The organism is Burkholderia sp. HI2500 (genome assembly GCF_002223055.1).
Lineage (GTDB): Bacteria > Pseudomonadota > Gammaproteobacteria > Burkholderiales > Burkholderiaceae > Burkholderia.
In genome coordinates, this window is record NZ_NKFL01000006.1 from 1,545,961 (window position 1) to 2,007,333 (window position 461,373).

General features: G+C 66.5%; 394 protein-coding genes, 2 tRNA genes, 2 pseudogenes and 1 riboswitch (1 of these 399 only partly in view). Of the genes and pseudogenes, 157 read left to right on the forward strand and 241 right to left on the reverse strand.

Translation table 11 applies throughout. The features are described from left to right. Positions 1 to 98 precede the first annotated feature (98 nt). A complete protein-coding gene (locus tag CFB45_RS24680; protein ID WP_089427805.1) occupies positions 99 to 1,265 on the reverse strand; it encodes an ABC transporter ATP-binding protein in 1,167 nt (388 codons plus the stop codon). A gap of 145 nt (positions 1,266 to 1,410) precedes the next feature. On the opposite strand from CFB45_RS24680, the gene CFB45_RS24685 reads away from it, so the two are divergent. From CFB45_RS24685 to CFB45_RS24695, 3 genes are read left to right on the forward strand one after another with little or no spacing between them, the layout of a single operon-like run. Then, positions 1,411 to 2,199, forward strand: a complete 789-nt coding sequence (locus CFB45_RS24685) for an enoyl-CoA hydratase/isomerase family protein (RefSeq protein ID WP_089427806.1) — start codon at positions 1,411 to 1,413, stop codon at positions 2,197 to 2,199. A 3-nt stretch (positions 2,200 to 2,202) separates the two neighbouring features. Beyond that, positions 2,203 to 3,360 carry an acyl-CoA dehydrogenase family protein gene (locus CFB45_RS24690; RefSeq protein WP_089427807.1) on the forward strand — a complete coding sequence of 386 codons (1,158 nt, stop codon included), beginning with the start codon at positions 2,203 to 2,205 and terminating at the stop codon, positions 3,358 to 3,360. 52 nt (positions 3,361 to 3,412) lie between these two features. Then, entirely contained in the window at positions 3,413 to 5,548 is a 2,136-nt protein-coding gene (locus CFB45_RS24695; RefSeq protein ID WP_089427808.1) for an acetate--CoA ligase family protein, read from the forward strand. Between the two features lie 193 nt (positions 5,549 to 5,741). Here the strand turns inward: CFB45_RS24695 and CFB45_RS24700 are convergent, their stop codons facing one another. After that, positions 5,742 to 6,872, reverse strand: a complete 1,131-nt coding sequence (locus CFB45_RS24700; RefSeq protein WP_089427809.1) for a porin — start codon at positions 6,870 to 6,872, stop codon at positions 5,742 to 5,744. 273 nt (positions 6,873 to 7,145) lie between these two features. Here CFB45_RS24700 and CFB45_RS24705 point away from each other — a divergent pair, with 273 nt between their 5' ends. Together CFB45_RS24705 and CFB45_RS24710 are read left to right on the forward strand one after the other, a co-directional pair. Further along, positions 7,146 to 7,724: a thioesterase family protein gene (locus tag CFB45_RS24705; protein WP_089427810.1), complete on the forward strand. Its 579-nt coding sequence runs from the start codon at positions 7,146 to 7,148 to the stop codon at positions 7,722 to 7,724. A 28-nt stretch (positions 7,725 to 7,752) separates the two neighbouring features. Beyond that, complete coding sequence (locus tag CFB45_RS24710; protein ID WP_089427811.1) at positions 7,753 to 9,240, forward strand: aldehyde dehydrogenase; 1,488 nt, start codon at positions 7,753 to 7,755, stop codon at positions 9,238 to 9,240. 62 nt (positions 9,241 to 9,302) lie between these two features. On the opposite strand, the gene CFB45_RS24715 is transcribed toward CFB45_RS24710, so the two are convergent. Both CFB45_RS24715 and CFB45_RS24720 read right to left on the reverse strand, forming a co-directional pair. Then, positions 9,303 to 9,710 (reverse strand): type II toxin-antitoxin system VapC family toxin, encoded by a 408-nt coding sequence (locus CFB45_RS24715; protein WP_089427812.1) that lies wholly within the window; start codon positions 9,708 to 9,710, stop codon positions 9,303 to 9,305. Further along, a complete protein-coding gene (locus CFB45_RS24720) occupies positions 9,707 to 9,949 on the reverse strand; it encodes an antitoxin (RefSeq protein ID WP_089427813.1) in 243 nt (80 codons plus the stop codon). Before CFB45_RS24720 ends, CFB45_RS24715 begins: the two co-directional genes overlap by 4 nt. A gap of 214 nt (positions 9,950 to 10,163) precedes the next feature. Here CFB45_RS24720 and CFB45_RS24725 point away from each other — a divergent pair, with 214 nt between their 5' ends. Beyond that, entirely contained in the window at positions 10,164 to 10,847 is a 684-nt protein-coding gene (locus CFB45_RS24725) for an alpha/beta hydrolase (RefSeq protein ID WP_089427814.1), read from the forward strand. A 61-nt stretch (positions 10,848 to 10,908) separates the two neighbouring features. Here CFB45_RS24725 and CFB45_RS24730 read toward each other — a convergent pair whose 3' ends face one another. Next, positions 10,909 to 12,420, reverse strand: a complete 1,512-nt coding sequence (locus CFB45_RS24730; protein WP_089427815.1) for an amino acid permease — start codon at positions 12,418 to 12,420, stop codon at positions 10,909 to 10,911. Between the two features lie 108 nt (positions 12,421 to 12,528). After that, entirely contained in the window at positions 12,529 to 13,935 is a 1,407-nt protein-coding gene (locus CFB45_RS24735) for an aspartate ammonia-lyase (RefSeq protein WP_089427816.1), read from the reverse strand. Positions 13,936 to 14,077: 142 nt separating this feature from the next. Here CFB45_RS24735 and CFB45_RS24740 point away from each other — a divergent pair, with 142 nt between their 5' ends. Beyond that, on the forward strand, positions 14,078 to 15,052 hold the full coding sequence (locus CFB45_RS24740) for a LysR family transcriptional regulator (RefSeq protein WP_089429133.1): 975 nt from the start codon (positions 14,078 to 14,080) through the stop codon (positions 15,050 to 15,052). A gap of 88 nt (positions 15,053 to 15,140) precedes the next feature. Here CFB45_RS24740 and CFB45_RS24745 read toward each other — a convergent pair whose 3' ends face one another. Then, a complete protein-coding gene (locus CFB45_RS24745; RefSeq protein WP_089427817.1) occupies positions 15,141 to 16,205 on the reverse strand; it encodes an asparaginase in 1,065 nt (354 codons plus the stop codon). Positions 16,206 to 16,527: 322 nt separating this feature from the next. Between CFB45_RS24745 and CFB45_RS24750 the strand changes: the two genes are divergently transcribed. Then, positions 16,528 to 18,771 carry a TonB-dependent receptor gene (locus CFB45_RS24750; RefSeq protein WP_089427818.1) on the forward strand — a complete coding sequence of 748 codons (2,244 nt, stop codon included), beginning with the start codon at positions 16,528 to 16,530 and terminating at the stop codon, positions 18,769 to 18,771. A 45-nt stretch (positions 18,772 to 18,816) separates the two neighbouring features. Here the strand turns inward: CFB45_RS24750 and phnY are convergent, their stop codons facing one another. Continuing rightward, complete coding sequence (gene phnY, locus CFB45_RS24755; RefSeq protein WP_089427819.1) at positions 18,817 to 20,271, reverse strand: phosphonoacetaldehyde dehydrogenase; 1,455 nt, start codon at positions 20,269 to 20,271, stop codon at positions 18,817 to 18,819. A gap of 44 nt (positions 20,272 to 20,315) precedes the next feature. Next, a complete protein-coding gene (locus CFB45_RS24760) occupies positions 20,316 to 20,657 on the reverse strand; it encodes a GNAT family N-acetyltransferase (protein WP_089427820.1) in 342 nt (113 codons plus the stop codon). Positions 20,658 to 20,928: 271 nt separating this feature from the next. On the opposite strand from CFB45_RS24760, the gene pdxR (CFB45_RS24765) reads away from it, so the two are divergent. The 6 genes from pdxR (CFB45_RS24765) (at position 20,929) to CFB45_RS24790 (ending at position 30,502) form a co-directional block, all read left to right on the forward strand. Further along, positions 20,929 to 22,455 carry a MocR-like pyridoxine biosynthesis transcription factor PdxR gene (gene pdxR / locus CFB45_RS24765; protein WP_089427821.1) on the forward strand — a complete coding sequence of 509 codons (1,527 nt, stop codon included), beginning with the start codon at positions 20,929 to 20,931 and terminating at the stop codon, positions 22,453 to 22,455. 481 nt (positions 22,456 to 22,936) lie between these two features. Beyond that, the gene (locus CFB45_RS24770) at positions 22,937 to 25,822 is read left to right on the forward strand and encodes a GH92 family glycosyl hydrolase (protein WP_089427822.1); all 2,886 of its coding nucleotides are present in this window, start codon (positions 22,937 to 22,939) and stop codon (positions 25,820 to 25,822) included. A gap of 375 nt (positions 25,823 to 26,197) precedes the next feature. Further along, entirely contained in the window at positions 26,198 to 26,596 is a 399-nt protein-coding gene (locus CFB45_RS24775; protein WP_047850193.1) for a nuclear transport factor 2 family protein, read from the forward strand. A 160-nt stretch (positions 26,597 to 26,756) separates the two neighbouring features. Then, positions 26,757 to 28,574: a sulfoacetaldehyde acetyltransferase gene (gene xsc, locus CFB45_RS24780; RefSeq protein WP_089427823.1), complete on the forward strand. Its 1,818-nt coding sequence runs from the start codon at positions 26,757 to 26,759 to the stop codon at positions 28,572 to 28,574. A gap of 129 nt (positions 28,575 to 28,703) precedes the next feature. Continuing rightward, a complete protein-coding gene (pta, locus tag CFB45_RS24785) occupies positions 28,704 to 29,738 on the forward strand; it encodes a phosphate acetyltransferase (protein ID WP_089427824.1) in 1,035 nt (344 codons plus the stop codon). Next, the gene (locus tag CFB45_RS24790; protein ID WP_089427825.1) at positions 29,735 to 30,502 is read left to right on the forward strand and encodes a sulfite exporter TauE/SafE family protein; all 768 of its coding nucleotides are present in this window, start codon (positions 29,735 to 29,737) and stop codon (positions 30,500 to 30,502) included. Before pta ends, CFB45_RS24790 begins: the two co-directional genes overlap by 4 nt. An 88-nt stretch (positions 30,503 to 30,590) precedes the next feature. Here the strand turns inward: CFB45_RS24790 and CFB45_RS24795 are convergent, their stop codons facing one another. Together CFB45_RS24795 and CFB45_RS24800 are read right to left on the reverse strand one after the other, a co-directional pair. Further along, positions 30,591 to 32,312, reverse strand: coding sequence for a cobaltochelatase CobT-related protein (locus CFB45_RS24795; protein ID WP_089427826.1), 1,722 nt, complete (start codon positions 32,310 to 32,312; stop codon positions 30,591 to 30,593). Next, the gene (locus CFB45_RS24800; RefSeq protein WP_089427827.1) at positions 32,309 to 33,298 is read right to left on the reverse strand and encodes an AAA family ATPase; all 990 of its coding nucleotides are present in this window, start codon (positions 33,296 to 33,298) and stop codon (positions 32,309 to 32,311) included. The genes CFB45_RS24795 and CFB45_RS24800 overlap by 4 nt, the downstream gene beginning before the upstream one ends. A gap of 196 nt (positions 33,299 to 33,494) precedes the next feature. On the opposite strand from CFB45_RS24800, the gene CFB45_RS24805 reads away from it, so the two are divergent. Beyond that, the gene (locus tag CFB45_RS24805) at positions 33,495 to 34,247 is read left to right on the forward strand and encodes an IclR family transcriptional regulator (protein ID WP_089427828.1); all 753 of its coding nucleotides are present in this window, start codon (positions 33,495 to 33,497) and stop codon (positions 34,245 to 34,247) included. A 32-nt stretch (positions 34,248 to 34,279) separates the two neighbouring features. Here CFB45_RS24805 and CFB45_RS24810 read toward each other — a convergent pair whose 3' ends face one another. The 7 genes from CFB45_RS24810 to CFB45_RS24850 form a co-directional block, all read right to left on the reverse strand. Next, positions 34,280 to 35,227, reverse strand: coding sequence for a dimethyl sulfoxide reductase anchor subunit family protein (locus tag CFB45_RS24810; protein WP_089427829.1), 948 nt, complete (start codon positions 35,225 to 35,227; stop codon positions 34,280 to 34,282). A gap of 41 nt (positions 35,228 to 35,268) precedes the next feature. Further along, positions 35,269 to 36,015, reverse strand: a complete 747-nt coding sequence (locus CFB45_RS24815; RefSeq protein ID WP_089427830.1) for a 4Fe-4S dicluster domain-containing protein — start codon at positions 36,013 to 36,015, stop codon at positions 35,269 to 35,271. A 16-nt stretch (positions 36,016 to 36,031) separates the two neighbouring features. Then, a complete protein-coding gene (locus tag CFB45_RS24820; RefSeq protein WP_089427831.1) occupies positions 36,032 to 38,968 on the reverse strand; it encodes a molybdopterin oxidoreductase family protein in 2,937 nt (978 codons plus the stop codon). 252 nt (positions 38,969 to 39,220) lie between these two features. Then, positions 39,221 to 40,642, reverse strand: coding sequence for an amino acid permease (locus CFB45_RS24825; RefSeq protein WP_089427832.1), 1,422 nt, complete (start codon positions 40,640 to 40,642; stop codon positions 39,221 to 39,223). A gap of 180 nt (positions 40,643 to 40,822) precedes the next feature. Beyond that, positions 40,823 to 42,238, reverse strand: a complete 1,416-nt coding sequence (locus tag CFB45_RS24835) for an NAD(P)/FAD-dependent oxidoreductase (RefSeq protein ID WP_089427833.1) — start codon at positions 42,236 to 42,238, stop codon at positions 40,823 to 40,825. Between the two features lie 514 nt (positions 42,239 to 42,752). Continuing rightward, entirely contained in the window at positions 42,753 to 44,057 is a 1,305-nt protein-coding gene (locus CFB45_RS24845; RefSeq protein ID WP_089427835.1) for an MFS transporter, read from the reverse strand. Between the two features lie 127 nt (positions 44,058 to 44,184). Continuing rightward, entirely contained in the window at positions 44,185 to 45,840 is a 1,656-nt protein-coding gene (locus CFB45_RS24850) for a GMC family oxidoreductase (RefSeq protein WP_089427836.1), read from the reverse strand. Between the two features lie 186 nt (positions 45,841 to 46,026). Here CFB45_RS24850 and CFB45_RS24855 point away from each other — a divergent pair, with 186 nt between their 5' ends. Beyond that, a complete protein-coding gene (locus CFB45_RS24855; protein WP_089427837.1) occupies positions 46,027 to 46,851 on the forward strand; it encodes an IclR family transcriptional regulator in 825 nt (274 codons plus the stop codon). 39 nt (positions 46,852 to 46,890) lie between these two features. Here CFB45_RS24855 and CFB45_RS24860 read toward each other — a convergent pair whose 3' ends face one another. The 4 genes from CFB45_RS24860 to CFB45_RS24875 form a co-directional block, all read right to left on the reverse strand. Continuing rightward, complete coding sequence (locus CFB45_RS24860) at positions 46,891 to 47,214, reverse strand: hypothetical protein (protein WP_089427838.1); 324 nt, start codon at positions 47,212 to 47,214, stop codon at positions 46,891 to 46,893. Between the two features lie 115 nt (positions 47,215 to 47,329). After that, entirely contained in the window at positions 47,330 to 48,352 is a 1,023-nt protein-coding gene (locus CFB45_RS24865) for a DUF2891 domain-containing protein (RefSeq protein WP_089427839.1), read from the reverse strand. A gap of 10 nt (positions 48,353 to 48,362) precedes the next feature. Continuing rightward, positions 48,363 to 49,313 carry a DUF979 domain-containing protein gene (locus CFB45_RS24870; protein WP_089427840.1) on the reverse strand — a complete coding sequence of 317 codons (951 nt, stop codon included), beginning with the start codon at positions 49,311 to 49,313 and terminating at the stop codon, positions 48,363 to 48,365. Beyond that, positions 49,310 to 49,999 (reverse strand): DUF969 domain-containing protein, encoded by a 690-nt coding sequence (locus CFB45_RS24875; protein ID WP_089427841.1) that lies wholly within the window; start codon positions 49,997 to 49,999, stop codon positions 49,310 to 49,312. The genes CFB45_RS24870 and CFB45_RS24875 overlap by 4 nt, the downstream gene beginning before the upstream one ends. Positions 50,000 to 50,326: 327 nt before the next feature. Here CFB45_RS24875 and CFB45_RS24880 point away from each other — a divergent pair, with 327 nt between their 5' ends. Next, the gene (locus tag CFB45_RS24880; protein ID WP_039357299.1) at positions 50,327 to 50,551 is read left to right on the forward strand and encodes a hypothetical protein; all 225 of its coding nucleotides are present in this window, start codon (positions 50,327 to 50,329) and stop codon (positions 50,549 to 50,551) included. 48 nt (positions 50,552 to 50,599) lie between these two features. Here the strand turns inward: CFB45_RS24880 and CFB45_RS24885 are convergent, their stop codons facing one another. Next, positions 50,600 to 51,028, reverse strand: a complete 429-nt coding sequence (locus tag CFB45_RS24885; RefSeq protein WP_089427842.1) for a hypothetical protein — start codon at positions 51,026 to 51,028, stop codon at positions 50,600 to 50,602. A 341-nt stretch (positions 51,029 to 51,369) separates the two neighbouring features. Between CFB45_RS24885 and CFB45_RS24890 the strand changes: the two genes are divergently transcribed. Continuing rightward, positions 51,370 to 52,374 carry a chemotaxis response regulator protein-glutamate methylesterase gene (locus tag CFB45_RS24890; RefSeq protein ID WP_089427843.1) on the forward strand — a complete coding sequence of 335 codons (1,005 nt, stop codon included), beginning with the start codon at positions 51,370 to 51,372 and terminating at the stop codon, positions 52,372 to 52,374. Between the two features lie 67 nt (positions 52,375 to 52,441). Then, on the forward strand, positions 52,442 to 53,509 hold the full coding sequence (locus tag CFB45_RS24895; RefSeq protein WP_089427844.1) for a diguanylate cyclase: 1,068 nt from the start codon (positions 52,442 to 52,444) through the stop codon (positions 53,507 to 53,509). A 27-nt stretch (positions 53,510 to 53,536) separates the two neighbouring features. Here the strand turns inward: CFB45_RS24895 and CFB45_RS24900 are convergent, their stop codons facing one another. Both CFB45_RS24900 and CFB45_RS24905 read right to left on the reverse strand, forming a co-directional pair. Next, positions 53,537 to 55,786, reverse strand: a complete 2,250-nt coding sequence (locus CFB45_RS24900; RefSeq protein ID WP_089427845.1) for a putative bifunctional diguanylate cyclase/phosphodiesterase — start codon at positions 55,784 to 55,786, stop codon at positions 53,537 to 53,539. 336 nt (positions 55,787 to 56,122) lie between these two features. After that, positions 56,123 to 57,139 (reverse strand): LysR substrate-binding domain-containing protein, encoded by a 1,017-nt coding sequence (locus CFB45_RS24905; RefSeq protein WP_089429134.1) that lies wholly within the window; start codon positions 57,137 to 57,139, stop codon positions 56,123 to 56,125. Between the two features lie 134 nt (positions 57,140 to 57,273). On the opposite strand from CFB45_RS24905, the gene CFB45_RS24910 reads away from it, so the two are divergent. Both CFB45_RS24910 and CFB45_RS24915 read left to right on the forward strand, forming a co-directional pair. Then, positions 57,274 to 59,160, forward strand: coding sequence for a sulfatase-like hydrolase/transferase (locus CFB45_RS24910; RefSeq protein WP_089429135.1), 1,887 nt, complete (start codon positions 57,274 to 57,276; stop codon positions 59,158 to 59,160). 218 nt (positions 59,161 to 59,378) lie between these two features. Continuing rightward, the gene (locus CFB45_RS24915) at positions 59,379 to 60,329 is read left to right on the forward strand and encodes an AraC family transcriptional regulator (RefSeq protein ID WP_256978343.1); all 951 of its coding nucleotides are present in this window, start codon (positions 59,379 to 59,381) and stop codon (positions 60,327 to 60,329) included. On the opposite strand, the gene CFB45_RS24920 is transcribed toward CFB45_RS24915, so the two are convergent. From CFB45_RS24920 to CFB45_RS24940, 5 genes are all read right to left on the reverse strand, one after another. Further along, positions 60,292 to 61,788: a hypothetical protein gene (locus CFB45_RS24920; RefSeq protein WP_256978344.1), complete on the reverse strand. Its 1,497-nt coding sequence runs from the start codon at positions 61,786 to 61,788 to the stop codon at positions 60,292 to 60,294. The genes CFB45_RS24915 and CFB45_RS24920 overlap by 38 nt on opposite strands. Before the next feature lies 1 nt (position 61,789). Further along, positions 61,790 to 63,112 (reverse strand): DUF6765 family protein, encoded by a 1,323-nt coding sequence (locus CFB45_RS24925; protein WP_256978345.1) that lies wholly within the window; start codon positions 63,110 to 63,112, stop codon positions 61,790 to 61,792. A 92-nt stretch (positions 63,113 to 63,204) separates the two neighbouring features. Further along, entirely contained in the window at positions 63,205 to 64,839 is a 1,635-nt protein-coding gene (locus tag CFB45_RS24930; protein WP_089427847.1) for an LVIVD repeat-containing protein, read from the reverse strand. A gap of 58 nt (positions 64,840 to 64,897) precedes the next feature. Continuing rightward, positions 64,898 to 65,305 carry a hypothetical protein gene (locus tag CFB45_RS24935; protein ID WP_089427848.1) on the reverse strand — a complete coding sequence of 136 codons (408 nt, stop codon included), beginning with the start codon at positions 65,303 to 65,305 and terminating at the stop codon, positions 64,898 to 64,900. Positions 65,306 to 65,667: 362 nt separating this feature from the next. Further along, entirely contained in the window at positions 65,668 to 66,561 is an 894-nt protein-coding gene (locus CFB45_RS24940; protein ID WP_089427849.1) for a LysR substrate-binding domain-containing protein, read from the reverse strand. A gap of 188 nt (positions 66,562 to 66,749) precedes the next feature. Here CFB45_RS24940 and CFB45_RS24945 point away from each other — a divergent pair, with 188 nt between their 5' ends. Together CFB45_RS24945 and CFB45_RS24950 are read left to right on the forward strand one after the other, a co-directional pair. Then, on the forward strand, positions 66,750 to 67,388 hold the full coding sequence (locus CFB45_RS24945; RefSeq protein WP_089427850.1) for a hydrolase: 639 nt from the start codon (positions 66,750 to 66,752) through the stop codon (positions 67,386 to 67,388). A 204-nt stretch (positions 67,389 to 67,592) separates the two neighbouring features. Further along, complete coding sequence (locus tag CFB45_RS24950) at positions 67,593 to 68,315, forward strand: haloacid dehalogenase type II (protein ID WP_069251231.1); 723 nt, start codon at positions 67,593 to 67,595, stop codon at positions 68,313 to 68,315. A 64-nt stretch (positions 68,316 to 68,379) separates the two neighbouring features. Here the strand turns inward: CFB45_RS24950 and CFB45_RS24955 are convergent, their stop codons facing one another. From CFB45_RS24955 to CFB45_RS24965, 3 genes are all read right to left on the reverse strand, one after another. Next, positions 68,380 to 68,877, reverse strand: coding sequence for an SRPBCC family protein (locus tag CFB45_RS24955; RefSeq protein WP_089427851.1), 498 nt, complete (start codon positions 68,875 to 68,877; stop codon positions 68,380 to 68,382). Positions 68,878 to 69,333: 456 nt separating this feature from the next. Next, on the reverse strand, positions 69,334 to 72,072 hold the full coding sequence (locus CFB45_RS24960) for a restriction endonuclease (RefSeq protein WP_089427852.1): 2,739 nt from the start codon (positions 72,070 to 72,072) through the stop codon (positions 69,334 to 69,336). Between the two features lie 174 nt (positions 72,073 to 72,246). Beyond that, the gene (locus tag CFB45_RS24965; RefSeq protein ID WP_089427853.1) at positions 72,247 to 73,224 is read right to left on the reverse strand and encodes a LysR family transcriptional regulator; all 978 of its coding nucleotides are present in this window, start codon (positions 73,222 to 73,224) and stop codon (positions 72,247 to 72,249) included. Positions 73,225 to 73,381: 157 nt separating this feature from the next. Here CFB45_RS24965 and CFB45_RS24970 point away from each other — a divergent pair, with 157 nt between their 5' ends. The 3 genes from CFB45_RS24970 to mmsB all read left to right on the forward strand — a co-directional run bounded on the left by CFB45_RS24970 (position 73,382) and on the right by mmsB (position 77,247). Next, positions 73,382 to 74,701, forward strand: a complete 1,320-nt coding sequence (locus CFB45_RS24970; RefSeq protein ID WP_089427854.1) for an MFS transporter — start codon at positions 73,382 to 73,384, stop codon at positions 74,699 to 74,701. A 112-nt stretch (positions 74,702 to 74,813) separates the two neighbouring features. Then, on the forward strand, positions 74,814 to 76,340 hold the full coding sequence (locus CFB45_RS24975) for a CoA-acylating methylmalonate-semialdehyde dehydrogenase (protein ID WP_089427855.1): 1,527 nt from the start codon (positions 74,814 to 74,816) through the stop codon (positions 76,338 to 76,340). 16 nt (positions 76,341 to 76,356) lie between these two features. Then, entirely contained in the window at positions 76,357 to 77,247 is an 891-nt protein-coding gene (gene mmsB / locus CFB45_RS24980; protein ID WP_089427856.1) for a 3-hydroxyisobutyrate dehydrogenase, read from the forward strand. Between the two features lie 122 nt (positions 77,248 to 77,369). On the opposite strand, the gene CFB45_RS24985 is transcribed toward mmsB, so the two are convergent. The 4 genes from CFB45_RS24985 to CFB45_RS25000 all read right to left on the reverse strand — a co-directional run bounded on the left by CFB45_RS24985 (position 77,370) and on the right by CFB45_RS25000 (position 82,156). Beyond that, on the reverse strand, positions 77,370 to 77,702 hold the full coding sequence (locus tag CFB45_RS24985; protein ID WP_089427857.1) for a hypothetical protein: 333 nt from the start codon (positions 77,700 to 77,702) through the stop codon (positions 77,370 to 77,372). Positions 77,703 to 77,933: 231 nt separating this feature from the next. Then, positions 77,934 to 80,354, reverse strand: coding sequence for a c-type cytochrome (locus CFB45_RS24990; RefSeq protein WP_089427858.1), 2,421 nt, complete (start codon positions 80,352 to 80,354; stop codon positions 77,934 to 77,936). Beyond that, entirely contained in the window at positions 80,344 to 80,847 is a 504-nt protein-coding gene (locus CFB45_RS24995) for a (2Fe-2S)-binding protein (RefSeq protein WP_089427859.1), read from the reverse strand. Before CFB45_RS24995 ends, CFB45_RS24990 begins: the two co-directional genes overlap by 11 nt. Before the next feature lie 151 nt (positions 80,848 to 80,998). Then, the gene (locus CFB45_RS25000; protein ID WP_089427860.1) at positions 80,999 to 82,156 is read right to left on the reverse strand and encodes an FAD-dependent monooxygenase; all 1,158 of its coding nucleotides are present in this window, start codon (positions 82,154 to 82,156) and stop codon (positions 80,999 to 81,001) included. Between the two features lie 298 nt (positions 82,157 to 82,454). Here CFB45_RS25000 and CFB45_RS25005 point away from each other — a divergent pair, with 298 nt between their 5' ends. The 5 genes from CFB45_RS25005 to CFB45_RS25025 all read left to right on the forward strand — a co-directional run bounded on the left by CFB45_RS25005 (position 82,455) and on the right by CFB45_RS25025 (position 88,331). Beyond that, complete coding sequence (locus tag CFB45_RS25005; RefSeq protein WP_060212471.1) at positions 82,455 to 83,207, forward strand: maleate cis-trans isomerase family protein; 753 nt, start codon at positions 82,455 to 82,457, stop codon at positions 83,205 to 83,207. Positions 83,208 to 83,234: 27 nt separating this feature from the next. Further along, on the forward strand, positions 83,235 to 84,071 hold the full coding sequence (locus tag CFB45_RS25010) for an alpha/beta fold hydrolase (RefSeq protein WP_089427861.1): 837 nt from the start codon (positions 83,235 to 83,237) through the stop codon (positions 84,069 to 84,071). A 35-nt stretch (positions 84,072 to 84,106) separates the two neighbouring features. Beyond that, positions 84,107 to 85,147, forward strand: a complete 1,041-nt coding sequence (locus tag CFB45_RS25015) for a 2,5-dihydroxypyridine 5,6-dioxygenase (protein ID WP_089427862.1) — start codon at positions 84,107 to 84,109, stop codon at positions 85,145 to 85,147. Positions 85,148 to 85,166: 19 nt separating this feature from the next. Then, positions 85,167 to 85,820, forward strand: a complete 654-nt coding sequence (locus CFB45_RS25020) for an isochorismatase family protein (protein ID WP_089427863.1) — start codon at positions 85,167 to 85,169, stop codon at positions 85,818 to 85,820. A gap of 219 nt (positions 85,821 to 86,039) precedes the next feature. Next, complete coding sequence (locus tag CFB45_RS25025) at positions 86,040 to 88,331, forward strand: xanthine dehydrogenase family protein molybdopterin-binding subunit (RefSeq protein WP_089427864.1); 2,292 nt, start codon at positions 86,040 to 86,042, stop codon at positions 88,329 to 88,331. A gap of 73 nt (positions 88,332 to 88,404) precedes the next feature. Here the strand turns inward: CFB45_RS25025 and CFB45_RS25030 are convergent, their stop codons facing one another. Then, positions 88,405 to 88,851 (reverse strand): MarR family winged helix-turn-helix transcriptional regulator, encoded by a 447-nt coding sequence (locus tag CFB45_RS25030; RefSeq protein WP_046549825.1) that lies wholly within the window; start codon positions 88,849 to 88,851, stop codon positions 88,405 to 88,407. A gap of 533 nt (positions 88,852 to 89,384) precedes the next feature. Between CFB45_RS25030 and CFB45_RS25035 the strand changes: the two genes are divergently transcribed. Further along, positions 89,385 to 90,692: an MFS transporter gene (locus tag CFB45_RS25035; protein ID WP_089427865.1), complete on the forward strand. Its 1,308-nt coding sequence runs from the start codon at positions 89,385 to 89,387 to the stop codon at positions 90,690 to 90,692. A gap of 305 nt (positions 90,693 to 90,997) precedes the next feature. Continuing rightward, complete coding sequence (locus CFB45_RS25040; protein WP_089427866.1) at positions 90,998 to 91,759, forward strand: DUF4397 domain-containing protein; 762 nt, start codon at positions 90,998 to 91,000, stop codon at positions 91,757 to 91,759. A 64-nt stretch (positions 91,760 to 91,823) separates the two neighbouring features. On the opposite strand, the gene CFB45_RS25045 is transcribed toward CFB45_RS25040, so the two are convergent. Continuing rightward, the gene (locus CFB45_RS25045; RefSeq protein ID WP_089427867.1) at positions 91,824 to 92,372 is read right to left on the reverse strand and encodes a DUF3005 domain-containing protein; all 549 of its coding nucleotides are present in this window, start codon (positions 92,370 to 92,372) and stop codon (positions 91,824 to 91,826) included. Positions 92,373 to 92,581: 209 nt separating this feature from the next. After that, positions 92,582 to 92,845 (reverse strand): hypothetical protein, encoded by a 264-nt coding sequence (locus tag CFB45_RS39110; RefSeq protein WP_174971865.1) that lies wholly within the window; start codon positions 92,843 to 92,845, stop codon positions 92,582 to 92,584. 231 nt (positions 92,846 to 93,076) lie between these two features. On the opposite strand from CFB45_RS39110, the gene CFB45_RS25060 reads away from it, so the two are divergent. From CFB45_RS25060 to CFB45_RS25075, 4 genes are all read left to right on the forward strand, one after another. After that, positions 93,077 to 94,627, forward strand: a complete 1,551-nt coding sequence (locus CFB45_RS25060) for an NCS1 family nucleobase:cation symporter-1 (RefSeq protein WP_089427868.1) — start codon at positions 93,077 to 93,079, stop codon at positions 94,625 to 94,627. 22 nt (positions 94,628 to 94,649) lie between these two features. Continuing rightward, positions 94,650 to 95,378 carry an aspartate/glutamate racemase family protein gene (locus tag CFB45_RS25065; protein WP_089427869.1) on the forward strand — a complete coding sequence of 243 codons (729 nt, stop codon included), beginning with the start codon at positions 94,650 to 94,652 and terminating at the stop codon, positions 95,376 to 95,378. Between the two features lie 61 nt (positions 95,379 to 95,439). Next, entirely contained in the window at positions 95,440 to 96,618 is a 1,179-nt protein-coding gene (locus CFB45_RS25070) for a LysR family transcriptional regulator (RefSeq protein ID WP_089427870.1), read from the forward strand. 162 nt (positions 96,619 to 96,780) lie between these two features. Then, a complete protein-coding gene (locus CFB45_RS25075) occupies positions 96,781 to 97,212 on the forward strand; it encodes a DUF1090 family protein (RefSeq protein WP_089429138.1) in 432 nt (143 codons plus the stop codon). Positions 97,213 to 97,247: 35 nt separating this feature from the next. Here the strand turns inward: CFB45_RS25075 and CFB45_RS25080 are convergent, their stop codons facing one another. Beyond that, a complete protein-coding gene (locus CFB45_RS25080) occupies positions 97,248 to 98,189 on the reverse strand; it encodes an AEC family transporter (RefSeq protein ID WP_089429139.1) in 942 nt (313 codons plus the stop codon). A gap of 87 nt (positions 98,190 to 98,276) precedes the next feature. Then, complete coding sequence (locus tag CFB45_RS25085; RefSeq protein WP_089427871.1) at positions 98,277 to 99,848, reverse strand: MFS transporter; 1,572 nt, start codon at positions 99,846 to 99,848, stop codon at positions 98,277 to 98,279. A gap of 100 nt (positions 99,849 to 99,948) precedes the next feature. On the opposite strand from CFB45_RS25085, the gene CFB45_RS25090 reads away from it, so the two are divergent. Further along, on the forward strand, positions 99,949 to 100,827 hold the full coding sequence (locus CFB45_RS25090; RefSeq protein ID WP_089427872.1) for a LysR family transcriptional regulator: 879 nt from the start codon (positions 99,949 to 99,951) through the stop codon (positions 100,825 to 100,827). A 166-nt stretch (positions 100,828 to 100,993) separates the two neighbouring features. Further along, positions 100,994 to 101,980 carry an ABC transporter substrate-binding protein gene (locus CFB45_RS25095; RefSeq protein ID WP_089427873.1) on the forward strand — a complete coding sequence of 329 codons (987 nt, stop codon included), beginning with the start codon at positions 100,994 to 100,996 and terminating at the stop codon, positions 101,978 to 101,980. A 22-nt stretch (positions 101,981 to 102,002) separates the two neighbouring features. Here the strand turns inward: CFB45_RS25095 and CFB45_RS25100 are convergent, their stop codons facing one another. Continuing rightward, positions 102,003 to 102,362, reverse strand: coding sequence for a phage protein NinX family protein (locus CFB45_RS25100; protein WP_089427874.1), 360 nt, complete (start codon positions 102,360 to 102,362; stop codon positions 102,003 to 102,005). A 212-nt stretch (positions 102,363 to 102,574) separates the two neighbouring features. On the opposite strand from CFB45_RS25100, the gene CFB45_RS25105 reads away from it, so the two are divergent. Together CFB45_RS25105 and CFB45_RS25110 are read left to right on the forward strand one after the other, a co-directional pair. After that, entirely contained in the window at positions 102,575 to 103,654 is a 1,080-nt protein-coding gene (locus CFB45_RS25105) for a glycosyltransferase family 2 protein (protein ID WP_089427875.1), read from the forward strand. A gap of 15 nt (positions 103,655 to 103,669) precedes the next feature. Further along, a complete protein-coding gene (locus CFB45_RS25110) occupies positions 103,670 to 104,923 on the forward strand; it encodes a glycosyltransferase family 87 protein (RefSeq protein WP_089427876.1) in 1,254 nt (417 codons plus the stop codon). Here the strand turns inward: CFB45_RS25110 and CFB45_RS25115 are convergent. The 12 genes from CFB45_RS25115 to CFB45_RS25170 form a co-directional block, all read right to left on the reverse strand. Beyond that, the gene (locus tag CFB45_RS25115; protein ID WP_089427877.1) at positions 104,896 to 105,936 is read right to left on the reverse strand and encodes a TadG family pilus assembly protein; all 1,041 of its coding nucleotides are present in this window, start codon (positions 105,934 to 105,936) and stop codon (positions 104,896 to 104,898) included. The genes CFB45_RS25110 and CFB45_RS25115 overlap by 28 nt on opposite strands. Continuing rightward, positions 105,929 to 106,357, reverse strand: a complete 429-nt coding sequence (locus CFB45_RS25120) for a TadE/TadG family type IV pilus assembly protein (RefSeq protein WP_089427878.1) — start codon at positions 106,355 to 106,357, stop codon at positions 105,929 to 105,931. The genes CFB45_RS25115 and CFB45_RS25120 overlap by 8 nt, the downstream gene beginning before the upstream one ends. Beyond that, positions 106,354 to 107,232, reverse strand: coding sequence for a tetratricopeptide repeat protein (locus CFB45_RS25125; RefSeq protein WP_089427879.1), 879 nt, complete (start codon positions 107,230 to 107,232; stop codon positions 106,354 to 106,356). The genes CFB45_RS25120 and CFB45_RS25125 overlap by 4 nt, the downstream gene beginning before the upstream one ends. Continuing rightward, entirely contained in the window at positions 107,229 to 108,173 is a 945-nt protein-coding gene (locus CFB45_RS25130) for a type II secretion system F family protein (RefSeq protein WP_089427880.1), read from the reverse strand. Before CFB45_RS25130 ends, CFB45_RS25125 begins: the two co-directional genes overlap by 4 nt. Next, entirely contained in the window at positions 108,170 to 109,147 is a 978-nt protein-coding gene (locus tag CFB45_RS25135; RefSeq protein WP_089427881.1) for a type II secretion system F family protein, read from the reverse strand. The genes CFB45_RS25130 and CFB45_RS25135 overlap by 4 nt, the downstream gene beginning before the upstream one ends. Further along, complete coding sequence (locus tag CFB45_RS25140) at positions 109,144 to 110,577, reverse strand: CpaF family protein (RefSeq protein WP_089429140.1); 1,434 nt, start codon at positions 110,575 to 110,577, stop codon at positions 109,144 to 109,146. Before CFB45_RS25140 ends, CFB45_RS25135 begins: the two co-directional genes overlap by 4 nt. Beyond that, the gene (locus CFB45_RS25145) at positions 110,574 to 111,797 is read right to left on the reverse strand and encodes an AAA family ATPase (RefSeq protein ID WP_089427882.1); all 1,224 of its coding nucleotides are present in this window, start codon (positions 111,795 to 111,797) and stop codon (positions 110,574 to 110,576) included. The genes CFB45_RS25140 and CFB45_RS25145 overlap by 4 nt, the downstream gene beginning before the upstream one ends. 19 nt (positions 111,798 to 111,816) lie before the next feature. After that, positions 111,817 to 112,197 carry a CpaD family pilus assembly lipoprotein gene (locus tag CFB45_RS25150; protein WP_089427883.1) on the reverse strand — a complete coding sequence of 127 codons (381 nt, stop codon included), beginning with the start codon at positions 112,195 to 112,197 and terminating at the stop codon, positions 111,817 to 111,819. Between the two features lie 13 nt (positions 112,198 to 112,210). Beyond that, on the reverse strand, positions 112,211 to 113,590 hold the full coding sequence (locus CFB45_RS25155) for a type II and III secretion system protein family protein (RefSeq protein ID WP_089427884.1): 1,380 nt from the start codon (positions 113,588 to 113,590) through the stop codon (positions 112,211 to 112,213). A gap of 54 nt (positions 113,591 to 113,644) precedes the next feature. Continuing rightward, entirely contained in the window at positions 113,645 to 114,673 is a 1,029-nt protein-coding gene (gene cpaB, locus CFB45_RS25160) for a Flp pilus assembly protein CpaB (RefSeq protein WP_089427885.1), read from the reverse strand. A gap of 20 nt (positions 114,674 to 114,693) precedes the next feature. Continuing rightward, positions 114,694 to 115,167 carry an A24 family peptidase gene (locus CFB45_RS25165; protein WP_089427886.1) on the reverse strand — a complete coding sequence of 158 codons (474 nt, stop codon included), beginning with the start codon at positions 115,165 to 115,167 and terminating at the stop codon, positions 114,694 to 114,696. A gap of 88 nt (positions 115,168 to 115,255) precedes the next feature. Then, entirely contained in the window at positions 115,256 to 115,438 is a 183-nt protein-coding gene (locus tag CFB45_RS25170; RefSeq protein ID WP_041493341.1) for a Flp family type IVb pilin, read from the reverse strand. Between the two features lie 856 nt (positions 115,439 to 116,294). Between CFB45_RS25170 and CFB45_RS25175 the strand changes: the two genes are divergently transcribed. The 6 genes from CFB45_RS25175 (at position 116,295) to CFB45_RS25200 (ending at position 122,174) form a co-directional block, all read left to right on the forward strand. Beyond that, positions 116,295 to 117,362: an ABC transporter substrate-binding protein gene (locus CFB45_RS25175; protein ID WP_089427887.1), complete on the forward strand. Its 1,068-nt coding sequence runs from the start codon at positions 116,295 to 116,297 to the stop codon at positions 117,360 to 117,362. A gap of 15 nt (positions 117,363 to 117,377) precedes the next feature. Then, a complete protein-coding gene (locus CFB45_RS25180) occupies positions 117,378 to 118,220 on the forward strand; it encodes an ABC transporter permease (RefSeq protein WP_089427888.1) in 843 nt (280 codons plus the stop codon). A gap of 39 nt (positions 118,221 to 118,259) precedes the next feature. Then, a complete protein-coding gene (locus CFB45_RS25185) occupies positions 118,260 to 119,081 on the forward strand; it encodes an ABC transporter permease (protein ID WP_089427889.1) in 822 nt (273 codons plus the stop codon). A gap of 40 nt (positions 119,082 to 119,121) precedes the next feature. Further along, complete coding sequence (locus CFB45_RS25190) at positions 119,122 to 119,967, forward strand: ABC transporter ATP-binding protein (protein WP_089427890.1); 846 nt, start codon at positions 119,122 to 119,124, stop codon at positions 119,965 to 119,967. A gap of 148 nt (positions 119,968 to 120,115) precedes the next feature. Continuing rightward, positions 120,116 to 121,069 carry a TauD/TfdA dioxygenase family protein gene (locus tag CFB45_RS25195; protein WP_089427891.1) on the forward strand — a complete coding sequence of 318 codons (954 nt, stop codon included), beginning with the start codon at positions 120,116 to 120,118 and terminating at the stop codon, positions 121,067 to 121,069. Positions 121,070 to 121,226: 157 nt separating this feature from the next. Then, positions 121,227 to 122,174, forward strand: coding sequence for a TauD/TfdA dioxygenase family protein (locus CFB45_RS25200; protein WP_089427892.1), 948 nt, complete (start codon positions 121,227 to 121,229; stop codon positions 122,172 to 122,174). A 103-nt stretch (positions 122,175 to 122,277) separates the two neighbouring features. On the opposite strand, the gene CFB45_RS25205 is transcribed toward CFB45_RS25200, so the two are convergent. Continuing rightward, complete coding sequence (locus tag CFB45_RS25205; RefSeq protein ID WP_089427893.1) at positions 122,278 to 123,939, reverse strand: ABC transporter substrate-binding protein; 1,662 nt, start codon at positions 123,937 to 123,939, stop codon at positions 122,278 to 122,280. A 289-nt stretch (positions 123,940 to 124,228) separates the two neighbouring features. Here CFB45_RS25205 and CFB45_RS25210 point away from each other — a divergent pair, with 289 nt between their 5' ends. Beyond that, positions 124,229 to 124,636: a DUF427 domain-containing protein gene (locus tag CFB45_RS25210; protein ID WP_089427894.1), complete on the forward strand. Its 408-nt coding sequence runs from the start codon at positions 124,229 to 124,231 to the stop codon at positions 124,634 to 124,636. Between the two features lie 298 nt (positions 124,637 to 124,934). Beyond that, positions 124,935 to 125,927 (forward strand): sulfonate ABC transporter substrate-binding protein, encoded by a 993-nt coding sequence (locus CFB45_RS25215; RefSeq protein ID WP_089427895.1) that lies wholly within the window; start codon positions 124,935 to 124,937, stop codon positions 125,925 to 125,927. A 22-nt stretch (positions 125,928 to 125,949) separates the two neighbouring features. Here the strand turns inward: CFB45_RS25215 and CFB45_RS25220 are convergent, their stop codons facing one another. Further along, positions 125,950 to 126,534: a putative glycolipid-binding domain-containing protein gene (locus CFB45_RS25220; protein ID WP_089427896.1), complete on the reverse strand. Its 585-nt coding sequence runs from the start codon at positions 126,532 to 126,534 to the stop codon at positions 125,950 to 125,952. A gap of 174 nt (positions 126,535 to 126,708) precedes the next feature. Between CFB45_RS25220 and CFB45_RS25225 the strand changes: the two genes are divergently transcribed. Further along, a complete protein-coding gene (locus CFB45_RS25225; protein ID WP_089427897.1) occupies positions 126,709 to 127,617 on the forward strand; it encodes a LysR family transcriptional regulator in 909 nt (302 codons plus the stop codon). 21 nt (positions 127,618 to 127,638) lie between these two features. Here the strand turns inward: CFB45_RS25225 and potE are convergent, their stop codons facing one another. Both potE and CFB45_RS25235 read right to left on the reverse strand, forming a co-directional pair. Further along, positions 127,639 to 129,024: a putrescine-ornithine antiporter gene (gene potE / locus CFB45_RS25230; RefSeq protein ID WP_089427898.1), complete on the reverse strand. Its 1,386-nt coding sequence runs from the start codon at positions 129,022 to 129,024 to the stop codon at positions 127,639 to 127,641. Positions 129,025 to 129,070: 46 nt separating this feature from the next. Continuing rightward, positions 129,071 to 131,371 (reverse strand): Orn/Lys/Arg decarboxylase N-terminal domain-containing protein, encoded by a 2,301-nt coding sequence (locus CFB45_RS25235; protein WP_089427899.1) that lies wholly within the window; start codon positions 131,369 to 131,371, stop codon positions 129,071 to 129,073. Positions 131,372 to 131,512: 141 nt separating this feature from the next. Between CFB45_RS25235 and CFB45_RS25240 the strand changes: the two genes are divergently transcribed. The 3 genes from CFB45_RS25240 to CFB45_RS25250 all read left to right on the forward strand — a co-directional run bounded on the left by CFB45_RS25240 (position 131,513) and on the right by CFB45_RS25250 (position 135,455). Beyond that, entirely contained in the window at positions 131,513 to 131,869 is a 357-nt protein-coding gene (locus CFB45_RS25240) for a hypothetical protein (protein ID WP_143329874.1), read from the forward strand. Positions 131,870 to 131,882: 13 nt separating this feature from the next. Continuing rightward, positions 131,883 to 134,063 (forward strand): ornithine decarboxylase, encoded by a 2,181-nt coding sequence (locus CFB45_RS25245; RefSeq protein ID WP_089427901.1) that lies wholly within the window; start codon positions 131,883 to 131,885, stop codon positions 134,061 to 134,063. Positions 134,064 to 134,279: 216 nt separating this feature from the next. Continuing rightward, positions 134,280 to 135,455: an MFS transporter gene (locus CFB45_RS25250; protein ID WP_089427902.1), complete on the forward strand. Its 1,176-nt coding sequence runs from the start codon at positions 134,280 to 134,282 to the stop codon at positions 135,453 to 135,455. 33 nt (positions 135,456 to 135,488) lie between these two features. Here the strand turns inward: CFB45_RS25250 and CFB45_RS25255 are convergent, their stop codons facing one another. The 8 genes from CFB45_RS25255 to CFB45_RS25290 all read right to left on the reverse strand — a co-directional run bounded on the left by CFB45_RS25255 (position 135,489) and on the right by CFB45_RS25290 (position 144,812). After that, positions 135,489 to 136,646, reverse strand: coding sequence for an iron-containing alcohol dehydrogenase (locus tag CFB45_RS25255; RefSeq protein WP_089427903.1), 1,158 nt, complete (start codon positions 136,644 to 136,646; stop codon positions 135,489 to 135,491). Next, positions 136,643 to 136,978 (reverse strand): putative quinol monooxygenase, encoded by a 336-nt coding sequence (locus CFB45_RS25260; RefSeq protein ID WP_089427904.1) that lies wholly within the window; start codon positions 136,976 to 136,978, stop codon positions 136,643 to 136,645. Before CFB45_RS25260 ends, CFB45_RS25255 begins: the two co-directional genes overlap by 4 nt. Before the next feature lie 27 nt (positions 136,979 to 137,005). Further along, positions 137,006 to 137,581, reverse strand: coding sequence for a glycerol-3-phosphate responsive antiterminator (locus CFB45_RS25265; protein WP_047850244.1), 576 nt, complete (start codon positions 137,579 to 137,581; stop codon positions 137,006 to 137,008). 5 nt (positions 137,582 to 137,586) lie between these two features. After that, positions 137,587 to 139,149, reverse strand: a complete 1,563-nt coding sequence (locus tag CFB45_RS25270) for an FAD-binding oxidoreductase (protein ID WP_089427905.1) — start codon at positions 139,147 to 139,149, stop codon at positions 137,587 to 137,589. Next, positions 139,146 to 140,825, reverse strand: coding sequence for a glycerol-3-phosphate dehydrogenase/oxidase (locus CFB45_RS25275; protein ID WP_089427906.1), 1,680 nt, complete (start codon positions 140,823 to 140,825; stop codon positions 139,146 to 139,148). The genes CFB45_RS25270 and CFB45_RS25275 overlap by 4 nt, the downstream gene beginning before the upstream one ends. Positions 140,826 to 140,843: 18 nt before the next feature. Beyond that, the gene (locus CFB45_RS25280) at positions 140,844 to 142,385 is read right to left on the reverse strand and encodes an FGGY family carbohydrate kinase (protein ID WP_089427907.1); all 1,542 of its coding nucleotides are present in this window, start codon (positions 142,383 to 142,385) and stop codon (positions 140,844 to 140,846) included. After that, a complete protein-coding gene (locus tag CFB45_RS25285) occupies positions 142,382 to 143,845 on the reverse strand; it encodes an MFS transporter (RefSeq protein WP_089427908.1) in 1,464 nt (487 codons plus the stop codon). Before CFB45_RS25285 ends, CFB45_RS25280 begins: the two co-directional genes overlap by 4 nt. A 250-nt stretch (positions 143,846 to 144,095) precedes the next feature. Then, complete coding sequence (locus CFB45_RS25290) at positions 144,096 to 144,812, reverse strand: SDR family oxidoreductase (RefSeq protein WP_089427909.1); 717 nt, start codon at positions 144,810 to 144,812, stop codon at positions 144,096 to 144,098. Positions 144,813 to 144,945: 133 nt separating this feature from the next. Between CFB45_RS25290 and CFB45_RS25295 the strand changes: the two genes are divergently transcribed. Continuing rightward, positions 144,946 to 145,923 carry a LysR family transcriptional regulator gene (locus CFB45_RS25295; RefSeq protein ID WP_089427910.1) on the forward strand — a complete coding sequence of 326 codons (978 nt, stop codon included), beginning with the start codon at positions 144,946 to 144,948 and terminating at the stop codon, positions 145,921 to 145,923. Positions 145,924 to 145,931: 8 nt separating this feature from the next. Here the strand turns inward: CFB45_RS25295 and CFB45_RS25300 are convergent, their stop codons facing one another. Further along, positions 145,932 to 146,669, reverse strand: coding sequence for an SDR family oxidoreductase (locus CFB45_RS25300; protein WP_089427911.1), 738 nt, complete (start codon positions 146,667 to 146,669; stop codon positions 145,932 to 145,934). A 103-nt stretch (positions 146,670 to 146,772) separates the two neighbouring features. Between CFB45_RS25300 and CFB45_RS25305 the strand changes: the two genes are divergently transcribed. Together CFB45_RS25305 and CFB45_RS25310 are read left to right on the forward strand one after the other, a co-directional pair. Next, positions 146,773 to 147,729 carry a LysR family transcriptional regulator gene (locus CFB45_RS25305; protein WP_089427912.1) on the forward strand — a complete coding sequence of 319 codons (957 nt, stop codon included), beginning with the start codon at positions 146,773 to 146,775 and terminating at the stop codon, positions 147,727 to 147,729. Between the two features lie 142 nt (positions 147,730 to 147,871). Then, a complete protein-coding gene (locus CFB45_RS25310) occupies positions 147,872 to 149,260 on the forward strand; it encodes a nucleobase:cation symporter-2 family protein (protein ID WP_089427913.1) in 1,389 nt (462 codons plus the stop codon). 131 nt (positions 149,261 to 149,391) lie between these two features. Here the strand turns inward: CFB45_RS25310 and CFB45_RS25315 are convergent, their stop codons facing one another. Further along, entirely contained in the window at positions 149,392 to 150,354 is a 963-nt protein-coding gene (locus CFB45_RS25315; RefSeq protein ID WP_256978360.1) for a LysR family transcriptional regulator, read from the reverse strand. Positions 150,355 to 150,407: 53 nt separating this feature from the next. On the opposite strand from CFB45_RS25315, the gene CFB45_RS25320 reads away from it, so the two are divergent. The 3 genes from CFB45_RS25320 to CFB45_RS25330 all read left to right on the forward strand — a co-directional run bounded on the left by CFB45_RS25320 (position 150,408) and on the right by CFB45_RS25330 (position 152,329). Next, on the forward strand, positions 150,408 to 151,127 hold the full coding sequence (locus CFB45_RS25320) for an SDR family oxidoreductase (protein ID WP_089427914.1): 720 nt from the start codon (positions 150,408 to 150,410) through the stop codon (positions 151,125 to 151,127). 158 nt (positions 151,128 to 151,285) lie between these two features. Beyond that, positions 151,286 to 151,693, forward strand: a complete 408-nt coding sequence (locus CFB45_RS25325) for a VOC family protein (RefSeq protein ID WP_089427915.1) — start codon at positions 151,286 to 151,288, stop codon at positions 151,691 to 151,693. Between the two features lie 210 nt (positions 151,694 to 151,903). Next, positions 151,904 to 152,329 carry an NUDIX hydrolase gene (locus CFB45_RS25330; protein WP_089427916.1) on the forward strand — a complete coding sequence of 142 codons (426 nt, stop codon included), beginning with the start codon at positions 151,904 to 151,906 and terminating at the stop codon, positions 152,327 to 152,329. Between the two features lie 77 nt (positions 152,330 to 152,406). Here CFB45_RS25330 and CFB45_RS25335 read toward each other — a convergent pair whose 3' ends face one another. From CFB45_RS25335 to fdnG, 9 genes are all read right to left on the reverse strand, one after another. Next, positions 152,407 to 152,619 (reverse strand): hypothetical protein, encoded by a 213-nt coding sequence (locus CFB45_RS25335; RefSeq protein WP_089427917.1) that lies wholly within the window; start codon positions 152,617 to 152,619, stop codon positions 152,407 to 152,409. Between the two features lie 288 nt (positions 152,620 to 152,907). Then, complete coding sequence (locus tag CFB45_RS25340) at positions 152,908 to 153,663, reverse strand: Fic family protein (protein ID WP_089427918.1); 756 nt, start codon at positions 153,661 to 153,663, stop codon at positions 152,908 to 152,910. 56 nt (positions 153,664 to 153,719) lie between these two features. After that, positions 153,720 to 153,815: transfer RNA gene (locus CFB45_RS25345), tRNA-Sec, on the reverse strand. A gap of 32 nt (positions 153,816 to 153,847) precedes the next feature. Then, positions 153,848 to 155,773 carry a selenocysteine-specific translation elongation factor gene (gene selB / locus CFB45_RS25350; RefSeq protein WP_089429142.1) on the reverse strand — a complete coding sequence of 642 codons (1,926 nt, stop codon included), beginning with the start codon at positions 155,771 to 155,773 and terminating at the stop codon, positions 153,848 to 153,850. Next, entirely contained in the window at positions 155,770 to 157,209 is a 1,440-nt protein-coding gene (selA, locus tag CFB45_RS25355) for an L-seryl-tRNA(Sec) selenium transferase (RefSeq protein WP_089427919.1), read from the reverse strand. The genes selB and selA overlap by 4 nt, the downstream gene beginning before the upstream one ends. A 77-nt stretch (positions 157,210 to 157,286) precedes the next feature. After that, positions 157,287 to 158,222, reverse strand: coding sequence for a formate dehydrogenase accessory protein FdhE (gene fdhE, locus CFB45_RS25360; RefSeq protein ID WP_179250128.1), 936 nt, complete (start codon positions 158,220 to 158,222; stop codon positions 157,287 to 157,289). A 110-nt stretch (positions 158,223 to 158,332) separates the two neighbouring features. Then, positions 158,333 to 158,959, reverse strand: a complete 627-nt coding sequence (locus CFB45_RS25365; RefSeq protein WP_011355693.1) for a formate dehydrogenase subunit gamma — start codon at positions 158,957 to 158,959, stop codon at positions 158,333 to 158,335. Continuing rightward, the gene (gene fdxH / locus CFB45_RS25370; RefSeq protein WP_011355694.1) at positions 158,956 to 159,870 is read right to left on the reverse strand and encodes a formate dehydrogenase subunit beta; all 915 of its coding nucleotides are present in this window, start codon (positions 159,868 to 159,870) and stop codon (positions 158,956 to 158,958) included. The genes CFB45_RS25365 and fdxH overlap by 4 nt, the downstream gene beginning before the upstream one ends. A 10-nt stretch (positions 159,871 to 159,880) precedes the next feature. Continuing rightward, positions 159,881 to 162,952, reverse strand: coding sequence for a formate dehydrogenase-N subunit alpha (gene fdnG / locus CFB45_RS25375; protein WP_089427921.1), 3,072 nt, complete (start codon positions 162,950 to 162,952; stop codon positions 159,881 to 159,883). 142 nt (positions 162,953 to 163,094) lie between these two features. On the opposite strand from fdnG, the gene CFB45_RS25380 reads away from it, so the two are divergent. From CFB45_RS25380 to CFB45_RS25390, 3 genes are all read left to right on the forward strand, one after another. After that, the gene (locus tag CFB45_RS25380) at positions 163,095 to 164,030 is read left to right on the forward strand and encodes a YihY/virulence factor BrkB family protein (RefSeq protein WP_089427922.1); all 936 of its coding nucleotides are present in this window, start codon (positions 163,095 to 163,097) and stop codon (positions 164,028 to 164,030) included. A 402-nt stretch (positions 164,031 to 164,432) separates the two neighbouring features. Then, entirely contained in the window at positions 164,433 to 165,590 is a 1,158-nt protein-coding gene (locus tag CFB45_RS25385; RefSeq protein ID WP_089427923.1) for a porin, read from the forward strand. 382 nt (positions 165,591 to 165,972) lie between these two features. Then, on the forward strand, positions 165,973 to 166,446 hold the full coding sequence (locus CFB45_RS25390; protein ID WP_089427924.1) for a VOC family protein: 474 nt from the start codon (positions 165,973 to 165,975) through the stop codon (positions 166,444 to 166,446). A 151-nt stretch (positions 166,447 to 166,597) separates the two neighbouring features. On the opposite strand, the gene CFB45_RS25395 is transcribed toward CFB45_RS25390, so the two are convergent. Further along, a complete protein-coding gene (locus tag CFB45_RS25395) occupies positions 166,598 to 167,389 on the reverse strand; it encodes an AadA family aminoglycoside 3''-O-nucleotidyltransferase (RefSeq protein WP_089427925.1) in 792 nt (263 codons plus the stop codon). Between the two features lie 278 nt (positions 167,390 to 167,667). Continuing rightward, positions 167,668 to 168,117: an HU family DNA-binding protein gene (locus tag CFB45_RS25400; protein WP_011355701.1), complete on the reverse strand. Its 450-nt coding sequence runs from the start codon at positions 168,115 to 168,117 to the stop codon at positions 167,668 to 167,670. A 257-nt stretch (positions 168,118 to 168,374) separates the two neighbouring features. On the opposite strand from CFB45_RS25400, the gene CFB45_RS25410 reads away from it, so the two are divergent. After that, positions 168,375 to 169,493, forward strand: coding sequence for an acyltransferase family protein (locus CFB45_RS25410; RefSeq protein WP_089427926.1), 1,119 nt, complete (start codon positions 168,375 to 168,377; stop codon positions 169,491 to 169,493). 394 nt (positions 169,494 to 169,887) lie between these two features. Here the strand turns inward: CFB45_RS25410 and galU are convergent, their stop codons facing one another. Beyond that, positions 169,888 to 170,775 carry a UTP--glucose-1-phosphate uridylyltransferase GalU gene (gene galU / locus CFB45_RS25415; protein WP_011548079.1) on the reverse strand — a complete coding sequence of 296 codons (888 nt, stop codon included), beginning with the start codon at positions 170,773 to 170,775 and terminating at the stop codon, positions 169,888 to 169,890. A 230-nt stretch (positions 170,776 to 171,005) separates the two neighbouring features. Further along, positions 171,006 to 171,149 carry a hypothetical protein gene (locus CFB45_RS39115; RefSeq protein WP_006479318.1) on the reverse strand — a complete coding sequence of 48 codons (144 nt, stop codon included), beginning with the start codon at positions 171,147 to 171,149 and terminating at the stop codon, positions 171,006 to 171,008. Between the two features lie 217 nt (positions 171,150 to 171,366). Here CFB45_RS39115 and CFB45_RS25420 point away from each other — a divergent pair, with 217 nt between their 5' ends. Then, complete coding sequence (locus tag CFB45_RS25420) at positions 171,367 to 172,542, forward strand: acyltransferase family protein (protein WP_089427927.1); 1,176 nt, start codon at positions 171,367 to 171,369, stop codon at positions 172,540 to 172,542. A gap of 486 nt (positions 172,543 to 173,028) precedes the next feature. On the opposite strand, the gene CFB45_RS25425 is transcribed toward CFB45_RS25420, so the two are convergent. From CFB45_RS25425 to CFB45_RS25435, 3 genes are read right to left on the reverse strand one after another with little or no spacing between them, the layout of a single operon-like run. Further along, on the reverse strand, positions 173,029 to 175,494 hold the full coding sequence (locus CFB45_RS25425; protein WP_179255101.1) for a glycosyltransferase family 4 protein: 2,466 nt from the start codon (positions 175,492 to 175,494) through the stop codon (positions 173,029 to 173,031). Further along, positions 175,491 to 176,957, reverse strand: coding sequence for a flippase (locus CFB45_RS25430; protein WP_089427929.1), 1,467 nt, complete (start codon positions 176,955 to 176,957; stop codon positions 175,491 to 175,493). The genes CFB45_RS25425 and CFB45_RS25430 overlap by 4 nt, the downstream gene beginning before the upstream one ends. Positions 176,958 to 176,983: 26 nt before the next feature. Continuing rightward, positions 176,984 to 179,176, reverse strand: a complete 2,193-nt coding sequence (locus CFB45_RS25435; protein ID WP_179255123.1) for a hypothetical protein — start codon at positions 179,174 to 179,176, stop codon at positions 176,984 to 176,986. Positions 179,177 to 179,675: 499 nt separating this feature from the next. On the opposite strand from CFB45_RS25435, the gene CFB45_RS25440 reads away from it, so the two are divergent. The 3 genes from CFB45_RS25440 to CFB45_RS25450 are packed head-to-tail and all read left to right on the forward strand — an operon-like array spanning position 179,676 to position 182,780. Continuing rightward, positions 179,676 to 180,740: an acyltransferase family protein gene (locus CFB45_RS25440; protein WP_089427931.1), complete on the forward strand. Its 1,065-nt coding sequence runs from the start codon at positions 179,676 to 179,678 to the stop codon at positions 180,738 to 180,740. Positions 180,741 to 180,775: 35 nt separating this feature from the next. Beyond that, a complete protein-coding gene (gene gmd, locus CFB45_RS25445) occupies positions 180,776 to 181,822 on the forward strand; it encodes a GDP-mannose 4,6-dehydratase (protein ID WP_089427932.1) in 1,047 nt (348 codons plus the stop codon). Then, positions 181,809 to 182,780 carry an NAD-dependent epimerase/dehydratase family protein gene (locus tag CFB45_RS25450; RefSeq protein ID WP_089427933.1) on the forward strand — a complete coding sequence of 324 codons (972 nt, stop codon included), beginning with the start codon at positions 181,809 to 181,811 and terminating at the stop codon, positions 182,778 to 182,780. Before gmd ends, CFB45_RS25450 begins: the two co-directional genes overlap by 14 nt. Before the next feature lie 109 nt (positions 182,781 to 182,889). Here CFB45_RS25450 and CFB45_RS25455 read toward each other — a convergent pair whose 3' ends face one another. From CFB45_RS25455 to CFB45_RS38575, 13 genes are all read right to left on the reverse strand, one after another. After that, positions 182,890 to 184,080: an O-succinylhomoserine sulfhydrylase gene (locus CFB45_RS25455; protein ID WP_089427934.1), complete on the reverse strand. Its 1,191-nt coding sequence runs from the start codon at positions 184,078 to 184,080 to the stop codon at positions 182,890 to 182,892. Positions 184,081 to 184,325: 245 nt separating this feature from the next. Continuing rightward, positions 184,326 to 185,858, reverse strand: a complete 1,533-nt coding sequence (gene purF / locus CFB45_RS25460) for an amidophosphoribosyltransferase (protein ID WP_089427935.1) — start codon at positions 185,856 to 185,858, stop codon at positions 184,326 to 184,328. 51 nt (positions 185,859 to 185,909) lie between these two features. Next, positions 185,910 to 186,404, reverse strand: coding sequence for a CvpA family protein (locus CFB45_RS25465; protein WP_069251156.1), 495 nt, complete (start codon positions 186,402 to 186,404; stop codon positions 185,910 to 185,912). A gap of 6 nt (positions 186,405 to 186,410) precedes the next feature. After that, positions 186,411 to 187,256 (reverse strand): SPOR domain-containing protein, encoded by an 846-nt coding sequence (locus CFB45_RS25470; RefSeq protein ID WP_089427936.1) that lies wholly within the window; start codon positions 187,254 to 187,256, stop codon positions 186,411 to 186,413. A gap of 29 nt (positions 187,257 to 187,285) precedes the next feature. Further along, positions 187,286 to 188,596: a bifunctional tetrahydrofolate synthase/dihydrofolate synthase gene (gene folC / locus CFB45_RS25475; protein WP_089427937.1), complete on the reverse strand. Its 1,311-nt coding sequence runs from the start codon at positions 188,594 to 188,596 to the stop codon at positions 187,286 to 187,288. A gap of 100 nt (positions 188,597 to 188,696) precedes the next feature. After that, the gene (accD, locus tag CFB45_RS25480) at positions 188,697 to 189,569 is read right to left on the reverse strand and encodes an acetyl-CoA carboxylase, carboxyltransferase subunit beta (protein ID WP_089427938.1); all 873 of its coding nucleotides are present in this window, start codon (positions 189,567 to 189,569) and stop codon (positions 188,697 to 188,699) included. A 64-nt stretch (positions 189,570 to 189,633) separates the two neighbouring features. Next, positions 189,634 to 190,449: a tryptophan synthase subunit alpha gene (trpA, locus tag CFB45_RS25485; RefSeq protein WP_089427939.1), complete on the reverse strand. Its 816-nt coding sequence runs from the start codon at positions 190,447 to 190,449 to the stop codon at positions 189,634 to 189,636. A 95-nt stretch (positions 190,450 to 190,544) separates the two neighbouring features. Continuing rightward, positions 190,545 to 191,396 (reverse strand): DNA-methyltransferase, encoded by an 852-nt coding sequence (locus tag CFB45_RS25490; RefSeq protein ID WP_089427940.1) that lies wholly within the window; start codon positions 191,394 to 191,396, stop codon positions 190,545 to 190,547. 9 nt (positions 191,397 to 191,405) lie between these two features. Beyond that, positions 191,406 to 192,599, reverse strand: a complete 1,194-nt coding sequence (gene trpB, locus CFB45_RS25495; RefSeq protein WP_089427941.1) for a tryptophan synthase subunit beta — start codon at positions 192,597 to 192,599, stop codon at positions 191,406 to 191,408. Positions 192,600 to 192,654: 55 nt separating this feature from the next. Continuing rightward, positions 192,655 to 193,356 carry a phosphoribosylanthranilate isomerase gene (locus tag CFB45_RS25500; protein WP_089427942.1) on the reverse strand — a complete coding sequence of 234 codons (702 nt, stop codon included), beginning with the start codon at positions 193,354 to 193,356 and terminating at the stop codon, positions 192,655 to 192,657. Further along, positions 193,353 to 194,165: a tRNA pseudouridine(38-40) synthase TruA gene (gene truA, locus CFB45_RS25505; protein ID WP_039358302.1), complete on the reverse strand. Its 813-nt coding sequence runs from the start codon at positions 194,163 to 194,165 to the stop codon at positions 193,353 to 193,355. The genes CFB45_RS25500 and truA overlap by 4 nt, the downstream gene beginning before the upstream one ends. Then, on the reverse strand, positions 194,165 to 196,369 hold the full coding sequence (locus CFB45_RS25510) for a FimV/HubP family polar landmark protein (RefSeq protein ID WP_089427944.1): 2,205 nt from the start codon (positions 196,367 to 196,369) through the stop codon (positions 194,165 to 194,167). The genes truA and CFB45_RS25510 overlap by 1 nt, the downstream gene beginning before the upstream one ends. A 625-nt stretch (positions 196,370 to 196,994) precedes the next feature. Next, positions 196,995 to 197,180, reverse strand: a complete 186-nt coding sequence (locus CFB45_RS38575) for a hypothetical protein (protein ID WP_144025228.1) — start codon at positions 197,178 to 197,180, stop codon at positions 196,995 to 196,997. Between the two features lie 38 nt (positions 197,181 to 197,218). Between CFB45_RS38575 and flgE the strand changes: the two genes are divergently transcribed. Next, the gene (gene flgE, locus CFB45_RS25515) at positions 197,219 to 198,463 is read left to right on the forward strand and encodes a flagellar hook protein FlgE (protein ID WP_089427945.1); all 1,245 of its coding nucleotides are present in this window, start codon (positions 197,219 to 197,221) and stop codon (positions 198,461 to 198,463) included. 104 nt (positions 198,464 to 198,567) lie between these two features. Here the strand turns inward: flgE and asd are convergent, their stop codons facing one another. From asd to CFB45_RS25555, 7 genes are all read right to left on the reverse strand, one after another. Then, positions 198,568 to 199,689, reverse strand: a complete 1,122-nt coding sequence (gene asd / locus CFB45_RS25520; RefSeq protein WP_069251145.1) for an aspartate-semialdehyde dehydrogenase — start codon at positions 199,687 to 199,689, stop codon at positions 198,568 to 198,570. Positions 199,690 to 199,987: 298 nt separating this feature from the next. After that, positions 199,988 to 201,055, reverse strand: coding sequence for a 3-isopropylmalate dehydrogenase (gene leuB / locus CFB45_RS25530; protein ID WP_089427946.1), 1,068 nt, complete (start codon positions 201,053 to 201,055; stop codon positions 199,988 to 199,990). A 79-nt stretch (positions 201,056 to 201,134) separates the two neighbouring features. Further along, complete coding sequence (gene leuD / locus CFB45_RS25535; RefSeq protein WP_039358292.1) at positions 201,135 to 201,785, reverse strand: 3-isopropylmalate dehydratase small subunit; 651 nt, start codon at positions 201,783 to 201,785, stop codon at positions 201,135 to 201,137. Positions 201,786 to 201,853: 68 nt separating this feature from the next. Further along, positions 201,854 to 202,000 carry an entericidin A/B family lipoprotein gene (locus CFB45_RS25540; protein WP_089427947.1) on the reverse strand — a complete coding sequence of 49 codons (147 nt, stop codon included), beginning with the start codon at positions 201,998 to 202,000 and terminating at the stop codon, positions 201,854 to 201,856. Positions 202,001 to 202,003: 3 nt separating this feature from the next. Next, positions 202,004 to 203,413, reverse strand: a complete 1,410-nt coding sequence (leuC, locus tag CFB45_RS25545) for a 3-isopropylmalate dehydratase large subunit (RefSeq protein ID WP_089427948.1) — start codon at positions 203,411 to 203,413, stop codon at positions 202,004 to 202,006. 283 nt (positions 203,414 to 203,696) lie between these two features. Then, positions 203,697 to 204,467, reverse strand: coding sequence for a Tat pathway signal protein (locus CFB45_RS25550; RefSeq protein WP_089429143.1), 771 nt, complete (start codon positions 204,465 to 204,467; stop codon positions 203,697 to 203,699). A gap of 30 nt (positions 204,468 to 204,497) precedes the next feature. Beyond that, positions 204,498 to 205,319 (reverse strand): hypothetical protein, encoded by an 822-nt coding sequence (locus CFB45_RS25555; protein WP_089427949.1) that lies wholly within the window; start codon positions 205,317 to 205,319, stop codon positions 204,498 to 204,500. A gap of 391 nt (positions 205,320 to 205,710) precedes the next feature. On the opposite strand from CFB45_RS25555, the gene CFB45_RS25560 reads away from it, so the two are divergent. Both CFB45_RS25560 and CFB45_RS25565 read left to right on the forward strand, forming a co-directional pair. After that, on the forward strand, positions 205,711 to 206,034 hold the full coding sequence (locus CFB45_RS25560) for a cupin domain-containing protein (protein WP_089427950.1): 324 nt from the start codon (positions 205,711 to 205,713) through the stop codon (positions 206,032 to 206,034). A gap of 143 nt (positions 206,035 to 206,177) precedes the next feature. Then, positions 206,178 to 206,903 (forward strand): glutathione S-transferase, encoded by a 726-nt coding sequence (locus CFB45_RS25565; protein WP_089429144.1) that lies wholly within the window; start codon positions 206,178 to 206,180, stop codon positions 206,901 to 206,903. A gap of 58 nt (positions 206,904 to 206,961) precedes the next feature. Here CFB45_RS25565 and CFB45_RS25570 read toward each other — a convergent pair whose 3' ends face one another. Both CFB45_RS25570 and CFB45_RS25575 read right to left on the reverse strand, forming a co-directional pair. After that, a complete protein-coding gene (locus CFB45_RS25570; protein WP_089427951.1) occupies positions 206,962 to 207,360 on the reverse strand; it encodes a DUF4440 domain-containing protein in 399 nt (132 codons plus the stop codon). Positions 207,361 to 207,375: 15 nt separating this feature from the next. After that, the gene (locus CFB45_RS25575; protein WP_089427952.1) at positions 207,376 to 208,761 is read right to left on the reverse strand and encodes an MFS transporter; all 1,386 of its coding nucleotides are present in this window, start codon (positions 208,759 to 208,761) and stop codon (positions 207,376 to 207,378) included. Positions 208,762 to 208,976: 215 nt separating this feature from the next. On the opposite strand from CFB45_RS25575, the gene CFB45_RS25580 reads away from it, so the two are divergent. Next, entirely contained in the window at positions 208,977 to 209,891 is a 915-nt protein-coding gene (locus CFB45_RS25580) for a LysR family transcriptional regulator (protein WP_089427953.1), read from the forward strand. 100 nt (positions 209,892 to 209,991) lie between these two features. On the opposite strand, the gene CFB45_RS25585 is transcribed toward CFB45_RS25580, so the two are convergent. The 5 genes from CFB45_RS25585 to CFB45_RS25605 all read right to left on the reverse strand — a co-directional run bounded on the left by CFB45_RS25585 (position 209,992) and on the right by CFB45_RS25605 (position 214,908). Next, positions 209,992 to 211,524 carry an amino acid permease gene (locus tag CFB45_RS25585; RefSeq protein WP_089427954.1) on the reverse strand — a complete coding sequence of 511 codons (1,533 nt, stop codon included), beginning with the start codon at positions 211,522 to 211,524 and terminating at the stop codon, positions 209,992 to 209,994. Between the two features lie 102 nt (positions 211,525 to 211,626). Then, positions 211,627 to 212,091 (reverse strand): Lrp/AsnC family transcriptional regulator, encoded by a 465-nt coding sequence (locus tag CFB45_RS25590; RefSeq protein WP_089427955.1) that lies wholly within the window; start codon positions 212,089 to 212,091, stop codon positions 211,627 to 211,629. Positions 212,092 to 212,189: 98 nt separating this feature from the next. Further along, complete coding sequence (locus CFB45_RS25595) at positions 212,190 to 212,948, reverse strand: dimethylarginine dimethylaminohydrolase family protein (protein ID WP_089429145.1); 759 nt, start codon at positions 212,946 to 212,948, stop codon at positions 212,190 to 212,192. Positions 212,949 to 213,157: 209 nt separating this feature from the next. After that, a complete protein-coding gene (locus CFB45_RS25600; protein WP_089427956.1) occupies positions 213,158 to 214,408 on the reverse strand; it encodes a DUF1479 domain-containing protein in 1,251 nt (416 codons plus the stop codon). Positions 214,409 to 214,518: 110 nt separating this feature from the next. Further along, positions 214,519 to 214,908 carry a VOC family protein gene (locus CFB45_RS25605; RefSeq protein WP_089427957.1) on the reverse strand — a complete coding sequence of 130 codons (390 nt, stop codon included), beginning with the start codon at positions 214,906 to 214,908 and terminating at the stop codon, positions 214,519 to 214,521. Positions 214,909 to 214,980: 72 nt separating this feature from the next. Between CFB45_RS25605 and CFB45_RS25610 the strand changes: the two genes are divergently transcribed. After that, complete coding sequence (locus tag CFB45_RS25610) at positions 214,981 to 215,958, forward strand: helix-turn-helix domain-containing protein (RefSeq protein WP_089427958.1); 978 nt, start codon at positions 214,981 to 214,983, stop codon at positions 215,956 to 215,958. A gap of 90 nt (positions 215,959 to 216,048) precedes the next feature. Here CFB45_RS25610 and gltA read toward each other — a convergent pair whose 3' ends face one another. From gltA to CFB45_RS25645, 7 genes are all read right to left on the reverse strand, one after another. Beyond that, positions 216,049 to 217,350: a citrate synthase gene (gene gltA / locus CFB45_RS25615; RefSeq protein ID WP_011355741.1), complete on the reverse strand. Its 1,302-nt coding sequence runs from the start codon at positions 217,348 to 217,350 to the stop codon at positions 216,049 to 216,051. A gap of 66 nt (positions 217,351 to 217,416) precedes the next feature. Further along, complete coding sequence (locus CFB45_RS25620) at positions 217,417 to 217,686, reverse strand: FAD assembly factor SdhE (protein WP_039358259.1); 270 nt, start codon at positions 217,684 to 217,686, stop codon at positions 217,417 to 217,419. A 7-nt stretch (positions 217,687 to 217,693) separates the two neighbouring features. Beyond that, positions 217,694 to 218,395: a succinate dehydrogenase iron-sulfur subunit gene (locus CFB45_RS25625; protein WP_011355743.1), complete on the reverse strand. Its 702-nt coding sequence runs from the start codon at positions 218,393 to 218,395 to the stop codon at positions 217,694 to 217,696. Positions 218,396 to 218,416: 21 nt separating this feature from the next. After that, positions 218,417 to 220,192 carry a succinate dehydrogenase flavoprotein subunit gene (sdhA, locus tag CFB45_RS25630; RefSeq protein WP_089427959.1) on the reverse strand — a complete coding sequence of 592 codons (1,776 nt, stop codon included), beginning with the start codon at positions 220,190 to 220,192 and terminating at the stop codon, positions 218,417 to 218,419. 3 nt (positions 220,193 to 220,195) lie between these two features. Beyond that, a complete protein-coding gene (gene sdhD / locus CFB45_RS25635; protein ID WP_011355745.1) occupies positions 220,196 to 220,564 on the reverse strand; it encodes a succinate dehydrogenase, hydrophobic membrane anchor protein in 369 nt (122 codons plus the stop codon). A gap of 4 nt (positions 220,565 to 220,568) precedes the next feature. After that, positions 220,569 to 220,985, reverse strand: coding sequence for a succinate dehydrogenase, cytochrome b556 subunit (gene sdhC / locus CFB45_RS25640; protein ID WP_034185792.1), 417 nt, complete (start codon positions 220,983 to 220,985; stop codon positions 220,569 to 220,571). A 170-nt stretch (positions 220,986 to 221,155) separates the two neighbouring features. Beyond that, positions 221,156 to 221,980, reverse strand: coding sequence for a GntR family transcriptional regulator (locus CFB45_RS25645; protein WP_089427960.1), 825 nt, complete (start codon positions 221,978 to 221,980; stop codon positions 221,156 to 221,158). Positions 221,981 to 222,268: 288 nt separating this feature from the next. Between CFB45_RS25645 and CFB45_RS25650 the strand changes: the two genes are divergently transcribed. From CFB45_RS25650 to acnA, 5 genes are all read left to right on the forward strand, one after another. Continuing rightward, complete coding sequence (locus CFB45_RS25650) at positions 222,269 to 223,255, forward strand: malate dehydrogenase (protein ID WP_069251130.1); 987 nt, start codon at positions 222,269 to 222,271, stop codon at positions 223,253 to 223,255. A 183-nt stretch (positions 223,256 to 223,438) separates the two neighbouring features. Next, on the forward strand, positions 223,439 to 224,446 hold the full coding sequence (locus CFB45_RS25655; protein ID WP_089427961.1) for an HpcH/HpaI aldolase/citrate lyase family protein: 1,008 nt from the start codon (positions 223,439 to 223,441) through the stop codon (positions 224,444 to 224,446). A 228-nt stretch (positions 224,447 to 224,674) separates the two neighbouring features. Beyond that, positions 224,675 to 225,190 (forward strand): hypothetical protein, encoded by a 516-nt coding sequence (locus CFB45_RS25660; protein ID WP_089427962.1) that lies wholly within the window; start codon positions 224,675 to 224,677, stop codon positions 225,188 to 225,190. Positions 225,191 to 225,212: 22 nt separating this feature from the next. After that, a complete protein-coding gene (locus tag CFB45_RS25665) occupies positions 225,213 to 226,664 on the forward strand; it encodes a bifunctional 2-methylcitrate dehydratase/aconitate hydratase (RefSeq protein ID WP_089427963.1) in 1,452 nt (483 codons plus the stop codon). Between the two features lie 52 nt (positions 226,665 to 226,716). After that, positions 226,717 to 229,434, forward strand: a complete 2,718-nt coding sequence (gene acnA / locus CFB45_RS25670) for an aconitate hydratase AcnA (protein WP_089427964.1) — start codon at positions 226,717 to 226,719, stop codon at positions 229,432 to 229,434. Between the two features lie 122 nt (positions 229,435 to 229,556). Here acnA and CFB45_RS25675 read toward each other — a convergent pair whose 3' ends face one another. The 3 genes from CFB45_RS25675 to CFB45_RS25685 are packed head-to-tail and all read right to left on the reverse strand — an operon-like array spanning position 229,557 to position 230,745. Beyond that, complete coding sequence (locus CFB45_RS25675; RefSeq protein WP_089427965.1) at positions 229,557 to 229,994, reverse strand: DUF1801 domain-containing protein; 438 nt, start codon at positions 229,992 to 229,994, stop codon at positions 229,557 to 229,559. Next, on the reverse strand, positions 229,991 to 230,422 hold the full coding sequence (locus CFB45_RS25680; protein WP_089427966.1) for an SRPBCC family protein: 432 nt from the start codon (positions 230,420 to 230,422) through the stop codon (positions 229,991 to 229,993). The genes CFB45_RS25675 and CFB45_RS25680 overlap by 4 nt, the downstream gene beginning before the upstream one ends. Further along, entirely contained in the window at positions 230,422 to 230,745 is a 324-nt protein-coding gene (locus CFB45_RS25685; RefSeq protein ID WP_089429146.1) for an ArsR/SmtB family transcription factor, read from the reverse strand. The genes CFB45_RS25680 and CFB45_RS25685 overlap by 1 nt, the downstream gene beginning before the upstream one ends. A 645-nt stretch (positions 230,746 to 231,390) precedes the next feature. Here CFB45_RS25685 and CFB45_RS25695 point away from each other — a divergent pair. Next, entirely contained in the window at positions 231,391 to 233,124 is a 1,734-nt protein-coding gene (locus CFB45_RS25695) for a S53 family peptidase (RefSeq protein WP_089427967.1), read from the forward strand. Between the two features lie 106 nt (positions 233,125 to 233,230). On the opposite strand, the gene CFB45_RS25700 is transcribed toward CFB45_RS25695, so the two are convergent. The 5 genes from CFB45_RS25700 to CFB45_RS25720 form a co-directional block, all read right to left on the reverse strand. Next, positions 233,231 to 234,649: an MFS transporter gene (locus CFB45_RS25700; protein ID WP_089427968.1), complete on the reverse strand. Its 1,419-nt coding sequence runs from the start codon at positions 234,647 to 234,649 to the stop codon at positions 233,231 to 233,233. A gap of 208 nt (positions 234,650 to 234,857) precedes the next feature. Beyond that, positions 234,858 to 235,694, reverse strand: coding sequence for an ABC transporter permease (locus CFB45_RS25705; protein ID WP_047901362.1), 837 nt, complete (start codon positions 235,692 to 235,694; stop codon positions 234,858 to 234,860). Between the two features lie 37 nt (positions 235,695 to 235,731). Then, positions 235,732 to 236,988: an ABC transporter permease gene (locus CFB45_RS25710; protein WP_179255124.1), complete on the reverse strand. Its 1,257-nt coding sequence runs from the start codon at positions 236,986 to 236,988 to the stop codon at positions 235,732 to 235,734. Positions 236,989 to 237,090: 102 nt separating this feature from the next. Beyond that, positions 237,091 to 238,137 (reverse strand): ABC transporter substrate-binding protein, encoded by a 1,047-nt coding sequence (locus tag CFB45_RS25715; RefSeq protein ID WP_089427970.1) that lies wholly within the window; start codon positions 238,135 to 238,137, stop codon positions 237,091 to 237,093. A gap of 78 nt (positions 238,138 to 238,215) precedes the next feature. Beyond that, complete coding sequence (locus CFB45_RS25720; protein ID WP_089427971.1) at positions 238,216 to 239,322, reverse strand: ABC transporter ATP-binding protein; 1,107 nt, start codon at positions 239,320 to 239,322, stop codon at positions 238,216 to 238,218. Between the two features lie 108 nt (positions 239,323 to 239,430). Here CFB45_RS25720 and pdxR (CFB45_RS25725) point away from each other — a divergent pair, with 108 nt between their 5' ends. Beyond that, a complete protein-coding gene (gene pdxR, locus CFB45_RS25725) occupies positions 239,431 to 240,954 on the forward strand; it encodes a MocR-like pyridoxine biosynthesis transcription factor PdxR (protein ID WP_089427972.1) in 1,524 nt (507 codons plus the stop codon). A 36-nt stretch (positions 240,955 to 240,990) separates the two neighbouring features. Here pdxR (CFB45_RS25725) and CFB45_RS25730 read toward each other — a convergent pair whose 3' ends face one another. The 5 genes from CFB45_RS25730 to CFB45_RS25755 all read right to left on the reverse strand — a co-directional run bounded on the left by CFB45_RS25730 (position 240,991) and on the right by CFB45_RS25755 (position 246,630). Next, positions 240,991 to 242,028: a lipase secretion chaperone gene (locus tag CFB45_RS25730; RefSeq protein ID WP_089427973.1), complete on the reverse strand. Its 1,038-nt coding sequence runs from the start codon at positions 242,026 to 242,028 to the stop codon at positions 240,991 to 240,993. 3 nt (positions 242,029 to 242,031) lie between these two features. After that, the gene (locus CFB45_RS25735; protein WP_089427974.1) at positions 242,032 to 243,126 is read right to left on the reverse strand and encodes a triacylglycerol lipase; all 1,095 of its coding nucleotides are present in this window, start codon (positions 243,124 to 243,126) and stop codon (positions 242,032 to 242,034) included. A gap of 228 nt (positions 243,127 to 243,354) precedes the next feature. After that, the gene (locus CFB45_RS25740; RefSeq protein ID WP_089427975.1) at positions 243,355 to 245,487 is read right to left on the reverse strand and encodes a TonB-dependent copper receptor; all 2,133 of its coding nucleotides are present in this window, start codon (positions 245,485 to 245,487) and stop codon (positions 243,355 to 243,357) included. Between the two features lie 82 nt (positions 245,488 to 245,569). After that, positions 245,570 to 245,938 carry a DUF2946 domain-containing protein gene (locus tag CFB45_RS25750; RefSeq protein WP_089427976.1) on the reverse strand — a complete coding sequence of 123 codons (369 nt, stop codon included), beginning with the start codon at positions 245,936 to 245,938 and terminating at the stop codon, positions 245,570 to 245,572. Between the two features lie 155 nt (positions 245,939 to 246,093). Continuing rightward, positions 246,094 to 246,630, reverse strand: a complete 537-nt coding sequence (locus CFB45_RS25755) for a cytochrome b (RefSeq protein ID WP_046549930.1) — start codon at positions 246,628 to 246,630, stop codon at positions 246,094 to 246,096. A 225-nt stretch (positions 246,631 to 246,855) separates the two neighbouring features. Between CFB45_RS25755 and CFB45_RS25760 the strand changes: the two genes are divergently transcribed. Further along, entirely contained in the window at positions 246,856 to 247,494 is a 639-nt protein-coding gene (locus CFB45_RS25760; protein ID WP_089429148.1) for a Pr6Pr family membrane protein, read from the forward strand. 48 nt (positions 247,495 to 247,542) lie between these two features. Here CFB45_RS25760 and CFB45_RS25765 read toward each other — a convergent pair whose 3' ends face one another. Continuing rightward, entirely contained in the window at positions 247,543 to 248,277 is a 735-nt protein-coding gene (locus tag CFB45_RS25765; RefSeq protein WP_089427977.1) for a peptidoglycan DD-metalloendopeptidase family protein, read from the reverse strand. A gap of 423 nt (positions 248,278 to 248,700) precedes the next feature. Here CFB45_RS25765 and CFB45_RS25770 point away from each other — a divergent pair, with 423 nt between their 5' ends. Further along, positions 248,701 to 249,021 (forward strand): hypothetical protein, encoded by a 321-nt coding sequence (locus tag CFB45_RS25770; RefSeq protein WP_089427978.1) that lies wholly within the window; start codon positions 248,701 to 248,703, stop codon positions 249,019 to 249,021. A gap of 123 nt (positions 249,022 to 249,144) precedes the next feature. Here the strand turns inward: CFB45_RS25770 and CFB45_RS25775 are convergent, their stop codons facing one another. From CFB45_RS25775 to CFB45_RS25790, 4 genes are all read right to left on the reverse strand, one after another. Further along, positions 249,145 to 249,489: a DUF4148 domain-containing protein gene (locus tag CFB45_RS25775; RefSeq protein WP_043177725.1), complete on the reverse strand. Its 345-nt coding sequence runs from the start codon at positions 249,487 to 249,489 to the stop codon at positions 249,145 to 249,147. A 200-nt stretch (positions 249,490 to 249,689) separates the two neighbouring features. Then, entirely contained in the window at positions 249,690 to 251,102 is a 1,413-nt protein-coding gene (gene gndA, locus CFB45_RS25780) for an NADP-dependent phosphogluconate dehydrogenase (protein ID WP_089427979.1), read from the reverse strand. A gap of 97 nt (positions 251,103 to 251,199) precedes the next feature. Further along, on the reverse strand, positions 251,200 to 251,841 hold the full coding sequence (locus tag CFB45_RS25785; protein ID WP_089427980.1) for a DUF938 domain-containing protein: 642 nt from the start codon (positions 251,839 to 251,841) through the stop codon (positions 251,200 to 251,202). Continuing rightward, positions 251,838 to 252,734, reverse strand: a complete 897-nt coding sequence (locus tag CFB45_RS25790) for an NAD-dependent protein deacetylase (protein WP_089427981.1) — start codon at positions 252,732 to 252,734, stop codon at positions 251,838 to 251,840. The genes CFB45_RS25785 and CFB45_RS25790 overlap by 4 nt, the downstream gene beginning before the upstream one ends. A 1,033-nt stretch (positions 252,735 to 253,767) precedes the next feature. Here CFB45_RS25790 and CFB45_RS25800 point away from each other — a divergent pair. Then, complete coding sequence (locus CFB45_RS25800; protein WP_089427982.1) at positions 253,768 to 254,499, forward strand: GNAT family N-acetyltransferase; 732 nt, start codon at positions 253,768 to 253,770, stop codon at positions 254,497 to 254,499. Between the two features lie 21 nt (positions 254,500 to 254,520). Here the strand turns inward: CFB45_RS25800 and CFB45_RS25805 are convergent, their stop codons facing one another. Then, entirely contained in the window at positions 254,521 to 254,919 is a 399-nt protein-coding gene (locus CFB45_RS25805) for a lysozyme inhibitor LprI family protein (RefSeq protein WP_089427983.1), read from the reverse strand. Between the two features lie 185 nt (positions 254,920 to 255,104). On the opposite strand from CFB45_RS25805, the gene CFB45_RS25810 reads away from it, so the two are divergent. Together CFB45_RS25810 and CFB45_RS25815 are read left to right on the forward strand one after the other, a co-directional pair. Then, the gene (locus tag CFB45_RS25810; protein ID WP_089427984.1) at positions 255,105 to 256,064 is read left to right on the forward strand and encodes an LLM class oxidoreductase; all 960 of its coding nucleotides are present in this window, start codon (positions 255,105 to 255,107) and stop codon (positions 256,062 to 256,064) included. Positions 256,065 to 256,363: 299 nt separating this feature from the next. Beyond that, entirely contained in the window at positions 256,364 to 258,856 is a 2,493-nt protein-coding gene (locus CFB45_RS25815) for a mechanosensitive ion channel family protein (RefSeq protein ID WP_089427985.1), read from the forward strand. A gap of 27 nt (positions 258,857 to 258,883) precedes the next feature. On the opposite strand, the gene CFB45_RS25820 is transcribed toward CFB45_RS25815, so the two are convergent. Next, positions 258,884 to 259,717, reverse strand: a complete 834-nt coding sequence (locus CFB45_RS25820) for a CerR family C-terminal domain-containing protein (RefSeq protein ID WP_089427986.1) — start codon at positions 259,715 to 259,717, stop codon at positions 258,884 to 258,886. 92 nt (positions 259,718 to 259,809) lie between these two features. Here CFB45_RS25820 and CFB45_RS25825 point away from each other — a divergent pair, with 92 nt between their 5' ends. The 7 genes from CFB45_RS25825 to CFB45_RS25860 all read left to right on the forward strand — a co-directional run bounded on the left by CFB45_RS25825 (position 259,810) and on the right by CFB45_RS25860 (position 271,243). Then, on the forward strand, positions 259,810 to 260,931 hold the full coding sequence (locus tag CFB45_RS25825; RefSeq protein WP_089427987.1) for an HlyD family secretion protein: 1,122 nt from the start codon (positions 259,810 to 259,812) through the stop codon (positions 260,929 to 260,931). Beyond that, positions 260,924 to 262,510, forward strand: a complete 1,587-nt coding sequence (locus tag CFB45_RS25830) for an MDR family MFS transporter (RefSeq protein ID WP_089427988.1) — start codon at positions 260,924 to 260,926, stop codon at positions 262,508 to 262,510. The genes CFB45_RS25825 and CFB45_RS25830 overlap by 8 nt, the downstream gene beginning before the upstream one ends. A gap of 13 nt (positions 262,511 to 262,523) precedes the next feature. Next, complete coding sequence (locus CFB45_RS25835; RefSeq protein ID WP_089427989.1) at positions 262,524 to 264,011, forward strand: efflux transporter outer membrane subunit; 1,488 nt, start codon at positions 262,524 to 262,526, stop codon at positions 264,009 to 264,011. Between the two features lie 307 nt (positions 264,012 to 264,318). Continuing rightward, positions 264,319 to 265,854 (forward strand): catalase, encoded by a 1,536-nt coding sequence (locus CFB45_RS25840; RefSeq protein ID WP_089427990.1) that lies wholly within the window; start codon positions 264,319 to 264,321, stop codon positions 265,852 to 265,854. 77 nt (positions 265,855 to 265,931) lie between these two features. Continuing rightward, positions 265,932 to 266,543: an ankyrin repeat domain-containing protein gene (locus tag CFB45_RS25845; protein WP_089427991.1), complete on the forward strand. Its 612-nt coding sequence runs from the start codon at positions 265,932 to 265,934 to the stop codon at positions 266,541 to 266,543. 717 nt (positions 266,544 to 267,260) lie between these two features. Then, the gene (locus CFB45_RS25855) at positions 267,261 to 269,093 is read left to right on the forward strand and encodes a S53 family peptidase (protein ID WP_089427992.1); all 1,833 of its coding nucleotides are present in this window, start codon (positions 267,261 to 267,263) and stop codon (positions 269,091 to 269,093) included. Positions 269,094 to 269,542: 449 nt separating this feature from the next. Beyond that, entirely contained in the window at positions 269,543 to 271,243 is a 1,701-nt protein-coding gene (locus CFB45_RS25860; RefSeq protein ID WP_089427993.1) for a DUF3300 domain-containing protein, read from the forward strand. Positions 271,244 to 271,380: 137 nt separating this feature from the next. On the opposite strand, the gene CFB45_RS25865 is transcribed toward CFB45_RS25860, so the two are convergent. Next, a complete protein-coding gene (locus tag CFB45_RS25865) occupies positions 271,381 to 272,031 on the reverse strand; it encodes a pyridoxamine 5'-phosphate oxidase family protein (RefSeq protein WP_089427994.1) in 651 nt (216 codons plus the stop codon). A 312-nt stretch (positions 272,032 to 272,343) separates the two neighbouring features. Between CFB45_RS25865 and pdxR (CFB45_RS25870) the strand changes: the two genes are divergently transcribed. Continuing rightward, entirely contained in the window at positions 272,344 to 273,810 is a 1,467-nt protein-coding gene (gene pdxR / locus CFB45_RS25870; protein ID WP_089427995.1) for a MocR-like pyridoxine biosynthesis transcription factor PdxR, read from the forward strand. A gap of 22 nt (positions 273,811 to 273,832) precedes the next feature. Here pdxR (CFB45_RS25870) and CFB45_RS25875 read toward each other — a convergent pair whose 3' ends face one another. From CFB45_RS25875 to CFB45_RS25905, 7 genes are all read right to left on the reverse strand, one after another. Continuing rightward, positions 273,833 to 275,383 (reverse strand): phospholipase D family protein, encoded by a 1,551-nt coding sequence (locus tag CFB45_RS25875; RefSeq protein WP_089427996.1) that lies wholly within the window; start codon positions 275,381 to 275,383, stop codon positions 273,833 to 273,835. A 260-nt stretch (positions 275,384 to 275,643) separates the two neighbouring features. After that, a tRNA-Ile gene (locus tag CFB45_RS25880) sits at positions 275,644 to 275,719 on the reverse strand. A 129-nt stretch (positions 275,720 to 275,848) separates the two neighbouring features. Next, a complete protein-coding gene (rpoD, locus tag CFB45_RS25885) occupies positions 275,849 to 278,269 on the reverse strand; it encodes an RNA polymerase sigma factor RpoD (protein ID WP_089427997.1) in 2,421 nt (806 codons plus the stop codon). 88 nt (positions 278,270 to 278,357) lie between these two features. After that, positions 278,358 to 280,235 carry a DNA primase gene (gene dnaG, locus CFB45_RS25890; protein WP_089427998.1) on the reverse strand — a complete coding sequence of 626 codons (1,878 nt, stop codon included), beginning with the start codon at positions 280,233 to 280,235 and terminating at the stop codon, positions 278,358 to 278,360. Between the two features lie 70 nt (positions 280,236 to 280,305). Next, complete coding sequence (locus tag CFB45_RS25895) at positions 280,306 to 280,752, reverse strand: GatB/YqeY domain-containing protein (RefSeq protein ID WP_089427999.1); 447 nt, start codon at positions 280,750 to 280,752, stop codon at positions 280,306 to 280,308. A gap of 208 nt (positions 280,753 to 280,960) precedes the next feature. Beyond that, a complete protein-coding gene (gene rpsU / locus CFB45_RS25900) occupies positions 280,961 to 281,173 on the reverse strand; it encodes a 30S ribosomal protein S21 (protein WP_006479415.1) in 213 nt (70 codons plus the stop codon). 107 nt (positions 281,174 to 281,280) lie between these two features. Next, positions 281,281 to 282,501 carry an NAD(P)/FAD-dependent oxidoreductase gene (locus CFB45_RS25905; protein ID WP_089428000.1) on the reverse strand — a complete coding sequence of 407 codons (1,221 nt, stop codon included), beginning with the start codon at positions 282,499 to 282,501 and terminating at the stop codon, positions 281,281 to 281,283. Positions 282,502 to 282,631: 130 nt separating this feature from the next. On the opposite strand from CFB45_RS25905, the gene tsaD reads away from it, so the two are divergent. Then, positions 282,632 to 283,672, forward strand: coding sequence for a tRNA (adenosine(37)-N6)-threonylcarbamoyltransferase complex transferase subunit TsaD (gene tsaD / locus CFB45_RS25910; RefSeq protein ID WP_011355802.1), 1,041 nt, complete (start codon positions 282,632 to 282,634; stop codon positions 283,670 to 283,672). Positions 283,673 to 283,770: 98 nt separating this feature from the next. On the opposite strand, the gene folE2 is transcribed toward tsaD, so the two are convergent. The 4 genes from folE2 to CFB45_RS25930 form a co-directional block, all read right to left on the reverse strand. Continuing rightward, positions 283,771 to 284,580 carry a GTP cyclohydrolase FolE2 gene (gene folE2 / locus CFB45_RS25915; RefSeq protein ID WP_089428001.1) on the reverse strand — a complete coding sequence of 270 codons (810 nt, stop codon included), beginning with the start codon at positions 284,578 to 284,580 and terminating at the stop codon, positions 283,771 to 283,773. Between the two features lie 154 nt (positions 284,581 to 284,734). Then, positions 284,735 to 286,639, reverse strand: a complete 1,905-nt coding sequence (gene dxs / locus CFB45_RS25920; protein WP_089428002.1) for a 1-deoxy-D-xylulose-5-phosphate synthase — start codon at positions 286,637 to 286,639, stop codon at positions 284,735 to 284,737. Positions 286,640 to 286,720: 81 nt separating this feature from the next. After that, entirely contained in the window at positions 286,721 to 287,605 is an 885-nt protein-coding gene (locus tag CFB45_RS25925; RefSeq protein WP_089428003.1) for a polyprenyl synthetase family protein, read from the reverse strand. Further along, the gene (locus CFB45_RS25930) at positions 287,602 to 287,895 is read right to left on the reverse strand and encodes an exodeoxyribonuclease VII small subunit (protein ID WP_027791079.1); all 294 of its coding nucleotides are present in this window, start codon (positions 287,893 to 287,895) and stop codon (positions 287,602 to 287,604) included. The genes CFB45_RS25925 and CFB45_RS25930 overlap by 4 nt, the downstream gene beginning before the upstream one ends. A gap of 270 nt (positions 287,896 to 288,165) precedes the next feature. Here CFB45_RS25930 and CFB45_RS25935 point away from each other — a divergent pair, with 270 nt between their 5' ends. After that, positions 288,166 to 289,272 (forward strand): aromatic ring-hydroxylating oxygenase subunit alpha, encoded by a 1,107-nt coding sequence (locus CFB45_RS25935; protein WP_089428004.1) that lies wholly within the window; start codon positions 288,166 to 288,168, stop codon positions 289,270 to 289,272. Between the two features lie 117 nt (positions 289,273 to 289,389). Beyond that, positions 289,390 to 290,259 carry a sulfurtransferase gene (locus CFB45_RS25940; protein WP_089428005.1) on the forward strand — a complete coding sequence of 290 codons (870 nt, stop codon included), beginning with the start codon at positions 289,390 to 289,392 and terminating at the stop codon, positions 290,257 to 290,259. A gap of 54 nt (positions 290,260 to 290,313) precedes the next feature. On the opposite strand, the gene CFB45_RS25945 is transcribed toward CFB45_RS25940, so the two are convergent. The 3 genes from CFB45_RS25945 to polA all read right to left on the reverse strand — a co-directional run bounded on the left by CFB45_RS25945 (position 290,314) and on the right by polA (position 295,972). Beyond that, positions 290,314 to 291,189 (reverse strand): dienelactone hydrolase family protein, encoded by an 876-nt coding sequence (locus CFB45_RS25945; protein ID WP_069251089.1) that lies wholly within the window; start codon positions 291,187 to 291,189, stop codon positions 290,314 to 290,316. A 424-nt stretch (positions 291,190 to 291,613) separates the two neighbouring features. Continuing rightward, positions 291,614 to 292,948 carry an NAD(P)/FAD-dependent oxidoreductase gene (locus CFB45_RS25950; protein ID WP_089428006.1) on the reverse strand — a complete coding sequence of 445 codons (1,335 nt, stop codon included), beginning with the start codon at positions 292,946 to 292,948 and terminating at the stop codon, positions 291,614 to 291,616. A gap of 270 nt (positions 292,949 to 293,218) precedes the next feature. After that, complete coding sequence (gene polA, locus CFB45_RS25955) at positions 293,219 to 295,972, reverse strand: DNA polymerase I (RefSeq protein WP_089428007.1); 2,754 nt, start codon at positions 295,970 to 295,972, stop codon at positions 293,219 to 293,221. A 1-nt stretch (position 295,973) separates the two neighbouring features. On the opposite strand from polA, the gene CFB45_RS25960 reads away from it, so the two are divergent. Then, the gene (locus tag CFB45_RS25960; RefSeq protein ID WP_089428008.1) at positions 295,974 to 296,732 is read left to right on the forward strand and encodes a TIGR00730 family Rossman fold protein; all 759 of its coding nucleotides are present in this window, start codon (positions 295,974 to 295,976) and stop codon (positions 296,730 to 296,732) included. A 386-nt stretch (positions 296,733 to 297,118) separates the two neighbouring features. After that, entirely contained in the window at positions 297,119 to 297,415 is a 297-nt protein-coding gene (locus CFB45_RS25965) for a hypothetical protein (protein ID WP_089428009.1), read from the forward strand. Between the two features lie 126 nt (positions 297,416 to 297,541). On the opposite strand, the gene CFB45_RS25970 is transcribed toward CFB45_RS25965, so the two are convergent. After that, a complete protein-coding gene (locus CFB45_RS25970; RefSeq protein WP_089428010.1) occupies positions 297,542 to 299,068 on the reverse strand; it encodes an AMP nucleosidase in 1,527 nt (508 codons plus the stop codon). A gap of 129 nt (positions 299,069 to 299,197) precedes the next feature. Here CFB45_RS25970 and CFB45_RS25975 point away from each other — a divergent pair, with 129 nt between their 5' ends. The 5 genes from CFB45_RS25975 to CFB45_RS25995 all read left to right on the forward strand — a co-directional run bounded on the left by CFB45_RS25975 (position 299,198) and on the right by CFB45_RS25995 (position 302,709). Then, positions 299,198 to 299,593 carry a hypothetical protein gene (locus CFB45_RS25975; protein WP_039358086.1) on the forward strand — a complete coding sequence of 132 codons (396 nt, stop codon included), beginning with the start codon at positions 299,198 to 299,200 and terminating at the stop codon, positions 299,591 to 299,593. A gap of 101 nt (positions 299,594 to 299,694) precedes the next feature. Continuing rightward, the gene (locus tag CFB45_RS25980) at positions 299,695 to 300,693 is read left to right on the forward strand and encodes a homoserine kinase (protein ID WP_089428011.1); all 999 of its coding nucleotides are present in this window, start codon (positions 299,695 to 299,697) and stop codon (positions 300,691 to 300,693) included. Further along, positions 300,684 to 301,493 carry a BPSS1780 family membrane protein gene (locus tag CFB45_RS25985; protein WP_089428012.1) on the forward strand — a complete coding sequence of 270 codons (810 nt, stop codon included), beginning with the start codon at positions 300,684 to 300,686 and terminating at the stop codon, positions 301,491 to 301,493. The genes CFB45_RS25980 and CFB45_RS25985 overlap by 10 nt, the downstream gene beginning before the upstream one ends. A 186-nt stretch (positions 301,494 to 301,679) precedes the next feature. After that, on the forward strand, positions 301,680 to 302,132 hold the full coding sequence (locus CFB45_RS25990) for a MarR family winged helix-turn-helix transcriptional regulator (RefSeq protein WP_089428013.1): 453 nt from the start codon (positions 301,680 to 301,682) through the stop codon (positions 302,130 to 302,132). A 157-nt stretch (positions 302,133 to 302,289) separates the two neighbouring features. Continuing rightward, positions 302,290 to 302,709 (forward strand): organic hydroperoxide resistance protein, encoded by a 420-nt coding sequence (locus tag CFB45_RS25995; RefSeq protein WP_011355825.1) that lies wholly within the window; start codon positions 302,290 to 302,292, stop codon positions 302,707 to 302,709. Positions 302,710 to 302,822: 113 nt separating this feature from the next. On the opposite strand, the gene CFB45_RS26000 is transcribed toward CFB45_RS25995, so the two are convergent. Continuing rightward, on the reverse strand, positions 302,823 to 302,999 hold the full coding sequence (locus tag CFB45_RS26000; RefSeq protein ID WP_069251078.1) for a DUF3563 family protein: 177 nt from the start codon (positions 302,997 to 302,999) through the stop codon (positions 302,823 to 302,825). Between the two features lie 96 nt (positions 303,000 to 303,095). Next, positions 303,096 to 304,190: an extracellular catalytic domain type 1 short-chain-length polyhydroxyalkanoate depolymerase gene (locus tag CFB45_RS26005; RefSeq protein WP_089428014.1), complete on the reverse strand. Its 1,095-nt coding sequence runs from the start codon at positions 304,188 to 304,190 to the stop codon at positions 303,096 to 303,098. 248 nt (positions 304,191 to 304,438) lie between these two features. On the opposite strand from CFB45_RS26005, the gene CFB45_RS26010 reads away from it, so the two are divergent. The 4 genes from CFB45_RS26010 (at position 304,439) to CFB45_RS26025 (ending at position 307,520) form a co-directional block, all read left to right on the forward strand. Beyond that, on the forward strand, positions 304,439 to 305,137 hold the full coding sequence (locus CFB45_RS26010; RefSeq protein WP_089428015.1) for a phosphatase PAP2 family protein: 699 nt from the start codon (positions 304,439 to 304,441) through the stop codon (positions 305,135 to 305,137). Between the two features lie 137 nt (positions 305,138 to 305,274). Further along, positions 305,275 to 306,075 carry a molybdate ABC transporter substrate-binding protein gene (gene modA, locus CFB45_RS26015; protein WP_089428016.1) on the forward strand — a complete coding sequence of 267 codons (801 nt, stop codon included), beginning with the start codon at positions 305,275 to 305,277 and terminating at the stop codon, positions 306,073 to 306,075. Between the two features lie 10 nt (positions 306,076 to 306,085). Further along, complete coding sequence (gene modB, locus CFB45_RS26020; RefSeq protein ID WP_069251074.1) at positions 306,086 to 306,763, forward strand: molybdate ABC transporter permease subunit; 678 nt, start codon at positions 306,086 to 306,088, stop codon at positions 306,761 to 306,763. A 55-nt stretch (positions 306,764 to 306,818) separates the two neighbouring features. Beyond that, on the forward strand, positions 306,819 to 307,520 hold the full coding sequence (locus CFB45_RS26025; RefSeq protein WP_089428017.1) for a sulfate/molybdate ABC transporter ATP-binding protein: 702 nt from the start codon (positions 306,819 to 306,821) through the stop codon (positions 307,518 to 307,520). Positions 307,521 to 307,687: 167 nt separating this feature from the next. Here the strand turns inward: CFB45_RS26025 and CFB45_RS26030 are convergent, their stop codons facing one another. The 3 genes from CFB45_RS26030 to CFB45_RS26040 form a co-directional block, all read right to left on the reverse strand. Then, entirely contained in the window at positions 307,688 to 308,524 is an 837-nt protein-coding gene (locus tag CFB45_RS26030; protein ID WP_089428018.1) for a TOBE domain-containing protein, read from the reverse strand. A gap of 48 nt (positions 308,525 to 308,572) precedes the next feature. Further along, positions 308,573 to 310,207 (reverse strand): CHAD domain-containing protein, encoded by a 1,635-nt coding sequence (locus CFB45_RS26035; protein WP_089428019.1) that lies wholly within the window; start codon positions 310,205 to 310,207, stop codon positions 308,573 to 308,575. Between the two features lie 126 nt (positions 310,208 to 310,333). Then, positions 310,334 to 310,717, reverse strand: coding sequence for a tautomerase family protein (locus tag CFB45_RS26040; protein WP_089428020.1), 384 nt, complete (start codon positions 310,715 to 310,717; stop codon positions 310,334 to 310,336). 115 nt (positions 310,718 to 310,832) lie between these two features. On the opposite strand from CFB45_RS26040, the gene CFB45_RS26045 reads away from it, so the two are divergent. The 5 genes from CFB45_RS26045 (at position 310,833) to CFB45_RS26065 (ending at position 315,529) form a co-directional block, all read left to right on the forward strand. Continuing rightward, positions 310,833 to 311,690, forward strand: coding sequence for a LysR family transcriptional regulator (locus CFB45_RS26045; protein WP_039358052.1), 858 nt, complete (start codon positions 310,833 to 310,835; stop codon positions 311,688 to 311,690). Between the two features lie 41 nt (positions 311,691 to 311,731). Then, positions 311,732 to 312,655, forward strand: coding sequence for a DMT family transporter (locus CFB45_RS26050; RefSeq protein WP_089428021.1), 924 nt, complete (start codon positions 311,732 to 311,734; stop codon positions 312,653 to 312,655). A 67-nt stretch (positions 312,656 to 312,722) separates the two neighbouring features. Further along, positions 312,723 to 313,502 carry a sensor histidine kinase gene (locus CFB45_RS26055; protein ID WP_089428022.1) on the forward strand — a complete coding sequence of 260 codons (780 nt, stop codon included), beginning with the start codon at positions 312,723 to 312,725 and terminating at the stop codon, positions 313,500 to 313,502. 76 nt (positions 313,503 to 313,578) lie between these two features. Next, a complete protein-coding gene (locus CFB45_RS26060; RefSeq protein WP_089428023.1) occupies positions 313,579 to 314,922 on the forward strand; it encodes a hemolysin family protein in 1,344 nt (447 codons plus the stop codon). 22 nt (positions 314,923 to 314,944) lie between these two features. After that, positions 314,945 to 315,529, forward strand: a complete 585-nt coding sequence (locus CFB45_RS26065) for a thiamine phosphate synthase (protein WP_089428024.1) — start codon at positions 314,945 to 314,947, stop codon at positions 315,527 to 315,529. 70 nt (positions 315,530 to 315,599) lie between these two features. Here CFB45_RS26065 and CFB45_RS26070 read toward each other — a convergent pair whose 3' ends face one another. Next, positions 315,600 to 317,252 carry a DUF3459 domain-containing protein gene (locus tag CFB45_RS26070; RefSeq protein ID WP_089429149.1) on the reverse strand — a complete coding sequence of 551 codons (1,653 nt, stop codon included), beginning with the start codon at positions 317,250 to 317,252 and terminating at the stop codon, positions 315,600 to 315,602. A gap of 310 nt (positions 317,253 to 317,562) precedes the next feature. On the opposite strand from CFB45_RS26070, the gene CFB45_RS26075 reads away from it, so the two are divergent. Next, positions 317,563 to 318,270: a class I SAM-dependent methyltransferase gene (locus CFB45_RS26075; protein WP_089428025.1), complete on the forward strand. Its 708-nt coding sequence runs from the start codon at positions 317,563 to 317,565 to the stop codon at positions 318,268 to 318,270. Positions 318,271 to 318,395: 125 nt separating this feature from the next. After that, positions 318,396 to 319,064: a glutathione S-transferase gene (locus CFB45_RS26080; protein WP_089428026.1), complete on the forward strand. Its 669-nt coding sequence runs from the start codon at positions 318,396 to 318,398 to the stop codon at positions 319,062 to 319,064. A 24-nt stretch (positions 319,065 to 319,088) separates the two neighbouring features. On the opposite strand, the gene CFB45_RS26085 is transcribed toward CFB45_RS26080, so the two are convergent. After that, complete coding sequence (locus CFB45_RS26085; RefSeq protein WP_089429150.1) at positions 319,089 to 319,742, reverse strand: DUF1345 domain-containing protein; 654 nt, start codon at positions 319,740 to 319,742, stop codon at positions 319,089 to 319,091. A 139-nt stretch (positions 319,743 to 319,881) separates the two neighbouring features. On the opposite strand from CFB45_RS26085, the gene CFB45_RS26090 reads away from it, so the two are divergent. Beyond that, entirely contained in the window at positions 319,882 to 320,613 is a 732-nt protein-coding gene (locus CFB45_RS26090) for a metallophosphoesterase (protein WP_089428027.1), read from the forward strand. Positions 320,614 to 320,657: 44 nt separating this feature from the next. On the opposite strand, the gene CFB45_RS26095 is transcribed toward CFB45_RS26090, so the two are convergent. Together CFB45_RS26095 and CFB45_RS26100 are read right to left on the reverse strand one after the other, a co-directional pair. Then, positions 320,658 to 321,353 (reverse strand): RES family NAD+ phosphorylase, encoded by a 696-nt coding sequence (locus CFB45_RS26095; RefSeq protein WP_089428028.1) that lies wholly within the window; start codon positions 321,351 to 321,353, stop codon positions 320,658 to 320,660. Between the two features lie 2 nt (positions 321,354 to 321,355). Then, entirely contained in the window at positions 321,356 to 321,775 is a 420-nt protein-coding gene (locus CFB45_RS26100; RefSeq protein WP_089428029.1) for an MbcA/ParS/Xre antitoxin family protein, read from the reverse strand. Between the two features lie 234 nt (positions 321,776 to 322,009). Here CFB45_RS26100 and CFB45_RS26105 point away from each other — a divergent pair, with 234 nt between their 5' ends. Both CFB45_RS26105 and CFB45_RS26115 read left to right on the forward strand, forming a co-directional pair. Next, positions 322,010 to 322,792, forward strand: coding sequence for an ABC transporter substrate-binding protein (locus CFB45_RS26105; protein ID WP_089428030.1), 783 nt, complete (start codon positions 322,010 to 322,012; stop codon positions 322,790 to 322,792). A 1,094-nt stretch (positions 322,793 to 323,886) separates the two neighbouring features. Next, positions 323,887 to 324,273: a GtrA family protein gene (locus tag CFB45_RS26115; RefSeq protein WP_089428031.1), complete on the forward strand. Its 387-nt coding sequence runs from the start codon at positions 323,887 to 323,889 to the stop codon at positions 324,271 to 324,273. Between the two features lie 28 nt (positions 324,274 to 324,301). On the opposite strand, the gene CFB45_RS26120 is transcribed toward CFB45_RS26115, so the two are convergent. Beyond that, on the reverse strand, positions 324,302 to 325,783 hold the full coding sequence (locus tag CFB45_RS26120; RefSeq protein WP_089428032.1) for a sigma-54 dependent transcriptional regulator: 1,482 nt from the start codon (positions 325,781 to 325,783) through the stop codon (positions 324,302 to 324,304). 450 nt (positions 325,784 to 326,233) lie between these two features. Beyond that, the gene (locus CFB45_RS26125) at positions 326,234 to 327,151 is read right to left on the reverse strand and encodes a metal-dependent hydrolase (protein ID WP_089429151.1); all 918 of its coding nucleotides are present in this window, start codon (positions 327,149 to 327,151) and stop codon (positions 326,234 to 326,236) included. Positions 327,152 to 327,732: 581 nt separating this feature from the next. Here CFB45_RS26125 and CFB45_RS26130 point away from each other — a divergent pair. Then, positions 327,733 to 328,074 (forward strand): FKBP-type peptidyl-prolyl cis-trans isomerase, encoded by a 342-nt coding sequence (locus CFB45_RS26130; RefSeq protein ID WP_006479474.1) that lies wholly within the window; start codon positions 327,733 to 327,735, stop codon positions 328,072 to 328,074. A gap of 35 nt (positions 328,075 to 328,109) precedes the next feature. Further along, positions 328,110 to 328,883, forward strand: coding sequence for an AraC family transcriptional regulator (locus CFB45_RS26135; RefSeq protein WP_089428033.1), 774 nt, complete (start codon positions 328,110 to 328,112; stop codon positions 328,881 to 328,883). Between the two features lie 61 nt (positions 328,884 to 328,944). Here CFB45_RS26135 and CFB45_RS26140 read toward each other — a convergent pair whose 3' ends face one another. Continuing rightward, positions 328,945 to 329,388: a GNAT family N-acetyltransferase gene (locus tag CFB45_RS26140; protein ID WP_089428034.1), complete on the reverse strand. Its 444-nt coding sequence runs from the start codon at positions 329,386 to 329,388 to the stop codon at positions 328,945 to 328,947. Positions 329,389 to 329,492: 104 nt separating this feature from the next. On the opposite strand from CFB45_RS26140, the pseudogene CFB45_RS26145 reads away from it, so the two are divergent. Further along, positions 329,493 to 329,900: pseudogene (locus CFB45_RS26145) on the forward strand (MFS transporter); the annotation flags it as partial. Positions 329,901 to 329,927: 27 nt separating this feature from the next. Here the strand turns inward: CFB45_RS26145 and CFB45_RS26150 are convergent. Continuing rightward, positions 329,928 to 330,380, reverse strand: a complete 453-nt coding sequence (locus tag CFB45_RS26150; protein WP_179255102.1) for a winged helix-turn-helix transcriptional regulator — start codon at positions 330,378 to 330,380, stop codon at positions 329,928 to 329,930. Between the two features lie 154 nt (positions 330,381 to 330,534). On the opposite strand from CFB45_RS26150, the gene CFB45_RS26155 reads away from it, so the two are divergent. After that, the gene (locus CFB45_RS26155; protein ID WP_089428036.1) at positions 330,535 to 331,770 is read left to right on the forward strand and encodes an MFS transporter; all 1,236 of its coding nucleotides are present in this window, start codon (positions 330,535 to 330,537) and stop codon (positions 331,768 to 331,770) included. Between the two features lie 133 nt (positions 331,771 to 331,903). Here the strand turns inward: CFB45_RS26155 and CFB45_RS26160 are convergent, their stop codons facing one another. The 10 genes from CFB45_RS26160 to CFB45_RS26205 form a co-directional block, all read right to left on the reverse strand. After that, the gene (locus CFB45_RS26160; RefSeq protein ID WP_046549987.1) at positions 331,904 to 333,070 is read right to left on the reverse strand and encodes a glycosyltransferase family 4 protein; all 1,167 of its coding nucleotides are present in this window, start codon (positions 333,068 to 333,070) and stop codon (positions 331,904 to 331,906) included. After that, on the reverse strand, positions 333,070 to 334,254 hold the full coding sequence (locus CFB45_RS26165; RefSeq protein ID WP_089428037.1) for a glycosyltransferase family 4 protein: 1,185 nt from the start codon (positions 334,252 to 334,254) through the stop codon (positions 333,070 to 333,072). Before CFB45_RS26165 ends, CFB45_RS26160 begins: the two co-directional genes overlap by 1 nt. Beyond that, positions 334,251 to 335,717, reverse strand: coding sequence for a glucose-6-phosphate isomerase (locus CFB45_RS26170; protein ID WP_089428038.1), 1,467 nt, complete (start codon positions 335,715 to 335,717; stop codon positions 334,251 to 334,253). The genes CFB45_RS26165 and CFB45_RS26170 overlap by 4 nt, the downstream gene beginning before the upstream one ends. A 10-nt stretch (positions 335,718 to 335,727) precedes the next feature. Further along, positions 335,728 to 336,876 (reverse strand): glycosyltransferase family 4 protein, encoded by a 1,149-nt coding sequence (locus CFB45_RS26175; RefSeq protein ID WP_089428039.1) that lies wholly within the window; start codon positions 336,874 to 336,876, stop codon positions 335,728 to 335,730. 43 nt (positions 336,877 to 336,919) lie between these two features. Beyond that, entirely contained in the window at positions 336,920 to 337,879 is a 960-nt protein-coding gene (locus tag CFB45_RS26180; RefSeq protein ID WP_089428040.1) for a glycosyltransferase family 2 protein, read from the reverse strand. Between the two features lie 64 nt (positions 337,880 to 337,943). Next, positions 337,944 to 340,169 carry a polysaccharide biosynthesis tyrosine autokinase gene (locus CFB45_RS26185; protein WP_089428041.1) on the reverse strand — a complete coding sequence of 742 codons (2,226 nt, stop codon included), beginning with the start codon at positions 340,167 to 340,169 and terminating at the stop codon, positions 337,944 to 337,946. Between the two features lie 50 nt (positions 340,170 to 340,219). Then, positions 340,220 to 341,398 (reverse strand): polysaccharide biosynthesis/export family protein, encoded by a 1,179-nt coding sequence (locus tag CFB45_RS26190; RefSeq protein ID WP_069251045.1) that lies wholly within the window; start codon positions 341,396 to 341,398, stop codon positions 340,220 to 340,222. After that, positions 341,392 to 341,835, reverse strand: a complete 444-nt coding sequence (locus tag CFB45_RS26195) for a low molecular weight protein-tyrosine-phosphatase (protein WP_089428042.1) — start codon at positions 341,833 to 341,835, stop codon at positions 341,392 to 341,394. The genes CFB45_RS26190 and CFB45_RS26195 overlap by 7 nt, the downstream gene beginning before the upstream one ends. 30 nt (positions 341,836 to 341,865) lie before the next feature. Beyond that, entirely contained in the window at positions 341,866 to 343,278 is a 1,413-nt protein-coding gene (locus tag CFB45_RS26200; protein ID WP_089428043.1) for a UDP-glucose dehydrogenase family protein, read from the reverse strand. A 73-nt stretch (positions 343,279 to 343,351) separates the two neighbouring features. Beyond that, positions 343,352 to 344,725, reverse strand: coding sequence for an undecaprenyl-phosphate glucose phosphotransferase (locus CFB45_RS26205; protein ID WP_089429152.1), 1,374 nt, complete (start codon positions 344,723 to 344,725; stop codon positions 343,352 to 343,354). Positions 344,726 to 345,153: 428 nt separating this feature from the next. Here CFB45_RS26205 and CFB45_RS26210 point away from each other — a divergent pair, with 428 nt between their 5' ends. Beyond that, a complete protein-coding gene (locus CFB45_RS26210) occupies positions 345,154 to 346,680 on the forward strand; it encodes a mannose-1-phosphate guanylyltransferase/mannose-6-phosphate isomerase (protein ID WP_089428044.1) in 1,527 nt (508 codons plus the stop codon). A gap of 123 nt (positions 346,681 to 346,803) precedes the next feature. Here the strand turns inward: CFB45_RS26210 and CFB45_RS26215 are convergent, their stop codons facing one another. From CFB45_RS26215 to CFB45_RS26250, 8 genes are all read right to left on the reverse strand, one after another. Continuing rightward, positions 346,804 to 347,736: a transposase gene (locus CFB45_RS26215; protein WP_089428045.1), complete on the reverse strand. Its 933-nt coding sequence runs from the start codon at positions 347,734 to 347,736 to the stop codon at positions 346,804 to 346,806. A 734-nt stretch (positions 347,737 to 348,470) separates the two neighbouring features. After that, positions 348,471 to 349,052, reverse strand: coding sequence for a DUF3501 family protein (locus CFB45_RS26220; protein ID WP_089428046.1), 582 nt, complete (start codon positions 349,050 to 349,052; stop codon positions 348,471 to 348,473). Between the two features lie 31 nt (positions 349,053 to 349,083). Then, the gene (locus tag CFB45_RS26225) at positions 349,084 to 350,421 is read right to left on the reverse strand and encodes a heterodisulfide reductase-related iron-sulfur binding cluster (RefSeq protein WP_089429153.1); all 1,338 of its coding nucleotides are present in this window, start codon (positions 350,419 to 350,421) and stop codon (positions 349,084 to 349,086) included. Positions 350,422 to 350,544: 123 nt separating this feature from the next. Continuing rightward, positions 350,545 to 350,967 (reverse strand): rubrerythrin family protein, encoded by a 423-nt coding sequence (locus CFB45_RS26230; protein ID WP_089428047.1) that lies wholly within the window; start codon positions 350,965 to 350,967, stop codon positions 350,545 to 350,547. Between the two features lie 225 nt (positions 350,968 to 351,192). After that, complete coding sequence (locus tag CFB45_RS26235; RefSeq protein ID WP_089428048.1) at positions 351,193 to 352,461, reverse strand: RNA polymerase sigma factor; 1,269 nt, start codon at positions 352,459 to 352,461, stop codon at positions 351,193 to 351,195. Further along, positions 352,458 to 352,874 (reverse strand): VOC family protein, encoded by a 417-nt coding sequence (locus CFB45_RS26240; RefSeq protein ID WP_089428049.1) that lies wholly within the window; start codon positions 352,872 to 352,874, stop codon positions 352,458 to 352,460. The genes CFB45_RS26235 and CFB45_RS26240 overlap by 4 nt, the downstream gene beginning before the upstream one ends. 41 nt (positions 352,875 to 352,915) lie before the next feature. Beyond that, complete coding sequence (locus CFB45_RS26245) at positions 352,916 to 353,335, reverse strand: YciI family protein (RefSeq protein WP_089428050.1); 420 nt, start codon at positions 353,333 to 353,335, stop codon at positions 352,916 to 352,918. 125 nt (positions 353,336 to 353,460) lie between these two features. Further along, positions 353,461 to 353,814, reverse strand: coding sequence for a YciI family protein (locus tag CFB45_RS26250; protein WP_089428051.1), 354 nt, complete (start codon positions 353,812 to 353,814; stop codon positions 353,461 to 353,463). A gap of 204 nt (positions 353,815 to 354,018) precedes the next feature. Between CFB45_RS26250 and CFB45_RS26255 the strand changes: the two genes are divergently transcribed. From CFB45_RS26255 to CFB45_RS26270, 4 genes are all read left to right on the forward strand, one after another. Continuing rightward, a complete protein-coding gene (locus CFB45_RS26255; protein WP_089428052.1) occupies positions 354,019 to 355,875 on the forward strand; it encodes an ExeM/NucH family extracellular endonuclease in 1,857 nt (618 codons plus the stop codon). Between the two features lie 285 nt (positions 355,876 to 356,160). After that, complete coding sequence (locus tag CFB45_RS26260) at positions 356,161 to 356,547, forward strand: DUF883 family protein (RefSeq protein WP_089428053.1); 387 nt, start codon at positions 356,161 to 356,163, stop codon at positions 356,545 to 356,547. 64 nt (positions 356,548 to 356,611) lie between these two features. Beyond that, positions 356,612 to 357,196 carry a BPSL1445 family SYLF domain-containing lipoprotein gene (locus CFB45_RS26265; RefSeq protein ID WP_089428054.1) on the forward strand — a complete coding sequence of 195 codons (585 nt, stop codon included), beginning with the start codon at positions 356,612 to 356,614 and terminating at the stop codon, positions 357,194 to 357,196. A gap of 236 nt (positions 357,197 to 357,432) precedes the next feature. Beyond that, entirely contained in the window at positions 357,433 to 358,485 is a 1,053-nt protein-coding gene (locus CFB45_RS26270) for an AI-2E family transporter (RefSeq protein WP_089428055.1), read from the forward strand. Positions 358,486 to 358,528: 43 nt separating this feature from the next. Here the strand turns inward: CFB45_RS26270 and CFB45_RS26275 are convergent, their stop codons facing one another. The 6 genes from CFB45_RS26275 to CFB45_RS26300 all read right to left on the reverse strand — a co-directional run bounded on the left by CFB45_RS26275 (position 358,529) and on the right by CFB45_RS26300 (position 364,548). After that, complete coding sequence (locus tag CFB45_RS26275; protein WP_089428056.1) at positions 358,529 to 359,044, reverse strand: thioesterase; 516 nt, start codon at positions 359,042 to 359,044, stop codon at positions 358,529 to 358,531. 207 nt (positions 359,045 to 359,251) lie between these two features. Then, positions 359,252 to 360,268, reverse strand: a complete 1,017-nt coding sequence (locus tag CFB45_RS26280; protein WP_089428057.1) for an NADP-dependent oxidoreductase — start codon at positions 360,266 to 360,268, stop codon at positions 359,252 to 359,254. Positions 360,269 to 360,305: 37 nt separating this feature from the next. Beyond that, the gene (locus CFB45_RS26285; protein WP_089428058.1) at positions 360,306 to 361,094 is read right to left on the reverse strand and encodes an SDR family oxidoreductase; all 789 of its coding nucleotides are present in this window, start codon (positions 361,092 to 361,094) and stop codon (positions 360,306 to 360,308) included. A gap of 464 nt (positions 361,095 to 361,558) precedes the next feature. Next, the gene (locus CFB45_RS26290; protein WP_089428059.1) at positions 361,559 to 362,149 is read right to left on the reverse strand and encodes a phosphatase PAP2 family protein; all 591 of its coding nucleotides are present in this window, start codon (positions 362,147 to 362,149) and stop codon (positions 361,559 to 361,561) included. Between the two features lie 81 nt (positions 362,150 to 362,230). Then, positions 362,231 to 363,547, reverse strand: a complete 1,317-nt coding sequence (locus CFB45_RS26295; protein ID WP_089428060.1) for an Nramp family divalent metal transporter — start codon at positions 363,545 to 363,547, stop codon at positions 362,231 to 362,233. 71 nt (positions 363,548 to 363,618) lie between these two features. Then, the gene (locus CFB45_RS26300) at positions 363,619 to 364,548 is read right to left on the reverse strand and encodes a helix-turn-helix domain-containing protein (RefSeq protein WP_089428061.1); all 930 of its coding nucleotides are present in this window, start codon (positions 364,546 to 364,548) and stop codon (positions 363,619 to 363,621) included. Between the two features lie 497 nt (positions 364,549 to 365,045). Between CFB45_RS26300 and CFB45_RS26305 the strand changes: the two genes are divergently transcribed. Together CFB45_RS26305 and CFB45_RS26310 are read left to right on the forward strand one after the other, a co-directional pair. After that, the gene (locus CFB45_RS26305; RefSeq protein ID WP_089428062.1) at positions 365,046 to 365,969 is read left to right on the forward strand and encodes a LysR family transcriptional regulator; all 924 of its coding nucleotides are present in this window, start codon (positions 365,046 to 365,048) and stop codon (positions 365,967 to 365,969) included. Positions 365,970 to 366,064: 95 nt separating this feature from the next. Further along, complete coding sequence (locus CFB45_RS26310; protein ID WP_089428063.1) at positions 366,065 to 366,466, forward strand: OsmC family protein; 402 nt, start codon at positions 366,065 to 366,067, stop codon at positions 366,464 to 366,466. 102 nt (positions 366,467 to 366,568) lie between these two features. On the opposite strand, the gene CFB45_RS26315 is transcribed toward CFB45_RS26310, so the two are convergent. Continuing rightward, positions 366,569 to 367,450 carry a Dyp-type peroxidase gene (locus CFB45_RS26315; protein WP_089428064.1) on the reverse strand — a complete coding sequence of 294 codons (882 nt, stop codon included), beginning with the start codon at positions 367,448 to 367,450 and terminating at the stop codon, positions 366,569 to 366,571. Between the two features lie 489 nt (positions 367,451 to 367,939). Here CFB45_RS26315 and CFB45_RS26325 point away from each other — a divergent pair, with 489 nt between their 5' ends. Then, positions 367,940 to 369,802 (forward strand): ABC transporter ATP-binding protein, encoded by a 1,863-nt coding sequence (locus tag CFB45_RS26325; RefSeq protein WP_089428065.1) that lies wholly within the window; start codon positions 367,940 to 367,942, stop codon positions 369,800 to 369,802. A 164-nt stretch (positions 369,803 to 369,966) separates the two neighbouring features. Beyond that, complete coding sequence (locus tag CFB45_RS26330) at positions 369,967 to 370,680, forward strand: riboflavin synthase subunit alpha (protein ID WP_089428066.1); 714 nt, start codon at positions 369,967 to 369,969, stop codon at positions 370,678 to 370,680. A 14-nt stretch (positions 370,681 to 370,694) separates the two neighbouring features. Here the strand turns inward: CFB45_RS26330 and CFB45_RS26335 are convergent, their stop codons facing one another. From CFB45_RS26335 to CFB45_RS26395, 12 genes are all read right to left on the reverse strand, one after another. After that, positions 370,695 to 371,273: a hypothetical protein gene (locus CFB45_RS26335; protein ID WP_089428067.1), complete on the reverse strand. Its 579-nt coding sequence runs from the start codon at positions 371,271 to 371,273 to the stop codon at positions 370,695 to 370,697. Positions 371,274 to 371,361: 88 nt separating this feature from the next. Then, positions 371,362 to 372,603 carry a voltage-gated chloride channel family protein gene (locus CFB45_RS26340; protein ID WP_089428068.1) on the reverse strand — a complete coding sequence of 414 codons (1,242 nt, stop codon included), beginning with the start codon at positions 372,601 to 372,603 and terminating at the stop codon, positions 371,362 to 371,364. A 79-nt stretch (positions 372,604 to 372,682) separates the two neighbouring features. Then, positions 372,683 to 372,789: riboswitch (Fluoride riboswitch) on the reverse strand. 71 nt (positions 372,790 to 372,860) lie between these two features. Then, the gene (locus tag CFB45_RS26345) at positions 372,861 to 373,880 is read right to left on the reverse strand and encodes a chemotaxis response regulator protein-glutamate methylesterase (RefSeq protein ID WP_089428069.1); all 1,020 of its coding nucleotides are present in this window, start codon (positions 373,878 to 373,880) and stop codon (positions 372,861 to 372,863) included. Next, positions 373,877 to 376,189, reverse strand: coding sequence for a hybrid sensor histidine kinase/response regulator (locus CFB45_RS26350; protein ID WP_089428070.1), 2,313 nt, complete (start codon positions 376,187 to 376,189; stop codon positions 373,877 to 373,879). The genes CFB45_RS26345 and CFB45_RS26350 overlap by 4 nt, the downstream gene beginning before the upstream one ends. After that, a complete protein-coding gene (locus tag CFB45_RS26355; RefSeq protein ID WP_089428071.1) occupies positions 376,186 to 376,893 on the reverse strand; it encodes a chemotaxis protein CheW in 708 nt (235 codons plus the stop codon). The genes CFB45_RS26350 and CFB45_RS26355 overlap by 4 nt, the downstream gene beginning before the upstream one ends. Before the next feature lie 45 nt (positions 376,894 to 376,938). After that, positions 376,939 to 378,348, reverse strand: a complete 1,410-nt coding sequence (locus tag CFB45_RS26360; protein ID WP_089428072.1) for a CheR family methyltransferase — start codon at positions 378,346 to 378,348, stop codon at positions 376,939 to 376,941. Further along, complete coding sequence (locus CFB45_RS26365) at positions 378,345 to 378,857, reverse strand: chemotaxis protein CheW (RefSeq protein ID WP_089428073.1); 513 nt, start codon at positions 378,855 to 378,857, stop codon at positions 378,345 to 378,347. The genes CFB45_RS26360 and CFB45_RS26365 overlap by 4 nt, the downstream gene beginning before the upstream one ends. Then, positions 378,854 to 380,530, reverse strand: a complete 1,677-nt coding sequence (locus CFB45_RS26370; protein WP_089428074.1) for a methyl-accepting chemotaxis protein — start codon at positions 380,528 to 380,530, stop codon at positions 378,854 to 378,856. Before CFB45_RS26370 ends, CFB45_RS26365 begins: the two co-directional genes overlap by 4 nt. Positions 380,531 to 380,653: 123 nt before the next feature. Beyond that, positions 380,654 to 381,787, reverse strand: a complete 1,134-nt coding sequence (locus tag CFB45_RS26380) for a hybrid sensor histidine kinase/response regulator (RefSeq protein ID WP_089428075.1) — start codon at positions 381,785 to 381,787, stop codon at positions 380,654 to 380,656. A 481-nt stretch (positions 381,788 to 382,268) separates the two neighbouring features. Then, positions 382,269 to 383,852 carry a Na+/H+ antiporter gene (locus CFB45_RS26385; RefSeq protein ID WP_089428076.1) on the reverse strand — a complete coding sequence of 528 codons (1,584 nt, stop codon included), beginning with the start codon at positions 383,850 to 383,852 and terminating at the stop codon, positions 382,269 to 382,271. Between the two features lie 242 nt (positions 383,853 to 384,094). Next, positions 384,095 to 385,528 carry an aldehyde dehydrogenase family protein gene (locus tag CFB45_RS26390; protein WP_089428077.1) on the reverse strand — a complete coding sequence of 478 codons (1,434 nt, stop codon included), beginning with the start codon at positions 385,526 to 385,528 and terminating at the stop codon, positions 384,095 to 384,097. Positions 385,529 to 385,557: 29 nt separating this feature from the next. Further along, a complete protein-coding gene (locus CFB45_RS26395) occupies positions 385,558 to 387,198 on the reverse strand; it encodes an acetolactate synthase large subunit (RefSeq protein WP_089428078.1) in 1,641 nt (546 codons plus the stop codon). A gap of 92 nt (positions 387,199 to 387,290) precedes the next feature. On the opposite strand from CFB45_RS26395, the gene CFB45_RS26400 reads away from it, so the two are divergent. From CFB45_RS26400 to CFB45_RS26410, 3 genes are all read left to right on the forward strand, one after another. Next, positions 387,291 to 388,343 (forward strand): RNA-guided endonuclease InsQ/TnpB family protein, encoded by a 1,053-nt coding sequence (locus tag CFB45_RS26400; RefSeq protein ID WP_089428079.1) that lies wholly within the window; start codon positions 387,291 to 387,293, stop codon positions 388,341 to 388,343. A 389-nt stretch (positions 388,344 to 388,732) separates the two neighbouring features. After that, positions 388,733 to 389,071, forward strand: a complete 339-nt coding sequence (locus CFB45_RS26405; protein WP_089428080.1) for a type II toxin-antitoxin system RelE/ParE family toxin — start codon at positions 388,733 to 388,735, stop codon at positions 389,069 to 389,071. Between the two features lie 3 nt (positions 389,072 to 389,074). Then, entirely contained in the window at positions 389,075 to 389,374 is a 300-nt protein-coding gene (locus tag CFB45_RS26410) for an addiction module antidote protein (protein ID WP_039344756.1), read from the forward strand. 48 nt (positions 389,375 to 389,422) lie between these two features. Here the strand turns inward: CFB45_RS26410 and CFB45_RS26415 are convergent, their stop codons facing one another. From CFB45_RS26415 to andAc, 5 genes are all read right to left on the reverse strand, one after another. After that, the gene (locus tag CFB45_RS26415; RefSeq protein ID WP_089428081.1) at positions 389,423 to 390,709 is read right to left on the reverse strand and encodes a DUF445 domain-containing protein; all 1,287 of its coding nucleotides are present in this window, start codon (positions 390,707 to 390,709) and stop codon (positions 389,423 to 389,425) included. A gap of 170 nt (positions 390,710 to 390,879) precedes the next feature. Next, positions 390,880 to 392,100 carry an anthranilate 1,2-dioxygenase system ferredoxin--NAD(+) reductase gene (gene andAa, locus CFB45_RS26420; protein WP_089428082.1) on the reverse strand — a complete coding sequence of 407 codons (1,221 nt, stop codon included), beginning with the start codon at positions 392,098 to 392,100 and terminating at the stop codon, positions 390,880 to 390,882. Continuing rightward, positions 392,090 to 392,416, reverse strand: coding sequence for an anthranilate 1,2-dioxygenase ferredoxin subunit AndAb (andAb, locus tag CFB45_RS26425; protein ID WP_006479527.1), 327 nt, complete (start codon positions 392,414 to 392,416; stop codon positions 392,090 to 392,092). The genes andAa and andAb overlap by 11 nt, the downstream gene beginning before the upstream one ends. A gap of 20 nt (positions 392,417 to 392,436) precedes the next feature. Beyond that, positions 392,437 to 392,925: an anthranilate 1,2-dioxygenase small subunit AndAd gene (gene andAd / locus CFB45_RS26430; RefSeq protein WP_089428083.1), complete on the reverse strand. Its 489-nt coding sequence runs from the start codon at positions 392,923 to 392,925 to the stop codon at positions 392,437 to 392,439. A gap of 14 nt (positions 392,926 to 392,939) precedes the next feature. Then, a complete protein-coding gene (andAc, locus tag CFB45_RS26435) occupies positions 392,940 to 394,211 on the reverse strand; it encodes an anthranilate 1,2-dioxygenase large subunit AndAc (protein WP_089429154.1) in 1,272 nt (423 codons plus the stop codon). A gap of 213 nt (positions 394,212 to 394,424) precedes the next feature. On the opposite strand from andAc, the gene andR reads away from it, so the two are divergent. Continuing rightward, positions 394,425 to 395,384: an anthranilate 1,2-dioxygenase regulatory protein AndR gene (gene andR / locus CFB45_RS26440; protein WP_089428084.1), complete on the forward strand. Its 960-nt coding sequence runs from the start codon at positions 394,425 to 394,427 to the stop codon at positions 395,382 to 395,384. 156 nt (positions 395,385 to 395,540) lie between these two features. On the opposite strand, the gene CFB45_RS26445 is transcribed toward andR, so the two are convergent. After that, positions 395,541 to 396,431 carry a LysR family transcriptional regulator gene (locus CFB45_RS26445; RefSeq protein ID WP_089428085.1) on the reverse strand — a complete coding sequence of 297 codons (891 nt, stop codon included), beginning with the start codon at positions 396,429 to 396,431 and terminating at the stop codon, positions 395,541 to 395,543. Between the two features lie 90 nt (positions 396,432 to 396,521). Between CFB45_RS26445 and CFB45_RS26450 the strand changes: the two genes are divergently transcribed. The 3 genes from CFB45_RS26450 to catC are packed head-to-tail and all read left to right on the forward strand — an operon-like array spanning position 396,522 to position 398,924. Then, positions 396,522 to 397,655 (forward strand): muconate/chloromuconate family cycloisomerase, encoded by a 1,134-nt coding sequence (locus CFB45_RS26450; protein WP_089428086.1) that lies wholly within the window; start codon positions 396,522 to 396,524, stop codon positions 397,653 to 397,655. 32 nt (positions 397,656 to 397,687) lie between these two features. Further along, positions 397,688 to 398,590 carry a catechol 1,2-dioxygenase gene (gene catA / locus CFB45_RS26455; protein WP_089428087.1) on the forward strand — a complete coding sequence of 301 codons (903 nt, stop codon included), beginning with the start codon at positions 397,688 to 397,690 and terminating at the stop codon, positions 398,588 to 398,590. A 43-nt stretch (positions 398,591 to 398,633) separates the two neighbouring features. Beyond that, positions 398,634 to 398,924: a muconolactone Delta-isomerase gene (gene catC, locus CFB45_RS26460; protein WP_011355923.1), complete on the forward strand. Its 291-nt coding sequence runs from the start codon at positions 398,634 to 398,636 to the stop codon at positions 398,922 to 398,924. 88 nt (positions 398,925 to 399,012) lie between these two features. Here catC and CFB45_RS26465 read toward each other — a convergent pair whose 3' ends face one another. From CFB45_RS26465 to tssB, 12 genes are all read right to left on the reverse strand, one after another. After that, positions 399,013 to 399,777: a hypothetical protein gene (locus CFB45_RS26465; RefSeq protein ID WP_217481541.1), complete on the reverse strand. Its 765-nt coding sequence runs from the start codon at positions 399,775 to 399,777 to the stop codon at positions 399,013 to 399,015. Beyond that, positions 399,774 to 400,292 (reverse strand): type VI secretion system lipoprotein TssJ, encoded by a 519-nt coding sequence (gene tssJ, locus CFB45_RS26470; RefSeq protein WP_089428088.1) that lies wholly within the window; start codon positions 400,290 to 400,292, stop codon positions 399,774 to 399,776. Before tssJ ends, CFB45_RS26465 begins: the two co-directional genes overlap by 4 nt. Before the next feature lie 13 nt (positions 400,293 to 400,305). Beyond that, a complete protein-coding gene (tssG, locus tag CFB45_RS26475) occupies positions 400,306 to 401,409 on the reverse strand; it encodes a type VI secretion system baseplate subunit TssG (protein WP_089428089.1) in 1,104 nt (367 codons plus the stop codon). 17 nt (positions 401,410 to 401,426) lie between these two features. Then, a complete protein-coding gene (gene tssF / locus CFB45_RS26480; protein ID WP_089428090.1) occupies positions 401,427 to 403,241 on the reverse strand; it encodes a type VI secretion system baseplate subunit TssF in 1,815 nt (604 codons plus the stop codon). A 9-nt stretch (positions 403,242 to 403,250) separates the two neighbouring features. Continuing rightward, positions 403,251 to 404,834 carry a type VI secretion system protein TssA gene (gene tssA, locus CFB45_RS26485; protein ID WP_089428091.1) on the reverse strand — a complete coding sequence of 528 codons (1,584 nt, stop codon included), beginning with the start codon at positions 404,832 to 404,834 and terminating at the stop codon, positions 403,251 to 403,253. A gap of 8 nt (positions 404,835 to 404,842) precedes the next feature. Then, entirely contained in the window at positions 404,843 to 408,658 is a 3,816-nt protein-coding gene (locus CFB45_RS26490; RefSeq protein ID WP_089428092.1) for an ImcF-related family protein, read from the reverse strand. After that, positions 408,655 to 409,893 carry a hypothetical protein gene (locus tag CFB45_RS26495; RefSeq protein ID WP_089428093.1) on the reverse strand — a complete coding sequence of 413 codons (1,239 nt, stop codon included), beginning with the start codon at positions 409,891 to 409,893 and terminating at the stop codon, positions 408,655 to 408,657. The genes CFB45_RS26490 and CFB45_RS26495 overlap by 4 nt, the downstream gene beginning before the upstream one ends. Before the next feature lie 3 nt (positions 409,894 to 409,896). Beyond that, the gene (locus CFB45_RS26500) at positions 409,897 to 410,154 is read right to left on the reverse strand and encodes a PAAR domain-containing protein (protein WP_089428094.1); all 258 of its coding nucleotides are present in this window, start codon (positions 410,152 to 410,154) and stop codon (positions 409,897 to 409,899) included. 1,511 nt (positions 410,155 to 411,665) lie between these two features. Beyond that, a complete protein-coding gene (locus CFB45_RS26510) occupies positions 411,666 to 414,146 on the reverse strand; it encodes a glycoside hydrolase family 108 protein (protein ID WP_218828875.1) in 2,481 nt (826 codons plus the stop codon). An 8-nt stretch (positions 414,147 to 414,154) separates the two neighbouring features. Beyond that, entirely contained in the window at positions 414,155 to 416,494 is a 2,340-nt protein-coding gene (locus CFB45_RS26515; protein ID WP_089428095.1) for a type VI secretion system Vgr family protein, read from the reverse strand. A 79-nt stretch (positions 416,495 to 416,573) separates the two neighbouring features. Next, on the reverse strand, positions 416,574 to 418,124 hold the full coding sequence (tssC, locus tag CFB45_RS26520) for a type VI secretion system contractile sheath large subunit (RefSeq protein WP_089428096.1): 1,551 nt from the start codon (positions 418,122 to 418,124) through the stop codon (positions 416,574 to 416,576). Between the two features lie 73 nt (positions 418,125 to 418,197). Next, positions 418,198 to 418,710: a type VI secretion system contractile sheath small subunit gene (gene tssB, locus CFB45_RS26525; protein WP_089428097.1), complete on the reverse strand. Its 513-nt coding sequence runs from the start codon at positions 418,708 to 418,710 to the stop codon at positions 418,198 to 418,200. Between the two features lie 576 nt (positions 418,711 to 419,286). Between tssB and tssK the strand changes: the two genes are divergently transcribed. The 6 genes from tssK to tssE all read left to right on the forward strand — a co-directional run bounded on the left by tssK (position 419,287) and on the right by tssE (position 426,967). Continuing rightward, positions 419,287 to 420,636 (forward strand): type VI secretion system baseplate subunit TssK, encoded by a 1,350-nt coding sequence (gene tssK, locus CFB45_RS26530; RefSeq protein WP_089429157.1) that lies wholly within the window; start codon positions 419,287 to 419,289, stop codon positions 420,634 to 420,636. After that, a complete protein-coding gene (locus CFB45_RS26535; protein ID WP_179255103.1) occupies positions 420,636 to 421,391 on the forward strand; it encodes a DotU family type IV/VI secretion system protein in 756 nt (251 codons plus the stop codon). The genes tssK and CFB45_RS26535 overlap by 1 nt, the downstream gene beginning before the upstream one ends. A 140-nt stretch (positions 421,392 to 421,531) precedes the next feature. Further along, positions 421,532 to 423,166, forward strand: coding sequence for an OmpA family protein (locus CFB45_RS26540; protein ID WP_256978443.1), 1,635 nt, complete (start codon positions 421,532 to 421,534; stop codon positions 423,164 to 423,166). Positions 423,167 to 423,260: 94 nt separating this feature from the next. After that, on the forward strand, positions 423,261 to 423,746 hold the full coding sequence (locus CFB45_RS26545; RefSeq protein WP_006750272.1) for an Hcp family type VI secretion system effector: 486 nt from the start codon (positions 423,261 to 423,263) through the stop codon (positions 423,744 to 423,746). 93 nt (positions 423,747 to 423,839) lie between these two features. Continuing rightward, on the forward strand, positions 423,840 to 426,548 hold the full coding sequence (gene tssH, locus CFB45_RS26550; protein WP_089428099.1) for a type VI secretion system ATPase TssH: 2,709 nt from the start codon (positions 423,840 to 423,842) through the stop codon (positions 426,546 to 426,548). Further along, complete coding sequence (gene tssE, locus CFB45_RS26555) at positions 426,545 to 426,967, forward strand: type VI secretion system baseplate subunit TssE (protein ID WP_089428100.1); 423 nt, start codon at positions 426,545 to 426,547, stop codon at positions 426,965 to 426,967. Before tssH ends, tssE begins: the two co-directional genes overlap by 4 nt. A 10-nt stretch (positions 426,968 to 426,977) precedes the next feature. Here the strand turns inward: tssE and CFB45_RS26560 are convergent, their stop codons facing one another. Then, entirely contained in the window at positions 426,978 to 427,763 is a 786-nt protein-coding gene (locus tag CFB45_RS26560) for an NAD(P)H-dependent oxidoreductase (protein WP_089428101.1), read from the reverse strand. Between the two features lie 86 nt (positions 427,764 to 427,849). Here CFB45_RS26560 and CFB45_RS26565 point away from each other — a divergent pair, with 86 nt between their 5' ends. Together CFB45_RS26565 and CFB45_RS26570 are read left to right on the forward strand one after the other, a co-directional pair. Beyond that, on the forward strand, positions 427,850 to 428,743 hold the full coding sequence (locus CFB45_RS26565; RefSeq protein WP_089428102.1) for a LysR family transcriptional regulator: 894 nt from the start codon (positions 427,850 to 427,852) through the stop codon (positions 428,741 to 428,743). A 164-nt stretch (positions 428,744 to 428,907) separates the two neighbouring features. Beyond that, entirely contained in the window at positions 428,908 to 429,312 is a 405-nt protein-coding gene (locus tag CFB45_RS26570; protein WP_089428103.1) for a DUF2471 family protein, read from the forward strand. Between the two features lie 195 nt (positions 429,313 to 429,507). Here the strand turns inward: CFB45_RS26570 and CFB45_RS26575 are convergent, their stop codons facing one another. After that, a complete protein-coding gene (locus tag CFB45_RS26575; protein WP_089429159.1) occupies positions 429,508 to 431,541 on the reverse strand; it encodes an NADPH-dependent 2,4-dienoyl-CoA reductase in 2,034 nt (677 codons plus the stop codon). An 85-nt stretch (positions 431,542 to 431,626) separates the two neighbouring features. Here CFB45_RS26575 and CFB45_RS26580 point away from each other — a divergent pair, with 85 nt between their 5' ends. Beyond that, positions 431,627 to 432,727: an AraC family transcriptional regulator gene (locus CFB45_RS26580; RefSeq protein WP_089428104.1), complete on the forward strand. Its 1,101-nt coding sequence runs from the start codon at positions 431,627 to 431,629 to the stop codon at positions 432,725 to 432,727. Here the strand turns inward: CFB45_RS26580 and CFB45_RS26585 are convergent. After that, the gene (locus tag CFB45_RS26585; RefSeq protein WP_089428105.1) at positions 432,724 to 433,650 is read right to left on the reverse strand and encodes a LysR family transcriptional regulator; all 927 of its coding nucleotides are present in this window, start codon (positions 433,648 to 433,650) and stop codon (positions 432,724 to 432,726) included. The genes CFB45_RS26580 and CFB45_RS26585 overlap by 4 nt on opposite strands. A 155-nt stretch (positions 433,651 to 433,805) precedes the next feature. Here CFB45_RS26585 and CFB45_RS26590 point away from each other — a divergent pair, with 155 nt between their 5' ends. Beyond that, positions 433,806 to 434,225 carry an ester cyclase gene (locus CFB45_RS26590; protein ID WP_089428106.1) on the forward strand — a complete coding sequence of 140 codons (420 nt, stop codon included), beginning with the start codon at positions 433,806 to 433,808 and terminating at the stop codon, positions 434,223 to 434,225. Between the two features lie 49 nt (positions 434,226 to 434,274). On the opposite strand, the gene CFB45_RS26595 is transcribed toward CFB45_RS26590, so the two are convergent. From CFB45_RS26595 to CFB45_RS26605, 3 genes are all read right to left on the reverse strand, one after another. Further along, the gene (locus CFB45_RS26595; protein ID WP_089428107.1) at positions 434,275 to 434,739 is read right to left on the reverse strand and encodes an aconitase X swivel domain-containing protein; all 465 of its coding nucleotides are present in this window, start codon (positions 434,737 to 434,739) and stop codon (positions 434,275 to 434,277) included. Next, complete coding sequence (locus CFB45_RS26600; protein ID WP_089428108.1) at positions 434,732 to 435,979, reverse strand: aconitase X; 1,248 nt, start codon at positions 435,977 to 435,979, stop codon at positions 434,732 to 434,734. The genes CFB45_RS26595 and CFB45_RS26600 overlap by 8 nt, the downstream gene beginning before the upstream one ends. A 190-nt stretch (positions 435,980 to 436,169) precedes the next feature. Beyond that, the gene (locus CFB45_RS26605) at positions 436,170 to 436,598 is read right to left on the reverse strand and encodes a MarR family winged helix-turn-helix transcriptional regulator (protein ID WP_089428109.1); all 429 of its coding nucleotides are present in this window, start codon (positions 436,596 to 436,598) and stop codon (positions 436,170 to 436,172) included. A 91-nt stretch (positions 436,599 to 436,689) separates the two neighbouring features. Here CFB45_RS26605 and CFB45_RS26610 point away from each other — a divergent pair, with 91 nt between their 5' ends. The 5 genes from CFB45_RS26610 (at position 436,690) to CFB45_RS26630 (ending at position 442,326) form a co-directional block, all read left to right on the forward strand. Continuing rightward, on the forward strand, positions 436,690 to 437,610 hold the full coding sequence (locus CFB45_RS26610; RefSeq protein WP_089428110.1) for a LysR family transcriptional regulator: 921 nt from the start codon (positions 436,690 to 436,692) through the stop codon (positions 437,608 to 437,610). A gap of 81 nt (positions 437,611 to 437,691) precedes the next feature. Continuing rightward, positions 437,692 to 438,123, forward strand: coding sequence for a MarR family winged helix-turn-helix transcriptional regulator (locus CFB45_RS26615; RefSeq protein WP_089428111.1), 432 nt, complete (start codon positions 437,692 to 437,694; stop codon positions 438,121 to 438,123). 64 nt (positions 438,124 to 438,187) lie between these two features. Further along, a complete protein-coding gene (locus CFB45_RS26620) occupies positions 438,188 to 439,282 on the forward strand; it encodes an HlyD family secretion protein (RefSeq protein WP_089428112.1) in 1,095 nt (364 codons plus the stop codon). 13 nt (positions 439,283 to 439,295) lie between these two features. After that, positions 439,296 to 440,870, forward strand: coding sequence for a DHA2 family efflux MFS transporter permease subunit (locus CFB45_RS26625; RefSeq protein ID WP_089428113.1), 1,575 nt, complete (start codon positions 439,296 to 439,298; stop codon positions 440,868 to 440,870). 19 nt (positions 440,871 to 440,889) lie between these two features. Further along, positions 440,890 to 442,326 (forward strand): efflux transporter outer membrane subunit, encoded by a 1,437-nt coding sequence (locus tag CFB45_RS26630; protein WP_089428114.1) that lies wholly within the window; start codon positions 440,890 to 440,892, stop codon positions 442,324 to 442,326. A 95-nt stretch (positions 442,327 to 442,421) separates the two neighbouring features. Here the strand turns inward: CFB45_RS26630 and CFB45_RS39120 are convergent, their stop codons facing one another. The 3 genes from CFB45_RS39120 to CFB45_RS26640 are packed head-to-tail and all read right to left on the reverse strand — an operon-like array spanning position 442,422 to position 443,106. Next, positions 442,422 to 442,559 carry a hypothetical protein gene (locus tag CFB45_RS39120; RefSeq protein WP_179255104.1) on the reverse strand — a complete coding sequence of 46 codons (138 nt, stop codon included), beginning with the start codon at positions 442,557 to 442,559 and terminating at the stop codon, positions 442,422 to 442,424. 6 nt (positions 442,560 to 442,565) lie between these two features. After that, on the reverse strand, positions 442,566 to 442,688 hold the full coding sequence (locus tag CFB45_RS26635) for a hypothetical protein (protein WP_373558419.1): 123 nt from the start codon (positions 442,686 to 442,688) through the stop codon (positions 442,566 to 442,568). A gap of 7 nt (positions 442,689 to 442,695) precedes the next feature. Then, positions 442,696 to 443,106, reverse strand: a complete 411-nt coding sequence (locus CFB45_RS26640) for a TIGR02594 family protein (RefSeq protein WP_089428115.1) — start codon at positions 443,104 to 443,106, stop codon at positions 442,696 to 442,698. 184 nt (positions 443,107 to 443,290) lie between these two features. On the opposite strand from CFB45_RS26640, the gene CFB45_RS26645 reads away from it, so the two are divergent. The 3 genes from CFB45_RS26645 to CFB45_RS26655 all read left to right on the forward strand — a co-directional run bounded on the left by CFB45_RS26645 (position 443,291) and on the right by CFB45_RS26655 (position 446,911). Continuing rightward, entirely contained in the window at positions 443,291 to 444,202 is a 912-nt protein-coding gene (locus CFB45_RS26645) for a LysR substrate-binding domain-containing protein (RefSeq protein ID WP_089428116.1), read from the forward strand. Positions 444,203 to 444,340: 138 nt separating this feature from the next. Beyond that, positions 444,341 to 445,657, forward strand: a complete 1,317-nt coding sequence (locus CFB45_RS26650; RefSeq protein ID WP_089428117.1) for an MFS transporter — start codon at positions 444,341 to 444,343, stop codon at positions 445,655 to 445,657. A gap of 12 nt (positions 445,658 to 445,669) precedes the next feature. Beyond that, positions 445,670 to 446,911 carry a metal-dependent hydrolase family protein gene (locus CFB45_RS26655; protein WP_089428118.1) on the forward strand — a complete coding sequence of 414 codons (1,242 nt, stop codon included), beginning with the start codon at positions 445,670 to 445,672 and terminating at the stop codon, positions 446,909 to 446,911. A gap of 208 nt (positions 446,912 to 447,119) precedes the next feature. Here CFB45_RS26655 and CFB45_RS26660 read toward each other — a convergent pair whose 3' ends face one another. Next, the gene (locus tag CFB45_RS26660) at positions 447,120 to 447,416 is read right to left on the reverse strand and encodes a hypothetical protein (protein WP_089429160.1); all 297 of its coding nucleotides are present in this window, start codon (positions 447,414 to 447,416) and stop codon (positions 447,120 to 447,122) included. A 587-nt stretch (positions 447,417 to 448,003) separates the two neighbouring features. Between CFB45_RS26660 and CFB45_RS26665 the strand changes: the two genes are divergently transcribed. After that, positions 448,004 to 449,692: a hypothetical protein gene (locus CFB45_RS26665; RefSeq protein ID WP_218828876.1), complete on the forward strand. Its 1,689-nt coding sequence runs from the start codon at positions 448,004 to 448,006 to the stop codon at positions 449,690 to 449,692. Between the two features lie 99 nt (positions 449,693 to 449,791). Further along, complete coding sequence (locus tag CFB45_RS26670; RefSeq protein WP_144025229.1) at positions 449,792 to 451,000, forward strand: lysozyme inhibitor LprI family protein; 1,209 nt, start codon at positions 449,792 to 449,794, stop codon at positions 450,998 to 451,000. Positions 451,001 to 451,073: 73 nt separating this feature from the next. Here the strand turns inward: CFB45_RS26670 and CFB45_RS26675 are convergent. The 3 genes and pseudogenes from CFB45_RS26675 to CFB45_RS26685 all read right to left on the reverse strand — a co-directional run bounded on the left by CFB45_RS26675 (position 451,074) and on the right by CFB45_RS26685 (position 455,239). After that, positions 451,074 to 452,292, reverse strand: a pseudogene (locus tag CFB45_RS26675) (IS256 family transposase). Between the two features lie 563 nt (positions 452,293 to 452,855). Beyond that, positions 452,856 to 453,824 (reverse strand): DUF4435 domain-containing protein, encoded by a 969-nt coding sequence (locus CFB45_RS26680; RefSeq protein ID WP_144025230.1) that lies wholly within the window; start codon positions 453,822 to 453,824, stop codon positions 452,856 to 452,858. Next, positions 453,821 to 455,239 carry an AAA family ATPase gene (locus tag CFB45_RS26685; RefSeq protein WP_089428121.1) on the reverse strand — a complete coding sequence of 473 codons (1,419 nt, stop codon included), beginning with the start codon at positions 455,237 to 455,239 and terminating at the stop codon, positions 453,821 to 453,823. Before CFB45_RS26685 ends, CFB45_RS26680 begins: the two co-directional genes overlap by 4 nt. Positions 455,240 to 455,880: 641 nt before the next feature. Between CFB45_RS26685 and CFB45_RS39575 the strand changes: the two genes are divergently transcribed. After that, positions 455,881 to 456,405, forward strand: coding sequence for a hypothetical protein (locus CFB45_RS39575; protein ID WP_256978365.1), 525 nt, complete (start codon positions 455,881 to 455,883; stop codon positions 456,403 to 456,405). Between the two features lie 47 nt (positions 456,406 to 456,452). Here CFB45_RS39575 and CFB45_RS39580 read toward each other — a convergent pair whose 3' ends face one another. From CFB45_RS39580 to CFB45_RS26710, 5 genes are all read right to left on the reverse strand, one after another. Then, on the reverse strand, positions 456,453 to 456,806 hold the full coding sequence (locus CFB45_RS39580; protein ID WP_256978366.1) for a hypothetical protein: 354 nt from the start codon (positions 456,804 to 456,806) through the stop codon (positions 456,453 to 456,455). Positions 456,807 to 456,911: 105 nt separating this feature from the next. Next, positions 456,912 to 458,774: a methyl-accepting chemotaxis protein gene (locus CFB45_RS26695; protein ID WP_089428122.1), complete on the reverse strand. Its 1,863-nt coding sequence runs from the start codon at positions 458,772 to 458,774 to the stop codon at positions 456,912 to 456,914. Between the two features lie 140 nt (positions 458,775 to 458,914). Beyond that, positions 458,915 to 459,877: a hypothetical protein gene (locus CFB45_RS26700; RefSeq protein WP_089428123.1), complete on the reverse strand. Its 963-nt coding sequence runs from the start codon at positions 459,875 to 459,877 to the stop codon at positions 458,915 to 458,917. Positions 459,878 to 459,925: 48 nt separating this feature from the next. Continuing rightward, positions 459,926 to 460,606 carry an OmpA/MotB family protein gene (locus CFB45_RS26705; protein WP_089428124.1) on the reverse strand — a complete coding sequence of 227 codons (681 nt, stop codon included), beginning with the start codon at positions 460,604 to 460,606 and terminating at the stop codon, positions 459,926 to 459,928. A 39-nt stretch (positions 460,607 to 460,645) separates the two neighbouring features. Further along, positions 460,646 to 461,373: the 3' portion of a flagellar motor protein gene (locus CFB45_RS26710; protein ID WP_089428125.1), read on the reverse strand. It continues 37 nt past the right edge of the window; the window shows 728 of its 765 coding nt (coding positions 38–765); the start codon falls outside the window, past its right edge; its stop codon occupies positions 460,646 to 460,648.

The following is a 461,373-nucleotide window of genomic DNA, read 5'->3' on the forward strand; positions in this document are numbered from 1 at the left end:
TGGGCAGCGCCCGCACGCATCTCGGCGTTGTCGGGCACGGGGAATCGGCCGGCGACGACGGCAGCCGCCGCGTCGCGCGGGATGCAGCGTTCGCCGCGTCAGTCGGCCGCGATCCGGCAGGTCGCGTCGCGCTCCCACTGCACGAACACGTCCATGCCGGTGCGCGGCGACGCGAGCCCTCGCCACGCAGGCACGTCCGCCGTCATGCAGCCGAGCGCCGACGTCTCGATCTCGAAGCGGTACGACGAACCGAAATAGCTCCAATGACGGATGCGGCCGGCCACTTCGTTGTGCGCGCCGCCGCACGACGTCGCGGACACGGCGACCTTCTCGGGGCGCAGCGCGAACAGCAGCGTGTCGTCGGTTCGCGCGCCGCACGCGGGCGCGACGAACCGCGTATCGCCGACGCGATAGTGCGTGGTGTCCGCATCGCCGCCGACTGCGACGCCTTCGATGAAGTTGCTCTTGCCGAGGAAGTCCGCGACGAAGCGGTTCGCCGGCTGCTCGTACAGCCCGTCCGGCGTGCCGATCTGCTCGAGCCGGCCGTCGCGCATGATCGCGATCCGGTCCGACATCGACAGCGCTTCCTCCTGGTCGTGCGTGACGAACAGGAACGTTGCCCCGAGCCGTTCGTGCAGCGCCTTCAGTTCGACCTGCACCTCGCCGCGCAGCTTGCGGTCGAGCGCGCCAAGCGGTTCGTCGAGCAGCACGAGATCGGGATCGAACACCAGCGCGCGCGCGATCGCGACGCGTTGCTGCTGGCCACCCGACAACTGGCGCGGCAGCCGATCCGCGAGAGGGCCGAGCCGCACGAGATCGAGCGCGGCCTTCACGCGCTTCACCGCGTCGGGCCCCTTCTGCTTGCGCACCATCAGCGGATACGCGACGTTCTGTTCGACCGTCATGTGCGGAAACAGCGCATAGCCCTGGAACACCATCCCGAAGTTGCGCTTCTCCGGCGGCAACGCGACGATGCTGCGGCCGCCCACGCGCAGGTCGCCGGTGGTCGGATGCTCGAAGCCCGCGACGATCGTCAGCAACGTCGTCTTGCCGGAACCCGACGGCCCGAGGATCGTCAGGAATTCGCCGCGCGGAATCTCGATCGACGTTTCCCGCAACGCATGCACGCTGCCGTAGCGCTTCGACACGCGATCGATCTGCAGGCCTGCGCCGCTCGCGATGCGCTCCGCCGACGCGGTGCGTGCCGCATGCGCCCCGGCTCTTCCCTCCTCCACACCCGCCGACGTCTCCATCACCACGCTCATCGTGTGTCTCCTGGTCGACTCACAATTGGGTTGAACGTTCATTTAACAGAACTTATACTATGCCGAAATGCGGTCCGCAAGTAGCGGCGACCCTTGCCGGCTCTGACACACCCCGACACACAACAACCAGGAGACAGTGATCAGCATGAGCATCGAGGACATCCGAATCGAACGGCACGACGGCGTCGTGACCCTTCGACTGAACCGCCCGGCGAAGCGCAATTCGCTCGCGCGGCCGCATCTCGACTTTCTTCGCGAGACGCTCGACGCGCTCGCGAACGATCCGGCGGTGCGCTGCGTCGTGCTGACCGGCACCGGCAGCGCATTCTGCGCGGGCGCGGACGTCGACGAGTGGGCCGAGGCCGAGCGCAACGGCGAACTCGACACCTACGGGTGGACCGAACGCGCGCACCGTTTCGTGCAGGCGCTCGCCGCGTTTCCGCGCCCCACGATCGCCGCGCTGAACGGCTCGACGGTCGGCGCGGGCACCGACATCGGCTTTGCGTGCGACTTCCGCATCGCGAGCACGGCCGCGACGCTGCGCTGCGGGTATACGGGCATGGGCTACAGCCCCGACATGGGCGGAAGCTGGTTCCTGCCGCGCCTCGCGCGCCCCGACGTCGTGCGCCGTTTCGTCTTCCTGAACGAACGCTGGAACGCGCAGGATGCGCTCGCGGCCGGGCTCGTGTCCGAAGTCGTCGACGCCGACGCGTTCGCGGAGCATGTCGCCGCGTTCGCCGCGCGGCTCGCTCAAGGGCCGAGCGTCGCGTTCGGCCATACCAAGGCACTGCTTGCGCAGTCGCTCACGCATACCCTTGCCGAGCAACTGCGCGGCGAGTTGGCGGCCGGCGTCGCTTGCGGTCACAGCGAGGACGGCCGGGAAGCGCTTCGCGCGTCGGTCGAAGGTCGCACCCCCCATTTTGTCGGGAGATGATTGATGGATTTTTCGCTGACCCAAGAGCAGGACATGCTGGTGACGTCGCTGCGTCAGTTCGTCGAGAAGGAACTGCAGCCGCATGAATTCGCAGTCGATCGCGCGGACGACGTGCCGGCCGAACTCGCCGATTCGATCCGCCGCAAGTCGCTCGAGCTTGGTTTCTACGCGTTCAACATGCCCGAGAGCGCCGGCGGCCCGGGCCTCGACTACGTGACGCAGGCGCTGGTCGAGCGCGAGCTCGGCCGCACGAGCTGGGCGCTGCACGTGTTCGTCGCGCGGCCCAGCAAGATCCTGATGGCATGCAAGGGCGACCAGATCGAGCGCTACCTGAAGCCGGCCGTGCGCGGCGAGCGCGTCGACTGCTTCGCGCTGACCGAGCCGGGCGCCGGCTCCGACGCGATGGGCATCCGCACGCGCGCGGTGCGCGACGGCGACGACTACGTGATCAACGGCAGCAAGCACTTCATCAGCCACGCGGATACGGCCGACTTCGTGATCCTGTTCGCCGTCACCGGCGAGGAGGAAGTGCGCGGCCAGAAGCGCAAGCGCGTGACCTGCTTCCTGATCGACAAGGACACGCCGGGCATGACCGTGCGGCGCGGCCCGCACTGCACGAGCCTGCGCGGCTACCACCAGTCGGAGATCTTCCTGTCCGACTGCCGCGTGAGCGCCGCGCAGATCCTCGGCGAAGAGCATCGCGGCTTCGAGCTCGCGAACGACTGGCTCACCGCCGGCCGCGTGATGGTGGCCGCGAACAACATCGGCCGCGCGCAGCGCGCGTTCGAGATGGCCGCCGAATGGGCCGCGACGCGCCATCAGTTCGGCAAGCGCATCGGCGATTTCCAGGGCACGTCGTTCAAGCTCGCCGACATGCAGACCGAGATTCGCGCGGCGGAACTCGTCACGCTCTATACCGCGCAGAAGCTCGACCAGGGCACGATGACCGACGGCGACGCCGCGCTCGCGAAACTGCTGGCCACCGAGACACTCGGCCGCGTGACCGATCACGCGGTGCAGATCTACGGCGGCATGGGGTTGATGGACGAACTGCCGATCGAGCGCTTCTGGCGCGATGCGCGCATCGAGCGCATCTGGGAAGGCACGTCCGAGATCCAGCGCCACATCCTGTCCAAGGAAATCCTCCGACGCTACAGCTGACGCGAATCGTCGCGCCGGCGCGCAAGCCGGCGCGCGTTCCGAAAGGACCATCATGACCTCTTCCCCTGAAGTCAGGGATCGCCGTGCCGACGCCGCGGCCAACCTGCGCCGGCTGCTCGAGCCGGCCAGCATCGCGTTCGTCGGCGGGCGCGGCATCGCGGGCGCCGTGCAGCGCTGTCGCCACTACGGCTATGCCGGCGACATCTGGCTCGTCAATCCGAACCATGCCGAGATCGACGGCGTGCCCTGCCATGCCAGCGTCGCCGACCTGCCCGCCGCGCCCGATGCCGTGTTCGTCGCAGTCCCCGCGCGGCAGGCGATCGACGTCGTGCGCGCGCTCGCCGAACGCGGCGCCGGCGGCGCGATCGTGTACGCGTCGGGTTTCTCCGAAACCGGGGCCGACGGCACCGCGCTGCAGCAGGCGCTCGTCGACGCCGCCGGCGACATGGCCGTGCTCGGGCCCAACTGCTACGGGTTGATCAACGGCCTGAACGGCAGCGCGCTGTGGCCGGTCGCGCACGGCGCGCCGCGCGTCGAATCGGGCGTCGCGGTGATCACGCAAAGCGGCAACCTCGCGTACAACCTGTCGATGAGCGCACGCTCGGTGCCGTTCGCGTACCTGGCGAGCGTCGGCAACCAGGCGTCGGTCGACATCGCGCGCCTCGTCGATGCCTTCGTCGACGATCCGCGCATCCGCGCGATCGGCGTGCATCTCGAAGGATTGAAGGACGTGCGCGCGTTCAGCGAGGCCGCCACCCGCGCGCTCGCGCGCGGCGTGCCGATCATCGCGCTGAAGAGCGGGACCTCGGCGCTCGGCGCACAGCTCGCGATCAGCCACACGAGTTCGCTCGCGGGCTCGGACGCGCTGTACGACGCACTGTTCCGGCGGCTCGGCGTGATCCGCGTGAAGGACCCGGTCGGCCTCGTCGAAACGCTGAAGCTGCTCGCGATCGCCGGTGTGCCCGAGCGCCGCACGCTCGCCGCGCTGGCGACGTCCGGCGGCGATGCGGGGCTCGTCGCGGATCTCGGCGACGCGCAGGGCATCGCGTTCCCGCCGGTCGGCGACGCCGGGCGCCACGCGCTCGGCAACGTGCTGCCCGCGTACGCGACGATCGCGAACCCGCTCGATTTCACGACGACACCGTGGGGCGATCCGGACAAGATGCGCGCGTGCTGCGACGCGCTGCTCGCCGACCGGCCCGGCGCGGCCGCGATGATTCTCGACTATCCGCAAGAAGCGACCGGCGAGCGACCGCTGTGCGACATCGCGGCAAACGCGTTCGCGGCCTCCGCGCGCCAGCACGGCGTGGTCGGCGCGGTCATCTCGGTGTTTCCCGACCTCACGCCGCCCGATCACGCCGCACGCATGGCCGCGGCCGGCATCGCGCCGCTGCAGGGGCTCGCCGACGGGATCGACGCAATCGGCGCGGCGATGACCTACGGCGAGACGCGCCGCCGCGTGCTCGACGCCGATGCGCTCAACGCGCTGCCGGTACTGCGGGCCGGCAACGGCGGCGGCAGTCACGGCGCCACGACGCTGCACGACGAATGGGCGAGCAAGCGGATGCTGGCCGCGCACGGGCTCGACGTACCGTCAGCGGAATGCGTCGCGCCCGCCGATGCACCGGCCGCCGCGCAGCGGCTCGGGTTTCCGGTCTGCGTGAAAGTGGTCAGCGATCGCCTGCCGCACAAGACCGAGGCCGGCGCGGTCGCGCTGAAGCTCGCATCGCCCGAAGCCGTCGCCGCCGCGGTCGAGCGGATGACCGAACAGGTCGCGCGCTACGCGCCGGACGTGCACGTCGAGCGCATCCTCGTCGAGAAGATGGCCGACGCGCCGCTGCTCGAACTGATCGTCGGCGTGAAGCGCGAGCCGAATTTCGGTCTAGCGCTCGTGCTCGGCGCCGGCGGCGTGCTGGTCGAGCTGATCCGCGACACCGCGACACTCCTGCTGCCGGTGCGTGAAAGCGACGTGCGCGACGCCCTGCTCGGGCTGAAGCTCGGCCCGCTGCTGACCGGCTATCGCGGACGGCCGAAGGCCGATCTCGATGCGGTGGTGGCGAACGTGATGGCGATCGCACGCTTCGCGCAGGCACACGCCGACACGCTCGTCGAACTCGACGTCAATCCGCTGCTGGTGATGGAATGCGGCGCGGTGGCCGTCGATGCGCTGGTGAGGCTCGACGCCTGACACCCGCCGGCCCGCTCATGCATCGCCCGAGCGGGCCGGCGGCAACCGTGCGCGGGTCTTCGCCGCAGTGCGTTCAGTGACGCTCGCCGAGCGTGCCGTCTGTGCTCACGTCATCGTCGCCGGGCGCGTCGCGCAGCACGGCGACGACGCCCCCTTCGACGCAGGCCCGGGCCGGGCCGTGCGGTAGAAGCGATCAGAAGTTGTGCCGCATGCCGATGCGCGCGGCGGCTTGCGTGCGGCTCGTCGACGGCGTGAAGCTGTAGCCGATCACCGCATCGACGCCGTTCGACGCGCGCATCCAGTCGACGCCCGCATAGACGTCGGTGCGCTTGGACAGTGCGTAATGCGTGCCGAGCGCGACTTCGTGCCAGTGATGGCCTTCGAACGTCGTGTACTGGTAGCCCGCGACGAGCGACAGCGCCGGGGTCGCCTGGTACAGGCCGCCCGCCTCATACACGCGCATCGTCGACGATTGCCCATAACCCTTGAACGTCGTGTTGCTGAAATCCGCGTTGAGCGTCAGCTTGCCGAGCGTGTACGACGCGCCGATCCCGAAGATCGACTGCGAGTCGATCGAGAACGGCGTCGAATCGTGCAGGTCGGTGACGGCGCCCGTCGCCGGATCGACGGTCGCGACCGTCTGTCCGAGCATCGTCCTCACGCCCATCTGCGCATACGGATCGAGCGCCGCGAGCCGGCGCGGCGCGTTGAGCCGCGTATAGTTGCCGCCTGCCGAGAAATCGCCGTGCGTGTAGCTCGCGCCCAGGCTCCACGCACTGCCGTCGTGGAAGCTGCCCGCATCGTTGCTGAACGAATACATGCCACCGACCACGAGCCCGTGGAAACTGTTGCTGACGAACTTCACCGCGTTCTGCAGCCGGTCGCCGCTCTGACGGTCGAAGTCGCCCAGGTGCACGCCGTAGCCGCTGCCGAACGCGCTGACGTTGTAGTTCGCGGTGAAATCGAATGCAAAGTCGTACTGGTTGCCGAACGTCAGCGTGCCCCAGTCATTGCCCAGCCCCACGTACGCCTGCCGCCCGAACATCGCGCCGCCCTGGTTCAGCTTGCCGGTGCCGAGCCGGAACCCGTTCTCGAGCTTGAACACGGCCTTGTTGCCGCCGCCGAGATCCTCCGTGCCCATCAGGCCGACGCGGTTGCCGTACGACACGCCGTCGTCGAACAGGTACGCGTGCGCGCCGCCCGTATTGTTCACGTAGGTGATGCCGCCATCTATGATCCCGTACAGCGATACGCTGCTCTGGGCGTGTGCGTAGCCGTGGACCATCACCGACATCATGCCGGCCAGCAGGAAGCGCTTCTTCATTTTCGGTGTCTCCGGTTTCCGCGCGAGGCGGATCGATTTTTCGTTGTGCGTATCGTGCAGATGCGCCGCCCGCCCTGCTTCGCTTCGGCATCGCGGCGCTGGCGAGTATAGGTTCCGTTGAATGAATGTTCAATTAATTGAGCGATGAATCCGCACCGGTGTTTACACGCATCGGCGATCTCTTTATTGAAAAAACGTTCAACCCGTCATAACATCGACCGGCAGCCCCCGCGGACGACGTGCGGGCCCGTTCCGAACCCTGGAGTGCACTGGATGACGACCCACCTCAGCCCCGCCGCCGAGCCGCGCCTGCGCTCGGCCTACGAAGGACAGAAGGCGCGTCCGTACGACCCCGCCGCACCGATCGCGACGCCCCTCGAACTGCATCGCTGCACCGTGCAGCCCGAGTGGGTCGATTACAACGGCCACATGAGCGAGTCGTGCTATCTGCTCGTGTTCGGCGACAGCAGCGATGCGTTCTTCCGCTACTTCGGCATCGACGACGACTATCGCGAGGCCGGCTGCTCGATTTACTCGGCGGAAACGCATATCCGCCACCTGCGCGAAGCGATGCTCGGCGAACCGCTCAGGCTCACGGTGCGGCTGCTCGACATGGACGACCGGCGGCTGCACGTGTTCCATTCGATGCACCATGCGACGACGGGCGCGCCACTCGCGACCGGCGAGCAACTGCTGACCCACGTCGACATGCGCGCGAAACGCTCCGCGCCGTTCCCGGCCGCGATCCGCCGGCATCTCGACGCGATTCACGCCGAACATGCGCGCGCGCCGCACGAGCCGCATGCGGGCCGCGCGATCGCGATCCGCCGCCCGACGCCCGCTTCACGCTGATCTCGCCGACCCACGACGGAGTGTTCTCATGCAGACGAACGACACCTGGCGCACGCGCGCCAGCCAGCTCGACATCGAATCCCGCGCATTCGTGGACGGTACGTTCCGCGACGCGCACGACGGCGCCACCTTCGCCTGCACGAGCCCGATCGACGGCCGTGCGCTCGCACAGGTCGCGCATTGCCGGCAGGCCGACGCCGACCTCGCGGTCGCGGCCGCGCGGCGCGCATTCGAAAGCGGTGCGTGGCGCGACGCGTCGCCGCGCGAGCGCAAGCGCGTGATGCTGCGCTGGGCCGCGCTGATCCGCGAGCACGCGGACGATCTCGCGCTGCTCGAAACGCTCGACACCGGCAAGCCGATCGGCGACACGACCACGATCGACATCCCGTCGACCGCTTACTGCGCCGAGTGGTTCGCCGAAGCGATCGACAAGACGGGCGGCGAAGTCGCGCCGGCCGACGCGCATCTCGTCGGGCTCGTCACGCGCGAGCCGATCGGCGTGGTCGCGGCGGTCGTGCCATGGAATTTCCCCGCGATGATCGCGATGTGGAAATGCGCGCCGGCGCTCGCGGCCGGCAACAGCGTCGTGCTGAAGCCGTCGGAGAAATCGCCGCTCAGTGCGCTGCGACTCGCCGCGCTGGCCGCGCAGGCCGGGCTGCCGGCCGGCGTGCTGAACGTGCTGCCGGGCTTCGGCGATGCGGGCGAAGCGCTCGCGCGGCATCCGGACGTCGACTGCATCGCATTCACCGGCTCGACCGCGGTCGGCCACAAGGTCATGCGCTGCGCGGCCGATTCGAACCTGAAGCGCGTGTGGCTCGAACTCGGCGGCAAGTCGCCGCAGATCGTGCTGCCCGACTGTCCGGATCTCGAACGCGCGGCGCGCACCGTCGCGCATGCGGTGTTCTACAACACCGGGCAGATGTGTACGGCGGGTTCCCGTTTGCTCGTCCATCGCGCGATCCGTGACGAACTCGTTGCGCGCGTGCTCGCGATCGCCCCCGAGTACGCGCCCGGCGATCCGCTGTCGCCCGCTACGCGCATGGGCAGCCTGATCGATGCCGCGCAGGTCGAACGCGTGCTCGGCTACGTCGACGCGGGCCGCGACGAGGCGACGTTGCTCGCGGGCGGCAAGCGTGCGCGCGCCGGGAGCGGCGGCCAGTACGTCGAACCGACCGTGTTCGACTGCCCGCGTGCCGACGCGCGGATCGTGCGCGAGGAGATTTTCGGGCCGGTGCTGGCGGTCACGGCGTTCGACGACCTCGATATGGCCATCGCGCACGCGAACGACACGCGCTACGGGCTGGCGGCATCGGTATGGACGGCCAACCTGACGACCGCGCACGAAACCGCGCGCCGGCTGCGGGCCGGCACGGTGTGGGTGAACGGCTACGAGGAAACCGACGACATGAACTTCCCGTTCGGCGGCTTCAAGGAATCGGGCAACGGGCGCGACAACTCGCTGCACGCGCTGGAGAAATATACGGAGTTGAAATCGACGGTGATTCGGTTGCGGTGAGGTCCGGGCGGCGGGCGCCCGCGGGACGAATCCGCTCCCGTTGCGGCATGACCGTCATGCGATCAGTTTTCACGCGCCTCGGCGAGCCAATCCTCGACCTGTAGCCCCGGGACTCGCGCAAACTCGCGCACGTTATGGGTGACGAGCACCAGACGCCGAGCGCGTGCCTGCCCGGCGATCAACGCATCGTACGGACCGATCGGGGTGCCCGCCGCAGTCAGATGCGCACGAATCTCGCCGGCGTGCTGAGCATCTTCGACATCGAACGACACCACCTCGAACTGAAGTGCCTCGACACGTGCCACGTTCGCAGCCGCTCTGTGGCTCTTGTAGGCGCCGTAATAGAGTTCATGCGCGACGATCGCCGGCATGCCGAAATCTGCTGGCTGATACGTGCGCAGCCGGGCCAGCATGGCCGGCTCGCCTTTCAGGATGGCGATTACGGCATGGGTATCCAGCAGAAATTTCATTCAAATACGTCCGGATCCGGGCGTTCCTGAGCGGCAGGCTCGGTCGTGGCGGCGGCTTCGAAATCGGCGTCGACCGGGCCGATCAGCGGCGTGAGCCATGCCCAGTCTTGCGGCACCGGCTCGAGAATCACGGACGAACCGTGGCGACGAATCCGGACCTCGGTCGTGTCGAAGCGGAAATCCTTCGGCAGACGGACAGCCTGCGATCCGCCATGCTTGAAAAGCTTGGCAGTATCCATCCTCGCCCCTCGCGTATCTACGAAATGTATCTACTTTAACCATTCCGCGCGCTGATGACGAGTCACCCGATCGGTATATGAACAACGAGCAACGTGGCGTCGCGGAACACCCGATTCATTCCTGTCAGGAAACAATCAATCGCACGCCGGCGATTCACGTCACCGCCCGCACGCCCTAGACTGTCGCATCGCTCCCCTTTCCGAACCCCACGCCATGACCGACGTCCTGCCGCTGACCACCGATCCCGAGTCGAGCCTCCAGTACCGGCTGCGCCCGGCCACCGGCCGCCCCGCTGCCCGCCTGTTGCTGCTGCATGGCGTCGGCGGCAACGAAACCAACCTGCTGAACCTGGCCGACGTCATCGATCCGCGCGTCGAGATCGCCTTCTTGCGCGCCCCGCTCGCGTTCGGGCCCGACCAGCACGCGTGGTTCCCGGTGCGCTTCGGCCCGAACGGCCCCGAAATCGACGCGGCCCGTGCGGACGCGAGCCGACTCAAGCTGATCACGCTGCTCCGCGGCTTCCGTGGCAACGATGACGCAGGCACCGCGTTGCCGACGGTGATTGCCGGCTTCAGCCAGGGCGGCATCATGAGCGCGAGCGTCGGCCTCACGTCGCCGCAGGACGTCACCGCATTTGCAGTGCTGTGCGGGCGCATCCTGCCCGAAATCGATCCGCTGATCGCGCCGCGCGATGCCCTTCGCCCGCTCCATGCGCTGATCGTGCACGGCCGCGCCGACGACAAGCTGCCCGTCGCGTGGGCCGACACCGCCGACGCAAAACTCACGGCGCTCGGCGTCGCGCACGATACGCGGCTGTACGCGGCCGGCCACGAGCTGACCGCGGAGATGGCCGGCGATTTCGGCCGCTGGGTCGGCGAACGCACCGGATTGAACTGACCGTCACGGGGCGCCGGGGCGCCGGCCGCGAACGACCCGGCGCGCCCGGCGCATACCGTCTTCAGGCGCCCCGCACCGGATCGGCAACGGCGCGCGTGGCCGAAGATGCAAGCGCATCCGCCGCCTGCTCCCGCGCCGCGCCACGCTTCGCGAGCTTCCAGCCGATCACCAGTGCGAGCACGACAACCGGAATCGTCGCGATGGTCCACGTGCCGCCCGGATAGTCGAAGGCCATCAGCACCAGCACGCCGACGAGGAAGGCCAGCGTGAGCCACGACGTGAACGGCGCGCCGGGCATCCGGAACGACACCGCCTTCAGCTCGCCGCGATCGACCGCACGACGGAACAGGATCTGGCACATGACGATGAAGCCCCACGTCGTGATGATCCCGAGCGACGCCATGTTCAGCACGATCTCGAATGCCTGCGCCGGCACGATGTAGTTCAGCGGCACACCGATCGCATTGATCGCGACCGTGATCAGGATCCCGCCGTACGGCACGCCGCGTGCGTTCATCCGCGACACGAAGCGCGGCGCCGATCCGCCCATCGCGAGCGAGCGCAGCACGCGCCCGGTCGAATAGAGGCCGGAGTTCAGGCTCGACAGCGCGGCGGTCAGCACCACGACGTTCATCACGGTGCCGACGTACGGCACGCCGAGCTTGCTGAAGAACGTCACGAACGGGCTTTCGTGCGCGCTGTACGCCGTCCACGGCAGCAGCATCGTCAACAGCACGACCGAGCCGACGTAGAACAGCGCGATGCGCCACATCACGCTGTTGATGGCTTTCGGCAAGACCTTGCGCGCATCGGCCGTCTCGCCCGCCGCGACGCCGACGAGCTCGATGCTCGCGTAGGCAAACACGACGCCCTGCACGATCAGCACGGCCGGCAGGATGCCGTGCGGGAAGATCCCGCCGTGATCCGCGACCAGGTGAAGCCCCGGCATCTGCCCGGCGACCGGATGGCCGCTCGCGAGAAACACGGTGCCGACCGCGAGGAACACCGCGAGCGTCCCCACCTTGACGAGCGAGAACCAGAACTCCATCTCGCCGAACACCTTCACGCCGATCATGTTCATCACCGACACGATTCCGAGCGCGCCGAGCGCGAACACCCACTGCGGCACGTCCGTGAACACGGCCCAGTACTTCATGTAGATCGCGACCGCGGTGATATCGACGATGCCGGTGGTCGCCCAGTTCAGGTAGTACATCCAGCCCGCGACGAACGAGGCGCGTTCGCCCATGAACTCCCGTGCATACGACACGAAGCTGCCGCTGGTCGGCCGGTGCATCACGAGCTCGCCGAGCGCGCGCATGATCAGGAACGCGAACACGCCGCAGACGAGGTACACGAGCGCGAGCGCGGGCCCCGCGTGCTGCAGGCGCCCGCCCGCACCGAGAAAGAGGCCCGTGCCGATCGCGCCGCCCATCGCGATCATCTGCACGTGCCGGGGCTTCAACTGCTTCGCATAGCCGGCTTCGTGCGACGCGAACATCGCATCGGGGTCGGCATGTCGGGAATCCGCGCCGCCGGCCGGATCGGCCGGGCGCTCGCTGCTGTGGGTCATCGTGAGTCTCCGTTGTTTCTTGATGTGTCGCGCCCCGCGCGGGGGCGCTCAGGGTGCAGCCGCATGCAGGCCGCCGGCGTCACGCACCGGCGGCCTGCGCAGCCGGCGTCAAAGCACGCGCGGCCGGATCAGTGCTTCGGGTTGCAGCGCTTCCTCGACCTGCGCGGCGGTCATCCACTCGCGCTCCAGCACGACCTCGCGGATCGACTTGCCGGTCGCGTGCGCTTCGGCCGCCACGGCGGTCGCGCGCTTGTAGCCGATGTACGGGTTCAGCGCGGTCGCGAGCGCGACCGAGCGCTCCATCGTTTCGCGCAGCCGTTCGGGGTTCGCGGTGATCCCGCTCACGCACCGCTGCGCGAGCGTCGTGCAGGCGGCCGTCAGGTGGCTGAAGCTGCGGAACAGCGCGCTGGCGATCACCGGCTCGAACGCGTTCAACTGAAGCTGTCCGGCCTCGGCCGCGAAGGTCACGGTCAGGTCGTTGCCGAACACCTCGAAGGCAACCTGGTTGACGACTTCCGGGATCACCGGATTGACCTTGCCGGGCATGATCGACGAGCCGGCCTGCACGGGCGGCAGGTTGATCTCGCCGAACCCCGCGCGCGGGCCGCTCGACAGCAGCCGCAGGTCGTTGCAGATCTTCGACAGCTTCACGGCGATCCGCTTGAGCACGCCCGACACCTGCACGAACGCGCCGCAATCCTGGGTCGCTTCGATCAGGTTCGGCGCGGTGCTCAGGTCGAGCCCGGTAATGCGCCGCAGCGCCGCGAGCGCCTTCTCCGCGTACTGCGGATGCGCGGTGATCCCCGTGCCGATCGCGGTCGCGCCGAGGTTGATCTCGCGAATCAGCCAGCCGGCTTCCTGCAGGCGCGCGATGTCTTCCGTCAGCATCACCGCGTAGGTCGAGAATTCCTGGCCGAGCGTCATCGGCACCGCGTCCTGCAGCTGCGTGCGGCCGAGCTTCAGCAAGCCGGCGAACGCGTCGGCCCGCTCCGCGAACGCATCGCGCAGGCGCGCCATCGCTTCGAGCAGGTGCTCGACCGCGAAGCAGGTCGCCACGCGAATCGCGGTCGGATAGACGTCGTTGGTGCTCTGCGCGAGGTTCACGTGCTCGTTCGGATGCAGGTATTCGTACTGCCCGCGCGCGTGCCCCATGAGTTCGAGCGCGCGGTTGCAGATCACCTCGTTCGCGTTCATGTTGGTCGACGTGCCGGCCCCGCCCTGGATGATGTCGACGACGAACTGGTCGTGCAGGCGCCCTTCGCGGATCTCGACGCACGCGGCGGCGATCGCATCGCGGTACGGCCGCGGCAGCAGCCCGAGCTCGCAGTTCGCGTCGGCCGCGGCCTCCTTCACCGCGGCGAGCGCCATCACGAAGTAAGGCAGCGACGCGATGGTGCGGCCCGAAATGTCGAAATTCTCCTTCGCGCGCAGCGTATGGACGCCGTAGTAGGCCTCATTCGGGATGCTTCGCTTACCTAAAAGATCCGCTTCGACGCGGAAGCCGTTTTCTGTCATCGTGCCCCTCCTGGATGTCTCGTGCCGCTCGTCGTGCGCCGCTTCCCGACGCGACGGGTTCGCATTCTATGCCTTTGCAAAAACAAGCTCACTTCTGTATTATCGAAAGCGGTTTTGCGTGGCACGCAACAATGAGAATCGGATGAAAAAAGGCGCGAGGGAAACCGGCATCGACCACATGGGCGCGATGCGCGCGTTCGTCAGGGTGGTCGAAACGGGGAGTTTTTCGGCGGTCGCCAAGGAGATGCACGTGTCGACGTCCACCGTCGCACGCAAGGTCACGGCCATCGAGGAGGCGCTCGGCGTCGCGCTGCTGCACCGCTCCACGCATAGCGTGACGCTCACCGAAGCCGGCCACATCTACCTGGAACGCGCCGTCACGCTGATCGCCGATCTCGACGACACCTTGCGCGTGGTCGCCGAGCTGAATGCGCAGCCGAGCGGCCCGCTGAAGCTCACCGCGCCGGTGGCGTTCGGCCGCCGCCATCTCGCACCGCTGGTCGCGCCGTTCCTCGCGCGCTACCCGACGATCCAGCTCGACGTGCGGCTCACCGACAACCACAACGACCTCGTGGCCGGCGGCTTCGATCTCGACATTCACGAAGGCGAGAACTACCTGGACAACCTCGTCGTCCACCGCCTGTCGCGCAACGACAGCATCCTGTGCGCGACGCCCGGCTATCTCGACCGCTGCGGGCGCCCGGCCACGCCCGACGACCTCAAGCAACACAACTGCCTGCGCTACGTGCATCCGGAAGGCGATCCGCGCTGGGATCTCGTGAACGGCGACGCGCATCACAGCGTGCTGCCGGCCGGCAACCTCGTCACCGACCATTCGGAGCTGCTGCTCGAAGCGACCTGCGCGGGGCTCGGCATCGCGGAGTTCGAGATCTGGCTGGTGCGCGACCTGCTCGCGAGCGGGCGGCTCGAAGCCGTGCTGCCGCGCTACCGGCTGCAGAACCGGCTGACCGGCGAATACATCTACATCGCGTATCTGGCGAACCGGCGCAGCTCGGCGAAGCTGCGCGTGCTGAAGGACTTTCTCGCGGAACACCTCGCGCATATCGGCGAGTTGTCGGCGCTGGAGCTGACGAAGATTCGCGGCGCGAGCGTGTAGCGCACGCGCCCTGGGTCGGGTTCGCGCCGCTGCGCACGGCCCGCGTCGCGGACCACCGGCAGCAGCGCATCCGCGCCGTTCAGGCCGATCAAGCCGCCTGCAATTCGAACGGGAACGTGGCGTGCCCGATCTCGACACCCTGCGTGTTGAGCATCCGCGGCCGATGGAAGCCGGCCAGCGGCGCGCGCTGCTCGGCCGTGCCGATCTGCAGCCGCTCGAGCAGCTCGCTGACGACCATGTAGAGCACGTCGAGATTGCCGTCCTCGATCTTCACCGAGATGCCGAGCGCGCCATCGGCGCCCAGCGCCCGCGTGCGCTCGGACGCCCGCACGCCGATCCCGTAGCACGCATCGGCGCCGAGCTTTCCGACCACCTGCCCGCCGAACGCGTTCATCAGCACCGTGCAATAGCGCCCTTCGCCGGCAACCAGCTCCGGATACGCGGTCATCGCATGATGAATGCGCGCCAGCGCGCGGACGCGATCGGAGATGGCGTCACCGCCCGCTTCCACCGTATCCGCCCCGTCGGCCAGCGATGCGTAAAGCCGCGCGAGCCGGTCCAGCGAAAACGCCGGTGTCGGCAGGTTGCACCCGTCGATGCCCCACTCGACCTCGTCGTCGCGCAGCCCGCACGCGTCGGCCACCACATGCTTCACGCGCACCTGCATCGGATGCTCGGGGAGATGGTAATCGGCGATCGCGGCGCCGATCGCCTGCGCGCCGGCCAGCATCCCGACGTGCTTGCCCGAGCAGTTGCTGCACACGCCGGTCGGCGTGTAGTCGCGCTTGATCCACGCGCGGTACACCGCGTCCGACAACGGCGGATGGCCGCCGCAACGCAAGTCCGATTCGTGCGCGGCGACCTTGGCGAGCATCGCGCGCGTGCGTTCGATGTGCCGGTCCTCGCTGCTGTGCGATGCGCACATCAGCGCGATGTCCGCATCGTCGAAGCCGAAGCGCTCGGGCGCGCCCGTCTCGAGCACCGACAGCGCCTGCGCCGGCTTGGCCGCCGAGCGCGCGAGCGTCATCCGGAACGGATCGCCGAACCGGGCCAGCAGCCGGCCGCGTGCATCGACCACCGCCACATGGGCGACGTGCGTGTTCTCGATCGCATCGCCTCGGTACGTGACGACTGCTGCGCGTTGGGTGTCCATCTTGTGTTGTCTCCATGCTCGGGGCCAGCTTGCCGGGGCCCGTCCAACCGGTACGGCAGTGTATCGAGTCGTCGCCGCCGCGCACGGCCGGGTGATGGAAAGTGGTGTTGCACGCCACGCAAAGGCAATCCGCCCCCCACGAAAGCCTGACCAAATTAGTACAAAAACCATTCGATCGTTTACAGAATTAGTACCAATCCGTACAATTGCGACCGCAAACGCGAATCATACGCATTTACATTGACGTTTTCCGATGTTCCGTGCGGCCTGCCCGGCATCGAGAAGACGCACCTGCTCACCGAACCTTCTGCTGCCTCTCGATATGCCCGCCCAGTTCAAGACGAGGCCTCGCGCCCTCGTGTCGGCGCTGACCTGCTCCGCGTTCCTGACCCCGCTGCTCGCTTCCGCCGAAACCGCCCCTGCTCCCGCACCCGCCGCCGGCCAGCCGGCCCCGTCCGCCGACGTGCAGGCGACGCTGCCGACGATCCACGTCCAGTCGACCGCGCCGTCGGACATGCAGGTGAAGCGTTCGCCGTCGTACAAGTTCACCGCGCCGCTGCTCGACACGCCGCGCTCGGTCACGGTGATCCCCGAGCAACTGATCAAGGAAAAGAACGTCACGTCGTTCGCGGACGCGCTGCGCTCGGTGCCGGGCATCACGTTCCTCGGCGGCGATGCGGCCGCGAACCCGTCGGCCGATCGCCCGGTGATCCGCGGCTTCGAATCGCGCAACTCGATCTTCGTCGACGGGATGCGCGACTCGGGGTTGCAGAACCGCGAAACGTTCGCGGTCGAGCAGATCAGCGTGATCAAGGGCCCGGATTCGGTCTACGCGGGCCGCGGCTCGGTGGGCGGCAGTATCGACATCGTCACGAAGACGCCGAAGAACGACAACTTCATCAACAGCAGCATCGGCTTCGGCACCGACGGCTACAAGCGCGCGACGGTCGACGCGAACCACAAGATCAACGACACGACGGCCGTGCGCCTGAACGTGATGGGTCACGACGCGAACCAGGCCGGCCGCAACGACGTGTACAACAAGCGCTGGGGCGTCGCGCCGTCGATCGTGTTCGGGCTGAATACGCCGACCACGGTCACGGTCAGCTACTACCACATGAACTCGTACGACATGCCGGACTTCAGCGTGCCGTTCCGCGCGTCGGGCGGCACGCCGGTGCCGACCGATCGCGGGCAGTTCTTCGGGCTGAACACGCGCGACTACCGCTACGGGCAGACCGACACCGCCCAGGTGCGCGTCGAGCACAAGCTCAACGACGACTGGAAGCTGAAGAACACGACGATGTTCGGCCGCTCGACGCTCGATTACGTGGCGACGAACCCGCAGATCTCAACCAAGTACCCCGACCGACTCGGCATGCAGGCAAAGAGCGGCAAGTACGCGACCAACGGTGTCGCCAACCAGACCGAGATTACCGGCCGAGCAAATCTGTTCGGCATGCAGCACACGATGACCGCTGGTGTGGAGTTCAGTCAGGAGCAGAACCGCTACGAGGGGTATCTCGTCTCGGACGCTTCAGGCACGAACCTCCGCTCGGGAGACATCTGCGTCACATCGCCAGCGTTCTGTGCACCAATCTCTGGCGGATGGAATCCAAACATGCCGTGGACCGGCAATATCGTGCTGAATGGAGACAAGGGCTTCCCCGGCGCGACGACGAACACCCGTACGACCACCGCGTCAGCGTACATCTTCGACACGGTGAAACTGACCGAACAATGGTTGTTCAATGCAGGTTTGCGCTTCGACCGCTACGATACGACGGCCAAACAGGCCGGCGTCGCCGACCTGTCAAACACGTCAAATCTGTTCAGTTACCAGTTTGGTCTCGTGTACAAACCCGTCCGCAATGTCAGCCTCTACGCATCCTATGGCACGTCGTCGAACCCACCCGGTTCGAACGGTGGCCTTGGCGGCGGAACTGATCAGCTCACGGCAAACACGCTGAACCTGTCGCCGGAACGCACGCGAAACATCGAAATCGGAGCGAAGTGGGACGTGCTGGATGAGCAACTTTCGTTGACCTCTGCACTCTTTGACACCGAGAAAACCAACGCTCAAGTCCCCGATGGGCTCGGTCGCCAGGTTAATGCCGGCAAACAGCGTGTTCGCGGCGCGGAATTCGGCTTCGCGGGCAACTTGACGCCGAAGTGGCACGTGTTCGGCGGCTACTCGTACCTGAACGCGATCACGACCGACGCCGGCCCCGGCAGCCCGGGCGCATCGGGCCTGCCGATGGTGATGGTGCCGAAGCACAACTTCACGCTGTGGACGAGCTACGATGTGATGCCGAAGCTCACGCTCGGCGCGGGTGCGACGGTGATGAGCCAGACCTATGCGTCGGTATCGGCGACGACGAAGAAATGGACGCCCGGCTACGCACGCTTCGACGCGGCTGCGACGTGGCGCGTGAACAAGACGATGGACGTGCAGCTCAACGTGCAGAACCTGTTCGACAAGAAGTATTACGCGAGCGCGTATCCGATCTACGCGACGTGGGCGCCGGGCCGTTCGGCGATGGTCACGCTCAACTTCTATCAGTAACGCGGTTGGCGGCGGGCGGGCGCGATGCGCCCTTCCCCGCCGCGCTCACCACGGCAGCGAATACGTCTTCACGTTCGTGAAGCTCTTCATCGCTTCCTGCACGCCTTCCTTGTAGCCCAGCCCCGAATCCTTCAGGCCGCCGAACGGCGTCACTTCGAGCCGGTAGCCCGGCACGTCACGCACGTTCACGCTGCCGACTTCCAGCTCGGTGATGAAGCGCGTGATGTGGTCGAAGCGGTTCGTGCAGACCGACGACGACAGCGCATAGTCGGTGCTGTTCGACATCCGGATCGCGTCGTCGATGTCGCGAAAGCGCATGATCGGCGACACGGGGCCGAAGGTTTCGTACTTCACGAGCGGCATGTCGGGCGTCACGCGATCGATCACCGTCGGCGAATACAGCGCGCCGTTGCGCACGTTGCCGACCAGCAGCCGCGCACCGCGTGCGATTGCGTCATTCACCTGCTGCTCGCAGAACTTCGCGGCCGCTTCGTCGATCACCGTGCCCATGTCGACCGACGGATCGGCCGGATTGCCGTACGACCACGCACGCGTTTTCTCGACCACCAGCTCCGTGAAGCGATCGGCCACCGACTCGTGCACGAGCATCCGCTTGATCGCCGTGCAGCGCTGCCCCGAGTTTTTATATGAACCCGACACCGCGAGCGTGCTCGCTTCGTCGAGATCGGCGTCTTCCATCACGATGATCGGATCGTTGCCGCCGAGTTCGAGCACCGCGCGGCGGTAGCCCATCCGCGACGCGATCGATTTGCCGATCGACACACCGCCCGTGAACGTAATGAGGTCGATCGCCGGGTTCGTGATCAGCTCGTCGGCAATCTCCTTCGGGTCGCCGGTGAGCACTTGCAGCATCTGCGGCGGCAACCCGGCTTCATACAGGATGTCCGCGAACAGGTAGCACGACAGCGGCACCTTCTCCGACGGCTTCACGACGATCCGGTTGTTGGTCGCCACCGACGGCACGATCTTGTGCGCGACCTGGTTCATCGGATGATTGAACGGCGTGATCGCGGAAATCACGCCGAGCAGCGGATCGCGCTGCGTGTACACGCGGCGCTTCTTGCCGTGCGGGGTCAGGTCGCACGAGAAGATCTGCCCGTCGTCCTTCAGCACTTCACCCGCGCCGAACGTCAGCACGTCGGCCACGCGGCCGGCTTCGTACGTCGAATCCTTGATGCACAGACCAGACTCGGCCGTGATCAGCGCTGCAATCTCGGCGGTGCGCGAACGCACGATGTCGGCCGCGCGGCGCAGGATCGCCGCTCGATCGTAACGTGTGAGCGTCGGCCGGTAAGCGCGTGCGACCGCGAAGGCACGCCGCACGTCGTCCAGCGTCGCCTTCGGCACGGTGCCGACGAGCTCGCCGTCGTACGGGTTGCGCACGTCGATGACCGCGTCGCGCCACACGCGCTGCCCGTCGATGCGCAGCGCTTCGTGCCGCACGTCGGATGCGGGAATCGGCTTCAGGACCGTGCTCATGTCGTCTCCGTCTTGGTGCAGCGTGATCTTGGTCACGCTGTCGGTTAGCGCACCACCACCAGCCCTTCGTATTCGAGGCAGCGGCACAGCGTCGCCCAGGCCGGCGTATCGGGCCATTCACGCGCGCGGGCATCGATGCGGATCGGCCGCCCGAATTCGCGCGACGCGCACGCCAGCAGCGTGTGCGCGATGCCGCTGCGCCGATACGCGGGTTCGACGTACAGCCGCGTGAGCGACGGCGATCGCACGGCACCGCCACTGTGGTCGTCGATATCGAGTTCGCCGATCGCCTCGTCGTCGCGATACGCGACCGCCGTCGCGCGTGCGTCGTCGAACACGATGCGGATCACGCGCTCGCAGCGATCCCTGAACACGACGACGTGCATGGCGCGCCTCTCCTTGGCAACACGTTGCAGGCGAACGCGATGCGCGCACGCCTCCCTGCGCCCGCGAACCGGGGACTAATCCGGATCGTCCAGCGGCGACGGTTTGAGTATCGTCTTGCCACGTCGGCGCGCAGTAGTGCCAGACGGCACCTTTCATTGAGTCCACATCCGCGGCGCGGCGCGCGTATTCTCGCGACATCGCGCCCCTCGCGGGCCGCACGCACGCCACGCGCACCGCCTCGCGTTTCCCGTACCGATCACAGGAGGAAGCATGCCGAGTCGTACCCCGACCGCCTTATGGGCCCAGCAGTTCCGGCGGTCGTCGGCGTCGAGCCTGCAGGACCAGATCCGGCGGATGCTCGTGGCCGCGATCCTCGACGGCCAGCTCGCGCCCGATGCCGCGCTGCCGTCGAGCCGCGAGCTCGCCGACCAGCTCGGCGTCGCGCGCAACACCGTCGTGCTCGCGTACCAGATGCTCGTCGAAGAGGGCTACCTGATCTCGCGCGAACGCAGCGGGCACTTCGTGAACCCGAAGATGCTCGAGGGCGTGCCCGGCTTCACGGCCGCCAAGCCCGCCGCGCAGCCCGGCGGCGGCGACGACACGCCGGGCCGCCCCGCATGGGACAAGCGCATCGCACATCCGCCGTCGAGACAGCGCAACATCGTGAAGCCCGCGAACTGGCAGCATTACGAATATCCGTTCATCTACGGGCAGTTCGACCAGTCGCTGTTTCCGACCAACGACTGGCGCGAATGCTGCCTGAAGGCGCTGTCGGTGATGGAGATCCGCAACTGGGCGCCCGACCTGATCGAGCGCGACGACGAATCGCTGATCCAGCAGATCCGCACGCGCGTGCTGCCGCGGCGCGGCGTGTTCGCGATGCCCGACGAGATCGTCGTCACGAACGGCTGCCAGCAGGCGCTGTACCTGATCGCGGACCTGCTGTGCGGCAAGCACTCGACGGTCGGCTTCGAGAACCCCGGCTATCCGGACGCGCGCAACATCTTCGAGAACCGCAACGCACGGCTCTTGCCGCTGCCCGTCGACGGCCACGGGATCGCACCCGACGCGCTCGGCGCAACGCTCTCGCGCTGCGACTACGTGTACGTGACGCCGAGCCACCAGTGCCCGACCACCGCGACGATGCCGGTCGAACGCCGCCGCGCGCTGCTCGATTGCGCGCAGCAGCATGACTTCGTGATCATCGAGGACGACTACGAGAGCGAGAACACGTTCTCCGGCACGCCGCATCCGGCGCTGAAGAGCCTCGACACGGCCGACCGCGTGATCTACGTCGGCAGCCTGTCGAAGACATTCGCGCCGGGGCTGCGGCTCGGCTACGTGGTCGGGCCGCGCGAGCTGATCCGCGAACTGCGCGCGCTGCGGCGGCTGATGGTGCGCCACCCGGTTGCGTATATCCAGCGCGCGTTCGCGACCTTTCTCGCGCTCGGTCATCACGACGCATTGCTGCGTCGGCTCGCGCATGCGTACAGCGAGCGCTCGCAGGCACTGATGGCCGCGCTCGATGCGCACTTGCCGGAAGCGCGCTACGTGCCGGTGTCGGGCGGCGCGTCGTGCTGGGTCGAGGGCCCGCCGTGGCTGGATGCGACGCGCCTCGCCGCCGATGCACAGGAAGCCGGCATCCTGATCGAGCCGGGCAGCGTGTTCTTCATGAACGATGAAGGCGACGCGCGGCGCTGCTTCCGGATGGGGTTTTCCGCGATCCCGCTCGAACGGATCGAGCCGGGCGTGCGGGCGCTCGCGCAATGCGTGCGCACGCAACGTCCGGTGGACTGACCGCACGTGAACAGGCATCGTGCGCCGGCGCTGCGCAGTGACCCGGAAGCACGAACGTTGCGTGTGCGGCGGCTGGCGAAACCCGTTTCAACGATCGGCCGTGAGTCATCCTGCAACGTGACTCACGGCCGCATGATTGCCGACCGCGTTGTCAGGTATCGATGAATCGCAGACGTGAACGCAAGATGCATCGATTCGACCGGCAGGCCATATCCGCTGCTTCATCGGACACCGCGTGCATCGCTCACGCTTGCACACCGCTACAGTGCGGCTTCAACACACGATCGCCTGGATTGTTTTCGTTTCGATTCGTTTAGTAAATCCAATAAAAACATTACAACTCTCCAAATCCGATTGACAACGGATTCATCCAAATCCTAGTGTTACGACGCTGAAAGACGGCAACAATCCACGACGAACCGACGGTTCGATCGATTGGACTGCCGATGAAAAAATGCATGGATAACCGGAGGGGGCGATCATGATTCGATTCACGACGCTCGCGGCAATCCTGGCCGCGGCGTGCGCGTTGAGCGGGTGCGGAGGCGGTGACGGCAGCGACGGAACTGCGGCGTCGGCATTGGCGGCACGCCCGTCGGACGCCGTGGCCGATACGACCAATCTCGATGACAACCGCAACCTGTCGTTGACACAGTACGTCGATCCGCTGATCGGCACGCTCGCGAGCAATTCGCCGAACCCGGTACCGGCGGGACAGGCCGGCAGCGTCGAACCGGCCGCCGGCCTGCCGTCGGGCATGGTGCAGTGGGCGCCCGACACCAACACCACGCCGGCGCCGAGCAACAGCCAGGAGCCGAACTCGCCCGCCGGCTACTACTACGACATCCACTCGATCCAGGGCTTCAGCCTGACGCACATGCCGGGCGCCGGCTGCAGCGGCAACAACGGCGAATTTCCGGTCATGCCGACCACCGACCCGACGCAGCTCTCGCCAACCTTCAGTCATGCGAATGAAACGGCCAGACCCGGCTACTATTCCGTGCTGCTCGACTCGCAGATCAAGGTGGAGCTGACCGCCACCCTGCGCACCGGCTTCGGCCAGTTCGCGTACCCGGCCGGCAAACCCGCGCTGCTGGTACTCGACGTGACCCGCACCAACACCAAGACCTCGACCACCGGCGCCATCACGCAGGTTTCCGACAGCGCCATCTCCGGCAGCACGATCGGCGGCGGCTTCTGCGGCAACTCGGTGCCGGTACCCGTCTACTTCTACGCCGCCTTCGACCAAGCTTTTACGTCGGCGTCGATTACGCACGGCGTGGCCCAACTGGGTTTCCGCCCGGGCCAGACGGTCAGGATGAAGATCGGCCTCTCCTACGTCAGCGTCGCCAACGCGAAAGCCAACCTCGACGCGGAAAATCGCGGCTGGGACTTCGCAGGTGTCCGCACGCAGGCCGACCGTATCTGGAATGACCGCCTCAACAGCATCCGCGTAGCGGGCGGCACGCTCGACGCGAAGAAGAAGTTCTACACGGCGCTGTATCACGCGCTGTGGGCACCCAGCATCTTCAGTGACGTGAACGGCCAGTACATCGGCTTCGACAACACCGTGCATCAGGTCGCCAAGGGCCAGCAGGCCCAGTATTCGTCGTTCTCGGGCTGGGACATCTACCGCTCGCTGATCCAGCTGAAGTCGATCCTCAATCCGTCCGAGACCAGCGACATGATCCAGTCGCTGATCAACGACGCGGATCAATGCGGCGCGATTCCACACTGGGTCAACGACAACGTCGAGGACGGCGTGATGCCGGGCGACGCCGGTTCGCTGATCGTCTCGAACGCCTATGCGTTCGGCGCGCGGCGCTTCGATACGCGGTCCGCGCTGCAGCACATGGTGAAGATGGCGAACATCCCCGGCACGGCCTGCAACAACGTGACCACCAACGGCGGCCGCGCGAGCTACCTGCAGACCGGCTACATCACCAACGGCGAGTGGGGGCAGGCTTCGTCCACGCTCGAATACACGAGCAGCGATTTCGCGATCTCGCGCTTCGCCGGGGCGCTCGGCGATACCGCCACGCAGCGCATGCTGCTGAGCCGCTCGGCCTACTGGCAGAACCTGCTCGACACCACGCTGACGCCGCCGCTGATCGCGGCGCGCCAGTCGAACGGCGCGTGGATTCCCGAGACGCCGAGCAGCGGCGACAACTACGTGGAAGGCAATGCCGAGCAGTACACGTGGATGGTGCCGTACAACGGCGCCGGCCTGTTCGCGCAGCTGGGCGGCAATGCGGCGGTGACGTCGCGGCTCGACCAGTTCTTCACGGTGCTCAATGCGGGCCTGAGCCTGCCCAACTTCTACATGGGCAACGAGCCGACCTTCGAGGTGCCCTGGCTCTACAACTGGGCCGGGCAGCCGTCGGGCACGCAGCGCGTGGTGCAGCAGATCCTCGCCAGCGCGTTCGGCACCGGCCCCGACGGCTTGCCGGGCAACGACGACCTCGGCGCCGTGTCGGGCTGGTATGTGTGGGGCGCGCTGGGCCTGTATCCGCAGATCCCCGGCGTGGCGGGCCTGGCGATCGGCAGTCCGCAGTTCCCGCAGATCGACGTCCGGCTCGGCAACGGTCGCACGTGGCGGATTCGTGCCGAAGGTGCACCCGCGTCCAGCTATGTGCAGTCGCTGTCGATCAACGGTCGCGCGCACGATGTGCCGTGGGTCGCCTACGACGACATCGCGAACGGCGCGACGCTGCACTTCGCGATGGGCAGCACGCCGTCGCAATGGGGCAGCCGGAAGCAGCCGCCGTCGTTCGGCGTGCCGGTGGCGGTCAACGCGATCGACAGCTACAACAATCGCGGCTTCAGCGCGGACGGCGCGACCAATGCCGACGGCCAGGGCGCGGACTTCGACGGCAGCCTGTTCAGCTACTCGCTGAATGCGCTGGCAGCGGCGGGCGTGCAGCCCGGCAAGCCGTTCGCGGTGGCCGGCGCGAGCGTCGCGGTGGCGGGTGGGCCGCTCTCGCTCGACAACACCGTGACCGTCGGCCAGACCGTGATGCTGCCGCCGGGATCGGCCGGCACCGGCGTGGTGGTGCTCGGCTCGGCCAACAATGGCCCGAGCAGCGGCACGGCTCAGCTGAATTTTGCGGATGGATCGAGTCAGGCTGTGACGCTGGCTTTCGACGACTGGACGCTGAATGGCGGCAGCGCGCATGCCAGCGCGGCGATCGCCGTCACGATGGCGTACCGCAATTCGGGCAGCGGCCAGCAGGACAACGTCAAGACCTATATCTTCGCGCAGAAGATTCCGGTGCCGCCCGGCAAGGTGGTGACGAGCATCGTGCTGCCGCGGCAGGTGAGCGCCGGCAAGATGCATGTGTTCGGGATCGGGATGGCGGCGTCTTGATGTCCGCATGACCGGCGGGGATGCATCGGGCACTCCGATGTATCCCCTCGTCGGCCGGCGCTGCTGCCGTGCGGTTTCCGCCCGCCGTGACTCATCGTGCAACAGCGACGGAGTCGCGACACTCCCCTGCGGCTGATCTTTTTGCCCATTGATCCGCACCGGTGATTTCTGTCGATGCGCGTCAACGAACCCGCCGTCGGGCAGCCACCGGGCGCCGGTAGCCGGGCGCACCGGCCCGGCTTCTCCCGCTGGCCCAAGCGAATCCCCCCCACTGGCGCTACCGCCAATAACAAGCGCTCACTAACGTGTCGATACCGCGTGCCGCATGCGCGCCAGCGCCTTGCGCACCGCCCACCATTCGACAGGAGACACGTTATGGCAGATACGCTCACCGGCCCCGTCACGGCCGCCACGCTCGCGGCATTTTCCGACGCCTTCAACCGGCATGACGCCAATGCGTTGATGGGCTTCATGACCGAGGACTGCGTGTTCGACGCGGCCGGCGGCCCCGACATCCACGGCACGCGCTTCGTCGGCCGTGACGCGGTACGCGCCGCGTTCGAAGCCGTGTTCAAGACCTTCCCCGACGCGCACTGGGGCCACGGCCGCCACACCGTCGCCGGCGAGCGCGGCGTCTCCGAATGGGTGTTCACGGGCACGCACGCCGAAGGCTGGCGCATCGAAGCCGAAGGCTGCGACCTGTTCGAATTCCGCGACGGACTGATCGCCGTCAAGCGTGCCTTCCGCAAGGAACGGCCGAAGCAGCCGGCCTGAGCGCACCGCCCGGGCCACCGTGCCCGGCACGCATTTTGAAACGAATCGATTCATTTCATTCCACATTTCCCGGCAGCGGGCGGAATGACTTGACCGGCCTTCCCCAGCAAATAGCATCTGGAACAAGACGTTCCGTTAATTGAAAAATCGGAGACAACCCATGAGCGAACAATCCACTTCCCTGCGTGCATCGGCTAACGGTCCGCAGGACATGACGCCGTCCGAAGCCTTCGTCGAGACCCTCGCGGCCAACGGCGTGACCGACATGTTCGGCATCATGGGCTCCGCGTTCATGGATGCGATGGACATCTTCGCGCCGGCCGGCATCCGCCTGATTCCTGTCGTGCACGAACAGGGCGCGGGCCACATGGCCGACGGCTATGCGCGCGTATCGGGCCGCCACGGCGTCGTGATCGGCCAGAACGGCCCCGGCATCAGCAACTGCGTGACGGCGATCGCGGCCGCGTACTGGGCGCATAGCCCCGTCGTGATCGTCACGCCGGAAGCCGGCACGATGGGCATCGGCCTCGGCGGTTTCCAGGAAGCGAACCAGCTGCCGATGTTCCAGGAATTCACGAAATACCAGGGCCACGTCACGCACCCGGCGCGGATGGCCGAATTCACCGCGCGCTGCTTCGACCGCGCGCAGGCCGAGATGGGCCCGACCCAGCTGAACATCCCGCGCGACTATTTCTACGGCAAGGTCAAGGTCGAGATTCCGCAACCGCGCCGGCTCGATCGCGGCGCCGGCGGCGAACAGAGCCTCGACGACGCAGCCGCACTGATCGCGCAGGCAAAGTTCCCGGTGATCATCTCGGGCGGCGGCGTCGTGATGGCCGACGCGATCGAGGAATGCAAGGCGCTCGCCGAACGGCTCGGTGCGCCGGTCGTCAACAGCTACCTGCACAACGACTCGTTCCCGGCGAACCATCCGCTGTGGTGCGGCCCGCTCGGCTACCAGGGCTCGAAAGCGGCGATGAAGCTGCTGTCGCGCGCGGACGTCGTGATCGCGCTCGGCTCGCGCCTCGGGCCGTTCGGCACGCTGCCGCAGCACGGGATGGACTACTGGCCGAAGGACGCGAAGATCATCCAGATCGACGCCGATCACAAGATGCTCGGCCTCGTGAAGAAGATCTCGGTCGGCATCTGCGGCGACGCGAAGGCCGCGGCGGTCGCGCTCACGCAACGCCTCGAAGGTCGCACGCTCGCGTGCGACGGCTCGCGCGGCGAGCGCGCCGACCAGATCGCGACCGAGAAGGCCGCATGGGAAAAGGAACTCGACGACTGGACGCACGAGCGCGACGCGTACAGCCTCGACATGATCGAGGAGCAGAAGCACGAGAAGCCGTTCAGCGGCGGCCAGTACCTGCATCCGCGCCAGGTGCTGCGCGAGCTCGAGAAGGCGATGCCCGAGGACGTGATGGTGTCGACCGACATCGGCAACATCAACTCGGTCGCGAACAGCTACCTGCGCTTCAACAAGCCGCGCAGCTTCTTCGCGGCGATGAGCTGGGGCAACTGCGGCTATGCGTTCCCGACGATCATCGGCGCGAAGGTCGCCGCGCCGCACCGCCCGGCCGTGTCGTATGCGGGAGACGGCGCGTGGGGCATGAGCCTGATGGAAACGATGACCTGCGTGCGCCACAACATCCCGGTCACGGCCGTCGTGTTCCACAACCGTCAATGGGGCGCGGAGAAGAAGAACCAGGTCGACTTCTACAACCGCCGCTTCGTCGCCGGTGAACTCGACAACCAGAGCTTCGCGGCAATCGCGCGGGCGATGGGTGCGGAAGGGATCACGGTCGACCGCCTCGAGGATGTCGGCCCGGCGCTCAAGCGCGCGATCGACATGCAGATGAACGAAGGCAAGACGACGATCATCGAGATCATGTGCACGCGCGAACTCGGCGACCCGTTCCGTCGCGATGCGCTGTCGAAGCCGGTGCGCATGCTCGACAAGTACAAGGACTACGTGTAACGCCGCGTCGCCGACGCACCCCGTTGCCGGCCGCGCGCCCCTCTCGCGCGGCCGGCCCTCCGGCCGGACGCCGTGCCCCGTGCGGGCCGCCGCATCCGGCCGTTTTTTCTTTTCTTACCCGAGCGAACGATGAAAGCCCTCGACCGCATTCTCGACGCCGCGCGCCGCCAGCCGATGCGCATCGCACTGTGCGAAGCCGACGATCCGCGCGTGCTGCAGGCCGCCGCGCGCGCGACGCGCGACGGCATCGCCCGCATCGTGCTGGTCGGCAACCGTGCGGCCATTCACGCGGCGGCCGCGCGCGACGCGATCGATCTCGACGGCATGACGCTCGTCGATCCGGCCACCGCCACGCAACGCGACGCCTATGCCGACACGCTGCACGCGCTGCGCAAGAGCAAGGGCATGACGGCCGATGCCGCGCGCGACGCGGTGCTCGACCCGCTCTGCCACGCGAACCTGATGGTGCGGCTCGGCGATGCGGACGGCTCGGTCGCGGGCGCCGTGCATGCGACGGCCGACGTCGTGCGCGCGGCAATCCAGCTGATCGGCGTCGATCCGGCGTTCCGGATCGTGTCGAGCTTCTTCCTGATGATGCTGTGCGAGCCGTTTCACACGATCAAGGGCGGGCTGATCTTCTCCGACTGCGCGCTGGTCGTCGATCCGGACGCCGATCAGCTCGCCGAGATCGCGATGGCTGCCGCCGACAGCGCGCACGCGCTGCTCGGCGAGGCGCCGCGCGTGGCGATGCTGTCGTTCTCGACGAGCGGCAGCGCGCATCACGCGGCGGTCGACAAGGTGACGGCCGCGACCGCGCACGTGCGCGAACTCCGCCCCACCCTCGCGATCGACGGCGACGTGCAGCTCGACGCGGCGATCGTCGCGGAAATCGCCGAGCGCAAGATCGCGCATTCACAGGTGGGCGGCCACGCGAACGTGCTCGTGTTCCCGAGCCTCGAAGCCGGCAACATCGGCTACAAGCTCGCCGAACGGATCGGCCGCGCGAAGGCCGTCGGCCCGCTGCTGCAAGGGCTGCGCCGCCCCGCGAACGACCTGTCGCGCGGCTGCAGCGCCGACGACGTGTATCACGTGATCGCGGCGACCACCGTGCAGGCGCAGGCGGCCGCGCAGCGCGCCGCAACCGGCGAGGCCGCACACGCATGACAGCCGACAAACTGGCGATCCTGATCGCGGTGATCGGCGCCGGCAGCTATTTCCAGACCGTCACCGGGTTCGGGCTCGGGATGATCGTGATGGGCGCGACGAGCGGCTTCGGGCTCGCGCCGCTTGCCACCGTCGCCACGCTGATGAGCGTCGTGTCGCTCGCGAACGGCGCGACCGCACTGCCCGGCCGGCTGCATCACATCGACTGGCGCGCGGTCGGCGCGGCGACGCTCGGCATCCTGCCGTCGGTCGTCGCGGGCGTGCTGCTGCTCGAATGCCTGAGCCGATCGGCGGCTGACCTGCTGCAACTGATCCTCGGCGCGGTCGTGCTGTACGGCGGCCTGAGCGCGGCGCTGCGCCCGACGCCGCTCACCGAGCGCTCGGACAACCGCAGCTTCTTCGTCAGCGGCCTGTTCGGCGGCTTGCTGAGCGGGATGTTCGGCGTGTCGGGGCCGCCGCTGATCTTCCAGTTCTACCGGCAGCCGCTGACGCTCGTGCAGATCCGCTGCGCGCTGATCGTGCTGTTCACGACGACCTCGGCCACGCGCGTGCTGTACAGCGCATGCGAAGGCCAGCTCGATCGCGACATCTGGCTGCTGGCCGCGATCGCGACGCCGGTCGTGATGCTGACGACGGTGGCCGCCCGCCAGTACCCGCCGCCGCTGTCGCCGGTCGCGCTGCGCCGGCTTGCGTTCGGCGTGCTGATGGCGATCGGTATCGGGCTGATCGCGACGTCGCTGCCGCCGCTGCTGCATCGCGCTTGATGTCGCGCGGCACGCGCCGCGTCGAACCGCCTTGTTCCCGGCGATCGATTCGGACTCGACGCATCCGCGTCGAATGCGGTCACCCGCGTCACCGCCGCGCGCCGATCCATCCGGCGATTTCAACGAGCCGCTTCATGTCGGGCGCCGACGCAAGATCGATCGCCAGCCGGTGCCGGTAATACGGGCCGAGATCGAGCCCGACACCCAACCCGAGCACTTCGACGCGGCCCGCCGACTCCTGGCGCGCAACCACCTGCTTCAGGTGGTTATCGAGGTAGAACGGATCGTTCGCGAGCGCCGTCGCGCCGTCCATCGGGCTGCCGTCGGAGATCACAACAAGGATCTTGCGCGCCTCCGGCCGCGCCGCGAGCCGCGCGCACGCCCATTCGACCGCTTCGCCGTCCACACCTTCGCGGAACAGATCAGCCTTGAACAGCGCGGCAATGCCCGTGCGCGCATGCCGCCAGCGGGTATCCGCGTCCTTGAACACCAGGTGGCCGGTTTCGTTGAGCCGGCCCGGATGGCGCGGCTTGCCGCGCGCGAGCCAGTCCTGCCGCGCACGGCCGCCGTTCCAGGCGAGCGTCGTGAAGCCGAGCACTTCGGTTGCGAGACCGGCGGCGTCGCCCGCGCGGGCCAGCGTGTCGACCATCAGCGCGACGCCGTCGATCCACGTCTTCATCGACCCCGAGCAGTCGATCAGGAACGCGAGCGCGCAGTCGGCATGCGGCCGCACGCGTTCGAGCCGGAACAACCGCCGTTCGGCCGGCGAGCTGACGAGTTGCGCGAGCCGGCGGCCGTCGAGGCGGCCATGCTCCTCGCCGAACGACCAGCCGTCGGCTTGCGGCACGACGAGCGCCGCGCGCAGCACACGCGCGAGCCGCGTGACGTTGATCCGCTGCGCGGCGACCTGGGCGTCGAGCCGGTCGCGATACTCGCGCAGCAGTGCCGCGCGGATCTGCGCGGCCGGTCGAAGCTCGCGATCGTAGCGCGTCGTGTATGCACGGTAGACGGCGTCGCCGCCTTGCAGCACGACGCTGTCGCCCGTCTCCACGAGTGCCGGCATATCGATGCCCGTCTCGTCGAAATCGACCCAGAGCGAGAAATTCGTCAGTGCATCGTCCTGCTCGCGTGCGTCTTCCGTCTCCGTTTCCACGACGGCTGCACGCGCATCGCGGATCATCGCCGCAATGCACTTCGCGAGCGCGAGTGCATGTTCCGCAAAGGCGCGCTGATCGTGCCGGCACCGCTTGAGCCCGGCAAGCTGCACGCCGATCTCGGGCACGATCGCCGCGCGCGATGCTTCGATCAGGTCTTCCGTCTCTTCGAGCACGGGCCAGCCCGTCAGCCGCGACCATGCGATCTGCGCGACCGTGTACACGAGAATCCCGACATGCGTATCGGCCTGCCCCGACCGGTGAAACGCGCGTGACCAGGTCTCGAAGCGATGACGCAGGTTCTGCACGACACCGCGCATGGCAGGCGGCGCGAGCGACTCGCAGCGCAGTTGCTCGAGCATCTCGAACAGCACGCGTTCGACCGGATCGTCTCCGGACAGCGCGCGATGCAGGTCCGCATCGGAATGCAGGATACGCAGCGCGGCACCGTCGGCCGCGCCGCGCCATGACGCGAGATCGTCGTCGGCGGCCTGCGCGCGCAGGTGCGGCGCATGGATCGGCAACGGCCGCGAGTCGCGGCACACGCGGCCCGCCCGGTAATGCAGCGCCGCGTCACGCGTCAGCGCGCGTACCGTCGACGCACCCAGCGCTTCGCGCGCCGACGCGCGGCGCGCGGCGTCGCGATCGGCGCTCACCGCCCCGCCCCCGGCTCGCCGCCGCCGGCCCGCGACGCAACCGCCAGCTCCTCGCCGAAACAGCGCTGGTAATACTCGGCGACGACCGGCCGCTCCGCGTCGTCGCACTTGTTCAGGAACGTGAGCCGGAACGCGAGCGCCGGATCGCGGAAGATCTGGCAGTTCTCGGCCCAGTTGATCACCGTGCGCGGCGACATCAGCGTCGACAGGTCGCCGGTCGCGAAGCCGTTGCGCGTCAGCTCCGCGAGGCTCACCATCGATTCGAGCAGCGGGCGGCCGGCTTCGTCCGCGAGTTCCGGCACGCGCGCCCGCACGATGCCGATCTCCTCGTCGCGCGGCAGGTAGTCGAGCGTCGCGACCACGTTCCAGCGGTCCATCTGCGCGTGGTTGAGCATCTGCGTGCCGTGGTAAAGCCCGTTCAGGTTGCCGAGCCCGACCGTGTTCGCGGTCGCGAACAGCCGGAACGACGGATGCGGGTGAATCACGCGGTTCTGGTCGAGCAGCGTGAACTTGCCGTCGCGCTCCAGAATCCGCTGGATCACGAACATCACGTCGGGCCGCCCCGCGTCGTATTCGTCGAAAATCAGCGCGACCGGGCGCTGCAATGCCCACGGCACGATTCCTTCCTGGAATTCGGTCACCTGCACGTCGTCGCGCACGACGATCGCATCCTTGCCGACGAGGTCGAGCCGGCTGATGTGGCCGTCGAGGTTCACGCGCACGCACGGCCAGTTCAGCCGTGCCGCGACCTGTTCGATATGCGTCGACTTGCCGGTGCCGTGCATCCCCTGCACGAGCACGCGGCGGTTGCGTGCGAAGCCCGCGAGGATCGCGAGCGTGACGTCCGGGTTGAAACGGTATGCATCGTCGATATCGGGTACGTGATCGTCGCGCGTGCTGAACGCGGGCACCATCAGGTCCGAATCGAACCCGAACCGTTCGCGGACCGACACCATGCAGTCCGGCTTGTTCGCCACCCCATCCATTGCGTTGCGCTCCTGTCGTTGCTGTCGTTGCTGGCCGCGCGGGCATCGATCTTCGCGCCCGCGCCGGTCGCGTTTATGGAACGATTCGTTCCGTCGCTGAAAATGCGTGCCGGGTTGCCGCGCCCACCGCCCCACGCGGCCGGCCTGCCGGGCCGTTCGGTACAATGGCCGCCATCCAGTTTCCGGAATGCCTGCCATGCTGCCCGCGGATACGCCCACGCTGCGCGCCTTCGCGCTGCTCGAACATCTCGTCCAGGCCGGCGACGCCGTGTCGCTCGCCGATCTCGTGCGTGAAGTCGATATCCCGAAGGCGTCGCTGCACCGGATGCTCGCGTCGCTCGAAGCCGGCGGCCTCGTGATCCGCGAGCCGGGTCGCAAGAACGCGTATGCGATCGGCCCGCGCCTCGCGCGGCTCGGCACCGGCGTGATGCTGCATGCGGGCGCGCGCCGGCTGCGCCACGCGATCCTCGAACGGCTCGTCGCCGATCTCGGCGAAACCTGCAACCTCACCGCGCTGCACGACACGGAAGTCGTCTATCTCGACCGCGTCGAAGCCGACTGGCCGCTGCGGCTCGACCTGAAGCCCGGCTCGCGCGTGCCCGCGCATTGCAGCGCCAGCGGCAAGCTGCTGCTGGCGCTGCTGCCGCGCGACGAACGCGCCGCGCTGGTGCGCGCACTGGCGCTGCCGCGCTACACGCCGAACACGATCTCGGACCCCGAGCTGCTCGAGGCCGAACTCGACCGCACCGCGCACAAGGGCGTCGCGATCGACAACGAGGAATTCGTCGCGGGCATCGTGTGCATCGCGGCACCGATCGTCGGCGCCGACGGCGCGTGCATCGCCGCCGTCGCCGTGCATGCACCCGTGTCGCGCGCACCGCTGTCGCAACTGCTCGATCACGTGCCGCGTTTGCAGGAAGCGGCCCGCGCGCTCGCGGACACGTTCTAGTTCCCGCACGGCGTGGCGGCGCACGCGCAACGTCATGACGCGCGCTGGTAGTAGAGGTTCTGCGGATGCCGCGCATCCGCGAAGAAGAACCAGCGTTCCGCGACCAGCCCCGCATACTGGATCACGAACGCCGCGCCAAGCGCGACGGCGGCCGCGACCGACGTCGGCGCGAGCGCGCCCGCGCCGGTCAGCACGAACGGCACCGCGAATGCGCCGATCAGGAAGCCGGCCTTCACCGCGCGCAGCGTGCCGTTGCCCTGCCCGTGAAAGAATTCCCGCGTATTGAACGCGCTGGCCGTGAAGCCGCGCGATTTCTGCTCGACCTTGTCGCTGCGGATCCCGGTCGCGCTCTGCACGGTCGACTTCGGCCGCAGCCGCGCATTGCGTGCGAGCGACGCGAGCCGCGCCACGCCGCCCGCGAGCGTCAGCACGCAGGCAGCCACCGCAAGCCGGCCGACCAGCGCCGGCGCGAGCCACGCGGCGCACGCCGTCGCCAGCGTGCAGCCGGACGCGCAGCCGAGCAGCACGAAGTTCACGAGCGTCAGCGGGCTTGCCCATTCCTGCAGGAAGCGCAGGCACGCGTAGATCATCGCGGTGCACACGAACAGCGCAACGCTCGCGAGCGCGCCCACCGCGCCGATCAGCAACGTGCCCGGCCAGCCGAACAGGTGCGCCGCGCCATATGCGAACGCACACGCGAGAAACACCGGCAGCGCGATGCATTCGCGTGACAGCCACGACGTGCGCCACATCGCGATCGCACGCCACGCGCGTTCGGGGTGGCCGAGATGGAAGAACGACGCCAGCAGGCCGAGTGCGCCGAGCGAGACCGACAGCGCGGCGCCGGTCACGTAGAACGACGCGGCAATATCGACGCCTGCCGCGCGCGCCAGTGCCTCGACGATCACGAGCGTCAGCAACAGACCCTGTGCGGCACCGCACAGGGTGGTAAGGAAAACGACCGAAAAGGCTGGGCGCATGGGGACTCCGTTTTTTCGACTATGAGTAAGGGACTGCGCGCTCAGCGCTGTGTCGCGAGCGACACGAGATCGATGTCGCCACGTGCCGCGCGAGCTTCGAACGACGCGTCTTCGTCGCTCCCGTTCGACGTACTGCCGCATCCGCCGCTGCTCCCGCAACCGCACGACGATTCGGTCTTCACGCGCGGCAGGTAATGGTTCGACGGACGCGTGTCCCATTCGGGCATCAGCTGATAGCCGCCGCGTTCGCGGATCGCGCGCGACACCTCCGACTCCGGATCGTGCACGTCGCCGAACAGCCGCGCCGAAGTCGGGCACGCGAGCACACAGGCCGGCTTCCGGTCACGCTCGGGCAGCGCCGGGTTGTCGATGCGGTCCGCGCACAGCGTGCACTTCGTCATCTCCTTGCGGCCTTCGTCGAGCTCGCGCGCGCCGTACGGGCACGCCCACGCGCAGTACTTGCAGCCGATGCACTTGTCGTAGTCGACCAGCACGATCCCGTCCGACTTGCGCTTGTAGCTCGCGCCGGTCGGGCATACCGGCACGCACGGCGGATCCTCGCAGTGCAGGCACGACTTCGGGAAATGGATCGTGTCGGTCATCGGGAACACGCCCGCTTCGTACGTCTGCACGCGGTTGAAGAACGTGCCGGACGGATCGTCGTCGTACGGGCGCATATCGGCGAGACTGCCGGCTTCGCCCGACGTGTTCCATTCCTTGCAGCTCGTCACGCAGGCATGGCAGCCGACGCACACGTTCAGGTCGATGACGAGGGCCATCTGGGTCATGGTGGTGCTCCTTCGATCAGCGATCTTCAGACTTCGGGCCGGCGGACGCCGCGCGCCGCAGCCGCGCGGCGAATGCGCCGGTTCCCGCGAAATACGCCTGCACGCGCTGCAGCACGCGCGGCGTGCCCGGCAGCGCCGGCATCGGCGCGAACTGCGGCAAGGTCGTCGCCGCATCGGCTTCGGCCGGATAGATCCGCACCTGCACGTCGTACCAGCCGGCCTGCCCCGTGATCGGATCGGAGTTCGACATCCGCGCACCACCGCGCGCCGCATCCGGCAGCTCGTCGGTGATCACGTGGTTCAACAGGAAGCCGCGCTGCGACTCGCCCGCCTGCGGCCCGAGGTTCCACGCGCCGGCCGCCTTGCCGATCGCGTTCCAGGTCCATACGGTGCCGGGCTCGACCGCCTCGCTGTAGCGCGCGCGGCACCGCACCTTGCCCCATGGCGATTCGACGTAGATCCACGCGCCGTCTTCGATCTGCTGCGCGGCGGCCGTCACCGGGTTCACGAACAGGTGGTTCTCGCCATGGATCTGCCGTAACCACGCGTTCTGCGAATCCCACGAGTGATACATCGCCATCGGCCGCTGCGTGATCGCCGCGAGCGGATAGCGGCCCGCATCGGTCAGCCCGCTTTCGAGCGACCGATGCCAGAACGGCAGCGGATCGAAATAGCGCGCGATACGCTTGCGCAGATGGTCGGGCGGCTGGCGGCCCGACGTGCGACCCTGCGCGGCGAGCCGGAATTTCTGCATCACGTCCGAGTAGAGCTGGATCACGATCGGCACGCCGAACTTGCGCATCCCGTTGTCGACCGCCCACTGCATGTACGGGCCGTTGCAGTTGCGCATGTACTGCAGCGGCTCCGGCAGCCGGTGGTGGTACACGCAGTTGTTCTCCGCGTAGCGCTTCCACTGGTCGGGGTTCGGCTCGCCGACGACGGCCTTGTCGCCGTCCTTGCCGCGCCAGCCGATCAGGAAGCCGGTGCCGGAATCGGGCGCGGTCTGGAAATTGATGACGAAATCCGGATAGTCGCGAAACTTGCGTTGCCCGTCCGCGGTCGTGAAGGCCGGAAACTTCAGCCGGCTCGCGAGTTCGATCAGCACTTCCTGGAACGGCTTGCATTCGCCGGTCGGCGGCACGACCGGCACGCGCACCGAGTCGACCGGCCCGTCGAATTCGGAGATCGGCCGGTCGAGCACCGACATCACGTCGTGCCGCTCGAGGTAGGTCGTGTCGGGCAGGATCAGGTCGGCGAACGCCGTCATCTCCGACGCGAACGCATCGCACACGACGAGGAACGGGATCCGGTATTCGCCGTCGTCGCGCTTGTCGACCAGCATCTTGCGCACTTCCGTCGTATTCATCGACGAATTCCACGCCATGTTGGCCATGAAGATCAGCAGCGTGTCGATCGGATAGGGATCGCCGCGCCACGCATTGGTGATCACCGAATGCATGAGCCCGTGCACCGCGAGCGGGTATTCCCACGAGAACGCCTTGTCGAGCCGCGCGGGCGTGCCGTCCGGATGGACGAACAGATCCTCGGGGCCCGCCGGCCAGCCGAGCGGGCCGGTGGCGAGCGGCGTGTTCGGCCTGATCTGCGCCGGGTCGTTCGGCGGTTTCGCCGACGGCGGCACCGCGCGCGGATACGGCGCCTTGTGCCGGAAGCCGCCCGGCCGGTCGATCGTGCCGAGCAGCGACATCAGCACGGCAAGCGCGCGGATCGTCTGGAAGCCGTTCGAATGCGCGGCGAGCCCGCGCATCGCATGGAACGCGATCGGCACGCCCTTCACCGAATCGTGTTCCTTGCCCCATGAATCCGTCCAGCGCACCGGCAGCGCGATCGCGTGGTCGCGCGCGACCGTCTCCATCTCGCGCGCCAGGCGGCGGATCGTGTCGGCCGCGATGCCGGTGATGTCGGCCGCCCATTCGGGCGTGCATTCGGCCACCTGCTCACGCAGCAGCGTGAACGACGGCGCGACGGGCGTGCCGTCGTCGAGCGTATAGCGGCCGTCGAGTGCAGGCTCGGCGCCTTCCGTGTGATGCAGCACCGCGCGGTTCGTCTTCGTGTCCCACCACATCCGGTTCTGCGGATACAGCGCGTTGACCTCCGGCGCGCCGGCGTCGCGCACGAACAGCCCGAACGTGTCGGCGCCGTCGCGCTGGTCGATCAGCTCCGCCGCGTTCGTGAAGCGCGACACGAATTCGAGGTCGAACGCGTCGCGCGCGATCAGCTCGTGCATCAGCGCCATGAACAGCGCGCCATCGGTGCCGGGGCGAATCGGAATCCATTCGTCGGCGATCGCCGCGTAGCCGGTGCGCACCGGATTGATCGCGATGAAGCGGCCGCCCGCCCGCTTGAACTTGCCGAGCGCGATCTTCAGCGGATTCGAATGGTGGTCCTCCGCGGTGCCGATCATGAAGAACAGCTTCGCGTTGTCGAGATCAGGCCCGCCGAATTCCCAGAACGAGCCGCCGATCGTATAGATCATCCCGGCCGCCATGTTCGCCGAGCAGAATCCGCCATGCGCCGCATAGTTCGGCGTACCGAACTGTTTCGCGAACAGGCCGGTGAGCGCCTGCATCTGGTCGCGGCCGGTGAACAGCGCAAAGCGCTTCGGGTCGGTGGCGCGCAGGTGCGCGAGACGCTTTTCGAGCACGTCGAACGCGACCTCCCACGACACCGGCTCGAACTGCGCGTCGCCGCGCTCGGCGCCCGGCTTGCGCATCAGCGGCTGCGTGAGCCGCGCGGGCGAATACTGCTTCATGATTCCGGACGAACCTTTCGCGCAGATGACGCCCTGGTTCAGCGGATGCGCGGGATTGCCGTCGATATAGCGCACCTCGCCGTCGCGCAGGTGCACGCGGATGCCGCAGCGGCACGCGCACATGTAGCACGTCGTCGTCTTGATCTCGGCCTGCTCGTCCCGCTCGCGTGCCCGATGTTCCATCGTCTGTCCTCGTTCGCGGATTCGCGGATGAGGGCGCGCCCGGCGGGCGCACCCGTGAATCGGTTCATCCATGCTATGCCGGCACGCGGCCGACATAAAGTCGCATCCTCTGATCGGTGCTATCGGTCGGCCCGATAGTTGCGCCGATAGTTGCCCCGGTCATCCATCGGCTCGGGCCTGAAGCCGCATGCACGAAGGCCCGGTACGCGGGCCGGGCCTTCGGCGTCAGGCGTTAGCGCGCATTACCCGGCATCAACGCGGCGGATAGGCGAGCAGTTCGCTGTCGTCGAGATGCTCGCGGCGGCTGCGGCGCGTGAGCCCGTAGGCGACGACCAGTACGCCGAGGCTGGCGACACCGAGCCACAGCGGCTTGCGCTGGTCGGGGATGAACGCCATCGCGACGAGGATGCCGACCATCCCGATGATCGCGACCCAGGTGAGGTACGGATACGCCCACATCTTGACGCGCAGCTTGCTGGCGGCCACCGGGTCGAGGCGCTTGCGCAGGCGCAGTTGCGAGAACGCGATCAGCACGTACACGAACAGCGCGACGGTGCCGTACGAATTGACGAGGAACGCGAACACGGTATCGGGCGACACGTACGACATCACCACCGACACGTAACCGAACACCGTGCCGAGCAGGATCGCGCGCACCGGCACGCCGCGCTTGTTGACCTTCGCGAGCGCGGCCGGCGCGTCGCCGTGGCGGGTCAGCGCGAACAGCATCCGCGACGCCGCATAGAGGCCCGAGTTGAGCGCGGACAGCACGGCCGTCAGCACGATCGCGTTCATCACGTTGGCGGCAGCCGGCAGGCCCATCACTTCGAGTGCGCTCACGTACGGCGTGGCCATCTGATGCGAGTTCCACGGCACCAGCGCCACGACGAGCGCGACCGAGCCGACGTAGAACACCAGCACGCGCGTGATCACCGAATTGGTGGCCTTCGCAACCGCTTTCGCCGGTTCCTTCGCCTCGGCCGCCGCGATCGTGACGATCTCGGCGCCGAAGTAGAAGCCGGTCGCCGCGACCGCCCCGCTCATCACCGGCCCGATGCCGAGCGGCATGAAGCCGCCGTGGCCGAGCAGCGTCGGCAGCACCGACGTCGTGTGCATCGACGCGGGCCACAGGCCGAGCACGTAGAGGCCGCCGAGGAACAGGAACACCATGATCGCGCCGACCTTGATCGACGAGAACCAGAACTCGAACTCGCCGTAGCTGCCGACCGAGATCAGGTTCGTGAGCGTCAGCACGACCAGCAGCGCGAGGCTGATGATCCATGCGGGCGTATCGGGTAGCCAGAACTGGATCAGCTTGGCGCCGGCCACCGCTTCGAGCGCGACGACGATCACCCAGAAATACCAGTACATCCAGCCGGTCAGGAAGCCCGCCATCTTGCCGGGCCCGCGCCAGTTGCCGAACGCGAGCCGCGCGTACTCGTAGAACGAACCGACGGCCGGCATCGCGCATGCCATCTCGCCGAGCATCCGCATCACGAGCACGACGAGCCCGCCCGTGATCAGGAACGACAGGATCGCGGCCGGCCCGGTCTGCTGAATCACCACGCCGCTGCCGACGAACAGCCCGGCACCGATCACGCCGCCAAGCGCGATCATCGTCATGTGGCGCTGCTTGAGCCCACACTTCAGGTCACTCTGATTCGAGGGTTGCATGTCTTCTCCATATCCAGTTGTCCGGACGCCGCCCGCACACCACCATCGGGTGAGCGCGGGCGCCGCCGGCGACGGCGCGTGCAGGGGCGCCTGCAGCCCCGGCCGCACGGATTTCTATTGCTTTTATTGTGTTCGACAGCCCGGCGCGCGTTGTGTCACGCCGGGCGATATGCACTACGTTCAGGGCTTTTCGTCGTTCCTGAAGTAAGACAGGTAGAGCATCCGTTGCCCGAGGCGCCGGAACGGCGCGAACGGGTGGCCAGGCAGCGGCGACGTGAAGATCGGCAGCGTCTGGCGTGCGCCCTTCCCCGCGATCTGCTCGGCCAGCCGGCGGCCGGCCTGCTGCGAGTACGACACGCCGTTGCCGCCGTAGCCGAGCGCGTAGTACACCGACTGCCGCGGGTCGGGCTGGCACACGCGCGGCATCATGTCGTGGCTCACGTCCACCCAGCCCCACCATGAATAGTCGATCTCCACGCCGCGCAGCGCGGGAAACTTGCGCGCCATCCCGTCCTTCAGCAATTCGAAGTGACGCGGGTTCGGCGCATCGTCACCGGTGATCGCGCTGCGGCTGCCGATCTGCAAGCGGCGATCCGGCAGGAAGCGATAGTAGAAGCGCAGCGTGCGCGTATCGGTCAGCACCTGCGTCGTGCGGAAATTGCATGCGTCGATCTCCGCGTCGGTGAGCGGGCGCGTGACCATCGAATTCGACAGGATCGGCATCACCTTGCTGCGCAGCGACGGATGCAGCGTCTGCGCGGTATACGCACCGGTCGCGATGCCGACCGCACGGGCCCGCACGACGCCGCCGGGCGTGCGCAGGTGGTGCACGCCGTCGATCGTCTCGAAGCCGAGCACCGGGCTGCTCGTATGCACCTTCGCGCCGGCTTCGCGCGCGAGGCGCAGGTAGCCGAACGCGAGCTTCAGCGCGTGGATGCCGATGCCTTCCGGCTCGTGCAGCGCGCCGGCCGCTTCGTGGTCGTTGATGAATTCGCGACGGAAGGTTTCGGCGCTCAGCAGTTCGGACGGATAGCCGAACACGTCCTTCCACACCTTCGCCTCGGCCGCGAGCTTGGCCATGATGCGCGGACGATGCGCGATCAGGAAATGGCCGCCCGGCTGCGGGTCGCAGTCGATTTCCGCCACGAGCGACTTGAAGTTCTCGAAGCCTTCGAGGATCTCGTCGTGCATCTTCAGCGCGACGTCCTTGCCCCAGCGCTCGATCCACTGCGAGCGCGACAGCCGGCCCGATGCGTTCTGCCCCTGCCCGCCGTTGCGGCTGCTGCAGCCCCAGCTCGTGCGGTTGGCTTCCAGCACGACGGCCTTGATGCCGTGGTCCCGCGCGAGGCACAGCGCGGTCGCGAGGCCCGTGTAGCCGGCGCCGATGATCGCGACGTCGACATCGAGATCGCGCGTCACGGGGCCGTCGTCGGGCGGCGGGGTGCCGGCCGTCGCGACCCAGTAGGTCGGCGCGTACTGCCGGCCGCACCCGGGCCCCGGCGACACGAGCGGATCGTAGGTCGGGTCGTAACGCGTGTCGTTCGGCCGGCCGCCGTTGAAACCGCTCGCGGTGCGTTCGATGGAAGGGGTCGACATGCTCAGACCTCCGACGCGGGCTGGCCTGCCACGCCGCAACGGGCGCGCGAGGCGATTCGACTGACTGATGCGGGGCGCACGCTCGCCGCACGGGCGAATGCTGCCGACTGCCTGTTGGTCATGCCTGTCTCCTGATCGTTCTCTTCGGGTCGATCGTGTGCAGATGCTTCAATGCGGCGATCTGTCGAGGAAAGTGTAGGCAGGCCGATTTGTCGCAGGTAGGGCCAGTCGACCGGATTCGCTTGGACCAGCGTGTGGGCGGCCGAATGGCGGGCAGCCGGTGGTGGGTCGCGATCGGCAAGGGGTGCGGCGCGGGCCTGTCACCACCGGGAAATCGATCAGCCGGCAGCATCGGACGACCTGCTGACGGCAACGGTCAGCGGCATAGGCATGGGCATGGGCATGGGCGTAGCCGTGGCCGTCGTCGTGGGCTCGGGTGTCGGCTCAGGTGTGGGCACGGCACCGACCGGCGACCGCCCCGCCGATACGACCCCGCGCCCCGCCCCACCCGCTGTCACATCGCCCGCACCGCGACGCCGTCCACGCCGCCGCGCTTCTCGATCGCCCGCGCGGACACGATCGACAGGAGTGCAGACAACATCACGTAAACCCCGACGAGCCACGGCGCCCCGCCGTTCACGCGCAGCAGCGCGGTCGCGACGATCGGCGTGAGCCCGCTCGCGAAGATGCCCGACACCTGGTAGACGAACGAAATCCCCGTGTAACGCACGTTCGCGTCGAACAGCTCCGCGAACAGCGCGGCTTCCGGCCCGTACGCCATCGCGTAGAAGATCCCGAACGGGATCACCAGCGCGAGCCACACGGCGAGCAGGTGGGTCGACTGCGTCTGCAGCAGCCAGAACGCGGGCAGCACCGACAACCCGCACAGCGTCGCGCCCCACCGGTACACGCGCGCACGGCCGAGCCGGTCGGACAGCCCGCCGAACACCGGGATGAACACGCACATCACGACGGCCGCGCTCATCACGCCGAGCAGCGCGTCGCCGCGCGAGATCGACAGGTTGCGCGTCATGTAGCCGATCGAGAACACCGCGAACACGTTGAAGAACACGCCGTCGATATAACGCGCGCCCATCCCGAGCAGGATCGCCCGACGATAGTTGGCGAGCAACTCGACGACCGGCAGCTTCGTATCGCGCCGCTGGCGCTTGAGCGCGACGAACTCGGGCGTATCGGCCACCCGCGTGCGGATGTAGAAGCCGACCGCCACCAGCAGCAGCGACGCCGCGAACGCGACGCGCCAGCCCCACGCGAGAAAGGCGGCGTCCGGCAGCGCACGCGACAGCGCCGCGACCACGCCGGCCGCGAGGCACAGCCCGATCGCGAGCCCGATCTGCGGCAGGCTCGCATACAGCCCGCGCCGGTGCGGCGGCGCGTACTCGTAGGCCATCAGCACCGCGCCGCCCCACTCGCCGCCGAGGCCGATGCCCTGCAGCACGCGCAGCGTCAGCAGCAGCACCGGCGCCCACATGCCGATCTGCGCATAAGTCGGCAGGAACGCGACGCCGGCCGTCGACACGCCCATGATCAGCATCGTCAGGATCAGCGCGGACTTGCGCCCGACGCGGTCGCCGAGATGGCCGAACAGCAAGCCGCCGAGCGGGCGCGTGATGAAGCCGACCGCGAACGTCGCATACGCGAGCATCGTCGACACGAACGCGTCGCCGGCCGGAAAGTACTGCTTGTCGAACACGATGCCGGCGACCACGCCGTACAGGAAAAAGTCGTACCACTCGACGGTCGCGCCGATCACGCTGGCCGCGGCCACGCGTCGGACGACCCGGGAATCGATTGCCATGCGAGCTTCTCCAGGTAAGGATGCGCCGCAACCTGCCCCGGCGCCGTACCGGCGGGGGCATCGATGAACGCGCGGCGGCCGTCCGGGCGCAGGCGCACGGGCCACGCGGGTGATGCGTGGCGACGCCCTACGCGAGCGCCTCGGCGGCCGGCGCGACGCTGTGGCCGCGATCGGCCGCGCGCGCGTCCTCGAGGATCATGTCGGACGCCTTCTCGGCGACCATCACGATCGGCACGTTGGTATTGCCCGATACGAGGGTCGGCATGATCGAGCAGTCGACCACGCGCAACCCGCGCGTGCCGTACACGCGCAGCCGCTCGTCGACGACCGCGAGCGGATCGCTCGCGACGCCCATTTTCGCGGTGCCGGACGGATGGAAGATCGTCTGCCCGTATTCCCGGCAGAACTCGAGCAGCTCGTCGTCAGTCTGCGCGTCCGCGCCCGGCCGCACCTCGCGCTTCATCAGCCGCGCCATCGGCTCGGTGGCCGCGACGCGGCGCGCGAAGCGCACGCCGGCCACCGTCGTGCGGCGGTCGCGCTCGGTGTCGAGATAGTTCGGCTGGATCGACGGCGCGTCGCGCGCATCGTCGGTGCGGATGCGCACGGTGCCGCGCGATTCGGGCCGCAGCTGGCAGATCGAATACGTGCAGCCGGGAAACGGATGCACGCTGCCGCCGGCCGAATCGGCCGACAGCGTCGAGAAATGGAACTGGATGTCCGGCGTCGCCGATTCGTCCGGCAGCGCACGGCAGAACATCCCGCCCTGGTTGATGCCGATCGCGAGCGGGCCGCCGCGGAACAGCGCCCACTGCAGCCCCATCTTCGCGCGACCGATCCACGAGTGCAGTTCGTCATTGGTCGTGATCGGCTTCGTCACTTCATAGATCAGACGAATCTGCAGGTGATCCTGCAGGTTCTCGCCGACGCCCGCGCGATCGGCGACGACCGGAATCCCGTGCCGGTTCAAGAGCGCGGCCGGCCCGACGCCCGACACCTGCAGCAGTTGCGGCGATTGCAACGCGCCGGCCGCGAGAATCACCTCGCGCAGCGCGCGCACCTCATGCACCTTGCCATGCTGGACGTACCGCACGCCGGACGCCTGCGCGCCGTCGAACAGCACCTTCAGCGCCTGCGCATCGGTTTCGACATGCAGGTTCGGCCGCCCGCGCGCGGGCTTCAGGTACGCCACCGCCGTCGAGCAGCGCAGCCCGTTGCGCGTGGTGAGCTGGTAATAGCCGACGCCTTCCTGGTCACCCGTGTTGAAATCGTCGACCGTGCGCACGCCGAGCCGGTTCGACGCGGCCACGAACGCATCGACGAGTTCGTGCCGCTGCCGGATCGCGGACGCCCACAGCGGGCCGCCGGTGCCGCGCGTGGGCCCGTCGCCGAGCGTGTTGTGTTCGAGCTTGCGGAAATACGGCAGGCACTCGCGCCAGCTCCAGCCGCGATTGCCGAGTGCGGCCCAATGGTCGTAGTCCTGCTGCTGCCCGCGCACGTAGATCAGCCCGTTGATCGAGCTGCAGCCGCCGAGCGTGCGGCCGCGCGGCCAGTACAGGCGGCGGTTGTGCATGTTCGGATCGGGATCGGTGTGGAAGCCCCAGTTGTACACGGGATGAAACATCGTCTTGCCGTACCCGATCGGCACGTGGATCCACATGTAGCGGTCGGCGGGGCCCGCTTCCAGCAGGCACACCGTATGGCGGCCGCCGTCGGACAGCCGGTTGGCGAGGACGCAACCGGCCGATCCCGCGCCGACCACGACATAGTCGAAGCTGCGTGTCATTCGTGTCTCCGTTCCGGGGTTTTGGAAAAATCCGGTATGTTTTGTCCAAATTTATTGAGCACACGGAACGCATACAAGCCGATTTATTGTCCACGCCGCGAATGTGGTACAAAAACCGTTCAATTCGTTTCATTTCCGTCGCACACACCATGCCGGGACGCACGCCGATCCCGACGGAGGAGACACATGCGCGAAACCGCCCCCGCGCCGCCCGATGGCGCGCCCGCCGACGACGCGCGCGTCCTGCGCGCGCTCGCGGTGCTCGAAGCACTCGCGTCGGCCGGCCAGCCCTACACGCTGTCGCAGCTCGCCGCGCGGCTGCATATCCCGAAGGCGACGCTGCTGCGCCTGATCGAATCGCTCGAAACGCGCGGCTACGTGATCCACATGCCCGACTCGCGCGGCCACGATCGCGGCATCGCGCTGGGCCCGCGCGCCGCGCAGTTCGCGCTCGCGGCGCTGTCGAACAACACCTTCACGCGCGGCTGCCGCTCGGTGCTGCGCTCGCTCGTCGACGTGCTTGGCGAAACCTGCAACCTCACCGCGCTCGACGGCGACACGGTGCTGTACGTCGAACGCGTCGAGACGACCGAGCCGCTACGGCTCGAGATGCGGCCCGGCATGCGCGTGCCGCTGCATTGCACGGCGAGCGGCAAGCTGTTCCTGTCGCAGATGAATGCGCTGGAGCGCAACGCGATGCTCGCGCGGCTCACGCTGAAGAAGATGACCTACCGGACGCTGACCGATGCGCAGTTGCTCGCGGCCGAGCTCGACCGGCTCGCCGCGCGCGGCGTCGGGATCGACAACGAGGAGTTCGTGCGCGGGATGGTGGCGGTTGCGGTGCCGGTGAAAGAGGCAGCAAGCGGCCGTGTGCTCGCGGCGCTCGCCGTGCATGCGCCGACCGCGCGCGCGACGCTCAACGACCTGCTGGAGAACGTGCCGAAGATGCGGGAAGCGGCTACGCGGCTCGCGCCGCTGCTGCATGCGGCTGAGGGTGTGCCGCCGGGGTGATGCGGCCGCGCGCGGTCACACCGCTATGCCGTCACACGTTCACGCGAGGTGGTAGCGCAGCCAGAAAGTCTCGCGGCAAGCGTTGTCGAACGTCATCCGCGTCGGGCCGATCGCTTGCGCATCGGGATGGCGGAGCACGTCGTAGTCGATCCAGCATTCCGCGCACAGCAGGTCGGACGGCGCGCGATCCTGCTCGACCGAGCGACGCACGATCGCGCCGTTGTCGAAGCGGTATTCGGTTTCGTCGCGCGTGACTTCGACGTCGTCGTCGGTCCAGCGGTCGTGCGACGTCGTGTGCGACACGATCGACACGGGGCCCGAGAGTCCGTGGATCGCGGCGACGTAGGAAATAAGCTTGTCCATGGCGAGGCGGCAAGGAAACAGATGGCCGCATCGCGCAACGCATGCTGCGCGATACGGCCCGAGCGGCGAGTATAGCCGCGTGCCGAAGACCTTGCCGCCGGCGGGGTTTCGCGCGCTACGCCTCCAGCGCCAGCAACGCGAACGTCGCGAGCCAGTGCTCGCCCATGTAGTCGCCGGCCACGTGCGCGAGTGCGCTCGCGAGATGCCGGTCGGCCGCGTCGAGCAGCTTCGCGCGCCGCGCATCGCCTTCCGGCAGCGCCCCGGCCAGCGCACGCTGGCACCACGCGCGGCTCAGGTTCAGCCCGTCGAGGTGCGCGATCTTGCCGTCGCTGCGATCACTGACCGTCGCCGGCTCGAACAGCGTCGCCGGCTCGCCGCGCGCGAGATCGGGCAGGAAGCGCGCGAACCAGCCGTCGAATTCGGCAGCCGGCAGCACGCGCCGCATCAGCTCCGCCTCCATCAGCGCGGGCGACAGGAATTCGTCGCCCGACGGTTCCCACGCCTGGCATGCGACATCGTTCAGGTGCCAGCGCTTCGCGGTATCGACGATCAGCGCCGCGAGCCCGTCGCGCTGCGTGTCGCGCGCGAAGTCGAGCGTGAGCGCCAGCGCGAACGCGGTGTTGAAGTGCGTGCCGACGCGCAGCGGATAGGTCGCTTTCGGCAGGAAGGTCTCGAAGCGCGACACGAACAGGTCGGTCAGCGGCGCCATCGTCTTCGCCCAGCGCGCGGCCTGCGGCATCGCCCCCTTCAGCGCGAGCCGCTCCAGTTGCGCGGACAGCGCGAGCAGCCACGCCCAGCCGTACGGCCGCTCGAAACCGGCGTTGTGCGGCCGCGCGAGATACGCGCGCTCGCCGGCGACGTTCGCGTCGGTGAAGTGCGCATCGACGATCGCGACGATGCGTTCGGCCTCCGGCAATGCCGGGTAGCGTTCGAGCACACGCAGCACGAGCCAGTAGCCGTGCACGCACGAGTGCCAGTCGTAGCTGCCGTAGAAGATCGGGTGCAGCGCGCGCGGCCCCTGCACGTCGTGCGGACCTTCGAGCGAATGCGTGAGCTTGTTCGGATATTCGCGGGTCAGGTGCGCGAGCGCGAGCGACGCGAATTTCGAGGCGAGTTCGGGGGTCAATCGGTCGGTCATGCGGATCTCGTCAGAAGCGGAATGCGAACGCGTACATCAGCAGCGTGTTCACGGCGAGCAGCAGCAAGGCCGTCGGCCACTGCACCTTGATCACGCCATTCTTGTCCTTCAGTTCGAGCAGCGCCGCCGGCACGATGTTGAAGTTCGCGGCCATCGGCGTCATCAGCGTACCGCAGAAGCCGCTCAGCATCCCGATCGCGCCGACGATCGCCGGGTTGCCGTGGAACTGGTGGACGATCAGCGGCAGGCCGATGCCGGCCGTCATCACGGGGAACGCGGCGAAGCCGTTGCCCATGATCATCGTGAACAGCGCCATGCCGACCGTGTAGGCCGCGACCACCGCGAACGGCGAATCGATCGGCACCCACGCCTTCACGAGCCCCGACACCACGCCGCCGACACCGGCCACCGCGAACAGCGCGCCGAGCGCCGCGAGCATCTGCGGCAGGATCGCGGCCCAGCCGACCGCGTCCATCGTGTGGCGTGCCTCCTTCACCGCATGCACGGGCGAGTCGCGCAGCATCGCGAGCGCGACGGCGAACGCGACGAGCGTGCCGAGCACGAGCGAGATCAGCGTCACGCTCTTCTGCTCGACGAACGGCACGAGCTTCAACGCGAACGTGCCGATCAGCGTGACGACCGGAATCAGCAGCGCGGGCAGGAACAGCGTGTTGCCGAAACGCTGCGCGAGCGTCTCGCGCCGCACGGCCGCGGCCTCCCCGGCTTCGTCGGACTTGCCGCGCCCGAGCTTGCCCGAGCCGGCGATCACCGCGAGCGCGATCGCGAGGCAGCCCGTCACGAAATGCGGCAGCAGCGCGCCGAACAGGAACGTGAGCGCGTAGATCGCCCAGAACGCGAAATTGACGATGCGGCGCGGGTTCGTGCGATCGGTCAGGTTGAAGAAGGCGAACGCGGCGAACATCAGCCCCGCGAGCGTGTACAGCGATTCGAGGCCGATCATCGCGCGCCCTCCTGCGCCACCAGGCCGAAGCCGCGCGTAAGCCGGCGGTCGAGCAACGCAAGGCGCGTGCAATGGATCACGAGTGCGGCGATCGCGGTCGGGATCGCCCACACCGACAAATGCAGCGGCTCGATGGCGATGCCGTTCTGTTCGAGAAAGCCCTTGATCAGCAGGATCGACTGGATCGCGATGAAGATGTCCTCGCCGAAGAACACGGCGACGTTGTCGGCGCCCGATGCATGCGCGCGGATCTGCTGGCGCACCGATTCGGGCAGCTCGCCATGCCGGTTGACCGCGGCGGCCTCGGCCATCGGCGCGATCAGCGGCCGCACCATCTGCGCATGGCCGCCGAGCGACGTGAGACCGAGCGCGGCCGTCGCCTGGCGCAGCACGAAGTACAGCATCAGCACGCGGCCCGTGGTCGCCGCCTGCACGCGCGAGATCATCCGCTTCGCCTGCTCCTTGAGCCCGTTGCGCTCGAGCAGCGCGATCACCGGCAGCGTCAGCCAGATGAGCCCCATGTAGCGGTTTTCGGTGAACGCCTTGCCGAACGCGCTGACGATGTCGACGAGATTCAGCCCGCCCGCCAGCCCCGTCGCGAGCCCCGCGATCGTGACCACCAGCAGCGCATTGAAGCGCAGCGCAAAACCGATCACGACGATCGGCACCCCAATCAGCACCAGCATTGCTCCTCCTTGTGTCGAATGCACGGCGCCTTGGCAACGCGCCGCCTGCCCGGTTTGGACCGGGCTCTGACGGCGCAATCTAACACGAGACTTTATCGACAAAAAGTCGACAATTTACTGCTCCGGGTAAACGTTGAAGTGTGCGAACGCCGTGCCCGGGCCAGGTGTCGGTGGAGTTTCATCGGAGGAAACGGGGGACGCGAACGCGCCGGTTGCGGCACGCGCGTCAGCGCCCCGGCCGGCGGCATGCAGCGGCCCGCCGCGCGTGGCGGAGCCCCGGTGCGCCGACTACACTGGAAAGCATCGGCAACGGACGGGAGAGCCGCCATGATTGACGTATTCCAGACCATCGGCAGCCGCGCGTTCTCCGCTCATCTGGCGAAGGACGGGATGGTGACGCTGATGGAGCAACGCCATGAGGTCGATCGCGTGACGCTCGCGACCGCGTATGCCGCGCTCGTCGAGGAGTCCGAGCAGGAAGCCGACCTGCTCGACGCGACCGTCGAAGGCATGATGCGCGCGCTGATCCAGGGGTACGCGCGCAGCCATTGACGGTGCGGCCCTCGCCCGTCGGAACGGATGACGGGCAGCCCCCGGGCGCTACGCGGCCGGCGTACCGGCGCCCATGTCGAACCACCGGCCCGCGCGCAGTTGCCGGTAGTCGGCCTGCGTGAAGATCCTCAGCAGGTTCGCGACCGCGCCGTTGCTGGCGCGGTCGAGTTCCGTCATGAACGCTTCGACCTCGTCGCGGCCGGCAAACAGGATCGTGCGAAAGTAGCGTTCGCGTTCCGCGTCGGACAGGTTCGTTGCGCGCAGCTGGTACGGATGGTGAAGCGCCGCGAACAGGAAGTAAAAGCGCTCGGCGTCGTCGCGCAGCACGCGCACCGCGTCCGGATCGACCGGAAAATCGCGGTGGAACGACGCATGCCCGCTCTCGATGGGGATCCGGTACAGCAAGCGGCCGTCGTGCTCGGTCACGACCGGCGCGTACGGATCGCGGCTGACCAGCAGGGTATCGGGCACGGTCATCCGGCATTCTCCCCCGTCATTGTTATCGAAGCCGCCACGGTAACATGCCGGCTTGCGCGGCCGGTCGTGCCGAAACCGCCGGACCGGCATGCGCGGGCCGACCCGGCTCCCCTGCTGTCGGCAAACACCGCACCGTCATAGAGGAAACGCACTGAAACGGCACCATGCGCGAATTTTTCGATTGCCGCCGCCCGCGCCGCATGACAGCATGCGGGCGTCGCCAACCCAAAAGAATGCCGTGCCGTCCGGCCGCCGATGCCGTCCGGCGGCGCCGAACAGGCAGCCCCTTCCATGAACCCGGCCCACCTCCAACACTACGAACCGACCGGAGAATTCCGCTTGTGAACATCGGCATCGTCAACGACCTCCCGCTTGCCGTCGAGGCGATGCGCCGCGCGATCGCGCGCCGGCCCGAGCACCGCGTGCTGTGGGTCGCGACCGACGGCGCACAAGCCGTCGAGCTGTGCGCCGCGCAGCCGCCCGACGTCGTGCTGATGGACCTGATCATGCCGAAATTCGACGGGATCGAAGCGACGCGGCGGATCATGCGATCCGAACGACCGTGCGCGATCCTGATCGTGACGAGCTGCATCGGCGCGAATGCCTGGCGCGTGTTCGAGGCGATGGGCGCCGGCGCGCTCGACGCGGTCGATACGCCGCGGCTCGGCGACGGCGCGGCCGGCGACACGACCCGCCTGCTGCTCGCGAAGATCGACCAGATCGGCCGCCTGCTCGACGCGCCCGGCGGCACGCGCGTCGCCGGCACGGCCTCCCGCGCCGGCGGCGGCCCGCTGGTCGCGATCGGCGCATCGGCCGGCGGCCCCGGCGCGCTCGCGTCGGTGCTCGGCGGCCTGCCGGCCGATTTCAGCGCCCCGATCGTGATCGTCCAGCACGTCGACCGCGCGTTCGCCGAAGGCATGGCGCAATGGCTCGACGGCCAGACACCGCTCGCCGTGCGCGTCGCGCGCGAAGGCGACCGCCCGCAGCCGGGCGTCGCGCTGCTCGCCGCGACCGACGACCACCTGCGCATCACCCGTGCCGGCACGCTCGAATACACGCGCGAGCCGGCCGCCACGCCGTATCGCCCGTCGGTCGACGTGTTCTTCAACAGCCTGACCGAGCACTGGCCCGGCCGCGTGATCGGCGTGCTGCTCACCGGCATGGGCCGCGACGGCGCGATCGGCCTGAAGGCGCTGCGGATGAAGGGCTACCATACGATCGCGCAGGACGAGGCGACGAGCGCCGTGTACGGCATGCCGAAAGCGGCCGCGACACTCGGCGCGGCGCGTGCGATCCTGCCGCTCGGGCGCATCGCGGGCGAGCTGGCGGCGCTCGCGAAAATCTGAGCCCGACGATGAACACGCGCAACACCCATGCCTGCTCCTGCAACAACCGCAACAACCCGCGTCGATCATGACCATTGACCTGACTCGCCCGCCAGGCGGCCCCTATACGCCGCCCGTCGACGTGCCGGCGATGGTGCTGCTGGTCGATGACCAGACGATCGTCGCGGAAGCCGTGCGGCGTGCGCTCGTCGACGAGGAAGGCATCGATTTCCACTACTGCCCGCGTTCGGACGACGCGATGGCCACCGCGATCGAGACGCGGCCGACCGTGATCCTGCAGGACCTCGTGATGCCCGGCACCGACGGGCTGAGCCTCGTGAAGGCGTACCGCGCGAATCCGGCGACGCGCGACGTGCCGATCATCGTGCTGTCGACGCAGGAAGAGCCCGTGATCAAGAGCGCCGCGTTCGCGGCCGGCGCGAACGACTACCTCGTGAAGCTGCCCGACCGCATCGAGCTCGTCGCGCGGGTGCGCTACCACTCGCGCTCGTACATGAACCTGCTGCAGCGCGACGAGGCCTACCGCGCGCTGCGGCAATCGCAGCAGCAGTTGCTCGAAGCCAATCTCGAGCTGCGGCGCCTCACGCATTCCGACGGCCTGACCGGGCTGTCGAACCGGCGCTATCTCGACGAATACCTCGCCGCGGAATGGCGGCGCGGCACGCGCGAGCGCAGCGAACTGTCGCTGCTGATGATCGACGTCGACAACTTCAAGCTGTACAACGACACGTACGGCCACGTGTCGGGCGACAGCGTGCTCAAGCAGATCGCGTCGACCATCGAGCGCTGCCTCGGCCAGTCGGGCGATCTCGCCGCGCGTTTCGGCGGCGAGGAATTCGCGGTCGTGATGCCGGCCACGTCGCCGGGCGCCGCGCGGCTGCTCGGCGAGAAGATCCGCCTCGCGGTCGAGGCGCTGCGGCTGCGGCACGCGCATTCGTCGACGGGCAACACCGTGACGATCAGCATCGGCGGCGCGAGCATCGTGCCGATGCCCGGCCTGCCGACGACGCTGCTGATCGAAGCGGCCGACCGTGCGCTCTATCGCGCGAAGCACGCAGGCAAGAACCGCGTCGAGATCGATGCGACGCCGACGGCGCCGGTCCCCGGCGGGTTCGGCGGGCCGCCCGTCGACTGAGCGCCGAACGCCGAACGCGCGCCGCGCTCACACGGCGCCGAGCCGGCGCGCGTAGTCGCTCGGGTCCAGCGGGCGGCTGAACAGATAGCCCTGCTGCATGTCGCAGCCGATCTGCTGCAGGAACCACGATTGCGCCTGCGTCTCGACCCCTTCGGCCGTGACCTTCATCCCGAGCGAATGCGCCATCGCGACCACGGCCTGCGTGATCGCCACCGAGTCGTGATGATCGGGCACGCCCGACACGAACGAGCGGTCGACCTTCAGGTTGTGCAGCGGAAAGCGCTTCAGGTACGCGAGCGATGAATAGCCGGTGCCGAAATCGTCGACCGAGATTCGCACGTTCATGTCCGTGAGCGCCTCGAGCATCGGCAGCACGGTTTCCGTGTCGTTCATCAGCAGTCCTTCGGTAATCTCGAGTTCGAGCGCGGACGGATCGAGCTGAGTCTGCGCGAGGCAGCGACCGACCGATTCGACGAGCCCTTCGTGAAACTGCCGCGGCGACAGGTTGACGGCCAGCATCAGGTCGGGCGCGATCGTGCGGCGCCATTCGGCCGCCTGCCGGCACGCGGTTTCGAGCACCCACTGGCCGATCGCGACGATCAGCCCCGTATCTTCCGCGACCGGAATGAACTCCGCCGGCGACATCGGCCCGAGCTCGGGGCTCGTCCAGCGCAACAGCGCCTCGGCGCCGACCGTGCGGCCGCTGCGCGCGTCGACGACGGGCTGATACGCGAGCCGCAGCATGTCCGACGACAGCGCACGCCGCAGCGACTGCTCGATCGCGAAGCGGCGCTGCAGCCGCAGGTTGAGCTGCGCGGTGAAGAACGTGAAGTGGTTGCGGCCGCGCTGCTTCGCGTCATACATCGCCGAATCGGCATTGCGCATCAGCGTGACGGCATCGTCGCCGTCGCGCGGCGCGACGCTGATCCCGATCGACACGCCGAGCCAGTATTCGTTGTTCGCGATCGCGAACGGCTTCGCGATCGCGTCGATCACCTCGCGCGCGAGCACCGCGAGCCGGTCGGGATCGTCGCAGTCGTCGACGAGGATCACGAACTCGTCGCCGCCGACCCGCGTCAGCGCGTACTGGCCGCCGCCGCACGCCGCGAGCCGCGCGGCCACGCTGCGCAGCAGCGCGTCGCCCGCGTCGTGGCCGGCCGTGTCGTTGACCTTCTTGAAACCGACGAGATCGATGAACAGGATCGCGACGCGTGCGGGCCCGCCCGCCGCATCGTGTCCGCCGAACAGCTCGCGCATGCGGTCGCCGAGCCAGCGGCGGTTGTAGAGGCCCGTCAGCGCATCGCGCGTCGCCAGGTAGCGCAACTGCTGCTGCGCTTCGCGCACGGGGCCGATGTCGTTGAACGACACGAGCACCGAATCGGCCTGCGTCTCTCCCGGCCTCACGATCGGCACCGCGTTGCCGCGCACCCAGATGATGTCGCCGTCCGCCAGGCCGAAGCCGACCGTGTAGCCGAGCATCGGCGTGGCCGTCTCGAGCGCGCGCCGGCTCGGCCAGTCGTCGGGCGCGATCGGCGTGCCGTCCTCGTGCAGCTTGCGCAGGATCACCGTCGACAGCCGGCGGCCGACGAGGTCGCCCCTCACGCGCATCATCCGGTTCGCACTCGGGTTGCTCGCGATGACGATGCCGTCGCGCGACACCACGAGGATCCCTTCGTTCAGGCTGTTGACCACGAGCCGGTGATGTTCCTCGCTGCGCGCGAGCTGTCGCGCGATCCGGTCCTGGTGCACCGCGAGGCCGACGCTGTTGCCGATGTCGCGCAACAGTTCGGTTTCCTCGTCGCCCGGCCGGCGCGGCGTGCGGTAATAGACGGCGAACGCGCCGAGCACGACGCCCGCTTCGTCGAGGAACGGCACCGACCAGCACGCGCGCAAGCCCAGCGGCAATGCGACGGCCCGGTAGTCGGCCCACAGGGGATCGGTTTCGATGTCTTCGACGACGACCATCCGGCGCAGGTACATCGCCGTGCCGCACGAGCCGGCCGCAGGCCCGATCGACGCGCCTTCGATCGCCGCGCTGTACCGCACGGGCAGCGATGGCGCGGCACCGACGTGCACGTGCACGCCGTCGGTGTCGAGCAGCAGGATCGTGCACGACGCGCCGTCGCCGAGCAACGCCTCGGCGCGCCGGCAGACCTCGACGAGCAGCTCCGGCAGCGGTGTGTTGCGCGTGATCAGCCTCAGCACGCTTTGCTCGGATGCGAGCACTTCCGCCGCGAGCCCGAGACTGTAACGAGAACTTTGCGGTTCGGTATTCAAATTGAATCCTGCCGTCTGTCCGATCGGGTCTGATGCGCCCGATTCGTTTTCGATCCTTCGTGCCGTATTTCGCTCCGGGTTTACGCCGATGCCCGGTGCGCCCCGTATTGCGCGCGGTGCCAACACGCGCCGAAATACATTTAACACCAATCCGTGACAAGCGGCGCATCCACGTGCATCAGGGGTTACGCGTGGTCGGCACGGCGGTTGCCGCCGGCAGTCAGCTCGCCGAAAGACTTGCGCACGGCGCGACAACCCGGGGCAACGCCGCGCGTGGTGCGCGGCGAGCATGCAAACCGTTCGTCAGATTGTGGCGGCGCCCGACTCCGTTCGCCTTCATGCCACCGCGCCGGGCTCCATGCGCGTCACGGCCTTCAATGCATCGATCGCGGCCGCGACCGACACGCCCGCGGGTGCCGAATACAGCGCACCGACCGTGTCCGGCATCGTCGACAGCTTCAGCGGCAACCGGCCGACCCGCTCCCCCGCGCGCACGGCCAGCTCGAACGCGCGGGCCGACTGCACGAACAGGCAAGGCGACTGCCCGGCCACCATGCGGTTGGTCTGCCATGACACCGATTCCATCAGCACGGGCGGTGGCGGCAAGCCCGCATTCGCGAACTCGGCGTCCAGCGCCGTGCGCGCGGGCGACCCGAGCGGCGGCGCGATCCACGGGAACGCGGCCGCGTCGCGCCAGCCGATCCGCGCGCGCCTGAGCAGCGGATGGCGCGGCCCGCACACGACGATCATGTCGTCGCGATACAGCGGCGCGACGTCGAGCCCCGCGCTCAGCGCCGATGCGTCGAGCCGGCACACGAGCAGGTCGAGCTCGTGGCGCTGCGCCTGCGCGAGCATCCGGTCGAGCGTGTCCTCGCGCACGTTGAGCTGCACCGCGCGGCCGGCTTCCCGCAGCCACGCCAGCGCGCCCGGAATCAGTTGCGGCGCCATGTTCGGCAGCAGGCCGATCGACACCGGGCGGCCGGTGCCGGTACGCAACGCGTCGAACGCGGGCGCGACGCCGCGCATGTCGGTCAACACGCGGCCGATGCATTCGAGCAGCGCATCGCCGTAGACGGTCGGCGCGACGCGCCGCGACGTGCGTTCGAACAGCGGCAGGCCGAGCGCGTCCTCGAGCTCGCGCAGCCATTTCGACAACGCGGGCTGCGTGATCGACGCGGCCTCGGCCGTGCGCGCGAAGCTGCGTGTGCGCCCGAGCGAGTCGAGCGTTTCCATGTCGCGCACGCGCAGCCGGCGCAGCGCCTGCGCGATGCGCTGCTCGTGGGCCGGCGCGCCGGGCGGCGCGAGCGGTTCCGGCCGCGTGCGGCGGGCCGGGCCGCGTGGATCGTAGGTCACGGGCGCCTCCGTCATTCATATTCGTCAGGTTATCAATCGACCCTGATCTTTCATCGATCGATACATGATCCTGCCGCATAGTCGTCCGCATGAAAACCCCCGGCACGAGCCGGCATGACCAGGAGACAGCCGACGTGAAAGACGATCAGGACACCCCCGCCGCCGAACCCACCCCGCGGCGCCAGTTCCTCAAGCGGGCCGGCGCGGCCGTCGCGGCGGCCGGCTTCGGCGCCGACGCGCTGGCCGCGAGCGCGCCGCCGGCCGCCCAGGTCGCCCCGGTCGCCCCGGTCGCCCCGGTCGCCCCGGTCGCCGCCGGCGCGGGCGTCGATCCCGCGCCCGCGTTCCACGGCGCGACGACCGCGCCCGCCGCGCCGCCCGCCGGCTACAACATCCTGTTCATCCTGACCGACCAGGAGCGCCACTTCGATCGCTGGCCGTTCCCGGTGCCGGGCCGCGAAGCGCTGCGGCGAGACGGCATCACGTTCATGCACCACCAGATCGCCGCCTGCGTGTGCTCGCCGTCGCGCTCGACGGTCTACACCGGGCAGCACATCCAGCACACCGGCGTGCTCGACAACACGGGCGTGCCCTGGCAGAAGGACATGTCGCCGGACGTGCGCACCGTTGGTCACATGCTGCGCGATGCCGGCTACTACGCCGCGTATCTCGGCAAGTGGCACCTGAGCGCGTCGATGCACGAAACCGCGAGCCCGTATACGGCACCCGTGGCCGACTACAACCGCACGATCCGGTCGTACGGCTTCGACGACTATTTCGGCGTGGGCGACCTGATCGGGATGGTGCGCGGCGGCTACCAGTACGACGGGATCACGGCCGAGGCGGCGGTGAGCTGGATGCGCAACCACGCGCCGCGTCTCGCGAAGGAAGGCAAGCCGTGGTTCCTCGCGGTGAACCTGGTGAACCCGCACGACGCGATGTTCGTGAACACCGACACGAACGGCTCGACAGTGCAGGACGCGAACCACCCGATGCTCGGCAACGCGCCGCCGCCGAACGACGCGCTGTATCGCACGTCATGGCACGACGTGCCGCTCGCGGCTTCGCGGCGGCAGCCCTACGACGAGCCGGGGCGGCCGCCGGCGCACGGAATGTTCAACGCCGCGCATGCGAACCTGGTCGGACGCTATCCGTTCACCGACGAACGCCTGCGCATCTATCAGAACAACTACTTCAACTGCGTACGCGACTGCGACACGCATGTCGTGCGCCTGCTGCAATCGCTGCAGTCGCTCGGCCTCGACGAACGCACGATCGTCGTGATGACGGCCGACCACGGCGATCACATCGGCGCGCACCAGCTCGTCGGCAAGGGCGCGACCGCGTACCAGCCGCAGAACCACGTGCCGCTCGTGATCCGCCATCCCGCGTATCCGGGCGGCATGCAGTGCGATGCGCTGACGTCGCACATCGACATCGCGCCGACGCTGCTCGGGCTCACCGGTCTCGACGATGCGCGGCTCGCGTCGATTCGCGGCAGCGCGCTGAAGGGGCACGACCTCACGCGCTGGCTCGCGAAGCCGGCCGACGCGAAGCTGCACGCGGCGCGCGACGCCACGCTGTTCAACTACGCGATGCTGCTCTACTACGACAGCGAATGGATGCTGAAGGAACTGGGCACGATGCGCCAGAAAGGCGTGCCCGAGGACGAGCTGCTGCGCCGCGCGCTCGCGCAGCAGCCCGATTTCCGGTTGCGCGGCACGATCCGCAGCGTGTTCGACGGCCGCTACCGGTTCACGCGCTATTTCTCGCCGCTCGAATTCAACCGGCCGACGACGATGGAGGCTTTGTTCGCACGCAACGACGTCGAGCTGTTCGATATCGCGAGCGATCCGGGCGAGATGCGCAATCTCGCGATGGACCGGAAAAAGCACGGCGAGCTGCTGCTCGCGATGAACGCCCGCCTGAACGACCTGATCGCGAGCGAGGTAGGCGACGACAGTCCCGACGTCATGCCGATCCGCGACGGCAAGGTGCAGGTGCAGATCCGCAAGTGGCATTGAAGGCGGCCGGCTTTCTTCCGAACCGGGCAATCATCGGACGATTCCGCGTCCCGTGATCCCCTGCCGTACGGTCGCGCCATGCGCGCCGTACGCGGGGCGTCTCTTTTCGTCATCGCTCAAGACAGGTAAGCATCGAGTAAGCATGACGCCCTACAGTGTGCTGATTCTCCAGGACGGATCATCGCGGCGAGCGCGCGCTTCGCCCGGATCCAGGCAACATGAAGGGAAACGGCATGCAGAACCGGCCAGCGTTGAGCTATGTGTGTGCGAAACATCCCGACGGACGCCGGTCGAACTGGCAACCGCCCGCGAGCTGGAAACGGCAGCTGGCGACGCCGTCGCGCGGCGTCGTCGCGATCGATCACTACATCGCGAATGCGTCGGAGGTGATCGATCTCGAGACGACCGAGCCCGTCTTCACGCTGCACTTGCGCGCACCGACGGGACTGGAGATGCGCACCGACGGCAACGGCTGGGCCGCGCATGTGATGCGCACGCCGTTGACCTACGTGCCGCCCGGCTTCGCGTGTTCCAGCCGCTGGTCGAACGACATCGAGTGGCTCGCCGTCCACTTCGACGTGGCCTGGCTGTCGCGCTCCGGCCTGCTGGCCAGCACGCCGACCGTGCCGGCCGTGCCCCGCTTCGACGTAAGCGACGATCTGCTCGTGCAGATCATCCGGAGCATCCATGAAGATGCGGTCGCGGGGATGCCGTCGGGGCCGACCTACGTCGAAACCCTCGGCGCGGCCGCGCTCGGCCGCATGTCGTATCTCGAGTCGACACGCAAGGCGCGTGAGTACACGCATGCGCAGGGCATGCGACGGGCCGTCGAGTACATCCGCGACAACTTCCGCGATCCGCTGACGCTCGTGACGCTGGCCGAAGCGGTCGACTACCCCGGCGACCTGTATTCGTTCATCCGGAACTTCAAGAAGGCCAACGGGATGACGCCGCATCAGTACATCGTCGAAACCCGGCTGCAAGCCGCCCGCGACCTGATCGAACGCGGACGATGCGATGTGACCGAGGCCGCGCTCGCATGCGGCTTTTCGACCACCAGCCACTTCTCCGCAACCTTCCGCAAACGCTGGGGATGCTCGCCGTCCGGGCTCAAGCCGCGTGCCGCGAACGTCACGCGAGCGGCAGCGACAGGATCCACAGGCCGCTGATCGTCAGCGCGATCGTCAGCACCAGCAACGGCAACTGGTTGAGCACCACGGTGCCGGCCAGCACGCGATGACGGACGGCGATCGCGTGCGTGACGACCACGCTCAGCACATGGCCGGCGAGAATCAGCAGGACCTGCGCGTGCCAGATGGTGCCGACGTTGATCAGGAGCGCGGTCGGCGCGACCTGCGCCGGTTCGATCGACAGCAGGTTCCAGCCGATGCCGAGCGGATCGGACAGCAGTGAAACGACCTGCCGCCCCTGATCGATGAACAGCGTGAAGTAGTGGCACACGTTGTAGAACAGCGCGATCGGCAACAGCAACAGGCAGAACTGCCGCGCAAACGCGCTGCCATCCAGCCCCGAACGCGCCCCCGCCGCGCCGAGCGCGCAGAACCCCCGGAACAGCCCATGGTAGGCCAGCCCGACCGCGGCAAACGTTGCCCACTGCCCGGCGAGCACGAGGTCTCCCGCAATCGCGTAGTTGTTCTTGAGCGCCGGCAACACCGCGACGATCAGCGGATAGATGCCGCGCCAGAAGAAGGTGTTCCAGACGGCCGTATCGCGCAGGCCGTCGTAGGCCGTCGACGACAGCATGAACGACAGGAAAATCACGACGCTGGTGTCGAACGGCGGCTCCGCTGCCATCGCGGCGACCGGATTCCTCAGCCTGATGCCGATTTCGCGCGCCGACCCGCGACGCCATTCGATTGGCGACAGTCGCGCGCACAATCCGCACAGGATGCCGAATGCATCGAAATGCCTGAGCCACACGTCGCGGCCGAAGCAGAATGAACCGGCCAGTGCGTAGATTGCATAGCCGGCAAGAAACAGGCTGGCGTCTCGCGGCCGTGCCGCGCCGAACAGCTCCAAAGCGATCAGGGCCACATACACGATCAGCGCGGGATACGATGCGAGGCCACGCGGATAGCGATACCGGCCCCGGTCGATTGCCGTGACGCAGCGCGCCGCGATCCGCAACATCAATGCGAATGGATTCGTGAACGCATAGAGGTCGCCGAACACCGCACTGACATAGATCGACCCCAGGTAGAACCAGAGCCAGAATCCCGACATGCCGAGATTGACGAACGGGTTCTGGGTGCCGAAGAGGCCCGACACGATCAGCAGGACGACGAAGCCCAGGCTGACGGCCTGCCCCGCAGCGAGCGCCATGGCCGGTATCCGCCATGCCCGCCGCGATCGGGTCACCGGCGCGCGCGTGCCCGAGCCCGATGCGAACGCCAGGATCATGAAGGACACCACGAGCGTGCCGGTGGCCGCGTATGCATAGAGCCACAACGGCACCGGCAGGTAGTAGGGAATATTCCACGCATGCGCATCGGCACCGGTCGGCGCGCAGGCTAGCAACACCGCAGCCCCCGCGACCCGCCACGCGTTACGGCGCGGTACGTGGCGGCTGGCCGGGTGAGTCGCATGAGATTCGAAGTCGTCGTGCATGTCAGTAATCGGATGACGCAATCAGTCCCGTGACCTTCCAGCCGGCCCCGCTTCCCTGCTCCGACACCACGCCGATCGTGTCGTACGGCGCATCGAGCAGCTTGATCAACGCGACGGCGCGCTTGTTGCCGTCCGCCGAATCGGGCAGCGGAAACACCAGGAACGGCAGGATCGGCGACGGCTTGTCGCCCTCCACGATGAGCGGCAACACCGCATCGTTCAACGATTTGAAGACCGCGAACGACGCGCGGTTGCGCAAGATCGCGCTGGCGCTTGCCGTCGGCTGCGACGGGGTTCCGATGGCGAGATAGGCACCGTGATCCCGCAAGCGCCAGCCGGTCAATTGCTCGACCAGCGCGCCGTCGGGCTTGCCGGCGCGGCCGGCAGCCAGTGCGGGCAGCCAGCGCCTGTCCACCGGCGACGTCGTGACCCAGTCGCTGAAGAAGCGCGCGTAGAAATCGGCGAGCCCCTTGTCGACGCCGGGTTGCGCGCCCAGCGAGGGCGGCTTCGGCACGTCGCGCCGGCCGTGCCAGCGGACCGCCTGCCAGGCGGGCCCGTCAGGCAGGCTCGTGCCGTCGAGAAACGATGTGTCCTTCACGCCATTCGCGACGAACCAGCCCGCTTTCGCGTGCTTGGTCCGCGCGTCGATGAAACCGGCAAGCATCGGCCGGACCTGCTCCCACGGCAGCGCATTTCTCGACGCGCCGTTGATCTTCGGATAACGAATCATCTGGAGATACGTCGACTTCGCCATCGCCTCCGTATCGACGGGCCAACGCCAGGTCATCTCGGCGGCGTGGCCGGCCGGACCACCGCGCTCGACTGGCGCGGCCATCGCCAGACCGGCGTCGCATTCGATCCCATAGCGGCGCCAGTCGGGTGCGGACGGCGTACCCTGGTGCGCCCACGCATCCTGCAGCGCATGCAGCGCCCGGCCGAACTCACCCAACATGATTCCCGCGTTGCGCCCTTCCGCACGCCGTAGCGCGGTTTCGACCAACGACCGCGACGCCGGGCCGTCCGGCACCACGCGACGGGCTGTGGCAGCGGCCGGCACCCGCGTCTCGCCCGGATAGTGGGCCGCCTGGGCATCCTGAGCATCGGGCGCGAAGCGCGACAGGCACGCGAACTGCAGCGGCGACGTCATGTATTCGATCGAGCCGGCATCCAGCCGCTGGTCGGCAAGCGCAATCGCATCGGCCTCGCCGGGCGCGAACCCCGCCTGCCGCGCGAGCCAGAACGTGAGGCCGAAGTGCACGTCCGCTTCGAACCCCGAGCACGTCAGCGGCATAGCGAGCGCCGCCAGCAGGGCCAGCCCGGCCACGCCCGGATTGCTCCGGGCGCGGCCTCGCACGCCCGCCCTGCCGGTAGCGCCCCCCTCGCGCGACTGTCCGCGCGCAACCCGTGTGCTACGCATCAATTGCCGATCTCCGTTGCTTTCGTGCTTTCAGGGAACGGCCACGCGCCGTTCTCGAACGACAGCACGATCAGGCCGTTGTCCTGGCACGCCGTGGTCAGCAGGTGGCGGTCGAAGTCGAAATCGAGACGCGACGCACACCAGTCCGGGCCGCCCGGGCGGTACTGGCCGAACATCAGGTGCGCGGAACCGGCGCCGGGCGACTTTGCCGAAGGCGGGTTGTAGTACGCAATTTCCTTGGGCTTCGACGGATCGCGAATGTCGAACACACGCACGCCGGAGTTGAAGTAGCTGCACGCGAGCGCCGTGGCGTTCTGCCGGTTGTCGACGCTGCAGTAGTGCGACCCGTACGTGAAGGTGGAAAGACCGAGAATGTCGGGCATCACCTTGCTGCAGTTCTGCACCGCATGCGTTTCGAGCCGCAGCTCGGACACGAGCTTGGGCGCCGCCTCGTTCGACATGTCGTAGATATGGCCCAGCGGGAATGGCGTCATCCCCGCATTGCACGCGGCCTTCACGCCTGCCGCACCCGGATCCTGGATTCCGCCCGAGCCGCCTTCATCCACTTCGACCAGATAGGGCTTGCCGCCCACCATGAACGGAATCGTATGCTGGCCCGCACTGCCGTCGCGCACCGGCACCGTCGCGATCCGGTGCATCTGCGCATTCGGGCGCCGGCTCTGCACTTCGCTGGTGTCGATGACGAAGAACCCGTTGTCGCCGTTCGAGTTCGCGTTGTCCAGCGGCGGCGCACCCGCCCCGGCCGCCGCGCCCGTGTTGCCGAGGCCGATGAAGTATGCGCGGTTGCCGTCCTGGCTCACCGACAGCCCGTGCGGAACCGCCCCGAAGCCCAGGTCGGCCATCGTGATCGCAGAAATCAGCTTGGGCCGCGTCGGGATCGTCACGTCGACCGCATAGTAGGACTTCGAATAGGCGCCGCCGATGTAATACGTGAAGCCGTCCGGCGAAAAACCGCCTTCATGGCCCATCGGCCTGGCACTCGGGAGAATGCCGCCGTCGGCGCCCGTGCCGATCGGTACGCTTGCGAGCAGTTGCGGGCGCGTGCAGTCGGTCGCCACGTCGTACAGGTCGACTTCGGGGCCGGCGCCGCCGCCGAGCCCGTTATCGGCGGCGAGAATCCCGCGCGCGACGTTCACGCGCAGCGATTCCCACGGATCGATCATCGCCGTGGACGTCAGCGAACTCACCCGCACCGGCTTGGCCGGATCGGTGATGTCGATCACCGGCACCCCAGGGTTCACGCGCGGCGGTGCATCGGGGTTGTTGAAGGCCGGTGTGGCGCCCATCGTCGCATGGTAGAAGCAGGTCTTGCCCTGCCGGTCGGTGTAGGTCGCCGCCGACCACGACGCGCCTTCGCCCTGCACCTGGCTGACGCGCTTCAGGTTGCAGTTGAAGCCGCCGAACCCGGACTGGCGCAGCGCGGCGGGCACCTGCCCTTGCAGCGCCGTCTCGGGCGTATCGCCGGGGCTGCAGCCGGGCACGCGCGGCACGACGTAGTCGGCCACCGATACGGCGGGCGTCGCGCTCGTCGTGACGTTGTCGTCTCCGCCGCAGCCGGCGAGCATGAGTGTGCCGAGCGATAACGCGATCGCCAGGCGATTCAGTCCGTGCATCTTTGCCTCCTCCTGTTTCGAACTTCGTTTCGAATTTCGTTCCGTTCCGTCTTTATCGTTAGTTATCCGGATAGATCTCGATGACGGCCACCTCGATCTGCTCGCCGGTCCGGCTGTGAAAGTGCAGCGAAAAGCGCCCGGTGATCCCGACCGGGAGAAGATCCATCGACTGATCGGTTCCGGACGTGCATGCCGCGAGCGCACCCGGGATTTCATGCGCCATCAGCACACCCGCCTCTCGCGCATGCACGCGGATATGCGCCGGCACGCCCTCGCGAATCGCGATCACCGATCGCGCCCACGGCGCCCTGTCCCGATCGACGTCGACGGAAAAAAACTGTTGATCCGGGGGGCGTGTCGACGCGTGCGACAGATGTCGTGCCACACCGTAGGCGAACACCAGCGCCGACACGGTCGCGATCAACGCGACGAGTCGACGCCGCGGTCGCGGATTCCTCTCCTCCATGGCGACGCTCCGTTTCGTCGGCAGGCGTGCCGCGCCGAATCGTCGCGGCGCTCAGCCGTTCGACGAATGGTAGAGAGCGGTCCGGTGCAGCGATATCTGCTTATTGCGGGTTGTCGGAAAATTGCGTCCGGAGTAACCCGAGCCGGGGCGGCCGGGCAAGGTTGCACGCCGGATTCGGGAATCGCCACACGGGAATCTCGCGAGCCAAAGACGCACGACGGGCGATTCGCGCGCGTCGATGCCGGGCGGTTCGATCGCACGCCCCAACCGGGGCGACGGCCTCGATGCGATAAAAGCGCGACGGGATGCACCGGCCGCCTCGGCGCGCCCGGCGGCAACACACCGAACGCGGCCGCCGCGCGTCAATCCCTGCGGATGTGTTCGGCCAGGAAGTCGATCAACAGACGCACGCGCGGCAGCAGCCCGCGCCGCGACGGAAACACCGCATGGATCACGCCGCCCTTCGGCGCCCATCCGGGCAGCACGTCGACCAGCGTGCCGTTGCGCAGGTCGTCCTCGACGACCATGCACGGCAGTTGCACGATGCCGACGCCGTGAATCGCCGCATCGCGCAGCGCATGCAGATCGTCGGTAATGAAGCGCGGGTGATGGCGCAATGGCACCTGCTCGCCGTTCGGCCCGACCAGTTGCCACACGTGATGCCGCGCCGGCCCCCAGTCGAGGCTCGGCACGCCAGCGAGTTCGGCGGGATCCAACGGCGCGGCGCGCCCGCCCAGCCAGTGCGGCGCAGCCACCAGCCGCTGCGGGCTGTCGCCGAGGATGCGCATCACGAGATCGCTGTCCTCCAGCGGCGGAAAGCGCACGCGCAACGCGAGGTCGATTCCTTCGCTCAACAGGTCGACGCGCCGATTCGTCGCCTCGAGATGGACCTGCACCTGCGGATGAATCGCCATGAAGCGTGCGATCAGTTCGCTCACCCGGTATTCGAGCAGCGCGGTCGGGCAGCTCACGCGGACGATGCCTCGCGGCTCCGCGTGCCGGCGCTCGATCACCTCGCGCGCCGCCTCGGCTTCGACCAGCACGGCGAGGCACCGCTCGTAGAATTCGCGCCCGGTTTCCGTCACCGTGAACCGGCGCGTCGTGCGCTGCAGCAGCCGCACGTCGTATTGCGCCTCCAGCGCCGCGATGCGCCGGCTCAGCGTCGATTTCGGCACGTCCAGCGCGCGCCCCGCCTGCGTGAACCCGCCGTGTTCGACCACCTTCACGAAGTAGTAGAGGTCGTTCAGGTCATCCATGATTGTTCCATTCATAGAACACTGACGGCATTTTAAGGGACTGGAACGCCGTTTGTTGCACGAATAGCATCTTGATTCGACGTGTATCGCGGTCGTCGCAGTGGCCCGGACGGTTTCCGTCCGGCCCCACTGCCGCCCCGGCCCGTCGGCACTCCCCTTCACTTCCTGCACTGTCTCTGGAGGCAACCATGGCAAGCGAACCGATTCGCGACCCCGCGAACGACCACCTGCTCACCCCGCAGAATGCGGCGTTCATCGTCATCGATTACCAGCCGGTCCAGGTGAATTCCATCGCGTCGATGGATCGCCAGCTGCTGATCAACAACATCGTCGGCGCGTCGAAGGCGGCCGTCGCGTACGGCCTGCCGATCGTCCACTCGACCGTCAACGTGAAGACCGGCCTGAACAAGCCGCCGATCCCGCAACTGCGCGCGGCGCTGGAAGGCCATCCGACGTACGACCGCACGAGCATCAATTCGTGGGAAGACGTCGAGTTCCGCCAGGCCGTCGAGGCGACCGGCCGCAAGAAGCTGATCATGACCGCGCTGTGGACCGAAGCGTGCCTGACGTTCCCGGCGCTCGACGCGCTGAAGGCCGGCTACGAGGTGTATGTGGTCGTCGACGCGGTGGGCGGCACGTCGGTTGCCGCGCACGACGCGGCGCTGCGCCGCATCGAGCAGGCCGGCGGCCGGATGATCAGCGTCGCGCAGCTGTTCTGCGAGTTGCAGCGCGACTGGGCGCGCAGCGCCACCGTGCCGGCCTTCATCGACCTGTTCATCGAAACCGGCGGCACGGCAGGCATCCAGTTCTCGTACGACAAGAGCTGACCGGGCTGCGCGGCCGCGGACGTTTCAGGCCGGCGGCGCGCATCCGCGCGCTGCCGGCCTCATCCGTTCCGCGTCGCCTGGCTGCCCGCACGGCCGGCCAAACCGCCTTTCCGTATCCGTGATTCAATGACGATCGAACCGGCGTCGCGCAGTCAGGCGGCACGGCGATTCGCCACCTCATCGATCGACCCTCACTGGATCACCATGACGAACCCTGCCGAAATCAAGGCGCTCGTTTTCGATGTCTTCGGAACGATCGTCGACTGGAGAAGCGGCGTCGCACGCGGCGCCGCCGCGTTCCTCGACCGCTATGCCCCCGCGCTCGACCCGCTCGAATTCGCCGATGCATGGCGGGCCGAATATTCGCCGTCGATGGAAGAAATCCGCAGCGGACGCCGCCGCTACGTGCGGCTCGACGTCCTGCACCGCGAGAACCTGGTCCGCACGCTCGACCGCTACGGGATCGACGACGTGCCCGACGCCGACATCGACGCGCTCAACCTCGCGTGGCACAGCCTCGACCCGTGGCCCGACGCCGTCGCGGCGCTGCAACGGCTGAAGCGACGCTTCATCATCGCGCCGCTGTCGAACGGCAACATCCGGTTGATGGTCGACGTCGCGAAACGCGCGGGGCTGCCGTGGGATGCGATTCTCGGTGCGGAGGTGGTTCGCGCGTACAAGCCGTCGCCGCAGGTCTACAGCGATACGGTCGAGATTCTCGGCGTCGAACCGGCCGAGCTGTGCCTGGTCGCCGCGCACAACGGCGATCTCGCGGCCGCGCGCCGGCAGGGGCTGTCGACCGCGTTCGTGCTGCGGCCGACCGAGCACGGGCCCGGCCAGACGACCGACCTGAAAGCCGATGATGCGTGGGACTTCGACGTCAGGGATCTGAACGAACTCGCGGACCGGCTCGAGTGCCCGGGTTGAAAACCGGGTGCCGGTGCGCGATCGCGGGGTGGCCAGCGGCTCGTCGAGCGCCGGCGCCCAAGGCCTAGCGCGCCGGCGCCATCTCGGCCGCCTGCCCCTGCGCCGCCATCGCGAGGCGCCGCCAGTTGCGGGCCGCATACCGGTGCGCCTGCTGCAACGCGAACCACAACCCGATCTGCCGAACCGGCTTGAAGAGGCCGCGTGCGCTGAACACGGTGCGCCGTTCGACGCGGGTCCTGCCGCCCTCGATCGGCGTCAGCGTGAATTCGTCCTCGAGCAGGCCGACCCAGTCGCGGCACCACACCGTCGACGCGACCATCCGGTAACGCAGCCGGCGAGGCTCGTCGAGCACGAGAATCCGCTGGTCGATGGTGCCGCGATCGGTCGTGCACTGCCGCGTGTTGCCGACGGCCGGCACGCCTTCGAGCACGCGGCAACTGACCGGCTTCGGCACGCCGAGGCGGAACAGCAACGGCCGCGTGTCGTCCATCCGGGCATGGAGAAAATGCGGCCAGACATGCTCGGGCCGGCAATCGAACGTCCACTGCGAATGAATTTCCACGACCGTCTCCTGGCGGCTGTCGGTGCGGCCATGATGGCATGATAGGCCCTATGTCCCAGCGAATCTTAGCGACGCGGACACCCGCCGTCAGTAGTTCCGCGCAGCAGCCGCACATAGTAAATCCATAGTGCAGTCTCCCATCGCAGCTTGCCCTAGTCCTCGCGACAGGTCAGCCAACAACATTGCGTGATGTCGTCGGCATTCAGTACGGACCATCTTCAGCCACGGAAATGCTTCGATGCATGGTCGTATCACGAGTACCTTCGAACTACGGCTGGCGCGAACTGACTACCAAACGATCTGATCAAACACTAGAGCGGTGAAGCGCATCCCTTGGTTACGCTGATCCGTGACGAAGGTATATAGATGCAGATCCAGCAGCAGCAAAAGGGCACGTATCGACTTGAAGAGCCACCGACACGTCCCTATTGCTCACAAATGAAAAGACACCGAGATTTAGCCCAAAATCTGCTGAGCCCAACGAAGCCAAACCTGAAGCGAAGTGCCATAACGCAGTTTCGACGCATCTGATAGTTTGCTCCCTCGCAATACCGCGACGAACTCGCCGAGATGAACAGGCGACGTTTCCGGCCGCTCATCAAGAGCACGCCAAACCGCCGTAATCGTTGGTTGAACAGCGACCTTCGATGCAAGCCACTTTTCCACACCATGGCGCGGCGGATTCTCAATAAATGAAAGAACATTCGCCGCCGGTATTAAATTCAAAGCACGCAGAACATACAAGGAATTACGATCGGTAGCAGACGGAGTTTCTCCTTTTTGCAAACGAGAAATAAAATCAAGCACTCTCTGAGGTGGCGCCTCACCAATAAAAATACGAGAACGACTTCTTCGAGGCTGAGAAACAACCTCCGCAAGACGCTTTGGGATTGGAATATCAGGCGTGTGCTCAACATTATCAACACTAGTACTTATAAGCTTAAAAGCCTCGAGCCATCTTACAAATAATTTCGTGTATGTAAGCCATGTTTTTTCCGCAAAATCAGACCCCAGAAATACGTCCTTCATTATTTCCGCAATCTGAGACTCGCTCACCTTAAATCCCGGACCATGTACCACAACGAGCCGCCTCAGTACTTCATGATTAAGAAGAAATCGATGAATAGCCCCACATACAGCAGCCTCGCCATCTTGAAGCAACTCAATTTTCCCCTCCTTCCTGAGACGTTCAGCATTTCCAATCATCACCAAATCGCGTGCGACGTTATCAGCCGTCCCTGCACCAATCTTCAGTCGTCGCTCAAGAGTTGATTGAGTAATTCTCCTCTTCTCAAGAAGAGCCTGCAGCGCCTGCTTGTATGACGAAACATGCGTTCTCGGAATATACCTAATTGGAATAAAAGGAACCCGCTCCGTCAAAACATAATCACGAAAAATATCCCAATAAAGTATTAATTTTGTTGCATTTCTTATAATTAACCGCTTGTCGATCAGCCGCTTTACAGTATCGCCATCAAATGTATTCTCTATCTGAAAAAACTCAGCAGGTGACTCGAGAGCAATTCTTCTCAAACAGGCATGCTCATTTGCATTAAGCCCCGACAAATCCTTTTTAAAAAGCTCCTCGACATTTAGAGCTTTATTCAAAATATCGGACTGAGCCGCATTTCCCTTTACCAGCACCTGAAACACATGGATGCACAGTTTTTTCAATAGCCACGGATAGCCCTGACAATGATCCGAGAGCATCCTTTTCAACTGCGCATTAATAGGATTTTTCAGTTGTTTTGAAAATTTATTCAACGCGTTCGTAACCTCGGCCGCACTGAATGGAGAGAGCTCAATTTCGTACCGTCGATCTGCCAAATTATGCCACGTATGGTATGCCGGATGATCTTGCGGGACAGTCCCATCGGTCTTCCATGAGAAGCCAAGAACAACATTCTCCGCCAGCGCATCAACGGCATAGCTTAGACTTTGCACACTTCCAAACAAATCCTCGAGCTCAACTTTAGTCGTAACCTCCTCGAACTGATCAAAAAACAATATAATTATTTTTTGCTCGGACTTAAGAACCTCCAGTGCACGCCGAATTGACGCCTCAGAAAAAACACCAGAAGAACTACCAAAAGTCACCGGCTCATCAAACTCAAAAAAACCATCCTCGATGGCGCTATCAAAACATTTTTTTAACGCCAATTCAGCGTAGCGACCCGATACCGCAGTACGACAATCAACGGGATAAAGATAAAACCTACTCCCTTTGTTTTTATCACGACACCTTTCACGCAACTTATTTAAAAATGAGCTCTTCCCCCAACCCGACGGAGACTTTATAGCAATCAATCGGCTTGACGCCGTTCCTCGACGAACGGAATCAAAGAAATTCATCGCATCATTTTGTGCCATCTCCCGCCCAACAAAATCAACAGGGCGCGCAGGCCTGTAGTCCGACCAATCAACGGCCATCGGGACCGGAACTATATTATCAAACTCATCCTTAATAACATCAACGCTTGAAACGAGTTTAGACAGACGCTTCGAAGTAAGTTCTCGAATAACCTCCAAACTCTCGAAAGTTGAATTTACCTTCGCAAGCGAATCAAGAACCTTCCCATCAGTCACCAAAGCCCCATCTTCAGCATGGAAATAGGCAACTTTCTGCGGAATTCCGGCAGAAGCATGGACGATCGGAATGGCCCAAAATCTACCGACATTTGAAATGAGGAGCGTTACTTCTTCCGAGTACCGATACTCCTGAGGAAGATTAATCGCTCGAGGATCAACGCAACGCCCACTTTGTATAAGCAATTGAGCCATTTGTTCAGATGTGTACACCTGAAGACGTCGTCGCTCCTCTGGAGGGCGCGATTGCCTCTTCTCAATGATGCCTTTAGCATCCTTCCCGAGCTCGGAAGTTGTCATCAACCATCCGGCCTGCACATCCTGGATATCGACATTACCGAGCAATTTAGCAAGCACTTCGGCGCTAATTGTTTTGTCCCGATACGCTTTACATTCAACAAACACCTTTTCACCAGTGTTTTTGTGCGTAGCCAACAAATCAACTTCAGCGCCCGTTAAACGAATTTCTTGGATGACACTGTGGTTCTGCGTCTCCAAAACCTCTCGCCCTAAGTCTTCGAGAAGCCGTCCTTGTTCTGTAGTGGAAGTCTTTTCATCTACAGCGATCTCTGTTCGTACCTTCACGCTCGCCCCGTTAAGTAAGTCCATATTCTGTAATTTTCATAAAATCCCTACGAACACTGTGCAACACTCTGAAGCGCATTGTCAATAATTCATATGCCTATGTCGAATAATCCATCACGGCTATCGGAGTTCTACGTTCTTTAACGCGCGGCTGACGGTTAGATATCCGTGAGACCTACGATCGCTTCTCTACATGTATCAGCGAACAGAAATCTGTTGGTTTAGTCCTCCAACAAACCTCAGCTTCCCCGACTCCCCCGACAGCAGCGCGCGATTCGCGTCCGCCGCCGCCCGCAGGTAATCCCACAGCGCGGTCACGCGCCGCAGCTTGCGCAGATCCTCGCGGCAGGTCAGCCAGAAGCACCGCGTGACGACCACGTCGTCCGGCAGCACCGGCACCAGCGCCGGCTGCGTGGCCGCCATGAAACACGGCAGGATCGCCAGGCCGCCGCCCTGCAGCGCCGCGAAATACTGCGCGATCACGCTCGTCGTGCGCAGCCCGGCCGTCGCGCCCGGCACCGCGCGGTCCAGGTACAGCAATTCGTTGCTGAACGCGAGATCGTCGACGTAGCTGATGAACGCGTGCCGCGCGAGATCGTCCGTGCAGGTGATCGGATCATGGTTCGCGAGATAGTCGCGCGTCGCATAGAGCCGCAACTGGTAGTCGCACAGCTTGGTGACCACGTAAGGCCCGCGCTCGGGCCGCTCGAGCGTGATCGCGAGGTCGGCCTCGCGCTTGGGCAGGTTGACGAAATGCGGCACCGGCAGCAGGTCGACCGTCACGTGCGGATGCTCGGCGCGAAACTGCGCGAGCTGCGGCGCGAGAAAAAAGCAGCCGAACCCTTCCGTCGACCCGATCCGCACATGGCCCGACAGCGCCTCGCCCGTGTTCGCGACCTGGTCGCACGCGGACTGCACGGTCGTCTCCATCGCGTCCGCATACGCGACGAGCCGCTGCCCTTCGGCCGTTAGCGTGAAGCCGCCGGAGCGCGACTTGTCGAACAGCAGCGTGCCCATCGCGGCCTCGAGCGCGCGGATGCGCCGCGCGACGGTCGTGTAGTCGACGCCCAGCCGCTTCGCGGCGCCGCTTGCGCGCTGCGTGCGCGCGACTTCGAGGAAAAAGCGCAGGTCGTCCCAGTTCAGGTTGCCGGAAACCGGCTCGGTGGCGTGTCGCATCGGCGGGAAAAAAAGGGGCTGGAGTCTCCGGGCCGGCCGTCGATATGCATAAATGCACATCCAACCGGTTTCTTTATCGGTACATGATGAATCTGCGCATAACTATACTCGACCGTGACCTGCGGACCACGAGCCGCGGCACCACCACGGAGACACCATGCAGACCCGATCCACCCTCGATGAGCATGCGACAGTCGCAGCGCCGGCGCCCGCGCGCACCGCGAAGCACTACCTGCTGGCCGGCTGGGCCAGCATGGCCGGCACCACGATCGAGTGGTACGACTTCTTCCTCTACGGCACCGCCGCCGCCCTCGTCTTCAACCGCATCTTCTTCCCGTCGCTGGACCCGGTCGTCGGCACGCTGGCCGCGTTCGGCACGTTCGCGGTCGGCTTCATCGGCCGGCCGATGGGCGGCATCGTGTTCGGCCACTTCGGCGACCGCATCGGCCGCAAGTCGATGCTGATGATCACGCTGCTGCTGATGGGCGTGCCGAGCATGATCATCGGGCTGATCCCGTCGTACGACCGCATCGGCTACTGGGCCGCCGCGCTGCTGATCGCGATGCGCTTCCTGCAGGGGATGGCCGTCGGCGGCGAATGGGGCGGCGCGGTGCTGATGGCCGTCGAACACGCGCCGAAGGGCCGCAAGGGGCTGTTCGGCAGCCTGCCGCAGACGGGCGTCGGGCTCGGCCTGATCCTGTCGTCGGTCGCGATGGCCGCGGTGGCCGCGCTGCCGGAAGCCGACATGCTGTCGTGGGGCTGGCGCGTGCCGTTCCTCGCGAGCATCGCGCTCGTCGGCCTCGGCTGGTTCATCCGCGCGAAGGTGCCCGAGTCGCCCGACTTCGAGAAGATGCAGCGCCAGGGCAAGGCCGAGAAGTCGCCGGTGACGGCCGCGCTGCGCCGCCATCCGCGCGAGGTGCTGACGATCGTCGGCGCGCGCGCCGCCGAGAACACCTGGTTCTACATGGTCGTCACGTTCGCGCTCGCCTACGCGACGCAGCAACTGCAGCTGCCGAAGGCCGAGATGCTGCACGCGATCACGGCCGGCGCGGCGCTGTCGCTCGTCACGATGCCGCTGTGCGGCCACCTGAGCGACCGCATCGGCCAGCGCCGGATGTTCGCGATCGGCCTCGTGCTGATGTGCGCATTCGCCGCGCCGTTCTTCATGATGCTCGGCACGCAGCAGGTGTCGTACGCGTGGTGGGCGATCGTGCTCGGCCTCGGCGTCGTGTTCCCGATCCTCTATGCGCCGGAATCGCTGCTGTTCGCGCAGCAGTTCCCCGCGGAAATCCGCTACAGCGGCATCTCGCTGTCGGTGCAGCTCGCCGGCGTGATCGGCGGCGGCTTCGCGCCGATGATCGCGACGTCGCTGCTCAAGGCCGGCGGCGGCCAGCCGCATTACGTGATCGCGTACCTCGTCGGCTTCGGCGTGTTCGCGCTCATGTGTACCGCGTTGATGCGACCGGCACGCGCGTGAGCACGCCGGCCGGCATTCGATCGATTTCAGTTCAGCCTGCTGCCCGCCGCGCCTCCACGCGCGGCGCAAGCAGACACCCTTTTCATCGTCACACCGCTTTACGGAGACATCCATGAACGCCGCAGTTCCCCAGACCACCCTCGCCCTGCCCACCGCCAAGCTGCTGATCGACGGCGCATTCGTCGAATCGCAAAGCGCCGAATGGGGCGACATCGTCAACCCGGCGACGCAGGAAGTGATCGGCCGCGTGCCGTTTGCGACGCTCGAGGAGGTCGATGCCGCGATCGCGTCCGCGCAGCGCGCGTTCCAGACCTGGAAGACGACGCCGATCGGCGCGCGGCTGCGCATCATGCTGAAGTTCCAGGATCTCGTGCGCCGCAATCTCGAACGGATCGCGCACACGCTGACGGCCGAGCAAGGCAAGACGCTGCCCGACGCGCAGGGCGACATCTTCCGCGGCCTCGAAGTGGTCGAGCACGCGTGCTCGATCGGCACGCTGCAGCAGGGCGAATTCGCGGAGAACGTCGCGGGCGGCGTCGACACCTACACGCTGCGCCAGCCGATCGGCGTGTGCGCGGGCATCACGCCGTTCAACTTCCCCGGCATGATCCCGCTGTGGATGTTCCCGATGGCGATCGTGTGCGGCAACACGTTCGTGCTGAAGCCGTCGGAGCAGGACCCGCTGTCGACGATGCAGCTCGTCGAACTCGCGATCGAGGCCGGCGTGCCGCAAGGCGTGCTGAACGTCGTGCACGGCGGCAAGACGGTGGTCGACCGCCTCTGCACGCATCCGGACATCAAGGCGATCTCGTTCGTCGGCTCGACGCGGGTCGGCACGCACGTGTACAACCTCGGCAGCCAGCACGGCAAGCGCGTGCAGTCGATGATGGGCGCGAAGAACCACGCGGTCGTGCTGCCCGATGCGCACCGCGAGCAGTCGATCAACGCGCTCGTCGGCGCGGGCTTCGGCGCGGCCGGCCAGCGCTGCATGGCGACGTCGGTCGTCGTGCTGGTCGGCAAGGCACGCGACTGGCTGCCGGAGCTCGTCGAAAAGGCGAAGGCGCTGAAGGTCAATGCGGGCGCGGAAGCCGGCACGGACGTCGGCCCGGTCGTGTCGAAGGCCGCGAAGGAACGCATCCTGTCGCTGATCGACGAAGGCGTGAAGGCCGGCGCGAAACTCGAACTCGACGGCCGCAACGTGAAGGTGCCCGGCTACGAGCAGGGCAACTTCGTCGGCCCGACGATCTTCTCGGGCGTGACGACCGACATGTCGATCTACACGGAAGAAATCTTCGGGCCGGTGGTGGTCGTGCTCGAAGCCGACACGCTCGATGAAGCGATCGCGCTCGTCAACCGCAACCCGATGGGCAACGGCGTGGGCCTGTTCACGCAGAGCGGCGCGGCCGCACGCAAGTTCCAGAACGAGATCGACATCGGCCAGGTCGGCATCAACATCCCGATCCCGGTGCCGGTGCCCTACTTCAGCTTCACCGGCTCGCGTGGCTCGAAGCTCGGCGATCTCGGCCCGTACGGCAAGCAGGTCGTGCAGTTCTATACGCAGACGAAGACGGTCACCGCGCGCTGGTTCGACGACGACGCGACGGCCGGCGGCGTGAACACGACGATCGCGCTGCGCTGACCCCGGGAGCCTGCACATGGAAATTGCATTCATCGGACTCGGCAACATGGGCGGCCCGATGGCCGCCAACCTGCTGAAAGCCGGCCACGCGCTGACGGTGTTCGACCTCGACGCGCACGCGGTCGACGTCGCGGTGCGCGCCGGCGCGACGGCCGCCGGCTCGCCGCGCGAAGCGGCCGCGCGCGGCGCCATCGTGATCACGATGCTGCCGGCCGCGCAGCACGTGCGTGCGGTCTACCTCGGCGACGACGGCGTGCTGGCCGGCGCACGCGCCGACGCTGCGCTGATCGACTGCAGCACGATCGATCCGGGCACCGTGCGCGCGGTGGCCGAGGCCGCCGCGCAGCGCAGCTTCCCGCTCGCCGACGCGCCCGTGTCGGGCGGCACGGGCGGCGCGCTGGCCGGCACGCTGACCTTCATGGTCGGCGCGGACGCCGCGCTGTTCGAGCGCATCCGCCCCGTGCTGCTCGACATGGGCAGGAACGTCGTGCAGTGCGGCGGCACGGGCACCGGGCAGATCGCGAAGATCTGCAACAACCTGCTGCTCGGGATCTCGATGATGGGCGTATCGGAAGCGATGGCGCTCGGCGCGGCGCTCGGGATCGATCCGGCCGTGCTGGCCGGCATCATCAATACGTCGACCGGCCGCTGCTGGAGCTCGGACGCGTACAACCCGTATCCGGGCGTGAGCGACACCGCGCCGGCCGCGCGCGGCTACGCGGGCGGGTTCGCGGCGAACCTGATGCTGAAGGATCTCGGGCTCGCGACCGAAGCGGCACGCAGCGCCCACCAGCCGGTGTGGATGGGCGCGCTCGCGCAGCAGCTCTATCAGTCGATGAGCCAGCAGGGGCTCGGCACGCTCGACTTCTCCGCGTGCGTGAAGCTGTACGAGGCGCAGCCGGCGTAACCGCCGCCGCCCGCACCGGACGTGCGTCGACCCGCGATGTGCCTGAACGGCATCGCGGATCGTTTTGCATGCGGGGGAAGGAAAACGTGCGGCACGGACGCGGCGTCAACGCCGCCGGTCGCTCAACCGCGCGGGTTCGACGCCGTCTCGAAGGTCGGATGGCACTCGAACGCAAGTTCGGAGCGCGCGCCGACACGGCTGCCGCTGGTCAGCGATTCCTGCTTCATGCTCGCGCGCATGCCGCGCTGCGTGCAATAGTTGGTGGCTTCGTCGACGGCCTTCGTATGGGCATCGGCCCACGTCGTCGACACGCCGACCGTGCGCGTCGTCACGGTATAGACGTTCGGGTTCGACGTCGCGGTCACGTCGGAAGCGGTCGAACACGCGGCGAGCAAGCATACGGCAGCCGCGACGGTCAACCATCGCAAGGTTCGAAAGGATACTGGAATGGACATGGGGGGGCAGGCGCGCGCCGTTCGACGCGCATTGAGCAACATAGGCGACAGTATGCCTGCTCGATCGCCGGAGATCATGCCCCTTTCAGTGAACACATTGTTTCGAATGGTTAAACGATGATGAAAATGGGGCAATATTTCCGCCCCCGTTCCGGGCCAGATCGCGTCAGCGGGTAGTTTTGCCCGGTTGCCCGCCTGCCGCAGCCCCGTTGCCCGTTGCCTGGCGGCCGATCAGTGTGCAACTTCCTGCCGGATTCGTGCCGACGCCTCCGCCAGGTTCCGCCACGCCGGCTGCCCCGGCGCGTAGCGCGCGCGGATATACGCGGCCAGCTCGGCCATCTGCCGGTCGTCGAATGCATCGCCGAAGCCCGGCATGTAGCCGAGTTCGCCGGTGGCCGGCTGGTCGATCCCGTGATGCAGCACGCGCAGCAGGTTGTCCGGCGCGGCCTGGCTGACGCTCGTGTTGAGCCCCATCAGCGGGCGTACGCCGAAATGCCCGACGCCGCCCGATTCCGCATGACACACCGCACACGCGGCGTCGAACGCCCGGCGACCGTTCTCGAGGCCGAGCGTCGCGACGGCTTCCGCGCCGCGCGCCTGCCGGGCGGCCGCGTCGGCGGCGGCCGCTGCGTCGACGGGCGGCGACAGCGACGCGAGATAGTGCGCGATCGCCTGGACGTCGGCCTCCGGCAGCGCCGCGAGCCCCGCGACGACGGGCGCCATCGGCCCGGCCGCGACGCCATGCTGCGCGGAGAAGCCCGTACGCAGGTAGTCGAACAGCGCACCTTCGGTCCACGGCACCGGCGAAGCCGGCGACGCGACGAGCGGCGGCGCGACCCAACCCTCGGCCTCGCCGCCCGACAGGTACGCAACACCACCCTTCTCCGCACCCAGCGCGTTGCGCGGCGTATGACACGCGCCGCAGTGCCCGGCGCCATCGACCAGATACTTGCCGCGATTCCACGTCGCGGAGCGTGCCGGGTCCGGCGCGAACGGCCGCGCATCGTGAAACAGCCAGTTCCACCCGGCGACGAGGCGCCGCTGGTCGAGCGGGAACGGCAGCTTCGTCTTCGGCGGCACGTGTTTCACCGGCGGTTGCGACATCAGGTACGCATAGAGCGCGAGCAAATCAGGCTCGCTCAGCTTCGCGAACGCCGTGTACGGGAACGCCGGGTACAGGTGCGTGCCGTCGCGCGAGATGCCTTCGCGCATCGCGCGCGCGAACGCCGGATACGACCACGTGCCGATGCCGGTGTCCGGATCGGGCGTGAGGTTCGTCGTGTAGATCGTGCCGAACGGCGTATCGAGTGCAAGGCCGCCCGCGTTGGTCGCGCCGCCGGGCGCCGTGTGGCACACCGCGCAATCGCCGGCGAGCGCGACCAGGCGGCCGCGCTCGAGCGTCGCCGCGCTCCACATCGCGCCGTCCGCGCCGCCGGGCGCAACGGGTGCGATCGACGTGGGGCCCGGCAGGATCGCGCAGGCCAGGCCGATCAGCCCGCCGACCACCCCGCCCACGCCGCCGCCGGCCAGCCAGCGGCGCCAGCGCGATGCGCGACGCGGGTCGCGGCGCCCCGCTTCCGCGGAATCGGCCGGCACCGGTCGCGCAAGCGCCGCGCGAATGCGCTCGGCGTCGAACGGCGGTGCGCGAAACCGCACGCCCGTCGCGTCGTACAGTGCGTTCGCGATCGCCGCCGCCGCGGGCGCCGCCGCCTGCTCGATCCGGCGCGCGTCGTGCACGGACAGCTCGCCGTGCGCGCGATCGGCCGTGTCCGTGTCGCCGAACGCAATCAGTTCATGAGCGATCGCATCCGGCTGCGCACCCATGCCGGTTTCGTCGTGCGCGGGCCGCGCGGACAGGCGCGCGCCCATCACGCGCGAAATCGCCGCCTCGATCTGCCATGCGGGCAAGCCGGCCATCGACGCGTCGCCCGGTGCGCCGGCACCCTGCCCGGCCACGACGCGCCGCACCGCGACGTCGCCCGTCGCGCGGTCGACCTCGAGATCCACGACCCATGCGGACCAGCGCGCATCGCCGTCGCCTGTCGCGTCGGCCGCCGCCGATGGGTTGCCGGAAGACGCTCCGGCACCATCGAAAGCGAAGCCGCGCCCGCTCAGGCGCGCATGAGCATCCGGGGCGACCGCGGCCGGTGCGCCCCATGCCGCACGCTCGCTGACCATCCGGATGATCTCGCGCGGCCCGGCGTCCCGCGCCGCATCGAGATGCTGCAGGCGCAACGCGACCGGGTCGCGCCGCAACGCGCCCGCGAGTTCGTCGACGAAGGATTCGCGCGCGAACACGTGGGCATGCCCGGGAATCGTATGACCGGCATCGGCGAGTTCGATCGACGTCTGCGCGTGCCGGTAGACGAACGGCTCGGTCGGGCCGGTATCCGCGCGTTCGGTCTGCGCACCATGCGGCGCGTGACGATCGTCCGGGGCCGCCTGCGCGCGATAGCGCCAGGTCGTCATCCGCCCGTCGGCCGCGGTCCGCGTTTCGACGTCGAGCGATACCTGCGCGTCTGCGTGTGTATCGCCGATCGGCCAGGTGTAGCGCGCGTGGTGTGCGCGCGAGGTATCGGCGCCCACTTCATCGCGCGGCTCGGGGCCCGTCACGCGCTCCGGTGCGACGGGCAAGCCCGCGTCAGGCTTCATCGCCGCCTCGCAGGTAGCGTGCCGCGCGATGCACGGCCCGGATGATTTCCAGGTGCGTGCCGCAGCGGCAAAGATTGAAGCGCAACGCATCGCGGATCGCCGCATCGTCCGGCGCGGGATGGCGGTCGAGCAGCGCCTTCGTGCTCATGATCATCCCGTTCAGGCAATAGCCGCACTGCGCTGCCTGCTCGTCGATGAACGCGCGCTGGATCGGATGCGGCGCGTCGTGCGACCCGAGCCCTTCCAGCGTCGTGACGTCGCGCCCGCTCGCGGCGGCGGCCGGCACGACGCACGAACGCGTGGCCTGCCCGTCGACCAGCACCGTGCATGCGCCGCACTGCCCGAGCCCGCAACCGTACTTCGGGCCGTTGAGCGCGCAGTCGTTGCGCAGGACCAGCAGCAGCGGCGCGTCGGGCGCGGCCTCGACGAAGGTGTGCGGCGTGCCGTTCACGCGAAACGCCAGCGGCCGCGACGGGGAAGCGGGATGGGACATGAAGGGATCCGGAATGCGGCGGGCAACCGGCAGCGGGCACTGCCGCCGGCGCGCGCCTGACATATAACACGCCGAAAAACACACGGTCCGGCGCATCGTCGCGCGCGACGCCGACGGCGCAGCACAGGCCGGCGCGGGCATCGCGTACGCGTCAGGCCACGGCCGCGACGCTGTTGCGCGACGGCGAGACGAGCGGCACGTCGAACACGTCGTAGCCGAACACCCACGACGGATCCTCGTTCGTGCGCAGCCACGTGTTGTTGTGCGACACGAGCTGCACCTTCGACGCACGCGCCGCGCGATTCGCCTCGTACAGCGCGAACGCACCCGCGTAGTCGCTGACGCCGACTTCATCGAGGCAGCGCGCGAGCATCGCGGCATCCTCGATCGCCATCGCGGCGCCCTGCGCCATGTGCGGTTTCATCGGATGGCACGCGTCGCCGAGCAGCACGAGGCGGCCGCGGCTCCACAACGGCAACGGATCGCGCTCGAGCAGCGGCCACTTGGTGATCGACGGCGACACGTCGATCAGGTGCTGGATGTCGGCATGGAAACCCGCGAACGCCTCGCGCATTTCGTCACGGCTGCTGTCGACCATCGACACGCCTTCGGGCCATTCGGCCTGCGGCACGCCGGTCACGTAGTAATACTCGTCACGCTTCTCGGTCACGTAGTAGACCATCATGTGGCGATCCTCCGACCACCACTTCACGCACATGTCGTACGGCTTGTTGCCGAGCAGCGACGCCGGGAACACCGCGCGGTGCGCGACGTAGCCCGTATAGCGCGGCGGTTCCGCGCCGAGCAGGTGCTCGCGGATCCGCGAATTCACGCCGTCCGCGCCGATCACGATGTCGGCCGTCTCGACGCTGCCGTCGGTGAACGTCAGGCGCACCGCGTCGCCGGTGTCCTCCACCGCCGCGAGCCGCTTGCCGAAGCGGATCGTGCCGGGCGTCACCGCCTGCGTCATCAACGCATGGAAATCGCCGCGATGCACGGTCAGGTAGCGCGCGCCGTAGGCCTTGCGCGCGTAGTCGCCGAGCGGAATCTGCGCGAGCACGTCGGCCGTCTGCCAGTCGCGGCTGTACCAGTAATCCGGATGCGAACCCATCGTCTCCAGCGCGTCCTCGCAGCCGATGCGCCGCATGATCTTCATCACGTTCGGGCCGAGGTGGATGCCCGCGCCGAGGCGCGAGAACGCCGGCGCCTGCTCGTACAGCGCGACGTCGTAGCCGCCGCGCTGCAGCAGCGCCGCGGCGGCCGTGCCGCCGAGACCGGCGCCGATGATTGCGATACGGGGTGTGCTCATGCGGATCTCCTGATCGTGGGCCCGTGGCCGAACGCGGCGCGAGAACGGGCGGATTGAATGGCGTTTATGTAGCGTACACACTCAATTTATTCAGGACAAGCGGATTGTCTTCAACGACAACGGCATTCGGGAAAACACCAATAATTCCATGAATATCCGCACCATAAAGCGATACACGCAAGATCGACGTCATTTTGATCCATTGCCATTTTCAAATGTACACACTAGACTTTGCTCGACATCCGGCGATCCCGCACCCGCGTGTCGCCCCACCCTTACCGACACGGAGCCTTCCGTCATGAGCAAGACCTACCGCATCGGCCAGATCGTGCCGAGTTCCAACACGACGATGGAAACCGAGATTCCCGCGATGCTGCGGCTGCGCGAAGCGATCCGCCCCGAGCGCTTCACGTATCACTCGAGCCGGATGCGGATGAAGAAGGTCGTCAAGGAAGAACTCGCGGCGATGGACGCCGAATCCGACCGCTGCGCGGTGGAACTGAGCGACGCGCGCGTCGACGTGCTCGGCTACGCGTGCCTGGTCGCGATCATGGCGATGGGGCACGGCTATCACCGCGTGTCGCAGGCGCGCCTGACGAAGCACACGGCGGACAACGGCGCGCAGGCGCCGGTGCTGACGAGTGCGGGCGCGCTCGTCGACGCGCTGAAGGTGATCGGCGCGAAGCGGATCGTCGTCGTCGCGCCGTACATGCTGCCGCTGACCGAACTCGTGGTCGACTACATCCGCAACGAAGGCTTTGACGTGCTTGCGTACCGCGCGCTGGAGATCCCCGACAACCTCGACGTCGGCCGCCACGACCCGGCGCGCCTGCCCGACATCGTGAAGACGCTGCCGTACCAGGACGCCGATGCGATCGTGCTGTCCGCGTGCGTGCAGATGCCGTCGCTGCCGGCCGTCGCGAAGGTCGAGGCGATGACGGGCAAGCCCGTGATCACGGCCGCGATCGCGACGACCTACGCGATGCTGCGCGAGCTCGACCTCGAGCCGATCGTGCCCGGCGCCGGCGCGCTGCTGTCCGGCGCGTACTGAGCGCGGCCCTTTACCCGGAGTCCCTTCATGCCCTCGACTTTCCTGTATGGCGCGAACATCCGCGCGAACGGCATCCGCCAGCACTACCTGCGCTACGGCGGCGCGACCGGCGCGCGCGCTTCGCGACCGGCGATCGTGCTGATTCCCGGCATCACGAGCCCCGCGATCACGTGGGGTTTCGTCGGCGAAGTATTCGGCGCGGCGTTCGATACCTACGTGCTCGACGTGCGCGGCCGCGGGCTGTCCGACGCGTCGCCGTCGCTCGACTACAGCCTCGACGCACAGGCCGACGACGTCGCGGCGCTCGTCGCCGCGCTCGGCCTGCCGCGCACCAGCCTCGTCGGCCATTCGATGGGCGCGCGGATCGCCGCGCGCGCCGCGCGGCGCGGCATCCACGGGCTCGAATCGGTCGTGCTCGTCGATCCGCCCGTGTCGGGCCCGAACCGCCGCGACTATCCGGGCAAGCTGCCGTGGTACATCGACTCGATGGCGCTCGCGCGCGCCGGCACCGACGCCGAAGGCATGCGCGCGTTCTGCCCGACCTGGACCGACGCCGAGCTGCAGTTGCGCGCCGAATGGCTGCATACCTGCGACGAGCGCGCGGTGCGCGCGTCGTACGAAGGCTTTCATACCGACGATTTCCACGCGGACGCCGCGCAACTGGCCGTGCCGTCGCTGCTGATCACGGCCGAGCGCGGCGACGTGGTGCGCGACGACGATGTCGCCGAACTGCAGCGCGCGACGCCGTCGATGCGGCACGTGCGCGTGCCCGACGCCGGCCACATGATTCCGTGGGACAACGCAGCGGGCTTCTACGCGGCGTTCGGCGACTTCCTCGGCGCGCCGCTCGCGGCCCGACCCTGACCTCACTTCCCCTCACGCCTTTACCGGAGCCGACGATGCCAGTCAGCGATTCCCAACTGATCGACGCGTGGAAGCAGGTGCTCACGCTGTCGCGCCTCGAACCGGGCCAGACCGTCACGATCCTGACGAGCGCGGCCACCCATCCGCAGACGCTGTCGTGCGCGCTGATCGCGACGCAAACGATGGGCGCGATCGTCAACCGCCTCGACCTGCCGCCGGTGAACGGCGACAAGGCGTTCAGCCGCGACCCGCTCGCCTATCTCGGCACGACGCCGCTGACCGGCAACAAGGCCGCGATCGCCGCGCTGCGCGAGAGCGACCTCGTGCTCGACCTGATGACGCTGCTGTTCTCGCACGAGCAGCACGAGATCCTCAAATCCGGCACGAAAATCCTGCTCGCGGTCGAGCCGCCCGAAGTGCTCGTGCGGATGGTGCCGACGCTGGCCGACCGCACGCGCGTGCTCGCCGCGGCGAAACGGATCGCCGCCGCCCACGAGATGCGCGTGACGTCGGCGGCCGGCACCGCGCTCGTGTGCCCGCTCGGCGAGTTCCTGCCGACGGCCGAATATGGCTTCGTCGACGCGCCGGGCCGCTGGGACCACTGGCCGAGCGGCTTCGCGCTGACCTACCCGAACGACCGCACCGCGCGCGGCACGATCGTGATCGACCGCGGCGACATCCTGCTGCCGCAGAAGCACTACGTGCGCGAACCGATCGCGCTGACCGTCGAAGGCGGCTATGCGACGCGCATCGAAGGCGGCGTCGACGCCGACCTGCTGCGCGACTACATGGAGACCTTCGCCGACCCCGAAGGCTATGCGATCTCGCATATCGGCTGGGGGCTGCAGCCGCGTGCGCGCTGGTCGACGCTCGGGCTATACGACCGCGAGGCGACGATCGGGATGGACGCGCGCGCGTTCGAGGGCAACTTCCTGTTCTCGCTCGGCCCGAACAACGAAGGCGGCGGCAACCGCACGACCACCTGCCATATCGACATCCCGCTGCGCCGCTGCACCGTAGAACTCGACGGCGCGACCGTCGTGCGCGACGGCCGCGTGACCGACCAACCCGCCTGACCGACGAGCCCCCGACACCATGAACGATCTTTCCCGTCACGCCGAAGCGAACGTCTATCGCCAGCAGGGCTTCGGCACGCCGCTGCCGCCGCACGGCAACATCGGCCTGCTGATCGTCGACTTCGTGGTCGGCTTCGCCGATCCCGCGACGTTCGGCGGCGGCAACATCGCGCCGGCGATCGCGCGCACGACGCGTGCGCTCGCGCTCGCGCGCGAACGCGGCTGGCCGGTCGCGCACAGCCGCATCGTGTACGCGGACGACGGCAGCGACGACAACGTGTTCTCGCTGAAGGTGCCCGGCATGGCGACGCTGACCGAGCACCACCCGAACAGCGCGATCGTGCCGGAGCTCACGCCCGCGCCCGGCGAGCTCGTCGTGCGCAAGACGGTGCCGTCGGCGTTCTTCGGCACGCAACTGGCGCCGTGGCTCGCGCAGCGCGCGGTGCAGACGCTGCTCGTCGCGGGCGCCGTGACGAGCGGCTGCGTGCGCGCAAGCGTCGTCGACGCGATGTCGCACGGGTTCCGCCCGCTCGTGCTGGCCGACTGTGTCGGCGATCGCGCGATCGCGCCGCACGACGCGAACCTGTTCGACATGCAGCAGAAATACGCGGCGGTGATGCCGCTCGACGATGCGATCGCGGCGATCGATGCGGTGCAGGCACGCGCACGCTGAATCGTCACGGCGGGCTGGCGGCTTGAACAGCCGACGCCCGCCCGCGCGATTGACGCTGCGCTTTTGGCGACCTAGATTGGGGGCGCGCGCACTCGCGACGGTCACCGTCATGGCTCTCGACGCACACCGCGAACAGGACGCCCGGACCGCCGGCCGCCTCGCGCCGCGTACGCTGCATCCGGCCGCGCGCCGCCTCTCCCTCGACAGGATCCTTCATCCGTGAACCGCTCCGAACTGCTCGCGCGCAACGGCTGCCTCACCGTGATCCGGCCGCCCGCGCCGCCCGTCAAGCCGGCACCCGGCCAGCCGGGCAGCCTGTCGTCCTACGTGCCGGCGCTGCCGGAAGTATTCGTCGCGATCCTCGACGACGGCCGCATCCTCGCGTTCAACGGCCACGTCGATCTCGGCACCGGCATCCGCACGTCGCTCGCGCAGATCGTCGCCGAGGAGCTCGATGTGCCGGCCGCGCGCGTGACGATGGTGCTCGGCGACACGGCCGCGACACCGAACCAGGGCCCGACCATCGCGAGCGCGACGATCCAGATTTCCGCGACGCCGCTGCGCTGTGCGGCCGCGCAGGCGCGCGATGCGTTGCTGGCGCTTGCCGCCGAACGGTTCAATGTCGACGCGGCGCAACTGCGGATCGACGACGCGACGATCTCGGCGAACGGGCAAACGGCCACGTTCGCCGCGCTCGTCGCCGCGCACCGGATCGCGCTGACGCTGGACCTGAACACCCGCACGAAAGATCCCGCCCTGTACCGGATCGTCGGCAAGTCGTCGCCGCGCGTCGACCTGCCCGCGAAGGCAACCGGCCAGCTCACGTTCGTGCACGACATGCGCGTGCCGGGCATGCTGCACGGCCGCGTCGTGCGGCCGCCCTATGCGGGGCATGACAGCGGTTCGTTCGTCGGGGGGTCGCTGATCGACGTCGATCGCGCATCGGTGGCCGACGTGCCGGGGCTCGTGGCCGTCGTCGCGATCGGCGATTTCGTCGGCGTGGTGGCCGAGCGTGAAGAACACGCGATCCGCGCGGCGCGCCAGTTGCGCGTGACATGGCGTCCGCTCCCCGCGCTGCCGCCGCTCGACGAACCGTCTGCCGCGATCGCCGCCGCGCCGGCCAAACGCCGCGTGCTGCTCGACGAAGGCGACGTCGACGCGGCGCGAGCGCAGCCCGACACGATCACGCTGTCGCGCACCTACGCATGGCCGTTCCAGATGCACGGCTCGATCGGCCCGTCCTGCGCGCTCGCCGACTATCGCGAGCCGGGCAACGGCCGGATCACCGTGTGGTCCGGCACGCAGAATCCCGTTTCGCTGCGTTACGACCTCGCGACACTCGTCGCGCGCGACGAAGCCGATTTCGACGTGGTGCGGATGGAAGCGGCCGGCTGCTACGGCCGCAACGGCGCGGACGACGTGTGCGGCGACGCGCTGCTGCTGTCGCGCGCGGTCGGCCGCCCGGTGCGTGTGCAACTGTCGCGCGCGGACGAACATCTGTGGGAACCGAAAGGCGCGGGCCAGCTGATGCAGGTGACCGGCACCGTCACGCGCGACGGCCGCCTGCTCGGCTACGACTTCACGACGCGCTATCCGTCGAACGACGCGCCGCTGCTCGCGGCGCTGCTGACCGGCGCGATCGCGCCCGCGCCGCGCGTGTTCGAGATGGGCGACCGCACGGCCGTGTCGCCTTACGCGAGCCCGCATCGCCGCTTCGTCTGCGAGGACCTTGCCCCGCTCGTGCGTGCGTCGTGGCTGCGCGGCGTGTCGGCATTGCCGAACTCGTTCGCGCACGATGCGTTCGTCGACGAATGCGCGGCGCTGACCGGCGTCGACCCGCTTGCGTTCCGGCTGCGCCACCTGCAGGACACGCGCGCGACCGAACTGCTGCAGGCCGTGGCCGATCGCGCGGGCTGGGCGCCACGCGTGCGGCGCACGCCGCATGATGAACCCGAGCCGTCGCGGCTGGTGCGCGGCCGCGGGATCGCCTACGCGCGCTACGTGCACAGCCGCTTCCCCGGCTTCGGCGCGGCGTGGTCGGCATGGGTCGTCGACCTGAGCGTCGATCGCGTGTCGGGCGAGATCCGCATCGAACGCGTCACGGTCGGCCAGGACACGGGCACGATGATCAACCCCGACGGCGTGCGCCACCAGATCCACGGCAACGTGATCCAGGTATTGAGCCGCACGCTGAAGGAGCGCGTGCGCTTCGCTGACGGCAAGGTCGCGTCGCGCGAATGGGCGAGCTATCCGATCCTGACCTTCGCGGAAGTGCCCGACGTCGATGTGGTGCTGATGCCGAGGCAAGGCGAGCCGCCGCTCGGCGCGGGAGAATCGGCGTCGGTGCCGGGCCCGGCCGCCGTCGCAAACGCGTTGTTCGATGCGACCGGCGTGCGGTTCTACGCGCCGCCGTTTACGCCGGAGACGGTCCGGGCGGCGTTACGCGACGCGGGGCGGTTGATGACGGCCGACGCGGCTGGCGCGCAAGTGGCAACCACCGGCACGGCTTAGAGGCTACAGACTTCATCGCTGAATCGAGCCCGCCGACAGAAGGGCATGACTGCCGTCCCGCGCGCGACACGCATCACGCGTCGCCGTCTTCTTCCATCATCTTGCGCAGCAGGAACTGCAACGCGACCCGCTCGCCCGGATTGAGCGCGCCATACGTGCGCTCCGTCACCTGCCGCGCGAACGGCACCGTGCGGTCGATCAGCGCGAGGCCGGTCGCGGTGGCGCGCACGATCAGCTTGCGGCCGTCGTTCGGATCGGGCAGCACCTCGATCAGCGCACGCGCCTTCAGTCGGTCGACCACGCCGCGAATCGTCGCCTGGTCGATCGCGGTCGCCTTGACGATGTCGTTCAGCGAGCACCCCTGGCGCTCCTTGACCGCACACAGCGTGACGAACTGCGCGGCCGTGAGATCCGAATCGGGGATCGCTTCCTGGAAGATCGACACATGCCGCTGATACGCGCGGCGCAGCAGGTGGCCGACCTGATCGTGAAAGTCGTAGGAATCCTTCGAAGACGCCATGAAAGTGCAGGCCCGCGCCGCATGTAAGGGAAAGACAAGCAGTGTACACCCTCAATTTGGCACGACCGGCAGCCGGGGGCCGCTTCATTGCGGTGCATCAGGATTCGCGGCACCCGGCGCGCCGCGTGCCTGGCGATCGCCTGACCGCTGCGCGTTGTCCGCAGAGTACCGCGCAGCGACGGCAGGCAATGCGCGTTCGAACCCGCTGCCGCGCACGTGCTTGCGTGCATCGGCAGACTTTCGTGCACACGCTGTATTTTTAAGCGCATACGCACGAATTTTGTGCATGACCTTGCGCGTTGGCGCCCTCTTTAAAAACGCGTTCATTTCCCCAAAAAACCTCATCAAACACGCGGCTTTTCTCACGCAAACGCTTGCCTTCGCGCGGCCGGAATCATGCCTGTGCGCTTCGGTATTTTCTAGTGTGTACGCTATTTAATTGCCGTGATATACAGACTCCAGAGCGCAGCGGAGCGTCCGCTCGCGTCGATCGGCCACCCATTCATCCGTCACATTCGAACAGGGGCAATCCCATGTCTACCGCACACCCGAGCGCCGCCGTTTCCCCCGACGGCGCGCTGCACGGCAATCTCTATCGCAAGGTCACGCTGCGCCTGATTACCCTCTTCTGCCTGTGCTACTTCGCGGCCTATCTCGACCGCATCAACATCGGGCTCGCGAAACTCCAGATGCTCGACGCGCTGAAGTTCAGCGATACGGTGTACGGGCTCGGCGCCGGCCTGTTCTTCGCCGGCTACATCCTGTTCGAAGTCCCGAGCAACCTGGTGCTGCAACGCGTCGGCGCGAAGCTGTGGATCGCGCGGATCATGATCACGTGGGGCCTGCTGTCGGGTGCGACGATGTTCGTGCACACGCCGATGCAGTTCTACGTCGTGCGCTTCCTGCTCGGCGCGGCCGAGGCCGGCTTCCTGCCCGGCGTGCTGCTGTACCTGACGCAGTGGTATCCCGATGCGCGCCGCGCGCGGATCGTCGCGCTGTTCATGGTCGGGCTGCCGCTGTCGAGCATGATCGGCAGCCCGATCTCCGGGTGGATCATGCGCGCGTTCGACGGCACGCACGGGCTCGGCGGCTGGCAGTGGCTGTTCCTGCTCGAAGCGCTGCCGTCGGTGCTGCTCGGCTTCGCGGTGCTGCGCTGGCTGCCCAACAACATCGAATCCGCGCCGTGGCTGAACGCCGACGAGAAGCACGCGTTGCGCGCGAACCTCGACGCCGATCCGTCCGGCAACAAGAGCCATGCGCTCGGCAAGGCGTTCTCCGATCCGAAGGTATGGGCGCTCGGCCTGATCGACCTGTGCGTGCTGCTCGGCCTCTATGCGGTGAGCTTCTGGCTGCCGACGATCCTGCGCGACACGGGCGTGAAGGATGCGTATCACATCGGCTGGCTGATGGTGATCCCGAATGCCGCGGCCGTGCTCGCCACGCTGTACTGCGGCGCCAGTTCCGACCGGGCGCGCGAACGCCGCTGGCATATCGTCGTGCCGTTCATGGTGTCGGCCGTCGCGCTGGCGATCGCGGCCTCGTCGTCGCACGGCACGTTCGGCACGGTATTGCTGTTCTCGCTGATCAACGCGGGCGCGGCCGCCGCGATGCCGGTCGTCTGGGCCTTGCCGTCGACGTTCCTGAAGGGTTCGGCCGCCGCCGGCGGGATCGCGTTCGCGTGCTCGATCGCCAACCTCGGCGGGTTCGGCAGCACCTACTTCATCGGCTGGCTACGCGACACGTTCCATTCGCAAAGCGCGGGGCTGTATGGTTTCGCCGCGTGCATGGTGGTCGGCTGCGCCCTCGCGCTCGCCTATCCGGCCCGGCTCGTGAACCGCTGACGCAGCGCGTCGCGCGCGCGACGCGGTCATTTTTACAACCGGCAACCGCGCCGAGCGCGCGGTTCGCCCCACGCCCCTCCCACCCCGCGCACGCCGCCCCGCCGCCCCGCCGGCGCGTGCGCGCCGCCCGCCGCCGCTTCCGCCCCCTTCCCGACGCCGTTCGCCGCACAGGCACATCGCTTGCGTCATCCACGCGCCCGCCGCTCCGGCGGACGGCATCCTTCCTTCAACCGGCGCTGCGCACCGCGCGACCCTTCGCGCGGCGATCCCGCATCGCAAGCAGGTTCCCTGAACGAGAGGACAACATGAAATCAATACGAACGCTGGTCGCCCTTTGCTCGGTCGTTTCCGTGCTCGCAGCGTGCGGCGGCGGCGACGACGCCGGGACCGAACTCGGCATCTCGAAGCCGCAGGCGCGCTTCATCAACGCGGTGCCGGCCGGCCCGAACCTCGACTACTACCTGAACGCGAAGCTCGACCAGGGCGGTATCGCGTACAAGGGCGTGACGCGCTATCACGACGTCGACTCGGGCACGCAGAACGCGAGCTACGACGTCTCCGGCACGACGACGACCATCGCCGCGCAATCGTTCAGCGCGGCAAACGGCCATCACTACACGACGATCGCGCTGCCGAGCACGACGTCGCTGATCTCCGTGATCGACGATCCGTACGCCAAGGGCCTGCTGTCCGACAAGGCGCGCGTGCGCAGCTTCAACGCGTCGCCGAACGCGCAGAACGTCGACGTGTACGTCGTCCCGCCCGGCACCGACATCACGACGCAAAGCCCGACGCTCGCGGGTACGGCCTACCAGAACGCGGTGCCGGCATCGACGCAGGATTCGATCTACCTGAACGGCGGCAGCTACCAGGTGATCGTCACGACGGCCGGCAGCAAGACGCCGATCCTCAAGACCGCGCCGGTCACCATCAACAACAACGCCGACTGGCTGCTGCTGACGATCCCGTCGGGCGGGGTCGGCGACGTGACGCCGAACGATATCCACGTGCTGGTTGCGCAGGGCAACGACGCCGATGCGTCCGCGCAGGAACTCGGCCCGCAATAAGGACCGCGCATGATGGCGGCGGGCGGCGCGATCGTGCCGCCCGCCGCCTCGTCCCGTCACGTGGTCAGTCGTTCCGCTCCAGGACGATCACATGCTCGGCGCGCGTGCTGTCGCCGTGCTCGACGTCGACATCGCCGACATGGCGTACGCGCCAGCCCGGCCGCGTCGCGATCTGCGGCATGTTGCCGGACGGACGGCTCTCGATCCCGCCGAGCCCTTCGTCGGGCGTCTCGACCGCTTCGTCGAGCGACGCGTTCGAATAAATCACGTTGTCGTGCCACTTCGACGCGCCCGCGGCGGCTTCCATGCCCTTGCCGTCGACGTCGACCGTGTTGTCGGTCATCGCCATGTTCGCGTTGTCGAGCGTCGGGATCCGCGCGGCCGCTCGCCGCACGGGGTCGTCGCTGTCGGGCGCCTGCGTGCCGCGCTCGATCGGCGGCAGGCCGGTCGGCATTTTCCCGGCAATCTTCTCGGGGGTCAGCGGACGCTGCGCGACCTGCGCCGCCTGGGTTGCCGCATCAGGCATGTCGCCGGCCGCCGGCGTCTTCACCGGGCTCTTCTCGATCTGTTCCCGCTGCTGTTCCGGGGTCGGGTTCGATTCCGCGTTCTGCATTGCACCTCCTTGTCCGGCCGGCGCGCGCCGGCATCAGGGCTGCCGCCGCCGGTCCGGGAATCGCTACAACGGTCCTTGCAAATCTTTCATGGGCTTGGCCCGACGCGCACGTCTCCAGGCGCACGTGCCAGGCCGGCACGGCACCCTTCATCCGGACGGCGCGCCCGCGCGCAGCCGGCGCGACGTCCGCCCCACGCGTCAGCCTCGCGTCAGCCGCCGCTCGCGCCGCCCGGCGCGGAAGCCGCGCCCGGCGTGCTCGCGCCGCTGTCGCCGCTGCTGCCGGCCGCCCCGCTACTCGGCGTACCCGACGGCGCGGTGGACGGTGCGGCCGACATGCCGCCCGTGGCGCTCGATTCCGAGCTTGCACCACCGTTCTCGCTCTTCTTCTGGCAGCCCGCACCTGCCGCCAGGCCCGCAATCAGGATGCCGGCGAAGACGGCTCGCGATACATGTCGAAGTGAATATCGCTGCATGACACCTCCGCTGATGTCGATGTGGATGGAACCCGCAGGCGCGCAATTCGCGTGCCGCGCCGGGCCGCCGCAGCCGCGCGCTTCCATTCATTTTCCAAATGACGCCCAGCCGAATATTTAATTTCCCATCGTCTTGCAGGCCTTCCATACTCGCGAACAAATCCGAGACATAACGTCCACGGCGGCCGTGCCGGCGCAGCGTTCCCACGCAGCCGGTTTCGCGCCCCGCACATGGAAGGAGACAACGGCGTGCAACTGGAAGCCACCCACCGCCCGGGCATCGTGCTCGGCGCGGACGACGCATCGCATCGAACCGATTCGGCCGCGCGCGACCCCGCGCTGAGCCCGCGGCTGCACAACGCCGACCTCGCGCCGACCAAGGCCGAGGGCCGGACGTGGGGCCGCTACAGCATCTTTGCGCTGTGGACCAACGACGTGCACAACATCGCGAACTACTCGTTCGCGATCGGGCTGTTCGCGCTCGGCCTGTCGGGCTGGCAGATGCTCGCATCGCTCGCGATCGGCGCGGTGCTCGTCTACTGCTTCATGAACCTCACCGGCTACATGGGCCAGAAGACCGGCGTGCCGTTCCCGGTGATCAGCCGGATGAGCTTCGGCATCTACGGCGCGCTGCTGCCCGCGATGATCCGCGCGGTGATCGCGATCGCATGGTTCGGGATCCAGACCTATCTCGCATCGGTCGTGCTGCGCGTGCTGCTCACCGCGATCTGGCCGGGCCTCGCCGCCTTCGACCAGAACGCGATCTTCGGGCTGTCGACGCTCGGCTGGGTCACGTTCGTCGCGATCTGGCTCGTGCAGATCGGCATCCTCACGTACGGGATGGAAATGGTCCGCAAGTACGAGGGGCTCGCCGGCCCGGTGATCCTCGTCACGACGCTGTCGCTCGCCGCATGGATGGTCAGCCGCACCGGCGGCCATCTCGCGATGTCGATCGGCAAGCCGCTGACCGGCTTCAGGATGTGGACGGAGATCTTCGCGGGCGGCTCGCTGTGGCTCGCGATCTACGGCACGCTGGTGCTCAACTTCTGCGATTTCGCGCGCTCGTCGCCGAGCGCGAAGACGGTGCGCGTGGGCAACTTCTGGGGCCTGCCGGTCAACATCCTCGTGTTCGCGACGATCAGCTTCGTGCTCGCCGGCGCGCAGTTCAAGCTGAACGGCCACATCATCCACAGCCCGACGGAGATCATCGCGACGGTGCCGAACAAGCTGTTCCTCGTGCTCGGCTGCCTCGCGTTCCTGATCGTGACGGTCGCGGTGAACATCATGGCGAACTTCGTCGCGCCGGCCTTCGTGCTGACGAGCCTCGCGCCGCATCGCCTGTCGTTCCGCCGCGCGGGCCTGATCAGCGCGACGGTCGCCGTGCTGATCCTGCCGTGGAACCTGTACAACAGCCCGATCGTGATCGTCTACTTCCTGTCCGGCCTCGGCGCGCTGCTCGGCCCGCTGTACGGGATCATCACGGTCGACTACTGGCTCGTGCGCAAGCAGCGCGTGAACGTGCCCGACCTCTATACCGAGGCGCCGACCGGCGCCTACTTCTACACGCGCGGCGTGAACCGCAAGGCGCTCGCGGCGCTGGTGCCGTCCGCGCTGATCTCGATCACGCTCGCCGTCGTGCCGGCCTTCAGCGCGATGACGCCGTTCTCGTGGCTGCTCGGCGCGGCCATCGCGGGCAGCGTGTACTGGCTGCTGGCCGATCGCAACCGGCACTACGAGGCGTGTTCGGGCGAATCCATCTCAGTCGCCTGCACCCAACACTGACACACCTGCATACGGAGTCGCAATGAGGATCCTGGTAGTCAACGTCAACACGACCGAGTCGATCACCGACGCGATCACCGCGCAGGCGCAGGCCGCCGCGTCGCCGGGCACGGAGATCGTCGGGCTGACGCCCCACTTCGGCGCGGAGTCGATCGAAGGCAACTTCGAGAGCTACCTCGCGGCGATCGCCGTGATGGATCGCGTGATGCGCTACGACGAGCCGTACGACGCGGTGATTCAGGCCGGCTACGGCGAACATGGCCGCGAAGGCCTGCAGGAACTGCTGACGGTGCCGGTCGTCGACATCACCGAAGCGGCCGCGAGCGTCGCGATGCTGCTGGGCCATCGCTACTCGGTCGTCACGACGCTCGACCGCACGGTGCCGCTGATCGAGGATCGCCTGAAGCTCGCCGGGCTCGACGCACGCTGTGCGTCGGTGCGTGCAAGCGGCCTCGCGGTGCTCGAGCTCGAGGAGAATCCGGCCCGCGCGATCGAGTCGATCGTCGGCCAGGCGCAGCGCGCGGTGCAGGACGATCACGCGGAAGTGATCTGCCTCGGCTGCGGCGGAATGGCCGGCCTCGACCGGCAGATCGAGGAATGCACGGGCGTGCCGGTCGTCGACGGCGTCTCGGCCGCGGTGGCGCTCGCCGAGTCGCTGGTGCGCCTGAAGCTGAAGACGTCGAAAGTCCGCACGTACGCGCCGCCGCGCCCGAAGCGGATCGTCGGCTGGCCGGGCACCTTCGCACAATGACGCGGCGCCGGCCCGCTGCTGCGTCGCACTCGGGCGTCGGGGCGCCGGGAGGCGAATCGGCATGCGGGACCCGCTAGACCCTAACGCCCTGCCCCGCGACGCGTCCGACGCCGCGGGCGCGCTCGACGTGCTCGATGCGCGGCTGATGCGCATCCTGCTCGTGCTGCTGACCGAGCGCACCGTGTCGCGTGCGGCCGTGCGCCTGAACATGTCGCAGCCGGCCACCAGCGCCGCGCTCAAGCGCCTGCGCACGCTGCTCGGCGATCCGCTGCTGGTGCGCAGCCGCTACGGGATGGTGCCGACCGAATTCGGCGCGCGGCTGATCGAACCGTTGCGCAACGCGCTGCGCGTGATCGACTTCATCCGCATCCAGCAGCCGAGGTTCGACGCGCGCACGTCGGTGCGCACCTACCGGATCGGCTGCCCCGACTACCTGAACGTGCTGTTCGTGCCGAAGCTCGTCGCGCTGTTCCGCGAACGCGCGCCGGACGCGCAACTCGTGTTCCATCCGCTCGGCGACGGCTTCGACGACGAGCGCGCGCTGGCCGACGGCGAGCTCGACATCGTGATCGACAATCGCCCGGCGCGCGCGTCGCGGTTCCGGCAGGACGACCTGTTCGACGATCGCGTCGTGTGCCTGATGCGCGCGACCCATCCGCTCGCGCGGCGCGGCGCGATGACGTCGGCCGAGTTTGCCGACGCGCCGCAGCTGTGCCCGACACCGTCGTGGCTCGAGGCGTCCGGCGCGATCGACAGGCAGCTCGAACGCGTGGGCCTGCAGCGGCGGATCGTCGTCACGCTGCCGCACTTCGAACTCGCCGCGCATGCGCTCGTGCGCACCGACATGCTGCTGACCACCACGTACCGGCTCGCGCGGCACTACGCGAAGCTGCTGCCGCTCGCCGCCGTCGCGCTGCCGGCCGAACCGCCGGACATCGTGTACCGGATGACCTGGAACGAATCGGGCGAGTGCGTCGAGGGCGTGCGCTGGTTGCGCGGGCTGATCGCGGAAGCGACGCGTGCGTGGCTCGATGCCGAGGCGATGCAACCGGCGGTGGCGGCGGTGGCCGCCGGTGCAGTCGTGGACGTGAACGCACGAAATGGCACACCGGTCTCGGCCGATACCCCCGAACCCGCGCGACGCACGCGCCGCAGGCAGGCGACGCATTGCCATGCATCGCACCCGGCGCGCGTCCCCCATGCGGCACGCATCCACCGCCTCGCGACGAAGTCGCATTGACGCGCGTCATACGCAAGCCGGAGCGATCCTCGCAGTCGCGGCAAGTCAGACCCGTCCTATTTACCCGGTCCGCACCGAATCGTCAGAATGACGCCTCAAACCTTGGCGGATGGCGATCTGCATCGCGGACGCCCGCCGTCGCCCCATATCGAGGAAAACCGCATGAAGAAGACACTCGTTGCGCTGGCCGTTCCGGTCGCGCTGCTCGCAAGTACCGGCGCATTCGCCGATACGCAAGACTGCGCGACGCGCATCCGGGCGTTGCACACGCAGATCGACAACGCGAAGCGGTTCGGCAACGCACCTCAGGCGATGCGCCAGCAAGCCGCGCTCGACCAGGTCAAGGCCCATTGCACGGACGCCGGCCAGCTCGCACGCGCCGAACGCAAGGTCGCCGACAAGCAGCGGGATCTCCAGCGCGCGCAGGACGAGGTGCACGAAGCGCAGGCACGCGTCCATGAAGCCGAAGCGCTCGGCGATGCGAAGAAGCTGGGCAAGGCGCAGCGCAAGCTCGACGACAAGCAGGCCAAGCTGCGCAACGCAACACGCGACCTGCACGATGCGCAGATCGATCGCGATGCGCTGAAGGGCTGAAGGGCCGACGTGATGCGTTGAAACGACGGGCCGCGTCAGACGTGCCGCGCCAGCGCGAGCAACACCGACAGCGACGCGATCGACCCGAGCGTCGACAACAGGATCGTGCGCGACGTCACCTGCGCTTCACGCCCGTAGAACTCGGCCAGCATGTACGGCCCGGTACCCGTGGGCAACGCGGCGAGCACGACCGCGATCTGCGCGAGCGCCGGCGGCAGCGCGAACACGCGCACGCCAAGCCACCACGCGAGCGCGGGCTGCACGAACAGCTTCACCGCCGTCAGTGCGAGGCTGCCCCGCGGTGCGGCGCCGGACACTTCGCGCTTCTCCGTGAGAAACAGCCCGAGGCTGACGAGCGCACACGGGCTCGCGGCCGCACCGAGCAGCTTCAGGAAGGTATCGACCGGCGCACCGAGCGGCACCTGCGCGGCCGACACGCAAACGCCGGCCAGCGGCGCGACGATCAGCGGGTTGCGCAGCAGCGCGCCGACCACTTTCCACATCAGCCGCAACGGTGCGCGATCGCGCTGCAGCCCGACCTCGATCAGCACGATCGCGCCGGCGAACAGCACGCACGCCACGAGGATGGTCGCGATCGTGGTCGGTGTGAGGCTGTCGGTGCCGAATGCGAGCAGGCACAGCGGGAAGCCGAGATAGCCGGTATTCGGATACGACGCGGCGATTGCATCGATGCTCGCATCGGCGAGCCCGCGCCCCGCGAACAGGCGCCACGCGAGCACGCCGACGAATACGAGCGCGCAGGTCAGCGCGAACGTGGCAACGAAAGCCGGCTGATACAGCTGGTGCCACGATGCATGCGCCATGATCTGGAACAGCAGCGCGGGCAGCGCGAGCCACACGACGAAGCGGTTGAGTTCCGAGGCCGCGGCCGGCCCAAGCACCCCGCGCCGGCGGCACACGAACCCTGCCGCGATCAGCCCGAACACGGGCAACAGAATCTCGATCGTCGCTGACATCTTGAACACGCTGCGTGAAACCGGAACGCGCCAGCTTAATGGTTCCGCCGGGTCGCGTCCAATGCGAGGCGCGAGCCGCCCCGGGCGTCACGCGCCGTCGCGCATCGGTTGCACAAGCAACTTGTAGGCCACGACGGCGGCGGCGAGCGCGAGCCCGCCGCTCACCGTCAGCGCATCGGCGAACCCGCTCGCGAACGCGACCGGCGCCGCCTGCGCGAGCACACCGGCGGCCGACGGCGGCACACGCTCGAGCGCCCGCGCCAGGTCGCCGGCCAGCAGGCTCGACATGAACTGTGCATCGGCGAATGCGCGCAGGCCGGGCGCGGCGGACAGCAACCGGTCGAGCCGCGCCTGCGTGCTCGCCGCCAGCACCGCGCCGAGCACGCCGACGGCCGTCACGATCGCCGAGAAGCGCGTCGTCGTGCTGATGCCCGATGCCATGCCGGTGCGGTTCGGCGGCACGCACGCCATGATCGCCTTCTGCGTGTCGCCGTTCATGATGCCCGCGCCGCAGCCCGTCACGAACATGCCGAGCGCGACGAGCCGGTAGTCGCCGCTGGCCGTCAGCGCCGCGGTCGCGAGGTTGCCCGCGCCGATCAGCGCGAGCCCGCCCGCCAGCACGCCGCCGGACGACACGCGCGCGGCCAGCGCCGCGCCGAGCGACGGCCCGGCGATCATCGCGAATGCAAACGGCAGCATCCCGAGCCCCGCGTCGATCGCCGACATCCCGAACGCGTTCTGCAGGTACAGCGGCAGGAACGTCATCATCACCTGCGCGCACGCCGCATAGCCGAACATCGCGAGCACGGCGCCGACGAAGCGCGGCTGGCGGAACAGCGCGAGATCGATCATCGGCCGCGCCTGCCAGCGCTCCGCGCCGATGAACGCCGCGACGAGCGCGGCGGCCAGCGCGAGCCGGCCGAGCGTCGCGGCCGACAGCCAGCCGTGCGACGGCGCGCCGATCAAGGCCGCGATCGCGCACGCGAGCGCCGCGCCGAACAGCAGGCTGCCGGCCGCGTCCACGCGCTTCGCGTGCGGATCGCGCGACTCGTCGATCGCGACACGCGCACCGGCCGCCAGCAGCAGGCAGACGGGCAGGTTCAGCAGGAACACCCAGCGCCAGCCGATCCATTGCGTGATCGCGCCGCCGACGAGCGGCGCGATGGCCGTCGCGATCCCCATGCACATGCCCCAGATCGCCCACGCGCGCGCCCGTTCGCGCCCGTCCGGAAAACGGTTCGCGATCACGGCGAGCGCGGCCGTCAGCAGCAGCGCGGCGCCGCCGCCCTTCACCGCCCGCGCGGCGATCAGCCAGCCGGCCGTCGGCGCGACGCCGCAGCCGAGCGACGCGAGAAAGAACAGCGCGAGCCCCGTGAAGAGCATCCGCTTGCGCCCGAAGCGGTCGGCGAGCCCGCCGGCCGGCAGCAGGCAAGCGGCGAACGCGGTCATGTACGCACTCACGACCCATTCGATCTCGGCGAAGCTCGCATGGAAACCGCGCGCGATGCTCGGCAGCGACACGGCGACGACGTTCGTGTCGAGCACGATCAGTGAGCAGGTGGCGGACGCGACGGCGAGCGTCGCGGCGGCGGGCAGGCGGGCGCCCGTGCGCGGGGCGGCAGCCGCGCCTGCGCGCGACGCCGGGGAAGGCTGGGACATCGGCTACTCCGGAACAGGATCGACGAGCCGTATGCTAGGCTTGGCCCGTATTGCCTGTCATTGACACGCCGACGCTGTTTTATTGACGAAAATTGCAATCATGGACCGGCTCGAATTCCGCCACGTACGCGCGTTCCTCAGCGTCGCGCAGCACCTGCACTTCGCCCGCGCGGCCGAAGCGCTCGACATGGCGCCGCCCGCGCTCACGCGGCAGATCCAGGAGGCCGAACGCGTGCTCGGCGTGCGCCTCTTTCACCGGTCGCGCCGCGCGGTCACGCTGAGCGCGGCCGGCGAGGCCTATCTCGCCGAGGCACGCGCCGCGGTCGAGCACCTGCAGCGCGGCCGCGAACTCGCTGCGTTGGCCGAGCGCGGCGAGCTTGGCCGGATCGAGATCGGCTACGTGTCGTCCGCCGTCTATTCGGGCACGCTGCAGCGCACCGTCGGCGCGTTTCGTGACGCGCACCCGCGCATCGAGCTGAACCTGCGCGAAGTGCCGATGGACGACGTCGCGAACCAGCTCGACACGGGCCGGCTCGACCTCGCGTACGTGCGCCCGCCGCTGCCGCTGCCCGGCGGCCTGCGGGTCGTCACGCTGCAGCGCGACGTGTTCGTCGCCGCCGTGCCGGCCGGGTCGCGCTACGCGTCGATGTCGGCCATTCGCGCGGCCGACCTCGCCGACGCGCGCTTCGCGGTGCCCGAACAGGAGCGCGGCACGCTCGACGTCGCGCGCCGCGGCCGCTTCGCACCGCTGATCGCCGCCCGCCCGGGCGGCCTGCTCGCGGTGCTCGCGTGCGTGTCCGTGAACGGCTGGGTGGCGGTGATTCCCGATGCGCTCGCCGGCTGCGTGTCGCTGCCGGGCGTCGTGTACCGGCCGATCGCCGGCAAGCCGATCACGTCGGAACTGGCGCTTGCGCACCGGCGCTTCGAAAAGGCGCCGGCGGTGCGCGCGTTCCTGCGGACGGTTCCGTCGGCCGCGTAAGCCCCGCCTGACACCCGCGTGCGGCGCGGGCGGCGCGGGCGGCGATGTCGGCCGTCGCCACACGAATATGCATTGCACGATTCGATGTTTGTCGGCCGGAAACCGATTCCGTAACCTGCCCGGCAGCCGCGCCGCCTGCGCGCGGATCACCAAGGACACCCCGCCGATGAATCCCGCCTCCGCCCCGCCGCGCCGCCGCGTGCTGCAGCGTCTTGCCGCCCTCGCCGCCGCGCCGCTCGCCGGCGCCATCGCACGGCCCGCCCAGGCGGCCGGCGCCGACCTGTCGGGCGTGACGCTCGTGCTCGGCGACCAGGCCGGCGGCCTGCGCGCGCTCGCGGAAGCCGCGCACGTGCTCGACGGCACGCCGTATCGGTTCCGCTGGGCCAATTTCCAGGGTGCCGCGCCGCTGTTCGAGGCGCAGCGCGCGGGCGCGATCGATCTCGCGCCGGCCGGCGACCTGCCCGTGCTGACCGCCGCGCTCGGCGACCCGTCGTTGCGGATCGTCGCGACGCGCGTCGGCTCGCCGACGTCGCTCGGCATCGTCGTGCAGCCCGATTCGCCGGTCCGCACCGTCGCCGACCTGAAAGGGCAAACCGTCGTCGTGTCGTCCGCGCGCGGCAGCATCTCGCAGTACCAGTTGTACGGCGCGCTGCGCGAACACGGCCTCGCGCCGCGCGATGTCGACGTGCGCTTCGTGCTGCCCGTCGATGCGTTCGCCGCGTTCGAGGCGAAGCGGATCGGCATCTGGGCGACGTTCGATCCGTACTACGGGCATGCGGTCCGGCGCGGCGCACGCATCGTCCGCGACGGCAGCGGCATCAATTCCGGGCTGGCGTTCCTGACGTCGCCGGTCGAGACGCTCGACGATCGCGCGAAGCGCGCGGCGCTCGCCGACGTGCTGGCGCGGCTCGCCCGCGCGGGCCAATGGGCGCTCGCGCATCCGGCCGACTATGCGAGCGTCTATGCGTCGCTCACGCGCCTGCCGCCCGACGCGGCCACCGACATCGCGCGACGGGCCGCGCTCGCGCAGCGCAGCCTCAGCGGCGCGGACATCGACGTGCTGCAGCGTGTCGCCGACCGCGCGGCGGCCGACGCGATCCTGCCGCGACGCGTCGATGTCGCATCGATCGCGATCCGGAGCGTATCGGCCTGAACGATGACGCGCGTGGCCGCGTTCAACGTGGGCGCGCCATATCGAGGTCACCGACCGTCGACGCGACGAGCGTGCGCATCGCGGCGACCAGCAGCGTCGGGCCGGACTGGTTGAACGTGCAACGCTCGCCCGCGGCCGGCACGGCCCGGTGCAGCACGGCCCGCCACGGGCCGCGCCCGCCGTCGCGCTCGAATCCGGCGAACGGCAAGCGCTCGACGATCGGGCCGCCGTCCGTCCACGACGTCGACGGCGCGAACGGCGTCGGCACATCGCCCGCCGTGCGAATCGACGTACAACCGGATGCATCGGCGCGCGGGGCGTCGTGGCCTTCCGCGACCGCGACCCAGTAAGCCGGTCGCCGCGCGTCGCGCCGGGCAATCACGCACCAAGTCGCGCTCGCGCGGCACAACGCCGCCGGCCTCAACGTCCGGCCAGTCGACCTGGCGTCCGCGCGCGCATTGCCGCGCCGGCATCGATTCGTGTTACGAATCCCCGATTCCTGCCTACAATGTTCAGAACGCCAGTCGTCCGGCCTGCCGCCGGCGACGACCGGATCCATACGGCGCAGCGCAGGCCGGATCTCTCGGGGGACGTATGTCCGCGCATGCCAGAAAACCACTGGTCTCGCTCGTCGTGCCGTTCCATGACGAGGAAGAAGCCATCGACGCGTTCTTTGCCACGACGCTGCCGATCCTCGAATCGGTCGAGTCGGTCCGTTTCGAGATCGTCTCCATCAACGACGGCAGTCGCGACGACACGCTCGGCCGGCTGATCGACGTCGCCGCCGGCGACCCGCGCGTGCGCATCGTCGATCTCACCCGGCGCTTCGGCAAGGAAGCCGCGCTCACCGCCGGCATCGACGAAGCCGCCGGCACCGCCGTGATCCTGATCGACGCCGACCTGCAGGACCCGCCCGCGCTGATCCCCGCGATGGTCGAGCGCTGGCTCGCCGGCGCCGAGGTCGTCGCCGCGAAGCGCACCGACCGCAGGTGCGATCCGCTGATGCAGCGCGTGGCCGCCGCGCTCTACTACCGCGTGCACAACCACCTTTCCGAAGTCGAGATGCCCGAAAACGTCGGCGATTTCCGCCTGATGGATCGCCAGGTCGTCGACGCGCTGCGCGCGCTGCCCGAGCGGCGGCGCTTCATGAAAGGCCTGTTCGCGTGGGTCGGCTATCGCATCGAGCTCATCGAATACACGCGCGCGCCGCGCAGCGGCGGCCGCTCCAAATTCTCCGGATGGCGCCGCTGGAACTTCGCGCTCGAAGGCATCACCAGCTTCAGCACCGTGCCGCTGCGCGTGTGGACCTACATCGGCCTCGCGTTCGCCGCGCTGTCGTTCGTCTACGGCGCCTTCATCGTCATGCGCACGCTGCTGTTCGGCAACCCCGTGCACGGCTATGCATCGCTGATCTCCGTGATGCTGTTCATCGGCGGCATCCAGCTGATCGGCATCGGCGTGATCGGCGAATACCTCGGCCGTATCTATCACGAATCCAAGCAGCGCCCGGTCTATCTCGTGCGGCGGCGCTATCACGCGCAGCGGGACGCCGCCGCGCATCCGGCGTCACAGCTGCTGCAGTTTCCGCTCAAGCGCACGCACGCGGCCCGCCGCCGAACGTCGCAGCCCGCCGCGACCGGCCACGGCGCCGCGCGGAAAGCGTCCATCAAGTAACCGCGCGCACGACGCATGGATCTCCCCCGACAAGCGATACGATCGGCGGTCCCTCCCGTCCGCGCATGGCTGACACCCCGGCGCGTCGTCGCGTACAGCGCGGTCGCGCTCGCGTGCTACGCGCTGTTCGTCGCGATCTGGATCGCCGTCGTCCGTCACGCGCCCGCCACCGCGCCGTCGCGCCCGGGCCCCGACTACGCGGTGTTCTGGTCGGCGTCGTACGTGATGCTGCACGGCTCGCCGTGGCAAGCGTACGATCTGCCGACCTTCTCGCGGCTGGCGGCCGAGCTGTTCCCGCAGTTCCGCCGCGAAGACCTCGTCGCGTGGCTGTACCCGCCCACCAACCTGCTGCTCGTAACGCCGCTGGCGCTGCTGCCCTATGCGATCGGCTATCCGCTGTTCGTCGCGTTCGGCATCGTCGTGTTCGGATTCGCCGCAGCGCGCGTATCGGGGCTCGGCGCGCTCCCCGGCTTGCGGCGCGTCGGCGCGTTCGCGCTGCTCGCCGCCCCGTGCGTGTTCGTCACCGGGATGTTCGGGCAGAACGCGTTCCTCACCGCGTCGTGCGCGGCGCTGGCCGTCTGCTGGACCGACCGTCGGCCGATGTGGGCCGGCCTTTGCATCGGCCTGCTGTCGGCGAAGCCGCAGATGGCGCTGCTGTTCCCGTTCGTGCTGGTCGCCACGCGCGCCTGGCGCACGATCGCGTGGGCCGCGCTCGCCACCGCCGCGTTCACCGCATTGAGCATCCTGATCTGCGGCGTCGAATCGCTTCGCCTGTTCGTCGCCGGCACGGCGCTCGCGCGCACGCTCCTCCTCGAGCAAGGCATCGTGTTCTGGCTCGCGTCGCCGGCGCCGTTCGCCGCGCTCCGCCTCGCGGGCCTGCCGCCTGGCGCCGCGTATGCAGGGCAAGCGTGCATCGCGGCGCTGGCGATCGCCGCCGCCTGCATCGTGTGGACACGCTCACGCGACGTCCGCTTGCGTGCGGCGGTGCTGGCCGTCGCCACGCTCGCGGCGAACCCGTACGTGTGGCACTACGAGCTCGCCTGGCTCGGCATCGCGATCGCGTGCCTGCTGGCGATCGGCTGGCAGGACGGCTGGCTGCGCGGCGAGCAGACCGCGATCGCGCTCATGTGGCTGCTGCCGGCCGTCGAATACCTGAACCCGTGGCTGCAAGGGCCGCAGATCGGCCCGGTCGTGACGCTGTTCGCGCTCCTCGTGCTGCTGCGCCGCGCCGGCCCGGAGGCTCAGAACGCGAGCCGCGGCGGCACGTAGATGCCGTAGTACGGCCCGACGCCGGTCGCGACGCCGGTCATCTTCACGCCGGCGACGAAATGGCCCTGGATGTACTTGTATGTGCCGCCCAGCGACACGTCGATATGGAACGGCGCGAACGCGACGATCGGCACGGAGGTGCTGGTCGCCGTCTGCGTGACGACCGGCAGCACCACCGTCGCGCCGACCGGCACCGACGTATAGAGCGTCGCCTTCACGCCGGTCGCGAGATTGATGGTGTCGCCGATGTTGAGCGTCGTCGGATTGCCGGTTGTCATCAGGCCGCCCATCGTCGTCGTGTCGGTCGCGCTCGACTGGAACGACGTCCACTGCCCGCCCATGCACAGCAGGCCGTAGACCTGGCCGTTCGTGATCGAGAATTCGAACGGCTGGCCCGTCAGCGGATTGATCAGCGGCTGGTTGGTCGACGCGTTCCAGTACAGGTTGTACACGCACTGGTCGATCGCGACCGGAAACAGCCCGCCGGCCCCGACCCCGCCCGGCGCCGCCAGCACCGCCACGGCGGCCGCGCTGTCGGATGCGCCGGGGATCCCCAGCAGCCCGCCGAGCAGCAGCGGAATCGAGCCGCCGTTCACGCCGGGCGCGCGCGACACGGTGACCTGCACCGCCGGCACGTCGTACTGGCCCGGCGTGATGGTCGTCGGCTGCATGGAGGCGGGGGTGCGCGTCACGTTCCAGTATCCGGTGGTCACCGTGCCGGTCGACAGCGCCGCGCCGGCCGCCGAGTGCTGCGCGATCACGCCATTCGCCGCCGGCGCGGCCTGCGACCAGTTCACCGCGCCGCCGCTCGGCGACATCATCGCATCGGCCCCCGCGAGCGCGGCCGCGTCGGCCGCGTTCTGCAACTGGTTGTTCACCGTGATGACCCACGCGATGTCGATCGCCAGCGCGCCGAACGACAGCAGCGGAATCAGGAACAGCAGGAAGAACAGCGCGACCGAACCGCGCTGCCGTTCGGCGCCGACGGGTGGCGTGGCGGTCACGTCATTCATAGAGCATCACCGACGTCGCCGAGACCGTCACCGGGCCGGTGAGCGCGCTGAACGCGGAGCCCAGCACGAGCCCCGAATACGTGTAGGTCACCGTCACCGTCAGCGCGGTGCCCGACGTCGTGCCGTTCGCCTGCGTCACGGTCACCGCCGGTGTCGTCGCCGCGCCGCCGGTGATCAGGCTGTTCTGCATCGCGGTCTGCGCGATGTTCGCGATCTGCGTCGTGGTCAGCATCGGCACGCGCAGCATGACGCCGGCGCGCGCCGCCTCACGGCTCGCGTTCGTGATGACGGCCTTGTCGCACAGGAGCAGGCTCGTGTCGATGATGCCGATCAGCACCATCAGCAGGAACGGCAGCATCAGCACGAACTCGAGGGACACGACGCCGCGCGCGTGGCGGGCGCCCATCGCCCCGCGTGTCATTTTGCGGCCCCCGCACCCGGTGGTACGACACCCGGCTCCAGCGCCGCGCCGGACAGCGGCGGCGGGCTACCGGCCCCGCCGACCACCCCGGCACCCCCGCGCGACGCCAGCCGCGCGCGCACCGCCTGGTAGAAGCGCAGGTTGTCGGCCACCGCCGACGCGGGCAACTCCGCGGACAGCAGCTTCTTCGCCGAATCGGTGTTGCCGAGCACGCCGTACGCGAACGCGAGGTTCTGGCGCGCCTGCCACGGCGCGGACGGCAACCCGGCGACGTCGAGCAGCACGTTCACGCCTTCGCGCGGCCGGTTGCTCAGCACGAGCGACAGCCCGAGGTCGACGCGCAGCCCCTGCGCGTCAGGGTGCGCGCGCAGTGCGTCGCGATACACGACCTGCGCATCCGCATGACGCCCCTGCAGGTCGAGCACGGTGCCGAGCCCCTCCGCCGCGAGCGGATGGTTCGGCTGCGCGGCGAGCAGGTCGCGGTAGCGCTGCGCGGCTTCATCGAGGCGCCGCTGCCGCAACGCGACGCGCGCGAGCCCGAGCTGCGGGCCGAGTTCCGCGGGTGCCTGCCGCTGCGCCTCGTCATAGAGAATCCGCGCGCGCTCCAGGTCGCCCGCGCGGTAGTTGACGTCGCCGAGCCCGAGGCGCGCCGCGAGCGAATCGGGATGCTTCGCGAGCACCTTCTCGTACAGCGTCGACGCGAGATCGACGTTGCCGCCGGCCAGTGCACTGTCGGCGATGCGCAGTTCGGCCTGCGGGTCGTCGCTCTTGTGCGACAGCACCGGCCGCGTCTGGACGCCCGGCGCGCCGCAGCCGCCGGCCAGCACCGGCAGCACGGCCGCGAGCGCGAACGCGCGTATGACGGATCGTGTCATCTGAACACCTCGAGCAGGCGAATCGCCGCCGGGCCCGCCGCGATCAGGCAGACCGTCGGCAGGATGAACAGCATCATCGGCAGCGTGATCTTCGGCGCAAGCTTCGCGGCGCGTTCCTCGAGCGCGACGATCTGCTCGGTGCGCTCGGTGCGCGACAGCGTGCGCAGCGCCTGCGTGATCGGCGTGCCGAACCGCTGCGACTGCGTCAGCGTCGTCGCGAGCGAGCGCGCCGACGTGAAATCGACACGCATCGCGAAATGCGCGAGCGTCGCGGACACGTCGCCGCTCAGCGTCAGCTCGTCCGCGCATACGGTCAGCTCGTCGGCGAGCGGCGGGCAGATGCGCGCCAGTTCGTGCGCGACGCGCCGGATGCCCGACGCGAGACTGTTGCCGGCCATCGTGCAGATCACCAGCAGGTCCAGCGCATCGGGAAAGCACGCGGCGATGATCCGCCGCCGCCGCCGGATCATCACGCCGAGCACGTATTCAGGCACGATCACGCCGATCACGAAGGCGGCGATCATCGCCAGCGCGCGGATCACGAAGTATTCGCCGAAGCGCGGAATCAGCGGGCTGAACACGATCGCGCCGCACGCGAACAGCACGCCGCAGCTCAGCTTGATCCCGATCATCACCGACGCCGCGCGGCGCTCGCGAAAGCCCGCGCGCGTCAGCTGCAGGCCGAGCTTCACGCGCTGCATCGGGTCGAGCACCGGCAACCGTTCGCCCAGCTGCGCGAGCCGGCGCGTGAGATCCAGCCGGACGCCACCCGGCTGCAGCCACCCCGCCATCGACGCCGGCGGATGCTGGCCGGCAGCCTGCCGCACGCGCGCGGCGATCCGTTGGCGGGTGCCGCCGCCGGGCGTGGCGAGCGCCACCGCGACACAGCCGAGCAACAACAGCAACTCGAGGCCACGGGCAGCCAGTATCGACATCGTCATCGCGCGGTATCCAGTTTCGAGATCTTGCGGATCACCAGCAGGCCGACCGTCAGCAACCCGGCCGCGATCGTCAGCATCGTGTGTCCCGGGTGCGTCGTGAACAGCAGCATCACGTAATCGCGGTTCACGAGGAACAGCGCGCCGATCATCACGAACGGCACCGCCGAAATAATGTTCGTCGTGATGCGCCCTTCGGCGGTCAGCGCGCGCGTCTTCAGGCGGATGTCGCGACGCGTGCGGATGATGCTCGACAGCTCGTCGAGCGTTTCGCCGAGGCTGCCGCCGGTCTCGCGTTGCAGCAGCAGGTAGACGGTGAAGAACGAGAAGTCCGCGATCATCAGCCGGTCGGCCGCCTGCGTCAGCACGTCCTTGAGATCCGCGCCGACGCGCAGGCTGTCGCCCATCGAGCGGAACGTCGCGCGCACCGGCTCGGCCGCGCCGTCGCCGACCATGCTGATCGCCTGCGTGACCGGAATGCCCGCGCGCACGGCCCGCACGATCACGTCGATCGCGTCGGGGAACGCTTCGAGAAAACGAATCCGGAAGCGCTCGACCAGCGCACGGTAGCTGGCGCGCATCGTGACCAGCGGCAACCCGACGTAGATCAGCGGACGCAGGATGCCCGGCGGCCCGATCAGCTTCACCGCGACGATCGCAACGATCGCGCCGGCGATCGTGCTCGCGACGACGATCCGCACGCCGCCCTTGCCGCCGACCGCGCGCACGCGCGTCACGCGGCGCTGCAGCCACGCGCGCAGGCGGCCCTGGCGGCGCTCGAGGTTGAACAGCGCGACCCCGGGCGTGGCGGAGGCGAGCCCGTCGCGCCCGGCGAGCGACGGCGACAGCCGGCGCATCCGCGCGCGGATGCGCTGGGCCGGCGTGCGGCTCGCGCGATCGAACCACGACGACAGCACGAGCCCGATCGCGAGGATCATCACGAACGCGCCCACCGCGAACAGGTCGGCGGCCCTCATTGCCGGAACACCTCGGTGAGCGCATCCTCGACGCCGTAGTACGCGGCGCGCGCCGCGAATGACGGCCGCAACGGCGACGCCTCGAACACGCCCTTCACCGCGTCGCGCGTCGTGTCGCCTTCCTGGCGGAACGCGAACAGATCCTGCGTGATCACCACCTCGCCTTCCATCCCGACGATCTCGGTGATCCGCGTGACGCGCCGCACGCCGTCGCGCATCCGCTCGATCTGCACGAACAGGTGCACGGCGCTCGCGATCTGGCGCCGGATCGACAGCAGCTGCAGGTTCGCGTTCGCCATCATGACCATGCTCTCGAGCCGGCTGATCGCATCGCGCGGCGAATTCGCGTGGATCGTCGTCATCGAGCCGTCGTGCCCCGTGTTCATCGCCTGCAGCACGTCGAACGCCTCGGGGCCACGAATCTCGCCGAGGATGATGCGGTCGGGCCGCATCCGCAGCGCGTTGCGCACGAGATCGCGCTGCGAGATCCCGCCGAGCCCCTCGGTATTCTCCGGCCGTGTCTCGAGGCTCACGACGTGCGGCTGCAGCAACTGCAGCTCGGCCGCATCCTCGATCGTCACGATCCGTTCGTGCTGCTCGATGTGCTGCGACAGCGCGTTGAGCAACGTCGTCTTGCCCGAGCCGGTGCCGCCCGAGATCACGATGTTCAGCCGGCACGCGCACGCGACCTTGAGCACCTGCAGCATCGGATGTGAAATGTTGCCCTGCTGCGCCATCCGCGCGAGCGTGATGTCGCGCTTCGCGAACTTGCGGATCGAGATCGACGGGCCGCGCATCGCGATCGGCGGCAGCACGACGTTCACGCGGCTGCCGTCGGCGAGCCGCGCATCGACCATCGGGCTGCTCTCGTCGACGCGGCGCCCCACCGCCGCCGCGATCCGCTGCGCGACGCTCGCCACATGCGCGTCGTCGCGGAACTTCAGCGACGTGAGCTCGAGCCGGCCCGCGCGCTCGACGTAGACCTGGTCGGGCCCGTTGACGAGGATGTCGGTGACCGAATCGTCGGCGAGCAGCGGCTCGATCGGCCCGACGCCGAACATGTCGTTCAGGATCGCATCGACGATCAGCACCTGCTCGCCGGCCGTGATCTTCAGGCGCTCGCGCTCGACCGTGTGCGCGGCCACCTGCTCGATGCCCGCGCGCACTTCGTCGCGCGTCTTCATCAGCGCCGCCGACATGTTCATCGACGCGAACACCGCGCTGCGGATCGCGTCGAACTTGCTCGACCGGATCAGCGCCTCGTGGGTGTCGGCCGCCACGGGTGTACGGGCCGGTGTCGGTGCAGGCGTGTCCGCCGCGGTCGGAGCCGGGGCCGATGGCGCGGCCTCGCGCGCCACGGCGGGCGTCGCGGCCGGTGGCTCGGCCGGCACAGGATCCGCCGGCGGCCGGTTGCGGGTGCCGAACGTCACGTTCCCTTCCTCCACTTGACGAGCCGCGCATACCATGGCTCGGCGACGACCATCGGCTCGCCGGTGATGCCGTTCGCGAGCTGCCGGATCTGGTCCAGGAAGCCGTTGCGCTTCGCGCCTTCGATCGGCTCGCCGAGGTTCTCGGCAACGGCGAGCGTCTGCGGCTCGTGCGGCAGCTCGTGCAGCGTCGCGCCGCCGAACGCCGCCTCGAAATCGACCGGCTCGACGCGGCCCGCGACCGGGGCGAGCGGGTTGTTCAGCACCATCGACAGCAGCCGCTCGCCGGGCAGTTCCCGCACGAAGCGCACGAGCCGCGCGGCTTCGTACGCGGCGTGCACCGAACGGTCGACCACGACGTGGACGAGATCGGACGCCACGAGCGCGTCCTCGAGCAGCTTGCCGGCGCCGCTGCCGACGTCGAACAGCACGTAGTGGAAACGGTCCTTCAGCATGTCGACCAGGCGCGCGACGGCCTGGTCGCCCAGCGTGACGTCGGCGCCGTAGGCCAGCTCGGCGGACAGCACGTGCAGCCGGTCGCCCTTCGTCACGAACATGCGCTCGAACAACGCGTCGTCGGGACGCTGCCCCATGTTCAGCAACTCGATCAGCCCGTTGTTGCTGGACAGCCCGAACATCGAGTTCGCGCCGCCGCCATGCAGGTTCAGGTCGACGTAGGCCACCCGGCGGCGCTTCTCGCTCGCCAGGAAGCGCGCGAGGCTCACCGTGATCGTGGTCGCGCCGACGCCGCCGCGCGCGCCGACAAAGCTCACGACCTTGCCGGTGCGCGCCTGCACGACCGATTCCGTCGCGGTCAGCGCACGCCGCATCAACTCGACGGTCAGCGGCTTGACGATGTAGTCCTGCACGCCGATGCCGAGCAGGTTGCGAAACAGCCCGACGTCGTTCTGCGTGCCGATCGCGATGACGCGCACCGACGGGTCGCACACGTCGGCGAGCCGCATCAGGTCCGACACCGGCAGCACCGAATCGGACACGTCGATGACGAGCTGGCGCGGCGAACGCTCGTACTGCTGCAGTAGCCGGATCGCATCGTCGCAGGTGCCAAGCTGCAGCTGGGTGCGCGTGATCGCCAGCTCCTGCGTGACGCGGCGTATCACGTCCTCGCTGCCCGAATCGGCGACGACCGCGACGAGATCGGCCGCGCCCGCGGACGCGGCGCGCCGGGTGTGCTGACGGTCGAGGAGGTTCATGGGCGGCATCGTGATGGCATCCGGGCGGTCAATGGCTGGGCGAGCCGGTCGTCTGCGTCTTGCCGGGCGTCGGCTGCTTCACGCGATCCTCGACGTAGCGGCGCACCGCGTCGGCGGCCGTCTGCGCATCCGCGCCGCCGTACGGCACGGGCGCGACGAGATCCTCCGGCCGCGCGAGCATCGCCGCGAGGTTCGAATAGGTCGCGCAGCCGAACGGCACGCCGGGCCGCGCGTACCCCGCGTCGACGAGATGCGACGGCTGCATCAGCTTCGCGCAATCGGGCGCCACCGCGTGCGCGCCGTCGAAGCCGATCGACCGCGCATCGGGCAGGTTGACCGGCGGCGGCGCCGACAGGCAGCCCGCACACACCAGCGGCAGGAGTGCGGCAACGATCGATCGGGTTCGCATGTGCGCCTCCGGTTCAGTACACGAAGCCCGCGGCGCCGACGAGGCGCGGCGTGTCGCCCGACAGCAGGTCGAGCCCGAGGTTGCGCTGCACCGCGAACTCCAGGTCGCTGCTCGGCCGCGCGACGGTGTCGATCGCCTGCTCGAGCTGGCCGGGCCCGGTCGGCTGCACGACGTACGGCGTGACGATCACGACCACCTCGGTCTTGTTGTCCTGGAAGTTCTTCGACGAAAACAGCCGGCCGATGATCGGCAGCCGGCCGAGCCCCGGAATCTGCGACACGGTGTCGGCCGTCTGGCTCTGCAGCAGCCCGCCGATCGCGAAGCTCTGCCCGCTCGACAGCTCGACCGTCGTGTCGACGCGCCGCACCGTGAGCGCCGGCACCTTGATGCTGCCCGTCGTCACGCTGTTGCTCGGATCGACCTCACTGACTTCCGGGCGCACCTTGAGGCTGATGCGGTTGTCGGCGAGCACGGTCGGCGTGAAGTCGAGCGACACGCCGAACGGCTTGTACTCGACCGTGATCACGCCGGTGTTGCCGGTCTGCGCGACCGGAACGGGAATCTCGCCGCCCGCGAGGAAGCTCGCGGTCTCGCCGGACATCGCGGTGAGGTTCGGTTCGGCGAGCATCGTGATCAAGCCCTCCTGGTCGAGTGCGTCGAGCACCACGTCGATCGACCAGCGCCCCGCGCGGAACCCGCCGAGCACCGAGAAGGCGCCCGTCGGCGACAGGTTGAACAGGCCGTTCGTCGGATCGAACAGCGTGCGCCCGTTGAGCAGCCCGCCGACGAAGTTGCCGGCGCCGCCCAGCGAGCTCCAGTTGATGCCGAGCTGCTGCGTGATGTTGCGGCTCACCTCGGTCACCCGCACGCGCAGGTTCACCTGGATCGGGCGCGACAGCGTGAGCCGGTTCACGATCTTTTCCTTGTCGTGCAGGTACGGCGTGAGCGACTGCATCACGGCGTCCGCGTCGGCCGCGCTCGGCACCTTGCCCGACACCATCAGCGAGCCCGGCGCGCCGGACACCGACAGCTTCAGCTGCGGAAAGCGACTGTCGAGCACGCCCTGCAGCGACGCCGTGTCGACCTGCACGATCACCGTCTTGCGCAGGATCGGGCGATGGTTCGCGCCGAGCGCGATCAGCGTGGTGGTGCCCGCCTTCTTTCCGAACACGAACACGGTGCGCGGGGACGGCACCTGGATGTCCGCGATCGACGGATCGGCGACGAACATCGCGGCCGCGGGTTCGGGCAGCGACAGCAGTTCCCCCTTGCCGGTCGCGATCGACAGCGCCGCGCCCGCGTCCGGCGCGCGTGCGACCTGCGCCAACGCGCTCCCGGACGCGACGATGCAGGCCAGGCCCCCGATAGCGATCCAACGAACCATGCGCACCATGCGTGTTCCCGTCAAATGCCGGCCGCCGGGCGGCCGGCCCGAATCGTCAATCCGTCACTGCGCCGCCATTGCCGGCGGTTGCGCAGTCGCCTCCGCCGCGACGTTGGCGCTGCCCGCTGTCGCGGGCATTGCAGGCATCGCCGGCCACGCCGGCAGCCCGGCCGGCAGCGGCGGCAGGCCCGGCGTGCCGGCGCCGCCGCCACGCGAACCGTCGTCGACCGACGAGCCGCGATAGATCACGACCGCGTTGCTCCGCCACGCCGGCCGCGCGCCCGACTCCGGCCTGGCGGACGGTTCGCGTGCGGCCTCGCGGACCGCGCGCGACACGTCGCCGGCCCACACGGGCTGCGTATCGGGCTCCTGCGCATCGCCGCCTGCCGGCTGCCGCCGGTCACTCGTCGCGAAACTGCGCAGCGCGAGCGACAGCGAGCCGAGGCGGGTCGCCACCAGCACGACCTGCGCGGTGCGCGGCGCGACCTCGAGCGTGACCGTGCGGGCGCGGGCCGTCGCGTCCGGTGCGCTCGCGGGCGCCTTCGCGCGCTGGAATTCGGAGCCGACCGCGAGCACGCGCGCACGCCGCACCACCGTCTCCGCTTCGAACGTGCCGGGCGACGTCGCCGAGCCGCCGATCTGCTGCGTCAGCAACACGTCGACGAAGTCGCCCGGCTGGATCAGCCCCGCGTTGCCGGACACGTCGTCGACCGGCACCGAGATCGCGCGCATGCCGGGCTGCAGCGCGGCCGCGAGAAAATCCGGCGCGCCGGCCGGTATCACGTTCTCGACGCGAATCGGTGCGCCCGCGCCGACGTGGTTGCGCAGCAGCGCGCCCTTCAGGTCCGCGCCCGGCTGCGACTCGACGAATGCGCCGGCCGGCACCTGCGCGCGCGGCATGCGCTTCCACGCCAGATCGTTGTCGCGCAGCAGCAGCCCTTCCGGCAAATCGGCGGCGGCGACCCGCACGCGTGCCTGATCCGTTTCGGCGGGCACCGACGGCGTCGACGCGGCGACGTACAGCTCGCGCAGGATGAACGCACCGATGCCGGCGGCGACGACGAGCACGGCCAGTCTCAGCGGTTTGGGCATGGCGGCGTGCGTCCCCCCGGCTAGGTAAGCGAAACCGTGTATGGAAACGACGCCCAGACGGCCAGCGTGCCGCCGAGCGCGAGCGCAACGCCGTACGGCACGCCGCGCGCGGCGACCGCGCGAACCGGCGCTGCGCGCCACGGCCGCGACGCCAGCAACGCGACGCCGCACAGCGCACCGCCCGCCCCGACGGCCGTCAGCACCGGAAACGCCAGTGCCGGGCCGGCCCACAGGAATACCGCCGCCGCCAGCTTGACGTCGCCTCCGCCGATCCAGCCCGCGTGGCGCATGCCGCCGAACAGCAGCAGCATCGCCGCCCCGGTCGCGACATGGCCGGCCAGCGGCGCGAGCCCGTCGCGCGCGAGCACGGCCGCGACGAAATACAGCGTCGCGAACGCGAGCACCGCGCGATTGGACAGGCGCCGGTCGCGCAGATCCTGCGCGGCGAGCGAGGCCAGCAAGACCGTGGCCACCGACTGCACGAGCGTGAGCATGGAAGAGCCGTCCGTCGACACGCCCCGGCCGGACACGTTCTACCGCTGCGGATCCCGGTGTTCGTCGGTGGCGCGCGGGTTCAGGGGATCAGATCAGGCTCGTCACCTTGTTGATCAGTGTCGTGAACACGCTCGGCAGGCCGCCGCTGGTGCTGCTGAGGATCACGCCGACCGCCGCGAGCGCGACCACGACGATGCCGGCCAGCACGGCGTATTCGAGCGAGCTGACGCCACGTTCGTCACGCAGCAGGGACTTGACGTATTGCAGCATGGCAACCTCCGTGTAACGGGGTCGGTGACCGACCGTTGAACGCAAAGATGCTCCGTTGCTCCGGCGGTTGCGCAGGGCCTTCGCCCGTTGCGATGCATGCGCGCGACCCTGGCACGAGGTCGCCCGCATCCCCCGGAATCCTCTCGACGACTGCAACACGCGGCGTGCAACGACATCTTCGATCGTTGCGTGCCTGCATCCGTTGTGCGGTCTTCCCGCACGATGCAACCGCGCTGATTCGTCTAGGGTATAGACAATTTTTCAGGCGAATTCAAATTATTTGGCGTCGGATGCATTTATGGATTTCATCGTGCAACGATGAAATCCATACCATCCATTTACGGTCATTTTTTCTCGCATGACAGCGAATGGTTTGCCGATCGGAACGCAGATGCCGACTGTTGCAGCGCGTGAATTTCCGCCCCGGTTTCCATTCGATTAATCGGCATGCCGGGCCGCACCGCATGCGCGCGTCTTGCCACGCCCGGCTTGCCGTTCCGGCATGCATGACGGACTCGCATCGCATCTCACCGACTACCCGCCCCCGTTTTTCCGCCCGGATTCGGCAAGCGATCGCCGCGCGAATCCACCCACGTGTTCAATGCGATTTTCCAATCGGCAATTTCATGATGCCGCTTCCGGCTTCAATCGACTTGATTGGAATCCTGATTGAATGTCAGATGCATGTGAATGCCGTTCTCATCCGGATGGAATGAATCGCCCGGCGCACCAACCCGGAAAACGGCGATAAGCATAGTTCAAATCGTTTCTTGTCCGGCCCCGGGCCGTCATCGAGAATGCGCCGACGGGCTGAGGCCCGGTGTCGCTCCCCCCAACGTTCCGGACCCATCGATTCATGCTTCCACTGCGCCTGCTTCGCTCGCTGCTGATCGCGTCCCTCATTGCGTTGCCGGCCGCCGCCGCGCACGCCGACAAGCCCGCCACCATCCGCATCGGTGTCGCCCAGCAAGGCGCCGGCGATCCGCCGACGTTCGGCGGCTCGAGTGCGGCCACCGCGCAGTTGCAGCAGCTGGTCGAAAAGGAGTTCGCGGCCGACGGCATCAAGGTCGAATGGCTGTTCTTCAAGGGCGCGGGGCCGGCCGTCAACGAGGCGATCGCCAACAAGGCGCTCGACTTCGCGTACCAGGGCGACCTGCCCGCCGTGCTCGCGCGGGCGAACGGGATCAAGACGCGCCTGCTGCTCGCCGCGAGCGTGCGCTCGGGCGTCAAGATCGCGGTGCCGCCCGACTCCCCCATCCGCTCGATCAAGGACCTGAAGGATCGCCGCGTGTCGATCTTCCGCGGCACGAACCTGCAGCTCGTGGCCGACAACGCGCTCGCGAAGAACGGCCTCGGCGAACGCGACCTGCGCGTGATCAATCTCGACGCCGCGAGCTCGCTCGCCGCGCTCGCGTCGAAGGGCATCGATGCGTCGGTGGGCGATTACCAGCTGTACAAGCTGCGCGACGCGGGGCTCGCGAAGATCATCTACGAATCGCAGAACGACGGCCCGCAACTCACGCGGCAGACCCACCTGCTCGTGCTCGACGAGTTCGAGCGCGCGCATCCGGACATCGTGCAGCGCGTCGTTACCGCTGTCGTGAAGGGCGCGCAATGGTCGTCCGACGAAGCGAACCGCGACGCGCTGTTCAAGCTGTGGGCGAAAAGCGGCGTGCCGGTGTCGTCGTGGCAGGCCGACTATGCGAACCAGCGCCTGAAGGACCGCCTGTCGCCGCTGATCGATCCGTTCTTCGTCGCACGCTACAAGTCCGTCGCGCAGGATGCGCTGGCGCTGAAGCTGATCCGCCAGCCGGTCGACGTCGATGGCTGGTTCGAGCCGAAGTATCTCGACAATGCGCTGCGCACGCTGAAGCTCGAAAGCTACTGGCCACGCTACGACGCGGCCGGCAAGCCGCTTTCCTGACCCGGACCCGCCACGATGAGCGACACCGCGTTTTCCATTCCGTCATCCGGGCGCCACGCGCTCGCCGCGCCGCCGCACCGTGCGGCGGCCGTGAAGCGGTGGTCGTGGCGGCTCGCGCCGTGGCTGCTGCCTGCACTGCTGTTCGCGCTGTGGAGCATCGGCAGCGCGCGCGGCTGGATCGCGCCGCAGATCCTGCCGCCGCCCGAACGCGTGTTCGACGCACTCAAGGATCTCGCGACGAGCGGCGACCTCGTGCGCCACACGCTGATCAGCCTGCAGCGCGTGCTGGTCGGCTTCGCCGCCGGCACGCTGCTCGGCTTCGCGACCGGCGTCGCGCTCGGCCTGTCGCGCACGCTGGAAGCCTACGTGCTGCCGAGCTTCAATGCGCTCGTGCAGATTCCGGTGCTCGGCTGGCTGCCGTTCCTGCTGCTGCTCGTCGGTGTCGGCGAACCGCTCAAGTACCTGCTGATCGCGCATGCGGCGCTCGTCCCCGTCACGCTGAGCACGTTGCAAGGGTTTCGCCAGACGCCGCCCGCGCTCGACGAAGTCGCCAGCGTATTCGGCTACACGCGGCGGCAACGCATCGTGCACGTGGTGCTGCCCGCCGCGATCCCGACGCTCGCGACCGGCGTGCGGCTCGCGTTCACGAAGTCGTGGCTCGCGCTCGTCGTCGTCGAGCTCGTCGCGTCGTCCGAAGGGCTCGGCTACCTGATCGTGTACGGCCGCCAGCTGTTCCAGCTCGACCTCGTGATGGCGGCCGTGATCGTCGTCGGCGCGGTCGGCCTGCTGATCAACCGGCTGCTCGATGCACTCGAAGCGCGCTTGCGCCGCGGCGTGCCGTCCGCGTTCCGCGGCTGAAGCGCCGCCCCTGCCCGCGCAATCGAAGGAGTCCCACCGTTGACGTATCCTGCTGCCGCGCCTGACACCAACCCGCCCGCCACCGCGACCGCCCGTCGCCTGCGCGCCCCCGACTGGCGCGGATTCGTGCTGCCGCTCGTCGCGTTCGCGCTGTGGTGGGCAATCGCTTCCGCGCACCTCGTGAGCAGCGGGCTGCACGTCGGCCCCGCCGACGTGCTGCGCACCGCATCGGCGCAAGCCACGAGCGGCGCACTCGGCCGCGCGCTGTCCGCGTCGCTCGCGCGTGAAGCATGCGGCTTCGTGCTCGGCGCGACGGGCGGGCTGCTGCTCGGCGCCGTGCTCGGGCTGTCGCGCGTCGCCGCACGCATGGTCGGCCCGAGCTTCGACACGTTCAAGCAGGTCTCGCTGTTCGCGTGGATTCCGCTGATTTCCGTGTGGTTCGGCCTCGGCGACGTCGCCAAGGTCGTGTTCCTGTCGCTCGCCGCGCTGCTGCCCGTCGCCGCGCACACCTGCGACGGCATTCACGCGGTGCCGCGCGCGTATGTCGACGTCGCCCGTGCGCTGCGCTACTCGCGGCTCCAGCTCGTGCGCTACGTGATCCTGCCGGCCGCGCTGCCATCGATCTTCACCGGGCTGTATCTCGGCCTGATCTATTCGTGGCTCGCGACGCTCGGCGCCGAATACCTGCTGGTCGCCGGCAGCGGGATCGGCAATACGCTGATCGACGGCAGCGAACAGTTCCGGATGGATCTCGTGCTGTTCGGGATCATCGTCGTCGGCGTGACCGGCTGGGCGCTGAACGCGATCGCGCGTGCGATCGAACGCAAGGTGCTGGCCCGGCGCGGCGACCTGACGCGCTGATCGCCGTTTCCTTTCTCGTCACCCTCTTCCTCGCACCGCCATGACGACCCTCGCCTCCGATTCGCTCGACATCCTCCACGTGAGCAAGCACTACGCGCAACGCGGCGCCGCGCTCGCCGTACTCGACGACGTGTCGCTGCACGTGCGCGCCGGTGAATTCGTCACGATCGTCGGCTCGAGCGGTTGCGGCAAGTCGACGCTGCTGCGCCTGATCGCCGGGCTCGATACCGATTACGCGGGCGAGATCCGGGCCGGCGCCGAACGCGTGCGCGACACGTCGCTGCAGCGCGGGATCGTGTTCCAGGATCACCGGCTGTTCCCGTGGCTGACCGTCGCGCAGAACATCGAAGCCGCGCTGCGCAACGCGCCGCTCGACGCGGCCGCGAAGCGGCGCGCGGTTGCCGATCACGTCGCGCTCGTCGGGCTGAACGGCTTCGAGCACGCGTATCCGAACCAGCTGTCGGGCGGGATGGCGCAGCGCGTCGCGATCGCGCGCGGCCTCGTGAACCGCCCGCGCGTGCTGCTGCTCGACGAACCGTTCGGCGCGCTCGACGCGCAGACACGCGCGCGGATGCAGAACGAGCTGCTGCGCATCTGGGAACAGGAGCGCATCACGATGATCCTCGTCACGCACGACGTCGACGAAGCCGTGTATCTCGGCGACCGCGTCGTGACGATGGCGCCGCGCCCGGGCCGCATCGAACGCATCGTCGATGTCGCGTTGCCGCGCCCGCGCCGGCGTGATTCGCCGGAATTCGCGCGATTGCGCGACACCGTGCTCGCCGATTTCGACGACCACGAACCGCCGGGCGACGATCGCCCGGGCGGTAAGCGCATCGACACGCCGCGCCCGCACCGGATCGGCGAATGGCGGCTTGCGTGGTAGCACGCATGCCGCACCGCATTGCTCAGCATGACGACGCATATCGATCATCGCTGCGCACACGCTAAGGTTGTGACGATTCATCGGTTCCGATTGCGCGCGGTCCCTGCTTGAATGGAGACTCGACCGACCCGACTCCAGGAGACTCCCGATGTCCGAAGTCCAGCACGCCGCTCACCCGTCTTCGCATGCTTCGCACGCCGCGCCGCGCACGGCCGCCACGCCGCTCCAGCTTCGCCAGGTCGCCGGCCGGATCGGCGCCGAGATCGCCGGCGTGCGCCTGTCGGGCACGCTCGACGACGCGACGTTCGATGCGATCCAGGCCGCGCTGCTGCGCCACAAGGTGCTGTTCTTCCGTGGCCAGCAGCATCTCGACGACACCGCGCAGGAAGCGTTCGCACGCCGCTTCGGCAAAACCGTCGCGCACCCGACCGTGCCGTCCGTCGACGGCAGCGCAGCCCTGCTCGAACTCGATTCCGCGCACGGCGCGCGCGCCAATTCGTGGCACACCGACGTGACCTTCGTCGATGCGTACCCGAAGATCTCGATCCTGCGTGCTGTCGTGATTCCGCCGTTCGGCGGCGACACCGTGTGGGCCAACACGGCCGCCGCGTACACGAACCTGCCCGACCCGCTGCGCGCGCTCGCCGACACGCTGTGGGCGCTGCATACCAACGCGTACGACTACGCGTCGACGCACGTGCATGCCGACGATACGCAACTGAAGCGCTACCGCGAAGTGTTCACGTCGACCGTCTACGAAACCGAGCACCCGGTCGTGCGCGTCCATCCGGAAACCGGCGAACGCACGCTCGTGCTCGGGCATTTCGTGCAGCGGCTCAAGGGGCTGTCGGCGCAGGATTCCGCGCACCTGCTGCAGGTGTTCCATGAACACGTGACGCGTCTCGAGAACACCGTGCGCTGGAACTGGCAGGAAGGCGACGTCGCGATCTGGGACAACCGCGCGACGCAGCACTACGCGATCAACGACTACGGCGATGCGCGCCGCGTCGTGCGCCGCGCGACCGTGCACGGCGACGTGCCGGTCGGCATCGACGGCCGCCAGAGCGTCGTGCTGAAGGGGCCGGGCGCGACGCTGCAGTAACGCCCGCGTCGCGCGGCGGCGGCGCTCCGTGCGCCGCCGCGCCTGCCCCCGCTTTCTGCTACCGGACACCGACCATGCCCTTCCCGCCTCCGGACCGACGCTTGCACGCGCAACGATGTCGGCCCTCCGCCCCCTCCACTTCCGCCAGGAGCGTCGCATGAGCGCCCTACTCGAACCCGCCGCCCAGCCGGTCGACGTGATTCCGCTGTCCGCCCATATCGGCGCGGAAATCCGCGGCGTCGACCTCACGCAACCGTTGACCACGCCGCAAATCTCGGCGATCCGCGCCGCGCTGCTGAAATGGCGCGTCATCTTCTTTCGCGAGCAATTCCTCACGCACGAGCAGCATGTCGCGTTCTCCGCGCAGTTCGGCGAACCGACGGTCGGCCACCCGGTGTTCGGGCACGTCGACGGGCATCCGGCCGTCTACTCGATCGCGAAGCATCGCAAGGCGACGCGCTTCGAAGGCGAACCGGTGCGCCGCCCGTGGACCGGCTGGCACACCGATGTGACGGCCGCCGCGAACCCGCCGTGGGCGTCGATCCTGCGCGGCGTGACGATCCCGCCGTACGGCGGCGACACGCACTGGACGAACCTCGTGCGGGCGTACGAAACACTGTCCGCGCCGCTGCGCGGCTTCGTCGACGGCCTGCGCGGCATTCACCGCTTCACGCCGCCGGCCGGCGCGCGCGCCACCGGTGCGTTCGACGACGCGGTCGAGCGCCGCCCGCTCGTCACCGAGCATCCGCTCGTGCGCGTGCATCCGGAGACCGGTGAACGCGCGCTGTACGTGAGCCCGAGCTTCCTGAAATCGATCGTCGGGCTGACGCCGCGCGAGAGCCAGGCGCTGCTCGAACTGCTGTGGGAGCACGTGACACGGCCGGAATTCACGATCCGCTTCAAGTGGGAACCGCGCAGCATCGCGTTCTGGGACAACCGCGCGACCGCCCACCTCGCGCCGGTCGACATCTTCGATCTCGACTTCGATCGCCAGCTGTATCGCACGACGCTCACCGGCGACGTGCCGGTCGGCCCCGACGGCCGGCCGTCGGTCGCGCTCGAAGGCTCGCCGGTCGAAGCCGCGGCGGCGGTCGCGCTCAACTGAACTGAACCGCTCTGCCGGCAGCCGGCGCGCACTGCATCGCGCCGGCCTTTCCCGGTTCGTGCCCCACCGCGCGGACGACAGCACCGTCCGCGCGGCCCGCCCGTCAATCCAGCCAGACCCCGTCGAAGCGATGCCCGCCGAGCGGCGAGAACGTCAGCCCGTGCACGCGCTTGGACACCGGCAGCGACACGATCGACGTCGCGATCGGCGTGAACGGCACCTGGTCCTTGAACACGACCTGCGCCTGCTCGTACAGCGCCGTGCGCTTTGCGACATCCCCATTGGAACGCGCCGCGTCCACCAGCTTCTCGAAATCCTGGTTGCACCACTTCGCGAGATTGCTGCCGTGCACCGCGTCGCAGCCGAGCAGCGTGCCGAGCCAGTTGTCGGGGTCGCCGTTGTCGCCCGACCAGCCGTACAGGATCGCGTCGTGCTGCCCGTCGTGCTTCGCGCGGCGGTTGTATTCGCCCCATTCGTAGCTGACGATCTTCGCGCGCACGCCGATCTTCGCCCAGTCCTGCTGGATCAGCTGCGCCATCAACTGCGCATTCGGGTTGTACGGGCGCTGCACGGGCATCGCCCACAGCGTCAGGTCGAAGCCGTTCGGGAAGCCGGCCTGCGCGAGCAGCGCCTTCGCGGCCGCCGGGTCGCGCGGCGCATCCTTCAGCCGCGGGTTGTACGACCATTGCGCGGGCGGCATCGGGTTCGTCGCGATCGTCGCGTCGCCGTTGAACACGGTCTTCACGATCGCCGCCTTGTCGATCGCGATGTCGAGCGCGCGCCGCACGTCGACGCGATCGAGCGGCGCATGCTGCGTGTTGTACGCGACGAAGCCGACGTTGAAACCCACCCCCGAGAACAACGTCAGCTTCGGGTCGCGCCGCACCGTGTCGAGATCGGCCGGCCGCGGAAACGCCGATACCTGGCATTCGCCGGCCACCAGCTTCTGCAGGCGCGCGGCCGGATCGGGCGTGATCGCGAACACGAGGCGCGCGAGCTTCACGTCGTCCGGTTTCCAGTAGTCGGGATTCGCGTCGTAGCGGATCAGCGCGTCCTTCTGGTACGTGCGCAGCAGGAACGGCCCCGTGCCCACCGGGAACTGGTTGATGTCGGCCTCGCGATGGCGCGCCGCGAGCTGCGACGCATACTCGGCCGACAGGATCGACGCGAACGCCATCGCGAGATTGCGCACGAACACGACGTCGGGTGTCTTCAGCACGAAGCGCACCGTGTAGTCGTCGACCTTGTCGATGCGCTCGACGTTGCGGTCGAAGCCGAGGTCGCTGAAATACGGGAAGCTGACCGGATAGGCCTTGCGGAACGGATCGTCGGGATCGAGCATCCGGTGGAACGTGAAGACGACGTCGTCGGCCTGGAACGGCCGCGTCGGCTTGAACCACGCGGTGGTCTGGAATTTCACGTCGCGCCGCAGATGGAACGTGATCGTGCGCTGGTCGGGCGACACGTCCCAGCGCGTCGCGAGCGCCGGCTCGAGATCGAGCGTGCCGCGCTTGAACTGCACGAGCCCGTTGTAGACCGGGTACGTGCTCGCATCGAAATCGGTGCTCGTCGTATGCTGGCCCGGATCGAAGCCCGCCGGGCTGCCTTCGGTGCAATACACGAGCGTCTTGCCGGACGGCGCGGCAAGCGCGTGCGTGGCCGCGCCGGCGAGCAGCAGCGACGCCGCGAGACAACGCAGGGCGATCGCGGCATGGGGGACGCCACGCGCACGACGCGCGGCTGACGAAACGAAAGCTTTCTTCATGGTGACGGATTCAGGAAAGAGCTGTCATGAAAATGACGACGGCCGATCTTCGCGCGCCTCCCGCCGATCGCTTACCAATTAATTTCGCGTTGCTTATCGTCGTGGCTGCATCCCGCTGCCCGTGCATGAAAACGTCCACGCGAGCGCCGGGCGGCCGTCTCGCGCCGCCGTCTTCCGGCCCCCTGCAGACTCGCCCGAAATGGCGCATCGTATCGGCTGGCCAACGCCGGCACGGGCGCGCCGGGATTCGCCCGGCGCCGCCGCGCCGCCGATTCCAGGAGGACACACGATGCCTGTCAGCTCCGAAACGTCTGCTCGCCCGGTGAAGACGCCGGGCCCCGATCACCCGATCATGGTCGAACTGCACCCGCGGCGCGTCGTGGTCAAGGCGGCCGGCAGGGTCGTCGCGGATACGCGCCGCGCGCTGGCGCTGCGTGAAGCCGCCTACCCGGCGGTGTTCTATATCCCGCGCGAGGACGCCGACCTGACGCTGCTGCAACGCACCAACCACGCGACGTACTGTCCGTACAAGGGCGACGCCGCCTATTACTCGATCCCGGTCGGCGGCGAGCGCGCCGTGAATGCCGTCTGGACCTACGAGGCGCCCTATCCGGCCGTCGACGCGATCCGCGGGCACCTCGCGTTCTATCCGGATCGCGTCGATTCGATCGAGGAAAGCCCGGCCGGCTCCGATTGAGGGTCGTGACAGCCGTTCATCGAACGCCCGGCGGCTGCGTGTGCATGCGTGCGAACTCGCCGGCACGGCGGGCCGTGCCGGCGGGTTCGCGTGCCGATCACCGGCCCGAACCCGTCCACCTGGTTCGCCGCTGATTTGCATATGCGGATTCGTTGGTTGGCCGCCGGCCTGCGCGGCCGTATCGTCCTGAATCCGGCGCGGGCCGGCCCGTTGCGCGCAGCGCCCGCATCGGGCCCGCCCTGCGCCGGCCGCGCCGTCTTTCGCGCGCGGCCCGTGAACCCGCACGCAGGACGCCTCGATGAACGACACACCGCACGCAGACGTTGAACCGACACCGGCGAACCCGCATCGCCGCCAGTGGCTGCAAGGCGCGGCCGCCGGGCTGGCCGGGCTCGCGCTCGGCCCGCTCGCCGGCCTGCCGGCTCATGCGCAAGACAGCGGCACGCGGCTGCGCGTCGGTTTCCAGAAATACGGCAACTTCGTCGTGCTCAAGGCGCGCGGCACGCTGGAGAAACGGCTCGCGAGCCAGGGCGTCACCGTGCAGTGGCTCGAATTTCCGGCCGGCCCGCAATTGCTCGAGGGCCTGAACGCCGGCGCGATCGACGTCGGCACGGTCGGCGAGACGCCGCCGATCTTCGCGCAGGCGGGCGGCGTCGATTTCGTCTACATCGGCAACGAGCCGCCCGCGCCGCAGGGCGAGGCGATCGTCGTGCTGCCCGATTCGCCGATCCGCAACGTCGCGCAGCTGCGCGGCAAGAAGGTCGCGTTCAACAAGGGTTCGAACGTCCATTACCTGCTCGTGAAGGCGCTCGAACATGCGGGGCTCACGTATGCCGACATCCAGCCGATCTACCTGACGCCCGCCGACGCACGCGCCGCGTTCGTGCAGCGCAACGTCGATGCATGGGTGATCTGGGATCCGTACCTGGCCGCCGCCGAACGGCAGATCGGCGCGCGCGTGATCGCGAACGGCGAAGGGCTCGTGCGCAATACGCAGTACTACCTCGCCGCACGCAAATACGCGGCGGCCCACCCGCAGGTCATACGCGCGCTGCTCGACGAAGTCGACGCGGTCGACCGCTGGGCGCGCGACCATGTGCCCGAAGTCGCCACGCAACTGTCGCCGCTCGTCGGCCTCGATGCGCCGACGCTCGAAGTCGCGCTCAAGCGCGCCGGCTACGGCGTGCAGCCGATCAGCGACGCGACGCTCGCGTATCAGCAGAACATCGCGGATTCATTCAGCGCGCTGAAGCTGATTCCGGGCAAGCTGTCGGTCGCGAGCGCACGCTGACGCGCGGCGCGGTACGCGTGATTCAGCGTGCGGGTGCCGCGCCGATGCGCCGCCATTCGTCGTAGTCGGTGACCAGACCTGCTTCGTCGACCGCGATATCGGCCGCATACGTGCCGCTTTCGTAGCGGTACACGCGCTCCGCCGTACGCGTATAGCGTTGCTCGCCCCGCACGAACGCGACATCCGGAAAGCGCAGCCACGCGGTGTGGATCACCGCCGCTTCGCCGTCGGCCAGCCTGAGCCGCCGGATCGGCAGCGTATTCGTCGACGGGCTGAAGCCGAGATCGAGGTCGGTCGCGCCCGCGAGCGCCGGGACGTCGACGCCGTCGATCGTCCATCGCCCTGCGTCACGGCGGATATCCCACTGCCGCGGCGGCTGCGTGCCGCCCCACTGCGTGATGCTTGCCGAGCGCGTGAGCCAGTCGGCGTCGCATGCGATCGCGTAATCGATGCGAAACGGCGAGCCGTCGACCGCACCCGACACCGATCCCGACAGATCGATTCCCGTGCGCGACTCGACGAGCCGGCACCATTCGGCTGCCTGCCACGTCTGCACGATCTGCCATGCGACGCAGCGCGTGCGCACCGCGTCATCCTGTTGCGTCATGTCGTCGTCTCCCGTCGATCGCACGGATGCCGATTGTCCCCCATCGCACCGGCGAACACACGCGGCTTCGCCAACCGATGGTCAGTATCGGTTCGTCGCGCACCATCGGGCGGCCCTGCTTTGATACCATCCGTCGATCGGCATCAACCGGAACCGGACAAGGGGCGCGACTTCATGGATTTGCTGGCGACGATGCGCATCTACGTGAGGGTCGTCGAGCGCGGCACGATGTCCGGCGCGGCGCGCGATCTCGACATGGGCCAGCCGGCCGTCAGCGAGCGCATCGAGCGGCTCGAGAAGCATCTCGGCACACGGCTGCTGTTGCGCAGTGCCCGCACCCTCACGTGCACCGAAGAAGGCCGGATCTTCTACGAACGCAGCAAGGAACTGCTCGAAGCGGCCGACGACGCGGTCGCATCGGTGTCGAAGACGGAGAACGCACTCGACGGCACGATCCGGCTCGCGGCGCCGCAATGCATCGGCGAGGTCGTGCTGCCGGGTGTGCTGATGCATGTCCGCAGCGCGTATCCGAACCTGCACATCGACCTGGTCCTGAACGACGACATCGTCGATCCGGTCACGGAAGGCGTCGACATCTCGATCCGCGTCGGCCAGCTCGGCGACGGCGGGTTCGTCGCGCATCCGGTCGGCGCGGTCGGCCGCCGGCTCGTTGCCGCGCCGTCGTATCTCGAGCGGCACGGCCCGATCGACACGGCGGCCGATCTCGCGAACCATCCGTTCGTCCGTGTGAAAGGTGTCTTCGCGAGTGAACGACTGCCGCTGCGGCGCGACGGCGACGCGCTCGACTACGCGCGCATCCGCACGATCATGACGACGAGCCACTGGCGCCCGATGTTCGACACGATCGTGGCCGGCGGCGGCATCGGCGTGGTCCAGCAGCCGGCCTGCGCCGACGCGCTCGCGGCCGGCACGCTCGTCGAGCTCCTGCCGCACTACGTGATTCCCGATTTCGCGCTCAACGTGCTCGTGCATGCGCAGCGGCCGCTGCCGCCGCGCGTGCGGGCCGTCGTCGACCTGCTGAAGCAGGACCTCCCGCCGCTGCTGGCCCGCCCTGCCCGATAACGGCGGCGCGCGCCGCCCCCGTCACGCCTGCAGCGACTTCCCCGGCTCCTTCACGTGGGCATCGACTTCCATCTGGTAGAAGCGCGCGCTGACGAAGCCGAACAGCGTCCAGCCCAGGAACACGCACAGGCCGCCGAGCATCAGCGCCTGCTCGCCCGAGCTGAACAGCGCATAGAAGCTGTACGCGGTCGCCACCATCGCGATCACGTTGGTCAGCAGCGCCTTCGCCGGCGGCACCTTCGCGACCTTCTGGATCGTGATCAGCGCAGCCATCGACATCACGTAAGGCACGAGATTCGTGACGACCGCTAGATCGACGATCTTCTGGAACTGGCTGCTCAGCTCCGGGCTGATCGTCATCAGCGCCAGCGCGACCTGCGCGACCAGCAGGATCACCATCCCGACGATCGGCGTGCCGGTGCGCGTCGCACGCGCGAACACCGGCAGGAAGTAGCCGACGTCCGCCGAGCTCTTGAACACCTGCGCGACCGTGAACTGCCAGCCGAGCAGCGAGCCGATGCACGCGATCACCATCAGCGCGGTGACGATCGTGCCGACCGTCGGCGTGAACATCGTCGCGAACGCGATGCCGAACGGCGCATTCGACTTCGCGAGCAGCGCGTTGGGCACGATCCCCGCGATCACGTTGGTCGACACGATGTAGAAGATCGCCGACGCGATCGTGCCGCCGAGCACGGCGATCGGCACGTTGCGCTCCGGGTTCTCCACGGCGTCCGAGTTCGCGCACGCCGATTCGAGCCCGAGGAACGCCCACAGCGTCACCGCGATCGAGCTGCCGACGGCCGGCCCGAACGGCAGGTTGTTAGGATTCCATGCGGCGCCCCAGGTCGCGCCGCTGAACCAGAACCAGCCGATCAGCGACACGACGACGACCGGAATGATCACGCCCCACACCGTCACCGCGCCGATCCGGCCGGTGATGCGCGAGCCGCCGAAGTTCGCGACCGTCGTCAGCACGAGCAGGAAGATCGTCCACAGGCCGGTCTGCAGCGGCGACAGCGTCGCGTCGAACAGCACGGTGCCGTAGCCGACCGCCGTGACGCCGATCGCGACGTTGGCGATCACGAGCGACAGCCCGTACGTGTAGTTCGCCATGTAGTTGCCGGCCTTGCCGAACGCGTATTCCGCGTAGCCGCCCATCCCGCCCGGCTTGCGGCTCAGCATCCCGCAGCGCGCGAACGCATAGGCCAGCGCGAGCGAGCCGCCGGCCGTGACGATCCACGACAGCAGCGAGATCGTGCCGACCTGCGCGAGCTTCGACGGCAGCAGGATGATGCCGGAACCCATCATGTTGACCGCCGTGAGGATGGTCAGCTGCCAGACGTTCATCCGGTTCTTCGGCGCGGCCGCGGCGGCCGCGTCGGACATGCGCGCTGTGTTTTCCATGATGTCGATCCCTCGATGTCAGGCCGTTGCGCAGCCGGTCGCGCGTTCAGGCCGTCAGGCAATACACGCGGTACGTGCCGTCCTCGACTTCCACGCCGTGCGTATCGTGCGCGAAGCCCGGGAAGCGCCGGTCGTACGCTTCGAGCGCCTTCAGGTAACCGAGCACCGGGCCGTCCGCCGGCCCCGCGTTCTCGCCCGGCATCAACAGCGGAATGCCCGGCGGATACGGCACGACGCCGGTGGCGACCGTGCGTCCGGCCAGTTCCTCGAGCGTGACCTGCTCGACGCGGCCCTGCACCAGATGCTCGTACGCGCGCACCGGGCTCATCTCCGGCTTCGGCAGGATCGAGAACGCCTCCGACATCAACCGCGTCGTGCCGAGCTGCTCCATCGCCGCGAACATCGTGTCGGCCAGGTCCTTCAGCCCCATGCCCGCATAGCGCGAGCCATGCGCCTTCGCGAGCGACGGAATCGCCATGTCGAGCGGCAGGTTCGCGTCGTAGTCGCGCTTGAAGTCGCACAGCGCGCTGACGAGCGAGCCCCACTTGCCCTTCGTGATGCCGATCGAGAACAGGAACAGGATCGTGAAGTCGGTGGTTTTCTCGACGACGATCCCGCGCGCATCGAGATACGCGGTCACGACGCTCGCCGGAATGCCGACCGGCATCAGGCCGCCTGCCGGCGCGACGCCCGGCGTGACGATCGACACCTTGATCGGATCGAGCATGCAGTAGCCGTCCTCGATATTGCCGAAGCCGTGCCATTGCGCGCCGGGGCGCAGCACCCAGCACGACGGGTCGCTCGCGAGCAGCTCGGGCGACGCGTCGTGGAACGGCAGCGTGCGGCCGGTGCGCGTCTCGAGCACGGTGTCGGGCTGCCAGCACTCGAAGAACCAGTCGCCCTTCGCGCCGAACTCGCTGTTCATCCGCGCGATCATCTGCCGGAACGCGACGGCCTCCTCGATCGACTCGTGCGTGAGCGCCGCACCGCCGGGGCCGTCCATCATCGCGGCCGCGACGTCGTTCGACGCGATGATCGCGTAGTTCGGCGACGTCGACGCGTGCATCATGAATGTTTCGTTAAACTGGCCATGCGGAATCGGGTTGCGGCCGTCGCGCACGTGGATGTACGACGCCTGCGACAGCGCGGTCAGCAGCTTGTGCGTCGACTGCGTCGCGAACACCGTGGGGCGGTCCGCACGATGGTCGCGCGGGTCGCCGTGCATCGCATGGCGATCGCGGTAGATCGGGTTGAAACGCGCGTAGCCGTACCACGCTTCGTCGAAATGCAGCCGATCGACGCTCGCGCCGAGCAGCTCCTCGACGCGCGCGACGTTGTAGCACAGGCCGTCGTACGTCGAGTTCGTGACGATCGCGTGCTTCGGCTGGCGGTCGGCGAGTCCGGCCGTCAGCGGGTTCGACGTGATCGCCTCGCGGATCGCCGCCTGCGTGAGGCGCTCCGACGCGATCGGCCCGATGATCCCGTAGCGGTTACGGGTCGGCACGAGGTAGGTCGGGATCGCGCCCGACATCGTCATCGCGTGCTCGGCCGACTTGTGGCAGTTGCGGTCGCACAGCGCGATCTGGTCGCGGCTCACGCTCGCCATCAGGATGATGCGGTTCGACGTCGACGAGCCGTTCGTCACGTGATACGTGCGATGCGCGCCGAACACGCGCGCCGCGTAGCGCTCGCTTTCGCCGATCGGGCCCGAGTGGTCGAGCAGCGAGCCGAGCTCGCCGACCGAGATCGACAGGTCGGAACGGAACAGCGCTTCACCGAAGTATTCGAAGAACGCGCGGCCGACCGGCGATTTGAGGAAGCCCGTGCCGCCCGTGTGGCCGGGCGTATGCCATGAGTATTCATAGACGCGCGAGAATTTCGCGAGCGCGCCGAACATCGGCGGCAACACGGTGGCGCGATAGCGTTCGATCGCCGCATGGATGCGCCCGCCGATGAAGTCGGCCGTGTCCTCGAGCAGCCACACGAAATCGTCGACCTGCCCCATCACCCTGGACGGCACCGACGATGCGACGCTGCGGTCGGCCAGCAGGAAGATCGGCACGTTGGCGTTGCGATGCCGGATCGCATCGACCACGGCCTCGGACGGCCCGTGGCCGTCCACGCCGAGATCCCAGTCGAGCAGCACGCACTGGATCGACGGATCGGAACGGATCAGCATGATCGCGTCGTCGGCCGAGGTGGCCGTGAGCACGTCGATATCGCGCTGCACGAGCTCCGCGCTCAGCGTGCGGACCGCACGCCCGGTCGCGGTTTCCTGCGTGATTTCGTCATCGACCAATAACGCGCGCATGCCGAGACGACGAATGCCACCGACGGACGTATTCATGTTGCTGCCCTCGTTGTTCCGATGCTTCGTTGGGTTCAATTCGTCTCACGAGCACGCGGACAGCAGGCCACGGGCAGCGGCATGAGACGCTCGCAAATCCGGTTTGATTCGCCATCCAATTCGGGGCCGACTATGCCATAGATGCCTTTTGATGAAAAGCAGACGAATCGGCGAAACGGTCGAACGTTTTCAAATCGCCTTTCACAATCGGTTCATTTTGATGTGCATTGCAGCACGCCGATTCCCGATTATTGGAGCGGTTTCGCCCACCAATCGGATTGGCGATTCCGGTCGATTGAATTCGCCGGGTTTTGTTGCTACGATCGGCTGCGCCGTGCATTGACCGGCGGCGGCTGCGCCGCGCCGCGCAAGGCTTCTTCGTGCGGCGCGCCATTCGGCATTCAGCATTCGCGGGAGCGTTTCAATCGGCTGCAGCGCGTGTCGGATGACGCGGATTGTGCGCCCGTGCGAATGCGGATCTCGTTTTCCGCACATTGACGGGAGAGTTCGCGTGAGCCTGTTGAAAATCGCAGTCGAGCCGGCGCTGATTGGCGCCTTCCTCACCACGCACGAACAGGTCGACGTATTCCAGACCGATTTCACGAATATCGCGGCCATCGTCGTCGGAATCGATTCGGCGCAACAGGTGCTTGAAACCGTCGAAAGAACCGGATTCGCGATTCCGTTTTTCGTCGCGGTCGAGCCTGACCAGGAAGTGCCGCCGTCGATCCTGCCGAGCGCGAGCGGCGTGATCCAGCTCCGCCACGGCGGACGCCACTACTACGGCCGGCAGATCTCCGCCGCCGCCGACATCTACAGCGAGAACCTGCTGCCGCCGTTCTTCAAGGTGATGCGCGAATACGTGCAGCGCGGCTATGTCGAATTCGACTGCCCCGGCCACCAGGGCGGGCAGTTTTTCTCGAACCACCCGCTCGGCCGGATGTTCTTCGACTTCTTCGGCGAGACGATCTTTCGCGCCGACCTCTGCAACGCCGATGTCCGGCTCGGCGACCTGCTGATCCACGAAGGCCCCGCGCTGGAAGCGCAGCGCAATGCCGCGCGGATCTACAACGCGGACAAGACGTACTTCGTGCTGAACGGCACGTCGACGTCGAACAAGGTCGTCACGAGCGCGCTGCTCGCGCCCGACGATCTCGTGCTGTTCGACCGCAACAATCACAAGTCGGTGCACCTCGGCGCGCTCGTGCTGTCGGGCGCGCGGCCGGTCTACCTCGAAACCGCGCGCAACGCGTGGGGCCTCATCGGCGGCGTCGACAGCGCGGCGCTCGACGAAACGCGCATTCGCGACGCGATCCGCGACGTCGCACCGGAGCGCGCCGGCCTGCCGCGCCCGTTCCGGCTCGCGGTGATCCAGCTCGGCACCTACGACGGCACGATCTACAACGCGCGCGAAATCGTCGACCGGATCGGGCATCTGTGCGACTACATCCTGTTCGATTCGGCGTGGGTCGGCTACGAGCAGTTCATCCCGATGATGCAGGACTGCTCGCCGCTGATGCTCACGCTCGGCCCCGACGATCCCGGCATCTTCGTCACGCAGTCGGTGCACAAGCAGCAGGCCGGTTTCTCGCAGACGTCGCAGATCCACAAGAAGGACAGCCACATCGAAGGCCAGAAGCGCTTCTGCGATCACCGGCGCTTCAACAACGCGTACATGATCCATGCGTCGACGAGCCCGTTCTACCCGATGTTCGCCGCGCTCGACGTCAACGCGCAGATGCATGCGGGCCCGGCCGGCAAGCGCCTGTGGCGCGACTGCGTCGCGCATGGCGTCGACGCGCGCAAGCTGCTGCTGAAGACCTGCCGCCAGATCCGGCCGTTCGTTCCCCAGACTATCGACGGCCGCCCGTGGGCCGACTACCCGACCGAGCAGATCGTCGACAACCTGCGCTTCTTCCGCTTTCATCCGGCCGACACGTGGCACGGCTTCGAAGGCTATGCGGACGACCAGTATTTCGTCGACCCGTGCAAGCTGCTGCTGACGACGCCCGGCATCGATCGCGACACGCATGAATACGCGGCTTTCGGTGCGCCGGCGCCGATCCTGGCGCGCTACCTGCGCGAGCACGGCGTCGTGCCCGAGAAGGCCGACCTGTACACGATCCTGTTCCTGCTCACGCCTTCCGAAAGTTTCGGCAAGCTGCAGCATCTGGTCGCGCATCTCGCGCAGTTCGAACGCCATCTCGACCAGGACACGCCGCTGCGCGAAGCGATTCCATCGCTGTGCGAAGCGTATCCTGAGCTGTACGGCAACATGCGCCTGCGGCAGCTGTGCCAGCGGATGCACGACTTCTATCGCAGCCACGACATGAAGCATCTGCAGAAGCTGATGTTCCGGCGTGCGCAGTTCCCGACGCAGGCGATGCTGCCGCAGGCCGCGAACGCCGAGCTGATCCGCAACAACGTCGAGCTCGTCACGCTCGATCGCATCGAAGGCCGGATCGCGACGGAAGGCGCGCTGCCCTATCCGCCCGGCATCTTCTGCGTGGTGCCCGGCGAACGGTGGGGCGGCCCGGCGCTCGACTACTTCCGTGCGCTCGAAGCCGGGATCAACGCGCTGCCGGGTTTCGAGCCGGAAATCCAGGGCGTCTATCTGCAAACGCGGCCGGACGGCACGAAGCAGGCTTCGGCGTACGTGGTGGCGGCCGGTGCCGACGCGTCTACCGCGTAACGGCGGCCTGGCGGGCATTCTCGGCGTTTCTACCGGGCTGCAGCACGGCATCGGCGCGGGCGCAAGCGTCCACACTTGCGCACCGCCTGACCGTGCGGTACCGTCCTGCTTTCCGGGATAACCGAAGCCTCGCCTCGAAACCCATCCGTCGATTCGTTCCGATGCGGCCCGCCCCCTGCCCGGCGCTGCCGCGTCGCGCGTACAGGAGGGGTTCCGTTGGACGTTCGCATCTATCTGCTGGCCGCCGCCGTGTTCCTGGCCGGTGTCGCCGAAAACATCTGCGTCGGCATCCTGCCGGCGATCGCCGCCGGCCTGCACGTGTCGATCGCCGCCGCCGGCCAGCTCACCACGATCTTCTCCGCCGTCTTCGCGCTGGCCGCGCTCGTCGCGGCGGCCTGCGTCGCGCGTATCGAGCGGCGCACCGCACTGCTCGCGTCGCTCGGCGTGTTCGCGGCCGCGAACCTGGGCGCCGCGACCAGCCCCGGCTATGCGAGCCTGTTTGCCGCACGCGTGCTGATGGCCGCGAGCTGCGCGACGCTGATTCTCGTCGCGACGCGATTCGCAGCCGAGCTCGCGCCGGCGTCGCAACGCGGCCGCGCGATCGGCATCGTGTTCATGGGCATCAGCGCATCGCTCGTGCTCGGCGTGCCGATCGGGATGCGGATCGCCGACTGGGCCGGCTGGCGCGCGGTGTTCGTGTCGATCGCCGTGCCTGCGCTGCCGCTCGCGATCTGGCTTGGCCGGCGATTGCCGCGCATGGCGCCGCCCGCTGTCATCGCTGCCGCGGATGCAGCAGGCACGCCGTCATATCGCGCGGTGCTCGCGCGCCCGCGGCTGATGGCCGCGCAGCTCGTCTCCATCGCGATGATCGGCGGACATTTCACGCTGTTCGCGTATCTCACGCCGTATCTGCAGGCCGTGCTGTCACCCGGCGCGGCCGCGCTCGAAGGGTTGTACGTCGCGTTCGGGATCGCCGGCGTGACCGGCGCATGGCTGGGCGGACTCTTCTCGGACCGGCTCGGCGCGTCGCGCGCGCTGTGGGCATGCCCGGCCGTGTTTCTCGTCGCGATGGCCGTGCTGCCGGCGGCCGGTATATCGCCGCTCGCGTTCGTACCCGCGATGATGCTGTGGGGCGGCATCAGCTGGTCGATCTCGCCGATCGTGCAGAACTTCCTGATCCACACCGTGCCGTCACTGGCCGATGCAAGCGTCGGCATCAACGTGTCGGCCATGCATGCGGGTGTCGCACTCGGCTCGGCGCTCGGCGGCGTGCTCGTCGAACGCGACGCGCTGCGCGTCACGCCGTGGGCCGGATGCGGGCTCGTGGCCGTGGCGCTCGCATGCGCATGCATCGCGGCATGGCCCGCGCGGCAGGCCGCGAGCGCACCGTGAATGCATGACGGGCGGCGCGACGCGCCTGCCGCCTCACCACGCCTGCCGGTAGATCTCCAGCGCGTCGGCCTCCGTCACCTCGCGCGGATTGTTCACGAGCAGGCGCGTCTGCAGCATCGCATCCGATGCCATCCTCGGCAGGTCGCCTTCCCCGATGCCGACCTCGCGCAGCGTGCGCGGAATGCCCGTCGCGACGATCAGCCGGTCGATCTCGGCGATCAGCGCGTGCGTGCGCGCTTCGTCGCTGCCCGTCGCCGACGGCGCGACGATCGCCGCGAGTTCCGCATACAGCGGCGCGGCGGCCGGCGCGTTGAAACGCAGCACGTGCGGCAGCACGAGCGCATTCGACAGCCCGTGCGGCACATGGAAGATCCCGCCGACCGGATAGGCCAGCGCGTGCACGGCCGCGACCGGTGCATTCGCGAACGCCTGCCCCGCGAACATCGCGCCGACCAGCATCGCCTCGCGCGCGTGACGGTTCCGGCCGTCGTCGCATGCCGTGAGCAGGTTGCGCGACAGCAGCGTCAGCGCGTGCACGGCCAGCATGTCGGATATGGGGTTCTTCAGCCGCGCGGACGTGTAGGCCTCGATCGCATGCACCATCGCGTCGATGCCCGTCGCGGCCGTGGCCGCACGCGGCAGGCCGAGCGTCAGTTCGGCGTCGAGGATCGCGACGTCCGCGAACAGGTGCGGCGACACGACGCCCATCTTGCGCGCCTCGCCGACCGTGACGATCGACACGGCTGTCACTTCGGAGCCAGTGCCGGCCGTCGTCGGCATCTGCACGAGCGGCAGCCGCGCGCTCGTGACCTTGTCGACGCCGTACATGTCGGCCAGCGCCTGCTGCCCCGGCGCGAGCACCGCGATCAGCTTCGCGACGTCCATCGACGATCCGCCGCCCAGGCCGAGCACGATCTCGGCATCGGCCGCGACGGCCCTCTCGGTCGCCTCCAGCACCACGTGTTCGGGCGGATCGGCGATCACGTCGTCGATCACGGTGACCTGCCAGCCGTGCGCGGCGAGGCTCTCCAGCGCGGGCGCGAGTACGCCGCTGCGATGCAGGAACGCGTCGGTGACGACACAGAGCCGCACGAGCGCCGGAAAGCGTTCGCGCAACCATGCACCGAGCTGGCGCGCGGCGCCGAATTCGACGACCTGCGTCGGAACGGTACGGAATTGAAACGGGTTCATCGGGCGCCTCCCGGTGGCGTCGCCGTGCCGGTGCCCGGCTGCACCATGTAGCTGGACACTTCGCGGCGATCGAGCAACGGAATGATCGCGCCGAACCCGATCCGCTGGAAATGCGGCGTTTCCCGATGCACGTCGAGGCCGTCCGCGTCGCGGTAGCGTTCGAGGATCACGATGTGGTCGGGGTCCTCCGGCGACCGGAAATACGCGTAGTCGAGATTCTTCGGCTCGGCGCGCGTCAGGGGCGCGAGCTCCGCGAGCAATGCGACCACGCGGTCGCCGTTGCCGGGCTTGGCGTGGAAATGCGCGATGACCTGCAGGTAAGGTTCGTTCATGTTGCGCTCCGGGTTCGAGGGGGGCCGTCACGACGACGGGTCAAAATTCCACCATGCGCTGTCGCTCGTCGACACCGCGACTGCACCGTGCCGCCTTGCGCTGCGCACGTCTTCCGCGTTGCCGACGAAGCCCGACGCGACGATCGGCGGCAACGCCTGCCGGTCGGCCTCGCTCAGGTGCGCGAGCATCGGCGCCGGCATCAGCTGCACGAGGTTCGGATCGCTCTGCTCGATCGCCTTTACACTGCGCGGCCAGGTCGAGCGGTCGGTCACGAATACCTTCTGCATCGTGATCAGCCCTGCGCGGTTCGCACGCTGGATCGTCGCGACGCGCGTGGAGACGAGGCTCGCGACGCCGATATCGGCCAGATATTCGACGCCGCCCTTGTCTTGCGACAGCCCGTCGCAACTGTCGATGTTGACGATCACGAACTTGCCGGCCCGGGCGAGCGCCACGACCACCGCCTGCAGCCGGCGCAGATCGACGTTCGCGACGATGCCGACCTCGGCCGCACTGTCGATGAAGCTGTCCGCCTGCTCGACGCCGTACAGCGTGGCGATGACGGGATGACGGGCGAGGCGCGCGCCCAGCGACTTGTCCATGGCGTTTACCGGTCGACTCGCGGGCCGGTCTCGTCGCCGAGGCCGAGCTTGCCGGGGTTGAGAATATGTTTCGGATCGAGCGCGCGCTTCACCGTCTGCAGCACCGGGAATGCCGAGCCCAGCGAATCGCGCAGGTACGGCGAACGCAGCAGCCCGACGCCGTGGTGATGACTCAACGTCGCATTGTATTGGATCAGCACCGCGTTCGCCGCGTCCCACGCCGCGCGGTACCACGCGGCCCGCTCGGCCACCGCGACATCGCCGCGCAACGAGAAATACAGGCACGCGCCGTCCGCGTAGGCATGCGACTGATGCGCGGATCCGGCCAGCGTTCCGGGCACGGCCTGCAGCGCGGCCACCACGTCGCGATAGATCGCCGCGAGGTCGCGCCAGCGGCCGCACATCTCCAGCGTGTCGGCGACGAAGCCCGGGCTGCGCTTGAAGCCTTCCGCGCTCTTGCCGGTCAGGTAGCGCGTGTCGAGCCACTTCTCGAAGATCGCGTCGCCGTCGAGCCTGCGTCCGCTTTCCTCGCAGGTGCGCGCGCTGACCGCCATCACCGCGTCGACGATCTCCTGCGTGCCTTCGTCGGCGATCAACAGCGCGTTCGTATCGGGCAGGCCGAACTGCACGCCGCTTTCCAGTTCGTCGTAGAGCCGCAGTGCGGCCGGGTTCGCGCCGCGCTGCAGGATCTCGCGGCACGCGTCGAGGCCGGCCGCGAACGTGTCGAAGCCGTACGCGATCGCGCGGCCGTAGTCGGGCAGCCGATGCAGCTTCAGGCGCGCGCGCACGATGATGCCGAGCGTGCCTTCGCTGCCGATGAACAGTTGCTGCAGATCCGGGCCGACCGCCGCGCGTGAATGGCCGCCGAGCGTGACCAGGCTGCCGTCCGCGAGTACCACGTCCATCCCGAACACCATGTCCTCGATCTTGCCGTAGCGCGTCGACAGCTGCCCCGCACCGCGGCACGCGATCCAGCCGCCCACCGTGCTGATCCCGAACGACGACGGCCAGTGCCCCATCGTCAGCCCGTGTTCGCGCTGAAGCGTTTCCTCGAACACGTCGCCGAACATCCCCGCCTCGACGTCGACGATCTGGCTCTCGGTGTCGACGCCGATCAGCCGGTTCAGCCCGCACACATCGAGCACGATGCCGCCGCGCACCGGCAGCGCCGCGCCCGTCACGTTGCTGCGGCCGGCCGACGCCGTCACCGGAATCGTCGCCGCGTGCGCAATGCGCATCACGGCCTGCACCTGCTCGACCGTCGACACGCGCACGACGACCGCGTGCGGCGTCGCCGGCCGGCCACCCGTCTCGGCGACCATCGACGCGGCCCACCAGTCGCGCGTCCACGCGATGACGTCGGCCGGCTGCGCCAGCACCTCGTCGGCCACCGCCCGCAGCGCATCGACCTGCTGCGGCGACACCGTGACCGGGGCGCGCTGCATGCCGGCCTCGACCGGCGCGCTGCCTGCCGCCGGCAGGTTCAGCGAGTATGGCGGCGGCGTGTGCGCGCCGACGACGTAGTTGCCGCGGTTGTAGCCGCGCTTGATGGCTTCCTTGCTGATCATCCGTTATCTCCCATGAGGATGGATTTTTCGAGGGCGACGGCGGCGACGTAGTCGCGCACCTGGCTGGCGACGGCCGCATCGGACAGGCCGAGCTCCGCCTTGAGGATTGCTCCGACGCGCGGTGCGGCGCGCGCTGACGCATCGCGCGCCATCAGCCGCGCGCGGGTGCGCCGCGACAGCACGTCATCGACGCTGCGCGCGAATTCGTGACGCACCGCGTAGAGCACTTCCGCTTCGCTGTAAGGCAACCCTTCGACGATCGGCGCGAGCAGCGACGGCGCCGCATCGGCGAGGTCGCCGACGAAGCGCGCCTCGGTGCCGTAGCGTTCGCCGAGATGCGCGGCGAGCCCGCCCGAGGCGACGATCGCCTGCGGGTCATAGCCGGCCGCGCCGAGCAGGTATGCCGATTTCGTGCGGCAGCGCGTGCGGCGGCCGAGCAGCTTGCCGACCGTATCGATCGTCTGCTCGGCCATGTGCCGCGACGTCGTCAGCTTGCCGCCGACGATCGTCACGAGCCCGTCGGGCGCGACGTGGATCTCGTGATTGCGCTTCATCTCGATCGTCTTGCCGCCGGGCGGCCCGACGAGCGGCCGGCAGCCGGCGATGCTGCCCACCACGTCGTCCGCATTCAGGTCGACTTTCAACGCGGAACGCGCGCCTTCGAGCAGGAAATCGAGTTCCTGCCGCGTGCAATGCACGTCGTCGAGATCGCCGTCGTAGTCTTCGTCGGTCGTGCCGAGATACGACACGTTGCCCCAGCGCGTGATCGTCGCGCGGCGGTTGCGGCCCGGCACGGGGATCGTCACCGTGCAGTCGTTGCGGATCTTCAGCCACGGGATCGCGACGTGCACGCCCTTCGCGGGCCGCACCTGCAACGCGGCCGTGTCGCCCTTGCGCGCGCCGGTCCAGTCGCGCAGCCAGACGCCCGTCGCCATCACGACCACGCGCGCACGCACGCGCCGCTCGCGGCCGTCGGCATGCACGATCGCGCCGTCGACCTTGCCGTGGCCATCGCGCGTCAGCTCGACCACGCGTGCATGGTTCGCCACGGCCGCACCGTGAAACGCGGCCGTGCGCACGAGGTTCAGCGTCAGGCGCGCATCGTCGACGCGCGCATCGAAGTACAGGAAGCCGCCGGTCAGGTACGTTTCGTTGAAGGTCGGGCAATGCGACAGGACCTCGGCCTTCGTCAGCTTCTGGTGCAGGATGCCCTCGCGCCAGCCGCCGGCGATGTCGTAGGTCCACAGCAGGCTTTCGAAGGCTTTCGCGAGACGCGCGTCGAACACGCCTTCGCGCTCCATCACCGGGAACAGGAACGGCAGCCGCTGCACGAGATGGCGGGCGTTGCGCCGCAGCCGCTGCCGCTCGAGCAGCGAATGACGCACGAGCCCGAGATTGCCCTGTTCGATGTAGCGCAGCCCGCCGTGCACCATCTTCGACGATTTCGACGACGTGCCCGATGCGAAATCGCTCTTCTCGACGAGCGCGACGCGCAGCCCGCGCAGGCTCGCGTCGAACGCCGCATACGCGCCCGTCACGCCGCCCCCGACGATCAGCACGTCGAACGTGTCCGTCTCGAGTCGCGCCAGGTGGTCGTCGCGGTTCACGCGCAGCGGCTCGGTGCCCGTCATGCCGGCCCGGTCCGTCTGGGGTTTTCTGGATGGCAAAAACATCATGCTGGTCGTTCTCCGTGCTCACGCATGAGCGAAATCGGCCGCATGCGCGAGCTCGGATGCGATCCGCGCATGCCAGGCCGCGCGCCGGCGCTGCCGGCTGTCCGCGTCGATCGAGGGTTCGAAAACGGCGTCGGTGACGAGCGTCGCGCGGGCCGCGTCGAGCGAATCCCACAGCAGCCCCGACGCACCCGCGAGAAACGCCGCGCCGCGCAGGCTCGCGCGATCGCCTTCGCGCATCCGCCGCACGGGTACACCGCTCACGTCGGCCTGGATCTGCAGCAGCGTGTCGCTGCCCGCGAGGCCGCCGCCGACGATCAGCTCCGAGACGTCGGCCCGCGCGACGGCCTGGTTGGCCTCCATGCACGACGCGACCGAATGCGCGATGCCTTCGAGCACTGCGTACGCCACCTCGGCCTGCGTCGTCGCGATCGAGATGCCCGACAGCAGTGCACGCGCGTTCGGCTCCATCCGCGGCACGCGCAGGCCGGTGAGCGCCGGCACGAACGTCACGCCGCGCGCCGATTGCACCGTGCCGGCCAGCGCGCTGATCTGCGCGGGATCGTCGAACCAGCGCAGTTTTTCGCAGACCCAGCGCAACGCCGAGCCGGTCGTCGCGACGAAGGTTTCGAGCGAGTAATGCGACACGCCGCCATGCCGCCGCGCCGTCATCGCCAGCGTGCCGTCGTGCGCGTGACCGGGTTGCGCGTGCGATCCGGCGTCCGGGCGCGCCGTGCCGGTCAGCAAGTCGACGAAGCTGCCGGTGCCGTGCACGCACATCGCCTGGCCGCGCTCGACGCAGCCGAGACCGACGGCGCCCGCGAACTGGTCGCCCGCACACGCGAGGATCGGCACGTCGATACCGAGCAGGTCTTCGCGCGTACGGCCGAACGCGTCGGCATCCTCGCGCAGCGCGGGCAACAACGCGTACGGAAAGCCCAGCGCGTCGAGCCACGATTCGAAATAGCGATGCTCGCCGAGCAGGTACGCGCTGGCGGAGGTGGCGTTGGTCGGTGTCGTCACGCACTCGCGCGCATCCGACAGGTGCCACAGCAGCCACGTATCGATCGTGCCGAACGCGAGACAGCCGGCGCGATGCGCATCGGCAACGGCCTGCGACGTACGCATCTGGTGCACGGCCCACAGATACGGCGAACGCACGCCTGCCGGCCGGCCGACCTGCGGCACGAGCACGCGATCCCAGTCGGCCGCGAGACGGTCGAGCTCGGCGGCATGACGCGTGTCCTGCCAGACCATCGCGGGCACGAGCGCGCGGCCGGTCCGCGTATCCCACAGCACGGCCGTCGCGCGCTGCGTCGCGAGCGCCAGCGCGACGACGCGTACGCCCAGTCGCTGCGCTTGCGCGAGCGTGGCGCGGCAGACCGTGAGCGTCTTGTCGAGGATGGCATTCGCATCCTGTTCGACGACGCCCGGCCGCGGGCTGTCGACCGACAGCGGCAGGTATTCAAGGCACGACACGTGCCCACTCGCGTCGACAAGCGCGGCACGTGTGCCGGACGTGCCTTCGTCGATGGCGAGAATGACGTTTCGGGAATCGGTCATCGCGGCGTTTTCTCGATGGCGGGGTTCAGGTAGGCCGACGTGACGCGTGCATCGTCGCCGAAGTGCGGCGCGTCGGGTTCGTTGTCGGGATTGATCGTCGTGCGCGTCGGATCCCAGCGGATCGCAAAGCAGATCGCACTCGCGACGCACGGCACGATCGCCAGAATCAGGAACGTGTGTTCGAGGCCGTAGCGCGCACGAAACAGCGGGAAGACCAGCAGGCCGAGCGCCGCGCCGATCGAGCCGAGCGCGCCGACGATGCCGTTCGCACCCGCGCGCAGCTCGCCGCGAAACGACAGCGACGACAGGCTCTTGCCGTTCGCGCCGGGGCCGGCCGAGTGGAACAGGATGAACAGCGACGGCACGACCACCGACAGCCACAGCGGCATGCGCGCATGGAACAGCCCGAGCACGACCAGCATCGCGCACACCGCCGCGAAGCCGATCGCGGACGCGCGGCGCAGGCCGACCCGGCGGCCGACCGTCGACGACGAAAAGCCGCCGACGATCCCGAACAGGTTGAACACGAGCGCGCCGAGCGTCGCGTAGACGAAGTCCTTGCCGAACAGCGCGGCACTGATCAGCGGCAAATACCAGCCGATCGCGAAATACTCGATCGATTGACCGATCTGGACGGTCGCGGCCAGGATCGTGCGTGGCAGGTAGACACCGCGAAAGATCAGCAGCACGTTCGCGAAGCCGCGCGTCGCCGGATTGACGATCGGCGTGCGTTCATGCGCGGGCGCGGCAACGAATGCCTGCCCGTAGATGCGCGTCATCGCGCGGGCCGCGTCGTCGAGACGCTCCTTGCGCGCGAGCCAGATCGGGCTTTCGACGAGGAATGCGCATTGCAGCGCGAGGATCGCGGCGCCGAACACCGCGGTGGCCGCCACCGAGTAACGCCAGATCGAATCGCCGACCTGCCATGCGTGAAACAGCAGCGCGAGCAGCAGGTTCAGGCAGACGGCCGTGTACCACATGCCCTGCCACGTATTGAGCCGGCTCTTCAGGCGGCCCGGCGTGAATTCCGCGAGCATCGCCATCGCGATCGCGAAATCGATCCCGTACGCCATCCCGACGAAGAAGCGGCCAGCGAGAATCGTGTTGAAATCCGGTGCGAATACCACCAGCAGCGCACCGATCACCGACAGCAGCTTCGCGGCGATCAGTGGCCGCACGCGCCCCCACCGGTCGGCCATCCAGCCGCCGATCGGGTTGAACGCGATCGCGACCCACGACGCAAACGACGTCATCCACGCGACCTGCGCGGCCGACAGATGCAATTCGTGCGTCATCGGCCCGAGGCCGGCGCTCAATGCCGAGTTGGAAAATGCGTCGAGAAACAGCCCGCCGAGCGACAGCCACCAGACGAGTCCCGCCCTGCCCGCGATACCGGGGCGCGTGTCGAGAAAGGAGATGACGTCTTCAATGCCATGAAGCTTGACCGCGATCGTTTGCACAATCGGCCTCCGTATATTTGTTCTGTAAGAGGCTCGACATTGCAGATGCGATCGACGCATGGAGAGACCATCTTACAGATAGTCTCTTATCTAGATCTGCCGGGGCAATTTACGGCGCCGGACGCGGGCATGTCAAGCGCATCCGGTTGTGCGGCGCAGCGATTCTAGTTGCGCTCGCAACCATATCGGTAGTTTCCCGGGGACGGTGAATCCGCTCGTGGCGGCCGCGCCTTCCGGTGTCAGTTCGCGGTCACCACGGCACCGTCCGCCCCAGATAGTCGAGATACTCGAGCCCCGGGCGCACGCGCTTTGCGATCAGCACGTCGACGAGACTCGGCACGCTTTCCTCGATCGTCAGGCGCGCATCCGGCCCACCGAGTTCCGTGCGGACCCAGCCGGGCGCCATCAGCACCATCGCACGCCGCGTATCGGCCTGGCGCACCGCGAAGCTGCGCATGAACTGGTTCAGTGCGGCCTTGCTGCCGCGATAGACCTCGCGCATCCCGCTGACGTTGTTCGCGACGCTGCCCTGCCCCGACGACATCGCACCGATCAGGCCATCGTCGGTCACGAGATCCTGCAGCGTCTCGATCACACGCATCGGCGCCAGCGCATTCGTGATCATCACGCGCACGAACTCGTCGGTCGTCACTTCGCCGATCGTTTCGGTGGGCTCGTTCGTCGTGCCCGCGTTCACGAACAGCATGTCGAAGCGCCGGCCCGCCAGCCGCTCGCGCAGCGCGGCCAGTTGCACCGGTTCGCAAATGTCGAGCGTCTCGATGTCGAGCCGGCCGTCGAACCTGTCGGCGAGTTCGTGCAGCTTCGTGCGTCCCGATCCTGCGCGCACGGTGCCCGTTACGCGCCAGCCTTTGTCCAGGAACGCCTCCGCCATCGCGAGCCCGAGGCCGCGCGAGGCCGCGACGAGCAGGAGCGCAGGGACGTTTCGGTTCGATTCAGTGGATTGCATGGTTGCCGCCTTTGCCGGGTTTCGTCATGCAGCCACTATAGGTGTGCACCACGACAGGCGCCAGACGCACCCGATTCAACTTGTAGTTGCATCCAACGCCATGTCAAATCGCACGGAAGCGTATCCTGTCGCCATGGAAGACATCGACCTGAACCTCGTCACCGCGCTCGACGTGCTGCTGTCGGAAGGCAGCGTGACCGGCGCCGCGCGCCGGCTTGGCCTGAGCACATCGGCAATGAGCCGCACGCTCACGCGGCTGCGGATGGCCACCGCCGATCCGTTGCTCGTGCGCGCCGGGCGCAAGCTCGTGCCGACACCGCACGCCGCCGCGTTGCGCGACCGCGTGCATGCGATCGCCAGCGATGCGCGCGCGGTGCTGCGGCCGGCGACGGCCGACGTGGACATGGCGACGCACGCCTCCACGTTCACCGTCCGCGCGGCCGCCTCGTTCATGGAAATGCTGTCCGGCCCGGTGGTCGCCGCACTCGGCGAAATCGCGCCGCAGGTGCGCATCCGCTTCGTCCCGAAGCCCGACCGCGATCCGCAAGCGTTGCGCGACGGCACCGTCGACCTGGAAATCGGCAAACGCGGCGACGATGCCCCCGAGTTGCACACCCGCATGCTGTTTCACGACTGGCACGTCGCCGTGGCGCGCGCCGGGCACCCGCTGTTCGCATCGGGCCGGATCACGCCCGCGCGCTATGCGGCCTGCCGTCACGTGATCGCGTCGCAGCTGGGCGATTTCGGCGGTCCGGCTGACGACTCGACCAACAAGGCCGGCTCGAACCACTCCGTACAGGTCGTCGTACCGGGCTACCCCGATGCGATGCGGGTCGCGGCCAGCACCGACCTGATCGCGCTCCTGCCGCGCTCGAGCCTCGGCAACGCGTTCTCGCCGGGGCTCACGGAAGCCCTCGGGCTGCGCAGCTTCGAGATCCCGGTGCGCCTGCCCGAGATCCTCGTGTCCGCGCTGTGGCATCCGCGCATGCACGGCGACCCCGTGCACCGTCGCCTGCGCGATGCGGTCATCGCCGTCTGCCAGCGCGCGTATCCGGACGGCCGCGCGCCGCGCCCACCGGCACGTCGCACCGGCACGCGCGCGGCAGGCTGAGGCACGGCTCAGACCAGCCGCCCGCCACCATCGATGTGCAGGATCTCGCCATTCATGAAGCCGTTGCCCAGCAGGAACGCGATCGCTTCCCCCACTTCATCGGCGCGCCCGACGCGGCCGCCGGGCAATGCCGCCGCCGCGCCCGCGAGGATCGCATCGCGCGCTTCCGGACCGAACGCGTCGTAAAGCGGCGTCTCGACGAAGCCGGGCGCGACGACGTTCACACGAATCGGCTTCAGTTCCAGCGCGAGCGACTGCGCCAGCGCCTCGACCCCGCGCACGGCGGCGGCAATGACCGACGTGCCCTGCGCGGCCGGACGATCCGACAGTTGCCCGCCGGTCAGCACGATCGAGCCGGTCGCGGACATCAGCGGCAACGCAGCGCGGATCGCGTAGACCGGCCCGGCGATACGCTCCTGCCACGCGGCGAGCAGGAGATCGGGATCGGTCTCGTTCAGCTTGCCGGCAATGAACCGGCCGGCCGTGACGACCAGGTGATCGACGCGCGTGATCGTGTCGAATACGGCCTGCACGGCATGGCGGTCCGCGATGTCGGCCACCGCGACGCGCGCGCCGCCGATCGCCTGTGCGGCGGATTCGAGTTTCGCGCGGGCCCGGCCGACCAGCGTGACACTGGCGCCTTTTGCCTTCGCGGCGGCCGCGGCCTCGAGGCCGATTCCGGAACTCCCGCCGAATACCACGACGTGCGCACCGTCCAGTGCCGAAGATTGCGTTGCCTCGTTCATGTCGACTCCTCATCAGGGATTGAAGGTTCGCGAACGTTAGGTCATTCTCCATTGCGCAGGAATATGGGAGACTTGAATAAAGGTCATGCCATAAAGGAATGAGATGGATTCGCTGCGATCCATGCGCGTGTTCGTCCGCGCGATCGAGCTCGGCAATTTCTCGGCGGTCGCGCGGGAGGAAGGTACCGGCCAGCCGACGATCAGCAAGATCGTCGCCGCATTCGAGAAGGAACTGGGCGTTCGCCTGCTCGAACGCTCGACCACGAGCCTCGCGCCCACCGACGAAGGCCGCCGGTTCTACGATCGCTGCAAGCGCGTGATCGACGAATACGCGAGCGCGGTGGCCGAGGTGCGCGGGCAAACGGTGCGGCCGGTCGGCAAGCTGGTCGTCAATGCGCCGCTGGGGCTGGGCGAGCTGAGACTGAACGCGCTCGTGCTCGAATTCCTCGCCGCGTGGCCGGAGATCGAGGTCGAGCTCCAATTGACCGACCGCGTGATCGACCTCGTCGAAGAAGGCGTCGATGTCGCCATTCGCCTCGGCCAGCTGCTGCCGCCGGATGCCGTGGCGCGCCACATCGCGTCGTCGCCGCGCCTGCTGGTCGCCACGCCGGCGTACGTGGCGCGGGCGCCGAAGCTCCGCCGGCCGGACGACCTCGCGAAGCACGAGTATGTCGGCTACGCGCGCGCGGACATCGGCAACGAACTGGCCTTCGCGCGCGGCGACGAGCAAGTCGTCGTTCCGGTGCGCGGCCGGTATCGCGTGAACAGTTCGATGGCGCTGCGGGAATGCTTCCTGGCCGGGAACGCGGTGGGCAGCGGGCCGGCGTGGCTCGTTCAGGACCTGATCGACAGCGGCCAGCTCGTCCGGTTGCTGCCGAAGTGGGACATGGTGCCGCCGCATGCGCTGCACCTCGTCTATGCGTCGCGCCGGTATCTGCCGCTGCGAACCCGCACGTTCCTGCAGTTCATGGAGCAGCGGATTCCCGAGCTGCCCGGGTTCCATGCGATCACCGCCCCGACCCGCACCCCGACCGCGCCCGCACCGCGGCGGGCCCGCTAGTCGACGCTCGCCGCGGCCACGGCCGGCCCGGGCACCGATCCGCCACCGTTTTCCCGATCCGCCGAATCCCCGCTATTGCAGCGGTGCCGGCGGGCCGTTCGGCTAAAATGCCGCACTTTCCACCTTGTCCGGCCCGCTCGCCATGCAACCCGCCTCCCCCGCCCAACCCGCCGCCCACGGCGCCGACGCCGCAGATTCGGCCCGCGACCTCGTCTACGGCCCGAACGACCGGCCGGCGCCGATGGTCGCCTTCGTCGCCGCACTGCAGCACCTGCTGGCGATCATCGTGCCGATCGTCACGCCCGGCCTGCTGATCTGCCAGGCGCTCGGCGTGTCCAGCCGCGATACGACCCTGATCGTGTCGATGTCGCTGGTGATTTCCGGCATCGCCACCTTCGTCCAGTGCAAGCGCTTCGGCCCGCTGGGCGCCGGCCTGCTGATCGTCCAGGGCACGAGCTTCAACTTCGTCGGCCCGCTGATCGCCGGCGGCAGCCTGATGGTCAAGCAAGGCACGCCGGTCGAGACCGTGATGGCCGCGATCTTCGGCGTCGTGATTGCCGGGTCGTTCGTCGAGATGGGCGTGTCGCGCATCCTGCCGTTCGTGAAGCGCCTGATCACGCCGCTCGTCACCGGCATCGTCGTGCTGCTGATCGGCCTCACGCTGATCAAGGTCGGCCTGATCAGCATGGGCGGCGGCTACGGCGCGATGGCCAAGGGCACCTTCGCGAGCGCGGAGAACCTGACGCTGTCCGGCCTCGTGCTCGGCACGATCATCCTGCTGAACCGCGTGCCGATCGTGTGGGTGCGCAGCACCGCGCTCGTCATCGCACTCGTGATCGGCTATCTCGCGGCCGCGTTCCTCGGCCGCCTCGATTTCACCGGCATGCACCAGGCCGCGCTGTTCCAGGTCCCGACGCCGCTGCACTTCGGCATCGGCTTCTCGTGGGCGCTGTTCGTGCCGATGCTGATCATCTACCTCGTCACGTCGCTCGAGGCGATCGGCGACGTCACGGCCACCAGCAAGATCTCGAACGAGCCGGTCGAAGGCCCGGTGTGGATGCAACGGATCAAGGGCGGCGTGCTCGTGAACGGCGCGAACTCGCTGCTGGCCGGCGTGTTCAACACGTTCCCGAGCTCGGTGTTCGCGCAGAACAACGGCGTGATCCAGATCACCGGCGTCGCCAGCCGCTACGTCGGCATCTGGATCGCGGGGATGCTCGTGGTGCTCGGCCTGTTCCCGGTCGTCGCCGGCGTGCTGCAGGCCGTGCCGGAGCCCGTGCTCGGCGGCGCGGCGATGGTGATGTTCGGCGCGGTGGCCGCATCGGGCATCAACATCCTCGCCGGCGTCCATCTCGATCGTCGCGCACTGCTGATCATCGCGGTGTCGCTCGCGCTCGGCCTCGGCGTGTCGCAAGTGCCGGACATCCTCAACAGCCTGCCGCACGCGCTGAAGAACGTGCTGGAATCGGGCGTGGCAACGGGCGGCATCTGCGCGCTCGTGATGAACTGGTTCCTGCCGGAAAAGAAGTAACGGCGCGACGCCTGACCGGCGCCCCCGCAAGCCGCGCTCCCGGTGCATCGGGCGCGCGGCTTTTTTCATGGCGGACGAGTATGTCCCGTCCGCGTTGCCCGGGATCGGCGCGCCACGCACGCGCCAATCACTCAGTTCATGCGGGCCGCCTGCTCCGTCAATCCGATGAGCCAGCGCAGGCCGCTATCCCCCTGATGCGCGGTCTTCCACAACGCACTGACCTGATGCATCGGCGTATCGAACGGCAACGGGCTGATGCGCAAGCCCAGGCTACGGCTCCAGATCCGGGCGATATAGTCGGGCACCGTCACCAGCACCGGATTGTCGCGCGCGATGAAAGGCTGGGTCGCAAAGTGAGGATTGGAAAATATCACGCGCCGTTGCTTGCCCAGCGACGCCAGCCGCTCGTCGATGAATCCATGCAGCTCGCCCTTGAACGAAGTCAGCGCATGCGGATACGCCAGAAACTCGCGCAAGCTCAGCGATTCGCCTCGCGGCCGGATCAGCTTCGGGTTGTAGAGGCAGACAAAGCGCCAGTCGAGCAGAATGCGCTGCTGTTGCCATGGCGCGCACTCGTTGAACACCCCCAACGCAATCTCGATCTCGTTTCGTTCAAACATGCTGGAGACGCGGTGGCAGTCGGTATCCAGGGAGATGAGCTTCACGCCCGGCGCCTCGGCGGAAAGCATCTTCAACAACGCGGGAAACAACGTGACCGCTATCGCTTCTGACACACCGATGCGGAAGGTCCGGCTGGCGTTTCGGGCATCGAACGGTTGCCCCGCCCGCATGGTCTCGTGAAGACCGATCAGCAGCGCGTCGATCTGCCGGGAAAGCTCCAGCGCGCGTGGGGTCGGCTCCATGCCCGACCGGCCGCGCACGAACAACTCGTCGCCAAACGCCGCCCGGAGTCGTTTCAGCGCCCCGCTCACCGCGGGCTGACCAAGAAACAACCGCTCCGCCGCACGCGTGACGTGGCGCTCCTGCATGAGTGCATGGAAGACGAGCAGCAGATTGAGATCGAATCGACGAAGATCATTCTCAATGATGGAAGTCATCATCGCAAACAATTGGAGTGATAGTCGGTCAAGCATGCATGCTATCTCCAGGCGCTGCAACAACCGTAGCGCAAACACCGGGGAAGGCAATGCACAACGACACTGGCAGGGTGGTGGTACTGGGCGGCTCGTCCGGCATCGGCCTCGCGACCGTCCGGCGACTGGCCGGCGCCGGCTACGACGTGATCGCCACGGGACGCGATGCGGACAAGTTGCAGGCCGCGACGGCATCGATCGACGGATCGGTGCGTATCGACGCGTTTGACGGGGCACAGCGCGAGCAATTGGAGCGCTTCTTCGCGAGCGCCGGGAGCATCGACCACCTGGTGATCGCATTGAGTGGCGGCGACGGAGCCGGCCCTTTCAGGGAACTCGATCTGGGCAGCCTGCGGCGCGGCTTCGACGCGAAGTTCTGGCCACATGTCCAGGCGGCGCAGGCGGCCCTGCCGACCTTGCGCAGCGGGGGCAGCATCACCTTCGTCACCGCCATTTCCGCGCGCGTCGCCAACCCGGGTACCAGCGGCCTGGCCGCGATCAATGCCGCCATCGAGGCAATGGTGCCGGTACTGGCCCGCGAACTGGCGCCAACCCGGGTCAACGCGGTCTCGCCCGGCGTGGTGAAGACGCCGTGGTGGAACGGCCTACCCGACGGCGCCCGGCGAGCCTTCTTCGAGCAACACGCAAGCGCATTGCCCGTGGGACGCATCGGCGAGCCCGACGACGTCGCGCAGGCCATCGCCTTCCTGATCGGAAATGGCTACACCACGGGCAGCGTCATCGAGTGCGACGGCGGCCTGCATCTCCTGTGATCGGGAGAAGCGGGTTCAGCCGCCGGCGCCGCGACGTCATGAAAGGCACCCTGCCGTACGAACTGATTGAACGACATCCGGATTGCAACCTCCCGCGCGACCGCAACCCGGGCACGTGACTCGTTGTTTCGACCACAACCCGAAGGAGAAAACCGCCTATGTCCAGGCAACTGTTCATCAACCTGCCGGTGCGGGACCTGTCAAAGGCGACGGCGTTCTACACCGCCATCGGCGCCAGCATGAATCCGCAGTTCAGTGACGACACGAGTTCCTGCATGGTGCTGTCGGACACGCTCTTCGTCATGCTCATGACGCATGAAAAATGGGCGCGCTTCACGAAGAAGCCGATCGTCGATTCCCGGCGCGAAAGCGAGGTCATGCTCGCGCTCAGCGCCGACGATCGCGAGAGCGTGGACAGGCTGACCGACATTGCGGGCGCGCATGGCGGCAAGGCAGACGTCAACGCCCGGCAGGATCTCGGCTTCATGTACGGTCGAAGCTTCGAAGACCCCGACGGACATATCTGGGAAGTGATGTTCGTCGACATGTCCCGCATCGAGGGATAACGTCGCCCGATTCGAAGCGAAGGGCGAGCCATCGCACACTTCATGCCGACGTCCCGCCCCCTGGGCGCGGACGACCGGGCGCCGGCCGGGCACGGATTCGAATCTGCGAAACGCAGCGGCGGCCTGGCCGGAGACGCGACGGTGACGATCGATCGTCAAACCACGTCAGACCCGCTTTGCCGATCGATCCGCGATGGTTAGAATTGCTTCATGCCTCAAACCCCCGCCCCCACCAACGCCCCCGAAGCGAGCACCGTCCCGGTCAAGGAACGTGCGACCATCGTCTGCTACCGCGGTGAGAAAGTCTTGCTCGTTGCCCGTGCGGCGTCGCGCTGGGCCCTTCCCGGCGGCACGATCAAGCGCGGGGAAACGCCGCTCGAAGCCGCACATCGCGAGTTATCCGAAGAAACCGGCATGACCGGCCAGCATCTCGTCTACTCGATGCAGTTCACCGGCCTCGCGAAGATCCATCACGTGTTCTTCGCCGAAGTCGGCCCGGACCAGACGCCGCAAGCGAACAACGAGATCGAGAAATGCAAGTGGTTTCCGATCGACAGCGTCGACGGGTTGCGCGCCAGCATTCCGACGAAGCGCATCGTCGAACTCGTTTATCAACACGAAATCAGCAAGACGTAGCCCGCGACGGACGTGCGTATTCGCGAGCCGGCAAACCGGCCCGGATCATCCTGGGTGGATCAGCAGCACATGAGCGCTCAGTGCGGACGCCTTCTTCGCAACTCGTGTGTGGCATAGACGACCAGGAAGATGCCCAGCATCGCAATACCGGACGCCATGAAGTCGTTCGCGCTTCCCGAGCTTTGCAGGGACGTCGGGAAAATGCCGAGACTCAATCCTGCACCAGCAAGAAGCAGTCCTGCAGCCACGCCCCAGATCGGTCCGGCGGTCTTGTCGATTTTATTTTTCATACAGCACCCGTCTACAGTCATTACCTGAACGGTATCGGCAAGGGACGCCGCGTCTACCTTCAGTGATTCGACTATAGCCCGAAAAAAAATCGCAAACTTTTAGTGCTTTTCCCGATCAAGTTTTGGCGAATGCAATCGCCGGTGCTGTCGTGCAATTGCACGTTGATTGAAGCGTGTCGGGTCGACAAGATGAAACGGGGTGGCGGAAGGCAGCAGGAGTTGAAGTAACCGGCCCGGACACGACGCCTCAGTGATCGAACCAGCCTGAGAGGTGTTCGGAATGGCCCGTTACGTGCGCAATCCAAGCACGCCGAGGTAGGCGTCGAGCGAGCGCTGCACTGACTCGGCCACCAGGCGCGTGATGCCGCTGTAGTCGCCGGTCGTGCACGCCTCGTCCAGCGTATCGTAGTAAGCCAGCCGGTCTTCCTTGCGAATGACCGCTGGCGGATAGCCAGACTTCATCAGTTCGAAATTGAGTAGCAGCCGCCCCGTTCTTCCATTGCCGTCGACAAACGGATGGATTTTCACAAACCGCGTATGCAGTTCGGCAGCCCGCGCCACCGGATGCATTGCTCCCGCCTGCGTATCCCAATCGATGAGCGCGGCCATTTCAGCCGGCAAATGCAGGAAATCCGGGGGCGTCGTGCTTGCGCCTGCGATCACGACGTTCTCCCGGCGATATCTGCCGGCCTCGCCGTCGTCGATCCCCTTCAATACCAGCCCGTGGATATTCCGGATCTGCCATTCGGACAGCGTCTCCTGCTTGCCGACGATTTCTTCGACATAGAGAATCGCGTCGCGATGATTGGTGGCCTCGAAATGCTCGCGCAGCGACTTTCCGCCGACCGTAATGCCTTCGAGTACGACCTTCGTTTCCCGCAACGTCAGCGTGTTGCCTTCGATCGCATTCGAATGATAAGTCCACTCCAGCATCAGCTTTTCGCGCAAAGACGCCAGCGTGTGCGGCGGAAGCGGACGCGCCGCGTCCAGCTTTGCCTTGTCGGCATCGACGGCTTCCAGCAGAAGCGATACGGACGAATCCATGAAATCACCAAAATCGACCAATGCGCGCCATTTTACTCCGCGTCGGGAATGGCGAATGGCGGAAGGCAGCAGGAGTCGAACCTACCCGGGAGTGTCTGACACCCCCAACTGGATTTGAAGTCCAGCCGTACCACCGGATACGAATGCCTTCCGTGGGGAAAAGAACCCAAAGAACAACGAGTGCCTACGCCTGAATACCCGCCCAACCGCTGTCAGGCCGCAGGAGGTGAAGATCGCGGTGGAAGCGAGTATACCCAACCCGGTCGAAGAACTCGAGAATCTGGATCGCGCGCTTGCGGCCGAGCCCCGTCGCATCGCGGAACGTCGCGGCATCGAGCCCGCCGGCGCGCAACGGCGCGAGATGCGCAACCAGTTCCGCCAGCTCGCGCACCACGTCCGCGTGATAGAACAGGTCGCGCACGACCTGGTGCACGTCACCGCGCCGCGCGAGCTTGCGCAGCAACGCGCGCACCGCGTCCTCGGCCGCGCCCGTGTCACGGGCCAGGTCTCGCACCCACGGCGGATCGAAGCGCCCCGCGTGAATCAGCGGCAGCAGTTGCTGCGCCAGCGCCTCCTCGCGCGGCTCGAGGCTTACCGAATGCGACGGCAGGTGCAGCCACGGCCCGCTTCGCGCGACTTCGCCGCCGGCCACCAGCGCATCGACGAGCGCGCGCCACAGCGCATCGCCGGCGAGCGGCGCTGACATCCGCCGCAACCGCGCGGCGTCGAGCCCCTGCTCGTCGGGCATGCGCTCGTGATACGCGCGCAGCGTATCGATCGCCCGCGTCTGCAGTGCGCGCCAGTGCGCCCGGGCAATCACCGCGCCGTCGTTCGACGCGGCGTCGCGCGGCCCGATCGCCAGCGCGTCTTCCGGCAAGGCCAGCGCATTCGGCGCGAAACCCGTCAGATGCGTGAGCATCGCGCGCGGGATGCCGAGCGGCGCCTGCGCGAGCAGCGCATCGAGGCGGCCCGCGTCGAGCCATTCGGCCAGCGCGTCGAGCCACGCGCGGCGCGCAGGCGTACGACGCTTGCGCGCCGGCCCGAACGGATCGAGCACGCGGCCGCCGCCGACCGTGCGCGTCGCCTGCGGATTGCGGACGATGAACCGGTCGCCCGGCAGCGCAAACACCGGCTCGTCGAATACGAGTTGCACGCGCATGCGCTGGCCGGCCGCGAGCGTATCGCCGTCGAGCAGCGCGACATGCGCGACGCGATGCAGCGTGCCGAGATGCACGTGCAGCGGCGCCCAGTGCGTCAGCGTGAGCCCCGCATCCACGAGCAGCGTCAGCTCGACATCGAGACGCGGCGAGGTCGCGACGAGCCGCGCATCGGCGACGGTGTCGCCTCGCTCGACATCGGCCTTGTCGACCCCGGCCAGATTCAGCGCGCAACGCTCGCCCGCGCGGCCGGCCTCGACCGGCCGGTTCTGCGCGTGGATGCTGCGTACACGCGCCGCGCCGCCCGTGCGCACGATCGCGAGCGTGTCGCCGGTCGCGACGCGGCCCGCGAACGCGGTGCCCGTCACGACGGTACCCTGCCCCGCGAGCGTGAACACGCGATCGACCGCGAGCCGGAACAGCCCGTCGTCGCGGCGGGCGCGCCACGCGATCGCCGCGTCGGCCAGGTAACGCTTCAACGCGGCGACGCCCGGATCGTCCGCAGCCGTCGCACGCGTTTCGAAAATCGGCACGCCGGCCAGCGTGGAGTCGTTCAGCCACGTGGCGATCTCGTCACGCACTTCGGCCACGCGTGCGGCATCGACGCGATCGCACTTCGTCAGCGCGACGGCGCCATGCGTGACGCCAAGCAGTTGCAGGATCGCGCGATGCTCGCGCGTCTGCGGCATCACGCCGTCGTCGGCGGCAATCACGAGCAGCGCGAAGTCGATCCCGCATGCGCCGGCCGCCATCGTATGAATCAGCTTCTCGTGGCCCGGCACGTCGATCAGGCCGAGCACGTCGCCGTTGTCGAGCGGCGTATACGCGTAACCGAGCTCGATCGAGATGCCGCGCGCCTTCTCTTCCTTCAGGCGATCGGTATCGACGCCCGTCAGCGCGCGCACCAGCGTCGTCTTGCCGTGGTCGATGTGCCCCGCGGTACCGACGATCATGCAGCCGGCCCCGCGAGCGGCACGCATTGCGCGACGAACACCGCCTCGTCGGCGGCTTCGAGGCAGCGCAGGTCGAGCCGCAGCGCATTGTCGGCGACGCGGCCGATCACCGGGCGCGGCCATTCGCGCAGCCGTTTCTCGAGCTGCGCCAGTGCACGGCCGCCGCGCTTGCCGTCCGCCGTGCGTACGACGAGCCCGGCGCTCGGCAACTGGTCGACCGGCAGCGCGCCGCTGCCGATCTGGCTGAACATCGGCTCGACCGTCACGTCGAAACCGCTGCCGAGCGCGGCCTGCAGCGCCGGACGCACGCGTTCGGCGGCCTCGGCGATCTCGCGTTGCGGGCGCGTCAGCAGCCGCAGCGTCGTGAGCCGGTCGCGCAGGAACTCGGGCGACTGGTAGAGGCGCAGCACCGGCTCGAGCGCCGCGAGCGTCAGCTTGCCGACGCGCAGCGCGCGCTTGAGCGGATGTTTCTTGATCTTCGCGATCAGCGCGCGATCGCCGACGATCAGGCCGGCCTGCGGCCCGCCGAGCAGCTTGTCGCCGCTGAACGTGACAACGTTTGCGCCGGCGGCGACGGTTTCCTGCACGGTCGTCTCGTGCGGCAGGCCCCATTGCGACAGGTCGGCGAGCGTGCCGCTGCCGAGATCGACGGCCACCGGCAGCCCATGCTCGCGCGCGAGCGGCGCGAGTTCGGCGAGCGTCGCCTCCTTCGTGAAGCCGCTGATCGCGTAGTTGCTGCAATGCACCTTCATCAGCAGCGCGGTGCGCGGGCCGATGGCTTCCGCGTAGTCGCGCAGATGGGTGCGGTTGGTGGTGCCGACCTCGCGCAGCCTGGCGCCCGCGCGGCTCATGATGTCGGGAATGCGGAATGCGCCGCCGATTTCCACCAGCTCGCCACGCGACACGACGACTTCCCGTTTCGTCGCCAGCGCCGACAGCGCCAGCAGCACGGCCGCCGCGTTATTGTTGACGACGGTCGCGGCTTCCGCGCCCGTCAGTTCGCACAGCAGATCGTCGATCAGGTCGTCGCGATCGCCGCGGCGGCCCGTGGCGAGATCGAATTCGAGGTTGACCGGCCGCGTCAGCACGTCGACCACCGCGCGCACCGCGTCGTCGGGCAACAGAGCGCGCCCGAGGTTCGTGTGCAGCACGGTGCCGGTCAGGTTGAACACGGCGCGCACCGCGCCCGCGCTCTGCGCGGCCAGCGTGCGCGCGACGGCCGCGGCGATGCGCGGCTCGTCGAGCGGCTCGGCCGCCGCCGGATCGTGTTGCGCGGCGGTACGCCAGCGTTCGAGCTCGGCACGCACGGCGTTCAGCACGCGCGTGCGGCCGTAGTCCGCGATGAGCGGTTGCAGCGGCGCCGACGACAGCACGCGCTCCACGGACGGCACGCGCGCCAGTACCGCATTCAGTTCATTCACACCGGGTTCGGTCACGTCGTTGTGGCTCCAGTCTCATGCTTCGCAGCGGGCCGGCGCCGGTGCTCGCGCACCGTCCCCGCCGGCCCGTGCCGTCAATTCGCGTCCCGCGAGACATCCGGCCACAGCAGCGGGTTCGGTGAACTGCGCTGGTAGCCGGCTTCGTTCATCAGCAGGTCGAGCGTGAGACTCGCGAGATCGTCCGCCAGCGGCTCGAACTCGTAGTCCTTGTCCTGATAGCCGATCTTGCGATAGGTCTTGCACTCGTCGCACGATTCGGCCTTGACGGCTTCGCTGCCGCCCTCGATCCCGTGATAGGCGATGCCTTTCGTCGAATCGCAGTGCGAGCACTTCGTGCGCACCATGTGCCACTCGGTCGTGCATAGCCCGCATTGCAGGAAACGGTAGCCCTGGTACTGGCCGCCGACCCGCACGACGCTCGCGACCGGATGCGTGCCGCACACGGGGCACAGCCCCGGCTGGTCGAGATACGGGACGTCGGCCGGCGGAACGCGGCTGGCGAGGTCCGTCCAGACCACCTGCAGCGCGGCCATCAGGAACGGCGCGGTAGCCGGGTCGACTTCGGCGAAACGCAGCGCGAGGATCGCGTCGGCTTGCGCGTCGAGTTCGGCGGGCGCCATCAGGCGCAGCCGGTCGAGCAGCTTCGCGAGCTGCGGGTTGACGAGCCCGGCGCCTTCGACGCGGTCGAGCAGTTCGTACAGCACGGCGCGCCAGCGCGGATCGCGCTCGCCGTCGAGCGCCGGCACGAGCGGCATCGAATGCTCCTGCGCACGCGCGATCGCTTCCTTCGACGGCAGCGGCAGTTCGAGCGTTTGCAGCGTCGCGTGCTGCGCATCGGCGACGGTGGCCATCAGCCGCAGGTAGCCGCTGATCGGGTTCAGGTCGGCCAGCTTGCGCAGCCGCGCGGCGCGCGCCGAGAACGCGGTGGCGCGCTCGGGCAGGCGAAAGCGCGGGATGGCCGAATGATCGAGGGTCGAGATCTCGGTCGGTTCGAGGATGCGTTGTGTCACAAAAATATCTTCCAAAAAAACAAGCGCCGACGCATCGGCGCTTTCGGGCGGTTCCGGCGAAGGAGCGGAGCAGCCCGCCGCGATTCGGCGAGCCGCCCCGCTCCGGTGCGTTATTTCACGCTTTCACGGAACCACTTCGGGTGATGCTTGCGAGCCCAGCCCAGCGTGACGGTGCCGCGCACCATCGCGCCGATCGAGCCCTTCACCCACAACGCCGCGTAAATGTGCACGATGATGCTCGCGATCAGCACGAAGGCCGCCACGGCATGCACGACAGCGGCCGCGCGGATCACCCCGATCGGGAAGTAGAACGAGAAGTAGCGCCGCCAGATCACGACTCCCGACAGCAGGAGCAGCAGCAGGCACGCGACCAACGTAAAGAATAGCAGCTTCTGCCCGGCGTTATAGCGCCCGACCGGCGGCAGCTTGTCTTCCTGGTTGGTCAGCACGTCGCCGATCTGCTTGAGCCACTGGCGATCGTCCGCGTCGAGCGCGTTGTGGTGCCAGAAGCGCACCACCAGGATCGCGAACGACACGAACATCACGAGGCCGACGAACGGATGCAGGATCCGCGTCCACTGGCCGCCGCCGAACAGCGCGGTCAGCCAGAACATCGACGGATGAAACAGCGCGAGCCCGGACAGCGCGAGCAGCACGAACGTGATCGCGGTGATCCAGTGGTTCGTGCGCTCGTTCGCCGAGTAGCGGACGATCAGGTTGGGGTCGTCGTGGTTCATTTCGCGTCCTCCTTGATGCGTCGCGCCTCGTCGCGCGCGGCCTGTTCCTCTTCGTCGCTCACCTCGTTCGGACCGACCCGGACATAGTGGAAGAACCCGGCAAGCGCGGTCAGCGCGATGCCGGCCACCGCGAGCGGTTTCGCGATGCCCTTCCACAGCTTCACCATCGGGCTGATCGACGGGTTGTCGGGCAGCCCGTGGTACAGCGACGGCTTGTCCGCGTGGTGCAGCACGTACATCACGTGCGTGCCGCCGACGCCCTGCGGGTCATACAGCCCCGCATGCTCGAAGCCGCGCTCCTTCAGGTCCTCGATCCGCTCGGCCGCGTGCTGCTTCATGTCCTCCTTGGTGCCGAACACGATCGCGCCCGTCGGGCAGGTCTTCACGCAGGCCGGTTCCTGGCCGACCGCGACGCGGTCGGAACAGAGCGTGCACTTGTATGCGCGATGATCCTTCTTCGAGATCCGCGGGACGTTGAACGGGCAGCCGGTCACGCAATAGCCGCAACCGATGCAGTTCTCCTCGTGGAAATCGACGATCCCGTTGTTGTACTGCACGATCGCGCCCGGCGACGGACACGCCTTCAGGCAGCCCGGATCCTCGCAGTGCATGCAGCCGTCCTTGCGGATCAGCCACTCGAGGTCACCGGCCGGGTTCTCGTATTCGGAGAACCGCATCACCGTCCACGAATGCTCGGTCAGGTCGGCCGGGTTGTCGTACACGCCGACGTTGGTGCCGACCTCGTCACGCAGGTCGTTCCACTCCATGCATGCCGTCTGGCATGCCTTGCAGCCGATGCACTTCGATACGTCGATCAGCTTCGCGACACTCCCGGTCACCGGTTCGCGCACCGTGGGCGGTGGCGTCGTGGTGGCCGAGACGCGCTTGATATCCAGCGATTGCAATGCCATCTCTTTCCCCTTACGCCTTTTCGACCTTCACCAGGAACGACTTGAATTCCGGTGTATAGGAGTTGCCGTCACCCACGGACGGAGTCAGGGTATTGGCGAGATAGCCGGGCTTCGTCAGACCCTTGAAGCCCCAGTGCAACGGGACGCCGACCGTCTGGACCTTCTTGCCGTCGACCGTCAGCGGCTTGATCCGCTTCGTGACGAGGGCGACCGCGATGATGTAGCCGCGCTTGGACGACACCTTCACGCGCTCGCCATGCGCGACGCCGACTTCCTTCGCGAGGTCTTCGCCGATCTCGACGAATTGCTCGGGCTGGATGATCGAGTTCAGCCGTGCATGCTTGGTCCAGTAGTGGAAGTGCTCGGTGAGCCGGTACGTCGTCGCCACGTGCGGGAACTCCGCCACCTTGCCGAACGACGCGCGGTCGTCCGGGAACACGCGGGCAGCCGGGTTGTTCAGCGCCTGCGGGTTGTTCGGGTGCAGCGGGTTCGCGTCGAGCGGCGTCTCGAACGGCTCGTAGTGCTCGGGGAACGGACCTTCGTTCATCCCCGCCCGGGCGAAGAAGCGTGCGACACCTTCCGGGTTCATGATGAACGGCCCCATCCCGTTTTCGGGCGATTCGTCCGCCTTGAAGTCGGGAATGTCGGCCCCCTTCCACGCGCTGCCGTTCCAGCCGATCAGCTTGCGGGTCGGGTCGAACGGCTTGCCGGCAACGTCGCACGACGCGCGGTTGTACAGGATCCGCCGGTTCGCCGGCCAGGCCCACGCCCAGTTCAGCGTCTGGCCGATGCCGGTCGGGTCAGAGTTGTCGCGCCGCCCCATCTGGTTGCCGGCCTGCGTCCAGGCACCGCAGAAGATCCAGCAGCCGCTCGCGGTCGTGCCGTCGTCCTTCAACTGCGCGAACGCGGCCAGCTGCTCGCCCTTCTTCACGAGCGTCTTGGTCGGATCCTTCGGATCGGGCAGATCGGCGAGCGCCTTGCCGTTGAACTCCATCGCGAGCTCTTCGGGCGTCGGGCTTTCCGGGTTCGCGTACGGCCAGGTCAGGTTGACGATCGGATCCGGATACTTGCCGCCGTCCGTCTGGTACATCTTGCGCATGCGCAGGAACAGCCCCGACATGATCTCGAGGTCGCTGCGCGCCTCGCCCGGCGGCTCCGCGCCCTTCCAGTGCCATTGCAGCACGCGGCTCGAACTCACGAGCGAACCGTTTTCCTCCGCGAAGCACGTGGTCGGCAGACGGAACACCTCGGTCTGGATCTTCGACGAATCGACGTCGTTGTAGTCGCCGTGATGCTTCCAGAACTCGGAGGTTTCGGTGGCGAGCGGGTCCATGATCACGAGCCACTTCAGCTTCGCGAGCCCGGCCGCCGTCTTCACCTTCGACGGTGACGCCGCAAGCGGGTTGAAGCCCTGGCAGATGTAGCCGTTCATCTTGCCGGCATTCATCAGCTCGATCACCTGCAGCAGGTCGTACTGCTTGTCCAGCTTCGGCAGGTAGTCGTAGCCCCAGTTGTTCTCGGCGGTCGCCGCATCGCCCCACCACGACTTCATGAAGCTCACGTGGAAGGCCTTGTAGTTCTTCCAGTAGCTCAACTGGTTCGGCCGCAGCGGCAGCTGCACGCGCTTCTTGATGTAGCCGTCGAAATCCTGCTCGGCCTGCATCGGCAGCGTCATGTAGCCCGGCAGCAGGTTCGACATCAGCCCGAGGTCGGTCAACCCCTGGATGTTCGAGTGGCCGCGCAGCGCGTTCATCCCGCCGCCGGCGATGCCGATGTTGCCGAGCAGCAGCTGCACCATCGCACCGGTGCGGATGATCTGCGCGCCGATCGAGTGGTGCGTCCAGCCGAGCGCGTACAGCACCGTGCCGGCGCGGCCGGGAACGGCGGTGGTCGCGAGCATCTCGCACACCTTCAGGAATTTCTCCTTCGGCGTGCCGCACGTCTGCTGGACCATGTCCGGCGTATAGCGCGCGTAGTGCTGCTTCAGCAGGTTGTACACGCAACGCGGATGCTGCAGCGTCGGGTCGACCTTCACGAAGCCGTCGTCGCCGCGCTCGTAGTCCCAGCTCGATTTGTCCGGGTACGCGTGCTTCTCCGCGTCGTAGCCGGAATAGATGCCGTCGTTGAACGCGAAATCCTCGCGCACGATGAACGAGAAGTCCGTGTAGTTCTTCACGTACTCATGCTGGATCTTGTCGTTCGTCAGCAGATAGTTGATGACGCCGCCCAGGAAGACGATGTCGGTGCCGGTGCGGATCGGCGCGTAGTAGTCGGCCACCGAGGCCGTACGCGTGAAGCGCGGGTCGACGACGATCAGTCGCGCCTTGCGGTGCGCCTTCGCCTCCGTTACCCACTTGAAACCGCACGGATGGGCCTCGGCTGCATTGCCGCCCATCACGAGAATCACGTCCGCGTTCTTGATGTCGACCCAATGGTTCGTCATCGCTCCACGGCCAAACGTCGGGGCAAGACCTGCCACCGTCGGGCCATGTCAGACACGCGCCTGATTGTCGAATGCGAGCATCCCGAGACTGCGGATGGTCTTGTGCGTCAGGTAGCCGACCTCGTTGCTGCCCGCCGACGCGGCCAGCATGCCGGTGGTCAGCCATCGGTTGACCTTCGCACCGTCTTCCGCCGTCTCGACGAAGTTCGCGTCGCGGTCGGCCTTCATCAGCTTCGCGATGCGGTCGAGCGCGTCATTCCACGAAATCGGTTCCCACTTGTCCGAGCCGGGCGCACGATACTCGGGATGCGTCAGGCGGTTCGGGCTATGGATGAAGTCGATCAGGCTCGCGCCCTTCGGGCACAGCGTGCCGCGATTGACGGGATGGTCGGGATCGCCTTCGATGTGGATGATGCTCGGCTGGGCGTTTTTCGCGCCGTCTCCGAGGCTGTACATCAGGATGCCGCAACCCACTGAACAGTAAGGACAGGTGTTGCGCGTTTCGACGGTGCGCGCCAGCTTGTACTGTCGGACTTCGGCAAGCGCTTCGGACGGAGAGAAGCCCATCAGGGCTAGACTCGATCCGGCAAGCGACGTAGCCGTCACCTTCAGGAACTGGCGCCGGGACATTTGTAGCATGGCTGGTCTCGGCGTTATTGTGGGGGTGAGGAAACTGAAAGGAATTATAGACAGTTCGCGCAACTATGTTCGAATCTTCGGATCAATACTGAATTGTCTGATTACCAACGATGATCCGCGTTCCCCGCGCCACCGAACCGTCATGAAACGACAGATCACCTCCGAAGCCACCCGTCTCGCGCAAGAACAGGCCAACTGGGCCCTCACCGCGTTCAAGCGCTTCTCGTCCGACCGCTGCTCCGCGATGGCCGCGGGCATCGCCTTTTTCTCCGCGTTCTCGCTCGCGCCGATGCTCGTGATGGTGATTGCCGTGGCCGGCTGGTTCTACGGCGACGATGCCGCGCGCGGCCAGGTGTTCGAACAGGCGCACCAGCTGATCGGCGACGACGCGGCGGCCAGCATCCAGACGATCGTGCAGAACGCGCACCGCGCGGGCGAGCGCGGCGGCCTGGCCACCCTGATCTCGTTCGCCGCGCTCGCGATCGGCGCGTCGGCCACCTTCGCGTCGCTCAGCGCCGCGCTCAGCGTGATCTGGCCGGCCACCGAGAACCGCTGGTCGAGCATGCTCGGGCTCGTGCGCGTGCGGCTGATCTCGTTCGGGCTCGTGCTCGGCGTCGCGTTCCTGCTGATCGTGTCGCTCGTGCTCGACACCGCGATCACGTTCGTCGGCACCTGGCTGCTGGGCAATTCGCCGTACGTGATCGTCACGAATCTCGTGCAGTTCTTCGTCGGCATCGCGGTGCTCGCGGGCGCGTTCGCGTCGCTGATGAAGTTCCTGCCCGATGCGCGCGTCGCCTGGCGTGACGCCGCGATCGGCGGCATCGTGTCCGCGATCCTGTTCTCCGGCGGCAAGAAGCTGTTCGCGCTGTACCTTGCGCGTGCGGGCACCGCAAGTGCATTCGGCGCAGCCGGATCGTTCGCGGTCCTGCTGATGTGGCTGTACTTCTCCGCGATCGTGCTGCTGCTCGGCGCGGAATTCGCGGCCGCCCGCGGCAACGCGCATCGGCTCCCAAGTACCGCCGCGCCGAGCGCTTCCGCGCAAACCGATCGCCCCGGCGATCGCGCGCACGACGACTGAGGCGCCTCTTGCGCAACATCGCGGCACGCCCCCGCACACGCGTCTGCCCTTTGCAACCACGCTGCCCGCGCGCATTCGCGCGGCGTTGACACGTTCTTTGCATGCGTGCGCATTCGTTGCCGCCACCGCAAACGTTTGCATGCTTCCGTTTCGGTGCGCGGACGGGCCGAAACAGGCTTCCTGCCGCGATGCGCATCAACTAGTGAAACAATCGCATCGCAGCAATTGTCAACTTTTTCAAAAACAGAAACAGTCGTTGATGTACTTGATATATATGGACTTTTTCTCGCTGTTACCTTTTCGAGACACTTTATTTTTTAAGCTTTCTTGCGTCGATGGCACTGAGCTATTCTCCAATCCGCAACAAAAAACGATGAATCACTTGCGTGGAGATACTCAACGATGAAGAAACTCGCTCTCTCGACCCTCTCGCTCGCCCTGCTGGGCGCCGCTGGCGCTGCTCACGCTCAATCGAGCGTGACGCTGTACGGCGTGATCGATACGTCGATCACCTATGTTCACGGTAACGACGGTCAAGGTAACAATTCGTGGTCGATGGGTAGCGGCAACCTGCAAGGTAGCCGCTTCGGCCTGAAGGGTTCGGAAGACCTCGGTGGCGGCCTGAAGGCGATCTTCCAGTTGGAAAACGGCTTCAACTCGGCATCGGGTGCACTGGGCCAGGGTGGCCGCATGTTCGGTCGCCAGGCTTTCGTCGGCCTGCAAAGCGACCAGTACGGTACGCTGACGCTGGGCCGCCAGTACGACCCGCTGGTCGACCTGGTCCAGGCAGTCACGGCTGACAACTACTTCGGCAGCGTGTTCGCCACGCCGGGCGACGTCGACAACAACGACAACAGCCTGCGCGTCAGCAACGCGATCAAGTACACGTCGCCGGTCTGGGGCGGCCTCCAGTTCGAAGGCATGTACGCACTCGGCGGTGTCGCCGGCGCAACGGGCAAGGGTCAGACGTGGGCCGCAGCTGCAGCCTACAACAACGGCCCCCTCGGCCTGGCTGCCGGTTACTTCCACGCCAACAACTCGGCTCCGCTGAGCACCGCAGGCGTGCGCACCGGCTGGGCCGGCACGTCGGACGCGATCTTCGACGGTTCGGGCGCGTTCATCAACAACGCCTACACGTCGTCGTCGTCGATCGGTATCGCTCAAGTGGCTGGCCAGTATGCATTCGGCCCGGTGACGTTCGGCCTCGGCTACAGCAACGCGCAGTACAAGGCGGACGCGAACTCGGCATTCGGCACGAACCAGAAGTACAACACGGGTCGCGCATTCGTCACGTACCAGGCATCGGCACCGCTGCTGCTCGGCCTCGGCTACATCTACACGAAGGGTAGCGGCCAGACCGACGCCAAGTACCATCAGGTTTCGCTCGGCGCCGACTACTCGCTGTCGAAGCGTACCGACGTCTACCTGGTTGGCGCATATCAGCACGCAAGCGGCAAGAACGCCGACGGCAGCGATGCGCAAGCGTCGGTCGGCTCGTACGGCATCGCCGGCAAGAGCTCGCAGGAAATCGTCGCACTCGGCCTGCGTCACAAGTTCTAAGAAGTACGTTTCCGGCGTGCATGGCGTCTCCGACGCCTTGCCGCCGACCTGGAAAGCCAGCCCCGGTTTCGGCCGCGGCTGGCTTTTTTTCGTCCGTCTCCCGCGTGCCGGCAGCGCCCGCACGGGCCGGGAACGGGAACCCGGGCCCCGACCCACGCCCGCCGGCCAGCAGCGGCGCCTGGCGGCTGCCAAGCACCGGGAACACCGTTTGCGAAGCGCCGGTCGCCATCCGTCCGCCGAGCGACTACCATCCGCACTGCCGGCACCGCTCGTCCGGTGCGACCGCAATGTGCCGAAGCGTGTCGATTTCGGCAATCGTCATCCGTCGTCTCGATGGCGGCACGCGGTTCGCGCATCGCCCCATTCATACAGGAGATACGCCATGACGATTCAGAAGATCACGCCTTTCCTCTGGTACGCGGCGGAAGCGGAAGAAGCCGCCGCCTTCTATGCGGGCATCTTTCCGGATTCGCGCGTCGTGCGCGTCACGACGGTGCCCGGCACCGACGGCACGCGGATGGTCGAGTTCGAGCTGTTCGGGCAACCGTTCTTCGCGATGAGCCACCCGCGCACCGACACGTTCAATCACGCGATCTCGCTGCTGGTCAGCTGCGCCGACCAGGCGGAACTCGACCGCTACTGGCATGCCCTGCTCGACAACGGCGGCACGGCCGACGCCTGCGGCTGGCTGAGAGACCGCTACGGCGTGTCGTGGCAGATCGTTCCGGAAACGCTGATCCCGATGGTGTCCGACCGGGACACGGTCAAGGCCACGCGCGTGGCCGCCGCGATGATGCAGATGATCAAGCTCGACGACGCCGCATTGAAGGCCGCCTACGCCGGCACGGCGGGCTGACGAAGCAGCATGTCGCACGGCGCATGCGCGATGACGCGCCGGGTCGCCGACAGGCATCCGGCTCGACCGCATGCGCGTGCGACTGCCGCGCCATTGCCGATGATCTTCATCGGCGTCGCCCCCAAGCCGGCCACGCGCGCGGCATCCGCCGCTACGTCGACAGCATCGACTCGACCGTTCGCCGCGCGTAGCCGATGAATGCGGCAAGGGGTTCGCCCGACAGGATCGCCGCGTCCTCCTCGCCGCCGAGATAGGCGGCACGCGCCGCCGCGACAACCGGCCGGTAGGCTTGCGGCAAGCGTTCCAGAACCCATGTCGCCGCGACGTCCTTCGGCGCGATCCTGCCGGTCGCGGCGCTGTACCAGATGCGCGCGAGCGCGAGCACCACGTTGCACGCGTCGCCGCGCCAGTCGGGTTCGGCATTCCATTGCGCGACCGTCGCCAGCAGCGCGGCGACAAAATCCCGTGCGGGCACTTGCTCGAAAAGCGCCGCCGCCGGCAGGCCAACCAGCACGACACTGTGCTGCCGCACCTTCGTCAACAGGATCGCCAGATCGTGATCGACACGCGCCGGTTCGACGATGCCGGCCTCGAGGTCGTGACGCAGCCACTCGCCGAACTGCAGTTCGCGACGCGCCGGATGACGCCACGGCACGACCGCATCGTGCGCGACGACGGTCACTTCCAGTGCGCGCATGCCGCCGGCGCGACCAGGCGGCACCGACACGGCCAGCAAGTCGAGCATCAGTGCGTGCCGTGTCGATTCGTCCGGCCGGGTCGACACTGTCACCAGCAGGTCGACGTCACTGCGCGGCTTCAGTCCGCCGTCGAGCGCCGATCCGAACAGGTGGATTGCCGTGAGCGTCGCGCCGAGATGCCGCTCGATCGTGTCGCACGCGGCGCCGACCTGGGCGGCGATTTCGTCGGGAATGCATTCAGTCACGATGCACGTGCCTCGCGATGCACACGCAACCGGCACAGCGCACGCGACGGGCAGCGGCGGATCTGCTGCAAGCGCGCGGAGGATTGCCGTTCGTCATCGCGCGTGCGCGGCGCGTCTTCCGTCGTGCGTCACGCGTCGAACCGGGCCTTCCGCCATTTCGCTGCTTCGCTGCCGCGCGATTTGCGCAGCGCAATAAAAATCCCCGCACGCTTTCGCGTGCGGGGATCGTCGGACATCGCAGCGGCTGCCGATATGCATTCGGCAGCCACTGCGCAGCATTACGCTGCCGCGTCCTTCAGCTTCTTCAGCGCACGTGCCTTCACGCGCACGCTGGCCGGCTTCGCCGGGAACCAACGCTCTTCGCCCGTGAACGGATCCTTGCCGAAGCGCTTCTTCTTCGCCGGCACGACTTGCGCCGTGATCTTCAGCAGACCCGGCAGCGTGAACTCGCCCGCGCCCTTCTTGTGGACCGAGCCCAGCACGACGTTCTCGAGTGCGACGAGCACTGCCTTGACAGCCTTCACTTCGACAGCTGCGCGCTCAGCGATGTGCGTTGCGAGCGATGCCTTCGTGAACTTGTCCTTCAGCGGCGTCGGAGCGGCCGGTGCCGCCTTCGCGACGACCTTCTTGGCCACTACTTTCTTCGCGGGCGCAGCCTTTTTGGCAGCCACTTTCTTGGTGGCCGGTGCGGCAGCCTTCTTGGCCACCTTTTTTGCGGAAGTCGCCATGTTTCTCCTACCAGGTGTGGTCGTTGGATACACGAAGCGTGCAACGCGCGCGCTTCAACGCCGGATTCTACAAGCGCCTTGACGCTTCGTGCAGTACTTTTATGCGTTTTCGCGGGGTTTCCCGCAGGTTTTTTTGCATGCGACCGATTTCATCGACGCTCCAGCATCAAAAAACGCCTTCACGTAGGCACCCGAATGCGAATTACGTTCGATATTTGCGCACCTATACTGGGCTCGCTCAATGCCCGGATGCCTCCATGCGCGAAGCCAGATACGTCAAAGGACTCGACGGCCTGCGAGCCCTCGCCGTCATCCTCGTTTTCCTGTCCCACAAGGGCCACGTCCTTGCCGTCGACGTCGGCAAGCTTGGCGTGTGGACGTTTTTCCTCATCAGCGGATTCCTGATCGTCGGCGAGCTGCATCGCAACCGCCAGGCGGTCGAGCGCGACACCATGACGCGCCGCCACGCGCTCGCGCTGTTCCTCGCGAAACGCGCGCTGCGGATCTTTCCCGTCTATTACCTGCTGCTCGCCGCGCTCGCGATCGCGCACGCGCTGTTCTACCAGCGCGGCGTCAATCTCGGGCTCGCGTGGCACGCGGCGTTCCTGTCGAATTACTGGATCGGCGCCGTCAAGGATGGCTGGCCGGGCTCCACGTCGCACTTCTGGAGCCTCGCGGTTGAACAGCAGTTCTATCTGATCGCGCCGCTCGCGCTGCTCGCGGTGCCCGCCGCGCGACACGTCGCGCTCGGCATCGGAGCCATCGCACTGTGCGCGCTCGCGCATCTCGCGCTCTACCTGTGCGACGCGTCGCCGGTGCTGATCTATGCGTTTTCCCCGTGGAACTTCGCGCTGATCGCGCTCGGCGGCGTCGGCGCGATGGCGCTCGCCGATCGCGGAGCGGCCGCCGTGCGCCGCGTTCCGCCCGGCTGGCTCGGCGCGGCCGGCGTCGTGTTCTTCCTCGTGCTGCCTGCCTGCACGCCCCTGCCCGACGCGATCGCGGGGCTCGCGGATCTCGGCCTGTCCGCATCGCTCGGCGCGCTGCTGCTGTGGATCGTCAGCGAACCCGAGCATCCGGTCGTGGCGCTGCTCGACTGGGCGCCGCTCGCCTATCTCGGCACGATCAGCTACGGCTTCTACCTGTTCCACAACCTGATTCCGGCGCGTTTCGGCGTGCTGCCGGCGCACGTCGGGCACGTGGCCATCCCTGAAATCGTCCGCGACACGCTACCCGAAATGCTGCAGTTCGCGCTCGCCGTGCTGCTCGCGCACCTGTCCTGGCGCTATCTGGAAAAGCGGCTGCTCGATTTCAAGAAGCCGGTCGCCGCGATGCTGGCCCGGTATTTCGTCGCACGGCCGAGCACGTCGGCGCGTTGAACACGGCACGATCGCGGCAACGGTTGAGCGGGGAAGCGGTGCTTCACGCCACACCCCGGCGCTGACGCTCAACACTCGAGCCGTCGCGTCATCGACCGGCGCCGGCAAAAACGATGCGGTCACGAACGTCGATGCGCATCGCGCAATCGAACCGCCGATCCTGTGATCCGGGCGCCCGTCGCGGCACCGGTTTCAGCCGTGACGTCCGCTCTCGTCGGCGCGCCCCGCTCCGCACGCCACCCCGATCCTGAAGCCGGTCCGCCACGACACGCACCCCGACCGCACGCACGGCGATCGTGCACTGGTGCACCCGCACACGCAAAAAAGCCCCGGCGCGCGAGCGGCCGGGGCCAACGGAACAACCACCACCTGAAACAACGGAGCGCGCGGCTGCTTAGGCGACAGCAGCCAGCGCGGGCAAGCAGGTACGCAGGTAGGCCTCGAATTCGCGGCTCACTTCCGGATGCTGGAGCGCGAGCTCGACGGTGGCCTTGAGATAGCCGATCTTGCTGCCGCAGTCGAAGCGCGTGCCGTAGTAGCGATACGCGAGCACCTGCTCGTTCGCGAGCAGCGACTGAACCGCGTCGGTCAGCTGCAGCTCGCCGCCGGCGCCCGGCTTGAGCTTGCGCAGGTGATCGAAGATCGTCGGCATGAACACGTAGCGGCCGACCACGCCGAGATTCGACGGCGCATCTTCCGGCGCCGGCTTCTCGATGATGCCCGACAGCTTGATGATGTCCTCTTCCCATTCGCGGCCTTCGACGACACCGTACGAACGGCTGTCCTCGCGCGGGATCGTCTCGACCCCGATCACCGAGCTGTGATAGTGGTCGAACACGTCGACGAGCTGCTTGAGCACCGGCTGTTCGCCGTGCAGCAGGTCGTCGGCGAGAATCACCGCGAACGGCTCGCCGTGCACCAGCTTCTCCGCGCACAGCACCGCGTGGCCGAGGCCGAGCGCTTCCGGCTGGCGCACGTAGAAGCAGTTCACGTGGCTCGGCTTGATGCCGCGCACCAGTTCGAGCAGCTTTTCCTTGCCGCGCGCCTCGAGCTCGGCCTCGATCTCGTAGGACTTGTCGAAGTGATCCTCGATCGCGCGCTTGCTGCGGCCGGTGACGAAGATCATCTCGGTGATACCTGCGTTGATCGCTTCCTCGACCGCGTACTGGATCAGCGGCTTGTCGACGACGGGCAACATTTCCTTCGGGCTCGCCTTCGTTGCCGGGAGGAACCGCGTGCCGAGACCGGCGACGGGGAACACGGCCTTGGTGACTTTCAACATGTTCGCATCCTGATTGCGTTGACTGCGCCGCGTCGACCAGCGACCCGGCGCGATTGTGTTCCGAACGGCATATCGAGAATCGACGGTACTGCCAATTCGACTCCGCTCATTTTCGATATGGACTGATTGCCCAATGATTCCGGAAAAAATATAATCCTTTCAACCCGGTCGATATTGCCGAACCGAGTGCCGAGGCAGAAACAAATTACCGATTTTCCAGATACAAATTCTTACGATTCGAATTCCTCGATATAGGGCACGCCGCCCCGTTCGAGACCCGGGCGAATCGGTTCGTTCTTCAGCGCCTCACGGTACGCCGACAGCACGGCCATGACCAGCAGTACTGCAGCGCTCGCGATCCAATGCATGTCCATCTTGCCGCTCCTTGCATCAATCAACTGGAGCTTCAAACTATCAGAAAAAAATCGGTAAATAATTGACCCGCCTCGCGGAACCGCTTTCTGATCGCGATAAACCCATGATGTGGAATTGCGATATTTCCCGGCGAGATTTTTTTATTCATTGATCGAATTCTTGCGCATTACGATTGGATGAAACTCCCCGTCCATCCGTCGCAAGGAATCGAATCGCATGCAAGCTTTCAGCGGATCGTCTCTGACCGCGCCGCCCGTCGCCGATCACAAGGAACACGTGATCGACGCGATGCGCGGCTTCGCGGCGCTGCTCGTCGCCTATTTCCACTGCCGCCAGGTCGTCTGGGTCGGCATGCAAAGCTTCCATCACGCTTACGGCCATGCGCTCACCCCGAGCGCGATCGCCGGCTACCTGACCTTCCCGTTCGCGTGGGGCTCCGCCGGCGTGCCGATCTTCTTCGTGATCAGCGGCTACTGCATCCATCGCAACGCGGCGCTCAAGCTCGCGGCCGATCCCGCGTACCGGCTCGACGCGCCGAACTTCTGGGTGCGCCGGTTCGCGCGCATCTACCCGGTGCTGCTCGCCGCGCTGCTGTTTACGCTCGCCCTCGACTCGGTCAGCCTGCAGATCGAGCCCGTCAGCCACAAGATCCGCGACGTCGGCCTCGTCGCGTTCCTCGTGAACCTGTTCTCGCTGCAGGGCGTTGCCGGCTACACATACGGGTCGAACGGCGCGCTGTGGACGCTGTCGCTCGAAGTGCAGTTCTACGCGATCTACCCGCTGCTGTTCGCGATCCGCCGGCGCATCGGCATGCCGGCGGTCGTGGCCGCGGTCGCGCTCGTCAACGTCGCGTCGGCGTGGCTGCTCGAACGGCACGACCTGCAGTTCTTCACGTCGTACTGGCTGTCCTGGACGATCGGCGCGTGGATCGCCGACGTGCGCGCGCAGCCGGCCCGCGGCGCGGCCGCCGTGCCGTCGCGCGCGTGGTACGGCGCGGCCGCCGTGCTGCTGGCCGCCGGCTGCGGCGCGTTCCATTTCGGCCAGTACGGCGCGTTCCAGCTGTGGTCGGCCGGCTTCGCGTGCTTCCTGTACCGCGCGCTTGCCCGTCCGCCGCGCCCGACGCCGCCGCTGCGCGTGCTGAGCTGGTTCGGCGACTTCAGCTACTCGCTGTACCTGATCCACCTGCCGCTGTTCGTCTGCCTCGGCTCGGTGCTGTTCCATTCCGAGCTGCAGCTGTCGATCTGGCCGTCGTTCGCGTTCATGGCCGCCGCGATCCCGGTCGCGTATGTGTTCTACCGGATGTTCGAACGGCCCGCGATGACGTGGTCGGCCAGCTTCAAGCCGGCTCGCCCCGCTCGGGTCGTGACGCCGGCGCCCGAACGGGCTGTTTGATCCGGCCGGAACGCTTTCCCGAGCCCTCGCGCGGCGGTGCGCTGCGCGGGGGCTTTTTCATGGCCTGAGCGCGCCGGCATACCGGGTTGGCGGGGGGTGGGTAGCCTTCGGGCGTCGGGCCGCGCTACGGCCCGCATGAGCCGCCCTCGACCGCCTTTCACCATCGGGACTGCCTGGGCGCGGCCTTCTGGCGTCACGTTCTGGCGTCACGTTCTGGCGTCACGTTCTGGCGTCACGTTCTGGCGTCACGTTCTGGCGTCACGTTCTGGCGTCACGTTCTGGCGTCACGTTCTGGCGTCACGTTCTGGCGCCGCCTTCTCGCGTCGCCAACCACGCCGTCCCAATCAACGACCGGCCAAGCACGCCCCACGCGGCGCACAACAACCCGCCCATCACCCGCCCGACAAAGGCCCCCTACGCTGAAACACAAAGCCCCCACGCAGCACACCGCCGCATGAGGGCCCGTTTCCCGCCGGCTCGCGCCGCTTACCGCTTCTTCGCCTTCGCGGCCTTCGCCGTATCCGCGAGGATCTTCTCGACCCGCTCCACGTAGGTTTCGGTGCCGAACCGGCGCACCGCCGTCGCTCGCCCGCTCGCGACGAGCCGCTCGCGCAGCGCGCCGTCGCGCTTCAGCGTAGCCAGCGCGTCGGCCAGCGCGGCCGCGTCGCCCGGCGCGCAGAGCAGCCCGTTGTCGCCGTCCTCGATGATCTCGACGACGCCGCCCGCACGGGCCGCGACGACCGGCCGGCGCGCGAGCATCCCCTCGACAATCACGCGCCCGAACGGCTCGGGCGTGATCGACGTGTGCGCGACGACGTCGACCGCCGTCATGCAGGCGGCCACGTCGCGCTGGAACCCGAGGAAATGCACGCGCTCGTCCATCCCGTGCCGCGCGACGTATTCGTGCAGCTGCGCCGCGTATTCGTCCTCGCCGAACAGCGGCGCGCCGACCAGCACCACGTGCATGTCGGGATGCCGCGCGGAGGCTTCCAGCAGCACGTGCTGCCCTTTCCAGTGCGCGAGGCGGCTGAACGAACCGACGAGCCACGCGTTTTCGGGCAACCCGAGGCGCGTGCGCAGCGCGGCCTGGCTGACGCCTTCCAGCGCGTCGAACGGCTCGGCCGAAATGCCGTTGAACACGACGTCGACGTGCTGCGGCGTGAAGCCCGTCAACGTCCGGAACGCCTGCGCGGACGCATCGGAGTTCGCGATCACGCGCGTGACGCCGAGCCGCGCGCAGTACTTGATCGCCATCAACTGCTTGCTGCCGAAATGGTCGGTGCTGACGATGTCGCGCAGGTGCCACACCACCGGCTTGCGCGCGAGCCGCCCGGCCAGCGCGGCGACCACCATCGCGCGCTGCGTGTTCGCGTAGATCACCTCGGCGCGGCGTGCGCGGCGCGCGACGTCGCGCACCAGCCGCACGAGCTGCTTCAACGCGCCGGCCGATACGCCGCCCTGCTTGCGCACGCCCGCGAGCGCGCCCTGGTCGACCACGTCGACGCGCGCGCCGATCTCGTCGAGCGCCGCGCGGAACGGGCCGTCGTCGAACAGCAGGACATCGGCGTTCGCGCGCATGTGCTTCATGATCTCGAGCAGCGACAGCTCGGCGCCGCCGAGCACGCCGCTCTGGTCGAGCACAAGCGTCGCCGGGCCGCGCGCGGCCGGCATCGGCGCGATGGCCGTACCGCGCTGCGCGGTCGAGCCGGGCAGCGCCGCCTCCACGTAGTCGAGGAAGCGCCGCCGGAACGTATCGGCGGAAAACCGCTCCGCGTTCGTGCGGCAGGCGGTCGGCGTGAAGCGCTGCGGCGCACGCTCGAAATCGTCGACGGCCGCGACGATCGCGTGCGGCGTCTGTTCGTCGAAAAAGAGCCCGGTCGGGTTCAGGTCCGATTGCGGGTCGAGCACGGTTTCGAGCGCGCCGCCCTTGCCGTACGCGATCACCGGCGTGCCGCACGCCTGCGCCTCGACCACCGAGATCCCGAAATCCTCCTCGGCCGCGAACACGAACGCCTTCGCGCGCCGCATCCGGTCGTGCAGCACCGCGAACGGCTGGTAGCCCATGATCTCGACGTTCGGGCCCGCCTTCGCGCGGATCTTCTGCATCTCGGGGCCGTCGCCGATCACGACGAGCTTGCGCTCGGGCGTGCGCGAAAAGGCTTCGACGATCAGGTCGATCTTCTTGTACGGCACCATCCGCGACGCGGTCAGGTAGAAATCCTCCTTCTCCGCGTTCAGCGAAAACGCGTCGACGTCGACCGGCGGGAAGATCACCGCCGCGTCGCGGTGGTAGACCTTCTTGATGCGCCGGGCGATGAACGCGGAGTTCGCGACGAAACCGTCCACCGCGTTCGCGGTGCGCGTGTCCCAGTTGCGGATGTAATGCAGGATCATCCGCGCGAGCAGCGACTTCGGCCCGTGCGTGAGGTTCGACTGTTCCAGATACTGGTGCTGCAGATCCCACGCATAGCGGATCGGCGAATGCACGTAGCTGATATGCACCTGGTCGGGCCCCGTCAGCACGCCCTTCGCGACCGCGTGGCTGCTCGAGATCACCAGGTCGTACTCGGACACGTCGAGCTGCTCGATCGCGAGCGGCATCAGCGGCAGGTAGCTGCGGTACTTGGTGCGCGCGAACGGCAGCTTCTGGATGAACGACGTCGTCACCGGCTTGCCGCGCACGAACGCGCGATCGTCGAGGAAGTCGACGAGACTGAACAGGTCCGCGTCGGGAAAGCACGCGACGATCTGCTCGAGCACGCGTTCGGCTCCGGCATAGGTGACGAGCCAGTCGTGGACGATCGCCACGCGCAGCGCGCGCGTCGGATGGCGCGCGCTGGCCCGTTCGGCCGGCAGCGCCCGGCGCAGCGCGGCGGCGTCGCCCGCTTCGGCCACGGCCGCATCGGCGGTGGCGAGATTCAATACGGCGTGTTCCGCCAGATCGCGATTCATACTGTTCTCCTCGCATTGAGACGGACGAACAAGTCGCGCACTAGCGCACGCAACCCCGGTGTCATCGTGAGCGACCACGCAACATTCAACAGCAGCACGACCGCGCACATGCCGATCGACTCGACGAGCCCCGGCCACGCCTGCGCCAGGAACAGGCTTGCGAGCAGGAAGGCCAGGTGCGCGAGCATGTCGAGCACGATCGCGCGCATCCGGATCGCCGACAGGTACAGCAGCACGCCGTAGTCGACGAGCGCGCGCGCCGCGACGACCACCGCCGCGCCGATCAGCCCGAAGTGATGAATGCCGAACCACAGGCCGCCGACGAAGAACGGCATCTCGACGAGCCCGGCGAACGCCGCGCGGGCCGGGTTGACCTGCGACTGGATCAGGATTCGCGTGACGCTCGCCTGGCCGACGAGCCACACGCTGATCACCAGCACGCGGCCGACCGGCGCCGAATGCGCGGCGAGATCCGCGCCCACCCACAGCGTGAGGAACGGCGCGAGCGCGAAGATCGCGACGATGCCGACCGGCGTGAACACGCCGTTCAGGAATTCGAGCGACTGGCGCGCGAGCGTGTCCGCATGGTCGCGGCCCACCGCCGACAGGCGCGGGAACAGCGTGCGCACGAGCGCGTTCGGCAGCATGTTCAGGCGCGTGACGAGGTTCTGCGGCACCGTGTAGTAGGTGACGAACTTCGCGCCCATGCCGGCGCCGAGCATCACGCGGTCGAGCGTGTCGGCGATCATGCTCGTCGTACTCGCGATCAGCATCCAGCCGCCGAAGTTGAACAGCCCTTTCGCGGTGCCCCACTGCGGCGGATCGATGCGCCGGATCCCGAGCACCTTGATGCTGGCCTGGCCGAGCATCACCGCCGCGATCAGCCGCGCGACGACCGCCGCGGCGAGCACCGTCTGCAGGTTCGGCGCGATCCACCACGCGGCGCCGAGCGGCAGCAGCTGGAACAGGAACGTGCCGATCGTCTGGTTCGTGTTGAACACGCCGAAGCGTTCGGCGCCGTTGATCGCGCCGGCGAACACCCACGACACGTTCGCCAGCGGAATCGCGAGCGCGAGCCACGGCAGCGCGAGATACACCTCGTGCTGCATCGCCGCCGACACCTTCGTGAAGTACGCGGTGTAGACGAACGCACCGAAATAGATCAGCAGCCCGCCGACGATGCCGGTGCCGAGGTTCAGCCAGAACGCGCTCCAGAACACGCGCGCGCTTTCGTCGGCGTTGCCGCTCGCGAGCGCCTTCGAGATGTGGTTCTGCGCGGCCATGCTCATCCCGAGATCGAGGATCCCGAAATAGCCGATCAGCGTCCACACGAGGCTGACGACGCCGTAGCGTTCGACGCCGAGCGCGTGGATATAGGCGGGCACCGTCACCAGCGACACGAAGGTCGGCAGGATCAGCCCGATGAAGTTGATCGAAACGTTCTTGAGTATGCCTTTGTCCATGCTTCTGCCTTGTGTGACGTCGCCCGTCACGGTTTCCAGCGATACATCAGCACCTTGCCGCGTGCGTCTTCCTCGACGAACACGAGGTACTCGCCGTTCTCGCGCCGGAACGCGCTGATGCCGAACGGCACGTCGACCCAGCCGGACGCCTTGCCGACCTCGGCGCCCGGGCTCATCACGCCCACTTCCTTGCCGGTTTCCTTGTCGTACACGTGGATCTTGCCGACCGGCTCCACCCCGAACAGGTAGCGGCCCTCGACCGTGAGCCCGATCAGGTCGAAGATCGGCTTCGCGTCGAGCTGCCACGGCAGCGCGACCTGGTAACGCACGACCGGCGAGCCCGTCGACCACTTGTCGAAGCGGATCAGCACGCGCCCCACTTCCTTGTTGATGCCCGGCTGCGGCGGCGCGTCGGCCGTGTAGCCGGTCACGTACAGCGTGTCGGTCTGCGGCTCGTAGATCGCGCGGCGCAACTGCGTGAACGGCTGCGGCATCGGATAGGTCGTGACCTTGTCGTACGAGTAGATCGGGTTGCCGGCCTTGTCGACGCCGCCGTACTGGAAGCGGTGGATGCCGCGCACGTCGCTGGTGCGCCAGATGTCGCCCTTCGTGTCGACCCACCAGCCCCAGCCGCCCGCCTTCGCCTTGCCCGTCGTGTTGATCTCGGCCTCGTCGGCATCGATCCGGCCGTTGCCGTTCGCGTCGCGCCACAGCCAGTCGCCGCCCGGCGGCTTGTTCGGCACCTTGTCGACCGGTCGCGCACGCCCCGCGATCAGGCCCGACGGAATCGCGACCTCGCCGTCGCGCTTCGCGTCGAAGCGGTAGATCTTCAGGTGATCGGCGTACATGTCGGTCAGGTACAGGAACGTGCGGCCGTCGAGGCGCCGTGCGAACGGCATGCCGGGATACTGGTCCGTGTGGAACACGGGATCGTCCGGATACTTGAAGCGGTTCGACAGGAAGCCGACGTATTTCCAGTCCTGGCCCGGCGGCTTCGACAGGTCGAGCTCGAAGCGCTTGTTGCCCGTGTACACGCTGTTCGGCCGCGCCGGGTCGAGCCACGCGCCGTCGACGAACAGCAGCCCCTGCACCTGCCAGCGCTGCTTGCCGTCCGGCGTGTAGCTTTCGAGCACCGCGCCGAGCCCTGCGCCGATCGTGTCGTGGCGCGGCCCGATGCCGTTCATCGACACGTAGATGTTGCCCGCGCGGTCGACCCCGACGCCCGTCAGCCCGTTGAAGCGCTGCGGCCCCGGCCGGCCCGGCACCGGGCCCGCGAAGATGCCGCCGCGCTCGCCGAGCGTGCCCGACGGCGCATAACCCTTGCCGCCTTTCGAGAAGATCAGGATCTGCTGGCGCGGCCCGTTGTCCGCCACCAGCACGCGCCCTTTCGCGTCGACGGCCACGTCCACCGCGTCGGTGCCTTCCGGCAGCGCGGGCGCGTCGTCGAGCTTGCGGCCGTCCGCGCGCACGTGCACGAGGTGCGCGGGCCCGTTGAGCGTATCCGTGAGCAGCCACAGCGTGCCGTCGCCCGCGAGTGCGAGGCGGCCCGGCTCGTGCGCGCTCCACGTGCCCTTCTGCTGCATGGTCTCCGCGTCGTACACGTTCACCGCGTCGCGCGACGGATTCGTCGCGAACAGCGTCTTGTCGTCGGCTGCGAGGCCGCCGACTTCCGCCTTCTGCTCGCCCACTTCCGAGCGCGCGGGCGCCGCGACCTCGTTCATCATCATGAAGCTCGCGGCCATCCGCGCGCGGCCGGTGTCCGCGCGGCCGCCCGGCGCGACCTGCGGCGCCGCACGGAACGGCGCGGGCTGCTTCAGGTCGCCGATCGTGCGACGCGAGATGCCGAACCACTGCTTGCCCTTGTCCGGCCAGATGCCGGGCGACTGCAGGTGGCCGCGCTCGTTGCCGACACCGATCGCGACATACGCGTACTTGCTGTTCACCGCGATCGCGCTGCCGCCGAGGTTGCCCCAGCCGTGCGTGCCGCCGGCGAAGCCGAGCATCTTCCCGTCCTGGTAGACGCTCGCCTCGGCCCCGCTCTCGTCCCACGGCGCATTCGTATACACCTTGCCTTCAGGCGTCACCGCGATCGCGCGGATGTCGATCTGCGTCCAGCTGCCGTCGCCATAGCCGAACGTATTGCCGATCCACGACGTCGTCGCGGGCAACACCGTTTCGGCCGGTGCGGCGCTCGTCAGCAGCGTCACGCATACCGTCATGCCTACCAGAATCAGACGTCGCAATGCGCTTCTCCATACTTGATGCAACAGCGGCCGGGCCGCCGCAAGGACTGCCGCCGGCGCACCCTGTCGCTAAATGGGTTTCAAACGTCGCGATGCAGGTTACAAGCAAAAATAATCACAAGAAATTTGGAAATATTTGGGGATGTTTCCGCGTGAAATATCGAACCGGAACAGAGCCGAAAAGGCGCCCGAAAGCGGCAATAACGACCGCCCTTCGGTTTCCGCCCCGTAGAAAATGCCGCCTTCCACCGCCTGACGGGGCCGCCCGGGCGCCGACCTTTCATCCCGCGACAGGAATAATCGGCATTTGGATATTTGCCGTCAGATAAATGACGCGCGTTTTTTTGCCGATTTCTTTTCCCTAGAATCGATTTCGATTCGATATTTCATTTAATGGCATGCATTACGTTCACGTTTACGCATCGGATGTGCGACACGCCCCGGCTCACGTCGCGCGTCGCGAAGGAGCGGCGCGATGACGGGCATCTCGCGACCCTCAGACCTCACCCCGCCGCAACACGGCCGCATCGTTCAGCTCGACGGGCTGCGCGCGATCGCGGTGGGCGCCGTGTTCCTGCAGCACGCGCTGAAGGCGCCGCTCTGGATGGGCGTCGACCTGTTCTTCGTGCTGAGCGGGCTGCTGATCACCGGCATCCTGCTCGATCGCAAGGCGCGCGGGCAGTCGTACTTCAGCCACTTCTACGCACGCCGCGTGCGTCGCATCCTGCCGCCGTACGTGCTGCTGCTGGTGGTGTCGACGATCCTGTTCGGCGCAGGCTGGCTGCCGCACTGGCCGTGGTTCGCGTTCTTCTCGACCAACATCGGGCTGTCGCTCGGCAGCATCGGCCATGACAGCCTGAACGTGCTGTGGTCGCTCGCGGTCGAGGAGCAGTTCTATATCTTCTGGCCGTTCGTGGTGCTGTGGTGCTCGGAGCGCGCGCTGCTGTGGGTCGCCGCCGCGCTGATCGTCGCGGCCCCCGTGCTGCGCGCGATCGCGACGCCGTGGTTCGACTCGTTCTGGCCGATCTACTACCTGACGCCGTTCCGCATGGACCTGCTCGCCGCGGGCGCGCTGCTCGCGATCGTGCTGCGCCGCGACCGGCGCGCGCTCGAGCCGTTCTATCCGCTCGCGATCGTCGGCGCGCTCGTGTCGCTCGCGATCCTCGGCTGGCTGCACCTGTCGTTCCCGCGCTTTCGCGCCGCGAACACGCCGCTGTCGAATGCCGCGCTCTACAGCATCTCGCTGCTGCTGTGCACGTCGATCGTCGTGATCGCGCTGCGCGGCCGCGGCCTCGTGCAGCGCGTGCTGACGAACCCGATGCTCGTCTACGTCGGCACCGTCAGCTACACCGTGTACCTGATCCACCTCAGCGTGCTGTACGCGCTGTGGCCGCTGCACCTTAACCGCTTCGTCACGGCCGCGCTGGCGCTCGCGATCACGCTCGCGTACGCGACCGTGAGCTGGTACGGCTTCGAACGGCGCCTGACGCGCGGCCCCGCACGCCGCGCGCTGCCGGCCGCCGCCGGCACGACCGCCTGAATTTCATCATCCATCGTTTCTACCAGGACAACGTCATGAGCCAAACTCGCAAGAAGGCCATCATCACCGGGATCTCGGGGCAAGACGGCGCCTACCTGACCAAGCTGCTGCTCGACAAGGGCTATGAAGTCACCGGTACCTACCGCCGCACCAGCTCGGTGAATTTCTGGCGCATCGCCGAGCTCGGCGTCGACACGCACCCGAACCTCACGCTCGTCGAGCACGACCTGACCGACGCCGGCTCGAGCCTGCGCCTGCTCGAACGCACGCAGCCCGACGAGCTGTACAACCTCGCCGCGCAGAGCTTCGTCGGCGTGTCGTTCGACCAGCCGGCGACGACCGCCGAAGTGACGGGCCTGGGTCCGCTGAACCTGCTCGAGGCGATCCGCGTCGTGAGCCCGAAGACGCGCTTCTACCAGGCGTCGACCTCCGAGATGTTCGGCAAGGTGCAGTCGATTCCGCAGACGGAAGCGACCTCGTTCTATCCGCGCAGCCCGTACGGCGTCGCGAAGCTGTACGCGCACTGGATGACGGTGAACTACCGCGAGTCGTACGGCCTGTTCGGCAGCAGCGGCATCCTGTTCAACCACGAGTCGCCGCTGCGCGGCCGCGAGTTCGTCACGCGCAAGATCACCGACACCATCGCGAAGATCAAGCTCGGCAAGGCGACCCGCCTCGAGCTCGGCAACCTCGACGCGAAGCGCGACTGGGGCTTCGCGCTCGAGTACGTCGAAGGCATGTGGCGCATGCTGCAGGCCGACGAACCCGATACCTATGTGCTGGCAACCAACCGCACCGAGACCGTACGCGATTTCGTGCGGATGGCGTTCGCGGCGGCCGGCTACCAGATCGAATGGACCGGCAAGGGCGAGCAGGAACGCGGCCTCGACGCGGCGACCGGCAACGTGCTCGTGGAAGTGAATCCGAAGTTCTACCGCCCTGCCGAGGTCGATCTGCTGATCGGCTGCGCGGACAAGGCTAAAGCCAAACTCGGCTGGGAACCGAAGACGACGCTCGAACAACTTTGCCAGATGATGGTCGAAGCGGATTTGACGCGGAATCAACACCATGACACGTTCTGAAGCCGGACGCCCGTCGCGCCGTGCATTCGTCACCGGCCTGACGGGCTTCACCGGCCGCTACATGGCCGAACGCCTGCAGGCGGCCGGCTATGAGGTCTGGGGCACGGTCGCGCCCGGCACGGCACGGCCCGACGATCCGGCTTTCGCGCACTGCACGCTGCTGCCCGTCGACCTGCTCGATGCGGATGCGATGCGCGCGGCGGCCGCCGACGCGCGGCCCGATGCGGTCGTGCATCTCGCCGCGCGCGCGCACGTCGCGCAGGACGAGCCGTCGCAGACTTACGCGGTCAATATCGTCGGCACGCGCAACCTGCTGGCCGCGCTCGCGGGCCTCGACCGACGCCCGTCGGCCGTGCTGCTCGCCAGCAGCGCGAATATCTACGGCAACTCGACGGCCGGCGTGCTCGACGAAACCGTCGCCCCGGCCCCGGCGAACGACTACGCGGTCAGCAAGCTCGCGATGGAATACGCGGCGAAGCTGTGGGCCGACCGGCTGCCGATCGTGATCGCGCGGCCGTTCAACTACACGGGCGTCGGCCAGAGCGATGCCTACCTGCTGCCGAAGCTCGTCGCGCACTACGCGCGCAACGCACCGCGCATCTCGCTCGGCAATCTCGACGTGAGCCGCGATTTCTCCGACGTGCGCGACGTGACGGCCGCGTACCTGAAGCTGGTCGAGGCCGCACCGGCCGGCGAGACGTTCAACGTCTGCTCCGAGCGCGCGTATTCGCTGAAGGAAGTGCTGGCGATGCTGTCGCGCATCGCCGGTTACGTGATCGACGTGACGATCGATCCGCGTTTCGTGCGGCACAACGAGGTGAAGCGCCTGAGCGGGTCGCGCGACAAGCTGCGGCGCGCGGTGGGCGAGCTGCCCGTCACGCCGCTCGACGAAACGCTGCGATGGATGGTGGAGGCGATGCGCAACGACGCGCATGCGGACGGGCATCCCGCCGGGTAAGCCGGGCGATTTGCATCGACACCAAAACGAAGGGCCGGTCACGCAAGCGACCGGCCCTTCGTCCATGCGTCACGTCAAATCACGTCACGACATGCGTGACGTGCCGCGTTCAGCCTTCCAGCCCGCGCGCGAGATCCTTGCGCAGGTCGCCTGCGTCTTCGAGGCCGACCGACAAGCGGATCAACCCTTCGCTGATCCCTGCTGCCGCACGCGCTTCCGGCGTGATGCGGCCGTGCGTGGTCGTCGCCGGATGGGTGATCGTCGTGCGCGTATCGCCGAGGTTGCCGGTGATCGAGATCAGCTTCGTGTTGTCGATCACGCGCCACGCATTCGCGCGCTGCTGCTCGGGCGTGTCCCCCTTCAGCTCGAACGACAGGATCGCGCCGCCCGCCTTCTGCTGACGCTTCGCGAGTTCGTGCTGCGGGTGCGATTCGAGGCCCGGGTGAAACACGCGCGCAACCGCCGGATGCGAATCGAGCCAGCGTGCGATTTCCAGCGCATTCGCCGACTGCTTCTCGACGCGCAGCGACAGCGTCTCCATCCCCTTCAGCAGCACCCACGCGTTGAACGCCGACAGCGTCGGGCCCGCGCTGCGCACGAACGGGAACACCTTGCCCATGATGAATTCCTTCGAGCCGACCAGCGCGCCGCCGAGCACGCGGCCCTGCCCGTCGAGGAATTTCGTCGCCGAGTGCATCACGACATCCGCGCCGAGCTTCAGCGGCTGCTGCAGCACCGGGCTGCAGAAACAGTTGTCGACGACGAACAGCGCGTTCGACGCCTTCGCGATCTTGCCGATCGCCTCGATGTCGGCCAGTTCGGTCAGCGGGTTCGACGGCGTCTCGAGGAAGAACATCTTCGTTTCCGGGCGCACCGCTTCCTGCCATGCGTTCAGGTCGGTCGGGTCGACGAAGGTCGTCGTGATCCCGAACTTGCTGAAGATCTGCGAGAACATCCCGAGCGTCGAGCCGAACAGGCTGCGCGAGCTGACGAGGTGGTCGCCGGCCTGCAGCGCGGCCATCACGACCGACATGATCGCGGCCATCCCCGACGCCGTCGCGATGCACGCCTCGCCGCCCTCGAGCGCCGCGAGACGCTCCTGGAACATCGTGACGGTCGGGTTCGTGAAGCGCGAATAGGTGAAGTAGTCTTCCGAATTCGCGAAGCGCTCGGCCGCGTCGGCCGCGCTCTGGAAGCAGAAGCTCGACGTGAGGAACAGCGCTTCCGAGTGCTCGTTGAAGTCGCTGCGCAGCGTGCCCGCGCGCACGGCAAGCGTGTCGAAGTTGAGGGAGTCGTCCATGTTCCGTTTTCCGTATTCGATGGTCGCGCGGGTGGCGCGAACCCAGTCAAAACCAGGCCAAAACAAAAAGCCCGCTATGCGTCGGCATCAGCGGGCTTCGGTGCGGTACGACAGCGATCGACTCGGGCCGGTTGCCACCGGCCTTCGCTTTAGCTGTTTTGGGAAGTCGCCCCGCGTCCGCAAGCTGATATCAAATCGACGCATGGCGACATCCTATCACGCTTCGTCAAAAGCGTGCGCCGGTGTCACTCGACCGACAACTGCAGGTTCATCTGCGAGCGTTCGGTGTCGCCGGCCGTGTCGCGATCGGCCTGCGATGCCGGCGTGAGGCGCGCGCGCTCGATCGCATCGAGATACTCGGGCGTCACGTCGCCGGTGATGTAGTTGCCGTCGAAGCACGACGCCTCGAAGCGTTCGAGCTTCGGGTTGATGTCGCGCACCGCGCGGCGCAGATCGTCGACGTCCTGATAGATCAGGTGGTCGGCGCCGATGATCTTCGCGACTTCTTCGTCGGTGCGGCCATGCGCGACCAGTTCGCCGCGCGTCGGCATGTCGATGCCGTACACGTTCGGGAACTTCACGGGCGGCGCGGCCGACGCGAAGATCACCGACTTCGCGCCCGCATCGCGCGCCATCTGCACGATTTCATGCGAGGTCGTGCCGCGCACGATCGAATCGTCGACGATCAGCACGTTCTTGTCCTTGAACTCGATGCTCATCGCATTGAGCTTCTGGCGCACCGACTTCTTGCGCACGGCCTGGCCCGGCATGATGAAGGTACGGCCGACGTAACGGTTCTTGAAGAAGCCTTCGCGATACTCGACGCCGAGCTTCGCGGCGACCTGCATCGCAGCCGGGCGCGACGAATCGGGAATCGGCATCACGACGTCGATCGGCACGTTCGGCAGCTCGCGCTTGATCTTCTCGGCGAGATAGTCGCCCATGCGCAGGCGCACGTTGTAGACCGGCACGCCATCGAGACACGAATCCGGGCGCGCGAGGTACACGTATTCGAACATGCACGGATTCAGCGTCGGCTGCTCCGCGCACTGCTGGCTGTGGAAGTTGCCGGCCGGATCGATGAAGATCGCTTCGCCCGGCTGCACGTCGCGGACGAATTCGAAACCGATGCCTTCGACGGCCACCGACTCCGATGCGACCATCCATTCGGTGCCGTTTTCGGTCTCGAGCTTGCCGATGCACAGCGGGCGGATGCCGAACGGATCGCGGAACGCGAGCAGGCCGTAGCCGGCGATCAGCGACACGATCGCGTACGAACCCTGCAGGCGGCGATGCACGCCCGACACGGCCTTGAACACCGAGGCCGGATCGAGCTCGAGGCCCGTGGTCGACAGTTGCAGCTCGTGTGCGAACACGTTGAGCAGCACTTCGCTGTCGGAATTGGTGTTGATGTGCCGGCGGTCGATCCGGAACATCTCGTCCTTCAGTTGCTGCCAGTTCGTCAGGTTGCCGTTGTGCGCGAGGATGATCCCGAACGGCGCGTTCACGTAGAACGGTTGCGCCTCGGCTTCGCTCGACGCCGAGCCGGCGGTCGGGTAGCGCACCTGGCCGATGCCGTAGGTGCCGGGCAGGCTGCGCATGTTGCGCGTGCGGAACACGTCGCGCACCATGCCGTTCGCCTTGTACATGTGGAAATTGCTGCCGTCCGCCGTCGCGATGCCCGCCGCGTCCTGACCGCGATGCTGCAGCAGCAGCAGGCTGTCATAGATCAGCTGGTTGACCGGGGATTGGGAGATAACGCCTACGATGCCGCACATGGCATGTCCTTCAGAATGACAAAATCGGTTCCGTCCTGCCCGGCCGCGTCGTCACACGCGTACGTACTGGGCCATGCCGTCGGGCAGGAGCTGCTTCAGCTCGTGCACGCCCTGTTCGGCGAAAGGACGCAATAGCGCATTGCGCCAGAATTCCTGTTTGGGCAGTTCGGTCAGCCCCGCCGCCGCGACCAGCAGCACCACCAGCACGCAGCCGCGGACGAGCCCGAACATCATGCCCAGCGAGCGGTCGACGCCGCCCAGGCCACTCGCCTGCGCGATCCGCGACAGCAGCGCGTTCGCCACGCCGGCGACCAGCACCACGCCGATCACGACCAACGCGAAGGCGATCACCCACTGCGTCAGCGCACCACCCGGCCAGTTCGCCGGGATATACGGCACGACCAGTCCGACGTAGCGGCCCGCGATCACGATCGCCGCGATCCAGCCGATCAGCCCGAAAATCTCGGACACGAAACCGCGCCACGCGCCACGCAGCGCAGACAACGCGATCACCGCCAATACAGCGTAGTCGAAAGCCGTCAGCATCGTGCGTTACTGCGTCAGACCGGCTTCGCGCACCTTCGCGATCGCGGCGGAAGCCGCCGCACGATCCGCGAACGGGCCCGCACGCAACAGTGTAGCCGTGCTGCCGTCTGCCTGCTTGCGATGCTCGACATATGCGGGCACACCCGCCGATTTCAATTTGGTGGCCCACGACCGGGCCGTCGCGTCGTCCTTGAACGAACCGAGCTGCACCGCGAAACGCGCACCGGCCGGCGACGACGGCGACGAAGCGTCGCTGCTGTCCGGGCTGGCGGCGTCGGCATGCGCGACGGCCGCGGGCGCGGGCGCAGGCTTCGGCGCGGCCGGCTTCGCCACGGGGGCGGCCGGTTTCGGCGCGGGCTTCGGCGGCGTCACGCTCGCCGTGGTCGTGGTATCGGGTTTCGCGGCCGGCTTGTCGGCATCCTTCGGCGCGGGCGCCGGTGCAGCCGCAACGGCGACATCGGATGCCGGCGGTTCGTCGTGCGCGACGCCTGCCTGTACGTCGGACGCGTCATCGTCGCGCGGTGCGACCGCCTGGTGCGCGGGCCGGTTCGGAATGTCGATGGCGATGTCGTCCGTGACCGGCTTCGGGTGCGAGTCGAGCACCATCGGCAACACGATCACGGCGGCGACGACGAGCGCGATCGCGCCGACGAGGCGACGGCGCGCGCGTTGCTTTTCTGGAAGGGTCGGATCGAGGAGCAGCGCGTCCGATTCCGGACGCTCGGTGCGGCGCGAGCGTCGCTCGACGCGTTCAGTGGTGCGCTCCGTGCGCACGTTCCGGGAGGTCCCGGTGCGACCGCCGCGCCGCGGGGGCGCGTCGTCGTCTTTCTTGCCGAACGAGAAAATTCCCATGAATGGCTGAGTCCGAAACTGCCCGTCAGTCAGTGTTGCTGCGATTTACGGTAGGCCAGCACGCCGGCAACCGTATGGAAACTGCCGAAAACCACGATTCTATCATTCTCGGATGCTCTTTTTAGTGCATCACGAAACGCTTCGGCAGGCGACGTGTAACGCGTGACGCTCGAATCGGGCCCCTCCTCCACGCCGGCCTTGCGCAGCGCGGCTTCGAGCTGCTCCGCGGAGGCCGCGCGCGGCAGCGGCAAGTCGGTCACGCACCAGTGGTCGATCTCGCCCTTCAGGTGCTGCAGCACGCCGTCGATGTCCTTGTCGTGCATCGCGCCGAACACCGCGTACGTGTACGGGAAGAAGCCCATGTTGCCGAGGTTCTGCTCGAGCACGGCCGACGCATGCGGGTTGTGCGCGACGTCGAGCACGATCGCCGGCTTGCCGGGCAGCACCTGGAAGCGCCCCGGCAGCTCGACGTTAGCGAGGCCGAGCCGGATGTCCTGCGCGGACACCGGCAGCACCGGACGCAGCGCTTCGAGCGCGGCGAGCGCGGCCGACGCATTGATCAGCTGATTCGCCCCGCGCAGCGCCGGGTACGCAAGCGCCGGATAGCGCTTCTCGCGGCCGAGGTAGCTCCACTGCTGGCGCTCCGCGCCTGCCTGCGCCTCGTAGCGGAAATCGCGGCCGACCAGCCACAGGTCGGCGCCGATCGCTTCGGCGTGGTCGATCAGCGTTTGCGGCGCGGCCGGATCGCCGCAGATCGCCGGCTTGCCGGCGCGGAAGATCCCGGCCTTCTCGAACGCGATCTTCTCGCGCGTATCGCCGAGGTATTCGGTGTGGTCGATGTCGATGCTCGTGACGATCGCGCAATCGGTATCGATGATGTTGACCGCGTCGAGCCGGCCGCCGAGGCCGACTTCGAGGATCACCGCGTCGAGCCCGCGCGAGGCGAACAGGTGCAGGATCGCGAGCGTCGTGAATTCGAAGTACGTGAGCGACACCGGCTCGGGCAGCGACGTGCGCGCGGCTTCGACGGCCTCGAAGTGCGGCAGCAGTTCGTCATCGGTGACGTTCTGCCCGTTCACGCGCGCGCGCTCGTTGAATTCGAGCAGGTGCGGCGACGTGTGGCAGCCGACCTTGTAGCCGGCGCGCACGAGGATCGTCTCGAGGAACGCGCAGGTCGAGCCCTTGCCGTTCGTGCCGCCGACGGTGATGACGGGGCACGCGAATTCGAGCTGCAGCGCCGCCTTGACCTGCCCGATGCGGGTCAGGCCCATGTCGATGCCGACCGGGTGCGCGCGTTCGAGATGCGAAAGCCACGCGTCGAGAGTGGGAAAAGTGCTCATCGGTTCAAATCTGGATCGGGATCGCCACTACGCCAAAAAACGAAGCGCGTCGCCTGACGCTGAAGCCAGGCGACGCGCAGTGTTCACAACCTCGCGCCGGTCAGGCCAGCGCGTCGGCCGGTTGCCGCTGCAGCAGCGCGAGCAGCTGGGCGATCTCGTCGCGCATCTTGCGACGGTCGACGATCATGTCGATCGCGCCCGTCTTCAGCAGGAATTCGGCGCGCTGGAAGCCTTCCGGCAGCTTCTCGCGAACTGTCTGCTCGATCACGCGCGGGCCGGCGAAGCCGATCAGCGCCTTCGGTTCGGCGATCACGACGTCGCCGAGGAAGGCGAAGCTCGCCGACACGCCGCCCATCGTCGGGTCGGTCAGCACCGAAATGAACGGCAGCTTGGCTTCCGACAGCTTGGTCAGCATCGCGGTGGTTTTCGCCATCTGCATCAGCGACAGCAGGCTTTCCTGCATCCGCGCACCGCCCGAAGCGGTGAAGCAGATGAACGGCACTTGCTGTTCCAGCGCGTTCTGCGCGCCGCGTACGAAGCGCTCGCCGACCACCGAGCCCATCGAGCCGCCCATGAACGAGAACTCGAAGCAGGCCGCGACCACCGGCAGCGTGTGGATCGCACCGCCCATCACGACCATCGCGTCGGTTTCGCCCGTATCGTCCATCGCTTCCTTCAGACGATCGGGGTACTTGCGGCTGTCCTTGAACTTCAGCGTGTCGACCGGCACGATTTCCTGGCCGATCTCGTAACGGCCTTCCGGATCGAGCAGCCCGTCGAGGCGCTCACGTGCACCGATGCGCATGTGGTGATCGCACTTCGGGCACACGTGCAGGTTCGCGTCCACGTCGTTGCGGTACAGCACGGCCTCGCAGGACGGGCATTTGACCCACAGGCCTTCCGGAATGCCCTTGCGGCTTTTCGGGTCGGTCTGCTTGATCTTCGGCGGCAACAGTTTGTCGAGCCAGCTCATCGTATGGTTTCCTGTTCCGTGGCGGGGCGGGCCAACCGGCCCGCTCCCGCTTCCTGTGTTGTGTTTATCGCGCCGTCTTGCCCGCGCCGTCCAGGGCGGCACGCAGCTCGGCAATGAACGTCTTCAGCGCGGCGGCGGCACCCTCCGGCGCAGCGCTTTCGAGCAGCTGCACGAGGCGGCTGCCGATCACGACGGCGTCCGACACCTCGGCCACCGCGCGCGCCGTTTCGGCGTCGCGGATACCGAAGCCGACGCCGACCGGAACCGGCACGCGCGACTTGATGGCCGGGATTTTACCCGCAATGCTCGAAACATCCAGATTTCCTGCACCGGTCACGCCCTTGAGCGACACGTAATACACGTAGCCGCTCGCGATCTTGCCGACGTCGGCGATGCGTTCGTCGGTCGACGTGGGCGCGAGCAGGAAGATCGGATCGATCTGCGCGGCGCGCATTTTCTCGGCGAATACGCCCGCCTCTTCCGGCGGATAGTCGACGACGAGCACGCCGTCGACCCCGGCCGCCTGTGCTTCGGCCGCGAACGTGTCGACGCCCATCCGCTCGATCGGGTTCGCATAGCCCATCAGCACGACGGGGGTTTTGGGGTCGGTTTCGCGAAAGCGCTTCACGTCGGCGAGCACGCTCGTCAGCGTGACGCCGCGCGCGAGCGCGCGTTCCGACGAGCGCTGGATCACGGGGCCGTCGGCCATCGGGTCCGAGAACGGCACGCCGAGTTCGATCACGTCCGCGCCGCCTTCGGCGAGCGCGTGCATGAATTCGACGGTTTTGGCCGGATCGGGGTCGCCGGCCGTGATGAACGGGATCAGGCCCTTACGGCCTTGTTCGGCGAGCGCGGCGAAGGTCTGCTGAATACGGGACATGGCAATTTTCCTGTGTCGATCCGGAGTTTGCGCTTTAGCGCTTACTCCGGTCCCATACAAAGTATGCGTTGCGTTCGGCGATGCGGCGGCGCGATTCACGCGCACGCCGGCGCGGCAAGCGCGTTCACGCGCTCGTGCGCGATCGCACAATAGCTTTCGTTGATCTCGTAGCCGACGAAGTCGCGCCCCTGCCGTGCGCAGGCCACCGCGGTCGTGCCGCTGCCCATGAACGGATCGAGCACGCGGCCGCCCGGCGGGCAGCTTGCGAGCACCATCCGCTCGATGATTTCCAGCGGCTTCTGGGTCGGATGATCGACGCGCTCCGCGTGCTGCCGATGCAGGCGCGAGACCGACCAGACGTCCTTCGGGTTGTAGCCCATCTCCAGCCACTTGCTGCCTTCGAACAGCTTGCGCGAGCGGGCCTTCTTCGTATCGGCGTCGTACGGGATGCGGACCGGATCGAGATCGAAGTAATACGCCTTGGAAACCGCGAAAAAGCCGATGTTGTCGTGCACCGACGTGAAACGGCGCGTCGTGCCGCCCATGCTCGGCACGCGCCGGTCCCAGATGATCTCGTTGACCATCGTGAGTTGCGTCTTCAGGAAGCTGAAGATTTCCGGCGCGTACTGCCACGTGCAGAAGATGTACATCGACCCGCTCGGCTTCAGCTTCGGAATCGCGAGCTCGAGCCACTCGCGCGTCCACGCGAGAAAGTCGTCGCCCGAACGCTTGTCCGAGTCGTTGCCGTAGTCCTTGCCGAGCCCGTACGGCGGATCGGCGACGATCAGGTCGATCGACGCGTCCGGCAGGTGCGCGGCATGGGTCAGGAAATCGCGGTTATGCAGTTCGATACCGGACGGCAGCGCGCGCGGCACGGCAGCGGCGGGCGGAACCGCCCCCGCCTCGCTCGCGGCACCGCCGCCCGGTTCTTCGATCAGGTCACGCATCGGTCGGGGTCAGAGCTCGATGCCCGATCGCTCGGCGACCGTGTGCATGTCCTTGTCGCCGCGGCCCGACAGGTTGACGAGCAGGATCTTGTCCTTCGGCAACGTCGGCGCGAGCTTCACGCCATACGCGATCGCATGGCTCGACTCGAGCGCGGGAATGATCCCCTCGATCCTGCAGCAGTCGTGGAACGCCTTCAGCGCTTCCTCGTCGGTGATGCCGACGTACTGCGCCCGGCCGCTGTCCTTCAGCCACGCGTGCTCGGGGCCGACGCCCGGATAGTCGAGGCCCGCCGACACCGAATGCGTCTCGATGATCTGGCCGTTGTCGTCCTGCAGCAGGTAGGTCCGGTTGCCGTGCAGCACGCCCGGGCTGCCGGCGATCAGCGACGCCGCGTGATGGCCCGTGTCGAGGCCGTCGCCGGCTGCTTCGACGCCGATCAGCTGCACCGAGGTGTCGTCGATGTACGGATAGAAGATGCCCATTGCGTTCGAACCGCCGCCCACGCAGGCGATCACGGCGTCAGGCTGCCGGCCGGCGAGTTCGGGCATCTGCACCTTGCACTCGTCGCCGATCACGCGCTGGAAGTCGCGCACCATCATCGGGTACGGGTGCGGGCCCGCGACCGTGCCGATGATGTAGAACGTGTTCTCGATGTTCGTGACCCAGTCGCGCATCGCTTCGTTCAGCGCGTCCTTCAGCGTGCGCGAACCCGATTCGACCGGCACGACCGTCGCGCCGAGCAGCTTCATCCGGTAGACGTTCGCGGCCTGGCGGCGCACGTCTTCCGAACCCATGTAGACGACGCACTCCATCCCGAAGCGCGCGCAGATCGTCGCGGTCGCGACGCCGTGCTGGCCGGCGCCCGTCTCGGCGATCACGCGCTTCTTGCCCATGCGCTTCGCGAGCAGCGCCTGGCCGATCACGTTGTTGATCTTGTGCGCGCCGGTGTGGTTCAGGTCTTCGCGCTTCAGGTAGATCTGCGCGCCGCCGAGCGTCTCGCTCCAGCGCTGCGCGTGATAGATCGGCGACGGGCGACCGACGAAATGCTTCAGCTCGCGCTCGAATTCGGCGACGAAATCGGGATCGTTCTGGAATTTTTCATACGCTGCACGCAGTTCGTCCAGCGCGTGAATCAGCGTCTCGGCGACGAACGTGCCGCCATACGGGCCGAAATGGCCGCGATCATTAGGAAGGTTGTACATGGTGTCTCTCTCGATCGGTCGGCGCGCCCCGCTTTCGAGGCCGCACCGGCTTGCATCACCCGGCGTCCGCTTCGCGCACCGCGCGTACGAACGCCGCCATCCGGGCGTGATCCTTCACGCCCTTCGCGCCCTCCACTTCGATGCCACTCGAGACATCGACAGCAAACGGGCGCAACTGGCGAATCGCATCACCGACGTTTTGCGCGCTCAAGCCACCACTCAAAACGGCCCGATGCGCGAGCTCTGCGGGAATAAGAGACCAATCGAAGACCTTGCCGCTACCACCGTAATCCGGCACCAGGGTGTCGAACAGGAGGCCGCGCGCTTTCGAATAATGAAGCCCCGATTCTACCAAATCGGCCGATTGCGTCGAGGGGCCCACGCGCACCGCGCGCAGCCACGGCAGGCGTGCCGCGCGGCCAAGTGCGTCGCACTGATCGGGCGTCTCGTCGCCATGGAACTGCAGCAGCGTGAGCGGCACGTCGCGCACGACGGCCTCGATCTCGGCCTCGGTCGCGTTCACGAACAGCCCGACCACCGACACGAACGGCGGCGCGAGGCGTGCCAGCTCCGCCGCCTGCGCGATCGACACCGCGCGCGGGCTCTTCGGATAGAACACGAGGCCGATCGCATCGGCGCCGAGCGCCGCCGCGTGCAGCACGTCGTCGGGCTTCGACAGCCCGCACAGCTTGATGCGCGTGCGCGGCGGCAGGCCGGCCGCGGCGGGAATCGAGGAAGACACGGCGTGATCCGTCATGATTGCGGGTCCAGATCGGCCCAGACGCTGCTCCACGGCACACTGCCGAGCTGCGCGGGCGGGACGGCGAATTCCGCCGGGTAGCCGACGTGGGCGAGATACAGCCCGTCGGCCATGAACGTGGGCGCCGCAAGCTTGCGATCGCGCCCGGCCAGCACGTCGGCGAGCCAGTCGGCCGGATAGCGGCCGCGACCGACCGCAACGAGGCAGCCCATCAGGTTGCGCACCATGTGGTGCAGGAACGCGTTGGCGCGGAACCGGAAATGGATGAAATGGCCCACGCGCCGCACGTCGATCTGATACAGGTGTTTGACCGGCGTCTTCGACTGGCATTCCGACGACCGGAACGACGAGAAGTCATGCTCGCCGATCAGATGCGCGGCGGCTGCGCGCATCGCGTCGTCGTCGAGCGGCGTATGGATCCAGCCCGCGCGCCCCGCCAGCATCGGCGAGCGCACGGGATGCACGTACAGCGTGTAGTAATAGGTGCGCTCGAACGCCGAGAAACGCGCGTGGAACGTGTCCGGCATCGGCTTCGCCCATTGCACCGCCACGGTCGGCGGCAGGAACGCGTTGGTGCCGCGCACCCACGAGAAAACCTCCCGATCGAGGTCGGTATCGAAGTGCACGACCTGCCCGAGCCCGTGCACGCCCGTGTCGGTGCGCCCGGCCACCGTCGTATGCAGCGGCACGCGCGCGAACTCGGCCAGTGCGTGCTCGAGCCGATCCTGCACGGTCTTGCCGTGCGGCTGCGCCTGCCAGCCGCAGAACGCCGCGCCGTCGTACTGGATGCCGAGCGCGATCCGCATCACGCCTCGTCCGCCAGTTTCGCGAGCAGCGCGCGCGCATCGTCGCGCGTCGCGGCGTCATTCGCGTCGACCACTTCCTGCAGCAGCGTCCGCGCGCCGGACAGGTCGCCCAGCTCGACATATTCGGACGCGAGGTCGAGCTTGTTGCGCGCGATGCGGGCGAGTTCGTCCGGCGTCAGCGCCGGCAACGCAGCGCCCGGCGCGGACGGCAGGTCGAGATCGAAATCAAGCTTCAGCGCGCCGAACTGCGCGCCGCCGAGCGGCGGCAGCGACGACGTCGCGAACGGGCTGCCCGCCTGGGTTGCCGGCGTCGCTGCGTCCGGATCCCAATCGAACTCGTCGTCCTGATCGGCCGGATGTTCCGGGGCGGGATCGGTCGAGCCAATCGGGAGACGCTGTGCGGCTTGACCGTTAGTTGCGATTTTATCGGTGTCGGACTGCCCTGCTTGCGCAGCCGGCTCATCCGCCGCCAGCGACGGCTCGTCCGGCGTGCGCGGCGGCAGCGGCATGTCGAGGCTGCTGAGCGCGCTGATCGCGTTCTGCATCAGCGCCGCGTGCTGCGCATCTGTGGCCGCGGGTGCGGTCGGCGTTTCCACCTGCGTCGCTACCCGTGTCTCCACCGACGTCTCGATCGGCGTCTCTAACGACGTTTCGACCGGCGTTTCGGCCGCGTCCTTTTCGATCGGCTCGGCATCGTGCGAAACCGGAGCCGTCTCGCTCGCGGGCGGCACTGCCGCGTGTGCGGTCGGCAATTCAGGCTGCTCGACATGCGGCTTCGCCACATCCGACGACGGCGACAGATCCGTATCCGGTGTCTCGACCGGCTCCGCCGCTGCGGCAGTCGCCGCGGCAAGGTTCAGGTCGGAAGCGGCATCACGCGCGACCGGCATCTCGGGCCGGATCGGCAGTTCCGGTTCGACGGACGGCGCGGCTTCGGCTTGCGCAGCGGCAGCCGCCACCGTGACTCCGCCCGCTGCCGTGGCGGCAGCCAACGTGTCCGTCCCCGCATCGTCCGTGCGTCGGCTCTTCCTGCGCTTGCGCCACGCGAAACCTGCCGCGAGGACGATCACGGCCGCACCGGCCACCGCGGCCGGACGCCAGTCCATCTGCTCGTTACTGCGCGCAGGTGTCACCACCGGCGCGGCCGGCTGCGCGGGCACCGATACCGATGCCGGCTGCACTGCGCTGGCAGCAACGCCGGATGCCGCTTCGCCGGTCGTCGACGCAGCCGCAGCCGCGGACGCGCCCGCATCGCTCGCGGCCGGACGCGGCGCGACAGGTGCCGGTGCCGGCTTGAGCTCGTTCGTCGTGGCCGGCTTGCCGATACCGTGCTTCTGCAATTCCATCAGCACGCGGTTCTTCAGCGCCAGCAGTTGCTGCAGGCTCGACGGCCGCGGCTGCGACGCGCCCGTGACCGGTGCCGCGCCAGCCGGTTCGTTCATGCCCGGAACCTGGCTGCCCGACACAGGCGGGGTCACGGCCCCGCTCGCGGACGACGGCACTGACTGGATCGTGCCGCTCCACACATGCGGACCGCTTGCACCGGTCACGGGTGCCGCCGGCTGCATGCTTTCGACAGCCGATGCGCCGTGGGCAGCCGAAGTACCGACCGATGCCGAAGCACCGACGGATGCCGACGCACCGGCGGCCGTCGCGACGCTCGCACCGCTGACAGGCGCCGCATGCACGGCCGGCGCCACCGGCGCGGATTGCACGGTCGACCCCGGATGCGGTGCGGACGCACCATGCTGCGCGACTGCCGTGCCGCCCGATGCGGCGGCGGGTGCGGACGCTGCCGCCGCACCGGACGCACCGGACGCACCGGATGCAGCGGATGCAGCGGCCGGCACGACTGCCGCGCCTGTCGCATCGAGCGCCGGCACGGTCAGCGTCGCGCCGACTTTCAGGCGGCTCGCGTCGCGCTTCATGAACGCCTGCGGATTGGCGTCGAATAGCGCGCGGCCGGCGCGCGCGAGCACCCCGGGATCGCGCGACTGCGTAGCCGCCTTCGCGATGTCGTTCAGCGACTGGCCCGGCTGGACCGTCACGGTAAGCGGCGCTGCGCCGTCGGCAGCGGATGCCGGCAGTTCGCCGGTGCCGGCCGCCCAGGCCGATGCGGTTGCGCCGAGCGCCAGGATCGCCAGCGCGCCACGCACGGCGCGCGACAGACGGGACTGACGCGGAAACAAGGAAATTCGGGACATCGTTGGCTCTATCGCCGCGCGCGGGCGCGGCTCGGATTCGCGGTTGAAAGCGTCAATAAGGTTGCCGCAGAAATGCAAAAGCGTCGCGTGGAACGCGACGCTTTCGGCGGGTCTGTGCGTCGTAACCGCGTAGTTTACTTCACGTGATCAGGTTCGGGCCGAATTCATCGCCGACGGGCGCAACCGATTGCGTGCGCGCGTCGGGACATCCCGCGATCGCGCCGCGTGGATGTCCGGTTGCGCACGCTGCGACCCGCGCCCACGATCGACCGGAAGTGCGCCTCGCTCAGAGGCAAAGCCATCCGGCCGCATCGCCCGCCGAACGCATATCACATGCCTTTGCTCACTCAACGATGCGATCCGCACAACCCAAGGGACAACACGGAACCACGACCGGAGAATCAGGTACGTTTGCTCAATAATTTGCGCTACTTGCCGTTAATGGATTAACAAGCGCCAATCAAAATAAATCCAGTCGGCCACCACCCCATTCAAATGAATTTCAATTGATCGATAAGAGGCCAATTCCCCTCTCTGATCATCGAATTGAACATCCCTGCCGCCAACCCCCCATCCCACAAGGCTTTCCAGCCTCGCCGCAGCTTCATTTCTCATACGAAATCAATCATTTCGACATCAATTCAATTTCATTACACAAAATTACACAGATCAAATAATTGCCGTCGCTACGATCGTCCTCAAACAAGAATCGGCGCAGTTCGACCATCGCGCCCGCACCCGCCGGAACAGCGGGAACGCGGTCGGCCTGGCTGACGCCGTGAGGTGCCAGGGAGGCATCGCGCAGTCGCACGACTGCATTTACTCACCAGCTCGTTACGGGGATCGAACATGGGCTATCAACAGGGCTTGAGCGGGTTGGCCGGCGCGGCGAACCATCTCGACGTGATCGGCAACAACATCGCGAACGCGAACACGGTTGGCTACAAGCAGGGTCGAGCGAACTTCGCCGACATGTACGCGAACTCGGTCGCGACGTCGACCAACACGCAGATCGGCATCGGCACGCGGCTCACGTCGGTGCAGCAACAATTCGGCCAGGGGACGATCAACACGACGAAGTCGTCGCTCGACATCGCGATCAACGGCAACGGCTTCTTCCAGATGTCGAACAACGGCGTGACGACGTACTCGCGTGACGGCGTATTCCACCGCGACAAGAGCGGCGCCATCGTCGACGCGCAGAACCGCAACCTGATGGGCTATGCGGCAGGGCCGGGCGGCGCGATCAACACCGCGGCGACCGTGCCGCTGCAAGCGCCGACCACCAACATCGCGCCGCAGGCGACGACGAAGGTCACCGGCCAGTTCAACCTGAACTCGCAGGACAAGGTGCCGGCCAAGACGCCGTTCAACGCGGGCGACAACACCACGTACAACTACAATTCGTCGATCCAGGTGTACGACACGCTCGGTGGCTCGCAACAGGTGTCGATGTATTTCGCGAAGAACGCGGCAGGTACCTGGCAGGCCTACGCGGGCGTGCAGGGCCAGACGCCGACGAATCTCGGCACCGTCACGTTCGACGCATCGGGCCGGATCAGCTCGACGACGTCGGCCGCAACCGGCCAGCCGACGCCGAGCCTCGGCCAGTTCGCGTTCTCGATCCCCAACGCGTCGGGCGGCGCCAATCCGCAAAACCTGACGCTCGACCTGACCGGCACGACGCAGTTCGGCGGGAAAAGCGGCGTGAACAACCTCGCACAGGATGGCTTCGCGAGCGGCACGCTGACGACGTTCTCGATCGGCAGCGACGGCAAGCTCACCGGCAATTACTCGAACGGCCAGAGCGCGGTGCTCGGCCTGATCGCGCTCGCGAACTTCAACAACCCGAACGGGCTCGAGAACATCGGCGGCAACCAGTATGTGGAAACCACCGCGTCGGGCGTGCCGCAGATCTCCGCGCCGGGCAGCACGAACCACGGCACGCTGCAGGGGAGCGCGCTGGAAAACTCGAACGTCAACCTGACGACCGAGCTCGTGAACCTGATCAAGGCGCAGCGCGATTACCAGGCCAACGCGCAGACGATCAAGACCCAGCAGGCCGTCGACCAGACGCTCCTGAACATGCGCTGACCCGCACATGAAAAACGCGCCGCGCCAGCCTTGATATCGTCAAGGCCGACGCGGCGCGCAATCTTGTGCACCGCGGCCCGCATCTCGCGGGCCGGACACGCCACTTACTTGTCGAGCAGGATGCGCAGCATGCGGCGCAGCGGCTCGGCCGCGCCCCACAGCAGCTGGTCGCCGACCGTGAACGCCGACAGGTATTCACCGCCCATCGCGAGCTTGCGCAGGCGGCCGACCGGCACCGTCAGCGTGCCCGTGACGTTCGCCGGCGACAGGTCGCGCATCGACGCTTCACGCTCGTTCGGCACGACCTTCACCCAGTCGTTCGCCGATGCGAGGATGCCGTTGATCTCGTCGAGCGGCACGTCCTTGTTCAGCTTGATCGTCAGTGCCTGCGAGTGGCAGCGCATTGCGCCGATTCGCACGCACAGGCCGTCGACCGGGATCGAACCCGGCTCGCCCATCGCCGGCTTGCCGAGGATCTTGTTGGTTTCCGCGCCGCCCTTCCACTCTTCCTTCGACATCCCGTTACCGAGATCCTTGTCGATCCACGGAATCAGCGAGCCGGCGAGCGGCACGCCGAAGTTGCTCGTCGGCATCGCGTCGCTGTTCATCGCGGCCAGCACGCGGCGGTCGATGTCGAGGATCGCGGAAGCCGGATCGGCGAGCTGCGCCTGAACCGCGCCGTTCAGCGTGCCCATCTGCGCCAGCAGCTCGCGCATGTTCTGCGCGCCCGCGCCCGATGCGGCCTGGTAGGTCATCGCCGTCATCCAGTCGACGAGGTTCTCGCGGAACAGGCCGCCGAGCGCCATCAGCATCAGGCTGACCGTGCAGTTGCCGCCGATGAAATTCTTCTGGCCCTTGACCAGCGCGTCCTTGATCACGTCGAGGTTGACCGGATCGAGGATGATGACCGCGTCGTCCTTCATCCGCAGCGACGATGCCGCATCGATCCAGTAGCCGTTCCAGCCGGCCGCGCGCAGCTTCGGGAACACGTCGTTCGTGTAGTCGCCGCCCTGGCACGTGATGATCACGTCGCACTTCTTCAGCTCGTCGACGTTGGTCGCGTCCTTGAGCGTAGTCTCGTTTTTCGCGAACGACGGCGCTTTGCCGCCCGTGTTGCTGGTGCTGAAAAACACCGGTTCGATCAGGTCGAAATCGCCCTCTTCCTGCATGCGCTGCATCAGGACGCTGCCGACCATGCCGCGCCAACCTACGAGACCTACGTTCATGACTAACCCTTTGATGGAGCTTCCCCGCCATTCCGTCCCCGGTGTGACCGCGCGGGGAAATAGGCGGGCACGACGGACGATCAGCGTTTAATGATCGTTTTCGTGGTAATGGTTTTCGTGATGACGATGGCGCGCGCACCCGCACGGGCTGTGTTGCCGTGGAGTTTCAAGACCGGGGAGATCAGGGAAAGATGCGCCATCGTTCGAGTCTACACAAAGCCGGTGGCCCGCACAACGGCCAACCGCATGCGAACCGGCCGATTTCGCGGCCTGTTCGCGCCCTTTCTACATGATCGCGTTACAGCGCCGCGACCACCGCGTCGCCCATCGCCGTCGTGCCGACCTGCAGGCAACCCGGCGTCGCGATATCGCCCGTGCGGTAGCCCTGTTCGAGCACCGTTTTCACCGCACGCTCGATGCGATCGGCCTGCTCCGCGCGATTCAGCGAGTAGCGCAGCATCATCGCGGCCGACAGGATCGTCGCGAGCGGATTCGCGATGCCCTTGCCCGCGATGTCCGGCGCCGAACCGTGCGACGGCTCGTACAGGCCCTTGTTGTTCTTGTCGAGCGACGCCGACGGCAGCATGCCGATCGAGCCCGTCAGCATCGACGCTTCATCCGACAGGATGTCGCCGAACATGTTGCCGGTGACGATCACGTCGAACTGCTTCGGCGCCTTCGCGAGCTGCATCGCCGCGTTGTCGACGTACATGTGCGACAGCTCGACGTCCGCGTATTCCTTCGACACGTCGATCATGATGTCGCGCCAGAACTGCGACGTCTCGAGCACGTTCGCCTTGTCGACCGACAGCAGCTTCTTCGCGCGCTTGCGGGCCGCCTGGAACGCGACGTGCGCGATGCGGCGCACTTCCGGTTCCGAATAGCGCATCGTGTCGAAGCCTTCGCGCTCGCCCGCGAACAGGCCGTCCGGTGCGGCGCGCACGCCGCGCGGCTGGCCGAAGTAGATGTCGCCGTTCAGTTCGCGCACGATCAGGATGTCGAGGCCCGCGACCAGCTCGGGCTTCAGCGGCGAGGCATCGACGAGCTGCGGATAGCAGATCGCCGGGCGGAAGTTCGCGAACAGCTCGAGGTGCTTGCGCAGCCCGAGGATCGCCTGCTCGGGGCGCAGCGCGCGCTCGAGCGAGTCGTACTTCCAGTCGCCCACGGCGCCGAACAGGATCGCGTCGGCTTCCTTCGCGAGCGTCAGCGTCGCGTCGGGCAGCGGATGGCCGCTTGCCTCGTAGCCCGCGCCGCCGACCGGCGCCTGTTCGAGTTCGAACTTCTCGTCGAGTGCGTTCAGCACCTTCACCGCTTCATTGACGATTTCCGGACCGATGCCGTCGCCGGGCAGCACTGCAATCTTCATGCGAAATTCCTGACTGGGTAGGTTTTTATGGAGGCGGGCCGGCGAACGCGCCGCCGGCGCGCCCGCCCGAAAGGCGATCTCAGCCGACCAGCTTGGTGTTGAGCCACGGCTGCTTCACGAGACGCTCGGCCTCGAACTGGCGGATCTTGTCCGCGTGGCGCAGCGTGAGGCCGATGTCGTCGAAGCCGTTCAGCAGGCAGTACTTGCGGAACGCCGCGATCTCGAACGGATACTCGCGGCCGTCGCCCGTGCGCACGACTTGCGCGTCGAGGTCGACCGTGACTTCGAAACCGTTGAACGCGACCGTCTCGTTGAACAGGTGATCGACCTGCTGCTCGGTCAGCACGATCGGCAGCAGGCCGTTCTTGTAGCAGTTGTTGAAGAAAATATCGGCGAAGCTCGGCGCGATGATCGCGCGGAAGCCGTACTGTTGCAGCGCCCACGGCGCATGCTCGCGCGAGCTGCCGCAGCCGAAGTTCTTGCGCGCGAGCAGCACGGATGCGCCCTGGTAGCGCGGCTGGTTCAGCACGAAGTCGGGATTCAGCGGGCGCTTCGAGTTGTCCTGGCCCGGCTCGCCGTGATCGAGATAACGCCATTCGTCGAACGCGTTCGGACCGAAGCCGGTGCGCTTGATCGACTTCAGGAACTGCTTCGGGATGATCGCGTCGGTGTCGACGTTTTCGCGATCGAGCGGCGCCACGACGCCGGTATGCACAGTGAATTTTTCCATGATCCGTCTATCCGGTTGAAGGGCCGGCGTTCAGCCGGCGCACATCGACAAATTCTCGGTGGGGGACGTCACTCCGCGGCGCGCTTCAGCGCGCTGCCGGCGGCGTTGACGTCCTGCCCGAAGCCCTGGACGGTATTGCAGCCCGCGAGGCTGAAGCCCAACCCTGCGAGCGCCAGCGCGGCAACCAGCCGCGCAATGATTTTCGATGCCGTCACGCGTCACCCCAGCTGGCGAATGTCGACGAAGTGACCTTCGATGGCCGCGGCTGCCGCCATCGCGGGGCTCACGAGGTGCGTGCGACCGCCCGCGCCCTGCCGGCCTTCGAAGTTGCGGTTCGACGTCGACGCGCAGCGCTCGCCCGGCTCGAGCCGGTCGGCATTCATCGCGAGGCACATCGAGCAGCCCGGCTCGCGCCATTCGAAGCCGGCGTCCGTGAACACCTTGTCGAGCCCTTCGCGCTCGGCCTGTGCCTTCACGAGGCCCGAGCCCGGCACGACCATCGCAAGCCGCACGTTCGACGCGACGCGACGGTTCAGCTTCTTCACGACATACGCGGCTGCGCGGATGTCTTCGATTCGCGCGTTCGTGCACGAGCCGATGAAGATCTTGTCGACCTTGATCGATTCGATCGGCGTGTTCGGCTCGAGCGCCATGTACGCCAGCGCACGCTCCATCGCATCGCGCTTGACCGGATCCTTCTCGCGCTCGGGATCGGGCACGCGGCCGTCGATCGACGTGACCATTTCCGGCGACGTGCCCCACGTGACCTGCGGGACGATTTCGGCGGCGTTCAGCTCGACCACGCGATCGAACTGCGCGCCGTCGTCCGACTTGAACTGGCGCCAGTATTCGACGGCCTGGTCCCATTCCGCGCCGGTCGGCACGAACGGGCGGCCCAACAGGTAATCGATCGTCGTGTCGTCGACGGCAACCATGCCGGCGCGCGCACCGGCCTCGATCGCCATGTTGCAGACGGTCATGCGGCCTTCCATCGTCAGCGCGCGGATCGTCGAGCCGCCGAATTCGATCGCGTAGCCCGTGCCGCCGGCCGTGCCGATCTTGCCGATGATCGCGAGCACGATGTCCTTCGCGGTACAACCGCGCGGCAGCGTGCCCTCGACCTTCACGAGCATGTTCTTGCTCTTCTTCTGCAGCAGGGTTTGCGTGGCGAGCACGTGCTCGACTTCCGACGTGCCGATGCCGTGCGCGAGCGCACCGAACGCGCCGTGCGTCGACGTATGCGAATCGCCGCACACGATCGTCATGCCCGGCAGCGTCGCGCCCTGTTCCGGCCCGATGATGTGGACGATGCCCTGGCGCACGTCGTTCATCTTGAACTGCGTGATGCCGAACGCATCGCAGTTCGCGTCGAGCGTGTCGACCTGGAGCTTCGAGACGGGATCGGCGATGCCGTGGCTGCGATCGGTGGTCGGCACGTTGTGGTCCGACACGGCCAGGTTCGCGCTGATGCGCCACACCGGACGCTGCGCCATCTTCAGCCCTTCGAACGCCTGCGGGCTCGTGACTTCATGCAGCAGCTGACGGTCGATGTAGAGCAGGGTCGTGCCGTCTTCCTCGGTGTGGACCACGTGGGTGTTCCACAGTTTGTCGTAGAGAGTCTGTGCCATGGGTATGCGGGGTCGTTGTGACTACAAGCCTTGCGGATGTGATCGATTATGCCACGCAAAATCGGCCCATGGAGTACCACGATAACGGAAAAAGTGAATAAAAACAGTGAGTTGGGTGGTACACGCGATACCCGGATAAGCATTACCCGGCAATGCGGACACCACGGCGCGGTGGCCACGGCCGCCACCGCGCTGCGCATGTCACGGCGACACGCGAAAGGACATGACGATTCCGGAATGGAAGAGGTTGATGAACGGGAGTTTCCGCGAACGTCCGGCAGCGTCAGCCGTTCGGGTATTCGCGGTTGATCAGGTCGAGCCGCAGCATGCCCAGTTGCACGCCGACGTTGCTCAGCAGGTAGAGATCGCGGCGCCGCAATGCCGGCATCTGCGCGGACGCGTCGTAAAGCGACGGCAGCGCCAGGCCCGCCGGCACCGCGGCCTGCATCCCCGCGGCATTCGACACGCGCACGGCAAGCGACGCCTGATCCGCATGGGTGACGACACCGACGTTGCCGAGTGCCGCAGCCGAGCCGGCCTGCTTGACGATCGCGGCAGCGACGCCGTCCGGCGTCGGTATCGGGCTGCCGGCGGCCAGGGCCGGGGTCGCGATCGACGTCACGCCGGCCGTCAGCCCGTATTTCGACGCGAGCACGCTCGCGACTTCCTGCTGCGCGAAGATCCGCACGGCAACCTTCTGGTGCAGCAGGAACACGGCGTCGGCAATCGCCTCGTTCACCGGGCCCGGCACCGGCGCGGCACCGGTCGCCGCCGCGGCGCGACTGCCGAAGCTGAAGGCGGCAATCGTGTTGATGGCCGTGGTCTGGACGGTCGGCGGCAGCCACGAGAAAAACGGTTCGAACAGGTAGCCGGTCTCGTCGGCGGCGGCGCGGTCGGTCAGTTCATTCGTCAGCTTGCCGAGCATCTGGCGTTGCAGTTCGGCGTCTGAAACAGGCGCGTCGCTCGCGAAGGCCGGCGCACTGGCGGCACCGGTCGCGGCCAGCGCGGAAGCGGAAGCGGAAACGGAAGCGAGAAAATGGCGGCGGGTCTGCATGGTCATCGGAATCGGGAAAGAGAAAGTGCGTCAGCCCTTCGGGAACGCCTGCATCGTCGCGCCGATCGCGCGGCCGAGCATCTGCGCATACATGTCGTGCACGAGGTACAGGCTGCGGTTACGCGTCCACGGCTGGCCCGACTGCGGGTCGTAAAGCGTCGGCAACGACACCTCGGCAACCGCGGCCGCCTTCATGCCCGCCTGTTGCGAGGTCTGGATGCAGCGCTTCGCGTGATCCCGATGACCGACCACCGCGACGCTGCCCATCGCGGCCGCGCCGCCCGCGCGCGACACGGCCTCGGCGGCCACGCCGGCCGTGCTGAGGTACACGATCGTGCCGTCGCTCGCGATCACGGGCTCGATCGACGACAGCACGTCGGTGCCCATCCCGTATTTCGACACGAGAAAGCGCGCAATCTCCCACTGCGCGTAGACCTTGACCGGTTTCAGTTGCCGAATGCGGTAGACGGCGTCCGCGAGCGCTTCATTGACGGGCCCCGGATCGGGCAGCGCGGACTGGTTGCCGCCCGTGCTCGACGTATTGCCGCTTGCCGCGTTCGGGCGATTGCCGAAGCTGTATGCGACGATCGCGCCGGCCTGGGCCGCCGGCATCGACGGCAAGTCCCAGGTAAAGCCGACGTCGGTCAGCGCCGGCTGGATCGCGCCGACCGTCGCGGCATCGCCGAGCTGCGCATTCAGCTTCGCGGACATTTGCGCGGCCAGCGCCGCGTCGGTAACGTGTGCCGACGTGACGTCGTCGCCACCGCACGCGCTCAGCAGCGGCGCCGCCGCGACGGCCGGCGCGGCGGCCAGGAATTTTCTGCGTGAAGCAGCCAGCGGATTCAGTTTCATAAGAAATACGAAATGATGTGAATGGCGTCGACGGGTTACCTCGGTGTCGCGTTCACGGTCACGGGAAAGGGCAATCGGGCGAGTCGCGCAGGTGGGCGACGGACGGCAGTGCCGCAGCGCGGATCGAATCACTGCGTCGCTGTCGATTGACGAGGCCGGATCGTAGTCGTCGTTTATTAAATTGCGGTGAAGCTCGCGATGGAATCCGCGCAATCGCATCGTCGTTTCACGGATGGACACCGGTGTTTCATGTATGGCGAGCGCCGCGTGACTCGTTCCACGGATGGCGATCGCGCGTCCCGTGCGCGCCGTGTGACGCCCCGGCATTTCGCGCTACGATGGCACGACCCGTATGGCCCGATCCCCATGATCCAGACCCGGAGCCCCCGCCATGAAGCTCGGCCTGAACGAATCGCTCGCCCGCCTCGACGAAGAAGGCACGCTGTTCACGACGTTGTTTCGCCACGGCACGCTCGACGTCGAGCTGTACCGGCCGCGCATCGAGGACAAGCAGAAGCCGCACGCGCGCGACGAGGTCTACGCGATCGCCACGGGCACGTCACGCTTCGTCGTCGACGGGCGCGAATGCGAAGTCGCGGCCGGTGACGTGCTATTCGTCCCGGCACACGCCGAACACCGCTTCATCGGCTTCTCCGACGACTTCTCGACGTGGGTGTTCTTCTACGGCCCCGAAGGCGGCGAGCGCGGCGCGTAACGCACGCACGACGCACGCACGACGCACGCGGCACTTTTCCTGCGATCGCCTAGACTGTCTATTCGCAGCGGGTGGCGCGCGACGCGTGGCCGCCCGGTCGTCACGATGCCGGCGGCAGCCGGTTCAACGAACGGGAAGACAGCATGCGATACGAACTGTATTACTGGCCCGAGATCCAGGGCCGGGGCGAGTACGTGCGGCTCGCGCTCGAAGCGGCCGAAGCCGACTATGTCGACGTCGCGCGTGAATCGGGGCGCGGCATGGGCGTGCCGGCAATGATGCGGATGATGGACAACTCGAAGGCGGAATGCGTGCCGTTCGCGCCGCCGTTCCTGAAGGCCGGCGACGTCGTCATCGGGCAGACCGCGAACATCCTGCTGTTTCTCGGCGCGCGGCTGGGGCTCGCGCCCGCCGACGAAGCCGGTCGGCTGTGGGTGCACCAGCTTCAGTTGACCGTCGCCGATTTCGTCACCGAGATCCACGACACGCACCATCCGATCGCAAGCGGCCTCTACTACGAGGATCAGCAGGCGGAAGCCGCCGAGCGTGCTGCCGATTTCCTCGAAAACCGGCTGCCGAAATTCCTCGGCTACTTCGAGCGTGTACTCGAACAGAATCCGCACAAGAGCGGCTACCTCGCCGGCAACGCACTCAGCTATGCGGACCTGTCGTTGTTCCAGTTGATCGAGGGCCTGCGCTACGCGTTTCCGAAAGCGATGAAGCGTGAGGAGCGGAAGATCGCGGCGCTGGTCGCACTGCACGACCGCGTTGCACTGCATCCGCCTGTCGCGCTCTATCTCGAGTCGGAACGCCGCATCCCGTTCAACAACATGGGCATCTTCCGGCACTATCCGGAGCTGGACAAGTAACGCCGGCACGGCATCCGCACCGCTTCTTGCAAACTGGCGGATGCCCCCTACCCCCTGCTCACGCGGCGACCGGCGTCTCGTGCAGATGACGCCACACGATCAGCCCATCCGCCTCGCGCCGGAACACGGCCGTCGAGCGCCGCACCGTGCGCCGGCCTTGCGCGTCGGTCTGCGTCTCGCGATAACCGATCGTCGCGCCATCGGACCATACGGCGAGCCCGCGCAACTCGTCGATGTCGATCATCAGCCCCGGTCGCGCGCCGTGCCCGTGTGAAAACAGCGCATCGACGCCCGCGTAATCGAGCACCGTACCCGACATCGTGATCATCGAAAAACCCGGCGAGAAGCGCGCCATCAGCATCGCGAGCCGCTCGGGGCCGGCACGGCCGGACAACCAGCACTCGATGTCGACGATGGTGTCGACGACTTCCTTGAAATACGGATTCGGCAGATTCATAACGCTCTCAGGTTCTCAGGAATGGGATGAAACGGGTTGCGCGACCGGCGCATGGTGCGCGGGAAGCCGCGCGATCAGGCCGAGCGGCAGCAACGTCAACACGACCGCCAGCCCGAAGCACCAGCGGTACGGTGCAAGCGACGGGCCGCCCGCATCGAGCGCCAGCAACGCATTGAGCGCGCTGCCGAGCGCGGCCACGCCGACACAAAAACTCAACTGCCGGTTGATGTTCCACAGCGCGCTCGCGTCGCCCATCCGGTCGGCCGGCACCTCGACGAACGCCGCGCTCTGCGACGTGCTCGTGCATAGGCTCGCCCCGAACCCCATCGCCGCGAACGCCGCGATGCGCACGGCTTCGACGCTGGCCCACGGCGTCGCGAGCAACGCGACGCCGACGCAATCGATCGCGATGCCGCACGTGAACAGCGGCTTCGCGCCGTGGCGCGGAAAACAGCGGCGCGTGGTCGCGATCGCGAAGAACGCCGCGATCGCCCACGGCAGCATCAGCGCGCCGGCATGCGCGGCGCTCAATCCGAGCGCATTCTGCAGATAGAGCGACGCGACGAGGTTGACCCCGGTAAAGATGCCCGGCACGCACAGATAGACCACCACGCCGGCCCTCAGCAGCGGCTGCGCAAGCAGGCGCAGGTCGACCACCGGTGCCACGGCCCGACGCGCATGCACCGCATAGCCGGCGCCTGCCGCGACGGCCACCACCAGCATCGCCAGCGGGAATGCCGCGCCGCCGGGCTGCCCCGCGGCGGTCAGCCCGAGCAGCAACGCGACGAGCGCCGCCGCACTCAGCCCGAGCCCCGGCCAGTCGAGCCGCGGCGGCCGGTCACGCGCACCGTCGCGCGGCAGCCACGCGAACGCGAGCGCGCAGGTCGCGGCCGCGATCGGCAACATCGCGAAGAAGATCGCGCGCCACGACCCGCGATCGACGATGGCCCCGCCGATCGCAGGCGACAACGCGGGCACCAGCAGCGCGACCATCATCACGATCGACGTGAGCCGCGCCCGCGCCTGCGGCGGATACGCGCGATAGGCCATCGTCTGCCCGACCGGGATCAGCAGCCCGCCGCCGAGCCCCTGGACCAGCCGCCATGCGAGCAGCGCCCCGATCGAAGGCGACGCGCCGACGCCCGCACTGCCGAGCCCGAACAGCAGCAACGATGCGGCGAACACGCGCCGCTCGCCGCAGCGGCGCGCGAGCCACGTGCCGAACGGAATCACGACGGTCAGGCCGAGCACGTACGTGTTGCCGACCCACGCAAGCTGCGCGACCGATGCGTGCAGTTCGCGCTGCAGCGCCGGATACGCGGCGTTCAGCATGAACATGTTCGCGAGATCGATCGCGAAGCCGAGCAGGTAGACGATGGCAATTCTGGAGCGGTCTGGCATGGCGGCGGAAACATCATGAAGCGCCGCAGTGTAGAAGCCGGCACGCGCATCGGTAAGCGGCCGGATTCGACGGGTCCCGTCGAAATTTTTTGACAATCGGCTCGGGCCGCGACAGTGTCGCGCGTCCGTTGCAACGCGCCGCACGCCGCACGGGTGCCGCACATTCGGGTACCCTTCGAGCAATCCCATGCATAGACAGGACCCCCGCCCCGACCATGGTGAGCCTCGATCGTTTTGCCGTCTTCCGTGCCGTGGTCGAGGCCGGTTCGTTCACGGCCGCCGCCACCGCACTGAACCAGGCGCGGGCAGCCGTCAGCTTCAACGTGAAGCAGCTCGAAGCCGAGCTCGGCGTCACGCTGCTCACGCGGACGACCCGGCGCGTCGAGCTGACCGACGCCGGCGAGCGCTTCTACCAGCGCTGCCTGCGCGTGCTCGAAGAAGCCGAAGGCGCGATCGACGAGGTGCGCGGCGAGCATGGCGGCATGCAGGGCATCCTGCGCGTGACGTCGACGGTCGAGTATGCGGCGCGCGTCCTCGCACCGATGCTGCATGCGTTCACCGCACGGCATCCCGCGTTGCGGGTGCGGCTCGAAACGCACACGTCGCAGGCCGATCTCGTGCGCGACCGCTTCGACGTCGCGATCCGGCTCGGGCGCCACGAGCACTTTCTCGACCTGCCCTATCGCGGTGTCTGCCTCGCCACCTGCGACGTGCTCGCCGTGATGGCGCCCGACCTGCCCGCGAAGGCCGGGCTCCCGCCGCCGGCGTCACCCGGCGATCTGGCCCGCCTGCCGCAGCTCGGCCACAGCCGGCTCGAGCGGATCGCCGAATGGATGCTCACCGATCGCGCGGGCAACGAACATGCGTTTCGACCGGCGACGAAGCCTCACGTCGTCGTCGACAACGCATCGGTGTTGAGCGAACTGGCGCGCCAGGGCAGCGGCGTCGCGCTGCTGCCGGAATGGCTCGTGCGCGACGATCTCGAAAGCGGCGCACTGGTCGATGCACTGCCCGCGTACCGGTTTCCGCAGCAGAACGTCTACGCGCTGTACGTCGCGACGCGGCACGTGCCGCAGAAAGTGCGCGCGTGGGTGGATTTCATGAAAGCGCAGTTGCAGCACGTTCACTGAGCGCGGCTTGCGCGCGTCACCCGCCGCGCGCAGGGCGCCGTATCGGAGCCGGCCGTAAAGCACATCCGGCGCCCGTTACCGCGCTTTCAGGACCAGGCAGTCAGTGCGACTGCCCGTGCTGCGTGGCCGCTGCATCGACGGCTTCGACCGAACGCGTCAGCCACGGCCCGATGTCCATCTCCTCGTAGCGCACGAGCCGGCTCTTGCGCGCACGGCGATACGCCCACCAGATCGCGACGAACAGCGGAATCCACACGTAGATCGACAGCACTTCCATCCAGTCGATGCGGGCCGCGAAGAACGCCTGGTAATCCTGCCCGAGCGAGATCACGATGCAGATCGCGATCGCGAACAGCGGCCCGAACGGGAACCATTTCGCGCGGTACGGCAGCTGATCGAGCCGGTAGCCCTGCTTCAGGAACCCCTTGCGGAACCGGTAATGGCAGACCGCGATGCCGAGCCACGCGATGAAGCCGGTGATGCCGACCGTATTCAGCAGCCACAGATAGATGCTCTGGTTGTTGGTCAGCGACGTGAGGAAGCACAGCCCGCCGACAGCCATCGTCGCGTACAGCGCGTTGCGCGGCACGCCGCCCGGCGACAGCGTCGCGAACATCGCCGGCGCGCGCCCTTCCGCCGCGAGGTTGTACAGCATCCGCGTCGCCGCGTAAGTCCCGGAGTTGCCGGCCGACAGCACGGCCGTCAGGATCACGAGATTCATCGCGCCGGCCGCGAGCCGGAAGCCCGCATGGCTGAACACCAGCGTGAACGGGCTCACGCCGATGTCGGTCACGTCGCTCTTCAGCAGGTTCGGGTCCGTATACGGCACCAGCAGCCCGATCACGAAGATCGCGAACACGTAGAACAGCATGATCCGCCAGAAGATCTGCTTCACCGCACGCGGGATCGTCTTGCGCGGGTTTTCCGATTCGCCGGCCGTGATCCCGACCAGCTCGGTGCCGAGAAACGAGAAGCCCGCGATCAGCGCGACGCTCATCATCGCGTGCACACCACCGACGAACGGCGCGTCGCCCGTCGTGAAGTTGCGCAAGCCGACCGGATGCCCGTTCCCGATCAGGCCGGCCGCGATCAGCAACCCGGCCGCGATGAACGCGACCACGGTGACCACCTTGATCAGCGAGAACCAGTATTCCGATTCGCCGAAACCGCGCACCGACAGCGTATTCAGCAGGAAGATCAGCACGAGGAATCCGGCGCCCCACCAGATGCCGGGTACGGTTGGAAACCAGTAGCGCATCACGATCTGCGCGGCGACCAGCTCGATCGCGATCGTCACGGCCCAGCTGTACCAGTAGGTCCAGCCGAGCGCGACGCCGAAGCCTTCGTCGACGTACTTCTCGCCGTAGATCGCGAACGAGCCCGATACCGGCATCAGCGCGGCCATCTCGCCGAGGCCCGTGACGACGAAGTACACCATCAGCCCGATCGCGATATACGCGGCGATCGCCCCGCCCGGCCCCGCCTGGGCGACCGACGCCCCCGACGCGACGAACAACCCCGTGCCGATCGAGCCGCCGATCGCGATCATCGCGATGTGGCGGCCCTGCAGACGGCGCTTCAGCGTCGTTCCGGACGGTGCGGGCGTCTCCGCTGCCGCTTGCAAAGCATCCATAGTGTTCACCCTGATTGGATTCAGGCCTGACGATTTGATTCGGAATGCAAATCTTCAGGCCGGGTCATTCGCGTCGAAGCCGGTCCTTCCCGGCCGGCCGCATCACACGACGCTGCGCTTGATCGCCTGCAGTTCGGCCGTCGTCACGATCTTCTCGATCCGGAACCGCGGGCTTTCCAGCCACAGGTTCGCGATCCGCCGGTACTCGTCGAGATCCTCGCACGCGAGCCGCACGAGAAAATCGAACGTGCCGCTGACGAGCCAGCAATCGAGCACCGCCGGATTCGCCCGCATTTCATCCTCGAACGGCGCCTGCGAACGCCCGTGGTCGGCCAGCGTGATCTGCGCGATCACGACGATCGGCTTGGTCGCGCGCGGCGCCTTGATCACCGCGCGGTACCCTTCGATCACCCCAAGCGCCTCGAGCCGCTCCACGCGCGCCTGGCACGGCCGCGGCGTGAGGTTCACGAGCTCGGACAGCTTCCGGTAGGAAATCCGCCCGTCGGTGCGCAGGATGTCGAGGATCCGGAGATCGATCTTGTCGAGCTGCATCTTCTTGTCGGTCATCCGCGTTCGCTCCGGTCGGGTCGTGGCTAGTGCGCGGAACGTCTCCGGTTCCGCGCGGGGGCCACATTATCCGGCCGAAGCGGCCGCGCGCCAATCGGCTAGAACCGCAGCGACAGGCAGGTCAGGCCGCCGTCCATCTTGCGGAACTCGCTCGTATCGATCACGTGCAGCGGCAGCCCGAGCGACGCGATCGCATCGTGCACGCGCGGGTAGCCGGCCGGCGTGATCAGCGTGCCGTTCACGCGCAGCGTGTTGCCCGCGTATTCGTCGGCGGCCGAGATCGTGATCCGGCGATAGTCAGCGAAGGCCGGATGCGCGGCCAGCGCTTCGGTGACGAGCAGCGTGTCGTCGCCGAGCGCGTTGACGACCGACTTGAGATGCAGGCCGGCGCCCACCGGCACCGCGACGACGGAATAGCCGTAGCGCGACACGAGCGCGTCGAATGCGGCGATGCCGTCGGCGTCGGTACGGCCCGTCAGGCCGATGTAGAAACGCTTGCCGACCTGCATCACGTCACCGCCGTCGAGCCGGCCCGCCTGCATCGGCAGCAGGTCGCGATGCGCGGCCAGCGCCGCTTCGATGTGCACCGTCTCGCCACGCCGCGCCGGCGCACCGGGGCGCGTGATCACCGCGAATTCGGGTGTCACGACCGCGGTGTCCTCGACGAAGTGCGAATCGGGGAATGCCTCCAGCGGCAGCAGTTCGGTCAGCGCGACGCCGAGCGTGCGCAGCGCGTCGCAATACGCGTGGAACTGGGTGAGCGTCTTGTCATAATCGGGCGCGCCGAGTTCGGCGGTGGTCAGGCCCGCGCCACAGGACGGCGCGGGGCGGCGAACGATCGCTTGCGTGAATTGCATCGACTCCTCCATGGTCAGCGCCGCACCCGTGCGTCACACGGGGCGGCTGCGTTGTGTCCGGACCATTATCGGAAGCCAAATTGCGCAATTCGCGTCGATTTCGGCTGAGCCGACAGCCGATTGCGTCGAATTGCGCGCGGCGCGCAGCGGATTCGGCAGCCCGCCGTTCGCCGCCCGGCGAGCCGTCGCTTTCACGGGCGGCACGCTGGCTACTCGCCCGCCCCGAACCCCATCTGCGAACGGCCGAGCGCCGTGAGATCGCCCTCCCCGCCCCGTCCGTCGAATTCGACCTCGAAATGATCGGCCGGGAAATCGGGCGGGCTCTCGCCGCGCAGGAACGCAGCGCGCTGGCGCTGCAGGTACGCGTCGTTCTTCGCGCAACCGGGCGCGGCCGCGATGTACATCACGTTGCTGTCGCCGCTGCCGCGGTGCGCATCCTCGACCGCGTGCACGACGTCGCCGTGCCAGAACACCGCATCGCCCGGCTCCATGTGCGGGATCGGCACCAGCGCGTCGAGCAGCAGCGCGTGCCATTCGGGCCGGATCGACAGCGCGCGGCCCGGACGCGCGCCGCACAGGTCGTCGTCGGCCACGTCGTCCTGCAGCGCACGCAGCACGACGTAGGCCATCGCGTTCGCCACCGGGATCAACTGCAGCGTGCCGTCGCCGGGCCCCTGCGGCGTCAGCGCGGTCCAGCCCTGGAAGGTGCGGAACATCGAGCACACGGCCGGCGACGGAATCTCCTCGACGTCGGGACGGAACGCCGCGTCGAACGGGTCGTAATCGCGCCAGCGGCCGGCCAGCACGTGACGGTAGACCCGGCGGAAATTCGCGCCGAGCCAGCGTTCGACCGAACCGCCGTCGACGTGCGGCGACAGCCCGAGCGACGTCGAGCCGGGCGGGCGGCGGCGAATCCGGTCCGCATAGGCCGGCACCTGGTCGGGATCGAAATGCGTACGCCCGCCGTCTGCATGCCGCCACAGACGGTTCAGGAACACGCGCGCCTGCGTGAGCGCAGGCGACTGGCGCGCAGCCACCTGCGGCTTCGACCAGTAGACGCCGTAGATCTGCGGCTTACCCGACGCGAGATTGCCGAAATAGCGGTCTTCGGCGCGCGCGTGCAGCCGATCGGTGAAACGGTTCGCGTCGAGATACGCGCCGATCTCGTCGTTCCAGTCGCGCGCCTGCTGCGCGTCGAATACGCCACGGATCACGACCGCGCCGTGGGTGCGGATCGCGGCAACCGCGTGCGGATCGACGGTTCCCTGCGCGATGTCCGCGAACGGCACCACCGGAATCACGTCATGGCCATTCGCATGCGCGCGGCGAATCGCGTCGACCTGCCGCGCGATGTCGCCCTCCAGTTCGCGGAACGTGGCCGCATAACCGGGCAGGTCGGCGCGCAGCGCCCGTTTTGCCGTGCGGATCGCGGCTGGCAGATCGTCAATCGTCAGGTGCATCGCTGTCTCCTCGCTGAATCGCGTTTTGATGAGCACTCAGCGTACGGCCTCCGCACGGCAGCCATCGACACTATCCAGCCAACAATCGATACAATCCGGACAACCGCGCTTTACTCGGGACGATGGCAGACCACGCACAGCTTGTTGCCGTCCGGATCGCGGAAATAGGCGCCGTAGTAGTCGCGGTGATAGTCCGGCCGCAGGCCCGGCGGCCCTTCGCAGGTGCCGCCGTGGCGCAGCGCGAGCGCGTGGCAGCGATCGACGTGCGCGCGGGTCGGCGCAACGAATGCGATCGTGTGGCCATTGCCCGGCTCGGGCGCGCGGCCGTCGAGCGGGTGGCCGAAGAAGAACAGCGGCCGGTCGGTGTCGGCCGGCATCCAGCCCGACCAGCCGTCCGGCTCGCGGAATTTCAGGCGCAGCCCGAGTTCCGCGAACAGCGGCGCGTAGAAATCGTAGGCGCGCGCGGTGTCGGCCACCCCGACGCAAACATGTGAAAACATGGCATCGCTCCGTCGTGACGATCGCTCACGATCATGCCACGGTGCGATGCCGGCTCTCCCCCGGAGGCCGCAATGAAACCGCAGTACGAGCACGTGACGTTCGCCCCCGGCTGTTCGATCCGCGTGTATCACCGTCAGCTCGCGCGCATCCCGTTCGAATGGCATCGCCATCCCGAATACGAACTGACGCTGACGCTCAACAGCCGCGGCCGGCGCTTCATCGGCGATCACGTCGCGCACTACGCGGACGACGATCTGGTGCTCGTGCCGCCCAACCTGCCGCATACGTGGTCGTCGAATGCACGCATCGATCGCGATGCGCCTGAAGTCGCGCTCGTCATCTGGTTCGACGGCGACTGGGCGCGGCGTCTGGCCGACTGTTGCCCCGAATACGCACCGCTGCGCTCGCTGTTGCGGCGTGCCGCACCGGGCTTGCGCTTCGGCACGGACGCGGCCCGCGCGATGCGCGCACGGCTGCCGCAGTTGCTCGATCCGTCGCCGCGCACCCGGCTCGCGGCCGCGCTCGACACGCTCGCCCATCTCGCGGACGCCGGTGGCGAACCGCTCGCCACCGCGCACGCGTACGACCGCGCCGACGGCACGGCATCGCACGCCGATGCGGCCGCCCCCGAAGCCGAACGCCTCGATCGCGTGCTCGACGCGATCGACCGGCACTTCCACGAACCGCTGCGCGTCGACACGCTCGCCGCCGCTGCGCACATGTCCGAACGCACGCTGCAGCGCCTGTTCGTCCGGCATCTCGGCGAAAGTGTCGGCCGCTATGTGCAGCGGCTGCGGCTCGCGCACGCGTGCCGTCATCTCGTCGGCACCGACTGGCCGATCGCGACCGTGGCCGCGCGCTGCGGCATTCCGAATGTCGCGAACTTCAACCGCCAGTTCCTCGCCGCACGCGGGATGACGCCCGGCGCATACCGGCAGTTCTTCGTGCAGCACGGCCACGCACCCGATGACGACGCGCCCGCACTCGACACGCGCCCGCCGTCGCTGGAGCACCGCGCCGGATCGGGCGAACCGCGGCCGCACAAATGAAAACACCCCGACGGAATGACCCGTCGGGGTGTCGTGGCGTTGCGATCGCCCGACGCGAGCGGCCTGCCGGCCGTTCGCGCCGCACACGACTTAACGTGCGTTGAGCGGCTTCGCTTCGCGCGGCGTATCGCCGATGAACAGCTGACGCGGACGGCCGATCTTCTGCTCCGGATCGCCGATCATTTCGTTCCACTGTGCGATCCAGCCGACCGTACGTGCCATTGCGAAGATACACGTGAACATCGACGTCGGGATGCCCAGCGCGCGCTGGACGATGCCCGAGTAGAAGTCGACGTTCGGGTACAGCTTGCGCGACACGAAGTATTCGTCTTCCAGCGCGATCTTCTCGAGCTGCATCGCGAGCTTGAACAGCGGGTCGTCGTGCAGGCCCAGTTCGTTCAGCACTTCGTAGCACGTTTCGCGCATCAGCTTCGCACGCGGGTCGTAGTTCTTGTACACGCGGTGACCGAAGCCCATCAGCTTCACGCCCGAATTCTTGTCCTTCACCTGCTTGATGAATTCGGGGATGTTGTCCGGCGAACCGATCTGCTCGAGCATGTTCAGCGCGGCTTCGTTCGCACCACCGTGCGCCGGGCCCCACAGACAGGCGATACCGGCAGCGATACAGGCGAACGGGTTCGCGCCCGACGAGCCGGCCAGGCGGACGGTCGACGTCGATGCGTTCTGCTCGTGGTCGGCGTGCAGGATCAGGATGCGGTCGAGTGCGCGGACGAGCACGTCGTTGACCTTGTACTCTTCGCACGGGTTCGAGAACATCATGTGCATGAAGTTCGCGCTGTACGACAGCGAGTTCTTCGGATACACGAACGGCTGGCCGATGCTGTACTTGTACGCCATCGCGACGAGCGTCGGCAGCTTCGCGATCATGCGGATCGCCGACACTTCACGGTGACGCGGATCGTTGATGTCGAGCGAGTCGTGGTAGAACGCCGACAGCGCGCCGACCGCAGCGACCAGGATCGCCATCGGGTGCGCGTCGCGACGGAAGCCACGGAAGAAGAAGTGCATCTGCTCGTGCACCATCGTGTGCTTCGTGACGGTGTCGACGAATTCCTTCTTCTGCGCTGCGTTCGGCAGTTCGCCCTTCAGCAGCAGGTAGCAGCTTTCGAGGAAGTCGGCGTTTTGCGCGAGGTTGTCGATCGGGTAGCCGCGGTACAGCAGCTCGCCCTTGTCGCCGTCGATGTACGTGATCGCCGAATTACAAGCTGCCGTCGACATGAAGCCCGGGTCGTACGTGAACTTGCCGGTCTGGCCGTACAGCTTGCGGATGTCGATCACGTCCGGGCCCATCGTGCCCTTGTAGATCGGCAGTTCGACGCTCGGCGAGTTGTCGCTGAACGATAGCGTGGCTTTAACATCAGACGGAGTCATGGCACATCCTCAATCGAAATAAAGAAACGGGATTCGATAACGGGCACAACGCGTTACACCTTGGCGTTACACGTTGCGCAGCATCTCCAACAGCCGGTGAATATCCGGGCTGTCTAGGTCGCCTTCTGGTTCCTTGCGCGCGAGGAGCAAGTCCATCAGGTCGTTGTCGCTCAGATCGAGCAGGCGCGACAACGCGCCTACGTCTGCATCGGTGAGGTCATGCTCGTATCTGCTGAAGAAACGCTCGAAAATGATGTCGTTTTCCAGCAGACCCCGCCGCGCACGCCAGCGAAGGCGTGCGCGACGGTGCGGGTCGGATTGATGCGAATCGCTCATCTCAACCTTAAACAGCGCGGCGAACCATCAGTTCCTTGATCTTGCCGATCGCCTTCGTCGGGTTCAGGCCCTTCGGGCAAACGTCGACGCAGTTCATGATCGTGTGGCAACGGAACAGGCGGTACGGGTCTTCCAGGTTGTCGAGACGCTCGCCGGTGGCCGTGTCGCGGCTGTCCGCGATGAAGCGGTAAGCCTGCAGCAGGCCGGCCGGGCCGACGAACTTGTCCGGGTTCCACCAGAAGCTCGGGCACGACGTCGAGCAGCTCGCGCACAGAATGCACTCGTACACGCCGTCGAGCTCGTCGCGCTCTTCCGGCGACTGGAGGCGTTCCTTCTCCGGCGGCGGCGCGTCGTTGATCAGGTACGGCTTGATCGAGTGGTACTGGTTGAAGAAGTGCGTCATGTCGACGATCAGGTCACGCACGACGGGCAGGCCCGGCAGCGGACGCAGCACGATCTTCTGCGGCAGGTCGTTCAGGTTCGTCAGGCACGCGAGACCGTTCTTGCCGTTGATGTTCATCGCGTCCGAACCGCACACGCCTTCACGGCACGAACGGCGGAACGACAGCGTCTCGTCCACGGCCTTCAGCTTGACCAGTGCGTCGAGCAGCATGCGCTCGTGCTCGAGCTCCAGCTCGTACGTCTGCATGCGCGGCGCTGCGTCCTTGTCCGGATCGTAGCGGTAGACTTCAAAAATGCGTTTTGCCATTTCGGATTCCTTTGACTCGGCTTAGAACGTGCGCGGCTTCGGCGGCACGGATTCGACCGTCAGCGGCTTCATTTGAACCGGCTTGTAGTCGAGGCGATCGCCTTCGCTGTACCACAGCGTGTGGCGCAGCCAGTTCTCGTCGTCGCGGTGTTCGTAGTCGCTGTGGGCGTGTGCGCCACGGCTTTCCTTGCGTGCTTCCGCCGACACCATCGTTGCGCGAGCAACTTCGATCAGGTTCTCCAGCTCGAGCGCTTCGACGCGCGCGGTGTTGAACACCTTCGACTTGTCCTTCAGGTGGATGTTTTCCACGCGCGCCGCCAGGCCGGCCATCTGCTCGACGCCTTCCTTCAGCAGTTCCGACGTGCGGAACACGCCTGCGTGCTTCTGCATCGTCGAGCGGATGTCGTTCGCGACGTCCTGCGTATATTCACCCGAGGTCGACTTGTCGAGCTTCGCCAGGCGTGCCAGCGAGAATTCGCCTGCATCGGCCGGCAGCGGCTTGTGTTCCTTCTGGTTCTTCACGTGCTCGACGATGTGGTTGCCGGCCGCACGGCCGAACACCACGAGGTCCAGCAGCGAGTTCGTGCCGAGGCGGTTCGCGCCGTGCACGGACACGCACGAGCATTCGCCCACTGCGTAGAAGCCGTTGACCGGATCCTTGTGACCGCGCGACGTGCCGACGACCTGACCGTGGATGTTGGTCGGGATGCCGCCCATCTGGTAGTGGATCGTCGGGACGACCGGGATCGGTTCCTTGATCGCGTCGACGTTCGCGAACTTCAGCGCGATTTCGCGGATCGACGGCAGACGCTTCATGATCGTCTCGGCGCCGATGTGCGACAGGTCGAGCAGCACGTGATCCTTGTTCGGACCCACGCCGCGACCTTCCTTGATTTCCTGGTCCATCGAACGCGACACGAAGTCACGCGGCGCCAGATCCTTCAGCGTCGGCGCGTAGCGCTCCATGAAACGCTCGCCGTTCGCGTTGCGCAGGATACCGCCTTCGCCGCGCACGCCTTCGGTGATCAGCACGCCCGCGCCGGCCACGCCGGTCGGGTGGAACTGCCAGAACTCCATGTCCTGCAGCGCGATGCCCGAACGCGCAGCCATGCCGAGGCCGTCGCCAGTGTTGATGAACGCGTTGGTCGATGCCGCGAAGATCCGGCCTGCGCCGCCCGTCGCGAACAGCGTCGTCTTGCCTTCCATGATGTAGACGTCACCCGTCTCCATCTCGAGAGCCGTCACGCCGAGCACGTCGCCTTCCGCGTCGCGGATCAGGTCGAGCGCCATCCATTCGACGAAGAACTGCGTCTTCGCTTCGACGTTCTGCTGGTACAGCGTGTGCAGCAGCGCGTGACCGGTACGGTCGGCGGCCGCGCAGGCGCGCTGAACCGGCTTCTCGCCGTAGTTCGCGGTGTGGCCGCCGAACGGGCGCTGGTAGATCGTGCCGTCCGCGTTACGGTCGAACGGCATGCCGAAGTGCTCGAGTTCGTACACGACGTTCGGCGCTTCACGGCACATGAATTCGATCGCGTCCTGGTCGCCGAGCCAGTCGGAGCCCTTGATCGTGTCGTAGAAGTGGAAGTGCCAGTTGTCTTCGCTCATGTTGCCGAGCGACGCACCGATACCGCCCTGCGCGGCCACCGTGTGCGAACGGGTCGGGAACACCTTCGACAGCACGCCGACCGACAGGCCCGCGCGCGACAGTTGCAGCGCCGCGCGCAAGCCGGAGCCGCCCGCGCCGACGATCACTACGTCAAACTTGCGGCGCGGGAGATTAGTTTTGATTGCAGCCATTCTTTACACTCTCCAGAGAATCTGCGCGGCGTAGCCCGCACATGCGAGCAGCCAGACGATGGTCAGCGATTGCAGCAGCAGGCGCACACCGACGGGCTTCACGTAGTCCATCCAGATGTCGCGCACGCCGACCCATGCGTGGTAGAAGAGGGAAAGCAGCATCACGAAGGTCGCGAGCTTCATCCATTGCGCGGCGAAGATCGATGCCCAGCCTTCGTACGAGAAATCGTGCGCGCCGAAGAACAGGACGAGCAGAATGACCGTGTAGACCGCCATGATCGTGGCGGTGATGCGCTGCGCAAGCCAGTCGCGCAGGCCGTAATGAGCGCCGACGACGAGGCGCTTCGAGCCGATTCGGTTATTGGCTGCCATTTTCTTAGAATGCTCCGAACAGTTTGAGTGCCATGGCGATCGTCAGCGCGATCGAGACGACAAAGACGACGACTGCCGTCCGCTTGCCGCCTTCCTTCGTGACGGCGTCGTGGTTGACGTCCATCAGCAGGTGGCGAATGCCGGCGCAGAAATGGTGGAAGAAGGCCCACGACAGTGCGAGGACGATCAGCTTGACGATGATGTTGGAGAGGAAAGCCTTGAAGACTTCGAAGCTGAGCTCGGACGTGAGGCTCTGGTCGAAGAGGAACAGCAGGAACGGCAGGAACAAGAACAGCAGCGCGCCGCTGACTCGATGGAGAATCGACAATATCGCTGCCAGCGGCATGCGATATTTCATCGTGATATCGCCGAATCCGATGTTCCGGTATTCCGGCCTCGGCTTTCTTACTGCATCAGTCATGCTAGACCCCTACTATGTTGTCACACTAATCCGCGATTTTAGCGCCTTTTTATATCGCGCTGCAGCGAAAGTCTGCTCTGGATAATTGCGCGAACAAGAACAAAGGCGGCCCGAAACGTGCTTCGCGAACGTGGGGAACGCGAACGCACTCGGCTTGAGCCGATACACCGTCAACTCAAGTCATTCTGATAGTAGTACCCGGTTGTGACATACCAGCCGCGACGCACTTCCACCGGCCGGTCTCCGTATGTATAGGACACACGCTCGACCGACAGCAAAGGGAAACCCGCCGGCACGTGCAGCAGGTCGGCCACCGCCGGCTCCGCCGCGACCGCGCGGATCTTTTCCGTCGCGCGGATCATCCGCGTGCCGAACTCCGCCTCGAACATCGCGTAGAGCGGCCCCTTGTACTCGCTCAGCCGCTCGAACGTGAGCCCGCGGAACATCGCGCCCGGCAGCCAGATCTCGTCGAGCACCGTCGCTTCGTTCTCGAACTCCAGCAGGCGGCGCACCTGGACGACCGGATCGGCCGGCTTCAGGTCGAGTTGCCGCGCGATCTCGGCCGGCGCGCGCAGGCGCCGGCATTCGAGCAGGCGGCTCACGTGCGGATGCTCGGCACCGTCGTCGGCCAGCAGCCGCAGGAAGCGGAACTGCGCGCGATCTTCGTTGTGCGTTGCAACAAAAGTGCCCTTGCCCTGCCGCCGGACCACGAGGTTTTCGGCGGCCAGCTCGTCGATCGCCTTGCGGACGGTGCCCTGGCTGACCTTGTAGCGGGCCGCGAGCTCCACCTCGCTCGGGATGATCTCGCCCGGCTTCCACTCGCCGGTTTCGAGACTTTGCGTGATCAATGACTTAATCTGCTGGTATAACGGGCTGAACGTCGGCGACGGAGCCGCCGCGGGCGAAGGTGCGGGATCGCTCGCGCCCGGCTGCCCTGGGCCGCCTGCGCCGGTCTGATTCGCGGTATTCGCCTGGTTCGATGTCATGGCGCGCATTTCATCACAAACCGCACTTTTAAGTCCACTCAATTTCCGCAAAACATCTGTCTTATATAAGACATATGATACCGTTTGACTTTGAGCCGGACGGCTCCTACACTCCGGGTCGAGCAAGGGTTCGCGGGTGCAAAAGCGCGTCCCCGGCTACGTGCCACGGCCGTCTCCAGGTTCACCGCGTCTGCCATCGCGAGTCCTCCGCCCTGCTTCAATGCAACACTCAGCACAACGCGCATAGAATGGCGTTTTCGCGAGTGTCCAACGCTTCACCCGTCCTGGAGATTTTCAATGGCTAAGCCCGCAAAGCGCGTTGCCGTCACCGGCGCCGCAGGTCAAATCGCTTACTCCCTGCTGTTCCGCATCGCGAACGGCGACCTGCTCGGCAAGGACCAGCCGGTCATCCTGCAACTGCTCGACCTCCCGCAAGCCCAAGGCGCCGTCAAGGGCGTCGTGATGGAACTCGACGATTGCGCGTTCCCGCTGCTGTCGGGCGTCGTGATCACCGACGATCCGAAGGTCGCATTCAAGGATGCCGACGTCGCACTGCTGGTCGGCGCACGTCCGCGCTCGAAGGGCATGGAGCGCAAGGACCTGCTGTCGGCCAACGCGGAGATCTTCACGGTTCAGGGCGCCGCGCTGAACGAAGTCGCGAGCCGCGACGTGAAGGTGCTGGTCGTCGGCAACCCGGCGAACACGAACGCCTACATCGCGATGAAGTCGGCACCGGATCTGCCGAAGAAGAACTTCACGGCCATGCTGCGCCTCGACCACAACCGCGCGCTGTCGCAGCTCGCAGCGAAGTCGGGCAAGCCGGTCGCATCGATCGAGAAGCTCGCCGTGTGGGGCAACCACTCGCCGACGATGTACCCCGACTTCCGCTTCGCGACCGCCGAAGGCGAATCGCTGCTGAAGCTGATCAACGACGACGTGTGGAACCGCGACACGTTCATCCCGACCGTCGGCAAGCGCGGCGCGGCGATCATCGAAGCGCGCGGCCTGTCGTCGGCAGCGTCGGCAGCGAACGCGGCGATCGACCACGTGCGTGACTGGGTCCTCGGCACGAACGGCAAGTGGGTCACGATGGGCATCCCGTCGGACGGCTCGTACGGCATCCCCGAAGACATCATCTACGGCGTGCCGGTCACCTGCGAAAACGGCGAGTACAAGCGCGTCGAAGGCCTGGAAATCGACGCGTTCTCGCGCGAGAAGATGGACGGCACGCTGGCCGAGCTGCTCGAAGAGCGCGATGGCGTCGCCCACCTGCTGAAGAACTAAGCATCAAGCACTCGCCGGGCGGCCCTCGGGCAGCCCGGTCTCGGCCCGGGCCGGCATGCCGCCGGCCCGGCCGACCGATCCGATCCGCGCACGTTTTGCCGCCCCGCGCTTGCCGCGCACCGGCCCAGAACGCGCCCGAATCCGATTTTCTCCACGTTGACCCGCTTCCCTGACGTAGACGAGATGGCCGCGCTCACTCCCGCACAAGTGCTGTACGACGGGGCGTCCCCGCCCGCGATCCTGCCCTGCTGCGATCATTACGCGGGCAGCGAAAAGCTGATGCGCAAGTCGCTCGCGCTGCAGGCCGAGCTGGGCCCCGTGTTCGACATCACGCTCGACTGCGAAGACGGCGCCGCCGTCGGCCAGGAAGCCGCGCATGCGGCACTCGTCACCGACATCCTCGGCAGCGACGAGAACCGCTTCGGCCGCGTCGGCGTCCGCATCCACGACTTTTCCCACCCGCACTGGCGCGACGACGTACGCATCGTGCTGCGTGCGACGCGTGCCCCCGCCTACATCACGCTCCCGAAGATCGCCAGCGCCGCCGATGCCGCCGAAATGACCGCATTCATCGAAGGCACGCGCCGCGAGCTCGGCATCGCGCAGCCGATTCCCGTCGACGTGCTGGTCGAGACGCACGGCGCGCTCGCGCAGGCGGCCGCCCTCGCCGCGCTGCCGACGGTCGGCACGCTGAGCTTCGGGCTGATGGATTTCGTCTCCGCGCACCACGGTGCGATTCCCGATTCCGCGATGCGCTCGCCCGGCCAGTTCGAGCACCCGCTCGTGCGCCGCGCGAAGCTGGAAATCGCCGCGGCCTGCCACGCACACGGCAAGACGCCGTCGCACAACGTGACGACCGAGGTGCGCGACATGGGCATCGTCGCCGGCGATGCACGCCGCGCGCGCGACGAATTCGCGTTCACGCGGATGTGGAGCATCCATCCTGCGCAGATCCGCCCGATCGTCGACGCATTCGCGCCGCGCACCGACGAGGTCGCGCTGGCCGCCGAGATCCTGCTGGCCGCGCAGGCGGCCGACTGGGGCCCGACCCGCCACGGTGATACGCTGCACGATCGCGCGAGTTACCGGTATTACTGGTCGGTGCTGCGCCGTGCGCGGGCCACCGGCCAGCCCGTACCCGCCGAGGCCGCGCCGCTGTTCGGGCCGGCCGCCGCGGGCAGCGCGCCGTAAGCGCGCCGCCGGCCGATACACGAGTTTCATGCATTCGCCGACGCGTAAACCGGATAGAGGTTTGCGAAACGACAAAAAACGTAACGGAGCCCGAAAACCTGATATGTACGCGGCCAAATAGGTGAAAATAGCGGCCGCTGCGCGCTTTCGGGGCGCGTGCAGTTTCAAACCGGCCGGCGGTTTCGATTGCCGGCCCTTGTCAACTGATTATCGAAAGGTTCTGACTCCATGAAGAAACTCCTGATCGCTACCGCTATCGGCGCCTTGTCCGCCACGATGCTGGTGTCGGCTCCGAGCGCGTTTGCCCAGGGTACGGCCACGACGACCGCGAAGAAGGCAACGGCCAAGCGCCCAGCGCCGGCCAAGCGCATCATCCCGCGCAGCAAGAAGGCGCAGGCACGCGCAGCCGCCAAGGTCGATCCGGTACCGGACGGCGCGGTCAAGTGGTCCTGTAAGGAAGGCCTGTCGTTCGACCTCGCCGGCGACATGAAGCGCGACCAGGTCGTCACGGTTCACTGGGCGAAGAAGAACTACAAGCTGCCGCGTCAGACCACGACGACGGGCGCCGACACGTTCTACGATCCGGCAGCAGGCTTCAAGCTGGTCGTGATCCCGACCAAGGCAATGCTGTTCTCGGACGCAAACGGCGGCGAGCGCCTCGCGGACGAATGCGTGACGCCGGAAATGGCGCAAGGCACGGCTGCGCCGACGCAATCGAACGAGCTGAAGCCGGCAACGAACTAAGCGCGTTCCCATCGGCCCCTCGATGTCCGCCCCGGTCTCCAACGTCCGCCCTGCTCCGGATACGGTACTCGTCGATATCGTCGACTATGTGCTGAACACCGGCATCGACAGCGCGCTCGCGCTGGAGACGGCGCGTCATTGCCTGATCGACACGCTCGGATGCGGACTCGAGGCACTGTCCTACCCTGCCTGCACCAAGCTGCTCGGCCCCGTCGTGCCCGGCACGATCGTGCCGAACGGCGCGAAGGTGCCCGGCACGTCCTTCCAGCTCGATCCCGTCCAGGCCGCGTTCGGCATCGGCGCGATGATCCGCTGGCTGGACTTCAACGACACCTGGCTCGCCGCCGAATGGGGTCATCCGTCCGACAACCTCGGCGGGATCCTGGCGACGGCCGACTGGCTTTCCCGCGCGGCCGTCGCGGCCGGCCGGAAGCCGCTCCTGATGCGCGACGTCCTCGTCGCGATGATCCAGGCCCACGAAATCCAGGGCTGCCTCGCCCTCGAGAATTCGTTCAACGCGGTCGGGCTCGACCACGTGCTGCTCGTGAAGGTCGCGTCGACGGCCGTCGTCGGCCGGCTGCTCGGGCTCACGCGCGACGAACTGATCAACGCGGTGTCCAACGCGTTCGTCGACGGCCAGGCGCTGCGTACCTACCGCCACGCGCCGAACACCGGTTCGCGCAAGTCATGGGCGGCCGGCGACGCGACCTCCCGCGCGGTGCGCCTCGCGCTGATCGCGAAAACGGGTGAAATGGGCTACCCGTCGGCGCTCACCGCCAAGACCTGGGGCTTCTACGACGTGCTGTTCGACGGCAAGCCGTTCCGCTTCCAGCGCCCGTACGGCACGTACGTGATGGAAAACGTGCTGTTCAAGATCGCATTCCCCGCCGAATTCCACGCGCAAACGGCCGCCGAGGCCGCGCTGCAGCTGCACGCGCAGCTCGCAGCCGCGGGCCGCACGACCGACGAGATCAGCCGGATCACGATCCGCACGCACGCGGCCGCGATCCGCATCATCGACAAGCAGGGCCCGCTCGCCAACCCGGCCGACCGCGACCACTGCATCCAGTACATGGTCGCCGTGCCGCTGCTGTTCGGCCGGCTGACCGCGGCCGACTACGAAGATTCGGCCGCCGCCGATCCCCGCATCGACGCGCTGCGCGCGAAGACCGTGTGCGTCGAGGATCCGCAGTTCACGAAGGATTACCACGACCCGGACAAGCGCTCGATCGCGAATGCACTGACGATCGAGTTCGCGGACGGATCGAAGCTTGCCGAAGTGGCGGTCGAATACCCGCTCGGTCATCAGCGACGCCGCACCGAAGGCATCCCGCTCCTGGTCGAGAAATTCAGAACCAACCTCGCCCGCCGCTTCCCGGCAAAGCAGCAACAAGCGATTCTCGACGTGTCGCTGGACCAGGCAAAGCTCGAAGCGATGCCGGTCGATCAGTACGTCGATCTGTACGTGATATAGCCGTCATTTACAGGACACGTAGTTTCCTAGCCTTAAACCCAGGAAAATCACCATGGCCCACAATCTCCACAAGACCCTCAAGGAATTCGACAGCGGTTCCGGCAAAGGCAAGTTCTACTCGCTGCCGCAGCTCGGCAAGGAACTGAAGACGAAGATCGAACGCCTGCCGGTGTCGATCCGTATCGTGCTCGAGTCCGTGCTGCGCAACTACGACGGCAAGAAGATCACCGAAGAGCACATCGAGCAGCTGGCGAACTGGAAGCCGAACGACAAGCGCGTCGACGAGATTCCGTTCGTGGTGTCGCGCGTCGTGCTGCAGGACTTCACGGGCGTGCCGCTGCTCGCCGACATCGCGGCCATGCGCGGCGTCGCGGAGCGTACCGGCAAGAACCCGAAGAAGATCGAGCCGCTGGTCCCGGTCGATCTCGTCGTCGATCACTCGGTGCAGATCGACTACTTCCGCCAGAAGGACGCGCTCGACCTGAACATGAAACTGGAATTCCAGCGCAACAACGAGCGCTACCAGTTCATGAAGTGGGGCATGCAGGCATTCGACACGTTCAAGGTCGTGCCGCCGGGCGTCGGCATCGTCCACCAGGTGAACCTGGAATACCTCGCGCGCGGCGTCCACAAGAAGGCGGATGGCGGCGACACCGTGTACTACCCGGACACCCTCGTCGGCACCGACAGCCACACGACGATGATCAACGGCATCGGCGTGGTCGGCTGGGGCGTGGGCGGCATCGAGGCTGAAGCCGGCATGCTCGGCCAGCCGGTGTACTTCCTGACGCCGGACGTCGTCGGCGTCGAGCTGAAGGGCAAGCTGCGCGAAGGCGTGACGGCCACCGACCTGGTGCTGACGATCACCGAAATGCTGCGCAAGGAGAAGGTCGTCGGCAAGTTCGTCGAGTTCTTCGGCGAAGGCACGAAGTCGCTGTCGCTGCCGGACCGCGCGACGATCGGCAACATGGCGCCCGAATACGGCGCGACGATGGGCTTCTTCCCGGTCGACGAGAAGACGATCGAGTACTTCGAAGGCACGGGCCGCACGAAGGCCGAAATCGCCGCGTTCGAAAACTACTTCAAGGCGCAGAAGCTGTTCGGCATCCCGAAGGCCGGCGACATCGACTACACGAAGGTCGTGACGCTCGATCTGACGACGGTCGCGCCGTCGCTGGCCGGCCCGAAGCGCCCGCAAGACCGCATCGAGATCGGCCACGTCAAGTCGACGTTCACCGACCTGTTCTCGAAGCCGGTCGCGGAAAACGGCTTCGCGAAGAAGGCGGAAGACCTCGGCGCGCAATACACGACGAGCAACGGCGTCGACGTGAAGAACGGCGACATCCTGATCGCCGCGATCACGTCGTGCACGAACACGTCGAACCCGAGCGTGCTGCTGGCCGCCGGCCTGCTCGCGAAGAAGGCGGTCGAGGCCGGCCTCACGGTCGATCCGAAGATCAAGACCTCGCTCGCGCCGGGATCGCGCATCGTCACCGAGTACCTGACGAAGACGGGCCTGCTGCCCTACCTGTCGAAGCTCGGTTTCGAAGTCGCGGCCTACGGCTGCACGACCTGTATCGGCAACGCGGGCGACCTGACGCCGGAACTGAACGAAGCGATCACGAAGAACGACATCGTCGCGGCAGCCGTGCTGTCGGGCAACCGTAACTTCGAAGCGCGGATCCACCCGAACATCCGCGCGAACTTCCTCGCGTCGCCGCCGCTGGTCGTCGCCTACGCGATCGCCGGCAACATCACGCGCGACCTGATGACCGAACCGGTCGGCAAGGGCAAGGGCGGCCGCGACATCTACCTCGGCGACATCTGGCCGACGAGCGAAGAAATCCACGCGCTGCTCAAGTTCGCGCTCGACCCGAAGAAGTTCGAGGACAACTACTCGAAGCTGACCAAGAAGGGCGACCTCTGGAGCAAGATCGAGGGCGAATCGGGCCAGGTCTACGACTGGCCGAAGTCGACGTACATCGCCGAGCCGCCGTTCTTCGGCAACGACTTCTCGATGGAACCGGCTGCATCGATCCCGACGGTCAAGGGCGCGCGCGCACTGGGCATCTTCGGTGACTCGGTCACGACCGACCACATCAGCCCGGCAGGCTCGATCAAGGAAGACTCGCCGGCAGGCAAGTGGCTGAAGGAGAACGGCGTGCAGAAGGCCGACTTCAACAGCTACGGCTCGCGCCGCGGCAACCACGACGTGATGATGCGCGGCACGTTCGCGAACGTCCGGATCAAGAACCTGATGATCCCGCCGAAGGCAGACGGCACGCGCGTCGAAGGTGGCCTGACGATCCACCAGCCGAGCGGCGAACAGCAGTCGATCTACGATGCAGCGATGCAGTACGTTGCCGCCGATACGCCGACGGTCGTGTTCGCCGGCGAAGAGTACGGCACGGGCTCGTCGCGCGACTGGGCCGCGAAGGGCACGCAACTGCTCGGCGTGAAGGCCGTGATCGCACGCAGCTTCGAGCGCATCCACCGCTCGAACCTGGTCGGCATGGGCGTGCTGCCGCTGCAGTTCAAGGGCGCGGACAGCGTCCAGTCGCTCGGCATCACCGGTGAAGAAACGTACGACATCGAAGGCCTCGGCGACGACTTCAAGCCGCAGCAGGACGTCACGCTCGTGATCCACCGCAAGAACGGCGAATCGCAGCGCGTGCCGGTGCTGCTGCGCATCGATACGCCGATCGAAGTCGACTACTACAAGCACGGCGGGATCCTGCCGTTCGTGCTGCGCTCGCTGCTCGCAGCGTAAGCGCCCTGCAGCTTGCAGGTGCCGCAGCCGCCTCGCGGGCGGTTGCGGCCGATTTGGATGCCCGACCTCGTGTCGGGCTTTTTTTTGCCTGCGCTACGCTGCGTGACCGGTCGTGCGGCGCGTCATGCCGCCTTGGCGGCCCGCGCCTTCGTGCCTGCGCCCACTCGCCGGGTGTTCTTCTTCAGATGCGTGCGGTTGTAGTCGATCGCCGCTCGCACCAGGTTCTTCAGCGCCCGCTTGTCGAGCTTGTCGCCTTCGAAGAAATCGATCGCGCGCCGCGCATTGCCGTCGAGGCCATCGTTGAACAGCTTGTCGGGATCGGGCAACTGCGCGCCGTGCATGAAGGTCAGCTTCACCTTACCCTTGTGCGCGTTCGCCACCGCAATCATCCCGTCGCACGACCATACGGGGCTGCCCATCCATTTCCATTCCTCGACGATGCCCGCTTGAGCGTCGAGGATCGTCTGGCGCAGGTCGGCGAAGGTCTTGCCGCGCCAGTCGGCGATGCCGGCGATCAGCGCGTCGATACGCTCCGACGGCGTGAGGTCGGTTGGGCTCATGCGCGGGCCTCCGTGCCTTCGTCGGGGCGTGCCAGCACCTGTTCGAGCGAGTCGAAGAAGCGGACCCAGCCGTGCTGCGCGCCGCGGTACGCCTGCTCCTGGTCGGGACGGAAGCCGACCTGCTCCATCCGCAGGTGCGTGCCGCGCGGCGTCGGCGTGAGCGTCCACGTGACGACGCTTTCGAGGCCGTATGCCGCCCACGTATAGGACAACGCATGCGGCGGCTCGATCGTCAGGACCGTGCAGTCGACCGAGCCCCAGTCCGCACGGAAGCTGAAGGCACGGCCCGCGACGGGCTCGAAGTCGCTCTTCATCAGCCACGCCTCGATCAGGTGCGGTTGCGTGAGCGCGCGCCAGATCTTCTCCGGCGGATGAGGCAGCTCCCGGTCGACGACGACGGAGCGCGTTTCGGTGGTGGCCTGGTTCATTACTGATCCATCCTTTTCAGAAGATCTTCGAGGGCATCGAACCGGGTCTGCCAGAAGCCGGCCATCTGGCTCGTCCAGTCGATCAACGGGGCCAGCGCTTGAGGCTGCGCGCTGTAGTGCGTCTGCCGGCCTTCGTGGCGGTCGCTCACGAGCCCGGCCAGCTTCAGGACGCCCAGATGCTTCGAGACGGCCGGCTGCGAGACGCCCGCATGGGCCGTCAGCGCGGCAACCGTCAGCTCGCCGTCCGCGCACAGCCGCTCGAAGAGCGCGCGGCGCGTGGGATCGGCAAGTGTCCTGAAAAGCATGTCGTGTGCGTTCTGCATGTCCAAATCCATAACCCGATGGTTATGAATTGAAGCATATCCGCTGATCGACGCACGTCAAGGCGGAATTTCGCGAACGACGCCCGCGCGATCTTGCGCGGGCCGGCTGTCCGCCGCGCCGGGGTGTCCACGCCCCGAATTCGAGCCTTTCCTCTAATCCGCAATTGCCGCATGCGATCCGAAAGTCGCCTGCAAGACTGCCGGAAGCACCGTTCCACAGTTCGGGAAACGTTTGCGGTCGAGCGACCCCATTTTTGTGCACGCGCGAATCCGTTCCTGCCGTGTCGCTGCGTTTGACCACATAGTGCGACGCGGCACGCGACACCGACTGGTCGCGCGCGATGCGTGCACGCGGCGATCCGCTCTGCGATCGCGCACGTTCCGGCGTCGCGACGAGCGACTCGTGCGTGCGAGCGTCGCGCCTTGCTGCGCGGCCGTATCGCGAACCGGTTCCGCTCGCCGCTGCCGCAATTCGCTTACGCGCATGACGCAGCACATGCGTGCACCCGCGCCGATGTCAGAACTGACAGCTATGGAAAATGGCAGCTACCCGAACGACAGCGACGCCCTACGCTCGTCACCGCTCGCGGCCCCACAAGGGCCGGGGGTTCCAGTAACGTCGCCTCTCCTAAAAAAGGACTCCCGATGAAAAGGAACACCTGGTTTGCCCTTCCCCTTCCGTCGCCCCGCCGCCTCGCGTGCGTGGCACCGTTCGTGTTCGCCGCCGCCGCGGCGCATGCGACGACGGATTGGGTCGATACGCATACGAAGGCCTTTCTGACCGGCCCGCAGTTGATGGCGCGCAGCGCGGCGCCGTCGCTCGAACTGGCAGGCGGTGAAACGACCAACGTCGTCGTCAGCCTGAAACTGCGCAACGCCGCGCAGCTCAAGCAACTGGCGCGCGACGTGAACCGGCCCGGCAGCGCGCATTACCGCCAGTACCTCACGCACGAGCAGTTCCTCGCCAACTACGCGCCGACCGATGCGCAGGTCAAGTCGGTCGTCGACTATCTGCACAAGAGCGGCTTCGTGAACGTCGAGGTTGCGCCGAACCGCCTGCTGGTCTACGCCAGCGGAACGGCCGCCACCGTGAAGACCGCATTCAACACGTCGCTCGTGCACTTCGACTACGCGGGTCACTCGGGCTTCGCGAACACGTCGACTGCGCAGGTGCCGCGCGCGCTCGGCGACGTCGTCGGCTCGGTGCTCGGGCTGCAGAGCGTCGCACATGCGCGGCCGCTGCTGCGCATCGGCAACGTGTCGAAGCCGCTGGCGCTTGCAGCCGGCACGGCGACCGGCCACTATCCGAAGGAATTCCCGGGCCTCTACAACGCAACCGGCGTGCCGACCGCAGCCGGCGTCACCGTCGGCATCATCACGATCGGCGGCGTGTCGCAGACGCTGCAGGACCTGAAGCAGTTCACGTCGAGCAACGGTTACGGCACGGTGTCGACGCAGACCATCAAGACCAACGGCTCGGGCGGCAGCTACACCGACGACCAGGACGGCCAGGGCGAGTGGGATCTCGACAGCCAGTCGATCGTCGGCTCAGCCGGCGGCCAGGTCGGCAAGCTCGTGTTCTACATGGCCGACCTCAATGCGAGCGGCAACACGGGCCTCACGCAGGCATTCAACCGCGCCGTGTCGGACAACACCGCGAAGGTGATCAACGTATCGCTCGGCTGGTGCGAGACCGACGCGAACGCGGACGGCACGCTCGACGCCGAGGAACAGATCTTCACGACCGCCGCGGCGCAAGGCCAGACGTTCTCCGTTTCGTCGGGCGACGAAGGTGTGTACGAGTGCAACAACCGCGGCTATCCGGACGGCTCGAACTACACGGTGTCTTGGCCCGCATCGTCGCCGCACGTGCTCGCGATCGGCGGCACGACGCTCTACACGACGTCGTCGGGGGCGTTCTCGAGCGAGACGGTGTGGAACGAAGGGCTCGACGGCAACGGCAAGCTGTGGGCGACGGGCGGCGGCGTCAGCACGATCCTGCCCGCGCCGTCGTGGCAATCGGGCAGCAACCGCCAGTTGCCGGACGTCTCGTTCGACGCCGCGCAAAGCACGGGTGCGTACATCTACAACTACGGCCAGTTGCAGCAGATCGGCGGCACGAGCCTCGCCGCGCCGATCTTCACCGGTCTCTGGGCGCGCCTGCTCGCAGCGAACGGCACGGGCCTCGGCTTCCCGGCCGGCAAGTTCTACGCCGACATTCCGTCGAACCCGTCGCTCGTGCGCTACGACGTGGTGTCTGGGAACAACGGCTATCAGGGGTATGGCTACAACGCAGGCACCGGCTGGGATTACACGACCGGCTTCGGCAGCCTGAACATCGCGAACCTCAACCAGCTGATCAAGTCGGGCGGGTTCTAAGCGAAGCGTGAAGGCCGGCGCGTGGCGGTGGTTCGTTGCGCGCCGGCTCGAAAATTTCCCGCGATGGTCGTTCGGCCATCGGCTTGCGCCGCAACCGCGCGCCACCCTACTCCGTCGCCTGCTCGCCCACGCGCTCCGACGCGGCCGGCACACCGGCCCGATGCGACGGCGCAAAGAGCCGCAATCCGCTCGCGACACTCGCGGCCCCGGCGAAGCCCGCGCCGAGCATCAGCGCGAGCGTCGGCCCGTGGCGTCCCGCGATCCCGAACGACAGCGCGACGAGCGCCGCGCCCGTCGCCTGCCCGATCAGCCGCGCGGTCGCGATGATCCCGCTCGCGCCGCCGCTGCGCTCGGGCGGTGCGCTCGACATCAGCGCCTTCAGGTTCGGCGACTGGAAGAAACCGAAGCCGGCGCCGCACAGCATCATCCGCCAGCCGATGTCGATGACACCGGGCGCCGCCGGCAACGCGGCGAGCGACACCATGCCCGCGCTCAGCAACGCCAGACCGATCGCGCCGAGCAGGCCCGGCGGATAGCGATCCGACAAGCGCCCCGCGATGGGCGCGGCGAGCGCGACGATGACCGACCACGGCGTCATCAGGAACCCCGTCTCGACCGCGTTGCGATGCAGGACGGTTTCGAAATAGAACGGCAGCGACACGAACGCGAGCCCCTGCGCGGCAAACGCGCACACCGCGGTCAGCGCGGACAGCGTGAACACCGGCCGCCGAAACAGGTCGACCGGCAGCATCGGCGCCGGGTGCCCGGCCTGACGGCGGATCAGCAACCAGCCGAAGGTGAGCGCGACCGCCGCCGCCGCGAACACGATGGAAAGCGGCCCGCGCTGCGCGAATTCGCCGAGCGCGAAGATCAACGACGCGAACGTGATCACGTTGAACAACGCGGCGACCGGATCGAACGCATGCTTGCCGCGCGCCGTCTGCGGCAGCGACGGAATCGCCACGGCAAGCGCGAACACGCCGAGCGGCACGTTCACCGCGAACAGCCACGGCCATGCGGCGACCGACAGGATCAACGACGCGATGGTCGGCCCCACCGCGAACGACACGCCGACCACGAGCGCGTTGAAGCCGACGCCGCGCCCGAGCCGGTGCGCGGGAAACAGGCCGCGGATCAGCGCGACGTTGACGCTCATGATCGCGCTCGCGCCGAAGCCCTGCACGATCCGCGCGGCCGTCAGCATCGGCAGCGTCGACGCGAGCGAGCAGCCGAGCGACGCAACCGTGAACACCGCGAGCCCGGCGACATACACGCGCTTGTGGCCGACGATGTCGCCGAGCGACGCGAACGGCAGCAGCGTCGCGACCATCGCGAGCTGGTACGCGTTGATGATCCAGACGGACGCGGCCGGCGATGCATGCAGGTCGGCGGCGATCGCGGGCAGCGCGGTGTTCGCGATCGCGGTGTCGAGCGTCGCGAGCGCGACGGCCAGCAGCACGGCGGACATCGCACGCCAGTTGACGGCCGGCTCATGCGCGCCGGCGGGGGAAGCGAATTCGGACAAGATGAGGCTCGGCTGACGAGCGACGCGTTGCGCCGCGTCGCGGATTGGACTCGCGGCGGCGTTCCGGTCGCACCGCACGGAACGCGCGCCGCCGCGCCCCGTATTGTTGCAGAGCCGTATCGAACGTGCAGGCGGCCGCCTCGTCAGTCAGCGAAATGAAAGCAAATGCGTGGCCGCGCAGGATGCACGGCAACGCAGGCGCGCCGCGTCAGGTCACCGCGCGCCGCGCATTGCGACCGCGCAGCCATTCGAGCGCCAGCAGCAGGCTCGTCGAGAAGATGATCAGGATCGTTGCGAGCGCAGCGATCGTCGGGCTGATGTTCTCGCGGATACCGGTGAACATCTGGCGCGGCAGCGTCGTCTGGTCCGCGCCCGCGAGGAACAGCGTGACGACAACTTCGTCGAACGACGTCGCGAACGCGAACAGCGCGCCGGACATCACACCCGGTGCGATCACCGGCAGCGTCACGCGGAAGAACGTCGACACCGGATTCGCGCCGAGCGACAGGCTCGCGCGCACGAGGTTCTGGTTGAAGCCCTGCAGGGTTGCCGCCACCGTCGTCACGACAAACGGCACGCCGAGCGCCGCGTGGGCAGCGATCAGCCCCGTGTAGGTGTTCGCGAGCCCGAGCGGCGCGAAGAACAGGTACATGCCGACACCGACCACGACGACCGGCACGATCATCGGCGACAGCAGCACAGCCATCAGCAGCCCCTTGCCGCGGAAGTCGGCCTTCGTGAGACCGATCGCGGCAAGCGTGCCGAGCACGGTCGCGACGACGGTTGCCGACGGTGCGACGATGAAGCTGTTCTTCGCGGCCATCCGCCACTCGTCCGATGCGATCAGGTTCTCGTACCAGCGCATCGAGAAGCCCGGGATCGGATAGACGAGGAACGTGCTCGACGAAAACGACAGCGGCACGATCGCGAGCACCGGCAGGATCAGGTACAGCAGCGTCAGCACGACGAGCACGCGCAATGCGACGTACCACGCGCGCTCGACGAACGACATGTGCGGCGCGAACAGCGGCCTGGCGAGTTTCATGGTCGGATTCCCCTTCCCGTTTCGTTGCACGCGGCGCTCAGCCGAGGCTCACGTTGGTGCGCGTGAAGCGCCCGTACACCGCGTACAGCACGAGCGTCGCCGCGAGCAGCAGCCCGCCGAGCGCGCACGCCATGCCCCAGTTGATCGTCACGTTCGTGAAGTACGCGACGTAGTAGCTGACCATCTGGTCGTTCGGCCCGCCGAGCAGCGCGGGCGTGATGTAGTAGCCGATCGCGAGAATGAACACGAGCAAGGCGCCCGCGCCGACGCCCGGGTAGGTCTGCGGCACGTACACGCGCCAGAACGCGGCGAACGGATGGCTGCCGAGCGACACGGCCGCACGCTGGTAGGTCGGCGGGATCGACTTCATCACGCTGTACAGCGGCAGGATCATGAACGGCAGCAGGATGTGCGTCATCGAGATGTACACGCCGATGCGGTTGAACAGCAGCGTCAGCGGATGCGAGATCAGCCCGCTGCCGATCAGCGCCGTATTGATGAGCCCTTCGCTCTGCAGCAGCACGATCCATGCGGCGACGCGCACGAGCACCGACGTCCAGAACGGAATCAGCACGAGGATCATCACGAGGTTGGCACGCCGCTCCGACAGCGTCGAGATCCAGTACGCGAGCGGATAGCCGAGCAGCAGCGCGAACAGCGTGACGGCGACGCCGATCACGAACGTGCGGCCGAAGATCGCGAGATAGATCGACTGGTCGGGATCGGCCGGCACGATGTGGCCGAAGCCGTCCTGCTTGTGGTCGAGCGCGGCGAGCAGGTAGAACGGCGAATACGCGCTGCCGTTCTTCGCGATCGCCTGCCAGTAGGCGGCATCGCCCCAGCGCGCATCGAGCTCGACCAGCTTGTCACGCGTCTGCGCGGGTGTCAGTGCCGCGTCGTTGTCGCCCTTCAGCGGCATCGCGCGCGCCGTCTTCGCGACGAGCGAGCGATAGCCCGGAATCTCGGTGTTCAGCCGCCGCGCGAGCGCACCCATCGCCTCGCTGTCGGCCACCTTCGTCATGTCGGCCGCGAGCGCGACATACGCGGCGTCGGCCGGCGGCGCCTTGCGGTCCCAGCCCGACAGCGCCCTGACCGTGTTCGGCAGCGCTGCGGCGATCTCGGGGTTCTGCACCGCGCGCGTGAGCAGCGTGCCGATCGGCACGACGAAAATCAGCAGCAGAAAAATCGCGAGCGGCGCGACCAGCAGCAGTGCCATCGTGCGCTTGCGGGCCTCGGCGGCCTTCAGCTCGCGCTTGAGCGCGGCGTTCGACGGCGAGGAAGGCGCGATCGTCATCGTATTCAACGGTTCTCTCCGGCCGGGCACGATCCGGCGGAAGGCCGCGCGACACGATCGACGCGTCGCGCGGCCGGTTGCATCAGGATGCCTGAACGACGGTTACTTCGTCGCCCACGCGGCGAAACGCTGCTCGAGCTCGTCGCTGTGGTCGGTCCAGAAGCCGATGTCTTCCAGCACCGCGTTCTTGCCGTTGGCCGGCGAGTTCGGCAGGTTCGCGAGCGTCTTCGCGTCGAGCGACTTGATCGCCGCGATGTTCGTCGGGCCGTACGCGATGTGCTGCGCGTAGCCCTGCTGCGGCTTCGGCGTCAGCGTGTACGCGATGTACTGCTCGGCGAGCGCCTTGTTCGGCGAGCCCTTCGGAATCGCCCAGTAGTCGAGGTCGTAGATGCTGCCGTTCCACACGACCTTCAGGTTCTTGCCTTCCTTCTGCGCGGCGTCGATGCGGCCGTTGTACGCGGTCGACATCACGACGTCGCCGGCGACGAGGAACTGCGGCGGCTGCGCGCCCGCTTCCCACCACTGGATGTTCGGCTTCAGCTCGTCGAGCTTCTTGAACGCGCGGTCCTGGCCGGCCTTCGTGCCGAGCACCTTGTACACGTCCTTCGGCGCGACGCCGTCGGCCATCAGCGCGAATTCGAGGTTGTAGCGCGCACCCTTGCGCATGCCGCGCTTGCCGGGGAATTTCTTCACGTTCCAGAAATCGGCCCAGCCGGTCGGCGCCGATTTCAGCTTGTCCGCGTTGTACGACAGCGCCGTCGACCACACGAAGAAGCCGACGCCGCACACCTGCGGCGCTTCCGGAATCAGGTCGGATTTCTTCGCGATCTTCGACCAGTCGAGCTTCTCGTACAGGCCTTCGTCGCAGCCGCGGTTCAGGTCGCCCGATTCGACTTCGACCACGTCCCAGTTGACGTGCTTCGCCTCGACCATCGCCTTCACTTTCGCCTGCTCGCCGTTGTATTCGACGGCCGTGACCTTGTTGCCGGTCGCCTTCTCGAACGGCTGGTTGAACGCGGCCTTCTGTGCGTCGCCGTTCGCGCCGCCGAAGTTGACGACCGTGAGTTCGGCAGCCGATGCCGATGCGCCGACGACGGCGAGCGCCAATGCCAGCGCGGTGCGCCGTGCGGTAATGCGTGCTCGGTTCATGGTGGTTCCTCTCCTCTCGTGGTGGAAGTGGGCAGTTGTTGTTGACGACGTGCTACGGAAAATCGGGGGAAACCCTGCTCAAGCGAACACGCGCAGGTGTTCGGGCGAGAACGCGAGCGCGACCGGTGCGCCGGGCGAGAACGCATCGAGCGCGCCGGTGCCGAGCGGCACCTTCACGAAGCATTCATCCTGGCCGGGCAGCGCGCAGCGCATGCGCACGTGGTCGCCGAAATAGATGAGGCTGCGCGCCTCGCCGCTCAACTGGTTGGCGGCCGCGCCGTTCGCGTGCCCGTTCGCGCCGTGCGCGGCGAGGCTCATGCGTTCGGGGCGGATGCACGCGACGGCCGGCGCTCCCTCGGCCGCGTCGCCGATGCGGCGGCCGACGAGCTTCGTGCCGTCGTCGAGCCGGAATTCGCAGAATTCGCCGTCTACGCGCGCGATGGTGCCGCGCAGCCGGTTGCTGTCGCCGATGAAGTTCGCGACGAATTCGTTGCACGGCGATTCGTACAGGCGGTCCACGGTGTCGAGCTGCTGCACGATGCCCTTGTCGAACACGGCGACGCGATCGGACATCGTCAGCGCCTCGCCCTGGTCGTGCGTCACGTACACGAAGGTCACGCCGAGTTTTTCGTGCAGCGCCTTCAGTTCGTACTGCATGTGTTCGCGCAGCTGCTTGTCGAGCGCGCCGAGCGGCTCGTCCATCAGCACCAGCTTCGGCTCGAACACGAGCGCCCGCGCCAGCGCGATGCGCTGCTGCTGGCCGCCCGACAACTGCGCCGGGTAGCGCTTCGCGAAGCGCTCCATCTGCACCATCTTCAGCGCGTGCGCGACGCGTTCCGCGCGCTCGGCCGCCGGCAGCTTGCGCACGGTCAGCGGATACGCGACGTTCTGCTCGACCGTCAGGTGCGGAAACAGCGCGTAGTTCTGGAACACCATGCCGATGTTGCGCTTGTGCGGCGGCACGTTGTTCAGCAGCTCGCCGTCGAGGCGGATCTCGCCGCCGGTCGGGAATTCGAAGCCGGCCAGCATCATCAGGCAGGTGGTCTTGCCCGAGCCCGACGGCCCGAGCAGCGTCAGGAATTCCCCGCGGTGGATATCGAGGTCGAGCGATTTGACGACCAGCGTTTCGCCGTCGTAGGTCTTCCGCACGCCGCGAAAGCTGACGATCACATCATCGGACTTCATCGTGGCTGTCCCCTTGCTTCGCGACAATTGATTTTGAGATGCGAGCCACTATACGGCGCCCACGGTTCTACAATAGGGAACCATTTCAATATTACTAGTAGGACCACTTTGGATACCGTGATCCTCGCCGACTGGCTCTCTGCCCGCCTCGACCGCAGCTCGCCCGAGCCGATGTACCGGCAGTTGCTGCAGCAGATGCAGCAGGCCATCCTGACCGGGGAATTGGGGCCAGGTACGAAGCTGCCGAGTTCGCGCACGCTCGCGGCCGACCTGTCGATCGCGCGCAATACCGTGCTGCACGTGTACGACCAGCTGACGGCCGAAGGCTACGTGCTGACGACCACCGGCAGCGGCACCTATGTGGCCGACACGCGGCCGGACGCCGCCGCGATCCACGTGCCGGGCGCCGCACCGCCCCCGTCGAGCGCCGATGAACCGCCGCTGCCGGACGCGCAGGGCGGCCTGTCGATGCGCGGCCGGCAACTGATCGAGCACGCGGGCGTGTCGCGGCGCCAGTGGGGCGCGTTCATGCCGGGCGTGCCGGACGTGTCGGAATTCCCGAGCCGGACGTGGAGCCGCCTGCAGGCGCGGCTGTGGAAGGAGGCGAATCCCGAGTTGCTGACCTATGCGCCGGGCGGCGGCTACCGGCCATTGCGGCGGGCGCTCGCCGATTACCTGCGCGTCGCGCGCTCGGTCAAATGCTCGCCGGACCAGGTGATCATCACGACAGGCATCCACCAGTCGATCGATCTCGCGGTGCGGCTGCTGTCCGACATCGGCGATCGCGCATGGGTCGAGGAGCCGTGCTACTGGGGCGTGCGCAGCGTATTGCAGGCGGCCGGCCTCACGCTGACGCCGGTGCCGGTCGACCAGGAAGGGCTCGACCCGCGTGCCAGCGACATGCAGCACCCGCCGCGGCTCGTGCTCGTCACGCCGTCGCATCAGTACCCGCTCGGGATGGTGATGAGCCTCGCGCGACGCCGGATGCTGCTCGAATACGCGCGCCAGCACCGCTGCTGGATCATCGAGGACGACTACGACAGCGAGTTCCGCTATGGCAGCCGCCCGCTCGCATCGCTGCAGGGGCTCGACGACGGCGGCCGCGTGATCTACGTCGGCAGCCTCGGCAAGATGCTGTTCCCGGGGCTGCGGATGGGCTACATGGTCGTGCCCGAGCATCTGGTCGACACGTTCCGCACCGGGCTGTCGGAGCTGTACCGCGAGGGCCAGCTGATGCAGCAGGCCGTGCTCGCCGAATTCATCATGGACGGCCACCTGACTTCGCACGTCAGACGAATGCGCACGCTGTACGGCGAGCGCCGGCAACTGATGATCGATGCGATCCGCGCGCGCTTCGGCGACGCGCTGCCCGTGATGGGCGACGAGGCAGGCCTGCATCTCGTGCTCGGCCTGCCCGACGCCTGCGACGATCGCGCGGTCACGCAGAGCGCGTTCGATGCGGGCGTGATCGTGCGCCCGCTCACCAGCTACTACAGCAGCCTCGACACCGCGCGGCGCGGCCTGCTGCTCGGCTATGCGTGCGTCCCGCACGAAGGCATCGGCCCCGCGTTCGACACGCTCGCGAATACCATCGAGCGACACCTGCCGCGGGACCTCACGCGCGCGGCATAGCGGCGCTCATGCGCCGCGCCGCCCGCGCTTCTCACCTTACCGCGCGCCGCCCGCCCCGCGATCGAGCGATGCCGCGCGCACGGCTTCGCCGGGCTTCGTGAACACGCGCTGCCGCAGCGCGGCGATCTGCGCGTCGCGATCCTGCGGCGACAGGCCCGCCGACTCGATCTGCGCACGCTGCGCCGCATAGTCCGTATAGCGGCTTTGCCACGATGCGTCGTCCTGCTGCAGCTGCGCGACGCGCGCGGCGGCTTCGGCGCCGAGCGTCTGCGTCAGTTGCGCGCGCATCGCATCCGGCGTCGCCCCGCTCTTCTGCAATTGCGCGATCTGGTCGATCGCGGCGCGCTGCTTATCGATGCGCTGCTGCGCGGCGCGCTCGTCGGCCGGCATCTGCTGTTCGAGCGCCGCGAGTCGTTCGGCCTTCTGCGCATCCGTCAGCGTCCGATCCTGCGTGATCTTCAGCCGCGCGAGGTCGTAGCGCTGCCGCCACTGCTCCGCACCGAAAAACGGCTGGCTCCAGTCACCGAGCGTGCGATATGCAATCGATGCACGCTGGTCGAGCGCGAGCTGCAGCGCGCCGAGGTCGGACTTGTCGACCGCGCCGGCATCGCGCAGCTTCGCGAGTGCGTCGAGATACGCGCGATAGCGGTGCCATACGTCGAGCGCCTCGGCCTGCGCCACGGTGCCGTCGAGTTGCGCGGCAATCTCCCGCACGACGAACGCATCGAGCGCGGTCGCACTCAGGTCGCTCTGCGCGGTCAGGCAATAGTCGAAGAAATCGCGCACTGCACGCGACTTCGCGAGATGGCCGCCGGCATCGAGCGGCAACCGGGGCGCGCTGGAGCCGGCGAGCGACGGCGGCAGGCCCGCGCTTGCCGGCACGGCGGCCTGCGGCGGCGAAGCTGCCACGCTACCCACCGCCGCCCCCGCATCCGGCGACTCGCCGCCGGCGCCAGTCCCTCGATGCCAGCCCGCGCCGCTCCACATCGCCACACCGGCAATCGCCGCCAGCCCCACGACACCGTAGACCACGGCGCGCCGCGCCAGCGGCGCGCGTCCTTCACGTGCCGTCATCGATTACACGCCCGCCAGCTTCAGACGGTTCGCATGCGTGCGGATCACCGCGACCGGATCTTCCGCATACGCGCCGCGCACGCCGAGCAGCTGGTTGATCTCGTCGAGATGGTTCCACTTGTAGCTCGTGCTCAGCACCTTGCCGTACAGCGCGCTGCACTTCGACACGACCCCGTCGTTCTGCCCGGAGCCGCGGTTGATCATCACCGTGCCCGTGCCGAGCAGCGCGAGCGTCGACAGATCGAGTGCGTTCGCCGGATCGACGACCGGAAGGGTGCTCGTGTCCGTGGCGCCCGTGACACCCAACACGGAGAGCGTCGGCTGGATCGCCGTGCCGGCCCACGAGTACAGCAGGTGCGTGTTGCCGCCGACGGTTTCGGTCGGCGCACCGGTCTGGCAACTGCCCGGCGCACCCAGGCCCGCACTCGGGTAGTTCTGGTTGTACGTGGCAGCGCGTGCGGTCGTCAGCGTCTGCAGTGCGGCGAGCGCGTCCTGGTTCGTGTTGTGGGTGCTGCTCGTCAGGATGCCGAACACATTGACGAACGCGGCGATCACCGATGACGAAAGTCCGGTCGGATCGTATGCAAGCACGTTCTGCACGAAGTCGGCGAACTCGGAGCCGCGATGCGGCGTGCCGATCGTCGTCACCGACGCGACGAGATCGGGCGCGACGGCCGCGACATAGCGCGACGAGAGGCCGCCCTGGCTGTGGCCGACGAGATTGACCTTGGTCGCACCTGTCGCCGCGAGCACCGTCTTCACGTAAGCGAGCAACTGTTCGCCGCGCCCGTTCGGGCCGTCATCGCTCTGGAAACCCGACAGGTTCGCGACGTAGACGGTCGCACCGTTCTGCTGCAGGTCTGCCTGGATGCCGTACCAATAATCGAGCACGCCGGCGTACTTGTCGGTACCCGTCAACCCATGCACGAGGATGATCGGATAACGCGTCGCCGCGTAGCTATCGGCGGGCGCGATCGCCGCCATCGCCGCGTGCGTCGTCGCGAGCGTCATTGCCACAGTCGTCCCCGCGAACGGCGCGATGCTCATCGCGCATGCCACTGCCCCTGCCACCACCCTGGAACGCATCGTATTGGCCATGCATGTTCTCCTGATTATTGTGCTGCCGGTGCGAATGAAGCCGGATCGACACGCACTATGCGTCGCCAACATCGCGACCACCGTGTGCGTCGAATGCGGGAGTGAATCACGAGTCGCGAACGTTTGCGCCCTGACTAGACACGGTTCTCTAATCGGTTGACGCGCCCCGCCCGTTCGGGCGGGGCCGCGTTCATGCGTGCGCATGCTGCAATGCACACGCGCGATGCGTTACAGCTTCGCACTCACGCGCACCCACGCGGTCCGGCCCGGCTCCATCACCGGCGAGTTCGCCGGATAGCCGAAGCCCGCGTTGCCGGCGAGGTTCAGGTGCTCGGTGTAGGCCTTGTTCAGCACGTTGTCGACGCCGACCGAGATCTGCACGGTCTTGCTGACGTTGTATTGCGTATGCAGCGAGAGCACACCGAATCCGGCGCTCGGGCCGAAGTCCTTGCCGACCACGTTGCCCTCGTTCAGGGCATAGCGATGCTGCGGCGCAACGATGCGCCACATCCCCCCTGCCGACCACGCACCCCGCGTGTATTCGAGCCCGATGCGCGCCTCGAGCGGCGGCATCTGCGGCAACGGATCTCCGGTTGCGACGTTGCGCCCCCACGCATACGCGAGCGACGTCTCGACGCGCAGCGGCGAAACCGGTTTCCACGACACGCCCGCTTCGCCACCCATGATCTGCGCGTTGACGTTGGTTGCCTGCGTGGTCGGGCCCATCGTGCCGGCTGCGTAGTTGAACAGGATGAAGTCCTGAACATAACCCGCATACGCCGACACCCATGCATCGAGCCGGTCGCTCTTGTATTGCGCGCCGATGTCGAGCTGCGTGGTCTTCTCCGGCTGCACCGCCGAGAACGCGTTGATCGACCCGGCCGGCCCGCGCTTCGCGGAAAACAGCTCCCAGTAGTCGGGATAGCGCTCCGTATGGCCGACGCCCGCGTACCACGTGACGGGCAGCGACGCGAGATCGCGCTCATAGCGGACGAAACCGCTCGGCAGCACGCGCGTGCGATCGTCGTCGAAGGTCGGGTTCGGCATGCGCTTCATCATGCCGCTCGTCGTCGCGCGCTTGTCGCGTGCGCTCGCATAGTCGACGCGCGCGCCGCCGATCACGCGCGACACGTCGCTCGCATACCACGTCAGCTCGCCGAACAAGCCTGCGTTCCACATCGTCGCCTGCGCATCCCACGGCTTGTCGCCGTAGTTCTGCCGCCCCATCGCCGAGCGCGAGTCGAGCCGGTTCGATTGCGCATCGACGCCCGTCACGAGCTTGAAGTCGTCGGCAAGACGGAACGTCGCGGCCGCGCGCGCACCGAACGTGCGCCGCCGCACTTCCGACGCCATCCGCATCGGCATGCTGCTGGTCGGGTCCGGTTGCCGCAACGAATAGTTGTCCATCACGTGATCGGCTTCGTTGTAGTACACGCGCGCTTCGATCCGGTCGAGCACGTCGCCGAGATGCTGCTTGTCGAACGACAGGCCGAACGTCTCGCGGCGGAAATGCGCGCCGTCCATTCCGCGCCCCGCGTAGCGCGCATAGCCGTCGCCGGTGCCGGCGGTCAGCTCGACGCGTGTATGGTCGTCCGGCGTCCAGCCGAGCGCCGCATCGGCGTTCCACTTGTCCCACTGCGACGGCACGGTGTTGCCGTTACCGTCCTCGTAGTCCTGCGAATGCGCGTGGTTCGCGGTCACGCGGCCATAGACGTCCGGCGTGCCGGCCGTCACGTCGATGTTCTGGTCGTTGCGGCCGAACGACCCGCCGACCAGGCTGCCGTCGAAGCGCATGCCGGGCTTGTCGAAGCGCGGCGTCACGCGCTCGAACATCACGGTGCCGGCCGATGCGCCGGGGCCGTACAGCACGGTCTGCGGCCCCTTCACGACGGTGACCTTGTCATAGCTTTCCGGCGCGATATACGACGTCGGCGCGTCCATCCGGCCCGGACATGCGCCGAGCGTCGACATCCCGTTCGCCAGGATGTTCAGCCGCGAGCCGAACATCCCGCGCAGCACGAGGTCGCCGTTGGTGCCGCCGCTGCGGATCGACGTGAAACCGGGGATCGTTTTCAGGTAATCCGCGCCGTCGCTGGCGGGCAGCGGCTGGCGCGGGGTCTTCGGATTGGTGACGACGACGAGCGGCGTCGACAGCGGCGATGCAACGACTTCAATGGCCGGCAGCGGCGCGGCCGTATCGCCGGTCGGCGTGCCGGATGCGCGCGCCGGTTCGGCGGCCGCGGCGCTCGCGGCCAATGCGCCGACGGCGAGCGCGGGAACGGTGAGTTTCAGCACGCGCGGCATGCGCCGCGCACCGGCATTGCGTGACGCCCGCGGCGCACGCAACTGGAAAATGGTCATGATCGAAAGCCCGAGTGACGCCCTCCACGCGGCCTCGACGGGCCGCACGGATATCGGCGATGAATGGAACGGAAACAGCGCGTCAGGCGCGCTCGGGCGGGGCGCGCGGGTACGCGCGCGGATAGCGGTCGGCGCGCGCCGCGACGGCAGGCGACGCGACGGCGGAAACGGAAACGACGGGAACGGAAGCGAGAGCCGCGGCGGCTGGCGCGCCGATCGCGGGGCTGTGCGCGAAGAAACCGCAATAGCCGCACGCATCGAGATGCAGCGCATGATCGTGCATGCGGTCGGCATCGGGCGATGGGTGCGCGCCATGCTCCGTACTGCAGACGATTGCGTCGGGCGTGGCCGCCTGCGCGACGCGCCACTGCGACACCAGCGGCGCCGCGATCGCGAACCAGATCGCGAGCACGCCAAGCCAGGCGGTCAGGTGACGATGTCGGTGCAGCATGCTCGGCAACGAGTAAGCGGAATGTAAAAACAGCCGAGATGTTACAGAATGTTCAACGCGATGGCCAGCGCGGATGGCGGTAAACGAACCGGGGGCGCATGGTTGTCAACACAACCAAGCGCCCCCGCCTGCTGCATGCTTGCGGAACGTGCCGCTCAGGGCGCCATGCGCCGCAGCACGTCGTCGCGCCGGATGAAATGATGGTAAAGCGCGGCCAGCGCGTGCAGGCCGATCACGAAGTAGAACGCGTTGCCGATCAGCTCGTGCGCTTCCTTGATCGTCGGCCGCAGCGCCTTGTCGGGGCCGAACAGCGTGAACGAGATGCCGAGCCAGTCGAGCGACACCGGCTTGCCGCCCAGGTTGATCATCATGATGCCGAGCAGCGGCTGCGCAATGATGAACACGTAGAGCGCGACATGCGCGAGCTTCGACAGCCAGCGCAGCAGCGCCGCTTGCGGAATGGCCTGCGGCACCCGGCTGACGGCTCGCCACAGCACGCGCAGCACCGACAGCACGAGCACGAGCGTGCCCGCGGTGAGATGCACGTTCATCCAGAACACCCGGCTGTCGCTGCCTTTCGGTCCGCGGATCTCGATGGCCAGGTAGGCCAGCGCCACCAGCAGGAAGACGGCCCAGTGGAAGAAGATCGCGGGCGAGCTGTAGCGCGTCTGTTTCGCGAGGATGTTTCTCATGCTTCGTCTCGTGTTGTATGCGGGGATGGGCGCATGCAGCCACCGGCCGGCGCCCGGCAAAACTGCCCCGATTGTAGCCGCACGGGCAACCGGTTTTGCACGACGTGCGCAAATATCCGACGAATCGTCCACGCACGCCGCGCAGCGCACCATATGGAAAGTCCGCATCGCGCGCCCGGACGGCTGTGGCACGATGAAGCTTTGGTGCGACGGCGCGCGGGCATCATGAGCAAGGCGTTCTTCGTTGCGGCCTATCGGCTGACCGCCGCGTTGCTCGCGGTATCCACCACGCTGCACAGCGTCGCCGACTACTGGCACCTGCCGGGCTTTCATCTCGGCAACTATCTCAGCTACTTCACGCAACTGAGCAGCCTCTACGCGGCCGCGATGCTCGCCGTCGGGCTCTGGCGCATCGCGCGCCCCAGCTCGGCCCGCTACGAATCGATGCGCGGCGCCGCAGTGCTGTATGTATTGATCACCGCAATCGTCTACGAACTCCTGCTCGCGCGGCTCGATGCGCTGCACCACGTCACGCCGGCGTTCAACAACTGGGTGCTGCACCGGATCGTGCCGCTCGTCGTGCTGTGCGACTGGCTGTATGTGGAGCCGCGCCTGCCGATCCCGCGGCGCAGCGCATTCGCGTGGCTCGGCTTCCCGATCGCCTATCTCAGCTATACGCTCGTGCGCGGCTCATTCGAGAACTGGTATCCCTATCCGTTCGTCGATCCGCGGCCGCACGGCTACCTGCCGGTCGCGATCCAGTGTTCGCTGATCGCGCTGGGCGCGGTGGCGCTCGCAATGGGTATTCGCTGGCTCGGCAATCACGCGAGACCGTCCGGTGCGGTGACGCTCAGGAAAGGATGAAGGCGGGAGCGTGTGCGCCGCCCGGCGCACACGGGATGAAGCGGGCGATCAGCCGCCGTTGCGCGGCAGGAAGTTCATCGGGTCGACGACCTTGCCGTTCTGGCGGACTTCGAACTCGAACGTCGAACGGCCGCTCGCGTCGGTGCCCATTTCGGCGACCGGCTGGCCCTGGCGCACCGCGTCGCCTTCGTTGACGAGCAGCTTGCCGTTGTGTCCGTAGGCCGTGATGAGCCCGTTCTCATGCTTCAGGATCACGAGCGGCCCGTAGGCCTTGACGCCGGATCCGGCGTACACCACGCGCCCGGCCGCCGCGGCCCGCACCGAATGGTCGGGCCCGGACGCAGCGATCACGAGGCCGCGCGTCTTGCCGGCCGAGAACGGCGTCGCCACGACACCGGTGGCCGGCCAGGCGAGCGAGCCCGGCTGCGCGGCCGCCGCGGGCGGCTGCCCGAGCGACGTCGCGGCAGGCGGCGGCGCGACGCGCAGCACCTGGCCGGGATACACGGCATCGGTCGGCGCCATGTGGTTCCAGCTGGCCACGTCCTGGACGCGCTGCCCATAGGCGTTCGCGACGCCCGCGAGCGTATCGCCCGGATTCACGCGGTAATAGCCGGCGATCACGCCCGGCGTCGCGGCCGACGTGGGTGCCGGCTGGCGCGCCGGCTGCCAGCTGTCGGTCCACGGCGTCATCGTGCAGCCCGTCAGCGCGATGGCTGCGGCAACGAGCGCCGCCTGCGGCAGCCAGCGCGTCAGCGCATCGTGGATGGGAATAGTTTCTCTCAAGGGTCCTCCCGGATTTGCGTCGTTGCGCCGCCCACCGCCCCCCGGCGCGCGACGCACGATGTCCGGCCGAACGGCCGGATCAACCAGTATCCGACCGCCTCGCGGCCGTCAGTTTCCACAGCGGGACGTGGGTGCGAATGGGCTCACCGGCCCCTTTTTCGCGTCGTCCCGACCGGCAAAGATACCATTTGTGGCGGTCAAGGCCGCGTCAGGTACCTGATCCGGCAACAATCTTGCGGCGTCGCACCGGCGTGCCGGTGGCCTGCAAGCCGCGCCGCGCGGGCCGTCGGGCGGGCTGTGGCGGCGCTTCCGCTCGCCGCGCCGCCCTTGCGGGCAGTCTCGATCCCGTCACATTCTCCCCGTCGTTCGCCACCTATACTCGGTGATGCACTGCGCGATCCAACGACAACGAGGAGCATGACAATGAACAACGCGACGTTTCTTTCCGTGCAGCTCAACGCCGACGACTTCTCCGGTTCCAGCGGCCTGGTCGAATTGCTCAACCGGCACCTGCTGTTCGCGACCGACGTCGCCGAGGCGGCCGATGCGCTCGTCCAGCTGGCGAGCGTCGCGCATATGACCGGCGCCCCGCGCCACAGCGTCGAGCTGCCGATCCTCGCGATCGAGCGACTGCGCGATGCGCTCGACACGTTGAGCGGCTACGACGAAACGTGGCTGCAGGTGCTGGAACCGGCCGAAGCGCTGGTCCGGGATATCGGGCACCGCCGGCACGCGCTGCACTGAACTGAACTAGCGGCTGGCGCGATAGGCGCGCCGCCAATGAAAACAGCCCGCCGTTCCGCATGACGGAACGACGGGCTGTTTGTGCTTCCAGGGTCGGATCAGGCCGCCGAGGCGGCCGCACCATTAACGACCCTTGTAGATCGGGGCGTCGTCAGCGATACGCTTGACTTGCCAGCCGGTCTTGGCCTTGGCCGGCGCGCCGGATTCCTGCGCGGCAGCCGGTTGCGCGCCGTAGCCGGTCGTGTCGGCAGCGGCGACGTTCTGTTGCGGGTTCAGACGGGCTTCAGCAGCCTGGATGCCTTCCGGGTAGTTCGTACGGTCGCTGCCCAGCTTGTAGCCGGCCTGTTGCACGGCGACCAGGTCGGCCTTCACTTGTGCACGGGTGACGGGCGCGTTCTGTTGGGCGAACGAGACGGCGGGAACGGCGAGGACGGCAGCTGCGGCGAACGTTGCGATCAGCGATTTCATGATTACCTCCGGGATTTTTTTGCTCCGCCGCACACACCATGTCTGCAGCGATGGAACAGAGTTTAGTCCCGGCAACACCTAGGGAAAACCATGAAACGACGAAAACACTATTTCCCAGGAACCAACAATCCCGGCATCCGGTATCGAAAAACCCTATCGATAGAATAGATTTTCGCAACAATGCCGCCCTCGCCAGCCGGTTACGACCAGTTCGCGTGGAAGCTGCCCGGCTTGTCGGTACGCTCGAACGTGTGCGCGCCGAAGAAATCTCGCTGCGCCTGCACGAGGTTCGCCGGCAGCCGCTCGGAGCGGTAGCTGTCGAAATACGCGACCGCCGACGCGAACGCCGGTACCGGCACGCCGGCCTTCACCGCGGCGACCACGACGTCGCGCAGCGATGCCTGGTAATTCGCGGCGATGTCCTTGAAGTACGGATCGAGCAGCAGGTTCGCGAGCGCGGAATCCTTCGCGTACGCGTCCGTGATCTTCTGCAGGAAGCGCGCGCGGATGATGCAGCCTGCACGGAAGATCTTCGCGATCGTCCCGAGATCGAGGTTCCAGCCGTACTCTTCCGACGCCGTGCGCAGTTGCGCGAAGCCCTGCGCGTACGAGATCACCTTGCTCAGGTACAGCGCGCGGCGCACCGCTTCGACGAACGCGGCGCGATCGCCTTCGAACGGCGCGGCGGCCGGGCCCGAGAGGACCTTGCTGGCCGCGACGCGCTCGGTCTTCAGCGACGACAGCACGCGCGCGAACACCGATTCGGTGATCAGCGGCAGCGGCACGCCGAGATCCAGCGCATTCTGGCTCGTCCACTTGCCGGTGCCCTTCTGCGCGGCGCGATCGAGGATCACGTCGACCAGGTGCTTGCCGGTTTCCTCGTCCTTCTTGCTGAAGATCTTCGACGTGATCTCCATCAGGTAGCTGTCGAGCTCGCCCTGGTTCCACTCGGTGTACACCGCGCCGAGTTCGTCGTTGGTCAGGCCCGCGACGTCCTTCAGCACCGCATAGCTTTCGGCGATCAGCTGCATGTCGCCGTATTCGATGCCGTTGTGGACCATCTTCACGTAATGGCCCGCACCGTCCGGGCCCATGTACGCGACGCACGGCTCGCCGTCCGACGGCGCCTTGGCGGCGATCTGCTTGAGGATCGGCTCGACGAGGTCGTATGCGTCACGCTGGCCGCCGGGCATGATCGACGGGCCGCGCAGCGCGCCCTCTTCGCCCCCCGACACGCCCGTGCCGATGAAGTGCAGGCCCGATTGCGCGAGCTCCTGGTTGCGGCGGATCGTGTCGGTGAAGTGCGTATTGCCGCCGTCGATCAGCACGTCGCCCTTCTCGAGCAGCGGCTTGAGCGACGCGATCGTCGCATCGGTCGCTTCGCCGGCCTTCACCATCATCAGGATCCGGCGCGGCGTTTCGAGCGACGCGACGAACTCCTCGAGCGTATAGGTCGGCACCAGATTGCGGCCGGGGAATTCGGCGATCAGTTCGTCGGTTTTCTCGCGGCTGCGGTTGTACACCGACACCGCGTAACCGCGGCTCTCGATATTGAGTGCGAGATTGCGGCCCATCACCGCGAGCCCGATCACACCGATTGCTTGTTTGCCCATTAGTCAATTCTCCGGAAAAAACGGGGCGCGACCCGAGCCGGGTCGCGCGCACAGGCGAAAGGATAGTGGAAACCCGGCGGCGATGCGCGCTTGCGTGTCATTGCTCCGCGTGCGGCAGCCGCCGGAACACGACGCTCAGGTTGTTCGCCGGCATCTCGACCACCTCGATGCAGTCGAGCCCGCGATCGAGGCCGAGCGCGACGACGGTCTCGAGATCGCGCACGCCCCACGACGGGTCGCGGCCGCGCAGCTGCAGGTCGAACGCTTCGTTCGACGGCGCCGTATGCCGGCCCTCGCGGCGATACGGCCCGTACAGGAACAGCACGCCGCCCGGCCGCAGCAGGCGCGACGCACCCGCGAACAGCGCGTCGGTGCAGGCCCACGGCGAGATGTGAATCATGTTGATGCAGACGATGGCATCGAGCGTGTCGACCGGCCACGACGCGTCGCGCACGTCGAACGCGAGCGGCCCGGCAACGTTGGCGAGGCCGGCATGGGCAACCCACGCGGCGATCGAGCGCCGCGCCTGCGCATCGGGATCGCTCGGCTGCCAGTGCAGGCCCGGCAGCGCCTGCGCGAAGTGGACCGCGTGCTGCCCCGTGCCGCTCGCGATTTCGAGCACGCGGCCGCTCGCCGGCAGCACGCGGCGCAAGACGTCGAGGATCGGCCCGCGATTGCGTTCGGCCGCCGGCGCCGACAGCCGCGCGGACGGATCGGGCGAAGCGGTCGGATCGGTCACGATGCGTGCTCCCGTGCGTGGTTCGCGAGGCCCAGCCGCGCAGTCAGCGCGTCGAGCGCGGGTGCGCAGCGCGCCTCGACCTTCAGCGTCAGCATCGGATCGGCGCGCGTGTGGCCGAGATTGAGCGCGGCGACCGGCTTGTTCTGTGCCTGCGCCCACACGCAAAAGCGGTAGCCGGAATACACCATCAGCGACGAGCCGACGACCAGCAGCGCATCGGCCGCCTCGAGCGCCTGCGACGCGAGCGCCACGCGCTCGCGCGGCACGTTTTCGCCGAAGAACACGACCGCCGGCTTCAGCAGCCCGCCGCACGCGGGGCACGCCGGAATGCGGAACGTGTCGAGCGCGGCCCATTCGAGGTGCGCGTCGCCATCCGCGGCCGGCTCGGCCTGCGCGCCCAGCAGTTCGGGATTGTCGGCCTCGAGCATGACCTGGATCGTCGCGCGCGCATGATGCGCGCCGCAGCCGAGGCACGTGACGCCGTCGATTCCGCCATGCAGTTCAATCACGTCGCCGCTGCCCGCGCGCTGGTGCAGGCCGTCGACGTTCTGCGTGACGAGCCGCTCGACCCGTCCCGCGCTGCCGAGCCGCGCCAGTGCCACGTGCGACCCGTTCGGCTGCGCGCGGCCGACGACGGGCCAGCCGATCATGCTGCGCGCCCAATAGCGCCGCCGCGCGGCATCGGAGCCGAGGAATTCGTGGAGCTGGATCGGCGGCGAGCGCATCCATTGGCCGTTGCGGTCGCGATAGCCGGGAATGCCGGAATCGGTGCTGATGCCCGCGCCGGTCAGCACCAGCAGGCGCGGATGACGCTCGACGAACGTGTGCAGCGCATCGAGTGCGGCCGGATCGACGTCGGCGGTTGAGGGATCGTTCTGAGCTGTGTCGTTCATGTTGGCAACGCGTGATCGGGCGGGTCGGCAAGCCGTGCGCCCGCACGGGCGTGCCAGACACGCCAGCACATGATACAGAACGCCGCGCGATCGGGCCGATGGCCCGCGTCGCACATCGGCGCACAAAAAAAGACGCCCATCCGCCACTCGGCGATGGGCGCTTCAACAATTGATCCATCGGGGTAGTGGATCAACTGACAGCACAATTTCGCGGCGTCCGCCCTGCTGCGGCGGGTGAACGCTTCCCCTGGACTCCATGTGTTCCGCGATGCCGAATGCATCGATGCGCTGCTGGCTTTCCGGTGCGTTCCGGTTCGGCCCCGTCGCGCCGCCGCAATGCACGGCACGCACACGCCTACGCCGCACGACGACTTGCGTTGCGCGCGGCAGATTGACGATCCGGGATCCGGGCCGGGCCATCCGCAGGCATTCACGGTTCATCCCCGACGGCCGACTGGCACCAGTCGGCCTCGTGCGTCATGCCTGCACGTCGTCGTTCAGAACAAACCCGATTGCTCGGATGGAACGGAAAGCCGCGCGCTCACGTCGCCTCGATAAACGGCGAAGCGAATGGCCCGGCAGGTCGGCGATTCATGTTTGCAACACGACACGTTGCGATTCGGTCTGTTTTCATTCTCTTGTCCCCGTCTCCGATACGTCCGACCCACTGAAGCGATCGCCGGACCGACTGCGTCCGCGACCGCGCTCACGGCCTGCACAGATATGCAAGGAGCGCACCATGCTTCACGCCGCAAGGCCGCGCGGGTCAAAACGGGGCCATCGACGCGCATCGCGCACCGGCAAGCAGCGCGAACGTTTCGAAACTGAAACGCCTGCCGGATCGGCGGGCATCGGCCGGGCGAGCCGTCACGCCGCACCCGCCCGGCCCAAGCGGGCGGCGCGACGTTGCATCGGCGCGCGACCGCCGAACGGCTTACAATCGGCCCACAGTGCCGCATGAACCGGCGCGCGGCGCCGTCCTGGCCTTCCTCGCGCGGCACGCACCACCCGACCGGAGCCCACTACCCGACACATGCCTGACGCACACGACTGGCTGGATACCGACTACCGCACGCTGTTCCGCCTGCATCCGGATCGCCGGATCGAACGCGAGAACGATCCCGACTGCTCGCCCGGGCCGCGCTTCTGGCTCGGCCGAAGCGCCGACGGCAACCTGGCGGGCATACGCGCCGACGTGCCCACTGCTGTTGCAGACGAACTCGCGCACCTGGCCAGCAGCGAACCGCCGTTGGCGGACCGCATGCAGCCCGCGCACCTCGATCGCTATCTCGCGCTGCTCGCCCCTGTTCCGCACTGGAATATCGGCCTCGTCTACCCGCTGCCGCACGCACTCGGTTTCGACACCGACGCGCGCGTCGCGCTGATCGACGGCGACAGCGACGCTGGCCGGCATCTGCTGCATGCGCTGTCCACGCACGGGATGCCCGAAGGCCTGTACTCGATGGGATTTCGAAGCGCCGCCGATCTGTGGGCGCCGTGGTGCGCGGCCGTCGTCGATGGAGAAGTCGCGTCGGTCGCGTTTGCCGCGCGGCTGTCCGAAGCCGGTGCCGAACTCGGTCTCGCGACGGCCCCTGCATTTCGCGGGCGCGGGCTCGCGGCGGCGGTGACCGCGGCGTGGTCGCGGCTGCCGTCGCTTCAAACGCGCACGCTGTTCTACAGCACCGACAGCGACAACCGCGCGTCACGACGCGTGGCGTCGCGCCTCGGCCTCACGCTGCGCGGCACGACGCTGCGAGTGGCATAGCACTGGAGCCGGCGCGCCCCCTCAACGAAAGGCGTCGATCACCTTGATGCGACGCTCGGTTTCGTTGACAAAGCAACTGTCGACCTCCACGAGCCCGAGCGTGCCGCCCGCATCGGGCTGCCGCGATTCGGCACACGTCGCGTCCCGCGCCTTGAGCCAGCGGCGCTCGTCGTTGCGCAGTCTCGCCTGCCCCTGCGCATCCAGGCTCGCCATCTTCGTCTTGTAGACCGCATTCAAGCGCTTGTCGGCTGCTTCGTATTTCAGTCCGAGGCAATTGCGGATGTCGGCCGTGTAGCCCGTTTCCTCGGCGGTCTTGCAAATAGCGGCGCGCTGCGCATCGTCCGCGAGCGCGTCCGACGCGACCGCGAACAGCATCGCGCTTGCCGCCAGACCGATCGCCATGTGTCGAAGCATATTCATGCGGATTTGTTGTCTTCAATGACGGAAGGCCCCGATTATGCCCGGCCCGCTGCCCGCATGCCCTGCGTTGCCTCGACGTCAACCGGTCACTGCGCATGCCATACCGGGCAACCGTCGTGCAAACACGCTAGCATTCGAACACGCAACGTCGCGCGTTCGCTTCGCGCTGCCTCCAAGGACTCGACATGACCACGCCCGCCCCTGCCCGCCCCGATGTCGCGCATCGCGTCTTTTCGGACGGACGGTTGTCGATCGGCCTCACGCTTCCGCTGCTTCGCACCGGCCATATCGTCGCCGACTTCGACGAGCAGCTCGAACTCGCGGCGCTGGCCGACGCGCTCGGCTTTCGCGCACTGTGGATTCGCGACGTGCCGCTGAACAGCGCCGACTACCCCGATCCGGTCGGCCACCTCGACCCGTGGGTCCTGCTCGGCGCACTGGCGGCACGCACGCGCCGGATCGCGCTCGCCAGCGGCGCGATCGTGCTGCCGCTGCGTCATCCGCTGCATATCGCGAAAGGCGCGCTGTCGGTCGCAACGCTGTCGGGCGGCCGCTTCATCCTCGGGCTCGGCTCCGGCGACCGGCCGCCTGAATATGCGGCGTTCGGCGTCGACGCAGAGACGCGGCGCGACCGCTACCGCGCCCACTGGGACGTCGTAGCGGCCGCGCTCGGCGTGCCATCGCGCGTGGTGCCCGACGAAGCGCCGCCCGATGCGCCCGAATTCACGCTGCTGCCGCGCGGCGCCGACGCCGTGCCGATGCTGGCGGTCGGCTCGGGCGGACAAAGTGTCGACTGGATCGCGCGGCACTCGCTCGGCTGGATGACGTACCACCGCGATCCGGACACGCAGCGCGCACGCCATTCGATGTGGCGCGCGGCGGTCGACCGGCTCGCGACGCCCGCCTTTCGCGCGTTCGGCGTATCGATGCGGCTCGACCTCGTCGCGGATCCCGATGCGCCGGCTACCGCATTGCCGCTCGGCTATGCAACCGGACGCCGCGCATTGATCGACATCCTGCGGGACATGCACGCCGCGGGCACGCACCACGTCACGCTGAATCCGGGCTCGGACCGGCCCGTGCGCGAAGTCATCGAGGAAATCGCGGAACACGTCCTGCCGGTTTTTCACGACGAGCCCGCGTGATTCGGCAGGATTCCAGATTAATTCGACCCGGCGCGTGCGTGGCTCATCGTTGTCGACGAGCCGGCATTACAAATGTCTTACGCGTTGATCATTGAAACGCCCCAACCTGTCCGACGACCCGCGGTCCGCGTCGGACCCATGATTGCGCACACGCGCCGCAAACGCCCGCGCCGCGCCGGGTATGCCCGATTCGAATGATCGTCGACGGAACTATTCGGTTCCCATCGCAATCATGTTAACTTCCGTCCATCGTTCAGCCTGGCGGGCCGCGCGCCGATGCGCGCCCGCATGCCTACTCCATGCGACATTTCCTCCTCGGCTGGCTGCTGGCCGCCGTCGTCTCGGCCGCCCATGCGGCCGCTCCCGCCCCGGCCGCCGCGTCGGCCGCTTCCGCCACCGCGCCCGCGCTGACGCCGCAACAGGCGCAGCAGGCACTCAATGTGCTCGAAAATCCGCGCGATCGCGCGCAGGTCGAAACGACGCTGCGTGCGATCGCGGCCGTCGGCGCGTTGAGCGCGCCCGCGTTCGCGGCGAGCGATGCGGCTGCGGCCAGCGCCGCGTCGGCCGCCGCGGCCCCGGCGGCACTGACGTCGAACGGGCTCGCATCGATGCTCGTCCGGCAGGGATCGCGCTGGACCATCGAAATCGGCGGTGCGCTGAAGGAATCGCTGCACTCGCTGCTCGATGTCGGCTCGGTCGGCAGCTGGTGGCATGACAAGCTGGTGCGCGCCGACGAGCGCGCGGATCTTGCACACACGCTCTGGATCATCATCGCCGTGCTCGTCCCCGCGCTCGTCGTCGAATGGTTCGCGAAGCGGCTGCTGCGACGTGCGCTGGCCGCAGTGGCCGCTCGGCGCGCCGACACGTCGCGCCGCACCGCGCCCGAGTCCGAGTCCGCGCCCGAGTCCGTTACACCCGGCTCCGCGACGCTCGACGAAGACAACGCACCACCCGGCGCAGCCGCCCCGCCAGACGCTTCCAACGTCCCCGACGCCGCGCCCGCGTCGTCGCAAGGCCGCGGCCACGCGCGCCGCCACACCACGCTGCTGCACCGGATGCCGCGCGCGCTGGTCAGCCTTGCGTTACGGGCCGTACCGCTGCTCGTGTTCGTCGGCGTCGCGAGCCTGACGATGTCGGTGATCGGCGATACGGGCGCCCCGGTCGAATCCGCGCTCGAAGCGCTGATCGACATCTACGTGATCTGCCGGCTCGTCACGATCGTCAGCCGGCTGTTCTTCCAGCCCGATGCGCGGCAATTGCGGTTGCTGCACATCAGCGACGCGTGGGCCGACTTCGCGCAACGCTCGATCGCGCGGATCGTGATCGTGGTCGGCGCCTGCACGGCCGCGGTCGAGATCGCCGCGAACTTCGGCCTCAGCGACGCCGGTCACGTCGCGCTGCTGAAAGCCGTCGCGCTCGTCGGGCACCTGATGGTCTCGGCGCTGATCCTCCAGTGCCGCCTGCCGGTCGCCGCGCGGATCCGCGCGGCCGGCGAGGATCGCCCGTCCTTCGCGATGATCGCCAACGCGCTCGCGGACGCATGGGCGCCCGTATCGGTCTTCATCGTGATGGCCCTGTGGTTCGTGTGGGCGCTCGACGTCCACAACGGCTACCGCGTGCTGATCACGCTCGGCGGCCGCTCGATCGCCGTGATGATCGGCATGCGGATCGTGTCGATCGTCGTGTTCGGCGCGCTCGCGCGGCTGTTCCAGGGCCGCGACGAAGATCGCACGATCGTCCATGCGCACGCGTACCGCTACTACCCGCTGCTGCGCCAGATCGTGTCGGGCGCGATCGGCATCGTGACCATCGTGCTGCTGCTGCAGATCTGGGGCGTACCGATCTTCCGCGCGTTCGAGACCGGCACGATCGGCCACCGGCTCGCGTCGGCGCTGGTGACGATCGCCATCGCGGCCATCGTCGCGCTCGTCGTGTGGGAAGCCGCGAACATCGCCATCGAGCGCCGCCTGCAGCGCTGGACGCGCGAAGGCAATCTCATGCGCGCGGCGCGGCTGCGCACGCTGCTGCCGATGCTGCGCACACTGCTGTTCGTGATGATCGCGCTCGTCGTCGTGCTGACGGGCCTCAGCCAGCTCGGCGTGAACGTCGGACCGCTGCTTGCCGGCGCCAGCATCTTCGGTGTCGCGCTCGGGTTCGGCTCGCAGAAGCTCGTGCAGGATTTCATCACCGGGATCTTCCTGCTGATGGAAAACGCGATGCAGGTGGGCGACTGGGTCACGCTCGCCGGCGTGTCGGGCACGGTCGAGTACCTGTCGATCCGCACCGTGCGGCTGCGCGCCGGCGACGGGTCGTTGTACACGATTCCGTTCAGCTCGGTGACGACCGTCAACAATACGAATCGCGGACTCGGCAACGCGGCCGTCAAGATCAGCATTGCCTACGGCGAGGATATCGATCGCGCGATCGCGACGCTGAAGGAGATCGGTGCGGCCTTGCGCGACGATCCGAAGTACCGCGACGGCATCCTGTCGGACTTCAGCTACTGGGGTATCGACCAGGTCGACGGCGCGACGCTCGCGCTGGCCGGACAGATGCAATGCACGGACTCGACGCGCTGGAGCGTGCAGCGTGAATTCAACCGGCGGATCGCGGAGACGTTCCGCGAACGCGGCATCCGGATCGCCAATCCGCAGCGCAGCGTCGTTGCGTACGCGGACGGATCGCGGCCGGTGGTCGATGACGAAAACGGCACCCACGGCGGCAGCAGCCATGCTGCCGAAGTGACGGCCCGGCCGCCGTCGCCGGCCGCACCGGAGCGCAAGCCGGGTTGACCGGCCGGGGCCGACGGCGCGCCGCGTTCAACGCGCGGCGGGCTTGCTCCCGCGCCGCGGGCCTTTCGCGGCGGGCGTCGACGCCCCGGCCTTCGCCGTACGTTTCGCCGTCGCACCCGGCTCCCGCTTCGAGCCGGCTTCAGATTCGGCGGCCAATACGTCGCGCTGCACGTGCCATTGCTGGAGCAGCACCCGCGTCTGCTCGGCAATCGTGTCGATCAGCAATTCCGCGCGCGCGCCTTCGAATGCCTCCCATTCGAGCAACTGCAGCGCCGAACGCTGCGCGATGTGGAACACCGTGATCTGCCCGAACAGGCTCAGTGCACGCAGGCGCGTGACGGGATCGTTGGCCGGCCGCCCCGAGATGCGGCCGATCAGCTCGGCGCTCACGTCGTTCAGCGGCTTGCGCATGCGCTTCATCAGGATTTCGCTCGCGCTCGCCGGCTCCTGGCCGCCTTGCTCGCGTGCAAAGAACATCCGCTGGTTCATCGTCTTCGGCGCCGTGAACATCCGGTCCGACAGCGCGCGCAGCAGCCCGACGAACGCATCGATCAGCACGTCGACGTCCGCGTCCGCATCGAGCATCGCCCACGCATGGCCGACCGCCGGCGCGAACACTTCCCAGCCGTGCTCCGCGATCGTCTCCACGCACGCGCGGTACACGCCTTCCTTGTTCTCGAAGTAGTACTGGAGCGCCGGCGCGTTCACGCCGGCCATCGCGGCGATCTCGCGTGTCGACGCCCCTGCGAACCCGCGCTCGCCGAACAGTTCGATCGCCGCCTCGATGATCCGCTGGCGCGTTTCGTCGCCGCGGGCGTAGCCGCCCGCCGACGTCCGGCGCAGCTTCTTCGCTTCGTTCATGCCTTCCTCGTCATTCGATCGACCGACATTCTACTTGACACAATTTTATCAACTGGAATAATTCTTCCACTTGGAATAAATTGGATGCCAGCATGTCGACGCCGCAAGACCCGCCACAGAAAGCAGATCGTCAGGAAAACGGAACAACCCCGCGCAACGGCAACGGATCGAAACGGCGCATCCTGCTCGTCGTCGCCGTGCTCGCGGCGATCGGCGGCGCCGTCTGGCTCGGCCGCTGGTGGACGGTCGGCCGCTTCATCGAAAGCACCAACGACGCGTACCTGCAGGCGGACAGCATGACCGCCGCGCCGAAGGTCGCCGGCTACGTGACCGACGTGTACGTGCGCGACAACCAGGCCGTGAAGGCCGGCGATCCGCTCGTGCGGCTCGACGTCCGCCAGTACCAGGTCGCGCTCGCGCAGTCGCTTGCGACCGTCGATGCGCGCCGCGCCGACATCGCACGCGCCGAGGCCGACATCCGCCAGCAGCACGCGAATCTCGAACAGGCCGACGCACAGGCGAAGGTGTCGCGCATCAATGCGCAGCACGCCAGCGACGAATACACGCGCTATGCGCCGCTCGCCGCGACCGGCGCGGAAACGCGCGAACGCGTGGCCGACCTGAAGAGCACGCGCGATCAGGCGGCCGCGACGCTCGCCGCGAACAATGCGTCGATCGCGGCCGCCCGCACGCAGATCGCGTCGTACACCGCGCAGCTCCAGCAGGCGCGCGCGCAGCTCGAAGCCGCGCAGGCCAGCGCCGCACAGGCGCAGCTCGACCTCGACAACACGATCGTGCGCAGCACCCTCGCCGGCCGCGTCGGCGATCGCACCGTGCGCGTCGGTCAATACGTGCAGCCCGGCACGCGCCTGCTGACCGTCGTGCCCGTCGACTCGATCTACCTCGTCGCCAACTTCAAGGAAACGCAGATCGGCAACATGCGCATCGGCCAGCCCGTCGAATTGCACGTCGACGCGCTGCCGGACGACGCGCTGTCCGGCGTGGTCGACAGCTTCGCCCCCGGCACGGGCGCGCAATTCGCGCTGCTGCCGCCCGAGAATGCGACCGGCAACTTCACGAAGATCGTCCAGCGCGTGCCGGTGCGCATCCGCCTCGCCGCGGACGCCCGCGCGCAGCGCATGCTGCTGCCGGGGCTGTCGGTGACGGTCGACGTCGATACGCGCCCGGCCCGCGACGAGACGCATCATGGCTGAACCGTCCGCCACGATGCCCATGCCGCCGCACGAAGGCCGTGCGAGCGTGACCGACTGGATCGCGGTCGCGGCGGGCGCGCTCGGCGCGCTGATGGCGACCCTCGACATCTCGATCACGAACTCCGCGCTGCCGCAGATCCAGGGTGAAATCGGCGCGACCGGCACCGAAGGCACGTGGATCTCGACCGGCTACCTGATGTCGGAGATCGTGATGATCCCGCTCGCCGCGTGGCTCACGCGCGTGTTCGGGCTGCGCAATTTCCTGCTGACGAACTCCGCGCTGTTCATTGCCTTCTCGATGATGTGCGGCTGGTCGCATTCGCTGCCGATGATGATCGCCGGCCGGATCGGCCAGGGCTTCACCGGCGGTGCGCTGATCCCGACTGCGCAAACCATCATCCGCACGCGGCTGCCGCTGTCGCAGTTGCCGGTCGGCATGACGCTGTTTGGCCTGATCGTGCTGCTCGGGCCGCTGTTCGGCCCCGTGCTCGGCGGCTGGCTCGCGGAGAACGTCAGCTGGAGCTGGTGCTTTTTCCTGAATCTGCCGGTGTGCCTGTTGCTGATGGCGTTGTTGATATTCGGGCTGCCGTCGGACCGCCCGCAATGGCATGCATTCCTGAACGCGGACTGGCTCGGGATCTTTGGTCTTGCGATCGGGCTGAGCTCGCTCACCGTCGTGCTCGAGGAAGGCCAGCGCGAGCGCTGGTTCGAATCGCAGATGATCGTCTCGTTGAGCCTCGTGTCGCTTGCCGGAATGATCCTGATCGCGTTGTCGCAGATCTTTGCAAAGCGGCCGATCATGCGGCTGTCGCTGATGCGCAACCCGCGCTACGCGAGCGTGATCGTGATCGTGTCCGCGGTGGGCGCCGGGCTGTACGGCGTGTCCTACCTGCTGCCGCAGTTCCTTGCGATCGTCGCCGGCTACAACGCGGAACAGGCAGGCGCGATCATGCTGCTGTCGGGGTTGCCCGCCTTCCTCGTGATGCCGATCCTGCCGCGCCTGCTCGGCAAGGTCGATTTCCGCATCCTCGTGATCTCGGGGCTGCTGCTGTTCTGCCTGAGCTGCATGCTCGACATCAGCCTGACCGCGCAGAGCGTCGGCCACGACTTCGTCTGGTCGCAACTGATTCGCGGCGTCGCGCAGATGCTCGCGATGATGCCGCTGAACCAGGCCTCGATGGCGGCCGTCGCACGCGAAGACTCGGGCGATGCGGCCGGGCTCTACAACATGGCACGCAATCTCGGCGGCTCGATCGGGCTCGCGATCATCGGCACCGTGATCGACCGGCGCACGACCTTCCATACGGCCGCGCTCCGCGAATCGGTGACGGCGAACTCGCTGATCGGGCAGGACCGGCTGTCGGCCTACGCGGCCAACTGGTTCTCGCACACCGGCGACCTCGCGTATTCGAACATGCGCGCGCTCGGACAGTTGGCGCAGCAGATCCAGATCCAGGCCGTCGTGATGACCTATTCCGAAACCTTTTATCTGCTGGGCCTCGCGCTGCTTGCCTGCGTGCCGCTCGCGCTGCTGCTGAGAACGCCGCGCGGGCCGCAGCCGATGTCGTCCGGCCACTGAACCGTCTTACGCGATGAAACCCTTCTCCCTGCCCCGCCGCCCCGCGCTCACGCTGTGCGCGGCCGCGTGCCTGCTCGCCGGCTGCACGGTCGGCCCCGACTATCGCGGCGCGCCCGCCGCACCGGATGCGCCGACCTTCGTGCGCGCGCCGGCCACCGGCGTCGACCCCGCGGCGCCCGCGCCGAGCGCATGGTGGCATGCGCTCAACGATCGCCAGCTCGACGACCTGATCACCGCCGCGCTCGCGTACAACCCCGATCTGCACGCGGCACAAGCCCGCTTGCGCGCATCACGCGCGCAGCTCTCGCAACAACGTGCGGCCCAACTGCCGAAGTCGTCGGCCACCGTCGCCGCCATCCGCATGCGCGAGCCGGACGTGAGCGCGCTCGGTTCGCTGCTGCCGTCGAACGGTTCGAGTCAATCGGGCGGCACCTCGCCGTCGCTGGGTGGCTCGGGCCCGCTGCAGCTCTATTCGGCAGGCTTCGACGCAACCTGGGAAATCGACCTGTTCGGCGGCACGCGCCGCGCGGTCGAAGCGGCATCTGCGCAAGCGGAAGCGGTCGACGCCGATCTCGCCGACACGCAGGTGTCGATCGCTGCCGAAGTCGCCAACGCGTACATCGACCTGCGCGATCAACAGCAGCGGCTTGCGCTGTCGCGGCGCACTGCCGAACTGCAGCAGAAGATGCTCGAACTCACGCAGCAGCGTCGCGCGCGTGGCGTTGCCGCCGATGCCGACATCGAACGCCTGACGACGCAAGTCGAAAACACGCGTGCATCGCTGATCCCGCTCGACGCGCAGGTGACGGAATCGCTCGACCGGCTCGCGATCCTGACGGGCCGCGCGCCCGGTGCGCTCGACGCCGCACTGTCGACATCGGATGCGCCGCTGCCGACGCTGCCCGGCAGCGTCGCGATCGGCGATCCGGCCACGCTACTGAAACAGCGCCCCGACATTCGCGCGGCCGAGCGCCGGCTCGCATCGAGCAATGCGCAGATCGGCGAGCACGTCGCCGATTATTTCCCGAAGGTGACGCTGCTCGGCGATCTCGGCTTCAGCGCGACGGACCCGGGCCACCTGTTCCGCAAGCAGAACTTCACCTGGGTCGGCGCGCCGTATCTGCAATGGAACATTCTCGACTTCGGGCGTACGCGCGGTGCGGTGCGCGCGGCCGAGGCATCGCGAGACGAGGCGGAAGCGAATTATCAGAAGGCGGTGCTGGGGGCCTTGCAGGACGCCAACACGGCATTGCAACGTTACGGGCACCAGCGCGAGCATGTCGTTGCGCTCACCAAGGTGCAGACGTCGGCCGTGCATTCCCGGTCGCTGATGGACGAGCGCTATCGCGCGGGCGTCGCATCGATGATCGACCTGCTCGATACGCAACGCGAAGCGTTGGCCGCGCAGCAGAACGTGATCGCCGGGCAGGCCGAGCTGATCAAGGACTACGTGTCGTTGCAGAAGAACCTCGGGCTCGGGTGGCAGGCAGGCGCGGGTTGATGCCGGGTTGATCGGTGCCGCACAGCCAGGTTTGTCGAGACTGCGGCGGCGCCGATGCTCTAGATGTGGATCGCAAGTCCAACGCGGCCGCGTTCGATGCTTGTGGATCGCTTCACGGCGCGTGACGCAACAACTCATTGCGCACGCAACAATATTCATCGCCTGCGCCGATGAGAACCGCACCCATGCCGCATCGACGCCGTCGCTATCGGAAACATATCGAATATCAATTAGCCAATCGTCTGACGATCTCTTCTAATTCAGTCGGCTTCCCCACCACCGATCGGATTCAAGGAGTTCCATCGTCATGTCCTCATCCTCCCATCGCGTGCTGAGACACGCAGTCGCCGCGATCTGCGTTGCACTTTCCGCGTCCCCCCATGCCGCCGAACTCACGCGAGACACGGGCGCCCCCGTCGGCGACAACGAGAATTCGCAGACGGCCGGCCCTGCCGGCCCCGTGCTCCTGCAAGACTCCGCACTCATCGAGAAACTGCAGCGCTTCGATCGCGAACGCATTCCGGAACGGGTCGTGCATGCACGCGGCACCGGCGCATTCGGCGAGTTCGTGCCGACCGCCGACATCTCGAACCTGACGAAAGCGAAGGTCTTCACACCCGGCACCCGCACGCCCGTGTTCGTGCGCTTCTCCACCGTGATGGGCTATCGCGGCTCGCCTGAACAGGCGCGCGATCCGCGCGGTTTCGCGGTGAAGTTCTATACGCAACAGGGCAACTGGGACATGGTCGGCATCAACTGGCCCGTGTTCTTCATTCGCGACGGCATCAAGTTCCCCGACTTCGTTCACGCGAACAAGCCGAGCGCCGTGACCGGCGTGCAGGATCCGAACCTCGCATTCGACTTCTTCGCGCACACACCTGAAGCGACGAACATGCTGACGATGCTGTACACGAATGCGGGCATGCCCGATTCGTATCGTCACATGGACGGCTTCGCGGTGCACGCGTTCAAGTTCGTCAATGCGCACGGCGACGTGCACTACGTGAAGTTCCACTGGAAGAGCCAGCAAGGCGTGCACGGCCTGCGTCCGCAAGACATCAATGCATCGATCGGGCGCGACTGGAACATGATGACGAACGACCTGTACGGCGCGCTGAAGCAAGGCGACTTCCCGAAGTGGGATCTGTACGTGCAGGTGCTCACGCCGCAGGACCTGAACCGTTTCGACTTCGATGCGCTGGACGACACGAAGGTATGGACGGGCGTGCCCGAGCGCAAGATCGGCACGATGACGCTGAACCGCGTGCCCGACAACTACTTCCAGTCGACCGAGGAATCGGCGTTCGCGCCGTCGCGACTCGTGCCCGGCATCGAGCCGTCAGAAGACCGCATGCTGCAGGACCGGCTGTTCGCGTACGCCGACACGCAGATGTACCGGCTCGGCGCGAACTACATGGACCTGCCGATCAACCGGCCCGTCGTGCCGGTGGTCAACAACAACCAGGACGGCAAGATGAACGCCGGCGACCGCAAGGGCGAGGTGAACTACGAACCGTCGACGCTGCATGAACTCGCGCCGGATCCGCAATACAAGTCCGTGCGCATGACGCTCAACGGAACGACGCAGCAGGAAGCGATCCACAAGAAGCTGCGGTTCCGTCAGGCGGGCGAGTACTACCGCAGCCTGTCGCAGCAGGACAGGGACGACCTGATCACCGCGCTGTCCGGCGATCTCGGCAAGGTGACGAACGCGCACAACCAGTACGCGATGCTGTCGTACTTCTACAAGGCCGATGCCGACTACGGCACGCGTCTCGCGCAGGCCGTGCACGCCGACGTCGGGCAAGTGCAGGCGCTCGCCGCGAAGCTGAACGAGAACTGATCCCGCGACTCCGGTCGCCGTCGACGTGCGGGGTTGCGCCGCGCACGTCGACCTCACCCACCCATCAGGACATTCTCATGCAATCCGAACGCCTGACGCGCGCGATCCGCTCCACCGCAACAGTCCTGGCGCTGGCCGCGCTCACCGGTTGCGCGCACCTTCCCGACCAGCCGGCGTATGCGCCGGCCGACCCTGCCGCGCTGCGCCGCTACGACGGCGACTGGTTCGACGCTGCCCGCGTCGGCCGCGTCGACATCCTGCGCGCATTGCACGACGCCGGCTATCCCGTCGATGCCACCGACAGCCATGGCTTTACGGCCGTGATACTCGCGTCCTACGACGGCCAGCCCGCCGCGCTCGACTACCTGCTGTCGGCCGGCGCAAACGCATGCGCCGGCGACCGCCACGGAAACACGGCGCTGATGGGTGCCCTCTTCAAGAACGAACCCGACATCGCGCGGCGCCTGATCGATACGCCATGCCCGATCGACCAGACGAACGGCGCCGGGGAAACCGCGCTGGGATTCGCCACGCTGTTCAATCGATTCGACCTGATTCCGCTCCTCGTCGCGCGTGGCGCGAATCCGAATCATGTCGATCGGCGCGGTCAGTCGCTGCTGCAGCTCGCGCGGTCGCACGACAACACGGAAGCCGTGGACGCGCTGCGGCATGCAGGTGCGCGGCAGTAGCTTCATGCCCTGCTTCCTGATGCCCGCGTGCTCGCCTTGCTTCACCGCGACCCAGCGATTCGAGTCACGCCTCGAACACGATCGGCGAATTGCGCCCATTACGCATCAAACCGGAAATGATCGGCAATTCGCATTCCGCATTACTTTCTGTGGCGGCCTCGAATATTACAAAACACTGCCAATATTTTCAAAAACATTGCGCCTATTCGCTTTAATTTAGTTTCATATAATCAAAAAAAGTTTGACACCTCGCTTTCGTTCTTGATACCGTCCGATGCAAGCAATCTGACGAATTGCTCACTACGCAATCGCTTCCGCTCGACGTTTTTTCGCTTTCGCCGCACCGCAGTGCTCGCCGCCGGCCGCATCGTTCACGCGCCGACGCATGCAACATCCCGATGCATCTCATTGGACAACTGCCATCCGGCAGCGGGCCGAAGGACCGAATCAAATGAGCAGGACAACGAAACTGTTGCTCTAGCAACCCCGCCCGCGTCACGTCCGGCGCAGTTGCGTCGTATCGCGGCGCAGCCTTCCCGTTACCGCATTTTCCGTATTTCGCCCCCGGAGAAAAGACACCGTTCCGGACCGGGCGAAAGGCCCTGTCGCGTCCGTGCCATCCGCACGCATGCGACAGAAATCGGCGGTGCATGACCCGCACCGCTGTCGACCGTTGTTGTTCGTGCTGTTCGATGTTCAACCGGAGGGGTAATTCAAATGAATCAGGTTGCAGACAAGAATCAAAAGCACAATCGCTTCGTCAAACTCGCATTCGCCGCCGCGGCAGCCGCATCGTTCGGCATGGCGACCGCCCATGCCGCGCCTGCGGCCGGCTGGACGGAAACGCACACCAAGGGTTTCCTGCCGCTCGTGCAGCAGAGCGAAGCCGGTACGGCCGGCGCGCCCGCCGCGAGCACGGCCGCGGCTGCAGCAGCCGCCGTCGAGATGGCGCCGGGCGAGTCGGTGGACATCGTGCTCGGGCTGAACCTGCGCAACGAAGCGCAACTCGACCAGTTTCTGCACGACCTGCATACGCCTGGTTCGCCGCACTACCGGCAGTTCCTCACGCCGGCGCAGTTCGCGTCGCAATATGCGCCGACCGACCAGCAGGTCGCCTCGGTCGTCGCGCATCTGCGCAAGGCAGGCTTCGTGAACATCGTCGTCGCGCCGAACCGTCTGCTGGTCTCCGCGTCCGGCACCGCGGCCACCATCAAGTCCGCGTTCCGCACGACGCTCAAGCGCTTCACGCGCAACGGCCGCAGCGTCTACGCGAATACCGACGCCGCGCAAGTGCCGAACGCGATCGGCGGCGTCGTGGGTTCGGTGCTGGGCCTGCAGAACGTCGAGCTGATGCACACGGGCGCGGGCAGCCAGCCGCAAGGCAACACCAGCAACCTGACGATTCCGGCCGGCGCATCGGCGGTGCCGCACAACCCGACCGAATTCTCGTCGATCTACGGCGGCGACGGCACGCCGACCGCGTCGCAGACCACCGTCGGCATCATCTCTGAAGGCGACCTGTCGCAGACGGTGAGCGACCTCAATACGTTCGCCGCAAACAACAGCCTCGGCACGATCAGCAGCAGCATCGTGAAGACGGGCCCGTCCGGCAGCGCGTACACCGACACCGACGGCACCGTCGAATGGAACCTCGACAGCCAGTCGATCGTCGGCGCGGCCGGCGGCAGCGTGAAGCAGGTCGTGTTCTACGTCGCGCCGTCGATGACGCTCACGGCGATCACCGCCGCGTACAACAAGGCCGTGACCGACAACGTCGCGAAGGTGATCAACGTGTCGCTCGGCGTGTGCGAATCGTCCGCGAACAGCACCGGCTCGCAGGCCACCGACGACACCATCTTCAAGCAGGCAGTCGCGCAGGGGCAGACCTTCTCGGTATCCGCCGGCGACCATGGCGCATACGAATGTGCGAGCGGCACGCCGTCGCGCTCGACCTACACGGTGAGCGAGCCGGCAACGTCGCCGTACGTGATCGCCGTGGGCGGCACGACGCTGTTCACCAATACGTCGACCAACGCGTACAACAGCGAGATCGTCTGGAACGATCCGAGCTGGCAGCCGGGCACCGTATGGTCGACGGGCGGCGGGTACAGCAAGTACGAAGCCGCACCGTCGTGGCAATCGTCGAGCCTCACGGGATCGACCAAGCGCGCACTGCCTGACGTCGGCTTCGACGCAGACCTGCGCACCGGCGCGATTCTCGTCGTCAACGGCCAGACGTCCGACACGCTGTGGGGCTCCGGCTACCTCAACAACGAAGGCGGCACGAGCCTCGCCGCGCCGATCTTCACGGGCATCTGGGCGCGCCTGCAGTCCGCCAACAACAATGCGCTCGGGTTCCCCGCGTCGAGCATCTACAAGTACTTCCCGAGCAACGCGGCACTGCTGCACGACGTCACGTCCGGCAACAACGGCAGCGGCACCTACGGCTACAAGGCGAAGGCGGGCTGGGACGCGACGACGGGCTTCGGCAGCGTGAACATCTCGAAGCTGAACACGTTCATCCAGAGCACGTCGGATTTCGCACGCTGATGGAAAGATGACCGCCCCGGTTCCGCATGCGCACCACAGCGCATATATGGAACGGGATGTGATCGCTTGAAAAACCCGCGAGGGCCGCAAGGCCTTCGCGGGTTTTTTGTATTCCGCGCGATCTCGAGGCGCAGCCTCCGGCGCGATGATGCCCGCGCCAACCTTGCAATCGTTGCGCAAGCAACTTTCATGTCCATTACCCGAGTAGTGCCGGCCCGCTTACGGACTGCAAGGTACACACTGTTACACAACGCGAAGACAACTTCCGCGCGTGTCGTGCGTTTAACTGGATAGATCGATTCGTCGCGGGACAACCACGCTGCGAGCACGACCCTGCCGCCGGCCCCGGCCGATGCCCCGGAGCATGCGCTGACGGCCGCGGCACAGTGCTCAGGCCGATCGCGCGGCCCGCGTGCCTGCCAACGCCGACACAACCCCGAACGAACAACATGAACAACACACGTGCACACCGCCCCGTCAGAACGTTGATCGCATCGTCCCTCATCGTGTCGCTGCTCGGCCTCTCGGCCTGCAACAAGAACGGCGACAGCAGCGCCGCCACTCCGGCCAGCGACGCAAGCGCGGCCGCCGCGGCGCAGCCCGCCTCGACGCCCGTCGCCTACACGCCGCCGACTGCCGACCAGCTCTACCAGATGGTCGCGCCGATCGCACTGTTCCCTGACAAGCTCGTCGCGCTGGTGCTTGCGGGTGCAACCTACCCGGACCAGGTCACGGCCGCCAATAACTGGGTCATGCAGAATCCGTCGTTGAAGGGACAGGCACTCGCCACCGCCACCGATACGCAGCCGTGGGATCCGTCGGTCAAGGCATTGACCGCGTTCCCCGCGGTGCTGTCGCAGATGGCGTCGAACCCGGCCTGGACCACGTCGCTCGGCCAGGCCTACTACAACGACCCTACCGACGTGATGAACGCGATCCAGGTGATGCGCCAGCGCGCGCAGACGTCCGGCCATCTGCGCTCGGGCGGCCAGATGCGGGTCACGCAAGTCGCGCAGGCCGCGCCGACCGGTTATACGCCGGCTGCCGACGCGCCCGTGGTCTATTCCGGGCCGGCGATCGTGCCGCCCCCCGCCCAGGCCATCGAGATCGAATCGGCACAGCCCGAGGTCGTCTATGTCCCGTCGTACAACCCGACGGTCGTCTACGGCGAGCCGGTTTCGGCCTACCCCGGCTACGTGTACCGACCGCCTTCATACAGCACGGGGGAAGTCGTTGCCGCCGGCGTGATCACGTTCGGCGTCGGCATCGCCGTCGGCGCCGCGATCTTCGGGCACCACGACTGGGGCTGGCATGCATGGGGCATGAACTGGGGCGCGCCGCGTCCGGAAGGCCCCGGCTGGAACGGCGGCTGGCAGCGCCCGGCCGTGGTGTACAACCACACCACGTACGTGTCGAAGTCGACCACCGTGATCAACAACATCACCAACATCCGCAACACGCGAATCACGAACAACTACGGCGGCAACGTCACCAACAATACGACGAACACGACGATCGAACGCAACACGATGCAGCCGGGCGCGGAACCGATGCGCGGGCAGGCCATGGCGCAACACCCGGGCGCCGTGCCGATGACGATCCCGCACTTCGGCGCGAACGACGCGCGCGCCGGCGTGCGGCCGTCGCCCGGCGCGTTCGCACAGAACCGTGCGAACGAACCGCATACCGAAGCACCGGCGCAACATGCGCCCGGCGTGATGCGCGAGGAGCAGCAGCAGGCCATGCAGCAGGCGCACGCTGCGCAGGAAAATCGCGCGGCCGCCCAGCAGCAGCAATTGCAGCAGCAACGTCGCAACGAGGCTCAGCAACAACGCGAAGCGATGCAACAGCACAACGCAGTACAGCAGCAACGCGAGGAAATGCAGCAACACAGCGCCGCAGAACAACAGCAGCGCGAGGCGTTGCAGCAACACAATGCGGAGCAGCAACGGCAGCGCGAAGCCATGCAGCAACGCACCGAGACTCAGCAGCAAGTGCGTAAAGAGGCGCCACCGCACAACGAAGCGCAACCGCAGGAACACGCTGCAGCGCAGCCGCGGCAATCGGCCCCCGAGCACGCACCCGCACCGCATCCGCACCCTGCGGAGCCGCATCCGCCACACGAGGCCCATGAGCATCGCACCGAGTGAAATGCACGCCTCGACGGCAGCGCGGGTTTCGCATTGCCGGCTGGCGAAACCGCGTCTCGTTGGCGTGCAAACCCAGCTCGGCACAACATTCCACGCGCCGCCGTTTTCAGCGAAACCGCACGGCCCTGCCGTGCAACTTACGCCTCCCAGTTCCGGACATAATCCGGCACCGGTACGCTGCCCTCGGCATGGACCGGCGCACCGCGCGTCATCTTCAGCGGCAGGATCCCCGTCCAGACAGCAAGCGCGAGATCTTCGTCCTTGTCGGACGGCATTGAGTCGCTGACCTTCACGGCTGCTTCCGCAAGCGCAATCCGCAGCACGCTGGTCGCGTTGATTTCCTTGTCGTTGCCGGGCCGCGCGTCATGCTTGCGACCGGGCGCGATCTTGTCCATCAATGCATCCAGCGCCGCCAGCTTGTCCGCACTGCCCCCCACCATCTCGAACCGCCCGTAGATCACCGCGGATCGATAATTCATCGAATGGTTGAAAGCCGATCTGGCCAACACGAGACCGTCCAGCAACGTCACCGCGACGGAGGCCGGCATGCCCGCCGCCAGCGCCTTGATCATCCGGCTGCCGTTCGACCCGTGAATATAGAGGTGATCGCCCCGTCTCCAGTGCGCGGTCGGGATGCAGTGCGTGTCCTCGCCCGAACTGAATGCGATGTGGCACACGTAGGCCTCGTCCACGATGCGATGAAGCGTCTCGCGACCGTGGCTTGCCAGTTCCGGCAGGCGGCGAATGGTGGTGCGGGACGTGGGGGAGATCACAGTCTGGTCTTTCATGTTTCGTTTTCCTGTTTGCACGCCCTGGCGCGCATCGAGCGGCCCGCGTTTCGGCCAGGCGCAGGCACTCACTCGAAATATATTTGCACTACGAAGTTAATAGAATTGAACGATACAGCTTTGCACGCGCGAATGACCGGTCGATCAGCCCATCGACAGTCTCTGGCCAAATCAATCAAAATACGCGCGCGGCTATCCGTGACGATCGCTGGACATGCCCGCGCACCGGCCGGCGCCACGGGAACGTGAACGATACGACGCGCGTCGCATCTTCAAAAGAACCAGCTCACCCAAAAATTCTGGAACCAGCCCATGGATCTCGCGCTGCTCGTCTCATCGCTTTCCAGACAGGACGGCACGACACGCCACAGCCAGCAGGAAGCCCTCTACCGGAGCCTGCGCAACATGCTGCTGGACGGGCACATCCCGCCCGGCACGCGGCTCGTATCGACGCGCGTGCTCGCGGCCGAGCTGGGCATCGCGCGCAACTCGGCGGTCTATGCGTACGAGCGCCTTGCCGAGGAAGGCTTCGTGGCGGCCACGCGCAACGGGACGATCACGCTATGGGACGGGTGCGGCCGTTCCACCACAGAGCCCGAACGCGGCCCGGCCCCGGTTCGATTGTCCGAGCGCGTGCATGGGCTGGAGAACGCCGATCCCGAACCCGAACGCATGCTGCCGTTCGTTCCCGGCCTCCCTTCGCTCGATGAATTCCCCGTCGCCCAATGGCGCCGTTGCATCGAGCGCGCGTGGAGAGTCATCCAGCCCGCTCAGCTCGCCTACGGCCCGGTCGAAGGGCTGCCCGAATTGCGGCGTGCCGTGGCCGCCTACATCCGGGTCTCGCGCGGCGTGCGCTGCGAAACAGGCCAGGTATTCATCACCGACGGCACGCAAAGCAGCCTCGAACTGTGCGCGCGCATGCTGGCGAATCCCGGTGAATACGGCTGGCTAGAGAATCCCTGCTACAACGGCGCCCGAACCGCATTCCGGTCGACCGGGCTGGATCTCGTGCCGATCGAGGTCGACCACGAAGGAATGGCACCAACCGACGAACAATGGCACACCCGGCCGCCCCGGCTGATCTATACGACACCGTCGCACCAATACCCGCTCGGCGCGCTGATGAGCCCCAGTCGGCGCGCAGCGCTCGTCGAGCACGCACGTGCGTGCGGCGCGTGGATCATCGAGGACGATTACGATAGCGAGTTCCGCCACGGCGGCCAGCCGCTGCCCGCGATCCAGGGCCTCGATGCCGACGCACCGGTCTGCTATCTCGGCACCTTCAGCAAGACGATGTTTCCCGCCCTCCGGCTCGGCTTCATGGTGGTTCCGTCGATTCTGGTCGATCGCTTCACCCGCACGCTGCGCGAACTCGTCCATCGCGGCCACTCGGCCGACCAACTGGCGATGGCCGAATTCATCGACACCGGCCTCTTTGCACGACACCTGCGCAGGATGAGGACGCTCTACGCCGAGCGTCGGAGCAGCCTCGAAGCCGCACTCGCCCGCCACCTCGGCACCGTGCTGAGCGTTCGCGAAAGCCCGGGCGGCATGCATCTGTCGGCCGATCTCGCGATGCCGCTGCACGATACCGATATCGCCCGCGCGGCAGCCGCGCATGGCCTGCTGCTTCAGTCGCTGAGCAGCTATCGGGTCGGCGACGGCCGGCCGTACAACGGCTTCGTGCTCGGATACTCGGGGCTGAGCGACACGACGATCGAGACCGCGACGAGGCAGCTCGCGGCCGTCATCGAGCAGCACGGCCGCACGGGTTGCTGAATGTCGTGCGCGGCATCGTCGCTCACAGTTGCGACTCGAGCGGAAACAGCCCGAGAAACCAGACTTCCATCCGCCGCGGGACCGAAACTTCCGGCTCGCGATCGAGTTCCGTGACCTTCCCGTCCGAATCGGTCTGAATCCACTTGAGCTGCCCGTTGCCCGCCGGATCGGTTCTCAGCTCGACACGCCACGCAATTCGATCGAGCCGTCCGTCCAGATTGTCTGCCACTTGCGACGCAATCGCCGGACTCTCGCAGTAGACGCCGATCTCCGTATTGAGGTTCAGCGAGCGCGGATCGAGATTCATCGATCCGATGAAAATGCTCTTGCGGTCGAACACGTAGGTCTTCGCATGCAGCGATGCACGCGACGAGCCGATGATCACCTTCTTCGAAATGCTCTTGTCGCCCGACGGCCGCCGTTCGTAAAGCCGCACGCCGGCCGCCACGAGGTCGCTGCGGTATCGCCGGTAGCCTGCGTGCACGGCCGCCACGTCAGTCGACGCGAGCGAATTGGTCAGCACCGTCACACGTACGCCGCGCGCCGTGAGCGCGCGCAGCCGCGCGACGACCTCCTTGCCCGGCACGAAATACGGCGACACGATCAGCAAGTCATGCTCGGGCTGTAACGCGAGCGCCCGCAATTGCGGCATCAGGTGCCCGTCGCTGTCCTTCGGCGCGTGCGCGATCTTCGACGGATCGTCATACAGCACCGTCGCGTGACCCCACGACAGTTCCGTGCCTTCCCCGTGAACGATCCGGTCGAGCCGTTGCCTCGCCTCGAGCACGTACGGATTGTCCTCCATGGTCCTCAGGTAGTCGCGCAACTGTTCGCGCTCGTGGTCCAGCCCCCCCGGCGCCGCATCGTGCCCGACCAGCGCACTGATCGGATACGCGTACGGGGAATTCCAGAACGTGTCGAATTCGGTCGAGATGTTCTTCACGACCGGGCCATGGACGACGACGTCGAGATCGCCGAACTCCACCATCGACGATGCGCCGAAATACTCGTCGCCGATATTGCGGCCGCCGACGATCGCCGCCTGGTTGTCCGCGATCATCGCCTTGTTGTGCATGCGCCGGTTGACGCGCGAGAACTCGAACACCGTGCCGATCTTCTTGAACCGGCGCGTGGCGACCGGATTGAACAGCCGGATCTCGATGTTCGGATGCGAACTGATCTCGAGCAGCTTGCGATCGTCCGCGTTCGTGCCGAGATCGTCGAGCAGCGCACGCACGCGCACGCCGCGATCGGCCGCGCGAATGATCGCATCGGCCAGTTCGTGCCCGGTCAAGTCGTCATGCCAGATGTAGTACTGAAGATCGATCGAGCGGTCCGCGCGATCGGCGAGCAACACGCGCGCATCCAGCGCGTCGATCGGATCGGTCAGCAGATGAAACGCGTCCTGCCCCGGATGCGTACTGGCCTGCTGCTGGAACGCGACGCCCAGCCGCGTGTTGTCCGTATCGGTGTACGCGTGCGTCGGCGCGCGATCTGCCTGCGGCGGCAGGCTCGCGCATGCAACGAGCGCCAGCAACGAAAGAAGCGCACCCCACGAACGCAGCATGGTCATGATTGCCGTCCCACTCCCGGCCGAAGTCTGTTTGTTCTCGCCGCCGGATGGATCGCGGGGCTGTTTGGCTTGCCTTGGGCCGCAATCGGTATCGCGTGTGAAACGGCCGCGCTACAGCATACTTCGATTGACGGCGACGCGGCACCCTCTCGGTACTTTCCTGATCACGACATGGGTCACGCGCCCACGCAAAGAAAAACCCGCGACGCATGAAGCCATCGCGGGTTTTCGGCATGCCACGCGAACGCGCGCATGAAATCTGGTGGGCCCGGCGGGGTTCGAACCCGCGACCAATCGATTATGAGTCGACTGCTCTAACCGCTGAGCTACAAGCCCTGATGAGAAGCGAAGCGTGTCACACGCTGCCCCGACGACGAAGCCGGGCCGGCATTGTAACAACAAAGGAGAGAAACGCCACCGGCATCACGCGGATGCCGGCGGCGTTCGCAGGAGAGACGCTGGAAATCAGTTCCCTTCGAGGAACGACTTCAGCTTGTCGGAACGGCTCGGATGACGCAGCTTGCGCAGCGCCTTGGCCTCGATCTGACGGATCCGCTCACGCGTGACGTCGAACTGCTTGCCGACTTCCTCGAGCGTGTGATCGGTGCTCATCTCGATACCGAAGCGCATCCGCAGCACCTTCGCCTCGCGCGGCGTCAGCGAATCGAGCACGTCCTTCACGACGTCGCGCATGCTCGCATGCAGCGCGGCATCCGCCGGCGCGACCGTGTTGGTGTCCTCGATGAAGTCGCCGAGATGGGAATCGTCGTCGTCACCGATCGGCGTTTCCATCGAGATCGGCTCCTTCGCGATCTTCATGATCTTGCGGATCTTGTCTTCCGGCATCTCCATCTTCTCGGCGAGCGTTGCCGGATCCGGCTCGAGACCGGTTTCCTGCAGGATCTGCCGCGAGATGCGGTTCATCTTGTTGATCGTCTCGATCATGTGAACCGGAATACGGATCGTGCGCGCCTGGTCCGCGATCGAGCGCGTGATGGCCTGGCGGATCCACCACGTCGCATAGGTCGAGAACTTGTAGCCACGACGGTATTCGAACTTGTCCACCGCCTTCATCAGGCCGATGTTGCCTTCCTGGATCAGGTCGAGGAACTGCAGGCCGCGGTTCGTGTACTTCTTCGCGATCGAGATCACGAGACGCAGGTTCGCCTCGGTCATTTCGCGCTTCGCCTGGCGCGCCTTCAGTTCGCCGGCCGCCATCTGGCGGTTGGTTTCCTTCAGGTCCTTCAGCGGCAGCACGACGCGCGCCTGCAGGTCGAGCAGGCGCTGCTGCTGTTCGCGGATCGCCGGGATGTTACGCGACAGCACCGCGCTGTACGAATGGCCTTCGGCCATGATCTTCTCGGCCCAGTCGAGATCGGTCTCGCTGCCCGGGAAGCGCGCGATGAATTCCGAGCGCGGCATGCCGCACTTGTCGACGACGATGTGCAGGATCTGACGTTCGACCTGACGCACTTCGTCCACCTGCGCACGCAGCGTGTCGCACAGGCGTTCGACGGTACGCGCGGTGAAGCGGATCGTCATCAGTTCGGTCTGGATCGTTTCCTGCGCCTTCAGGTAGGCCTTCGACTTGTAGCCTTCCTTTTCGAATGCGCGGCGCATCTTGTCGAACCACTCGCTGATCTGCGAGAACTTCTCGAGCGACGCACGCTTGAGGGCTTCGAGCTGGGCGGCGTTGGCCGATGCCTGCGCGGCACCGTCATCTTCCTCCTCTTCCTCTTCTTCCTCTTCCTCTTCGGCTTCCTCGTCCTCGTTCTCGATGGCTTCCGCTTCCTTCGCGGAGAAGCCGTCGGTATCGGCGGAGTCCGAAGCATTCGGATCGAGCAGGCCGTCGACGAGCTCGTCGACGCGGATCTCTTCGTTCGCGACGCGTTCGGCCATCGCGAGGATGTCGGCGATCGTCGTCGGGCACGCGGAGATGGCCATCACCATGTGACGCAGGCCGTCCTCGATCCGCTTCGCGATCTCGATTTCGCCTTCGCGCGTGAGCAGCTCGACCGTGCCCATTTCACGCATGTACATCCGGACCGGATCGGTCGTGCGGCCGAATTCCGAATCGACGGTGGACAGCGCGACTTCCGCTTCCTCTTCGACTTCATCGTCCGACGACGCGGCGGGCGCGTTGTCGTTCAGGAGCAGCGTTTCCGCGTCCGGCGCCTGCTCGTAGACCGCCACGCCCATGTCGTTGAACGTGCCGATGATGCCTTCGAGGGCTTCGGTCTCGGTGAAGTTGTCCGGCAGGTGGTCGTTGATTTCGGCGTACGTCAGGAAGCCGCGCTCCTTGCCGAGCTTGATCAGCGCGCGCAGTTTCACGCGGCGCTCTTCGAGCTCCTCGGCCGTACCCGGCGTGCTCGTCGCGAACGCTTCCTTCAGTAGCGCCTTTTCCTTGGCGCGACGATCGCGCACCTTGGATTTGCCCGGGGCAGCCGCCGCTGCTGCGGGCTGCTCGTCGCTCTGATTTGCGTCGTCTTCGACGGATACTTCGTTCAGCTTTTTGGTCATGGAGTTCGCCGTACCGGCTATATCGACTCGCGGCTGCTGGACGACAGCCGGTTGAACCGTGGGTGCATGAGTAGTACGTACTGCCGTTTCGTCCGCGGCGGCAGTCGTGTCCCTTGCGCTTTTCGCACTTGCCCGCTTCGCCGCCGGCTTGGCCGGCCCGGAGTCGGGTCTGGCGGCAGCCCGTGTTCTGGCTGCCGGCGCCGGCGCAGCCTGAGCAGTGCCGGCCGCGGTTTTCTTTCCTGCCGGGGCTGACGTGGCTGAAGACGTTGTCCTGGTGGAAGAAGCAGACTTGGCCGCTGTGACCTTTTTGGTCGGCTCCGTCGAGCCCTTGCCTGTTGCTTTCTTTCCGCCTGTCGTCTTTGCCATCGCGATTCTCGCCTCTGCTTAGAAAACAAACCGCTGGAAACCTTATATTATAGCACGCTGGGGAGCCCTCTCTAAGCTCTCCAACCGCCTACAGCCCGAGCCGACGCTTCATGTCGGTCCGCTGCTGGTTCAATTCCGTCAATTCGGCCAATTCCTCGGGTGTGAAGGTAGATTGCCGCGCCAGCCTGTCAAGCCGGTCGCAACAAGCGTCGTAACGCATCTTGAGCACCGCCGCCTGCAGTTCCTCCCCCGCGATCCGTTCCTGTTCACGCTGCCGCTCGGGCACCGTCTCGTCTTCCGGATTCTGTAACAGCAAGTCGCGGACGTTTTCATCATAGTCCAGAATTTCGCGGAAGATTTCCTCGTAAGTCGCTCCATTCGAGGACGTCCGCAGGACATCCGACAGCAGCCGGAACTCCGCGCCTTCGCCCAGCGCGCGCGCATGATCGACGACTTCCGCAAACAGCTCGCCGATGCGCGGCAATGCGTGCAGGGTCGCCAGCTGCTCATCGTCGAGCTGCGACGCGATGCGCGGATGCATCACCAGCGTGCGCAATGCACGCTTTTCACTGTCCGTCACGCGGCGCCGCTCGCTGCGCGGGGGCGCCTGGCGCGGCGGTGCCGCGATCCGCGTATCGACGTCGGACAGCGCCGCGACCTCTTCGAACGGGATATCGAGGCGGTCGGCGAACATGTGCATGATCTGCGCGCGCAACGCGTTCGCGGGCAGCGCCTGCAACAACGGCTTCGCATCGAACAGCGCCTTCGCGCGGCCTTCCGGCTGATCGAGCGCCTTGCCGGCAATTGCTTCGTTCAGCAAAAATTGCGACAGCGGCATCGCGCGCTCGACCTGCTCGGAGAACGCCGCCTCGCCGAACTCGCGCACATAGCTGTCCGGATCGTGTTCGGCCGGCAGAAAAAGGAACCGGATCGTGCGGTTGTCCCCCGCATGCGGCAAGCAGGCCTCGAGCGCTCGCCGGGCCGCTCGCCGCCCGGCCGAATCGCCGTCGAAGCTGAAAATGACCGTATCGGTCTGGCGCAGCAGCTTCTGCACGTGAATCGGTGTGCACGCGGTGCCGAGCGTCGCGACCGCGTTCGGGAACCCGAGCTGGGCGAGCGCGACGACGTCCATGTAGCCTTCGACGACCAGCACGTACTTGCGCTCGCGAATCGCGAGCCGCGCCTCGAACAGGCCGTACAGCTCACTGCCCTTGTTGAACAGCGGGGTTTCAGGCGAGTTCAGGTACTTCGGCTCGCCGCTGCCGAGCACGCGCCCGCCGAAGCCGATCACCTGGCCCTTCACATTGCGGATCGGGAACATGATCCGCTCGCGGAACCGGTCGTAGCGGCGCGCAACGCCCTGCGCATCGGTCTTCTCGCTGACGATCACGAGCCCCGACTCGACGAGCGACTCGTCGCGATAATCCGGGAACGCGGCCTCGAGGTTCTGCCAGCCGTCCGGCGCATAACCGAGCCCGAAGCGCGCGGCAATCTCGCCGGTCAGGCCCCGGTTCTTCAGGTACTGGATCGCGACGGTCGCGCCGCGCAACTGCTTGCGGTAGTAGTCACACGCGGCGGTCATCGCATCGGACAACGCAGTCGCGACCGATTTCGACACCGGCGCCGGATAGTCACCACCACCGCCGCCGCCCCCACCGCCGCCACGCATCGACGGCTCGTGCGGCACGGTCAGCCCGACGGACTGCGCGAGATCCTGCACGGCCTCCGGGAACGTGAGCCCCGCGTGCTCCATCAGGAAGCCGATCGCGGTGCCGTGCGCCCCGCAACCGAAGCAGTGATAGAACTGCTTGGTTGGACTAACGGTAAACGACGGGCTCTTCTCGTTGTGGAACGGGCACAGCCCCATGAAATTGGCGCCGCCCTTCTTGAGCTGCACGTACTTGCCCACCACGTCGACGATATCGACGCGGTTCAGCAAGTCCTGCAGGAACGAATGCGGAATCACCGTGGGATCGAGCGAAAAAAGACAATACGACACCCCGGCGCACGCACCGCGCACGCCGGGGAAACAGGTGTTACTTCGTGAGCGCGGCCTTGACCAGCGCGGAAATGGCCGTCATGTCGGCGCGGCCGGCGAGCTTGCCCTTCAGCACGCCCATCACCTTGCCCATGTCCTGCGGGCCGGCGGCGCCCGTCTGCGCGACCGCTGCCTGCACTTCGGCGGCCACCTCGGCCTCCGACAGCTGCTCGGGCATGTAGCCGCTCAGCACGACCAGTTCGGCCTGCTCCTTCGCGACGAGGTCGTCACGGCTGGCTGCCTGGAACTGGCTGATCGAATCCTTGCGCTGCTTGATCATCTTGTCGATCACGGCCGTGATGCCCGCATCGTCGAGGGTGATCTGATCGTCGACTTCGCGCTGCTTGATCGCGGCCATCAGCAGGCGAATCGTTGCCAGGCGCTCGCTGTCCTTCGCGCGCATCGCGGCCTTCATGTCTTCGCTGATCTGCTCTTTCAAACTCATCTTTCACCCGGGAAGGAAACGTGAATCCGACGCCCACCAAGGGCGTCAACACAAAAACCCGCTTGGGACAATGTCTCAAGCGGGTTGCTCGAATCCGGCATCGGCGGCTCGCCCGATCGGTCGCACGATCATGCTCGATCTTTCGCGATCACCTGATCGCACGGAGTCGCCGGTGCGCCGCTCAGCGAACCGCGCGGCGCCCAATCGTTCAGTACAGCTTCTTCGGCAGTGTCTGGCTGCGGATGCGCTTGTAATGACGCTTCACTGCAGCAGCCTTCTTGCGCTTGCGCTCCGCGGTCGGCTTCTCGTAAAACTCCCGCGCACGAAGCTCGGTCAACAGACCATTCTTCTCGATCGTACGCTTGAAGCGACGCATTGCAACTTCGAACGGCTCGTTCTCTTTAACGCGAATGATCGTCATGATCCGACACGAATAAAGGTTTGCAGGGAAAGACTACCGAGTATAGCAGAGCGATTGTCTAAAGGCACGGGGCCCGGCCCCGCCAAAACGGCGTCGCCCCAGCCCCGTCAGGCGCCGCGCGCATACTCCGCCGCGGCCTGTCCGGCCGCCGTGCCGGACGCCCACGCCCACTGGAAGTTGTAGCCGCCGAGCCAGCCCGTCACGTCCACCGCCTCGCCGACGAAGAACAGCCCCGGTACGCGCGCGCTCATCATCGTCGCCGACGACAGGTCGCGCGTATCGACCCCACCCTTCGTCACTTCGGCCTTCTTATAGCCCTCGGTGCCGTTCGGCGTCAGCGTCCAGCCGGACAGCGCGTCGCCGATCTGGCGCAGCGTCTTGTCGGGCAGGTCCGCGAGCCGCGCGTCGGCCGCGACGCGATGCGTGTCGAGCCACGCATGCGCGAGGCGCGACGGCACCCAGTCGGCGAGCAGCGAACCGATCTGGCGCTTCGACGTGCGCTTCGCGTCGAGCAGGTCGGCCACCGTGTCGCGCTGCGGCAACAGATCGACGCGAATCGGGTCGCCGGGCTGCCAGTAACTCGAGATCTGCAGGATCCCGGGCCCGGACAGGCCACGATGGGTCAGCAGCAGGTCCTCGACGAATTCGCCGCCGCGCTTCTTGTCGCCGGTCGATACGCGCACCTCGAGCGATACGCCGGACAACGCCGCGAACGGCTCCCAGTCCTGCTGCGCGAACGTCAACGGCACGAGCGCGGGCCGCGTATCGATGAGCTTGTGGCCGAACTGCTTGGCGATCCGGTAACCGAAGTCGGTCGCGCCGATCTTCGGGATCGACAGGCCGCCGGTCGCGATGATCAGTGCGCGCGCACCGATCGTCCCCGCCTGCTGCGTGTCGAGCGTGAAGCCGTCGGACGGCGCGTGGCGCACCGCGTCGACGACGACGGGCCGGCGCCACGCGATACCGCCCGCGTCGCACTCGTGCTTCAGCACGTCGATGATCGCGTCGCTGCCGTGGTCGCAAAAGAGCTGGCCCTTGTGCTTTTCGTGCCAGGTCACGTGATGGCGCTTGAGCAGCCCGAGGAAGTCGCGCGGCGTATAGCGCGCCAGCGCCGAGCGCGCGAAATGCGGATTCGACGACAGATAGTTGTCGGGGCCGGCGTACAGGTTCGTGAAGTTGCAGCGGCCGCCGCCCGAGATGCGGATCTTCTCGGCGAGCCGCGGCGCGTGATCGATCAGCACGACGCGGCGGCCGAGTTGCCCGGCCACCGCGGCGCTCATCATTCCGGCGGCGCCCGCGCCGATCACGGCGATGTCATAAGTTTCCATGGCGCGGATTGTACCTGCCCGGCATCCGGCCCGGGCCGCTGCCAGCGGGGGCAGGCCCTCGCCTGCTATACTTTCCGGTTACGTTGACCTTCCTGCGGCGCGCCCGATACGGCGTGCCCTGCCCGTACCCATGCTCGTTCTCGGCATCGAAAGCTCCTGTGACGAAACCGGCCTCGCGCTCTACGACACGCAGCGCGGCCTGCTCGCGCACGCGCTCCACTCGCAGATCGCCATGCACCGCGAATACGGCGGCGTCGTGCCCGAGCTCGCATCGCGCGACCACATCCGCCGCGCGCTGCCGCTGCTCGAGGAAGTGATGGCGCAAAGCGGCACGCGCCGCGACGACATCGACGCGATCGCGTTCACGCAGGGCCCCGGCCTCGCCGGCGCGCTGCTGGTCGGCGCGAGCATCGCGAATGCGCTCGCGCTCGCCTGGAACAAGCCGACCGTCGGCATCCACCACCTCGAAGGCCACCTGCTGTCGCCGCTGCTCGTCGACCAGCCGCCGCCGTTCCCGTTCGTCGCGCTGCTGGTGTCCGGCGGCCACACGCAGCTGATGCGCGTGACCGACGTCGGCGTGTACGAGACGCTCGGCGAAACGCTCGACGACGCGGCCGGCGAAGCATTCGACAAGACGGCCAAGCTGATCGGCCTTGGCTACCCCGGCGGCCCGGAAGTGTCGAAGCTCGCCGAAACCGGCACGCCGGGTGCGGTCGTGCTGCCGCGCCCGATGCTGCACTCTGGCGACCTCGACTTCAGCTTCAGCGGCCTGAAGACGGCCGTACTCACGCAGATGAAGAAGTTCGAAGCGGCGAAGCTCGAAGGTGAAGCACTCGAACGCGCGAAGGCCGACCTCGCGCGCGGCTTCGTCGACGCGGCCGTCGACGTGCTCGTCGCCAAGTCGCTCGCCGCGCTGAAGAAGACGAAGCTCAAGCGCCTCGTGGTCGCAGGCGGGGTCGGCGCGAACCGCCAGCTTCGCGCCGCGCTGTCGGCCGCGGCAGCCAAGCGCGGCTTCGACGTGCACTACCCCGATCTCGCGCTTTGCACCGACAACGGCGCGATGATCGCGCTGGCAGGCGCGTTGCGGCTCGGCCGCTGGCCCGAGCAGGCGAATGCCGACTACGCATTCACGGTGAAGCCGCGCTGGGATCTCGCGTCGCTCGCGCGCTGAGCCGCGCCGCGCACGCGACGCAACGCCGCACCGGCAAACAGGAAGGCCGCTCAATTTTGAGCGGCCTTTCTTCATCGACGCGACAAAACGCCGCGGCGTTATGCAGCCAGTCGCTTGTCGCGTTCGATCAGCGCATACGCGCTGTGATTGTGGATCGACTCGAAGTTCTCGGCTTCGAGCACGTATGCCACCACACGCTCGTCCGCATCGAGACGCTGCGCGACGTCACGCACGAGATCCTCGACGAACTTCGGGTTCTCGTAAGCGCGCTCGGTGACGAACTTCTCGTCCGGACGCTTCAGCAGGCCCCACAGCTCGCACGACGCCTCTTCCTCGGCGATGCGGATCAGCGCCTCGACCGGCAGATCGGCCGCGAGCTCCGCGTCGATCGTCACGTGCGAACGCTGGTTGTGCGCGCCGTACTGCGAGATCTTCTTCGAGCACGGGCACAGGCTCGTCACGGGCACGAGCACCTTCAGGAACAGGCGCGTATCGCCGTTGCGGCTTTCGCCCGCGAGCGTCACTTCATAATCGAGCAGGCTCTGCACGCCCGACACCGGCGCCGTCTTGTTCACGAAGTACGGGAACGTGACTTCGATGCGACCGGCTTCGGCTTCCAGCTTCTCGAGCATCGATGCGAGCATCGCGCGAAAACGCTCGACCGTCAGCGGTGCACGGTTCTCTTCGAGCAGCGCGACGAAGCGCGACATGTGCGTGCCCTTCTGGTCGGCCGGCAGGCGGACATCGAGGTTCCAGACACCGACGGTCGGCTGCACGTCGCCGCTTTCGGTGCACACCGTCAACGGATGCCGGACCGCCTTCACGCCCACACGCTGAATCGGAATCTGGCGGGTATCCACCGTGCTCTGCACGTCGGGCATCACGAAGGCGGGATTCATCTGGTTCATCTTGTTCAATCCTTGTAAGCCGCGCGTTCGACGACGCGCACGCCGCGTCACGCGGCAGCCGGAAAAGCAACATGGGCCCGCAGGCCCATGTTTTCCGCATCAATGAAGACCGGTTGCGCCAGTCGCACCGACACCGCCCGCGGGCGGCGCCAGCTTATGCGACGCGCTTCGCCTGACCGGCGACGTCGGCCGCCGGATTCAGAAAGCGTTCGCGAATCGATTTCGCGATACCCGCGCCGTCGAGACCGCATTGCGACAGCAGCTTCGCGGGGTCGCCGTGATCGACGAACAGGTCAGGGAGGCCCAATTGTAGTACGGGTCGGATAACCCCACTCTCCATCAGGGCTTCCACGCAGGCCGAGCCCGCGCCACCCATCACGCAGCCTTCCTCGACCGTGACGAGGTAGTCATGCGTCTCGGCGAGTTCGCGCACGAGCGCCGCATCGATCGGCTTCACGAAGCGCATGTTCGCGACGGTTGCGTCGAGCTCCTCGGCCGCGGCGAGCGACGGCGCGACCATCGTGCCGAACGCGAGGATCGCGACGCGCTTGCCTTCCGGCTGCGACGTCTGGCGACGCACTTCACCCTTGCCGAGCGGGATCTCGGTGAATTCCTTCACCGTCGGCACGCCCGTGCCCGCGCCGCGCGGATAGCGCACTGCGGTCGGGTTCGGCTGCTGCAGCGCCGTGTGCAGCATCTGGCGGCATTCGTTCTCGTCGGACGCAGCCATGATCGTCATGTTCGGGATGCAGCGCATGAACGCGAGATCGTACGCGCCCGCGTGCGTCGCACCGTCCGCGCCGACGAGGCCCGCGCGGTCGATCGCGAACACGACCGGCAGGTTCTGCAGCGCGACGTCGTGGATCAGCTGGTCGTATGCACGCTGCAGGAACGTCGAGTAGATCGCGACGACCGGCTTGAGGCCTTCGGTTGCCATGCCGCCCGCGAACGTCACCGCGTGCTGCTCGGCGATGCCGACGTCGTAGTAGCGATCCTTGAAGCGCTTCTCGAACTCGACCATGCCCGAGCCTTCGCGCATCGCGGGCGTGATGCCGACGACGCGCGTATCGCGCTCGGCTTCGTCGCACAGCCACTCGCCGAACACCTGCGTGTACGTCTTCTTCGCGGGCGTGGTCGACGGCTTGATGCCTTCGGCCGGGTTGAACTTGCCGGGGCCGTGGTAGAGCACGGGATCGGCTTCGGCGAGCTTGTAGCCCTGGCCTTTCTTCGTCACCACGTGCAGGAACTGCGGGCCGCGCAGTTCGCGGATGTTCTGCAGCGTCGGGATCAGCGAATCGAGATCGTGACCGTCGATCGGGCCGATGTAGTTGAAGCCGAACTCCTCGAACAGGGTAGCCGGCACGACCATGCCCTTCGCGTGCTCTTCGAGCTTGCGGGCAAGTTCGAGCACCGGCGGCGCAACGCTCAGCACGCGCTCGACGCCTGCGCGCGCAGCCGCATAGAAGCGGCCCGACATCAGGCGTGCGAGATGGCGATTCAGCGCGCCGACCGGCGGCGAGATCGACATGTCGTTGTCGTTCAGGATCACGAGCACTTTCGCATCTTCCGACACGCCCGCGTTGTTCATCGCCTCGAACGCCATGCCGGCCGTCATCGCGCCGTCGCCGATCACGGCGATCGAGAAGCGGTCATCGCCGTTCAGCTGACTGCCGATCGCCATGCCGAGCGCGGCCGAGATCGACGTGCTCGAGTGCGCGGTGCCGAACGTGTCGTATTCGGACTCGCTGCGGCGCGGGAAGCCCGAGATGCCGTCCTGCTGGCGCAGCGAATGCATCTGGTCGCGGCGCCCCGTCAGGATCTTGTGCGGGTAGGTCTGGTGGCCCACGTCCCAGACGATCCGATCGTTCGGCGTGTTGAACACGTAGTGCAACGCGATCGTCAGCTCGACCGTCCCGAGGTTGGACGACAAATGGCCGCCCGTCTTCGACACGCTGTCGAGCACGAACGCGCGCAGTTCATCCGCGAGCGGTTGAAGTTGGCGACGATCGAGGCGGCGCAAATCCGCCGGGTCGTCGATGGTTTTCAGCAAGTCGTACATCGTCGTTCCATTGTAGGAAATCAAACGCGCCCGCATTCTGATGCACGCACCGTAGCATGTGCGCGGCGGCGGGCTTTCGCGTCAGCTGACCCGGTTCACTACCAGGTCGGCAAGTTCGGCCAGACGCTGTGCGCGCGCGCCGAACGGTTTCAGCGCGTCGTGCGCTTCGGCGCGCAGTTGTGCTGCGAGCTCGCGCGACGCGTCGAGGCCGAGGATCGATACATAGGTCGGCTTGTCATTCGCCGCATCCTTGCCGGCCGTCTTGCCGAGCGTCGCCGAATCGGTCGTGACGTCGAGAATGTCGTCGACGACCTGGAAGGCCAGACCCACGGCCCCCGCGTATACGTCGAGCGCCGCCATCGTTTCCGCGGACGGCGTCTCGCCGGCCAGCGCGCCCATCCGCACGGCCGCGCGCAGCAGTGCGCCCGTCTTCTTCCGGTGCATCGTCTCGAGCTGCTCGAGCGTCAGCTTGAGGCCGACGCTCGCCAGGTCGATCGCCTGCCCGCCGGCCATGCCGATCGAGCCGCTTGCGAGCGCCAGCTCGCGCACGAGCGCGGCCTGCTGCGCCGGCGACAGCGCGGCGGCATCGGTCAGCGCAACGAACGCCTGCGATTGCAGCGCGTCACCGACCAGCAGTGCCGTCGGCTCGTCGTACTGCACGTGCACGGTCGGCTTGCCGCGACGCAGCGCATCGTCGTCCATGCACGGCATGTCGTCGTGCACGAGCGAGTAGACGTGGATCATCTCCAGTGCCGCCGCCGCCGCGTTGCGGGCCGCTTCGGTCGCGCCGGTCAGTTCGCCTGCTGCATGGCACAGCAGCGGGCGAACGCGTTTGCCGCCGCCGAGGACCGCATAGCGCATCGCCTCGTGGAGTTTCTCCGGCACCGCGGTTTCAGCGGGCAAATAGTGGCCGAGTGCGTCCTCGACACGGTCAAGCACGGACCGCATCCATTGTTCGAATGTCATAGATCGTCGTCTTCGCCGTCCGTGGCGGCCGTTCCGGACGAAAGCGGCTTCAGCGTCGCGCCGTCGAGCACGCGAACCTGCTGCTCCACTTTCTCGAGCTGCTGTTGGCAAAACGCAACGAGGGTCGCACCGCGGCGATACGCCGTCAGTGAATCCTCGAGGCTCAACGCGCCGCCTTCCATCCGGGCAACCAGCGTCTCGAGTTCCGCGAGCGCCGTTTCGTAATTGTCCGGCAACGGTTCGGTACCATTGCCGGGCGGCGTGGCGCCTGGGGATGCGGTTTTCGCCATGGACGAGGGTGTCAAATTTCAAAACAAGTCGGACATTCTACGGCAAAAGAGAATTTTCCGACCTGCCGTCGTGGCACCCGGGTACATCTTCCGGCCCCACCTTCGACACACATTGTGCGCCTTCCGATTGTCGCCCGACAAAAAATTGACACAAATCAGGCACTTAATCCTAGCCTTGCGAGGCGAACCGGGTATAATTCCCCGTTTCCCTAAATCGATTTTTCGATGGTTGGGTTGTTCACTGCTTTCACGCTAACACCGGGAGTGGGAATGTCCAATCTGAGCGATGCGCTTCAGTTGAAGTCGGCTCACAGCCAGCTTCCAGTCACTGCATATTTCGATGAGGCGTTGCTCCAGCGCGAGATCGAAACCCTCTTCAAGAAAGGACCTCGTTACGTCGGGCACGAATTGATGGTGCCCGAGGCGGGGGATTATTTTGCGCTGCCGTCCGAGCAGGAAGGCCGCGTGCTGGTTCGCAACCAGGCGAACCAGATCGAACTGCTGTCGAACGTGTGCCGCCACCGGCAGGCGATCATGCTCAATGGGCGCGGCCACACGCAGAACATCGTGTGCCCGCTGCACCGCTGGACCTACGATCTGGAAGGCGAGTTGCTCGGCGCACCGCACTTCCCCGACAAGCCGTGCCTGAACCTCGGCAAGAGCCCGCTGCAGAACTGGCAGGGGCTGCTGTTCGAGGCCGAGGGCCGGAATGTCGCGCGCGACCTCGCCAATCTCGGCACGAAGCATCACTTCGACTTCTCCGAGTACCTCTTCGATCACGTCGAAGTGCACGAGTGCGATTACAACTGGAAGACGTTCATCGAGGTCTACCTCGAGGATTACCACGTCGTCCCGTTCCACCCGGGCCTCGGCAGCTTCGTGTCGTGCGACGACCTCAAGTGGGAGTTCGGCGACTGGTACAGCGTGCAGACGGTCGGCGTGCACAACGCGCTCGCGAAACCGGGCAGCGCGACTTACCAGAAATGGCACGAGCAGGTGCTGAAGTTCCGCAACGGCGTGCCGCCGGAGTTCGGCGCGATCTGGATGGTCTACTACCCGGGCCTGATGATCGAGTGGTATCCGCACGTGCTCGTCGTATCGTGGCTGATTCCGCGAGGCCCGCAAAAGACGACCAACATCGTCGAGTTCTATTACCCCGAGGAAATCGCGCTGTTCGAACGCGAGTTCGTCGAGGCCGAACGCGCCGCCTACATGGAAACGGCCGTCGAGGACGACGAGATCGCGATGCGGATGGACGCAGGCCGCCATGCACTGATGGCACGCGGCGAGTCGCAGGTCGGTCCGTACCAGAGCCCGATGGAAGATGGCATGCAGCACTTCCACGAGTTCCTGCGCCGCCACCTCGGCGACATCTGATAACTGGTGCGGCGCTTTGACGCCGCACGGTATCCGGCAGACGAAAAGACGGGCTTCGGCCCGTCTTTTTTTGTTTAGACTTGGAATGTCAGGCCATTCGCACTCCAGGGAGCCGTCATGCCACACACTCACTACACCACGCTCATCTCCGCCGCCAATCTCGCCGAGCGCCTGGCGGCGGCGCCCGGCAGCGTCGCGCTGTTCGACTGCCGCTTCGATCTCGTCGATCCCGCCGCCGGCGAAGCCGCGTATGCGGCCGGCCATATCCCCGGCGCCCAGTATCTCCATCTCGACCGCGACCTGTCGGGCCGCAAGACGGGCACCAACGGCCGCCATCCGCTGCCGACCCGCGACGCACTCGCCACGCTGCTCGCGAGCCGCGGCCTCAAGCAAGGCCAGCAGGTCGTCGCGTACGACGCACAAGGCGGCGCCTATGCGGCGCGCCTGTGGTGGCTGCTGCGCTGGCTCGGGCATGATTCGGTTGCCGTGCTCGACGGCGGCCTGCAGGCCTGGGAAGCAGCCGGCCAGCCGCTGACGGCCGACGTACCGCACCCGCCAGCCGGTGATTTCCGTGCGGCCGCGCCGCTCGAATCGACAGTCGACGCGGCGGCCGTGCTCGCCAACGTGAACGCACCCACGCGTGTCGTGATCGATGCGCGCGCACCCGATCGCTACCGCGGCGAAAACGAAACGATCGATCGTGTGGGCGGCCACATCCCCGGCGCGCGCAACCGCTTCTTCAAGGACAACCTGACCGCCGACGGCCGCTTCAAGACCGGCCATGAACTGCGCGAGGCGTTTTCCGCCGTGCTGGCGGGCACCGAACCGAATCGCGTGATCCTGCAATGCGGCTCCGGTGTCACCGCATGCCACAACGCACTGGCGCTGGAAGTTGCGGGCCTGCACGGCGCATCGCTGTATCCGGGCTCGTGGAGCGAGTGGAGCGCGGACCCGTCGCGGCCGATCGCAACCGGCCCGACGCCGTAAGCGCCGGCGCGGCGCAGTCACAACGAAGCGGCGGCCCATGCCGCCGCTTGCCGTTTACATCACGCCGTACTTGCGGAGCCACGCGATCGCGCGCTTCCAGCTCTCCTCCGCGTCGGCCTTCACATAGCTCGGCCGGTAATCGGCAAAGAACGCGTGACCGGCATCCGGGTACACGACGATCTCCGATTCGCGCGCGAGCTTCGAATCGCTCGTCTGGATTGCCTTGCGCATGTCGGCGAGCGACGCCTGCGTGATGTTCGCATCCTTCTCGCCATACAGCCCGAGCACGGGCACCTTCAGCAACGATGCATGATCGACCGGGTTGAACGGCGTCATCTCGTCGGTCTTGCCTTCGACGAACCCGTACCATGCAACGGCCGCACGCACGTGCGGGTTGTGCTCCGCATACAGCCAGCTCTGGCGGCCGCCCCAGCAGAACCCGACCACGCCGAGACGCGACAGGTCGCCGCCGTTCTTGCCGGCCCACGCGACGGTCGCATCGAGATCCTCGGTCACCTGCCGGTCCGGCACCTTGCTGACGATGTGCTCGACCAGATCCTTGATCGTCGGATACTTCTCCGCATTGCCCTGCCGCGCGAACAGGTCCGGCGCGATCGCGAGATAGCCGAGCTTCGCGAAGCGGCGGCAGACATCGGCGATGTGCGCGTGCACGCCGAAGATCTCGTGGATCACGATGACGACCGGCAGGTTCGTCTTGTCCTTCGGCTGCGCGCGATACGCGGGCACGCTCGCGTCGCCCGAGCGGATCTCGACGGTGTCGACGTCCAGCCCTTCGCTGTCGGTCGTGACCGTCTGCGCCGACACGGGCAGCACGGCCGCCGCGAAGGCACCGCCCAGCGCGGCCTGCATGAACTTGCGGCGCGAGAACGGAACGTGGGGAACCAGGCTGTCGACTTCGGGTTTCAACATGAATGCACTCCTCGATTGGGGGCCGCCGCCACGATCACGGACACGACATGACGGGGCATCGCGCCGGCGCACGGCGCGGATGTCGCGGCGGTTGGCACCCCGCCGCGAACGGAAACCCGGACAAGATGCCCAATAATCCGTTGTCGCGTCAACTGTCGGATATGTAAGACTCGATTACGGCGTGTTGATTCGCCACGTCGAGCGTCGCGCCAAACACCGCGGGCGCCCCGTCGAATCGCGATGCAACAGGCCGCATGCCGATCGCCGTTGCGCGATCGGATGCTTGCCGATTGAAACGAAAAACACGCGGTCGATGTTGCCCGTCACACGCCGGCACGACAGCCCGGCTGCCCGCAAGGAACAACGGGCGGAGAACGACGCACGACCTGCGCGCGCCCCGCCCACCTCTCGCGCGAACGCGCGCTCAGTGCAGCTTGACGCGCGGCAGCGTCGTGCGCCGCAGCCAGTGCGCGACCGTGTCGAGCATCATGCGCGGATAGCCGTGCAGCGCGGCGATATGCATCCGGTACAGCGACATGTACATGAAGCGCGCGAACAGCCCCTCGATCAGCATGTTGCCGCCGATCAGCCCGCCCATCAGGTTACCGACCGCGCTGAAATGGCCGAGCGACACGAGCGAGCCCAGGTCGCGATAGGTGAATTCGGGCAGCGGACGCCCATCGAGCCGGCAGCCGATTGCCTTCAGCAGGAAGCTCGCCTGCTGGTGCGCAGCCTGCGCGCGCGGCGGCACGTTGCGCTCGTTGCCGGGCCATGCGCATGCCGCACAATCGCCGAGCGCGAACACGTTGTCGTCGGTGAAGGTCTGCAGCGTGCGGCGCACGTCGAGCTGGCCGAGCTTGTTGACCTGGAGGCCATCGAGATTGGCGAGCACGGCCGGCGCCTTGATGCCCGCGGCCCAGACCGTCAGGTCGGCACGTATTGTCTTGCCGCTCGCCGTATGGACGGCCCCGGGCGCCACCTCGGTCACGCGCTCGGCGAGCATCAGCCGCACGCCGATCTTTTCGAGCAGTTCGGCCGTCGCCGACGACACGCGCTCCGGCAACGCCGGGAGGATCCGCGGCCCCGATTCGATCAGCACGATGCCGACGTCGTGCCGCGGGTCGAGCTTGTGCAGCCCGTAGGCCGATAACACCTGCGCGGTGTTGCGCAGCTCGGCGGACAGCTCGACGCCGGTCGCGCCGCCACCGACGATCGCGATCTGGATGCGCGGCTCGGCCGCCTCACCCGGCGCGGTCGGCGCCGGCGCCTGATGCTCGGCGCGCATGCACGCGGCGATCAGCCGCTTGCGGAAACGCTCGGCCTCGCCCACGGTATCGAGCGCGATCGCGTTTTCCGCCGCGCCCTGCACGCCAAAGAAGTGAGTCGTGCTGCCGATCGCAATCACGAGCGTGTCATATTCCAGCTCGCGCGCCGGCAACAACTCCTCGCCGTCGCTGTCGTTGACGGGTGACAGCGTGATGCGCTTCGCCGCGCGGTCGAGCCCGGTCAACCCGCCCTGCTGGAACTCGAAGCCATGCCAGCGCGCCTGCGCCGCATATTCGAGCTCCTGCGTGAACGGGTCCATGCTGCCGGCCGCGACCTCGTGCAGCAGCGGTTTCCAGATGTGGGTCGGATTGCGGTCGACGAGCGTGACAAGCGCACGCGCAGAACGATTGCCGCGCGCGCCGTAACGGTCGCCGAGCCGCGTCGCCAGTTCCAGGCCGCCCGCGCCTCCACCTACGATGATGATCCGATGCATCTGTTCCCCCTTTGCGATTCGAAACTGCTGCCGCCGGACGATGCGAACGCGATGCATTCGCGCGACCCGGTGGATTAACCGGTTCGGACATCATCGATGTGCAGTTCGAAGCACCTCGATGCGCCCAACCCGGAACGCGGGGCGCGCATGCCCCCGTGTCAATGACATGCATTGTCCGGGAGCTTGCGCGTTGACCACAAGCAAACCATCTCGATATTCAGCATCCCTGCAACAATATGCCGCAGGAATCGGGAACCGCGCAACGGTGCGTCAGTGTGCCTCTTCCCAGTTCGCGCCGGCGCCCACTTCGGCCACCAGCGGCACCTTCAGCTTCGCCACGCCGCACATCATTTCGGGCAGTTTCTCGCGCACCAGCGACAGCTCGCCGTCGGGCACCTCGAGCACCAGTTCATCGTGCACCTGCATGATCATCCGCGACGCGAGCTTGTCGCGCGTGAGCCAGTCGTCCACCGCGATCATCGACAGCTTGATCAGGTCGGCCGCCGTGCCCTGCATCGGCGCATTGATGGCCGCGCGCTCCGCCGCCTGGCGGCGCGGGCCGTTGCCGCCGTTGATCTCGGGCAGCCACAGGCGGCGGCCGAAAACGGTTTCGACGTAGCCCTTCTCCTTCGCAACCGAGCGCGTGTCTTCCATGTACTGCGCGACACCCGGGTAGCGGGCGAAATAGCGGTCGATGTAGAGCTTCGCCGCATCGCGCGTGATGCCGAGGTTCGACGCGAGCCCGAACGCGCTCATCCCGTAGATGAGCCCGAAGTTGATCACCTTCGCAATCCGGCGCTGGTCGGAATTGACCTCCAGCGGCGTCACGCCGAACACCTCGGCGGCCGTCGCACGGTGGATGTCCTCGCCCTGCGAGAACGCGCGCAGCAGCGACGCGTCACCCGAGATGTGCGCCATGATCCGCAGTTCGATCTGCGAATAATCGGCCGACACGATGCGGTGGCCCGGCGACGCGATGAACGCCTCGCGGATCCGCCGCCCCTCGGCCGTGCGCACCGGAATGTTCTGAAGATTCGGATCGTTCGATGCCAGGCGGCCCGTGACCGCGACGGCCTGCGCGTAGTTCGTGTGCACGCGGCCCGTTGACGGGTTCACCATGCGCGGCAGCTTGTCGGTATAGGTCGACTTCAGCTTCGACAGCCCGCGATGCTCGAGCAGCAGCTTCGGCAGCGGGTAGTCCTCGGCCAGCTTCTGCAGCACTTCTTCGTCGGTCGACGGTGCGCCGCTCGGCGTCTTTTTCACGACGGGCAACTGCAGCTTGTCGAAGAAGATCTGCCCGATCTGCTTCGGCGAGCCGAGATTGAATTCGCCGCCGGCCAGTTCGTATGCCTGCCCTTCGAGCTCGATCAGGCGCGTCGCGATTTCGGTGCTCTGCGCCTGCAGCAGCGCATCGTCGATCAGCACGCCCGTGCGCTCCATCTTGCGCAGCACGAGCGACACGGGCATCTCGATCTCGCGGTACACGTGCAAGAGGCCCGGTTCGCGCGCAACCTGCGGATACAGCGCGTGATGCAGTTGCAGCGTGATGTCCGCATCTTCGGCCGCGTATTCGGCGGCCTGCGTGAGCGCGACTTCGTCGAAGCCGATCTGCTTCGCGCCCTTGCCGGCCACGTCTTCATACTTGATCGTCTTGACACCGAGATGACGCAGCGCAAGGCTGTCCATGTCGTGCGTGCGATGCGATTCGACCACGTACGATTCGAGCAGCGTGTCGTGCTCGATGCCGTTCAGCGCGATGTCGTAGTTCGCGAGCACCTGCGCGTCGTACTTCAGGTGCTGGCCGACCTTCTTGCGATCGGCCGATTCGAGCCACGGCTTCAGGCGTGCGAGCACTTCATCGAGCGGAAGCTGCTCGGGCATGTCGGGGCCGCGATGCGCAACCGGCAGGTAGGCCGCCTTGCCCGGCTCGACCGAGAACGACAGGCCGACGAGCCGCGCGAGCATCGGGTCGAGCGCGGTCGTCTCGGTGTCGAACGCGGTCAGTTCGGCCGCGTCGATCTTCGCGAACCAAGCATCGAACTGTTCCCAGGTCTGGATCGTGTCGTATTCGCGCACGACGTCGGTCGCGATCACCGGGGCCGGCTCGCCTTCCGGCGCATCGGCGCCGTTGCCTTCGGCCTGTGCGCTCTCGACTTCGCGCAGCCACGTCTTGAAGCCGTAGCGCGCGAAGATGTCGCGCAGCAAGTCGCGTGCTTCACCGTCGGTCTTCAACGACGCCTCGATCGATTCGAGATGCGGTGCGAGATCGCAAGCCGTGTCGACGGTCACGAGCTGGCGGCCGAGCGGCAGGAAGTCGAGCGCGCGGCGCAGGTTGTCGCCGACCACGCCCTTGATCTCGCCCGCGTGTTCGATCACGCCGTCGAGGCTGTCGTACTGCGCCAGCCATTTCACGGCCGTCTTCGGCCCGCACTTCTCGACGCCCGGCACGTTGTCGACGGTGTCGCCGATCAGTGCGAGGTAGTCGATGATGCGCTCCGGCGGCACGCCGAACTTTGCGATCACGCCGTCGCGGTCGAGCGTCTCGTTGGTCATCGTGTTGACGAGCGTGACGTGGTCGGTGACGAGCTGCGCGAGATCCTTGTCGCCGGTCGACACGATCACGTTCATCCCGTGCCGCTCGGCTTCGCGCGCGAGCGTGCCGATCACGTCGTCGGCCTCGACGCCTTCGACCATCAGCAGCGGCCAGCCGAGCGCGCGCACCGCGCCGTGGATCGGTTCGACCTGCAATGCGAGGTCGGGCGGCATCGACGGACGGTTTGCCTTATAGTCGGCATAAAGGTCGTCACGGAACGTCTTGCCCTTTGCATCGAACACGCAAGCGCTATACTCTGCACTGACTTCCTTGCGCATACGGCGCAGCATGTTGATGATTCCGTAGAGCGCTCCGGTCGGCTCCCCGCCAGGGCCACGCAAATCAGGCATCGCATGGTAAGCCCGATACAGATAGCTCGAACCGTCAACCAATAGCAGGGTCTTACCTTCCAGATTTCGTTCTTCAGGCATTATGAACAAGAGAAAAGTGATTCCGAGTCTGCGTTCGCTCGCAGATCAAGAACGCGCGACGGCCAAGAAGGCGCGCGCATCGTGGCAGATGTTCACGATTATGGCAGAGTTTATCGAGGCGACCGAGTACCTGTCGGAGATCCGCCCGGCTGTCAGCATCTACGGTTCTGCCCGCCTCAAACCCGATACGGCGCACTACAAGCTCGCGGTGCAGATCGCCCGCAAGCTGTCCGACGCCGGCTTCGCCGTGATCTCCGGCGGCGGCCCGGGCATCATGGAAGCCGCGAACAAGGGTGCGCACGCCGGCAAGGCGCCGTCGGTCGGCCTGAACATCGAGCTGCCGCACGAGCAGGCCGGCAACCACTACCAGGACATCTCGCTGCGCTTCCGCCACTTCTTCACGCGCAAGGTCACGTTCGTGAAGAATTCGGATGCGGTGATCGTGATGCCGGGCGGCTTCGGCACGCTCGACGAACTGTCCGAAGTGCTCACGCTGATCCAGACGAAAAAATCGCGCCTCGTGCCGATCATCCTCGTCGGCAGCGAGTTCTGGCAGGGGCTGCTGCAATGGTTCCGCGACCAGCTGATTCCGAACGGCCTCATCAATCCGGAAGACATGGACCTGATGCAGGTGATCGACGATCCCGACCAGGTGCTCGACGCGGTGCTCGCGTTCTACGAGGACAGCGGCGAGGAAGAAGGTTCGGACGATGAAGGCCATCCGCCGCGCCCCGAAGAAGACCGGATGTTCTACCTGTAATCCATCCATGACGATCGCCGGCCCGACGGCCGGCTCGCCCCTCCCGCGCGGCAGACGTGGCGATTCCGCCACCTGCCGCGTGTCACTTTGTAACGCGCCATTAATCGCGCTTCGCGGCCGCGCGCCACCGAATGTGAAATCCGCGCCGCCGGTGCCGTGCGACGCGCGCCATCATCCGCACACGCAGGCCGCCATTGTCAAATGACACGGCCCGACGCCCGCATCCGGCGCCTGCCGGCCGCAATCCTCCGTAACAACCCCGCCTCGCATTTTCCGTCGCGCGCCAGCACACTGCATGTGTCGGTGCGGCGTTCCCCCGGTGGAACGGTCCCCCTCGCTTCCATCGCGTCGCGCCGGCCTTTTATAACGACACCACGGAAAAGAACATGCAACGCTCGCTGATCGCCCTTGCCTTCGCCGGCCTCGGCCTTTCGCTGTCCGGCCTCGCCCACGCCGTCAATGTCGACGTCAACATCGGCACGCCCGCGCCGGTCGTCGTCGCGCCCGCGCCCGTCATGGTCGCCCCGGCACCCGCGGTGATCGTCGGCTGGCATGGCGACCGCTACTGGGACGGCCGCCGCTACTGGGAACGCCGCGAGTGGGACGACTATCAGCGTCATCGCGGCCACGGTGATCGCGGCTATCACTGCCCGCCGGGACACGCGAAGAAGGGTGAGTGCTGAGCGCGTGATCGCCGGGCCGCTCGGCCCGGGCACTGAAGCACTGGCAAAAAACAAAAGGCCGCACGCGAACCAACATTCGCGTGCGGCCTTTGCCGTTGCGGGTGCTGCGGCGCGGTGCCGTCGACGTTACTGGAACGCCACTTCCGCAAAGCTCCGCAGCTTCCGGCTATGCAGCTTGTCGAGCCCGTTCGTGCGCAGGATCTCCATCGCCTTCACGCCGATCTGCAGATGCTGGTCGACCTGCCCACGATAGAACGTGTCGGCCATGCCCGGCAGTTTCAGCTCACCGTGCAGCGGCTTGTCCGAGACACACAGCAGCGTGCCGTACGGCACGCGGAAGCGGAAGCCGTTCGCGGCGATCGTCGCGCTTTCCATGTCGAGCGCGATCGCGCGGCTCTGCGACAGGCGCTGCACCGGTTCGCGATGGTCGCGCAGCTCCCAGTTGCGGTTGTCGACGCTCGCGACCGTGCCCGTGCGCATCACGCGCTTCAGTTCGACGCCATCAAGCTGCGTGACCTCGGCCACCCCGCGTTCGAGCGCGAGCTGCACTTCGGCCAGCGCCGGAATCGGCACCCACAGCGGCAGGTCGGCGTCGAGCACGTGATCCTCGCGCACGTAGCCGTGTGCGAGCACGTAGTCGCCGAGACGCTGCGTGTTGCGCAGCCCCGCGCAGTGGCCGAGCATCACCCACGCGTGCGGACGCAGCACCGCGATGTGATCGGTGATCGTCTTCGCGTTCGACGGGCCGACGCCGATGTTGACCATCGTGATCCCGCTGCCGTCCGCGCGCTTCAGGTGATACGCGGGCATCTGCGGCAGGCGCGGCGGCGCGTTGCCTTCGGCCGGCTCGCTGCCGAGGTTCGCGTTGTAGGTGACGACATCGCCCGGCTCGACGAACGCGCTGTACTGGCTGCGGTAGGCACGCACCTCGGGATCGTCGCTCTCGGTCATCACCGTGCGGCCCAGCTTCACGAACTCGTCGATGTAGAACTGGTAGTTCGTGTAGAGCACGTAGTTCTGGAAATGCGTGGGCGACGTCGCCGTGTAGTGGCGCAGCCGGTGCAGCGAGAAGTCGACGCGCGCGGCCGTGAACAGCGCGAGCGGATGCGGCTCGCCCGGCGCCGGCTCGAACGTGCCGTTGACGATGCGATCGTCGAGATACGACAGGTCGGGCGTGTCGAAGATGTCGCGCATCGCGAGCAGGCGGTCGCGGTCGAGCTCGCCCTCGAGATGGATGCCTTCCGGAAATGCGAAATGAATCGGAATCGGCTGCGACGACACGCCGATCTCGATCTTCACATGGTGGTTCTTCGCCAGCAGGCGCAGCTGCTCGCGATAGTAGTTCGCGAAGAGATCGGGGCGTGTGACCGTCGTCTCGAATACGCCGGGGCCCGCGACGAAACCGTACGAGCGGCGCGAATCGACGTGCGTGTTGACGTCGGTGCGGATCCGCACGAACGGGTAGCACGCGCGCACGTGCTCGGTAATCGATTCGTGGCGGCGATAGCGCGCGAATGCGTCGCGCAGGAAGCCCGTGTTCGTGTCGTAAATGGCGGACAGCCGCGCGACGGCGGCGATCGGATCGTCGAAAGCCTCGACCGACGGGCTTTCGGGCGTCAGCACACGGTGCCGGCGGCTCAAGTCGTTCTTCATTTTGATTACCTCGTCTGATCCGACGACATTACCACGGAACCCGGTCGCCTTTATGGCTGCCCCTACGCACGCGAGGGCCGGATGGGGCGCAGTATTTGCTAAAATCGGCGGGTTCACTGGAGACTCATCATGAAGCCGCTCATTCTCGTCGCCGCTGCCGCCGCGTTTGCCGCCGCCAGCGTCGCTTACGCCGCCGGCGGCACGCCTGACGCCGACGCGCAGGCCCGGGCCGAGGCCAACGAGGCCGCCGGCCTGCCCGATCTCCGCAAGATCAACCGGCCGGGCGCCGAAGTCACGTCGAAAGTCGACTTCGCCGACATCCGCCGCACGCCGAGCTTCCACGAAAAGAGCAAGAACGGCACCGAAGTCACCGAGTACCGCGATCGCGGCAAGCCGGTCGAGATCGACGTGAAGTCGAACTTCGGCACGCGCTACCAGATGAGCTCGACGCCCGACACGTCGCCGAAGCCGCACGACGCGGGCATCCCGATCACGCGCCTGCCGTCGCTGAACCTGCGCTACTGATTCCGTGGCGCGCGGCACCGAATGCCGCGCGCCGCCTCCCTTCACCTGATGTCGCGACGCACGCCGCCCGCGTGCCGACACCCTGACCTGACGCATCCCGCATGGCCGTTTTCACTGCTGTTTCCGACTCCGATCTCGCGCAATGGATGCGCCACTACGAACTGGGCGACGTGCTTGCGTTCCGCGGCATTCCGTCCGGTATCGAAAACAGCAACTTCTTCCTGACGACGACGCGCGGCGAGTACGTCCTCACGATCTTCGAAAAGCTCACGGCGCAGCAACTGCCGTTCTATCTCGACCTGATGCGCCATCTGGCCGGCCACGGCGTGCCGGTGCCGGATCCGATCCCGCGTGACGACGGCGCGCTGTTCGGCGAGCTGCACGGCAAGCCGGCCGCGATCGTCACGAAGCTCGACGGTTCGGCCGAACTGGCGCCGGGGGTCGAACACTGCATCGAGGTCGGGCAGATGCTCGCGCGCCTGCACCTCGCCGGCCGCGACTATCCGCGCACCCAGCCGAACCTGCGCAGCCTGCCGTGGTGGCGGGAAAACGTGCCGGCGATCGTGCCGTTCATCACGGATGAGCAGCGCGCGCTGCTGGAAGGCGAACTCGCGCACCAGGCCAGCTTCTTCGCGTCGGCCGACTACGCGGCGCTGCCGGCCGGGCCGTGCCATTGCGACCTGTTCCGCGACAACGTGCTGTTCGCGCACGCGGCGCCCGGCACCGGCCACGACGTGCGGCTCGGCGGTTTCTTCGACTTCTATTTCGCGGGCTGCGACAAGTGGCTGTTCGACGTCGCGGTCACGGTCAACGACTGGTGCGTCGACCTCGCGACCGGCGTGCTCGACGTCGCGCGCGCCGACGCGCTGCTGCGCGCGTACCAGACCGTGCGGCCGTTCACGGCCGAGGAGCGCCGCCACTGGAGCGACATGCTGCGCGCGGGCGCGTACCGCTTCTGGGTGTCGCGCCTGTACGACTTCTACCTGCCGCGCGCGGCCGAGATGCTCAAGCCGCACGACCCCGGCCATTTCGAACGCATCCTGCGCGAGCGTATCGCGCATACGCCCGCGCTTCCCGAGATCCACACCGCATGCAACTGATCGAAGTGCCCGCCAAAACGGGCTATGTCTGGTTCCGTCAAGGCGTCTGGCTGTTCCGCCGGAACCCGCTCGCGTTCATCACGCTGTTCTTCACGTACCTGCTGGCGATCACGCTGATATCGATGGTGCCCGTGATCGGCTCCGCGTTGCCGCTGGTATTCATTCCCGGCGTCGCGGTCGGCTTCATGGCCGCGTGCCGCGACACGGTGGCCGGCAAGCCCGTGATGCCGACGATCCTCGTCGACGGCTTCCGCTCGTACGGCACCGTCGCGACCCAGCGGCTGCTCGTGCTCGGCGTGCTCTACGTCGCGTCGATGGTGGTCGTGTTCGCCGCTTCGTCGTTCGTGGACGGCGGCGCGCTGTTCCACGTGATGATGGGCGCGGCCGACGAAGCCAGCACGACGCCGGAAGCGCTCGCCGCACAAGGCACGCTCGGCGCGCTGTTCTTCGCGACGCTGCTGTACCTGCCGGTCGCGATGCTGTTCTGGTTCGCGCCGGTGCTGGTCGCGTGGCATGACGTCCCGCCCGCCAAGGCGCTGTTCTTCAGCGTCGTCAGCTGCTGGCGCAATCGCGGCGCGTTCGTCGTGTATGGCGTGCTGTGGTTCGCCGTCGCGCTCGGCACGTCGCTCGCGCTGTCGCTGCTGCTGCAGGCGCTCGGCGCCGGCGCCTATGCGCTGACGATCATGATGCCGGTGACGATCATCATCGTCACGATGCTGTACTGCTCGTTCTACGCGACCTATCGCGGCTGCTTCGGCGTACAGGAACCGGGGGCGACGACCACCACGTCGGGCCGCTGAAGTCTCTCCGGCCGGCGCGCGGCGCCGGCCCGCCGTTCTTCGCGCCGGGTGGCCTCCCGGCGCCCTCGCCCTTCCCCCGCCTCCGGCAGCCCCGCTCGTCGCCGACCGCCCCTGTTCATCCCGATCTTTTGCGCGCAAAATAATTTGCGTACAAATTGTTCGCGCGTTCGCCGCGCCGCCCGAATCATGGACCGCCTGCCTCCGCTGCCCCAGACACTCGACGAGCAACTCTGCTTCGCGCTCTACTCGACTTCGCACGCGATGACGAAGGCGTACAAGCCGCTGCTCGACAAGCTGTCGCTGACCTATCCCCAATATCTCGCGATGCTCGTGCTGTGGGAACGCGACGACATCGCCGTGAAGGACATCGCCGCGCGGCTCGACCTCGACCCGGCCACGGTCACGCCCCTGCTGAAGCGGCTTGAGGCGCTCGGCTACGTCGAGCGTGTGCGCAGCGCAGCCGACGAACGCATCGTGAACGTGCTTGTGACGCCGGAAGGCCGTGCGTTGAAGGAGCGCGCGCGCTCGGTGCCCGCCGATCTCTTTTGCGCGATGCAGCAATCGCCCGACTTCCTGGTCAGGCTGCGCGCCGATCTTCAGCAGTTGCGCGACGCACTGTCGGCCGCCAACGAACGCTGACAGCCGAGCCTTGATGAACCGGCCCGACACTGTCGGGCCTTTTCTTCAAAAAATTCATTTGCACACAAATGATTTGTGTTCTATTGTTTGTAGGTGGCCGGCGACACCCCGTTCGACCGGGCCGCTTTTCCTCCCTTTTCCAGACAGGAGCTGCACGATGAACATTCTGTACAAGACCAGCGCCACGAGCACGGGTGGCCGCGACGGCCGCGCGGTATCCGCTGACAACAAGCTGGAAGTGAAGCTGGCCGCGCCGCGCGAACTCGGCGGCACGGGCGCGGAAGGCACGAATCCGGAGCAGCTGTTTGCCGCAGGTTACTCGGCCTGTTTCCTGAGCGCGATGAAATTCGTCGCGGGCCAGGACAAGAAGGCGCTGCCGGCCGACACGCAGGTCACGGCGGAAGTCGGCATCGGCCCGAACGACGCAGGCGGCTTCGGGCTGGACGTCGAACTGCGCGTCTCGCTGCCGGGGTTCGACAAGGCCGACGCGCAAGCGCTGGTCGAAAAGGCGCACCACGTGTGCCCGTATTCGAACGCGACGCGCAACAACGTGCCGGTGCGCCTGACGGTCGTCTGACGCGACACAAGGCCTGGAATGCAAAAAGGGCGCGTGCGGCATGGTGCCGCACGCGCCCTTTTCTGCTGCGTGACTCGCCGGAGCGGCGGACCTGACTGCCCGCCCTGCGCTCCTTAGCGCGAACCGAACGTGTACGGGCGGTTCATCGCCGCTTCGCGATCGATCTTGCGCATGCGGAATTCGAGATCATAGATGTCGGTGGCTTCGGCCAGGTACGCGTCGGCGCGCTCTTTCGAGGCCTTTTCAGCGTTCTTGGTCAGCATCAGGAAGAGGTGGCTCAGCAGGTACATGGTTGATCTCGCAATCCAAAGGTTCTTTGACTAGGGTTTTCCCGAATTATAGGGAAAACCCTAGTCTTTGGCCAGCGTCGATCAGAAGGTGCGTCGTTAGGTCGCCACAGTGCGGCGCTGGGTTTCGAAAAAGGCCCAGATCATCGCGCTCGCATCGGGGCCGACCGCCGCGTGGAACGGCACGGCTTCGTCGCCGCCGGCCCACGCATGGTCGAGCCCTTTCACATGACAGAGCCGCACGACCGGCTCGCCGTCGCGGCAGACATCGGTGATCTGCGCGCCCGCGTCGCGCGTCTCGACCCGTTCGCCGCCACGCAACGCGCCGCGGCTGTCGGCAAGCCCGTTCAGGCGCATGAATTGCACCGTCAGCTGGTCGGCATTTTTCGGCGCGACCACGTGGTCACCGTCGCCCTGGACGACCAGCGCCGGCATGCCCGGATACGCGGCGGCATCGACCAGCGCGTCGACGGCCGCCGCCGGGTTCTGGCGCACGCCGCGCCGCATCACATCCATCGCGGTAATGCCCGAGGTCGCCTCGCCGAGCGCCGGGCCCGAATGCAGCGCCACCGCCGCGAAACGGTCCGGATGGTGCAGTGCGAGAAGCGACGCGAGACCCGCGCCGGCCGACAACCCCGCGACATAGACACGCGACGCGTCGAAACCGTGTTCGTCGACGAGCGCGTCGACGAGCGACGCCACCGCGTTCGCCTCGCCGCGGCCCGCGCGGTCGGTATCTTCATACCAGTGCCAGCAGCCGTGCGCGTGCGCGCGCAGCGACTGCTCCGGATACAGCACCGCAAAGCCGTGCTTGTCGGCCAGCAGGTTCATCCGCGTGCCTTGCACGAATTCGTCGACGGACTGCTGGCAGCCGTGCAGCATCACCACGAGCGGCATCGCGCCACGCCGGCGGCCGGGCGGCACATAAAGGCCGTATGCGAGATTCTGGACGAGGCGCCCGAGCGCGGGGGCCATCGGATGTTCGCCGCGCGTCCACTCGCCGGCCGCCCATGCGGCCGCGCGCGGTCGCACGCGCGATTCGCGCGGCGGGGACAGATCGGATACGGCGGCGGAGGCCGCAGCCTCGAGTGCATCGCGTGTGATGCGCTGCGCATCGCGCGCCGAGCGTTTGGCGGCCGGAGACAGCATGCGTTTCATGCCGCCCAGCCACACCTTGGTCAGACTTTTGGTCATCGATCGGGCTCGCAGTCAGGAAAAATAGGGGCACCACAGCGGATGCATCGTTCGTCTTTGTGCAATGCACCATAACATTGTTTCTCGGACTTTTCCTGCATGCGGATCGTTCCCGGTCGCGCAAAAAACGGGGCTCATGCGCACGCGGCGCTATACTGGGGCTTCGCCGCTTGTATCCGTTGTAGTCGTTCTTTCCGGCTCGCGCGTTGATTTAAGCATCCTCCCCGCCTTCGTTCGTCCCCTTCCCGATGTTTGACCTGTCGTCTCACCTGTGGATCATGATCACCGCGTTCGGCGGCGCCGGCCTGACCTTGCCGCTCGCGATCACGATCGCCGTCTGGCTGGCGCTCGGCTATTCGTGGCAGCGCGCGGCCGCGTGGCTCGGCGTGCTCGCGGCCGCGATCGGCGTGGTCGCGCTCACGAAGATCGCATTCCTCGGCTGGGGGATCGGCATCCGCAAGTGGGATTTCACGGGGTTCAGCGGCCATGCGATGCTGTCGACGTCGGTCTATCCGGTCGCGATTTTCCTGGCGCTGATCCGCACGCGCACGCCGGTGCGACTCGCCGGCATCGCGCTCGGGCTCGCGGCCGGCGTCGCGGTCGGCGTGTCGCGCGTCGCGCTCGATGCCCATTCGCCGTCCGAATCGATCACCGGCTGCATCGTCGGCGCGATCGCCGCGATCGCGTTCATCGCCGGTTCGTGGCGCGCGGTGCCGCACCGCTGGTCGGTGCCCGCGGTCGTCGCGAGCCTCGCGCTCGTGACCGTGGCGCTGCACGGCATCACGGTGCCGTCACATCGCTGGGTCACCAAGGTGGCGCTGCAACTGTCGGGCCACGAGCGTCCGTTCGTCCGCGCGCGCTGGAAGGCCAACCCGAACTACCGCCCTGCTTCGCAGCCGTCGTCGCTGCAGCGCACCCAATCGTCGCCGCACACGCTCCGTACGTGACCGGCCATCCGGCCGTCGCGTTCGCCACTTTTCACGTCTGACCATTCCATGCGCGCCGTCGCATGAGCGGTATGTCGAGCGTTATAACCCGCCCTATATTACGATTACGGTTTCCACCCATTCAAAACGAATCCACCATGCGCTCAACCGTCCGTCCGCTTCGCCGCACCCTGCTTCGCCTGCTGCCGATCGCCACGCTTGCCGCTGCCGGTATCGCGTTCAGCGCGCCCGCTTCCGCTGCCGACGAACTGGTCGTGTCGGCCGCTGCCAGCCTGACGAACGCGTTCAAGGCCGTCGGTGACGCGTACGAGAAGCAGCATCCGGAGACCAAGGTGCTGTTCAACTTCGGCGCGTCGGACGTGCTGATGCAGCAGATCACCAAGGGCGCGCCGGCCGACGTGTTCGCGTCGGCCGACCAGAAGGCGATGGATCGCGCGGCGGACGAAAAGGTGATCGTGCCCGCCACGCGTCGCGATTTCGCGGCGAACTCGCTCGTGCTGATCGTGCCGGCGGACAGCAAGGCCGCCGCGCCGACGGCGCTGAACGACCTGACCGCGCCCGGCGTGAAACGCATCGCGTATGGCGACCCGGCATCGGTGCCGGTCGGCCGCTACACGGAAGGCGCGCTGCGCGCGGCCGGCGTGTGGGATGCCGTCAGCGCGAAGGGCGTGCTGGCCGCCAACGTGCGCCAGAGCCTCGACTATGTCGCGCGCGGCGAAGTCGATGCGGGCTTCGTGTTCGGCACCGACGCCGCGATCATGCCGGGCCGCGTGAAGGTCGCGCTGACGGTGCCGACGAAGACGGCCATCACCTATCCCATCGCCGTGGTCAAGGACAGCCGCCACGCCGCGCAGGCGCAGTCGTTCATCGACTTCGTCGCGTCGCCGCAGGGCCAGGCCGTGCTGTCGACATTCGGCTTCAAGCCCGCGGGCAAGTGAGCGTAGCGCGATGCAAGACGCCTGGGTACCGCTGCTGCTGTCGTTGAAGGTTGCCGGCTGGGCAACCGCGCTCGACATCGTGCTCGGCGTCGCGGCCGCGTTCATGCTCGCGCGCTGGCGCTCGCCGCTGCGCGACGTCGTCGATTCCGTGCTGACGCTGCCGCTCGTGCTGCCGCCGACGGTACTCGGCTATTACCTGCTCGTGCTGCTCGGCCGACGCGGCGTGTTCGGCGCGTGGCTCGACACGCTCGGCATCGAGCTCGTCTTCACGTGGCAAGGCGCGGTGATCGCATCGATGGTCGTCGCGTTTCCATTGATCCTGAAGTCGGCACGGGCGGCGTTCGAAGGCGTGGATCCGCACCTCGAACGCGCGGCGCGCACGCTCGGGCTCGGCGAAGTCGCGGTGTTTTTCCGCGTGACGCTGCCGCTCGCCACGCGCGGCATTCTCGCGGGTGCGCTGCTCGCGTTCGCACGCGCGCTCGGCGAGTTCGGCGCAACGCTGATGATCGCGGGCAACCTGCCCGGCCGCACGCAGACGCTGTCGGTCGCGATCTACGCGGCCGTCCAGGCCGGCGACGACAATACGGCCAACTTCCTCGTGCTGGTGACGTCGATCACCTGCGTGCTCGTACTGCTCGCGACCGGCTGGCTCGTGCCGTCGCGTGCCCGGCGGGACCAGCTGACATGATGCGCTCGCCTCGTTCATCGCCTTTCGCTATCGAGCGGCTTCGACGGAGGCACGCATGAGCCTCGTCGTCGACATCCGCAAGACCTACGCAAACGCCGAACGCCGCTTCACGCTCGACATGTCGTTCACGGCAACGACGCAGCGCGTCGTGCTGTTCGGGCCGTCCGGTGCGGGCAAGAGCATGACGCTGCAGGCGATCGCCGGCCTGCTGTCGCCCGACGAAGGCACGATCACGCTGAACGGCGAACCGCTGTTCGACGCCGCTCGCCGCATCGACGTGCCGACCCGCGAGCGGCGCGTCGCGTACCTGTTCCAGGATTACGCGCTGTTTCCGCATCTGAACGTGCGCCAGAACATTGCATTCGGGCTCACGTCGGGGCTGCGCAACCCGCGCGCGAAGACGGTGCCGCCGGAAGTCGCGTACTGGCTGCAGGCGTTCGATCTCGAGGCGCTCGCGGGGCAGTATCCGTCGCAATTGTCGGGCGGGCAGAAACAGCGCGTCGCGCTGGCGCGCGCACTGGTCGCGCAACCGCGGATCCTGCTGCTCGACGAACCGTTCGCGGCGCTCGACGGTGCCATGCGCCAGCGCATGCGTCACGAGCTCGCCGAGTTGCAGGCGCGGCTCGATATCCCGATGGTGCTGATCTCGCACGACCCCGACGACGTCGCCGCGTTCGGCGACCAGGTCGTGCAGTTGAGCGAAGGACGCGTGCAGGCGGCTCCGCCGCACGCCGAGTGGCCGACGCGCGTCACCTGAGCGCGCGAGGCCGTGGTCGTGGCAGGCAGGTTGGAGCCTGAGAGAAGCCGCGCGTAGCGGCATAGGCTGAAAGCGGAAACGAAGCCGGTGCCGTGCAGGCGCTGTGCGATGCCGGCTTCGCCCCGCCCGTCACATGACAGTCGATGCGCGCCGCCCGGCCTGCTTCGTCAGCCCGTCACCGCAAGAATCACGCTCGACGCCTTGAACAGCGCGATCGCCCGCTCGCCGGCGTCGAGTTGCAACGCCTCGACGCTGTCGTTGGTCACGACGGCCGTCAGCGTCCCGCCGCCGTCGAGCGCCAGCGTCACCTCGCTGTTCACCGCGCCCGCCGCGACGGTTTCCACGCTGCCGCGCAACTGGTTCCGTGCGGACACCTTCAACTCGGGTTCGCCATCGTCGACCGCGAGCACGACCCACGATGCCTTCACCAGCGCGCAGGCGTTCGCGCCGACCTGCAGGCCGAGCGCATCGGCGCTCTCGTGCGTCAGCACGGCAACGATCGGCTGTCCGCCGGGCAGCGTGAGCGTGACTTCGTCGTTGACGGTGCCGCGCACGATCGATGCGACCTTGCCGAACCACTGGTTGCGTGCGCTGGTCTTCATCCCGATCCGGCCGATCAGCGCCCAGTCGACGTCGAATCCGGCCACGGCCGCGCTTGCTGCCTCGATGAACCGGCGATGCTCGCGCTCGATCGTGCGGAACGCGGCGATCAGCGAAGTGGCGCGCGGCGTCAGCGTCGTGCCGCCGCCGCCCTTGCCGCCCGTCGAGCGCGCGACGAGCGGTTCGCCGGCAAGATTGTTCATCGTGTCGACCGCATCCCACGCGGCCTTGTAGCTGAGGCCGACGGCCTTCGCCGCGCGCGTGATCGAACCGGTGTCGCCGATCGCCGCGAGCAACGCGATGCGCGTGGCGCCGCCGAGCGTCTGTTCGCCGGCGCGCAGCCACAGCTCGCCGCCCAGTTCGAGCGGTTCGGCGGACGGGAACGAATGCGGTGCGTCGGTCATCGGAATGCGTAGGGAAATCGGGCGGCCATTATAGTCAGCGCGTGCCGGTCAACCCGGCTTGCCGTCGAGCTTCGGCGGCCGCAGGCTGGCCAGCAGCGTCTCGGCGTCGCGCGCCGCGCGCTGCTCGAGCGCCGCGCCGTAGCCACGCACGAACCCGAGCTGGTACGGCGGCGCAGCCAATTTTTCGAGGTGCTGCAGCGCGACCATCGTGTCGTTCGCTTCGCCGAGCACGCTCTGCACGCGCGCGAGTGTCTTGACCGTGTCGGTGCGCGTGCGGCGCGACGCCAGCGACGCGAAGAATTCGAGCGCATAGCGCAGCCGCTTCGCATCGATCCGCACCTGATGGCGCGCGGCCGTGTCGAGCGACGTCAGCGACGGTGACGCGTACAGATGACCGAACAGCCGCCGCACGCGCTTCGTCGCGTGGCGCCGCAGCGAAGGCGCGTCGCCGTCTTCGGCCGACGGCAGCGCAAGCGAGCTCAGCCACTCGAGCCAGCCGAGCGTCAGCCGCGCATAGCGGGCCGAATGCAGCGCCTGGCGCAACTCGACCCGCGCGGCCGCGCACTGCGCGCGCGCGGCGTCGAGCGTGCCGTTCCACTCGCCGTCGCCGCCGTCGGCCGCGATCAGCGCGGGCAGGCTTTCGGTCGCGAACACGTCCCAGTCGCGCACCGTGCCGAGCAGCGACGCAAGCCAGCGCAGGTCGACACCGAGCGTGTCGCGCCACCGGCGGTCGGCAAAGCGCGGGAAGAAGCGCATCAGCGTGCGCAGGCGGCGCAGCGCGACACGCATCTGGTGCACGAATTCGGGATCGTCATGCTCGAGCACCCCGCCCTCGTTGCCGAGCCACTGCGCGGTGATGTCGCCGGACAGCGCGAACAGCGCGGCGCGCTGCATGCGCACGCCGCTCAGGTCGACGGGCTTGGCCTTGACGGGCCCGTCGGCAGCCGGCTCGGCCGCGCATGCGCGATCGATCACGCTCGTCAATTGCACGAATGCGGGCCACGCACCGCTCAATTCGCGCGCCGCGGCAAACAGCGCATGCAGCGCGGCAGTGCGCGCGGGCAGTGTCTCCCAGTCGGGCGCCGCAAGGCGCAGCTCGACGAAGCGACGCGGCGGCTCGCTGCCGCGATGCAGCGTGACGTCGTCGAGCGTCATCTCGACCACGACGCCGCCGTCGTCGGCCCAGCGCCCGCGCCGCCGTTCGCTGACGAGGCGCAGCGCCGACGATTCCGGCTGCACGCTCGGGGACGGCGGCGCTGCGGCGTCGGGCGGGACGCCGTCCACTTCATCTGCCGGTGCATCGGCGGCGGCCGCAGCGGCCGCCTCGGGCACGGGCAGCGGCATCGCGACGGCGATGCCAGCATGCTCCGCGTCGAACAGTTCGCGCGCCGTGACGCCCGGCGCAAATGCCGTCGTGCGCGACGCGACCACCCGCCTGCCGTGCGCATTCGACTCGACCCACGTCCACCAGCTCGCGCCGGGGCTCGACTCGGCCTCCTCGATCTGGCACGGCTCGATCGTCACGCGCTCATGGCCGCGGCGCATCCGGACCTGCGGGCAGATGCGCCACGCGCGCACGAGTTCGGCGCCGAAATCACGCTGCGCCCCCCGGGCGCGACTCGCGGCCTTGACCGGCCACCCTTCCAGCGACAGCGACAACACGATTTCCAGCACACGCGACATGGAGGCTCCTGCACATGAAGAATCGCCGGCGCATCATCCGCGCCGGCGTCGACCGTGAAGCTGCTTCCATAGTACACGTCGCCCAAATTCGCAGGCGACGATCTGGCCCTGTCGTGCTGTCGCAGGTCAAACGGCGTATTGCGCGAGGCCGTTGCCGAACGACCAGTCCTCCTTCAGCACCTCGACAAGACTGATGAATACGTCCTGCTGCCGCACACCCGGCTGCTGCGCGAGGTTGTCCGCGATCGCCCGGTACAGCGCCCGCTTTTGCTCGAGCGTACGCGTGTTGTTCGCGGTGATCTGGATTATCACGAGATCGTCGCTGCGTTCGATATCGAGGTAGTGACGACCGAACACGAAGTTCTCGGCCGCATGCTCGGTGACGACCATGAAGATGTCGTCCTCGGGCACGTTGAACGTGTGCATCAGCGCGCGATGCACGCCGTCGACGAGCGCCGCACGGTAGGCGGCCGGCTTGCCTTCGCGCACTGCGATACGGGTGAATGGCATGGTCCTGCTCCTGTCGGTGAAGTTGACGTTGAAGAACGGAAACACAGCGTCAGGTTAGGCGCGCCGAACTATAATGAACAGTCATCAATGAATATTTCATCCATTTCCATTGAAAATGAAAGTCCTTGATCTCGATGCGGTCCGCGCGTTCGTGCTGGTCGCCGATCTCGCCAGCTTCACGCGCGCCGCCGACGCGCTCGGCACCACCCAATCGGCCGTCAGCCTGAAGCTGAAGCGACTGGAGGCCCACCTCGGCAAGCCGCTGCTCGCGCGTACGCCGCGCGTCGTCAAGCTGGCCGCCGACGGCGAGAATTTCCTGCCGGCCGCCCGCGCGCTGCTCGATGCGCACGATCATGCGCTGGGCGCGATCTCGGCCGGGACGCACCGGCTGTCGCTCGGCGTCAGCGAGCACGTCGCGGTGCCCGACCTGCCGGCCGTGCTCACGAGCCTGCATCGGCAGGATCCGGGGTTGTCGCTCGAAATGCATCTCGGCACGTCGACGAACCTGCTCGCGCAATACGACGAACGCCGGTTCGATGCGGTGATCGTGCGGCACGAGCCGGGCGAAGACCCGCCGCGCGAAGACGGCACGCTGCTGTTTTCCGAACCGCTGGCCTGGCTCGCTGCGCCGGACTGGGTGCCGCGCGCGGGCGAGCCGCTGCCGCTCGCGGTGCTGGCCGGCCCGTGCGGCGTGCGGGCCGCCGCGCTGCGCGCGCTCGACCATGCGGGGCGGCCGTGGCGCGAGCGCTTTACGGGCGGCGGCGTGGCGGCGGTCACGGCCGCCGCCGCCGCGGGGCTCGCCGTCTGCCCGCTGGCGCGGCGGGTCGCGCCGCGCACGCTGGTCGACGTCGGCGCGAAATTCGGGCTGCCGCCGCTGCCGCTGTCGCAGGTCGTGCTGTATTCGCGCGTACGCGACGCACGTGCCGGCGCCGCATTGCGCAGGTTTGCCGACAGCCTTGCAATCTCGGCGTAAACTAACGGGTTTCGCCGCCCGCAATCTCCAGAAGAATTCCGATGACGCCCGACGCCCGCAAGCACCTCCGCGCCAACCTGCTGATGCTCGCCGCCGCCGCGATCTGGGGTTCGGCTTTCGTCGCCCAGCGCCTGAGTCTCGACGTGATCGGGCCGTTCCTGTTCACGGGGCTCCGTTTCCTGCTCGGCGCGCTGGTGCTGGTGCCGCTGCTGATGCTGAACGCGGCGTCGCGCACGCAACTCGCGGCGATCCGCCGTGAGCCGACGCTGCTGCTGCCGGGCCTCGTGCTCGGCGGGCTGCTGGCGGTATCGATTTCGCTGCAGCAGATCGGCCTGCAGTACACGCGCATCGCCAACGCGGGCTTCATCAGCTCGCTGTATGTCGTGATCGTGCCGCTGATGGGCGTGTTCGCCCGTCACCGGATCGGCCCGGGCACGTGGTTCGGCGCGCTGCTCGCGGCGATCGGCCTGTATTTCCTCAGCATCAACGAGCAATTCTCGGTGCTGTACGGCGACTGGTTCCAGCTCGCCGGCGCCGTGATCATCGCCGCGCACGTGATGGCCGTCGGCCATTTCGCGAAGCGCCACAATCCGCTCGTGCTCGCGTTCATGCAGTTCGTCGTGTGCGGCGTGGCGTGCCTCGCGGTCGGCCTCGTCATCGAGCCGGTCAGCGGCACGATGCTGCGCAACGCGCTGCCGACGCTGCTGTACGGCGGCCTGCTGTCGGTCGGGGTCGGCTATACGATGCAGGTCGTCGCGCAACGCGACGCGGCGCCCGCGCACGCGGCCGTGATCTTCAGCATGGAAGGCGTGTTCGCGGCGATCGCCGGCTGGGCCGCGCTCGGCGAAACGCTGACGCTGCGCGCGCTCGTCGGCTGCGCGCTGATGCTGGCCGGCCTGCTCGCGTGCCAGCTGCTGCCGAACGGCGACGCCCGGAAAAAGGACGAAGACGCGCTGCCGGCGTGACACGCACCGTCCCTATAATGACGGTTCGCGTGACTTCCACGCCAACCGCTTCCGACAGGCCAGCTCCGTGACGTCCACTACCGTCGATCCCGCCGCCGACCTGCTGCGCGAACGCGCAGCGCATTACGCCACCCAGGCGGCGCTGTTCCTGCGCGACCAGGCGCTCTCCACCGCGTCACACGACCTGCGCAGCCCGCTGAATGCCATGCATAGCTGGGCGTACGTGCTCGAGCGCCAGCTCGCCAACGCCGATCCGAACCTGCAGCGCGCGCTCGCGGGCATCCGCACGGGCATCGACCAGCAGGTTGCGCTGATCGACGACGTACTCGACGCGCCGCGCGCCGAAACGCGCACGCTCGCCGTCAAGCCGCAGCCGTTCGCGCTGCGCGCGCTGCTCGACGACACGATCGCGCTCGCCCGTTTCGCGCTCGCCGACGCACGACAGGTCGCGCTCGACGCGACGCTGCCGGACGGTGACCTGTCGCTGACCGCCGACCGCGAACGCATCGCACAGGCGCTCTGGACGATGCTCACCGCCGCGGTCGAAGCCAGCGCAGCTGGCAGCCGCGTGACGTTTGCGTGCGCTCGAGACGGCATGCAGTTCACCGCGCGCGCCACGTGTACCGTCAACGCCGACGCGCTCGCCGATCCCGCGCAACCGCATGCATTCGAATCGTTCGCACGACGCGAGATGCTGCGCGAGCGCGACGCCAAGCGCGTCGCCTGGACGCTCGCGCTTTGCCAGCGCGTCGCGCTCGCACACGGCGGCACGTTCACGCACGACGCGTTCGTCGACGGCGCCACGGCCACCCTCACGCTCTCCGTCCCCGGTGAGGCGCCGGTGTAAGCAATCGGCCGCACGACACATTACAAATTCCTTTCTGGCTCTATACTGACGGGCCTGTCATAACCGGAGTGTTTCTTTGTTACAGATCTTCGCGCTCATCGGCGCGTTGTTCCTGGTGGCCCTGAACGGGTTCTTCGTTGCGGCCGAATTCGGCCTCGTCAAACTGCGCGCCACGCGCGTCAAGACACTGGCCCGCAAGCACGGCCTGCGCGGCCGCATCCTCGGCATCGTGCACGGCCGGCTCGACGCGTATCTTTCCGCGTGCCAGCTCGGCATCACGCTTGCGTCGCTCGGCCTCGGCTGGGTCGGCGAACCGGCCTTCGCGCAACTGCTCGGCCCGCTGCTCGACCTGATCGGCGTGGAATCCGAACGCGTCGTGCACCTGATCTCGCTGGTGTTCGCGTTCTCGCTGATCTCGTTCCTGCACATCGTCGTCGGCGAGCTGGCGCCGAAATCGATGGCGATCCGCCAGCCGGAGAAGGTCGGCCTGTGGGTCGCGCTGCCGCTCTATGCGTTCTACTGGGCGATGTATCCGGCGATCTGGGTGCTCAACAACAGCGCCAATGCGGTGCTGCGGCTCGCGGGGCTGTCCGCCGACCACGGCAGCGACGCCCACTACTCGACCGACGAGCTGAAGCTGATCCTGCGCAGCCGCCGCAGCACGGCCGGCAATCCGGCCCAGCCGGCGCGCGGCACGTACAGCAACGACGAGTGGAACACGCTCGCGCATTCGCTCGACTTTTCGTCGATGACCGTGTCGGACCTGATGCGGCCGGCCCATGAAATGATCGGCCTGCGCCGCGACCTGCCGCTGCCCGACAACATGGAGATCGTCGCGCGACACCGCTTCAGCCGCTATCCGCTGTTCGAGGATGCGTCGCGCGAACAGGTGAGCGGGCTGATCCACCTGAAGGACCTGCTGCTCGCGCGTCACGCGGGTGCGGCGCTGGAAGACCTGTCGGACTACGTCCGCCCCGTGCAGTACGTGCGGCCCGACACGCCGGCGCTCGACCTGTTCCGCCGCTTCCGCAAGGGCGCGCCGCACTTCGCGCTGGTCGGCAACAAGGGCGAGAAGCCGATCGGCTTCCTGACGCTCGACAACCTGCTCGGCGCGCTGGTCGGCCAGATCCACGACGAGTTCCGCCAGGGCGACGCCGACTGGAGCCGCCTCGACGACGGCACGCTGATGGGCAAGGGCAGCCTGCCCGTCGTGTCGCTCGAACAGGCGCTCGGCATCGACATCGACGAAGGCCGTGCGGAATCGGTCGGCGGCCTCGTGATCCAGGCGCTCAGCGACCTGCCGACCGAAGGGCAGCGCGTGTCGTTCGACCGCTTCGACGTCGTCGTGAAGAAGATGAACGGGCCGCGCATCGTGCTCGTGCGCGTCTACCCGAAGATCTCGAAAGAGGCCGACGAATGACGGCCGCGCCGCGCCGCACGCGATGAACGCCACGCTGCCGCGCTGCTGCGTGATCACGCCGGAGCCGGCGTCCGCGTCGGCGGCCGATTGCGCGGCGTTCCTCGACCGGCTGTCGGCCGTGCTCGCGCGCGGCGAGACGCTCGTGCAACTGCGCGTGAAGTCGCTCGATGCAGCCGCGTTCGCGCGACTCGCCGTCGAAGCGCTCGCGCGCTGCGACGCGGCCGGCGCGCACCTGATGCTGAACGGGCCGATCGATGCGGCCGGCGTGATGCGGCTCGACGGCGCCGGCTGGCATCTCGACGGCACCGCGTTGCGCGCCGCCACGCAGCGGCCATTGCCGGCCGGACGCTGGGTGTCCGCCGCCTGCCACACGCGCGACGACTTGCTGCTGGCCGCGCGCGCCGGCGCGGATTTCGTCACGCTGTCGCCCGTGTTGCCGACGCTCAGCCATCCCGGTGCGCCGACGCTCGGCTGGGCACAGTTCGGCGCGCTGGCCGCCGAGGCCGCCCTGCCCGTCTTCGCGCTCGGCGGCATGACACGTGCCCACCTCGACGATGCACGCCGCCACGGCGCCTACGGCATCGCGGGCATTCGCGGGTTCTGGTAGTTCGGAGCTTGCTGCGGTGCAGCCGGGCGCAGATGCGCCCGGCCTCTCAAACGCTTACCCGATGACGTCGTCATGCGTTCAGGTTCGGACGCATGCCGCGCCAGGCACCGTCATCGATGCGACGCGCATCGTGCGTGAGCGCATACCGGTTGACGTCACCCGTCAGCCACGCGACGAGCGCATATGGCGGCAACACCCCTTCATCGACCCGGTCGCGCGCCCGTGCCGGCGTCTCGAACACGACCCGCCCTCTGGGCGCATCGAACGGCACCGCGTCGGGCGACAGGTTCAACGCGATCGTCAGCGTCTCGTCGTCGGCGAGCCGCCAGGATGCGAGCAGCGCGTCGGCATCGCCGTCGCCGTCCGACTTCAGCGCACGCGCCTCCTGCGGCCGGCAATCGGACAATCGCGGCGCGATCAGCTTCGCGCGCACCGCGAGCGCCGACTGCACGAAATGCGCGCGATCGGCATCGCGCGCGGTTTCGTCGAAGATCAACGGGATCTGCGGCGTGAGCAGCGACAGCGCCAGTGCGGCCAGACCGGCCGCCTGCCCGTGGTCGCCCTGCCCGCTGTCGCGCCACGCGCCATCGGACAGCACCAGCGACGTCAACGACAGCCCGCTGTCGGCAGCCATGTGTTCCCCCGACCCGGCCGGCTGGAATGCGGCCCCGGCCGCGGTCAGCGCGCGGGCGAGCGTGTGGATCGACTGGTGCATGGAAATGCCTTCGTGGGCCGACGTATCGCGCCCCGTCAGCCGATGCAGCGCGCGTTCGCCGCAGCCGTTCCACTGCGCATCGAAATGGGTATCGGCAAGATGCGCCGGATGCCGCTCGCTGCCGAGGACGAGATGGATCAGCCGGTCGGCCGGCACGGCCGCGCGCACACGATCCGCGATCTCGCGCAGCCACGACACGCCGATCCGGTCGGCCTCGCGCAGGCGCAGCCCGTCGCAACGGTACTCGTCGATCCAGTACAGCGCGTTGTCGCAGAAGAAATCGCAGACTTCCGGATGATCGAGCGCGAGCGGCGGCGCCTGGAGCGGATCGTCACGCGTATGGAAGAACGGCGCCGCGTAGTGGCGCAGCGCCTCGGTGCCGCTGCCGAAGCGCGCGTAATCGAGTTCCAGCAACACCGCGAGACCGTAGCCGTGCGCGTCGTCGATCAGCGCCTTAAGCGCGTCGGGGCCGCCTTCGGCCGCGAGCGGCGCGAACGGCAGGCTGTCGTGCGGCGACGCGAGCAGTTCCAGCGCGGTCACGCCGAGCCGCGCGAGTTGCGGCAGGCGCCGGCGCACGCCGTCGAAGCCGCCCACCGCGTGCGGGCGAATCGCATAGAGCGCGATGTCTTCCCATGCGCGCCCGTGCCAGAACGTGTTGCGCCACGTGAACGCGCGCGGATCGATGACCTCGCTCGGGCCGTTGAGCCCTTCGGGTTGCGAGCGCGACGCGGGATCGGGAATCGATACCGCATCGTCGAGGCGATAGCGATAAAGCGCACCCGCACCGCAATCGGCAAAGACTTCGAACCAGTTCGTGCCGGCCGCCGTCATCGGGACGAGCAACGGGCCGAAGCCGGTATCGAGTTCGAGCTGGACCTGCGTGCTGCCCGGCGCCCACACGCGAAAATGCGTGCGCGGCGTCGCGCAGAGCGCGCCACAGGGCTGGGCGCCGAACGGCAAGCAGTGAATGTAGTGCTGCGCATACGGATCGTGCGGACAATCGGACATCATGCGCTCCTCGTGCGTACCGAGCGGCATGGCCGCGCCAGCGGGGCGCGGCGCATAGGGGCCCGGCATGCGACGGCCAGGCGGGGGGAGAGAACCGAGTATGCGCCGGATTCGCTACCGCGATGCATCGCATCCGGACATTTTTAAATACGAATCGACCCCGGGGAAAACCCGCAATCCCGCCGGTCCCGACGAGTCGGGTAGCAGCCATACCGGAATGGCTGCTCGCCTTGTTGCACCGGCCGCGCACGCTTACGCTCTGCGCCATGCTCGCGGACACGACGTCCGCGCCCGACCCGAGGAACCCGCCATGTCGCTTCCCGCCAGCGCCGCCAAATTCGATCCGGCACGCGCGCACGAATACGCCGAGCAATCCCGCATCGCACTCGCCGGCTACGATGCCTGCCACGAACTCACCGCGTGCATGCTCGCGTCGGCGATCGCGGCGCCCGACGCGCGGATCCTCGTCACGGGCGCGGGCGGCACCGGGCAGGAAATCTGCGTGGCGGCCGCGCTCGAGCCGGGCTGGCAGTTCACGGCCGTCGACCCGTCCGCGCCGATGCTCGCGCTCGCGCGCTCGAACGTCGAGGCCGCGGGTTTCGGCGCACGCACGGCGTTCGTCGAGGACGGTGTCGATGCGTTGCCCGACACGCCCGCGTTCGACGGCGCGACGCTGATCGGCGTGCTGCACCACGTCCCCGGCGACGCAGCGAAGGCGGCGCTGCTGCATGCGATCGCGCGGCGCCTGAAACCCGGCGCGCCGCTCGTGCTCGCCGGCAACCATCGCCGCTACGCGGACCACCCGCGCCTGCTCGACGCATGGCAGCAGCGCTGGCGCATGAAAGGTGCGACGCCCGACGCCGTGCGCGCGCAACTCGCGAAGATCCTGCAGGGCGCCGATCCGCCCGCGTCCGAGGAAGCGGTGTTCGGCCTGCTGCGCGATGCGGGCTTCGATGCGCCGCTGCGCTTTTTCGCGAGCCTGTTCTGGGGTGCGTGGATCGCGGTGCGGCGCGCGTGATGGCGCGGGGTGGCCGGCCAGGCGCGGCCGGCCAGACGCCGTTCGTCACGGCGCGCAACGCGTTTCGCGTATGCGCCCTCCGCGCTGGGTATGATGTCGTTCCCGCCCCCACTCCCGGCGTCGACATGCTCACCGTCCATCACCTGAACAACTCGCGCTCGCAGCGCGTGCTCTGGCTGCTCGAAGAACTGGATGTGCCGTACGAGATCGTGCGCTACGCGCGCGATCCGAAGACGATGCTGGCGCCGCCCGAGTTGCGCGCGATCCATCCGCTCGGCAAGTCGCCGGTCATCACCGACGACGGCCGCACGTACGCCGAATCGGGCGCGATCATCGAATACCTGGTCGAACGCTACGGCAACGGGCGCCTCGCGCCGCCGCCCGGCACGCCGGCGCGGCACGACTACACGTACTGGCTGCACTACGCGGAAGGGTCGGCGATGCCGCCGCTGCTGCTCAAGCTCGTCGCGCTGCGGATCGCGCACGCGCCGATGCCGTTCTTCGCCCGGTCGATCGCGCGCAAGATCGCCGACACGCTGCAGTCGAGCTTCGTCGATCCGCAGATCGCCCTGCATCTCGGGCATGTCGACGACACGTTGGGCCGCACCGGCTGGTTCGTCGGCGACGGTTTCAGCGCAGCCGACATCCAGATGAGCTTTCCGCTCGAAGCCGCGACCGCGCGCGGAGGCGGCAGCCGGTATCCCGCGATCGCGCGCTTCCTCGACGCGATCCACGCACGGCCCGCGTACCAGCGGGCGCTGGAACGCGGCGGCCCGTACGACCTGCTCAAGTAACGCTGCGAATGGCCGTGGCCTGCGTCAGCTCAGCAGGCCCGCCGCGACGTTGATCGACAGCCCGAGCACGGCCATGTTGAAGTAGAACGACAGGATCGACTGCGCGAGCACCGAGCGTCGCGCGGAACGGTTCGCCAGCGACACGTCGGCCGTCTGCGACGCGACCGCGAGCGTGAACGCGAAATACAGGAAATCCCAGTAATCGGGTTCGGGGTTCTTGTCCGGAAAGCGCAGCGCGCGATCGTTGCTCGGCGAGCCGTAATAGAGCCGCGCATAGTGCAGCGTGAAGATCGTCGGGATCAGGAACCACGCGCCGAACAGCGTCGCGCCCGTGATCGCGTAATGGCTGAGCCCCGCGCTGAAGCCGACGCTCTTGGCGGTCGCGAGTTCGATCGCGATCGCGGCGACGCTCGCGACGGTTGCAAGGCACACGACGGTCAGCACGGTCGTCGCGTTTTCATCCTCGCGGATCGCGATTTCGCGCACCTGGTGATGGTGCGCGGTAATCATGCGCACCCACATCAGCAAGAGATACAGCCAGATCGCGCAATCCCAGCCGATCAGCGCACGCACGGTCGGACGCAGCGAAAACGGCAGCAGCACCGCGCACAGCAAGCCGGCGACGAACGCCGCGACCATGCGCGGCCGGTTGCGTAATACCTGCGGATAAATCGTCATCATGTGATTCCGAAAGCAAATGGAAAGGGTTCGGCCGGCGCGCGGGACATACCGCCGCGCCGTACCGGCGGGTATTGCCCCGATTATCGTCATTCCATCGTGACGTGGCGATGGGGGCGCGAGCGCCTAAGATATTGGGATGACTGCCACCGCCCCCCTCTGCCACCATCCGGCGAACACGGTCGGCCGCGACTTCGTCGTCGGCGACCTGCACGGCTGCGTGGATGTGCTGCGCGCGCTGCTGCACGACATCCGCTTCGATCCGGCCCGCGACCGCCTGTTCTCGGTCGGCGACCTCGTCGACCGCGGCCCGGCCTCCGAAACCACGCTCGACCTGCTCGACCGCCCGTGGTGCCACGTCGTGCGCGGCAATCACGAGGAAGTGCTGAGCCTCGTGGCGCGCGGCAAGCTGTCGCCCGACGCGTGGCGCGGGATCGGCGGCGACTGGGGTGCCGACCTGCCGCCGGAACGGCTGCACGCGCATGCGGCACGCGTCGACGCGCTGCCGCTGGTGCGGGTGATCGGCGACGGCCCCGGGCGCTTCAACGTGCTGCATGCGGAATTCTTCGGCTCGGACGCCGATCTCGACACCGGCAGCTATGCGCACGACGTGCGCGAGCGGCTGATGTGGGGCCGCGATCTCGTCCAGGGGCTCGCCGATCCGGCGCGGCAGGCCGGGCTGTCGCTGACCTGCACCGGGCACACGCCGGTGCGCGCGCCACAGCGGATCGGCGCGCAGTGGTTCATCGACACGGGCGCGTTCGCACCGGCCGGGCGGCTCACGCTCGCCGAGCCGCACACCGGGCGCACCTGGTCGATGACGCAGGCCGAGGCACGCGAACGCCACGCGGGCGACTGGCCGCTGCCTTGAGGCGCCGACAGGGGCTGATAGATGCTGACGCGCGCAAGCGGGCCCTAGCCGACCTGGTTCAGTTCGAACACCGCATCGACGGCCGAGCCGTTCCAGTTGTATTCGAGGTAGGCCGCGTGATGGCAGTCGCGCAGCAGCGCGGTGCGGAACGCCGCCAGGCACTCGCCGCGCGGGTCGCGCACCGACGGATAGACGATCCCCGCACCGCCCGCATTGCGCACCGCGCGACCAAGCGCCTGCCCGGCGCTGTAATCGAGCGGATGCAGCAGCGCCGGATCGCGTTTCGGCCACGTGCGGATGTCGGCCACGTCGCCCTGCGCGATCACCGTATAGAGCCGCATTTGCTGGCGCATCGGCGGCTCCTTGGTCGCTTCCAGGAACAACGCGCTGTGATACCGCGTTTCGGCGATCGCCGTATCGCGCGAACGCGCGCAGTAGAACACGCCGTAGCTGCCGTCGGAAAAGCGGCTGCCCTGCGGATTCAGGTGCGTGAACGCGGCCATGATCGGCCCCCAGCCCTGCCCATAGCGGCGCTCGGCGGGCGGCACGAGGTCCAGTGTGCCGACTTCGTTGCGGATGCGGTCGTTGGTCAGCGATTCGAGTGCGTAAAGCGCGTCGAAATCGTCCGCCGAGGCTACGCGGTCGAACAGGTTGATCGCCGGGAAACGGGTGGGGATCACGCGATAGGCTGGCGCCCAGTCGACCGCGGTCGTGGGCCATTGTTGTGCTTGGATCGGCATGGTCACGCCCAGCCACCTCGCATCGCGTCGAGATATTGCCGGACGGCGACCAGATCGCCGACGTTGCCGGCGAGCATCCGGTCGAGTGCGCGCTTGCCGCCGAACGGCGCCGCGTCGTTCGGCCGCTTGACCCACGCATCGGCCGCGGCCGGCTGCGGCAGCAGGATCTGCAGCGCCTTGTAGATGCCGAGCAACAGCGATAGCCGTTCGAGCGTATCGCGCGGCAGCCGCGCCGATTCCGGCGTGGCCTTCCACTTGAAGAACGTCGAACGGCCGGGCGACCCGAGCAGCACGATCTGCTCGTCGATCGTCAGTTCCCAGTCGCGTGCGATGTTGAAAAACGCGCGCAGGCCAGCCGCCGACATCTGCGCGACCGAGGCCTGCGGCGAGGCGGAGTGCGATTCATAAGCGGGCCGTGACATGATCGTTAGTCTCGAAACGAATTTACTAACAAGATTAGTCCATTTTCGTATTTTTGCAAGGGTCGAGACCCGCCGATCGATCCGCCCATCCGACAAAACGATATTTTTTGTCCATTCTGGACTCTGATTTTATTTTCTGCGTTAATGGCCGTGCGGACACCGCGCGCAGACGCGGTTCGTATCCGTGAAACCGTGTCGCACAGAAACCGGAAGCACCCCGCCAAGGAACGCACCATGAAGAGACTGATTGCCGCTGTTTCGATCGCCCTGCTCGCGGTATCCGCAGGCCCCGCCGTCGCGAAGGACTGGACCACGATCCGCTTCGGCACCGATGCCAGCTACGCGCCGTTCGAGTCGAAGGCGCCGGACGGCAAGCTCGTCGGCTTCGACATCGACCTCGGCAACGAGATCTGCGCGCGCCTGAAGGCGAAGTGCGTGTGGCTCGAGAACGATTTCGACGGGATGATTCCGGCGCTGAAGGCGAAGAAGTTCGATGCGGTGCTGTCGTCGATGTCGATTACGCCGCAGCGTGCGCAGCAGATCGGCTTCACGACGAAGATCTACAACCAGCCGACGCGGCTCGTCGTGAAGAAGGGCTCGCCGCTGCTGCCGACGGCCGAATCGCTGAAGGGCAAATCGATCGGCGTCGAACAGGGCACGACGCAGGAAACGTATGCGAAGGCGTACTGGGGCAAGCAAGGCGCGAACGTCGTGTCGTACCAGAACCAGGACGGCGTGTACGCGGACCTGACCTCGGGCCGCCTCGACGCGGCACTGCAGGATGAAGTGCAGGCGGCCATCGGGTTCCTGAAATCGCCGCGCGGCGCGAACTACTCGTTCGTCGGCCCCGAGCTCGTCGACGAGAAGGTGCTCGGCATCGGCGCCGGCATCGGGCTGCGCAAGGAGGACACCGACCTGAAGGCGAAGATCGACGGCGCCATCCTCGAGATGGTCAAGGACGGCACCTACAAGCGGCTCGCGTCCAAGTACTTCGACTTCGACATCTACGGCGGCTGAAACGGCGTCGCGCGCGTACGGGCGCCACACCCGTCGCGCGCGTCCGACCGCCCCTCCCCTCACCACCGGACGGCACCGGCGTAACGCCGTTTGCCGTCGCATCGAATGCTTCATCCGTCGCACACATCGCACGACGCTTCGCATTTCATTCGGATTGCAGATTGATCGTCCGCGGGGACGATGCCTCGCGCGAACGGATATCGTGCGGCTTCAGTCAGTAGGCGAAGACCGGGCGTCGAGGTACCGGCGCCCGTGTGCACATGCCCTTGCGAATCGGGTTCGCGTGCAGGAAAGTGCCGACCCGGCGCGGATGACCGGCAATCAACCGGATCCGCCTCGCACCGGGCGCGGAGAGATGGCCTGTCGATGCATGCCGGCCGGCTGCAAGAACGACGTTCGACCGGCGATGCTCCGAATCACTGCGATCGCGGCCTGCCGGCCGCGGCGTGTGGCGATCGATCATTTTTCTTCCCCGTATCAATCTGATGGTTGTTCCGGCAACCGGACTCGACCGGTGCCCCGACGATCAGGCGACGACACTCCGTGCTCGCCGGAACGCAGCTGTCGTGCCGCGCGCCGTCGCCGCATCCCCGCGGACTGTGTCCTGGCCGGTACTGACAGGGTTCGCTGCCGAACCGGACGGACCGTGCATCGTCGACTTTCGCACGCCCACTGTCGCAAGGAGCGGGCCAGCGTCGCGCGAGCCCGTCCGGACAAGGGGTTGACCGGGCAGCGTGGTGGCCGGAACGGGTGCGAAAGGCGGGAAGTTACGAAACTGAAACACGCGGCGCGCGGACTGCAGCTGGCTGCGTCGCAGCCCTGCCTTGCCGGATAAGGCTGAACAATGCAGCGCGACATTTTTACCGACGGGTGCCGGCCGTTCACCCCGATTTCCCGCGCCAATTTGCGTGACCGTCGAGGCGAAAATGTTTCATGCGCTTTACATGGCGCAGGCGGCACGGGAGCCGCAGGTTGTCCGCGCATCCATCGGCCGGCGGCATCGCTATACTGCGAAACCGGCGCGCGTCATGTTTGCGCCGGCGCCCTCACGACACCGCCCACACGCCGCCCCATCACCCGAACGACCGCACCCGATGATCCGCACCCTCTATACCGCCGAACGCGCCAGGCTGATTCGCTTCGGGGTGTCGGGCGTCGGTTCGACCGCGCTGCATGCGCTGATCGCGGCCGCGATGTTCGCGCTGTTCGACGCGACGCCGGTAAGCGCGAACGCGATCGCGTTCGCGTGCTCGACCGCGTTCTCGTATCTCGCCAACACGCTGTGGAGTTTTTCGTCGCCGGTGACGTGGGGCAACTTCGTGCGCTTTCTCGCCGTCGCGCTGGCCGGCCTCGGCATGACGATGCTGCTGGCGCACGCCACCGAAACGCTCGGCCTCGCCCGCGCGTGGAGCATCGTCGCGGTCGTGCTGTGCGTGCCGCCGGTCACGTTCGTGCTGCACCGGCTCTGGACCTATCGCTGAAGCGGCTCACGCGTCACGCATGCGCCGCTCAGCCGACCCGCTGATGCCCCGCGTCGCCGGACGGCGCGCCGTCGTGCCCGCCGTTGTCGCCGTTCCCGCCGTTGTTGTCGTGATCGTTCAGCCCGTGCTCGATCATCATCCGGTAGAGCGTCACGCGTGAAATGCCGAGTTCGGCCGCGGCCTTGTTGATGCGGTGATCGTTGCGCAGCAGCGCATTCTCGATCGCGGTGCGCTCGGCGAGCGCCCGCGCCTGTTCGAGTGTCACGGGTTCGGTTTCGCCCGGCGTCTCGAGCCCGAGATCGTGCGGCGTCAGCAGCCGGCTTTCGGCCATCACGATCGCGCGCCGCACGCGGTTGATCAGCTCGCGCACGTTGCCCTGCCATTCATAGCGGCGCATCGCGTCGAGCGCGGCCGACGTGAAGCCGCTGATCTTGCGGCCGCTGTCGGACTTGAATTTCTGCAGCACGTAGTGCGCGAGGATGTCGATATCCTTGCCGCGCGCGCGCAGCGGCGGCTCGTGGATGCGCAGCACGCACAGGCGGTGATAAAGGTCCGCGCGGAAGCGCCCGGCCTCGACCGCGCCGTCAAGGTCGACGTGGGTGGCCGAGATGATCCGTACGTCGACCGGAATCGATTCCTGCCCGCCGAGCCGCTCGATCTTCCCTTCCTGCAGGAAGCGCAGCAGGCTCGCCTGGCTTTCGACCGGCATGTCGCCGATTTCGTCGAGAAACAGCGTGCCGCCGTTCGCCGATTCGATCCGGCCCGCGCGCCGCTGGTTCGCGCCGGTGAACGCGCCGCGCTCGTAGCCGAACAGTTCCGACTGCAGCAGGTGATGCGGAATCGCGCCGCAATTGATCGCGACGAACGGCCCCTTGCCGCGGCCGGAGCGCTCGTGAATCGCGAGCGCCGTCAGCTCCTTGCCGGTGCCCGACTCGCCGGAGATGAACACGCTCGCGTCGGTCTTCGCGACCTTGCGGATCGTGCTGAACAGCTGCTGCATCGCCTCGCAGTTGCCGATCATCCCGTGTTCGCCGATCGACGCCGCGTAAGCCGCGCCATCGACGCGATCGAGCGCGGCCATCCCGCGCGCATGGCCGAGCACGTGCGAAATCCATTCGTAGGGCAACGGAAGGGTCACGTAATCGAAGCAATAGCTGCGGATCAGTTCGCGCACCGCGGGGCTGATCGTGATGCCGGCCTGCGCGATGGAAATCCAGCCGATCGACGGCTGGCTCAGGCACGCCTTCAGCGCGGGATAGTCGCGCGACGTGAACCCGGTGAAATCGACCAGACCAGCGGCGACGCTCACGCCGGAGGTCATGTTCTGCGCGGCGCCGGCCGTCTTCGCGACGGCGATTTCCCAGCCGAGCCCGCGCAGTTGCGCAAGCAACGGCTCATCGGGCGAGCGCATGATCACGAACAGCTTGCGTCCGTCCTCGGGCGCGGTGACGGACACATGCGACATCTCGGGCACCGCATGCCCGTTTGCGTCAGGTGACCTAGCAACCATCGTTGTTCCCCGCTTGGCGTTGGTATCGCGCCGGCTCGCCGTCACGCGCGACGGACCTCGATCGAACCGACATATTGGCCGCATTTCCGTCCGAATAAAATCCCCCCGTGCAGGAATCGCGCGTGAGGTGGACATTGTCATGAACGGTATATCGATGCGGCCGGTGCGCGGCTAGATGGGTGTTATCCCGGTGGCGTACGCGGCGGGACCCCTGAACGGGCGGCTGCGCGGCGCGCAAAGCCGCGCCGGTGCTGGCGCTCGGCGTTCACGGGCAATGCCGCGCACACCGGATCGGCTCGCCCGCGCATGCGTGCACAACCGGTCGACGGGCCCGCCGGGCGACCGCGCAGCCGGTTCGAATTGATTTCGGTCAATCGTCAGAAGAAGACGGTTGATGCACGAACGCAACATGCGCGGCCCGATGCCGGGCCTGCCGGCGCAGCGGCGGTCTCAGCGGCCCGATGCGAGCGGCGCCGGCGCGTTGGCACGGCCACGGCCGGCCGGTGCGCCGCCCTGTTCGCCGTAGGCGGCGGCGAGCGCGTCGACCCGCGCCAGATGGTGGTGATTGTCGTGATCCCACGGATGGAAGCCCGGCCGGAAGAAGCTCAGCCATTCGCCGGCGATGCGCGGGAACAGCCCCCGGCGCGGCCCGTACAGGAACGCGATCATCCGCAGCATGCCGCGCACGTGATGGCCGGCGCCGCGATCGCGCCACAGCAGCGTCGCATGCATCAGGAATACGGTCGGCCAGAACGTCAGCGTCGTCAGCAGATACACGCCGATGCGGATCAGGTAACGGCGCAGCCCCGGTTCCATCGCGGTGTTCCAGACGTCGAACGACACGGCCTTGTGCTCGGTTTCCTCGAGCGCGTGCCAGATCCACATCTGGCGGTAGCCCTCGACCGAGCCGTCGAGGCGCGTCGGGTCGCGCAGCAGCCAGTCGGCGAGCATCGCCGTGTAGTGCTCCGCCGCGACCGTATGCGCGAGCTGCACCGAATGCGGCAGCTTGCGCTTCATGTAGCCGAGCACCGTCCAGACGCGCTTGTCGAGCTTGCGCGCGGGCAGGTGGTTCGCCTGCATCAGCTCGTTGTACTCGATGTGCTCGCGCGTGTGCATCGCTTCCTGGCCGATGAAGCCGAGCACCTGCTGCTTCAGCACGGGATCGTCGATCCGGTCACGGTAGTTGCGCACCGAATCCATGAAGAAACGCTCACCGGCCGGAAACAGCAGCGACAGCGCGTTGAAGAAATGGGTCACGTGCGACCCGAGGCCATGCCAGTCCTTCGCGCGTTCGACCGGCAGGTCGAAGCGCAGGTCGCGGCGCACCGGCATGATCCCGGCTGCGGTGGCGGAAGCGGCTGACTTCATGTTCATCGTTCTCCTGGTTCCGGAGCGGCCCGGCGCGTCGTCCGACGCAGCCGGCGCAGGCCCGGGCGGCGCGTCGCGCACCGCCAAAATCTTGACATCGACAGCTGTAAAGATAGGCCGCCCGCGGCGGCGCACGCAAGCCGCGCTGTAGATGCGCGCTTCCAAACAGGGCACGGTCGAAAAGGCGGAAAAAACGGCGCTCGAACAGCGTGCGGACCGGGCGGGATTCGAACGCGCGCGGTGGCTCGCGAGCGCTACGCGCCGCGCCGTGCCGTGTCACGTCGACGGCCTGAACGCCCCATTCGGCGGGCGTTTCACGGAAATCGGCAACGCCACGCGGTACGCCGCGGCGCGCTCTGGTAGCACCGATTCATACACGCGTCGCACTCACACGGTGCAACCGCGGTCGCGAGGCGCGCGAAAAATTCAAACGCGCGTTCCATTTGCGCTTCGGACGATCACGGCCACGGCGGCCCGGCGCCGCCCGCGACATACGTGCGAGCGGCCGACAGCCACGAGCGGCGGCCCGCTGCGCGCTCGCCTACAATAGCGGTTTTACCCATCCTTTTTCAGGAGAAGTCATGTCTGTCATCACGACCGAATCGGGCCTCAAATACGAAGACCTGACCGAAGGCACCGGCGCGGAAGCGCAAGCCGGTAAGACCGTCAGCGTCCACTACACGGGCTGGCTGACCGATGGTCAGAAATTCGATTCGAGCAAGGATCGCAACGACCCGTTCGCGTTCGTGCTCGGCGGCGGCATGGTCATCAAGGGCTGGGACGAAGGCGTGCAGGGCATGAAGGTCGGCGGCGTGCGTCGCCTGACGATCCCGCCGCAACTCGGCTACGGCCCGCGCGGCGCAGGCGGCGTGATTCCGCCGAATGCGACGCTCGTGTTCGAAGTCGAACTGCTCGACGTCTGATACCGCACGCGAGCCGCCGGCCGACGCCCTGCCCCATGGCCCACCTTTCGTCCCCCACCATCGCACTGCAACGCTACGACACGCTCGAAGCGTCGGACGTGCACGACTTTCACCAGATCGTGCTCGGCATCGACGGTGCGATGGTGATGGCGGTGGACGGCGTCAGCCAGCGGCTCGACCGGCACGGCGCGTGGCTGGTTCCGGCCGGCGCGCGCCACGATTACGCGGGCCTCGGCGAGAACCGCCAGCTCGTGCTCAATCTTCCCCTCGCGTCGCTCGCGGTGCCGCAGCGGCTGTTCGACAGCGCGCGCGCCGTGACGATCGATCCGGCACTGACGTCGCTGGTCGCGCAGATCGCGGCCGCCGCCGCGCAACTCGACGCCCCCGCCGACGACGCGCGGCACGCGGCCGCGCACCGTTTCCAGTGGCAGGCCGCCGCGCGGCTGTGTGGCGCGCTGCTCGACGAACGCGCCATCGCCGCGCCCGCCTCCGGCCTCGATTTCGCGCGCATCGATCGCTGGCTGCGCGCACGGCTCGAGGAGCCGCTGCGCATCGCCGATCTCGCCGCGCACTGCGGCTACGGGATGCGCCGCTTTCATCAACTGTTCGTCGACGCGTTCGGTGAAACGCCGCATCGCTACCTGCAGCGGCTCAGGCTCGACGCGGCCGTGATCCTGCTCGCGGACGGCCGGTATCCGCTCGTCGATATCGCCGGGAGGGTCGGCTTCGCGGATCAAAGCACGTTCACCCATGCGTTCACGAAGCGCTTCGGCGTGGCGCCGGGACGCTGGCGCGGCGAGCGGCATTGAACGGCCACGCGTCGCCGGTTGTTCCGCGACAGCGGCTACGCCGCGCGATCGTGTGGTGGCATTACGGCCGGACGAGCTTCGACAACCGTTGTCCGTCCCGCATGAAGCCGTGCCGCGCGTAAAAGCGGTGCGCATCGAGCCGAAGGTCGCCGCTCGTCACCTCCAGTTTCACGCACCCCGTCGACTCGAACCAGATGTGCGCCGCCGCGATCAGCGCGCCGCCGACACCCTGCCCGCGACAGCCTTCGTCGACGACCAGGCTGGTGATACGCCCGAGATTGCCGTGCGCGTGAAATAGCGCAAGCGCATGCAGGCTGATGCAGCCCACCACGCTGCCCGCGACCGTCGCGACCAGGATGCGATCGACCGCGCTCGGCAGCAGGGCTGCCAGCTTGTCGCGGATCATCGCGGGGGGCGCATCGTAGCCCAGCTGGTGCATCAGTCTTGCGATGTCGGCGTGATCGGCGATCTGCGCGTCGCGCGTCATCAGGTTCGAGGAACTCATCCGGATGGGCCTGTCGAAAGTTGATGTGTGCGGTGGCAGGCATGAGCCGCCGCAGTGCCATGTTAATCGCCGTGCACGGGCACGTATCGACGCTTCGCGTTCCGCCGATGCTGGCGGGTGCGCTCGTCGCCGCGCTCGGCTACGGATCGCTGCATTTCATCGACGCGTCGACACCGCTGGCCGTCCTGCTCGTGCCGTTCCTGCTGATTCCGACCGGCATGGGCTTCGCGGTGCCGGCGATGACGACCGCCGTGCTCGCGTCGGTCGCGCCCGAACGGGCCGGCATCGCGTCGGCCGTGCTGAATACCGCGCGGCAGGCCGGCGGCGCGATGGGCGTGGCTGCGTTCGGCGCGCTCGCCGGCGGGGGCGGCGCGGCGCAGGTCGTGGACGGGTTGCGGATCGAAACGGCCGTGTCGGTCGCGCTGCTCATCACTGCCGCGCTGCTCGCGACGCGGGTGCGGCCCGATGCGCATCGCGGCGCGTCGTCCACGCGTCAGGTCGTCAGGTCGTGACGACGGCCGATTGAACAACGGGTGCGGTCACGCGTCACCGACCTTCCTCACGACCGTCTCGGCCGCCTTCAAAGGCCGCCCGTCGTCATGCCGCAGCGCGAGCTTGCGGACCGCGCGCCCCGTGCCGCGGTCGACCAGCACCGAATGCGGCTCGCCGCGCGCGAACAGGTTCGCCTCACCCCACTGCCGCAACATCACGATCACCGGAAACAGCCCTTCGCCCTTTTTGGTGAGCGCGTATTCCTGATACGCGGTGCCGTCGGATGCCGGCACGACGTCGAACACGCCGGCATCCACCAGCATCTTCAGCCGGTCGGACAGGATGTTGCTCGCGACACCGAGGCTCGCGCGGAAATCGCCGAACCGACGCACGCCGTCGAACGCATCGCGCACGATCAGCAACGCCCAGCGATCGCCGACGATATCGGTCGCCCGCGCCACCGGGCACGGCGAATCCGCAAGACTTTTCTGCCTGGCCATGTTCCTCTCCGCAATCTTGCCGGCCGCCTTCGCGGCAACGCCGGTCATCCGTGCGCGGACCGCTCGCCCGCCGCACAACAGGTTGCATTTTAAAACTACTTTTCCTACACTTCACACCAGTTTCAATTTGCAACTACTTTGCACGAGGGAACCCATGGAGTCTTCCTGCCATTCCAGCACCGTTGCATCGAACGTGCCGACACGTGCCGCGCATCCGGCCGACGGCGACCGCCTGTCCGCGGCGCGCGTCACGTTGCTGGCCGTCTGCTGCGCGGCCAGTGTCGCGAACGTCTACTATGCGCAGCCGCTGCTCGATTCGATCGCGCGGGATTTCGGCGTATCGCAGGCGGCCGTCGGCGGCGTCATCACCGCGACGCAGCTCGGCTGTGCGCTCGCGCTGCTATTCGTCGTGCCGCTCGGCGACCTGCTGAACCGCAAGCGCCTGATCACCGTGCAGCTATTGCTGCTGACGGCGGCCTGCATCGGGGTCGCCGCCTCGTCGACGCGTGTCGCGCTGCTGGCAGGAATGGTCGCGGTCGGGCTGCTCGGCACCGCGATGACGCAAGGGCTGATCGCGTGCTCGGCCGCGCTCGCGGGCGCCGGCGAACGCGGGCGCGTGGTGGGCGCCGCGCAGGGCGGCGTCGTGGTCGGGTTGCTGGCCGCGCGCTCGCTGGCGGGCGTCGTCACCGACATCGCGGGCTGGCGGGCCGTCTATCTGGTGTCGGGCGCGCTCGCGATCGCGATGCTCGTCGTGCTGTCGCGGCTATTGCCGGACGAGAACGGCCCGCGCGAGCGCATCGGCTACGCAGCGCTGCTGCGATCGATGGTGTCGCTGCTGCGCGATGAACGCGTGCTGCGCGTACGTGGCGCGATCGCGCTGCTGATGTTCGCGGCCTTCAGCATCTTCTGGAGCGCACTGGTGCTGCCGCTGAGCGCGCCGCCGCACGCGATGTCGCATACGCAGATCGGCGCGTTCGGCCTCGTCGGCGCACTGGGCGCGGCAGCGGCCGCCCGCGCCGGCCGGCTCGCGGATCGCGGGCGCGGCGAAGCGACGACCGGCGTCGCGCTCGCGCTGCTCGCGTGCTCGTGGCTGCCGCTCGCGTTCGGCGATTCGTCGATTGCATGGCTGATCGTCGGCATCGTGCTGCTCGACGTCGGCGGGCAGGCCGTCCACGTCGTCAACCAGAGCCTGATTCTCGGCGCGCGGCCCGATGCGCATGCGCGCCTCGTCGGCTGCTACATGCTGTTCTATTCGGCCGGCAGCGGGCTCGGCGCGATTGCGTCGACGATGATGTATGCGCGCGCCGGATGGACGGGCGTCTGCGTGCTCGGTGCGGTCGTGAGCGTGGCGGCGCTCGGCGTGTGGGCTGCCACGCTCAGGCGCGCGTGACGCGTGCCGGCGCCGTGCATCGGAAGAAGAAGAAGGCCGGCCGCCCGCTACGGGCGGTCGGCACGCGAACCGGCCACGCGCGCGCGCCGGTTCGGCTTTCGGTTCGGCACGCAGGTCGCGCGCCGCGGCACACTCAACCTGCCGCCTGGATCGCCTCTTCGTACACGCCGGCCACGCGCCGCGCGATCACCGCGTTGTCGAAATGGTCCCGTGCATAGCGCTTGCACGCGGCCTCGTCGGGCAGCGTGATCGCGCCCGACAACGCCGCGCCGAGCCCTTCCGCGATCGCGTCCGCGCCCGTGGACGGCAGCACGAGATCGTCGGACAGCCCGGCCACCGCCTCCGGCAGCCCGCCCACCGGCGTGACCAGCACGGGCGTGCCGGACGCGAGCGATTCGACGGTGATCAGCCCGAAGCCTTCGAGCGCGACCGTCGGCACGACGCTGACCGTCGCCGCGCGGTACAGCGCCGCGAGATGGTTGTCGGGCACGAAGCCGAGCAGCTTCACGTTGTCCTGCAGCCCGGCGGCATCGATGCGCTGCTGCAGTTCCTCGCCGATCTTGCCCTTGCCGGCGATCAGCAGCAGCACGTCCGGGTGACGGTGCTTGAGGAGGCCGATCGCGTCGATCAGGTCCTCCAGCCCCATGCGCCGCACGAGCCGGCGCACGGCCAGCACGATCGGCCGGTCCTGCGGCAGTTGCAGCTTGTGCCGCGCCTCGGCCGGCGTGAGCGGCGTATCGAACTGCGCGGTATCGACGCAGCCGGGAATCACGCGCACGCGCGACGGATCGATCCCGTAGCGATTCGTCAGGATCTGGCCGAACGCCTGCGACAGCACGATCAGCCGCGACGAACGCGTATAGACCGCCTGTTCGAGATAGCGCTTCGCGCGCTGGCCGAGCGATGCGGCGCCCTCGACCTGGCTTTCGTCGGCCCACGGCCCCTGGAAATGCGACACCTGCGGAATCCCGCGCGTGACGTCGAGGCCCGGGAACGTGTACAGCGCGAAGTGCGACGAGATCACGTCCGGCCGCTCGCTGCGGATCTCCTCGCGCAACGCGCGCCGCGCGGCGAGCATCCGGCGTGCAAGCGACTCCGATGCGGGGCCGAAGCCCTGGATCGCGCCGTCCGTGTCGTCGGCGACCTTCGGCGAGCCGGCGACGAGCCCGCGCACCTCGACGCCCGCGCCCGGCAGCGCGCCGACGAGCGAGTAGTACATCCGGTCGAGGCCGCCCGCGCGCTCGGGGAACCAGTGCATGCCGATTTGCAACGATTTGATCGGCCGGGAAGATTGGGACATCACGTTTGCTCCTGCGTGACTGCATGCTCGGCCCGCTCGAAAGCGGACGGCTGCGTGGGTTGGCCGATGCGCCGGTAAAGCGCGACATACTGGGCGCCCATGTGCGCCCAGCCGAAACGGGTCATCAGTTCGCGGGCGGCTTCGCCCATCGTGCGACAGGTGTCGCGCGATGCCGCGAGCGAGCCGATCGCCTGCGCGAGCGCGGCCGGATCGTCCGGATCCTCCAGCACGATCCCGCATTCGCGCGTGATGATTTCCGCGCCGCCCGCCGTGCGCGCGGTGACGACCGGCAGCCCGGCCGCCATCGCCTCGAGCAGCGACAGGCTCATCGCTTCGTAGCGCGACGGGAACACGTACGCGTCGACCGAGCGCATCAGCGTCGGCATGTTTTTAACGAGGCCGAGGAAATGCACGCGCGAATCGATGCCGAGCGCGCGCGCCTCCTCCGGATACGGGCTGCCGGGCAAGTAGCCCGCCACCGCCAGGTGCACGTTCGCCGGCAGCTTCGTCAGCGCCTTCAGCACGGTGCCGAGGTTCTTGCGCGGCGTGCGCAGGTCGCCGACGAACAGCAGCAGGAACGCATCGTCCGGCAGCTTGAATGCCGCGCGGTCGGCCTGTGCGCCCGCGAACGCGCCGGCGTCGACACCGTTGTAGATCACGCTGATCTTGCGGCTGTCGATGCCGAGCCCGGCGATCTCGTCGGCCACCTTCTGCGAGACGGCCGTGATCGCGCGCGAACGCCGGTACGCCCAGCGCTCGAGCGTGGTGTTCACACGCGTATAGACGTACTGGTAGGCCGACCACAGCCCCTTCGTCGGCCCGAACGGATAGTACGGACTCTTGAACCAGCCGCCGTGCACGAAGTGCGCGGTATTGACGTCGGCCTTGATCCACGAAATGAAGCCGTTCACGTGCAGCACGTCGTACTCGCTGCGGTGCGATCGCAGCCAGGCCGCGCTCTTCAGCGCGAACACCTGCTGCTTGACGAGATTCGACGGCCAGAAGCCGCCGACCTTCACGGGCACCCAGCGCACGCGCGGGTCGGCCAGCAGCTCGGGCGCGACGTGCGACGCGACCAGCGTGACCTCGTAGTTCTCGGCCAGCGCCGCGCGCGCGATTTCGTAATTGACGCGGCCCTGCCCGTCGTTATGTCGCACGACGTGCGTGACGATCGCGATTCTCAATGGTCGCCTCCCCGTAAACGCGCGGCGGCCAGCAGGCGTTGTGCCTTTTGCCAGTGCGCCGCGGAAAGAATCGAAAAAATGGCTGTGAACATCAGCAGGCCGCCCGTGCCGATCAGCGAGTTCGTGAACACGAGCATCGCGAAGGTCGACAGACACAGGCTCAGGCACGCGCCGACGAACTTGTCCTTGCGCAACTTGAACGCCGCGCGCAGCGTGCGGCCGAACAGCATCACGACGCCCGACAGGTACAGCAGCGTGCCGGGCCAGCCGAGCACGAACGGCACGTTCATCACGCCGCTGTCGAAGCTGCCGTACTTGCCGAGCTCGCCGCTGTCGCTCGACAGCTTCGTGGATGCACCCGTCGCGCCCATCCCTTCGCCGGCGACGTCGGTGAACGCCGTCTGCGCGAAGGTGGCGTAGAACTTGTTGCGGTCGTCGTAGCTGCGGTCGTCCTTCAGGTTCGTGATCGACTGCAGGCGCGCGCCGAGACGGTCGGCCACCGGCCCGACGGTCAGCAGCGGCACGCACAGGCCGACCAGCACGACGCCGCTGATCAGGATCCGCATCCGCACGCGGTTGTTCGACTGCGCGAGCTGGATCGCGAGCGCGATCACCCAGCCGCCCCACGTCGAGCGCACGAGACACAGCGCGAACGACACGAAGCCGGCCGCCCCGGCGAACCAGCGGATCTTCTGCGGCGCGGCGAACACGAACACCAGCGCGCCCATGATCGCGAACGCGAACGGCCCCGACGAGTTCATCGTGCTGAACACGCGCACGCCGTACGGCACCGGCTCACCCTGCGAGCCCATGTCGGAGCCGATCATCCACAGCACGTCCCACTGCGGCATCACGAAGTACTGCACGACGCCGTACAGGCCCATCACGAGCATGCCCCACATGAACGTGGACAGCAGCACGTCGCGGTACTCGGGGTAGTCGCGCGCGTTGACCATGATGTGAAAGCCGATCAGCAGCGGGTACACCCAGTTCGCGAGGTCGTAGGTCGCGGCCATCACGCCGCTCGACACGATCCCGACGAGGTAGGCGTACGCGAGCCCGAACAGCATCAGCAGGATCGGGATCCCGCGCCGCTGCGCGAGCACGCGGTAATGCCGGATCAGCCCGAGGCCGGCGATCATCGTCACCGCGAGCGGCGCGACCTGGATCAGGCTCGTCGGCGTGAACGCGCCCTTCGACCAGTCGGCGAGACGCCGCACTTCCGGGCTCAGGAACCACACCCACCACATGAAGCCGACGTAGCGCGCCGGACTCTTGAAATACAGCCAGAGGCCGACCGCGATGGCCAGCACCGGAAACGCGAGCGTCAGCACCTTGCCCTGGTGAATGGCGATCAGCGCGGCCGTGAACGTCCACAGCCCGGCCTGCCCGACCCAGTGCCTCGGTTCGGGAAGCCAGTTGCGTTTGCGCGACGGTGCGCGTTCGGCGGCAATCGTACTCATCGATCCGCTCTCACCGCGACGACGGGCGCGAATCCGCGAGCGGCATCGCGAGGCCCGCGGCAGCCGGCGTCCGGCGCCGGCGCAGCATGTCGCGCGTGATCCGCACGTGCTGCTCGGCGAACGCCTGCGTGGTCAGGTCACGGTCGCGCAGGCACGCGGCGGCGGCCTGCGCGCAGGCGAGCGCCGTGACCGGATCGGCCACGAAGCGATCGGCGGCCTGGCGCATCGCCTGCGCGTCGAACGCCGGCACATAGGCGGCCGTATCGTGCGGGAAGTAGTCACTGAGCCCGCCGACATCCGACACGATCATCGGCTTGCCGACAGCGGCGGCCTCGAGCATCACCGTGATGCCCGACGCATGGAAGTTCGGCCGCAGCGGCACGACGATCACGTCGGCCCACGCGTACAGCTCGTGCTGCTTCGCGAGCCCCGACGCCGAGCCGATCTTCACGTTCGGCGCATGCCACTCGCGCGGCACGCGGCGGCGCGTCGCGAGCCGCACGTCATAACGCTCGTCGCCGCCGAACGCGGCAAGGAAGGTGCGCCAGTCGCGGTCGCGATCGTTGCCGATCGCCGCGATCCGCAGCGGCCGGTTCGGTTGCCATTGCCGCGGCTCGGTGATCGGGAAATCCTGCGTGTTCAGCCCGTAGTAGACGAACTCGGCGTCGCGGCCGAGATAGCGGTGGCACAAGTCGGCGTTGTCGCGGGCCAGCGTGGTCAGCGCGTCGGCGCGCGCGATCAGCTTGCGGTACAGCCAGCGGCGCGGACCGCCGAAGCTGTTCCACTTGTCGAACAGCCATACGCTCTGCGCGAGCAGCAGCGGGCGCTTGCCCTGCGCGCCGGCCAGCTTCAGGATCAGCGCAGCGGCCAGATGCTCCTGCTCCGTGTGCGTCCAGATCACGTCGGTGTTCAGCAGCGCGGCGCGGTTGCGCCACGCATGCACGACGTCGAAGCCGAGCGCCGCCTTCAGCGCGCGGCGCGCGAGGCTGGCGACGCGGTTCTCGCCGCCGTCCTGCGAATAGGTCAGCCGGAATTCGTCGGATTCGGCATGGTGATAGCCGTACAGGCAGCCGATGTTCTCGCCTTTCCGGTAAGTACGCGGATCGGCGCCGTAAAACAGGTGAACGTGGACGTTCGTGGCAGCTTTCGTTGCAGTCATGCGAGCCCTCCGTGGGTGGCCGCGCGCGAGGCGCGCAGGCCGTTCAAGACGTCACCGGCGGCATCGCCGCACGATGGGGGGCAAGGTTCGCGCGGCGGGCGTCGCGCGCGCCGCGGCGCACCGCGCGCCAGTGCTCGCGGATCCGCTCGCGCTGCGCCGTATGCAGCGACAGCAGCACGTGCGCGAGGCCCGGGTAGACGCGCGTGCCGACCAGCGTCCACCACCACCACGCGATCTCGCGCCGGACCGGCGGCAGATGCTCGCGCAGGATCAGGTGCATGTTGTACGCGCCGTTGCTGATCGCATTCAGCGACGCGGCATCGCGCCGGTCGTCGTCGAAACGCTCGGCCGGGAAATGATCGACCGCGATCGCCGGGTCGTAGACGAGCTTCCAGCCGTCGCGCTGCACGCGCATGCTAAAACCCATGTCGTTGTGCACCTGCGCGCCGGCGCCGCGCAGCCGCGTGTCGAAGCGCAGCCGCTCGATCGCGGCGCGGCGGTAGCTCATGTTCGCGCCTTTCAGCATGTCGACTTCGCGCAGGCCGCCGACGCCGAGATGATGGTTGCCGACGATCTTGCCGGACAGCGTGAGCTGGCCGACGAGCTCGCGCGATTCGTCGAGCACGCGGCCCTTCTCGTGCACCCAGTCGCGCCCGCCGACCGCGCCCACGCGCGGATCGGCCTCGAACACCGACTCGACGCGCGCGAGCCAGTCGGGATGCGGCGCCGCGTCGTCGTCGGTGATCGCGACGATGTCGCCGTGCGCCGAGTCGAGCCCCTTGTTCAGCGCGGCGACCTGGCCCGGCACCTCGACCGGCACGATGCGCAGCGGCAGCGCGCCGCCGACCGCCGGATCGGCGAGCCGTTCGTGCGTGGCGTCATCCTCCGGGCGCGCGACGACGATCACCTCGTCGGGCAGCCGGTGCTGCCGCTGCAGCGCCAGCAGGCAGCGCGCGAGGTCGGCGGGACGCCGATAGGTCGGAACGAGCACGGAAATTTTCATCGTTGATTCTCCTGTCGGCCGGGCAGGCAACACGCGCTGCCCGCCCGGTTACGTGCGATGCGGATCAGGCGCTCAGGTATTCATGCACGGCCGCATAGCCGCGGCCGTAGCCGCGCGCCTTCGGCGGCACGCCGTTGAAGATCCCGCCTTCCAGGTCGACGCCCGCGGTGCGCAGGCGCTTGATCGCGTCGGCGATCTCGCCTTCGGTATGCATGCCCGAGCGCAGCACGAGGAACGTCGAGCCGGCCATGCGGCCGATGATGGTCGCGTCGGTCACCGCCAGCACCGGCGGCGAGTCGATCAGCACGACGTCGTAGCGCTTGCCGAGCCCTTCGAGGTATTGCGGCAGGCGCGACGACATCAGCAGCTCCGACGGGTTCGGCGGGCGCGTGCCGGCCGAGATGAACGACAGGCCCTGCACCGGCGTCTCGCGCACGGCGTCCTCGAGCGCCGACTGGTCGCTCAGCAGCTCGGACAGGCCCGGCTGCGACGTGAGGCCGAAGTAGCGGTCGAGCAGGCCGCGACGCATGTCGGCGTCGATCAGCAGCACGCGCTTGCCCGAATGGGCGAGCAGCACCGCGAGGTTGACCGTCAGGAAGCTCTTGCCGATGCCCGGCGTCGGGCCCGTCAGCACGATCACGCGGTTCTTCGCATCCATCATCGCGAACTGCATCGCGGTGCGCAGGCTGCGCAGGCTCTCGACGCTGAGATCCTTCGGACGCAGGCTCGCGAGGATCGGCCGGGTACGGCTGCCGCCCTTCTCGGCCTGCGCGTCGAGCTTCACCTGCTCGGCGCTTTGCGGCACCAGCCCGTACAGCGGCAGGTTGAACGCGCGCTCGATGCGGTCGGGGTCCTCGATGCCCTGGAACATGTTGCGGCGCAGGAACACGACGCCGGTGCCGAGGATCAGCCCGAGGAACACGGCGGCCGACAGGATCAGCACCTTCTTCGGCTTGACCGGATCGCCCGGGCGCAGCGCCGAATCGATCAGGTGGATGTTGCCGCCCGTGCCGGCCTTCTGCACCGACAGCTCCTGCACGCGGTTCAGCAGCAGCACGTAGATGTCCTCGGCCACCTTCGCGTCACGCTGCAGCTGGACGGCCTTCACTTCGGTGGCCGGCAGGCTGCGGAAGCGGTTGCTGAACTTGTCCTTCTCGCCCTGCAGCTCCGCGAGCTGCTGCTTCGCGGCGATCACCATCGGGTGCGAATCGGTGAAGCGCTGCGCGAGCGATGCGAGCTGCAGGCGCTGCGCGGCGATCTGCTGCTCGTACTGCACGCTGCCTTCGAGGTAGACCTTCGCCTCGTCGCTCGCGTTGATCGAGCCCGACGTGCGCTGGTACTGCGTCAGCGCGGCTTCCGCGCGTTCGAGGTCGGCCTTCAGGCGCGGCTCCTCGCCCTTCAGGAAGTCGAGCATCTTGGTCGCTTCGGCCTGCTTCGCGACCACGTGCTGGTTCAGGTACGACTGCGCGAGCGCGTTCGCGATCGCGGCGGTCTGGTCCGGGTCCTTGCCTTCGAGCGAGATCTGCACGACGCCCGTCTGCTTGCCCTGCTCGGTCACCTGGATGCCGGTCTGGAAGCCGCTGATCGCGTCGAGGTCGTTGTAGCGGACCACCGTGAACTGCGTGCCGGGGCGCGCGACGAGCTTCGACACGAGCAACGTCACGCCGCCGCCCTGCGCCGATTCGCCGACATGGCCCGACAGCAGCCGCATGCCGTTCTGGTCGACGATCGAATAGGTGCCGTTCGGGCCGGCCGTCAGCGTCAGCTTCTTGCCTTCGAGCGCGGGCACGACGGTGATCGAATCGACGTCGGCCACTTCACCGCCCCATGCGTACGACTTCAGGCCGAGCCACGGCTTCGCCGGCTCGCCCGGCGTCGAGATGCGCGCGGCGAGGCTGCCGATCACCGGCAGCGTCTTCGGCACGACCGAGAAGTTCAGCTTGAACTGCTCGACCACCGGCGCGACCACGCCGCGGCTCTTGATGATCTCGATTTCCGCGTCGGTCGGCGCCTGCTGCGGGCCGCTGTTGATCATCGCGCCCGTCTGCGTCTGCGTGAGCGCCTGCGACGTGTTGTCGTTGCCCTCGACCCGCACGTGCACGTCGGCCTGGTAGACCGGCTTCGCGATGTAGCAGTAGAGGCCGGCGAGCGCGACGACCGTGACCGCGATGCCGAGCAGCAGCCAGATGTCGTCCATGATCACCTGGAGCAACTGGCCGAGGACGACGTCCTCTTCCTCGGTTTTCGCGGACAGATCCGCGTAGGTGTGTTTCGCTTGCGTGTTCACCATTCGTTCCCGCTTGAGTGGTGCCGGGGCGGAGGCGCCGCCCCGGCGGGCTATCAGCGCGTGATTTGCCGCATGTAGAAGATCGTCTGGATCGTCGGCAGCACCTGCTGCAGCACACGGTTGAACTGCACCGAGCTGGCCGTGCTGACGTAGACGACGTCGAGCGGTTGAAGCGGGAAGCGGCTCGACAGCATCAGCGCATCCGGCTGCGTCATGTCGAGGCGGAACACTTCAGGCTTCGTCGGGTTGTCGCGCATCCCGCGCATCACGTAGATCTTGCGCGGGTTCGCGTCGGTGTCGAGGATGCCGCCGCCCGCGGTCAGCGCGTCGGCGATGGTCAGCTTGCCCTTGAGCATCGGCACCGTGACCGGCGTCTTGACCTCGCCCATGATGAACACGCGGCTGTCGCTACGGTCCGGCACGTTGACGATGTCGCCCGGCTGCAGCATCACGTTCTGCTTCACCTCGCCGCGATCGAGCACGCCGTTCGCGTCGAGCGTGTAGAGCTTGCCGTCGCGCGTCAGGCGCACGCGCTGCAGGTCGGCCTCGTTGGTCGAGCCGCCGGAGCGCGAGATCGCGTCGACGAGCGTCAGCGGCACGTCGCTCACCGCGAGCGGGCCCGGCTGCTTCACCTCGCCCGTCACCTGCACCTTCTGGCTGCGGAACGACAGCACGCGCACGTCGAGCTGCGGATTCTTCACGTAGCGCGACAGCGTGGTGGCCATCTGCTCGCGGATCTGCGCGACCGTCTTGCCGGCCACCTTGATGCGGCCGACGAACGGGAAGAAGATCGTGCCGTCCGAGGCCACCGTCTGGCCGTACGGATCGGCCTGGCCCGGCAGCGCGGTCGTATACGGCTGCTGCAACGCACCCGCGACCGACTGCGTCGTGTTGCCGCCGCTCGAGAACGACTGGCCCTGCGGCGTCGTCAGCTCGGGGTGGTCCCACACGGTGACGCCGAGGATGTCCTGCGGGCCGACGCGGTACACGTACTCCGACGGATCGGTATAACGTCCGGGCGGCAGCGGATGGTCCACCTGCGCTTTCTGCAGCTGGTCCATCACCACTTTGGCGTCGATGTAATGAACCGGATAGGTTTCGGCCGCTTGCTGCCGGCCTTCGTCCTTCAGGTTCGACGAGTCGAGGTAGTTGCCGGGCGCGGTTGCACAGGCTGACAGGAAAGTCGTCAGCGCGACGGCAAGCGCCACCGGGCGCATCGGGCGTTTCAGCATAGTTTCTGTAGCCATCCTTGAACCAGACGTTCGATCAGTGAGTAGCTCTCGCGGTAATCGGCCTCGGGGCCGCCGTGCGGGTCGGCAATCTCGGCCCCTTCCCACTTGCCGAGCAGGTGGACCTTGCCGCGCGCGAACGGATCGACCGATTCGACGGCCTTGATCTGTCCGCGCTCGCTGACGAGAATCAGGTCGGCGTCGCGCACGATCCGGCGCGACAGCCGCCGCGAGCGATGGGTCGTCGCATCGACGCCCCGCTCGGCGAGCAGCTGACGCATCACCGGATCGATGCCGTCGCCGTCGTTCGCATGCACGCCCGCCGAGTGAAACGTCGGGCGCGGGCCGCCGCGCGACGCGGCATGCGACTTGAACAGCAGTTCCGCTGCCGGGCTGCGGCAGACGTTCGCGTGGCAGACGATCAGGATGTTCCGGAACATGGCGTCTCGTAACGAGTGACGGGAAACGGGTTACGCGCTGGCGGGCGCGGTGCCCGGCACACGGGCGGCGACGGCCTGTCGCGAGCCCGGCCGGCCGATCGGGTGGTATTCGATGCCCTGCTCGCTCATCGTCTCCGGCTCGTACAGGTTGCGGCCGTCGAAGATCACCGGCGATTTCCACAAGCGGCCGAGCGCGACGAAGTCGGGGCTCTTGAAGATCTTCCATTCGGTGACGATCACGAGCGCGTCGGCATCGCGCGCGGCCTGCGCCTCGTCGTCGACGAAGCTCAGGCGCTCGAGCCAGCTCGGGTGATCGGCGAGATCGAGCGCGATCACGCGGCGCGCTTCCTCCTGCGCGACCGGGTCGTACGCGGCGATGCGCGCCCCGCGCGACAGCAGCTCGGCGATCAGCTCGCGGCTCGGCGCTTCACGCATGTCGTCGGTGTTCGGCTTGAACGCGAGGCCCCAGATGGCGAACGTGCGGCCGCTCAGGTCCTCGCCGAAGCGCGCGACGATCTTCTCGGCGAGCACGCGCTTTTGCGTGGCGTTGACCGACGACACCGCCTTCAGGATCTGCAGTGCCTGCCCGTGCTCGTCGGCGGTGCGGATCAGCGCCTCGACGTCCTTCGGGAAGCACGAGCCGCCGTAGCCGCAGCCGGCATACAGGAAGTGATAGCCGATGCGCGGATCGGAGCCGATCCCGCGGCGCACGGCCTCGATGTCCGCGCCGAAGCGGTCAGCCAGGTTCGCCAGCTCGTTCATGAACGAGATGCGGGTCGCGAGCATCGCGTTCGCCGCGTATTTCGTGAACTCGGCCGAGCGCACGTCCATGTACAGCGTGCGCTCGTGGTTGCGGTTGAACGGCGCGTAGAGCTTCTTCATCAGCTCGCGGGCGCGCTCGCCCGGCACGTCGTCGTCGCAGCCGATCACGATGCGGTCAGGCCGCGTGAAATCGTCCACCGCCGCGCCTTCCTTCAGGAATTCCGGATTCGACACGACCGAGAACATCTGGTCGCCGCCGCGCTTCGCGAGTTCTTCCGCCACCGCCGCGCGCACGCGCTCGGCCGTGCCGACCGGCACCGTCGACTTGTCGACGATCACCTTGAAGCCCGTCATGTAGCGGCCGATGTTGCGCGCCGCCGCGAGCACGTATTGCAGGTCGGCCGAGCCGTCCTCGTCGGGCGGCGTGCCGACCGCGATGAACTGCACGTCGCCGTGCGCGACCGCGGCCTCGATATCGGTCGAGAAGCGCAGGCGGCCCGCCGAGCGGTTGCGCGCGATCACTTCCTTGAGGCCCGGCTCGTGGATCGGCACGCCGCCGTTGTTCAGGATGTCGATCTTTGCCTGGTCGACGTCGAGACAGAACACGTCGTGCCCGATGTCGGCCAGACATGCGCCGGTGACCAGCCCTACGTAACCGCTGCCGATGATAGTCAGATTCATGATGTGTCGGACCTCTTGACCAATGATTCGAAATTCGTAAAACCGGAATGCCTGCGCGGCGCGATCTCGGTGCTCAGTACGCGTTGCTGCCGGTGAAGCCTTTCCAGAGCGTCAGCACGACGATCTTGATGTCGAGCCAGAACGACCAGTTCTGCATGTAGTACAGATCGAGCTTCACGCGTCCCATCATCTTCTCGATCTGGTCGGTCTCGCCGCGAAAGCCGTTGATCTGCGCCCACCCGGTGATGCCCGGCTTGATCCGGTAGCGGAACATGTAGCCCTTGACCAGATCCTTGTAGATGTCGTCGTGCGCGAGCGCATGCGGGCGCGGGCCGACGACCGACATCTCGCCCTTCAGCACGTTGATGAACTGCGGCAGCTCGTCGAGGCTCGTGCGGCGCAGGAACCGGCCGACCGGCGTCACGCGCGAATCGTTCTTCTTCGCCTGCGTGACCTGCCCCGCCACTTCCTGGTGCACCTTCATCGAGCGGAACTTGTAGATCTCGAACTCGTGCCCGTCGATGCCCTTGCGCTTCTGGCGGAAGAACACCGGCCCGCGCGACGTCAGCTTGATCAGGACCGCGATCACCAGCATCACCGGTGCGAGGCCCGTGAGCGCCACCAGCGCGAACGCCCGGTCGAACACGAACTTCGGCAGGATTCGCACGTCGGTGATCGGCGACGCCGCGAGGTTGATCGCCGGCACGCCGAGCACCTCGACCACTTCCTGGTTGAAGAACGACAGCGTGCGCACGTCCGGGATGAAGCGGATATTCACGAAGTCGTGGCGGAACACCGTCACGATCTGGTGAATCCGGCGCTCCTCCGTGATCGGCAGCGTGAGCCACAGCTCGCTGATCGCGCGGCTGCGCACCAGCCACACCAGCGACTCGAACTGCCGCTCGATGCGCACGTCGTCGAGCGCGACTTCGCCGGGCGCTTCGCTTTCGTCGTACACGCACACCGGGTTGAAACCGGCTTCCGGCCGCGCCCGCATCTGGGCGATCAGCCGCCGCGCCGCCGGCGTCCCGCCGACGATCGCGACCGCCTTCAGGTTGTAGCCGCCGCGGCGCAGTTGCCGCAGCACGACGTGCACGCAGGCTTTCGAGCCGGCGAGCAGCGCCATCGTCACGAGCGCCCAGTAACCCAGCCACAGCCGCGACAGGTCGCCCGACTGATGAAAGCTGAAGCTCAGCAGGATGCCCGCGAGCTCGACCACCAGCCACGCGAACGCGACCCGCCCCACCAGCCCGACGAGACGCTTGCCGCGCCACGACTGGTAGATGCCGAAGGCGGGAAAGCACACGACGACGAGCAGGCAATCGAACAGCATCATCGTGCGCTGCAGGTCGTTGAGCCAGATGCTGCCACCGTGCAGCGCGGCGGCGATCAGCGCCCCCGTCACGACCATCGCGATATCGATGACTCTCGCCAGCACGCTCAACATGTCTGCTTCCTCTTTGAACAGGCGTTTGCCGAACAGCTCCTTGTGCGACCCGTGCCGCACATTCGATTCAAACGTTGCATGACGCTATTGAAGCGGTAAGAAATTTTCGCCTCAAGCGTACAAGTATTTCGAAAAATAATCGGAAATTCTTGCCGCGATGTTTCTGAATTAATTCGGCACGTTTTCCCGAAATTCCCTGGAATCGGGAATTTTTCAGAAGCTTTACGATTTCCGCTCACCCTTTGCGGGTGGTCAAGACCAGCCGATTCACCGATTTATTTTTTACTTTTTTATTTGCATCGGATGCCGGCGCGGAAAATTCTTCCCGATGAATGCGTGGCGAATATCCGGCAATGGATCCGGTTTTATTGTCGATTTACTTCATGCTACAACGACAGGCACTGACTTCAACCGTGGAGAGTGTCCTCATGAATGCTCCGGCCGTGGCTGCCGAAACGCGCCATTCTTCTTCCACCGCGCCCGCCGCCGCCACGCGCGTCGCCGTGCAGCCGGTGATTCTCGCCGGCGGGTCCGGCACGCGCCTGTGGCCGATGTCGCGCGAACGTTTTCCGAAACAGCTGATCGGCCTGCTCGGCGAACATTCGTTGCTGCAGTCGACCGCGCTGCGCCTCGACGGCCTGGCGGCCGACCATCCGCTGAACGACGACGTGCTGATCGTGTGCGGCGAGGATCACCGCTTCACCACCGCCGAACAGCTGCGCCTGACCGGCAAATCCGCGTCGATCATGCTCGAGCCGGTCGGCCGCGACACCGCGCCCGCGCTGACGCTCGCCGCGTTTCGGCTGGTCGCCGACGGCAACGATGCGGTGATGACCGTGATGCCGGCCGACCATGCGGTCGCCGACCTGCCGCGCTTCCATGCGGCCGTCGCGGCCGGCGTGCACTGCGCGATGCAAGGCAAGATCGCGACGATGGGCATCGTGCCGAAGCACGCGGAAACCGGCTACGGCTACATCCGCGTCGGCGCGCCGCTCGGCGACGCCGCCACGGGCCCACTCGACGTGCGCCGCCTCGACCGTTTCGTCGAGAAACCGCATCTCGAACTCGCTCAGCAGTACGTCGCATCGGGCGAATACTGGTGGAACAGCGGCATCTTCATCGTTCGCGCGTCGGTCTGGCTGAAGGCGATCCGCCAGCTCGAACCGGCCATCTACGCGGCCTGCGAACAGGCCGTCGCCCAGGGCAAGGCCGACGGCGATTTCTTCCGCATCGATCGCGAAGCGTTCGCCGCGTCGCCGTCGAACTCGATCGACTACGCGGTGATGGAGCCGCTCGCGAGCCTGCCGCAACTGTGCGAGAGCGTCGTCGTGCCGCTCGACGCAGGCTGGTCGGACGTCGGCTCGTGGGACGCGATCTGGCAGATCTCGCCGAAGGACGACGCCGAGAACGTCGGCCGCGGCCACGTGCTGTTCGAAGGCGCGGAATCGACGTTCGCGCATTCGGAAAGCCGGCTCGTCGCCTGCGTCGGCACGCAGAACCTCGTCGTCGTCGAAACGCCGGACGCCGTGCTCGTCGCGGACAAGTCGCGCGTGCAGGACGTGAAGAAAATCGTCGGGCGCATCAAGGCGCAACGCGGCGCGGAAGCGACCGATCACCGCAAGGTGCATCGCCCGTGGGGCCACTACGACTCGGTCGACATGGGCGAGCGCTTCCAGGTGAAACGCATCGTCGTGAAGCCGGGCGCGCAACTGTCGCTGCAGATGCACCACCATCGCGCCGAACACTGGATCGTCGTCTGCGGCACCGCGCGCATCACGCGCGGCGATGAAACGTTCCTGCTGTCGGAAAACGAATCGACGTACATCCCGCTCGGCGTGTCGCACCGCCTGGAGAACCCGGGCAAGATGCCGCTCGAGCTGATCGAGGTGCAGTCGGGCGCATATCTCGGCGAGGACGACATCGTCCGCTTCGACGATACCTACGGCCGGCAGTAACGCACGTGCATAGCGAGGCGCCGCTTCGACAGCGGCGCCTCGGGCAAGGCAGGCATGGAAAGACGGGACTTCCGCGCGGGCGTCGTGGCACACGACGGCCCGCGCGTTTCACCCGGTCGGCGATCAGCCGACGCGGTACACGTACTCGCGACGCTCCGGCTGAACCGGATCGTTGCGGCTTTCGGACAGCGCGCCCGCATGGCGCTCGGCGATGAAGCGCTGGATGTCCGACTCGGCACGCGCGAGCGCGGACAAGCCGGCCAGCACCTCGCCTTGCGGCTCGCGCGCCGGTTCGTCGCTCGCGCCGTGGCGATCGATCCACTGGCGCGCCCAGTCGAGCGCGAACTGCTCGGCTTCCTCGGCATCGGTGAAGCGCGGCCCGATCAGGCCCGAGCGTTCGACGCGCCGGTCGTCCTGCGTAATCTCGGCCCACGCGCGATACATCAGGTTCTGCACCGGCTGCGCAATGCCGCAGATCGTATAGCCGCGATATTGGTCGACTTGCGGTTCGGCCGCGGCGAAGCTCGCCGACGACGCATGCGCATGGCGCAGCGCCGTCGACGGCGCACCGGGCACCGCGAACGACGGATCGACGACTTCGTCGACCGGCCGCGCGCTCATCGACGCACCCTCGCCCTCCCAAACGTTTGCCTGAGCGACCGGCAATTGCCACGACTCGGGGTTCTGCCAGAACACGCCGCGCAAGCGATCGTTGTCGGGCACGGGCTCGGCACGGCGCGCGGGCACGGCCGGCTCCGGCGGCGGCGGGATATACGCGAACGTGCGCCCGCTGAACTGGGTCAGCACGTCGATCATCTGCAGCAGCGTGCCGGACGCGAGCCACTCCTCGTAGCGGCGACGGCACGTCGGCCCTGACGGATAGCGGCCGGGCAGTTTCGACCAGGCTTCACCGGTCGTCAGGATCCAGAGCACCGCGTTGGCAACGACGCGCGGTTCGGCTCGTGGACGCCCACGGCGGTTCAGCCGGATGGGTTCATCGGCGATCAGCGTTGAAAGACGAAACCACTCTTCATCGGTAAGCTCATCGAAGAACATAGTAGATCTCTCCACGCAGCCAGGCCGGGGCTGCGATTGGCGGCGCCGTCGCGACACATCGCATCGCGGGGCGGCCAGGTTGCACATTATGGTTATCCGCTGTTGTGCATGCCGGTGCGACACCGCACTTTCACGGTGCCGAGATTCCCGGCAATGACGCACAAATCACGGTCTCACTCCAATGTGGGAATTTTTGTGCACGAAGCATACCATCCCTAGGGTTTATCTCAATATGACAATGACTTAATGTTACGCACTGAAACAACCTGCCATGGATGCGTAATGTATTTACGCTTGAATTTTTTTGCGGGATCTTTATGCCCGTCGCTGCAAAGGCCCGTCTGGCGGGGCTCCGCAGCGTATGAAGAATGCCTTTTCATGGGCATTTCCGGGCTGCTCCGACCCCGGCCGGCAACAATCCCGCACATTGCTTCCCGATATCGGTAAATCAGGGAAAAAAGCGTAACAAGATATTCACGAATCGGTAAATCATTCAAATTCGGCCGATTTAAATTATCTCCATGCACAATCTTTTTATTGTTTCTCTGCGAGTGATGAAAGCACGGTGACGTGCGATGCACATTTTTCGCCACGCGCAAACTCGTGACGTCTGTTACATCTTCGGGAGCGGCGCGCGGGCGATCGCGCCGCATCGGGGGCGGGAATCGTGTTTCGGGTCGGAACGGAAAAAGGAAAACCAGTGGCAGGCGGTGCCGGACGTTGCAGCGGACGCGTCAGCGCAGATCGGCAGCCAGCGACGCGGTCACGTCCGCGTCCACGCGCTGCGGCGGCATCGTATAGGCCGGGTGATCGCAACCGATCGACAGCGCCGCCCCGCCCCTGAGCGCCGCGCGCATCGGCGCGTCGAGCTCGAAGCGCACGAAGTGCACGGCCGACGTCTTCTCGGCGGTGTCGCGGTCGAGATCCTCGTCGGCGATCGCGTAGACGCGCGCATGCCCGTCGACCTGCAGGTACACGCGATCCTCGACACCGATCAGCCGCGCGAGCGCCGCGCGCCGTTCGATCTCGTGCTCGTACTCGATCTGCATCGTCGCCTTCAGGTTCGTGCCGTCGGGCACGAGCGGCAGATACGCGTCCAGCTCCCCTTCGATGCCGGCCTGGTCGAAGATCTTCTCGATGTGCAGCATCTCCTGGATCTGATAGCGGATCGTCGTCTCGTCCTCGAACAGGAAGCGCAGATGGTTGCCGAGCGCCACCGCGCGGCGGCGCTTGTACGCGACGAGCCGCGCGTGTTCGGCCTTGCGGATCTTCGCGTACGCTTCGAGCGTCAGCAGGGAGTCGCGGGTCAACGTCATGGGAGGTCCTCGTGGGTCGGCCGGCGGCGGCTCAGATGCCGTACGCGCGGCGCAGCAGCGTAAGCGGATGCGCGAGCGGCGCGGACGGCAGCCCCTGGTCGTCGATGCCCTGCACGATGTGATGACCGGCCAGCGCGCAGTCCGACGACACGACATCCGGCCGCGGCTCGGCCATCGCCTTGAACACGGGCCCGCCGATCCGCATCGCGTCCGCGTGAAACTCCTTCTTCACGCCGAACGTGCCCGCATGGCCGGAGCAGCGCTCGACGACGTTCACGCGCGTGTCGGGCACGAGCGACAGCGCGTCGGCCGTCTTGCGGCCGATGTTCTGCACGCGCGCATGGCACGGCACGTGATACGACACGGTGCCGAGGCCGGTCTTGAAATCGGTCTTCAGCAGTCCGTCGCGATGCCGCGCGATCACGTATTCGAACGGATCCCAGAATGCGTCGGCCACCGCGCGCACCGCTTCGTCGCCGGGGAACATCAGCGGCAGCTCGCTCTTGTACATCAGCACGCAGCTCGGGATCGCACCGATCAGCGCATAGCCTTCGCGCGCGTAGCGTTCGAGCACGGGCAGGTTCACGTCCTTCTTCGCGGCCACGCCGGCGAGATTGCCCTGCTCGAGCAGCGGCATCCCGCAGCAGGCTTCGCGCGTGACGAGCTCGTACGGGATGTCGTTGTGCGCGAGGATCGCGAGCAGGTCGTGGCCGATGCCGGGCTCGTTGAAATTCACGTAGCAGGTTGCATAGATCGCGACCTTGCCGGGCGTGCGTTCACCGTCGCGCACGGGCAAGCCGTCCGACGGCCTCGCCGTGCGCCGGAACTTGCGCGGCGCGAATTCCGGCAGCCACGCGTGGCGATCGACGCCGAGCGTCGCCTCAAGCGCATGGCGCGCGGGCGGCGTGCGGTTCACCGCGTTCACCGCCTGCGTGACGATCGGAATGCCGGCGAAGTGGCCCAGCGCGTCGGTGTTCGACAGCACCTTGTCGCGCAGCGTCGCTTCGCCGCGCTTGTAGCGCGCGGCCTTGCCGCGCAGCATCAGGTGCGGAAAGTCGACGTTCCACGCATGCGGCGGCACGTACGGGCATTTCGTCATGTAGCAGAGGTCGCACAGGTAGCACTGGTCGACGACCTTGCCGAACGCGGCCTTCGGCACCTCCTCGATATCGCCCATCGGCGTGTCGTCGACCAGATCGAACAGCGTCGGAAACGCGCCGCACAACGACACGCAGCGTCGGCATCCAGCGCAGATGTCGAACACGCGCGTCATTTCCGCATCGATCGCGGCCTGGTCGTAGAACGCATCGGACTGCCAGTCGAGCGGATGCCGGGTCGGGGCTTCGAGACTGCCTTCCTTGTGGGGCATGGGGCGCTCCATCCAGCGCGGCGCGCATGCGCGCCAGCGCCGCCCGCGCGATGCGGGCAGCGATGAACGAACAGCCGGCCGCTTGCCGGTCGCACGGCCTGCCGTGCGGCCCGCGGCGGCCCGTCAGTCGACGAGACTGTCCAGCGCCTTCGTGTAGCGGTTCGCGTGACTGCGTTCAGCCTTCGCGAGCGTCTCGAACCAGTTCGCGATTTCGTCGAAGCCTTCCTCGCGCGCCGCCTTCGCCATGCCCGGATACATGTCGGTGTATTCGTGCGTTTCGCCGGCGATCGCCGATTCGAGATTCTGCCGCGACGAACCGAACGGCAAGCCCGTTGCCGGATCGCCGACGGCCTCCAGGTATTCGAGATGGCCGTGCGCATGGCCGGTTTCGCCTTCGGCGGTCGAGCGGAACAGCGCGGCGACGTCGTTCTGGCCTTCGACGTCAGCCTTCGAAGCGAAATACAGATAGCGCCGGTTCGCCTGCGATTCGCCCGCGAATGCGGCTTTCAGGTTCTCTTCGGTTTTGCTGCCCTTGAGTTGAGCCATTTGCGCCTCCGTTCGAGTCGGCGCGGCCGCGTGCGGAGCCGGGCCGATCAGGTATGTGGGGAACGATGCGCTTGCCGGGGCGCGCGCGTCGTGCTCTTCAATCTAGGCGCTCCCGTTCGCATCCCCCAATAGGCTTTTTCAATCCGGGCGATAGTGCTTGGCGGAGCGGGGCGCCGGCGGGCGGGCTCGGGGCTCGGTGCCCGGCATTCGCGCGTGCCGCGTGCGTCACGCGTCCGTCGCGCGCCTGAGCAGTAATTCGCGTTCGCGCTCGTTGCGCGTCAGTTCCGCCGCGCGGCGGAATTCGGCCTTCGCCTCGTCGGCGCGGCCCAGCTTCGCCAGCAGGTCGCCGCGCACGCTCGGCAGCCAGTGATAGCGCGCGAGCGCGGGATCGTCGCGCAGCGCGTCGACGAGTTCGAGCGCCGCAGCGGGCCCGAACGCCATCCCGACGGCCACCGCACGATTCAGCTCGACGACGGGCGACGGTGCGACTTCGGCGAGCGCGTCATACAGCGCGACGATCTGCGCCCAGTCCGTATCCGATGCCCGCCGCGCACGCGCATGGCAGGCCGCCAGCGCGGCCTGCAGCGCATACGGCCCGCGTACGCCGCCGAGCTTCGTCGCGCGTTCGAGCGCCGCGAGGCCGCGCCGGATCAGCAGCGGATCCCAGCGGCTGCGATCCTGGTCAAGCAGCAGCACGGGCCGGCCCTGCGCGTCGGTACGCGCATGCATGCGCGACGCCTGCAACTCCATCAGCGCGACGAGCCCGAGCACCTCGCTCTCGTCCGGCGCCAGCCCGGCCAGCACGCGGCCGAGCCGCAACGCCTCGTCGCACAGCGCCGGGCGCGTCCAGTCGTCGCCCGAGGTCGCCGCATGGCCTTCGTTGAACACGAGATAGATCACCTCGAGCACCGACGCGAGCCGCGCGGGCCGCGCGTCGGCCGCCGGCACCTCGAACGGCACGTGCGCCGCCGCGAGCGTGCGCTTGGCGCGCACGATCCGCTGCGCGATCGTCGGCTCGGGCGTCAGGAACGCGCGCGCGATCTCGCCCGTCGTCAGCCCGCCGAGCAGCCGCAGCGTGAGTGCAACGCGCGCATCGGTCGACAGCACTGGATGGCACGACGTGAAGATCAGCCGCAGGAGGTCGTCGCCGATGTCATCGTCGCTCGCGTCGGCAAGCGCCTCCGCGATGTCGGGGACGACATGCGCCTCGAGCGCGTCCATCTCGTGACCGAGCTGGTCGCGCTTCGCCGCGTGGAGCGACTCCTGCCGGACACGATCGAGTGCGCGACGCTTCACGGCCGTCATCAGCCATGCGGCCGGGTTGTCGGGCACGCCGTCGACGGGCCAGTGCTCGAGCGCCGCGACGAGCGTGTCCTGCGCCAGTTCCTCGGCCACGCCGACGTCGCGCACCACGCGCGCGGCGCGCGCGATGATCTTGGGCGCCTCGATCCGCCAGACCGCTTCGATCGCACGGTGAGTCGCCTCACGCGTCACGACGCCTGCCCCTCGGCGGACGCGTCCAGCGGCATGGCCATCAGCTCCCATGCATGACCGTCCGGATCGTCGAACCCGTGGCCGTACATGTTCGGGTACTCGCGCGGCGCCTGCGGCGCAGACCCGCCGGCCGCCAGCGCCTTCGCGACGATCGCGTCGACCTCGGCGCGGCTGTCGCACGACAGGCACGACAGGACCTGCACCTGCGTCGCCGGATCGATGATGGTTTTGCCGGTGAACGTCTGGAAGAACGGCCGCACGAGCAGCATCGCGAAGATCGTGTCGCTGATCTTGATGCAGGCGGCCTGGTCGTTGGTATAGGCCGGTACGACCTCGTAGCCGAGCGCCTGGTAGAACGCTTTCGAGCGCGGCAGGTCGGCCACGGGCAGGTTGATGAAAACCATCTTGTGCATGTCGGGTACTCCCGGTGAGGTTGGATTCAGGCGGCAATCAATCAGGCGCTGGTGCGGCCGACGTGGAGTTCGCGGAACCGCTCGACCGCATCGCTCGGCGTGAGGTCGTCGAGCTCGAACAGCGGCCGCACCTCGATCTCGCAATCCATCTCGGCGCCGAACGGCGCGGGGAACCGGCGCGTCCATTCGAGCGCTTCGTCGCGCGAACGCACCTGGATCAGCGTATAGCCGGCAATCAGTTCCTTCGTTTCGGCGAACGGGCCGTCGACCACGGTGGCCTTGCCGCCCGTGTAGCGCACGCGCCAGCCACGCGCGCTCGGCCGCAGCCCGTTCGCGTCGAGCAGCACGCCGGCCCTGGCCAGTTCCTCGTGATAGACGGTCATGGCCTCGACCAGCCGGTTGTCCGGCAACGCATCGGATTCGCTGACGGCGTTCGCCCGGATCATGATCATGAATCGCATCGTTCACTCCTTGTCGTCGGTGGAAGGCAGCGCCCATTCATCGGCGCCTTATCCGGACGACGGCCGGAAGACGGCCGGATCGACATATTCCGCGACATATCAGGGTAAATACCGAGTCGCGACCTTCACAGGAAGCACGGACCGACCGCCCGCACCTCGACCGTGCACCATTGCGCGGCCGGGCACTGGCGCGCGATCTCGATCGCTTCTTCGCGGGTGTCGACGTCGACAATGAAGAAGCCGCCGACCATCTCCTTCGCCTCCGCGAACGGGCCGTCGACCAGGCGCGTCTCGCCGTCACGCACCTGCACGCGCGTCGCGTGCTCGGAGCGCTCCAGCGACTCGACGCCGCGCAGCACGCCGCGCGCCTTCAGCGTCTCGGCGAAATCGACCATCCGCGCGTACAGCGCCTGACCTTCGTCAAGCGTACGTTCGGCGCGCTGCTCGGTCGGCTCGACTATCAACAGCATGTAAGACATGGATGACTCCTGTGGGAACGGGGCGCGGCAGGGCTCGCCGCGCGATCGGGATGCGCCGGCCGATGCAAAAGCGTAACAGCCGCCGTGCGGCTTGCATCGTCGGCCGATCGGCAACTGGCCGGACGGCCATTTCGGCCGCTTCCTGACATTTTGCCGTCAAGATGCCTTCCCGAACCGTCGGATTGTCTTCCTGTGGACCGCCCCATGTCACGCCTGCTTGTGCCGCTAGCCGTTGCACCGTTCATCACCCTCGCCGCCCTCCCTGCCCGGCCGGCCTTGGCCGCGCCGCCGGTCAGCGCCCGCTGCGGCGGCGCAACCACGCCGATTGCCGACCTTCGCGGCGCCGGCGGCCCGTCGCCGCTGGCCGGGCAAACGACCTCGATCGAAGCGGTCGTCACCGCGGCGTTCGGCGGCGCCAATGGCCTCGGCGGCTTCTTCGTCCAGCAGGCCGACGCGCAGCGACGGCACCGGCCGGGCGTCTCCGAAGGCGTGTTCGTGTACGCGCCGAACGCGCGCGCGCAGGCCGGCGATCGCGTACATCTCACGGGCCGCGTCGACGAGCGTTACGGCCGGACGCAATTCACGCTGTCGGGCGGCGTGACCGTCTGCGCCCGCGGGCAAACGGTCACGCCTGCCACGCTCACGCTGCCCGTCGCCACCCCGGCGGTGCTGGCCGCGCTGGAAGGCATGCGGGTGCGCCTGCCGCAAACGCTGACGGTCAGCGATACCCACGAACTCGGCCGCTACGGCAGCGTCGTCCTCAGCCACGGCCGGCTGCGCATCCCGACCCACGTCGCTCCGCCAGCCGAGGCCGCCGCGATCGCGACCGCCAACGCACGCAACCGCATCGTGCTCGACGACGGCTCGACCCGCCGCGATCCCGCGACCGTGCGCTATCCGCCGCCCGCGCTGAGCGCCGCCAACACGCTGCGCGCGGGCTACACGGTACGCGGCGTCGAAGGCGTGCTCGAACTGCGCTACGGCGCATGGCGGCTGCAACCGGTTGCCGGCGCGGCGCCGGTGTTCGATGCCGCCACGAACCCGCGTACCGAGGCGCCGGCCCGGCACCCGGATGCCGACGTGCGCATCGTGTCGTTCAACGTATTCAACTATTTCAACGGCGACGGGCGTGGCGGCGGTTTCGATGCCCCGGCCAACCGCGGTGCGAAAACGCCCGCCGCGTTCGCGCGGCAGGAGGCGAAGATCGTCGCGGCGTTGCGCGCGCTGCGTGCCGACGTGATCGGGCTGATGGAAATCGCGAACAACGGCCACGGTGAAACGAGCGCCGTACGCCGTCTCGCCGCGCAACTGGGCGACGGCTGGCGCGCGGTCGAGCCCGGCACCGCGCGTCTCGGCCGCGATGCGATCGCAGTCGCGCTGCTGTACGACAGCCGCACGGTCGAGCCGGCCGGGCGCGCCGCGACCGTCGCACTCGGCGGCCGGCACCGCCCGCCGCTCGCGCAGACATTCCGGCGCATCGGCGGCGCGCGCGCCTTCACGGTCGCGGTCAATCACCTGAAATCGAAGAACTGCCCGAACGCGACCGGCGCCGATCGTGACCAGTCGGACGGCCAGGGCTGCTGGAATGCGGCGCGCACGCAAGCCGCCGCGCGCATCGCCGACTGGCTCGCCACGTCGCCGACCGGCACCAGGGCCGATGGCGTCCTGCTGATCGGCGACCTGAACAGCTACGCGAAGGAAGACCCGGTGCGCGCGCTCGAATCGCGCGGCTACGCGAACCTGGTGGCCCGCTTCGTCGGCGATGCTGCGTACAGCTACGTATTTCGCGGCGAAGCGGGCAGCCTCGACCACGCACTGGCCACGCCGGCGCTCGCCGCGCGCGTGAGGGCCGTGCACGTCTGGCACATCAATGCCGACGAGCCGGTCGCGCTGCAACCGTTGCCTGATTACAAAACGGCCGCGCAACGGTCGATTTATTACGCACCCGACACATACCGGTCATCGGATCACGATCCCGTCGTGATCGACGTCGCGCTTGGCGATGGCGGCACGTCAGCAGCCCCGGGCACGAACCATGCTCCTCGACCAACGGTCGATTAGTGCATTTGCATCAGCACAAGGCCTGCAACGGCACTATTTACCTGATGGCCCTGGTGACGCGATATTTACCGGACCTTCACTGCGTACCGCAGCCCGATACGCCGCTTCGCCCGGAATGCGAATTTTTTTCAATCGCCTCGCCGCCCCGTGCGGCGGGGCTTCGCGGCAATCCTGCCGACGAATTGAAAATTTGTCTCGAAACAAAATCGGGCCAAGTGAATCACACAGGTTGCTGGGATTCGTCTTATCTTCAAATTTGCCTTGAATCGAAGGAGGATAAACACCATGGCGCTCACCGACTCGATCGAACACAAGCTGGACCGCGGCCTGTCCGACATCCGTCGCACGGGCCGGCGCGTGGGACGCACGACGCGCTCGGCCGCCCGCGACCTGCATGACGACGTCACCGACGATCTGCGCGGGCTGGTCGACGAACTGGAAGATCTGCTGAAAAACGACGGCGACGGCGATATCGCCGCGCTGCGCAAGCGCGTGCAATCCAAGCTGGATGAAGCGCGCGGCGCACTCGACCATGCGTCGGGCAGCGCGGCCGCCCGGCTGCGCGATTCGGCCGAACGCGTGTCGCAGGTCGTGCAAGACAACCCGTGGCAAACCGCCGGCGTCGTCGCCGGCCTCGCGTTCGTTGCGGGCCTGCTCCTTGCCCGCCGTTGAGCGGAGCCGGCCGCCACGCGCCCGCCCCGTCCGTCCTCAATCAGACAAACGAAGGAGAAACGCCATGCAGAAGACCTTTGCCATGAAAGCCGCCGCCGCCGTCCTGCTCGGCAGCCTCGCGCTCGCCGGTTGCACGACCACTCCGGACAAACCGGAAGGTGCCGCAGCCAGTGCGTCGAAGCGCCAGTCGATCGACGCCAGCGTCAACGCGACGCTGTCGCGCCTCTATTCGACGGTGCCGGGTTCGCGTGAACTCGTCGCGAAATCGCGCGGCGTGCTCGTGTTCCCGAACGTGCTGCAGGCCGGCTTCATCGTCGGCGGCCAGTCCGGCAACGGCGCGCTGCGCGTCGGCGGCAGCACGGTCGGCTACTACAACACGTCGTCGCTGTCGGTCGGCCTGCAGGCCGGCGCGCAGTCGAAGGCGATCGTGTTCCTGTTCATGACGCAGGATGCGCTCGACTCGTTCCGCAAGTCCGAAGGCTGGGCCGCGGGCGCCGACGCGTCGGTCGCGGTCGTGAAGGTCGGCGCGAATGGCGCGGTCGACTCCAACACCGCCACCGCCCCGGTCGAGGTGCTGGTCCTGACCAACGCGGGCCTGATGGGCGACCTGTCGGTGAACGGCACCAAGGTCACGAAGCTCAACATCTGACGATGCGGCACGCGGCGTCGCGCCGCGTTTGCTTCCCGGCAGCGCCGCGGCCCCGGCCGCGGCGTTTTCGCATGGGCCGCGCGCAGCGGCTATGATGGCGGCGCCTTTGCGGGCATACTCCGCTTCGGGCCGCCCTGCGTCGCATTTCGCCGCGAACCCGTGACGATCGAGAACCGATCGCGCGCGGGGCAACGAGATTCAATCAAACCACGCATCAATCTGCGCGAACGTCATCCATGGAAAGCGGACACGACCACCAAAAATTCTTCTATTTCCTGCTGGCCGCGGTCACCGTCGGACTCTGCTGGATCCTCGCGCCGTTTTCCGGAGCCGTGTTCTGGGGCACCATTCTCGCGATCCTGTTCCAGCCCGTGCAGCGCTGGCTCGCCGCACGCTTCGGCAAGCGGCGCAACCTGGCCGCGCTCGTGACGCTGTCGCTGATCGTCCTGATCGTGATCCTCCCGCTCGTGTTCGTCGCCGCGACGCTCGTGCAGGAAATCGCGTACGTGTACCAGGAGCTGAAGGACGCCCAGCCGAACTATTCGCAGTATTTCCACGACATCATTCACGCGCTGCCGACGTCGATCCAGAACCTGCTGCAGAAATACGGGCTGACCAACATCCCGGGCATCCAGAAGAAGCTGACCGACGGCGCCGCGCAAATCAGCCAGTTCGCGGCCACCCAGGCGCTCAGCATCGGCCAGAACACGTTCCAGTTCGTCGTGAGCTTCGGCGTGATGCTGTACATGGTGTTCTTCCTGCTGCGCGACGGCGGCGAGATCGGCCGCCGCGTGCGCCGCGCGCTGCCGCTCGACGAGGAGCACAAGAACCTGCTGCTCGCGAAGTTCACGACCGTCGTGCGCGCAACGGTCAAGGGCAACATCGCGGTCGCGCTCGTGCAGGGCGCGCTCGGCGGCCTGATCTTCTGGATCCTCGGGATCGAGGGCGTCGTGCTGTGGGGCGCGCTGATGGCGTTCCTGTCGCTGCTGCCCGCGATCGGTGCGAGCCTCGTCTGGGTGCCGGCCGCGCTCTACTTCCTGATGATCGGCGCGGTCTGGAAGTGCGTGATCCTCGTCGCATTCTGCGTGGGCGTGATCGGCCTCGTCGACAACCTGCTGCGCCCGATCCTCGTCGGCAAGGACACGAAGATGCCCGACTGGGTCGTGCTGATCTCGACGCTCGGCGGGATGGCGCTGTTCGGCATCAACGGCTTCGTGATCGGGCCGCTCGTCGCCGCGCTGTTCATGGCGAGCTGGGACATCTACGCACGATCCGAACAGGGCGAATGACGCATCGCGTGGCCGCGTGCCACGCACCTGCCGGCACGCGCCGTCATGGATGGCGAATGCGGATCACGACGGGCGCCTCGGCGCCCGTTGCTTCATCCGCCGCCAGCGACATCACGCCGCCATACGGACCGACGCGATACGTGCGGCCCGATACCAGCGGCACGCTTCGATCGCCGTGCGCATCGCGCCACGTTGCCCGCACGCGCGAAGCGACATCGGGCGAGAACGGCGCACCGTCGGGCCCGACCAGCGCCACCTGGGCGCCCGGCAACCGCCGGCCATGGGCATCGAATCGCAGTGTTGCCGCCGCCCCGCCGCTCGCCACCTCCCGTCCTTCGACCACCACGCCCGCCGGTGCGTCGAGCGTCACGTCGTAGAGATCGACGAGCGCGCCCGTGAACCGTACGATGCCATCCGACGCGGCATGCCCGGCCGCCACCGCATTCGACATCGCGAACGCCACGCCAAGCCCGATTGCGATCTGCCGCACGGCACCGGCGCACCGCACCGTTCGATTGCGCATCGCCACCGATGCCGCCCGCTTCGCGTCGTTTCGCATGTTCCCTCTCCTCTGCCGTGACCAGAAAAAAAAGGCGGCGTGACGCGTCGGTCACGCCGCCTGTCTGCTGGCAATCACTTTAGGGAGAGACGTCCGGACAAGATATGGGACTAGTCCGAAACTAAAGCCCGGCCGTTCGAACGCAGCGCGTTCGGCACCCGCTCGCGGCAGCGTACGAACGGCATCGCACGCTGCATCGCGGGCCGGTCAGGCGCCGGGATCGACGCGCAGCACGAGCTTGCCGCGATGGTCGCCGTCGAACAGGCGATTCAGCACGTCGGGCGCGTTCTCGAGACCGTCCGCAACCGTCTCCTCGGCCTTGAGCCGGCCGTCGCGCAGCCAGCCCGCGAGCGTCTGCACGGCTTCCCGGCTCTTGCGATAGTCGAGGATCAGGAAGCCGCGCATCGTCAGCCGCTTCGAGATCAGCACGCCGACGTCGTCCGCCGCGCGCCCGCTGTTGTAGTTCGAGATCACGCCGCACAGCGCGACGCGCCCGCCGATCACCATCCGCGACAGCACCGCGCGCATCACCTCGCCGCCGACGTTTTCGAAGTTCACGTGCACGCCGTCCGGCGTCGCCGCCTTCAGCTGCTGACGGAAATCGTCGGCCTTGTAGTCGACGGCCGCGTCGAAGCCGAGCGTCTCGGTCAGGTAGCGGCACTTGTCCGCGCCGCCCGCAATGCCGACCACGCGTGCGCCGTGGATCTTGCCGATCTGCCCGGCGATCGAGCCGACCGAGCCGGCCGCCGCCGACACCACGAGCGTCTCGCCCGGCTGCACCGGCGCGATATCGGTCAGCCCGTAATACGCGGTCAGCCCGCTCATCCCGCACGCGCCGAGCAGCGTCGGCAGCGGCAGGCCCGACGCCGCTGGCAGCTTCACGAGCTGCGCGGCCTGGTCGGCCGGCACGGCCGCGTAGTCCTGCCAGCCGACGAGCCCCTGCACGAGATCGCCTTCCGCGAACCCCGCGTTGCGCGACGCCACCACGCGCCCGATGCCGAGCGCGCGCATCACCTCGCCGATCGCGACGGGCGGCAGGTACTGCGGCACGTCGCTCATCCACACGCGGTTGGTCGGGTCCATCGACAGGTACAGCACGCGCACGAGTACCTCGCCGTCGGCAAGCGCCGGCACCGGCGTCTCGACGAGCGAAAAGTGTTCGCGGCCGACCCGCCCTTCCGGGCGCGTCTTCAGCAGCAATTGGCGGTTCACGGGTGTGGACACGATGTTCTCCTCCGGTCGTAGTGGTTCGGGATGCGCGTCAGACCGCGCACATGCCGCCGTCGATCACGAGTTCGGCGGCCGTCACGAAGCGGCTCTCGTCGGATGCGAGATACACGGCCGCGTGCGCGACGTCGTCCGGCTCGCCGAGCCGGCGCAGCGGAATGCCGCGTGCGAGCTTGCGCATCGCGTCGCGTTCGCCGAGCGACTGGAACAGCGGCTCGACGATCCCCGTGCGGATGAACGCCGGGTGAATCGAGTTGCAACGCACGTCGATCTCGCGGCGCGCGCAGTCGATCGCGACCGACTTCGTCAGCGACGCGACCGCCGCCTTCGACGCGTTGTACGCGGTGAAATCCGGCTCGACCTTGAACGCGGCGACCGACGAGATGTTGATGATCGACGCGGGATGGCTTTCGGCCAGATACGACAGTGCATGCTTGCAGCCGAGCACGATGCTCTCGACGTTGATCGCCATCACGCGCCGCCATTCGTCCAGCTCGATCTGCGCAGGCGAGCCGATCGAGCCGACGCCCGCGTTGTTGACGAGCACCGACAGCCCGCCCATCACATCGACCGCCTGCGCAAGCAGCGCCTGCCAGCGTGCTTCGTCGCGCACGTCCTGCGTCGCGGCGAACGCGACCGGCGTCGCGTGCCCCGCGTTGAGTTCCTGCGCGAACGCGTCGAGCACCGCCGCGTCGGCGATGTCGGTCACGAACACGCGCGCGCCCTGCTCGACCATCCGGCGCGCGATCGCGCGGCCGAGGCCGCCCGCGGCGCCCGTGATGTATGCGCACTTGCCGGCAAGGCGCGAAGAAACGACTGTCATGTGACCTGCTCCTATCGTGAATCGTCGTCGCGGAACGCTGCCGCGACGGGTGGGCCGTGCCTGTTCCGGCCGGCGCGGGCCGGTCGACCGTGCCTCGACATCACGAGGCGCCGCACGGTTTCCGCGAGTATATCGAGACGAACCTGACGCGTGCCGGACGCGCCGGACAGCCTGCCCCGGTTGAACGACAGCCAGCGTACGCGAATGCCGCCAATCGATGAAATGAATAATCGTTATGCCCGGTCATAGGTATTGTTCATGACCTCGGCGTGTCGGCGCGCATGTACGGGCCAGCGGCACCCGCGGATCACGCAGACCGGCCAGGTTGATTCAGACAATGACGAAGCGCGGCGTTCCGCGCAGACGCGAAAGCGGTCGCGAAAATGAACGGGGTGGAATCGTGCAACCGCCGGGCGAATGCCGGCGGCAAGAAAGCGGCGCCGGGGTGCCGCGACCGGCTGCCGTCAGAATCCGTCGCCCGACGGCGCGCGCACGAACGCGCAGAGTTGCGGGGAATGGGTGTCGATCATCTGCTGGAACGGCGCACGGTGCCCGTACGCGATGCCCGACACGAGCAGCAGGCAGACGGCCGCGACGCGCGGCGAGAAGGCACGCTGCCGCGCGCTGTCGTAGCCGCGCAGGAACACCAGCGCGACCAGCGCGCCGAGCATCCAGCCGACGATCACTTCCGGCACGGTGTGCGAATGATCGAACACGCGCGCGACGGCCGTGAGCGCGCCGACGGCCAGCCCGGCCGCGATGCCGGGCGCCTTGCCCGGCCGGAACGCCTGCCACAGCATGGACAGCGCGACGGTCCACACGGACGTCGACAGCATCGTATGGCCGCTGATCACGCGGAAATCGAATTGCGGCAGCTCGATGCCGCACCCGGCATAGAGGATCTTGGTGGCGCCGACGAGGCCCATGCCGGCGGCGAGCAGCACGCCCCAGCGGACGGCGAGGCGCCAATCGGTCAGCGCGAGCCATGCCGCGCAGGTCAGCGCGATCGGCAAGGTCAGCGCGGCATCGCCGATGTTGCTGATTTCACTCCACATAACGGACTTCGGACGACGATCGAAAGGCCGCAGTTTACCGCATGCGCGCCGCGCGACTGTGTCAGCCTGTGTCAGGCTGTATCAGCCCGCGACACCGGTAATCAGCAGCAGGTTCGTGCCGGTGATGACGGCGAACAGCGCCCATGCGGCAATCTGCATCCCGCGCCCGATCGTGTGCTCGCCCATCATGTTGCGATCGCTGACCGAGCGGATCAGCGGCCACATCGCGAACGGCAGCTGCAGGCTCAGCAGCACCTGGCTCCACACGAGCAGCTGCCCCACCGAGCTGTCGCCAAGCCACAGCACGCCGATCAGCGCCGGCACGAGCGCGAGCCCACGCGTGATCAGCCGGCGCTGGTAGCACGGGATCTTCGTATGCAGGAAGCCGTCCATGATCACCTGGCCGGCGATCGTGCCGGTCAGCGTCGAGCTCTGCCCCGACGCGAGCAGCGCGATGCCGAACAGCAGTGCCGCCGCGCCGCCGGCGATCGGCGTAATCAGGTTGTAGGCCTGCTCGATGTCGGTCACGTTGTGCTGGCCCGTCGCATGGAAGGCCGCGCCCGCGACGACCAGGATCGCCGCGTTGACGAGCATCGCGACGAACAGCGACACGCAGGTATCGATGCGCACCAGCGCGAGCGTGTCGCGGATCATCCCGCGCGCGCCGCCGACCACGTGCCGCGTCTGCACGACCGACGAATGCAGGTACAGGTTGTGCGGCATGATCGTCGCGCCGACGATGCCGAGCGCGAGCACGATCGCGTCCTTGCGGTCGTGGCCCGGATCGCCCGGCACCAGCCCGCCGACCACCGCGTGCCAGTCGGGCGGCGTGATCGCGACCTGCGCGACGAAGCAGAACGCCATCGTCGCGATCAGCGCGAGCACGATCGCCTCGATCTGCCGGAACCCCTTGCCCTGCAGGCCGAGCACGATGACCGTGTCGAGCGCGGTCAGCACGATCCCCCACGCGAGCGGCACGCCGAGCAGCAGCTTGAACGCGAGCGCGCAGCCGAGGACTTCCGCGATGTCGCACGCGATGATCGACACTTCGGCGGTCACCCACTGCACGATGCGGCCGAACCGGCCATAGCGGTCGTAGCTGGCCTGCGCGAGATCCCTGCCGGCGACGAGGCCGAGCCGCGCCGCGAGCATCTGCAGGAAGATCGCCGCGAGGCTCGAGAACGCGACGACCCACAGCAGCGAATAGCCGAACTGCGAGCCGGCCTGGATGTCGGTCGCCCAGTTGCCGGGATCCATGTAGCCGATCGCGACCAGCAGGCCGGGGCCGAAGAAGCGCTTGAGCTTCTGCCAGCGCGGCGCGCCGGCATCGATCGTGATGCTGCCCTTGACTTCCGACGGGCAGAAAGGGGCGGTGGCGGTGGTGGGGAGGAAGGACATGGAAACCGGGGCTCGAGATCGGGACAGGACGATTCTACGGGTATCCGCCCGATTTTCTCCCGCGCGGCCCGTCACGCAGCGCGATGCCCCTCGGTGCCGTCGCCGGCCCCCTCGCCTGCATCGGCCGGCCTCGCGCCACGGGTGAGGATCCTTTCGCGCTCGGAGACGCGGAATTCGGTCGGCGACATCAGCATGCGCTGGCGAAACAGCTTCGCGAGCCGCTCGCCGCTGCCGAACCCGGTGCGGCGCGCGACCTTGTCGGCCGGCAGCGTCGTGTGGACCAGCATGTGGCAGGCGCGCTCGAGCCGCACGTGCTGGACGAACTCGGTCGGCGTCACGCCGATTTCCTTCTTGAAGCGCCGCAGGAAGTTGCGCTCGCTCATCGCGGCGGCCTGGGCGGCGTTCGCGATCGAGATGCGGTTCACGCTCTGCGCACGCAGCCGCTGCGCCGACATCCGGATCGACGGGCTCGCGCTCAGCTCGCGAAAGGCCCACATCGACTGCGCATAGCGCTGCTCGACCGGCCGCAGCAGGTTGCTGGCGATCTCCTGCGCGGCAATGTCGCCGAGCTCGACGCGGAACATGTCGAGCACGGCGGCAAACACGTCGGTTTCGCCGGCCTGCAGCTCGACCGTCGTGGCGACCCGTCGCCCGCCCCGGCCGGGCCGCCCGTCGAGCGCCGCCGACGGACGCTGCATGGCCGCGAGCGTGGGCAGATCCATCCCGTCGACGATCCAGCGTGCATGACGGCGAATGTCGGCGAGGCGACGCTGCAATGCGTCGTCCCAGTTGACCACCGCGCGGTCACCGTGAAGATGAAAGAACGCGAGCGCGCGGCGGCCATGCTCGTCACCGAGCGGATCGGCCGCGATGCTCACGCCGGAGGACGACTGCACCAGTCCCCCGCTTTCGGATACGTACTTCAACTGGTAGTCAGCACTGTAAGCGTGCAGGCGATTCGCCAGGTTGAAAGCCTCGCCAAGACGCGCGGCCTGGGCCAACGAAAATCCCGTACTCAAATAGATAACGACCCATCTCTGATCTGCTGCATTCACTGGCCAAGCCCCCGACTTGTTCGACTTCTTCTAATACCGTCGAACTGTCAGGCTTATATTTGGTTTGAATGCGTGCGACAGGACGGCTATCCCGAAATATGAAGCGACGGCATCTTAGCCGAACGGGTCGCGCCTTTGGCGCGAAATGGCCGACGTGGACAGCATGATGGCGGATTACTACAGGCTGTCGCGGTTTGCTGGCGGCCCAGTGTGGAATTGCCCGGGCCGATATTGCCCATTATTACGATTGTGTATGTCGCAATCCGCGCATTTCATTGCGAATTATTGCGTCGGATATCCGGATAAATGCACAACCGAATATCGGCTCAAATGATATCGATTCGTATCCCGTGCCTGCGAACGTCACGCAGGAAAGCCCGCCGTATCCGTTGCCTGCGCATCCCTTAGAATCGGTCCACCCTTCACCACGCCACCCGCGCCCCGTGCCCGCCGATCACCGTCTCGACCTGAACCTGTTTCGCGTGCTCGACGCCGTCTACGTGCATGGCGGCATCGGCGCGGCCGCCCGCGCGCTGCACCTCACGCAGCCGGCCGTCACGCATGCGCTCAACCGGCTGCGCGCGCATTTCGACGATCCGCTGTTCGTGCGGCAGGGCAACCGCGTCGTCGCAACCGAACGCACGCGCACGATCATCGCGGACGTGCAGTTGCACCTGAAGGGCCTGCAAGGCACCGCGCGCGCACCGTCGGCATTCGATCCCGCGACGCTCGACCTGAGCATCGCGGTCGGCATTCGCGACGTGCTGGAATCGATCGCGCTGCCGCGGATCGTCGCCGCGTTCGCCGACGAAGCGCCGGGCCTGCGGCTCGTGAGCCGCCGCATCGCGGTGGCCGACATCGAGCGCGAACTCGCATCGGGCAATCTCGATCTCGCCGTCGATCGCCGCGTGCCGACCGGCCCGCGCATCGCCACCGACCACCTGCTCGACGATTCGCTCGTCGTCGCGCTGCGCTACGATCATCCGCTTGCGCACGAACCGCTGCGGCGCGGCGACTATTTCGCGGCGCAGCATGTCTCGGTGTCGTCGCTCGGCGAGCCGCAATCGCTCGACGTGCTGCTCGGCAACGACGGCCGTTTCCGCGATATCCGGCTCACCTGCCAGCACTATTTCGCCGCCTGCCAGATCGCCGCGACCGGCAGCCTGCTGGTCACGCTGCCGCACACCTATGCGTTGCGGATGGCCGCGCTGCTGCCGATCGTCGTGCGGCCGCTGCCGTTGCGGCTCAAGCCGTTCCCGCTCCTCGCGTACTGGCACGAATCGCGCGACGCCGATCGCGCGCACCAGTGGGTGCGCGAACGTATCGCCGCACTCGTGCGCAGCAGCGCCGGCGCCACCGACGCCTAGCCGCGCGGCGCACGCCGTCCCGATCGGGGCGGTATGCTGACGGCTGCGCGTCACCCTCTTCCGTTTTCTCACTTTCCGCTGACCGGAGACTTGCCATGTCGCTCATCCATGCCGCCGCCGTCCTCGACGCCGATGCGCCCGACTACGTCGTCCAGCTGCAGGCCGGCACGCACGCGTTGACCGGCGACGAAGCGCCCCGCGAAGGCGGCCAGGATCGCGGGCCGGCGCCGTACGAGTTCGTGCTGGCCGGGCTCGCGCAATGCACGGCCGCGACGCTGCGCATGTACATGCAGCGCAAGACGTGGCCGGCCGCGCGCATCGACGTGCGCACCGAGCTGCATGCCGATCGCGACGGCACGCAGTACGTGCGCCGCGTCGTGACGCTCGACGGCCCGCTCGATGAAGCGCAACGCCAGCGCCTCGCCGAAATCTGCGAGAAAACGCCGGTCACGCAGTTCATCAAGCGCGGCACGCGGATCGACACGACGTTGAACTGACACGCCACGCACGAAAGCACACGGCACACGATCGCCGCGCAACAAGAAACGGGGGGCCGCGCACGATGCGCGGCCCCCCGTTTCGTCGAACCCGTCAGGCGCTTACAGCCCGAGCGCGGACAGGTCGAGCTTGCCGTCCTTCAACGGCGGGCACCAGAAATACGCGCCCGTCAGCGGCCGCGTGAAGCGGAACAGGCCGTCGACGATCCCGTCCTCCGCGCCGCTCATCCGGCGCATCTGCACGTCGAACGCGCGGAACGAGCAGCCGAACGCGACGAAGTAGAGGCCCGCGCGACGCGCGTCCGACCACGGCGACGAGCGGCGCAGCATGAACGCCTCGGGTTCGAAGCTTTCCTGCGCGGTGCGCTTCACGTGCGCGAACTCGGGTGCGTCGTCGAGTTCTTCGTTGTCCGAGCGGCGGCGCCCGACGATGTTGTCCATGTCGCCCGACGGAATGCGCTCCATCTGGTCGAAGTCGTGCAGCCATTGCTGGACCGCGACGAAGCTCGCCCCGTCGAGCCCCGCGCCCTGCCCCGTCACGATCGCCGCGGCCACCGCGTCGTCGCCTTCCGGGTTCTCCGTGCCGTCCTCGTAGCCGGACAGGTCGCGATCGTTCGAATAGCGGAAACCGTCGACCGCATCCTGCAACGCAAACGCCGGCGCCAGCGCGCGTTCGATCGCCCGCGCGCGCAGCACGAGCTCGCCGCGGTCGTCGCCACGCAGCCAGACCCACACGTCGGCCGGCGTCGCCGGCAGCGTGCGGTCCTTCACCGCGAACGCCGGGAATTCGGTCAGCCCCGGCACCGGGTGCCCGAGGTGCGCCGCCAGCGCATGCCCGACCCCGACCACCGTGTCGCGTCCGTCGACGATCTCGCGCAGCGCGGCCAGCGCCGCGGCCACATTGCCGTCATTCGACATCGTGAAAGTGAGGTATCGGGCCGCCGAATCGATCGGGGTCAGGATGCCTTGCTGAACGTCGCTCATCGTTTCCTCAGGAATGTATCGTGGTGAATCTGCGAGGGCCGCGGCGGCGTGCGCCGCAGACGCCGAAGCGCAATCGACGCGCGTGCCGGCCCTTGCGCTGCCGCACTGGGGAAAGGCCGCAAAAGAAGGGCCGAAACCCTGAATACTAACGTATCGACGCTGCAACGCCGCATTCGTCAGACGTTGCGGCGCGCCCTTCACTGCTGATAGAATCTTTTCACGTCTTTTCGGCGTCCTTTCAACCGTTCACTTCAGGGGAGGTGCAGATGTTCCGAATGCCAGCCACCTTCCCGAACGTGGTCCCACGGCGCAGCTGATCCAGCCCGCCGTCCGCGCCGGCTCCCGAGTTTTTCGCTAACCCGTCAGCCGCGCCGTTTCCCGACAGCCCGTTTCGTTTTCCGCCCGCGATGTTCGCGCGGCCCGGCTGTTGCGTTTTCGATGTTCTCCGAACCGGAAAGTCCCGTCGCGCGATGCGCCGGGCAACGATAAATGACCAGAAAAACCTCCCATCTGGGCGGCCAGGCATTCCAGGCCGTCTTCGGCTTTACCTTCCGCTACTGGCGCAAGCAGCCGGCGCGCACCGCGACGGTCGCGAGCCTTGCGCTGCTCGCCGCGCTCGCCGACGTGCTCACGCCGCTGTTCGCGGGCCGCCTCGTCGACGCGCTGTCGACCGGCCTGACCGACCGCGCCGCCGCGTGGCATGCGGCCCTCGTCGCGTTCGGCACGCTCGCGGCGCTCGGGCTCGGCGCGACGGTGCTGCGGCAAGGCGTCTACCTGAACATCATCACGCTCACGCTGAAGATGATGAGCGAGATCGCGGCCGCGTCGTTCCATCGCGTGCAGCGCTTCTCGACCGACTGGCACGCGAACAGCTTCGCGGGCTCGACCGTGCGCAAGATCACGCGCGGCATTTGGGCGCTCGACCTGCTGAACGACACCGTGCTGATCGCGCTGCTGCCGTCGGTCACGATGCTGGTCGGCGCCACCGTGCTGCTCGGCACGCATTGGCCCGTGATGGGGCTCGTCGTCGGCGCGGGTTCGCTGCTGTACATCACGGTGACGGTGGCCGTGTCGCTCGGCATCGTCGCGCCCGCCGCGCGGCTCGGCAACCTGTGGGACACGCGCATGGGCGGCGCGCTCGCCGATGCCGTGAGCTGCAACGCGGTCGTCAAGGCGTTCGGCGCGGAAACGCGCGAGGAAGCGCGGCTCGCACGCGTGATCGGCAAGTGGCGGCAGCGCACGCGCCGCACCTGGGTGCGCGGCACGTTGAACGGCGGGTTGCAGGGCGCGATGCTCGTCGCGATGCAGGCCGCGATGATCGGCGTCGCGCTGCGGCTGTGGGCGAACGACGAGGCGAGCGTCGGCGACATCGCGTTCGCGCTGACGATGTTCTTCATGCTGCAGGGCTACCTGCGCGACGTCGGCATGCACATCCGCAACCTGCAGCGCTCGGTGAACGACATGGAGGAACTCGTCGCGCTCGAACGCCAGCCGCTCGGCATCGACGATCGTCCCGGCGCGCCGGCGATCCGGATCGGGCAAGGCGAGATCCGCTTCGAGCACGTGACGTTCCGCTACGACAACCATCCGGTGCCGCTGTACAACGATTTCTCGATGCGGATCGCGCCGGGCGAGCGCGTGGGCCTCGTCGGCCACTCGGGGTCGGGCAAGACGTCGTTCATCAAGCTGATCCAGCGCCTGTACGACGTGTCGGGCGGCCGCATCACGATCGACGGCCAGGACATCGCGCAGGTCAGGCAGGATTCGCTGCGCAGCCAGATCGCGATCGTCCAGCAGGAGCCCGTGCTGTTTCACCGCACGCTCGCGGAGAACATCGCGTATGCGCGCCCCGACGCGAGCCGGGCCGACATCGAGCGCGCCGCGCGGCTCGCCAGCGCGCACGACTTCATCGCCACGCTGCCGGACGGCTATGACACGCTCGTCGGCGAGCGCGGGATCAAGCTGTCGGGCGGCGAACGCCAGCGGGTCGCGATCGCGCGCGCGTTTCTCGCCGATGCGCCGATCCTGATCCTCGACGAAGCCACGTCGAGCCTCGACAGCGAAAGCGAGCTGCTGATCCAGCAGGCGATGGAGCGGCTGATGGTCGGCCGCACGACGCTCGTGGTCGCGCACCGGCTGTCGACCGTGCGCGCGCTCGACCGGCTGCTGGTGCTCGATCGCGGCAAGGTGATCGAGGAAGGCAGCCACGACGCGCTGATCCGGATCGACGGTGGCATCTATCGCCGGCTGTTCGAGCGGCAGGCGCTGGAGCTGGCGAAGGGGCTCGCCGATTCGCCGCGGCGCACGGCGGACGACGATGCCGGGCCGCTCGGCGAGCCGGCCGAGGTGTGACGCAAGCGCGTCGATAAACGGATCCGGATCGAGGCCGTGCCAGGTGCACGGCCTTTTTTACGTCCGCGCATCAGGCCTGCCGCCCCGGCGCCGCGCGCCGAGGAGTGCCCTTTTCCGGTATCCCGTATCATGTCGACCAGGAAATTTGCGACTAGGGATCGACCATGTTTACAGGAATTGTCCAAGGCGTTGCCACCGTCAAGCGCATCGCCGATCACGGGGAACTGAGAACCTTCAGCATCGAATTCCCGGAGCGCTTTACCGACGATATCGAGATCGGCGCCAGCGTGTCGGTCGACGGCGTCTGCCTGACGGTGACGACCATCCATTCGCCGGAGCTGATCGACTTCGACGTGATGCTGCCGAGCCTGCGAATCACGACGCTGGCCGATCTCACGACGGGCGCGCACATCAACGTGGAGCGGGCCGCGAAGGACGGCGCGGAGATCGGCGGGCATCCGCTGTCCGGCCACGTGGATTTCACCGGGACCATCCGGCACATCGCGGTGTCCGAACACAACCGGATGGTGCGCATCGGCGTGCCGGAGGCGTTCAAGCGGTATGTGTTCGCGAAGGGCTATATCGCGATCAACGGCTGCAGCCTGACGGTGTCCGACGTCAACCGCGACGAAGGCTGGTTCGATGTCTGGCTGATTCCCGAAACGCGCCGCGCAACGACCTTCGATGCGAAGGGCGTCAACGACACGGTCAACATCGAGATCGAGCGCAGCACGCAGGTGGTCGTCGATACGATCCGGGAAGCGGTCAAGGAGACGCTCGGCGAACTGAACGGCGTCGTCACCGCGTTGCTGGCGGAAAAAGGCATCGATATCGAGGAACTGCTCGCGCGGAACGTCGCGAAGCTGCCGAAGCAGTAACGGATGCCGGGAAGCTAGGTGATCCGCTGGATCACCGAGTACCGGCTGCCGTCGGAAAACACCTCGATCCACGGCTCCGATTCCTCGAACGTCCAGAGGACGAGATCGAGGTCGACCAGTTCGTCGTCGTCGGGCCAAGGCATGTTCCACCCGCCCGCGACGGCGACCACCCCGCCCGTGTACAGCGGGCATTGCGCCATCCACTCACGCTCGTAGTCGTGCGCCGCGATGCCCTTGAAGTTGCTGTTGAATCCCCATTCGCGTTGCCAGCCGTGTGCGCCGAGATAGGTGTCGATCGCGGCAGAGCCAAAGCGGAACACCGCTTCGATCGGCGGGAGCGATATCGCGTCGGAGCGGCACAGCGAGCGTTCGGACCGAACGGGTTGCGCGGCGGTTTCCACGCGGCCTGATGCGCCGTCCGCGTCGAGATACACGTTCAGCCATGTGCCGTCGCGCTCGACGGAAACGCACAACGCGCCCGCCTCGACGCCATGCCAGTAGCCGGTGACGGGTTCGCCGTCTTCCGCGAAGCGGTATTGACGGGACGGTCTGGCGAGGCGCCGCGCTTCGATCAGAAGGTCTTCCAGCGTCATTGGGTGCTCCCTGGTGGGTTTTCGGAATTCGGTCAATGGCATCGGTGCACGATTGACGGAAATGAGCAGAGGTCATGCTTTCTCCCGCTCACTCAACCTCCACCTGCGCGCCCTTCCCTACCGCCACCCGCTGCGCGCGATAGATTCCCGCGTGCCCCGAGAACAGATACGAGACGACACACGCGACAATCGCATACACGCCGATATCCGCGCCAAACAGCTCGATCGCCATGATCGTCGACGCGATCGGCGTGTTAGCCGCACCGGCGAACACCGCGACGAAGCCGAGCCCCGCGAGCACGGGCACCGGCAGCGCCAGCACCTGGCCGAGCGCGTTGCCGAGCGTCGCGCCGATGTAGAACAGCGGCGTCACTTCGCCGCCCTTGAACCCCGACGCCAGCGTGACGACGGTGAACGCGAACTTGCCCGCGAAATCGTAGAGCGGCAGCGGCCCATGGAACGCGGCCTCGATCGTCGAGATGCCGAGACCGAGATACTGCGGCACGTTCAGCGCGGTGGCGGCCGTGGCGACCAGCAGGCCGCCGAGCACTGGCTGCAGCGGCGCATAGCGGACGGCTCGCCTGAACCACGCGGTCAACGCATGCGTCGCAAACGCGAACAACCGCCCGACCACGCCGAACGCGATGCCCGCGACGACCGTCACCGCCAGCCCCGTCGCCGACACGGCCGGCACGAACGGAATCGCATAGGCCGTGTGATGCACGCCCCACGCGCGACAGACGACGTCCGCGACGATCGCGGAGGCCACGCAGGTCAGCAGCGCGTCGTACCGCACGCGCCCGATCGCGAGCACCTCGAGCCCGAACACGGCGCCCGCGAGCGGCGTGCCGAACACCGAGGCGAAACCGGCCGCGATGCCGCCCATCAGCAGCACGCGGCGATGTTCGCGATCGAGACGGAACACCTGCGTGACGCGATCGGCGAGTGCGCCGCCCATCTGCACGGCGGTGCCCTCGCGGCCGGCCGAGCCGCCGAACAGGTGCGTGACGACGGTCGCGACGAGCACGAGCGGCGCCATCCGCTTCGGCACCAGCGCCTTCGGGTCGTGAATCTCGTCGATCAGCAGGTTGTTGCCGCGCGCGACGGACTGGCCGAAGCGATGGTAGATCCAGCCGGTTGCGAAACCGGCGGCCGGCAGCCCCCACAGCAGCCACGGATGCGCGACGCGCGTGCCGGTCGCCCAGTCGAGCGCGATCAGGAACAGGGCGGAAGCCGTACCGGCCAGCGTGCCGAGCAGGGCCGAGAGCGCGAGCCAGCGGCACACATAGCGCACGGTCGCGAGAAGATCGGCAGAAGTCGTGAAGAACATGATTTCCAGATTCGACGGAACATCAAAACCTGGGCGGCAGAAACCCGCATGGACGGCCTGCGACCTCCTGACGACCCAGGAACACGCAGGCATCATCAGCCGGGCGAACCGGCGGTTGAGGGCCGCACCGTGCGCAACAACGCGCCGAATACGACCGCAGGGAGGCATGCCATCTCCGCTGGCCGCCATTGTACGCGACGCCTCGCGCCGCCCGCAACGTGGCCACGGCACGGCACCGCGCGCACCCCTCGGCGCCGTCAGTCGCGCAGCGGACGCGCGATGCGCGAGATCAGTTGGGGCGCGATCCGCTCGAGCGGCAGGATCGCCGACGCCGCGCCGATCGCCGCGGCCGCCTTCGGCATCCCGTAGACGGCGCTGGTCGCCTCGTCCTGCGCGATCGTGTAGCAGCCCTTCGCACGCATCGCCTTCAGGCCGAGCGCGCCGTCGCGCCCCATGCCCGTCAGCAGCACGCCGAACGCCTCGCCCTGCCAGCCGTCGGCGACGCTGTTGAAGAACACGTCGATCGACGGCCGGTACGGCGTCTCGACCGGATGCCGCGTATAGCCGAGCACGCCGCGCGGCGACAGGGTCAGGTGATCGTTGGTCGCCGCGAGCAGCACCTCGCCGGCCTGCGGCACGCTGCCCTGCCGCGCGACGCGCACCGGCAGTCGCGTATAGCCGTCGAGCCACTCGGCCATCCCGAGCGCGAATGCCTGGTCGACGTGCTGGACGATCACGATCGCCGCCGGAAAATCACCCGGCAGCGCCCGCAGCAGCGCGGTCAGCGCGGTCGGGCCGCCCGCCGACGCGCCGATCGCGACGAGCGTCGGCTGCCCGCGCTCGGGCGCCGGCCCCGGCGGCACGAGCGCCGCGGTGCGGCTTTCGAGCAGCCGGCCGATCTGGTCGATCTTCGCGAGCAGCGCCTGCGGCGACGCGTCCGTCGACAGCCCGAGCGCGAGCGTCTGCGTGTCGACCGCATCGAGCGCACCGGCACCCATCGCCTCGTACACCGACGACGTGTTCGCGCTGACGCTCGCCGTCACGATCAGGATCGCGCACGGCGCACGCGCCATGATCCGGCGCGTCGCGGCGACGCCGTCGACCTTCGGCATCACGAGATCCATCAGCACCACGTCGGGCGGATGCGCAACGCAGAAATCGACCGCCTCGTCGCCGTCGGTCGCGACCCACAGCACGCGGTGGTCCGCGCGCAGCGCGATCACGCGGCGCAGCGCCTCCACGGCCAGCGGCAGGTCGTTGACGATGCCGATGTTCATCGGCGCGCATCCCCGATCAGGTCGTGCACGGCATCGAGCAGCGCTTCGTCGTGGAAGCTGCTCTTCGCGAGGTAGTAGTCGGCGCCGGCGTCGAGCCCGCGGCGGCGATCCTCGTCGCGATCCTTGTACGACACGATCATCACCGGCACGCGCTTGAGCATCGGATCGCCCTTGATCAGCGTGACGAGCTCGATGCCGTCCATGCGCGGCATGTCGACGTCCGTGACGACGAGATCGAACCCGTCGCTGCGCACCGCGTTCCAGCCTTCCATCCCGTCGACCGCGACCGTCACGTCGTAGCCGCGCTTTTCGAGCAGCTTGCGTTCGAGCTCGCGCACCGTCAGCGAATCGTCGACGACGAGCACACGGCGGCGCCGGTCGGCGAGCGCGAGTTGCGGATCACGCGTGAGCCGCGCGAGCTGCCCGCCGCGCACGAGCTTGTCGACCGAGCGGATCAGGTCCTCGACGTCGACGATCAGCACCGGGTCGCCGTTCTCGAGCAGCGCGCCGGCCGCGATGTTCTGGATCTTGTGCAGGCGGCTGTCGAGCGGCTGCACGACGAGCATCCGCTCGCCGAGGAAGCGGTCGACCGCGACGCCGTACAACTCGGGCTCCGCGCCGACGACCACGACCGCCGTGCTCGTGCGCGCGACGTCGGGCTCGCCCGCGTCCAGCAACTGGTGCGCGGCGACGAGGCCCGCGCGCCGGCCGTCGAACGGGAAATGCGGCTGCCCTTCGAGCACATCGATATCGTCGTGCGCGAGTTCGAGCGTGCGGCGCACGTGCGCGAGCGGAAACGCATACGGCTCGCCGCCCACTTCGACGAGCAGGCTGCGGATCACCGACAGCGTGAGCGGCAACTGCAGCACGAAACGCATGCCCGCGCCCGGTTCGTTGAAGATCCGCACCGCGCCGCGCACGCCGCGCACCATCTCCTGCACCGCGTCGAGCCCGACGCCGCGGCCCGACACGTCGGTCACCGCATCGCGCATCGAGAAGCCCGGCAGCAGCAGGAATTCGAGCAGTTCCGGATCGGACAGGCGCGCGGCCGTCTCGTCGTCGGTCAGGCGCTGGCGCACGACGGCCGCGCGCAGCGCGTCCATGTCGACACCGGGCCCGTCGTCGATCACGCTGACCAGCAGCGAGCCGGCGCTGTGGCGCGCCTCCAGCGTCACGCTCGCCTCGGCCGGCTTGCCGCGCGCACGCCGTGCGTCCGGCGAATCGACACCGTGGTCGATCGCGTTGCGCAGCAGGTGGCCGAGCGGCGCGTCGAGCAGATCGAGGATGTCGCGGTCGACCTGCGTGCCCTCGCCGACGATCGAGAAACGCACCTGCTTGCCGAGCGAGCGCGCGAGATCGCGGACGATGCGCGGGTACGCGCGCGTCGCATCGCCGAACGGCCGCATCCGGCACTGCAGCGCTTCGTCGTACAGTTGCTCGGCAATATGCGTGCTGCGCCGCTCGAAGCGGTCGAATTCGTCCATGCGCTCGGCGAGCGAACGCTGCAGGTCGTTGAGCATGTGCCGCACTTCGTTCATCGACGCGAGCATGCCCGCGTCGAGATCGTCGGCGAATTGTTCGTACATCAAATCGAGCGACCGGGCCGCGTCGCGCTGGGCGCGCTTCACGCGCAGCATCGATTCGGCGAACGGCTTGAGCCAGCGCGATTCGACCAGCGATTCGCCGGACAGGCTCAGCAGCCGGTTCAGCGTATCCGCACGCACGCGGCGCATCGCGCCGGCGCCGGCCACGCGGCCGGCCTGGGCCGGATCGGGCACGCCGCCCGATACCGCAAGCGGGGGCACCGCGGCGCTGGCCCCGACGGGTTCGTTCGCGGCGCCGTCGTGCTCCCGAAACGGGACGATCGACGGCGGCACCGGCGGCGGCGGGGCCGCGGCCGCCGCCTGCATCGTCTGCGCGCCGTCGGCGCCGGTCAGCGCCGCCGCGAACACGTCGATCTCCGTCTGCGTGACGGGCTGCCCCTGCGGATCGCCGACGCGCACCAGCAGATCGACGCCCGCCAGCAGCACGTCGACGTGCGTGGCCGTCAGCGCGATCGTGCCGGCCTGCGCGGCGACGAAGCACTCTTCCATCCGCCCCGCGATATCGACGCCGAGCGGCACGCCGACGATGCGCGCGGCGCCCTTCAGCGAATGCGCGGCGCGCATGCATGCCTCGAGCGCGACGGAATCGGGTTCGCCCGATTCGAGTGCGAGCAGCCGCTCGGACAGCGCCTGGGTCTGCGTGCGCGTCTCCTCGCGATACAGCTCGAGCAGCGACAGGTGGCTCAGGTCGTCATCGCCGCTCATCGCATGCTCCGTGTGACTGCGTCGAACAGGCGATCGTCGTCGAGCAAGCCCACCGACTTGCCGCGCCACGACAACACGCCGCGCGACAGGCCGGCGCTCGCGCGCCCGACCGTTGCCGGCACGGGCACCCAGTCGGCGGCGCCGAAGCGCAGCACGCCCTCGACTTCGTCGACCGGAAACACGACCGGCTCGCCCTGGTGCGCCGCCACCAGCAGCCGCGTGAAGCGGCCGTCGTCACCGCCGTTGCCGCCCTTGCCGGCATCGAGGCCGAGCAGCGCGCCGATCGAGATCGCGATGCGCAGCGTGCCGCGGATGTTGACCACGCCGCGCACGGCCGAATGGCGGCGATGCGGCAGCGAATGAATCGGGCGCGTGCCGGCGATCTCGCGCAGCACGCCGATCGGCAGCGCGAGCCATTCGTCGGCCACGCGGAACGCCAGCGCCGCGTGGTGCGTATCGGCATCGGCGTCGTGCATGTGCGGCGCGCCGGGTGCGCTCATCCGGCGCGTGGTGTCGGCCATCTCGGCACTGTCGAGCGGGCGCTCGAGCAGCTTCGCCGCGTGATACGCGTACACCGGGCAGTTCAGGCAGCGCAGGCAGTCGTTCAGCCGCTCGCACGAGCGGTCGCCGCGCGTGCCGATCCGGTTCCAGCAATCGTCGACGTCGATCGTCGTCTCGTCAATGGCAGCGGCGGCGCGGTTCATGGATTCCTCTGGTCATCGCGGTGTCGGTCCCCAACCCATCTCTTGTCAGCCGGCCGAGCGCCGTGCGCGCTCGAGCAGCCATTGCGCGCCCGCACGATCGCCGCCGACGTCGAGCAGCGTCGCGAGATGGGTCAGCGCTTCGTGGTGCGTGGGCCGCAGGTACAGCGCCTTCCGGTAGAAGTCGCCGGCTTCCGCGGCGCGACCGCGCGCGTCCGCGATCAGCCCGTTCAGGTAGAACGCATCGGCATGCGGCCCGACGCGCGCCGAGAATTGCGCGAGCACGCGCTCGGCCTCGTCGAACGCGCCGGCATTCGCCAGCGCCTGCGCATCTTCCAGCGTCGGCGCGGCGCGCTCCGCAACCGGGGCGAGCGACGCGGCCGGTTCGGCCGCCGTCACCGGCTGGTCGCCCCGTGCGTCGAACGCGGCCGCGTGCATGGCGGGCGGCGGCGCCGCGAACGGCTGACGCGTGTCGCCGAGCCACGCCGGCGGCGCGACCGCCAGCACCGAGCGCGTCGCCGCGAGCGGCGCGACCGTGAAACGCTCCGCGCGCCGATACGGCGCGGCCGCCGCCAGCGGCGCCGCCGGCCGGGCCGCGAATACATCGCCCGCCGCCGCGGCGGGCTCGCGATGAAACGCGAACGCCAGCGGCACGCGCGCCGAGCGCATCCCGTGCCGCATCGCGACGCCCGTTTCCGCCGGCCCGACGAACAGCATGCCGTCGTCGGCCAGACGCGCGTCGAGCGAGCGGATCACGCGATCCTGCGCGTCGCGATCGAAGTAGATCAGCACGTTGCGGCAGAACACGAAATCGTAGCGAATGCCGGTATCCACGGCCGGTTCGACGAGGTTCGACTGACTGAACTGCACGCACGCGCGCACGCGCTCGTCGAGCAGCCAGCCGTCGCGGGTCGGCGTGAAGTGCCGCGCGCGAAACTCCGTCGCGGTGCCGCGGAACGCATTGCGCCCGTAGCAGCCGAGCCGCGCCTGCTCGATCGCGCGCGTGCTGAGGTCGATCGCGTCGATCGTGAAGCTGGCCGGGTCGAGCCCCGCGTCGAGCAGCGCCATCGCCGCCGAATACGGCTCCTCGCCCGTCGAGCACGGCGCGCTCAGCACGCGGATCACCCGGCCGGGCAGCGCGGCGAGCCGCTCCGTCGCGAGCCGCGCGAGCGTCGCGAAGGCCTCCCGGTCGCGGAAGAACCAGGTTTCGGGCACGACGAACAGCTCGATCAGCGCACGCCGCTCGTCGGCCGATGCGTTGAGCTGCTGCCAGTAGGCGTCGAGCGCGTCCTGCGTGACGGGCGGCCGCGCCGCCGACGGCAGGCGCTCGCCGTCCGCCTGCAGCGCGTGCACGCGTTCCGTCAGCGCGCGGATCAGGAAATCGTTGCCGAGCGAATCGGGGTCGATGCCGGTCTCGCGCAGCAGCCAGCCGCGAAATCGCGATTCGGACTCTTTCATGCGGACTCTCCCCCGTGGCCCGGCAGGCCATCGAACAGATACAGGCGCGCGACGTCGTCGACCAGGTCGGATACCGATACCTGCTGCACGACACCATCGGGCGTATTCGCGACGGGCCCGAGCCAGCGCGTGCGTGCGGTCGAGATGCCGCTCGAGCGGAACGCCGCGCGGTCGATCCGCGTCGTCTGCGTCGCACGCTCGACGATCAGCCCGATCGTGCGCTCGCCGCCCGCTTCGTCCGCACGGTAGCGGACCATCACGAGCCGCGTCGAGCGCAGCGCATGGGCGCGGCGCCCGAGCGCCAGCATCGGCACGTCGATCACCGGCACCGGCTGGCCGCCGCGCATCAGCAGCCCGGCGATCCATTCGGGTGCGCCGGGCACGGCCTTCGTGACCGCGAGCGGCAGCACCTCGTCGATGCCGGCTGCGTCGAGCGCATAGCGCCCGCCATCGAGCTCGAACATCAGGAACAGCGCGTGGGCGCCGTTCTGCGGGTCGGCGCGCGTCACGCGTCGACCTTGAAGCGCGACACGCTGGTGCGCAACTGGTTCGCGACGAGCGTCAGGTCGTCGATCGCCTGCGACGACTGGCGCAGCGACTCGGCCGTCTGCTGCGCGGCCTCCGACAGCTGCGACAGCGCCTGCGTGATCTGCTCGGCGCCGTTCGCCTGCGTCTGCATCCCTTCGTTGACCATCTGGAAGCGCGGCGCGAGCGTCTGCACCTCGGCGATGATCTGCGACAGCTGCCCGCCGACCTGCTGCACGTCGAGCATCCCGCGGCGCACTTCCTCGGAGAACTTGTCCATCCCCATCACGCCCGCCGACACCGCCGACTGGATTTCCTTGACCGTCTGCTCGATGTCGTAGGTCGCCACCGCCGTCTGGTCGGCGAGGCGGCGGATCTCGGTCGCGACGACCGCGAAGCCACGGCCGTATTCGCCGGCCTTCTCGGCCTCGATCGCCGCGTTCAGCGACAGCAGGTTGGTCTGGTCGGCCACCTTGGTGATCGTCGCGACCACCTGGTTGATGTTCAGCGCCTTCTCGTTGAGGATCGCGAGCTTCGCATTCACCGAACCGGCCGCGTCCATCACGCTGCGCATCGTCTCGCCCATCCGCGTGAGCCCGCTCTGGCTCACGCCCGCGAGCGTCGCCGACTGCTCGGCCACGCCGGCCACCTCGTTCATCGTGCGCAGCAGGTCGCGCGACGTCGCGAAGATCTCGCGCGAGGTCGCGCCGATCTCGGTCGTCGTGGCCGCGGTTTCGTTCGCGGTCGCCTGCTGCTCGCGCGACGTCGCCGCGATCTCGGCCACCGACGTCGTCACCTGCAGCGACGATTGCTGCGCGCGGGCGACGAGCTCGGTCAGCTCGTCGGCCATCCGGTTGAAGCCCGTCTCGAGCGTGCCGAATTCGTCGCGGCGGCGCAGGTCGAGGCGGCGCGTCAGGTTGCCGGTGCGCATCACGTCGTGCACCTCGACGAGCCGCGCCATCGGGACGGTCACCGACCGGTACAGCAGGTAGCCGAGCCCGAGCGCGGACAGCAGCATGATCGTCAGCGCGCCGACGAGCACGACTTCCGTGTCCTGCACGGATTCGCGGATCAGCTTCGCGGACTGCTCGGCGAACTTGCGGTTTTCCTGCACCAGCACGTTCGCGTTGCGCACGACCTCGGTCCACGCGGGCAGCACTCTCGCGTACGCGGCGACGGCCTCCTCGCGCGACACGCGGCTCTTCTGCACGGCGTCGTTCAGCAGCGGCACGTAGTGGTCGAACGCACCGCGGAACGCCGCGAAGCGCTGCCGGTCGTCGTCGCGAAACGTCGTGCTCTGATAGTCGACCGACAACGCCTCGACTTCCTTCAGCGCATCGGCGATCTTCGCGAGATCGCGATGCACGCTGTCGGGATCGGTTTCGACGAACGTCGCCTGCTGCAGCAGCATGAACGATTCGTTGACCGAACCGCGCAGCGACGACGCAAGGTAGACGCCCGGCAGCGAGTCGCGCTCGATGCTGACGGCTTCGCTGTTGATCGCGCGCAGTCGCTCGTAGGACACGCCGGCTGTCACCAGCATCAGCACGAACAGCACGCCGAAGCTGAGCAGGATGCGATTGCCGAGCGTCAGCCGGGCAGCGCCGATCGTCGGATGCAGGCTTTCATTGGTCGCGCGGGGCGTCACGGTGGCCATGTTCGTTATGGGCTTTATAAAATCTGCGTTGAAAAATCCACGCCCGCCGGCGCGCCGGACGGCGCGCCACGAGCGCATCAGGGTCTCTCGGGCAGCGCGGCGCCGGCAGGCCGCGCCGCGACATCACCGCTCCGCTTGCGCCGGCAGCCGAAGCGCGACCATGAAGCCGCGCGCCGTATTGCGCATCAGGATCTGGCCGCGATGCCGCGCCGCCGTCGCGCGGACGAACGCGAGCCCGAGGCCGAAGCCGCCGCGCGCCGCGCCATGCGCGGATTCGAGCTGCACGAACGACTCGGTCGCGGCCGTGCGCTGCGCCGGCGCGATTCCCGCGCCGGTGTCCTCGACACCGATCAGCCAGGCGCCGTCCTCGCTGCCCAGCGTGCAGTGCACGTCCGTGCCGGCCGGGCCGTACTTCAGCCCGTTGTCGATCAGGTTCGCGACCGCGCGCGTCAGCATCATGCGGTCGCCCATCGTCACGCATTCGGTATCGGGCACGTGCGCGGCGACCCGGCTGCCGAGCCCGGCCGCCTTCTCCCACAGCTGGTCGACGGCGTCGAGCACGATCTCGTTGAGACTCACGACCTCGTGCGCGCGGCGCTCGGACTGCGCGCGGGTCAGGTGGATGAAGCCGTCGGCCAGCGCGAGCGCGCGCCGCGCATGGCCGGCAATGCGCTCCATGATCGCCGGCATCTCGCCGTGCTCGGTCCGGTAGACGTCGAGCAGCGCGAGGATCGACGTCTGCGGCGAACGCATGTCGTGCGACAGGAAATCGAGCGCCTCGTCGCGCTGCCGGGACATCAGGTAAGAATTCGAGTGATAGCGGATGCGGGCAGCCAGCTCCATCGCGTCGGGGAGCTTCACCAGATAGTCGTTCGCGCCGGCGATGAACGCCTCGCGCTTGACGATCGGCTCCTCCTTCGCGGACAGCACGATGATCGGCACGCGAGCGGTGCCGGCGTCCGCGCGCCACGCGCGGACCAGATCGAGGCCGTCGATCTCCGGCATCACGAGATCCTGCAGGATGACCGTCGGCTTCACGTCGCGCGCGACCGCCATCGCCCGGTGCGCGTCGGTGCACACGTGCAGGTCGATGTCATGTTCGCTGCGCAGCGCGCGGCGGATCACCTCGCCGACGAACGGTTGATCGTCGACGAGAAGGACCGATAACCCCGATTCAAGACAATCCGAGGCATTATCACCGCTCGATTCTTTCATAAATACAGTTTCAAACGCCGATTCTCCAATCGATTCTTTCATAGGAGTTGTTTATCAGACTTGGACGCTATCTTATTTCAGCGGTTGAAAACCCCGCCTGATTCCGCCGAATTGGCCTGTCGGCACCGCCTTGCAGGGTTTCGGACGCCGATTTCTCCCCGTTGGCGGCCGTATTACCTCCGCATCCTTTCTCTCAATAAACATAACCGGCTGATTCTAAATGAAATTAGAACACAGCATCTATCTCAATCCGGTTTAGTTTTGCCAAATATGCACAAAGAGACGGAAACAGTTAAATCGGATCATTTCCGGATTCGAAAGACGATAACGTTTGCGAGACCCGCGCGATAAGGCTTGCATGCGCTGCAAGGCTGGCTTGCCGTCGCATTTGAGGGCCGGATGAATATCCCCCCATCGGCGGGCACGCGAAAGAAAAAAAGCGCGCCGGGCAACGATCGGCCGGGCGCGCTTCGGGCCGGCTGACGCCGGCCGCTCGATGGCGATGTGACGGAGGTGTGCGGCCTTACCCGCGCGCGTGCTGCGCGGACACTTCCTGCAGGTCGAGGTCGCGTTCGAGCGCGTGCAGCATCTCGTCGTGGATGCGCCCCGAACGGTGCAGGCGCAACAGTTCCGCGCGCCCGGCCCGGATCGCGGCCAGCACGACGTCGTAGTGCGCGGCACGCACTTCAGCCGGATACGTCGGCTCGTTCTTCGCCCTTTCCGTCAATTCCGCACGATACGTGTACTGCTCGAGCAGGCGCGGATGGATCACGACCCCGTTCTCGTCGCGCACGAGCGGCTGGATCGCCGCGAGCTGCGCCGCCTCGACGTACGCCCACGTCTGCGGCTCGGTCAGGTGGTGCGACGCGCGTTCTTCGCGCTGCGGCAGGCGCAGCAGCCGGATCAGCGGCCCGATCGTCGTGCCCTGCAGCAGCACGGTGACGAGGATCACTGCGAACGACGCGACCAGGATCACGTCGCGGCCGGGCATCGCCTCGGGCAGCGACAGCGCGATCGCCAGCGTGACGACGCCGCGCATCCCGGCCCAGCTCATGATCGTCGCGGCCTTCCAGTCGGGCGCTTCGCCGCGCCGCGCGATCCCGCGCACCGGCCACTTCAGCGCCTCGACCGCGTAGATCCACACGAAGCGCGACACGATCACCGCCGCCAGCACCGCGAGCATCGGCGGCACCATCGTGGCGAGCACCTGCTCGAAACCGCCGAGCCGGTGGATCGCGCCGCGCAGCGACAGCCCGATCAGCACGAACACCATCGCTTCGAGCAGGAACACGATGACCTGCCAGAACGCGGTGCCGCGCGTGCGCACCGCCGCCGAGAACACCTCGTGCTGATGCCAGCCGACGATCATGCCGGCCGTGACGGTGGCGATCACGCCGGACACTTCGACCATTTCCCCGGCGATATACGCGATCCAGCCGGCGATCACCGCGACGGTGATCACGAGATAGTCGTCGTCGAGCAGCTTCAGGAACCACACGACGAGCTTGCCGACCACGAAGCCGACCACCACGCCGCCGAGCCCGAGTTCCGCGAAACCCACGACCGCGTGGCCGAGGCTGAAGGTGCCCGACAGCGCCGCGACGACCGCGAAGCGGAACAGCACGAGGCCGGCCGCATCGTTCAGCAGGCTTTCGCCTTCGAGCAGCACCATCAGCCGGCGCGGCAGCGCGACGCGCTCGAGCACGGCCTTCGCCGCCACGGCGTCGGGCGGCGACACGATCGCGCCGAGCGCGAAGCACGCGGCCCACGGCAGCGACGGCGCCACCCAGTGCACGGCGAAGCCGACCGCGAACGTCGTGAACACGACCGCGCCGATCGCGAGCAGCAGGATGCCGCCGACGTTGCGCTTGAACTCCTCCCACACCGAGAAGTACGCGCCGTCCATCAGCAGCGGCGGCAGGAACACCAGCAACACCAGTTCCGGATCGAGATTGATCGGCGGCAGGCCGGGAATGAACGCGATGCCGATGCCGCCGATCAGCAGCGCGGCCGCGGGCGGCAACCGCAGCCGCTTGGCGATGCATTCGAGCGCGACGATCGCGAGAAATGACAACAAAACCAGCTTGAATGCCGAGACGGGGGACATGAATCGACCTCGTGAAGAATGAATTCGCGCGTTCCGGTGTCGTACCCCGGTCGGCAGTTTCGCGCGATTACATCACGAGGCGAGGTACGCAGTCGAGCGCGTTCGAGCCGGCCGCCGTGCGAGTCAGTCACGGTGCGGGCCCGGCGCCTGCCCAAGGTGTGCGGCGCCATGAAAAACGGCACGCGGGCCGGCCCGATCGCCCGCCCGCGTGCCGTCGCGGCACCGCGCCGCCTGCCCGCGCGTTACCGGCGCCGCACGACCATCAGCCGCGGCTCGGTCATGTCCTCGATCGCGTAGCGGATCCCTTCGCGGCCGAGGCCCGAATCCTTCACGCCGCCGTACGGCATGTTGTCGACGCGGAACGACGGCACGTCGTTGATCACGACGCCGCCGACCTCCAGCTCGTCCCACGCGCGCTGCGCATGCGCGAGCGAATCGGTGAACACGCCGGCCTGCAGCCCGAAGTCGCTGTCGTTCACGCGCGCGAGCGCGTCGTCGAAGCGGTCGAACTTCTCGAGGATCGCGACGGGGCCGAATGCCTCCTTCCGGTACAGGTCCTGTTCGCGCCCGACGTTTTCCAGCAGCGTCGCCTCGAACATCGCGCCATCGACCTTGCCGCCCGCGACGATCTTCGCGCCGGCCGCGACGGCCGCGTCCATCCAGCCCGACAGCCGGCGCGATTCGGATTCGGAGATCATCGGGCCGACGAACGTCGACGGATCCTTCGGGTCGCCCATCTTCAGCGAACGCGTCTTCGCGATCAGTTTCTCGCGCAGCGCATCGTACAGGTCGGCATGCATGAGGATCCGCTGCACGCCGATGCAGCTCTGGCCCGACTGGTAATACGCGCCGAACGCAAGGCGCTCGACCACGTAGTCGAGCTGGTCGCGCTGATCCGCATCGACGATCGCGGCCGCGTTGCCGCCGAGTTCCAGCACGACTTTCTTCTTGCCGGCCTTCTCCTTCAACGCCCAGCCGACGGCCGGCGAACCCGTGAACGACAGCAGCTTGAACCGCTCGTCGGTCGTGAACAGGTCGGCACCGTCGCGATGCGCGGGCAGCACCGAGAATGCGCCCTTCGGCAAGTCGGTTTCCGCGAGCACTTCGCCGATGATCAGCGCGCCGATCGGCGTGCGGCTCGCCGGCTTGAGCACGAACGGACAGCCGGCCGCGAGCGCGGGCGCGACCTTGTGCGCGGCGAGATTCAGCGGGAAGTTGAACGGTGAGATGAACGAGCACGGGCCGATCGGCACGCGCTTCGTGTAGCCCGTATAGCCCTGCGCACGCGCGGAGATCTCGAGGTTGATGATCTCGCCGTCGATCCGCACCGATTCCTCGGACGCCACGCGGAACGTGTCGATCAGGCGCGTCACTTCGCCCTTCGAATCGTTGATCGGCTTGCCGGCCTCGATGCACAGCGCCTCGGCCAGCTCGTCGAAGCGCTCGCGAAAGCGCGCGACACAATGGTCGAGCACGGCCTGCCGCTTGTAGGCCGGCAACTCGCGCATCGGCTTCGCGGCATCGACCGCCGCGCCGATCGCCGCGTCGATGGCCTTCGCATCGGCCAGCGCGACGCGTGTCGCGACCTTGCCGCTGAACTTGTCCGTCACCTCCAGATCGGTGTTCGCGTAGACGGCTTCGTTGGCGAGGTAGTACGGATAGGTTTCCTTCAACATGGAACGACTCCTTCCTGTGAACGTGGCATTCAGAGTTGCGCCGACAGGCGCTTGATCTCGCGGTTCAGCACGCGCTCGTTGTCCGAATAGTCGATCGGCACGTCGATCACGTGCACGCCCGGCGACGAGAAACACTCGCGCAGCAGCGGCTCGAGATCGTCGGCCGATTCGACACGATGCCCGTGCGCACCGTAGCTTTGCGCATACGCGACGAAATCGGGGTTCTGCAGCGTCATCGCGAAATCGGGGAAATTCATGTTCTCCTGCTTCCAGCGGATCATCCCGAACGCGTCGTCGCGCAGGATCATCACGACGAGGTCGAGCTTCAGCCGCACGGCCGTTTCGAGCTCCTGCGAATTCATCATGAACCCGCCGTCGCCGCACACGGCGATCACCTTGCGCTGCGGATGCACGATCTTCGTCGCGATCGCCGACGGCAGCCCGGCACCCATCGACGCGAGCGCGTTGTCGAGCAGCAGCGAATTCGGCTCGTGCGCGCGCCAGTAGCGCGCGAACCAGATCTTGTACATCCCGTTGTCGAGACAGACGATGCCGTCGACCGGCATCGCGTTGTACAGATCGTTGACGATCCGCACCGGGTACATCGGGAAGCGCGAGTCGTGCTGCCCCTTCTGCAGATGCGCGTCGAAATGCTCCTTGATCATCCGGAAGCGCTCGAAATCCCAGTGCGATTGCGGCGTCACCGCCTCCTTCATCTGCCACACCGCGTTCGCGATGTCGCCGACCACCTCGATCTGCGGGAAATAGACGGGGTCGACCTGCGCGCCGAGGAAGTTCACGTGGATCACGGTCTTGTCGTCGGTACGCATGAAGAACGGCGGCTTCTCGATCACGTCGTGGCCGACGTTGATGATGCAGTCCGCATGCTCGATCGCGCGGTGCACGAAATCGCCGTCGGACAGCGTCGCGTTGCCGAGCCACAGCGGGTGCGTCTCGTCGATCACGCCCTTGCCCATCTGCGTCGTGAAGAACGGGATGCCCGTCTTGTCGACGAATTCGAGCAGCATCTTGCAGGTGGTCTTGCGGTTGCCGCCCGCGCCGATCATCAGGAGCGGATGCCGCGCGGCCTGGATTGCGTCGACCGCATGCGCGACCGCCTTCTCCTCGGCCACCGGCCGCCGGCTGTAGCTGCGCGGGATCGGCTTGCCGTCGCCCTCCTCGTGCGCGATGTCTTCCGGCAGCTCGAGGTGCGCGGCGCCCGGGCGCTCTTCCTCCGCGCGGCGGAACGCCTCGCGTATGGCCGACGGGATGTTGCCGATCGACACGATCTGCCGCGTGAACTTCGTGAGCGGCTGCATCATGTCGACCACGTCGACGATCTGGAAGTGGCCCTGCTTGCTGGACTTGATCGGCTTCTGCCCGGTGATCATCAGCATCGGCATGCCGCCGAGCTGCGCATAGGCGGCGGCCGTCACGAAGTTCGTCGCGCCGGGCCCGAGCGTGGCGATACACACGCCGGTGCGGCCCGTCAGGCGGCCGTAGGTGGCGGCCATGAACCCGGCCGCCTGCTCGTGCCGGGTCAGCACGAGCTTGATCTTCGATCGCCGCAGCGATTCGAGCAGATCGAGGTTTTCCTCGCCGGGAATGCCGAACACGTACTCGACGCCTTCGGCTTCCAGCGCCTTCACGAACAGATCCGATGCTTTCATCAAAATTTGCTCCGAGAAACCCCGCCCTTGATGGCGGGAAGGACAGGCGTGCTGTTGACAGGCAGCTTCTTCGACGGGTTAGGATCACCGGCATGATCCTTGTCTACCGTTACCGCGTGAAGTCGCTCAACGGACTGCTTAACAAGCAATGCCGTGCGGTGAACTACGTCTGGAACTTTTGCAACGACACACAGAAGCACGCGCTCAAGTGGGGCAAGAAGTGGCCGATTGGCTTTGATCTGAACGTGCTGACGATCGGCAGCAGCAAGGAGCTCTGCATTCACTCCGGCACCGTCAACGCAACCTGCGAGCAATACGCGAAGTCGCGCAGCCAGCACCGACGACCTTACTTGCGCTATCGCGGCAGAAAATCGCTCGGCTGGGTGCCGCTGAAGGGCCGTGATCTGAAACGCGAGGGCGATGCTTTTCGTTTTGCCGGCAACACGTTCCGCGTGTTCAGCAGCCGTCCGCTTCCCGAAGGCAAGATCAAGGACGGAACCAATTTTGCGCAAGATGCGCGTGGCAACTGGTTTCTGAACATCGTGATCGAGATGCCGGATGTGCAGGCCCGCCCGATCCGTTCCGGCGTCGGCATCGATCTCGGCCTGAAAGACTTCGCCACACTTTCGACCGGCGAGAAGTTGCCGAATGACCGGTTCGGCCGACGCGCGGCGGAAAAGCTCGCGAAAGCGCAGCGGGCGCGAAAGCACAAACGGCATATCGCAAAGCTGCATGCCAAGGTGGCGAATTCCCGTGCCGATTTCCAGCACAAGCTCGCGCTCGATTTGGTGCGGCGCTTCGATTACATCGCAGTTGGCAATGTGTCGGCTGCGAAACTCGCCAGGACCAGGATGGCGAGAAGCGTCTACGACGCGTCCTGGTCGTCCTTCCGAAACAAGCTCCGTTACAAAGCGATGGCGCACGGGGTCACATTCGAGGAAGTCGACGAAAGTGGTTCTACCCAGTCCTGTTCGTCGTGCGGGTCGAAAGACAGCACGACGCGGCCGAAAGGTATCGCGGGGCTGCGAATAAGAGAGTGGGCCTGCAGTGAATGTGGTGTCGTGCATGATCGTGATATCAACGCTGCGCTGAACATTCTCCGATGCGGACGTGCATCGCCAGGTGTGGGAATCTTCCGCCTTTAGGCGGAGGAGGACGTCAAGGGGACTCTCGGTTATGCCGCCTGCCCGGCCTACGGACACGCGGCGTTCAGGACGCGCGCCGGCCTACGGCACGCGGACGCCTTACCTACTGGACACAGACCACGGCACTGCTCGCCGCGCAAGATGCATGCTCGATGCGTAATGCGGGGCGGCGCCTCCGGATGCCGGAGGACGAACGGACCCGCCCGCGCGCGGCAAGCGCGCACGGGCGGCAAAGACGTTTTTGATTGTAGACGGATTCGCGGAATTCCGACTTCGACCGGACGGCCATCTCCGGCGCGCAAAGGTCGGCCTGACGGCCAGTCAACGCTGCGCGACGCGCCCGCCGGGCTGTAATGGCAACGATGTTCCATTCAATAGACATGTGAACCATGGTTGACAAATTGCCATTCCTGCCGTACAGTGCTCCTGCATTCAGCATCCGGACCACCGGCGTCTTCGACACGTGGTTTGCCGGCCTGCCGGATCGCGTCGCGAAGCGCCGCATCCAGGCACGCATCGACCGCCTCTCGATGGGCAATCCGGGCGACTGGAAGTCCGCCGGCTCGCCGGTCGTCGAGATGCGGATCGACCACGGCCCGGGCTATCGCGTCTACTACGTTCGGCGCGGAACGATCTGGGTCATCCTGCTCTGCGGCGGCGATAAATCGACGCAACAGGCCGACATCCGCGCCGCGCACGCGATGCTCGCGCATCTCGACATGGAGTAACCGATGGACAAGATCAGCACCCGGCCGTGGGATTCGGCCGATCATCTGAAAACCGAAGACGACATGGCCGACTACTTCGAAGCATGCCTGCAGGAAGCCGGCGACGATCCGGCCTTCATCGCACATGCGCTCGGCGTGATCGCACGGGCACGCGGCATGTCGCAGGTCGCGCGCGATGCGGGCCTGTCGCGCGAAGGGCTGTACAAGGCGCTGTCGCACGACGGCAACCCGAGCTTCGGCACGATCCTGAAGGTCATCAAGGCGCTCGGCCTGCAGCTGCACGGCTCGAAAGCGCACGCATGATGCGCGGGGCGCGGCCCGTCCCGCTCGCCGCGCGATACTGCGGCCGTGTCAGTGCAGCCAGCCGGCCGCCCAGCGCGGCACCAGCGACACCAGATACAACCCGAGCCCGATCAGCCCGCCGACCAGCGTGCCGTTGATGCGGATGTATTGCAGATCCTTGCCGATGTTCAGCTCGATCTGCCGCGACATCTCGCGCGCATCCCAGTTGCGCACCGTGTCGCGGATGTGGCGCATCAGGAAATCCGCGAAATCCGGCGCCATCTCGTGCACGGCCTTCTCGACGTGCTCGTTCAGCGACGCACGCAATGCCGGGCTCTCCGCGAGCCGCGCACCGAGCCAGCCGCCGAGCATCGCGGCCTGCCGGTGCAGCGCCGAATCGGGGCGCGCGAGATCGGCCTTCAGCCACGCGCGCAACTGGTCCCACAGGTCACGCACATAGTCGTTGAACGCGGCGCCGTCGCGGATATAGCGCCTGATCTCCTCGCCCTTCTCGATGAACGCGGGATCGTGCTTCAACCGCTCGGCCAAGCGCACGACCGTCCGGTCGAAACGCTGCCGCAGCTCGTGCTCGGGATCGGCCGCCACGCCTTCCAGCACGCGGCTCACCGCGCTCGCGAGCATCCGCGCGCCGTTCTCGCCGAACCACTGCGTCGGCATGATCTTCTCGACCTTCGGGTACTGCGTCTTCAGCCATTCGACGATGAAACCCGCGATCACCTCGCGGTTCTCCTCCTTGTCGAGCACGTCGACCACCTGTTCGATCGCGTCGTCGAGCAGCGCCTGGTGGCGGCCGTCCTTCGTCAGCGTGTCGAGGATCGCGCCGGCCGATTGCGACAGGTCGATCCGGTCGATCACCGCGCGAAACGCGTCGTGCACGAACGACTGGATCCGCGCGTCGTCGGTCATGTCGAGCGCGAAACTCATCAGCTTCGTCACATAGCCGCCGAGCGCCTCGGTGTTCGCCGGCTCGCCGAGCCACGCGCCGAGTTTCTGCGCGGGATCGTGCTGGCGGATCTGCGCGGCGAGTGCGTCGGGGCCGAGGAATTTTTCGCGCACGAACACCGCGAGGTTGTCGGCGATCTTGTCCTTGTTCTTCGGAATGATCTCGGTGTGGCGCGACACGAACGGGATCGGCACGCGGCGAAACAGCGCGACGACCGCGAACCAGTCGGCGAGCGCGCCGACCATCGCGGCTTCGGCCACGGCCTTGACGCCGTCGACCCACGGGCCGCGCGGCAGCAGGATCGTCGTGACGAACACCGCGACGGCGGCCAGCAGCAGCCACAGCGCGCGGCGCTTGCTGCGTTTCAGTTCGAGGGCTTTGTCTGGCGTCATGGGCAACGGGTCGGGCGAACGATGCCGCTAATATGCACCGGTTGCGGGGCTGCCGACAAACATTGCGGCACGCGTCGAGCGTATCGGACGCCGCCGGATCGGACCGGCGGATTGCACATGGCGCCGGCCGGCATCGTCACCGCACGCCGGGCCGGACGACCGAGCGCCCGCTACATGAACGTCTTCAGGTTTACCGCCGGATCCGCAAGCTTCACCGGGTCCGGCACCGCCCCCGCCGCGATCAACCGGCGCGATGCGCCGATGTCGCGCCCCAGGTTCGCCGCCGCCACCGCGACGATCCTGCCGTCATCCCCCAGGCCGAACACCGTGAACGGCCCGTTCGCCGGATCGCCGCGCACGACGATCGTGCGCTCGCTGCCGAACAGCCCGAGCATCTGCAGGTTGCAGTCGTACTGATCGGACCACAGCCACGGCAGCTCGGCATAGGTCTCGTCCGCGCCGAGCAGGTTCGCGGCCGCAACCGCCGGCTGGTTCTCGGCCACCTGCCACGATTCGATCCGCACGTGACGCCCGAGCAGCGGATTGAAGTGCATCGTCACCTCGCCCGCCGCGAAGATCGCGGGATCGACCGTGCGGCAGCCCGCGTCGACGCGAATCCCGTTGTCGACCTCGAGCCCGGCCGCCTGCGCGACCTCGACATTCGGCACCACACCGATGCCGACCACGACGAGGTCGGCCGGCACGTCGCCGTGATCGGTCTCGACGATCGCGCCGCCGCCCGATGCGCGACGGATCGCGCGCGGCAGTGTCGCCATCTGGAAGACCACGCCTCGCGCATCGTGCAACCGATGCGCATACGCGCCGACCACTTCCGGCAACGCGCGCTGCAGCAGGCGCGGCGCCGGATCGATCACCGTCACGTCACACCCGAGCTGGCGCGCCGCCGCCGCGACCTCCAGCCCGATGAACCCGCCGCCGAGCACCGCCACGCGGCGGCCCGGCGCAAGCTGCGCGCGCAACGCACGTGCATCGTCGACCGTGCGGACGTAATGCGGCGTGACGCCTGCGTCGATCTCACCACCGAACATGCGCACCCGCGAACCCGTCGCGAGCACGAGCCGCGCATAAGCCAGCGTCGTGCCATCGTCGAGCCGCACGCGCTGCGCATCGCGTTCGATCGCATCGACGCGCGTACCGAGCCGCAGCTCGATGCGCTGCGCGTCGTACCACGCGGCGGCGCGCACGAACGCACGCTGCTCGCCGCCGTCCGTCAACAGCGCATCCTTCGACAGCGCAGGCCGGTCGTACGGCAGCTCGCGCTCCGCGCCGATCATCACGATGCGCGCCGTCGCGTCGCGCTCGCGCAGCGCTTCGGCCGTGCGCCGCGCGGCATGCCCGGCGCCGACGATCACGAACGGGTCAGCCGACATTGACTTCCACCTGCCCGTCGACGATCCGGATCGGATAGGTCCGCACCGGTTCGGTGATCGGCGCGCATTTCGGCGCGCCGGTGCGGATGTCGATCAGCCCCTGGTGCAGCGGGCATTCGACGCAGCCGTCCTCCACATAGCCTTCGGACAGCCGCGCATGGCCGTGCGTGCAGAGGTCGTGCATCGCGAACAGTTCGTCGCCGATCCGGAACACGGCGATCGGCTTCTGGCCGGCGACGCGCGCTGCCGGTTCGTCTTCGGAGAATTCGTCGAAAGCGCCGAGCGGATGCCACTCGGCGAGCGTTGCTTCGGTCATGTCTGTTCCTTGCTTCCGTATCAGATCGGGGTGGCGAGCAGCGTCTGCACGCGCGACGTGTCGTAGATCACCCGCTTGGTCTTGTAGCGCAGCCCGTCCGGCGTGCGCACGACCGTGTCGTAGTACTTGCCGGCCTGGTACACGTTCGACTCGCCGTTGCTGCGCGTCTGCACGACGACGTAGTTGCTCTCGGTGTCGATCTCGCCGTCACGTTCTGCAACAATCGTCAGGCCCGACGTCATGTGCCGGTACGTATGCTCTTCGTAGATGTTCGCGTGCCGCAGCGACACCACGCGGTCGCGCAGCATGCGCTGGTTCGTGCAGTGGACGATCCCGACCGGCAGCCCGAGGTCGGCGTTTTCCTTCGGCACGATTTCGTAGGTGCAATCCTCGGTGAACATCGTCGGCCATGCTTCGAGCCGGTTGTTGTCGAGGTGCCCGATATAGCGGTTCTGGAGCATGTAAATCTCGAACCACGTCTTCATGTCTTCCGTCACGTTTTCCGTCATTTCGCGCTCCCGCTTCAATAGCCCATCAGCTTCTGGTAGCCGACCCAGAACTTGCGGATCAGGCTTTCGGTGATTACCGTGTCCTGCTGGTCCGGATTGCCGCGCGACATCTCGATCACCGACGTCGCGTCGCCGTCGCGCACCGTGCCGCGCTGCACGAGCTCGGTCGCCTCCGTGTCCTCCATCGAGATGTAGCCGGCCGGCCCGACGAGGTTCGCCTGCTTGATGCGCAGCGCGCGCAGCTCGGGCGTATCGTCCGCGTAGCCGAAGAAGTGGAAGATCAGTTCGAAGTTGTCGGGGCCTTTCGGCAGGATCTGCCGTGCGACCAGCGTGTTGTGGATCTGCTGGATCACGAGCTGCGGGAAGATCGGCTGGATATGGTTCGTGCAGTCCTCGTCGTATTCCGACACGAGGTCGAGAATCGATTCGTCTTCCAGATGAAAGCCTTCGTCGAACGAGCGGATGTTCTGCTGCTTGTACGCGGCCGACGTGTCGTCGCCCGTCTTCGTCACCGTGATGATGCTGTGCAGCCCGTGGTTCGCATCCGGAATCGAGCGCGCCTTCATCCCGACGCGGAAGATGTTGAAGGTCGTATGGAACAGGTGCAGCATGCTCGCGTGATACGGGTCCTTCACGTTCTCCATGTACAGCTTCCAGTTCGACTTCGAGTACTGGCGCGTGCAGCCGAGATACTCGATCGGCTTGTGGAAGATCCGGTCGATCCACGGGCGCATCTGCTCGCCGAGATAGTCGGACAGCGGCATCACGTCGTCGCTGAAGGTGGCGAACACGAGCCCGCGATAGCTGTCGACGCGCAGCTTGCGCAGCCCGTGCTGCTTCGGGTCGAAGTCGGCCGGCATCCCGGACATCCCCTTCTGGCCGCGCCGGAACGGCACGCCGAGCAGGTTGCCGGAATTGTCGAAGCTCCACTGGTGATAGACGCAGGTGTGCGAGCTCGCATTGCCGCGCGACTTGCGGCACACCTGTGCGCCGCGGTGCGCGCAGCGGTTCACCCACGCGGAAAGCGTGCCGTCCTCGGTACGCGTGACGACCACCGGCGTATCGCCGACGAACGTGCTCTTGAAGTCGCCGGCGTTCGGGATTTCCGCCTCCAGCGCGACGAAGTTCCACGTCGGGCCGCGGAAGATGCGCTCCTGTTCGCGATCGTAGACCGCGCGCGAGCTGAACACCTTGTACGGCACGCGCGAGCCGTCGTCGTGCGGAAAGGTCACGTCGGACGCGTCGTCGCGCGCGGCGAAAACGACGGGCGATTCTGTCTGCTCCATGTCGGACTCCTTGTCGATCTGTTTCGTTGAATGCATGGAGCCGATTTTTGAAAAGCTAATATTCGCCGTCTATCCGGAAAGTGCGATTGCGGCGGTGCAATATCCACTTTCGGCGGATTTCTGCGCTAGCATGACGGCACACACGACCGTGCGCTCGATCGCGACCCATTGATCGGATCGAAGCGCACGCCGTCCACACCAAGGCTGATGCCCATGTCCCCAACGTCGTTCGAGCCGCTCGCGCTGCGCGCGCACCGGCTGTTCGAATCCCGCGATCTCGACGAGACGCGCGAGCGGATCTCGCGCGTGATGCAGCCGCATGCGCTGCTGCCGAACGGCCGCACGCATGGCGCGTCGCACATGGATTTCGTCAAGCTGGGCGGGCTCGGGATCGGCACGATCGCGTTCGGCGACGCGATGCGCGTGCAGGTCGACGCGGTCGACGGCTATTACCTGCTGATGTTCTGTCTGTCCGGCCAGGCCGAGGTGCGTGCGATGGGCCGGCAGCTTGGCGTCGATGGCCAGACGGGCGTGCTGTGTGCGCCCGGCGAACGCTTCGACGCGGTGCTGTCGGCCGATTGCGAGCAGTTCGTGCTGCGCATCGACGCCGCGACCGTCGGCTCGCTGACCGGCGACCCGCGCGCGACGCTCGATCCCGTGCTGCACGTCAGCGACGCCGCGCTCGCCGCGTGGCGCCAGCAGCTGATGCTCGTCGCCCGCTCGCCCGAACTGCTCGAACGCGCGAACGCGAACCCGCGCGTCGCCTCCCAGCTCGAGCACCTGCTGATCGACCTGCTGATCGAAGGCCACCCGCCGTCCGTGCTGCAGGCGTCGCATCGCGACCCGGCGCCGGGTTTCGTGCGGCGCGCGCAGGAGTTCGTGAACGCGCACTACGCGCAGCCGCTGCAGCTCGCCGATATCGTCCAGGCCGCCAACGTGCCGGAACGGACGCTGCGCGACGCGTTCCTGCAGTTCTGCGGGATGAGCCCGATGCAATACCTGCGCGCGACGCGGCTCGACCACGCGCGCGAGCTGCTGCGCGGCGCGGTGTCCGACCGGCGGATCGCCGATGTCGCGCTCGATTGCGGGTTTACGCACCTGGGGCGGTTCGCGATCGCGTATCGGGAAAAGTTCGGGGAATCGCCGTCGGAAACGCTCGACGGGAAGCGGTAACGTCGTCGCGCATGCGCGCGCGGCCGGGCCCGGCGGCTTGCGGAACCGCCGAAGCGCTCGCACGACAGCGCATGACATCGCGGCGCCCTCCCCGCCTCTGCCAGTGTTCGCCGAAACAGACCGTTAGTTGCAATTCGAAGAAGTTAATGACGATCGTCAATCCGCCGGCACGATCATCTCCCGCGCAATCGCGCAAAACGCGGCCGTCGCCGCGCTTTCGCCGTGCAGCCGGCGGCTCATGATGATCGGCGACGTCGCGGCCGGCTCCGGCAACCGCCGGTAGACCACGCCCTTCACGCGCACGCCCTCCACGCTCTCCGGCACCAGCGACACGCCGACCTGCGCGGCCACGAGCCCGAGCGCCGTCTGCAGCTCGCGCACCTCGTGAACGGCCGCCGGCACCAGCGCGCCGTCGCGCAGCGCCGAGAGCTGCTGATCGGCGAAGCTCGGCCGCGGCGTGCTCGGATAGACGATCAGCGTCTCGTTCGCGATATCCGCGAGCGTCAGCGGCCGGGCCGGATCGGCGAGCCGATGCCCGACCGGCAGCGCCGCGATCAGCTTTTCCTCGATCAGCGCCTCGCGCACCAGTTGATCGTCGTCGAACCGCAGCCGGCCGAAGCCCACGTCGATCCGCCCGCCCTTCAGCGCGCCGAGCTGCTCGAGCGTGAACATTTCGATCAGCGACAACTCGACGTCCGGCTGCGCCTCGCGAAACGCGCGGATCACGTCCGGCAGCGCGCCGTACAGCGTCGACGGCACGAAGCCGATCACGATCCGCTCCGATAGCTGCGCGAGCCGCCGGGTCAGCGGGCCGAGCTCGTCGGCCTGGTCGACGAGGCGCTTCGCCTGCGCATAGAACACCCGCCCCGCATCCGTCAGTTTCAGCGGCCGCGCGCCGCGCTCGAACAGCGGCAGCCCGATTTCGTCCTCGATCGCCTGGAGCTGGCGGCTGAGCGGCGGCTGCGTCATGTGCAGCCGCTCCGCCGCCCGCGTGATGTTCATTTCCTCGGCGACGGCGATGAAGTAGCGGAGCTGACGCAATTCCATTTCATGCCTCAAAGGTATGGAAGTAGTCGGAAAGAGTGTTGACGACGCGGGGCGGGAATTCCTACCATGTGCACCAACAGGAGGAATCGCATGATAGCAACTGCCGCCACCATCGAACGCATCGAGACCCTGCTCGTCGACGTGCCTACGATCCGACCCCACAAACTGTCGGTCGCCACGATGAATTGCCAGACCCTCGTGCTGGTGCGTGTTCGATGCACGGACGGTATCGAAGGCGTCGGCGAGGCGACGACCATCGGCGGTCTCGCGTACGGCGAGGAGAGCCCCGAAAGCATCAAGGTCAACATCGACACCTACTTCGCGCCGCTGCTGCAGGGCATGGACGCGACTCGCCCGGGCGCTGCGCTGGCGCGCGCCCGCAAGCTGTTCCAGGGCAACCGCTTCGCGAAGTGCGCGATCGAGACCGCGCTGTTCGACGCGCAGGCGCGCCGCCTCGGCGTGCCGCTGTCCGAGCTGTTCGGCGGCCGCCGGACCGATGCGGTCGATGTTGCATGGACGCTCGCGAGCGGCGACACGCAGCGTGATATCGCGGAAGCCGAAGCGATGCTCGACGCGCGCCGCCACCGCGCGTTCAAGCTGAAGATCGGCTCGAACGCCGTGGCCGACGACGTCGCGCACGTGATCGCGATCAAGCGCGCGCTCGGCGAGCGCGGCGACGTGCGCGTCGACGTGAACCAGGCATGGAGCGAAACCGACGCGATCTGGGCCGGCGCACGCTTGGCGGAAGCCGGCGTGAGCCTGGTCGAGCAGCCGATCGCCGCGACCAACCGCGCGGGGCTGAAACGCCTCACGCAACTGGCGCAGGTGCCGATCATGGCCGACGAGGCGCTGCACGGCCCCGTCGACGCATTCGCGCTCGCGCAGGATCGCGCGGCCGACGTGTTCGCGGTGAAGATCGCGCAATCGGGCGGCCTGCAGGGTGCGGCGAGCGTCGCGTCGATCGCGGCGGCGGCCGGCATCGAGCTGTACGGCGGCACGATGCTCGAGGGTGCGGCCGGCACGATGGCGTCCGCGCAACTGTTCAGCACGTTCGACTCGCTGAAATGGGGCACCGAACTGTTCGGCCCGCTGCTGCTCACCGAGGAAATCCTCGTCGAGCCGCTGCGTTACGCGGATTTCAAGCTGCACCTGCCGGCAGCGCCCGGCCTCGGCATCACCTTCGACTGGGCCCGCATCGAACGGATGCGACGCGACGCCCGCTGATCCCCACACGACCACCGAAACCGGAGACACAGATGAACAAGCAAGCCATCGACGCACTGCTGAAGACCTTCGACGACGCCGCCGAGAAGCCGGGCAACCCGCGCGTGCGCGCGATCGTCAACCGGATCGTGAAGGACATCTGCTACACGATCGAGGACTTCGACGTGCAGCCGAGCGAATTCTGGACGGCGCTGAACTACCTGAACGAAGCCGGCCGCGAATTCGGGCTGATCGCCGCGGGCCTCGGCCTCGAGCGCTTCCTCGACGTGCGCATGGACGAAGCCGAGGAAAAGGCCGGCATCCAGGGCGGCACGCCGCGCACGATCGAAGGGCCGCTGTATGTCGCCGGTGCGCCGGAATCGGTCGGCCATGCGCGTCTCGACGACGGCACCGACCCGGGCCAGACGCTGATCATGCGCGGCCAGGTGCTTGGCCAGGACGGCGCGCCGATCGCGAACGCACTGGTCGAGGTATGGCACGCGAACCATCTCGGCAACTACTCGTACTTCGATCAGTCGCAGCCCGCGTTCAACCTGCGCCGCTCGATCCGCACCGACGCCGAAGGCCGCTACAGCTTCCGCAGCGTGCTGCCGGTCGGCTACAGCGTGCCGCCGGGCAGCAAGACCGAGCAATTGCTCGACCAGCTCGGCCGCCACGGCCATCGTCCGGCGCACATTCACTTCTTCGTTTCGGCGGACGGTTATCGTAAGCTGACGACGCAGATCAACATCGATGGCGATCCGCATCTGTGGGACGACTTCGCCTTCGCGACGCGCGACGGGTTGATCCCGCCGGTGAAGCAGGCCGAAGGCGCGGAAGGCAAGCCGTATGGCGTCGACGGGCAGTTCGCGCTGATCGATTTCGATTTCTCGCTGCTCAAGGACAAGCAGGACGTGCCGGGCAGCGAAGTCGAGCGGGCCCGCGCGCAGGCGTGAGTGGCCTTCCGATTCGACGAACCGATAACGCAAGGAGTGCAGGATGCTGTTTCATGTGGAAATGACCGTCCGTCTGCCGACGGACATGGATCCGGTCAAGGCGGCCACGCTGAAGGCGGAAGAAAAGGCGATGTGCCAGCGGCTGATGAACGAAGGAACCTGGCGGCATCTGTGGCGGATCGCCGGGCAGTATGCGAACGTCAGTATTTTCGACGTCGAGAGCGTGCAGCAGCTGCATGACCTGCTGAGCCAGCTGCCGCTGTTCCCGTATATGGAGATGGAAGTGCGGGCGCTGTGCCGGCATCCGTCTTCGGTGCGGGAGGATGATCGGTGATCCCAGTGCGGCCCATGCCGCCGGTTGTCCGGCGCATGGGTCGCAGAACATGGCGTCGTAGTGACGCCATGCCCCCCAGCATTGACGACTATTCGACACTCGGCAGCGACCGGGAAAACTCGAAGCCGTCGCCAATCTGGTCCAGCGTCCAGCGACGCTGCGTATGCAGCTTTACCCATCGTGTACGCTCGCGGTCGTCGGACACATTTCCGACCGATATCTTGGCCTTGCCTGTCGAGTAGTTCACACTGAGGTTTCGTACGACGCCCGTATTGCGCATCGTCGAGAAGTTGTCATAGCCGATCAGCATGAAATTCCGGTCTTGCCATCGGAATGTATAGGTGGTGGATCCCATTTCCCAACTCCCTGCACTGGCAAAACGACTCAGCGTGACCCGCAACGCGCCTCGGTCGACAATCACGCTCCCTTCTTCCAAAGCATCCGCGAGACAGGGGGATTCCCGGGCCGGTATGAGCGTATCGTTTCGCAACGCGACAGCGTACCGGCCATCCAGCTGCGCAAAGGCAACGACAAGAACACGCGGATTCGCGTCGAACGGGTTCTCGCACATGCCGTCATGCGATATCACGTTCGCAGGATCATTGTCACGCAAGACCAGCACAAGATCGTCGCGGCCATCACCGTTCAGGTCACCCTTCGTCTGATATTCCAGCTTCCAGCCTTTGGGAACGAAACCGTCCGGCTTTCCAGCGAGCGGCGCAATGGATGGAGACTGCACATCTCGAGCCACCGCGTGAGCGGACACGATAATGCCAAGCAAAACTGCCAGCCTGAGTCGTTTAGATAGCGTGAATGGCTTGTTCCCGCTCCGAATGGGTTGCAAGACTTTCATTTCGACCTATCCCCCGCCATCTGCAATCCATTCGACGTCAAACCGAGACGTAGAGGCTTATCCGGATCGAGCTTCTTTTTCTCGACGACCCGCTTCCAGTCTGCCGCAGCTCCGGGGACGCGGTACAACGCGACGATCGCCACATACTCCGTCTCGCGTTGCATCGGTTGAGACAAGCTCGACGAAGCGCCGGGGTTCACGACGGCCGACATATCCGCTCGCAAATCCTGGGCCAGCACGGTCCGATCGTTCTTCAGCAGATCGTCGTACGACGCCGCATCGAACGCCTTGCGATCCTTCAGTTGATAGACACGCACGGCAACCGACGTGGGCCGTCCTACGTCGTCCGGATTCAATGCGGCGCGCGCAGTCAAATCGACATCAAGCACCTTCACCTGCTTGAAAAACACCGCACGATACGCATTCGACGAGGCATCCGACACGGATTGCCACGCGCCGCAACCCGACAGCAGCAATACGGCAACGGCAGTGGCCGCACTCATTCGATAGAACATAAACACTCCGGAGTCAGATCGTGCGCGGCACGAGATGCGGATTGGGTCGCGGCGCGGGCAACGCCTCATAGACACCCAAGGCGATATCGATCAGTCGTTCATCGACTGACGGCAACACAGTCGTCCAGCCGAGACGTGGCGCGGGGGCGGCACGTTCGACTCCAACGGCCGGCTTCGGAACGAACCGTGTCGACACCTTCATCCGCAAATGCACGTCGGCCTTGATGCCGACATACAGCTGGATGAATGCCATCACCTCCCGATGCAGCCACGCACCCGGCAGCAGGTCCTGAGCCTGCTGCGCATCAACGGGCCACAACGTCAAACGCACGGCTCGACTGCGATACGCGAGACGCCTGCCGAGCACGTAGCCGCCGCCGAGCCCGCTACGCTGCCCGTTCGACAACACGCCGGCATCCGGCTTCGCCGACGTCAACGGTGTCGGTCGCCCGCTACTCGTCGTCACAGCCCAGAATTCGTCGACGCGAACATCGGCCCCCGGCGCGGCGAGCGCCACCACGCCGGCCAGCCCTTCCGACGTGCGCGTCCGCTGAATCAACAGCCCCAGCAACGCAAGCATCCGCGAGTTCGGCAGGCCTGCCCGCGAAGGCTTGTCGCCCCACCCGAATCCCGCCAGACACAACAGGTTTTGCGAATAATCGTCGACACCGCCGGCCCGGAAGCGCTCCGGATAACGATATTTCTTCCACGCGCGATAAAGCAGCGTCGCCATCCGGTGGTTGAACGGTTCGAGAAACGCCTCGACCGCTTCATGTCCCTCCTCCCGCAACACGATCTCGTCGATCATGTGCGACGGCATGGCCGCATCGACGCCATAGAGACCCATGAAAGTCGTGCGCACAGTCGGCGGCGCATCGAGGTGCTCGTCGTCGAACTCTACTGCGGCCACCTCGCCCGCCGGAAAACCCAACCGGGGACGCGGCCGGAATCGCACCGGCTCATGCTCCGGCGTATCACATGTGCCGAGGCCGGGGCGTCCGGGCGCACATGCCTCCAGCAGACGACAGAACTGCATGAATGTCATCCTCGGCGCCCGCTCGAACAACTTCACGGCCACAGCCGGCAGGCTTTTCGGCTCACCGGCTTCAGCACTCATCCGATCGATCGAAAGACTCATAGCGGCGCCCGCTGAGCTTTGCTGCGCGGCCACTCCGTCCGCGAGCGGGACGGCAGGCTGACGATCGCCAGCTTCGTGAACAGATTGATCTCCGCGTATGCGCCAAAGAACCGGTGCAGCAGTTCGCCGAACAGCATCACGTCGCCTTCACCGGAAAACGCATGCGCATCGAGCGTGACTTCGATCAAGACACCTCTCTCGACCGCTCCTCCCGACACCTCCTCGATCATTTCCTGCGACACATGCAGGATGCCGGCGAGCCGCCGCCGGTTCAGTTCCTCGTGCGTCCAGTCGTACAGCGCCAAAGCGCCGCGCAACACCTCCGCGTTCATCATCGACAGGAAATTCGGTGCGAGATGCGACAGCACGCGCCACTGGAAGCGATCTTCGGTCGGCGGATACAGCGGTAACGTCGGCGATGCGAGATTGCGCACGCCCGCGACATTGGGCGTGCTGGCCGCCAGTTCGTCGAGGCTCGCTTCGCGCAGCCCCTTGCGCGGCAGCAGCCCGTTCGTGCCCGTCACACGCAGCGACAGGCTTTCCTCGGGCAGCGTGTCCATCGTTTCCCACGCGTGGCCGCCGAGTATCACCCACATTTCGTGCAGCCCCGATACGCCCGAACGCACGCGCGTGTGGAAATAGCGCTCCGGCGCCTCGTGCCGCAGCATGCCGCCGCGGTGCCGGAACGTCGCGAACGGCACGTATTCGTAGCGCTCGGCCGAGTCGTGATCGAACGTCGCGATCGCATCGACCGAATACGTCTCGACATGCTCGCCCTGATGGCCGGCCGGCACCACGCGATATTCGGTTTCGTGATGGTCGATCTCGATCGGTTCGGCATCCAGTTCGAACAGGTTGATGACCGGCGAACAGAACAACCGCACGTTCTCCGCGTTGAAACGCTGATCCGACGGATACGCGCTCTTCAGGAGAATCTCCAGCTCGAAGCGGGTCGATTTTTCGGGAAGCGCCGAGAGATCCAGCCCGCACAGATCGACGAACAGGAATTTCTCGCGAAACGTGAAGTATTCGAGCAGCAGTTGATATCCCGAGAACGCCGCATCGGCCTTGGGCCACAGTCGTTCTTCCGTCGAAAACCCTGCCGGTTCGATTGTCACGCCGGTGAGCGGCACGGGTTCGCCGTCACGGACTTCCGGAACGCGCCAGTCAATCGCATCGATTTGACGCGTCAACGCAAGATGCATCGCGAATGCGATCGGCAGATCCGCGTTCAGATGCAACCGAAGCCGCGACAAATCCGTTTCGCTGCGCAGCGCGGAACCGTGCAGCAAGAAACCGAGACGAATCACCGAGCGACCGTCGTGGCGCACGGCCGGTCCGGCATGCGTGATCGACACCGGCTGCAGCGCAACGGCCTGCGTCGTCCGGTACAGACATTGCACCGTGCGCGGCGTCACGCCCTCTGCCCCGCCCGACGACGGCACGTTGATTGGTGCGGACCGCACGGGTACGCCGGCCGGCACGACTTCGGTCTTCTGCAGCCTCTCCGCGAATGGAGTCAGCTCGACGATCGACAGCGAGGGAATCATCCGCAGATAGTGCGGCCACAACAGGCTGACGAGCCCTTCAGTCAGTTCGGGCAGTTCATCGTCGAGCTTTTGCCGCAGCCGGCCTGTCAGAAACGCAAAGCCCTCGAAGAGACGTTCAACGTACGGATCGCGATCGCCGACGCGGTCGAGATTGAGCAGGCGCGCGCGGTCGGGATGCGCCTTCGCGAATTCCTTGCCGGACTCGCGCAGGTAACGCATTTCCGCTTCGTAGTAGCGCAGGATGGAATCGTTGTTGTCCATGGGAATTCGTTACGAAAGGGTCAATGCGCGCACGGGATCGAGTACCGTGAGCTCCGCCTGCAGCTCGCTGATACGGCGGAAAAGCGCCGGCTTGTCGGTGTCCTTGCGGCTGCTCATCGCTTTCAGCGCCTTGACCAGTTGTTGCTTGACCTCGAACGTCAGCGCCGGCTCCCAGCGCATCAGCGGCAACGAGCGGGACGTTCCGTCGAGTTCGGCAAGCAGGGCGAGCGCCGCATCGTGACGGCCGGCATGATCGGCCAACCGGGCCATCACGAGCCGCTGCAAGTAGCGATGTCGATCGGTTTTCATGCCGGGCAACGCTTCGAGCCAGGCAAAAGCCGTCTCGATGCCCTCGCGGGCAGCCAGTTCACGCGCCTGGGTTTCGATCTCCGGCCAGTCGCCGGCTGCATCGCTCTCGCTATCCGCGGAAACTGGCAGCGGCGCAACCGTCTCGCCGGCCTCCAGATCACGTACGACCGCATGCCGGGCAATCCATTCGAGTGTGGTGTCGTCGGCGAACGGCGTGCCGTCGCTGAACGCCAGCCGTTCGATGCCCGGCAATCGTTCGAGAAACAGTGCAAAGTCGGCACGCAGCAATTCTCGCCACGCGCTGTACGGCGTACCGACGTGATCGAGCGCCGCGTGCTGGAAGTACTGCAGATCGAACCACAAGTGATTCACGCCTTCCATGAACGCCCCTTCGACACGCTCCAGCAACTCGTGCCAGTGCTTCTGCAGCACGAGGCGCTTCATCTGCTGACGCAACTCAGCGCGTGGTGGCGCCAGACGCGTATGCGACGCCGCATCCGACGGCGGCACGTCATGAAGCGTGTCCCACCGAATGCTTCGCACGATGCGTACCGAAGGCAAGTAGCCGTTTTCCTGATCGCGGAGCCACGCCGACATCGCGCGTGCCTGATCGAGTAAATCGCGTGTTGACGCAATTGAACCGGCCGACGTTTTGCCCGGAACGGTCGCTGCCGGCATCGCCTTGCCGGAATCGACGCTGCGTGCCGGCGCTTCCTTTTTCTCGAAGCGAGAAACGAGTGGCTGCAGATTCGGACGGGCAGCATCGGGCCACGCGGCCGTATGCGTCACGAGCACGTCGAGCGCGGCTAACGTGCGTTCGAGATCAGCGGGCACAAAGTCGCCACGACTATCCAGCGTCTCGATCACACGCGCAGTCGCCAGCATTTCAAGCGCGGCCTTCTTGGCTTCGTGACGGACGGGCAAAGCCGCTTCGCCAAACCGGTCGACGAGTGCAGCGGCCAACTCAAGTCCGTCGGCGAACCCGGCTGGGCCGTCCTGCCGCAGGCGTGCAAACGCGTAGTAGCCGGCGAGGCGTAAATCCTTGCCGGTCTCCTTGAGCAGGTGTTCGCATGTGCGGACGATCAACCCGTCATCGATTCCCGACAGCTTGCCGGCTTCGTCCTTCAGTTCAAAGAATGCGTCTTCGTAGCCGGGATCGCGTCCGTATGCATGCTCGCCCGGTATCGGTGCAATCCATGTGGCCCAGGTATCCGTCCGTGCCCGCTGAAGCGAATCGATGCGGGGACCGCCGACGAGTGTCTTCACAAAATTGGCAAGCGTCATGGCAGGCCTCAAAAAACGAATGCGTCGCCCAGCAGCCTGAGGGCATGCCCGAACGGACCGGAGGGGGAATCGGCAAGTCCCGACGTGGTCGCCAATGGCGAAATCGCGGCCTTCGGCGCGGCCGTCTGTTTCGCCGACCCAGGTTCAGCGGTTCGCGTTTTCGCCTGAGCAAGTTCGAGCGTGGCGCGTTGACCGGATGCCTGCGCTGTCGTCGCCGGCATGGCCTCGTCCGGCAAAGGGCGCCCGCCCGGAAGCCCCGGCGGCAACGGCACAGCCGCATGCTTCGCGGCCGCGATCGCCGATGCAGGCAACGGCGGCGGGCTGATCGCCGAAACCCGCGGCCCCGTGTTCTGCGAGCCCGTTACGAAGACGCGTGTCGGCAACGTGAAATTTCGCAACTGCAGAACGTCGAGCGGACCGCCGCCGGCCTCGCTGCGCAATTGCACCTTGAGCGGAATGCCCTGGCTCGTGTCGGGCGTCCAGGTCAGCAGATAGCGCGCGTTGTCCTGCTGTACGACCTTGGCGCGCTCCAGCAACCGAACGAGACCGAAGCGCCCCTGCGAATCGAGTGCGGTGCGCAACCCGCCCTGCTCCGTCTGCCATTCGATATGCGACAGGTTCTCGAGCGATTGTCCCGGCCATTCGAACGGTGTCCACTCCTGCTTCTGGTTGAAGTAATGCAGTTCGCGACCGGACAGCACGAATCGCATATCTGTGACACCCGGCGTCGGCTCGGCCCGCAGTTCGTAACGCACGCGTGCATCGCCGGACGGGAACAGGACCGTCGACGTGCGCGTGAGCTTGTTCAACCCGTTGAGGAACGCCGGATCGATCGTCAATGCCCCGGAATCGGTACCTTGCGAAGCGACCCATCGGTCGCCATGCCGTTCGACGACACCGGCCAGTTGCGATGTCACGAACTGCGCGATCACGCCACTATCCGGACGCATGAACCGCGCCATCTCGGGCAGCGATGCGTCGTTGTCGGAATCCGCAAACGGATAGCGCCCACCGAACGTCTTGTTCCAGTCGGCGAGGATCGCGGTGCGCCAGATCTCGTTCAGGCTCGAAGCGGCCGGTTGCACGATGACCTGCCACGACTGATCGAACGGCGCGCGGAACAGTGCGCCGAAGCCTGACCACTGTTCACCGAGGCTCGCGGCGACACGGCTCGCGTAATCGCGGCTGTCGGCGATATCGGACGTCTTGCCCTGCAGCACGGATTGCGCGGCCAGACGTGCGATCGCATCCGGGTCCGGACTGGAGACGATCTGCGATGTCTTCAGGCGCATCGCCGTGACCCGCTCCAGATAGCGTGCCAGGCTCAGGTCGCCGGTTGCTGCAGGCGGTGTGCTCCCCTTGCCGCCGGATGGTGCTCGGGAAGCGAGATCGCTACCGGTCAGACGCAGGATCGGGCCGAATGCGGCGGCAAGCGGCGCAAGCTGAGGTTTTACCTGCTTCGACGGGTCCTTTTCGTCCGTGCCGACCAACTGCTGCGCCTTGCTGATCAGCGTATCGGACAGCGACTGTGCGTTGGCTCCCGTGCCTGCCTGATAGACGATCGCATTCATCAACGCGACGAGCGGCGAGCGTTGCGGATCGCCCAGCAGCGTCAACTGGTCGGCCGTGGCCGACAGCGTCGGGGCGGGTTGCCAGCGCAGGCTGTTGAGGAAGAGCGTCCATGCTCGCGCATAGTCGTCGAAATAGCGCTGGCGCAGTTCAGCTTTCAATGTCGAGGGTGACGCGTTGGCAACCTTGGTGTCGGAAAGCACCCAGTCGCTTGCCACATCACGTTGCTCGCCGGCCTCGTCGATGGCCTTCGAGATTCGCTCTTCCCATGCAGCACGTGTGAATACACCGGGTACGGTCGCGGTCGTGCCGAACAGGCCACGGCTCGTTGCGCTGCCGGCAGAGGATTGCGACGCCGCGTCGCCGAGCAGCGTCGCGAGTGATAGCGGCGGGTATTTCGGTGTCGCTTCGTCGATGATCTGCTGGTGGATCGCGTCTCCTGAGTTCTGGATGCCTCGGACACCGATGATCGTCTGGCGGGTTGACGCGATCAGGTTGTTATCGGGGACAATCGCCAGCGCGACTTGACTGGATGCGGCGCCACGGCCAACGTGATTCGCGAAGAACGCGATCGCTTGCTGACGCAAGTCCTCCCAACTGCCCTTCGACAGTTGTGAATTGGTCGGGCGTTCGGGTGCTGACGTCGCAGCGAGTTGCGGTATCAGGAATGCAGCTGTCGCCCGCTCGGGTTTGGCCAGCATCATGTAGGTCTTGAGCGTGTCGTAAGCGGCCTGTACCTGAGCATCGCCGCCACTGGCGATTTCCACGTCGGACAGGGACGCGAGCTGATGCAGCCTCGCTTCGAGCTTCTGGCGGATCGGGCCGACGAGGACGCGGGTTGCGGCTTCGGCGTAGTAGGGCCAAAGGGCGCCGAGTAGCGCGTGGTCGCGGTTCAGGCCGAAACGGGTAGCCAAAGGCGCACCGCTACGCTGATGGATTTCGAGCGTGTCCATTTGCCTGTCGAGATCAACAAGCGTTTGCAGCGACTGCGTCGGGTTTAGGGGACCGGTGAGCTTCGCGACCGTATCCGTTGCGCTTCCGATCGTTGCGCGGTTGGCGAAGCCGGATAGCATCGTGCCGGCAAACCAGCACCCGATCAGGGCAGTCGTCAGCCAGGCTGCCGTGGTCGACAAAGAAAAGCCGTTACGGCGACCGTGAACCTTGCGGCTGTGGTCGGCGATGGTTTGCCAGATGGTTCGGTGTTGAGGATTGCCGGGCGTATCGTCGTCGTTCTCGGGATCGGAACCCAGTGGCATTACGTCACGTTCCTTGAACAGCGGCGCAAACATCAGACCGTGGACCGCATGCCTCCAGACGTTGGATTCGGCAGTTTTCTGTACCAGATTCGATAGTGCATCGTGCAGCCTCGAAACATGCTGAGACAGTTCCGCAGGATAATGATCACGGGCATCCGCCGCGAGACGTACAACACCCGCATCCGCGAGGTTGTCGACGAGGCTTCGCAGCGATGCATCGATCGTCGCTCCATTCATCCGCGTGTTGGCCCACGTCAGGCCAATGGCTTCATCCGCATCCGGCCACTCGCTACCGAAATCCGTAACGTTCAAAAAATAGGCAGGCGCGGCCCAGCGCAGTGCACGCGCGTGGCGCGCAAGACGTGTCGCGAGCTCCTCCGTGTCGAACGGGGTATTCGCGGCACTACGGTCCCGTGTCACAGTTACGATCGCGTCGACCGGGCGACGGCGTCGCAGACGGCGGACTTGATCGAGCCAATCGGTGTCGAGCTGGTCGCGAATCTGGTTTGCGTGCAACACAACCGTGTTACCGAGAACGACGTACCCGGTCTCGGCGAGTTCGGGGGCGAGACGCTTGACCAGGGGGGTGTCGCCGGCAACGAGCAACCAGCGGTCACGGTAGCGCCAGCGCCAGCCGTGACGGTCACGCAGGAGGTCGCGAAGCGCCGCAGCGGGATTGACCTGTTGTGATGAATCGTCCGAATCGTCGCGCTCAGCAGATTCGGCGCGTTTTCCTGCATCGAAACGAGCAAACCATCTGAACGCCCTCAGCGCTGCAATTTTCAGCAATACCCATTCGAAAAACTTGGCCGCCACGATCGCCACCAGAAACGCGCATGTCAAGGAAAGCTCAGCGATGATCCGGGTCTCAAGCGACCACCCACGACGAGGCCCCTCTACCCACACGGCGAGACTGAGCGCAAGAAATATGATGAGGGCCGCGATACCGATGAAGAAACCGGCCGACCGGGTTTTGCTTTCATTCTTGTTGTCGTTCATGTCTGCTTTCTGCACATGAGGGCGATCAGTTCTTGACCTTCGCCACAAAGCACCAATTGCGGATCGCCCGTAGTTCGAGCCCTTTCCGCGGCAAGGGCCACGGCCAACCACGGCCCTGCGCCCGAACAGTCGCCCACTGACGTCTCGAGTTCGATCCAGCGTGCCTCGTCCGGCAATGACGCGGCTTGTCGGACGCAACTGATACCGTCGCCGATCAGACCGTGCGTCCATACCGTGCGTAGACGATCGGATGACGACTGTCCCGACCGGGCAGCAAGCTCGAGCGTCATGGCAGGGGCTTCAGGCGAGCCCTGGGCCGGTCGATGTAAAAGGAGTCCGGTGGCCATGGACGGTGACGCAAGGCGTGGGCGTCCAACCAGAAGGGCGACGCCCGCCTCCGCAACGCCGTTAGACAAGACGGCACTGATTGCGTCACGAAGCTCAATCGCTATCAGAAGGTAGGCGCTTTGGGCGTCCCGGTTGTCGTGCCATGCATCCGTTCTGAAGACGGTGAGCGCTGGGTCGCTGGCACTGATATCCACTTGCAATGCAGGTACTCGTTCAGCGAGTAATTCCTGTATTTGAGTTTCGACGACCTCGGCCTTCAGCCTCGATCGATGACATAGTTCGACGTGGAGCCTCACTCCCTGCGGCAAGGCCCGGAGCTGGGGCAGCAGGTTGTCTATCAAGCGCTTGAGCAACCATGCACACACGGCATGATGGCGGGCATGTTCCGTGAGTTCGTTACCCGGATAAAAATGGACATCGGGAAGAGTGAGCCAGCGTGCGTTGACTTTTCTATCTGCCACCGCGCCGCTTTGTCGCAACATCGTCCCTTCGGCCCCCATCAGTATCTGTTTGAGCGAGTTTTCCGAATCATTCGTGGAGACGCACCAGGTATGGCCCAGGATCGCCAAAGGTCTGGCTGCCATTGCATGGCACGACTGCTCCGCGTCATCGCTAACGCGATTCGTCGCAATCGCTTGATTGCGGCAGGCATAGCCGTATCCGAGCCACGCGAACAGCAGGAATGCCCAGGCCAGAAATGGGTAACCCACGACGCAGAACCAGAACCACAACGTGTTCATAGGTCGGTCCGTCGGCCAGAGCGTGATCGTCAGCCCTGCTCCCACTCCCATCACGAGGACAAACAGGATTGTCCAGACGATCATCGAAACCCGGGGGGCAGCCGGTACATTCACGCGCGGCGGCACACGATTGAAATCGATAGGCATCGCTTACCGGACCCACGCTCCGCAGGACGAAGCAATCAGGACGGCTCCACAGCGTGTGTGATCACCGTCTCGCGACAGCGGTATCGTGCCGTCCTTCATCCTGAAGCTGCCTTCGACGATTTCGTTGTCGCCGTGGATCGGGCATGAGACTTTGTCGCCAATGCGAGCAGCCCGGCGCCCCTTCACTTTGATGCGATCCGAGCCGGTCAAGATCTTGCCGCCGTGGCTCGTTGCGTCACCTTCGTATACGAGATTTTTCATTTAAATAGAATGCAAGGTCATTAAAATTCGACACCCTTCCAAATCAACACAATCAACCACCTCCAAACACCACAACATCAAATCATCATAAAAATTTAACCTAGCGAAGATCAGACTATTCAACCCAAACACAAAATCATGCGACATCCTATCAATAGACTCACAACAAAGTTATACCAGCCCAACAGCTGGCAATTTTCTATATGAGAAACATACTCCGACGCACTAGCAATTTCCGACGAAGATTCGCCCCTCTCACCAGCGACCTCCTCGACAAGACACCAATTATTTTTCTTATTACCCCATTCACAAATGCGCCCAAATATCTACCCCTCGACCGAATCAACTACCATCAATTGCCACCTGACGCGAATTCTTAACTTTACACATTGCCACTGCACTACATTCATCAAACTTAGCCACGCTATACGTCAATATCCTCTTTAGCGTTGGCGAGTAGTAGTTGATCAGCAACCATGAACCACCCACATTATCTTCATATACAAACCTCCCCGGTATGGCGCCGCCCTCGAAATATCCGACGAGAACAGTTTGGTTGCCGCCGGCCACGGCATATGTTGAACAACCGACCAACACATACAAAGATCCGCTAACAAGAATTTTTATGAAAAATTACATATCCGATGAATATTTAAAATATCCAACCACCCTTCCGCACCAAGCAAATCACCAACACTCTAAATATTAAAATCAAAGCATAAACCAATAAATACAGATGAAAATAGCGCACCCATTTAACACAAAAACCACCTCGATATTTTTAAGCCTCCACAACAACAATCCACGACGAACAACCACTCCATCCTTGGCATCCCTCACACATCATCACCTAGCACAAAAATCAATGTCCGAGCAATTAATCCATTTAACCAGTCGACTCCCACCCTTCGTCATAAACTCTATTTTCCAAAACTGCAAATCAGACGAAACCTCTATTAATCTCACGTAGTCACCCTTAACCACGTAGATGCGACTTGCTTGCACACTTGACGGGCTATCGTACAAAAATGCCCTCCCGACCACGATCTTTCTCTCACCGGAATGACGCGCCGGAAGATCTTCCCTACGCAATTCGGCATGAATTGGACCGTAATAATCACCACCCCTCGGTTTCTCAATAACATTCCATAGCAACCGATTATTAATCATCGTTATTTCAGCCACCCCACCAGATGCCCCAAAAAATGAATAAAATCCTACAATTGCCTTATTTTTACCCCCCGAGATTCGACCGCTGATGTTGAGCTCATTGTCTGGACTACAATCGATCCTATTTCCATTCTGAGTGATAAAGCAATATCTGCCACGGACATTTCCCATCCTGTCCTCGTCAATTGTGACAGTGAACGTGGAGTACGGTTTACTTTGTCCAACGACCACCTCCGTGAATACCCATCGCCCCGAAAAATTCCGATCCGTTGCAAACGCAGAGATAGATACCAGTGCCGAAAGGGCAATTGAAAGCTGAAGAAGCAACCTTACCCTCATATCTAAATCTCCACACCAAGACAATCATTTACTCGATTCAGCCAACCTTTTAAATTCTCAAGCTGAGTCGAGTCATTGACAGTTAGATTCGTATAGTATTGACGACGAATTTCCGCAATATCCTGCAGCAAAGCATCTTGATCGGAAACATCATTTAGAGCCCCTACGGTTTCCCCTCCCATTCCGCCGTCTACAGTGACATTTCCGCCATATTTCCCGTTAATCAACTTTTGAATCTGCTTTGCCGCCCCGCCAGACGTAATCGTCCAGTCATACACCATCAACGCGACGCGCAAATCCTTAAATTTGCAGAAGCCCTTCGGCTTCCAGTACCTTTTTACATATATTGTCTCGGCCTGCTCATCTGTCAAATTTTTTAGATTTTCGAGAGTAGGCTCAATGCCCAAATCTTCCATAGCATAGGCTTGCCAAGTGTTCCACGCAATTCCGTGATTGGTCGCCCCGCCCTTGTCATTCTTTCTATTCGAATACCCACCCTCATGGCGAAGAATAATTGGTGATATTTTTTTAAATTTTTTAGCACAATCACACTCTTCAAAAAAATTTCCAGCGATCGCGATCGGATTGATGTGGTAAACATTCGTTTCAGGTAAACCCTGAATTTTGGCCTTCACCTCATCCCACCACGCGAGCTTCTCGATCCGCGTCTGTTCTTCCTCATGCTGCGGCTTCGGGCCCGTCCGCTTTTCCAACTCAACAATCAACTGCTTCCACTTTGACGGATTTGCCCACTCGCTCTCGTGCTTGACGATCAACCGCGACGCCGCTTGCATTAACCATGGATATCCTTCCCGTTCGGTCTTCGACAACGTACAAAGTTCGACAGCCGCGCGGCTACCATCGCCTTTCGTAAACAGTGCGTCGTACACCTTGAGCATCAGCGGGCTAAGCTTCGAACGCGAAGCGAGATCCGGCACATTTGCGCCGCTCGCGTAATCAACCCACGCTTGGGTCTCCGCAAAGATCGTATGTGCGGGATCATGCGCATCCGAAACACACTGAAAGTCGATCCACTTTTGTGCGAATTCCCGTGTGACCCGCCCCCCTCCTGGGTGGTTAAAGTCACACACCCAACCCTCGATCGGCTGCCCTAGTTCGTTCACGCCATCAACGTGCCACCAACTCACGGAGAAACCTGGATCGGGATTCGGACGAGGCTCCGGCACGCGTCGTTTCGAATCACGCGCTAACTCGGCGAGCGAATACACTTGCACGCGGTCGGTTTTTCTCGATTGCGGATCCGCGCCCTGTACAAATTTGTTGTCCGCCGCACGCTGATACAGCACCGTGCCCGGCTCAATTCGCAAAATGGTTGGATCGGAAGGGAGCCCTAGCGCTGTCCAGTCTTCCTTGCGCGGACCGTGTTGGTTGACCCATGTGCGCCCTTGCTCGACGAACGACTCGATGCTGTCGTCGCAAAAGACCTCGATGTGCGCAATTCGAGCACCCGAACTACGTTGATTCAACGAATCGTATCGCCCCAGATGCCCGATCAGGTCCCCCGCCTTGATTGGAATGCCAGGGGTGTCGCCAGGCTTGGCCTGTTCCGTTACCACCACAACCTGATCGAACAATGTGTCCTCGACCGTCTCCTCGGCGACAGGCCCACCGTTTTCCTGTCCGAGAAAAACCCACCCGCCGATCGCACTCGACGGCTCGACATATGCCCCCGCTTCCTGCGGATACAGCGACGACCCATAGAGATCCGTCAGCTGCCCCCACGGTTTCCCGTTCTTCATCTCAATCTTCCCGATGCCGACATTGGCTCCCTCGGGAAGGATGCCAATAGCTACTACACCGTTCGGAGTCTTGCGAACTCGCAGCCCCTGCTGCGTCGGATCGGGAGCCTGACCGCTTTTGCCCGACACTGACTTATCCTGCGCATACTGTGTCACCAGCCATTGCCGCGGCCAATACGACGGCTTCTCCCGTTTCGGGAAATTGGCGTAGTCCTCCCAGGACATCAGGTGCATGTACAAGCTGTAGAACGTCAGCTTCGTGTCCCTTGGGAACTCCATCGTATGCCGAACCAACGCGAAGCCCGTGCTGTACGGCGCCTCGTACGGCGATCCGTTATCGATCGCTGCAATCTTGCTGACTGGATAGGTCTTGTTGGCGCGATACGCGATCAGCACGCCGTCGGCGATACAGCGCAATCCTCCGTCGAGGTCCAGCGACTGCCCCGCGCCAGCCTCCGTGACATGAATTCCGCCGTGCCACATCCCGTTGCTGCTCGCGAGATATGTCCCGGACGGCTCATGCTCGGCCAGCATCCGATAGATGTCGTGCTCATCGGTGAATCGCGTCGAAGCATCGGACCTGCCGTTCCCTTTGCGCAAAAACGGAAATGCAAACGACACTTGCTTCAGAGCAGGCTTGGCGGGCGTCGGTGTGGGTGTGGGTGTGGGTTTGCGCGACGCCGGTTGCTTCGGCGTTTTCTTGGGTGCTGATTTGGTCGCCATAATCAGGCTTACTCCGAGAATCCGAAATTCAATGTGCTCTTTACGTCATTGAGCGGCGCTGCGGACCACGTCGGGAATTTGAAACTCCCGCCGTCGGCGTCGTTCACTGTCAGATTGCCTCTCAGCTCGATCTCGCCCGCAGGACTCCCAAGAACGATCTTTCCGCCTGACAGCTTGATATAGGCACCCGAGCCGTCACCGATCGTGACGCCTTTTCGCCCGGTTATCGTGATTTCACCGTCCGACGAACTCATCTGCATGTCCCGCATCGCCATCAGTTCCATGCCGTCGCCTTGCGCCTGAATCTGGACCTTGCCCTTTGCTGCGAAGAGTCGAATCCCGAGCTTCGCCGCAAGGAACGAAATCGCCTCACCGGCCGCCACCGTGATTCGCTTCATTACGCCGAGATCGAATCCGTCGCCCGCTGTGACGAACATCTGCCTGCGTGCAGCGACCTGAACGTGCTGCCCACTTGCGATGCCAACACCTTCGGGTGCACTCGCAACAATGACGGGCTTCTGGAGACGGCTTAGCTTCTTCTCGATGAGCTCACGTTGCTGGTTGGCCTCGGCTTGTAGTGCCTTTGCAACGCTCGCGGCATCATTGAGCGAACGCAGAATTTCTTCAGCCTGCGCGAACGTTGCATCCGCGTCTTGCATCGCAAGCTGCTCGCCGGCCCCACCTGGTTGTGCCTCGGCCGATACGAGCACGCCGTCTGCTGCCCGAATCGACGCGTGTCCATCGGTAGCGAGTTCGGCCCCCTTTCCGCGCGCCTTACGATCGGTGTCCACCATGAACCCCAGATTCAACTGGCTTGCCCGGAACGGCGTTATCAGGTGGACATGCTCGTTGCCCTCCTTATCCTCCATCCGCAACTCATTCTGCGCAGCCGTCCGAATAAGGTTCCGCGTATGGTTCAGGTTGTTGACCAGATCCGGATGCACGCTGTCATGCATCGCCCCGATGATCACCGGCCGGTTCGGATCGCCATCCGTATGGACGATCGCCACCTCCGCCCCATCGATCAACGGAAAGTGATGCCCGTAGTTGTCACCGCTATAGGGCTTCGCAAACCGCACCGGCCGGCTCGTCCCACCCGGGCTCCATTCATCGAGATCGAACGGCAGCTTGATCACGTACCAGCCCTGTTCGGTCAGATACGCATACTTGTAATTGCCCGGCGACGTAATCCGCGCCGGCAAAATCCCGTCGACCACCGGCCGCGAAACCGAAGCCAGCGACGTGCGCCATACCCGATCCGACGGAATCCCCTCGAACGCCACCCAGTACGCCTCGTTCCGCCCGCCGTGCGACTCGACCGACGTGACGAACACCCCGTGCTTCGCGTCGGCCGGCTTCGGCTCGACCCGCATCACCTCGCCGGCTTCGAGCCAGAACGGATTGCCCGTCCCCTTGAACGCAATCTGATCGGCCAGATACGCTTCATGTCTCAACCGAGCAACCCGCTTCCCCTCTTCGGGCGTCTCGTAATGCTCGCCCCAGCGGTAATCGACGGCATTCGTTGTCTTGTCGTCGCGCGCCGTGTTTTCCTCGACCAGCAGCGATACCCCGGCCTGCCGATGGTTGTAGTCATGCAGCCGCACGGCCTCCGGCACACGCTTCATCTCTCGCCCGAGCGTCTTGATCGCATCGGCGCCGACACTTTCGAGCCCCGAGTCACGCCGATACGGCACCGTGCGCTGCTTGCGCGCATACGCATCTAGATCGTCGCCGAACACGACCACCGCGCGATCCTTCTTCTGCTCCCAGCGAAACCAGATCCCCGCTTCTGCACAAATCCGCTGAATGAAGGCAAACGTCGTCTCGTGATATTGCGTCACGTATTCACGACGCTTGTACTGCCCGCGCAACTGGAACTGGAAATCGACACCCGCGCGATACCCGTAGTGCCGCAGCGTGTCGGTCACGATCTCCTCGACAGACTGCTTCTGAAACAGCCGGCTGGTCACGCCACGATCGAGATCCGCCAGCGTCGGTTCCAGCACGACCCGGTAGCGCGTTTCGTCCGCCGACGTCTCGAGCTCGTCGAACTGCGTGATGACGCCATGCACCGTATACGCCGCCGGCTTTGCACTGAACTGCGCAGCGTTCTCCCCGAACATCTTCCGCAGGTAATCCATGTCCGGATCGACCGGATCGGCAACGAACTTCGCCGGCCGACCCAGCACCTGGTCCATCGGAATTCCCGCCATCGGGCTTGTGAATTCGATCTCGTACCGATAAAGCTGGCTCACCCGATCAAGCCCGGTGAACTTCAGGATCGAGAATGGCGCCGGATGCGGCGACAGCTTCAATTCATAAGCCTGCGTAGGCAAAATCATCGACATCGACTCTCTCGGTTGCGCAACCACACGACACCGCCGGGGCAACCATCGTCACCCCGGCGGCTCACGATCAAACGTCAGATCAGTTCTTGGCCTTCGGCATCTGCGACACGAGCGACAGCCCGATATCCATCCCTTCGACCTGGAAGTGCGGGACGATGAACAGCTTGATCCGGAAGAAGCCCGGGTTGTCCTCGATATCCTCGACCGTGACCTTCGCCTCGCGCAGCGGATGCGACGCCTGCAACTCGTCGCCCGGATCCTTCATCTCGGTCACGAGCCCCTTGATCCAGTTGTTCAGCTCGAGTTCGAGCAGACGACGATCCTTGGTCGTGCCGATGTTCTCGCGCTGGATCAGCTTCAGGTAGTGCGCGATGCGCGACAGCAGGAAGATGTACGGCAGCCGTGCATTGATGCGGCTGTTCGCGGTCGCTTCCTTGGTCTCGTACAACGCAGGCTTCTGCGCCGAGTTCGCGGAGAAGAAGCACGCAAAGTCGTGGTTCTTGTAGAACGACAACGGAATGAAACCGAGATTCGCGAACTCGAACTCGCGCGTTTCCGGGATCAGCACCTCGGTCGGGATCTTCGGCTGGTAGCCGGTGCCGAGGTCGTACAGGTGGACCGGCAGATCCTCGACCTTGCCGCCCGCCTGCGGCCCGCGGATCTGCACGCCCCAGCCGTTGCTCACGAAGCTGCGCACCATGTTCGCCGCGAACGCGAACGACGCATTCATCCACAGGTACTTGTCGTGATCGGGGCCCTTGACGGCCTCCTCGTAATTGAACGCCCGCACCGGTGCCGTGTCCTTGCCGTACGGCAGACGGCCGAGCACGCGCGGCATCGTCAGGCCCACGTAACGGGCGTCGTCGGTATCGCGGAAGCTCTTCCACTTGATGTATTCGGCGCGATCGAAGTAGTTGCCGATGTCCTGGATCGCCGCGACTTCCTCCATCGACTGCTTGCCGAAGAACGCCGGACCGACCGAGCCGATGAACGGCATGTGCGCCGCGGCCGCCACCTTCGAAATGTTGCGCAGCAGTGCGACGTCCATCGGCGAATTCGCGAACTCGAAGTCGCTGATCATCGCGCTGATCGGCTGGCCCCCCGGCGTGTCGTATTCCTCGATGTACGTCAGGCGGTACAAGCCGCTCTGGATGAGTTCCGGCGTATCCTCGAAGTCGCGCTGCAGCGCATCCTTCGATACGTCCAGCACTTCGATGCGCGCGTTCTTGCGGAAATCGGTACGGCTCACGAGCATCTTCAGGCCGCGCCAGCGCGCTTCGAGCGCCTGGAATTCCGACGTATGCATCACGGCGTCGAGCTGGCGGCCGATCTGCCGGTCGATCTGGCCGATATGGAAGTCGAGCAGCGATTTGTCGAGGCGGTCCACCGGCTGGCTCGCCTTTGCGACGAGTTCGAGGAACGCGCCCATGCCGCGTGCGATCCGTTCGTCGGCCGATGCCTCGGACAGCATGTCGTTGTCGCGGAACGCCTCGAGCGGTCGCGCTTCACTGATCGGTTTCAGGTTGATCTTGCTGCACAGCGACGCATAGACGCTGTCGATATCCCCGTGCGGGGCGTCCAGCACGACGGTCTCGGTCGCGCCGCTCTGCTGGGTTTCAGTGGGTTTCATCTCGGGTCCTGTCTGCGATCGAATCGCTACGATGTTGCGGAATGCGCTGAACGCGCGTTTTGCCCAGCGGCGTTCACGCATGCCCTTCCGGCTGCGTCGCGGCGGTCGCGATCTGCGCGAGCTCGCCGCGCAGCTTCGCGGACAGGCGATCGTCCTTCAGCACCTTCTCGAACTCGCGGCGGAACATGCCGTTGTCGAGCAGATTCGATTTCAGGTCGCGCAGCAGATTGCGCATCGCGAGAAGCGCCTGGAGTTCGGGAATCTGGCGCGCCACCTGCTCGGGCTCGAAATCCTTGATCGACCGGAACGACAGGTTGACGGGCAGTTCCGAACCGTCGCCGGCCAGCGTGTTGTCCGCGGCGATCTTGAGATCCGGCGCGTAGTCGGCCAGCACCGCATCGAAGTTGTTCTTGTCGATGTTTACCTTCTTGCGCTCGGCCAGCGGCGCCTGTTCGCGCCCGGCGCTGAAGTCGCCCGCCACCAGCAGCTTCAGGGGCAGCTCGACCTTCTTCTGCGCCCCGCCCGTATGCAGATCGAGGGTGATCGACACCCGGCTCTTCGGGATCTCTCGCTGAAAGCTATCCAATTCGTTCTCCTTATCTCAGGAAGCTTGAAGACTCCGCGACACGCACCCACGACCACGGATGCTCCGTCGTCCGCATCGCCCATGCCGAACCCCGCAACGTGCATCGACGGACGACCGAGTCGGATATTCGCGGCCCGATATCCGACTCAGGCGGCAGAAAATATCACGGCCTTTATCAACGAGTAAACCCGAAACATAAAAAATCTGAAATTAACGACGCGGCAATTTTTCGAGCATAAGACTTGTCCTACTTTCACGCGATCTCTCGACGCACGCTACGGCGCCATGACGCCACCCGCAAACGATATCAAAATAATCCTTAAATTCATCCTATCTATATGATTTTTATGCGATAAATTTCACACAAAGGCTAGGCATAATCTTAATAAAAAAACTGCACCTCATGATTCGACACATGAAAACCAAACCCACCGAATCAATCTCACAATAAATACCCATTTATCTCAAATTAATCGACACGATTTTCAACAAATTCGAATAAACCGGGGTATACGAAATCGCAAAACGATGTATAGAATCGGCGCCTCATAATTCATGGATCATTACAACCACACCATGCGGATCGACAAACCGCTCTGGCATGAAGGGCTGATTCTTACGCAGCAGCATTTCCAGCAGCAGGAACGCTGGAACGGGTTCGCGCTGCAACAACTGGCTTCGGCGATTGCCGTTGAGCCGTGGGGGACGCTGAACGTCGACGTCGACGAAGAGGCTCTTGCCGCCGGTCGCCTGAAGCTCACCCGGCTGCAATTGCGCTTCCCCGACGGCACGCCGATCGACACGACCGTCGCCGATGCGTTGCCGCCCGCGCGCGACCTGACCAGCGAAATTCCTGTCGATGCCCAGACCATCGACGTGCTGGCCGCGCTCGCGCTGCCCGATGCGAACGGCAACAACTGCCGCTTCGACGAAACGGCGCTGGCCCGCCCGCGGCGCGCGTATCGCGAATTCGTCAAGGTGACAGACCTGAACGGCGCAAGCGAAACCGAAATCGCCGCCGAGCGCCACGCCGTCCGGTTGCTGTTCGGCTTCGAGTCGCACGCGGACGACACGGCATGCGCTATCGCACGACTGATACGGACGACAAGCGGACAGTTCCAGGTCGATCGCCGATATGTCCCGCCTTGCCTGACGTTATCCGGTCACGCGCTGCATATCGAGCGCGTCCAACGGATCGCCGATATCCTCGCCGCCAAAAGCTCGATCCTCGGTGCGCGCCGCAGCGAGCGCATCGAGCAGGTGGCCGAATACGGCGTCGCCGACGTCCAGCTTTTCTGGCTCCTGAACTGCATTCATCAGGCCTGGCCGCAACTGCGCTTCCTGGCGTCGCACCCGGGGCAGCCGACCGATCGCCTGTACCAGGTACTCACCCAGTTGGCCGGCTCGCTGACCACGTTCTCGACGCGCGTCTCGCTGACCGATATTCCCCCTTACGATCATGCGAGCTCCCATGACGTGTTCACGACGCTCGAATCGCTGATTCGCGATCTGCTCGACGCGATCATCCCGTCACGGGTCGTCTCGATCGGGCTCTCGCATACGACGCCGACCACCTGGGTCGGCCAGTTCCGCGACGAACGCATCGTCGAAGGGGCCGCGGACTGGTATCTGTCCGTCAACGCCGCACTGCCGGCATTCGAGCTCGTCGAACAGCTCCCGCGCCTGTGCAAGATCGGCGCACCGGACGACGTCGAACATATCGTCAATTCCGCCGTTGCGGGAATTCCGCTCAAGGCTGTGCAGCGGGTGCCCGGTGCCATTCCGGTCCGGCTGGACAACCACTATTTCGCGCTCGATGCGCGCGACACCGCGCATGCGAGGATGCTCGCCGCACGCGCCTGCCAGATCTATCTGCCGGCGTCGGTTCACGACGCGTCGATCGAACTCTATGCGGTGCTGCGCTGATGAACACCCTCGTCTCCACACGTCACGAAGCCGCACTGCTTGCGCGGGAGCCGTCGTCCGGTCACTCGCCTCGAGCGTCGATACGTGCGCTGCTGCGCGATACGGCGCTGCTCGTCTCTCATCTGTCGAACGGCGGTCAGGTCGACAACCAGGAGAACCTGCGTCGGCAATGCCTCCGGCTCGTCGCCCAGTTCTCGACAGCGCTCGATGCGCAAGGGATTGCCGCTGACGTACGGGACGATGCCGTCATCGCCCAGTGCGGGCTGATCGACGAAGCCGCCCTGCGGTATCTGCCGGCCGCCAGCAAGGGGGACTGGGAGTCCCGACCGTTGCAGGTCGACCGATTCGGCACGCACGACGCCGGCACGCGCATTTACGAACGGCTCGAGTTCCGGATGCGCGAACCCGCACCGAACGTCGACTTGCTCGAATGCTACGCGGCCGTTCTCGGCCTGGGATTCCGCGGACGCTACGCCGCCCGCTCGGGCGCATCGGCAGACGCGCACGACGGCGAAGCGAAACGTCAGGCACTGATCGCCGCACTGGTGGCGCAGATAGATCAGTTGCGGCCGGCCACGCGGCCGGGCTTCGTCACCGATCGCTCGAACACGCGTCTGATCGACCGTCTCAGAAGCCTGTCGCCATGGGCGATCGCGGGAACGGCCTGCGTGATCGCGATACTCGTCTGGTTCGCGTGGGATCGCATCCTCGATGCGGAACTGGCACAACTCGTTCAGAAAGTGAAACGGCCGTGACTTCGGACACCACGCACCCACCTGCCGCCACCCACACCGATTCCGATGCGGCACGCGCGGCCCTGTCGGGCCTGGGCTATCCGCTACGCTCGGTCGTGACGCTGTCCGCGGCGCTGACGCTGGCCGTCATCGGAGGGGTGATGCCCGTCGATCGCGGCGTCATGTGGGGATGGGTGGCATTCATCGTCGCACTCTCCGTGCTGATCCTCTGGCGGCATTCGCGCAGATTGACGCGGGCTCGCGAACGGAACGTACACGTGATCGCGCAGCTCGGCGCAGCGACCGCCGACCTGCCCGTCGCTCTGCGCACGAGAATGCCGCTCGCCCTCGTCATCGGTGACGGCCTGCCGGCCTTGTTCGATCGCGATACGGCACGCTCGCGCTTCGTCCATGTTGGCGACGGTGCAATCTGGTTACGCGCAGATCGGCCCCAGGATCTCCCCCGGCTCGCTGTCGCGGTCCGCCAGTGGCGCGACGGCCATGCGCCGGATTGCGTCGTGCTGTCGGTCGCGCCGGGCCTTCATGCGAACGACGATACGCTGTCGCAGTCGTTGCGCGTGATCCGTCAGGCCGTTGCGGATGCGTCTCGCATGCTCGGCACGTCGCTGCCGGGCTACGTCGCCCTCTATCAGCGACTCTCGAACGCAGATGCCGCGACGATGCCGGCGGCCGGTGAATCGGCGGCCCAGTGGTATGGCATGTCGACGGGATCGGCAATCGTCGATCTGCACCGCTTCGACGCCGCAATCGACGCAGCCGAGTCGGATGCGTTCCATGCCGACGGAAGCCAGGCGGTCGCGGCGCGTGCCGCCGGAATCGCGTCGATGATCGGATGGAGCCGCCGTATCGTGTTCGACCCGCTGACGGATCGACGCCAGCCCGCCTCGCCCTGGCCGCTGTTCGGCGCCGGCTGGATCGACCATGGCCCGGCAACGGGCCCCGGCAAACCGTGGGAACGTGAAGTACGCGGCCAGACGGGTATCGCTCCCTCTGCACTGCCTGCGTCGCCGCTGCCCTGGCCCTTGCCGCAGCCGCTGATCGACGCGACGCCACGCCGGTCGTGGCGATCGCCGCGCATCACCGCCGTCGCGCACGTCATTGCGATCGTTGCCTGTGCTGCGATCGCCGCCATCTGCTGCGCCGCGAAGAACAACGAGGCGCTGATGGCTCGCATCGGCGAGCACCTCGAACGCTACAACGGTATCCCTGCCACGCAGGACGCGGCAAAACGCGACGCGCTCCGGGTCCTTGCGTCGGATCGCGATCAGCTCGACCGGTACGCGCGTGTCGGCGTTCCGCTCCGGCTGTCGTTCGGCACTTATCACGGTGCACCGCTGCTGCCGGTCCTCAACGAAGCCATCGCCTCGTATGAACCGCCCCCACCGCCGCCCGCCGTCGTCACGCTGGACAGCATGTCGCTGTTCGACAGTGGCAAAGCGCAGCTCAAGACGGGCACCACGCGCGCGATGGTCGATGCGCTCGCACTGATCAATGCACATCCCGGCAAGCGCGTGCTCGTCGCCGGCTATGCAGACGATCAGGGCCGGCCCGATCGCAACCTGAAGCTGTCGATCGAGCGAGCGTCGGCCGTGCGCGACTGGCTCGTCGAGGCATCCGGCATCGCACCGACACAGTTCGCGATCCAGGGCTATGGCGATACGCGACCGGTCGCGGATAACGCCACACCGGAGGGGCGAGCAAAGAATCGTCGGGTCGAGATCACGCTCGTGCCCGATACACCGGTGCCTGCCGTCCCGACCGGTGCCGCGAAGTAATACGCGTTTGGGTTCCCGAGGCGGCCGCCTCGGGTTTGTCAACGCCGGAATCCGATTCCGGCGATTCGTAGTACGAAGAAGAAGGAGTGAACAAATGGCAATTCCGGCCTACATGTGGCTCAAGGACGACGGCGGTGCGGACATCAAGGGTTCGGTGACCGTCCAGGATCGCGAGGGCAGCGTCGAACTGGTTGCGTTCGATCACGGCGTGCACATTCCAACCGACGGCAATACGGGCAAGCTGACCGGCACGCGCGTGCACAAGCCGATCACGCTGACGAAGGAGACGGACGCATCGACGCCCTATCTGTACAAGGCTGTGACGAGCGGCCAGACGCTGAAGTCGGTCGAGATCAAGTGGTACCGGATCGACGACGCGGGCAAGGAGAAGGAATACTTCAACACGAAACTCGACAACGTGAAGATCGTCGCGGTGAAGCCAAAGATGCTCGACATCAAGAACCCCGACTACGAGAAGCACAACCATCTCGAAGACGTTGAACTGCGTTACGAGACGATCACGTGGTCCTACAAGGACGGCAACATCATCCACAAGGACACCTGGAACGAACGTTCCTGATGGACTGAACAGCTGGCGGATTCCGTCGCTCGCGCGACGGGAATTCCGCCGCTCCCGGCAACCGCCCTCCTCCCCTCCTGACCCGCTACCGACATGACGCCGCCGCTCCGGGACGCTTCCCATCTCATTCGCTGCCTCAATCCCCACTGCACGCGTGCGCTCGAAGCCGCCGCGAGTCTTTGCCAGACCCGGCTCGCCGACGAAATCGCGGTCGAACACTGGGTGTTGAAGCTGATCGAGGCGGACGATGGCGACATTCCCGCGCTGCTGCGCCACTACGATCTCGACATCGATGCCGTCTGGGAGGCAATGATCGAGGTGATCGACCGCATTCCACGCACGTTGCGCGGCATGCCGGCGCTGTCGCGACAGCTCGCCACCGTGATCGAGGATGCGTGGGTGCATGCGATGGCCGACGATCGCGCCGGCACCATTCGCTCCGGACATCTGCTGCAGGCCATCGTCGATGCGCCGCACGTGCTGCGAACGCAGCGTGCGTGGCCACTGCTGTCGGTCTCCAGCGTGCAGATCCAGCGCGTGCTGCCGCGGCTTGGACGACGGTCGTGCGAAAACGCCGGCGACGACCCCATACGAGCGCGCGAAACCGACTCGGCCGGCGATCTGCCCGCCGACGGCACGACGCCGTCGGCCACCTCCCCGCAACACACCCCAGCGCGCACGGTCGAACCTGACGCGCTCGCGCGCTTCGCACTCGACCTGACCGAAAAAGCGCGTCGTGGCGAGATCGATCCTGTCTTCGGCCGCGACCGGGAGATCAGGCAGATGATCGACGTGCTCGCACGGCGCCGCAAGAACAATCCGATCCTCGTCGGCGAGCCCGGCGTAGGCAAGACCGCGCTGGTCGAAGGGCTCGCATTGCGCGTAGTCGAAGGCAGCGTGCCGGAAACGATCCGGGATACGCGCATCCTGACGCTCGATCTCGGCTTGCTGCAAGCCGGTGCGGGCGTGAAAGGCGAATTCGAACAACGGCTGAAGAACGTCATCGACGAAGTGCGGGCTTCGGCCACGCCGATCCTGCTGTTCATCGACGAAGCGCACACGTTGATCGGCGCAGGCAACGCCGCCGGCGGCGCCGACGCGGCCAACCTGCTGAAGCCGGCGCTCGCGCGCGGCGAATTGCGCACGATCGCGGCCACCACGTGGGCCGAATACAAGGAATACTTCGAACGCGATGCCGCGCTCGAACGACGTTTCCAGGTGATCAAGGTCGACGAACCGGACGACGATACGGCCTGCGTGATGCTGCGCGGGCTTGCGAGCCGATACGCGAAGCATCACGACGTCCACATCCGAGACGAAGCGATCGTCGCGGCCGTGCGGCTGTCGCGCCGCTACATCCCGGCCCGGTTGCTCCCGGACAAGGCGGTCGACCTGATCGACACGGCGGCGGCACGCGTGCGGATGGCGCTCGACGTCCCGCCGACGGAACTGCAACAGGCTCGCGCAACGCTGGCGGCGCTCGAACTGGAGCGCGCCGCACTCGATGCGGACGCCGGCGCCGGGATTGCCGATATCGCCGGACGGCGCGCCGCCATCGACATCGATCACAACACCCTGCGCGACACTGCCGATGCGCTGCTCGGCCAGTACACACGGGAACGCAAGCTCGTCGGGATATTACGTACGCTGCGCAGCGCGTCCGAGCGGGCGCCCGATCCGGTCGCCGTCTCCAACACGATCGATGCGTTATCGACCGTTCAGGGTAAAGCACCGATGATTTCGCCCGACGTCGACGCACAATCCATCGCGCGTGTCGTCGCCGAATGGACGGGCGTGCCGGTCGGCAATCTCGTCGAGGACGAATTGCGCAGCCTGCTCGCGCTCGAGGCGACGCTCGCTGCCCGCGTCATTGCACAAGACGACGCGATCGCTGCACTGGCCGAGAGCCTGCGCACCGCCAAGGCGGGCCTGAAAAGCGAACACGCACCGCTCGGCGTGTTCCTGCTGGCCGGACCATCCGGCATCGGCAAGACTGAAACCGCACTGGCGCTCGCCGACCTGCTGTTCGGCGGAGAAGCCGCACTGACGACGATCAATCTGTCCGAGTACCAGGAAGCGCACACGGTGTCGCAACTCAAGGGCTCGCCGCCCGGCTACGTCGGCTATGGACGCGGCGGCGTGCTGACCGAAGCGGTACGTCAGCGCCCGTACAGCGTCGTCCTGCTGGACGAAGTCGAGAAGGCGCATCGCGACGTGCTCGACATCTTCTATCAAGTGTTCGACCGTGGCACGATGCGCGACGGCGAGGGGCGCGAGATCGATTTCCGCAACTGCGTGATCGTGATGACGTCCAATCTCGGCAGTGCAGAAATCGACGACGCGACAGCCGACGGCGCGTCGATTACGCAGGCAGGCCTGCGAGAAGCCATTCACTCACAACTGGTCGCGCACTTCCAGCCGGCGCTGCTCGCACGCTTCCAGACACTCGTCTACCGGCCGCTCGACGCCGCCGCGCTCGCGTCGATCGTGCGCATCAAACTGGGCAAGATTGCCCGGCGCCTCCATCGGCAACATGCCGTGACACTGACGTACGCCGACGACCTGATCGAATCGATCGCGCAACGCTGCGTGTCGCGGGAATCCGGCGCACGCAGCGTCGACGCGTTCCTCAATCAACGCGTGCTGCCGGTTGTCTCGCACGAACTGCTTGCCCGGATGGCCGAAGGTGTCACGCCGAGTGAAATCCTGCTGTCGGCAGCGCCCGACGGTACGATGACAATCGATTTCATCGACGTACCGCGGGCCGTCAACGAAGGCGCAGGCCAACGGAGCCATCGATGACCGCCGGCCCGTCCCTCTACGACATGCTGCTCGGCCAGATCGGCGGCGAACCGATCGGCGCTTACGACGACCGCACACTCGAATGCCTGAGCGTTCAGCAGAACGTGCGCCGCATTCTCAACACGCGGGCAGGCGCGCTGAAACACCTGCCCGACTATGGCCTACCCGACCTGACGAACATCTACAAGGCTCTGCCCGCGTCGGCGCATTTGCTCAAGCAGCAAATGGAAGCAACGCTGTTGAAGTATGAGCCGCGCATCCGCTCGATCGACGTCGGAATCGTCGATGACCGCGATCCTGGCATCCTCGTCAGCTTCGAGATGACCTGCCACCTGAAGAACGCGGGGCTCGTGCGTTTCGGCACTTACTTCGAGCCGCCCGGTCGTCTGCGCATCGAACGGTACGTCGCCCGCTCATGACCACGCGCGATCAGCCCTCGTGCGCCAGATGCACCGCATACCCCACCTTCCCCGGCACGATCCCGTCCTTCAGCGTCAACGCCGGAATCTCGTAATCGCCCGCGTTCTGCCGGCGGAACGGGATCGGCTGCGTGGTCCACAGTTCGTCCAGGCGCTTGCCGAGCGCCGCACGCGTTTCGTCGAAGCGCGCGTCGTTCATCTTCCCCGTCCGGTAGATCACGAACGGCGGCAGCACCGCGAAGCCCGGGTAATACAGCATCCCGTGCTGGATCGGGAACAGCACGTCGTCGATCGGTCCGTTGATGCCACGCGGGCTGTAATGCGACTCCCACCCGCCCGCCGTGACGATCACCATCGCGCGCTTGCCGGCAAGCGAACCTTCTCCATAACGATTACCCCAGTGCGTGTCGGAATGCTCGCCCACGCCGTAAGCGAAGCCGCACGCATACACGCGCTCGAACCAGCCCTTCATGATCGCCGGCATCGAGAACCACCACAGCGGGAACTGCAAGATCACCGCATCGGCCCACCGCAGCTTGTCCTGCTCGCGCACGATGTCTTCGCGCTGCGTGCCGGTTGCAAACGCGTGCTTCGAGTCGTTCGACGGATCGAAGCGCGCGTCCGGCTCACGCCCGGTCAAGTCGTCCGCGTCGAACGCCGCCTTCCAGTTCATCGCATACAGGTCGGTCACCTGCACCGTGTGGCCGGCCGCTTCGAGATGGGCGACGGAGAAGTCACGCAATGCGCCGTTCAGCGAACGCGGTTCGGGATGGGCATAGACGATCAGCACATTCATGTTCGGTACTCCGTTGATTGAATGACTGCAGGATGCCGCCGCCAACGGTATATTTGAAATGAATTCCTGATATTCCAGGTATAGCCATGAATAATTTCAGACGACTCGATCTCAATCTGCTCGTCACGCTGGACGTGCTGCTCGTCGAGCACAACGTCACGCGCGCGGCCGAGAAACTGAACATGTCGCAGCCGTCGGTGAGCGTGCAATTGCAGAAGCTGCGCGACGTGTTCGGCGATCCGCTGCTGCTGCCGGGGCCGCGTGGAATGCGGCCGACCGCGCGCGCGGAAGCGCTGCGCGAACCGTTGCGCGATGCGCTCGAAGCGGTCGAGCGCGCGGTCATTCCGGCCACGCCGTTCGATCCCGCGACTGCGACGAACACGTGGCGCGTGGCCGCGACCGACTACGGCGAATCGACGATCGTGCTGCCCGCGCTGAACACGCTGCGTTCGGCCGCGCCCGCCACACGCCTCGCCGTGGTCGAGCTGGTACCGCCGCGCATCGAGCAGGATACCGAACGAAACGGCATCGACCTCGTCTTTCATATGACCGAAGCGTCGCCGCCCGGGATGCGGCGCTTGCCGCTGTTCGCCGAGCGTTACGTGCTCATCGGCCGTGCCGGGCACCCGAAGCTGAAGCGGCGCCCGACGCTCGCGCAGTTCGGCACGCTCGAGCACGTGATCGTGTCGCCCGACGGCGGTGGCTTCTTCGGCGTGACGGACGAAGCGCTCGCGAAGGTGGGCGCCACGCGGCGCGTCGTGCTGTCGGTGCCGCATTTCCTGTTCGTGCTGTCGGCCGTGGCGAGTACCAATCTCGTCGCGATGGTGCCCGAGCGGCTGGTGCGCGACGTGCCCGCGCTGCGTGTCGTGGCCGCGCCCGTCGACGTGCCCGGCTATGAAATGTCGATGCTGTGGCACGAACGCGTGCATCGCGATCCGGCGCATCGGTGGTTGCGGGAGACGATCGCGGCAGCGGTGTAGATCGGTCGCGTGCCCGGGGCGGCCGCCTGCTTCGATCGCCATCGCACGAAATCCTTCATCCGGGGGTTGAAACCGCGCCAAACACTGTATATATTTACAGTGCTTTTGCACCATTTGACCCGAATTCCGTCATTCACAGACGAACGGACTTTTGTGAGGCGACCATGTTCCAGGCATCCGCATTCGATCCCGAGCAACCCGGCTTCAACCCCGTCCACTTCGAGCGCGCCGCGCAGCGGGCGGTCGTCGATCTGCAGCGTGTCGCAGGCGGCCCCGCGCAGCGGGCGCTCGGCCTGCGGCGCCGCACCCATCCCGCGGCCGTGCGCACGATGAGCTGGCAGGCACTGCTGAACGTCGAAGAGCTGGCATTCTCGAATGCCGGCTTCCTGAGCCGCAACGATCCGGCCGTCGTCGACGCGTTCATCCGGCTGCGCGACAGCCGCCTGCTCGCCGCGGATGTCGAGGAGCCGGTCGACTGGCGCCGCGACGATGACGACCTGCCGGCCATCTACCTCATCGTCAAGGCGATGCTGGAAGCGGAAGAGGAAGAACGGGCCGAAGCGGCCTGAGCCGTGTGATGGCCAGTCGCCGTCACGGTCTGTCGGGGTAGCGCCGCCACATTACGTGGCGACGCGGCCGGCGCTGCGGCTCATGTCAGTCCTGCGCGAGCGAATCGGGGCGGCAGACGGCGAGCCACGAATCGCCGCACAAGCGGATCACCGCCACGCGGCGTACCTTAAAGGGGCCGTCGCAGCGACCGCTCGTTACAGCCGCGCGGCGAGCCGCGAGCCCTGATCGATCGCGCGCTTCGCGTCGAGTTCGGCGGCCAGTTCCGCGCCGCCGATCAGGTGCACCGAGCGCCCAGCCGCCTGCAGCGGCTCGAGCAACGCGCGCTGCGGCTCCTGCCCCGTGCAGAGCACGATCGTGTCGGCTTCGATCAACTCGTGATCGGTGCGCTGCTCGCCGTATGACACGTGTAGCCCGCGCGCGTCGATCTGTTCATAGTTCACGCCGCCGATCATCTTCACCTGCTTCATCTTCAGCGTCGCGCGGTGAATCCAGCCGGTCGTCTTGCCGAGCCCCTTGCCGAGCGGCGCGGCCTTGCGCTGCAGCAGCGTCACTTCACGCGCCGGCGCCGTCACCTGCGCACGCGTCACGCCGCCGCGCGTCGCGGCCGGGTCGGTCACGCCCCACTCGGCCTTCCACTCTTCCAGGTCGAGCGCCGGCGATTCGCCCTCCTGCACCAGGTACTCGGCGACATCGAAGCCGATCCCGCCCGCCCCGACCACCGCGACACGCCGGCCGACCGGCTGCCGGCCCGCGAGCACGTCGATGTAGCTGAGCACGTTCGGCCCGTCCTGCCCCGGGATCTTCGGGTCGCGCGGCGCGACGCCGGTCGCGAGCACGATCTCGTCGTAGCCGCCCGCGATCAGGTCGCTCGCGTCGACGCGGCGGTTCAGGTGCAGGTTCACGCCGGTCAGCTCGACCTGGCGGCCGAAGTAGCTCAGCGCTTCGTGAAACTCTTCCTTGCCCGGAATCCGCTTCGCCATGTTGAACTGGCCGCCGATCTCGGCCGCGCCGTCGAACAAATCGACCTGATGGCCGCGCTGCGCAAGCACGGTCGAGCATGCGAGCCCGGCCGGCCCCGCGCCGACCACCGCGATGCGCTTTGGCTGCGCGGTGGGCGTGTATTTCAGTTCCGTCTCGTGGCACGCGCGCGGGTTCAGCAGGCACGACGCAATCTTGTTCCTGAACGCGTGATCGAGGCACGCCTGGTTGCAGCCGATGCACGTATTGATCTCGTCGGCACGGCCCTGCGCGGCCTTGACGACGAACTCCGCATCCGCGAGCAGCGGGCGCGCCATCGACACCATGTCCGCGCAGCCGTCCGCGAGGATCTGCTCGGCCACTTCGGGACGGTTGATGCGGTTGGTCGTCACGAGCGGAATGCCGACCTCGCCCTTCATCTTCTTCGTCACCCACGCGAACGCGCCGCGCGGCACCGACGTCGCGATCGTCGGCACCCGCGCCTCGTGCCAGCCGATCCCCGTGTTGATGATGGTCGCGCCCGCGCGCTCGACGGCCTTCGCGAGCTGCACGGTTTCGCTCCAGTCGCTGCCGTCCGGAATCAGGTCGAGCATCGACAGCCGGTAGATCAGGATGAAATCGCGGCCGACCGCTTCGCGCGTGCGCTCGATGATCTCGATCGGCAGCCGGATCCGGTTCTCGTACGAACCGCCCCACTGGTCGGTGCGCTTGTTCGTATGCATCGAGATGAACTGGTTGATCAGGTAGCCTTCGGAGCCCATGATCTCGACGCCGTCATACCCGGCTTCCCGCGCGAGCTTCGCGCAGCGGACGAACGCGCGGATTTGCCGCTCGACGCCGCGCGCGCTCAGTTCGTGCGGCGCGAACGGCGAGATCGGCGACTTGATCTTCGACGGCGCGACCGCGAACGGGTGATAGCCGTAGCGTCCCGTATGCAGGATCTGCAGCGCGATCTTGCCGTCCTCCGCGTGCACGGCCTCCGTGATCTCGCGATGCCGCCGCGCGGCGGCCGACGTCATCAGCGTGCCGCCGAACGGCTTGGTCCAGCCGGCCACGTTCGGCGCGAAGCCGCCCGTCACGATCAGTCCGACGCCGCCGCGGGCGCGTTCGGCGAAATATTCGGCGAGCCGCGGCAACGTCTTGCGGCTGTCCTCGAGGCCCGTGTGCATCGAGCCCATCAACACGCGGTTCTTCAGCGTCGTGAAGCCGAGATCGAGCGGGGCGAGCAGGTGGGGAAAGGTCGTGGTCATGATGAGCGTGCCGATTCGTGCCAGTAAGCGATGCGTGACATCGTAGGCGCGCGCCGCCTTGAACGTGAGGGGGCAAACAGCCATAATGCTTGTCATTTCCGGCCAAGACGACATGACCTCCCCTCTCGCCAAGGACCGCCTCGGGCTGCGCCGGCCGACGATTCCGGTCGCCTATACACGCCTGTTGCTGCAGGCGCTGGCCGCGCGCGGGGTCGATCTGGCCGCCGTGCGCGCCGGCACGGGCCTGCGTGATGCCGTATTGGCCGAACCGGACGCGCGCGTCGCGCCGTCGCAATGGGGGCGGCTCGTGCTCAATGCGATCGAGATCGGCGGCGATCCGGGCATCGGGCTCGCGTTCGGGCTGCTGCTGAAGCCGACCGTGCACGGTTTTCTCGGCTACGCGACGCTGACCGCGCGGGACATCCGGGAAGCGCTCGCCGTCACGCAGCGCTACTTCCGGATGCGCAATCGCCAATATCGCCTGACCTATGCAGAAGACGAACGCGGCGCGACGCTCGAACTGCACGGCGTACAGGCCAGCCCCGTGCTGCAGCATCACGTGATGTTCGAATTCGTGCTGACCGGGCTTGCGCAGAACATTTCGCAATGGGTCGGACGCGAGTCGCCGCCGATCAAGCTGCAATTCGCGTGGCCGGAGCCGCCTTATTTCGCGCGCTATCGCGATCAATTGCCACCCGTCGAATTCGGCTGCGCCGCCAACGCGCTGTGGATCGCGCGCGACGTGCTCGACTGGCCGCTGCCGCTCGCCGACGAAGTCGCGCACCGGCAGGCGCTCGTGCAGGTGGAGCGCGAGTATGCGCAGGTGCGCCAGGAGGAAGGCGATCTGGTCGAACGGGTGCGCGCGGAGCTGGCACGCGGGGCCGGCGATTACCCGGGGCCGGAGACGCTCGCCGACGCGCTGCTCGTGTCGACCCGCACACTGCGACGCCGGCTCGAGGAAGCCGGCTCGAGCTATCGGCAATTGCTCGACGAAGCGCGGTTTCGCGACGCGAAGCAGTTGCTTGCCGCGTCGGATCTCGACCTGAAGACGATCGCCGAGCGGCTGCAATTCACCGACCCGGCCAATTTCACGCGCGCGTTCCGGCGCTGGGCCGGGCAGACGCCGAGTGCATATCGTGAAGCGGCTGCCGGGTTGACCGGACAGAAGCCGGACAGCGCACGCTAATCCGATTCGATCGTCGCATCCAGGCTCGTCGACGCACGCGCCGTCAGGACTTCGACGAACATTCCGACGAGCGGCTCGACGACGGGCTGCGTGGCCGGGCCCTCACCGATCACGGCAACTTCGGACGCGGGCAGCGCCGGCCATTGCGCGGACGTCGGCAGGATCTTCATGCCGGGCTGCAGGAACGACTTGCCCAGCGCGGTGACCCCCAACCCACCCGCCACCGCGGCCTGCACGCCGGTGAGATTGCTGGCCGTGCAGCCCACCGACCATTCGCGGCGTGCCGCATCCAGGCTTTCGGTCATCACTTCGCGATAGGCGCAAGGCGGCGGCATCATGACGAGGCGCGCAGGGCGGCCCGGGTCGTTCCGGTAGTTTTTCGCGGCCAGCCACACCAGCGGCTCGCGCCAGATCACGCGGCCGCGCAGTGGCGCGCCTTCCTGCTTCTGCCGGGCGAAGACCACGTCGAGCAGGCCGGCCCGATGCGCGTCGGCGAGTTCCGGGCTCGATCCGGTGACGAGTTCCAGCTGAACGGCCGGGAAGCGCTCGCCGAAGCGCGCGAGGATGAGCGGCAATTGCGCGTGCACGAGATTTTCGGAGACGCCGAGCCGCAACCGCTCGACTCGCTGCGGCTCCCGCCATTCGCGCATGAACGCGTCATACTGCGCCAGCAACCGCCGCCCGCCGGCGAGCACGCGCTCACCTTCCTGCGTCAGCCTCAGCGAGCGGCTCGTGCGCTCGAACACGCGCACGCCCAGCGCCTCCTCGAGCCGCAACACTTTCTGGCTGACGGCCGATTGCGAACGGCCGACGACGTCGGCAGCCGCCGTGAAGCTGCCCGTCTCGGCCACGGCGACGAACGCGTGCAGCAAATCCAGATCCAGATCCAGATCCAGATCCAGATCCAGATCCAGATCCAGCATCGTGCCCCATCCATTCGATAATCTTCTAGATCCAAGAAAGATTATTCGTTTGTCTTCTTGTTCGCAAGTTCACACAATGACTGCGTGTCACCCGGACTCGATCGCGAGCCGCGGCAGGCAACGGATCAACGTCGTCGTATCAACGGAGCAGGAAGATGAGCAAACGCAATTCGGTCGAGATCGTCGAGCACTTCTGGCGGGAAGTCTGGCAGGCGCGCAACCCCGACGCGGTGGACGCACTCGTCGCCGAGGATTTCGCGATCACGTCGGGCGGCGTGGTCATCCGCTCGCGCGCGGCATTCAAGACGTGGGTCGCGGCGTTCCTCGCGAGCATCGACGACTTCCGGTTCGACGTCGTCGAAACGTTCCAGAACGAAGCGGGCGACCGTGTCGCGAGCCGCTGGCGCGTGACGGGGAAGAACAACGGGTTCATGGGATCGGCGCCGTGCGGGTCGCCCATCGACATGACGGGCACGGCCGTCTGGCACGTGCGCGACGACGGGCTGCTTCAGCACAACTGGGTCGAACGCAATGCGCTCGAGGTGCACCGGAGCCTGAAGGGGGCGCAGTTGTAACGCCCGGGCGAGGCGAGCAAGCGCGCTCGCCGTGCCGTACGCGGATCGATCAGGCCGAACGCGCCGCGCCGCCCAGATCGATCCGCGCGCCGCCGTCACCCTCTTCCGCTTCGATCCGCACCTCCCCCGTCGCGGCGACGATCGCGTCGTACACGTCGTCGGTCACGCACACCACCGGCACCGCGATCGCATACAGCTCGGCCGCCACGATCGCGCCGATCGAGACGATCAGGTCGCGCTCCTTCAGCACGATCGCGACCGGCCCCGTGCCGTTGCGCACGGCTTCCGCGAGCACGCTGCTGCTCGAACTCGAGCCCTTCGCGTGCGGCATCACCATCACCTTGCCGGCGAGGCTCGCACCGGCCTGCGGATGCCCGCGATCGACGATCTTTCCCGCGCCCGAGTCGTAGCCGCCCCAGAAGCTGAGCGGCTTGTCGAGCACGAACGGGCGCGCGCATGCGCTGCCCGGCACGAGCGTGTCGCCCGTCATCATCCTCCCCGTCGCGTCAGTCATCGAATCGCACCTTTCCTTCGTACGCCGAACGCACGCATTCGCGCATGCTGCCGTACGCGACCGTCACGCCGATGTTCGCGGGCGCATACGACGCCCATTTCCCCGAATTGGTCATCACGAGCCCCGACAGTTGCTTCATCACCGGCGTGATGTAGGTGCAGGTATCGACGACGATCTGGATGCCGCGTGCAGCGAATTTCTCCGCGAGGCCGGCCTCGTCCAGTTCCCACAGGATGAACCGGCTCGTGTTCACGTAGAAATCGCAGGCCGGCTTGCCGTCGAACGCGTCGAGCAACGTATCGAGCGTGCGGAATTCGGCCAGCGAGAAATGCGGCGTGCCGAGCGCCACCGCGACAAGCGCATCGCCGGCCGCGCCGTGGTTCAGCGTGCGGCGAATCTCGTCGAGATCGGCCATCGCGACATCGACCGTGCGTTGCGCCGCTTGTCCGTGCAACGCGGCATCGAGCGTGGACGCTTCCGGCGTCACGCCGACCGCATGGAACAGTGCGACAGCACCGCTCGACGCGGCGGCCGCGCCAAGTGCCTTGAGTTCGTCTTCCGTGGTGTCCGCCGGCAGCCCGACGATCGCCGGCACGACCGCGCCCGCGATCCGGCCGATCAGCAGCCCGAGTGCGGCGAAATAGATGTCGCGCGAGGCCAGGCGACTGAAATCCGGTGCGTTGAACACGATCCGCGCGGCGCGATTCGCTTCGACATGCAGCCCCGCATACGGCGCACGCCCGGTGATCGCCGCGGCCAGGTCGAGAAAATCGCCGTACCGGCTCGTCCGCGCGCCGAGCACCGAGTTCGCGAACACGATCGCATTCGATTCGGCCCACGCGATCTGCTCGCCTTTCGCGGGACGGTTCTTCAGTTGATAGGGCGCGCACGTGAAGCTCGATTCGCAGCCGAGCTGCAGATGCGCATCCATCAGGCGCTGCGCGTCGCGCTGAATCGTGCGATCGCCGTGGTACAGCTCGGGATGGATCAGGTCGAGCGACCCGACGTTCAGCGTGGTCGGCACCGCGACCTTCGCGCCCGTGTCGACGAAATACTCGACGAAATCGAGGCTGGTCTGGCCGTGGTACAGGCAGCCGTCGATATGGGCAGACGTAATGTCGATCAGGTGCGGCGCGGACATCACGTGCGCCGTGCGCGCGACGATCCGCATCGCACGCGCGACGCCCTCGCCGAAATCCCCGCGCAGCATGGCGCTGTCGCGGTCACTCAACTGCAGCATCGATCGCTCCTCTGACGCGTGCCGACGGCGCCGGCTCGTGAAATCCGTCAGGGGGACTCTACAACTGGAAATAAAAACTGTCCAGATCGCCATCGATCCGGACAGTTTAAAAAACCAATTTCCGCCACTGAGCGCCCCCCGAAGCGACCAATGGCTAGAATTCCGCTCCAGTTTGCCGCCAGCCCGCCGCCTAGCGTTCCGCGGTCACACTGAACAGCTCGTCGCGCAGCGCCTTCGCGCGGTCGCGGCCGAACTGCGTCTCGAATTCGTCCTGTGCAGCCTGCCATGCGACTTTCGCTTCAGCGAACGTGCGCTCGCCCAGCTTGGTGAGGCTCAGCGCATGCGCGCGCGTGTCGTGCTCGGACGCGGCCGTCGCGACGAACCCGTCGCGCTGCAGCGGCTTCAGCGCGCGCAGCAACGTCGTGCGATCCATCACGAGCGTATCGGCGAGTTCGCTCATCAGCAGGCCGGGCTGGCGCGTCAGGTTCGCCATGATCGAGAACTGGGCGGGCGTGACGCCGACCGGGGCCAGATGGCGCTCGTACAGTTGCGTGACGAAGCGCGCCGCCTGACGCAGCGCGAGACAGTTGCACGCCTGGGCAATCGAGGTGTCGTTCATGTTTCGCAATTTATATGTGCATATGCATAAAGTCAATGTACACTCCGCCGTAACAAGGCCGGCGGCCGGCCCTCGCGTCAAGGAGACGGACATGGACTACATCGACAAGCTGCGGATTTTCCGGTCGGTGGTGGAGATGCGCAGCTTCACGCGCGCCGCCGACATGCACGGCCTCGCACGGCCGGTCGTGTCGCGCGCGGTCGCGGATCTCGAGGCACGCTTCGGCAGCCGGCTGCTGCACCGGACCACGCGCCAGGTGTCGCTGACCGAAACGGCCGAGCGCATCTACGAGCGCTGCGCGGCCGTGCTCGACGAACTCGACTCGCTCGAAGCGGAAGCGCAGTCGCCGACGCGCGAGCCCGAAGGCCTGCTGCGGCTCGTCGCGCACACGACGGCCACGCTGAACCGGCTGGTGCCGCTGATCGCCGGCTTCAAGGCCGCGCACCCGAAGGTGCGCCTCGACGTGACGCTGACCGAGCGCCCCATCGATCTCGTCGGTGAAGGCTACGACATCGGTATCGTCGTACCGTACATGCTGACGAACGAATCGACCGTCGTGCGGCTGATCGAGCGGATTCCGCTCGTGATCGTCGCGACACCCGCGTACCTGCGCGCCCATTCGCGCCCGGTCGCGCCGGCCGATCTCGCCGACCACCCGTTCGTGCCGATGTCGCCGTCGCTGCGCCGGCCCGCGCTGTCGTTCCGCGTCGACGGCAACACGCTGACCGTGCCGTTCCGCTTCGACATCTCGTCGAACAGCCCCGTCTTCAACCGTGAAATGGTGATGCACGACTTCGGCATCGGCGTCGTGCCGAAGACGCTCGTCGAGGCCCAGCTTGCGTCGGGCGCGCTCGTGCAGTTGCTGGCCGACGCCGATCTCGTCGATGCGTCCGTCGAGATCAAGCTCGCCTACGCGAACCGCGCGCTGCTGCCCGCGAAGGTCAAGACGTTCATCGACTACACGGCCGCCTATTGCGACCGCGAAGGCTGGATCGTTCCGGCGGCAGCCTGACGCCGATTGGTACAGCCGCGACAACAATCTGATCGTGCCCCGCCGCTCGCTTCGCGCCGCATTGCCTCCTAACATGTGTACATGCACAAGATGACGCTCACCGATGACGATTGCTTTGCGGTCCGGCAAGCCGCCCGCCGGATCTCACAGTTCTACGAGCGTTATCTGTCGCGGGCGGGCGTGACGCCGTCGCAGTACAGCATTCTCGCGCTGCTGCGCGACCGGCCCGGCTTGACGATGGCGACGCTGTCGACCGTGCTGGTGATCGAACGCACCGCGCTGCTGCGCGCGCTCAAGCCGCTTATCGGTGCGGCGCTCGTGGCCGGCCGGATCGAGCCGCGATGCCGCCGCCAGACGTTCGCGCTGACCGCGCACGGCGAAACGAAGATCGCCGACGCGCACGTGCACTGGCTCGCCGCGCAGGAAGCGTTCGAGCAGCGGTTCGGGTCGGCGCAGGCGGCCCGCCTGAGAGACGAATTGTTCCGGATCACGCACAACCTGCCGGAACGCTAGCCCCTTCCCCGATCGACGACATGTCGTCGATCGACTTGATAAGTGCATATACATAGGTGAATCGATGGAAACGACCCAAGCCGCTGCCTCATCCCGTGAAGCAGCCACACTCGACCAGCCCGCGAAGCAACAGCGTCGCGTGCCGTGGATGCGCATCGCGGTGGGTGCCGTCGTCATCGTCGTCGTCGCCGCCGCGCTCGACTGGCTGTTCGTGCTGCGCTTTCAGGAAAGCACCGACGATGCGTATGTCGGCGGCGACGTGACCGTGCTCGCGCCGAAGGTCAACGGCTTCGTCGACAAGATCCTCGTGACCGACAACCAGCGCGTGAAAGCCGGCGACGTGCTCGTGCAGCTCGATGCGCGCGACTACGACGCGAAGCTCGCGCAGGCCAGCGCCGAAGTCGACAGCGCCCGCTCCGCCGTGACCGAACTCGAGGCGAAGCAGCAACTGCAATTCGCGGTGATCGGCCAGCAGGCGGCCGAGAAGAATGCGTCATCGGCCGAGCTGACGCGCGCCGCGTCGGATCGCGTGCGCTACCGTGAGCTCGTGAAATCCGACGCCGTGTCGAACCAGATCGTCGAACGCGCCGACGCCGACTATTCGAAGGCCGGCGCCGCCGTCGACCGCAGCGACGCTGCGCTGCTCGCGTCGAAGCGGCAGCTCGACGTGCTCGGCGCGCAGCTCGCCGACGCGCGGGCCCGCGTGAACACCGCGCTTGCCGCGCAGCGCGTCGCCGCGCTCAACGTCGAATACACGACGATCCGCTCGCCGGTCGACGGCTACGTCGGCAACCGCACGGGCCGCGTCGGGATGCTCGCGAACGTCGGCGTGCCGCTGCTGACGGTCGTGCCGGCATCCGGGCTGTGGATCGACGCGAACTTCAAGGAAGACCAGCTGCGCAAGATGCACGCGGGCGATCGCGTCGACGTGTCGCTCGATGCGTCGAACACGAAACTGCACGGCCGCGTCGACAGCCTCGCGCCCGCCACCGGCGCGACCTTCAGCGTGCTGCCGCCCGAGAACGCGACCGGCAACTTCACGAAGATCGTCCAGCGCGTGCCCGTGCGCGTGCATCTCGATCCGCAGCCGGGCCTCGACCATGTGCTGCGCCCCGGCCTGTCCGCGGTCGTGACCGTGCATACCGACCACGCGAACTGAGCGGGAGACGACGATGACCACCGCGTTTTCCGGCGACCCCGCGTCGCAACCAACCAGGCAGCGCGTGTTCGCCTTCGCGCTGATGTGCGTCGGCTTCTTCATGGCGACGCTCGACATCCAGATCGTCGCGTCGTCGCTGCGCGACATCGGCGGCGGACTTTCCGCCAGCCAGGACGAACTGTCGTGGGTGCAAACCGCCTACCTGATCGCCGAGATCATCGTGATCCCGATGTCGGGCTGGCTGTCGAAGGTGATGTCGACGCGCTGGCTGTTCGCCACATCGGCGGTCGGCTTCACGATCACCAGCATGCTGTGCGGCGTCGCGTGGGACATCAACTCGATGATCCTGTTCCGCGGGCTGCAGGGTGCGCTCGGCGCCGCGATGATCCCGACCGTGTTCACCACCGCGTTCGTGCTGTTCCCCGGCAAGCAGCGGCTGATCGCATCGACGACCATCGGCGCGCTCGCGTCGCTCGCGCCGGCGATCGGCCCCGTGATCGGCGGCTGGATCACCGACCAATGGTCGTGGCACTGGCTGTTCTACCTGAACCTCGTGCCGGGCATCGCGGTGGCCGCACTCGTGCCGCGCTACGTGCACATCGACGAACCCGACCTCAGCCTCATCAAGCGCGGCGACTATCTCGGCATCGTGCTGATGTCGGGCTTCCTCGGCTGCCTCGAATACGTGCTGGAGGAAGGCCCGCGCAAGAACTGGTTCGGCGACGATGCGATCGTGATCTGCGCATGGATCTCCGGCATCTGCGGTTTCCTGTTCATCGTGCATGCGCTGACCGCGAAGGACCCGATCGTCGACCTGCGCGCGCTCGTCGTGCGCAACTTCGGGATCGGCAGCCTGCTGTCGTTCGTCACCGGCATCGGGATCTTCGTGACCGTGTTCCTCACGCCGCTGTTTCTGGCGCAGGTGCGCGCGTTCAGCTCGCTGCAGATCGGCATGGCGCTGCTGTCGGTCGGCGCGTTCCAGCTGATTGCGCTTTGTGCGTATGCGTTCGCCGCGCGCTACTTCAGCCTGCGCGCGCTGCTCGTGTTCGGGCTGATCTGTTTCGGGCTCGGCTGCTACCTGTACACGCCGATCACGCACGACTGGGGCTGGCGCGAACTGCTGCTGCCGCAGGCGCTGCGCGGCATCGGCCAGCAGTTCAGCGTGCCGCCGATCGTGACGATGGCGCTCGGCTCGCTGCCTCAGTCGCGCCTCAAATCGGCGAGCGGCCTGTTCAACCTGATGCGCAATCTCGGCGGGGCGATCGGCATCGCGGTGAGCGCGACGATGCTCAACGACCGTCTGAATTTTCATTACCTGCGCCTGAACGAGCACGTGAGCGCCGGCCAGCCGCAGATCGCGTCGCTGCTCGATCGGCAGGCCGCGTACTGGACGTCGGTGGCCGGCAACACGCTGGACACCGCGCAAGCCGGGCTCGCGAACCTGCATCACCTGATCTATCGCGAGGCGCTGACGCTCACCTATGCGGATGCGTACTACGCGCTGTCGCTGTGCTTCGTCGTCGCGCTGCTCGCGGTCGTCTTCTCCAAACCCATTTCCCTGAACGCGCCGCCGCCGGACGCGCACTGAGGTTGAGGTCATCACCATCATGAAAAAACTTCTCGTCGCCCTCGCCGTCAGCGCACTCGCCGCAGGTTGTGCGGTGCAGCCCGCGCAGCATCCGGCGCTTCAGGATTCGGTTCGAACACTCGCGCCGGAAGCATGGGACACCGATGTGCCGCGCGCGGACATCGACGCCGCCGCGTGGTGGGCGCAATTCCACGATCCCGCGCTCGACCGGCTGATCGCCACCGTGCTCGACGGCAACCTCGATCTGCAGGCAGCAGCCGAACGCGTGAAGCAGGCGCAGGCGCTGACCGTGCAGAAGCGCGCGGTGCTGCTGCCCGAACTCGACGCGACCGCGCATGCGGCCGACGCACGGCAGAACACGCCGCCGCCGCTCGGGTATGTGCGGCAGGCTGGCGCAGGGCTCGCGTTGAGCTGGTCGCCCGATGTGTTCGGCGGTGAACGGCTCGACCTGCTTGCCGCGCAAGCGGAACTCGTCGGGCAGAAGCATGCGGAAGATGCGATGCGGCTCGCACTCGCGGCCGATGCGGCTTCCGCGTATGTCGATCTGCGCTGGGCGCAGCAGGAACTGAAGATCCTGCAGGACAACGCGAAGATCCGCCAGCATGCGCTCGAACTCACGCGCAAGCGGCAGGCGTTCGGGCTGTCGACCGAGCTCGACGTCACGCGTGCGCAGAACCAGCTCGATGCGCTCGAAGCGCGGATTCCGCCGACGCAGGCGCAGATTACGCATCAGCTCAATCTGATTGCGGTGTATTCGGGGCGCACGCCGGAGTCGGTCGATCGGCTCTTGCTGGTACAGGCCGGGGAGATTCCTGCGCCGCCGGTTGGCGCACCGGGGACGCTGCCTTCGCAGGCGTTGCTGCGGCGGCCGGATGTGCTGACGGCGTATGCGCAGGTCGAGCGGCGGGCGGCGCAAGTCGGCGTGGCGAAGGCGGAGCGGTATCCGAAGTTTTCGTTGAACCTGACGGACGGGATTCTGGCGGCTTCTTATCTCGGGTTGCCGACGTTGACCGATAACCTGTTCAGTGCGGCGTTGAGTGCGACGAGCCCGATCTTCAATGCGGGGCGGATTACGGCCGATATCTCGCAGAGCGAAAGCCGGATGCGCGAGTCGGAACTCGGGTTGCGGCAGACGATGCTGCAGGCGTTGCGGGAGGTCGAGGATGCGCGGGCGAATCTCGTCAGCTCCGATGAGGCGACGCGCAGGCTGGGTAGTGCGCTGGCTGCTTCGGACAAGGCGCTTGGGTTGGCGAATCAGCTTTATAAGGGCGGTGCGACGGATTTTCTGGATGTGCTGTCCGCGCAGGAGGTGTATCTGCGGGATTCGGATTCGCTGAATCAGGTCAAGCGCGAGCACGCGCTGGCGGCGGTGGCGCTGTATCGGTCGCTTGGGGGTGGGTGGAGCAGGAATGACGCGGCGGGTGGGCCGGAGGTGGCGGCGGTGGCGAAGAACTGAGCGCAATCACGATACGGCGCCGGCTTTCACGCTTGCCGGCGCCCCGCTCGTCAGCCGCACGATCCCAGGCATTTGACGGATGACAACGCGATCAGTTAGACCGCCGCCCACGCGATGCCCAGCCCTGCGATGACGGTGACGATCCGCGTGACGGGCTTGTGCCAGAACCGGATCGCAACGAACACGCCGGCAGCCAGCAGGAGCCCGATGAGGATCGGGCCAAGCACATTCATTGCAAATTACAGCGGCGGCCGCTTCAGCTTCACCCAGCGCTGCACCGACGGCGGCTCCCACTGCGCACGCGCATAGTCGGCGAGACGCTGCGGCACCGGATCGTCGTTCAACACCAGACGGTTCAGCATGCTGTGATCATGCGGCGTCGGGCCAGCGGTAGCCAATCACCTCGTTCAACGGGTACGCGAGTTCGCGTACTTCTTCCAGCTGATTGCCGCCGAAGAGATATACCTGTTCGTCGTCGTGGCGCAGGTAGAAACCGACGTGCCCTTTCCAGCTTGCGGGATCGTCACGCGTCAGGATCGCGATGCAACCGTAGACAGGCCGTTCCAGCGGCCTCCCCCATTCGAGCCACGAACGCGCAAGCGCGGAGCCCGTGCCACGAATGCCGGCGTGCGTCATGCACCAGTTCACGAAGGACGAGCACCAGGAAATCTTGTCGTCGTAACCGACCAGGTTCGTCTGGTTGTTGTACTCGACGATGCGCGGGTTGATGCTGCCCGGCGGGTGGCGGCGGATGCCGAGTTCCGCCATCGCGACGGGCATCCACGGCGGATGGGCGGCGTCCGGTTTGCTCTCAGGGTTGAATAGGGTCACGTCGTTCTCGGGCGAGTGTGTTGTGCGGTCAATCTTCGCATGAATACGGCGACTGGCGGCACCCTGCTTCCTTGTGATTTCCTTTCGATCCGCTCGTATCATATCGGCAGCCTCCTCGACCTCCCAAGCTGCCATGCGCATCACGCCCCTGCCGCCCCTTCAGTGCCTCATCGCGTTCGAAGCCGCCGTGCGGCACGCGAGCTTCACGCGCGCGGCCGCCGAGCTGCACCTGACCCAAAGCGCGATCAGCCGGCAGATCCAGCAGCTCGAGGAATTCCTCGGCCGCTCGCTGTTCGTGCGCGAGCATCGTTCGCTGCGGCTGACGATCGCCGGCGAGCAATACGCGGCCCAGGTCCACCATCTGCTCACGCAATGCGCGGAAGCCACGCATGACGTGATGAAACCGTACGGCGATCTCGAAATGACGATCGCCTGCTCGTCGGGCGTCGCGCTGCTGTGGCTCACGCCGCGCCTGCCGGATTTCCGCGCCGCCTATCCGAACATCAAGCTGCGCTTGATCGTACGGGATGGCCTCGCGTCGATGTCGCCGGCCGAGTTCGACGTGGGCGTGTACTACGTGCGTCAGCAGGCGCCCGCCGAATACACCGCGCGCCGCCTGTTCGACGAGGAAGTGTTTCCCGTCTGCGCGCCAGGTTACCTGGCCGGCCGCACGCTCGCCGCGGCCGACCTCGCGAACGAGACGCTGCTGCGCCTCGAGGACGGGCAGCGTCAGTGGATGTCGTGGTCCGAATGGTTCGACCAGAACGACATCGATCGGCAGAAGGCACGGCCCCAGGACATCACCATCAACTCGTATCCGCAGATCGTGCAGATGACGATTCTCGGCCAGGGCGTGTCGCTCGGCTGGCGCTACATGATCGACGCCTGCATCGAGGCCGGGCTGCTCGTGCGCGTGACCGACGCATCCGCGAGCCACGGTGGCGGCTACTACGTGATCTCGCCCAACGACCGCGCGCAGAACCACGCCGCGCGCCTGTTCACACGCTGGCTGTTCGAACAGGCGGAGCGGCAGACGGCGCCCTGACCGATTCATCACGCAACGCATGCGCCCAGCGCATGCGTGCATGCAAATCTTTCGTTTCAGAAAAAAATCGCGCTGTCCTTAGCATGGGTTCACGCGGGGCAGCCGTCCCGTCTTCTGATTCCGATAGAGGAAGAGACCATGCAAGGAACGCTTTCCCCGCGCGCCGCGCCTGCCGTCGATGCGGCAGTGCAGCAGCGCCGCCGCGCCATCGTCGCGACCGTGATCGGCAATGGTCTCGAATGGTTCGATTTCACCGTCTACAGCTTCTTCGCGGTCATCATCGCGAAACTGTTCTTTCCGACCGGCAACGAACTGACGTCCGTGCTGCTGACCGTCGCGACGTTCGGCGTCGGCTTCTTCATGCGGCCCGTCGGCGGCATCGTGCTCGGCATCTACGCGGACAAGGTCGGGCGCAAGGCCGCGCTGTCGCTCACCATCCTCATGATGGCCGCCGGCACCGCGCTCATCGGGCTCGCGCCGACCTACGAACAGGCTGGTATCGCCGCGCCGCTGCTGATCGTCGTCGCGCGGCTGCTGCAAGGCTTCTCGGCCGGCGGCGAGATGGGCGGCGCCACCGCGTTCCTCACCGAATACGCACCGCCGGAGAAGCGCGCGTACTACTCGAGCTGGATCCAGTCGAGCATCGGCTTCGCGGTGCTGCTCGGCGCCGCGACCGGCACCTTCGTCACGACGTCGCTCGACGCGCAGGCGCTGCATAGCTGGGGCTGGCGGCTGCCGTTCCTGCTCGGGATCATCGTCGGGCCCGTCGGCTACTACATCCGCAGCCATATCGACGAGACGCCCGCATTCAGCGCCGTCGAAGCGCAGGCGAAAGAAAGCTCGCCGCTGAAGGAAGTGCTGTCCACCTACCCGCGCGAGACGTTCGCGAGCTTTTCGATGGTCATTCTGTGGACCGTCTGCACCTACGTGCTGCTCTTCTACATGCCGACGTATTCCGTGCGCACGCTGCATCTACCGCAATCGACCGGCTTCGCGGCCGGCATGGTCGGCGGGCTGATGATCATGTGCTGCTCGCCGATCGTCGGCCGGCTCGCCGACGTGTGGGGACGGCGCGTGTTCCTGTCCGGATCGGCGCTGGCCATCTTCGTGCTCGCATGGCCGATGTTCGCGTGGATCAACCATGCGCCCGGGTTCACGTCGCTGATCGTGTTCCAGGCCGTGTTCGGCGTGCTGATCGCGACCTACACGGGGCCGATTCTCGCGGCGTTCGCCGAACTGTTCCCGACCAAGGTGCTGTCGACCGGGCTGTCCGTCGCCTACAACTTCGCGGTCACGATCTTCGGCGGCTTCGCGCCGTTCCTGATCACGTGGCTCATCGCCCGCACCGGCAGCAACATGGCGCCGGCCTTCTACGTGACGCTCGCGGCGGCCGTCAGCTTCATCGGCACGCGCTTCGTGAAGGACGCGAAGCGCGGCGCTTCCGTCAATCGATAAGGATCTCTCTCCATGACCATTACCGTGCTTCAAGGCGGCAACGTACTCGATCTCGAACGGGGCGTGCTGCTCGACCATCATCATGTCGTCATCGACGGCGAGCGGATCGTCGAAGTCACCGATCAGCCGGTGGATTTTCCGAATGCGCAGGTGATCGACGTGCGCGGCAAGACCGTGATGCCGGGGTTCATCGATTGCCATGTGCACGTGCTGGCTTCGAATGCGAACCTCGGTGTGAATGCGACGCAGCCGAATATTCTTGCCGCGATTCGGTCGTTGCCGATTCTCGATGCGATGTTGTCGCGTGGGTTCACCAGCGTGAGGGATGCTGGGGGCGCGGACTGGAGCTTGATGCAGGCCGTCGAAACCGGGCTGGTGTCGGGGCCGCGGATTTTTCCGTCGGGCAAGGCGTTGTCGCAGACCGGCGGGCATGGGGACTTTCGGCCTCGTGGGGATTTGCTGGAGCCTTGTTCTTGCTGCTTCAGGACGGGGGCGATTGCTCGGGTGGTGGACGGGGTCGAAGGTGTGCGGCTCGCCGTGCGCGAAGAAATTCAGAAAGGCGCGACGCAGATCAAGATCATGGCGTCAGGGGGCGTGGCTTCGCCGACCGACCCGATTGCGAACACGCAGTATTCCGAGGACGAGATTCGGGCCATCGTGGATGAAGCCGAGGCCGCGAATACTTATGTGATGGCGCATGCGTATACGGGGCGGGCGATTGCTCGGGCAGTGCGATGTGGGGTTAGGACGATCGAGCATGGGAATCTCGTGGATGAGGCTGCGGCGAAGCTGATGCACGAGCGTGGGGCGTTTGTGGTTCCTACGCTTGTGACTTACGACGCGCTGGCCAAACACGGCGCGGAGTTCGGGATGCCGCCGGATTCGGTGGCAAAAGTGGCTTCCGTTCAGCAGAAAGGACGCGAATCGCTGGAAATCTATGCGAACGCCGGCGTGAAGATGGGGTTCGGGTCGGATCTACTCGGGGAAATGCACTCCTTTCAAAGCGGAGAGTTCCGGATCCGGGCGGAGGTGCTGGGGAATCTGGAAGCGCTCCGGTCGGCGACGACCGTGGCGGCGGAGATCGTCAATATGCAGGGGCAGCTCGGGGTGGTTGCCGTGGGGGCGATCGCCGACCTCGTCGTGCTGGATGGGAATCCGCTTGAGGATATCGGAGTCGTGGCCGATGAAGGCGCGCGGGTCGAGTATGTGTTGCAGCGGGGGGCGCTTGTGAAACGCCAAGCCAGCGGGCGTTGATTTGATGATCTGACGCCACTCGGCTGTTTCGGCAGGCGCCGTGTCGCCTCACGGGCCTTGCGGTCGTGACAGTTGTTGAAGGTGGCTGGAGGTGTGAGTCGCGGCGTTTGCGGCAATGGCCGGGGCGGTGCCGCCCCGGCAGTCAGTCGCATTCGGGAAACGCCTGCATTCCACTCGCCAGGGCCGCATCACGCGGCCCTAGCAGGCGTTATAGCGTCGACGGTCCACGGTCAAGATCGTGGTACGGCTGCTCTCGCAACGCCAACTGGCTGTAATCCGGCGTGATCGTGATCTGCCGGGTCGCGTAGTTGGCGTCCACGTATACGCGGTCGCCAGGCTTGAATCCGAAGATCTTGAAATCAATGTCGATCGCCTTCATCCACGGCAGATACGGCCAGCCTCGCTTGGGAAGGTCCGGGTAGTTGCGCAGGACCAGCTCAAACGTCTTCTGCATGTTGACGGGTTTGTTCTTTCTACGACGTGGCTTAGTATTGGCGTCAGCCATTTCTGACTCCTGTACTGAGTTGGTGGTGGTCAGCGGGTCGTATGGGTTGCCGCCCATGCGGCCCGCGCTTCTTTGATGCCTTGGGTTTCCCCTTCTTTCTCCCCTCTTCGCTGCGTCTTGTTGGGCAAGACGGCTTTCGTTCGGCCATCGGGGCGGAGGGGGCCGCATTCAGCTTCCGATGGCGAGAAGCAAGGCTTCATAACCAGTGTAGTCGGGCTGGCATCTCAGAAATGGGGGATCGAGGGGATTGGCCGTTAGGTATAGGGAGGTGTGCGCCCGGCCTGACGCTCTAGGTCAGTGACTTGGAGACTTTGTACGTACGCAAGAGACTTTTGACAGACTGCCAGTATTAACCGCTGCCGATACTTTATCTTGAGGCTCCCTCGTTCCCGATTCGCCGCTGGGTGTCCAGCACCCATCTCTGGATCTCGCCCTTGAAGCTTATGGACGAAAAATAGCTCGTGCGTTCCGAGACCAGCATATGTACTATGATAACAGTATCGCGCCCGTATGATCTTTGATCCGCATTAAATCAATCGGGATAGCAAATCTGTGGCACCAATTTAATAAATAATGAGGAGACGCACATGACCGAGCCAATGGGACCAAAGCAGAACACGAACTATCTAAAATCAGCGGTGGCTCAAATATATGGCGACGACGATGATTTCATTGTAATCGGCTTGACTGGCAGAACGGGGAGCGGCTGCAGCACAGTTGCCAAAATATTTCAATCCAGAAAAGAAGAAATCCGCCACAACCTATTTTTTGGAAATGACCCCCACACCAACGAACAACGAAAAGAACGGATTTTACAAAGACATTTCGAAGCCACTTGGACACCGTTTTTGCTTCTGCAAGTTAGAGCCATAATTACCACCTTCCTTTTGGATCAGGAGGGAAGCTTTTGGGCTGATAAATTTTCGGATCTTTTTGAGTCTGATGCCAAGCGAATGGCTTTTGCAGATCTTCTTGATGAACTTCGGGTGCCCTACACCGCAATAAGAGATAACGACAAATCCACAGACCCCATCGAATATTATACGCAGTCGCTACCCATAAAGTGCGAGGCACTTCGGGAAATTTTAGGAGAAAGTTCTTTTGTAAAATTATATCAAATTATTGGAAAAAACATCCGCCTATCTGGAGATCCTTTTGCAAAAACAATGAAGGATGGTGCTTTTTTTGCCTTGGCCGAACGGATCAATTTCGTTATTAAATTGATTCATGACGCCCGCAAAAACAAAGGAGATCCGACATATATTGTTGTGGATGCAATTCGAAATCCCCTTGAGGCAGTTTTCTTCCAAGACAGATATGCCGCATTTTATCTACTCGCCGTCTCCGCCCCTGAAGACGATCGACTAGCACGCCTCCGCGAGTTGAAGTATTCGGAAATTGACATCGAATCGATCGATAAAATCGAATATACAACACACGATCTAGATGACCTTGATTTTTATTCTGTTCAAGATATTCAATCATGCCTTCAGCGCGCAGATTTATACGTAAGCAATCCAAATGTTTCGAGCAAGGTTGCTGAATATCAAGATCTAACAAATCAACTCATAAAATTTGTCTCATTAATTAGGAGGCCAGGAATAGTCACCCCCTCAGCAGTGGAGCGATGTATGCAGATTGCCTACACGGCAAAGCTAAATTCCGGCTGCATTTCTCGCCAAGTTGGCGCTGTGGTCACGGATGCGAACTATTCCCTTAGATCGATTGGGTGGAACGATGCACCCTTTGGCCACGTTCCCTGCAATCTTCGAAGCCGCAACGACCTCCTTCAGGGAAACGATAAGATCGCTTACAGTGATTTCGAGAAAAATGACGAGAAATATCTCGGTCATTTCAAAGAGCGGAGCAAACGGTTCGACATAGTTTCATCAACTGGGCGCAACAATGCTTTCTGCTTCAAATCAGAATACAACGCTTTCAAGAATGAAAAAAATCAAGTTCACACCCGTTCGTTACATGCTGAAGAAAACGCATTCTTGCAAGTTGCAAAGTATGGACTTGCCTCAATAGAGGGCGGCCTGCTCTTCACCACCGCTAGCCCATGTGAACTTTGTTCAAAAAAGGCGTATCAGCTTGGCATTAGAAAAATTTACTACGTCGACCCTTATCCTGGCATCGCATTAGATCACATTCTTAAGGGCGGATCAAACAACCCAGAACTCTTGCTATTTTCAGGTGCAATTGGCCGAGCATTTCATAAACTCTACTCCCCAATAGTTCCATACAAGGACGAACTGAATGCCGTCACCGCATAACCAACCGAACTAATTAATAACGAACTACACAGCAATATTTAGATATTTTAAATCTTAACCATGAATCGTATGTGGCGTCCCGCGAAATGAGGATCCGGCTTGGAAATCACTGAAATCCAGAAGCACATCAACGTGTTTCTCCAAAATGACTGGGTTAAATTTCTGGCTATCCCGGCGGCTTATGGAATCTACCTATTTGGAAAATATTTGATTGAGCGGAAGATAGAAGGAAAACCGGAAACGGAAAATATTACACAGCTAAATCAGCTTGCCGACCTCAAAGAAAAACTCGACAAGAGCGGAACCACTCTTGAGGAACTTCAGAACTTCCGCGCTAAAGCTCTCGGCAGAACAGCCAGTGTTGCCGTCGTCACCGCGCAGCAATATACGGAAGCCGCCTCACAATTGGTTGGAGATGCCGAAAATGCGGAGCATGACCCAGATTGGGATAACGCATTAACGCAAACAGACATGAATATTCTGTCGATGAAAAAGGCATCGCAGGCAGATGACGAGTTGACAGCGATAGTCACTAGCAAGATGCGAGAATTCGACGAAGAGGATCGTCTATTGCTTCAGCAGTCGCAATCGGCCTGGGATGCATACCGGGAAACAGAAACAAAGCGAGCGTCTCGGATTTGGGAAGGCGGGACAATCAGACCACTCATGGTCAATCTCCGATACGAAGCGATTACACGTGAGCGAATAGCCAGCTTATCAGCAGAAGGAAGAATGGAGAACACTGATGACTTGGTAGTTGAGCATGTGAGAACCCCAAGGAATCTTCTGCAACACATAGAGCCGGGTGTACCGAAACAGCGCGTTTACGACACCCTTGGCACACCAAGTTTTGTCTCTGCCAATTTCATCTATTACCGCTATGAGGAAACTCAGGTTGAAATTTCCTTTAACGACAACGACGCCGTCAATCACGTCATTGTCGCCTTGATCCAAGGTCAGGTCTATTTTGGATCATCCCCAGGATTTGTCACTGACATTCCTCTCGGAAAATTGACATTGGCAGATGTTCTTGAGTACGACGATCAATTGATGATTGAATTCCGCAGCAGTTTGAGGACGCAAGAGATTTACGTGCGCGGTCGGATCGGACCTGCTGGAGCGTGGACATACTTTTGCTTCGGAGCGCTCTCGGTGTTTAGCGGAGCGGGTTGTCTTCAGGACACTCAATTCGAATGGGACAGAGAAGCCAACTGTCTGCTCACCGACCCCAAGGATGTACTGATCAATTGGATGGCACTACCCGGACCGTCACTTGAAGCTCCCAATTTTTCCTGGTTCATTAAATAAGTTTTCAGAGGTGGAGGTTCCCCGTCTTCTGAACCTGTCCGCATTTTTGTGGGCGAGGCGGTTGAACCGCACGTTATCCTCGCGCCTGCATAAATCTCTCTCCGAACAGGATAGCAAACTGATTCATCGCTGATTTCCAGTCGAAGGCGGACCGCACGGTCTTGGCCAGCAGGTTGCGCAACGCCAGCCAGAGCAGCTTGATCGCCGCCTCGTCATTCGGGAAGTGGCCGCGCGTCTTGATGATCTTGCGCAACTGCATGTTCAGACTTTCTATGGCGTTTGTCGTGTATACAACCCGTCGAATTTCCGGCGGGAACACATAGAACGGTCCGACGTGCTCCCATGCCCGCTGCCACGATTGCACGATGGTCGGGTATTTCTGGCCCCGAGGGCCGTCAGCGAAGTCCTGTAACGCCTGCCTTGCCGCCTCTTCGCTAGCGGCCGCGTAGATCGGACGCAACGCCGCGGCCAGTACCGTGCGGTCCCTGTAGCTGGCGTACTCCAGACTGTTGCGGATCAGATGCACGATGCAGGTCTGAACGGTGGTCCGTGGATAGGCTGCGCTGATAGCCTCGGTCAGCCCCTTCAAGCCGTCCACCACGACAATCAGGATGTCCTGGCAGCCGCGCGTCTTCAGTTCGTTGAACACCTTGAGCCAGAACTTGGCGCCCTCGGTCTGCTCGATCCACAGGCGCAGCACATCGCGCTGGCCGTCGGCCTGGATACCCAGCGCCAGATAGACGGCCTTGTTGCTGACCACGCCATCGTCGCGGATCTTGACCCGCAGCGCATCGAAGAACTCCGCCGCATACATCGTCTCGAGCGGGCGGCTCTGCCAGCTCAGCGCTTCGGCCATCACCTCGTCGGTGACCGAGCTGATGAAGTCGGGCGATACCTCGGTGCCATAGTGCTCGGCCAGAAATCCCTGAATCTCGCGCACGCTCATGCCGCGGGCGTACATCGCGATGATGCGTTCGTCGAAGCCGGTGAAACGGCGTTCGTGCTTGGGAATCAGGATCGGCTCGAAGCTGCCGTCACGGTCACGAGGCACGTCGACCCGGATTGGGCCACGATCGGTGATGATCGTCTTGCCGCTGGCGCCGTTGCGTTCGTTGGCCTGACCGGGCGGCTTGGGCTGGCCCAGCGGGTAGCCCAGATGCAGATTCATCTCGGCGCCCATCGCACCGTTCGATGACCGCTTTGTTGAACGCCAGCATCAGGTCCTGCACCTCGGCCGGCGTCATCGGCCCCTTGACCAACTGGTCCAGCAGTTCCTTGGGCAGTTCAGGCAGCGGCCCTCGGGCCGCTGCCTGATGCGCTACAGTTTGTCTTTTCTATTTCATCGGCATATCCATGGCCTTTACACCTCATGATATGCCCTGCCCACAAAATCACGGATAGGTCCGCGAATAGCAATACAACAACTTGCGTGGCACATGCCCTTACTCTAGCCACCTTCGACACAATAAACCGGCTGCGGCCCGGCTGCATTAAAACGAGGCTATGGTCGAAGATATCCTCAATTCGCATTGATTGTTTATCCTATCCTCGTTCGCCGATCACTTCAGACGTCACATACCAATTGCTACAAGAGATTCTCGCCAAAACGTCCAATGGGAGTTTTCCCACTACAGAAACCTTCCTTGGCAGTTCACCTCACGATTGCGTAAGACGTCATCAATATGACTATCGATGGATCGCACTAGACATAAAGCGCCCACCACGTCATTGTGATACATAGCAACCGAAACATTCGAAATAACTCACCGAAAGAAACACTTGACACGTATATCTGCGCAAGTGTTACTTTCGACAAACCGGAGTCATTGACATTGCGGCATCGACTCATACGCGATCAGCCGTTCTGAAGCCGTTGCGGCACCGAAATCCGAATGCCAAAATCCCGAGCTTGTTGCGTGATTTCGCTCCAGCACTCGTCAATTATTGTTGAGAAAGAATCATCAGGAACACGGGAAATATATGACAGGTAACGCTGAAGCACTGACAAATCCAAGAGTGCGGTCCCAAGTCTTCGGTCGAAATAATCCGTCACGAGATATAGAAGATGCTTTCCACTCAAATGATCTACTGGCGTGTTTTCAACAGCAAGGACGTGCCCTTCAGGCACTTCAAATGCCTTTTGAAGATTCTCATCGAGAATCTCTGGAATCAAAAGATGAGTGTGACTTTCCTCGCAAGCCGCAAGGAAGCGTTCCTTGTAGTTCTGCACCCAATCTGCGGAAAGCCCACCCAACTCCTCATCCACCAACTCACTTGGTGAAACTTTCGTCGTGTCAATCGGAACATTTTCTCGCCGCGCGACTATGAAATAGCGGGTCAACTCCGCATAATTATCGAGCAAGCGATCGTAGAATTCATCATAGTCCGCCACCTTCTCTTCTGCGTCAGCATGTCTCGCAGGCTCGTCCATTCTCTCAATTGCGACATCCAAAATCGCATCCCTATCAATTAGATAATTCTCAAAGCAGTGTTTTTTAAAATTAACCAACCCCACCAAATCAACCACCGGCCCAAGCTGGCCAAGAAGATCCCGAAAATCAAGATCTATAATTCCAATTCTAGGCTTCCCGAAGGCATTTTCACTTCGTAATTTTTTTATAACTTCCGAACAACCATTTAAACACAAAACCATTGGCCTGCGAATTTCAGGAAACAACCTCTTGACAAATCGATCATACAAAGACTCTTGGCCGGCATCCTCGAAATAAAACAAGACATCCGAATTCGGCGCCAACATCAAATCCCTTACAAACAGCGCGTCTTCCCCGTAAATTACGCCCCCGCGATCTTTTTTTCGGTTCACAGGACGCCCTCCCCACCTTCATCATCATGGTAAGCCGGATTAAGAATCACCAATTTGTCTGGCGCATAGCCGACAATCTCCGGCGTATGCGTCGCCAAAACAATCTGGGATTCTTCAGGCTTAACTGCATTTAGACCTTCCAAAAGCCTACGTTGCCAGGTCAAATGCAAAGACAACTCCGGCTCATCGATTATATAGATGCCAGGAGATTTTGTTATAAAACAAAGATACGTGATAACAATGAGAATTTGCCGCTCACCAGATGAAAGAGCGCTCAGAGAACGAAGCCTATCACCATCCCGATTATAATCATCCCTCTTCCAATACCTCTTATTAACCAAAGAAAATCCAAGCACATTCGTTTTCTCATCGAACTCAAGCCTCTTTCCGCACTCCAGAAAGAACGAATTTAATGTTTTTATATATTTATCAATTTTAGCATAAGCCGATTTTGTATCCTTTTGCTCAATCTCAAATATCTTCAAAAGCTTAGCAATTCTACTTTGCCGACTCTTCAAAACCCCCTCGATTGCCTGCAAACTTTTCTCCGACCTCTCATCTCGCACGATCTTTAAAAGAGCCCTTGAGTCCTTGAAGTATCTCTCAACTTCCAGCAGAAGAGATTCGTCCTTTGGCATCGCAGAGGATCTCTTTACCTCTCTCTCGAGTTGATTTATATTCCTCTCAAATCTCTCAACAGTAAATTCACCAGGAACTGGCTGAAACAGATCATCAGAAAACGAAAGCGAAAAGGAACTCTGATAAGCCTTCGTACGAATTTTCTCCAGATTATTCTTATATTCGGTATAGTGTTGCGTGGTTACTCGCAACACTACATCGAGCGGATCCTCCGCCTTGAGACCCCTCAATGCGGCAGCAGCCCTAACACCCGATTCTTCAATGGAAATATTTCCCGATGCATCAGATGCAGCCAAGGTCCGATCGACGCGAAGAAAGGTCAAGGAGATAGATTCAAAAATCCCTCTAATTGCGGATTCGTCATTTGCAAAATCTACGAATAATGAATTTTGAAGCCAAGCAGCCTCCTGAATTCCGAATGATTTATAGATCCAAGGAACACTACTCGAATTTAAATCCGATTTGATAGGCTTAGGTATATTTATTGATTTAAATTCCTGACCGTCTCTGATGACAGAAACCTTAATCGCAGCACTATCAGATTCAAGAGCAACACTATATCGACTTTCCTCATCAAAAAAACCCAACCGGGCACTTGAAAACTGGGTAGCCAGCAGTCGACCGGTATCAAATCTAACAATATCCGATATCAAAGTTAAAATACTTGTCTTCCCAGACCCATTCATCCCCACGATAACCGTAAGATCGTCATAGAAATCCATTTCCGCATCTATTACTCCGTGAAGCCCCACAACAGAAAAAAAATTGATTTTCATGTTTCATCCAGATATTTAAAAAATCCAACAATCTGCGCACTCACCTCAGCAGAAACTCAGCCGCCACGTACAGAATGTTACCCACCGTCACCACAAACTTGAGGATAAGTTAATTTCAACAGAACTGCACGCCAATGCACGTAACGCATACGCGCATGCGCCACTATTGCTTGGGCTGCTGAGGCACCCATGTCAGATGCACGTATATGACCCGCTCGAGCGGCGCAATACACATACTGACCCAATAGCGTCACACTAGTATCTTTAACCACGTATCTCACGATATGAATCCCAATGCGGTGATATCTCGAGCAAATACTACCGTTGATCGCGCGGCGCTATACCGTAGCATCTGCTCGAAGAGCCATTTCTAACGGCTATATTTAACCCGTCTATATTCTGATGAGAATCGCGTCGATGTCTGCGTCGACCACATCACGGTTCATCGACTGCGCAATTGACGCGTAGATGTCACGGAAACATATACAGCCAACTCAAAAAAGCAGGTAATTGGCAGATTTCGACTTCCGTCGCCTTCATTCTATGCGACATCGCCTCGGGTCGATCGGAGGATTCGAAGGAGATAGTCACGGCTGAAGATGTTGGGAGAGCGGAAAATTGAAGTATCCGGCGACGATCAAGTGATCGAGGTCGACGTCAATCTGGTCTCTCATCGCAGATATGTCAGCGATGCTTTCAATGTTTTAGAATATTTAAAAAGTGGTCAAATCCCATCGTACTTTGATATCACAAACAATGCGACTCCGATACAATCGCGAGCTATTGAAAACCTTGTCCATTATTGCCCGAACCTCCGATACAATCCGCGAATAGCTCTTCTGTTTGGGGAAGTGTTTCGCAAAGCAAGCCTGCCGCTGCTCATCAACTACCCGCCCCGACCCACAAGCCTCAATTCCCTGCACCATCACATCTCTCCAGAGAACATAAACCCGCTCCCCTGCCTAACCACCACCACCAACATATTCGGCCCCACCGGCACCCCGTCCTGGCGTTCCTCAACCAGCAACGCCTTTAACACCTCATCAGCCGTCTTCCGCTTCACAGGCAACTCGGCAGAGCGATATACCGTCGCATCATCCCCCAAACAAGTCCGTATAAAACGTCACGCTATCGAAGATAACGGCAACATCATCCGTCGACTTTAACTCCAAATTCGCCGCTTTCGTCCGAGCGGTCAAAAGCGGTAACGTCGTCACACTGCGACTCTCCTTCCCGCCATCCGATTTGAGGGACATCCCACCCGGCCCGGTTTCATCCCGTTATCGACAACGAGGCTCTGCACGGTACTCCCCGCCTTCGCCGAAAACCCATTCGCCTTGACCGTCCCGACAAGCTTAACCAGCCGCGCATTCACCTCGGCCGTGTATTTCTTGTCCAGATCCGCCTGATCTTCCATCCGCGCCGCCGTAATCGCGTCGACGGCTTTCTTCCGATAGGCGAGATAAGAATCGGTCGGCGATGCAATCACCTTCGCCCCCACCGCAGCCGCCACCGCGACGAGCACCGCTGCCCCCACCCCGATCTTCCACTTGGAAATGCGTTTCATTTTTATAGACGTCACCGAATCCCGCGCAAACATGCAAAAACGGCTGCCGTGACCCCACGGCAGCCGTCCCTCAGAAACGCCTTATTCTAAATCGCGAAACAGACTTTAATCATCCACCTTGAAAGCCGACACCAATCGAGTCAATTCCGCCGCCTGCTGCTTCAAGCTCGCCGCAGCCGCCGCGCTTTCCTCGACCAGCGCCGCATTCTGCTGCGTCATCTGATCGAGCGACTGCACCGCGTCCCCGATCTGATCGATACCGGCGCTCTGCTCCAGGCTCGCCTCGGCGATCTCGCTCATCATCGCGCTCACGCCTTGAACCTGCGACACGACATCGCGCATCACCTTCCCGGCCTCACTCACCAGCCGCGACCCGGTATTCACCGTTCCCGCGCTATGCTCGATCAGCGTCTTGATCTCCTTCGCCGCCTGCGCGCTGCGCTGCGCCAGATTCCGCACCTCAGAAGCCACCACCGCGAACCCGCGCCCCTGCTCCCCGGCCCGTGCCGCTTCCACCGCTGCATTCAGCGCAAGAATGTTCGTCTGAAACGAAATACTGTCGATCATCACGATGATCTCGGAGATCCGCTGCGACGCGTCGCTGATCTCCTGCATCGTGCTCACGACCTCACCCACCACCTGCCCGCCGCGCGCCGCCGTATCGGCAGCACCATTGATCATCTTCGCGGCCGTCGTCGCCGTTTCGGTGTTGTTCCGCACCACGGCCGTGATTTCTTCCATCGACGAAGCCGTGCGCTCCAGGTTGCTCGACTGCCCTTCGGTGCGTTCGCTGAGGTCCGCATTCCCCGTCGCAATCTGCGCCGACCCGGTCGCAATCGACGAGGAAGCCGCTCGAATGCTGTGCACCAGCGTCGACAGCGACGACACGAACCGGTTGAACGCATCCGACAACTGCCCGATCTCGTCCTGGCTCTCGACCGTCATCCGGCGCGTGAGATCGCCCTGCCCGCTGGCGATTTCCGACAGCAGCGTCGCCGCGCGGCGGATCGGCGCGGCAATCGCACGCCCCACCAGCCAGATCACGAGCAACGCGACACCCAGCCCCACCACAGCCGCAACCAGCGCAGCGCTACGAATCGCACGCGTCACCGGCCCGAGCAGTTCAGCCTGCGGCACCTCGACAACCACATACGCATTCAACTCCGGAATGAACGACGTCGCGATGAAACGCGCACCTCCATCACCGTTGTAGCTCAGGTACGCATACGGCTGACCAGCCAGCAGCGTCGACGAAGCATCCCCCGGCAACCCCTGCTGGTCCTTCATGAAATGCTTGCCGTCGATCAGCGCCGTATCGCGATGCATCATGATCGCGCCGTCGGGACGCACGAGATACGCGAACCCGGTCTCGCCGATCCGGTAAGCAGCGATACCCTTCGCGAGCGCATCGACCGACAAGCTCATACAGGCCGCACCAATCGGCACACCATCAAGTTCAACACGGCTGTTGATGAACATCATGTAACCGCCGACCGTCACCTCGCGGTCCATGTTCACATCGAACGCCTTCCCGGACGACAGGAAGCCGGTCAGCCACTGATCCTTGTCGGTCACCTTCCGCTGCAGGCCTGATTCGTTGTAGTAGTTGCCGCTCTTCACGGACACCCACTGCACCGACGCCGCCTTCTGCTCGTCCTTCACGTTCTTCGCGAGCTGGATCCAGTTGCGCGTGCCGGCGTCGGGTTCGCCTTCGGCTTCCCATTGCAGCAGGAACGCATCGCGCGCGAGAATCCGCGACGCGGCGATCGGCCCGGCCATCTGCCGCTGCACGTCGGCGCGGATGCCGTTCACGGCCGTCGGCAGCTCTTCGCGCACGACGCGATCTCGCACCGCGTTGCCGATCAGGCGGATGCTGAGTCCGCTAGAAATCGCGACGAACACGAGCAGGCAACTCGTCATGCTGAGAATCAGCTTGTTCTGTATGGAAAGCTTGCGCCAGAAATGCATGGGGAACCCTCGATAACCGCTCGGTCTGAGCCAGTTTGGGTTATCGGCATGCACGCGCAGAACCGCATCGCTGATCTCACATGTTCATCATGCGAGATTCGTTATGTTGTTGTCAGGCGGGCGTTCGACAGGCGCTTCAGCTAACGTTGTTGCCCGGTGGAATGCGGTTCGATCTCACCTTGTTGAACACCTGGGGGCGCCGACGACGAGGCACTGCCGCCAACCGACTGAAGCGTGATCCTGTATTCGTACACGGCCACGGCAAGTTTAAAGCCGACCGCGACCGTAACAGTCAAAACCAGGAACGATGCCGCGGCCATCTGCAGCAGTGAGAACAGCGCATCATTCGGAAACGCAGCATCAACTTCGTCTAGCAATCGTGCCAGTTCCTCGCGGCCGCCGCCCTCAATTGTCAGCAGCACGGGACGCAAGCGGTCCAGCATCGCCGTCACAGCGGCGTGCCGCTGAATTGCGTCTGTTTCCTTCTCGATGATCTCGACCATCTGCCTCACCGACGGCCGGGAGGTACACGCGTCCGCCGTCACGCCAAGACGGCAGGTCTGCTCGGTCAGTTCCTTGATTTTCGTGAGATCCGCATCGACCGATACGGCAGCCGGCCGCAGGAATCGCGTATCGAACGAGTAGTAGGAAGTCACCAGAGAAAACGCAGCGCCCAGTACCGACATCGCCGCGAATATCTCCCCGATCATCTTGTACAACGTTCGCTTCTTCTCGACCTGGCTCTTGAGCTGGCGCTTCACATCATCAGGAGCATCCTTCCGCAGATCACCCAATTTCGCATGTGCCGCCATCAGGGACCGATGGCGCAGCGTTCCGATCAACGCAACATAACCGCAAGCCCACGGCAGCGGTATCCAGCGCCACTGCCCCCACCAGGAGTACGTGTTATGACTTGCCATCCATGGACCCAGCCAGAAATGGCACATCAATGTGATCACCACCGTGAATACGATCGTCTGGATGATCAGGAACCTCGGCGTCAAGTCCGCTGTCGACGCACGCATCAACAGTTCGGCAAAGGCGCGAGCACCTCGCTTCCCGTTGCGATCGGCAACGCCCTCAAAATTATTCTCGTTCGACATCCACGCTTTCCCTCAGGTTCAGATTTTGTGTGAACACCAGCAAACCAATCAATATGCAACGAAGATCGTGACACGCCGGTTGCGCGTCCGCGCGGACGCATCGTCCCCCGCGACGAGCGGCTGCGTATCGGCCCGCCCGATCGCCGCGAGCCGGTGCGGGGCGACGCCGCGCTCGGTCAGGTAGCGCACGACGCTCCCCGCGCGCGCCGACGACAGCTCCCAGTTCGATTCGTATTTCGCGTTCGCGATCGGCACGCTGTCGGTGTGCCCTTCGACGAGAATGTCGCCGGTCGCGTGATCGCTTAGCGCCCGCGCGATCTGGTTCAGCACGGGCGACGAATCGGGCAGCAGGCGCGCATCGCCGACGTTGAACAGGATCTTCGCGTCAATGCCAATCTCCACGCCATGCGGCGCTTTCACCAGCGAGATTCGGCCGTTCGACTTCAACGACTCGAGCAACGCGAGCCAGGGCGGCGAGTGCTCAGGCGTCACGGCAGCGGTAGCAGCAGTGGATGCGCTCGCCGCACTTTCAGCATGCCGCGCGAGCGTCTGGTATCGCGCATCGAGCGCGTTGTATTTCGCGAGCTGGAGCACGTACAACGCGAGAAACAGCACCATCAGCGTCGTGATGAGATCCGCGTACGAAATCAGCCAGCGGCCGGATTGCGCGCCTTCGAGTTCGTCGTCGTCGCGATCGGCAGCAGATGCACCATCAGTTCGAGCAGTCATGCGATTGGCATTCCGGGTTCGTCGTACGGCACACGCACATCACGCAAGCGATTCGACCGCGCGCCCGCGCACGTCGCCGGTCAGGCGCGTCTCGATCGTATGCGGCGATTCCTTGCGTGAGATCGCGAGCAAGCCGTCGAGATACAGCTTACGAAACCGCAGCTCGCTGTCGATCTGCGCGCGCAGCTTGCCGTAAAGCGGCAGGAACACGAGGTTCGCGAATGCCAGCCCGTACAGCGTCGCGATGAACGCGACTGCGATGCCCGGCCCGAGCTGTGCCGGTTCGAGAATATGGCTCGTCACCTGCACGAGCCCGAGCACCGACCCGAGAATGCCGAACGTCGGCGCATACCCGCCGGCCTGCTGCCACACGCGCGCGGCGGCGAGGCGGCTGCGTTCGTAGGCATCGAGTTCGCGCTGCAGGGCGTCTTCGAGCACGGCGGTCGACACACCGTTCGCCAGCAGTTCGAGCCCGCGGCGCGCGAACGGATGGATGCCGCTCACGTCCATCGACTCGAACGCGAGCAGCCCGTCGAGCTTCGCGCGGTCGCCCCATTCGAGCAGGTCGGACAGGTTCTTGCGATCGACCTCGCGCGCCCGCACGAACGCGAGCCGCAATTGCTTCACCGCGTCGAAGAAGCGCGCCCAGGTGTTCTGGATCATCACCGCGCCGAGCGTGCCGCCGAGCACGATGACAAGCGCCTCGAACTGGAACAGCATCGAGAAATGCCCGCCTTCCAGCGCGAAACCGAACACGATCGCCGCAC

Bases quoted from the DNA above. Each gene is read 5' to 3' on its own strand.
- CFB45_RS24960 (WP_089427852.1), bottom strand. From the start codon at position 72,072: ATGGACTTACTTAACGGGGCGAGCGTGAAGGTACGAACAGAGATCGCT.
- CFB45_RS25940 (WP_089428005.1), top strand. From the start codon at position 289,390: ATGCCACACACTCACTACACCACGCTCATCTCCGCCGCCAATCTCGCC.
- CFB45_RS26655 (WP_089428118.1), top strand. From the start codon at position 445,670: ATGACCATTACCGTGCTTCAAGGCGGCAACGTACTCGATCTCGAACGG.
- CFB45_RS25425 (WP_179255101.1), bottom strand. From the start codon at position 175,494: ATGAATCGCGATCTGGCGGAACACGCCGTATTGAATCTCGCCACCGCC.
- CFB45_RS24850 (WP_089427836.1), bottom strand. From the start codon at position 45,840: ATGACACGCAGCTTCGACTATGTCGTGGTCGGCGCGGGATCGGCCGGT.
- CFB45_RS25740 (WP_089427975.1), bottom strand. From the start codon at position 245,487: ATGACCATTTTCCAGTTGCGTGCGCCGCGGGCGTCACGCAATGCCGGT.
- pdxR (WP_089427995.1), top strand. From the start codon at position 272,344: ATGGATCTCGCGCTGCTCGTCTCATCGCTTTCCAGACAGGACGGCACG.
- CFB45_RS25105 (WP_089427875.1), top strand. From the start codon at position 102,575: ATGTCCGCGCATGCCAGAAAACCACTGGTCTCGCTCGTCGTGCCGTTC.
- CFB45_RS25275 (WP_089427906.1), bottom strand. From the start codon at position 140,825: ATGATGTTTTTGCCATCCAGAAAACCCCAGACGGACCGGGCCGGCATG.
- CFB45_RS24750 (WP_089427818.1), top strand. From the start codon at position 16,528: ATGCCCGCCCAGTTCAAGACGAGGCCTCGCGCCCTCGTGTCGGCGCTG.
- CFB45_RS24940 (WP_089427849.1), bottom strand. From the start codon at position 66,561: ATGGATGACCTGAACGACCTCTACTACTTCGTGAAGGTGGTCGAACAC.
- CFB45_RS24715 (WP_089427812.1), bottom strand. From the start codon at position 9,710: ATGAAATTTCTGCTGGATACCCATGCCGTAATCGCCATCCTGAAAGGC.
- CFB45_RS39580 (WP_256978366.1), bottom strand. From the start codon at position 456,806: ATGAAACGCATTTCCAAGTGGAAGATCGGGGTGGGGGCAGCGGTGCTC.
- CFB45_RS24880 (WP_039357299.1), top strand. From the start codon at position 50,327: ATGATTGACGTATTCCAGACCATCGGCAGCCGCGCGTTCTCCGCTCAT.
- sdhC (WP_034185792.1), bottom strand. From the start codon at position 220,985: ATGACTGATGCAGTAAGAAAGCCGAGGCCGGAATACCGGAACATCGGA.
- CFB45_RS26230 (WP_089428047.1), bottom strand. From the start codon at position 350,967: ATGGCTCAACTCAAGGGCAGCAAAACCGAAGAGAACCTGAAAGCCGCA.
- CFB45_RS26215 (WP_089428045.1), bottom strand. From the start codon at position 347,736: ATGTTCTTCGATGAGCTTACCGATGAAGAGTGGTTTCGTCTTTCAACG.
- fdxH (WP_011355694.1), bottom strand. From the start codon at position 159,870: ATGGCATTGCAATCGCTGGATATCAAGCGCGTCTCGGCCACCACGACG.
- CFB45_RS25550 (WP_089429143.1), bottom strand. From the start codon at position 204,467: ATGCAGACCCGCCGCCATTTTCTCGCTTCCGTTTCCGCTTCCGCTTCC.
- CFB45_RS25825 (WP_089427987.1), top strand. From the start codon at position 259,810: ATGTCGACGCCGCAAGACCCGCCACAGAAAGCAGATCGTCAGGAAAAC.
- CFB45_RS26175 (WP_089428039.1), bottom strand. From the start codon at position 336,876: ATGACTGCAACGAAAGCTGCCACGAACGTCCACGTTCACCTGTTTTAC.
- CFB45_RS25590 (WP_089427955.1), bottom strand. From the start codon at position 212,091: ATGACCGACAAGAAGATGCAGCTCGACAAGATCGATCTCCGGATCCTC.
- CFB45_RS25420 (WP_089427927.1), top strand. From the start codon at position 171,367: ATGCAAGCTTTCAGCGGATCGTCTCTGACCGCGCCGCCCGTCGCCGAT.
- CFB45_RS26285 (WP_089428058.1), bottom strand. From the start codon at position 361,094: ATGACAGTCGTTTCTTCGCGCCTTGCCGGCAAGTGCGCATACATCACG.
- CFB45_RS26465 (WP_217481541.1), bottom strand. From the start codon at position 399,777: ATGAAAGTCTTGCAACCCATTCGGAGCGGGAACAAGCCATTCACGCTA.
- CFB45_RS25580 (WP_089427953.1), top strand. From the start codon at position 208,977: ATGGTGAGCCTCGATCGTTTTGCCGTCTTCCGTGCCGTGGTCGAGGCC.
- CFB45_RS26180 (WP_089428040.1), bottom strand. From the start codon at position 337,879: ATGAAAATTTCCGTGCTCGTTCCGACCTATCGGCGTCCCGCCGACCTC.
- CFB45_RS26350 (WP_089428070.1), bottom strand. From the start codon at position 376,189: ATGAGCGGCGATGACGACCTGAGCCACCTGTCGCTGCTCGAGCTGTAT.
- CFB45_RS25605 (WP_089427957.1), bottom strand. From the start codon at position 214,908: ATGTTTTCACATGTTTGCGTCGGGGTGGCCGACACCGCGCGCGCCTAC.
- CFB45_RS25270 (WP_089427905.1), bottom strand. From the start codon at position 139,149: ATGATCAGCAAGGAAGCCATCAAGCGCGGCTACAACCGCGGCAACTAC.
- CFB45_RS24700 (WP_089427809.1), bottom strand. From the start codon at position 6,872: ATGAAGAAGCGCTTCCTGCTGGCCGGCATGATGTCGGTGATGGTCCAC.
- CFB45_RS26495 (WP_089428093.1), bottom strand. From the start codon at position 409,893: ATGCCTATCGATTTCAATCGTGTGCCGCCGCGCGTGAATGTACCGGCT.
- tssK (WP_089429157.1), top strand. From the start codon at position 419,287: ATGCGGATCGACAAACCGCTCTGGCATGAAGGGCTGATTCTTACGCAG.
- CFB45_RS24985 (WP_089427857.1), bottom strand. From the start codon at position 77,702: ATGTCCATTCCAGTATCCTTTCGAACCTTGCGATGGTTGACCGTCGCG.
- CFB45_RS26160 (WP_046549987.1), bottom strand. From the start codon at position 333,070: ATGTCCCAATCTTCCCGGCCGATCAAATCGTTGCAAATCGGCATGCAC.
- CFB45_RS25170 (WP_041493341.1), bottom strand. From the start codon at position 115,438: ATGCTGCAATACGTCAAGTCCCTGCTGCGTGACGAACGTGGCGTCAGC.
- CFB45_RS25175 (WP_089427887.1), top strand. From the start codon at position 116,295: ATGCTTCCACTGCGCCTGCTTCGCTCGCTGCTGATCGCGTCCCTCATT.
- CFB45_RS24725 (WP_089427814.1), top strand. From the start codon at position 10,164: ATGACCGACGTCCTGCCGCTGACCACCGATCCCGAGTCGAGCCTCCAG.
- CFB45_RS24855 (WP_089427837.1), top strand. From the start codon at position 46,027: ATGCGCGAAACCGCCCCCGCGCCGCCCGATGGCGCGCCCGCCGACGAC.
- CFB45_RS25805 (WP_089427983.1), bottom strand. From the start codon at position 254,919: ATGAATATGCTTCGACACATGGCGATCGGTCTGGCGGCAAGCGCGATG.
- CFB45_RS26190 (WP_069251045.1), bottom strand. From the start codon at position 341,398: ATGCTGAAACGCCCGATGCGCCCGGTGGCGCTTGCCGTCGCGCTGACG.
- CFB45_RS25455 (WP_089427934.1), bottom strand. From the start codon at position 184,080: ATGGACGACTCCCTCAACTTCGACACGCTTGCCGTGCGCGCGGGCACG.
- CFB45_RS25820 (WP_089427986.1), bottom strand. From the start codon at position 259,717: ATGAACGAAGCGAAGAAGCTGCGCCGGACGTCGGCGGGCGGCTACGCC.
- CFB45_RS25810 (WP_089427984.1), top strand. From the start codon at position 255,105: ATGACCACGCCCGCCCCTGCCCGCCCCGATGTCGCGCATCGCGTCTTT.
- CFB45_RS25190 (WP_089427890.1), top strand. From the start codon at position 119,122: ATGACGACCCTCGCCTCCGATTCGCTCGACATCCTCCACGTGAGCAAG.
- CFB45_RS26000 (WP_069251078.1), bottom strand. From the start codon at position 302,999: ATGTACCTGCTGAGCCACCTCTTCCTGATGCTGACCAAGAACGCTGAA.
- CFB45_RS24805 (WP_089427828.1), top strand. From the start codon at position 33,495: ATGCTGCCCGCGGATACGCCCACGCTGCGCGCCTTCGCGCTGCTCGAA.
- CFB45_RS26120 (WP_089428032.1), bottom strand. From the start codon at position 325,783: ATGGTTGCTAGGTCACCTGACGCAAACGGGCATGCGGTGCCCGAGATG.
- purF (WP_089427935.1), bottom strand. From the start codon at position 185,858: ATGTGCGGCATCGTAGGCGTTATCTCCCAATCCCCGGTCAACCAGCTG.
- andAc (WP_089429154.1), bottom strand. From the start codon at position 394,211: ATGGAGCAGACAGAATCGCCCGTCGTTTTCGCCGCGCGCGACGACGCG.
- CFB45_RS26195 (WP_089428042.1), bottom strand. From the start codon at position 341,835: ATGTTCCGGAACATCCTGATCGTCTGCCACGCGAACGTCTGCCGCAGC.
- CFB45_RS25715 (WP_089427970.1), bottom strand. From the start codon at position 238,137: ATGAACCGAGCACGCATTACCGCACGGCGCACCGCGCTGGCATTGGCG.
- CFB45_RS25755 (WP_046549930.1), bottom strand. From the start codon at position 246,630: ATGAGAAACATCCTCGCGAAACAGACGCGCTACAGCTCGCCCGCGATC.
- CFB45_RS25945 (WP_069251089.1), bottom strand. From the start codon at position 291,189: ATGTTGAAACCCGAAGTCGACAGCCTGGTTCCCCACGTTCCGTTCTCG.
- gmd (WP_089427932.1), top strand. From the start codon at position 180,776: ATGAGCCAAACTCGCAAGAAGGCCATCATCACCGGGATCTCGGGGCAA.
- CFB45_RS24735 (WP_089427816.1), bottom strand. From the start codon at position 13,935: ATGACAGAAAACGGCTTCCGCGTCGAAGCGGATCTTTTAGGTAAGCGA.
- CFB45_RS25665 (WP_089427963.1), top strand. From the start codon at position 225,213: ATGTCCGCCCCGGTCTCCAACGTCCGCCCTGCTCCGGATACGGTACTC.
- CFB45_RS24695 (WP_089427808.1), top strand. From the start codon at position 3,413: ATGACCTCTTCCCCTGAAGTCAGGGATCGCCGTGCCGACGCCGCGGCC.
- CFB45_RS24790 (WP_089427825.1), top strand. From the start codon at position 29,735: ATGACAGCCGACAAACTGGCGATCCTGATCGCGGTGATCGGCGCCGGC.
- CFB45_RS25675 (WP_089427965.1), bottom strand. From the start codon at position 229,994: ATGAGCCCAACCGACCTCACGCCGTCGGAGCGTATCGACGCGCTGATC.
- CFB45_RS25750 (WP_089427976.1), bottom strand. From the start codon at position 245,938: ATGCTGCACCGACATCGTCACCTGACCGCCTGGCTTGGCGTGCTCGCG.
- CFB45_RS24820 (WP_089427831.1), bottom strand. From the start codon at position 38,968: ATGGAACATCGGGCACGCGAGCGGGACGAGCAGGCCGAGATCAAGACG.
- CFB45_RS26265 (WP_089428054.1), top strand. From the start codon at position 356,612: ATGCAGAAGACCTTTGCCATGAAAGCCGCCGCCGCCGTCCTGCTCGGC.
- CFB45_RS25325 (WP_089427915.1), top strand. From the start codon at position 151,286: ATGTCCAGGCAACTGTTCATCAACCTGCCGGTGCGGGACCTGTCAAAG.
- CFB45_RS26370 (WP_089428074.1), bottom strand. From the start codon at position 380,530: ATGGCCACCGTGACGCCCCGCGCGACCAATGAAAGCCTGCATCCGACG.
- CFB45_RS26245 (WP_089428050.1), bottom strand. From the start codon at position 353,335: ATGCGATTCATGATCATGATCCGGGCGAACGCCGTCAGCGAATCCGAT.
- CFB45_RS25380 (WP_089427922.1), top strand. From the start codon at position 163,095: ATGAAACGACAGATCACCTCCGAAGCCACCCGTCTCGCGCAAGAACAG.
- CFB45_RS25030 (WP_046549825.1), bottom strand. From the start codon at position 88,851: ATGGCGTCTTCGAAGGATTCCTACGACTTTCACGATCAGGTCGGCCAC.
- CFB45_RS25555 (WP_089427949.1), bottom strand. From the start codon at position 205,319: ATGAAACTGAATCCGCTGGCTGCTTCACGCAGAAAATTCCTGGCCGCC.
- rpoD (WP_089427997.1), bottom strand. From the start codon at position 278,269: ATGGCAAAGACGACAGGCGGAAAGAAAGCAACAGGCAAGGGCTCGACG.
- CFB45_RS24815 (WP_089427830.1), bottom strand. From the start codon at position 36,015: ATGACCCAGATGGCCCTCGTCATCGACCTGAACGTGTGCGTCGGCTGC.
- CFB45_RS25235 (WP_089427899.1), bottom strand. From the start codon at position 131,371: ATGAATACGTCCGTCGGTGGCATTCGTCGTCTCGGCATGCGCGCGTTA.
- CFB45_RS25155 (WP_089427884.1), bottom strand. From the start codon at position 113,590: ATGGTGCGCATGGTTCGTTGGATCGCTATCGGGGGCCTGGCCTGCATC.
- CFB45_RS25210 (WP_089427894.1), top strand. From the start codon at position 124,229: ATGCCTGTCAGCTCCGAAACGTCTGCTCGCCCGGTGAAGACGCCGGGC.
- CFB45_RS24770 (WP_089427822.1), top strand. From the start codon at position 22,937: ATGATTCGATTCACGACGCTCGCGGCAATCCTGGCCGCGGCGTGCGCG.
- CFB45_RS26595 (WP_089428107.1), bottom strand. From the start codon at position 434,739: ATGACTGACGCGACGGGGAGGATGATGACGGGCGACACGCTCGTGCCG.
- CFB45_RS25200 (WP_089427892.1), top strand. From the start codon at position 121,227: ATGAGCGCCCTACTCGAACCCGCCGCCCAGCCGGTCGACGTGATTCCG.
- CFB45_RS26355 (WP_089428071.1), bottom strand. From the start codon at position 376,893: ATGAACCGCGCCGCCGCTGCCATTGACGAGACGACGATCGACGTCGAC.
- CFB45_RS25295 (WP_089427910.1), top strand. From the start codon at position 144,946: ATGGAAGACATCGACCTGAACCTCGTCACCGCGCTCGACGTGCTGCTG.
- CFB45_RS26090 (WP_089428027.1), top strand. From the start codon at position 319,882: ATGACTGCCACCGCCCCCCTCTGCCACCATCCGGCGAACACGGTCGGC.
- CFB45_RS25205 (WP_089427893.1), bottom strand. From the start codon at position 123,939: ATGAAGAAAGCTTTCGTTTCGTCAGCCGCGCGTCGTGCGCGTGGCGTC.
- CFB45_RS26150 (WP_179255102.1), bottom strand. From the start codon at position 330,380: ATGGCCAGGCAGAAAAGTCTTGCGGATTCGCCGTGCCCGGTGGCGCGG.
- CFB45_RS25710 (WP_179255124.1), bottom strand. From the start codon at position 236,988: ATGACGATCGCGCCTTCCTCGCCGTCGAACGCCGCGCTCAAGCGCGAG.
- CFB45_RS26665 (WP_218828876.1), top strand. From the start codon at position 448,004: ATGACCGAGCCAATGGGACCAAAGCAGAACACGAACTATCTAAAATCA.
- CFB45_RS25595 (WP_089429145.1), bottom strand. From the start codon at position 212,948: ATGCAATTCACGCAAGCGATCGTTCGCCGCCCCGCGCCGTCCTGTGGC.
- CFB45_RS25385 (WP_089427923.1), top strand. From the start codon at position 164,433: ATGAAGAAACTCGCTCTCTCGACCCTCTCGCTCGCCCTGCTGGGCGCC.
- CFB45_RS25655 (WP_089427961.1), top strand. From the start codon at position 223,439: ATGGCCGCGCTCACTCCCGCACAAGTGCTGTACGACGGGGCGTCCCCG.
- CFB45_RS26445 (WP_089428085.1), bottom strand. From the start codon at position 396,431: ATGGAATTGCGTCAGCTCCGCTACTTCATCGCCGTCGCCGAGGAAATG.
- CFB45_RS24810 (WP_089427829.1), bottom strand. From the start codon at position 35,227: ATGCGCCCAGCCTTTTCGGTCGTTTTCCTTACCACCCTGTGCGGTGCC.
- sdhD (WP_011355745.1), bottom strand. From the start codon at position 220,564: ATGGCAGCCAATAACCGAATCGGCTCGAAGCGCCTCGTCGTCGGCGCT.
- CFB45_RS26580 (WP_089428104.1), top strand. From the start codon at position 431,627: ATGCTTGTCATTTCCGGCCAAGACGACATGACCTCCCCTCTCGCCAAG.
- CFB45_RS25610 (WP_089427958.1), top strand. From the start codon at position 214,981: ATGAAACCGCAGTACGAGCACGTGACGTTCGCCCCCGGCTGTTCGATC.
- CFB45_RS25115 (WP_089427877.1), bottom strand. From the start codon at position 105,936: ATGAATGACGTGACCGCCACGCCACCCGTCGGCGCCGAACGGCAGCGC.
- CFB45_RS25735 (WP_089427974.1), bottom strand. From the start codon at position 243,126: ATGGCCAATACGATGCGTTCCAGGGTGGTGGCAGGGGCAGTGGCATGC.
- andR (WP_089428084.1), top strand. From the start codon at position 394,425: ATGTCCCCAACGTCGTTCGAGCCGCTCGCGCTGCGCGCGCACCGGCTG.
- CFB45_RS26590 (WP_089428106.1), top strand. From the start codon at position 433,806: ATGAGCAAACGCAATTCGGTCGAGATCGTCGAGCACTTCTGGCGGGAA.
- CFB45_RS25565 (WP_089429144.1), top strand. From the start codon at position 206,178: ATGCGATACGAACTGTATTACTGGCCCGAGATCCAGGGCCGGGGCGAG.
- CFB45_RS25035 (WP_089427865.1), top strand. From the start codon at position 89,385: ATGTCTACCGCACACCCGAGCGCCGCCGTTTCCCCCGACGGCGCGCTG.
- CFB45_RS26545 (WP_006750272.1), top strand. From the start codon at position 423,261: ATGGCAATTCCGGCCTACATGTGGCTCAAGGACGACGGCGGTGCGGAC.
- modA (WP_089428016.1), top strand. From the start codon at position 305,275: ATGCGCTCAACCGTCCGTCCGCTTCGCCGCACCCTGCTTCGCCTGCTG.
- andAd (WP_089428083.1), bottom strand. From the start codon at position 392,925: ATGACGGAAAACGTGACGGAAGACATGAAGACGTGGTTCGAGATTTAC.
- trpB (WP_089427941.1), bottom strand. From the start codon at position 192,599: ATGTACAACCTTCCTAATGATCGCGGCCATTTCGGCCCGTATGGCGGC.
- CFB45_RS26185 (WP_089428041.1), bottom strand. From the start codon at position 340,169: ATGGTGAACACGCAAGCGAAACACACCTACGCGGATCTGTCCGCGAAA.
- CFB45_RS26025 (WP_089428017.1), top strand. From the start codon at position 306,819: ATGAGCCTCGTCGTCGACATCCGCAAGACCTACGCAAACGCCGAACGC.
- CFB45_RS26415 (WP_089428081.1), bottom strand. From the start codon at position 390,709: ATGACGCCAGACAAAGCCCTCGAACTGAAACGCAGCAAGCGCCGCGCG.
- tssE (WP_089428100.1), top strand. From the start codon at position 426,545: ATGACCGCCGGCCCGTCCCTCTACGACATGCTGCTCGGCCAGATCGGC.
- tsaD (WP_011355802.1), top strand. From the start codon at position 282,632: ATGCTCGTTCTCGGCATCGAAAGCTCCTGTGACGAAACCGGCCTCGCG.
- CFB45_RS25305 (WP_089427912.1), top strand. From the start codon at position 146,773: ATGGATTCGCTGCGATCCATGCGCGTGTTCGTCCGCGCGATCGAGCTC.
- CFB45_RS25195 (WP_089427891.1), top strand. From the start codon at position 120,116: ATGTCCGAAGTCCAGCACGCCGCTCACCCGTCTTCGCATGCTTCGCAC.
- CFB45_RS26105 (WP_089428030.1), top strand. From the start codon at position 322,010: ATGAAGAGACTGATTGCCGCTGTTTCGATCGCCCTGCTCGCGGTATCC.
- CFB45_RS24970 (WP_089427854.1), top strand. From the start codon at position 73,382: ATGCAGACCCGATCCACCCTCGATGAGCATGCGACAGTCGCAGCGCCG.
- CFB45_RS24775 (WP_047850193.1), top strand. From the start codon at position 26,198: ATGGCAGATACGCTCACCGGCCCCGTCACGGCCGCCACGCTCGCGGCA.
- CFB45_RS25585 (WP_089427954.1), bottom strand. From the start codon at position 211,524: ATGGATGCTTTGCAAGCGGCAGCGGAGACGCCCGCACCGTCCGGAACG.
- CFB45_RS25010 (WP_089427861.1), top strand. From the start codon at position 83,235: ATGCCCTCGACTTTCCTGTATGGCGCGAACATCCGCGCGAACGGCATC.
- CFB45_RS25130 (WP_089427880.1), bottom strand. From the start codon at position 108,173: ATGACGATGTCGATACTGGCTGCCCGTGGCCTCGAGTTGCTGTTGTTG.
- CFB45_RS25290 (WP_089427909.1), bottom strand. From the start codon at position 144,812: ATGCAATCCACTGAATCGAACCGAAACGTCCCTGCGCTCCTGCTCGTC.
- CFB45_RS25255 (WP_089427903.1), bottom strand. From the start codon at position 136,646: ATGAACCCGTTTCAATTCCGTACCGTTCCGACGCAGGTCGTCGAATTC.
- CFB45_RS26255 (WP_089428052.1), top strand. From the start codon at position 354,019: ATGTCACGCCTGCTTGTGCCGCTAGCCGTTGCACCGTTCATCACCCTC.
- CFB45_RS26030 (WP_089428018.1), bottom strand. From the start codon at position 308,524: ATGACCGACGCACCGCATTCGTTCCCGTCCGCCGAACCGCTCGAACTG.
- CFB45_RS26045 (WP_039358052.1), top strand. From the start codon at position 310,833: ATGAAAGTCCTTGATCTCGATGCGGTCCGCGCGTTCGTGCTGGTCGCC.
- CFB45_RS24710 (WP_089427811.1), top strand. From the start codon at position 7,753: ATGCAGACGAACGACACCTGGCGCACGCGCGCCAGCCAGCTCGACATC.
- CFB45_RS26390 (WP_089428077.1), bottom strand. From the start codon at position 385,528: ATGTTGAAGGAAACCTATCCGTACTACCTCGCCAACGAAGCCGTCTAC.
- CFB45_RS25330 (WP_089427916.1), top strand. From the start codon at position 151,904: ATGCCTCAAACCCCCGCCCCCACCAACGCCCCCGAAGCGAGCACCGTC.
- CFB45_RS25120 (WP_089427878.1), bottom strand. From the start codon at position 106,357: ATGACACGCGGGGCGATGGGCGCCCGCCACGCGCGCGGCGTCGTGTCC.
- CFB45_RS25265 (WP_047850244.1), bottom strand. From the start codon at position 137,581: ATGGACAAGTCGCTGGGCGCGCGCCTCGCCCGTCATCCCGTCATCGCC.
- CFB45_RS26010 (WP_089428015.1), top strand. From the start codon at position 304,439: ATGTTTGACCTGTCGTCTCACCTGTGGATCATGATCACCGCGTTCGGC.
- pdxR (WP_089427821.1), top strand. From the start codon at position 20,929: ATGCCGAGTCGTACCCCGACCGCCTTATGGGCCCAGCAGTTCCGGCGG.
- CFB45_RS26135 (WP_089428033.1), top strand. From the start codon at position 328,110: ATGGCCCACCTTTCGTCCCCCACCATCGCACTGCAACGCTACGACACG.
- gltA (WP_011355741.1), bottom strand. From the start codon at position 217,350: ATGACTCCGTCTGATGTTAAAGCCACGCTATCGTTCAGCGACAACTCG.
- cpaB (WP_089427885.1), bottom strand. From the start codon at position 114,673: ATGCCCAAACCGCTGAGACTGGCCGTGCTCGTCGTCGCCGCCGGCATC.
- CFB45_RS24870 (WP_089427840.1), bottom strand. From the start codon at position 49,313: ATGATCGGCCTCGAATCGCTGTACACGCTCGCGGGGCTGATGTTCGCC.
- CFB45_RS24720 (WP_089427813.1), bottom strand. From the start codon at position 9,949: ATGGATACTGCCAAGCTTTTCAAGCATGGCGGATCGCAGGCTGTCCGT.
- CFB45_RS25575 (WP_089427952.1), bottom strand. From the start codon at position 208,761: ATGCCAGACCGCTCCAGAATTGCCATCGTCTACCTGCTCGGCTTCGCG.
- CFB45_RS26075 (WP_089428025.1), top strand. From the start codon at position 317,563: ATGTCGCTTCCCGCCAGCGCCGCCAAATTCGATCCGGCACGCGCGCAC.
- leuC (WP_089427948.1), bottom strand. From the start codon at position 203,413: ATGGCACAGACTCTCTACGACAAACTGTGGAACACCCACGTGGTCCAC.
- CFB45_RS26685 (WP_089428121.1), bottom strand. From the start codon at position 455,239: ATGAAAATCAATTTTTTTTCTGTTGTGGGGCTTCACGGAGTAATAGAT.
- CFB45_RS25000 (WP_089427860.1), bottom strand. From the start codon at position 82,156: ATGAGCACACCCCGTATCGCAATCATCGGCGCCGGTCTCGGCGGCACG.
- CFB45_RS24745 (WP_089427817.1), bottom strand. From the start codon at position 16,205: ATGGACACCCAACGCGCAGCAGTCGTCACGTACCGAGGCGATGCGATC.
- CFB45_RS25335 (WP_089427917.1), bottom strand. From the start codon at position 152,619: ATGAAAAATAAAATCGACAAGACCGCCGGACCGATCTGGGGCGTGGCT.
- andAb (WP_006479527.1), bottom strand. From the start codon at position 392,416: ATGACCGAAGCAACGCTCGCCGAGTGGCATCCGCTCGGCGCTTTCGAC.
- CFB45_RS26170 (WP_089428038.1), bottom strand. From the start codon at position 335,717: ATGAGTACGATTGCCGCCGAACGCGCACCGTCGCGCAAACGCAACTGG.
- tssH (WP_089428099.1), top strand. From the start codon at position 423,840: ATGACGCCGCCGCTCCGGGACGCTTCCCATCTCATTCGCTGCCTCAAT.
- tssG (WP_089428089.1), bottom strand. From the start codon at position 401,409: ATGAGTGCTGAAGCCGGTGAGCCGAAAAGCCTGCCGGCTGTGGCCGTG.
- CFB45_RS25865 (WP_089427994.1), bottom strand. From the start codon at position 272,031: ATGAAAGACCAGACTGTGATCTCCCCCACGTCCCGCACCACCATTCGC.
- catA (WP_089428087.1), top strand. From the start codon at position 397,688: ATGAACAAGCAAGCCATCGACGCACTGCTGAAGACCTTCGACGACGCC.
- CFB45_RS25800 (WP_089427982.1), top strand. From the start codon at position 253,768: ATGCCTGACGCACACGACTGGCTGGATACCGACTACCGCACGCTGTTC.
- CFB45_RS26125 (WP_089429151.1), bottom strand. From the start codon at position 327,151: ATGAAGTCAGCCGCTTCCGCCACCGCAGCCGGGATCATGCCGGTGCGC.
- CFB45_RS26535 (WP_179255103.1), top strand. From the start codon at position 420,636: ATGAACACCCTCGTCTCCACACGTCACGAAGCCGCACTGCTTGCGCGG.
- CFB45_RS26130 (WP_006479474.1), top strand. From the start codon at position 327,733: ATGTCTGTCATCACGACCGAATCGGGCCTCAAATACGAAGACCTGACC.
- CFB45_RS25070 (WP_089427870.1), top strand. From the start codon at position 95,440: ATGCGGGACCCGCTAGACCCTAACGCCCTGCCCCGCGACGCGTCCGAC.
- CFB45_RS24760 (WP_089427820.1), bottom strand. From the start codon at position 20,657: ATGCACGTCGTCGTGTTCAGGGATCGCTGCGAGCGCGTGATCCGCATC.
- CFB45_RS26410 (WP_039344756.1), top strand. From the start codon at position 389,075: ATGGACAAGATCAGCACCCGGCCGTGGGATTCGGCCGATCATCTGAAA.
- CFB45_RS26225 (WP_089429153.1), bottom strand. From the start codon at position 350,421: ATGCCCCACAAGGAAGGCAGTCTCGAAGCCCCGACCCGGCATCCGCTC.
- CFB45_RS26500 (WP_089428094.1), bottom strand. From the start codon at position 410,154: ATGAAAAATCTCGTATACGAAGGTGACGCAACGAGCCACGGCGGCAAG.
- CFB45_RS24835 (WP_089427833.1), bottom strand. From the start codon at position 42,238: ATGTCGACCCCTTCCATCGAACGCACCGCGAGCGGTTTCAACGGCGGC.
- CFB45_RS25840 (WP_089427990.1), top strand. From the start codon at position 264,319: ATGTCCTCATCCTCCCATCGCGTGCTGAGACACGCAGTCGCCGCGATC.
- phnY (WP_089427819.1), bottom strand. From the start codon at position 20,271: ATGAGCACGGTCCTGAAGCCGATTCCCGCATCCGACGTGCGGCACGAA.
- CFB45_RS39115 (WP_006479318.1), bottom strand. From the start codon at position 171,149: ATGGACATGCATTGGATCGCGAGCGCTGCAGTACTGCTGGTCATGGCC.
- CFB45_RS26630 (WP_089428114.1), top strand. From the start codon at position 440,890: ATGAAAAAACTTCTCGTCGCCCTCGCCGTCAGCGCACTCGCCGCAGGT.
- CFB45_RS25020 (WP_089427863.1), top strand. From the start codon at position 85,167: ATGAACGATCTTTCCCGTCACGCCGAAGCGAACGTCTATCGCCAGCAG.
- galU (WP_011548079.1), bottom strand. From the start codon at position 170,775: ATGTTGAAAGTCACCAAGGCCGTGTTCCCCGTCGCCGGTCTCGGCACG.
- CFB45_RS25470 (WP_089427936.1), bottom strand. From the start codon at position 187,256: ATGGGAATTTTCTCGTTCGGCAAGAAAGACGACGACGCGCCCCCGCGG.
- CFB45_RS26345 (WP_089428069.1), bottom strand. From the start codon at position 373,880: ATGAACATCGGCATCGTCAACGACCTGCCGCTGGCCGTGGAGGCGCTG.
- CFB45_RS24945 (WP_089427850.1), top strand. From the start codon at position 66,750: ATGGCAAGCGAACCGATTCGCGACCCCGCGAACGACCACCTGCTCACC.
- CFB45_RS25645 (WP_089427960.1), bottom strand. From the start codon at position 221,980: ATGCGCGCCATGACATCGAACCAGGCGAATACCGCGAATCAGACCGGC.
- CFB45_RS25790 (WP_089427981.1), bottom strand. From the start codon at position 252,734: ATGAACGACACAGCTCAGAACGATCCCTCAACCGCCGACGTCGATCCG.
- CFB45_RS26270 (WP_089428055.1), top strand. From the start codon at position 357,433: ATGGAAAGCGGACACGACCACCAAAAATTCTTCTATTTCCTGCTGGCC.
- CFB45_RS25090 (WP_089427872.1), top strand. From the start codon at position 99,949: ATGGACCGGCTCGAATTCCGCCACGTACGCGCGTTCCTCAGCGTCGCG.
- CFB45_RS25775 (WP_043177725.1), bottom strand. From the start codon at position 249,489: ATGAAATCGCTGATCGCAACGTTCGCCGCAGCTGCCGTCCTCGCCGTT.
- CFB45_RS25875 (WP_089427996.1), bottom strand. From the start codon at position 275,383: ATGACCATGCTGCGTTCGTGGGGTGCGCTTCTTTCGTTGCTGGCGCTC.
- CFB45_RS25560 (WP_089427950.1), top strand. From the start codon at position 205,711: ATGAAGCTCGGCCTGAACGAATCGCTCGCCCGCCTCGACGAAGAAGGC.
- CFB45_RS24730 (WP_089427815.1), bottom strand. From the start codon at position 12,420: ATGACCCACAGCAGCGAGCGCCCGGCCGATCCGGCCGGCGGCGCGGAT.
- CFB45_RS25390 (WP_089427924.1), top strand. From the start codon at position 165,973: ATGACGATTCAGAAGATCACGCCTTTCCTCTGGTACGCGGCGGAAGCG.
- CFB45_RS26540 (WP_256978443.1), top strand. From the start codon at position 421,532: ATGCCCGTCGATCGCGGCGTCATGTGGGGATGGGTGGCATTCATCGTC.
- CFB45_RS25180 (WP_089427888.1), top strand. From the start codon at position 117,378: ATGAGCGACACCGCGTTTTCCATTCCGTCATCCGGGCGCCACGCGCTC.
- CFB45_RS26640 (WP_089428115.1), bottom strand. From the start codon at position 443,106: ATGCCCGTCGCGATGGCGGAACTCGGCATCCGCCGCCACCCGCCGGGC.
- CFB45_RS25165 (WP_089427886.1), bottom strand. From the start codon at position 115,167: ATGCTCACGCTCGTGCAGTCGGTGGCCACGGTCTTGCTGGCCTCGCTC.
- andAa (WP_089428082.1), bottom strand. From the start codon at position 392,100: ATGTCGGCTGACCCGTTCGTGATCGTCGGCGCCGGGCATGCCGCGCGG.
- leuB (WP_089427946.1), bottom strand. From the start codon at position 201,055: ATGAAGATTGCAGTGCTGCCCGGCGACGGCATCGGTCCGGAAATCGTC.
- CFB45_RS25980 (WP_089428011.1), top strand. From the start codon at position 299,695: ATGGCCGTTTTCACTGCTGTTTCCGACTCCGATCTCGCGCAATGGATG.
- CFB45_RS25060 (WP_089427868.1), top strand. From the start codon at position 93,077: ATGGAAGGAGACAACGGCGTGCAACTGGAAGCCACCCACCGCCCGGGC.
- CFB45_RS24680 (WP_089427805.1), bottom strand. From the start codon at position 1,265: ATGAGCGTGGTGATGGAGACGTCGGCGGGTGTGGAGGAGGGAAGAGCC.
- CFB45_RS26275 (WP_089428056.1), bottom strand. From the start codon at position 359,044: ATGCGAAACGACGCGAAGCGGGCGGCATCGGTGGCGATGCGCAATCGA.
- CFB45_RS25065 (WP_089427869.1), top strand. From the start codon at position 94,650: ATGAGGATCCTGGTAGTCAACGTCAACACGACCGAGTCGATCACCGAC.
- CFB45_RS26050 (WP_089428021.1), top strand. From the start codon at position 311,732: ATGACGCCCGACGCCCGCAAGCACCTCCGCGCCAACCTGCTGATGCTC.
- CFB45_RS24865 (WP_089427839.1), bottom strand. From the start codon at position 48,352: ATGACCGACCGATTGACCCCCGAACTCGCCTCGAAATTCGCGTCGCTC.
- CFB45_RS26200 (WP_089428043.1), bottom strand. From the start codon at position 343,278: ATGAATCTGACTATCATCGGCAGCGGTTACGTAGGGCTGGTCACCGGC.
- CFB45_RS25620 (WP_039358259.1), bottom strand. From the start codon at position 217,686: ATGAGCGATTCGCATCAATCCGACCCGCACCGTCGCGCACGCCTTCGC.
- CFB45_RS25730 (WP_089427973.1), bottom strand. From the start codon at position 242,028: ATGACGGCACGTGAAGGACGCGCGCCGCTGGCGCGGCGCGCCGTGGTC.
- CFB45_RS25440 (WP_089427931.1), top strand. From the start codon at position 179,676: ATGACGGGCATCTCGCGACCCTCAGACCTCACCCCGCCGCAACACGGC.
- rpsU (WP_006479415.1), bottom strand. From the start codon at position 281,173: ATGACGATCATTCGCGTTAAAGAGAACGAGCCGTTCGAAGTTGCAATG.
- CFB45_RS26250 (WP_089428051.1), bottom strand. From the start codon at position 353,814: ATGTCTTACATGCTGTTGATAGTCGAGCCGACCGAGCAGCGCGCCGAA.
- mmsB (WP_089427856.1), top strand. From the start codon at position 76,357: ATGGAAATTGCATTCATCGGACTCGGCAACATGGGCGGCCCGATGGCC.
- CFB45_RS24875 (WP_089427841.1), bottom strand. From the start codon at position 49,999: ATGCTGGTGCTGATTGGGGTGCCGATCGTCGTGATCGGTTTTGCGCTG.
- CFB45_RS25815 (WP_089427985.1), top strand. From the start codon at position 256,364: ATGCGACATTTCCTCCTCGGCTGGCTGCTGGCCGCCGTCGTCTCGGCC.
- CFB45_RS25315 (WP_256978360.1), bottom strand. From the start codon at position 150,354: ATGCTTGACCGACTATCACTCCAATTGTTTGCGATGATGACTTCCATC.
- CFB45_RS26380 (WP_089428075.1), bottom strand. From the start codon at position 381,787: ATGAAAGAATCGATTGGAGAATCGGCGTTTGAAACTGTATTTATGAAA.
- gndA (WP_089427979.1), bottom strand. From the start codon at position 251,102: ATGGGCAAACAAGCAATCGGTGTGATCGGGCTCGCGGTGATGGGCCGC.
- CFB45_RS25965 (WP_089428009.1), top strand. From the start codon at position 297,119: ATGCAACGCTCGCTGATCGCCCTTGCCTTCGCCGGCCTCGGCCTTTCG.
- CFB45_RS26605 (WP_089428109.1), bottom strand. From the start codon at position 436,598: ATGAACGACACCTCGATTGCCCAGGCGTGCAACTGTCTCGCGCTGCGT.
- CFB45_RS24920 (WP_256978344.1), bottom strand. From the start codon at position 61,788: ATGCACGACGACTTCGAATCTCATGCGACTCACCCGGCCAGCCGCCAC.
- CFB45_RS25220 (WP_089427896.1), bottom strand. From the start codon at position 126,534: ATGACGCAACAGGATGACGCGGTGCGCACGCGCTGCGTCGCATGGCAG.
- CFB45_RS26290 (WP_089428059.1), bottom strand. From the start codon at position 362,149: ATGTGGAGTGAAATCAGCAACATCGGCGATGCCGCGCTGACCTTGCCG.
- CFB45_RS26070 (WP_089429149.1), bottom strand. From the start codon at position 317,252: ATGTCCGATTGTCCGCACGATCCGTATGCGCAGCACTACATTCACTGC.
- CFB45_RS26295 (WP_089428060.1), bottom strand. From the start codon at position 363,547: ATGTCCTTCCTCCCCACCACCGCCACCGCCCCTTTCTGCCCGTCGGAA.
- CFB45_RS24935 (WP_089427848.1), bottom strand. From the start codon at position 65,305: ATGGAGGAGAGGAATCCGCGACCGCGGCGTCGACTCGTCGCGTTGATC.
- CFB45_RS25705 (WP_047901362.1), bottom strand. From the start codon at position 235,694: ATGAAACTCGCCAGGCCGCTGTTCGCGCCGCACATGTCGTTCGTCGAG.
- CFB45_RS26610 (WP_089428110.1), top strand. From the start codon at position 436,690: ATGGACTACATCGACAAGCTGCGGATTTTCCGGTCGGTGGTGGAGATG.
- CFB45_RS25110 (WP_089427876.1), top strand. From the start codon at position 103,670: ATGGATCTCCCCCGACAAGCGATACGATCGGCGGTCCCTCCCGTCCGC.
- CFB45_RS26340 (WP_089428068.1), bottom strand. From the start codon at position 372,603: ATGTTCTTCACGACTTCTGCCGATCTTCTCGCGACCGTGCGCTATGTG.
- selB (WP_089429142.1), bottom strand. From the start codon at position 155,773: ATGATCGTCGGTACCGCGGGGCACATCGACCACGGCAAGACGACGCTG.
- CFB45_RS25835 (WP_089427989.1), top strand. From the start codon at position 262,524: ATGAAACCCTTCTCCCTGCCCCGCCGCCCCGCGCTCACGCTGTGCGCG.
- CFB45_RS24950 (WP_069251231.1), top strand. From the start codon at position 67,593: ATGACGAACCCTGCCGAAATCAAGGCGCTCGTTTTCGATGTCTTCGGA.
- CFB45_RS25300 (WP_089427911.1), bottom strand. From the start codon at position 146,669: ATGAACGAGGCAACGCAATCTTCGGCACTGGACGGTGCGCACGTCGTG.
- CFB45_RS25310 (WP_089427913.1), top strand. From the start codon at position 147,872: ATGCAACCCGCCTCCCCCGCCCAACCCGCCGCCCACGGCGCCGACGCC.
- CFB45_RS26660 (WP_089429160.1), bottom strand. From the start codon at position 447,416: ATGGCTGACGCCAATACTAAGCCACGTCGTAGAAAGAACAAACCCGTC.
- CFB45_RS24930 (WP_089427847.1), bottom strand. From the start codon at position 64,839: ATGCACGGACTGAATCGCCTGGCGATCGCGTTATCGCTCGGCACACTC.
- CFB45_RS24860 (WP_089427838.1), bottom strand. From the start codon at position 47,214: ATGGACAAGCTTATTTCCTACGTCGCCGCGATCCACGGACTCTCGGGC.
- folE2 (WP_089428001.1), bottom strand. From the start codon at position 284,580: ATGAACCAGATGAATCCCGCCTTCGTGATGCCCGACGTGCAGAGCACG.
- CFB45_RS25340 (WP_089427918.1), bottom strand. From the start codon at position 153,663: ATGGATTCGTCCGTATCGCTTCTGCTGGAAGCCGTCGATGCCGACAAG.
- CFB45_RS25895 (WP_089427999.1), bottom strand. From the start codon at position 280,752: ATGAGTTTGAAAGAGCAGATCAGCGAAGACATGAAGGCCGCGATGCGC.
- tssJ (WP_089428088.1), bottom strand. From the start codon at position 400,292: ATGTTCTATCGAATGAGTGCGGCCACTGCCGTTGCCGTATTGCTGCTG.
- CFB45_RS26515 (WP_089428095.1), bottom strand. From the start codon at position 416,494: ATGTCGATGATTTTGCCTACGCAGGCTTATGAATTGAAGCTGTCGCCG.
- CFB45_RS24915 (WP_256978343.1), top strand. From the start codon at position 59,379: ATGAAGGGAAACGGCATGCAGAACCGGCCAGCGTTGAGCTATGTGTGT.
- CFB45_RS25935 (WP_089428004.1), top strand. From the start codon at position 288,166: ATGTCCAATCTGAGCGATGCGCTTCAGTTGAAGTCGGCTCACAGCCAG.
- CFB45_RS24845 (WP_089427835.1), bottom strand. From the start codon at position 44,057: ATGGCAATCGATTCCCGGGTCGTCCGACGCGTGGCCGCGGCCAGCGTG.
- CFB45_RS26115 (WP_089428031.1), top strand. From the start codon at position 323,887: ATGATCCGCACCCTCTATACCGCCGAACGCGCCAGGCTGATTCGCTTC.
- CFB45_RS26625 (WP_089428113.1), top strand. From the start codon at position 439,296: ATGACCACCGCGTTTTCCGGCGACCCCGCGTCGCAACCAACCAGGCAG.
- CFB45_RS25650 (WP_069251130.1), top strand. From the start codon at position 222,269: ATGGCTAAGCCCGCAAAGCGCGTTGCCGTCACCGGCGCCGCAGGTCAA.
- CFB45_RS25845 (WP_089427991.1), top strand. From the start codon at position 265,932: ATGCAATCCGAACGCCTGACGCGCGCGATCCGCTCCACCGCAACAGTC.
- CFB45_RS25125 (WP_089427879.1), bottom strand. From the start codon at position 107,232: ATGACACGATCCGTCATACGCGCGTTCGCGCTCGCGGCCGTGCTGCCG.
- CFB45_RS25430 (WP_089427929.1), bottom strand. From the start codon at position 176,957: ATGGACAAAGGCATACTCAAGAACGTTTCGATCAACTTCATCGGGCTG.
- CFB45_RS25015 (WP_089427862.1), top strand. From the start codon at position 84,107: ATGCCAGTCAGCGATTCCCAACTGATCGACGCGTGGAAGCAGGTGCTC.
- CFB45_RS25830 (WP_089427988.1), top strand. From the start codon at position 260,924: ATGGCTGAACCGTCCGCCACGATGCCCATGCCGCCGCACGAAGGCCGT.
- CFB45_RS25145 (WP_089427882.1), bottom strand. From the start codon at position 111,797: ATGCCGCCCATGAACCTCCTCGACCGTCAGCACACCCGGCGCGCCGCG.
- CFB45_RS24740 (WP_089429133.1), top strand. From the start codon at position 14,078: ATGAAAAAAGGCGCGAGGGAAACCGGCATCGACCACATGGGCGCGATG.
- CFB45_RS26635 (WP_373558419.1), bottom strand. From the start codon at position 442,688: ATGCTGAACCGTCTGGTGTTGAACGACGATCCGGTGCCGCAGCGTCTC.
- CFB45_RS26085 (WP_089429150.1), bottom strand. From the start codon at position 319,742: ATGACGATTTATCCGCAGGTATTACGCAACCGGCCGCGCATGGTCGCG.
- pta (WP_089427824.1), top strand. From the start codon at position 28,704: ATGAAAGCCCTCGACCGCATTCTCGACGCCGCGCGCCGCCAGCCGATG.
- CFB45_RS25760 (WP_089429148.1), top strand. From the start codon at position 246,856: ATGAGCAAGGCGTTCTTCGTTGCGGCCTATCGGCTGACCGCCGCGTTG.
- CFB45_RS26005 (WP_089428014.1), bottom strand. From the start codon at position 304,190: ATGACCAAAAGTCTGACCAAGGTGTGGCTGGGCGGCATGAAACGCATG.
- CFB45_RS24990 (WP_089427858.1), bottom strand. From the start codon at position 80,354: ATGAAGCCTGACGCGGGCTTGCCCGTCGCACCGGAGCGCGTGACGGGC.
- CFB45_RS24685 (WP_089427806.1), top strand. From the start codon at position 1,411: ATGAGCATCGAGGACATCCGAATCGAACGGCACGACGGCGTCGTGACC.
- CFB45_RS24825 (WP_089427832.1), bottom strand. From the start codon at position 40,642: ATGCAACCCTCGAATCAGAGTGACCTGAAGTGTGGGCTCAAGCAGCGC.
- polA (WP_089428007.1), bottom strand. From the start codon at position 295,972: ATGCCTGAAGAACGAAATCTGGAAGGTAAGACCCTGCTATTGGTTGAC.
- CFB45_RS26620 (WP_089428112.1), top strand. From the start codon at position 438,188: ATGGAAACGACCCAAGCCGCTGCCTCATCCCGTGAAGCAGCCACACTC.
- CFB45_RS24885 (WP_089427842.1), bottom strand. From the start codon at position 51,028: ATGACCGTGCCCGATACCCTGCTGGTCAGCCGCGATCCGTACGCGCCG.
- acnA (WP_089427964.1), top strand. From the start codon at position 226,717: ATGGCCCACAATCTCCACAAGACCCTCAAGGAATTCGACAGCGGTTCC.
- dxs (WP_089428002.1), bottom strand. From the start codon at position 286,639: ATGTACGACTTGCTGAAAACCATCGACGACCCGGCGGATTTGCGCCGC.
- tssF (WP_089428090.1), bottom strand. From the start codon at position 403,241: ATGGACAACAACGATTCCATCCTGCGCTACTACGAAGCGGAAATGCGT.
- CFB45_RS25995 (WP_011355825.1), top strand. From the start codon at position 302,290: ATGAACATTCTGTACAAGACCAGCGCCACGAGCACGGGTGGCCGCGAC.
- CFB45_RS26615 (WP_089428111.1), top strand. From the start codon at position 437,692: ATGCACAAGATGACGCTCACCGATGACGATTGCTTTGCGGTCCGGCAA.
- CFB45_RS24975 (WP_089427855.1), top strand. From the start codon at position 74,814: ATGAACGCCGCAGTTCCCCAGACCACCCTCGCCCTGCCCACCGCCAAG.
- CFB45_RS25985 (WP_089428012.1), top strand. From the start codon at position 300,684: ATGCAACTGATCGAAGTGCCCGCCAAAACGGGCTATGTCTGGTTCCGT.
- CFB45_RS25095 (WP_089427873.1), top strand. From the start codon at position 100,994: ATGAATCCCGCCTCCGCCCCGCCGCGCCGCCGCGTGCTGCAGCGTCTT.
- CFB45_RS25720 (WP_089427971.1), bottom strand. From the start codon at position 239,322: ATGAAGTCCGATGATGTGATCGTCAGCTTTCGCGGCGTGCGGAAGACC.
- flgE (WP_089427945.1), top strand. From the start codon at position 197,219: ATGGGCTATCAACAGGGCTTGAGCGGGTTGGCCGGCGCGGCGAACCAT.
- CFB45_RS26400 (WP_089428079.1), top strand. From the start codon at position 387,291: ATGATCCTTGTCTACCGTTACCGCGTGAAGTCGCTCAACGGACTGCTT.
- CFB45_RS25490 (WP_089427940.1), bottom strand. From the start codon at position 191,396: ATGCGTGACCTGATCGAAGAACCGGGCGGCGGTGCCGCGAGCGAGGCG.
- CFB45_RS25685 (WP_089429146.1), bottom strand. From the start codon at position 230,745: ATGCAGAACGCACACGACATGCTTTTCAGGACACTTGCCGATCCCACG.
- CFB45_RS26570 (WP_089428103.1), top strand. From the start codon at position 428,908: ATGTTCCAGGCATCCGCATTCGATCCCGAGCAACCCGGCTTCAACCCC.
- CFB45_RS26220 (WP_089428046.1), bottom strand. From the start codon at position 349,052: ATGACGTTGACCCGCGACTCCCTGCTGACGCTCGAAGCGTACGCGAAG.
- CFB45_RS26450 (WP_089428086.1), top strand. From the start codon at position 396,522: ATGATAGCAACTGCCGCCACCATCGAACGCATCGAGACCCTGCTCGTC.
- CFB45_RS26240 (WP_089428049.1), bottom strand. From the start codon at position 352,874: ATGCACAAGATGGTTTTCATCAACCTGCCCGTGGCCGACCTGCCGCGC.
- CFB45_RS26645 (WP_089428116.1), top strand. From the start codon at position 443,291: ATGCGCATCACGCCCCTGCCGCCCCTTCAGTGCCTCATCGCGTTCGAA.
- CFB45_RS25990 (WP_089428013.1), top strand. From the start codon at position 301,680: ATGGACCGCCTGCCTCCGCTGCCCCAGACACTCGACGAGCAACTCTGC.
- tssA (WP_089428091.1), bottom strand. From the start codon at position 404,834: ATGACGCTTGCCAATTTTGTGAAGACACTCGTCGGCGGTCCCCGCATC.
- CFB45_RS25500 (WP_089427942.1), bottom strand. From the start codon at position 193,356: ATGACGGATCACGCCGTGTCTTCCTCGATTCCCGCCGCGGCCGGCCTG.
- CFB45_RS39110 (WP_174971865.1), bottom strand. From the start codon at position 92,845: ATGCAGCGATATTCACTTCGACATGTATCGCGAGCCGTCTTCGCCGGC.
- CFB45_RS25925 (WP_089428003.1), bottom strand. From the start codon at position 287,605: ATGACATTCGAACAATGGATGCGGTCCGTGCTTGACCGTGTCGAGGAC.
- folC (WP_089427937.1), bottom strand. From the start codon at position 188,596: ATGAGCACTTTTCCCACTCTCGACGCGTGGCTTTCGCATCTCGAACGC.
- CFB45_RS24895 (WP_089427844.1), top strand. From the start codon at position 52,442: ATGACCATTGACCTGACTCGCCCGCCAGGCGGCCCCTATACGCCGCCC.
- CFB45_RS26600 (WP_089428108.1), bottom strand. From the start codon at position 435,979: ATGCTGCAGTTGAGTGACCGCGACAGCGCCATGCTGCGCGGGGATTTC.
- CFB45_RS25510 (WP_089427944.1), bottom strand. From the start codon at position 196,369: ATGTCCCGAATTTCCTTGTTTCCGCGTCAGTCCCGTCTGTCGCGCGCC.
- trpA (WP_089427939.1), bottom strand. From the start codon at position 190,449: ATGTCCCGTATTCAGCAGACCTTCGCCGCGCTCGCCGAACAAGGCCGT.
- catC (WP_011355923.1), top strand. From the start codon at position 398,634: ATGCTGTTTCATGTGGAAATGACCGTCCGTCTGCCGACGGACATGGAT.
- CFB45_RS25260 (WP_089427904.1), bottom strand. From the start codon at position 136,978: ATGAACGAACCTTACCTGCAGGTCATCGCGCATTTCCACGCCAAGCCC.
- xsc (WP_089427823.1), top strand. From the start codon at position 26,757: ATGAGCGAACAATCCACTTCCCTGCGTGCATCGGCTAACGGTCCGCAG.
- CFB45_RS26560 (WP_089428101.1), bottom strand. From the start codon at position 427,763: ATGAATGTGCTGATCGTCTATGCCCATCCCGAACCGCGTTCGCTGAAC.
- CFB45_RS25240 (WP_143329874.1), top strand. From the start codon at position 131,513: ATGCCTTTTGATGAAAAGCAGACGAATCGGCGAAACGGTCGAACGTTT.
- CFB45_RS26260 (WP_089428053.1), top strand. From the start codon at position 356,161: ATGGCGCTCACCGACTCGATCGAACACAAGCTGGACCGCGGCCTGTCC.
- CFB45_RS26395 (WP_089428078.1), bottom strand. From the start codon at position 387,198: ATGAAAGCATCGGATCTGTTCGTGAAGGCGCTGGAAGCCGAAGGCGTC.
- CFB45_RS26360 (WP_089428072.1), bottom strand. From the start codon at position 378,348: ATGAAAGAGTCCGAATCGCGATTTCGCGGCTGGCTGCTGCGCGAGACC.
- CFB45_RS26490 (WP_089428092.1), bottom strand. From the start codon at position 408,658: ATGAACGACAACAAGAATGAAAGCAAAACCCGGTCGGCCGGTTTCTTC.
- CFB45_RS24705 (WP_089427810.1), top strand. From the start codon at position 7,146: ATGACGACCCACCTCAGCCCCGCCGCCGAGCCGCGCCTGCGCTCGGCC.
- CFB45_RS26510 (WP_218828875.1), bottom strand. From the start codon at position 414,146: ATGGCGACCAAATCAGCACCCAAGAAAACGCCGAAGCAACCGGCGTCG.
- CFB45_RS25085 (WP_089427871.1), bottom strand. From the start codon at position 99,848: ATGTCCCAGCCTTCCCCGGCGTCGCGCGCAGGCGCGGCTGCCGCCCCG.
- CFB45_RS25365 (WP_011355693.1), bottom strand. From the start codon at position 158,959: ATGAACCACGACGACCCCAACCTGATCGTCCGCTACTCGGCGAACGAG.
- CFB45_RS25600 (WP_089427956.1), bottom strand. From the start codon at position 214,408: ATGCACCTGACGATTGACGATCTGCCAGCCGCGATCCGCACGGCAAAA.
- CFB45_RS25225 (WP_089427897.1), top strand. From the start codon at position 126,709: ATGGATTTGCTGGCGACGATGCGCATCTACGTGAGGGTCGTCGAGCGC.
- CFB45_RS26695 (WP_089428122.1), bottom strand. From the start codon at position 458,774: ATGCATTTCTGGCGCAAGCTTTCCATACAGAACAAGCTGATTCTCAGC.
- CFB45_RS26140 (WP_089428034.1), bottom strand. From the start codon at position 329,388: ATGAGTTCCTCGAACCTGATGACGCGCGACGCGCAGATCGCCGATCAC.
- tssC (WP_089428096.1), bottom strand. From the start codon at position 418,124: ATGAAACCCACTGAAACCCAGCAGAGCGGCGCGACCGAGACCGTCGTG.
- CFB45_RS26330 (WP_089428066.1), top strand. From the start codon at position 369,967: ATGTTTACAGGAATTGTCCAAGGCGTTGCCACCGTCAAGCGCATCGCC.
- CFB45_RS25215 (WP_089427895.1), top strand. From the start codon at position 124,935: ATGAACGACACACCGCACGCAGACGTTGAACCGACACCGGCGAACCCG.
- CFB45_RS26585 (WP_089428105.1), bottom strand. From the start codon at position 433,650: ATGCTGGATCTGGATCTGGATCTGGATCTGGATCTGGATCTGGATCTG.
- CFB45_RS26575 (WP_089429159.1), bottom strand. From the start codon at position 431,541: ATGACCACGACCTTTCCCCACCTGCTCGCCCCGCTCGATCTCGGCTTC.
- CFB45_RS26565 (WP_089428102.1), top strand. From the start codon at position 427,850: ATGAATAATTTCAGACGACTCGATCTCAATCTGCTCGTCACGCTGGAC.
- CFB45_RS26405 (WP_089428080.1), top strand. From the start codon at position 388,733: ATGGTTGACAAATTGCCATTCCTGCCGTACAGTGCTCCTGCATTCAGC.
- CFB45_RS26335 (WP_089428067.1), bottom strand. From the start codon at position 371,273: ATGACGCTGGAAGACCTTCTGATCGAAGCGCGGCGCCTCGCCAGACCG.
- CFB45_RS26705 (WP_089428124.1), bottom strand. From the start codon at position 460,606: ATGACTGCTCGAACTGATGGTGCATCTGCTGCCGATCGCGACGACGAC.
- CFB45_RS25450 (WP_089427933.1), top strand. From the start codon at position 181,809: ATGACACGTTCTGAAGCCGGACGCCCGTCGCGCCGTGCATTCGTCACC.
- CFB45_RS25860 (WP_089427993.1), top strand. From the start codon at position 269,543: ATGAACAACACACGTGCACACCGCCCCGTCAGAACGTTGATCGCATCG.
- CFB45_RS25660 (WP_089427962.1), top strand. From the start codon at position 224,675: ATGAAGAAACTCCTGATCGCTACCGCTATCGGCGCCTTGTCCGCCACG.
- CFB45_RS26210 (WP_089428044.1), top strand. From the start codon at position 345,154: ATGAATGCTCCGGCCGTGGCTGCCGAAACGCGCCATTCTTCTTCCACC.
- CFB45_RS39120 (WP_179255104.1), bottom strand. From the start codon at position 442,559: ATGAATGTGCTTGGCCCGATCCTCATCGGGCTCCTGCTGGCTGCCGGC.
- CFB45_RS24965 (WP_089427853.1), bottom strand. From the start codon at position 73,224: ATGCGACACGCCACCGAGCCGGTTTCCGGCAACCTGAACTGGGACGAC.
- CFB45_RS26065 (WP_089428024.1), top strand. From the start codon at position 314,945: ATGAACGCCACGCTGCCGCGCTGCTGCGTGATCACGCCGGAGCCGGCG.
- CFB45_RS25930 (WP_027791079.1), bottom strand. From the start codon at position 287,895: ATGGCGAAAACCGCATCCCCAGGCGCCACGCCGCCCGGCAATGGTACC.
- CFB45_RS25410 (WP_089427926.1), top strand. From the start codon at position 168,375: ATGCGCGAAGCCAGATACGTCAAAGGACTCGACGGCCTGCGAGCCCTC.
- CFB45_RS25400 (WP_011355701.1), bottom strand. From the start codon at position 168,117: ATGGCGACTTCCGCAAAAAAGGTGGCCAAGAAGGCTGCCGCACCGGCC.
- CFB45_RS25435 (WP_179255123.1), bottom strand. From the start codon at position 179,176: ATGACGGTATGCGTGACGCTGCTGACGAGCGCCGCACCGGCCGAAACG.
- CFB45_RS26080 (WP_089428026.1), top strand. From the start codon at position 318,396: ATGCTCACCGTCCATCACCTGAACAACTCGCGCTCGCAGCGCGTGCTC.
- CFB45_RS25150 (WP_089427883.1), bottom strand. From the start codon at position 112,197: ATGCGAACCCGATCGATCGTTGCCGCACTCCTGCCGCTGGTGTGTGCG.
- CFB45_RS26650 (WP_089428117.1), top strand. From the start codon at position 444,341: ATGCAAGGAACGCTTTCCCCGCGCGCCGCGCCTGCCGTCGATGCGGCA.
- CFB45_RS26040 (WP_089428020.1), bottom strand. From the start codon at position 310,717: ATGCCATTCACCCGTATCGCAGTGCGCGAAGGCAAGCCGGCCGCCTAC.
- CFB45_RS26310 (WP_089428063.1), top strand. From the start codon at position 366,065: ATGTCGCTCATCCATGCCGCCGCCGTCCTCGACGCCGATGCGCCCGAC.
- CFB45_RS25905 (WP_089428000.1), bottom strand. From the start codon at position 282,501: ATGGAAACTTATGACATCGCCGTGATCGGCGCGGGCGCCGCCGGAATG.
- CFB45_RS25040 (WP_089427866.1), top strand. From the start codon at position 90,998: ATGAAATCAATACGAACGCTGGTCGCCCTTTGCTCGGTCGTTTCCGTG.
- CFB45_RS25855 (WP_089427992.1), top strand. From the start codon at position 267,261: ATGAATCAGGTTGCAGACAAGAATCAAAAGCACAATCGCTTCGTCAAA.
- CFB45_RS25960 (WP_089428008.1), top strand. From the start codon at position 295,974: ATGAACAAGAGAAAAGTGATTCCGAGTCTGCGTTCGCTCGCAGATCAA.
- CFB45_RS25680 (WP_089427966.1), bottom strand. From the start codon at position 230,422: ATGAACCAGGCCACCACCGAAACGCGCTCCGTCGTCGTCGACCGGGAG.
- CFB45_RS24800 (WP_089427827.1), bottom strand. From the start codon at position 33,298: ATGGATGGGGTGGCGAACAAGCCGGACTGCATGGTGTCGGTCCGCGAA.
- CFB45_RS25465 (WP_069251156.1), bottom strand. From the start codon at position 186,404: ATGCTGACGGCTTTCGACTACGCTGTATTGGCGGTGATCGCGTTGTCT.
- CFB45_RS26205 (WP_089429152.1), bottom strand. From the start codon at position 344,725: ATGTTGAGCGTGCTGGCGAGAGTCATCGATATCGCGATGGTCGTGACG.
- CFB45_RS25045 (WP_089427867.1), bottom strand. From the start codon at position 92,372: ATGCAGAACGCGGAATCGAACCCGACCCCGGAACAGCAGCGGGAACAG.
- CFB45_RS26095 (WP_089428028.1), bottom strand. From the start codon at position 321,353: ATGCCGATCCAAGCACAACAATGGCCCACGACCGCGGTCGACTGGGCG.
- CFB45_RS26100 (WP_089428029.1), bottom strand. From the start codon at position 321,775: ATGTCACGGCCCGCTTATGAATCGCACTCCGCCTCGCCGCAGGCCTCG.
- CFB45_RS25005 (WP_060212471.1), top strand. From the start codon at position 82,455: ATGAGCAAGACCTACCGCATCGGCCAGATCGTGCCGAGTTCCAACACG.
- CFB45_RS25975 (WP_039358086.1), top strand. From the start codon at position 299,198: ATGAAGCCGCTCATTCTCGTCGCCGCTGCCGCCGCGTTTGCCGCCGCC.
- accD (WP_089427938.1), bottom strand. From the start codon at position 189,569: ATGAGCTGGCTCGACAAACTGTTGCCGCCGAAGATCAAGCAGACCGAC.
- CFB45_RS26035 (WP_089428019.1), bottom strand. From the start codon at position 310,207: ATGTCGCGTGTGCTGGAAATCGTGTTGTCGCTGTCGCTGGAAGGGTGG.
- CFB45_RS26385 (WP_089428076.1), bottom strand. From the start codon at position 383,852: ATGTCCCCCGTCTCGGCATTCAAGCTGGTTTTGTTGTCATTTCTCGCG.
- CFB45_RS26155 (WP_089428036.1), top strand. From the start codon at position 330,535: ATGGAGTCTTCCTGCCATTCCAGCACCGTTGCATCGAACGTGCCGACA.
- truA (WP_039358302.1), bottom strand. From the start codon at position 194,165: ATGCGGATCGCGCTCGGCATCCAGTACGACGGCGCGGCGTTCTGCGGC.
- CFB45_RS25075 (WP_089429138.1), top strand. From the start codon at position 96,781: ATGAAGAAGACACTCGTTGCGCTGGCCGTTCCGGTCGCGCTGCTCGCA.
- CFB45_RS25625 (WP_011355743.1), bottom strand. From the start codon at position 218,395: ATGGCAAAACGCATTTTTGAAGTCTACCGCTACGATCCGGACAAGGAC.
- CFB45_RS25695 (WP_089427967.1), top strand. From the start codon at position 231,391: ATGAAAAGGAACACCTGGTTTGCCCTTCCCCTTCCGTCGCCCCGCCGC.
- CFB45_RS25280 (WP_089427907.1), bottom strand. From the start codon at position 142,385: ATGACCGATTCCCGAAACGTCATTCTCGCCATCGACGAAGGCACGTCC.
- CFB45_RS25320 (WP_089427914.1), top strand. From the start codon at position 150,408: ATGCACAACGACACTGGCAGGGTGGTGGTACTGGGCGGCTCGTCCGGC.
- potE (WP_089427898.1), bottom strand. From the start codon at position 129,024: ATGGAAAACACAGCGCGCATGTCCGACGCGGCCGCCGCGGCCGCGCCG.
- CFB45_RS26700 (WP_089428123.1), bottom strand. From the start codon at position 459,877: ATGTCGAACGAGAATAATTTTGAGGGCGTTGCCGATCGCAACGGGAAG.
- CFB45_RS24690 (WP_089427807.1), top strand. From the start codon at position 2,203: ATGGATTTTTCGCTGACCCAAGAGCAGGACATGCTGGTGACGTCGCTG.
- CFB45_RS25950 (WP_089428006.1), bottom strand. From the start codon at position 292,948: ATGCATCGGATCATCATCGTAGGTGGAGGCGCGGGCGGCCTGGAACTG.
- CFB45_RS25970 (WP_089428010.1), bottom strand. From the start codon at position 299,068: ATGAAGAACGACTTGAGCCGCCGGCACCGTGTGCTGACGCCCGAAAGC.
- CFB45_RS25080 (WP_089429139.1), bottom strand. From the start codon at position 98,189: ATGTCAGCGACGATCGAGATTCTGTTGCCCGTGTTCGGGCTGATCGCG.
- CFB45_RS26325 (WP_089428065.1), top strand. From the start codon at position 367,940: ATGACCAGAAAAACCTCCCATCTGGGCGGCCAGGCATTCCAGGCCGTC.
- CFB45_RS26315 (WP_089428064.1), bottom strand. From the start codon at position 367,450: ATGAGCGACGTTCAGCAAGGCATCCTGACCCCGATCGATTCGGCGGCC.
- leuD (WP_039358292.1), bottom strand. From the start codon at position 201,785: ATGGAAAAATTCACTGTGCATACCGGCGTCGTGGCGCCGCTCGATCGC.
- CFB45_RS25570 (WP_089427951.1), bottom strand. From the start codon at position 207,360: ATGAATCTGCCGAATCCGTATTTCAAGGAAGTCGTCGACACCATCGTC.
- CFB45_RS25770 (WP_089427978.1), top strand. From the start codon at position 248,701: ATGAACAACGCGACGTTTCTTTCCGTGCAGCTCAACGCCGACGACTTC.
- CFB45_RS24995 (WP_089427859.1), bottom strand. From the start codon at position 80,847: ATGTCCCATCCCGCTTCCCCGTCGCGGCCGCTGGCGTTTCGCGTGAAC.
- sdhA (WP_089427959.1), bottom strand. From the start codon at position 220,192: ATGGCTGCAATCAAAACTAATCTCCCGCGCCGCAAGTTTGACGTAGTG.
- asd (WP_069251145.1), bottom strand. From the start codon at position 199,689: ATGAACGTAGGTCTCGTAGGTTGGCGCGGCATGGTCGGCAGCGTCCTG.
- CFB45_RS25135 (WP_089427881.1), bottom strand. From the start codon at position 109,147: ATGAGGGCCGCCGACCTGTTCGCGGTGGGCGCGTTCGTGATGATCCTC.
- modB (WP_069251074.1), top strand. From the start codon at position 306,086: ATGCAAGACGCCTGGGTACCGCTGCTGCTGTCGTTGAAGGTTGCCGGC.